The sequence below is a fragment of the Enterobacter cloacae complex sp. HYC074_NIDB genome, assembly GCF_056673345.1.
In genome coordinates, this window is the sequence record NZ_CP114214.1 from 57,672 (window position 1) to 519,044 (window position 461,373).

General features: G+C 55.2%; 422 protein-coding genes, 15 tRNA genes, 6 rRNA genes, 5 pseudogenes, 1 riboswitch and 1 other annotated feature (2 of these 450 running past the window's edge). Of the genes and pseudogenes, 255 read left to right on the plus strand and 193 right to left on the minus strand.

Annotation, left to right across the window (positions count from 1 at the left end; all coding sequences use genetic code 11):
• From dgoR to O1724_RS00315, 6 genes are all read left to right on the plus strand, one after another.
• On the plus strand, positions 1–496 hold the 3' portion of the coding sequence (gene dgoR, locus O1724_RS00290; RefSeq protein WP_003861109.1) for a D-galactonate utilization transcriptional regulator DgoR. The gene continues 194 nt to the left of window position 1, outside the view; the window shows 496 of its 690 coding nt (coding positions 195–690); its start codon lies off the left edge, out of view; the stop codon is at positions 494–496.
• Positions 493–1,371: a 2-dehydro-3-deoxygalactonokinase gene (locus tag O1724_RS00295; protein ID WP_003861107.1), complete on the plus strand. Its 879-nt coding sequence runs from the start codon at positions 493–495 to the stop codon at positions 1,369–1,371. The genes dgoR and O1724_RS00295 overlap by 4 nt, the downstream gene beginning before the upstream one ends.
• Positions 1,355–1,972 carry a 2-dehydro-3-deoxy-6-phosphogalactonate aldolase gene (locus O1724_RS00300; protein ID WP_126297380.1) on the plus strand — a complete coding sequence of 206 codons (618 nt, stop codon included), beginning with the start codon at positions 1,355–1,357 and terminating at the stop codon, positions 1,970–1,972. The genes O1724_RS00295 and O1724_RS00300 overlap by 17 nt, the downstream gene beginning before the upstream one ends.
• A complete protein-coding gene (gene dgoD, locus O1724_RS00305; protein WP_032608143.1) occupies positions 1,969–3,117 on the plus strand; it encodes a galactonate dehydratase in 1,149 nt (382 codons plus the stop codon). The genes O1724_RS00300 and dgoD overlap by 4 nt, the downstream gene beginning before the upstream one ends.
• Positions 3,118–3,297: 180 nt before the next feature.
• A complete protein-coding gene (locus O1724_RS00310; protein WP_164724104.1) occupies positions 3,298–4,635 on the plus strand; it encodes an MFS transporter in 1,338 nt (445 codons plus the stop codon).
• Positions 4,636–4,686: 51 nt separating this feature from the next.
• Positions 4,687–5,916, plus strand: coding sequence for a YidR family protein (locus tag O1724_RS00315; RefSeq protein WP_170970034.1), 1,230 nt, complete (start codon positions 4,687–4,689; stop codon positions 5,914–5,916).
• Here the strand turns inward: O1724_RS00315 and O1724_RS00320 are convergent.
• A complete protein-coding gene (locus tag O1724_RS00320) occupies positions 5,913–6,245 on the minus strand; it encodes a YceK/YidQ family lipoprotein (RefSeq protein ID WP_003861096.1) in 333 nt (110 codons plus the stop codon). The genes O1724_RS00315 and O1724_RS00320 overlap by 4 nt on opposite strands.
• Positions 6,246–6,492: 247 nt before the next feature.
• Positions 6,493–6,567 (plus strand) — a sequence feature (ROSE (Repression Of Heat Shock gene Expression) occurs in the 5'-region of heat shock genes and acts as an RNA thermometer to modulate expression.).
• Between O1724_RS00320 and ibpA the strand changes: the two genes are divergently transcribed.
• The 3 genes from ibpA to O1724_RS00335 all read left to right on the plus strand — a co-directional run bounded on the left by ibpA (position 6,561) and on the right by O1724_RS00335 (position 9,387).
• On the plus strand, positions 6,561–6,971 hold the full coding sequence (gene ibpA, locus O1724_RS00325; protein WP_003861094.1) for a small heat shock chaperone IbpA: 411 nt from the start codon (positions 6,561–6,563) through the stop codon (positions 6,969–6,971). It overlaps the preceding feature by 7 nt.
• A 136-nt stretch (positions 6,972–7,107) precedes the next feature.
• On the plus strand, positions 7,108–7,536 hold the full coding sequence (gene ibpB / locus O1724_RS00330) for a small heat shock chaperone IbpB (protein ID WP_003861091.1): 429 nt from the start codon (positions 7,108–7,110) through the stop codon (positions 7,534–7,536).
• A 189-nt stretch (positions 7,537–7,725) separates the two neighbouring features.
• Positions 7,726–9,387 (plus strand): putative transporter, encoded by a 1,662-nt coding sequence (locus O1724_RS00335; RefSeq protein WP_003861089.1) that lies wholly within the window; start codon positions 7,726–7,728, stop codon positions 9,385–9,387.
• Here O1724_RS00335 and O1724_RS00340 read toward each other — a convergent pair.
• Positions 9,367–10,101 (minus strand): GntR family transcriptional regulator, encoded by a 735-nt coding sequence (locus tag O1724_RS00340; protein ID WP_003861087.1) that lies wholly within the window; start codon positions 10,099–10,101, stop codon positions 9,367–9,369. The genes O1724_RS00335 and O1724_RS00340 overlap by 21 nt on opposite strands.
• Before the next feature lie 222 nt (positions 10,102–10,323).
• Between O1724_RS00340 and O1724_RS00345 the strand changes: the two genes are divergently transcribed.
• From O1724_RS00345 to O1724_RS00360, 4 genes are all read left to right on the plus strand, one after another.
• Positions 10,324–11,946, plus strand: coding sequence for an alpha-glucoside-specific PTS transporter subunit IIBC (locus tag O1724_RS00345; RefSeq protein WP_022650091.1), 1,623 nt, complete (start codon positions 10,324–10,326; stop codon positions 11,944–11,946).
• Positions 11,943–13,265 carry a 6-phospho-alpha-glucosidase gene (locus O1724_RS00350; RefSeq protein ID WP_126297377.1) on the plus strand — a complete coding sequence of 441 codons (1,323 nt, stop codon included), beginning with the start codon at positions 11,943–11,945 and terminating at the stop codon, positions 13,263–13,265. The genes O1724_RS00345 and O1724_RS00350 overlap by 4 nt, the downstream gene beginning before the upstream one ends.
• A gap of 92 nt (positions 13,266–13,357) precedes the next feature.
• Positions 13,358–13,705, plus strand: a complete 348-nt coding sequence (locus O1724_RS00355; RefSeq protein ID WP_414539111.1) for a YidH family protein — start codon at positions 13,358–13,360, stop codon at positions 13,703–13,705.
• Complete coding sequence (locus O1724_RS00360) at positions 13,695–14,042, plus strand: DUF202 domain-containing protein (protein WP_022650092.1); 348 nt, start codon at positions 13,695–13,697, stop codon at positions 14,040–14,042. Before O1724_RS00355 ends, O1724_RS00360 begins: the two co-directional genes overlap by 11 nt.
• A gap of 32 nt (positions 14,043–14,074) precedes the next feature.
• On the opposite strand, the gene dsdA is transcribed toward O1724_RS00360, so the two are convergent.
• Both dsdA and dsdX read right to left on the minus strand, forming a co-directional pair.
• A complete protein-coding gene (dsdA, locus tag O1724_RS00365; RefSeq protein WP_022650093.1) occupies positions 14,075–15,361 on the minus strand; it encodes a D-serine ammonia-lyase in 1,287 nt (428 codons plus the stop codon).
• A gap of 17 nt (positions 15,362–15,378) precedes the next feature.
• Complete coding sequence (gene dsdX / locus O1724_RS00370) at positions 15,379–16,716, minus strand: D-serine transporter DsdX (protein WP_003861075.1); 1,338 nt, start codon at positions 16,714–16,716, stop codon at positions 15,379–15,381.
• A 204-nt stretch (positions 16,717–16,920) separates the two neighbouring features.
• On the opposite strand from dsdX, the gene dsdC reads away from it, so the two are divergent.
• Complete coding sequence (gene dsdC, locus O1724_RS00375) at positions 16,921–17,847, plus strand: DNA-binding transcriptional regulator DsdC (RefSeq protein ID WP_048241919.1); 927 nt, start codon at positions 16,921–16,923, stop codon at positions 17,845–17,847.
• Positions 17,848–17,931: 84 nt separating this feature from the next.
• A pseudogene (locus O1724_RS00380) lies at positions 17,932–19,017 on the plus strand (cellulase family glycosylhydrolase); the annotation flags it as partial.
• On the opposite strand, the gene emrD reads toward O1724_RS00380, so the two are convergent.
• The 4 genes from emrD to tisB all read right to left on the minus strand — a co-directional run bounded on the left by emrD (position 18,923) and on the right by tisB (position 21,779).
• Positions 18,923–20,107, minus strand: coding sequence for a multidrug efflux MFS transporter EmrD (gene emrD, locus O1724_RS00385; protein WP_003861070.1), 1,185 nt, complete (start codon positions 20,105–20,107; stop codon positions 18,923–18,925). The pseudogene O1724_RS00380 and the gene emrD sit on opposite strands and share 95 nt — an antisense overlap.
• A 175-nt stretch (positions 20,108–20,282) precedes the next feature.
• A complete protein-coding gene (locus O1724_RS00390; protein ID WP_003861067.1) occupies positions 20,283–21,116 on the minus strand; it encodes a DMT family transporter in 834 nt (277 codons plus the stop codon).
• Between the two features lie 62 nt (positions 21,117–21,178).
• On the minus strand, positions 21,179–21,625 hold the full coding sequence (locus tag O1724_RS00395; RefSeq protein ID WP_003861064.1) for a GNAT family N-acetyltransferase: 447 nt from the start codon (positions 21,623–21,625) through the stop codon (positions 21,179–21,181).
• 64 nt (positions 21,626–21,689) lie between these two features.
• On the minus strand, positions 21,690–21,779 hold the full coding sequence (gene tisB / locus O1724_RS00400) for a type I toxin-antitoxin system toxin TisB (protein WP_017383683.1): 90 nt from the start codon (positions 21,777–21,779) through the stop codon (positions 21,690–21,692).
• A gap of 486 nt (positions 21,780–22,265) precedes the next feature.
• On the opposite strand from tisB, the gene O1724_RS00405 reads away from it, so the two are divergent.
• The 15 genes from O1724_RS00405 to O1724_RS00475 all read left to right on the plus strand — a co-directional run bounded on the left by O1724_RS00405 (position 22,266) and on the right by O1724_RS00475 (position 36,831).
• Entirely contained in the window at positions 22,266–22,580 is a 315-nt protein-coding gene (locus O1724_RS00405; RefSeq protein ID WP_023302825.1) for a type II toxin-antitoxin system HigB family toxin, read from the plus strand.
• Entirely contained in the window at positions 22,577–22,996 is a 420-nt protein-coding gene (locus O1724_RS00410) for a helix-turn-helix domain-containing protein (RefSeq protein WP_023323924.1), read from the plus strand. Before O1724_RS00405 ends, O1724_RS00410 begins: the two co-directional genes overlap by 4 nt.
• Before the next feature lie 146 nt (positions 22,997–23,142).
• Entirely contained in the window at positions 23,143–23,241 is a 99-nt protein-coding gene (gene ivbL, locus O1724_RS00415; protein WP_057979964.1) for an ilvB operon leader peptide IvbL, read from the plus strand.
• A 229-nt stretch (positions 23,242–23,470) separates the two neighbouring features.
• The gene (gene ilvB, locus O1724_RS00420) at positions 23,471–25,159 is read left to right on the plus strand and encodes an acetolactate synthase large subunit (protein ID WP_003861056.1); all 1,689 of its coding nucleotides are present in this window, start codon (positions 23,471–23,473) and stop codon (positions 25,157–25,159) included.
• 3 nt (positions 25,160–25,162) lie between these two features.
• A complete protein-coding gene (gene ilvN, locus O1724_RS00425; RefSeq protein ID WP_003861055.1) occupies positions 25,163–25,450 on the plus strand; it encodes an acetolactate synthase small subunit in 288 nt (95 codons plus the stop codon).
• Between the two features lie 82 nt (positions 25,451–25,532).
• A complete protein-coding gene (gene uhpA / locus O1724_RS00430) occupies positions 25,533–26,126 on the plus strand; it encodes a response regulator transcription factor UhpA (RefSeq protein WP_003861054.1) in 594 nt (197 codons plus the stop codon).
• The gene (gene uhpB / locus O1724_RS00435) at positions 26,123–27,628 is read left to right on the plus strand and encodes a signal transduction histidine-protein kinase/phosphatase UhpB (protein ID WP_003861052.1); all 1,506 of its coding nucleotides are present in this window, start codon (positions 26,123–26,125) and stop codon (positions 27,626–27,628) included. The genes uhpA and uhpB overlap by 4 nt, the downstream gene beginning before the upstream one ends.
• Positions 27,621–28,931 (plus strand): MFS transporter, encoded by a 1,311-nt coding sequence (gene uhpC, locus O1724_RS00440; RefSeq protein WP_003861050.1) that lies wholly within the window; start codon positions 27,621–27,623, stop codon positions 28,929–28,931. Before uhpB ends, uhpC begins: the two co-directional genes overlap by 8 nt.
• Before the next feature lie 132 nt (positions 28,932–29,063).
• Entirely contained in the window at positions 29,064–30,455 is a 1,392-nt protein-coding gene (gene uhpT / locus O1724_RS00445; protein ID WP_023315092.1) for a hexose-6-phosphate:phosphate antiporter, read from the plus strand.
• Between the two features lie 150 nt (positions 30,456–30,605).
• A complete protein-coding gene (locus O1724_RS00450; protein ID WP_214595543.1) occupies positions 30,606–32,903 on the plus strand; it encodes a type VI secretion system Vgr family protein in 2,298 nt (765 codons plus the stop codon).
• Between the two features lie 14 nt (positions 32,904–32,917).
• Positions 32,918–33,259: a M23 family metallopeptidase gene (locus O1724_RS00455; RefSeq protein ID WP_234833958.1), complete on the plus strand. Its 342-nt coding sequence runs from the start codon at positions 32,918–32,920 to the stop codon at positions 33,257–33,259.
• A gap of 32 nt (positions 33,260–33,291) precedes the next feature.
• A complete protein-coding gene (locus O1724_RS00460) occupies positions 33,292–34,911 on the plus strand; it encodes a DUF3289 family protein (protein WP_234833959.1) in 1,620 nt (539 codons plus the stop codon).
• Between the two features lie 3 nt (positions 34,912–34,914).
• On the plus strand, positions 34,915–35,388 hold the full coding sequence (locus tag O1724_RS00465; protein ID WP_045895476.1) for a hypothetical protein: 474 nt from the start codon (positions 34,915–34,917) through the stop codon (positions 35,386–35,388).
• Between the two features lie 23 nt (positions 35,389–35,411).
• Positions 35,412–35,657: a hypothetical protein gene (locus tag O1724_RS00470; protein ID WP_126296865.1), complete on the plus strand. Its 246-nt coding sequence runs from the start codon at positions 35,412–35,414 to the stop codon at positions 35,655–35,657.
• A gap of 169 nt (positions 35,658–35,826) precedes the next feature.
• Positions 35,827–36,831, plus strand: a complete 1,005-nt coding sequence (locus O1724_RS00475) for an alpha/beta fold hydrolase (RefSeq protein ID WP_126296866.1) — start codon at positions 35,827–35,829, stop codon at positions 36,829–36,831.
• Here the strand turns inward: O1724_RS00475 and O1724_RS00480 are convergent.
• Entirely contained in the window at positions 36,819–37,721 is a 903-nt protein-coding gene (locus O1724_RS00480; protein WP_126296867.1) for a LysR family transcriptional regulator, read from the minus strand. The two genes, O1724_RS00475 and O1724_RS00480, sit on opposite strands and share 13 nt — an antisense overlap.
• A gap of 99 nt (positions 37,722–37,820) precedes the next feature.
• Here O1724_RS00480 and O1724_RS00485 point away from each other — a divergent pair, with 99 nt between their 5' ends.
• From O1724_RS00485 to nepI, 3 genes are all read left to right on the plus strand, one after another.
• A complete protein-coding gene (locus tag O1724_RS00485; RefSeq protein ID WP_003861042.1) occupies positions 37,821–38,273 on the plus strand; it encodes a DUF1198 domain-containing protein in 453 nt (150 codons plus the stop codon).
• Positions 38,274–38,370: 97 nt separating this feature from the next.
• Positions 38,371–38,898, plus strand: a complete 528-nt coding sequence (locus tag O1724_RS00490; protein WP_003861040.1) for an SRPBCC domain-containing protein — start codon at positions 38,371–38,373, stop codon at positions 38,896–38,898.
• Between the two features lie 65 nt (positions 38,899–38,963).
• Positions 38,964–40,154 (plus strand): purine ribonucleoside efflux pump NepI, encoded by a 1,191-nt coding sequence (gene nepI / locus O1724_RS00495; RefSeq protein WP_126296868.1) that lies wholly within the window; start codon positions 38,964–38,966, stop codon positions 40,152–40,154.
• 48 nt (positions 40,155–40,202) lie between these two features.
• On the opposite strand, the gene O1724_RS00500 is transcribed toward nepI, so the two are convergent.
• The 6 genes from O1724_RS00500 to O1724_RS00525 all read right to left on the minus strand — a co-directional run bounded on the left by O1724_RS00500 (position 40,203) and on the right by O1724_RS00525 (position 46,127).
• A complete protein-coding gene (locus O1724_RS00500; RefSeq protein WP_023315096.1) occupies positions 40,203–41,108 on the minus strand; it encodes an EamA family transporter in 906 nt (301 codons plus the stop codon).
• Positions 41,109–41,252: 144 nt separating this feature from the next.
• Positions 41,253–42,632 carry a carbohydrate porin gene (locus O1724_RS00505; RefSeq protein ID WP_022650103.1) on the minus strand — a complete coding sequence of 460 codons (1,380 nt, stop codon included), beginning with the start codon at positions 42,630–42,632 and terminating at the stop codon, positions 41,253–41,255.
• Positions 42,633–42,770: 138 nt separating this feature from the next.
• On the minus strand, positions 42,771–43,073 hold the full coding sequence (locus O1724_RS00510) for a PTS lactose/cellobiose transporter subunit IIA (RefSeq protein WP_014168006.1): 303 nt from the start codon (positions 43,071–43,073) through the stop codon (positions 42,771–42,773).
• Between the two features lie 5 nt (positions 43,074–43,078).
• Positions 43,079–44,455: a glycoside hydrolase family 1 protein gene (locus tag O1724_RS00515; RefSeq protein ID WP_126296869.1), complete on the minus strand. Its 1,377-nt coding sequence runs from the start codon at positions 44,453–44,455 to the stop codon at positions 43,079–43,081.
• A gap of 17 nt (positions 44,456–44,472) precedes the next feature.
• Complete coding sequence (locus tag O1724_RS00520; RefSeq protein WP_003861036.1) at positions 44,473–45,801, minus strand: PTS cellobiose transporter subunit IIC; 1,329 nt, start codon at positions 45,799–45,801, stop codon at positions 44,473–44,475.
• Between the two features lie 11 nt (positions 45,802–45,812).
• A complete protein-coding gene (locus O1724_RS00525; protein ID WP_003861034.1) occupies positions 45,813–46,127 on the minus strand; it encodes a PTS sugar transporter subunit IIB in 315 nt (104 codons plus the stop codon).
• Positions 46,128–46,420: 293 nt separating this feature from the next.
• On the opposite strand from O1724_RS00525, the gene O1724_RS00530 reads away from it, so the two are divergent.
• Positions 46,421–47,371, plus strand: coding sequence for a LacI family DNA-binding transcriptional regulator (locus tag O1724_RS00530; protein ID WP_003861033.1), 951 nt, complete (start codon positions 46,421–46,423; stop codon positions 47,369–47,371).
• Positions 47,372–47,419: 48 nt separating this feature from the next.
• On the opposite strand, the gene O1724_RS00535 is transcribed toward O1724_RS00530, so the two are convergent.
• From O1724_RS00535 to O1724_RS00560, 6 genes are all read right to left on the minus strand, one after another.
• Entirely contained in the window at positions 47,420–47,716 is a 297-nt protein-coding gene (locus O1724_RS00535) for a YicS family protein (protein WP_003861030.1), read from the minus strand.
• Between the two features lie 82 nt (positions 47,717–47,798).
• Entirely contained in the window at positions 47,799–48,956 is a 1,158-nt protein-coding gene (locus tag O1724_RS00540; protein WP_022650105.1) for a multidrug effflux MFS transporter, read from the minus strand.
• Positions 48,957–49,005: 49 nt separating this feature from the next.
• Positions 49,006–50,370, minus strand: coding sequence for an efflux transporter outer membrane subunit (locus tag O1724_RS00545; protein ID WP_023323933.1), 1,365 nt, complete (start codon positions 50,368–50,370; stop codon positions 49,006–49,008).
• The gene (locus O1724_RS00550) at positions 50,370–53,480 is read right to left on the minus strand and encodes an efflux RND transporter permease subunit (RefSeq protein ID WP_126296870.1); all 3,111 of its coding nucleotides are present in this window, start codon (positions 53,478–53,480) and stop codon (positions 50,370–50,372) included. Before O1724_RS00550 ends, O1724_RS00545 begins: the two co-directional genes overlap by 1 nt.
• On the minus strand, positions 53,480–54,601 hold the full coding sequence (locus tag O1724_RS00555; protein WP_023315101.1) for an efflux RND transporter periplasmic adaptor subunit: 1,122 nt from the start codon (positions 54,599–54,601) through the stop codon (positions 53,480–53,482). Before O1724_RS00555 ends, O1724_RS00550 begins: the two co-directional genes overlap by 1 nt.
• 147 nt (positions 54,602–54,748) lie before the next feature.
• Positions 54,749–55,318 (minus strand): TetR/AcrR family transcriptional regulator, encoded by a 570-nt coding sequence (locus tag O1724_RS00560; RefSeq protein ID WP_126291593.1) that lies wholly within the window; start codon positions 55,316–55,318, stop codon positions 54,749–54,751.
• A 185-nt stretch (positions 55,319–55,503) separates the two neighbouring features.
• On the opposite strand from O1724_RS00560, the gene O1724_RS00565 reads away from it, so the two are divergent.
• Positions 55,504–55,923, plus strand: coding sequence for a GNAT family N-acetyltransferase (locus tag O1724_RS00565; RefSeq protein ID WP_022650109.1), 420 nt, complete (start codon positions 55,504–55,506; stop codon positions 55,921–55,923).
• Here O1724_RS00565 and O1724_RS00570 read toward each other — a convergent pair.
• Positions 55,920–56,567: a TetR/AcrR family transcriptional regulator gene (locus tag O1724_RS00570; protein WP_017383663.1), complete on the minus strand. Its 648-nt coding sequence runs from the start codon at positions 56,565–56,567 to the stop codon at positions 55,920–55,922. The two genes, O1724_RS00565 and O1724_RS00570, sit on opposite strands and share 4 nt — an antisense overlap.
• Before the next feature lie 78 nt (positions 56,568–56,645).
• Between O1724_RS00570 and O1724_RS00575 the strand changes: the two genes are divergently transcribed.
• Together O1724_RS00575 and nlpA are read left to right on the plus strand one after the other, a co-directional pair.
• A complete protein-coding gene (locus tag O1724_RS00575; RefSeq protein ID WP_126296871.1) occupies positions 56,646–58,145 on the plus strand; it encodes an MDR family MFS transporter in 1,500 nt (499 codons plus the stop codon).
• Between the two features lie 241 nt (positions 58,146–58,386).
• Entirely contained in the window at positions 58,387–59,175 is a 789-nt protein-coding gene (gene nlpA / locus O1724_RS00580; protein ID WP_126296895.1) for a lipoprotein NlpA, read from the plus strand.
• 33 nt (positions 59,176–59,208) lie between these two features.
• On the opposite strand, the gene O1724_RS00585 is transcribed toward nlpA, so the two are convergent.
• Together O1724_RS00585 and O1724_RS00590 are read right to left on the minus strand one after the other, a co-directional pair.
• Positions 59,209–59,889 (minus strand): EAL domain-containing protein, encoded by a 681-nt coding sequence (locus O1724_RS00585; protein ID WP_126296872.1) that lies wholly within the window; start codon positions 59,887–59,889, stop codon positions 59,209–59,211.
• 76 nt (positions 59,890–59,965) lie between these two features.
• A complete protein-coding gene (locus tag O1724_RS00590) occupies positions 59,966–60,586 on the minus strand; it encodes a LuxR C-terminal-related transcriptional regulator (protein ID WP_015570093.1) in 621 nt (206 codons plus the stop codon).
• 570 nt (positions 60,587–61,156) lie between these two features.
• Here O1724_RS00590 and O1724_RS00595 point away from each other — a divergent pair.
• Complete coding sequence (locus O1724_RS00595) at positions 61,157–61,792, plus strand: LuxR C-terminal-related transcriptional regulator (protein WP_015570092.1); 636 nt, start codon at positions 61,157–61,159, stop codon at positions 61,790–61,792.
• Between the two features lie 6 nt (positions 61,793–61,798).
• Here O1724_RS00595 and O1724_RS00600 read toward each other — a convergent pair whose 3' ends face one another.
• From O1724_RS00600 to O1724_RS00615, 4 genes and pseudogenes are all read right to left on the minus strand, one after another.
• Positions 61,799–62,863, minus strand: a complete 1,065-nt coding sequence (locus O1724_RS00600; protein WP_022650114.1) for a fimbrial protein — start codon at positions 62,861–62,863, stop codon at positions 61,799–61,801.
• A 15-nt stretch (positions 62,864–62,878) separates the two neighbouring features.
• Positions 62,879–65,372: pseudogene (locus O1724_RS00605) on the minus strand (fimbria/pilus outer membrane usher protein).
• Positions 65,373–65,387: 15 nt separating this feature from the next.
• Entirely contained in the window at positions 65,388–66,080 is a 693-nt protein-coding gene (locus O1724_RS00610) for a fimbrial biogenesis chaperone (RefSeq protein WP_001223973.1), read from the minus strand.
• A gap of 52 nt (positions 66,081–66,132) precedes the next feature.
• Positions 66,133–66,717 carry a fimbrial protein gene (locus tag O1724_RS00615; protein WP_022646579.1) on the minus strand — a complete coding sequence of 195 codons (585 nt, stop codon included), beginning with the start codon at positions 66,715–66,717 and terminating at the stop codon, positions 66,133–66,135.
• 374 nt (positions 66,718–67,091) lie between these two features.
• Here O1724_RS00615 and O1724_RS00620 point away from each other — a divergent pair, with 374 nt between their 5' ends.
• The 15 genes from O1724_RS00620 to O1724_RS00690 all read left to right on the plus strand — a co-directional run bounded on the left by O1724_RS00620 (position 67,092) and on the right by O1724_RS00690 (position 81,782).
• Positions 67,092–67,904 (plus strand): winged helix-turn-helix domain-containing protein, encoded by an 813-nt coding sequence (locus O1724_RS00620; protein WP_126296873.1) that lies wholly within the window; start codon positions 67,092–67,094, stop codon positions 67,902–67,904.
• 18 nt (positions 67,905–67,922) lie between these two features.
• Entirely contained in the window at positions 67,923–68,393 is a 471-nt protein-coding gene (locus O1724_RS00625; protein WP_003860998.1) for a hypothetical protein, read from the plus strand.
• 227 nt (positions 68,394–68,620) lie between these two features.
• On the plus strand, positions 68,621–69,244 hold the full coding sequence (locus O1724_RS00630) for a common pilus major fimbrillin subunit EcpA (protein WP_003860995.1): 624 nt from the start codon (positions 68,621–68,623) through the stop codon (positions 69,242–69,244).
• A gap of 45 nt (positions 69,245–69,289) precedes the next feature.
• Positions 69,290–69,967: an EcpB family pilus assembly chaperone gene (locus tag O1724_RS00635; RefSeq protein ID WP_022650117.1), complete on the plus strand. Its 678-nt coding sequence runs from the start codon at positions 69,290–69,292 to the stop codon at positions 69,965–69,967.
• Between the two features lie 6 nt (positions 69,968–69,973).
• Positions 69,974–72,568, plus strand: a complete 2,595-nt coding sequence (locus O1724_RS00640; RefSeq protein ID WP_032608167.1) for a CS1-pili formation C-terminal domain-containing protein — start codon at positions 69,974–69,976, stop codon at positions 72,566–72,568.
• On the plus strand, positions 72,546–74,144 hold the full coding sequence (locus O1724_RS00645) for a receptor (RefSeq protein ID WP_126296874.1): 1,599 nt from the start codon (positions 72,546–72,548) through the stop codon (positions 74,142–74,144). Before O1724_RS00640 ends, O1724_RS00645 begins: the two co-directional genes overlap by 23 nt.
• Positions 74,145–74,150: 6 nt before the next feature.
• Positions 74,151–74,804: a hypothetical protein gene (locus O1724_RS00650; protein WP_006812468.1), complete on the plus strand. Its 654-nt coding sequence runs from the start codon at positions 74,151–74,153 to the stop codon at positions 74,802–74,804.
• Positions 74,805–74,877: 73 nt separating this feature from the next.
• The gene (locus O1724_RS00655) at positions 74,878–75,072 is read left to right on the plus strand and encodes a hypothetical protein (RefSeq protein ID WP_022646586.1); all 195 of its coding nucleotides are present in this window, start codon (positions 74,878–74,880) and stop codon (positions 75,070–75,072) included.
• Between the two features lie 23 nt (positions 75,073–75,095).
• Positions 75,096–75,281 carry a hypothetical protein gene (locus tag O1724_RS00660; RefSeq protein ID WP_001196016.1) on the plus strand — a complete coding sequence of 62 codons (186 nt, stop codon included), beginning with the start codon at positions 75,096–75,098 and terminating at the stop codon, positions 75,279–75,281.
• A gap of 67 nt (positions 75,282–75,348) precedes the next feature.
• Positions 75,349–77,445, plus strand: coding sequence for a peptidase domain-containing ABC transporter (locus tag O1724_RS00665; RefSeq protein ID WP_126296875.1), 2,097 nt, complete (start codon positions 75,349–75,351; stop codon positions 77,443–77,445).
• Positions 77,442–78,191: a hypothetical protein gene (locus tag O1724_RS00670; RefSeq protein WP_045335996.1), complete on the plus strand. Its 750-nt coding sequence runs from the start codon at positions 77,442–77,444 to the stop codon at positions 78,189–78,191. The genes O1724_RS00665 and O1724_RS00670 overlap by 4 nt, the downstream gene beginning before the upstream one ends.
• A 6-nt stretch (positions 78,192–78,197) precedes the next feature.
• Positions 78,198–79,448, plus strand: coding sequence for an HlyD family secretion protein (locus tag O1724_RS00675; protein WP_126296876.1), 1,251 nt, complete (start codon positions 78,198–78,200; stop codon positions 79,446–79,448).
• Between the two features lie 89 nt (positions 79,449–79,537).
• Positions 79,538–80,317 carry an MBL fold metallo-hydrolase gene (locus O1724_RS00680; RefSeq protein WP_058648392.1) on the plus strand — a complete coding sequence of 260 codons (780 nt, stop codon included), beginning with the start codon at positions 79,538–79,540 and terminating at the stop codon, positions 80,315–80,317.
• 25 nt (positions 80,318–80,342) lie between these two features.
• Entirely contained in the window at positions 80,343–81,329 is a 987-nt protein-coding gene (locus tag O1724_RS00685; protein ID WP_022650122.1) for a GlxA family transcriptional regulator, read from the plus strand.
• 123 nt (positions 81,330–81,452) lie between these two features.
• A complete protein-coding gene (locus O1724_RS00690; protein WP_023315117.1) occupies positions 81,453–81,782 on the plus strand; it encodes a hypothetical protein in 330 nt (109 codons plus the stop codon).
• Here the strand turns inward: O1724_RS00690 and O1724_RS00695 are convergent.
• From O1724_RS00695 to O1724_RS00715, 5 genes and pseudogenes are all read right to left on the minus strand, one after another.
• Positions 81,760–82,563: pseudogene (locus O1724_RS00695) on the minus strand (DUF4225 domain-containing protein). The gene O1724_RS00690 and the pseudogene O1724_RS00695 overlap by 23 nt on opposite strands.
• A 175-nt stretch (positions 82,564–82,738) precedes the next feature.
• Entirely contained in the window at positions 82,739–83,827 is a 1,089-nt protein-coding gene (locus tag O1724_RS00700; protein WP_129318941.1) for an AAA family ATPase, read from the minus strand.
• Positions 83,828–83,973: 146 nt separating this feature from the next.
• Positions 83,974–84,933, minus strand: coding sequence for a YbgA family protein (locus tag O1724_RS00705; RefSeq protein WP_126296878.1), 960 nt, complete (start codon positions 84,931–84,933; stop codon positions 83,974–83,976).
• 102 nt (positions 84,934–85,035) lie between these two features.
• Positions 85,036–85,446 carry a hydroxyisourate hydrolase gene (gene uraH / locus O1724_RS00710; protein ID WP_022650126.1) on the minus strand — a complete coding sequence of 137 codons (411 nt, stop codon included), beginning with the start codon at positions 85,444–85,446 and terminating at the stop codon, positions 85,036–85,038.
• Between the two features lie 99 nt (positions 85,447–85,545).
• Positions 85,546–86,271, minus strand: a complete 726-nt coding sequence (locus O1724_RS00715) for a MerR family transcriptional regulator (RefSeq protein WP_023323942.1) — start codon at positions 86,269–86,271, stop codon at positions 85,546–85,548.
• Positions 86,272–86,388: 117 nt separating this feature from the next.
• On the opposite strand from O1724_RS00715, the gene O1724_RS00720 reads away from it, so the two are divergent.
• Positions 86,389–86,913 (plus strand): lipocalin family protein, encoded by a 525-nt coding sequence (locus O1724_RS00720; protein ID WP_003860954.1) that lies wholly within the window; start codon positions 86,389–86,391, stop codon positions 86,911–86,913.
• Between the two features lies 1 nt (position 86,914).
• Here the strand turns inward: O1724_RS00720 and O1724_RS00725 are convergent, their stop codons facing one another.
• From O1724_RS00725 to O1724_RS00750, 6 genes are read right to left on the minus strand one after another with little or no spacing between them, the layout of a single operon-like run.
• Entirely contained in the window at positions 86,915–87,922 is a 1,008-nt protein-coding gene (locus O1724_RS00725) for a fimbrial protein (protein WP_023315120.1), read from the minus strand.
• Positions 87,922–88,440: a fimbrial protein gene (locus O1724_RS00730; protein ID WP_126296879.1), complete on the minus strand. Its 519-nt coding sequence runs from the start codon at positions 88,438–88,440 to the stop codon at positions 87,922–87,924. The genes O1724_RS00725 and O1724_RS00730 overlap by 1 nt, the downstream gene beginning before the upstream one ends.
• Entirely contained in the window at positions 88,431–90,956 is a 2,526-nt protein-coding gene (locus O1724_RS00735) for a fimbria/pilus outer membrane usher protein (protein WP_126296880.1), read from the minus strand. Before O1724_RS00735 ends, O1724_RS00730 begins: the two co-directional genes overlap by 10 nt.
• Positions 90,957–90,979: 23 nt before the next feature.
• Positions 90,980–91,657 (minus strand): fimbria/pilus periplasmic chaperone, encoded by a 678-nt coding sequence (locus O1724_RS00740; protein WP_126296881.1) that lies wholly within the window; start codon positions 91,655–91,657, stop codon positions 90,980–90,982.
• A gap of 53 nt (positions 91,658–91,710) precedes the next feature.
• Positions 91,711–92,295: a fimbrial protein gene (locus tag O1724_RS00745; protein ID WP_003860947.1), complete on the minus strand. Its 585-nt coding sequence runs from the start codon at positions 92,293–92,295 to the stop codon at positions 91,711–91,713.
• A 52-nt stretch (positions 92,296–92,347) separates the two neighbouring features.
• Positions 92,348–92,950: a helix-turn-helix domain-containing protein gene (locus tag O1724_RS00750; protein ID WP_032608176.1), complete on the minus strand. Its 603-nt coding sequence runs from the start codon at positions 92,948–92,950 to the stop codon at positions 92,348–92,350.
• An 834-nt stretch (positions 92,951–93,784) separates the two neighbouring features.
• Here O1724_RS00750 and O1724_RS00755 point away from each other — a divergent pair.
• The 4 genes from O1724_RS00755 (at position 93,785) to O1724_RS00770 (ending at position 96,670) form a co-directional block, all read left to right on the plus strand.
• The gene (locus tag O1724_RS00755; protein WP_126296896.1) at positions 93,785–94,573 is read left to right on the plus strand and encodes a winged helix-turn-helix domain-containing protein; all 789 of its coding nucleotides are present in this window, start codon (positions 93,785–93,787) and stop codon (positions 94,571–94,573) included.
• Position 94,574: 1 nt separating this feature from the next.
• Positions 94,575–95,054, plus strand: coding sequence for a hypothetical protein (locus O1724_RS00760; RefSeq protein WP_017693981.1), 480 nt, complete (start codon positions 94,575–94,577; stop codon positions 95,052–95,054).
• Between the two features lie 353 nt (positions 95,055–95,407).
• Positions 95,408–96,178 carry a GlxA family transcriptional regulator gene (locus O1724_RS00765; protein WP_263740538.1) on the plus strand — a complete coding sequence of 257 codons (771 nt, stop codon included), beginning with the start codon at positions 95,408–95,410 and terminating at the stop codon, positions 96,176–96,178.
• 48 nt (positions 96,179–96,226) lie between these two features.
• Positions 96,227–96,670: a GNAT family N-acetyltransferase gene (locus tag O1724_RS00770; protein ID WP_045346041.1), complete on the plus strand. Its 444-nt coding sequence runs from the start codon at positions 96,227–96,229 to the stop codon at positions 96,668–96,670.
• A 32-nt stretch (positions 96,671–96,702) separates the two neighbouring features.
• Here the strand turns inward: O1724_RS00770 and O1724_RS00775 are convergent, their stop codons facing one another.
• From O1724_RS00775 to O1724_RS00795, 5 genes and pseudogenes are all read right to left on the minus strand, one after another.
• Entirely contained in the window at positions 96,703–97,290 is a 588-nt protein-coding gene (locus tag O1724_RS00775; RefSeq protein ID WP_023295690.1) for a hypothetical protein, read from the minus strand.
• A complete protein-coding gene (locus O1724_RS00780) occupies positions 97,287–97,652 on the minus strand; it encodes a tlde1 domain-containing protein (RefSeq protein ID WP_126296882.1) in 366 nt (121 codons plus the stop codon). Before O1724_RS00780 ends, O1724_RS00775 begins: the two co-directional genes overlap by 4 nt.
• 9 nt (positions 97,653–97,661) lie before the next feature.
• Positions 97,662–98,147, minus strand: a complete 486-nt coding sequence (tssD, locus tag O1724_RS00785; RefSeq protein ID WP_072139753.1) for a type VI secretion system tube protein TssD — start codon at positions 98,145–98,147, stop codon at positions 97,662–97,664.
• A gap of 300 nt (positions 98,148–98,447) precedes the next feature.
• Positions 98,448–98,750, minus strand: a pseudogene (locus tag O1724_RS00790) (virulence RhuM family protein); the annotation flags it as partial.
• A gap of 58 nt (positions 98,751–98,808) precedes the next feature.
• Entirely contained in the window at positions 98,809–99,150 is a 342-nt protein-coding gene (locus O1724_RS00795) for a SymE family type I addiction module toxin (RefSeq protein WP_023302861.1), read from the minus strand.
• 136 nt (positions 99,151–99,286) lie between these two features.
• Between O1724_RS00795 and O1724_RS00800 the strand changes: the two genes are divergently transcribed.
• Positions 99,287–99,466, plus strand: a complete 180-nt coding sequence (locus tag O1724_RS00800) for a toxin-antitoxin system HicB family antitoxin (protein ID WP_071785192.1) — start codon at positions 99,287–99,289, stop codon at positions 99,464–99,466.
• Here O1724_RS00800 and O1724_RS00805 read toward each other — a convergent pair whose 3' ends face one another.
• The 9 genes from O1724_RS00805 to O1724_RS00845 all read right to left on the minus strand — a co-directional run bounded on the left by O1724_RS00805 (position 99,467) and on the right by O1724_RS00845 (position 106,011).
• Positions 99,467–100,354 carry a DUF2971 domain-containing protein gene (locus tag O1724_RS00805; RefSeq protein ID WP_479983912.1) on the minus strand — a complete coding sequence of 296 codons (888 nt, stop codon included), beginning with the start codon at positions 100,352–100,354 and terminating at the stop codon, positions 99,467–99,469.
• A gap of 117 nt (positions 100,355–100,471) precedes the next feature.
• A complete protein-coding gene (locus O1724_RS00810) occupies positions 100,472–100,792 on the minus strand; it encodes a TA system toxin CbtA family protein (protein ID WP_060579732.1) in 321 nt (106 codons plus the stop codon).
• A gap of 20 nt (positions 100,793–100,812) precedes the next feature.
• Positions 100,813–101,139, minus strand: a complete 327-nt coding sequence (locus tag O1724_RS00815; RefSeq protein WP_060579733.1) for a type IV toxin-antitoxin system YeeU family antitoxin — start codon at positions 101,137–101,139, stop codon at positions 100,813–100,815.
• A 12-nt stretch (positions 101,140–101,151) separates the two neighbouring features.
• The gene (gene radC / locus O1724_RS00820) at positions 101,152–101,622 is read right to left on the minus strand and encodes a RadC family protein (protein ID WP_060579734.1); all 471 of its coding nucleotides are present in this window, start codon (positions 101,620–101,622) and stop codon (positions 101,152–101,154) included.
• Between the two features lie 69 nt (positions 101,623–101,691).
• The gene (locus O1724_RS00825; RefSeq protein WP_060579735.1) at positions 101,692–102,513 is read right to left on the minus strand and encodes a DUF932 domain-containing protein; all 822 of its coding nucleotides are present in this window, start codon (positions 102,511–102,513) and stop codon (positions 101,692–101,694) included.
• A 442-nt stretch (positions 102,514–102,955) separates the two neighbouring features.
• Positions 102,956–103,147 (minus strand): hypothetical protein, encoded by a 192-nt coding sequence (locus O1724_RS00830; protein ID WP_072199593.1) that lies wholly within the window; start codon positions 103,145–103,147, stop codon positions 102,956–102,958.
• Positions 103,148–103,205: 58 nt separating this feature from the next.
• Positions 103,206–104,045: a hypothetical protein gene (locus O1724_RS00835; protein WP_060579736.1), complete on the minus strand. Its 840-nt coding sequence runs from the start codon at positions 104,043–104,045 to the stop codon at positions 103,206–103,208.
• A gap of 59 nt (positions 104,046–104,104) precedes the next feature.
• Positions 104,105–104,539: a hypothetical protein gene (locus O1724_RS00840; protein ID WP_060579737.1), complete on the minus strand. Its 435-nt coding sequence runs from the start codon at positions 104,537–104,539 to the stop codon at positions 104,105–104,107.
• Positions 104,540–104,847: 308 nt separating this feature from the next.
• A complete protein-coding gene (locus O1724_RS00845; protein ID WP_165737863.1) occupies positions 104,848–106,011 on the minus strand; it encodes a hypothetical protein in 1,164 nt (387 codons plus the stop codon).
• A 345-nt stretch (positions 106,012–106,356) separates the two neighbouring features.
• Here O1724_RS00845 and O1724_RS00850 point away from each other — a divergent pair, with 345 nt between their 5' ends.
• From O1724_RS00850 to O1724_RS00870, 5 genes and pseudogenes are all read left to right on the plus strand, one after another.
• Positions 106,357–106,560 carry a helix-turn-helix transcriptional regulator gene (locus O1724_RS00850; RefSeq protein ID WP_023315141.1) on the plus strand — a complete coding sequence of 68 codons (204 nt, stop codon included), beginning with the start codon at positions 106,357–106,359 and terminating at the stop codon, positions 106,558–106,560.
• A 350-nt stretch (positions 106,561–106,910) separates the two neighbouring features.
• On the plus strand, positions 106,911–107,948 hold the full coding sequence (locus O1724_RS00855; protein WP_060579739.1) for a YagK/YfjJ domain-containing protein: 1,038 nt from the start codon (positions 106,911–106,913) through the stop codon (positions 107,946–107,948).
• 363 nt (positions 107,949–108,311) lie between these two features.
• The gene (locus tag O1724_RS00860; RefSeq protein ID WP_439196569.1) at positions 108,312–108,434 is read left to right on the plus strand and encodes a putative zinc ribbon protein; all 123 of its coding nucleotides are present in this window, start codon (positions 108,312–108,314) and stop codon (positions 108,432–108,434) included.
• A 178-nt stretch (positions 108,435–108,612) separates the two neighbouring features.
• Positions 108,613–108,911: pseudogene (locus O1724_RS00865) on the plus strand (transcriptional regulator); the annotation flags it as partial.
• Between the two features lies 1 nt (position 108,912).
• A complete protein-coding gene (locus tag O1724_RS00870) occupies positions 108,913–111,138 on the plus strand; it encodes a KAP family P-loop NTPase fold protein (RefSeq protein ID WP_165737864.1) in 2,226 nt (741 codons plus the stop codon).
• 46 nt (positions 111,139–111,184) lie between these two features.
• Here the strand turns inward: O1724_RS00870 and O1724_RS00875 are convergent, their stop codons facing one another.
• Positions 111,185–112,084 (minus strand): nucleotide-binding protein, encoded by a 900-nt coding sequence (locus tag O1724_RS00875; RefSeq protein ID WP_325802889.1) that lies wholly within the window; start codon positions 112,082–112,084, stop codon positions 111,185–111,187.
• Positions 112,074–112,364 (minus strand): hypothetical protein, encoded by a 291-nt coding sequence (locus O1724_RS00880; protein WP_060579742.1) that lies wholly within the window; start codon positions 112,362–112,364, stop codon positions 112,074–112,076. Before O1724_RS00880 ends, O1724_RS00875 begins: the two co-directional genes overlap by 11 nt.
• A gap of 370 nt (positions 112,365–112,734) precedes the next feature.
• On the opposite strand from O1724_RS00880, the gene O1724_RS00885 reads away from it, so the two are divergent.
• On the plus strand, positions 112,735–116,598 hold the full coding sequence (locus tag O1724_RS00885) for a YobI family P-loop NTPase (protein WP_243452009.1): 3,864 nt from the start codon (positions 112,735–112,737) through the stop codon (positions 116,596–116,598).
• A gap of 521 nt (positions 116,599–117,119) precedes the next feature.
• Complete coding sequence (locus tag O1724_RS00890; RefSeq protein WP_060579744.1) at positions 117,120–117,422, plus strand: hypothetical protein; 303 nt, start codon at positions 117,120–117,122, stop codon at positions 117,420–117,422.
• Positions 117,423–117,565: 143 nt separating this feature from the next.
• Here O1724_RS00890 and O1724_RS00895 read toward each other — a convergent pair whose 3' ends face one another.
• Positions 117,566–118,762, minus strand: a complete 1,197-nt coding sequence (locus O1724_RS00895; protein ID WP_060579745.1) for a tyrosine-type recombinase/integrase — start codon at positions 118,760–118,762, stop codon at positions 117,566–117,568.
• A gap of 162 nt (positions 118,763–118,924) precedes the next feature.
• Positions 118,925–119,019 (minus strand) — tRNA-Sec (locus tag O1724_RS00900).
• A 287-nt stretch (positions 119,020–119,306) separates the two neighbouring features.
• Between O1724_RS00900 and O1724_RS00905 the strand changes: the two genes are divergently transcribed.
• Both O1724_RS00905 and yicI read left to right on the plus strand, forming a co-directional pair.
• Positions 119,307–120,698: a glycoside-pentoside-hexuronide family transporter gene (locus tag O1724_RS00905; protein ID WP_015570055.1), complete on the plus strand. Its 1,392-nt coding sequence runs from the start codon at positions 119,307–119,309 to the stop codon at positions 120,696–120,698.
• Positions 120,699–120,710: 12 nt separating this feature from the next.
• Positions 120,711–123,029 (plus strand): alpha-xylosidase, encoded by a 2,319-nt coding sequence (gene yicI / locus O1724_RS00910; RefSeq protein ID WP_100397521.1) that lies wholly within the window; start codon positions 120,711–120,713, stop codon positions 123,027–123,029.
• 84 nt (positions 123,030–123,113) lie between these two features.
• Here the strand turns inward: yicI and O1724_RS00915 are convergent, their stop codons facing one another.
• Complete coding sequence (locus O1724_RS00915) at positions 123,114–124,808, minus strand: AsmA family protein (protein ID WP_032608188.1); 1,695 nt, start codon at positions 124,806–124,808, stop codon at positions 123,114–123,116.
• A gap of 118 nt (positions 124,809–124,926) precedes the next feature.
• Positions 124,927–126,318 (minus strand): xanthine/proton symporter XanP, encoded by a 1,392-nt coding sequence (xanP, locus tag O1724_RS00920; protein ID WP_072139750.1) that lies wholly within the window; start codon positions 126,316–126,318, stop codon positions 124,927–124,929.
• A gap of 225 nt (positions 126,319–126,543) precedes the next feature.
• Here xanP and gltS point away from each other — a divergent pair, with 225 nt between their 5' ends.
• Positions 126,544–127,746 (plus strand): sodium/glutamate symporter, encoded by a 1,203-nt coding sequence (gltS, locus tag O1724_RS00925; protein ID WP_023315156.1) that lies wholly within the window; start codon positions 126,544–126,546, stop codon positions 127,744–127,746.
• 3 nt (positions 127,747–127,749) lie between these two features.
• On the opposite strand, the gene recG is transcribed toward gltS, so the two are convergent.
• From recG to gmk, 5 genes are read right to left on the minus strand one after another with little or no spacing between them, the layout of a single operon-like run.
• Entirely contained in the window at positions 127,750–129,831 is a 2,082-nt protein-coding gene (gene recG, locus O1724_RS00930; RefSeq protein ID WP_058648399.1) for an ATP-dependent DNA helicase RecG, read from the minus strand.
• A gap of 3 nt (positions 129,832–129,834) precedes the next feature.
• The gene (trmH, locus tag O1724_RS00935) at positions 129,835–130,524 is read right to left on the minus strand and encodes a tRNA (guanosine(18)-2'-O)-methyltransferase TrmH (RefSeq protein WP_003860922.1); all 690 of its coding nucleotides are present in this window, start codon (positions 130,522–130,524) and stop codon (positions 129,835–129,837) included.
• A gap of 4 nt (positions 130,525–130,528) precedes the next feature.
• On the minus strand, positions 130,529–132,643 hold the full coding sequence (gene spoT / locus O1724_RS00940; protein ID WP_003860921.1) for a bifunctional GTP diphosphokinase/guanosine-3',5'-bis pyrophosphate 3'-pyrophosphohydrolase: 2,115 nt from the start codon (positions 132,641–132,643) through the stop codon (positions 130,529–130,531).
• A gap of 19 nt (positions 132,644–132,662) precedes the next feature.
• Entirely contained in the window at positions 132,663–132,938 is a 276-nt protein-coding gene (rpoZ, locus tag O1724_RS00945) for a DNA-directed RNA polymerase subunit omega (RefSeq protein WP_000135058.1), read from the minus strand.
• A 54-nt stretch (positions 132,939–132,992) separates the two neighbouring features.
• Positions 132,993–133,616 (minus strand): guanylate kinase, encoded by a 624-nt coding sequence (gene gmk / locus O1724_RS00950; RefSeq protein WP_006177710.1) that lies wholly within the window; start codon positions 133,614–133,616, stop codon positions 132,993–132,995.
• Between the two features lie 250 nt (positions 133,617–133,866).
• Between gmk and ligB the strand changes: the two genes are divergently transcribed.
• The 8 genes from ligB (at position 133,867) to etk (ending at position 143,937) form a co-directional block, all read left to right on the plus strand.
• Positions 133,867–135,537: an NAD-dependent DNA ligase LigB gene (gene ligB / locus O1724_RS00955; RefSeq protein WP_126296883.1), complete on the plus strand. Its 1,671-nt coding sequence runs from the start codon at positions 133,867–133,869 to the stop codon at positions 135,535–135,537.
• Positions 135,538–136,245: 708 nt separating this feature from the next.
• Complete coding sequence (locus O1724_RS00960) at positions 136,246–136,542, plus strand: hypothetical protein (protein WP_022650140.1); 297 nt, start codon at positions 136,246–136,248, stop codon at positions 136,540–136,542.
• 115 nt (positions 136,543–136,657) lie between these two features.
• Positions 136,658–137,302, plus strand: coding sequence for a YjbF family lipoprotein (locus tag O1724_RS00965; RefSeq protein WP_022650141.1), 645 nt, complete (start codon positions 136,658–136,660; stop codon positions 137,300–137,302).
• Entirely contained in the window at positions 137,299–138,036 is a 738-nt protein-coding gene (locus O1724_RS00970) for a capsule biosynthesis GfcC family protein (protein ID WP_023323967.1), read from the plus strand. The genes O1724_RS00965 and O1724_RS00970 overlap by 4 nt, the downstream gene beginning before the upstream one ends.
• Positions 138,036–140,129 (plus strand): YjbH domain-containing protein, encoded by a 2,094-nt coding sequence (locus O1724_RS00975; protein WP_126296884.1) that lies wholly within the window; start codon positions 138,036–138,038, stop codon positions 140,127–140,129. The genes O1724_RS00970 and O1724_RS00975 overlap by 1 nt, the downstream gene beginning before the upstream one ends.
• 43 nt (positions 140,130–140,172) lie before the next feature.
• Positions 140,173–141,306: a polysaccharide export protein gene (locus O1724_RS00980; protein WP_045342684.1), complete on the plus strand. Its 1,134-nt coding sequence runs from the start codon at positions 140,173–140,175 to the stop codon at positions 141,304–141,306.
• Positions 141,294–141,737 carry an arsenate reductase/protein-tyrosine-phosphatase family protein gene (locus tag O1724_RS00985; RefSeq protein ID WP_015570047.1) on the plus strand — a complete coding sequence of 148 codons (444 nt, stop codon included), beginning with the start codon at positions 141,294–141,296 and terminating at the stop codon, positions 141,735–141,737. The genes O1724_RS00980 and O1724_RS00985 overlap by 13 nt, the downstream gene beginning before the upstream one ends.
• Before the next feature lie 22 nt (positions 141,738–141,759).
• Positions 141,760–143,937 (plus strand): tyrosine-protein kinase, encoded by a 2,178-nt coding sequence (gene etk, locus O1724_RS00990; protein WP_045332964.1) that lies wholly within the window; start codon positions 141,760–141,762, stop codon positions 143,935–143,937.
• A gap of 26 nt (positions 143,938–143,963) precedes the next feature.
• Here the strand turns inward: etk and O1724_RS00995 are convergent, their stop codons facing one another.
• Both O1724_RS00995 and O1724_RS01000 read right to left on the minus strand, forming a co-directional pair.
• Entirely contained in the window at positions 143,964–144,581 is a 618-nt protein-coding gene (locus tag O1724_RS00995) for a trimeric intracellular cation channel family protein (protein ID WP_015570045.1), read from the minus strand.
• Positions 144,582–144,789: 208 nt separating this feature from the next.
• Positions 144,790–145,653, minus strand: a complete 864-nt coding sequence (locus O1724_RS01000) for a YicC/YloC family endoribonuclease (RefSeq protein ID WP_003860907.1) — start codon at positions 145,651–145,653, stop codon at positions 144,790–144,792.
• A 125-nt stretch (positions 145,654–145,778) separates the two neighbouring features.
• On the opposite strand from O1724_RS01000, the gene rph reads away from it, so the two are divergent.
• Positions 145,779–146,495: a ribonuclease PH gene (gene rph, locus O1724_RS01005; RefSeq protein ID WP_015570044.1), complete on the plus strand. Its 717-nt coding sequence runs from the start codon at positions 145,779–145,781 to the stop codon at positions 146,493–146,495.
• A gap of 66 nt (positions 146,496–146,561) precedes the next feature.
• A complete protein-coding gene (pyrE, locus tag O1724_RS01010; protein WP_003860903.1) occupies positions 146,562–147,203 on the plus strand; it encodes an orotate phosphoribosyltransferase in 642 nt (213 codons plus the stop codon).
• An 82-nt stretch (positions 147,204–147,285) separates the two neighbouring features.
• Here the strand turns inward: pyrE and slmA are convergent, their stop codons facing one another.
• The 3 genes from slmA to coaBC all read right to left on the minus strand — a co-directional run bounded on the left by slmA (position 147,286) and on the right by coaBC (position 149,651).
• Entirely contained in the window at positions 147,286–147,882 is a 597-nt protein-coding gene (gene slmA, locus O1724_RS01015) for a nucleoid occlusion factor SlmA (protein WP_003860901.1), read from the minus strand.
• A gap of 121 nt (positions 147,883–148,003) precedes the next feature.
• On the minus strand, positions 148,004–148,462 hold the full coding sequence (gene dut, locus O1724_RS01020; protein ID WP_015570042.1) for a dUTP diphosphatase: 459 nt from the start codon (positions 148,460–148,462) through the stop codon (positions 148,004–148,006).
• The gene (gene coaBC, locus O1724_RS01025; protein ID WP_168707755.1) at positions 148,440–149,651 is read right to left on the minus strand and encodes a bifunctional phosphopantothenoylcysteine decarboxylase/phosphopantothenate--cysteine ligase CoaBC; all 1,212 of its coding nucleotides are present in this window, start codon (positions 149,649–149,651) and stop codon (positions 148,440–148,442) included. The genes dut and coaBC overlap by 23 nt, the downstream gene beginning before the upstream one ends.
• A gap of 173 nt (positions 149,652–149,824) precedes the next feature.
• Between coaBC and radC (O1724_RS01030) the strand changes: the two genes are divergently transcribed.
• The 4 genes from radC (O1724_RS01030) to mutM all read left to right on the plus strand — a co-directional run bounded on the left by radC (O1724_RS01030) (position 149,825) and on the right by mutM (position 152,016).
• Complete coding sequence (gene radC, locus O1724_RS01030; RefSeq protein WP_006812419.1) at positions 149,825–150,490, plus strand: RadC family protein; 666 nt, start codon at positions 149,825–149,827, stop codon at positions 150,488–150,490.
• Positions 150,491–150,707: 217 nt separating this feature from the next.
• Entirely contained in the window at positions 150,708–150,944 is a 237-nt protein-coding gene (gene rpmB / locus O1724_RS01035) for a 50S ribosomal protein L28 (protein ID WP_002436699.1), read from the plus strand.
• A gap of 22 nt (positions 150,945–150,966) precedes the next feature.
• Positions 150,967–151,134 carry a 50S ribosomal protein L33 gene (gene rpmG, locus O1724_RS01040; RefSeq protein ID WP_003024094.1) on the plus strand — a complete coding sequence of 56 codons (168 nt, stop codon included), beginning with the start codon at positions 150,967–150,969 and terminating at the stop codon, positions 151,132–151,134.
• A gap of 72 nt (positions 151,135–151,206) precedes the next feature.
• On the plus strand, positions 151,207–152,016 hold the full coding sequence (gene mutM, locus O1724_RS01045) for a bifunctional DNA-formamidopyrimidine glycosylase/DNA-(apurinic or apyrimidinic site) lyase (RefSeq protein WP_003860879.1): 810 nt from the start codon (positions 151,207–151,209) through the stop codon (positions 152,014–152,016).
• Positions 152,017–152,018: 2 nt separating this feature from the next.
• Here mutM and coaD read toward each other — a convergent pair whose 3' ends face one another.
• The 7 genes from coaD to rfaQ form a co-directional block, all read right to left on the minus strand.
• Complete coding sequence (coaD, locus tag O1724_RS01050; RefSeq protein ID WP_023315165.1) at positions 152,019–152,498, minus strand: pantetheine-phosphate adenylyltransferase; 480 nt, start codon at positions 152,496–152,498, stop codon at positions 152,019–152,021.
• A 3-nt stretch (positions 152,499–152,501) separates the two neighbouring features.
• Positions 152,502–153,272 carry a glycosyltransferase family 2 protein gene (locus O1724_RS01055; protein WP_003860875.1) on the minus strand — a complete coding sequence of 257 codons (771 nt, stop codon included), beginning with the start codon at positions 153,270–153,272 and terminating at the stop codon, positions 152,502–152,504.
• A complete protein-coding gene (waaA, locus tag O1724_RS01060) occupies positions 153,272–154,546 on the minus strand; it encodes a lipid IV(A) 3-deoxy-D-manno-octulosonic acid transferase (protein WP_003860874.1) in 1,275 nt (424 codons plus the stop codon). The genes O1724_RS01055 and waaA overlap by 1 nt, the downstream gene beginning before the upstream one ends.
• Positions 154,547–154,612: 66 nt before the next feature.
• A complete protein-coding gene (locus O1724_RS01065) occupies positions 154,613–155,602 on the minus strand; it encodes a glycosyltransferase (protein WP_023323972.1) in 990 nt (329 codons plus the stop codon).
• Positions 155,603–155,613: 11 nt separating this feature from the next.
• Positions 155,614–156,714 (minus strand): glycosyltransferase, encoded by a 1,101-nt coding sequence (locus tag O1724_RS01070; protein ID WP_023323973.1) that lies wholly within the window; start codon positions 156,712–156,714, stop codon positions 155,614–155,616.
• Positions 156,715–156,716: 2 nt separating this feature from the next.
• A complete protein-coding gene (locus O1724_RS01075; protein ID WP_023315168.1) occupies positions 156,717–157,844 on the minus strand; it encodes a glycosyltransferase family 4 protein in 1,128 nt (375 codons plus the stop codon).
• Positions 157,841–158,911 carry a putative lipopolysaccharide heptosyltransferase III gene (rfaQ, locus tag O1724_RS01080; protein ID WP_003860870.1) on the minus strand — a complete coding sequence of 357 codons (1,071 nt, stop codon included), beginning with the start codon at positions 158,909–158,911 and terminating at the stop codon, positions 157,841–157,843. Before rfaQ ends, O1724_RS01075 begins: the two co-directional genes overlap by 4 nt.
• A 150-nt stretch (positions 158,912–159,061) precedes the next feature.
• Between rfaQ and O1724_RS01085 the strand changes: the two genes are divergently transcribed.
• Entirely contained in the window at positions 159,062–160,015 is a 954-nt protein-coding gene (locus O1724_RS01085) for a polysaccharide deacetylase family protein (protein ID WP_022650150.1), read from the plus strand.
• A 26-nt stretch (positions 160,016–160,041) separates the two neighbouring features.
• Here the strand turns inward: O1724_RS01085 and O1724_RS01090 are convergent, their stop codons facing one another.
• The 6 genes from O1724_RS01090 to rfaD are packed head-to-tail and all read right to left on the minus strand — an operon-like array spanning position 160,042 to position 166,227.
• Complete coding sequence (locus tag O1724_RS01090) at positions 160,042–161,253, minus strand: O-antigen ligase family protein (RefSeq protein WP_023315170.1); 1,212 nt, start codon at positions 161,251–161,253, stop codon at positions 160,042–160,044.
• On the minus strand, positions 161,241–162,140 hold the full coding sequence (locus O1724_RS01095) for a glycosyltransferase family 2 protein (RefSeq protein ID WP_022650152.1): 900 nt from the start codon (positions 162,138–162,140) through the stop codon (positions 161,241–161,243). Before O1724_RS01095 ends, O1724_RS01090 begins: the two co-directional genes overlap by 13 nt.
• A 5-nt stretch (positions 162,141–162,145) precedes the next feature.
• The gene (locus O1724_RS01100) at positions 162,146–163,255 is read right to left on the minus strand and encodes a glycosyltransferase family 9 protein (RefSeq protein WP_045894623.1); all 1,110 of its coding nucleotides are present in this window, start codon (positions 163,253–163,255) and stop codon (positions 162,146–162,148) included.
• A 3-nt stretch (positions 163,256–163,258) separates the two neighbouring features.
• On the minus strand, positions 163,259–164,242 hold the full coding sequence (gene rfaC / locus O1724_RS01105) for a lipopolysaccharide heptosyltransferase RfaC (protein WP_022646632.1): 984 nt from the start codon (positions 164,240–164,242) through the stop codon (positions 163,259–163,261).
• A 3-nt stretch (positions 164,243–164,245) separates the two neighbouring features.
• Positions 164,246–165,292: an ADP-heptose--LPS heptosyltransferase RfaF gene (gene rfaF / locus O1724_RS01110; protein ID WP_003860863.1), complete on the minus strand. Its 1,047-nt coding sequence runs from the start codon at positions 165,290–165,292 to the stop codon at positions 164,246–164,248.
• A gap of 2 nt (positions 165,293–165,294) precedes the next feature.
• Positions 165,295–166,227: an ADP-glyceromanno-heptose 6-epimerase gene (gene rfaD, locus O1724_RS01115; protein WP_003860858.1), complete on the minus strand. Its 933-nt coding sequence runs from the start codon at positions 166,225–166,227 to the stop codon at positions 165,295–165,297.
• 213 nt (positions 166,228–166,440) lie between these two features.
• On the opposite strand from rfaD, the gene kbl reads away from it, so the two are divergent.
• Positions 166,441–167,637 (plus strand): glycine C-acetyltransferase, encoded by a 1,197-nt coding sequence (gene kbl, locus O1724_RS01120; RefSeq protein WP_023315172.1) that lies wholly within the window; start codon positions 166,441–166,443, stop codon positions 167,635–167,637.
• Positions 167,638–167,646: 9 nt separating this feature from the next.
• Positions 167,647–168,675 (plus strand): L-threonine 3-dehydrogenase, encoded by a 1,029-nt coding sequence (gene tdh / locus O1724_RS01125; protein WP_017383610.1) that lies wholly within the window; start codon positions 167,647–167,649, stop codon positions 168,673–168,675.
• Positions 168,676–168,702: 27 nt separating this feature from the next.
• Here the strand turns inward: tdh and O1724_RS01130 are convergent, their stop codons facing one another.
• Positions 168,703–169,617, minus strand: coding sequence for a hypothetical protein (locus O1724_RS01130; protein WP_023323976.1), 915 nt, complete (start codon positions 169,615–169,617; stop codon positions 168,703–168,705).
• Between the two features lie 15 nt (positions 169,618–169,632).
• Positions 169,633–170,838: a glycosyltransferase gene (locus O1724_RS01135; RefSeq protein WP_023323977.1), complete on the minus strand. Its 1,206-nt coding sequence runs from the start codon at positions 170,836–170,838 to the stop codon at positions 169,633–169,635.
• Between the two features lie 205 nt (positions 170,839–171,043).
• On the opposite strand from O1724_RS01135, the gene O1724_RS01140 reads away from it, so the two are divergent.
• Complete coding sequence (locus O1724_RS01140; RefSeq protein ID WP_126296885.1) at positions 171,044–171,844, plus strand: glycosyltransferase family 2 protein; 801 nt, start codon at positions 171,044–171,046, stop codon at positions 171,842–171,844.
• A 3-nt stretch (positions 171,845–171,847) separates the two neighbouring features.
• On the opposite strand, the gene O1724_RS01145 is transcribed toward O1724_RS01140, so the two are convergent.
• The 3 genes from O1724_RS01145 to gpmM are packed head-to-tail and all read right to left on the minus strand — an operon-like array spanning position 171,848 to position 175,630.
• Positions 171,848–172,789 carry a divergent polysaccharide deacetylase family protein gene (locus O1724_RS01145; RefSeq protein ID WP_126296886.1) on the minus strand — a complete coding sequence of 314 codons (942 nt, stop codon included), beginning with the start codon at positions 172,787–172,789 and terminating at the stop codon, positions 171,848–171,850.
• Between the two features lie 3 nt (positions 172,790–172,792).
• A complete protein-coding gene (gene envC / locus O1724_RS01150) occupies positions 172,793–174,052 on the minus strand; it encodes a murein hydrolase activator EnvC (protein ID WP_026094345.1) in 1,260 nt (419 codons plus the stop codon).
• A 33-nt stretch (positions 174,053–174,085) separates the two neighbouring features.
• On the minus strand, positions 174,086–175,630 hold the full coding sequence (gene gpmM, locus O1724_RS01155) for a 2,3-bisphosphoglycerate-independent phosphoglycerate mutase (protein WP_126296887.1): 1,545 nt from the start codon (positions 175,628–175,630) through the stop codon (positions 174,086–174,088).
• A 248-nt stretch (positions 175,631–175,878) separates the two neighbouring features.
• On the opposite strand from gpmM, the gene O1724_RS01160 reads away from it, so the two are divergent.
• The 5 genes from O1724_RS01160 (at position 175,879) to cysE (ending at position 178,988) form a co-directional block, all read left to right on the plus strand.
• Positions 175,879–176,310: a rhodanese-like domain-containing protein gene (locus O1724_RS01160; protein WP_003860840.1), complete on the plus strand. Its 432-nt coding sequence runs from the start codon at positions 175,879–175,881 to the stop codon at positions 176,308–176,310.
• Between the two features lie 11 nt (positions 176,311–176,321).
• Positions 176,322–176,573 carry a glutaredoxin 3 gene (gene grxC, locus O1724_RS01165; RefSeq protein WP_003860837.1) on the plus strand — a complete coding sequence of 84 codons (252 nt, stop codon included), beginning with the start codon at positions 176,322–176,324 and terminating at the stop codon, positions 176,571–176,573.
• A gap of 31 nt (positions 176,574–176,604) precedes the next feature.
• Complete coding sequence (secB, locus tag O1724_RS01170; RefSeq protein ID WP_003860835.1) at positions 176,605–177,072, plus strand: protein-export chaperone SecB; 468 nt, start codon at positions 176,605–176,607, stop codon at positions 177,070–177,072.
• Positions 177,072–178,091 (plus strand): NAD(P)H-dependent glycerol-3-phosphate dehydrogenase, encoded by a 1,020-nt coding sequence (gene gpsA / locus O1724_RS01175; RefSeq protein ID WP_006812398.1) that lies wholly within the window; start codon positions 177,072–177,074, stop codon positions 178,089–178,091. The genes secB and gpsA overlap by 1 nt, the downstream gene beginning before the upstream one ends.
• A gap of 75 nt (positions 178,092–178,166) precedes the next feature.
• Positions 178,167–178,988, plus strand: a complete 822-nt coding sequence (gene cysE, locus O1724_RS01180) for a serine O-acetyltransferase (protein WP_022646641.1) — start codon at positions 178,167–178,169, stop codon at positions 178,986–178,988.
• 54 nt (positions 178,989–179,042) lie between these two features.
• On the opposite strand, the gene ppiC is transcribed toward cysE, so the two are convergent.
• Complete coding sequence (ppiC, locus tag O1724_RS01185) at positions 179,043–179,324, minus strand: peptidylprolyl isomerase PpiC (RefSeq protein ID WP_006812396.1); 282 nt, start codon at positions 179,322–179,324, stop codon at positions 179,043–179,045.
• Between the two features lie 85 nt (positions 179,325–179,409).
• Between ppiC and rep the strand changes: the two genes are divergently transcribed.
• On the plus strand, positions 179,410–181,434 hold the full coding sequence (rep, locus tag O1724_RS01190; RefSeq protein ID WP_126296888.1) for a DNA helicase Rep: 2,025 nt from the start codon (positions 179,410–179,412) through the stop codon (positions 181,432–181,434).
• 51 nt (positions 181,435–181,485) lie between these two features.
• Here the strand turns inward: rep and gppA are convergent, their stop codons facing one another.
• Together gppA and rhlB are read right to left on the minus strand one after the other, a co-directional pair.
• The gene (gene gppA / locus O1724_RS01195) at positions 181,486–182,970 is read right to left on the minus strand and encodes a guanosine-5'-triphosphate,3'-diphosphate diphosphatase (protein ID WP_032661064.1); all 1,485 of its coding nucleotides are present in this window, start codon (positions 182,968–182,970) and stop codon (positions 181,486–181,488) included.
• A 6-nt stretch (positions 182,971–182,976) separates the two neighbouring features.
• Positions 182,977–184,245, minus strand: a complete 1,269-nt coding sequence (rhlB, locus tag O1724_RS01200; protein WP_003860827.1) for an ATP-dependent RNA helicase RhlB — start codon at positions 184,243–184,245, stop codon at positions 182,977–182,979.
• 144 nt (positions 184,246–184,389) lie between these two features.
• Here rhlB and trxA point away from each other — a divergent pair, with 144 nt between their 5' ends.
• From trxA to O1724_RS01285, 17 genes are all read left to right on the plus strand, one after another.
• Entirely contained in the window at positions 184,390–184,719 is a 330-nt protein-coding gene (gene trxA, locus O1724_RS01205) for a thioredoxin TrxA (RefSeq protein ID WP_006812392.1), read from the plus strand.
• A 341-nt stretch (positions 184,720–185,060) separates the two neighbouring features.
• Positions 185,061–186,320, plus strand: coding sequence for a transcription termination factor Rho (gene rho / locus O1724_RS01210; protein ID WP_001054528.1), 1,260 nt, complete (start codon positions 185,061–185,063; stop codon positions 186,318–186,320).
• Between the two features lie 242 nt (positions 186,321–186,562).
• The gene (gene wecA, locus O1724_RS01215; protein ID WP_001050933.1) at positions 186,563–187,666 is read left to right on the plus strand and encodes a UDP-N-acetylglucosamine--undecaprenyl-phosphate N-acetylglucosaminephosphotransferase; all 1,104 of its coding nucleotides are present in this window, start codon (positions 186,563–186,565) and stop codon (positions 187,664–187,666) included.
• A 13-nt stretch (positions 187,667–187,679) separates the two neighbouring features.
• Positions 187,680–188,726, plus strand: coding sequence for an ECA polysaccharide chain length modulation protein (wzzE, locus tag O1724_RS01220; RefSeq protein ID WP_017383601.1), 1,047 nt, complete (start codon positions 187,680–187,682; stop codon positions 188,724–188,726).
• 56 nt (positions 188,727–188,782) lie between these two features.
• Positions 188,783–189,913 carry a non-hydrolyzing UDP-N-acetylglucosamine 2-epimerase gene (wecB, locus tag O1724_RS01225; RefSeq protein WP_032608211.1) on the plus strand — a complete coding sequence of 377 codons (1,131 nt, stop codon included), beginning with the start codon at positions 188,783–188,785 and terminating at the stop codon, positions 189,911–189,913.
• Positions 189,910–191,172, plus strand: coding sequence for a UDP-N-acetyl-D-mannosamine dehydrogenase (gene wecC / locus O1724_RS01230; protein ID WP_045342691.1), 1,263 nt, complete (start codon positions 189,910–189,912; stop codon positions 191,170–191,172). The genes wecB and wecC overlap by 4 nt, the downstream gene beginning before the upstream one ends.
• Positions 191,169–191,846, plus strand: coding sequence for a dTDP-4-amino-4,6-dideoxy-D-galactose acyltransferase (rffC, locus tag O1724_RS01235; RefSeq protein WP_022650165.1), 678 nt, complete (start codon positions 191,169–191,171; stop codon positions 191,844–191,846). The genes wecC and rffC overlap by 4 nt, the downstream gene beginning before the upstream one ends.
• 4 nt (positions 191,847–191,850) lie before the next feature.
• Positions 191,851–192,981, plus strand: a complete 1,131-nt coding sequence (gene rffA, locus O1724_RS01240) for a dTDP-4-amino-4,6-dideoxygalactose transaminase (RefSeq protein WP_032608214.1) — start codon at positions 191,851–191,853, stop codon at positions 192,979–192,981.
• Position 192,982: 1 nt separating this feature from the next.
• Positions 192,983–194,233: a lipid III flippase WzxE gene (gene wzxE / locus O1724_RS01245; protein ID WP_123060806.1), complete on the plus strand. Its 1,251-nt coding sequence runs from the start codon at positions 192,983–192,985 to the stop codon at positions 194,231–194,233.
• A complete protein-coding gene (locus O1724_RS01250) occupies positions 194,230–195,309 on the plus strand; it encodes a TDP-N-acetylfucosamine:lipid II N-acetylfucosaminyltransferase (protein ID WP_032608216.1) in 1,080 nt (359 codons plus the stop codon). The genes wzxE and O1724_RS01250 overlap by 4 nt, the downstream gene beginning before the upstream one ends.
• Positions 195,306–196,658, plus strand: coding sequence for an ECA oligosaccharide polymerase (wzyE, locus tag O1724_RS01255; protein WP_003860820.1), 1,353 nt, complete (start codon positions 195,306–195,308; stop codon positions 196,656–196,658). The genes O1724_RS01250 and wzyE overlap by 4 nt, the downstream gene beginning before the upstream one ends.
• Positions 196,659–196,670: 12 nt before the next feature.
• Positions 196,671–197,411 carry a lipopolysaccharide N-acetylmannosaminouronosyltransferase gene (gene wecG, locus O1724_RS01260; protein WP_045332951.1) on the plus strand — a complete coding sequence of 247 codons (741 nt, stop codon included), beginning with the start codon at positions 196,671–196,673 and terminating at the stop codon, positions 197,409–197,411.
• A gap of 198 nt (positions 197,412–197,609) precedes the next feature.
• Positions 197,610–198,995, plus strand: coding sequence for a bifunctional threonine/serine APC transporter ThrP (gene thrP, locus O1724_RS01265; RefSeq protein ID WP_023315180.1), 1,386 nt, complete (start codon positions 197,610–197,612; stop codon positions 198,993–198,995).
• Positions 198,996–199,097: 102 nt separating this feature from the next.
• A tRNA-Arg gene (locus O1724_RS01270) sits at positions 199,098–199,174 on the plus strand.
• A gap of 67 nt (positions 199,175–199,241) precedes the next feature.
• Positions 199,242–199,317, plus strand: a tRNA-His gene (locus O1724_RS01275).
• 21 nt (positions 199,318–199,338) lie between these two features.
• Positions 199,339–199,425, plus strand: a tRNA-Leu gene (locus O1724_RS01280).
• Between the two features lie 44 nt (positions 199,426–199,469).
• A tRNA-Pro gene (locus O1724_RS01285) sits at positions 199,470–199,546 on the plus strand.
• Positions 199,547–200,052: 506 nt separating this feature from the next.
• On the opposite strand, the gene O1724_RS01290 is transcribed toward O1724_RS01285, so the two are convergent.
• The 5 genes from O1724_RS01290 to hemC all read right to left on the minus strand — a co-directional run bounded on the left by O1724_RS01290 (position 200,053) and on the right by hemC (position 205,526).
• Complete coding sequence (locus tag O1724_RS01290) at positions 200,053–201,264, minus strand: MFS transporter (protein ID WP_022650168.1); 1,212 nt, start codon at positions 201,262–201,264, stop codon at positions 200,053–200,055.
• Positions 201,265–201,431: 167 nt separating this feature from the next.
• Complete coding sequence (gene hemY, locus O1724_RS01295; protein ID WP_026080629.1) at positions 201,432–202,631, minus strand: protoheme IX biogenesis protein HemY; 1,200 nt, start codon at positions 202,629–202,631, stop codon at positions 201,432–201,434.
• 2 nt (positions 202,632–202,633) lie between these two features.
• A complete protein-coding gene (hemX, locus tag O1724_RS01300) occupies positions 202,634–203,827 on the minus strand; it encodes a uroporphyrinogen-III C-methyltransferase (RefSeq protein ID WP_006812379.1) in 1,194 nt (397 codons plus the stop codon).
• Positions 203,828–203,847: 20 nt separating this feature from the next.
• Positions 203,848–204,588: a uroporphyrinogen-III synthase gene (gene hemD / locus O1724_RS01305; RefSeq protein ID WP_003860818.1), complete on the minus strand. Its 741-nt coding sequence runs from the start codon at positions 204,586–204,588 to the stop codon at positions 203,848–203,850.
• The gene (gene hemC, locus O1724_RS01310) at positions 204,585–205,526 is read right to left on the minus strand and encodes a hydroxymethylbilane synthase (protein ID WP_003860817.1); all 942 of its coding nucleotides are present in this window, start codon (positions 205,524–205,526) and stop codon (positions 204,585–204,587) included. Before hemC ends, hemD begins: the two co-directional genes overlap by 4 nt.
• A gap of 350 nt (positions 205,527–205,876) precedes the next feature.
• Here hemC and cyaA point away from each other — a divergent pair, with 350 nt between their 5' ends.
• Positions 205,877–208,420: a class I adenylate cyclase gene (cyaA, locus tag O1724_RS01315; protein ID WP_126296889.1), complete on the plus strand. Its 2,544-nt coding sequence runs from the start codon at positions 205,877–205,879 to the stop codon at positions 208,418–208,420.
• Positions 208,421–208,511: 91 nt separating this feature from the next.
• On the opposite strand, the gene cyaY is transcribed toward cyaA, so the two are convergent.
• The gene (gene cyaY, locus O1724_RS01320) at positions 208,512–208,832 is read right to left on the minus strand and encodes an iron donor protein CyaY (protein ID WP_003860816.1); all 321 of its coding nucleotides are present in this window, start codon (positions 208,830–208,832) and stop codon (positions 208,512–208,514) included.
• Between the two features lie 136 nt (positions 208,833–208,968).
• Here cyaY and lptM point away from each other — a divergent pair, with 136 nt between their 5' ends.
• The 8 genes from lptM to corA all read left to right on the plus strand — a co-directional run bounded on the left by lptM (position 208,969) and on the right by corA (position 215,900).
• Positions 208,969–209,172 (plus strand): LPS translocon maturation chaperone LptM, encoded by a 204-nt coding sequence (gene lptM, locus O1724_RS01325; RefSeq protein WP_003860815.1) that lies wholly within the window; start codon positions 208,969–208,971, stop codon positions 209,170–209,172.
• 35 nt (positions 209,173–209,207) lie between these two features.
• Positions 209,208–210,032: a diaminopimelate epimerase gene (dapF, locus tag O1724_RS01330; protein ID WP_022646661.1), complete on the plus strand. Its 825-nt coding sequence runs from the start codon at positions 209,208–209,210 to the stop codon at positions 210,030–210,032.
• Positions 210,029–210,736: a DUF484 domain-containing protein gene (locus O1724_RS01335; protein WP_003860814.1), complete on the plus strand. Its 708-nt coding sequence runs from the start codon at positions 210,029–210,031 to the stop codon at positions 210,734–210,736. The genes dapF and O1724_RS01335 overlap by 4 nt, the downstream gene beginning before the upstream one ends.
• Positions 210,733–211,635: a tyrosine recombinase XerC gene (xerC, locus tag O1724_RS01340; RefSeq protein ID WP_023315186.1), complete on the plus strand. Its 903-nt coding sequence runs from the start codon at positions 210,733–210,735 to the stop codon at positions 211,633–211,635. Before O1724_RS01335 ends, xerC begins: the two co-directional genes overlap by 4 nt.
• A complete protein-coding gene (yigB, locus tag O1724_RS01345; RefSeq protein WP_003860811.1) occupies positions 211,635–212,351 on the plus strand; it encodes a 5-amino-6-(5-phospho-D-ribitylamino)uracil phosphatase YigB in 717 nt (238 codons plus the stop codon). The genes xerC and yigB overlap by 1 nt, the downstream gene beginning before the upstream one ends.
• Before the next feature lie 79 nt (positions 212,352–212,430).
• Entirely contained in the window at positions 212,431–214,593 is a 2,163-nt protein-coding gene (gene uvrD / locus O1724_RS01350) for a DNA helicase II (protein ID WP_126296897.1), read from the plus strand.
• 149 nt (positions 214,594–214,742) lie between these two features.
• Positions 214,743–214,799 carry a YsgD/CorL family protein gene (gene ysgD / locus O1724_RS01355; protein WP_212743980.1) on the plus strand — a complete coding sequence of 19 codons (57 nt, stop codon included), beginning with the start codon at positions 214,743–214,745 and terminating at the stop codon, positions 214,797–214,799.
• Positions 214,800–214,949: 150 nt separating this feature from the next.
• Positions 214,950–215,900 (plus strand): magnesium/cobalt transporter CorA, encoded by a 951-nt coding sequence (corA, locus tag O1724_RS01360; protein WP_032608220.1) that lies wholly within the window; start codon positions 214,950–214,952, stop codon positions 215,898–215,900.
• An 83-nt stretch (positions 215,901–215,983) separates the two neighbouring features.
• Here corA and rarD read toward each other — a convergent pair whose 3' ends face one another.
• Positions 215,984–216,880 carry an EamA family transporter RarD gene (gene rarD / locus O1724_RS01365; protein WP_017694744.1) on the minus strand — a complete coding sequence of 299 codons (897 nt, stop codon included), beginning with the start codon at positions 216,878–216,880 and terminating at the stop codon, positions 215,984–215,986.
• Positions 216,881–216,931: 51 nt separating this feature from the next.
• Complete coding sequence (gene yigI, locus O1724_RS01370; RefSeq protein ID WP_006812366.1) at positions 216,932–217,399, minus strand: acyl-CoA thioesterase YigI; 468 nt, start codon at positions 217,397–217,399, stop codon at positions 216,932–216,934.
• Positions 217,400–217,559: 160 nt separating this feature from the next.
• Here yigI and pldA point away from each other — a divergent pair, with 160 nt between their 5' ends.
• From pldA to rhtC, 3 genes are all read left to right on the plus strand, one after another.
• Positions 217,560–218,429, plus strand: coding sequence for a phospholipase A (gene pldA, locus O1724_RS01375; RefSeq protein ID WP_003860803.1), 870 nt, complete (start codon positions 217,560–217,562; stop codon positions 218,427–218,429).
• Positions 218,430–218,519: 90 nt separating this feature from the next.
• The gene (gene recQ / locus O1724_RS01380; RefSeq protein WP_003860800.1) at positions 218,520–220,349 is read left to right on the plus strand and encodes an ATP-dependent DNA helicase RecQ; all 1,830 of its coding nucleotides are present in this window, start codon (positions 218,520–218,522) and stop codon (positions 220,347–220,349) included.
• A 61-nt stretch (positions 220,350–220,410) separates the two neighbouring features.
• A complete protein-coding gene (rhtC, locus tag O1724_RS01385) occupies positions 220,411–221,031 on the plus strand; it encodes a threonine export protein RhtC (RefSeq protein ID WP_022650176.1) in 621 nt (206 codons plus the stop codon).
• On the opposite strand, the gene rhtB is transcribed toward rhtC, so the two are convergent.
• Positions 221,028–221,648 carry a homoserine/homoserine lactone efflux protein gene (gene rhtB, locus O1724_RS01390; RefSeq protein ID WP_003860798.1) on the minus strand — a complete coding sequence of 207 codons (621 nt, stop codon included), beginning with the start codon at positions 221,646–221,648 and terminating at the stop codon, positions 221,028–221,030. The genes rhtC and rhtB overlap by 4 nt on opposite strands.
• Before the next feature lie 111 nt (positions 221,649–221,759).
• Between rhtB and pldB the strand changes: the two genes are divergently transcribed.
• From pldB to O1724_RS01405, 3 genes are all read left to right on the plus strand, one after another.
• On the plus strand, positions 221,760–222,752 hold the full coding sequence (pldB, locus tag O1724_RS01395) for a lysophospholipase L2 (RefSeq protein ID WP_015570002.1): 993 nt from the start codon (positions 221,760–221,762) through the stop codon (positions 222,750–222,752).
• Positions 222,753–222,783: 31 nt separating this feature from the next.
• A complete protein-coding gene (yigL, locus tag O1724_RS01400) occupies positions 222,784–223,584 on the plus strand; it encodes a sugar/pyridoxal phosphate phosphatase YigL (RefSeq protein WP_003860797.1) in 801 nt (266 codons plus the stop codon).
• An 82-nt stretch (positions 223,585–223,666) separates the two neighbouring features.
• Entirely contained in the window at positions 223,667–224,566 is a 900-nt protein-coding gene (locus O1724_RS01405; protein WP_003860795.1) for a carboxylate/amino acid/amine transporter, read from the plus strand.
• On the opposite strand, the gene metR is transcribed toward O1724_RS01405, so the two are convergent.
• A complete protein-coding gene (gene metR / locus O1724_RS01410; protein WP_015570000.1) occupies positions 224,454–225,407 on the minus strand; it encodes an HTH-type transcriptional regulator MetR in 954 nt (317 codons plus the stop codon). The genes O1724_RS01405 and metR overlap by 113 nt on opposite strands.
• Positions 225,408–225,523: 116 nt before the next feature.
• Here metR and metE point away from each other — a divergent pair, with 116 nt between their 5' ends.
• Entirely contained in the window at positions 225,524–227,785 is a 2,262-nt protein-coding gene (gene metE / locus O1724_RS01415; RefSeq protein WP_023315188.1) for a 5-methyltetrahydropteroyltriglutamate--homocysteine S-methyltransferase, read from the plus strand.
• 47 nt (positions 227,786–227,832) lie between these two features.
• On the opposite strand, the gene O1724_RS01420 is transcribed toward metE, so the two are convergent.
• Positions 227,833–228,639, minus strand: a complete 807-nt coding sequence (locus O1724_RS01420) for a dienelactone hydrolase family protein (protein WP_003860793.1) — start codon at positions 228,637–228,639, stop codon at positions 227,833–227,835.
• A gap of 259 nt (positions 228,640–228,898) precedes the next feature.
• Between O1724_RS01420 and udp the strand changes: the two genes are divergently transcribed.
• The 9 genes from udp (at position 228,899) to tatD (ending at position 236,809) form a co-directional block, all read left to right on the plus strand.
• The gene (udp, locus tag O1724_RS01425; protein ID WP_003860792.1) at positions 228,899–229,660 is read left to right on the plus strand and encodes a uridine phosphorylase; all 762 of its coding nucleotides are present in this window, start codon (positions 228,899–228,901) and stop codon (positions 229,658–229,660) included.
• A 139-nt stretch (positions 229,661–229,799) separates the two neighbouring features.
• On the plus strand, positions 229,800–231,257 hold the full coding sequence (gene rmuC / locus O1724_RS01430; protein ID WP_058659941.1) for a DNA recombination protein RmuC: 1,458 nt from the start codon (positions 229,800–229,802) through the stop codon (positions 231,255–231,257).
• Positions 231,258–231,323: 66 nt separating this feature from the next.
• On the plus strand, positions 231,324–232,079 hold the full coding sequence (gene ubiE / locus O1724_RS01435) for a bifunctional demethylmenaquinone methyltransferase/2-methoxy-6-polyprenyl-1,4-benzoquinol methylase UbiE (RefSeq protein WP_003860790.1): 756 nt from the start codon (positions 231,324–231,326) through the stop codon (positions 232,077–232,079).
• 13 nt (positions 232,080–232,092) lie between these two features.
• Positions 232,093–232,698 carry a ubiquinone biosynthesis protein UbiJ gene (gene ubiJ, locus O1724_RS01440; RefSeq protein ID WP_045342699.1) on the plus strand — a complete coding sequence of 202 codons (606 nt, stop codon included), beginning with the start codon at positions 232,093–232,095 and terminating at the stop codon, positions 232,696–232,698.
• Positions 232,695–234,335 carry a ubiquinone biosynthesis regulatory protein kinase UbiB gene (gene ubiB / locus O1724_RS01445; protein ID WP_022650180.1) on the plus strand — a complete coding sequence of 547 codons (1,641 nt, stop codon included), beginning with the start codon at positions 232,695–232,697 and terminating at the stop codon, positions 234,333–234,335. The genes ubiJ and ubiB overlap by 4 nt, the downstream gene beginning before the upstream one ends.
• 76 nt (positions 234,336–234,411) lie before the next feature.
• The gene (gene tatA, locus O1724_RS01450) at positions 234,412–234,666 is read left to right on the plus strand and encodes a Sec-independent protein translocase subunit TatA (protein WP_003860787.1); all 255 of its coding nucleotides are present in this window, start codon (positions 234,412–234,414) and stop codon (positions 234,664–234,666) included.
• Positions 234,667–234,669: 3 nt separating this feature from the next.
• Positions 234,670–235,212, plus strand: coding sequence for a Sec-independent protein translocase protein TatB (gene tatB, locus O1724_RS01455; RefSeq protein ID WP_003860783.1), 543 nt, complete (start codon positions 234,670–234,672; stop codon positions 235,210–235,212).
• A 2-nt stretch (positions 235,213–235,214) separates the two neighbouring features.
• Positions 235,215–235,985: a Sec-independent protein translocase subunit TatC gene (gene tatC, locus O1724_RS01460; RefSeq protein ID WP_023315191.1), complete on the plus strand. Its 771-nt coding sequence runs from the start codon at positions 235,215–235,217 to the stop codon at positions 235,983–235,985.
• A 41-nt stretch (positions 235,986–236,026) separates the two neighbouring features.
• Positions 236,027–236,809 carry a 3'-5' ssDNA/RNA exonuclease TatD gene (tatD, locus tag O1724_RS01465; protein ID WP_126296891.1) on the plus strand — a complete coding sequence of 261 codons (783 nt, stop codon included), beginning with the start codon at positions 236,027–236,029 and terminating at the stop codon, positions 236,807–236,809.
• Here tatD and rfaH read toward each other — a convergent pair.
• Positions 236,806–237,297, minus strand: coding sequence for a transcription/translation regulatory transformer protein RfaH (gene rfaH, locus O1724_RS01470; RefSeq protein WP_003860779.1), 492 nt, complete (start codon positions 237,295–237,297; stop codon positions 236,806–236,808). The genes tatD and rfaH overlap by 4 nt on opposite strands.
• A gap of 169 nt (positions 237,298–237,466) precedes the next feature.
• On the opposite strand from rfaH, the gene ubiD reads away from it, so the two are divergent.
• The 3 genes from ubiD (at position 237,467) to O1724_RS01485 (ending at position 241,540) form a co-directional block, all read left to right on the plus strand.
• Positions 237,467–238,963: a 4-hydroxy-3-polyprenylbenzoate decarboxylase gene (gene ubiD, locus O1724_RS01475; protein ID WP_022650184.1), complete on the plus strand. Its 1,497-nt coding sequence runs from the start codon at positions 237,467–237,469 to the stop codon at positions 238,961–238,963.
• A 39-nt stretch (positions 238,964–239,002) separates the two neighbouring features.
• Positions 239,003–239,704, plus strand: coding sequence for an NAD(P)H-flavin reductase (fre, locus tag O1724_RS01480; protein ID WP_003860778.1), 702 nt, complete (start codon positions 239,003–239,005; stop codon positions 239,702–239,704).
• 216 nt (positions 239,705–239,920) lie between these two features.
• Positions 239,921–241,540 carry an ABC-F family ATP-binding cassette domain-containing protein gene (locus O1724_RS01485; RefSeq protein WP_479983913.1) on the plus strand — a complete coding sequence of 540 codons (1,620 nt, stop codon included), beginning with the start codon at positions 239,921–239,923 and terminating at the stop codon, positions 241,538–241,540.
• Positions 241,541–241,578: 38 nt separating this feature from the next.
• Here O1724_RS01485 and O1724_RS01490 read toward each other — a convergent pair whose 3' ends face one another.
• On the minus strand, positions 241,579–241,866 hold the full coding sequence (locus O1724_RS01490) for an HTH-type transcriptional regulator (protein ID WP_003860776.1): 288 nt from the start codon (positions 241,864–241,866) through the stop codon (positions 241,579–241,581).
• A gap of 330 nt (positions 241,867–242,196) precedes the next feature.
• Between O1724_RS01490 and O1724_RS01495 the strand changes: the two genes are divergently transcribed.
• Both O1724_RS01495 and cspE read left to right on the plus strand, forming a co-directional pair.
• Positions 242,197–242,907 (plus strand): DUF3053 domain-containing protein, encoded by a 711-nt coding sequence (locus tag O1724_RS01495; RefSeq protein WP_017383576.1) that lies wholly within the window; start codon positions 242,197–242,199, stop codon positions 242,905–242,907.
• A 243-nt stretch (positions 242,908–243,150) separates the two neighbouring features.
• Positions 243,151–243,363: a transcription antiterminator/RNA stability regulator CspE gene (gene cspE / locus O1724_RS01500; RefSeq protein WP_003860775.1), complete on the plus strand. Its 213-nt coding sequence runs from the start codon at positions 243,151–243,153 to the stop codon at positions 243,361–243,363.
• A 58-nt stretch (positions 243,364–243,421) separates the two neighbouring features.
• On the opposite strand, the gene ghrB is transcribed toward cspE, so the two are convergent.
• The 6 genes from ghrB to O1724_RS01530 form a co-directional block, all read right to left on the minus strand.
• The gene (gene ghrB / locus O1724_RS01505; RefSeq protein WP_023315194.1) at positions 243,422–244,396 is read right to left on the minus strand and encodes a glyoxylate/hydroxypyruvate reductase GhrB; all 975 of its coding nucleotides are present in this window, start codon (positions 244,394–244,396) and stop codon (positions 243,422–243,424) included.
• A gap of 27 nt (positions 244,397–244,423) precedes the next feature.
• The gene (locus O1724_RS01510) at positions 244,424–245,704 is read right to left on the minus strand and encodes an MFS transporter (RefSeq protein WP_017694735.1); all 1,281 of its coding nucleotides are present in this window, start codon (positions 245,702–245,704) and stop codon (positions 244,424–244,426) included.
• 117 nt (positions 245,705–245,821) lie between these two features.
• Positions 245,822–246,760 (minus strand): sugar kinase, encoded by a 939-nt coding sequence (locus O1724_RS01515; RefSeq protein ID WP_023315195.1) that lies wholly within the window; start codon positions 246,758–246,760, stop codon positions 245,822–245,824.
• Positions 246,761–246,763: 3 nt separating this feature from the next.
• Positions 246,764–247,513 carry a sugar phosphate isomerase/epimerase family protein gene (locus O1724_RS01520; RefSeq protein WP_032608229.1) on the minus strand — a complete coding sequence of 250 codons (750 nt, stop codon included), beginning with the start codon at positions 247,511–247,513 and terminating at the stop codon, positions 246,764–246,766.
• Positions 247,514–247,615: 102 nt separating this feature from the next.
• On the minus strand, positions 247,616–248,632 hold the full coding sequence (locus O1724_RS01525) for a LacI family DNA-binding transcriptional regulator (RefSeq protein WP_015569988.1): 1,017 nt from the start codon (positions 248,630–248,632) through the stop codon (positions 247,616–247,618).
• A 157-nt stretch (positions 248,633–248,789) separates the two neighbouring features.
• Entirely contained in the window at positions 248,790–249,452 is a 663-nt protein-coding gene (locus tag O1724_RS01530) for an OmpA family lipoprotein (RefSeq protein ID WP_022650190.1), read from the minus strand.
• A gap of 122 nt (positions 249,453–249,574) precedes the next feature.
• Between O1724_RS01530 and O1724_RS01535 the strand changes: the two genes are divergently transcribed.
• Positions 249,575–251,944 (plus strand): molybdopterin guanine dinucleotide-containing S/N-oxide reductase, encoded by a 2,370-nt coding sequence (locus tag O1724_RS01535; RefSeq protein ID WP_479983914.1) that lies wholly within the window; start codon positions 249,575–249,577, stop codon positions 251,942–251,944.
• Here the strand turns inward: O1724_RS01535 and O1724_RS01540 are convergent.
• Together O1724_RS01540 and tag are read right to left on the minus strand one after the other, a co-directional pair.
• Entirely contained in the window at positions 251,913–252,353 is a 441-nt protein-coding gene (locus O1724_RS01540; protein WP_059371061.1) for an N-acetyltransferase, read from the minus strand. The two genes, O1724_RS01535 and O1724_RS01540, sit on opposite strands and share 32 nt — an antisense overlap.
• On the minus strand, positions 252,331–252,912 hold the full coding sequence (gene tag, locus O1724_RS01545; protein ID WP_022650193.1) for a DNA-3-methyladenine glycosylase I: 582 nt from the start codon (positions 252,910–252,912) through the stop codon (positions 252,331–252,333). Before tag ends, O1724_RS01540 begins: the two co-directional genes overlap by 23 nt.
• Before the next feature lie 160 nt (positions 252,913–253,072).
• Between tag and O1724_RS01550 the strand changes: the two genes are divergently transcribed.
• From O1724_RS01550 to dppF, 9 genes are all read left to right on the plus strand, one after another.
• Positions 253,073–253,615, plus strand: coding sequence for a lipase (locus tag O1724_RS01550; RefSeq protein WP_126296893.1), 543 nt, complete (start codon positions 253,073–253,075; stop codon positions 253,613–253,615).
• A 238-nt stretch (positions 253,616–253,853) separates the two neighbouring features.
• On the plus strand, positions 253,854–255,056 hold the full coding sequence (locus O1724_RS01555; protein ID WP_022650195.1) for an L-lactate MFS transporter: 1,203 nt from the start codon (positions 253,854–253,856) through the stop codon (positions 255,054–255,056).
• Between the two features lie 239 nt (positions 255,057–255,295).
• Positions 255,296–256,990 carry a kdo(2)-lipid A phosphoethanolamine 7''-transferase gene (eptB, locus tag O1724_RS01560; protein WP_023315201.1) on the plus strand — a complete coding sequence of 565 codons (1,695 nt, stop codon included), beginning with the start codon at positions 255,296–255,298 and terminating at the stop codon, positions 256,988–256,990.
• 91 nt (positions 256,991–257,081) lie between these two features.
• Positions 257,082–257,158, plus strand: a tRNA-Pro gene (locus O1724_RS01565).
• Positions 257,159–257,779: 621 nt separating this feature from the next.
• Positions 257,780–259,387, plus strand: coding sequence for a dipeptide ABC transporter periplasmic-binding protein DppA (gene dppA, locus O1724_RS01570; RefSeq protein WP_003860756.1), 1,608 nt, complete (start codon positions 257,780–257,782; stop codon positions 259,385–259,387).
• A gap of 161 nt (positions 259,388–259,548) precedes the next feature.
• On the plus strand, positions 259,549–260,568 hold the full coding sequence (gene dppB, locus O1724_RS01575; RefSeq protein ID WP_006810536.1) for a dipeptide ABC transporter permease DppB: 1,020 nt from the start codon (positions 259,549–259,551) through the stop codon (positions 260,566–260,568).
• Between the two features lie 9 nt (positions 260,569–260,577).
• A complete protein-coding gene (gene dppC / locus O1724_RS01580; protein WP_126296894.1) occupies positions 260,578–261,480 on the plus strand; it encodes a dipeptide ABC transporter permease DppC in 903 nt (300 codons plus the stop codon).
• Positions 261,481–261,490: 10 nt separating this feature from the next.
• On the plus strand, positions 261,491–262,474 hold the full coding sequence (gene dppD / locus O1724_RS01585; protein WP_022650197.1) for a dipeptide ABC transporter ATP-binding protein: 984 nt from the start codon (positions 261,491–261,493) through the stop codon (positions 262,472–262,474).
• Entirely contained in the window at positions 262,471–263,484 is a 1,014-nt protein-coding gene (gene dppF, locus O1724_RS01590; protein ID WP_023315202.1) for a dipeptide ABC transporter ATP-binding subunit DppF, read from the plus strand. The genes dppD and dppF overlap by 4 nt, the downstream gene beginning before the upstream one ends.
• A gap of 42 nt (positions 263,485–263,526) precedes the next feature.
• On the opposite strand, the gene coaA is transcribed toward dppF, so the two are convergent.
• Positions 263,527–264,477, minus strand: a complete 951-nt coding sequence (coaA, locus tag O1724_RS01595) for a type I pantothenate kinase (protein WP_015569977.1) — start codon at positions 264,475–264,477, stop codon at positions 263,527–263,529.
• 317 nt (positions 264,478–264,794) lie between these two features.
• Between coaA and O1724_RS01600 the strand changes: the two genes are divergently transcribed.
• The 13 genes from O1724_RS01600 (at position 264,795) to rpoC (ending at position 278,857) form a co-directional block, all read left to right on the plus strand.
• Positions 264,795–264,870, plus strand: a tRNA-Thr gene (locus tag O1724_RS01600).
• A gap of 8 nt (positions 264,871–264,878) precedes the next feature.
• Positions 264,879–264,963: transfer RNA gene (locus tag O1724_RS01605), tRNA-Tyr, on the plus strand.
• Positions 264,964–265,079: 116 nt separating this feature from the next.
• Positions 265,080–265,154, plus strand: a tRNA-Gly gene (locus tag O1724_RS01610).
• A 6-nt stretch (positions 265,155–265,160) separates the two neighbouring features.
• Positions 265,161–265,236: transfer RNA gene (locus O1724_RS01615), tRNA-Thr, on the plus strand.
• 118 nt (positions 265,237–265,354) lie between these two features.
• Positions 265,355–266,539, plus strand: coding sequence for an elongation factor Tu (gene tuf / locus O1724_RS01620; RefSeq protein WP_023323999.1), 1,185 nt, complete (start codon positions 265,355–265,357; stop codon positions 266,537–266,539).
• 227 nt (positions 266,540–266,766) lie between these two features.
• Complete coding sequence (secE, locus tag O1724_RS01625) at positions 266,767–267,150, plus strand: preprotein translocase subunit SecE (RefSeq protein WP_003862342.1); 384 nt, start codon at positions 266,767–266,769, stop codon at positions 267,148–267,150.
• Between the two features lies 1 nt (position 267,151).
• Entirely contained in the window at positions 267,152–267,697 is a 546-nt protein-coding gene (gene nusG / locus O1724_RS01630) for a transcription termination/antitermination protein NusG (protein ID WP_003862341.1), read from the plus strand.
• Between the two features lie 156 nt (positions 267,698–267,853).
• Positions 267,854–268,282, plus strand: a complete 429-nt coding sequence (rplK, locus tag O1724_RS01635; protein WP_003862340.1) for a 50S ribosomal protein L11 — start codon at positions 267,854–267,856, stop codon at positions 268,280–268,282.
• A gap of 3 nt (positions 268,283–268,285) precedes the next feature.
• On the plus strand, positions 268,286–268,990 hold the full coding sequence (rplA, locus tag O1724_RS01640) for a 50S ribosomal protein L1 (protein ID WP_006810530.1): 705 nt from the start codon (positions 268,286–268,288) through the stop codon (positions 268,988–268,990).
• Between the two features lie 289 nt (positions 268,991–269,279).
• A complete protein-coding gene (rplJ, locus tag O1724_RS01645; RefSeq protein WP_003862338.1) occupies positions 269,280–269,777 on the plus strand; it encodes a 50S ribosomal protein L10 in 498 nt (165 codons plus the stop codon).
• A gap of 66 nt (positions 269,778–269,843) precedes the next feature.
• On the plus strand, positions 269,844–270,209 hold the full coding sequence (rplL, locus tag O1724_RS01650) for a 50S ribosomal protein L7/L12 (protein ID WP_002445276.1): 366 nt from the start codon (positions 269,844–269,846) through the stop codon (positions 270,207–270,209).
• Between the two features lie 319 nt (positions 270,210–270,528).
• Positions 270,529–274,557 carry a DNA-directed RNA polymerase subunit beta gene (rpoB, locus tag O1724_RS01655; RefSeq protein ID WP_008503453.1) on the plus strand — a complete coding sequence of 1,343 codons (4,029 nt, stop codon included), beginning with the start codon at positions 270,529–270,531 and terminating at the stop codon, positions 274,555–274,557.
• 76 nt (positions 274,558–274,633) lie between these two features.
• The gene (gene rpoC, locus O1724_RS01660; RefSeq protein ID WP_022650200.1) at positions 274,634–278,857 is read left to right on the plus strand and encodes a DNA-directed RNA polymerase subunit beta'; all 4,224 of its coding nucleotides are present in this window, start codon (positions 274,634–274,636) and stop codon (positions 278,855–278,857) included.
• Positions 278,858–278,913: 56 nt separating this feature from the next.
• On the opposite strand, the gene O1724_RS01665 is transcribed toward rpoC, so the two are convergent.
• The 10 genes from O1724_RS01665 to O1724_RS01710 all read right to left on the minus strand — a co-directional run bounded on the left by O1724_RS01665 (position 278,914) and on the right by O1724_RS01710 (position 287,700).
• The gene (locus O1724_RS01665) at positions 278,914–279,231 is read right to left on the minus strand and encodes a PTS lactose/cellobiose transporter subunit IIA (protein ID WP_003862327.1); all 318 of its coding nucleotides are present in this window, start codon (positions 279,229–279,231) and stop codon (positions 278,914–278,916) included.
• Positions 279,231–279,539 (minus strand): PTS sugar transporter subunit IIB, encoded by a 309-nt coding sequence (locus tag O1724_RS01670; RefSeq protein ID WP_126297431.1) that lies wholly within the window; start codon positions 279,537–279,539, stop codon positions 279,231–279,233. The genes O1724_RS01665 and O1724_RS01670 overlap by 1 nt, the downstream gene beginning before the upstream one ends.
• Before the next feature lie 180 nt (positions 279,540–279,719).
• Complete coding sequence (locus O1724_RS01675; RefSeq protein ID WP_126297432.1) at positions 279,720–281,261, minus strand: sensor domain-containing diguanylate cyclase; 1,542 nt, start codon at positions 281,259–281,261, stop codon at positions 279,720–279,722.
• Between the two features lie 339 nt (positions 281,262–281,600).
• Positions 281,601–282,728 (minus strand): 2-iminoacetate synthase ThiH, encoded by a 1,128-nt coding sequence (gene thiH / locus O1724_RS01680; RefSeq protein ID WP_022650202.1) that lies wholly within the window; start codon positions 282,726–282,728, stop codon positions 281,601–281,603.
• Positions 282,728–283,495: a thiazole synthase gene (thiG, locus tag O1724_RS01685; protein ID WP_003862326.1), complete on the minus strand. Its 768-nt coding sequence runs from the start codon at positions 283,493–283,495 to the stop codon at positions 282,728–282,730. Before thiG ends, thiH begins: the two co-directional genes overlap by 1 nt.
• A 1-nt stretch (position 283,496) precedes the next feature.
• The gene (thiS, locus tag O1724_RS01690) at positions 283,497–283,697 is read right to left on the minus strand and encodes a sulfur carrier protein ThiS (protein WP_003862324.1); all 201 of its coding nucleotides are present in this window, start codon (positions 283,695–283,697) and stop codon (positions 283,497–283,499) included.
• On the minus strand, positions 283,681–284,436 hold the full coding sequence (gene thiF / locus O1724_RS01695) for a thiazole biosynthesis adenylyltransferase ThiF (protein WP_126297433.1): 756 nt from the start codon (positions 284,434–284,436) through the stop codon (positions 283,681–283,683). The genes thiS and thiF overlap by 17 nt, the downstream gene beginning before the upstream one ends.
• Positions 284,423–285,064, minus strand: coding sequence for a thiamine phosphate synthase (thiE, locus tag O1724_RS01700; RefSeq protein WP_063944996.1), 642 nt, complete (start codon positions 285,062–285,064; stop codon positions 284,423–284,425). Before thiE ends, thiF begins: the two co-directional genes overlap by 14 nt.
• Positions 285,064–286,959, minus strand: coding sequence for a phosphomethylpyrimidine synthase ThiC (gene thiC, locus O1724_RS01705; RefSeq protein ID WP_023315206.1), 1,896 nt, complete (start codon positions 286,957–286,959; stop codon positions 285,064–285,066). The genes thiE and thiC overlap by 1 nt, the downstream gene beginning before the upstream one ends.
• 79 nt (positions 286,960–287,038) lie before the next feature.
• Positions 287,039–287,148, minus strand: a riboswitch (TPP riboswitch).
• Positions 287,149–287,202: 54 nt separating this feature from the next.
• Positions 287,203–287,700, minus strand: a complete 498-nt coding sequence (locus tag O1724_RS01710) for an Rsd/AlgQ family anti-sigma factor (RefSeq protein ID WP_022650207.1) — start codon at positions 287,698–287,700, stop codon at positions 287,203–287,205.
• Between the two features lie 95 nt (positions 287,701–287,795).
• Here O1724_RS01710 and nudC point away from each other — a divergent pair, with 95 nt between their 5' ends.
• The 6 genes from nudC to O1724_RS01740 all read left to right on the plus strand — a co-directional run bounded on the left by nudC (position 287,796) and on the right by O1724_RS01740 (position 292,148).
• Positions 287,796–288,569 carry an NAD(+) diphosphatase gene (gene nudC / locus O1724_RS01715; protein ID WP_023315207.1) on the plus strand — a complete coding sequence of 258 codons (774 nt, stop codon included), beginning with the start codon at positions 287,796–287,798 and terminating at the stop codon, positions 288,567–288,569.
• Positions 288,570–288,607: 38 nt separating this feature from the next.
• Positions 288,608–289,672: a uroporphyrinogen decarboxylase gene (hemE, locus tag O1724_RS01720; protein WP_022650209.1), complete on the plus strand. Its 1,065-nt coding sequence runs from the start codon at positions 288,608–288,610 to the stop codon at positions 289,670–289,672.
• Between the two features lie 9 nt (positions 289,673–289,681).
• Positions 289,682–290,353, plus strand: coding sequence for a deoxyribonuclease V (gene nfi, locus O1724_RS01725; protein WP_045337489.1), 672 nt, complete (start codon positions 289,682–289,684; stop codon positions 290,351–290,353).
• Between the two features lie 41 nt (positions 290,354–290,394).
• Entirely contained in the window at positions 290,395–290,985 is a 591-nt protein-coding gene (locus O1724_RS01730; RefSeq protein ID WP_003862310.1) for a YjaG family protein, read from the plus strand.
• Between the two features lie 186 nt (positions 290,986–291,171).
• On the plus strand, positions 291,172–291,444 hold the full coding sequence (hupA, locus tag O1724_RS01735) for a nucleoid-associated protein HU-alpha (protein WP_002445246.1): 273 nt from the start codon (positions 291,172–291,174) through the stop codon (positions 291,442–291,444).
• An 11-nt stretch (positions 291,445–291,455) separates the two neighbouring features.
• Entirely contained in the window at positions 291,456–292,148 is a 693-nt protein-coding gene (locus O1724_RS01740) for a DUF1481 domain-containing protein (protein ID WP_022646713.1), read from the plus strand.
• A 47-nt stretch (positions 292,149–292,195) separates the two neighbouring features.
• Here the strand turns inward: O1724_RS01740 and purD are convergent, their stop codons facing one another.
• Together purD and purH are read right to left on the minus strand one after the other, a co-directional pair.
• Positions 292,196–293,488, minus strand: a complete 1,293-nt coding sequence (gene purD, locus O1724_RS01745) for a phosphoribosylamine--glycine ligase (protein WP_022650211.1) — start codon at positions 293,486–293,488, stop codon at positions 292,196–292,198.
• Positions 293,489–293,503: 15 nt separating this feature from the next.
• Positions 293,504–295,093, minus strand: a complete 1,590-nt coding sequence (purH, locus tag O1724_RS01750; protein WP_045347373.1) for a bifunctional phosphoribosylaminoimidazolecarboxamide formyltransferase/IMP cyclohydrolase — start codon at positions 295,091–295,093, stop codon at positions 293,504–293,506.
• A gap of 563 nt (positions 295,094–295,656) precedes the next feature.
• Between purH and O1724_RS01755 the strand changes: the two genes are divergently transcribed.
• The 7 genes from O1724_RS01755 (at position 295,657) to aceK (ending at position 306,637) form a co-directional block, all read left to right on the plus strand.
• A 16S ribosomal RNA gene (locus O1724_RS01755) occupies positions 295,657–297,198 on the plus strand.
• A 199-nt stretch (positions 297,199–297,397) separates the two neighbouring features.
• Positions 297,398–300,302, plus strand: a 23S ribosomal RNA gene (locus O1724_RS01760).
• A 70-nt stretch (positions 300,303–300,372) separates the two neighbouring features.
• Positions 300,373–300,488: ribosomal RNA gene (rrf, locus tag O1724_RS01765) — 5S ribosomal RNA — on the plus strand.
• The 16S, 23S and 5S rRNA genes sit together here, the layout of an rRNA operon.
• Positions 300,489–300,712: 224 nt before the next feature.
• Positions 300,713–301,642: a homoserine O-acetyltransferase MetA gene (gene metA, locus O1724_RS01770; protein WP_003860360.1), complete on the plus strand. Its 930-nt coding sequence runs from the start codon at positions 300,713–300,715 to the stop codon at positions 301,640–301,642.
• Between the two features lie 269 nt (positions 301,643–301,911).
• The gene (gene aceB, locus O1724_RS01775; RefSeq protein WP_061856773.1) at positions 301,912–303,513 is read left to right on the plus strand and encodes a malate synthase A; all 1,602 of its coding nucleotides are present in this window, start codon (positions 301,912–301,914) and stop codon (positions 303,511–303,513) included.
• A 31-nt stretch (positions 303,514–303,544) separates the two neighbouring features.
• A complete protein-coding gene (aceA, locus tag O1724_RS01780; protein WP_003860356.1) occupies positions 303,545–304,849 on the plus strand; it encodes an isocitrate lyase in 1,305 nt (434 codons plus the stop codon).
• 51 nt (positions 304,850–304,900) lie between these two features.
• Positions 304,901–306,637: a bifunctional isocitrate dehydrogenase kinase/phosphatase gene (gene aceK, locus O1724_RS01785; protein ID WP_061856772.1), complete on the plus strand. Its 1,737-nt coding sequence runs from the start codon at positions 304,901–304,903 to the stop codon at positions 306,635–306,637.
• Positions 306,638–306,674: 37 nt separating this feature from the next.
• Here aceK and iclR read toward each other — a convergent pair whose 3' ends face one another.
• Positions 306,675–307,505, minus strand: a complete 831-nt coding sequence (gene iclR / locus O1724_RS01790) for a glyoxylate bypass operon transcriptional repressor IclR (protein ID WP_073970488.1) — start codon at positions 307,503–307,505, stop codon at positions 306,675–306,677.
• 193 nt (positions 307,506–307,698) lie between these two features.
• On the opposite strand from iclR, the gene metH reads away from it, so the two are divergent.
• Together metH and O1724_RS01800 are read left to right on the plus strand one after the other, a co-directional pair.
• Entirely contained in the window at positions 307,699–311,382 is a 3,684-nt protein-coding gene (gene metH, locus O1724_RS01795; protein WP_061856770.1) for a methionine synthase, read from the plus strand.
• Positions 311,383–311,498: 116 nt separating this feature from the next.
• A complete protein-coding gene (locus tag O1724_RS01800; protein WP_003860350.1) occupies positions 311,499–313,130 on the plus strand; it encodes a Na/Pi cotransporter family protein in 1,632 nt (543 codons plus the stop codon).
• On the opposite strand, the gene O1724_RS01805 is transcribed toward O1724_RS01800, so the two are convergent.
• Together O1724_RS01805 and O1724_RS01810 are read right to left on the minus strand one after the other, a co-directional pair.
• Positions 313,127–313,414, minus strand: coding sequence for an addiction module antidote protein (locus O1724_RS01805; RefSeq protein WP_022650216.1), 288 nt, complete (start codon positions 313,412–313,414; stop codon positions 313,127–313,129). The genes O1724_RS01800 and O1724_RS01805 overlap by 4 nt on opposite strands.
• Before the next feature lie 6 nt (positions 313,415–313,420).
• Complete coding sequence (locus tag O1724_RS01810) at positions 313,421–313,723, minus strand: type II toxin-antitoxin system RelE/ParE family toxin (RefSeq protein ID WP_023315213.1); 303 nt, start codon at positions 313,721–313,723, stop codon at positions 313,421–313,423.
• Between the two features lie 197 nt (positions 313,724–313,920).
• Here O1724_RS01810 and rluF point away from each other — a divergent pair, with 197 nt between their 5' ends.
• Entirely contained in the window at positions 313,921–314,793 is an 873-nt protein-coding gene (rluF, locus tag O1724_RS01815; protein ID WP_022646725.1) for a 23S rRNA pseudouridine(2604) synthase RluF, read from the plus strand.
• Here rluF and O1724_RS01820 read toward each other — a convergent pair whose 3' ends face one another.
• The 3 genes from O1724_RS01820 to lysC all read right to left on the minus strand — a co-directional run bounded on the left by O1724_RS01820 (position 314,794) and on the right by lysC (position 317,504).
• The gene (locus O1724_RS01820) at positions 314,794–315,066 is read right to left on the minus strand and encodes a YjbD family protein (protein ID WP_003860346.1); all 273 of its coding nucleotides are present in this window, start codon (positions 315,064–315,066) and stop codon (positions 314,794–314,796) included. It lies immediately after the preceding gene.
• Positions 315,067–315,116: 50 nt separating this feature from the next.
• A complete protein-coding gene (panS, locus tag O1724_RS01825) occupies positions 315,117–316,061 on the minus strand; it encodes a ketopantoate/pantoate/pantothenate transporter PanS (RefSeq protein WP_022650218.1) in 945 nt (314 codons plus the stop codon).
• A 93-nt stretch (positions 316,062–316,154) separates the two neighbouring features.
• The gene (gene lysC, locus O1724_RS01830) at positions 316,155–317,504 is read right to left on the minus strand and encodes a lysine-sensitive aspartokinase 3 (protein ID WP_003860344.1); all 1,350 of its coding nucleotides are present in this window, start codon (positions 317,502–317,504) and stop codon (positions 316,155–316,157) included.
• Positions 317,505–317,878: 374 nt separating this feature from the next.
• Here lysC and pgi point away from each other — a divergent pair, with 374 nt between their 5' ends.
• From pgi to psiE, 6 genes are all read left to right on the plus strand, one after another.
• A complete protein-coding gene (pgi, locus tag O1724_RS01835; RefSeq protein ID WP_063855776.1) occupies positions 317,879–319,528 on the plus strand; it encodes a glucose-6-phosphate isomerase in 1,650 nt (549 codons plus the stop codon).
• A 366-nt stretch (positions 319,529–319,894) separates the two neighbouring features.
• Positions 319,895–320,137: an exopolysaccharide production protein YjbE gene (yjbE, locus tag O1724_RS01840; protein ID WP_003860341.1), complete on the plus strand. Its 243-nt coding sequence runs from the start codon at positions 319,895–319,897 to the stop codon at positions 320,135–320,137.
• Positions 320,138–320,200: 63 nt separating this feature from the next.
• Entirely contained in the window at positions 320,201–320,839 is a 639-nt protein-coding gene (locus O1724_RS01845; protein ID WP_003860339.1) for a YjbF family lipoprotein, read from the plus strand.
• Positions 320,836–321,573, plus strand: coding sequence for a capsule biosynthesis GfcC family protein (locus O1724_RS01850; protein WP_126297364.1), 738 nt, complete (start codon positions 320,836–320,838; stop codon positions 321,571–321,573). The genes O1724_RS01845 and O1724_RS01850 overlap by 4 nt, the downstream gene beginning before the upstream one ends.
• A complete protein-coding gene (locus O1724_RS01855) occupies positions 321,573–323,669 on the plus strand; it encodes a YjbH domain-containing protein (RefSeq protein ID WP_003860333.1) in 2,097 nt (698 codons plus the stop codon). Before O1724_RS01850 ends, O1724_RS01855 begins: the two co-directional genes overlap by 1 nt.
• A 162-nt stretch (positions 323,670–323,831) precedes the next feature.
• Entirely contained in the window at positions 323,832–324,242 is a 411-nt protein-coding gene (psiE, locus tag O1724_RS01860; protein ID WP_000202963.1) for a phosphate-starvation-inducible protein PsiE, read from the plus strand.
• A 96-nt stretch (positions 324,243–324,338) separates the two neighbouring features.
• On the opposite strand, the gene malG is transcribed toward psiE, so the two are convergent.
• From malG to malE, 3 genes are all read right to left on the minus strand, one after another.
• Positions 324,339–325,229, minus strand: a complete 891-nt coding sequence (malG, locus tag O1724_RS01865; protein WP_003860332.1) for a maltose ABC transporter permease MalG — start codon at positions 325,227–325,229, stop codon at positions 324,339–324,341.
• A 14-nt stretch (positions 325,230–325,243) separates the two neighbouring features.
• The gene (gene malF / locus O1724_RS01870) at positions 325,244–326,788 is read right to left on the minus strand and encodes a maltose ABC transporter permease MalF (protein ID WP_003860331.1); all 1,545 of its coding nucleotides are present in this window, start codon (positions 326,786–326,788) and stop codon (positions 325,244–325,246) included.
• 121 nt (positions 326,789–326,909) lie between these two features.
• Entirely contained in the window at positions 326,910–328,100 is a 1,191-nt protein-coding gene (gene malE / locus O1724_RS01875; protein WP_003860330.1) for a maltose/maltodextrin ABC transporter substrate-binding protein MalE, read from the minus strand.
• 371 nt (positions 328,101–328,471) lie between these two features.
• Here malE and malK point away from each other — a divergent pair, with 371 nt between their 5' ends.
• From malK to ubiA, 5 genes are all read left to right on the plus strand, one after another.
• Positions 328,472–329,581 (plus strand): maltose/maltodextrin ABC transporter ATP-binding protein MalK, encoded by a 1,110-nt coding sequence (gene malK / locus O1724_RS01880; protein ID WP_126297363.1) that lies wholly within the window; start codon positions 328,472–328,474, stop codon positions 329,579–329,581.
• A 42-nt stretch (positions 329,582–329,623) separates the two neighbouring features.
• On the plus strand, positions 329,624–330,934 hold the full coding sequence (locus O1724_RS01885) for a maltoporin (protein ID WP_026080558.1): 1,311 nt from the start codon (positions 329,624–329,626) through the stop codon (positions 330,932–330,934).
• A 114-nt stretch (positions 330,935–331,048) separates the two neighbouring features.
• Positions 331,049–331,987, plus strand: coding sequence for a maltose operon protein MalM (gene malM, locus O1724_RS01890; protein WP_003860327.1), 939 nt, complete (start codon positions 331,049–331,051; stop codon positions 331,985–331,987).
• A gap of 172 nt (positions 331,988–332,159) precedes the next feature.
• Positions 332,160–332,657, plus strand: coding sequence for a chorismate lyase (gene ubiC, locus O1724_RS01895; RefSeq protein WP_022646736.1), 498 nt, complete (start codon positions 332,160–332,162; stop codon positions 332,655–332,657).
• A 12-nt stretch (positions 332,658–332,669) separates the two neighbouring features.
• A complete protein-coding gene (ubiA, locus tag O1724_RS01900; RefSeq protein WP_126297361.1) occupies positions 332,670–333,539 on the plus strand; it encodes a 4-hydroxybenzoate octaprenyltransferase in 870 nt (289 codons plus the stop codon).
• 89 nt (positions 333,540–333,628) lie between these two features.
• Here ubiA and plsB read toward each other — a convergent pair whose 3' ends face one another.
• Complete coding sequence (gene plsB / locus O1724_RS01905) at positions 333,629–336,049, minus strand: glycerol-3-phosphate 1-O-acyltransferase PlsB (RefSeq protein WP_003860322.1); 2,421 nt, start codon at positions 336,047–336,049, stop codon at positions 333,629–333,631.
• A 154-nt stretch (positions 336,050–336,203) separates the two neighbouring features.
• Here plsB and O1724_RS01910 point away from each other — a divergent pair, with 154 nt between their 5' ends.
• From O1724_RS01910 to O1724_RS01925, 4 genes are all read left to right on the plus strand, one after another.
• Entirely contained in the window at positions 336,204–336,572 is a 369-nt protein-coding gene (locus O1724_RS01910; RefSeq protein WP_003860321.1) for a diacylglycerol kinase, read from the plus strand.
• 108 nt (positions 336,573–336,680) lie between these two features.
• Positions 336,681–337,289 (plus strand): transcriptional repressor LexA, encoded by a 609-nt coding sequence (gene lexA, locus O1724_RS01915; protein WP_003860318.1) that lies wholly within the window; start codon positions 336,681–336,683, stop codon positions 337,287–337,289.
• Positions 337,290–337,352: 63 nt separating this feature from the next.
• Positions 337,353–338,690 (plus strand): MATE family efflux transporter DinF, encoded by a 1,338-nt coding sequence (gene dinF / locus O1724_RS01920; RefSeq protein WP_126297360.1) that lies wholly within the window; start codon positions 337,353–337,355, stop codon positions 338,688–338,690.
• Positions 338,691–338,809: 119 nt separating this feature from the next.
• The gene (locus O1724_RS01925) at positions 338,810–339,019 is read left to right on the plus strand and encodes a CsbD family protein (protein ID WP_003860314.1); all 210 of its coding nucleotides are present in this window, start codon (positions 338,810–338,812) and stop codon (positions 339,017–339,019) included.
• 47 nt (positions 339,020–339,066) lie between these two features.
• Here O1724_RS01925 and zur read toward each other — a convergent pair whose 3' ends face one another.
• On the minus strand, positions 339,067–339,579 hold the full coding sequence (gene zur / locus O1724_RS01930) for a zinc uptake transcriptional repressor Zur (protein WP_003860309.1): 513 nt from the start codon (positions 339,577–339,579) through the stop codon (positions 339,067–339,069).
• Positions 339,580–339,696: 117 nt separating this feature from the next.
• Between zur and O1724_RS01935 the strand changes: the two genes are divergently transcribed.
• From O1724_RS01935 to pspG, 4 genes are all read left to right on the plus strand, one after another.
• Complete coding sequence (locus tag O1724_RS01935) at positions 339,697–340,185, plus strand: cupin domain-containing protein (RefSeq protein WP_003860307.1); 489 nt, start codon at positions 339,697–339,699, stop codon at positions 340,183–340,185.
• Positions 340,186–340,377: 192 nt separating this feature from the next.
• Positions 340,378–341,664, plus strand: coding sequence for a conjugal transfer protein TraF (locus O1724_RS01940; protein WP_276534359.1), 1,287 nt, complete (start codon positions 340,378–340,380; stop codon positions 341,662–341,664).
• 82 nt (positions 341,665–341,746) lie between these two features.
• A complete protein-coding gene (dusA, locus tag O1724_RS01945) occupies positions 341,747–342,742 on the plus strand; it encodes a tRNA dihydrouridine(20/20a) synthase DusA (protein WP_003860304.1) in 996 nt (331 codons plus the stop codon).
• A 136-nt stretch (positions 342,743–342,878) separates the two neighbouring features.
• Positions 342,879–343,121: an envelope stress response protein PspG gene (gene pspG / locus O1724_RS01950; RefSeq protein WP_048245137.1), complete on the plus strand. Its 243-nt coding sequence runs from the start codon at positions 342,879–342,881 to the stop codon at positions 343,119–343,121.
• Between the two features lie 184 nt (positions 343,122–343,305).
• Here pspG and O1724_RS01955 read toward each other — a convergent pair whose 3' ends face one another.
• Positions 343,306–344,289: a quinone oxidoreductase gene (locus tag O1724_RS01955; RefSeq protein WP_414540130.1), complete on the minus strand. Its 984-nt coding sequence runs from the start codon at positions 344,287–344,289 to the stop codon at positions 343,306–343,308.
• Between the two features lie 60 nt (positions 344,290–344,349).
• Here O1724_RS01955 and dnaB point away from each other — a divergent pair, with 60 nt between their 5' ends.
• From dnaB to O1724_RS01985, 6 genes are all read left to right on the plus strand, one after another.
• Complete coding sequence (gene dnaB / locus O1724_RS01960) at positions 344,350–345,762, plus strand: replicative DNA helicase (protein ID WP_003860298.1); 1,413 nt, start codon at positions 344,350–344,352, stop codon at positions 345,760–345,762.
• A gap of 16 nt (positions 345,763–345,778) precedes the next feature.
• Positions 345,779–346,858, plus strand: a complete 1,080-nt coding sequence (alr, locus tag O1724_RS01965; protein ID WP_126297357.1) for an alanine racemase — start codon at positions 345,779–345,781, stop codon at positions 346,856–346,858.
• A gap of 109 nt (positions 346,859–346,967) precedes the next feature.
• Positions 346,968–348,161, plus strand: coding sequence for an aromatic amino acid transaminase (tyrB, locus tag O1724_RS01970; RefSeq protein WP_126297356.1), 1,194 nt, complete (start codon positions 346,968–346,970; stop codon positions 348,159–348,161).
• A gap of 259 nt (positions 348,162–348,420) precedes the next feature.
• Complete coding sequence (gene aphA / locus O1724_RS01975) at positions 348,421–349,134, plus strand: acid phosphatase AphA (RefSeq protein ID WP_003860292.1); 714 nt, start codon at positions 348,421–348,423, stop codon at positions 349,132–349,134.
• 112 nt (positions 349,135–349,246) lie between these two features.
• Entirely contained in the window at positions 349,247–349,663 is a 417-nt protein-coding gene (locus tag O1724_RS01980) for a secondary thiamine-phosphate synthase enzyme YjbQ (protein ID WP_017382627.1), read from the plus strand.
• Between the two features lie 2 nt (positions 349,664–349,665).
• Entirely contained in the window at positions 349,666–350,019 is a 354-nt protein-coding gene (locus tag O1724_RS01985) for an MmcQ/YjbR family DNA-binding protein (RefSeq protein ID WP_017382628.1), read from the plus strand.
• A gap of 3 nt (positions 350,020–350,022) precedes the next feature.
• On the opposite strand, the gene uvrA is transcribed toward O1724_RS01985, so the two are convergent.
• Positions 350,023–352,845 carry an excinuclease ABC subunit UvrA gene (gene uvrA / locus O1724_RS01990; protein WP_003860287.1) on the minus strand — a complete coding sequence of 941 codons (2,823 nt, stop codon included), beginning with the start codon at positions 352,843–352,845 and terminating at the stop codon, positions 350,023–350,025.
• A gap of 251 nt (positions 352,846–353,096) precedes the next feature.
• On the opposite strand from uvrA, the gene ssb1 reads away from it, so the two are divergent.
• Positions 353,097–353,621: a single-stranded DNA-binding protein SSB1 gene (gene ssb1 / locus O1724_RS01995; RefSeq protein WP_003860284.1), complete on the plus strand. Its 525-nt coding sequence runs from the start codon at positions 353,097–353,099 to the stop codon at positions 353,619–353,621.
• Positions 353,622–353,682: 61 nt separating this feature from the next.
• Here the strand turns inward: ssb1 and O1724_RS02000 are convergent, their stop codons facing one another.
• On the minus strand, positions 353,683–353,964 hold the full coding sequence (locus O1724_RS02000) for a YjcB family protein (RefSeq protein WP_003860282.1): 282 nt from the start codon (positions 353,962–353,964) through the stop codon (positions 353,683–353,685).
• A 443-nt stretch (positions 353,965–354,407) separates the two neighbouring features.
• Between O1724_RS02000 and O1724_RS02005 the strand changes: the two genes are divergently transcribed.
• A complete protein-coding gene (locus tag O1724_RS02005; protein ID WP_003860281.1) occupies positions 354,408–355,808 on the plus strand; it encodes a sensor domain-containing diguanylate cyclase in 1,401 nt (466 codons plus the stop codon).
• A gap of 265 nt (positions 355,809–356,073) precedes the next feature.
• Positions 356,074–357,639 carry an EAL domain-containing protein gene (locus tag O1724_RS02010; RefSeq protein ID WP_045331358.1) on the plus strand — a complete coding sequence of 522 codons (1,566 nt, stop codon included), beginning with the start codon at positions 356,074–356,076 and terminating at the stop codon, positions 357,637–357,639.
• Positions 357,640–357,645: 6 nt separating this feature from the next.
• Here O1724_RS02010 and soxS read toward each other — a convergent pair whose 3' ends face one another.
• Positions 357,646–357,972, minus strand: a complete 327-nt coding sequence (gene soxS, locus O1724_RS02015) for a superoxide response transcriptional regulator SoxS (RefSeq protein WP_003860277.1) — start codon at positions 357,970–357,972, stop codon at positions 357,646–357,648.
• Positions 357,973–358,070: 98 nt separating this feature from the next.
• On the opposite strand from soxS, the gene soxR reads away from it, so the two are divergent.
• The 4 genes from soxR (at position 358,071) to O1724_RS02035 (ending at position 362,954) form a co-directional block, all read left to right on the plus strand.
• On the plus strand, positions 358,071–358,529 hold the full coding sequence (soxR, locus tag O1724_RS02020) for a redox-sensitive transcriptional activator SoxR (protein ID WP_003860275.1): 459 nt from the start codon (positions 358,071–358,073) through the stop codon (positions 358,527–358,529).
• Between the two features lie 310 nt (positions 358,530–358,839).
• Positions 358,840–359,511: a glutathione S-transferase family protein gene (locus tag O1724_RS02025; protein ID WP_126297355.1), complete on the plus strand. Its 672-nt coding sequence runs from the start codon at positions 358,840–358,842 to the stop codon at positions 359,509–359,511.
• A gap of 294 nt (positions 359,512–359,805) precedes the next feature.
• Positions 359,806–361,155, plus strand: coding sequence for a guanine/hypoxanthine transporter GhxP (gene ghxP / locus O1724_RS02030; RefSeq protein WP_023315228.1), 1,350 nt, complete (start codon positions 359,806–359,808; stop codon positions 361,153–361,155).
• 152 nt (positions 361,156–361,307) lie between these two features.
• A complete protein-coding gene (locus tag O1724_RS02035) occupies positions 361,308–362,954 on the plus strand; it encodes a Na+/H+ antiporter (protein WP_003860270.1) in 1,647 nt (548 codons plus the stop codon).
• Positions 362,955–363,013: 59 nt separating this feature from the next.
• On the opposite strand, the gene O1724_RS02040 is transcribed toward O1724_RS02035, so the two are convergent.
• Positions 363,014–363,895, minus strand: coding sequence for a LysR family transcriptional regulator (locus O1724_RS02040; RefSeq protein ID WP_003860268.1), 882 nt, complete (start codon positions 363,893–363,895; stop codon positions 363,014–363,016).
• A 102-nt stretch (positions 363,896–363,997) separates the two neighbouring features.
• Here O1724_RS02040 and O1724_RS02045 point away from each other — a divergent pair, with 102 nt between their 5' ends.
• A complete protein-coding gene (locus O1724_RS02045; protein ID WP_003860266.1) occupies positions 363,998–364,408 on the plus strand; it encodes a CidA/LrgA family protein in 411 nt (136 codons plus the stop codon).
• Positions 364,401–365,090 (plus strand): LrgB family protein, encoded by a 690-nt coding sequence (locus O1724_RS02050; RefSeq protein WP_032661181.1) that lies wholly within the window; start codon positions 364,401–364,403, stop codon positions 365,088–365,090. Before O1724_RS02045 ends, O1724_RS02050 begins: the two co-directional genes overlap by 8 nt.
• A gap of 33 nt (positions 365,091–365,123) precedes the next feature.
• Here O1724_RS02050 and actP read toward each other — a convergent pair whose 3' ends face one another.
• The 3 genes from actP to acs form a co-directional block, all read right to left on the minus strand.
• On the minus strand, positions 365,124–366,773 hold the full coding sequence (gene actP / locus O1724_RS02055; RefSeq protein WP_414540122.1) for a cation/acetate symporter ActP: 1,650 nt from the start codon (positions 366,771–366,773) through the stop codon (positions 365,124–365,126).
• The gene (locus O1724_RS02060; protein WP_479983915.1) at positions 366,770–367,084 is read right to left on the minus strand and encodes a DUF485 domain-containing protein; all 315 of its coding nucleotides are present in this window, start codon (positions 367,082–367,084) and stop codon (positions 366,770–366,772) included. Before O1724_RS02060 ends, actP begins: the two co-directional genes overlap by 4 nt.
• 88 nt (positions 367,085–367,172) lie before the next feature.
• Complete coding sequence (acs, locus tag O1724_RS02065) at positions 367,173–369,131, minus strand: acetate--CoA ligase (RefSeq protein WP_109948763.1); 1,959 nt, start codon at positions 369,129–369,131, stop codon at positions 367,173–367,175.
• A 423-nt stretch (positions 369,132–369,554) separates the two neighbouring features.
• On the opposite strand from acs, the gene gltP reads away from it, so the two are divergent.
• Positions 369,555–370,868 carry a glutamate/aspartate:proton symporter GltP gene (gltP, locus tag O1724_RS02070; protein ID WP_003860256.1) on the plus strand — a complete coding sequence of 438 codons (1,314 nt, stop codon included), beginning with the start codon at positions 369,555–369,557 and terminating at the stop codon, positions 370,866–370,868.
• Positions 370,869–370,951: 83 nt separating this feature from the next.
• On the opposite strand, the gene O1724_RS02075 is transcribed toward gltP, so the two are convergent.
• From O1724_RS02075 to fdhF, 3 genes are all read right to left on the minus strand, one after another.
• A complete protein-coding gene (locus tag O1724_RS02075; RefSeq protein ID WP_003860254.1) occupies positions 370,952–371,626 on the minus strand; it encodes a tetratricopeptide repeat protein in 675 nt (224 codons plus the stop codon).
• A 121-nt stretch (positions 371,627–371,747) separates the two neighbouring features.
• Complete coding sequence (locus O1724_RS02080; RefSeq protein ID WP_003860252.1) at positions 371,748–371,900, minus strand: Hok/Gef family protein; 153 nt, start codon at positions 371,898–371,900, stop codon at positions 371,748–371,750.
• A gap of 321 nt (positions 371,901–372,221) precedes the next feature.
• On the minus strand, positions 372,222–374,369 hold the full coding sequence (fdhF, locus tag O1724_RS02085) for a formate dehydrogenase subunit alpha (RefSeq protein ID WP_126297471.1): 2,148 nt from the start codon (positions 374,367–374,369) through the stop codon (positions 372,222–372,224).
• Positions 374,370–374,625: 256 nt separating this feature from the next.
• Here fdhF and O1724_RS02090 point away from each other — a divergent pair, with 256 nt between their 5' ends.
• Positions 374,626–375,357 (plus strand): response regulator, encoded by a 732-nt coding sequence (locus O1724_RS02090; RefSeq protein ID WP_003860246.1) that lies wholly within the window; start codon positions 374,626–374,628, stop codon positions 375,355–375,357.
• On the opposite strand, the gene O1724_RS02095 is transcribed toward O1724_RS02090, so the two are convergent.
• The 6 genes from O1724_RS02095 to O1724_RS02120 are packed head-to-tail and all read right to left on the minus strand — an operon-like array spanning position 375,339 to position 381,447.
• A complete protein-coding gene (locus tag O1724_RS02095) occupies positions 375,339–376,358 on the minus strand; it encodes a carbohydrate kinase family protein (RefSeq protein ID WP_003860244.1) in 1,020 nt (339 codons plus the stop codon). The genes O1724_RS02090 and O1724_RS02095 overlap by 19 nt on opposite strands.
• A complete protein-coding gene (locus O1724_RS02100; RefSeq protein WP_003860242.1) occupies positions 376,358–377,218 on the minus strand; it encodes a ketose 1,6-bisphosphate aldolase in 861 nt (286 codons plus the stop codon). Before O1724_RS02100 ends, O1724_RS02095 begins: the two co-directional genes overlap by 1 nt.
• 10 nt (positions 377,219–377,228) lie before the next feature.
• Entirely contained in the window at positions 377,229–377,915 is a 687-nt protein-coding gene (locus O1724_RS02105; RefSeq protein WP_023315234.1) for a D-lyxose/D-mannose isomerase, read from the minus strand.
• Positions 377,916–377,964: 49 nt separating this feature from the next.
• Complete coding sequence (locus O1724_RS02110; protein WP_003860240.1) at positions 377,965–378,906, minus strand: ABC transporter substrate-binding protein; 942 nt, start codon at positions 378,904–378,906, stop codon at positions 377,965–377,967.
• Positions 378,907–378,934: 28 nt separating this feature from the next.
• On the minus strand, positions 378,935–379,930 hold the full coding sequence (locus tag O1724_RS02115; RefSeq protein ID WP_003860239.1) for an ABC transporter permease subunit: 996 nt from the start codon (positions 379,928–379,930) through the stop codon (positions 378,935–378,937).
• A gap of 2 nt (positions 379,931–379,932) precedes the next feature.
• A complete protein-coding gene (locus O1724_RS02120; RefSeq protein ID WP_003860238.1) occupies positions 379,933–381,447 on the minus strand; it encodes a sugar ABC transporter ATP-binding protein in 1,515 nt (504 codons plus the stop codon).
• Positions 381,448–381,629: 182 nt separating this feature from the next.
• On the opposite strand from O1724_RS02120, the gene O1724_RS02125 reads away from it, so the two are divergent.
• The 6 genes from O1724_RS02125 (at position 381,630) to yjdP (ending at position 389,919) form a co-directional block, all read left to right on the plus strand.
• A complete protein-coding gene (locus O1724_RS02125) occupies positions 381,630–383,909 on the plus strand; it encodes a hybrid sensor histidine kinase/response regulator (RefSeq protein ID WP_058659671.1) in 2,280 nt (759 codons plus the stop codon).
• A gap of 104 nt (positions 383,910–384,013) precedes the next feature.
• Positions 384,014–386,353 (plus strand): type VI secretion system Vgr family protein, encoded by a 2,340-nt coding sequence (locus tag O1724_RS02130; RefSeq protein ID WP_479982836.1) that lies wholly within the window; start codon positions 384,014–384,016, stop codon positions 386,351–386,353.
• 3 nt (positions 386,354–386,356) lie between these two features.
• On the plus strand, positions 386,357–387,184 hold the full coding sequence (locus tag O1724_RS02135; protein ID WP_126297447.1) for a DUF4123 domain-containing protein: 828 nt from the start codon (positions 386,357–386,359) through the stop codon (positions 387,182–387,184).
• A gap of 9 nt (positions 387,185–387,193) precedes the next feature.
• Positions 387,194–387,712 (plus strand): DUF3304 domain-containing protein, encoded by a 519-nt coding sequence (locus O1724_RS02140; RefSeq protein WP_061856756.1) that lies wholly within the window; start codon positions 387,194–387,196, stop codon positions 387,710–387,712.
• Positions 387,713–387,715: 3 nt separating this feature from the next.
• Positions 387,716–389,500, plus strand: a complete 1,785-nt coding sequence (locus O1724_RS02145; RefSeq protein ID WP_061856755.1) for a DUF2235 domain-containing protein — start codon at positions 387,716–387,718, stop codon at positions 389,498–389,500.
• A 95-nt stretch (positions 389,501–389,595) separates the two neighbouring features.
• Positions 389,596–389,919, plus strand: a complete 324-nt coding sequence (gene yjdP, locus O1724_RS02150) for a DDRRRQL repeat protein YjdP (RefSeq protein ID WP_126297446.1) — start codon at positions 389,596–389,598, stop codon at positions 389,917–389,919.
• Between the two features lie 52 nt (positions 389,920–389,971).
• On the opposite strand, the gene phnP is transcribed toward yjdP, so the two are convergent.
• The 16 genes from phnP to O1724_RS02230 form a co-directional block, all read right to left on the minus strand.
• On the minus strand, positions 389,972–390,730 hold the full coding sequence (gene phnP, locus O1724_RS02155; protein WP_045350753.1) for a phosphonate metabolism protein PhnP: 759 nt from the start codon (positions 390,728–390,730) through the stop codon (positions 389,972–389,974).
• 9 nt (positions 390,731–390,739) lie between these two features.
• The gene (phnO, locus tag O1724_RS02160) at positions 390,740–391,174 is read right to left on the minus strand and encodes an aminoalkylphosphonate N-acetyltransferase (RefSeq protein ID WP_015570217.1); all 435 of its coding nucleotides are present in this window, start codon (positions 391,172–391,174) and stop codon (positions 390,740–390,742) included.
• Positions 391,167–391,718 carry a ribose 1,5-bisphosphokinase gene (phnN, locus tag O1724_RS02165; protein ID WP_086531977.1) on the minus strand — a complete coding sequence of 184 codons (552 nt, stop codon included), beginning with the start codon at positions 391,716–391,718 and terminating at the stop codon, positions 391,167–391,169. Before phnN ends, phnO begins: the two co-directional genes overlap by 8 nt.
• The gene (gene phnM, locus O1724_RS02170) at positions 391,715–392,851 is read right to left on the minus strand and encodes an alpha-D-ribose 1-methylphosphonate 5-triphosphate diphosphatase (RefSeq protein WP_003860229.1); all 1,137 of its coding nucleotides are present in this window, start codon (positions 392,849–392,851) and stop codon (positions 391,715–391,717) included. Before phnM ends, phnN begins: the two co-directional genes overlap by 4 nt.
• Positions 392,848–393,528, minus strand: a complete 681-nt coding sequence (gene phnL / locus O1724_RS02175) for a phosphonate C-P lyase system protein PhnL (protein ID WP_003860227.1) — start codon at positions 393,526–393,528, stop codon at positions 392,848–392,850. Before phnL ends, phnM begins: the two co-directional genes overlap by 4 nt.
• 9 nt (positions 393,529–393,537) lie before the next feature.
• Positions 393,538–394,293 carry a phosphonate C-P lyase system protein PhnK gene (gene phnK / locus O1724_RS02180; protein ID WP_003860225.1) on the minus strand — a complete coding sequence of 252 codons (756 nt, stop codon included), beginning with the start codon at positions 394,291–394,293 and terminating at the stop codon, positions 393,538–393,540.
• Positions 394,290–395,135 (minus strand): alpha-D-ribose 1-methylphosphonate 5-phosphate C-P-lyase PhnJ, encoded by an 846-nt coding sequence (phnJ, locus tag O1724_RS02185; protein ID WP_006810438.1) that lies wholly within the window; start codon positions 395,133–395,135, stop codon positions 394,290–394,292. The genes phnK and phnJ overlap by 4 nt, the downstream gene beginning before the upstream one ends.
• Positions 395,128–396,192, minus strand: a complete 1,065-nt coding sequence (locus O1724_RS02190; protein ID WP_032608262.1) for a carbon-phosphorus lyase complex subunit — start codon at positions 396,190–396,192, stop codon at positions 395,128–395,130. Before O1724_RS02190 ends, phnJ begins: the two co-directional genes overlap by 8 nt.
• Positions 396,192–396,776: a phosphonate C-P lyase system protein PhnH gene (gene phnH / locus O1724_RS02195; RefSeq protein ID WP_003860219.1), complete on the minus strand. Its 585-nt coding sequence runs from the start codon at positions 396,774–396,776 to the stop codon at positions 396,192–396,194. Before phnH ends, O1724_RS02190 begins: the two co-directional genes overlap by 1 nt.
• Positions 396,773–397,225: a phosphonate C-P lyase system protein PhnG gene (phnG, locus tag O1724_RS02200; protein WP_003860217.1), complete on the minus strand. Its 453-nt coding sequence runs from the start codon at positions 397,223–397,225 to the stop codon at positions 396,773–396,775. The genes phnH and phnG overlap by 4 nt, the downstream gene beginning before the upstream one ends.
• A complete protein-coding gene (phnF, locus tag O1724_RS02205) occupies positions 397,226–397,951 on the minus strand; it encodes a phosphonate metabolism transcriptional regulator PhnF (RefSeq protein WP_126297445.1) in 726 nt (241 codons plus the stop codon).
• A gap of 20 nt (positions 397,952–397,971) precedes the next feature.
• Positions 397,972–398,751 carry a phosphonate ABC transporter, permease protein PhnE gene (gene phnE / locus O1724_RS02210; protein ID WP_126297444.1) on the minus strand — a complete coding sequence of 260 codons (780 nt, stop codon included), beginning with the start codon at positions 398,749–398,751 and terminating at the stop codon, positions 397,972–397,974.
• 53 nt (positions 398,752–398,804) lie between these two features.
• Positions 398,805–399,821 (minus strand): phosphonate ABC transporter substrate-binding protein, encoded by a 1,017-nt coding sequence (gene phnD, locus O1724_RS02215; RefSeq protein ID WP_003860211.1) that lies wholly within the window; start codon positions 399,819–399,821, stop codon positions 398,805–398,807.
• Positions 399,822–399,843: 22 nt separating this feature from the next.
• Positions 399,844–400,632 carry a phosphonate ABC transporter ATP-binding protein gene (phnC, locus tag O1724_RS02220; RefSeq protein WP_126297443.1) on the minus strand — a complete coding sequence of 263 codons (789 nt, stop codon included), beginning with the start codon at positions 400,630–400,632 and terminating at the stop codon, positions 399,844–399,846.
• 173 nt (positions 400,633–400,805) lie between these two features.
• Complete coding sequence (yjdN, locus tag O1724_RS02225; protein WP_003860208.1) at positions 400,806–401,237, minus strand: VOC family metalloprotein YjdN; 432 nt, start codon at positions 401,235–401,237, stop codon at positions 400,806–400,808.
• 80 nt (positions 401,238–401,317) lie between these two features.
• Positions 401,318–401,653: a zinc ribbon domain-containing protein YjdM gene (locus O1724_RS02230; protein WP_003860206.1), complete on the minus strand. Its 336-nt coding sequence runs from the start codon at positions 401,651–401,653 to the stop codon at positions 401,318–401,320.
• 591 nt (positions 401,654–402,244) lie between these two features.
• Between O1724_RS02230 and crfC the strand changes: the two genes are divergently transcribed.
• On the plus strand, positions 402,245–404,599 hold the full coding sequence (gene crfC / locus O1724_RS02235; RefSeq protein ID WP_126297442.1) for a clamp-binding protein CrfC: 2,355 nt from the start codon (positions 402,245–402,247) through the stop codon (positions 404,597–404,599).
• Complete coding sequence (locus tag O1724_RS02240; RefSeq protein ID WP_126297441.1) at positions 404,596–405,474, plus strand: diguanylate cyclase regulator RdcB family protein; 879 nt, start codon at positions 404,596–404,598, stop codon at positions 405,472–405,474. The genes crfC and O1724_RS02240 overlap by 4 nt, the downstream gene beginning before the upstream one ends.
• 34 nt (positions 405,475–405,508) lie before the next feature.
• Here O1724_RS02240 and kdgT read toward each other — a convergent pair whose 3' ends face one another.
• A complete protein-coding gene (gene kdgT / locus O1724_RS02245) occupies positions 405,509–406,501 on the minus strand; it encodes a 2-keto-3-deoxygluconate transporter (RefSeq protein WP_126297448.1) in 993 nt (330 codons plus the stop codon).
• Positions 406,502–407,146: 645 nt separating this feature from the next.
• Here kdgT and proP point away from each other — a divergent pair.
• On the plus strand, positions 407,147–408,649 hold the full coding sequence (proP, locus tag O1724_RS02250; RefSeq protein WP_003860199.1) for a glycine betaine/L-proline transporter ProP: 1,503 nt from the start codon (positions 407,147–407,149) through the stop codon (positions 408,647–408,649).
• Between the two features lie 33 nt (positions 408,650–408,682).
• Here the strand turns inward: proP and O1724_RS02255 are convergent, their stop codons facing one another.
• Positions 408,683–409,636 (minus strand): nickel/cobalt transporter, encoded by a 954-nt coding sequence (locus O1724_RS02255; RefSeq protein ID WP_032608267.1) that lies wholly within the window; start codon positions 409,634–409,636, stop codon positions 408,683–408,685.
• A gap of 485 nt (positions 409,637–410,121) precedes the next feature.
• Here O1724_RS02255 and O1724_RS02260 point away from each other — a divergent pair.
• The 4 genes from O1724_RS02260 (at position 410,122) to rrf (O1724_RS02275) (ending at position 415,096) form a co-directional block, all read left to right on the plus strand.
• Positions 410,122–411,663: ribosomal RNA gene (locus O1724_RS02260) — 16S ribosomal RNA — on the plus strand.
• Positions 411,664–411,747: 84 nt separating this feature from the next.
• A tRNA-Glu gene (locus O1724_RS02265) sits at positions 411,748–411,823 on the plus strand.
• Positions 411,824–412,005: 182 nt separating this feature from the next.
• A 23S ribosomal RNA gene (locus O1724_RS02270) occupies positions 412,006–414,910 on the plus strand.
• 70 nt (positions 414,911–414,980) lie between these two features.
• Positions 414,981–415,096 (plus strand): 5S ribosomal RNA (gene rrf, locus O1724_RS02275).
• 97 nt (positions 415,097–415,193) lie between these two features.
• On the opposite strand, the gene O1724_RS02280 is transcribed toward rrf (O1724_RS02275), so the two are convergent.
• Together O1724_RS02280 and O1724_RS02285 are read right to left on the minus strand one after the other, a co-directional pair.
• The gene (locus O1724_RS02280; RefSeq protein ID WP_096947308.1) at positions 415,194–415,814 is read right to left on the minus strand and encodes a DUF2238 domain-containing protein; all 621 of its coding nucleotides are present in this window, start codon (positions 415,812–415,814) and stop codon (positions 415,194–415,196) included.
• A 113-nt stretch (positions 415,815–415,927) separates the two neighbouring features.
• Positions 415,928–416,003, minus strand: a tRNA-Phe gene (locus O1724_RS02285).
• A 169-nt stretch (positions 416,004–416,172) separates the two neighbouring features.
• Here O1724_RS02285 and O1724_RS02290 point away from each other — a divergent pair.
• Positions 416,173–417,018: an AraC family transcriptional regulator gene (locus O1724_RS02290; RefSeq protein WP_047654584.1), complete on the plus strand. Its 846-nt coding sequence runs from the start codon at positions 416,173–416,175 to the stop codon at positions 417,016–417,018.
• Positions 417,019–417,055: 37 nt separating this feature from the next.
• Positions 417,056–417,646 carry a LysE family translocator gene (locus O1724_RS02295; RefSeq protein ID WP_003855903.1) on the plus strand — a complete coding sequence of 197 codons (591 nt, stop codon included), beginning with the start codon at positions 417,056–417,058 and terminating at the stop codon, positions 417,644–417,646.
• On the opposite strand, the gene O1724_RS02300 is transcribed toward O1724_RS02295, so the two are convergent.
• From O1724_RS02300 to aspA, 5 genes are all read right to left on the minus strand, one after another.
• Entirely contained in the window at positions 417,643–418,218 is a 576-nt protein-coding gene (locus O1724_RS02300; protein ID WP_045895627.1) for a transcriptional regulator, read from the minus strand. The two genes, O1724_RS02295 and O1724_RS02300, sit on opposite strands and share 4 nt — an antisense overlap.
• Positions 418,219–418,267: 49 nt before the next feature.
• Positions 418,268–419,977, minus strand: coding sequence for a protein-disulfide reductase DsbD (locus tag O1724_RS02305; protein WP_126297138.1), 1,710 nt, complete (start codon positions 419,975–419,977; stop codon positions 418,268–418,270).
• Positions 419,953–420,276, minus strand: coding sequence for a divalent cation tolerance protein CutA (gene cutA, locus O1724_RS02310; protein ID WP_003855908.1), 324 nt, complete (start codon positions 420,274–420,276; stop codon positions 419,953–419,955). The genes O1724_RS02305 and cutA overlap by 25 nt, the downstream gene beginning before the upstream one ends.
• 113 nt (positions 420,277–420,389) lie before the next feature.
• A complete protein-coding gene (locus O1724_RS02315) occupies positions 420,390–421,691 on the minus strand; it encodes an anaerobic C4-dicarboxylate transporter (RefSeq protein ID WP_003855921.1) in 1,302 nt (433 codons plus the stop codon).
• Positions 421,692–421,807: 116 nt separating this feature from the next.
• The gene (gene aspA / locus O1724_RS02320; protein WP_003855923.1) at positions 421,808–423,244 is read right to left on the minus strand and encodes an aspartate ammonia-lyase; all 1,437 of its coding nucleotides are present in this window, start codon (positions 423,242–423,244) and stop codon (positions 421,808–421,810) included.
• Positions 423,245–423,578: 334 nt separating this feature from the next.
• Here aspA and O1724_RS02325 point away from each other — a divergent pair, with 334 nt between their 5' ends.
• Complete coding sequence (locus tag O1724_RS02325; RefSeq protein WP_176691013.1) at positions 423,579–424,043, plus strand: FxsA family protein; 465 nt, start codon at positions 423,579–423,581, stop codon at positions 424,041–424,043.
• Positions 424,044–424,066: 23 nt separating this feature from the next.
• On the opposite strand, the gene yjeH is transcribed toward O1724_RS02325, so the two are convergent.
• Positions 424,067–425,314: an L-methionine/branched-chain amino acid transporter gene (gene yjeH, locus O1724_RS02330; protein WP_063855854.1), complete on the minus strand. Its 1,248-nt coding sequence runs from the start codon at positions 425,312–425,314 to the stop codon at positions 424,067–424,069.
• Positions 425,315–425,492: 178 nt separating this feature from the next.
• Between yjeH and O1724_RS02335 the strand changes: the two genes are divergently transcribed.
• Both O1724_RS02335 and groL read left to right on the plus strand, forming a co-directional pair.
• Positions 425,493–425,786 (plus strand): co-chaperone GroES, encoded by a 294-nt coding sequence (locus O1724_RS02335; protein WP_003855929.1) that lies wholly within the window; start codon positions 425,493–425,495, stop codon positions 425,784–425,786.
• A 40-nt stretch (positions 425,787–425,826) separates the two neighbouring features.
• Positions 425,827–427,473, plus strand: a complete 1,647-nt coding sequence (groL, locus tag O1724_RS02340; RefSeq protein WP_003855930.1) for a chaperonin GroEL — start codon at positions 425,827–425,829, stop codon at positions 427,471–427,473.
• A 65-nt stretch (positions 427,474–427,538) separates the two neighbouring features.
• Here the strand turns inward: groL and iadA are convergent, their stop codons facing one another.
• From iadA to O1724_RS02355, 3 genes are read right to left on the minus strand one after another with little or no spacing between them, the layout of a single operon-like run.
• Positions 427,539–428,702: a beta-aspartyl-peptidase gene (gene iadA, locus O1724_RS02345; protein ID WP_023315247.1), complete on the minus strand. Its 1,164-nt coding sequence runs from the start codon at positions 428,700–428,702 to the stop codon at positions 427,539–427,541.
• A 10-nt stretch (positions 428,703–428,712) separates the two neighbouring features.
• Positions 428,713–429,174: a YjiG family protein gene (locus O1724_RS02350; protein WP_022650245.1), complete on the minus strand. Its 462-nt coding sequence runs from the start codon at positions 429,172–429,174 to the stop codon at positions 428,713–428,715.
• Positions 429,171–429,818 carry a nucleoside recognition domain-containing protein gene (locus O1724_RS02355; RefSeq protein ID WP_022650246.1) on the minus strand — a complete coding sequence of 216 codons (648 nt, stop codon included), beginning with the start codon at positions 429,816–429,818 and terminating at the stop codon, positions 429,171–429,173. Before O1724_RS02355 ends, O1724_RS02350 begins: the two co-directional genes overlap by 4 nt.
• Positions 429,819–430,051: 233 nt before the next feature.
• On the opposite strand from O1724_RS02355, the gene O1724_RS02360 reads away from it, so the two are divergent.
• Positions 430,052–430,405, plus strand: a complete 354-nt coding sequence (locus O1724_RS02360) for a DUF4156 domain-containing protein (RefSeq protein WP_003855938.1) — start codon at positions 430,052–430,054, stop codon at positions 430,403–430,405.
• 65 nt (positions 430,406–430,470) lie between these two features.
• Here the strand turns inward: O1724_RS02360 and epmB are convergent, their stop codons facing one another.
• A complete protein-coding gene (gene epmB / locus O1724_RS02365) occupies positions 430,471–431,499 on the minus strand; it encodes an EF-P beta-lysylation protein EpmB (protein ID WP_003855939.1) in 1,029 nt (342 codons plus the stop codon).
• Between the two features lie 40 nt (positions 431,500–431,539).
• Between epmB and efp the strand changes: the two genes are divergently transcribed.
• The 3 genes from efp to ecnB all read left to right on the plus strand — a co-directional run bounded on the left by efp (position 431,540) and on the right by ecnB (position 432,550).
• Positions 431,540–432,106, plus strand: coding sequence for an elongation factor P (gene efp / locus O1724_RS02370; RefSeq protein ID WP_003855940.1), 567 nt, complete (start codon positions 431,540–431,542; stop codon positions 432,104–432,106).
• A 57-nt stretch (positions 432,107–432,163) separates the two neighbouring features.
• A complete protein-coding gene (locus tag O1724_RS02375) occupies positions 432,164–432,295 on the plus strand; it encodes an entericidin A/B family lipoprotein (RefSeq protein WP_003855941.1) in 132 nt (43 codons plus the stop codon).
• A 108-nt stretch (positions 432,296–432,403) separates the two neighbouring features.
• On the plus strand, positions 432,404–432,550 hold the full coding sequence (ecnB, locus tag O1724_RS02380; RefSeq protein WP_003855942.1) for a lipoprotein toxin entericidin B: 147 nt from the start codon (positions 432,404–432,406) through the stop codon (positions 432,548–432,550).
• 37 nt (positions 432,551–432,587) lie between these two features.
• On the opposite strand, the gene O1724_RS02385 is transcribed toward ecnB, so the two are convergent.
• The gene (locus O1724_RS02385; protein WP_022650247.1) at positions 432,588–433,187 is read right to left on the minus strand and encodes a helix-turn-helix transcriptional regulator; all 600 of its coding nucleotides are present in this window, start codon (positions 433,185–433,187) and stop codon (positions 432,588–432,590) included.
• Between the two features lie 262 nt (positions 433,188–433,449).
• Between O1724_RS02385 and sugE the strand changes: the two genes are divergently transcribed.
• On the plus strand, positions 433,450–433,767 hold the full coding sequence (gene sugE / locus O1724_RS02390) for a quaternary ammonium compound efflux SMR transporter SugE (RefSeq protein WP_003855944.1): 318 nt from the start codon (positions 433,450–433,452) through the stop codon (positions 433,765–433,767).
• On the opposite strand, the gene O1724_RS02395 is transcribed toward sugE, so the two are convergent.
• Both O1724_RS02395 and O1724_RS02400 read right to left on the minus strand, forming a co-directional pair.
• Positions 433,764–434,294, minus strand: a complete 531-nt coding sequence (locus O1724_RS02395) for a lipocalin family protein (protein ID WP_003855945.1) — start codon at positions 434,292–434,294, stop codon at positions 433,764–433,766. The two genes, sugE and O1724_RS02395, sit on opposite strands and share 4 nt — an antisense overlap.
• Positions 434,295–434,452: 158 nt before the next feature.
• Positions 434,453–435,598: a cephalosporin-hydrolyzing class C beta-lactamase ACT-108 gene (locus tag O1724_RS02400; RefSeq protein WP_126297136.1), complete on the minus strand. Its 1,146-nt coding sequence runs from the start codon at positions 435,596–435,598 to the stop codon at positions 434,453–434,455.
• A gap of 132 nt (positions 435,599–435,730) precedes the next feature.
• Between O1724_RS02400 and ampR the strand changes: the two genes are divergently transcribed.
• The gene (gene ampR / locus O1724_RS02405; RefSeq protein ID WP_003855952.1) at positions 435,731–436,606 is read left to right on the plus strand and encodes a LysR family transcriptional regulator AmpR; all 876 of its coding nucleotides are present in this window, start codon (positions 435,731–435,733) and stop codon (positions 436,604–436,606) included.
• Between the two features lie 29 nt (positions 436,607–436,635).
• Here the strand turns inward: ampR and frdD are convergent, their stop codons facing one another.
• The 4 genes from frdD to frdA are packed head-to-tail and all read right to left on the minus strand — an operon-like array spanning position 436,636 to position 439,929.
• Complete coding sequence (gene frdD, locus O1724_RS02410; RefSeq protein WP_000609653.1) at positions 436,636–436,995, minus strand: fumarate reductase subunit FrdD; 360 nt, start codon at positions 436,993–436,995, stop codon at positions 436,636–436,638.
• A 10-nt stretch (positions 436,996–437,005) separates the two neighbouring features.
• Positions 437,006–437,401, minus strand: coding sequence for a fumarate reductase subunit FrdC (gene frdC / locus O1724_RS02415; protein ID WP_214595448.1), 396 nt, complete (start codon positions 437,399–437,401; stop codon positions 437,006–437,008).
• 10 nt (positions 437,402–437,411) lie between these two features.
• Complete coding sequence (locus O1724_RS02420; protein ID WP_003855955.1) at positions 437,412–438,146, minus strand: succinate dehydrogenase/fumarate reductase iron-sulfur subunit; 735 nt, start codon at positions 438,144–438,146, stop codon at positions 437,412–437,414.
• Entirely contained in the window at positions 438,139–439,929 is a 1,791-nt protein-coding gene (gene frdA / locus O1724_RS02425; RefSeq protein WP_003855957.1) for a fumarate reductase (quinol) flavoprotein subunit, read from the minus strand. The genes O1724_RS02420 and frdA overlap by 8 nt, the downstream gene beginning before the upstream one ends.
• Positions 439,930–440,239: 310 nt before the next feature.
• Between frdA and epmA the strand changes: the two genes are divergently transcribed.
• A complete protein-coding gene (epmA, locus tag O1724_RS02430; RefSeq protein WP_003855960.1) occupies positions 440,240–441,217 on the plus strand; it encodes an elongation factor P--(R)-beta-lysine ligase in 978 nt (325 codons plus the stop codon).
• A 178-nt stretch (positions 441,218–441,395) separates the two neighbouring features.
• Positions 441,396–442,895, plus strand: coding sequence for a glutamate/gamma-aminobutyrate family transporter YjeM (gene yjeM, locus O1724_RS02435; RefSeq protein WP_126297135.1), 1,500 nt, complete (start codon positions 441,396–441,398; stop codon positions 442,893–442,895).
• A gap of 36 nt (positions 442,896–442,931) precedes the next feature.
• Here yjeM and mscM read toward each other — a convergent pair whose 3' ends face one another.
• From mscM to rsgA, 3 genes are all read right to left on the minus strand, one after another.
• Positions 442,932–446,255: a miniconductance mechanosensitive channel MscM gene (gene mscM, locus O1724_RS02440; RefSeq protein ID WP_003855962.1), complete on the minus strand. Its 3,324-nt coding sequence runs from the start codon at positions 446,253–446,255 to the stop codon at positions 442,932–442,934.
• Between the two features lie 19 nt (positions 446,256–446,274).
• Positions 446,275–447,243, minus strand: coding sequence for an archaetidylserine decarboxylase (gene asd / locus O1724_RS02445; protein ID WP_032645928.1), 969 nt, complete (start codon positions 447,241–447,243; stop codon positions 446,275–446,277).
• Between the two features lie 97 nt (positions 447,244–447,340).
• Positions 447,341–448,393, minus strand: a complete 1,053-nt coding sequence (gene rsgA / locus O1724_RS02450) for a small ribosomal subunit biogenesis GTPase RsgA (RefSeq protein ID WP_003855964.1) — start codon at positions 448,391–448,393, stop codon at positions 447,341–447,343.
• 107 nt (positions 448,394–448,500) lie between these two features.
• Here rsgA and orn point away from each other — a divergent pair, with 107 nt between their 5' ends.
• From orn to O1724_RS02470, 4 genes are all read left to right on the plus strand, one after another.
• Entirely contained in the window at positions 448,501–449,046 is a 546-nt protein-coding gene (gene orn / locus O1724_RS02455) for an oligoribonuclease (protein ID WP_126297133.1), read from the plus strand.
• Between the two features lie 196 nt (positions 449,047–449,242).
• Positions 449,243–449,318 (plus strand) — tRNA-Gly (locus O1724_RS02460).
• 45 nt (positions 449,319–449,363) lie between these two features.
• Positions 449,364–449,439: transfer RNA gene (locus tag O1724_RS02465), tRNA-Gly, on the plus strand.
• Between the two features lie 45 nt (positions 449,440–449,484).
• Positions 449,485–449,560: transfer RNA gene (locus O1724_RS02470), tRNA-Gly, on the plus strand.
• Positions 449,561–449,829: 269 nt separating this feature from the next.
• Here O1724_RS02470 and queG read toward each other — a convergent pair.
• Positions 449,830–450,969 (minus strand): tRNA epoxyqueuosine(34) reductase QueG, encoded by a 1,140-nt coding sequence (gene queG, locus O1724_RS02475; protein ID WP_003855966.1) that lies wholly within the window; start codon positions 450,967–450,969, stop codon positions 449,830–449,832.
• Between queG and nnr the strand changes: the two genes are divergently transcribed.
• From nnr to O1724_RS02525, 10 genes are all read left to right on the plus strand, one after another.
• Positions 450,968–452,491 (plus strand): bifunctional ADP-dependent NAD(P)H-hydrate dehydratase/NAD(P)H-hydrate epimerase, encoded by a 1,524-nt coding sequence (gene nnr / locus O1724_RS02480; protein ID WP_126297132.1) that lies wholly within the window; start codon positions 450,968–450,970, stop codon positions 452,489–452,491. The genes queG and nnr overlap by 2 nt on opposite strands.
• Positions 452,484–452,945, plus strand: a complete 462-nt coding sequence (gene tsaE, locus O1724_RS02485; protein ID WP_003855970.1) for a tRNA (adenosine(37)-N6)-threonylcarbamoyltransferase complex ATPase subunit type 1 TsaE — start codon at positions 452,484–452,486, stop codon at positions 452,943–452,945. Before nnr ends, tsaE begins: the two co-directional genes overlap by 8 nt.
• A gap of 16 nt (positions 452,946–452,961) precedes the next feature.
• Positions 452,962–454,302 carry an N-acetylmuramoyl-L-alanine amidase AmiB gene (amiB, locus tag O1724_RS02490; RefSeq protein WP_126297131.1) on the plus strand — a complete coding sequence of 447 codons (1,341 nt, stop codon included), beginning with the start codon at positions 452,962–452,964 and terminating at the stop codon, positions 454,300–454,302.
• A gap of 9 nt (positions 454,303–454,311) precedes the next feature.
• The gene (mutL, locus tag O1724_RS02495; protein WP_048209722.1) at positions 454,312–456,156 is read left to right on the plus strand and encodes a DNA mismatch repair endonuclease MutL; all 1,845 of its coding nucleotides are present in this window, start codon (positions 454,312–454,314) and stop codon (positions 456,154–456,156) included.
• On the plus strand, positions 456,149–457,099 hold the full coding sequence (gene miaA / locus O1724_RS02500) for a tRNA (adenosine(37)-N6)-dimethylallyltransferase MiaA (RefSeq protein WP_003855989.1): 951 nt from the start codon (positions 456,149–456,151) through the stop codon (positions 457,097–457,099). Before mutL ends, miaA begins: the two co-directional genes overlap by 8 nt.
• Positions 457,100–457,184: 85 nt before the next feature.
• Complete coding sequence (hfq, locus tag O1724_RS02505; protein WP_003855990.1) at positions 457,185–457,496, plus strand: RNA chaperone Hfq; 312 nt, start codon at positions 457,185–457,187, stop codon at positions 457,494–457,496.
• A gap of 74 nt (positions 457,497–457,570) precedes the next feature.
• A complete protein-coding gene (gene hflX, locus O1724_RS02510) occupies positions 457,571–458,851 on the plus strand; it encodes a ribosome rescue GTPase HflX (RefSeq protein ID WP_003855991.1) in 1,281 nt (426 codons plus the stop codon).
• Between the two features lie 56 nt (positions 458,852–458,907).
• Complete coding sequence (gene hflK, locus O1724_RS02515) at positions 458,908–460,167, plus strand: FtsH protease activity modulator HflK (protein WP_003855992.1); 1,260 nt, start codon at positions 458,908–458,910, stop codon at positions 460,165–460,167.
• Between the two features lie 2 nt (positions 460,168–460,169).
• The gene (gene hflC / locus O1724_RS02520; RefSeq protein WP_003855994.1) at positions 460,170–461,174 is read left to right on the plus strand and encodes a protease modulator HflC; all 1,005 of its coding nucleotides are present in this window, start codon (positions 460,170–460,172) and stop codon (positions 461,172–461,174) included.
• 71 nt (positions 461,175–461,245) lie between these two features.
• A protein-coding gene (locus O1724_RS02525; protein ID WP_003855996.1) for a DUF2065 domain-containing protein crosses the window boundary here: on the plus strand, positions 461,246–461,373 show its 5' portion. It continues 70 nt past the right edge of the window; 128 of the gene's 198 nt are visible here — the first part of the coding sequence; it begins with the start codon at positions 461,246–461,248; its stop codon lies beyond the right edge, outside the window.

The following is a 461,373-nucleotide window of genomic DNA, read 5'->3' on the forward strand; positions in this document are numbered from 1 at the left end:
CGCGTTTGTGGCGCCGCGTAACCAGTGGAACTACCTCGATACCGATGTTCTGCAATGGGTACTGGAAAACGACTACGACCCACGGCTTATCGGCGCGATGAGCGAAGTCCGAAATCTGGTGGAACCGGCCATTGCCCGCTGGGCGGCAGAGCGCGCAACGTCAGGTGACCTGGCACAGATTGAGTCGGCTTTAAACGACATGATCGCCAATAACCAGAATCGGGAGGCGTTCAACGAGGCGGACATTCGCTACCACGAGGCGGTATTGCAGTCGGTGCATAACCCGGTGTTACAGCAGCTTAGCGTGGCGATCAGCTCGCTACAGCGAGCAGTATTTGAACGTACCTGGATGGGTGATGAGGCCAACATGCCGAAAACGCTTCAGGAACATAAAGCGCTGTTCGATGCGATACGGCATCAGGACGGCGATGCGGCAGAGCAGGCGGCGCTGACCATGATCGCCAGCTCGACACGAAGGTTGAAGGAAATCACATGACATCACGCTACATCGCAATTGACTGGGGATCGACCAATCTGCGCGCCTGGCTCTACCAGGGTGAGCAGTGCCTGGAAAGCAGGCAATCAGAAGCAGGTGTGACGCGCCTGAACGGTAAATCCCCAGCAGCGGTGTTAGCAGAGGTGACACAAAACTGGCGCGACGGTACTACGCCAGTGGTGATGGCCGGAATGGTCGGCAGTAACGTAGGCTGGAAGGTTGCGCCTTATCTGTCGGTTCCGGTGCATTTCACTGCCGTTGGCGAGCAGTTAACGTCCGTTGGCGACAATGTCTGGATTATCCCCGGTTTATGCGTCTCTCGCGACGATAACCATAACGTGATGCGCGGTGAAGAGACGCAACTGCTCGGGGCGCGCACGCTTTCTCCTTCTTCTGTCTACGTCATGCCCGGGACGCACTGCAAATGGGTCCAGGCGGATGCTGAGCAAATTCATGACTTTCGCACCGTAATGACCGGCGAATTGCACCACTTGCTGCTTAAGCACTCGCTGGTGGGGGCCGGTTTGCCGGAGCAGACCCCTTCGCCGGAAGCGTTTGCCGCCGGGCTGGAGCGCGGGATCGCATCCCCTGCCGTTTTGCCGCAACTTTTTGAGGTTCGCGCCTCGCACGTGCTGGGAAATCTTCCGCGCGAACAGGTCAGCGAATTTCTGTCCGGCCTGCTGATTGGCGCAGAGGTCGCCACCCTGAGCGACGCGTTCGCCGGGCAGCAGGCCATCACGCTCGTCGCGGGTTCATCGCTGACGTCTCGTTACCGCCAGGCGTTCCACGCTATCGGACGGGATGTTGCTGCGGTGGAAGGCGACACGGCATTTCAGGCAGGCATAAGGAGCATCGCTCATGCAGTGGCAAACTGAACTTCCCCTGATCGCGATTTTGCGCGATATCACGCCCGGTGAGGCCTTAGCGCACGTTAACGCGGTGATTGACGCCGGGTTCGACGCGGTGGAAATCCCGCTCAACTCCCCGGAGTGGGAAAAAAGCATTCCGGCAATTGTGAAGGCGTTTGGTGATAAGGCGCTGATTGGCGCTGGTACCGTATTACAGCCGGAGCAGGTGGATGAACTGGCGAAGATGGGCTGCAAGCTTATCGTCACACCGAATATCAACCCCGAGGTGATCCGCCGGGCGGTGGAGTACGGCATGACCGTTTGCCCGGGTTGCGCCACGGCTACAGAAGCCTTTGCCGCCCTCGATGCAGGCGCACAGTCTCTCAAAATTTTCCCGTCGTCGGCCTTTGGTCCGGATTACATCAAAGCGCTGAAAGCGGTCTTACCCGCCAGCGTGCCGGTCTTTGCCGTGGGCGGCGTCACGCCGGAAAACCTGGTGCAGTGGATAAAAGCGGGCTGTGTGGGCGCCGGGCTGGGCAGCGATCTCTATCGTGCCGGACAGCCCGTTGAGCGTACCGCACAGCAGGCGGCAGCATTTGTGAAAGCGTATCGAGAGGCAGTGCAATGAAAATAACCAAACTCACCACGTACCGTTTACCCCCGCGTTGGATGTTCCTGAAAATCGAAACCGACGAAGGCGTGGTTGGCTGGGGCGAGCCGGTGATTGAAGGCCGTGCGCGCACCGTTGAAGCCGCGGTTCACGAGCTGGGCGAATACCTGATTGGCCAGGATCCGGCGCGCATCAACGACCTGTGGCAGGTCATGTACCGGGCGGGATTTTACCGTGGCGGTCCGATCCTGATGAGCGCCATCGCCGGTATTGATCAGGCGCTGTGGGATATCAAAGGCAAAGTGCTGAATGCCCCGGTCTGGCAATTAATGGGCGGCCTGGTGCGCGACAAAATCAAAGCCTACAGCTGGGTGGGCGGTGACCGCCCTGCGGAAGTGATCGACGGTATCCGGCAACTGCGCAACATCGGTTTTGACACCTTCAAACTCAACGGCTGCGAAGAGATGGGCGTTATCGACAACTCGCGCGCGGTAGACCGGGCGGTGAATACCGTGGCGCAAATCCGTGAGGCTTTCGGCAACGAGATTGAGTTTGGCCTGGATTTCCACGGCCGCGTTAGCGCGCCAATGGCCAAAGTGCTGATTAAAGAGCTGGAGCCGTATCGCCCGCTGTTTATCGAAGAGCCGGTGCTGGCCGAGCAGGCGGAATACTATCCGAAACTGGCTGAACAGACGCACATTCCCATCGCGGCGGGTGAACGCATGTTCTCGCGCTTCGAGTTTAAACGCGTGCTGGAAGCGGGCGGCATTGCGATCCTGCAACCGGACCTCTCCCACGCGGGTGGCATCACCGAATGCTACAAAATTGCCGGAATGGCAGAAGCCTACGATGTGGCGCTGGCCCCGCACTGTCCGCTTGGGCCAATTGCGCTGGCGGCCTGCCTGCACGTCGACTTCGTCTCGCGCAATGCGGTGTTCCAGGAACAAAGCATGGGCATTCACTATAACAAGGGCGCGGAGCTGCTCGACTTTGTGAAAAACAAGGAAGACTTCAGCATGGAAGGCGGTTTCTTTAAACCGTTAACGAAGCCGGGCCTTGGCGTGGAGATCGACGAAGCCAAAGTCATTGAGCTGAGTAAATGTGCGCCGGACTGGCGTAACCCACTGTGGCGTCATGAAGACGGTTCCGTAGCCGAGTGGTAAATGCGCGTCATACTTCGCGCTGGTGATGCGTTGGCTGCGTTTTCTTACCCCGGTCACATACTTTTGTATGCTCCCGGGGATGCGAAAACTTGCCGCCTTCCCCCAGCACGAATTATTTAGCGCATTCCGTTTACGTTTTTAATTAAAAAAACCAAATACACCCTCTGTAAATTACAGGGCATGGTGAGCGGCTTCGCTATGCCCAAAATCTGGAGACAGATTGCGATGGATATTCCAGTTACTGCTGCAAAAACCGGGCGTCGTCGTTACCTGACGCTGATCATGATCTTTATTACCGTGGTCATCTGTTATGTCGACCGCGCCAACCTTGCCGTGGCATCGGCTCATATTCAGGAAGAGTTTGGCATCACCAAAGCGGAAATGGGCTACGTCTTCTCGGCGTTTGCCTGGCTGTATACGCTCTGCCAGATCCCGGGCGGCTGGTTCCTTGACCGCGTGGGGTCGCGTCTGACCTACTTTATCGCTATTTTTGGCTGGTCCGTGGCGACTCTGTTCCAGGGCTTCGCCACCGGGCTGATGTCACTGATTGGCCTGCGCGCCATCACCGGGGTGTTTGAAGCGCCCGCGTTTCCGACCAACAACCGCATGGTGACCAGCTGGTTCCCGGAACACGAACGCGCTTCCGCTGTTGGTTTTTACACCTCCGGGCAGTTTGTTGGCCTGGCATTTCTGACGCCGCTGTTAATCTGGATCCAGGAGCTACTGAGCTGGCACTGGGTGTTCATCGTCACCGGCGGGATCGGCATTATCTGGTCGTTAATCTGGTTTAAGGTTTATCAGCCGCCGCGCCTGACCAAAAGCATCACCAAAGCCGAACTGGACTACATCCGCGACGGCGGTGGCCTGGTGGACGGCGATGCGCCCGTGAAAAAAGAGGCGCGCCAGCCGCTGACCAGAGCGGACTGGAAGCTGGTCTTCCACCGTAAGCTGGTGGGCGTATATCTGGGCCAGTTCGCGGTGACTTCCACGCTGTGGTTCTTCCTCACCTGGTTCCCGAACTATCTGACCCAGGAAAAAGGGATTACCGCGCTAAAGGCGGGCTTTATGACCACCGTACCCTTCCTTGCGGCGTTTTTCGGCGTCCTGCTCTCGGGCTGGCTGGCGGACAAACTGGTGAAAAAAGGCTTCTCACTGGGCGTTGCGCGTAAAACGCCTATTATCTGCGGCCTGCTGATCTCTACCTGCATCATGGGAGCGAACTACACCAACGATCCGGTGTGGATCATGACCTTGATGGCGTTAGCGTTCTTCGGGAACGGTTTTGCCTCCATCACCTGGTCGCTGGTGTCGTCGCTGGCGCCGATGCGTCTGATTGGCCTGACCGGCGGCGTGTTTAACTTCGTTGGCGGCCTGGGCGGGATCACCGTGCCGCTGGTCATCGGTTACCTGGCGCAGGACTACGGCTTTGGTCCGGCGCTGGTGTATATCTCTGCCGTGGCGCTGATCGGGGCGCTCTCCTACATCCTGCTGGTCGGCGACGTGAAACGAGTAGGCTAATCCCTTCGGATGTTTTACCCTGATGCGATAACCGCGCATCAGGGTATTTTCATGAAACAAATCACCTTCGCTTCCCGCAACCACCAGCTCACCAACATCAACACCTGGACGCCAGACAGTCAGTGGCTTGTCTATGATGTCCGCCCGTCCGGCGCGTCGTTTACCGGTGAAACCATTGAGCGGGTCAATGTTAGTACGGGCGAGGTTGAGGCGATCTACCGTGCGACTGACGGCGCGCATGTTGGCGTGGTAACCGTTCATCCGGCGCAGGACAAATATGTTTTTATCCACGGCCCGAAAAACCCGGATGCAGACTGGCAGTATGATTTTCACCATCGTCAGGGGGTGATTGCGCACAATGGTCAGGTGAGCAATCTTGATGCGATGGATATCACCGCGCCTTACACGGCAGGTGCGCTGCGTGGCGGCACCCACGTTCACGTTTTTAGCCCGAACGGGCAGTTCGTCAGCTTTACCTATAACGACCATGTGCTGCACGCGCGCGATCCGCAGCTGGATTTGCGTAACGTCGGGGTGGCGGCGCCTTGTGGTCCGGTAAACCCACAGGGGAACCATCCGCGGGAATATGCCGGAACCTTCTGGAGCGTACTGGTAAGCCGGACAACGCCGAACCCGAAACCGGGCAGCGATGAGATCAACCGCGCCTATGAAGAGGGCTGGGTGGGCAACGACAGGCTGGCGTTTATCGGCGATACGGTGTCTGCGAAAGGCGAGAAAGTGCCCGAACTGTTTATTGTCGATCTTCCCAAAGACGAGCAGGGCTGGAAACGAGCGGGCGATGCGCCGTTGCAGGGAACGCCGGATACAATGCCCGCGCCGCCTGCGGGCGTCATGCAACGCCGCCTTACCTTCACCCATCAGAAGGCGTATCCGGGGCTGGTGAACGTGCCGCGCCACTGGGTGCGCAGCAATCCACAGGGGACGCAGGTTGCGTTTTTAATGCGGGACGATAACGGCGTTGTGCAGCTGTGGCTTATCTCCCCTGAGGGCGGCGAGCCGCGCCAGCTGACCCACAGTGAAAGTGATATCCAGTCGGCTTTTAACTGGCATCCTTCTGGCCGCACACTTGGGTTTGTGCTCGAAAGCCGCATTGCCTGCTGCGATGCGCAGACCGGTGAGGTGACGTTTTTGACCTCCGATCATGGCAATCCGCCGTCTGCTGACGCTGTGGTGTTTTCCCCGGACGGACGATTTATTGCATGGATGGAAGCGAAGGACGGTTTCCGCCAGCTGTGGCTAACGGAAACCGCACAGAATTAGCGTGGAGGCATCGCTGCGGGCGGGATGACGGAGTTGGTTGCCAGCGTCTCCTGCTCGCTTTTCTCAACGCGCGAACGCACTGAGCTGTCGGTGCGGAACATATCCCACGGCAGCAAAAGCGTATCGGCAACCGCCGTAAACGGCATATCAAGAATCGCCAGAGATTTGGTACCCCAGTTTGTCTCATCATCAGAGATCATTGCGGCACTGGCGCGCGTCCCCGGATATGTTCCTTCTTTACCGCCGGTGTGCGACATCACGCTCGAACACCCGCAAAGTAAAACAACCCCGCTGAACGTCGCCAGCTTAATCAGAACATTTCTCATCATCACTCAGTCATCATTAGTAGCACGGCATTGACCTGCAACTCAGGGTTATAGCGAGGCGCGTCCAAAATGGATAGCTCCAAACTCCCGCACTGTGGTCGCCATCGCAATTTAACCCTTTGTGCTGTGCCCCTGAGTCTATGCGACAACCAGCAAAGTGCAAAAAAATCTCACATCAACAGGCTTGAAAAGGCCGTATCCATACCCATTTTAAGAATGTAACCCGATAACGGACACGCCTGATGGGTGTTCGGGGAAGCAGAAGCCTGTCCATGGTGGAAGGCTACATTTTCTCGCTGATTTCAGGAGCATTTATCTATGCGTAATTTCGATCTCTCTCCGCTATACCGTTCTGCCATTGGTTTTGATCGTCTGTTCAACCACTTAGAAAACAACCAGAGCCAGAGCAACGGCTATCCTCCTTACAACGTTGAACTGGTTGACGAAAACCACTATCGCATTGCGATTGCTGTTGCCGGTTTCGCAGAGAGCGAACTGGAGATCACCGCGCAGGACAATCTGCTGGTGGTGAAAGGCTCCCATGCGGGCGAGCAGAAAGAACGAACCTACCTCTACCAGGGTATCGCAGAGCGTAACTTTGAACGCAAGTTCCAGCTGGCTGAGAACATCCACGTCAAGGGCGCGAACCTGGTGAATGGCCTGCTGTTTATCGAACTGGAACGTGTGATTCCGGAAGAGAAAAAACCGCGTCGTATCGAAATCAATTAATTAAGCGGGTCGCGGCTGCGGCCCACCTGAAATTGCTTGCCGTAAAGGGAGCATATGCGAATCCGCAAGGGTTTGCAGGTACAACTGTGCACAAAATTAAACTGTGCCGAACTCGCTTCTCAGAAGGAGATTTAGTATGCGTAACTATGATTTTTCCCCTCTGCTGCGTCAGTGGATCGGTTTTGACAAACTGGCTAACGCGCTGCAAAGCGCAACCGAACAGCAGACCTTTCCGCCGTACAACATCGAAAAAAGCGATGATAACCACTACCGCATCACGCTTGCGCTGGCCGGGTTCCGCCAGGAAGATCTCGACATCCAGCTTGAGGGTGCGCGCCTGACCGTGAAAGGGTCACCGGAAAAACCAGACACCGAGACCAAATGGCTGCATCAGGGGCTTGTCACTCAGCCGTTTAGCCTGAGCTTTACCCTGGCAGACCATATGGAAGTTTCTGGCGCGACGTTCACTAACGGGCTGCTGAACATTGACCTCACCCGTAACGTGCCGGAAGCCATTGCGCCTCAGCGCATCGCCATTAGCGAACGCCCGGCGTTGAATAGCTAATCGTGTGCGGGCTGGTGCCCTCACCCCGACCCTCTCCCTGTGGGAGAGGATGCAAACATTAAAAACGGTCACCTTCGGGTGACCGTTTTGCGTTTACCTTCGGCTTTTTTGTGCGCCATCGCCCATACAACCGCCGCCAGCTCTGAGAGAATCTTTATCATAACTAAGGTTATACACAGGATGTGGAACATGAGTGATATCGCGTTAACCGTCAGCGTGTTGGCCCTTGTCGCGGTAGTGGGGCTATGGCTGGGGAATATCAAAATCCGCGGCGTCGGGTTTGGGATTGGCGGGGTGCTGTTCGGCGGGATTTTTGTCGGCCATTTTGCCGACCAGCTTGGGTGGGTGCTCAGCGCCGATATGCTGCATTTCATCCAGGAGTTCGGCCTGATCCTCTTTGTGTATACCATCGGTATTCAGGTGGGGCCGGGCTTCTTCGCTTCCCTGCGCGTCTCCGGTTTACGCCTTAATCTCTTTGCCTTCGGCATTGTTGTGATGGGTGGGCTGGTCACCGCAATCCTGCATAAACTCTTCGCGATTCCGCTGCCCGTTGTGCTGGGCATCTTCTCCGGCGCCGTCACGAATACGCCCGCGCTCGGGGCGGGCCAGCAAATTCTGCGCGATCTGGGTATCCCTGCTGATGTCGTCGATCAGATGGGGATGAGCTACGCCATGGCCTATCCGTTTGGCATTTGCGGTATTTTGCTCTCGATGTGGCTGGTGCGCGTGCTGTTCCGCGTTAACGTCGAGCAGGAGGCAAAAGAGCATGAAAGCACGCTGACCAACGGCCATGCGCTCATTAAAACTATCAATATTCGCGTCGAAAACCCTAATCTGAACAATATGGCGATTCAGGATGTTCCCATTCTGAACAGCGCGACCATTATCTGTTCCCGCCTGAAACGTGATGAAACGCTGATGGTGCCTTCACCGGATACCCTTATTCAGCACGGCGATCTCCTGCATCTGGTAGGGCAACCGGCGGATTTAAACAATGCCCGGCTGGTGATCGGTCAGGAGGTGGATACCTCACTCTCAACCCGTGGAACGGACATGCGCGTGGAGCGCGTGGTAGTGACCAATGAGAAGGTTCTGGGCAAGAAAATACGCGATTTGCAGGTTAAAGAGCGTTATGACGTGGTGATCTCCCGGCTTAACCGCGCCGGTGTCGAGCTGGTGGCCAGCCAGGATGCCAGCCTGCAATTCGGTGATATTCTCAACCTCGTCGGGCGTCCTTCATCTATTGATGCCGTAGCGGACATGGTGGGCAACGCCCAGCAAAAACTCCAGCAGGTGCAGATGCTGCCGGTCTTTATCGGCGTCGGGCTTGGGGTCATGCTTGGCTCCATCCCCCTGTATGTGCCCGGCTTCCCGGTAGCACTGAAGCTGGGTCTGGCAGGCGGGCCGCTCATTATGGCGCTTATCCTCGGGCGTATCGGCTCCATCGGTAAGCTCTACTGGTTTATGCCGCCGAGCGCTAACCTGGCGCTGCGGGAGTTGGGCATCGTGCTGTTTCTGGCGGTGGTGGGGCTGAAATCCGGCGGCGATTTTGTCGATACTCTGGTGAACGGCGAAGGGATGAGCTGGGTAGGATACGGCATATTTATTACCGCTATCCCACTGATAACTGTCGGATTATTGGCGCGTATGTTCGCTAAAATGAACTATCTCACGCTGTGCGGCATGCTGGCCGGTTCCATGACCGATCCGCCCGCGCTGGCGTTCGCCAATAACCTGCACGCCACCAGCGGCGCGGCGGCGTTATCCTACGCCACGGTTTATCCGCTGGTGATGTTTCTGCGCATCATCACCCCGCAGCTACTGGCGGTGCTATTCTGGGGGATGGGCTAACAAGTCTTCCGGGTGGATGCGCCGCAGATGGTAGTCCACCTGGTAATCGCTGGTGTTCCGGAACATCACGGAATAATTGAGGAACTCGCCGCTGTCGCTGTAGGAAAGGGAAGTGATGCGCAGCAGCGGCGTCTGTTCCGGCACATTCATATAACCGGCCAGCTGTTTATCAGCCAGCACCGGCGTCAGGCTCTCGTAGTTGCCGCTGATGGTGATCCCACACTCCTTCTCGATGTAATCAAACTTAGACCCTTCGAGATGCGCCAGGGAAAGATTGCGGAACAGCTTCACCGGCATAAAGCTGTCCTCCAGCATCAGCGGTTTTCCGTCCACGTAACGCACCCGCCTTGAAAAATAGATCCGCTCATCAACCTGAATCCGCAGCTGGCTGGCGATGGCGGGCGGCGCGGGCATCACTTCAAACTGCAACACCTTGCTTTGCACTTCTTTCCCCTGCTGGCGCAATACCTCCACCAGCCCAGTCAGGTTAGTCGTTTCATGATGAACGTCTTTGCGCGCCACGAACGTCCCGCTGCCGTGTCGACGTTCAACCAGCCCCCAGCTTACCAGCAGATCCAGCGCTTTGCGGACGGTCATCCGGGCTACGCCAAACTCCTTTGCCAGCGCTTTTTCTCCGGGTAACGGACTGCCAATGTTGTAGTCCGAAGAATTCAGCCGCAGCCGTAGCCGATCGGCAATTGATTTGTAGATCACCAGTAGACCTCTCTGCGCACATCATGGCGTGGAATACGTCTTAACTTGTCCATGTTTGGTTTAAAAAGTAGACCTGATTGGTCAAATTAAAACCATGAATGCGATCACGAATCGCAGCGGCACGCCATGTTCCCGCATCAGTAACTTCTTATGCTCACCTCAGGCCAGTAAAAAACCATAAAGGCCTCTATCCCCTACAGGTTGTTTCATGAGGATTTAAAAATGCTCAGTCAAATACAACGTTTTGGCGGCGCCATGTTCACCCCGGTTTTGCTGTTTCCCTTTGCCGGGATCGTGGTTGGGATCGCCATCATGCTTCGCAATCCGCTGTTTGTCGGTGAGGCCTTAACCGCGCCTGATAATCTGTTCGCGCAAATTGTTCACATCATCGAAGAGGGCGGCTGGGCGGTGTTCCGTAATATGCCGCTGATTTTTGCTGTCGGCTTACCGATTGGCCTGGCAAAGCAGGCGCAGGGCCGCGCCTGTCTGGCGGTGCTGATTAGCTTCCTGACCTGGAACTATTTTATCAACGCGATGGGGATGACCTGGGGCCACTTCTTTGGCGTCGACTTCTCTGCTGAACCCACTGCCGGCAGCGGGCTGGCGATGATTGCCGGAATCAAAACGCTTGATACCAGCATCATCGGGGCGATTATCATTTCCGGGCTCGTCACCGCCATCCACAACCGATTTTTCGACAAGCCGTTGCCGGTCTTTCTGGGGATTTTCCAGGGCACCTCGTTTGTCGTTATCCTCGCGTTCTTCGTGATGATCCCCTGCGCCTGGCTGACGCTGCTGGGCTGGCCGAAAGTGCAGATGGGCATTGAGTCGTTGCAGGCCTTTCTACGTACCGCTGGCGCGCTGGGCGTATGGGTTTATACCTTCCTGGAACGCATTCTGATCCCAACCGGATTACACCACTTTGTCTACGGCCCGTTTATCTTCGGCCCGGCTGCGGTAGAAGGCGGCATTCAGGTCTACTGGGCACAGCACCTTCAGGAATTCAGCCAGAGCACTGTGCCGCTGAAAACGCTGTTCCCGGAGGGCGGATTCGCGCTGCACGGCAACTCTAAGGTGTTTGGCTCAGTCGGTATTGCGCTGGCTATCTGGTATACCGCGTCACCGGAGAACCGCGTCAAAGTGGCAGGTCTGCTGATCCCGGCCACGCTTACCGCCGTGTTGGTGGGCATTACCGAACCGCTGGAGTTCACCTTCCTGTTTATCTCGCCTTTGCTGTTTGCCATCCACGCCGTGCTGGCCGCAACGATGGCGACGGTGATGTATATCTTCGGGGTGGTGGGGAACATGGGCGGCGGTCTGCTGGACCAGTTCCTGCCGCAAAACTGGATCCCGATGTTCCATAACCACGCCTCGACGGTATTCACCCAGATTGGCATCGGCCTCTGCTTCACCGGGATCTACTTCGTGGTCTTCAGAACGCTTATCGAACGTCTGAATCTCAAAACGCCGGGCCGGGAAGAGAGCGAAATCAAGCTCTACAGCAAGGCCGACTATAAGGCCGCTCGTGGGCAAACCACCGCCCCGGCGGCAGCCAGCCAGCAGGTCGGACAGGCCGCTGGGTTCTTACAGGCGCTCGGCGGCGCAGCGAATATCGAAAGTATCAATAACTGCGCCACCCGCCTGCGTATCGCCCTGGTGGATATGACGAAAACCCAAAGCGATGACGTATTCAAAGCCCTGGGCGCACACGGTGTGGTGCGGCGCGGCAACGGCATACAGGTGATTGTCGGTCTGCACGTTCCTCAGGTGCGCGACCAGCTGGAATCGCTGATGAAAACCCCTTTAACAAACGAACAAACCACTCTGACAGAGGCTATATCATGAAAAAATTCTCAGTTGTTATTGCAGGCGGCGGCAGTACATTCACGCCTGGTATCGTCCTGATGCTGTTAGCCAACCGTGACCGTTTCCCGCTGCGTGCGCTGAAGTTCTATGACAATGACGGAGCACGTCAGGAGATCATCGCCGAGGCGTGTAAAATCATCCTTAAGGAGCAGGCGCCGGAGATTGAATTTAGTTACACCACCGATCCTGAAGCGGCCTTTACCGATGTGGATTTCGTGATGGCGCATATTCGCGTTGGCAAATATCCCATGCGTGAAAAGGATGAAAAAATCCCGCTGCGCCACGGCGTGCTGGGCCAGGAAACGTGCGGGCCGGGCGGCATCTCCTACGGCATGCGCTCCATCGGCGGCGTGCTGGAGCTGGTGGATTACATGGAGCAGTACTCCCCGAACGCGTGGATGTTGAACTACTCCAACCCGGCGGCGATTGTCGCGGAAGCCACGCGCCGCCTGCGTCCGAACGCGAAAATTCTCAACATCTGCGACATGCCGATCGGCATTGAAGGACGTATGGCGCAAATCGTCGGCCTGAAAGACCGCAAAGAGATGCGCGTGCGCTACTACGGCCTGAACCACTTCGGCTGGTGGACGTCGATTGAAGATCAGAACGGCAACGATCTGATGCCGAAGCTGCGCGAATACGTGGCGAAAAACGGTTATGTTCCGCCTTCGGAAGATGTGCATACTGAAGCGAGCTGGAACGATACCTTCGCCAAGGCCAAAGACGTACAGGCGCTGGATCCGGACACCATGCCGAACACCTACCTGAAGTATTACCTGTTCCCGGACTATGTGGTCGCCCATTCCAACCCGGAGCGTACCCGCGCCAATGAGGTCATGGACCACCGTGAAAAGCACGTGTTCAGCGCCTGCCGGGCGATTATCGAAGCCGGTCATTCTGCTGCCGGTGAACTGGAAATTGACGAACATGCGTCGTACATCGTCGATCTGGCGACCGCGATTGCCTTTAACACCCAGGAACGCATGCTGCTGATTGTGCCTAACAATGGGGCTATCCATAACTTTGACGCTGACGCGATGGTAGAAATCCCTTGTCTGGTCGGCCACAACGGACCGGAGCCGCTGACCGTGGGTGATATTCCGCACTTCCAGAAAGGGCTCATGAGCCAGCAGGTGGCGGTGGAAAAACTGGTGGTGGACGCCTGGGAGCAGCGCTCGTATCAGAAACTCTGGCAGGCGATTACCCTGTCGAAAACCGTACCGAGCGCATCGGTGGCGAAGGCGATTCTGGACGATCTGATTGAAGCGAATAAGGATTACTGGCCAGAGCTGCACTAATCTTTCTGACCGGCATCGCCTGATGCCGGTCTCCTTGTCGTGGCTGAATTACGCTATGCTGAAGCCTGCATGCAGCACGACAAGGAACTTTCATGAACATTTCCCGCCTCGGTGAAGCACCGGACTACCGCTTCTCACTGGCTAACGAACGCACGTTCTTAGCGTGGATCCGCACCGCCCTGGGCTTTCTGGCCGCAGGCGTCGGCCTTGATCAGCTCGCCCCCGATTTTGCCACCCCGTTGATTCGCGAAGTGCTGGCCCTGCTGCTGTGCCTGATTGCCGGCGTGCTGGCGATTTATGGCTATCTGTGCTGGCTGAGAAATGAAAAGGCGATGCGTCTGAAGCAGGATCTCCCCTACACGCGCGGCTTGCTCATTATTAGTACGATTTTGCTGATGGTTGCGGGCGTAGTGATGTTACTGGTGCTGTATGCCGGATAGCCGCAAAGCGCGGCGGGAAGCGGACCCCGGCCTTCAGCCAGAGCGAACCTCGCTGGCCTGGCTGCGCACGCTGCTGGGGTATGGCGCGCTGATCGCTCTTGCCATTAAGCACAACTGGCACCGCACGGGGGCGCCATTCTGGATCTCCATTGTTGTGCTGGCGCTGGTAGCCATCATTTTATGGCGCTACACCCGCAGCCGTAACCTGATGGACGTGTCGCAGAACGACTTTGCGCAGCCGAAAGCGGTGCGGGATAAGTTCCTCATCGCCCTGGCCGTGCTGTCGTTGTCACTGCTGTTTGCGGTAACCCACATTCAACAAATTTTGCACCTGTAGGCCGGGTAAGGCGCAGCCGCCACCCGGCATAATTACTTCCCTTTCGCTAAATATTTCGCCATCTCGTCTTCCGGCACCATGCCGCCGCCGGTCGCCCACACCAGGTGGGTAACGTTCTCATCGGCATCGACGCGCAGCGGCCCGGCCATCCCCGCCAGCGCCGACGGCTCCAGGCGAATCCTTTCCTCCTGCGCCAGCCAGCCGAGCATGTCGTACATGCTTTGATCGGAGAGGGTATAGAACCCGTCGAGCAGGCGCTCCATCGCGCGGCCCACGAAGCCGGAGGCACGTCCTACCGCCAGTCCGTCCGCCGCCGTCACGTTATCAATACCCAGGTCCTGCACGGCGATTTCATCGTGCAGCCCGGTATAAACGCCCAGCAGCATGCACGGTGAGTGCGTTGGCTCCGCAAAGAAGCAGTGGACGTTATCGCCAAAGGCCAGCTTCAGGCCAAAAGCCACGCCGCCGGGGCCGCCGCCGACGCCGCACGGCAGATAGACGTACAGAGGATGATCGGCATCCACCACGCGGCCCTGTTCGATAAACTGCGCCTTCAGGCGCTCGCCAGCAACCGCATAGCCCAGGAACAGCGTGCGTGAATTCTCATCGTCAATAAAGAAGCAGTTCGGATCGCTTTCCGCCGCTTTGCGTCCCTGCTCCACCGCCACGCCGTAATCCTGCTCATATTCAACGACGATCACGCCGTGGCTGCGCAGTTTGGCTTTCTTCCACTCGCGGGCGTCGGCGGACATATGCACGGTCACCTTAAAGCCAATGCGTGCGCTCATAATGCCGATGGACATCCCCAGGTTGCCGGTTGAGCCCACCGCGATGCTGTACTGGCTGAAGAAGTCCTTAAAGCGCGGCTCCAGCAGAACGCTGTAGTCGTCTTCAACGCTCAGCAACCCGGCTTCCAGCGCCAGTTTCTCCGCATGGGTCAGCACCTCATAGATGCCGCCGCGCGCTTTGATCGAGCCGGAAATCGGCAGATGGCTGTCTTTTTTCAGCAGCAGCGTGCCTGTAACAGGCTTCGCAGATTCTTTCTCCAGCCGCGCCTGCATCGCCGGGATCGCGACCAGGTCGGATTCGATAATCCCGCCCGTTGCCGCCGTTTCCGGGAACGCTTTCGCCAGATACGGCGCGAAGCGTTTCAGGCGCGCGTGCGCGTCGTCTACGTCGGCTTTCGTCAGCCCGACATACGGCAATCCTTCCGCCAGCGTCGTGGTGCGAGGGTTAAGCCAGGTGGTTTCTTTCAGGGCAATCAGATCCTCAACCAGAGGAAACTGTGCGGTTAAAGTAGTGATAGTTGCGTTTTCCATAATACGTCTCTTCGCGCTCAGATAATGAAAGAAAGCAGGAATGTGCCGCCAAGTGCAAGCACCGAGGCGATAAACGTCGCCGTCGTATAGTATTTGAAGGTCTCATTCAGGGTCGCGCCGCAGTACTGCTTCACCAGCCAGAAGAGAGAGTCGGTCACGATCGTGCAGCCAATAGCGCCGGACCCGATGGCAATGGTGATGATCTCCGGGCTTACGTTCGGGTAGAGCGGCAGCATCGGCGCCACTATCGCCGTGGCACCCATCATCGCTACCGTTGCCGAACCCACGGCGGCGTGCAGCACCAGTGCCACCAGCCAGGCGAGAAGGATAGGGTGCATATGCAGGTTCGAGAGAATATGCGCCAGCGTCTCCGCCAGACCACTGATTTTAAGGATGGCGTTGAACGCCCCGCCCGCACCGATAATCAGCAAAATGTTGGCGATAGAGCCAAAGCCGTGCTCCGTATGGATCAGCATTGCGCCCATGCCCATGTGCTGGCGGATCCCCAGCAGGTAGTAGGCGACAAACACGGCGATAAACATCGCGGTGATGGGGTTGCCGATAAACTCCAGCAGGGTATACAGCGAGCCTTCTTTTGCCATGTTCAGCTCGGCAATGGTTTTCACCAGCATCAGGGCAATCGGCAGCAGCACGGTGAACAGCGTGGCGCCCAGCGACGGCAGAGTGTGCTCTTCCCGCACCTTCAGGTCTGAAAATTCCGCCGGAACCGGCTTATAGGGCAGACGGTTGCCGAGCAGCTTCAGGAACAGCGGGCCACCAACCAGAGACGCCATCAGGCCCACCACCAGACCGTAGACAATCACCGTCCCGACGTCCGCCCCTAATTTGTTGGTGACAAATAGTGCGGCCGGATGCGGAGGCACCACGCAGTGCACTGCCATTAGTGCGGTACAGAGCGGAATGGCCAGCTTGAGCAGCGACGTGTTGGTCTTTTTGGCGATGGAAAACGCCAGCGGGATCAGCAGTACCACGCCCACTTCAACAAACAGCGTAATGCCGCAGATCAGGCCGACCAGGACCATAATCACGTCCGCCGACAGCCAGCGGCAGCGCTGCAACGTAATCCCGATGCGCTCTGCCGCGCCGGAGACTTCCATCATTTTGCCGAGAATAGTGCCAAGACCGATAACCGCCGCCAGGAAGCCCAGCGTACCGCCAATCCCGCTCTCAATGGCGTTAACCATATCCAGCGGGCTCATCCCCATCATCGCGCCAACGAAAAAGCTTGCCAGCAGCAGCGCGAGGAACGGGTGAAACTTCAGTTTTACGATGGTTAAAACAATCAACACGATGCTGACAAGCAGCGTTGCCACAACCCAGACCTGAGATCCCATATCTCACCTCACCCTTATGTCATCTGGGGATATTGGACGAAAAAACGGCTTGGGCTGACAAACGATATAAATTGGCGTTCAGATGAGCCAGATTGGATCAACTGAGTGACTGGACTCTAAAAAGCGCACTTATTTTGCCGTTGGTTCACATAAATTCATTCTTGAGCGGTATGCTGAACGCAGAAATTACGTGTGGGAATTGTGATGACCGATGCGAATGAAGGCAGAAACCGGCTGTTAAACGGCTGGCAGCTGTCGAAAATGTACACCTTTGAAGTGGCTGCCCGGCATGAGTCCTTCGCCCTGGCGGCGGCGGAGCTGTCGCTCAGCCCCAGCGCGGTGAGCCACCGCATTAACCTGCTGGAAGAGGAGCTGGGCATTCAGCTGTTTGTCCGCTCACACCGTAAAGTGGAGCTGACGCAGGAAGGCAAGCGCGTTTACTGGACGCTGAAATCGTCCCTCGACACCCTGAATCAGGAGATCCTGGACATTAAAAACCAGGCGCTGTCAGGTACGCTAACGGTGTACTCCCGGCCGTCGATCGCCCAGTGCTGGCTGGTGCCGATGCTGGGGGATTTTACCCGCCGCTACCCGTCGATTTCACTTACTATTCTGACTGGTAATGATTACGTCAACATGCAGCGAACCGGCATCGATCTGGCGCTCTATTTCGACGATACGCCGCCAAACCACCTTTCTCATCACTTTTTGATGGATGAAGAGATTTTGCCCGTCTGCTCGCCGGCGTATGCCCGGGAGCATGAACTGCTGAAAAACCCCCATAACCTCAGCCACTGCACGTTACTGCACGACCGTCAGGCCTGGAGCAATGATTCCGGTACGGATGAGTGGCTGAGCTGGGCGCAGCATTACGCGGTGAATATGCCGTTATCATCGGGTATTGGCTTCGATCGTTCTGATTTAGCCATTATCGCGGCCATGAGTAATGTCGGGGTGGCGATGGGGAGAAAGCGGCTGGTGCAAAAACGTCTCGAACGGGGGGAGTTGATCGCACCCTTTGATGGGGAAACCCTCAAGTGCCATCAGCATTATTACGTCTCAACGCTTCCCGGCCGTCAGTGGCCGAAAATTGACGCCTTTATCGGCTGGCTAAGAGAGCTGGCGGGTTGAAGAATTATTACGCTTTCGCTCTACACCAAATGTGAAAAAGCGTGCTAAATACAGGTAATGCTTTTGATTTTTCCAGGGTAAACCGTGTTAAAGCCTTTTATTGCCACTGCGATCTTACTCTCTTCCGGCTGGGCGACTGCCGCTGAGCCGCCGCTGACGGCTGCCCGTTATGCGCAGCAGCTGGGCGTCGGGATGGATGTGGACTGGGCACGCACCGAGCGCGGTATCCGCGAATTCGACCCGCTGGTGGTCCGTGATTTCCAAGCGAAAGGCATACATCATGTCCGTATTCGGGTGGCGGGCGAACCGACGGAAGCGCGGCTGATTCACCTGCGTAAGCTGGTGGAGGCCTGCGAGCAATACGGCGTCATCCCCATCATCGCTTATCAGGCCGATGAATATAAAAACGACCCGAAAGCGGATACCGAAAAAGAGGTGATTAACTGGTGGATTGCCGTGGCGCACTATTTTGGTCAGCGCTCGCCGTTGCTGGGCTTTGACCTGATCTACGAACCGGCGGACAAGCTCAACCACAACGTTGCTTCGCTCAACCGGGTGTATGAGAAAGCGATCAAAGACATTCACGCCATTGATGCCAGCCGCATGATTTTTATCGCCCCTCGTCTGCGCGCCGCGCCGGAGGATTTATCCACCCTGAAGCTGCCCGCGCACAGCCAGAATTACCTGCTGGCGGAGTGGCATATTTTCCCCTGGGGTCCGCTGAAAACGAACGGTAAATACCCGTGGACGTCCGGAACTGCGGCTGAGAAAGCGGCTATCCGTAACCGAATTAACGCCGCGCTGCACTGGCAACAAAAAACCGGGCATGTGAGCTGGGTTGGCGGCTGGGGGGTGGGCGAATCGAAAAGCCTGACGCCAACTGCCTCGCAGATGGCGTTTGCCACGTTTATGGCGTGCGAGCTGCAACAGGCCAACATCCCGTATGCGATAAACGCCGATGTTCAGTTTTATGACGGGGAAGAGGGGGCGTGGCGGCCTGCCCCAGAGCGGCTATTGCAGGCGATGATTGCGCCCGTCTGTGAAAAGCCCGGCGAGAAGCCGGGCCATCATGCGGTTAAACCGGCTGTTCGTGATGCGAGACACGCGACGCCAGCGGCAGCCAGCACAGCAAAATCAGCAGCCCCATCAGGGTCATCAGCAAGCCTAAACTCGCCTGCCCGGTCTGCGGCATCATAGCCGAAAGCCAGGCCAGCGCGCCGGAACCGATGTTCTGCAAACCGCCCACCAGCGCGCCTGCCGTGCCTGCGAGGAACGGGAACGGCTCCATCGCGCCGCTGGTGGCGAGGGGAAACAGCATGCCCGCGCCGAAGAAGAACAGCGCTGCCGGGATGAGCAACGTCCAGACCGACATCACGTCAAACAGCCCCGGGATCCACATCATCAGCCCGGCCAGCAGACAGCTGATCACCGACTGCCACATCAGGGTGGAGAAACGCTTGTTCGGACGTCCGGCGAACCATGCGCCGAAGAACGCCGCCGGGATCGGCAGAATAAACAGAATACTCACCACCATACTGCTCAGGCCAAGGCCCGCGCCCAGCAGCACGCCGGAACAGGCTTCAAACACCGCAATGCCCGCCAGGCCGCCGATTAGCATCAACAGATAACAGGTAAAGGACCCATTACCGAACAGCGTTTTGTAGCTGGCGATGAGCTTCGTGCGCGGCGCGTCTTTTGGGCGGGTTTCCGGCATCCAGCGCCCCATGCTGAAGGTGACAATAATGCACAGCACCAGCAGGAAGGCATAACAGGCGCGCCAGGACCAGACGGTGTCCAGCAGACCCCCAATCAGCGGGGCCAGCAGCGGGCTGACCAGAATACCCATATTTAACAGACTGTTGGCGTGGCGAAGCTGTGTGCCCTGGTACATATCACGCGGCAGGGTACGCGCCATAACCCCGCCGACGCCGGTGCCCACACCCTGAAGGGCGCTGGCGGCAATCAGGACGGTCAGGCTGTGAGTGGTAATGGCGATCATCGTCGCTACCATGAAAATGCTCATGCCCACCAGAATGACCGGACGACGCCCGACGCGATCGGACAGGGGACCATAAACCAGCTGTGAAACGCCATAGGTTAGCAGATAGGCTGCCATCACGCTCTGGACTGCACCTTCGCGGACGCTCAGATCTTTTGCCATATCGGCAATCGCCGGAATGTAGATGGTTTGCGCCATCTGCCCGACGGCCACCAGTAACACCAGCATCAACAATAAGTTCACGTTCCGTTGCTTTTTCATGTCGCTGAATACTTTTGCCAAAAGAGATAAATGAAGAATAAGTGACTATGCATTCCCATAAATGCGCGAGGAATCTACCACAGAGAGATGACAATTTAAGCATTACTGTGATGAATGACAGAAGACGTGAAGTCATGATTTGTAAACAAGATCGGCAACTAATGTTGCCAGCGAATTACGCCAGGCGCAGCAGGATCGCACCGGCAGCAATACCCAGTGCCGCCGCGATGCGCAGGCCGGCAACCTTCTCTTTTAAAAGCACAAATGCGATTAATGCGCCGAAGAGAATAGAGGTTTCACGCAGTGCGGCGACCACAGCCAGCGGTGCCTGGGTCATCGCCCAGAGTGCCAGACCGTAAGATCCCATCGTCCCGACGCCGCCGAGCAGCCCTTTTTTCCAGTGCAGGCGCAGGTAGCTGGACGCTTCGCGACGCCGCGCCACCATTGCCCAGCTCAGCAGACAGAAACCGTTCATGAAGAAGGTCCAGAGCGTGTAGCCCAGCGCAGTGTCCGAGAGTCGCACACCGGTGCCGTCCACCAGGGTATACCCGGCGATAAAACAGGCGTTCAGCAGCGCCAGCCAGATCCCCTTGCGTGACTGCATGCGGCCGTTCATCGCCATCGCCAGAATCGACAGACAAATGACCCCGATGCCGGACCACGCAAACCGGGAGAGATGATCCCCGAGCACCATTACGCTGATCAGCGCCACCAGCAGAGGGGCCGTCCCGCGCATAAGGGGGTAGGTCTGGCTCATGTCGGAGACCTGATAAGTTTTTGCCACCAGTACCGTATACACCACCTGTAACGCACAGGAGACGAACAAATATGGCCAGCTTGCGGCAGTTGGCTGAGGAGAGAAGGGCAGTAAAATCAGGGCAATAAGCGCGGCTGAACCGCTGACGCCGATCGCCGAGTAGAGTTTATCCGTTCCGGCTTTAACGATGGCGTTCCAGCTGGCATGCAGCAGTGCGGCGAACAGTAAAATGCAGAAAACGGTGATGGTCATGGCGTATCGGTTGGTGAAATGTCATCCAACTGTAACATTCACCCGTCGATGCTGCCAGCCGCTTACACTGCGCAAAAAAGGCGGTGCGTCACCCGGGGTTCGTCTGACACCAGCCTGAAGCCCGCCCGATGGTAAAATCCGTACGCGGTTTCCGGCGCATGGGTATTAAGAAAATCAAACCAGATGCTGGCATCCGCCATCACCACGGTCAAAAGTTGTTTGCCAATGCCCTGCCCACGGCACTTTTCGCTGACGTAGAGATGACGAATACGTCCGGCGCGCGGCTGCTGGCTGAACGGATCGCGGTTGAGGCCGCACACGCCCACCAGCCTGCCGTTAAGAAACGCCCCCAGCAGTTTTTCACCCGGCGCGTTAAAGCGGTTTTCACCCCGCTGCCAGTTCTCTTCCAGCCTGCGCAGCATATTGAAATTCAACGCGATACTCTCCGCCTTCAGGGCGATATACCCGGGTTCATCGGGCGTGACGGGCTCAATTAACAGACGCGACATAGCATTCCCTCGTTATTAAAGAGGGGCGGTTGCCCGCCCCTCTCAGGTGCGACTTGAACCTGAATCACCGAACGTATTTCAGGACAGCATCAAGTAGTTGCAATACAGCAACAATGAGTTTGAGGACAAGTATGACCATATCCACGACGCTCATACGCGTCTCCTTTTGGTTAAAAGGAGCACGATGCTGGCGTACCTTTCCGCCGCCTGTGGCCAGCACCTGGATTGACGTAACACAGTGTGCTCACTTCAGGGGTTAAGGCACTGACGGCACCACCCGTTTCAGCCAGGACTTCGTTGCGCCGGTAAACTGCGGCCCCCTCGCTCACTGCGAACACCCTCAGTATAGATAAATACTGTATGCATGAACAGTATTTTATGGACAAATTTTGGAAGGCGATCCATACTCAAAAACGTCAAAATCCGTGCCGGAATTGCGCGTTCGTCTTCGATCGCGTATACTTTTCGCGTTGACGTAACACAGTGTGTTCTGCGGCAACCAACCGCAAAACCCTGATAAAAACCTCGCTTAGGCGGGGTTTTTTGTTTTCTGACGAAGTGAAAATAGTACCCTTCGTTGACTTATTGGCAACAGGTGTTATCGTTGCCATAATGGCAATGGACGCGGCAGGCAAGCAGGATGCATTTAATCTCAATGAAGGCAATTTTGGATGCGGTAAGCCAGTTCCCGCAACACAGAGAAGAGCTTCTCTTTTTAGGACGAGTTATTGAAAAGAGCCACTGCCCGACGCCCGCTGCACTGAGAAAACTTTTCCCAACGCTGGATAACTTCAAGTATCTTGATAAGCATTATGTTATTGATATTGCAAATAACAATCTCAGAGTAGTGGCTCTCATCTTCTTTGAAAGCCAAAAGTTTTATGTGCGCCATGTTTTTACTCATAAGGAATATGACCGTTTTACGGAGAAACATCGCACTAAGGGGAAGAAATGATGATCGTCGCTGATGCAATGAAAGCTACGCACGCCCTTGTTGCGGCCGTTCCTTTACTGGGTGAACAGCCGAGCGAGAAAGATTATAAGGATGCGCTTGAGCTGGTTGAGTATCTCCTTATGAACGAGCCCAATAGCCCCTTGCTGGATATTGTGTGCGCCAGAATTAGCCGTTACGAAGCTAATCGGCCAGAGATAGTCGCATTACGCAAGGAGATGGAGTCCGTTCCCGTCGGAATTGCAGTTTTAAGAACCTTGATGGATCAATACAATCTGACGATATCGGATTTTAAGGATGAAATTGGTAGTAAATCGATGGTTTCACGGGTTCTGAATGGTCAGAGACAGCTTACCCTGAACCATATTAAAAAGCTGGCGGCCAGATTTGGGGTATCACCTGCGTTATTTATTGAGTGAGTAAAAACCCTTTATTGAGTGTCACCACCCAACAAACGAAACGTGATCCCTGACGCATTTTTGCGCAGATGAAAATATTTCCATTGTCACGCCCGAAAACCTGTGTTTGTATAAATTCAATCAATGATTCCAAACACAGGTCCCCAATGACTTCATCCATCTTCACTTCGACCCTACTAAAAACTGCGCAACCTGCCGCAGTGGTCGTCGTGCGTGTGGTGGTGGTCGTCGGCAATGCGCCGTAGGGACTGGATCAACACACGAATCCAAAACCCCGCCGGCGCAAACCGGGCGGGGTTTTTCGTTTAGGACCCCTCCCGGATACGCTAAGTAGTTCGGGTTGCAGGAAGGCGGCAAGTGAGCGAATCCCCAGGAGCGTACATAGGTACGTGACTGGGGTGAGGGAACGCAGCCAACGCATCTGCAACCTGAACTACGACGCGTAAAGCTGGCTCAGAAGAAAAGGACTGGAGCATGGCAAGTTCGGGCACAACATCCACCAAGACGCGTTTTACAGGCGCGCAGCTGATTGTTCATTTACTGGAACGACAGGGCATCACCACCGTTGCGGGCATCCCGGGTGGGACCGTGCTGCCGCTGTATGATGCGTTAAGCCAAAGCACACAGATCCGCCACGTGCTGGCGCGCCACGAGCAGGGCGCAGGCTTTATCGCCCAGGGCATGGCGCGTACCCAGGGTAAACCGGCGGTCTGTATGGCCTGTAGCGGGCCGGGCGCCACTAACCTGGTGACCGCCATCGCCGACGCGCGTCTCGACTCCATTCCGCTGATCTGCATTACCGGCCAGGTGCCGTCCTCGATGATCGGCACCGATGCGTTCCAGGAAGTCGATACCTACGGCATCTCTATCCCCATCACCAAACATAACTATTTAGTTCGCGATATCAGCGAGCTGCCTCAGGTTATCAGCGATGCGTTCCGCATTGCGCAGTCTGGCCGCCCGGGCCCGGTGTGGATAGACATTCCTAAGGATGTCCAGACCGCAGAGATCGAGATCGACATTCTGCCGGAGCCGGGCGAGCGTGCCCCCGCGCCGGAGTTCAGCGCTGAGAGCGTGCGCGATGCGGCGGCAATGATCAACGCCGCCAAACGCCCGGTGCTGTATCTGGGCGGCGGGGCGATCAACGCCGCGGATGAAATCCGCCAGTTTGCGGAAAAAGCCAACCTGCCGACCACCATGACCCTGATGGCGCTGGGTATGCTGCCCAAAGCGCATCCATTATCTTTAGGGATGCTGGGCATGCACGGCGCGCGCAGCACCAACTACATCCTGCAAGAGGCGGATTTGCTGATAGTTATGGGGGCGCGTTTTGATGACCGGGCGATTGGCAAAACCGAGCAGTTCTGCCCGAACGCCAAAATCATTCACGTGGATATCGACCGCGCCGAGCTGGGTAAAATCAAGCAGCCGCACGTGGCGATCCAGGGCGACGTGGCCGAGGTGCTGGCGCAGCTGATCCCGCAGACGGTGGCAACCGACCGCGCCGACTGGCGCCAGCTGGTGGCCGATCTGCAACGCGAGTTCCCGGGCGCTATCCCAACCGAGGGCGACCCGCTGAGCCACTATGGTCTTATCAACGCTGTTGCCGCCTGCGTGGATGACAGCGCGATTATCACCACCGACGTCGGCCAGCATCAGATGTGGACTGCCCAGGCGTATCCGCTGAACCGCCCGCGCCAGTGGCTGACCTCCGGCGGCCTTGGCACCATGGGCTTCGGCCTGCCCGCAGCGGTTGGCGCGGCGCTCGCCAACCCGGACCGTAAGGTGATCTGCTTCTCCGGTGACGGCAGCCTGATGATGAATATTCAGGAGATGGCGACGGCGGCCGAAAACCAGTTAGACGTCAAAATCATTCTGATGAACAACGAGGCGCTGGGTCTGGTACACCAGCAGCAGAGCCTGTTCTATAAGCAGGGCGTGTTTGCGGCGACCTATCCGGGGATGATCAACTTCATGCAGATTGCCGCTGGTTTTGGCCTGCACACCTGCGATCTGAACGCCGAAGAAGATGCCCACGCGGCGTTGCAGGATGCGATTTCTCGCCCTGGCCCGGCGTTGATCCACGTGCGTATCGACCCTGAACAAAAAGTGTATCCGATGGTGCCGCCGGGTGCGGCAAATACTGAGATGGTGGGAGAATAAGCCATGCAGAAACAACATGATAACGTCATTCTGGAACTCACCGTCCGCAACCACCCTGGCGTCATGACCCACGTCTGCGGGCTGTTTGCCCGCCGGGCATTTAACGTGGAAGGCATTCTCTGCCTGCCGATTCAGGGCAGCGAGCACAGCCGCATCTGGCTACTGGTCAACGACGACCAGCGTCTGGAGCAGATGATAGCGCAGATCGACAAGCTGGAAGACGTCACCAACGTGGCGCGCAACCAGTCCGATCCCACCATGTTTAACAAAATTGCGGTGTTCTTCGAATAGATCGCTTAAGGTAAGCGTCTTTCGCTCTTGTAGGCCGGATAAGCGCAGCGCCATCCGGCTTTTTCAGACCGCAGGAACACACATGACCACCATCGCCCTTATTGACGACCACCTTATCGTCCGCTCTGGCTTTGCCCAGCTTCTCAACCTCGAACCGGATTTCCAGGTCGTGGCCGAGTTTGGCTCCGGTCGCGAGGCGCTGGCGGGCCTGCCGGGGCGCGGGGTGCAGGTCTGTATCTGCGATATCTCAATGCCGGATCTCTCCGGGCTTGAGCTGTTAAGCCAGCTGCCGAAAGGAATGGCGACCATTATGCTCTCGGTCCACGACAGCCCGGCGCTGGTCGAGCAGGCGCTCAACGCGGGGGCGCGCGGGTTCCTCTCAAAACGCTGTAGCCCGGATGAGCTGATCGCCGCCGTGCGCACCGTCTCCACCGGCGGCTGCTACCTGACGCCGGATATCGCCATCAAGCTGGCGGCGGGACGGCAGGATCCACTCACCAGACGCGAGCGTCAGGTGGCAGAGAAACTTGCCCAGGGCATGTCGGTGAAAGAGATTGCCGTAGAGCTGGGATTGTCGCCAAAGACCGTTCACGTTCATCGCGCCAACCTGATGGAAAAACTCAACGTCAGTAACGATGTCGAGCTGGCGCGCCGTATGTTTGACAGCTGGCAATGAACTCCCTTTTTTCGCGGCTGATCGCCGTTGTCGCCAGCTTTTTTATCTTCTCCGCCGCGTGGTTCTGCCTGTGGAGTATCAGCCTGCATCTGGTGGAACGCCCGGAGCTGGCGGTGCTGCTGTTCCCCTTTGGCCTGCGTCTGGGGCTGATGCTGCAATGCCCGCGCGGCTACTGGCCGGTGCTGCTGGGCGCAGAGTGGCTGATGCTGATCTGGCTGGCGCAGGAAGTGGCGCTGGCGCATCTGCCGTTATTGATGACCGGAAGCCTGCTCACGCTTATCCCGGTCGCCCTGATTTCCCGCTACCGTCACCAGCGCGACTGGCGCACGCTGCTGCGTCAGGGGGCGGCGCTAATTGCCGCCGCGCTGTTGCAGTCCCTGCCGTGGGTGGGTGAAAAGGAGGTGCTTAACGCCCTGCTGCTGACCCTTACCGGCGGCCTGACGCTGGCCCCGACCTGCCTTGTGATCTGGCATTATCTTACAAGCACTGTCTGGCAGCCGCTCGGCCCGGCGCTGGTCTCCCAGCCGGTGAACTGGCGCGCCCGGCATCTCATCTGGTATCTGCTGCTGTTTGTGGTGAGCCTGTGGCTCCAGCTTGGTCTCCCCGCTGAATTATCACGCTTCACGCCGTTTTGTCTGGCGCTGCCGATCATCGCCCTTGCCTGGCACTACGGCTGGCAGGGCGCATTGATCGCCACGCTGATGAACGCCATCGCGCTGATTGCCAGCCAGACCTGGCACGATCATCCTGTAGATTTACTGCTTTCCCTGCTGGCCCAGAGCCTGACCGGGTTGCTGCTCGGCGCGGGCATACAGCGCCTGCGCGAGCTGAACCAGTCCCTGCAAAACGAGCTGGCGCGCAACCGCCGTCTGGCGGAGCGTCTGCTGGAGACGGAAGAGAGCGTGCGGCAAGAGGTTGCCCGCGAGCTGCACGACGACATCGGCCAGACCATCACCGCCATCCGTACCCAGGCGGGCATTGTTCAGCGCCTGGCGGCAGAAAACGCGGGCGTGAAGCAGGGCGGGGCGCATATCGAACAGCTTTCGCTGGGCGTCTATGATTCCGTTCGTCGCCTGTTAGGGCGGCTGCGCCCGCGCCAGCTTGACGATCTCTCCCTGGAGCAGGCGGTACGCTCCCTGATGCGCGAGATGGAGCTGGAAAGCCGCGGCATTGTCAGCCATCTCGACTGGCGAATTAACGAATCTGCGCTGAGCGAAGGCCAGCGCGTAACCCTGTTCCGCGTCTGTCAGGAGGGGCTGAACAATATCGTCAAACATGCCAGTGCCAGCGCGGTCACGATCCAGGGCTGGCAGCAGGACGAGCGCCTGATGCTGGTAATTGAAGACGACGGCTGCGGCCTGCCGCCGGGCTCCGGCCAGCAGGGCTTTGGCCTGGCGGGCATGCGCGAGCGCGTAAAGGCGCTTGGCGGCACGCTGAGCCTCTCCTGCACCCACGGGACGCGCGTCAGCGTCAGTTTGCCGTTAAGGACGCATCATGTTTAAAACCCCCGCCAGCGCCGCCCCGCTAAGCAACAAAGCGGAAATCGACTCCCGCTACCGCTACTGGCGTCGCCATATCCTGATTACCATCTGGCTCGGCTACGCGCTGTTCTACTTTACCCGCAAAAGCTTCAACGCCGCCGCGCCGGAGATCCTCGCGAGCGGCGTGATGACCCGCACCGATATCGGCCTGCTGGCGACGCTGTTTTACATCACCTACGGCCTGTCGAAGTTCTTCTCCGGCATCGTCAGCGATCGCTCCAACGCGCGTTATTTTATGGGCGTCGGGCTGATCGCCACCGGCGTGGTGAATATTCTGTTTGGCTTCTCCACCTCGCTCTGGGCCTTCGCCCTGCTGTGGGCGCTGAACGCCTTTTTCCAGGGCTGGGGCGCGCCGGTCTGCGCCCGCCTGCTGACCGCCTGGTACTCACGCAACGAGCGTGGCGGCTGGTGGGCGATATGGAACACCGCGCATAACGTCGGCGGGGCGCTGATCCCGATGGTGGTGGGTGCCGCGGCGCTGCACTACGGCTGGCGCGCGGGGATGATGATAGCCGGTGGCCTCGCGATTGTCGCCGGGCTGTTCCTCTGCTGGCGCCTGCGCGACAGGCCGCAGACCGTCGGCCTTCCACCGGTGGGCGACTGGCGGCACGACGAGATGGAGATCGCCCAGCAGCAGGAAGGGGCCGGGCTGTCCCGCCAGGAGATCCTCACCAAATACGTGCTGAAAAACCCCTACATCTGGCTGCTGTCGCTCTGCTACGTGCTGGTCTACGTGGTGCGCGCGGCCATCAACGACTGGGGCAATCTGTACATGTCTGAGACGCTCGGCGTGGATCTGGTGACCGCCAACTCGGCGGTGACCATGTTTGAACTGGGCGGATTTATCGGCGCGCTGGTGGCGGGCTGGGGCTCGGACAAGCTGTTCAACGGCAACCGCGGCCCGATGAACCTGATTTTTGCCGCCGGGATCTTGCTCTCCGTCGGCTCACTATGGTTGATGCCGTTCGCCAGCTACGTGATGCAGGCGGCGTGCTTCTTCACCATCGGATTTTTCGTCTTTGGCCCGCAGATGCTGATCGGCATGGCGGCGGCGGAGTGTTCCCACAAAGAGGCGGCCGGCGCGGCGACGGGCTTTGTCGGGCTGTTTGCCTATCTTGGCGCATCGCTCTCCGGCTGGCCGCTGGCGCGGGTGATCGACATCTGGCACTGGAGCGGGTTCTTCGCGGTGATCGCCATCGCGGCGGGCATCTCCGCCCTGCTTTTACTGCCGTTTTTGCACGCGCAGGCGCCGCGCGAAGCGTGACGCGCCTCACCTTTTGCTGCCGAGACGCGCAAAACTAAGAAATTTTCCCGGTTTCACCTGGACGCTGTCTCAGGCATCTCTCCTGGCTGGTTTTTACAATGCTGCAAAAATCAGCTCAGGAGTAAACCAACCATGCTGGCCTTCTTAAACCAGGTGCGCAAGCCGACCCTGGATCTGCCGCTCGACGTGCGGCGCAAGATGTGGTTCAAACCGTTCATGCAGTCTTATCTGGTGGTCTTCATCGGCTACCTGACCATGTATCTGATCCGCAAAAACTTTAACATCGCGCAGAACGACATGATCTCGACCTACGGGCTGAGCATGACGCAGCTGGGGATGATTGGCCTGGGCTTCTCCATTACGTACGGCGTGGGGAAAACCGTTGTCTCGTACTATGCAGACGGCAAAAACACCAAGCAGTTCCTGCCGTTTATGCTGATCCTCTCCGCCATCTGTATGCTCGGCTTCAGCGCCAGCATGGGCGCGGGTTCCGTTAGCCTGTTCCTGATGATCGCCTTCTACGCCCTGAGCGGTTTCTTCCAGAGTACCGGCGGGTCGTGCAGCTACTCCACCATTACCAAATGGACCCCGCGCCGCAAGCGTGGTTCCTACCTCGGCATGTGGAACATCTCCCACAACCTCGGCGGGGCGGGCGCGGCTGGCGTAGCGCTGTTCGGCGCAAACTACCTGTTCGACGGCCATGTGATCGGCATGTTTATCTTCCCGTCGATTATCGCCCTGATCGTCGGCTTTATCGGCCTTCGCTACGGCAGCGACTCCCCGGAATCGTACGGCCTCGGCAAAGCCGAAGAGCTGTTCGGCGAGGAGATCAGCGAAGAGGACAAAGAGACCGAAGAGAACGAGATGACCAAATGGCAGATCTTTGTTGAGTACGTGCTGAAAAACAAAGTGATTTGGCTGCTCTGCTTCTCAAACATCTTCCTCTACGTGGTGCGTATCGGCATTGACCAGTGGTCAACCGTGTATGCTTTCCAGGAGCTGAAGCTTTCTAAAGAGGTGGCGATTCAGGGCTTCACCCTGTTCGAAGTGGGCGCGCTGGTCGGCACGCTGCTGTGGGGCTGGCTCTCCGACCTCGCCAACGGCCGTCGCGCGCTGGTGGCCTGCATCGCGCTGGCGTTGATTATCGCCACCCTCGGCGTCTACCAGCACGCCAGCAACCAGTACGTTTACCTCGCATCCCTGTTCGCGCTCGGCTTCCTGGTGTTTGGCCCTCAGCTGCTGATTGGCGTGGCGGCCGTAGGGTTCGTGCCGAAAAAAGCGATCGGCGCCGCCGATGGGATTAAGGGCACCTTCGCTTACCTGATCGGCGACAGCTTCGCCAAGCTCGGTCTGGGCATGATCGCCGACGGCACGCCAATTTTCGGCCTCACCGGCTGGGCGGGCACCTTCGCGGCGCTGGATGCGGCAGCGATCGGCTGTATCGTCCTGATGGCGATGGTCGCGGTGCTGGAAGAGCGTAAGATCCGCCGTGAGAACCGTGCGCAGAAATTAAAAGTAGCCTGAGTGTGCAGGTAACTTCTTTGCCCGGTGTGTGATGCCGGGCTTTTTTCTTAAAAAAAGACCATCCTTATTCAAATCAAAGATTTGTATTTACCCCGTTATCTCAACATGCAAACATTCTGATTTAACCACATTTTAAATCAGGTCTTTGTTATGGATAACTGGCTGGCGCTCTTCGACGGACAGACCCGTTACACCCTGGACATTACGGACTCCCGCGTCACGCCCGACGTGCTGCGTTTTAAGGGCCGCGAGGCCCTCAGCGAGCCCTTCCGCTGGACCATCGACTTCACCAACCCGCAGAATAATCTCGCCCCCGAAGAGGTACTGATGAAGTACGCCACCCTGCGCATGCGCAGCGGGAAGGCAGTGCACGGCATCATCACCCGTCTGGAGTGGCTTTCCACCACCGCCGACCAGTCGCATTACCAGGTGGAGCTGAGTTCCCGTCTGGCGCTGCTCAGCCGCACCCGCCAGTGCCGCATTTTCCAGAACCAGTCCGTGCCGGAGGTGGTGGAACAGGTGCTGCGCAGACACGGGCTGGATGGGCCGGACTTTGAGTTTCGTCTGGAGCGCAGCTATCCGGCGCGTGAACTTATCACCCAGTGGCGGGAGACGGATTTACAGTTTATCCAGCGCATTCTGTCAGAGGTGGGGATTTACTGGCGTACGGAGATGGATGATGTGCGCGGTCTGGATACGTACATTTTTGCCGACAGCCAGCTGAACTATCACTTTGATGTGCGCCTGCCGTACCGCGAGCCGTCGGGTCTGTTCGACGGCGCAGCAGAATCCGTCTGGGATGTGCGCACCTGGCACAGGATTGTCACCGGCACCGTCGCCACACGGGATTACAACTACCGGACAGCCACCACGCCGATGGATGCGACGGTCAGCGTACGCAGTGATGCGGTGACGACGGGTGAGCACTACCGCTACGCCGCGCCGTACCGCACGGCAGGGGACGACAGCGACCCGGAGCCGGAAACCGAATCCGGCGCATTTTATGCCCGGCTTCATCACGAGCGGGAACTCAATAAATCAGCCCGCATTCACCTGTTCAGCAATGCCTCACTCCTCGCGCCCGGTCAGGTGCTGGAGCCGCAGGGCGATGTCATTGATGCCCTGAAAGAGGGGGCCATCCTCACGCTGGTGACTTTCCGGGGCGCCCGTGATTCCCGCCTGCACGTATCGGTGTGGGGCATGCCTTACACCGAACGGTACTGTTTCCGCCCGAGGGAAGTTTCGCGCCCGGAAATCCACGGTACCCTGCCCGCCCGCATTGAGAGCCGGGAAAAGAACGATATCTACGCCCACCTGGACGACCAGGGCCGCTACCGCGTCAGGCTGGACTTTGACCGGAACGATGCGGAACAGGGATTCGCATACCTGTGGCTGCGGATGGCGAAACCGTATGCCGGAGAAACGTACGGCTGGCATACGCCACTGACCGACGGGACCGAAGTGGCGATTGCGTACAGCAACGGCGACATCGACCTGCCGTACATCGCGTATGCGCTGCACGACTCGGAACACCCCGACCCCGTGACCCGCGACAACCACACCCGCAACGTGCTGCGCACTCCGGCGAACAACAAGCTGCGGATGGAGGATAAGCGCGGTGAGGAGCACGTCAGGCTCGCCACGGAGTACGGCAAGACGCAGCTCAACAGCGGGCATCTGGTGGACGCGCAGGAGCAGCACCGGGGCAAAGGATTTGAACTCCGGACCGATGAACACGGCGTCATTCGCGTGGCAAAGGGGCTGTTTGTCACTGCGGACGGGCAGCAGAAGGCCGCAGGCGGGGTGCTGGACATGAACACGGCACTCAGGGAAATCGACGTCTGCCTGCGACAGCTTCAGCAGCTGGAGGTGGCGGCAGAGCAGGCGCAGGCGCTGAAAGCTGACGTGGACAGCCAGATACAGATGTTTGAGCAGCGCCTGAAGCCGCTGAACGAAACCCTGCTGTTCTCTGCCCCGGAAGGGGTTGCCGTGACCAGCGGGGAGCACATGCAGATGACAGCGGCAAAAAACGTCGCCGTTAACGCCGGAGGGGATATCAGTGCCGGTGTCATGGGCAACATGACGGCGCTGTCGGGGGAAAAGCTCGGGCTGTTTGCCAGAACGGGCCAGCTGAGCCTGAAAGCCAGTGAAGGCCCGGTTGAGATGCAGGCGCAGAACGGGAGAATGCAGCTGTTCGCGGAAAAGAAGCTCACCCTGTCGTCCGCGAGCGACATCACGTTTGCGGGCAAGAAGCGCATCACGCTCATCGGGGGCGGGAGTTACCTGCGGCTGGAGGCGGGGAAGGTAGAGTATGGTACGACCGCGATGTATATACGGAAGGTTAAACGGACAATGGCAGCGGGGAAAAATACAATTGAAACTGATTTACCTTCTGTTGCTGGCGAAGTCACAGATTTACAGTCCATTAAAAAAATTCTGTTCTCATAATCAAGGATTGAACGATGCATATTTCCCCTCCTATTTTATTACCATATTCCCCGAATGGCATTTTCAGCGACTGGGTTTTTCAGTGCATGCCTGTCGATACTGCACGTAATTATCCCGTAAATCCTGTGGGTGCATGGCACGGGGGCATACATATTCCTCATACAGATATTTCCAGTGCACAGGCCAACCCCATCCGGGCAATTGCTGACGGTACTATTATTTATGCCAGGTCTCCATCCGAAAACAAAGATAAAAAGCCACTGGCTTATAATGGGAAAACGGACGATGGGTGTGTACTGATCCGACATAAGATATTGATTGGCGAAGATCCTGTCGAGTTTTTTTTTATTCGTTGACCATGCACCTGAAGCAGGTTCGATTTGAAATTTTGTCTAATATTGGACAGCGTATAAAACGTGAGCAAGTCTTAGGTACGTCGGGTGTCGTGGATGGAAAAAATGCATTCCACTTCCAGATTTGTTGCGAGCAAAAAATGCTCGATGTACTGTGTGGTCGAATTGATGGAGGGATAAATATTGCGTTCCCGGGAAGGGTAAAGCCTGTATACGGTAGTGAGTACTATTATTTCCCAGCGGGTACTCCTGTTTATGGGGATATTCCTAAAGGTTTTGTGCACGCTCCAGCGAACCTTACGACGGAAGATTTATATATTATCAACAGTGGGGGAGATACAAAAACGCTGCGAAAAAAAAATGATGGTTTCTATGACCACATCGGCAGTGTTGCTGTGGGCGTCAATTATATCAGCGAAGCATCAGGGGTTGATTCCCTGAAAAATGCCATGGGATACAGTCAGTGGGTTAAGATTGCGATCCCTGGTGGAAGTGGGTGGGTCGATGTCTGTACTAATAATATAATGACTTACAGCGAGGCCGAACTACCTGACTGGGCAGGATGGTCTCTGATTGATGACGACGCATCCAGCGATAGCCAGTGTAATTCAAAAATTATAAAAAAGTTATATGCAGAAAAAAAGAATGATGATGCAAAAGATCTGCTTAAACACTCAATTTGCAAGTTTCCATTCGAGTGGGATTTTTCAACATTCGATGCGCGTTTTTCATGGGTAAAAACAAAAACAGATCATCTACCCGAGCCATTGACCGATGATGATTACAATGAACTCAAGGAACACATAAAGTCGTTATGCTTCTTTGATAAATTGCCTGCTGAGGTACAGAAGGAACTCAGTGGTCAGATTTGGCATTTTGAACCCCGAGTATTTATCACGCAGATACAAAAAGCAGAGCGCCGTTTGATCTTTAAAACCATCAAAAAAATGAATGACTTCACTGCTGATGATATGCGGTACGGTGATATGGCGAAAGAGCAGATACTCGCTCAGGGAAAAATGAACAAAGTTGACATTTGGGGGCAGGAGTTTAAAGTTAACTTTTTCAATTTTGACAAGACTATTGATGAGCATTTTAAGAGCATGGATAGTATGGGGTACTGGACTGCTTGGGGAGAATATTCAAGTCTTATAAATATCATGCTCAAAAAGTTTAAAGCGAACGAAGGTGGGGTTTTAAAGCATAATCTTTTGAATAAGGCATTTTCTAAACATGTAACTACAGTGGAATGTGTTAATAAAATTAAGGGGTTTATTAAATCATTACTTGATGACAATGGTTATATGAGTCTTTCGGTTAATGACTTAAACGTGTTAAATGAAAAAATAAGGAATGGTGTTAAGCTTCCTAAATTCGATAACTATGATTGGTTTAATGGTTTAGGAATAACTATCCATGATACTTATTCCACGCAAATTTATCTTAATTATATAGATGTTAGTGACGGTAAATTTAAAGCCGAAATTTCATTTCAAATACAGGATCACTTTGGTTTAGATGTTGCTGATGTTAATGGGAAATGGTTTGAAGACTTTCCATGGTTTTGTTCATGGTTCATTCTTCAGCGTTATACGGAATTTGGATATATGCCATTCATTAACGAGGCTGAGTTTTCAATGGTTGTTGAAGGGTGATAAATGAAGTTTAAATATATTTTTTTAGTGATAATTATCGGCGTTATAATAAGCGTGATTTATTTGTTTTTAAAACCAGCAAAAGTATCTGGGATATATCAAGATATAACTTATGACAAGCGCTGGGGTAGTGAATGTAAATCAACTATTGTATTGGTAGATAATGCTCCGCTGACGAAATCAAACCTTGCTAAATTATGGAGTCGAGAGAAAACATTCATTTTGGATAAGTGGAAGCCTTTTGTTAATAAATGCGATTATATACTTTTTATAAAAAACAAGACTGAGCCTCCTCATGATAGTGAGGAAGTTAAGTACTGGGTAGGTGATTATCAGTTATGTCTTAAAGGTAAGATAGATAGTTGCATTTCGAAAGATGAAAGGTTGTTTTATATAGGCATTGATAAGCAAATATATGGCGATAGATTGATCGGAGAGTTTGGCAATAAAAAACTTTATCTAAGTTTTGTGGACTGAATATTTTATTCTACCGGTTTGATGTGCGTCTGCCGCACCGCGAGCTATCGGATCTGCTTGACGGGGCGGCAGAATCGGTCTGGGATGTGCGGACACTGGCACAGTGTTGCCACCGTACCGTCGCCACGCGGGATTATAACTACCGGACAGCCACCATGCTGCTGGATGCTACAGTGAGCGTACGCAGTAAGACAAGCACTACAGCTACGCAGCACCGTACCGGAAGACGGATGATGACAACGCCACCAGCAGGCACGGCTGAACGATAGCGCTCGGAAGTTCATGGTATCGTCCCTGGATGGTTTGCGAGCAGTGATAAGAACGATATTTCATACTACCTTTACCCCGCTTTACACACCCATTCCTCTCCTTGCTCTACAGTGTTTTTGCTGCCGCCTTTCGTGCAGCCTTAGCCCCTTTTGCTAACGGAGAGCTTGCATGTTAACCCGACGATTGTCCTGCCTGGCGCTGCTGATGGCGCTGGCCTCCCCCGCAATGGCCGCGAATGCATCTACCTACGGCGAGAAGCTGGAAGGTTTTGACTACGGCTGGCTGGTAAAACACTTTACCTTTACCTCGCAGAACCAGCCTCTGGATATGGCTTATCTGGACGTGAAGCCGGAAAAGCCCAACGGCCGCACCGTGGTGCTGATGCACGGCAAAAACTTCTGCGCCGGTACCTGGGACGGCACGATCCGCGCGCTTTCAGCCAGCGGGTATCGCGTGATCGCACCCGACCAGATCGGCTTCTGCAAATCCACCAAGCCGGAGCATTATCAGTACACCTTCCAGCAGCTGGCGGATAACACCCACGCGCTGCTGAAAACGCTGGGCGTCGATCGCGTCACGGTTATCGGCCATTCGACCGGCGGCATGCTGGCGACCCGCTACGCGCTGATGTGGCCGCAGCAGGTGCAGCAGCTGGTGATGGTGAACCCAATAGGGCTTGAAGACTGGAAAGTGCGCGGCGTGCCGCATATTACGGTTGACCAGTGGTACCAGCGCGAGCTGAAAGTCAGCGCCGACGGCATTCGTCAGTACGAGAAAAACACCTACTACGCCGGGGAGTGGAAGCCGGAGTACGAGCGCTGGGTCACCATGCTTGCCGGGTTAAACAACGGGCCAGGCAAAGCGCGCGTGGCGTGGAACTCTGCGCTGCTCTACGACATGATTTATACCCAGCCGGTCGTCTATGAATTTAACGAGCTGAAGATGCCGGTATTATTGATGATCGGCACGAAGGACAACACCGCCATCGGGAAAGATCTCGCCCCGCCTGAGATCCGCAAAACGCTCGGCAACTATGCGGTGCTGGGAAAGGAGACGGCGAAGCGCATCCCGCACGCTACGCTGGTGGAATTTAACGACATGGGCCACGCGCCGCAGATGCAGGATCCTGAGCGCTTCCACGAGGCGCTGCTTAAGGGGCTTCAGGCCCGCTGACTGGTTTGCAGCAACAGCCCGCGCAGCCACGCCTGCGCGGGATTGCGGTGCGTTCTGCCGTGCCAGGCCATGCTCTTGGTAAAGCCTGGCACTGGAGCTGGCGTCTCGCAGATGAACATCCCCGTCTGATTTTCCGCGATGCGTGACGGCACGACGGCAATCATATCGCTGAGGGCCAGCACGTCCGGCAGAACCAAAAAGTGGCTCACCGAGAGCCCCACGTGCCGCGTCCGGCCAATTTTCTCCAGCGCGCTATCGGTTACCCCGCGAAAGCCGTCTCCCTCGTAAGAGACCAGCACATGCTCAAGGGCGCAAAATCGGTCTAACGTCATTGGCTCTCCGGCGTTTGGATGATCGGCGCGCATCATGCATACGTACCGTTCATCATAAAGCGCACGGCTGTGAAGCTCATCGGGCGTGGTGTGGGGGGTGATAAGCGCTACGTCAATAGCGCCCTGCTCAAGCTGGCTGACAAGGCTACCGGGGGTAACGGGCACCACGCGCACGCGTATGCCAGGCGCCTGTGTTTTAAGGGCGGCGATAAACGGCACAACAACCGCCCGAAGTGCATAATCCGTAGCGGCAAGAGTGAAGGTGAGGCGAGCGGTATTTGGGTCAAAGGCAACGGGCTGAAGCAGCACGTCGATATCCGCGAGAATGCGCTTCACCGGAGCGGCCAGCGCTTCCGCGCGCGTGGTTGGCACCATGCCGTGCGGGGCGCGGATAAAGAGCGGATCGTCGAAGTAGTCCCGCAGGCGGTTGAGCATGCCGCTCACGGCGGGCTGGGTCAGAGCAAGACGCGCCGCCGCGCGGGTGACGCTGCGTTCATCCAGCAGAGCGTCAAGCGTTTTCAGCAGGTTTAGATCCAGCGTGCGCAGATCCGCTTTCATGATGTTTTGCTACCTCTTTTCCGTTCACTATTATGGCGCTGCCCGCTGTCGACGCGTTGCGTTTCCCGCTATGATGGGCGGCTAGTCTAAGGAGAACGCATGGTCTGGATAATGCTGGCAACGCTTGCCGTGGTGTTTGTAGTTGGGTTTCGTGTCCTGACCTCGGATTCCCGCCGCGCCATCAAACGCTTGAGCGAACGGCTGGGTATCACCCCGATGCCGGTAGAATCGATGATCGACCAGTTCGGTAAAACGCCGGGCAATGAGTTTATCCGCTACCTTGAGCGCCCAGACGAAGCGCACCTGCAAAACGCCGCCCAGGTCCTGCTTATCTGGCAGGTCTGCATCGTCGACGGGAGCGAAGAGAATCTGCATACCTGGCACCGCATGCTGCGTAAAGCCCGCCTGGCCGCACCGATCACCGATGCGCAAATCCGCCTCGCGCTCGGCTTCATGCGCGAGATAGAGCCCGATCCGCAGGAGCTTGACGCCTTCCAGCTGCGCTATAACCAGCTTTTCCTCCCGGAAGAGGGCGTGTTTTATCTGCACTGATATCACGAAACGTGATGAAGAGTATAAAGCATCGTCATTAGATTTATATCTGCCGCAGGCGCACCATCACTTCATCCACTCGCTGATGAGGTGAACCATGAAACAATCCGCCATTATCTGGCCAAACGACTACCTGCCAGGCACAACCGATAACTTTGCATCCAACGAAATCATCGTCGCCGGGCTGAGCGCAAAAGAGATTTGGGCGCAGCTTAACGACACTACCCTGTGGCCGAACTACTACAGCAACGCCGAAGATATTCGTTTTCACGACGGCAGCGGTCCGGAACTGAGCGCCAACGCCCGCTTCCGCTTTACGACCTTTGGCTTCCCGGTTGAGGCGCAGGTCACGGAGTATGTTCCGCCCGTTGACGGCGAAGCCGCACGGATCGCCTGGCACGGCTGGGTGGAGGGCGATGCCAGCTCGCGTCTGGATGTGATTCACGCCTGGCTGTTTGAAGACTTGCCGGGAAACCGCGTCCGTATTCTGACTCAGGAGTCGCAGAAAGGCGTTCCTGCACAGGAACTTGCTCGCACCGTGCCGAATCCGATGATCAACGGGCACCAGGAGTGGATCGTTGGGCTGGCGAATGCAGCGATGCAAGAAAAGTTGTCGAAACGTTAAATTCGTCACACTTTTGATGATAAACTGCGCGACTTTTCCGCACGTTTTTATCTTCAGGTGATGCCATGACAGAACATATCCAGCCCACAACCAGACCGCAGACCAAAGAGGTGTCGCGCCCCAACTGGTCGGCGGTTTTCTCCGTGGCGTTCTGCGTCGCCTGCCTGATCACCGTTGAGTTTCTACCGGTGAGCCTGCTGACGCCGATGGCGCAGGATCTGGGCATTTCCGAGGGCGTGGCGGGGCAGTCCGTTACCGTCACCGCGTTTGTGGCGATGTTCGCCAGCCTGTTTATCACTCAGGCGATCGGCACCATCGACCGTCGCAAGGTGGTTATTCTGTTCAGCGTGCTGCTGACGCTCTCCTGCCTGCTGGTCTCTTTCGCTGAAAGCTTCACCCTGCTGCTGCTCGGCCGTGCCTGCCTGGGGCTGGGATTAGGCGGCTTCTGGGCGATGTCCGCCTCGCTGACCATGCGCCTGGTGCCCGCGCGTACGGTGCCGAAGGCCCTGTCCGTCATCTTCGGCGCGGTCTCCATCGCGCTGGTGATTGCCGCGCCGCTGGGCAGCTTCCTCGGCGGGATTATCGGCTGGCGTAACGTGTTCAACGCGGCGGCGGTGATGGGCGTGTTGTGCATTATCTGGGTGTGGAAAGCGCTGCCGTCCCTGCCGGGGGAAGCGGCGCACCACAAACAGAACATGTTCGCGCTGCTGAAACGTCCGGGCGTGCTGGCGGGGATGACCGCCATCTTCACGGCCTTTGCCGGGCAGTTTGCTTTCTTCACCTATATCCGCCCGGTGTATATGACCATGGCGGGCTTTGACGTGGACGGCCTGACGCTGGTGCTCCTGAGCTTCGGTATCGCCAGTTTTGTCGGCACCTCACTGTCGTCTCAGTTCCTGAAGCGCTCCCTGAAGGTGGCGCTGGCGGGTGCCCCGCTGGTGCTGGCGATCAGCGCCGCGGTGCTGGTGTTGTGGGGTAGCGATAAGTGGGTGGCTTCGGCGATCGCGATTATCTGGGGCTTTGCCTTTGCGCTGGTGCCGGTGGGCTGGTCGACGTGGATCACCCGCTCGCTTGCCGATCAGGCGGAAAAAGCCGGGTCGATTCAGGTAGCGGTGATCCAGCTGGCGAACACCTGCGGCGCGGCGGTGGGCGGCGTAGCGCTCGACCATCTGGGGCTGACGTCACCGCTGGTGATTTCCGGCACGCTGATGCTGCTGACGGCGCTGCTGGTGGCGGGGAAGGTTAAGGCGAAGTAGTGCTTTTCTCCCTCTCCCGTGGGAGAGGGTTGGGGTGAGGGCATCAGGCTACGCCGATGCCTTAACCCTTCTGCGTGAATCCATCGAAATCAACACCACCGACGACACAATCAACAGCGTCCCCAGCCAGTCCGGCAGGGTGAATGCCACCCCCAGCAACACCACCGACAGCAGCGCGCTGCTCAGCGGTTCGGCGCAGCTCAGAATGCTCGCTTTCGGCCCGCCGATCATCTGTGCGCCTTTCAGATACAGGCTGAACGTCAGCGCGGTGCCAATCACCACCAGGTAGAAAAACGCCAGCAGCAGGCCGCCGTCGATCACGAAGGTGGTGCCGCGTCCGGCGTAGAACGGCGTCAGCATTAATCCCGCAATCAACATACTCCAGCCGACAATCGGCAGCGTGCCGTAGCGGGCTATAAGCGTTGATGGATAGGTGGTGTAAAACGCCGCGGCAAACGCTGAGGCGATACCGAAGAACAGCGCGGCAGGCGAGATGGAGAGCGACGTCGGGTCGCCGTGGGTGACCAGCAGGAAGGTACCCACAAGCGACGTGAAAATCGCGGATAAGACAAATATGCCGGGACGCGTTTTCCGCGCCAGCGCAAACCATGCCACGATAATGGTCGGCGACAGAAACTGGAGCACGGTGGCCGTCGCAGCGTTGGATTTTTCAATCGTCAGCAGGAAGGTGAGCTGCACGGTGAGCGCGCCAACCAGCGAGAAAAACAGCAGGCTGAGGGCGTCTTTGCGGTTTTTGATGACCGAGAAAATCTTGTCGCCGTGAACGAAGGAGAGCGTCAACAGGATCACGCCGGTAAACAGCAGACGAACCATGGTCAGGTAAGGCGAAGAAATGTGGCTTTTCTCCATGATGTACTGCGCGCAAACCCCGGAACTGCCCCATAAAACGGCGGCGATCAGGACGTTGAGCATCCCTTTGCGTGTGGAACCCATGTTCTCCCCTGTTATGTTGTCGTTAATTCGGTCAACAGCATAGCATGGTTGTGTGCGGCCTGATGCCCTCACCCCGGCCCTCTCCCACGGGGAGAGGGAGCGAACACTAAAAACGGCAACTTTCGTTGCCGTTTTGCTTTTACTTTAGAACCACGCCTCCCACATCGCGCCGACGTTGAAGTCGTCCAGCGTCTCATCTTTGGTGTTGTTCACGCGCGCGGTGCGTTCGTTATCCACCTTGCCGCCGGTCACGTAGAAGCGCAGCATCGGGCGGAACTCCGGCCCCATGGCGATAGACATGTTCTGCGACAGGGTCAGCTTCCAGCCCTTGTTGTCGCCGCCGTTGTCGTAATCCACGTGCTGCCAGCCCGCTTCCAGCCAGGTGGAGTGAACGTCGTTCCACCAGTGCATCGGGCGCACGATGGCATTGTAGTTCTTGCGGTTGTCGGTCTTATCGCGGCTATTGTCGTAATCGTGGAAGGCGAGGATGTACTCCACCTGCGTCGCCTGGGTGAATTTGTACAGCCCTTCGAAGCTGGCGTAGACCGTGGTCAGGTCTTCGGTTTTATTGAACACGCTGTTGTCCGAATTATCGGAGTAGCGGGCGATCACCTTGTTCACGCCGCTGTCGTTGGTGTGGCTCAGCACCACGCCGCCCTGCCAGGCGTTAAGACGCTCGTCGCTCTCTACCGCTTTTGAATCAAAGCCGTAGTTGGCGTACAGCTCCAGATCCAGCGGACCGAGCTTCATGCCGTGGATTTTAGAGGTGGCCGCGTAGTTACCTTTGTCGCCCGTGCCGGACCCGCCGGTACAGGTGATGCGTGACGGGTTCGCTTCGTCTTCCATCACTTCCGGGCTACAGGATTCCACTGCCGCCACGGCAGCGACGTCAAACTGCACGCCGCCGATATCGAAGTTCTTCACCCCGGCGCCCTGACCGTCGTGGTTCATCCAGAAGTAATCGTTGATGCCCTGCTGCGGACGCTGGTGGAAGTCGCGACCCGCCCAGAAGTAGGCGTTCGGGTTGGAGGCCATAATGTTGGTCACGCCGGCGTAGGCTTTCTTGAGGTTAACTTCGTCGCCCCAGTGGTCGATCATCACGTTGATGTCCCAGATGGCGCCGTTTTCGCCCTTGAAGGCTTTAGAGAGCTGGAACTCGCCACCGTTGCCTTCGTTACCCAGACGACCAATGGCGGACGCGCCGTTGTAGGAGCCGTCCACCGCCACGTATTTCTGATCGGCAGCCTGGAAGTGCGCGCCGTAGCGGGCGTAGCCGGTAAATTTAACCCCGAACGGGATCGCCATATCCGGAGATTGCGCCGCGCTCTGCGGCTCGGTCACCACGTCCGCTTTTTTCGCGACCGCCGCATCCATTTTAGCCTGACGCTCGGCCAGGGCTTTATCCACCGCTTTCGCCACAATGGCGTCGATTTGCTCCTGCGTGAATTCCTGAGCGAGGACGGAAATTGGGCAAAGCGCGGCGATAACCGCCATGGTTAATGGAAGTTTTTTAATCGTATTCATGGTTATCTCAATATAGTTTAATTTTATTCAGACAATAACCATCCCGCTCCGATCTGACAGAATATGTCGCTATCATCAGAACAAGTGGATTTCTAGTTTTAGGTACAGAGGTATTACATTAAATTATTTCGCCATAGACTATCTCTGATATAAATGAATAATCTCTTCAGATAATTCACGCGCTAATAGCGAATTCATTAAATGATCCTGCGCGTGCACCATAATTAATGTCATCGGCTGGCGGGCTTCGCCCGCGTCCTGCTCAATCAGTTTGGTCTGCATCTTGTGCGCCTGGCGCGCGTAGCCGTCGGCTTCGCGCAGCAGGCTTTTGGCCTCGTCAAGGTTGCCCTGGCGCGCCGCGTGCAGGGCTTCAAAGCACAGGCTGCGGGACTGACCGGCGTTGACGATAATTTCCATTACGGCTTCTTCTAGTGCGATCATTATCTTTACTCTTTATCAAAACTATTATTTAAGGCGGTAGCGGCAAACCACTCTCCGCTTTTTTTAATGGTGCGCTGCTGCGTCTTTAAATCGAGCTGGATAAATCCGTAGCGATTTTTATACGCGTTACACCACGACCAGTTATCAATAAACGTCCACATATGGTAGCCAAGACAATTGCACCCTTCGCTAATACCCTTATGCAGCCAGGCTAAATGTTCGGAAATAAACTCAATGCGGTATTGATCGTTAATCTGGCCATTTTCAATAAAGCGTTGCTCGTTTTCTACGCCCATGCCGTTTTCAGAAATAAAGCAGCGGGGGTTGCCGTAATGGTCGCGCAGGTTAATCAGAATATCGTAAATACCTGGCGCGTAGATTTCCCAGCCGCGGTAGGGGTTCATCTTGCGGCCCGGCATCTCGTAGCTATCAAAGAACCACTCCGGCATAAACGGCGCCTGCGGGTTCACCGCGCTGTCGCGACACTTCACGCGACGCGGCTGATAGTAGTTAATGCCGAGCAGGTCGATTTTCCCTTCCGCAATCAGGAAACCGTCTTCCGGCTTGCAGGCGGGCAGCTGGTCGTAAGATTTCAGCAGCGCCACCAGATCGGCCGGGTATTCGCCGCGCAGGACCGGGTCGAGGAAGCTGCGGTTAAACATCAGATCCGCAACGTGCGCCGCCTTCACGTCTGCCGGGTTCTGCGAACGCGGATACGACGGCGTCAGGTTCAGCACGATGCCGATCTCCCCCGCGTAGTGCCCGGCGCGGTAGGCCTGAACCGCCTTCGCATGGGCCAGCACGGTGTGATACGCCACGGTGGCCGCCCGGCGGAAATCCACTACGTTGGGGTAGTGGAAGTCGTACAGATAACCGCCTTCCACCGGCACGATCGGCTCGTTGAAGGTAAACCAGTGCAGCACGCGGTCGCCGAACAGCTCGAAGCAAATCTGCGCATAGCGGGCGTACGCGTCCACCACGTCACGGTTTTCCCAGCCGCCTATCTCCTGCATCGCCATCGGCATGTCGAAATGGAACAGGGTGATAAACGGCGTGAGGCCCTGTTCATTCAGCTCATCAATGACCTGATTGTAAAAATCGACCGCGTCCGGGTTCACTTCACCGATGCCGTCGGGGATCAGGCGCGCCCAGCTAATCGAGGTACGAAAGCTGTTGTGGTTCAGCTGTTTTAACAGCTGAATGTCCGTTTTCCAGTGCTGATAAAACGTGGAGGTGTGCTGCGGCCCCACGCCGTTGTGAAAACGGTTCGGCTCGCGGGCAAACCAGTAGTCCCACGTGGTTTCACCCTCTCGTGTCCCTTCCGTCTGGAGAGCGGAGCTTGCGCTGCCCCACCAGAAGTTATCGGGAAATGCGTATTTCATGACCCTTCCTCTTTGACTTAATTGCTTGTGGCTTCAGCGGCACCCACGGTTGCAGCCTGGGCTTTCTGCTCTTCGTTTTTAATCAGCGTACGCTCATAGGCGCGCAGGAACGGCAGGTACATCAGCGCCGACATCACCATGCAGACGAGGCACATCACCACCGGGCTCAGCGCCCAGTTCGCCGCCCACGAGGCGCCAATCGGCGCGGGCGTGGTCCACGGGGTTAACGAAACCACCTGAGCCAGCCAGCCGAGTTTAGTTGCGCCGTACGCCAGGCAGGCGTTGACCAGCGGAACGAACACGAACGGGATAAACAGCATCGGGTTCATGATGATCGGCGCGCCGAACAGAATCGGTTCGTTGATGTTAAAGAAGCTTGGCACAACGCCCATTTTGCCGATGGTGCGCAGATGGGTAACGCGGCTACGCAGCAGGAGGAACGCCAGCGGCAGGGTCGAGCCTACGCCGCCAATCAGCAGGTAGTGATCCCAGAAACCTTGCAGATAAACGTGCGGCAGCGCCGCGCCCGCCGCCAGTGCCGCCTGGTTTGCAGAGAGGTTCGCCATCCAGAACGGGTTCATGATGCCGGTGACAATCAGCGACCCGTGGATACCCGCGAACCAGAAGATCTGGCACAGCAGCACGGAGAGCAGAATCGCGGGCAGGGAGTCAGACGCCGAGACCAGCGGCTCCAGCAGGTGCATGATCGCCTGCGGGATAATCATGCCGGTCTGCGCTTCAATGAACAGGTTCAGCGGGTGCAGCGTCCCGATCACCACCATCACCGGGATCAGGATCTCAAACGAACGCGCCACGCCGGTCGGCACCTCTTTCGGCAGGCGGATGGTGACGTTGTTCTGCTTCAGCCACGCGTACACGCGGGTGGAGTAGATCGCGGTGATAAGCGCAGTGAAGATCCCCTGGCCGGAGAGATACTGGGTCGAAATTTTGCCATCGGCATAGGGTGCTGCGACCAGCAGGAAGGCCATAAAGGCCAGCAGGCCGGACATCACCGGATCGAGGTTAAACTGACGCCCCAGGCTCGCCCCAATCCCCACCGAGATGAAGAAGGTCATCACGCCCATGCTGAGGTTAAAGGGCAGCATCAGCTGTTCGCGGTAGGTCTCGGAGAAATCCAGCCAGCCGCGGGCGAAGCTGTTGGTGGTATCCGCCGAAAACGGCGGGAAGATAAACACCAGCATAAACGAGCCGATGATCATAAACGGCAGCGCGGCGGTAAAGCCGTCGCGGATGGCAATCACATACTTTTGCTGACCCAGCTTCGCGGCCAGCGGGGTAATTGATTGCTCAATGACCGCGACCATAGATTGATATAACGAACTCATGTGAACACCTTTTAGTGTGCCGCTTCGATAAGCGACAGAGCATAGTCCAGTACTTTATCGCCACGCTGCATGCCGTAATCCATCATGTCGATGGGCTGCACCGGAATGCCTTGCGTCGCTGCCTTGTCTGAGAGTGTCTTTAACATGTATTTCACTTGCGGTCCGAGAAGCACCACCTGATAGTGCGGAAACTGCGTATCAAATTCGGATACGCCATACGCATCTATCTTCACGGGTAAGCCCCGTTCTTTTGCAACATCGATCATTTTGCTGACCAGCAGGCTGGTGGACATCCCGGCAGAGCAGCACAGCATAATCTTGAACATCGACAACCATCCTCAAAATGTAAAAAGTTATTGCGAGGATGATTGGACATGATACGGAAACCGGTTTCCATTTATAAAAGACAGAACTGTGACAACCATCAAGATCCCTTACTTATGAGGCTAATTAACCGGATGTGGGTCACATAATTTGGCTGTTTTGGCATCAATTTGAGTGGAAACGGAAAATCGGTTTCCATGGAAAACGGAAACGGATATACTCCGTTCTGGCTATAATGTGAGCCGTAGCGGTGATGGAAATTACAGACGCCAGTTGCGTCTGACAGGGGAGAGAGATGTCTACAATCAACGATGTATCGCGTCTGGCCGGGGTGTCCAAAGCCACGGTATCACGGGTGTTGAGCGGGTCGCGTGGCGTTAAAGAAGCCAGCCGCCAGGCTGTTCTGAAAGCGGTGGACGAGCTGAACTATCGTCCCAACGTGATCGCCCAGTCGCTGCTCAGCCAGTCGACGGGCTGCATTGGGGTGATTTGCGCGCAGGAAAACATTAACCAGACCACCGGTTACCTGTACGCGCTGGAAAAACACCTCAGCCAGCATCAAAAACATCTGCTGCTGCGTTTCGCACACACGAAAACAGAAGTGATGAACGCCCTTGAAGAACTCTCCTGCGGCTTATGTGATGACATTCTGGTGATTGGCGCGCGTTTCCCGCTGGACGTGGACATGGACAACGTGATTCTGGTCGACTGTATGGAAGCCGATAACGCCAACAGCATTCAGTTCGATCACGCGTTCGCGGCTGAAACGGCCTGCAACTATCTCACCAGCCAGGGGCGTCGCCAGATAGCGCTCATCCACCCGCACGGCAGCGGCTTTGCCGATCAGGTGCTGTTGGGTTACAAACATGCGCTGGAGAAAAACTTCCTGCCCTTTAATCGCAACCTCGTGTTTATGGACGCAACTTCATCGTCCGTTGCGCTTCAGGAATTACTCAACAACGCGTCCACGCTGAACTTCAACGCGCTGCTGGTGGCGGATGAGCAGGAAGCCCAGCGGGTGATCCCGCAGTTACAGGCGTTTAATAAATCGGTACCGGAAGACATCATGGTCTTTAGCCTCGGCGGTTCGCTGCATCTGCCGGGTATCCCGGTGATCCCGGCCATTGAGTATTCCATGGACGCCATGGCGGCGCGTATCGTGAGCTGGCTGACAGAGAAAACGCAGATGCTGGGGTCCTACGTGCTGCGCGGGGATTTAATTATTCCAGATGTGCGGAAGCGTTAAACGTGTAATGTAGGCCGGGTAAGCGCAGCGCCACCCGGCGCTCAACCCTCAGTAATCTTCCATACAATCCACCTGACTGACTGCATCCCAGTAGGCGTCCAGGTTGTCACGCTTCACGGCGGTGATGGCGTTTTTGATCAGCAGCTGATTGGCCTCAGACGACAAAATCATCGCCTGCCAGGCCTTATCGCTCTGCTTTTTCTGCGGGGTACAGGTTTTCTTTACATCTTTCAGGACCTGCTGTTTTATCTGGGCCTCTTTCTCCGGAGCGCTCTTCTCCTGCGCGTGAACAAACGCAGCGAAAATCAGGCAAACGAGCAGGCAAACCAGGTGTGCAGATTTCATCGAAACCTCCTTTGAAAGTCACATGCTTCCCCTGAAATATATCGTTACATTCATCAACGCGATTCAAGCCAAAAGTATGAATTTACGCATTCTGCGTGCGGGATCCGATCGCCAGTGCAATGCCATAGCTTACTAACACCGCGAGACTCATTTTCAGCATCGTTTCTCCGCCGATACCCGCGAGAGGCGCTGCGATCCCGCCGAATAAAAACATCAGCATGCCCAGAATGGCTGACGCTGTGCCGGACTCCTTCGTGTCGACTGCGCTCATCGCTTCTGAACCCGCAATGGTGCTGATCCCGCTGTTAAATGCGACGGTGAAAAAGAGTGCAACCAGTGCCGGAACGGAAAGCTGCATCCACGCAAAGAGCAATGTCAGCCCCGCGCAGGACAACGCCAGAACGAGGCCTGTTCGCATCAATCTTTCCGCCAGATGGCGGCGTGCCAGACGGGAGAAAATCAGCGCTGAGACGATCAGGCCGATACCGTTCACACCGAACAGCAGGCTGAACTGCATGGCGCTCAGGCCATACTCGTTTTGCATCACAAAGGAGGATGCCCCGATATAGGCGAACAGCCCCGCCAGCATGAAGGCCTGGATCAGGCAGTAGCGCATAAAGCGACGATTTTTAAGTACCGTCCTGGCGGTTTGCGTCAGCGATCCCCTGCCCTGTTTCTCTGTGAGGGACTCGCGGATAAAAAGCTGGCTGGCGATCAGCAGCGCCAGACCCGCCCCTGCCATTACCCAGAACAGCATCCGCCAGTCGAAATGCGACGCGATATAGCCACCGAGTACCGGGGACACCACGGGCGCGATGCCGTTGACCGTCATCAGTAGGGCAAAAAACTGCGTTAGCATCGTGCCATGATAGTTATCGCGGGCGATGGAGCGGGCAAGTACGGAGCCGCCCGCCCCGGCAACGCCCTGCACAAATCGCCAGCCGATCAGGGCGTAAATATTCTGCGTGCTGGCGCAAAGCACTGAAGCCAGTACAAACAGCAAAAGTGAGAACAGCAGCGGCGTTTTACGTCCGATGCGATCGCTTAGCGGGCCGAAAAAGAGTTGTCCCAGCCCCAGGCCAATCAGCGCCGAGGTAAGAGAAAGCTGCGTCAGCGTTGTGGAGGTGTTGAGCTGGGTGGCGATCTCCGGCAGCGCCGGAAGATAAAAATCGGAACACAGCGGCCCGATCGCCGTCAGCAGGCCAAGGATGGCCGCGAAAGAAAAAGAGACTTTTGCCATAGGTATTTACTCTGATGGCCGGGCAACGTTGCGCCGCCCGGCAGTGATGTTACTGAATCCCGCCGCCCAGCGATTGCCACAGCGTGATGCGGTTTTCCAGGTCGGTTTGCTGCAAGGCAATCAGTGATTCCTGCGCCGACCACAGCGACCGCTGCGCGGTGAGCACCGTCAGATAATCGCCCGCGCCAGCCTTGTAACTGCGCGTCGCCACATCCAGCGTTTTTTGCTCCGCCGCCACGTATTCACGCTGGGCATCAAGCTGTTCACTCAACGTTTCGCGCCGGGCCAGCGCGTCGGCCACGTCCTTGAACGCGCTCTGGATGGTTTTCTCATAGGTCGCAATTAACCCTTTTTTCTCGGCTTCCGCATAGCGCAGCTGCGCCATATTGTTGCCGCCGCTGAACAGCGGCAGGGTGATGGAAGGTGCAAACGACCAGACCTTCATCCCGTGGCTGAACAGGGACGACAGCGAATCGCTGCCGACGCCCGCGCTGGCGGTGAGCGAGATGGTCGGGAAGAAGTTGGCGCGCGCCGCGCCGATGTTGGCGTTGGCGCTCAGCAGGTTGTGTTCCGCCTCCTGAATGTCCGGACGACGCAGCAGCGCGCTGGAGCTAACGCCCGCCGGGATCAGCGTGATGGCGTTGTCGCTCAGGCTCTCCAGCGTGCCGGGTAGCAGGTTCTCGGGCACCGTATCGCCCGCCAGCAGGTTGAGAGCGTTTTTGTCCTGCATCACCAGCGTCTGGTAGCTCGCCACGCTGGCGCGCGCCTGCTGGTAAACCGCCATCGCTTCACTGACGTCCGTTGCCGCTGCCACGCCTACTTCCTGCTGGCGCTTCACAATCTTGAGTGAGTTTGCGGCGCTCTCCAGGGTGGACTTCGCCAGCGCCAGATTGCTGTTATCCGCCGCCAGCGTCACCCAGGCCGTGGTCAGCTCGCTGACCATCGTCAGGCGCGTGTTCTGCGCGGTGAATTCGCTGGCAAGCCAGGTTTCACGCGCGGCACGCGACAGGCTCTGGTTGCGGCCAAACAGATCCAGTTCGAAGCTGGAGACCGCGCCGTTGGCTTCGTCACTTGTCGCGACACCGCTCGCCAGCGTGCGGCTGCGGGTGTGGCTCAGTTCCGCGTCCACCGTCGGGAACAGGGACGAGCGCGTTTCGCCATACTGGGCACGGGCGGCGTCGATATCCGCAATCGCTTTTTGCACGTCGCGGTTGCTGTTGAGCGCCATCGTCACCACGCTTTTCAACCGCGCATCATTCATCACCTGCTGCCACTGGCTCACCACGGCGTTGGCTTCGCCATGGGCGCCCGGCAACGTCGTCGGGACGGGGGCGTCCGGGCGCTGATACGTGGGATCTAATGACACACAGCCCGCGCTCAGCAGCGCTAACGTTAATACGGTTACACGAAACATTATGACCTCCGGTTTGCGTGCTTACCGGAGAACAGACGTTTCACCAGTACAAAGAATAAAGGAACAAAGAAGATGGCCAGCAGCGTCGCGGCCAGCGTCCCGCCGATAATACCGGTACCGATCGCCACGCGGCTGTTGGCCCCGGCGCCGGTGGCAATCGCCAGCGGCGTCACGCCTGCGATAAACGCCAGCGAGGTCATGATGATCGGACGCAGACGCGTCTGGGCGGCACGCAGGGCGGCGCGCGTCAGGGAGTAACCTTCTGCGACTTTGGCTTCGGCAAACTCGACAATCAGGATGGCGTTCTTCGACGACAGGCCGATGGTGGTGAGTAGCGCCACCTGGAAGTAGACGTCATTACTCAAGCCGCGCAGGGAGGCCGCAAGCGCCGCACCCAGCACCCCAAGCGGGATCACCAGGATGACCGAAATCGGCACCGACCAGCTCTCATACAGCGCTGCCAGGCACAGGAACACCACCAGGATCGAGAGGGCATAAAGGCTCATCGCCTGGCCGCTCGCCAGTTTTTCCTGCAACGACAAACCGCTCCACGCCCATGTGCTGCCGGACGGCAGGCTGTTTGCCAACTGCTCCATTTTGCTCATCGCCGTGCCGGAGCTGGCGCCACTGGCGTTTTCGCCCTGAATCTCATACGCCGCCGAGCCGTTGTAGCGCACCAGGCTTTCCGGGCCGTACTCCCAGCGGGTGGTGGCGAAGGCGGAGAACGGTGTCATGGTGCTGTCGCTGCCGCGCACATACCACTTGTTGAGATCCGACGGCACGGCGCGATAGTCGCTGTCGCCCTGGATGTAGACCTTTTTCACGCGGCCGCGATCGATAAAGTCGTTCACGTAGGTCCCGCCCCAGGCGCTGGAGAGGGTGTCGGTGACGTCGCTCAGGGACAGCCCCAGCGACACGGCTTTGTTGTTATCGATATCCACCTGAAGCTGCGGCATCTGCGGCAGATCGTTGGCGCGCACGGCGTGCAGCGAGTTGTCCTGGTTGGCTTCGCCAATCAGCTGGTTACGCAGTTTCAGCAGCGCGTCGCGGTCGGTGCCGCCGCTGGCCATCAGCTCAAAGGTAAAGCCGTTGCTCTGGCCTAAACCATCCACCGCCGGGGGCGTCATGGCGAAAATTGTGGCATCCCGAATGGTGCTCAGCTCCTGCGTGGCGCGCAGGGCAATGGCCTGGGCGGTATTCTCATCGCCTTTGCGCTCTGACCAGTTTTTCAGGGAGACGAACGCCATCCCGGCGTTCTGGCCGCTGCCGCTGAAGCTGAAGCCTTCAATGGTGAAGATCACGTCGGTATTGGCTCTCTCTTTGGTGAGGAACCACTCGCGTACCTGGCGGCTTACCTCGGCGGTACGCACCGCGGTTGCGCCGGCAGGCAGGGTGTACTGCACCATGATTTCACCCTGGTCTTCGGTTGGCAGGAAGCTGCCCGGCAGTTTTAGCATGGCGAACCCCATCGCGCCGCAGAGCAGGGCGTAGATCACCAGCATGCCACCGGAACGGCGCAGGGCGCGCAGCACCTTGTTCTGATAGCCGTGCTCGGTCTTACTGTAGAAGCGGTTAAACGCGCCGAAGAAGCCCTTTTTGTGCGGAGCGGTGTGATTCAGGATCGTGCCGCACAGCGCGGGCGTCAGGGTCAGCGCCACCACCACGGAGAGGAACATCGCCGAAATAATGGTGACCGAGAACTGGCGGTAAATGACCCCGGTAGAGCCGCCGAAGAAGGCCATCGGCAGGAATACCGCAGAGAGCACCAGCGCAATGGCGATCAGCGCGCCGGAAATTTCGCCCATCGATTTTTCGGTCGCTTCCCGGGCGGGCAGCCCTTCGTCGCGCATAATACGCTCGACGTTTTCCACCACCACGATGGCGTCATCCACCAAAAGCCCTATCGCCAGCACCATCGCAAATAGCGTCAGGGTGTTGATGGAGTAACCGAACAGCGCCAGCACGCCGAAGGTGCCCAGCAGCACCACCGGCACCGCCAGCGCCGGGATCAGCGTCGCACGGATGTTTTGCAGGAACAGGTACATCACCACCACCACGAGGATAATGGCTTCGAACAGGGTCTGAATCACGTCCTCAACGGAGATCTTGATGAACTCGGTGCTGTCTTTCGGGTAGGCCACGTCGTAGCCTTCCGGCATCGACTTTTTGAACTCGGCGATCTTATCTTTTACCGCCGTGGCGGTGTTAAGCGCGTTGGCGCCCGGTGAGAGCATCACCGCCATACCCGCCGCCGGGTGGCCGTTCAGCTTCGCGGTGGCGGTGTAATCTTCGCTGCCCATCTCCACGCGCGCGACGTCGCTGATGCGCACCACCGCACCGTTGGACTGGCTCTTGACGATGATCTTTTTGAACTCATCGACCGTTTGCAGACGCGACTGAGCGCGGACGGTGGCGGTCAGCTGTTGGGCGTTCGACGAGGGCAGCGCGCCGATTTTACCGGCGGAAACCTGCACGTTCTGCGCTTCAATCGCGCTCTGCACGTCGGAGGGCATCAGCGAGTACGACGCCAGCTTCGCCGGGTCGAGCCAGATGCGCATCGCGTATTCTGCACCGAACACCTGTAGGCTACCGACGCCATCCACGCGCGCCAGCGGATCCTGCATATTACTCACCAGCCAGTCGGCGATATCCGAGCTGCTGGCGGTGTCGGTTTTGTCATATACGCCCATGATCAGCAGGAAGTTGCTCTGGGATTTTTCGACGGTGATCCCGGACTGCTGCACCTCGGTCGGCAGGCGCGATTCTGCCTGCTGGACTTTATTCTGCACCTGTACCTGAGCGGTGTCCGGATCGGTTCCCTGTTCAAACGTGACGTTAATGCTCACCGACCCGTCCGAGCTGCTGGTGGAGGTGAAGTAGAGCAGGTTATCCAGCCCGGTGAGCTGCTGCTCGATCACCTGCGTCACGCTGTTCTCCAGCGTTTGTGCGGAGGCGCCGGTGTAGGTGGCGGATATTTTGATCGACGGCGGGGCAACGTCCGGGTACTGCGCAACGGGCAGCGTGCGGATCGCCAGTATCCCGGCGAGCATGATGAGAATGGCGATAACCCAGGCAAAGACCGGGCGACGCACGAAGAAACGGGAAAACATCAGGCGTTTCCTCCGTTGGTTTTCATCTCTTCAGCTTTCACTTCCTGCCCGGCGGTGACTTTGTCGGTGCCTTCCACAATCAGCTTATCGCCAGCCTTCAAACCGCTCAGCACCAGCCATTTGTCGCCGTAAGTGTCACCCGTCTCCAGCTGACGCTGTTCGACCTTGTTGCTGGCGTTCACCACCAGCGCGGTGGCGGTGCCTTTGGCGTCGCGAGTGATGCCCTGCTGCGGGGCGAGGATCGCGTCATTCATGATGCCTTCATCCACTCTGGCGCGGACGAACATGCCCGGCAGAAGCTGATGCTGCGGGTTCGGGAAGACGGCGCGCAGGGTGACTGAGCCGGTAGACTCATCCACCGCCACTTCGGTTAACGCCAGATGGCCTTTTTCGCTGTAGCTGCTGCCGTCTTCGAGGATCAACGACACGTTCAGCGTATCGCTGTTGCTGGCGAGGGTTTGCTTGCGTAAACGCAGCAGATCGGCGCTGGAACGGGTTAAATCGACGTACATACTGTCCAGCCCGCGAATGGTGGCCAGCGCGGTATCCTGCTGGGCGGTCACCAGCGCGCCAGGGGTCACAGAGGAGATGCCGATACGTCCGGCAATCGGCGCGGTGACGGTGGTCCAGTTGAGGTTAATGCGGGCGCTTTCCAGCGCGGCTTTCTTTGACTCGACGCTGGCCTTGTCCTGCGCACAGGTGGACTTCGCGTCTTCCGCATCCTGACGTGATACGCCGTCGTCCTTCACCAGCTGCGCATAGCGTCGGGCTTTCTGGCAGTCGGCCTGCACCAGCGCCTGCGCCTGTTTCAGTGCGGCGGCAGCTTCATTATAAGCGGCGCGGTAGCTGGAAGGATCGATCTGATACAGCGCCTGCCCGGCCTTGACCGTATCGCCTTCGGTGAAGAGCCGTTTCTGAATAATGCCGCCCACCTGAGGGCGCACTTCGGCGCTCATCGCGGCGGCGGTGCGGCCGGTCAGCTCGCTAACGACGGACACCGGCTGGCTCATGAGTGTGACAATCCCCACTTCCGGAAGAGGACGTTGAGGAGCAGATGTTTGCGCATTATCGCACCCTGTCAGGAGGAGTAATGCCGCGATGGAGGTTGTTATGGTTTTCATAATCTTTTTCCAGGGTGAACGAAGCCTGCCCTGTTAATCGCTTAACAGGGAGGAGGGCTAATTAAAAGCACAGCGATCCCGCATCTCTGGCAGAGCCAGAAATGAAAAAAGGGAAATTAATTATTTCCGCTAATTATTCACATGCGATTACTTCGCAGAGAAAAGCATATTTAAAATATTCTGGTATATGGGCTCTAATTGTTCTGACGGTACTTTTAAAGGCGTGAGTCGACGGTAAATCGTGCCTTCGATCATCACAGCGGTAATCTCCACGCAGCAGCGAATATGCTCATCGCTCAGGTGGGGGAACTGCTTTTTAAGGTGCTCACAGGCGTTGGCGAACATGCGGGCTTCGGCTTCGATCAGCATGTTTGCCACCAGCGGATTGCGCGTGGCCTCTGCGGACATTTCGAGCATTAGCGCGTCATCATCTTCGTTAAGCGTCTGGCGCCAGGCAAGCGCCTGCGGCATCCCTTCAACCAGGGTTTTGCCCTGCATCTCCTCAATACGTGAGTCGATAATGCGCCGGATCATCTCTTCAATGATCGCGTCTTTTTTACTGAAATAGCGATAGATTTGTCCGACGCTGAGCCTGGCTTCGCTGGCGATCTGCGACATGCTGGCAGCGTGAAATCCACTGGCGCGAAAGCAGCGGCGCGCGGCGGTGATGATTTCGTCCTGCCGTAGTTTTTGTCGTTCTTCCAGCTTTGTGCTCATCGTCGGCTACCGTAAAAAGTGAGAATGATCGTTCTCATTATACGTTTTCGGAGCCTATTGGAAAGGTTTTTTTTATTTACATATTGAATGAATATTTCCTTGTTTAAACAATGGAGGAAATAAGGAGTTTTTATGAAGGTTAAGCTGTGAGATATTCAGATTGCGCTGAAAATAAGGAGAGATTTATGCACCTGAGCATTACAGATAAAGTCACGGCTGAAGAAAAAGAAGAATTATTAACGGGGCTAAGAGCCTATAACGCGCAGTATTTAGATCTGGCGACGTTTAGTGGCGATATTGGCGTATATATGCGAGACGACAATGGCGTCATGCTGGGCGGGTTAATCGGCGTACGGAAAGGCGACTGGCTGAACATCGACTATCTGTGGGTCAGTGACAGCGTGCGGGGTACGGGTGTGGGAAGCCAGCTTATCAAAACGGCTGAAGAGGAGGCCCGTCGCAAAGGCTGTCGTCACGCGCTGGTGGATACGGTCAGCTTCCAGGCGCGTCCGTTCTATGAAAAACAGGGTTATCAGGTGCAGATGTCCTTGCAGGATTACCCTTATCAGGGAATGCAGAGACACTATCTGTCCAAAAATCTTTAACCGCCGATCCCGGTGCCTATCACGGCTAACACGTGGCGCACCACGATCTCCGGCGAGAGGGCGCTAAGCCTCTCGTCATTGCGCATGCGGGAGAACGGCACCAGCACCAGGCTCAGCAGCGTAGTGAACAGCAGTTCGGGGGCCAGCGCCGGATTCAGCTTTCCTTCCTGCTGCCAGCCTTTGATGGTTGCCAGCGTGGTGTGATATTTCTCATCGCCAAAGCGTGCCTGCAAATGGGTGCGCAGTACCGGCATCTCGCCAATCACCTCCTGCATCCACAGCGGGGCAAACCAGCGATACTTTTCCGCCAGTTCGGCCAGCACCCTGACCATTTCCGTCAGGGCATCCACCGGCGAATCCCGGTTGTCGGCGAAAATCGCCCCGATCCGCTCGCGTAACGGCAGGAAGCGCTCCTCAATCATCGCATCCAGTAACTGTTCTCTGGAGTTGAAGTAGTAGTGCAGCATGGCGGGCGTCACGCCTGCTTCGCGGGCGATGGCGTTCAACGACGTATTGGCGATCCCCTGGCGGGAAAAGAGGTTCAGGGCGATGTCCAGCAGCTGTTCACGGCTGGCGGTAACGCGCTTGCCGCCGCGTGGCCGACCGGGGCGGCGGGGTTCAGAATTGTCCTTTTGTGCTGGCATGGTCACCGTATCTCTTGATCTTATTCATCACTTCCACAAATATTAATTATACGATTAATTAATTTCAAGTGATGTCTTATGGAGTCCGACGTAATGACTCAACCTGCGAAAAAGGCGCCGTCGATTAAGCTGCTGTTCAGCGCACTCCTGCTGGTGATGCTGCTCTCGGCGCTGGATCAGACCATTGTCTCCACCGCGCTGCCGACCATCGTCGGTGAGCTGGGCGGGCTGGATAAGCTCTCGTGGGTGGTAACGGCCTATATTCTCAGTTCGACCATCGTGGTGCCGCTGTACGGCAAATTCGGCGATCTGTTTGGCCGAAAAATCGTTCTGCAAATCGCGATTGTGCTGTTTCTTGTAGGGTCCGCGCTGTGCGGTCTGGCGCAGAACATGACCCAGCTGGTGCTGATGCGCGCCCTGCAAGGGCTGGGGGGCGGCGGTCTGATGGTGATCAGCATGGCTGCCGTGGCGGACGTGATCCCGCCTGCCGATCGGGGTCGCTATCAGGGGCTGTTTGGCGGCGTGTTTGGCCTGGCGACGGTGATAGGGCCGCTGATCGGCGGGTTTATCGTTCAGCACGCATCCTGGCGCTGGATTTTCTACATCAACCTGCCGCTGGGGCTGTTTGCCCTGCTGGTGATTGGCGCGGTTTTCCACGGCAGCGCGCGGCGCAGCAAGCATGAGATTGACTACCTGGGGGCGATTTACCTCAGCATGGCGTTGCTGTGCATCATTCTGTTTACCACCGAGGGCGGGACGATCCGCCAATGGAGCGACCCGCAGCTGTGGTGTATTCTGGCCTTCGGCCTGACGGGGATCGCCGGGTTTATCTACGAAGAGCGGCTGGCGTGGGAGCCGATTATCCCGCTGTCGCTCTTCCGCAACCGCAGCTTCCTGCTCTGTAGCCTGATCGGTTTTATTATCGGCATGTCGCTGTTTGGCTCCGTCACTTTCCTGCCGCTCTATTTACAGGTGGTAAAAGACGCCACGCCGACGCAGGCCGGTTTGCAGCTGATCCCCCTGATGGGGGGGCTGTTGCTCACCTCCATCATAAGCGGGCGCATCATCAGCCGTACCGGGAAATATCGTCTGTTCCCGATCCTCGGCACGCTGCTCGGCGTGGTGGGGATGATGTTACTGACGCGCATTTCAATCACCTCTCCAACCTGGCAGCTTTACCTGTTTACCGGCGTGCTGGGCATGGGGCTGGGACTGGTGATGCAGGTGCTGGTGCTGGCGGTGCAAAACAGCGTGTCAGCCGATCAATACGGCGTCGCGACGTCTGGGGTGACGCTGTTCCGCTCCATTGGCGGGGCGATTGGCGTCGCGCTGTTTGGCGCGGTGTTCACCCATATTCTGCAATCAGGTCTGATCGACAGGCTGCCGGAAGGGGCGGAACTGCCGCGCGAACTTAATCCCGTTGCCATACACCATCTGCCTGATGCCCTGCGTCTGGACTATCTGGATGCGTTCGGCTCGGCGATCCATGCGGTGTTCATGCTGGCGGCGGGGATTATGGTGCTGGCGTTTGTGTTGTCGTGGTTTTTGCGCGAAGCGCCGCTGCGTCGGCAGGCGTGAGGTTAGCGGTTCTGCTTGCGCCTGGACTACCGTAGCCTGATGCCCATCGCCCGGTGGCGCTACGCTTACCGGGCCTACACTTCCCCCGTCACGTAGGCCGGGTAAGCGCAGCGCCACCCGGCAACAGGCCGCATATAACTTAACCGTCTTACTGATTCCTTTTCGTTTTTTAGCCTGCCGTCTCGTTGTCGATATAGTCTTCAAAACGTCTTTCAAAAGGAACTGTCTCGTGAAACTTCGAATGGGTGCGCTTCTCCTGACTGGCCTGCTGCTCGCGGGCTGTGATCAGGGCGGCAATGATGCCAGACACATTAAAGTCGGCGTGATCAATGGCGCTGAGCAGGACGTGGCGGAAGTCGCCAAAAAGGTGGCAAAGGAGAAATACGGTCTGGATGTTGAGCTGGTGGGCTTTAGCGGCTCGCTGCTGCCCAACGATGCCACCAACCAGGGCGAACTGGACGCCAACGTCTTCCAGCATCGCCCGTTCCTCGCAGAAGATAACAAGGCGCACAATTACAAGCTGGTCGCCGTGGCCAATACCTTCGTCTTCCCGATGGCGGGTTACTCCCAAAAGATTAAATCGGTCTCTGAGCTGAAGGACGGCGCAACCATTGCGATTCCAAACGATCCCACCAACCTTGGCCGCGCGCTGTTGCTGCTGCAAAAAGAGAAGCTGATTACCCTTAAACCGGATGTTGGCCTGCTGCCAACGGCGCTGGATATTACCGCGAACCCGAAAAACTTACAGATTATGGAGCTGGAAGGGGCGCAGCTGCCGCGCGTGCTGGACGATCCGAAAGTGGATGTGGCCATCATCAGTACCACCTATCTCCAGCAAACGGGGCTTTCCCCGGTACACGACAGCGTCTTTATCGAAGACAAAAACTCACCCTACGTGAATATTGTGGTCACGCGTGAAGAGAACAAAGACGCCGAAAACGTGAAGGAATTTATCCAGTCCTATCAGTCGCCGGAAGTGGCGAAAGCGGCGGAGACCATTTTTAACGGTGGCGCGGTGCCGGGCTGGTAAGCCCCGGTAAAAAGGCCAGCGCTCCGCTGGCCGTCAAAGCGTTACGCGGGCATCGGTTCGGCTTTCGGGCCACAGAAAACCCTGACCAGACTGTGCGCCGGACGCGCGGGCGCGCGCCAGATCCCGCGAGTTTTCGATGCCTTCTATAAGAATTGATTGCGCGATACCTGCCCTGACCTCCTGTACAAACGGGGCAAGCGGCGCGCGCTCGCGCAGCGCTGAGCGGTCAATTTTCACCCCATCCAGCGGCAGCGCAAGTCGCGCGAACGCCTCCGCCAACTCCCGGGTTAAATCGTCCAGCCAGATTTGCCATCCCGCCTCTTTTAACCGAACAAGCGTGGCATGAAGGCGACGTTGCTCATCCTCGCTCAGCCGTGTGATGGTGAGGGGATCCTGAATTTCAATCGTTAACCGCTGCTGATGGCGTAACGCCAGCAACAACCGGATAGCGCGTTCGTTGAGAAGGTGTTCTGCCGGAAGGTTTAGCCAGTAAGCGTCCCGGGCGGGTATCTGTAACAGGGTGTTGGCCTGCCAGAAGAAGATTTGCAGCGCGCTGCGCGAGGGCAGCGAGGCAAACAGCACCTCAAGATTGACGTTACGGATCTCCACAAGCACTTCATGCGCGAACACCTGGCCCGAATGAAGATCGACAAGCGGCTGGAAGCGCAGCCCTGAGATACGTTGCAACAGGGGAGAGGGAAGAACGGTATACATGGAACAGCCTTCAGGAAATGAAAAAAAGGTTCCCGCGGACACGGGAACAAAAGGCAAACGACACACGGTCAAATTCTTAATTCAGGATCCAGCGAATGCTCTGGTAAAACGAGGGGCCACGCACGGCTTTAAGCTTGTTCATGGCGTTGTTCTTATAAAAGTAAACCAGCCTGACGTTACACCCCAGCTGACGGGCGATTTGCTTGGTTTTGAGATTACAGGAATAGCCGCGCAATACGCTGGCCTCCTCGCTGGACAGCCTCGCCGGGGTGCGTAAGCGGGTCGTCATGCCTACGTTGTAACGGCCAGACTCTTGCGGTGTCTGGCTCATCAGTATTTGCCACAGCGCTTTGATATCCCCCAGGGAGACTCTTTTGCTGATGACCCCATCGACATGTTTGAATTTCAAATAGCCGGCGGATAACGAATAGATATAGATCTTCGCCGTCACTTGTTTCTGTTTAATGCAGAGAATGTCGTCATTTGTCGTCACCCGGAAATGACGCGTATTCAACGGATCATAAATGATGATATCAAAGAGTTGTTCACTCATAGCAAGTTCTTCGATATGGGTAAACCCATGGAAAATAACGTCGTGTTTTTCATCAGGCTCACGCTTTCCAAGCGATTGCAGGCCAATCATCGTGAATTCGCAGCTGTCAACAACGGCAACATGAATTGTTTTTTTATTTTGCATTGGCATTCTCCTTTCGCTGAGTAAACAGTCCATATAAGAGAAAATGGCGGTTCGCACTCTCTTATTAAAAGAATAGCGAGCACTTTTTTATATAACGCGATGCGATGGCATCAATGTAAGCCAATACAAACCGTCGAGTAAAGCTGATGCCAATTATTAGAGGAAGATAAAATTGAAAAAGGGTTTTAATGGTATATGCAATTGTTTTAATCTTCTAATAATATTCATGCCAGATTTTTATTCTGTAAATGAGCGGATAATAAGCATCAGAAGGTTGATTAATGGGGTTAATCCACCGCCTTTTCAGTGAGTTACTGCTGTTTCTGTAAGAAAAATTGTGATCGTGGCAGGGTTATCGACAGGGCTTTATCTGCGAGGGGAAACGGCGTGCAGAATAAAATAGAATTTTTTCTATGAATTTAATGTCCTTGTTCAGATTTTTAAGCCTGAGAAGGATAAAATCCTGGCGCGAAGAGGTTGTGAGTGGTGAGTACATAAACTATTATCATTTTCCTCCGGTCACGAGAATTTAGAAAAGACATGAATAATACTGAACGTATCGTAAGGGTAATGGTGTTTTACAAAATAAATATATTTAAAGAGATAATATTCCGGGCGCTCCAGGATCTTTTACCCGATTACGTACTGAACATTACTCAGGTCGATTCCACAGAACAGGCGCTGGCGGCGGTGGCGGATAATAACGTGGATGTTTTCTTCACTGAATTTAATTATCTGCTTAATCATAAAGAGTGGAGTGCGGAGGTCAGCAGCCGTTTTACATCTTTATGTAAAACCCATCACGTCAGGCGTGTTCTGTTGGTGCCCGAGCTGCCTTACGGGCTGTTAAAAAAAGTTCTGGAGATGAAATTTGAATTAACCATCAGTCAGCAGGATGAATTGACTGAACTGAAAAAGGAATTACCCGCGTTGCTCATGGCGGACGGGCAAAAACCGTCGATCTCTTCGTGGCTCAGGCGGGTAATGCGGTCCGGCTCCCGGGCGCGCTCCATCCTCTCGGCCAGAGAGTGGGAGGTGCTTCATCTTATTGTGGAAGGATTTTCAACGACGGAGATTGCCCGTCATCGAAACCGTTCGGTCAGTACTATTGCGACGCAGAAGCATAATGCGATGAAAAAGCTGAATCTTTCCAACCACAGCGAACTGATTAAGTATGTGCAGGCGGTTGGAAAGATGGAGGAATAGTCCACATCAGGGGTAGATAATATTCAGCGTAGCCGATGTATTGATCTTACCCTGGCTCACCTGGGCGGGTGCCCACACGTAATAGTACGCCGCCATCGGAAGGGTGAAATGTTCGTCCAGCGCCGCGCCAGCCGCCACGCTGAAGATCATTGTGGCGTTGCCACGGCTGGTGGTCGAGGTAGAGAAGGTCACCGGCGTTTGCGGGGCGTCACGTTTTATCAGGCGGAGCCCCACGCCCTGCGCCGCGCTACTGCTGCTGTCGATCAGCACCGAGCTGTCGGTCGAAAGCAGCTGCGTGCTGGACAGAAACATCTCAATTGCCCGATCGGAATTGCCATTAACCCCGACGTTCTGACAGCTCATGTTCAGTGAAAAAGGCGTCAGCCCCGGCTGTGAGGATGCACTGAGCTGGGGAATGCCGAGCGTCGGCAGCGCCACGGTCAGCCCCGCATTATCAAAGGAACAGGTAGTCAGTTTTGGCGCGTATTTGATGATCATCGGCTGACCAAACATATCGCGGTTGTCGTAAGGCCACTTGAACCCGCTGAATAACCACTGCGCTATCTTGATGACCTGATTGATTGGCCAGGTGATGATTTCCCAGATAGATAACCCGCTCATGTCGCTGACGAACAGAACGTCGCTCATGTTCGCCGTATCCCCCGTCAGGGTGGTGCCGCTCTGGTTAACGAGGGTGAAGCGAACCGTAAACGGTGTATTCAGCTCAGACGCCGTATGGCTACCGCTGGCAGACAGGGTTTTATTGGCCGGGGGATTGGTGATCTCCGCCCGCACCATATACTTGTTGTTGCTGAATCCGAGGATGGTCGCGTATTTGCTGTCGGTCGAGAGGATCGGCGTGTAAGAAAATTCGCTATTACCCGTCGTACAGTTGAACGAGCCGCTGTACTGGGTGGTGAAGCTGCCGGTCCATGTGGGCGTGGCCGGGCTCAGCTTATCCGATAAATCAATGGTAATCGGTGTGCCATAAACGATGCTGCTGCCGGAGCAGGTGGCATAGCTCATCCCGCTAACGCTGGTGAGGAGCAGGAACATGAATGATCGTAACATTTTGATAATCCGTAATTAATGGCAAACCGATGAGGGGCTGTTCAGCCCCCAGGCCGGGGAGGAGATTTCGCACTTTCCGCCGCGGAGATGCACGTTGAGCGCGCGTGGCGGCTGTTCAGCACGGATATACAGTACGCTGGCCTGTCCGACATACCCGACAGATTCACCATGTTCATCCAGCACTTCGGTGCCAAAGGGCAGCGGTTTGCCGTCGGCGCGCGTCGCATGAAGTACCCATGACTGGCGCTTGTCGGTTTCAAAGCGGATATAGCTCACCGCCCCGTCGTAAGGAGCCACGTTAGCCATATTGCCGATCACCTCCGCGCCAGCGCTGTTTTCCGTTTCAGTTAACGTAATGGCGTTTTTGCGATACGGGGTGGCGTAAGGCACCAGCGCCACGCCATCGCGGTTCGTCATAATGCTTTCATCGCCGTTCACCATCAGCCCCTCCGCCTTTGGCGCATCGACGATAGTCATGGTTGTGCCGGTTTCGTTTGAGGCGAGAACGTGCCACGGGTAGGCCACCAGGCTGCCGCGTCCGCTGAGCCCGGTCTGGCGGTAGTCGGAGGATTCGCTGTAAGAGCCACCGAGTGTCGCGAAGTTCGAACGGTACGCGGCGTTAACGCTTGCCGCATTTTTCCCCCCCCCGCGCATTACTGCCGGAGAGGGTGTAGCTCAGTCGGTTCGACGCCAGCGCGTTCCCGCTCATGCTGATATTGCTCTGCTCGTAATGCGAATCGCTGGCCGTCAGGCTGGAGGTGATCCACGCATTATTATCAAACAGCGAGAACGGCAGGCTGAGGGAGAGGTAAAGGCGCGTCTCTTCTTCACTGTCCCTTTTCCGTACCCGGCTGGCCGACAGGGTATAGCTGGCGCGGCCGATGGCGTTGGAATAGCCCATCTGGTATTCGCGCGTGGTTTGCTGTGAGTTCCAGTAATCGCGCTGTGTGCCGGAGACAAACACCGTGCCCCAGTTATTGAGCAGGCGCTGATTAAGGTTAAGCGTAAAGGTATTCTTGGGCTGCGCCGCGCGCATGGCGTCCCAGGTGCTTAGCGACATGTCGGGCGCAACGCCAAACCGATCTTCATAGTCGTCGTACTGCGCTCTCAGGCGCTGATACCCTTCGCGCGAATAGAGCGCGTCGCTGAAGCTGTAATAGCCTTTAGTGGAATAGCGATAGGCCGCCAGGGTGAAGTTGGTGGCGGTGGTATCGATAAATTTGCTGTACGACACGCGATAACTCTGACCGCTGCTGGTGCGATCCTGTAGGGTGGTTTTGGCGTGGGTGACATCAAACGAGACCGCGCCAAAGGGAAGGTTCCACCCGGTACCGACAAGCCCGGCCTGGTAGTTATCGCTAATAATCGTCCCGGTATACCCGGTGATGAGGTTATTAAACCCGTAGCGCAGCGTGGCCTGCATGAATGCGGGTTCGGCATCGAGCGTGTTCTGATGCACTTTACCCGCCACCACGCTGTACTGACTCACCCCTTCTTTTAGCATCCCGGGTACGGCGGAAAACGGCACCGTGAAGGACTGCTGTGAACCGTCCGCTTCACGCACCACCACCAGCAAATCGCCCGCGGAGCCGGTAGGCTGAATGCTGTCGAGGGTAAACTGGCCCGGCGGCACATTCTCCTGATAGATCACGTTGCCATTCTGGATAACTTTCACCAGGGCGTTCGTCCGTGCCACGCCGTGAACCACCGGTGAAAAACCCTGCTGTGAATTTGGGCGCATCTTCATGTCCGACGCCAGCGACACGCCGCGCACGCGCAGGGAATCAAACAGATCGCCAGGAATATAAAAGTCACCCAGCGTCAGGTTGGATTTCAGCGAGGCCAGGGGACGGCGCAGGTAGCGGGTATTATTCTGCCAGCTACTCTCTCCGCTGGCCGTTTTCCGCCAGGCGCTGCTGTCGCGAAACTGCCAGCCGAACAGGTTGGCGCCGGAATCCAGCCCGGCATAAAAATCATCATTTGTGTCTTTCGCAGCGCCTTTCGCGCGGGTGTTGTACCAGGTCGTGTTCCACGAGAGCATCAGCGCCGGTATCCCCTCGTCCCAGAACTGGGGGGCAATGTAACCTTCTTCAGTACGCAGCACGGCCGCCTGCGGAACGGTAAGCGCCAGACTCAGGGTGCTGGTATCGGTTTTGACTTCACCGCCCTGAACCAGATCGCGCAGCTGAACCTGCCCGTGCGCAATGGCGGGCGCAGGCACGGACGTGGTGTTGATGCCAAGCGACCGGGCATCTTTCCAGGCAATGCGGATGTCGTCACGCTGCTCGCCGTAGATGACGGTATAACGTCCCTTCCAGCTGCCGTTTACGTAGATATCCATCTCCTGACTGCCGGCAGGCATGGCGTTGTTTTCGGAAAAGCGAGACAGATCGGACTCACCGGATGCGCCAGCAAGCAGGGAGGGATCAAACGAGACGGCCCCTGATTTATGCGAAAGCAGAAGCGTGCAGACTGCCAGCAGACAGAGTCTGTTTTGTTTCATTTTCATGGTGAGTCTTTCCGATCACTGACTGGTGAAAGTCCGGGTTTTATACGCGCCAAGATCGTCCACATACATCAGCTGGAAGGTCTGTCCGCGCTTAACCGTATTTTTTGCGGCGACCGTCAGCTGCCCAAACGGGGAAACCATAGGGGACTCCTGGAGCAATTTCGTTTTACCCAGCGAAATATTGGCGACCGTAATATGGAACGGACTGTTATTTGTAATGCGAAAGCGATCGCCTTCGGCGGCGAGCGTCAGTTTCGCCACCGCGTCATCCAGCGTGCCTTTCAGCGCAGCGGGCCGGTAAAAAAGTTTGATACGGGATTTAATCGCCAGCTGAACGGTATTCTGATTTTGCAGATTTTCAGGTCTGGGCGGAATGTCGAGAACATTCAGGAAAAAGACGGATTCGCGATCCGCAGGCAAGCTGGACGGCAGCTTTTTAATACGAAGCTGTTGGCCATTATGTTCGTTAACCTTTATCACTGGCGGCGACAGCAAAAACGGCACATTGGCTGTTTCCGGCGTGGAATTAATATCACCGTCATCTATCCAGGATTGCACCAGAGCGGGCGCATCGCCCGTATTCATTAACTGGACGATCACCTCTTTGTTATTTTCAGGATAAAGGACACGGGTGCCATTAATGACAATATTGGCCCATGAGTGACCGGTGCTTAGCAGTAAGCCTGCCAGCAAAATTGCCTTGCGCATGATTGCAACCTTAAATACAGGCTCTGCGAAAACAGAGCCTGAATAATCATTATTACAGGTAGGAAATGGTATACGTTACGTTGGAGCTTAACTCGCCCACGGTGGCGGCAGCGGCGTTCGTTTTATAATAATAAACATCCAGCGTCAGCGTCTCGGAATCTGGCGCGGTCGCTGTACCCATAATATCTGTGGTGTAAGGCTGGTTCAGGGTAATTGGCGTAGACGAACCTGGCTCCACTAGCGCAAAACCGACATTACGTGCCACGCTGGCATCGCTTTCGTTCACGCTGTTATTGAGCAGGTATTTACCGTCAGTGGAAATATTATCCGCGCTGGAGAAATACACTTTCAGCGGGGTGCCGGTCGTTCCGGCTGCTGGTGAACAACCTGAGAAAGTCAGCGCAATAGATTTTTTATTCTTAGTGATCAGGCCAACCGTGGTGCCTGCATCTTTTACCGAAATAGGGGAAAGCGCAACGGTAAAGTCTGCGCTTTTACCGCCGTTAATGGTACAGGTTGTATCGGTAATAGCGCCGGTAAAGTTAATGATACCACCCGCTGAATTGTCTGCGGCCACTGCGCTGGTAGAGGCAATAGCAGCGGCCAGCAGTGATACGGTCATGATCGATTTGAACATGATAAACTCCATGAAGATTTGTGTTATTTAAAATGAATGTTAATCGGCTACACATGTCCCTGATGTACCGGCTAGACGCATGGCGACTCGGGAGAATGCTTTGACGATATTATGTTGCACTAAAAAAGTACATAACAAAACATTATTCCAACAATTTCTAAAGTTTAAGATTATAATCTTGTGTGTTAGTTTTTTTTAATGTTTTAACCTAAATGCGTTGGTTCAAATATTTTTATTAATGATTTAATAATTGTTAATTAATGAAGCTTTATGAATTCATCTCTCAATTAATATCACGCGACTTGACCACACAAACTTTAGACTTATTATTGCCTGGCAAATGCACATAATTTTAACAATGGCGTAATAATAATATGAAGTATCTCATTGATCTTACAATGCTTTATGAAGTCGACACCGGTATGATCATGATTAATGGAGAGGAAGAGTCATCCATTAAGTTATCTAACCAGGCGGGTCGTCTGCTTTATGAACTTATCATCAATAATGGTAAAACTCTCGACAGAGACGACCTGATAAAGAAGGTCTGGGAGGATCATGGTTTCTCTGGTTCTTCGGTGAGTCTGAATGTTGCCATAAGTGAAATCAGAAAAGCATTTCGTACATTAGGATGCGACCCTTTACTGATAAAAACGATACGTGGCAAGGGATTTAGCCTTGCCGCGCATATTGAACACCACACGGTCAGGCCGCCGGTTGTTTCAACGCTTAGTGAACAATCTGCCTCTGAATCATTCGATACGCTAGCGCATAAGAAAGATGCCGATCCGCCTAAACAATTAATATCGCTGCACAGACTCTTTATTTCTTTCTGCACCTTATTACTGATTACCGTTATCGGCACCGCTGTTTTACTGTTGCACCAAAGGGATTCCTATGCCGAGAGCCTGAAAGATTCTGATATGCATCTGCTCGGTAAAGTGGACCGGTGTACGGTATACCTGATCGATAAGAATATGTATCAGCCGCGACAGCACTACTTTAATCACGTAAAAGAGGTCATCGCCAGTCAACATATCGACTGTCAACATCAGGTTGCAGATGCTTACTATTCCAGGTTTAAAAAGTCGCAGATAGAAAATTATTTCCTGGCCATCTGTTATCAGCAGGACAGTATCGACGATTATAAGAACTGCATTTCTTACAGAAGCCTGACCGGGAGTTAAAATATGTCAAGGACTAAAATGAGTGTACTGTTCAGTATCGTACTGGCGCTGTCTGTCATCGCGTTGTTATGGATCTATTTTACCAGAACGCAGGATGAGGGGTTTGGCTGCCAGTCAGATACCATTTCCTGGAAAACATATTCCACGGGTGAGTCAACCGATATGTCGCTAACCACGCTTTTCCTGTTTAACAACAAAGATGTTGTGACGGTTATTCATAAAGGCGTGCTCAAGAAAGAGGGCAAAAGCTACCTGATTGACCGAAATTACACGCTCAGCGTGGAAAAAGTCGATGGAAGCAATATCTTTTATATTAAGGATAAAAAGCTGAATAAATCTGAAGATGATGCGGCGCCGGATGGCGTTGTAAACGAAATGTTACTTGATAATATCAACTTCTTCTATATTACCAGCGTAAAAAAACATGCGTGGTTAATTAAGGGGCTGGTGTTGCCTGTAATGATGTGTGTGGCTGTCCCGACGTCCTGATATTTCTCTTTATTAAAAAATCGATATTTATCTATTACTCGGGAAAGTGAGTAATTTACTCAATACGTAACAATAAGATACGAGAAATTTATTTATATTTTTATTGTTGCTCTCCGTCGAGTGAATTTTTCTGTATTGCCTCGTTATTTTGCGGCTGTCTATACTCCGCCTCGAAAAAGGGGCTCCCCTTTTTATACACGTGGATTCTTTTTTGAAGGACTAAATAAATGAACAAACTGAACGCTATCGTTCTGGGCTCCCTGCTGTCTGTTTCTGCCCTGAGCGCAGTTAATGCAGCAGAAACGACGGCTTCTGCCACATGGCAGGCAACCGCGACCAAAGACAGCGAATCCGATCTGGTTGTTACGCCAACGCGTGCTCTGAACTTTGTTTACAGCGCCAACACCAAATCTTTCAACACCGACACCGGTCTGTTTGATGTGGCTATCCGTGGCGATCACTCTACGGCGACCAGCTTCAAACTCGAAGCTATCCTCGACGATTCAAACAACACGCTGTTCAGCGTGGGTGGTGAAGCGACCAAGCTGAAAGTGGGTGCGCGTTGGGGCGGTAACGACCTGGGCTCTATCGGTGGCACCGTGGGGGCGAAATCAACCGCATGGACCACGCTGGTTGATTCCTCTTCTAACACCGGCGTCTCTTCTGGCCTGTGGAACCTGACCACCAGCGCAGGCGCGGCGGCAGATACCGAAATTACCGGCCAGGACAAATTCGTCTTCTACGTTGACTCCGCTCAGGACAATGCCGGTACGGCGAAAGAGTTCAAAGACCTGACCAACAGCCTGTGGGAAGGGACCGTGTCTGTTGCGTTCCGCGCAACCTGGGGCTAAGGCCTGATCGATCCAGGGGCGCAAGCCCCTGTTTAGGGAAATAGCATGTTTAACCTCAAATCCGCCTTCTTATTTTTATTATTTATCTCTTCCTCCGCGCTGGCCATTAATGTGGGAAAAGTCACCACCATTATTTCTGCGGATGCTGACTCCACCGCTAAGGAAATAAAAAACGAAGCAGACAGCGTGCGTATTGTTTCTGTTCGCGCACAGCGGATCAGCAGCCCAATGGATGAAGGGATCGTCATTAATCCGGAGAAAGTGGACGAACTGTTGCTGACGCCCACGCGCATGGTGATGCCCGCCGGTACCAGCAATATCGTCAAATTTTACTATCACGGAAACGCCGATAACAAAGAGCGTTACTACCGCATTACCTTCACGGATGAAGGGGTAAGCGAAGAGGTGGACAGCGGTTCGCCAAAAAACGGCACCGGGATGACGCGCGCGGTGGTGAGCACCATTCTGGTGGTTCAGCCCCGGGATAAGAAGATTGATTTCGTCTATGTGGCGGGAAAAATAACCAATAAAGGGAACACCTCGTTTCGCGTCAATGCGACCGGGACCTGCCTGAAGCCGAATCCGGAATCCCCCGGCACGCCGTGTAGCAAAAACTTCTACCTGATGCCAGAGACCTCGCGCGCTATTGAGGATATCAACGTTACGGATAACCATTTTCATCTCGGAATATGGGACCTGAAACAGTTCATTCCTGTTAAGTAAGGATGCATGGTGAAAAATAAATTAGTGTTGCCGGTGATGATGGCTTGCGCATCCGGCACGCTGCCCGCGCTTGCGCATGCAGCCTCAAGCTCCGTGGTTATCGCTAATTACCGTTTTCCCGACTCGCTTTATGCACTGCTGGAGCAGGGGATCAAAATTCCCGTCTATCTGGTGAATACGCGTCCACACTCAGCACAACAAGGGAACCACGAAGGCACGGCGAGCGAATATGTTCGTATCGGTGACGTGACGCTCTTTGCAAAAGATCTGAAGCTGGGGCTGAGGGACGTTCAGGTCCAGGAGTCTGATAACGGCATTCGTCTGTCAAAAGAGATGCGGGCGTTACTGCAAAGCATTAACGATAAGCAGTTTGATGACCAGATGCGTATTCCGGTTAGCGCGGGTTCGGCGTTCGAACTGGATCAGAAAAAAATGCGCCTGTTGCTGAATCTGTCGCAGAGCGACTACGGGGTGAATATTCGCCCGCGTGAGGTGGATATTGATGCGCCGGAGTCTGACGACCTGAGCGGCACGTTCTCCTACAACCTCGGGGCGTATCACACCGAGAGCGGCTACGGTGACAGCTGGTCGTCGGGCTATCTGAACGCGAGAAACTGGATCTCAATGGGCGTCGATCATGTGCTGATCGACGGCTCTGGCTACGTCAACGAGAGCAGCAGCGATACCCAGATGAACGCGGTTATGTGGGAGCGCGACTATCAGGGGATGCGCTACGCCGCAGGCATGCTGAACGGCTGGGCGATGCAGTCTCTGGCGAGCGTCAGCGGGATTTCCGGCGGTGAAGTCTACGGCGTTTCCATGGGCAACCAGGCCAACTCCCGCAAACGCGATAACACGCTCTCTCTGACGCCGGTGGTGGTCTATTTCCCCACGGCGGGCGAGGCCCGTATTCGTCGTGACGGGCAGCTTATCGGCATTCAGCGCTTTGACGTCGGCAACCATGAAATTGACACCAGCAGCCTGCCCTACGGGATCTACAGCATCGAAGTTGAGGTGGTGAGCGGAAGCCGCACCGTGTCGCGTAACATGTACACCGTAAATAAGCCGTTCTCCAGCAACGTGTCGGAAACGCTGCGCTGGCAGATGTGGGGCGGGATGTATAGCCGCGATAAATCCGTCGTCAATTATAAAAAATACGCGAAACGCAAAAACGAGCAGGACAACACCTACTACTACGATTACGACACCAAACATAAAGACACCATGTCGCTGGTGGGAGCCTCGTTCAGCAAGCGCAGCGGGATGGTCGACTGGAACGCCTCCACCTACATGATGCGGGAACACATCGTCAGCGAGCTGTGGGCCTCCCTGAACCTGACGGGCTATTTCTCGGTGAATACCCAGACCATGGCCGCCTCCGACGGAACCTATCGCGCCAACTATGGGGCGAATCTCAGCCTGCCGTGGCAGATCGGCTCGGTGTGGTACTCCCATGAACAGCTCTCCAGTGGCAAGTTCCTCGATATCTATGAGAGCAAGGGCAATACCTGGGGCGCCTCCTTTAGCCTGCCGTCGTTCGGTCTGCCCTCGGCGGGCAACCTGAGCCTGATGCGCCAGGAGGACGACCTCTATCGCTATAAACGCTATCAGCTGGACTACTCCCAGGGGTTATACGCCGGTCGCTACGGTACGGCGCGCCTGCGGGTGGGAATGTCGCGCAACAAATACGACGGGTATTACGAAGAGAAAGATCGTTACGTGATGCTCGATTTCGCTATACCGCTCGGCAATACCGTGTCGGTTGGCGTTTCCCACAATCGCGATACCGGCACGGCGCTGAACGTCAGCGCCAGCCGCCAGTTTGAAGGCGATTACCTGAAATCGGCTACCGCCAACGTCTCAAAAGCCTTTAACAGCCGCCAGGATCGCAGCGTAAGCGGCGGCGGCAGCGTGAACTTCGACACGCCGTGGAACAGCAACATCCTCAGCGTCCAGAGCGGCATGAGTAAAGGCTGGAACTCCACGCTGACCAGTGACGGCAGCGTGGGCTGGTCCAAAGAGGCCATCGCCGCCGGGAAAGGCACCGAAAGCGCAGGGGTGATTGTCAGTACCGGTCTCAAATCTGATGAAGCGCTGACCCTGAAGCTTAACGGCCGGGCAGAACGCATCAAAGGGGATAAGACCTGGCTGTCGCTGCCGGCATACCAGGCTTATGACCTGGAAGTGATGAACAGTGAAACCGGTACGGAAAGCTATGAGATTGGCGCGAATGCGCGTCGCCATATCACGGTTTATCCGGGCAATACCGTGGTGATGAAGCCGCAGGTGAAGAAAATCGTCACTCTGTTTGGTCGTCTTGTGGATGCAAACGGGGCCCCGATTGGCGCCATGCAGATCAAAAACCACGTCGGGCTGACCCGGACGGAAAACGACGGACGCTTCGTGATCGACGTTGATAAGAACAACCCTGTCCTGAGTATCGCCACGCCGGACGACAGCGTCTGCGAAGTGCGCCTGGACATCGAGTCTAACCGCGGTGCGCTGTGGCTTGGGGACATCTCCTGCGACAAAGGCGATTTCGTCTGGCAGGAAGCAAAAGGAACGCAGGAACGTGACGATGAAAAAGATATTCGCTCTTAATTTACTGCTGATGAGCGCGGCGGCCCAGGCGCAGGAGCTGCCCTATTTCGCCATTAATAACCCGGACAATAACGGTACGGGAAACAGCGCGGGGCTGTTTAGTCTGAACAGCACGTCGACCGCGTTTTTACACGGTTCGCGCGAGTGGCCGACCCTGAGTGCGAAAACGAATAACGGTATCGCCACTTACATCCCGGACAACAGCTTCAACGGCCCGGCAGGCAGCGCGTTAACTATCGACTTTTCGGTGACCGGTTCCAGCGCTTCTCCGTTCTTTAAAGGGACGGCGTGTTCCTCGTCCTGCGGCAACACGGGGTACACCCCGACGACCAGCTATACCGACACGTCGATGGTGGTTAAGCCGCCGGTGATGGAGCCCGGCACGTCATACGGGCGCTGGGTACTGGGCGATCCGTTCTTTAACTATTTGCTCAACGCCGCGCCAGGGGATGAAGTGACCATCACCTCCACGCCGCAAATCAGCTCAATCAACAAAGTGACCACCACCAATACGCTTCACAAGGTGGGCACGCTGACCATGACCAACTCCAGAGCGCTTAACCTGGGTATTGACCCGATCAGCGGCGAGGTGACGATTGTCGATGGATCAACGGGGGCCACCTGCACCAAGTACACCCGTAATACGGTCTCTGGCGTCCTGTGCGACCTGCTCGAATACACGTTTGTTGGGGAAGATATCTCCGGTTACAACGGAGGGCTGGCGCTCACCTCTTCCCGCGTCAACAGCGTGCTGCAATCGCACATGAGCGGCGGCACCGGGCTTGCCGCCGAGCTGACCTTCGATGAAAACACCTGGTACAGTATCTCCGGCGGTATCCTGAGCGATACGCGTGTCCTGGCGAACACCTTCCTTGCAGCGCCGCAGAAAAACGGCGGCAATGCGTACCTTAAAATCTTTTTGCCGAAAGCGTTAATTCTGAGCGTGGCGCAGGCGGGGGACGGCAGCAACATTGGCAATATCGTCAGCCTGTGTCTGACGCCCGGCAACAGCTCGCTGGCGGCGGATTTCTGCTTCCAGCCGGGGGGCGGCCTGGTGATTAACCCGATCGAACCCGGGCTGGAAATTGTGCCAGACAACCCGGATTACACCCTCGATCCTGACGGTCTGGGCGGCTCAGGGAAAGGCATTATCGGCGAAGCGCCCATTGAGATCCCCTACACCATCACCTACAGCGGGGCGCAAAAAGATGCGGCGATTGCGGTCACGGTAAAAGTCACCGGGCCTACCCAAAGCCTGAATGGGGTGGACTACTGCGCCTTTAGCGGCAACGGCTTTACGGTTCCCATTCCGGGCAACGTGCTGGTGGGGAAAAGCCAGACGCTGATGGCGCACAACTGTAAAGGCGAAGTACTGTCGATCCCGGCGCCGGCCACCCATGCGGAAGAGTGGGACAAAATGAGTTCCGGCGTGACCGATATGTGGCTCTGGAAAACACCGCTGATCCTCCAGTTCGTTATGGATAATCCGGTATCGAAAACCACCTATGACGGAAATAGCTGGTTTGGTGAAGTGACCGCGCAGGGAAGAATAGATGTTAGCGCATCCTGGAATTAATCAACCATGACTGGAAAATTCCTGGCTATTTTTGCAATAAATTGCTTCATTTCCACAGGGGCAAATGCTTTAATTATCGAAAGTCTGAATATTGATTTTCTTCCCGAAAGAGAAGTTGTTTTTCAGCCGATAAAAAACGATACCAGCGAGCGTCAGAATTATACCGTGTCGCTTATTCAGGTAGACGTTCCTAAAGAGAAGGGAAAAGAAACCGAAATAAAAGACGGCGAAGTCATGTATTCGCCTAAGCAATTAACGCTGGGGAGCGGTGAACGCGCGGGTTTTAAATTTTATTATACCGGCCCGCATGACAACAAAGAGCGATACTATCGCGTAAAATTCACCGAGACGCCGCTCCAGGCAAAGGTTATCACGCGCAAAGGCCAGCGCATCCAGTCGGATGTGGTGGTCTCGCTTGAGGCTATTTTGATTGTCCGACCATGGACACGACATTTTGATTATGCGTTTAGCAACGGGGTGGTGAGTAATACCGGGAATACCTATTTTAAATATGTTTCCTCGGTCGGGTGCAGTACGCAATACAACAATTCAAAATATATTCCACCGGGGCAACGGCTGGAAATAGATAATGCCGGGCAGGCTGCAAGGCGGATGATTATTTATGGCAATAAAATCATTCCGCTGACCACCTGCCCGTAGCAACCGCTTTCCTTCATAAAAGGAAATTAGCCTTTAGCATCATGCTAAAGATCCATCACTACAGGAGATAAAAATGAAAGCGATTTCATTCGTAGAAGCGAAAGACATTATTGGCGGCGCGTTAAACCCGTTCGCTGGTCTGGTTAAAGGTGCACAGCTGGGTTACGACACTGGCGCCAGCATCATGGGCATGGTTGGCGGTGTGGTTGGCGGAGTTCTGGGTGGCGCAATGGGCTTCCTGGGCGCGCTGGTTGGTAGCTACAACTAATTCACGTTAACAGGAAAAGTATCATGCAAGTTATCGATTTCAAAAAAGCACAGGCCATCATCGGTGGTTGGGATCCGTTTGCTGCCGCTATTCAGGGCGCAAGCGCGGGCTATAACGCGGGCAGCCAGATGTTAGGCGCGCTGGGCGGCACCATCGGCGGCGTATTCGGCCTGGTGGGCGGCTTCATCGGCGGTTTCTTCAGCGCCTAAGCGAGAAGCACGTTGTACGCATGGCCCGCATTGCCGGGCCATTTTTTTATTTCAGCCACGGATCATTATGTTTTCGCTCTTTCAGTATAAAAAACAGGGTAAGACCCCTGTTATTCGCCAGCATGAATTTACCGAATGTGGACTGGCCTGCCTGGCGATGGTGTTGGGGCACTACGACCACCATGTCTCCGTCAGCCAGCTGCGCCGGGAGATTTCCGTTTCCGCCGATGCGGGAACCTCAATGGCGGAATTGATGACCCTTGCCAGCGATAAAAATATGTCTGGCCGGGTGCTTAAAGGCGAAATCACTGAAATAGAAACGTCTGAGCTGCCGCTCATCGCCTTCTGGCGCGGCAACCATTTCGTGGTCATCGTGAAGATCGACAGCCGCAGCGTGACCGTTCACGACCCGGCCAGCGGCGTGCGTCGTTACCGTCTGAAAGAGGCGGAAAAACTCTTTTCCGGCTATGTGCTTGAGCTTAAGCCCACGCCGTGCTTCGAAAAGAAATCCCCGGATGAAACGCTCACGCTTGGCCGTTTAGCCAATAAATCTCCGAGCCTGTTCCAGCGCCAGCTGCTGCTGTTTGTGCTCTGTATTTTTACTCTCATCACCATGCTGGCAAGCCCCACCTACGTGCAGCTGATTATGGATGAGGCCATTTCCCGCAGCGACAGCGATCTGGTGATCCTGCTCACCGCGATCTTCGCTATCGTCTTTATCTTTGAAGTCATCGGTAAATTCCTCAAGCAGCTGCTTGAGATCCTGATGCGTAACATTGCCTATGACGATTTAAGCCAGTCCGTGCGCCACTACATGCTGCGCACCCAGACCAGCTGGTTCCGCTCGCGCCCGCCGGGCATCGTGCTGGCTATTGAGAAATCGCTCCACGCCTGCGCGGAGTTCATTAGCAATGGTTACGTGCAAATTCTCTTTTCCAGCCTGATCGCCGTCACCAGCCTGCTGTTTATGCTGCTGTATAACGTCAAAATTGCGCTGCTGACAATGCTGCTGATGGGCGTGTTTTTTCTGATCCGCTTTTCGCTGATCGGCCCCTATCAACGCGCGGTGGATGACTCCATCGAGCGCACCGCCCAGTATGAGTCTCTGCTGGTGGAGACGCAGAAAGGGATCATAACGCTCAAAGCGAACAACATGGAGCAGGCCCGGGATGCGGTGATGGACAAATCCCAGCGCGAGCACATCGCCGGGCTGATGCGTAAAGAGCGGCTACTGGCCCGCTTTGACGTGGCTTCGCTGCTGGTGATCAATGCCGAGCAACTGCTGGTGGTCTGCTTTGGCGCGTGGCTGATCCTGGAAGGGCAGATGAGCATCGGGATGCTTTACGCCTATATCAGCTATAAGCGCTATTTTTCCGATGCCATGGTGCAGGTGGCGCAGAAGCTGCTGGACAAAAATGCCCTCAAGGGGCCGCTGGATCGCGTGGGCGACCTGCTGTTTGCCCCCTCTGAAACCAGCCAGTTTGGGAAGCGGATTGTCACCTCGCCGGTCTGTCTGCAATTTGAGGATGTCTCATTTGCCTATCCTGGCCGGGAGGCCACGCTACAGCATATCAACATGACCCTGAAGCAGGGCGAAGAAGCGGCGATTGTGGGCCAGAGCGGGTCGGGAAAAACCACGCTGCTGCGTCTGATCTCCGGCATGCTGCTGGCATCGTCTGGCACGCTGCGGATCAATAAGATCCCCATTGAGGAGTGCGATCTTTCCTCGCTGCGTCAGCACATCCGCATCGTCCATGCGGACGATATTCTCTTCACCGGCTCGATTCTGGACAACATCGCCTGCTTTGACAGCGCACCGGATAAAGAGCAGGTCATTGCCGCGTGTCGGCTGGCGGAGGTGGACCACGTCGTCGCCCGGCTGCCGCACGGCTACGAAACGGAGATGCTGCCGGGGAACACCTTTTTCTCTGCCGGGGAGATGCAGCGTCTGGTTCTGGCGCGCGCCCTGTACAGCCAGCCTAAGCTTCTGCTCTGTGACGAAGTGACGGCGAACCTGGATAAAACGACCGCGCAGAAAGTGCTGGCGAACCTGCGTAGCCTGGGGATTGGCCTGGTGTTTGTCACCCACTCGCCGGACGTGGTGGGCTGTCAGGGGCGTCTCTATACCATGGAAAACGGCACCCTGCGGGAGAGTGAGCAATGATGCTTTTGCCGCGTCTCTATGCGCGACTCTGCGCGCGCCAGGCCGGGCGCACGCTGCTGGCAAACCGGATCACGCAAAACTACAGCCAGTTTATGCGCTGCCCGGAGGCCGATGTTCCGGCTGATTTTCTGCATCAGAATGCGCATGAGCTGAGCGGGTTTAACTTCGTGGAGCAGATCTTCCCGCCCGCGCTTTGGGCGCGCAACGTTCGTTTTGATCTGCACGGGTACGTGGCGCAGTGGACGCGGGAGCAGGCATTTTACAGTTCATCTCGCACCCTGCTACTGGGCATGCGCTGGGCGGGCTTTGGTCTGATCGTGGATGCGCTGCTCGCCAGCGCGCCAGCCGATGTGCGCTTTCAGTTTATTACCCGTCACCCTGCGCTGCATAAGCTGATGGCCGCGCACGAAGGCCGACGCGCCAGCTCGTTTTTCGCCCCTCACCGCCTGGTGACGGTGCTGCTGATGGACGAACGCCTGCCGGATGCGCCGCTGTTCTCCACCCAGGCAGGGGATCAAAAGGCGTGGTTAACGGACGTCTCAACGCGGTTTTTATCGCGCTATGGCTACAGCGTCCGAACGCTGCTGCCGATCTGTTCGCTGCACGCGGCGGAGTTTGGGCTGGAGAGTCAGGCGTATGCGCCGGAGGATTACCGTCAGGCCGCCGCCGACACGCTGAACGCGCTGCGCAAAACCCCCACGCTCTGGAGTGCATGGGATGATCTTTCAGTGATTTATCATGGATGACATATCGTGAAATTAAAAAACCGAAGCGGACAGCGGCGGGCGCTGATCCCGCATCACTTCTCAAAAAGCTATCACATCAACGCGCCACGGCTGAAAGCCGTGCTGACCTTGTTCATCGCCTTTTTTCTCTGCCTGCTGGTCTTTGCGATTGTCTTTAATTTTTCGGAAACCACGCTGGCACGCGGGGTGTTGATCCCGGCGCAGGGCGATGTGGAAGTCCGCGCCAGAGAGTCCGGTACCCTTGTCGATTTTGCCGTCCGGCCCGGTCAGTACGTGAAGGAAAACGATCCGCTGTTCACCGTGTCGCAGGACTATGGCGGCAAGCAGGGCTCGGTGGTGCAGTTTGACCGCCAGCAGATGGAAGCGGAGAAGAAGCGCAGCGAGCAGCGCATTCAGGCCATTGAGGACTCGATTGCGTCGTATCGCAAAAATCTGGCGCAGCAGCTGGCTCTCACCGACAAGCAGATCGCCGTTTCCCGCGATAAGGTGAAGAAGCTGCGCGCGCTGTTAAAAAACAGCACCGACACCTACGAGGCGTGGAAATCCGTCTCCGGGAAGGGCTATGTCTCCAGAGTGGATCTCGATAAAAGCCACAATGATGTGCTCAATGCGCAGCTCAACCTGACGCTGGAGGAGAGCACTATTCTTGAGCTTGAGGCACGCAAAACCAGCCTGACCGACAGCACCCAGTCGCAAATTGACTCTCTGAGCGAAGAGCAGCTGTATGTGAAAAACCGCATCAGCGAAATCGATCGCAACCTGTCCAGCCGGGGAAGTTCCACCATGGCGATGCTGGCCCCTTCCGATGGTTACGTGGTGGCGATTAACTTCCCGCCTGGCCGGGCCATTACGCAAAATAGCGAGGTGGTGGTGGTGATCCGTAAAAATACCGCGGCGACGATGGAGGGGTACCTGTATGTTCCGGCAACGGGGGTGGGGCGCGTGGCGAAAGGCGATAAGGTTAAGCTGCGCTTCGACTCCTGGCCCGTGGACAAATACGGTTCGGTGGAGACGACGCTGTCCGATTTCTATGAGGTAAACATTGATGCCCATTCGGCGCTGATCCCGCTCCAGGAAGGGCAGAACTACTACCTGGCTAAAGTGCGCGTCCCCTCCTGGTTTACCGACCCGGACAAGAAAAAGCGCATGCTGATGGGCGGGATGACGGTGAACGCCGATATCGTTATCGATCGTAAGCCGCTTATCAATCTGCTGATTGCCCCGCTGGAAAGGGTGCGCAAGCGGTTTATCGATTGACCCGATTTCATCGATCATCGCCCTTTGGCCCACATTCTTAACGGCACCCTGGGGCTATTCTCCTTCTCATACCAACCGGAGGATAGCCCATGAACATTACGCAAATTCGCAATGCCACCCAACTGATCACTTACGCGGGAAAACGCTTTTTAATCGACCCAATGCTGGCGCCAAAAAGCACTTATCCGGGTTTTCCCGGCACGGCGCGGGCTGATATTCGCAACCCGATGGTCGAGCTTCCCGTTGACGTTCAAACGCTTCTGGATGCTGACGCGGTGATCGTCACCCATACCCATGCCGATCACTGGGATCAGTACGCCGTTGAGCTGATCGCCAAAGGCAAGCCGATCTACGTGCAAAATGATAGCGATGCCGCGCTGCTGCGCAGCCAGGGATTTACCAACCTGACGATCATGACCGGGGAAACAACATACGGCGATATCCGGATAGTGAAAACCCACGGCGGCCAGCACGGTACTGACCGCGCTTACGCCGTGCCGGAGCTGGCAGAGTTTCTGGGGGAAGCCTGCGGCGTGGTGTTCCGTCATCCCGATGAGAAGACGCTTTATATCGCAGGGGATACCATCTGGCGCGATGCGGTGGCGGCCGATCTGCAAAAGCACCAGCCGGATATCGTCGTGCTCAACGCCGGTTACGCTCATGTCATTGGGTTTGGGCCGATTATCATGGGGGAAGAAGATCTGCTTAACGTGCATTTCCTGCTGCCGCAGGCGAAAATCGTGGCGACCCATATGGAAGCTATCAACCACTGCCTGCTGACCCGCCGCGCGCTGCGCGAGTATGTTGACGCCAACGAGATAAGTGACGCGGTGAGCATTCCTCAGGACGGCGAAACCGTTATATTCTGAGTGTTAAAGGGGAAAGGAGAGACAGATGCCGCTTGTTAACGTTGCTATTGTCGCGGTGGACGGGTTTAGCCCGTTCCACTACTCCGTCCCCTGCATTCTGTTTGGCGATACGGTATCCGGGGAAAAGCGCTTTAACGTTACGATCTGCGCTGAAAAACCGGGATTCCTGACCTCGAAAGACGGTTTTGCCCTGCATGCGACGCAGGATTTTTCTGCAATCGCATCGGCTGAAATTGTGGTTGTACCCTACTGGCAGCACGTGCTGGAGCGCCCGCCTCAGACGCTGCTCGACAGCCTGGTTCAGGCCAGAGACAACGGGGCGGAAATTGTTGGGCTGTGTCTGGGATCGTTTGTACTGGGCTATGCGGGCATACTCAGCGGCAAACGGGCCGCCACCCACTGGGAGTTTGAACACCAGTTTCAGACGCTGTTTCCGGACGTTCGACTGGACATCAACGCCCTCTACGTGGATGACGGCAATGTGATCACCTCGGCGGGTACCGCCGCCGCGCTCGACTGCTGTTTGTACATCATCCGCCAGCGCTTTGGCAGCGTCGTCGCCAATCAGATTGCCCGCCGGATGATCGTCCCGCCGCACCGCGAGGGCGGGCAGGCGCAGTTTATTGCGCAACCTGTGCCGAAAGATACCCGCGACGGGCGGATTAACTGTCTCATTGACTACCTTCAGCAGCACATTTCCGAGCCGCATAACCTGGATTCGCTGGCGGACGTGGTGTCGATGAGCCGACGCACGCTGACCCGCCATTTTATCAAGGCGACGGGCATGAGCGTTGCCGACTGGCTTACCGCCGAGCGCCTGCGGCGCAGCCAGATCCTGCTGGAGTCCGGCAGTCTGCCAATCGAAAGCGTCGCTGAGCAGGTGGGGTTTTTATCAGCGGTGACGTATCGGCAGCAGTTTAAGGCGCGCTTTGGTGTCAGTCCGGCGGAGTGGCGTAAGACGTTTCGCGTTAAGCCGTATGCAGCGAAAAATAATGCTGGCGCGATGGAATAAAAAGACGTGGGCGGCTTCTTTGCCTTTAAAGCTGGCGGCAATGGATATGCATCAGACGGGTTACAAGCACTTCTCTTCCGGTTAAGATAATCCACGTTACTTTCCAGAAGAAAAGGTAGTGGCATGAACAATATTGAAACGCAGTTACTTGAATCAGGTTTCACCGTAAAAGAATTAGCGTATCTGAACCGAAACATTAGCCGTTATGGTTCATCCCTGCTCGAGGTAGTGCTTGAGTTAGGTAAGCGATTTATCATGGTTCTGTGTATTACTGCGACTGTGGCCCTGATTTTCCTGGCGCTTCTTTTTTTCGCTGAACATTATAATATTGTTTCCGGTGGCATTTCTCTTTTCATCGTATTGATTATTGCCTGGTTTTTTCAACCCCCGATCATTACCTACAAAGCCTGGCGCTTCAGAAAGAAATACATTAGTTCTGTCCAGACGCATTAGAAATTAAATCAAACGAGACTTTTGCAGAGACACCCCAGCCGACAATTTTCATAGTGAGCGCTGCGCGATTCATTCCGTCGACTTTGCGGTAGAAATCCAGCGGGAGATAACGAAACAGACGCCATGATTCGGGTTTCCGGATGGCGCAAAATACCGTATAGACGCTTGCTGCCAGGCTTACGCTATTGAATACCACAAGTGCTGATTCACGTTTAAATCACATAAACTGAGCGATATCCATGACGCCATCTGCCAGCATACCTTCGGAGTTTGGTTGATGTTGAAGCGTTCTGTTAATTTCTTTTGAAATGGCATTTGCACCATCCATAACCAGAATCGCTCCTGCAAGCGCACCCACTGGATTCATTGTCATCATTGCACCAACACCTGCAACAATCTGTAACCCTGAAAGCACAACCTTAATCGATGAGATAACGTAACCGACGACTTTGTTATTTTCTTTAACCAGTTCAATCTGAGCAAAAAGCTGAGCTGTACGGGAGCGAAGCATTCTGCTTTGCTCAAGAAGACTTTCGTTCTCAGCCCGGATGTTTTTCAGGCATTCCATGCACTCCTCATCACTTCTGGCTGCCCGGGTAGCACTAAATTGTTGCATCACAAACTGCCGAATATCATCCATAAATTTAATCCGTGCGAGTCCGTCGCTGAGATGTTGCCCTCCGACAATATTCGCAGTATTGATGAGCTTGCGGGCTTCAAGATTTATCATTGTTTCAGCCCATGCGCGGGCGTTCTGACCAGGGAAAATTACAATATCCATTTTAATTTTCTCATCTGATAACCAACGTTTACAGATTATCCTGACATCAGAAACTGGCAACAATAAATTGGATAATCTGTCGCGAGCGCAGAATTCGCCGAAGGTATATACCGACGGAAATCATCTTCGTCGTTGATGGCGACCTTGAAAGTGGTGACAGCATAAAAGAAGTGCATTACCCCAGCCGCTCCATCCGTGTCTCCCCCTCCGCCATCGACAGCTGATACAGCGAAAACGATCGGTGCTTCTCAATCAAATGCGCCAGCTCCGGCGAATGGCTGGTGAGCCAGATCTGCGAATAGCGGCTGGCCTCGGCAATGAGGCTTGCCAGGGCGGGCAGCATCTGCGGATGCAGGCTGTTTTCCGGTTCGTTGAGGGCGATAAATGCGGGAGGGCGCGGGCTTAACAGCGCCACCGCCAGGCATAAAAAACGCAGCGTGCCGTCGGAGAACTCTGCCGGTTCCAGCGGTCTGCTCAGCCCCTCGCGCTGCATCATCATGCGGAAGCGCCCGCCGGTGTTGTCGCTGTAAAACACGCAGCCGGGGAAGGCCTGGTCGAGAATGCGCATCAGCAGCAGCTCGTCGCCAATTTCGACAATGGTCTGAAACGCGGCGGCCAGGTTCGCGCCGTCGCTGGCCAGCACCGGGGAGCGGAAACCCACCTGCGGCGCGCGGATCGCCGAGCCGGATGAAACGGAAAACTCATGATAAAAGCGCCAGTTACGCAGGGACTCACGCATCTGCGACACTTCGGGGTAGAGGTGCGGTTCACCGAGCTGACCGAACACTGACTCGTTCTCATACAGCGTACCGCTGTGGGTCACTTTTTCGTGATGTACGTTGTTCAGGAATACGGCCTGGTTCTTACGCTTCATCAGCTGTGACGACGGACGACGGTGCTGGCCGCTCAGCCAGATAGATTCCTCTTTGATCACCGGATCGAGCTGAAACTGTGAGGGGTAGGGCAGCTTTTCCACAAACCCGACCTGAAGCTCATATTCATAGGTTTCCGTTTCCACCGCCAGGTTCATGCGCCGCAGCTGGTCGCTGCGGGTTTTGCCCGCCCAGAACACTTTCAAAATGCCCCCCTCGTTTGCCAGCGCCTGGGAGAATTGCCCCTGCGCCGCGCTGTGCATCAGGTAAATCGCCTTATAAATATTGGATTTTCCGGTGCCGTTGGGGCCGAACACGATATTGAGCTGTTCCAGCTCAAGCGACATATCGCGAATTGAGCGGTAGTTTTGAATATACAGATTTTTGATCATCGGGTTACTCCGCTGTGCACGCTTAACCTGTACAGAATTACAGTATTTTACGCTGAGCGCAAAAAAAAGACGACAGTGAGGGTGTCGTCTAAACGGGGTACAGCTTTGGGCCTCTGTGGGTCAATGGGGCCTTCGCTTCTTTCTTATCAGGTAACGGCAAGACGCAGACCCAAATCATCAGGATAGGGATCAAAGTAGTTTTGCGTCATCAGATACCGGTCAGGGTATTCAGCCAGATAATGCTTAAGCAGCGTCAGCGGCGCGAGGATCGGCAGCAGTCCGTCCCGGTAATGCAGGATCACATCACGCAGTTCTCCGCGCTGGCGGCTGTTCAGCTGGTTACGGAAATAGCCCTGAATGTGCATCAGCACGTTAGTGTGATTCTTCCGCGAAGCAGGTTTTTTCAAGATGGTCATCAGTTTGTCGCGATAGGCCACGAAATACGCGTCCAGATCGTCCCACTCGTGCAGTGATGCCACGAACGGGCCAATTTCACGGTAGCCTGCCTGATGGTGCGCCAGAAGCTGAAGCTTATAGCGGCTGTGAAAGTCCAGCAGAGCACGGCGCGTCAGGCCATTTTTACGCATTACGTTCAGTTCGTGGAGGGCAAAAACGCGCTCAACAAAGTTTTCCCGCAGTACCGGATCGTGCAGGCGACCGTCTTCTTCGACGGGCAGCCAGGGGAAAGTTTCAAGGAGGGCGGCGGTGAACAGCCCGACACCCTCCTTGCGGCCCCGGTTGCCGTTTTCGTCGTACAGCCGCACGCGCTCCATGCCGCAGCTGGGGGATTTTGCACAGACGATAAACCCCGACAGATCGCCGATTTTCGGCAGATAATCTGCCGTAAATGCGGCCATCTTCTGCGTGACGTCATCGTGGGGCGCTTTGCTGAACCGCATTTCTGTCTCGCCGCCGGTGGTCATCACCAGGCGCAGCGCCGGACGAGGCGTGGGCAGGCCGATAGCCATTTCAGGGCATACCGGGCGGAAAGCGACCCACTGCGCCAGCTCATCCATCACAAAGCCCATACGCTTATGCCCGCCGTCAAAGCGAACGGCGGAACCGGTCAAACATCCGCTAATACCCAGCACAGGTTTTGTTGTCATGGTGTGCACCTCCCGATCTCATATCTAAAAGTTACACAACAATGCGAGTTTGTCCAAGTATTGGCGGGATTATTTTTTAATCGTCTTTAAAATCAAGAGCAATCAGCTGCCCTTGTAGGTTGAGTAACCGTACTGGCTGAGCAGAAGCGGGATGTGCAGTTTTTCATTGGTGCGGGTGACGGTGAACAGCACCGGCACTTCCGGGAAGAAGGAGTCCAGCTTTTTGCCGTGGAAGTAATCGGCGGTTTTGAAGGTCACTTTATACACGCCAGGTGCCATATCCTGATCCTGCGGATAAAGCGATTTAATGCGCCCGTCGTGGTCGGTTTTACCGCTGGCAATCGGGGTCCACTTGTCCTGCTCCTGCTTCTCCAGCGTAACGGTCACATCCGCTGGCGGCATACCGGTTTGCTGGTCCAGAACGTGGACGCTCAGGGTGCCTGCCGGGGCGCTGAATGCGGCAGGCGCGAAAGCCATTGCAGCCAGCATCATCAGAGGGAGTGTCTTTTTCATCGTGTTTTCCTGTTGAGTTGTCGGTGACAGGAAAACGTTAGCACTCGCTGCGCGAAAAAATATTCAACTTTTCGTGAAGATTGCCACAGCAGAAAATAATCAGAGGATAATTACCTCAAGGGAAACCTGCTGCTGCCACTGCGCAACCTGCTTTTTCCGCGCGGCGGTGAGTTTGCCGCTGGTGACCAGCAGCCATTTGCGATCCGGGAAAATTTCCGGGGCCAGCGCGGCAGGGGGAACCGGCAGGATGTCGATGCGGTGGCCCTGGCCGGTGCGCGTTAACGCTTCGAGCCAGATTTCACACGGGTCGTTGAGGTACCAGCCGCTGATGAGAACGTTATCGCCCGGCGCTTTTTTATCGCCCTCAAGGCAAAACGAGGTATAGGCGATGAGGATGCCGTCGAGGATCTCACGCAGCGTCATGGCGGCGGCGACGTTGGCCGATATCTGGCTGCGCAACGGACGCAGCACGTTAGTGACCAGCTCTGGCCTTGGGTATTCGCGTCCGGCGTCGTAAATCATCTGACGCAGGGATTCAATTTTCCCCTCCTGCAACTTTTGCATCATGGCCTGTTGCAGGGTTTGCCAGTTATTGGCGCGGCGCGGCACAGGGCGTTCCAGCAGTGATTTAACCTGACCGATAGGTACGCCTTTTTTTACCCAGTCGAGGATTTTCAGCGCCTGCTGAACGTCCTCATCGCTGTACAGGCGGTGACCGCCGTCCGTACGCTCGGGTTTGAGCAAGCCATAGCGTCGCTGCCACGCCCGCAGCGTGGTGGCGGTGATGCCGCTGAGTCTGGCGAATTCGCCGATGGAGTAAGCCATGTCTGCATCCGAAGAGAAGGAGTTGTCTCAATATACTACGAATATTCTCCGACGGGATGAAGCGCCGCACGGGTGCGCTACACTTAACTTCCAACCGCGTAAATGAAAGGAGTTCTCATGAGGCTATGGCCTGTAGTTACCGGTGTCGCCATTGCGCTGACTCTGGTTGCCTGTAAATCTCCCACGCCGCCGAAAGGCGTGCAGCCCATTACCGGCTTTGATGCCAGCCGCTATCTCGGCAAATGGTATGAAGTCGCCCGACTGGAAAACCGCTTTGAGCGCGGTCTGGAACAGGTCACCGCGACGTACGGCAAGCGCAGCGATGGCGGTATCAGCGTACTGAACCGCGGCTATGATCCGGTGAAGAACAAATGGAATGAGAGCGAAGGAAAGGCGTACTTTACCGGCGAACCGACTACGGCTGCGCTGAAGGTATCGTTCTTCGGCCCGTTCTACGGCGGATATAACGTGATCAAGCTGGACGATAAGTACCAGTACGCGCTGGTCAGCGGCCCGAACCGTGACTACCTGTGGATTTTATCGCGCACCCCGACCATTCCGGATGCGGTAAAACAGGACTACCTGAACACCGCACGCGGTCTGGGCTTCCGGGTCGATCAGCTGGTGTGGGTGAAGCACTAACCTACTGATACGAAAAGGTGATGCTTGCCAGGGCATTGGCCGAGCCGGGGACCAGGTCTCCGGTTCGGATGTACTGCGCCTGGAACGGCAGCGACAGCGTTTGTGCTGCGCTGGTGGTCTGGATGAAAAACTGTCCCGTCGTGCCTGCGGCCGAGCTGTCTGGCCCCATCATCAGCGGCCCGGTACCGTTATAGAAAAACTGCACGCCAATGCCGGAGGCCGTGGAGTCCCCGGTCAGCGTCACGACCGACGAGGTATTTGACGGTGTGGTCTGATCGGTCATCACTGCATTAACCGCCACGTTCTCATCGCAGGTCAGGCTGACGTTAAACTCCCCCGACGGCGAGGTGCTGCCTACGCTGGGCAGCGTGTGAACATCAATGGTGCCCAGGTCGACGTTGGCGCTTTTTGTGCCTACCGTGCAGCCGCTTGCCGTCACCGTGATGGTGGTGGGGTTGATGATCACCTGCGCGGTTTTCACTTCGTTGTTATAGGCCGTCAGGATCGCCGCGTTAATGGTCGGGGTCTGGTATACGCCGGATTTCAGCGGAACGCCGGTCTTGATAAACGTCACTTTTGCCGACCAGCCCAGTGCGGTGGCGTAACCGTTAGTCCCATCGGCCGGATAGCTCTGCGTAATGCCCGTCTGCATCGGCACATAGGTGGTGCCGTTATAATCTTTGAGCCCAAGAATGAAGCCGATGCCGGGCACGCCCGTTTCAAATACCATGTAATTTGCGCCATCAAGAATAACCGTGATGCCGGTGGCGGTTATACTGCTGCTCGGCTCCAGCGTCCCTTTGGAGCAGGTAAATACCAGGCCGCACCAGAACACTTCCGAGACGCTCGCAGAGGCGCTCCATTCAGAGCCGATCGTCTTTCCAGGCACGATGGAGTCTGCCGGGCCGGACCACGACATGGGCGTTGGCGAAAGGGTGATATCCGATGTCCAGGAGAGGGCAAGCGCCTGAGAGGACATGAAAAACAGGGCTAAAAACAGTAAACGCATTATTGATACTCCGTCGTCCAGGTCGCCACTGCCGAAACGTCTCCGGCATTGACCGGCGCACCCGTGGCGGCCAGTCGCGCATAGAAGGTCATTTTTACGCTGTCATCCCCCGCCGCGCCGTAAGCAGCGGTTTGGGTGTCCAGCGGGATAAGTACGCTGTCTTTATCCAGTATCTGCACTGCCACGCCGGTCGCGCCGCCGTCAGCGACTTTCAGAAGCTGCGGGTTTTCGTCATCCGGCGTACCGCTGAAGCGGATTTTCACGCCAGCAAAGGTGGGGCCGCACGCTTCAAGGGTGAGCGTGAAGGGCGTTTTGATATTGCTGACCGCCCCCGCCTCGCTAAATTGCTTCACGCCGAGGGTGCCCAGCGGCACGTTTTGCTCCTTCGAATCTTCCGAGACAATGCAGGTATTGCCGATCACGTTGCCGGTCACGGAAACCAGCACGTCATAGCCGCGCGCGGGGACGGTGGTGACCATCAGCAGGATCAGGGGGAGGAAACGGACGGTTACTGACATATGGCCTCCTGGGAATAAAGCCCGGTGCGGGCGTGATAATTCTGCGGGTTCAACGCATAGCGGATCGTGCAGCGCTGGGCGCTGTCGCGTCCCCATACGGCATGCAAGGTTCCCTGCGCTGACAGGCCGGTCAGATACACGCTGCCGCCGTCGCCGACGATACCGCTGGCTTTGTCATCCTCTGACGAGACCAGCGTGCCGAAGGGGAGCACGTCTTTAGCGTGACGTACGATAAACATCGCTTTTGCTCCCTGACGCGTGGTGAGGGTGGCGCGAACCAGTGCCCCGTCGGTGGGAATTTTATTGGCGATGGCGTTCTCAAGTTCCACGTCATTGCCCACGGTGGTGACATCCAGCGCAACCTGATTAACGCGATACGGCGTGGCGTACGGGATCACCGCATAGCCCCGGCTGTCGGTTTTGATGCCCTTGTGGTTGAGCACGGCGACATGGCTGGCGCCCGGGGCTTTCACCAGAATATTGGTGTTCCCGAGCGGCTGGCTCAGCGTCAGACCATCCTCATGCAGCACCGCTCCGCCGCTCATCCCGTAGCTGAGGTTGCGGGAGTCACCGGCGTAGCTGTAGCCCAGGTTATAGTCTCCCCACGCGCCCTCGTATTGCAGCGCGGCATCGCCGCCGTAGTGCTGCTGCGCGCTGTAGCGCTGGTTGACGCTATAGAAAAGATTCTCCTGCCCCGGCAGATAACCACTGACACCGGTACTGGCGGTGGTGCCAGCGGGATCCGCATGGGTAGCGGTAAAACGGAGACGGGTCGACAGCGCCGGATTACCCAGCGGCACCGACAGGGACAACGCGAGGATATTGTCTTTCTTGTTGTCGTACAGGCCAGAGCTACGCTGGGCGCTGATGCCAAGCGACAGGTTACGAAACGTCGCGTTCCACGCGAACTGCAAACTTTGCGTGGTTTTTGACGTATTCCAGTAGGTTTGTTGATCCCAGGACAGCGACAGCGCGCCGTATTCGCCCATCGGCTGCGACAACAGCAGCTGATTTTTTGCCTTACGCGACATATGCAGGTTGTAAACCGTGTCGTAGTGAGTGGTGACGGTGCCATCGTCTTCCACGGTCTGTTCTGGCGCTCCGCCCGCCATGCCTTTGTAAGTGGTATCGCTGAGAGTATAAAACCCTGCCGTTGAGTAACGCAGCGAGAAGAAATTGACTCGCGTACCGATATCGTTCAGCAGCTTGCTGTACCGCAGGCGCACCGAATCACCGGTGTAGTGCTGGTTATCAGCCAGCTGGCTGCGGGCATGGGTGAGGTCGAGAGAGTAGGCGCCAAAGCGGCCGAGATTCTGCCCGATCCCGAAGGCCAGGCCGGTGTAGCGATCGGAAAACTGCGCCCCGCCATAAAACGTGAGGCCGTATCGCCAGCCCAGGAACAGCTCGCCCTGCGCGAAGGAGGGCGAGATCTGATTGCCCGCAGGGCGGTATTTCCCCGCACCCAGAGCATATTTGACCTGACCGTTACGCACCAGATTCGGCACGCTGGCAAAGGGCAGGGTGTATTGCGTCTGGCTACCGTCGCTCTCCTGAATGGTGACCGCGAGGTCGCCGCCGGAAGAGGTCGGATAGAGATCTTTCAGCACAAACGCCCCTGGCGGAACGGAGGTTTGATAGATGACGTTACCGTTCTGGCGAACCGTCACCGTGGCATTGCTGCGCGCGATGCCGCGCACTTCAGGCGCGTAACCGCTCAGGCTGGCGGGCAACATATTGTCATCGGTCTTCAGGGCAATCCCACGCAGGCCAACGGCGTCAAACACCTGCGAGGAGGTGAACGTTTCACCGGCATAAACCTGGGCACGCAGGGCGCGGATATCCCGCTGTAGCCAGGTCTGGACGTGGGTGAGCTCGTTACTCTCTTTGGTCCACGTGGTGAAATCACGCAGCCGCCATGCGCCCAGGTTGGCGCCGCTGTTCAGGCTCACAAACAGCTGTTGTTCCCGCGTGCGCGTCTCGCCCCGGTAGTCATTATTCGCGCCATTGACCACATAGTTCAGCCACGCGGCAGGGATGCCGGACTCCCAGCTCTCCGGGCTGACGTATCCGCGCGGCAGAGCGCGCATCGCGCTTTGCGGTACGGTGAAGTTGAGGGTAAGCGTCCTCTGGTCAAAATCAAACCGGGTATCGGCGAATGACTGGGTTAAAAAAATGCAGCGCTGCGCAGGCGGCAGCTCACCCCCTTTAGCCTGACGGCTGTCGATGCCAAGTGCGGCGAATTGTGCAGGCGTAAGGCACGGCAGGGCTTCACCGGCGGTGCTTTCAGCGACGCGAAACGTGACGTTACCTGTGAACGCGAACTGGGTATTGATATACACGTTAAGATTGTACTCGCCCGGCGGCAACGCGCTCCCGGCGTTGACCCAGGCGAGATCGGCGCTGTTGGCGCGCTCGCCGTTGAGAAACGCAAGATTAAATTGCAGCTCGCTTTCGGCAGCCACGGCTTGCCGAATCACCAGGGCGATCGCCGTGGCGCACAGGATTTTAATTTTCATGTGGTCACGCCTTACTGTTTTTATTATTGGGACAATGACGTGCGGGTGACGGGCGTCCAGGCCCCATAATCGTTAATCGTCTGGTAGCTCATGCTGCTCGCATGGCTGAAGGTGTCTGCCAGCGTCACGCTGGCTTTCGGCGGTACCATGACGGGCGATACCGGCCTGCCATCAATTTTCACGTTAATGGTGGTGAGGTAATACGGCGTTGGGTTGGTCAGCGTGACCTTGCCCGCGCGGTAGGCGCCGGCAAGGTTTTTCCATGCCTCCCCTGCACCTTCCCTGAGCCGCTCCGGGCGATAAAAGACCTTGATGCGGTTGGCAGAGGCGAATTGCAGCGAATTGCCGGAACCGTTTTTAACCTGCTGTGGGATAGCTTTGACCGTCATCCAGTACAGCGTCCCGCGATCGGCTGGCAGGGCGTTGCCGCTGAACATGATTTTCACCGCGCTTTCGCTGGCGGGCTTCATGACGTACAGCGGCGGCGTGATGACGAAGTCGTTGGTACGGCTCCCTTTCTCGTCTTCCATCCATGACTGGATCAGGAACGTGGCATCAGGGTGGGTATTTCTTACCTGCATCATCGTCTGCGTAGCCGCGCCGATGTAGACCAGCCGCGTTGCGCCTAACCCCACGCCGCCTGCATACACGGCGGATGAACATAACGTGCCAGCCAGACAAATCCATGTGTTTACGCGCATTGTGCGTCTCCTGAAAGCTGAGTCAGACCCGGCCAGCAGACCGGGCCTGAAGATTACGAATAGGTCACGGTGTAGGTGGCGACCGCGCTGGCATCACCCGCCGTGGCGTTGCCCAGTGGGGAGTAATATTTCGCGCTGAAGTTCAGGGTGTTCGCCCCCGCACGCAGGGGGATCGCTGCTGCCGGCTCACCCAGCCTGACGACGTTGCCCTGTTCGTCATAAAGACGGATAGCGACATGCTGCGCCGAGCCCGCGCCGCCGTTTACTCCCGCGGCCAGGCTATTCACATCGGTACTGTCCGGCGTACCGGTGAAGGTGATAGCCACGGTCGTTGCGGCGATGGGGTTATTTTCCGTGGACGCGGAGGTATCGGCGATTTCGCAATCCTCCAGGGTGATGGAGAAGGCTTTTGCGGTACTGGCTTCACTGCCTGCGGCAGCCAGCGTGGCGGTACGCACTTCCCCCATGTCGACGTCGATATTGGCGCTACCGGCGCTGATGGCACAGGCGGAGGTCACCACTTTACCGCTGAAGTTAACCGTGCCGCCGCTGGTGGCGGCGGCCAGTGCTGAGCCCGCTGGCAGCAGGGCGGCAATGCTTAATGCCAGCAGAGAATGGCAAGTAAGGCGTGCTTTCATTTCATAGTTCCTTGGTTTTTTTATTACGAGATTTGCTCTGAAAGCGGCAGGTCTAACTGGTTAAAAAGACCAGCAAATCTGTCTTATTCCTGAGCCCGAGTTTCCTTATCGCTGAGCTTTTTAAGGCGCTCACGCGGCGATAAGAAAGTTTCTCCAGTTCTGCGATGTAACGTATATCCAGTCCGTTCCTGAGTTCCTTTAATACCCTCCTTTCTCCAGGCGTCAGCGATAACGCCGCTGGCTGCTTTTGGGGCCGATAATGGCTATCGACCATTTTTGCTAGCTTTATCCGCCACTGATAAACCGTGTTCTGTAGCGAGATATAGGCATCAATATCTTCCCGGACCCATAACAGGGAATGGGCAGAGGTTGAGTACAGGCAGATCATCACTTCAGGCTGCGTGGCTTTGATTTTTTTTAAATATTTCAGTGAGTCATACCCTGTATGGTATTTCTCTGCGCCAGATATAAATAAGATATCGATACGAATCGACGACAGCGCCTTATCCAGTTCCTGATAACCTCCTTCGATGATAATGATGTGAAGGTCGTCGCGGATGCTGCTTAATAACGTTTTAATGCCGTTTCTTGCATAATGATCGCCGCCCATCAATGCAACAGTAATATGCTGTGTTATTTGGCTATTGTTCGTCATGTTATTCCTCGATTTATAATAGTAATCAGGCGAATTATTTATAAGGTTATCGCCAGTATTCTCGAAGCAATGACGTATTGCATAGTGTAGGCCTACTATACGTCGGCCAATAAAGAGGTAATCTGAATTAATCTAAAATTGTATTAATTACTAAGATCGAGACCGGTTACGACGCTTCCCTCTGATTGGTCTTATTCCGCTTCGCTTTCTGTAAATTATGATAGCCGCTATTTTTAATGAAAATTTAGCTTTGATAAAGGTTTTGTAAGGAGTTTGTCGTCTGGTGTCAGTGCGGGTGTGAAGTTGCTGACGGGGAATAACAATTTACGAATGTTATCATCGATAAAAACTGATAGAAAGGTGGCTGAAAAGCATACAAAAACCATATAAGTTATTGATATTGGTCAGGTTGAGAAAACTTAAGGCTTAAGGGTGCTGAATATTTCAGACACGCATGTCCGTGGCGTACAATGTTTTTTTATGTAGATATTTGTCAATGTCAAGAGGCGAGGAGTGCGCCAAAAGGTGAGGCTCTGATAAATGAGATGCTGCCGGTAGTCAGATACTTCTGTGGAGCGGAAATTCACTTCACAAAACATCATAATGAGGATGATCGCGGATGAAGTGGCTCTGCAAGCCGCACCCTACAAGGGTTGAGTTCTTATGCAGGTTCAGTGAAGCTTAAGGGATGAAATATAAATTAAGATTTTTCGCCAATGGCGAAGATATACAGCATGCCGTTAATCAGTCACATTAATCCCGACGTGAATGTCATCCCATACATGCGGTGACCCAGGTTCAACATCTGTTAACCGGAGAATTCATACTGCCCCTATGCATAAGCATTACATTATAAATAATATCGTCGAATTTCATCCTGCGGCCAGCACGTTACGTGATATCAACAATCCTGACCGTGTGGTTGTGTTAAATTCGCCAGCAGGCCGATGCCTGTTGTTATTAATCGACAGAGCGGGGTCGATTGTCACTCAGCAAGAGTTCCTTGATATTGTCTGGCAAAGCCGCGGCATGCTTGTCTCCTCCAATACCTATTACCAGAACATCTCCATCCTGCGCAAAGGGCTCAAAAAGATTGGTTTTGAAACTGACCCTATCGTTACCATTCCGCGGATTGGGTTGACGCTGGCAAGCGACACGCAAATAACCGTCAGAGAGTCTTCACCTGTCGCGCCTCAACCCGCAGAGGAACAATGTGTGGAGGCGCCAGCGATCGAGGGGGTCTCTGCATCCTCCGCGCCAGCAACGCCCGTTGCCAGGAAGCCCACGCGCTGGCTGGCTGTTGTCATGGGGCTATTGATCGTCCTGGCCGGGGCAGGCGTGACGGGATATATGAACGCCACAGAAAACCGTTTTGTTGAGGATTACCGTTTTGCGGCATCCGTCGGAGCCTGTCGCGTTTATCTTGCGAACGACATTCAGACTCACGCTGAACGCGCTTCCGCGCTGACCTATGTGGAACAATTCAAGGCTGAATGCGCGCAATATCCCTGGGTTTACATCAGCTGGTACGCTCTGCTTCCTCGTGCATCGGTTATTCGCTGCGACCGGCCAATGAAAGAACCGAACCGCTGTATATCTGATTATTTCCTGAAGGATAGCTAGCATGACTCGTTTTCGGCAGATGCTGTATATCATCGTGACGGGCCTCGTCACCGCAGGCGTGCTGACGGGCTATTACCTGTGGCACCGAACTTACGTTCAGCCTTTTTCATGCCAGGCTAATCTGGTCCAGCACCATCCGGATGAGACGCTGACGGTCTGGCTGAATTACACCTTCGACGGGAAATTCGGCACCCTGAGCATGAATGGCCGGGCAAAGAGCGATCCGGGTAAAACCATCGACAGGAAAATTTCCTTTCGGGTGGAGAGGCAAGATCATCTCTATTTGCTGACGTCAGAAAAAAATATGACGTTCCCGGACGATAATGTTGACGACAGCTGGCTGGAAAAATATGAACCGCAATTTTTTGTCTATCCGGGCAAGAGTATTTATATGCGGATCAATGAACAACATAATGGTAACTATATCTTTACCTTAGGAACATTACCGACATATGTGTGTCGTGGTTCAAAAAAAGAATGATATAAACGAGAAAAACATTATATTTTCCTCCCTTCTCATTTATGCTTGATTTAAAATATCAGGATTATCTTAGAAATATAAAGTGCGACAGATCATGTTGCGATAATGTCATTAATTTTAAATTTGGCAAGTAAATGAAAAGTGTATTTGACTCCTCCGATAGGGGGAAATCAGTACCGGAAAAGTGTCTGCATATTGGGTTGATATTATGGCCCCGTTATTCACTCCTGGCCGTCTCCGGATTGCTGGAGGCGCTGCGTTATGCAGCGAAAGCTCAGGATAAATTAGCATTTAAAATCAGCCTGATAAGTGAATTTCCTGATATCCCGATTATCAGCAATGCGGGGATTATCATGAGACCGGATTCCACCCATGCGCCGCCGGACAGTTTTAACTACCTTGCTGTTATCGGCGGTGAATTGCAGTATCTGGACTTAGGGTATCAGGGGGATAAAGCGTATCTGGCACATGCCCACCATGCCGGGGTTCCGCTCATTGGCATTGGCACCGGCAGTTTTGTCCTCGCACAGGAAGGATTGCTGAATGAACGACGAGCGTCCATCCATCCTTTCCACCTTGATGCATTTCGGCAGGCTTTCCCGCTGGTTTATGCTGAGCAAGGGTATGATTTCATCGACGATGGCGATGTGCTGACCTGCCCGGGCGGTATTTCCACCCTGACGCTGGCAACTGAGCTTATCCGCGCCCATGCCGGGGATGATATCGCCAGCACCACCTGCCAGCGTTTGTCGCTCGTTCCGCATGAAATTGCCACCCCACGTCCGGCGAATCTTGCGCTTATCCCTGACTCGCGGTTGCGCCGCGCCGTCATGCTGATTGAACAGTTCCTGACCCGGCCGCTCACCACCGCCGGGCTTGCGCGAGAAGTGGCATTGAGTGAACGCCAGCTCAACCGTCTGTTCCACGCAGAATTCGGCAAAACGGCCCGCGAATTTATCCGCAGCGCCAGGCTGCGCTATGCTTGCTGGCTGCTGAAGAACTCGCAGCAAAGCGTGACGGATATTGCGCAGCGGATGGGATTCAGCGACTGCGCGCACTTTATTCGTCATTTCCAGACGGAGTATGGTTGTACGCCTGGCGTGTGGCGCACGTCGCAGAGCTGAATATCATTACATTGCTGCCCTGAAACTTTACTCAACCGGAATATCACCATGAAAATAGAAGCCGCACACCCCTCGCAATTTGAACGCCTCGTCGCAGTCTGGGAGTCGTCAGTTCGCGCCACGCACCGCTTTTTGCAGGAAAGCGATATCGCGGCGCTGCGTCCGTTATTGCTCAACGCATATTTGCCTAATCTCAGGGTTGTGATTGCCCGGGATGACGTGGGTATTATTCACGGCTTTTTGGGCGTGGATAAAAATCGCATTGAAATGCTGTTTGTGGATGATGCGAGCCGGGGGAGGGGTATTGGGAAAATGCTGCTGCAATATGCCATCGCAGAATTCGGCGTAAATGAAGTGGATGTGAACGAGCAGAATCCGCAGGGGGTGGCGTTTTATCGTCATATGGGGTTTGAGCAGGTCGGGCGCTCGGCACTGGACGGGCAGGGGAATCCGTTTCCGCTGTTGCATATGCGGTTGAGTGGACAGGCTTAACGCCCTCTTCTGTAAAAGAGGGAGCCTGCAAGCTAGTTACTGGTTATTTGCCCGATAATTACGCCGCGCAATTTTTCGCCATCAAAGTAATAAGAGACGGTATTGTTCTGAACAAATCCATCCTGTACAGGTGTCTCCTGATAAAGCAGGATCTTTTTTCTGTTGCCGATTGCTTTTTTGCCGAACAATTCAACTAAATCCCCGTGAGTGGCATTTAACAATGGAACGCCAGAGACTGAGACACTGACTCGTTCCGTTGTATTCACACACTCTTTATGGATGCCATCCCTGGATATGGCTAGCGCAGTTAACAGCCCTGCACCCATTTCGTTATCTGAAATGAACCAATAATTGGTGCCATCGTCGTCATGAAGGCAGATCCAGTGCGCGGAGCTGTCTTTCTCCACGTATGTACTGAAAATCTGAGACAGATGAGTAACTTCCATCTGAACCGTTTTCTTGCCGATCGTGATGGTCGGGGAAAGGGGCACTATGGTTGAAATTTCCGTCAGCGAGCCGTCTTCATCGTAATACTGTGTTGCGAAGCCGGTCATTTCAGATGCTGAGACGTGCGAACTGACTGCAACGAGTAATGGCAATGAACAAATTAAACGCTTCATTTGACAATCAACACCGTATCGTTGCTTTTCCAGATGCTTCTTCTCGCACTCAAAGGAGCAATAATGCAGCCCTCTGAAGAGTCATCAGGGTGCAAACTGCTTTTGCCATGAATTTTAAATGAGTCTCTGCCACACATATCATTTGTCGAGTAGGGCGTGAGGCTGAGGGTATATTTTCCTGTGTGGGCAGAATTATGAGGGGAACCAATTGTGTATTTCCCTCGAGGTAGAGGCCCACTGTTTTTTACACATTCTTGAGATGGATCGTTTTTGTAACCACTTGCTCCTGCATAATCTGCATCGAACTGATAAACACCATCAAGATAAAATTTGTGCTCTTCTACATTATATTCCCAGGACATACTTTCTCCTTAAGCGCGTTCCTTCCAGGTATCAGAATGAATGATGTTTCCATCTATGTAATGCCATGTTATTTTTTCATATGTTAGATCTACATATTCACAATGTGTATAGCGTTCGTTTTGCGGTAGTTTAATGTCAAACATGAGTGGTTCAATTTGAACTACTCTTGCATTTTCTAAAGTTGTCTTAAAGTAAGCCTCTTCGAGCCCGTTATAGTTGATCCTGTAAAATATAAATTCTGCTCTTGTTAGTGTTTGTCCAGTGCTCAAGGCCTTGTATAGATATGAGGATGAGGAATCAATCTCTTTCATGAATGCATAGGTGCTACAAATACGTTTTGAAGTGATTTTTCCGGAGTGCTTATCAATAGGTTGTTCGATTGAGTGCATAAATTCAATAACTTCTATTGAGCCTTCGCGCTCTTTTACATCGACAGAGCCTTTAATTCTCCGGCCTGCATCGTCCTCAAGCCATAAGTAAACAGGTATAGCCATCTCAATCTCCTTTTATAGACTGAGGGAAACTACGCTTCATTAAGATCTTAAATTGTGACTTACCATTCAAAATGGGAATGCTGAAGAACTTTGCCTGCTTAAAAAGAAAGTTATCGTTGCGAGATATATGTGGTATGAATTGATATCAAAAAAGTATAAAGTTGATTTATGGTTGTTCTTCCATTTTAAGAACAATAATGACATAAAAAATGTATCAAGTATCAAAATGGTGAATATCATTAAATAACGAACATGTACTGGAATTGTCGCTTAGCCTGCTTTTCCCATTTTAATAAGCCGACGATAGCCGATGGTGTGAATAACGGGCAGGCTAAAATATTGAACGTTGTATACTTTACCATCGCTGGCAGTTGTTCGGTAAAACCGAACAACTGAATTTTCGACCAGTTCACCCTCATCAAAAATATTCTTCATATGTCCACTGTTCGTTGCTTTGGCTTTGCCGTATAACTCACAGATCGTAGCCTGTGAGAGCCGCAACGTATCGCTTTCGAAGCGGCATTCAATGCGAACTTTTCCATCCTTGCTGGCAAACATGACAAACTCACCGGCTGGCGAATTTATTAATTCCTCATATGTCATGCTGCCTCCGCGTCATAAGGTTGATGCCTGTAAGCTCGTAGTATGACAGAAACAGCCGTTAAGCCAGATGGTTTGTATTTGATTTTGCGAGGCGCTTTCCAGCATGTGGAATTTGGATCGCTGCAAGCGCGTCCTCTATCTCAATAAGCTTTGCTTTCGTCCGTTTATAATCGTCCTGCAAACGCTGCTCCTGCTCGTTATACGCCACCAGAACGATGCATCCTTTCATGACCTTTACCGTGACCTGCTGCCCGGTATCAAACCCCGCCGCGCGCAGCCACTTGCCGGAAAGGATGATTTTCGGCGTAGATTTGTCGAAAACATTCGGGCGGTATCCCACAATTAACGAACGCTCGGTTCCGGATTGGTCGGTGTCTGGGGTAGAATGCGAATCAGCCATAATCAACTCCTTGATAGTTGGTGTGGTTAGCTCTCGTCCGGTGTTGCGAGCACTTGACGAGGGCGTTTCAATTTGAGGTTTTCGTATGATAAGGTACGTACCTCAGTGAAGATATCTTGCTCTTGTAGGTACGTACATGTCAACAGCTAAACGCGACCCTAATCAGTCAAAATCCGGAAAAGCACCAACTTTTCAGATTCGTATTACGCCGGAGTTGAAGGCGCAGTTTGAGGCTGCGGCGAAGGCTGAAGGGATGAGTTTGGGGAATTGGTTAAAAAATTTAGGTCGAAATGAATTAAATAGATTAAAAAAGTAGTTATAACGGGTCTAATACAATCTCAAATCTTGAATTTGATTTTTTAGCCTGTATAAAACTGATATGTTCATAGTCGGTTCGTGAACTTATTAACCTGAACATTTTAGTTTTAAAATGTTCTGAGGTATTGCAACCAAAAATTATTGTTTTGATAGCATCGGATGGTAGTTCATAGAGATCAAATTCTTTTTCACATACATTAATTGTTTTACCAGAATTGGCCTGTGGTAACAACATTCGCCATTCATGTTCATATTCCCAGTCTTTGCTTTTTATTAGGAAATGATTTATTTGATCGCCTGAGAATGGATCCAAGAATGGATATTCTTTCTGATATATGACTTTTCGTAAATAACCAAATTCACCTTTTTGGCCGCGACGTTGTGAGAAAAATGGATGATTGATATCAAACTCAATGATAAACCCACTGTGGGCCTGTGCGTAGTGTCCCCACATCAAAATATTCGTAGGGGTTTCTGTTAATGATAGAATTCTCGTTATTCCTATCAACTTTGAGTTAAAACTTTGCATTGTAGTATCTGCTGCTCTTATTATATTTTCTTTTTCTTTTTTATACATCGAGAGCATTGCTTTTTTTGCATCTTTAAGTATATTGCTGACAATTTCTTTAGGCAGTTTTTCAATCTGATTTAATAATTCAGCTGGAAATTCTTTAAGAAGGTCTACAGTGCTTAACGAATCGTATAAATTGGATTCAAAGCTACTAAAGTTAAAAGAAGTATTGAATTCAAATGGGTCGTTAAAATTTAAAGGGTTATTAAAACATATTAAGTTATTTTCAAGTATATCGATTCTTTCTGAGGGAAGATATTTATACATGTTATTAACTCTGAAAGTAGATTTAGCTGTATTTTTGGCGGAGATCACAGGAGTCGCATTTGATAATCAATCACCTTGAATTTATTGATTATTTTTCTATGCAATTTTTAAGCGTGCCCCCAATTATGCCCCCACATGTTTTTCCTTGTCAGTTAACTGGTTAAATTATAAACGTTCCACGTTGAGTTTAAGTTGTGCTCGGTGGACATCCATATAAGTTAACCAAGGTTCCTGATCTTGCACAGAGTAGCCTTTTTGGTCAATACGAACTAGTTCATAGCGTTCAACCAGAAAATTTACGGCATCGGCCAAGGTAATACCTGCCTCAATGTGTTTCTGAATAACAGTTTCATCACTAAACGGCGTGTCGTTTAGCGTGAGGCCATAGTGCTGGTCTAGCAGGCTTGCCAGTAACATTTGCCAGACAGCCAGGGGCGACAGACATGGCTTCGCCGCCTGCGGAGTTGTTGCAGGTTGAATATTCATGTTTGATCTCAGGAAATTAGTTAGCGTTGAGTTGAGTAAACCGCGATGTACACGTAGCCGCAACTGCCAAGGGTGTCGGCTTCGCAGGTAAAACCGTTATGGTAGAGAGTGACACAGCGATGGTGACAGGGGATCAGTTCACCAGTGGTCAGCATCGATTCCATCTGGCTGATAAAGTGTGGAAATGCGTCATTCAATTTGAAGCATTCCGTATCGCTAAAATTGCCCATCAAACTAGCCCTGTCAGCCAGAAAATGCAGCCGGTTGCCTTCCTGAACTAATCTGGCACCAAACCGTGGAACAATATCGCTTTTTAGCCCCCATTCATGGGCTGGTATTAATGACATGAAAATCTCCCTTTAAAGAAAACCAAGCTCAGCAAATGACACTACCTCGTTTCCCACCACAAGATGATCCAGCACACGTACTTCCACTAGTGCCAGCGCTTTCATAATCCTCTGAGTAATATGTTTGTCCTGCTGACTGATTTCTGTCGTACCTGACGGATGGTTATGCGCCAGAATTACCGCAGCGGCGTTATGTTTCAGGGCTGACTTCACCACCTCGCGAGGATGTACTTCGGTATGGCTAAGCGTGCCAGTAAACAGCGTTTCTCGCTCCAGTAGGCAATGCTGATTGTCGAGATACATCACGATAAAAACTTCCCGCTCCATGTGAGCCATTTGTAGCTGAAGCCAGGTCTTAGTGAAGCTGGTGGAGGTAAAAGACTCATTCGGCTGGCGCTGATACTTTTCCAATAGTCGTAACGCCCGACGGATAACGCGTTGCTCATTTGGCAGGAATACCGGGGATAAATTGAGTGCGGACATAATTGCTCCCTAAATCAAAAAGCCCCGCCGGTTTAGTGGCAGGGCGTAAAGATAGGTTGGTAAAAAGCCTCATGAGGCAAGTTGCAGCATATTCTCGGCCATTACCCAAAGGGCACGGTTAAGTTTCACATCTCCGTCGATGCCTTTAACGGCGCGTGTATGGGAGCGTTGACCCCTGGTCGTTCGACCGGACAGCCCACCTTTAATCAGGTTTTCCTGAATGCGCTGGTAAGTAGTCCACAAGTCATTACTTTCATCCTGCCAGCGGCGTGGAGAGAGTATTTGCGTTTCAGTCACCGGCTGATGCTCTTCACCAAAGCGATAGGTTAATGCCGCTTTCGCCATTGCCTGCTGTGCAGGTGGCGGTAATATCAGTGACTGCATGGCATCGCGTTTCTCTTCTACCTGGTCAAATATTCCCAGTACTTCGTAGGCCCCTTCGATGACTTTCTCTACTACGTTGCCTTTATGCGGCACGCGCACTTCGCCAAAACTCTCACCGCAAATCAGCCCATTTTGGCAAACTGCTCTGAATAACCCCGGTAGCATCTGATATGAGCTTGAGCCATCGTGGCTATTCAGCAGAATAATTTCGGGAACCTGTTTGCCTGTAATCTGGCCTTCACGACGTAGGCGCAGCATGTGCTTCGTATGCTCTCGTTTGCTCTGGTCGCGGACTCTGGTCTGGCACGCGAAGAATGGCTGGAAACCTTCGCGTTGCAGGTTATCGAGAAGGGTAATTGTCGGGATGTAGGTATAACGATCGCTACGGGATTCATGTTTTTCTTCGCTGAAGACACTGGGCACATAATGAGCCAGTTCGTCGCGAGTTAACGGGCGGTCACGACGAACAAGGTTGACTGTACCAAAGCGGCTGGCTAAACGGGTCATAGTTGATTCCTTTTCAAACGGACATAAAAACCACTCCAGTAGAGTGGCATTGGATGGAAGATAAGATGTTCAGGGAGAGGCTGGTGGCTGGCTCTGCTGTGGCGAGAGTTCTCTGTCAGGTAATGCCGATGGTATTTGCTTTTCGGCCTGGCGATGTTGTAATCGCCGCAGAATAAAGGGTTTACTGTACTTGAAGTATCGAAGACACCATTCGTACTGAACGACTCGCCTTATGTTCAGAGGTAAGCGTTCATACGCTTTGCTGCACACCGATAAAACAAAGGCATCATCATTGATTCTGTCCTCTGCTATTGCAGCCAACCCATTGATAAAGGAACGCTTCAGCTTTTGTCGAAAGTTAGCTTCCTGGTGAGCTTCGGATGGTGATAGTACGTCTGGTACAGGTGCTGGCACGCAAACCGTGTTTCCTGATTGGGACTTTTCAGGCAAGCGTGGCGAGTTTTTTTATGAGTCTTATCAGGCTATAGGTCATCAGGCTGGCTCCCATTGCCTGGCATACAGCCGACTTACTTCTCAGCAGAGTGAGCCCTGCGACGCTGAAAACAACGGGCCAGGTCAGCCCAAATGATTCTGCATCTGACTTTGTATCGTCCGGGGATTTTTTAGTTTTCATAGGTTGATCCAAAAGGTGTCCGGTACCGCAGGAAGCTTATACCGGACTGGAAAAGTAATTAGGGGAGATCGACTGAGGCTATTTCCTCAGAAGCGTTTGTGGGGCCACTGTAAACGCCGACATATTCATTTTGAGGGAAGATAATTACTGCATTTTTCTTCGGATCAAAAGAGCAACCACTTAATCCTGCAATTGCGGCGGTTTTCCCGGAGCTTGTGTTTTTGACAATCAGTTTGTTGTCTGTACAGTTGCTGGCTTTAATAAAACTCACCACATAACCGTCCTGCTCTGCGACGGTTTCAGCGGTCGTTGATTTTGGCTCAGAGTTACGTACTTTCTGCCCGCTTGCCCGATCGCTGCTGTAAGGAATATATTGCGCAGCATCATTCCGCATGGTCGGTGGATCATTGTTCAGACCAAGATATACAGGACAACCGGAGGCACCCACCTCGCAGCTCTTTTCGACGATAGCACGTGACGGCCAGCCTTTTGTGCCGATGTAGGCAGCACCGGTTTCATCCAGGCAGTAGGTTTCCTCCCATGAATAATTTTTATTCTGACCCGGCATAGTGTGTGTCGTTACGAGACAAGTCAGAGCCTTAACAGGTTTACTGTCGTAGCGGATAAAGTTCTGTTCAAGCGGTGATGCTGCGTACAATAAAGGAGAGATATTCGCTGCAGCCGCCTTGCTCTGTGCCTCCGCGCTGAAACCAGCTTTATTGTTGAGTTTTACGCTGACTGCCGCATCGTTCATTTCGCGAAGCATTTCACCTCCGCCATCTGTCAGAAAGAACGTGTACCGTTCTGGATGAATATTACCGGGAATGGTGATGGCAAAGCTGAAGGCCGGGAGCGAAAGCGTACAGATCAAAATCAGGCGTGAAAGGAATGTCGCCATATACAGATATCCTTGCTGATGATTAACAATGTGGGAGCATGAGCTACCGGATGGGGTGATTAATGGCTGATGCAGTCTTCCCAGTTAAGGTCCTCCAGAGCGTCCTTGAGTCCTGCGGTACTGAACGGGTGAGATAAGGGTTTATTGATTCGGGTGATTTCAATCTGCCCATGGCTGTCTGTGTTTTTGAGTGCGATGAAAGCCGCCTTGCCTGGCTGGTAATGTACAGCGTTGATATTAATCCCCATGCCTTCCTGACCTTCATCTGGTACACCCAAGGGTTTCTTATCAGACCCGCTGTAGTTCAATATCAGATGACTGTCCCGGCAGGTGAGCGTCATGCGTTCTCCGGCGCTATTGTCGGTATTCAGTTCAAACTCCATCGCATTAACAGTGCCAAACCAGTTGCCCCATTGTTGCTCCTGGCCCATGGCGTGCACCGCTGCGCTGAACAGTGCCGTACTGAAAAAGAATGCGGAGCTTATCTTCAACATAAAGAATCCTTGCTGTTGTTTTGCAAACGAAAAATGGCCCTTTGCTGAACAAAATGCCACCTGATCGTATGCATTTGAGAGGGAATGGGATAATCGTTAATACAGATCAGTTTCAACAAATTGATAGGTGAATGCTATCTTTTAATTGAGTATCGATCGGTATTGATGATCAATGAGATATTCGTCCAGACAAAGATATGCCGGTGTTCTCAGTGGGGTGATATAGGTTTGAAATAATCTGGAGTGAGTGATGTTGACAATTATTGGCCACTTTCATCGTGGCCTTTGTTATTTATAAATAGAAAACTCTAAAAAGGAATGCCATACCAGTTATTTACTGAGTCATCTTTGACTTCTTTGTTTTCTCCGGCATCAATTTCAGGAGTAGGTGTAATTTCATTTAGCTTTTCATTGGATGTTTGTAAGAGTAATTTATCATGAAGATTTTCAGCTTCTGAAGGTATTTTTGCTATGATTTTCTCTGCATCAGTTACATTACTGAATTCCCGCCCTACTGGTTCTGACGTTGATTTTTCGCGAACCGTGACTTTCTTCTTTGTCTTCCTGTAAACCGATGATTCCCACGATTTCTTAAATCTGGATAAAAATTTATTGTCGTAACAATACATGCAAATATAAATACAACGTAGTGCAAGATACTTCTCAGTTGTCGTTGATGGCCTGAAAAGGCTAACGAAATGAGGGTTGTGGAGGTATCCCTGTAAAGCTGCTTTGTACTCCTCATTAAAAATATGCTCGGAAGGTATATTGTCCTGATGGGGTTGAGTTTCTTTTGCTATCTTAGCTTGCGCTCTCTTTATTGAACCAATGATAACGTTAACCTTGTCCTTAGAAATATAGTCCCACGCCCATTGTATTTTTAATTTCTCAGATTTATTTAGGGGGAGGTTATTTACTAAAGGAGAGTGTCTGTCCCACTCGTATCTTATCTTCGACATTATCAATAGTTTTGATGAAAGATCCATCGATGACCTGTCAAAAAAATCTTTTATGCACTCAAGGCGTTCACTATGGCTTACAGGATACTGAATTTTAATCAGCCGGTGATAATACGTCCGGGTATAAACAGTGCACGGTTCATTTATATTAAAACTACCAAGTGCTTTATTTTTATTACTGAGAACCCTTATATACACCCAGGTAAAGTAACATGCATCATTGCAGCGTTTAAACCAGTTGAATTCTTTTAATGGCAATAGTGCATTTTTGGCTTTTTTAAAATTAGATGCATATGCACGAAGTATATCTGGGTCTTTATAAAACAGACGAAACGCGTCATTTATTGCCTCTGCTGCTAATCTATAATCTTCTCCATAAATCAGATCTGCGCTGTATTTCTTGCTGCTATCTTTCAAACGATAATTGTAAATAGCGACATCATCCCCGTTTAGCCACAGAAATAACCTGATATCACGCGAGCTTTTAATGTCGATCCACAACTCATCACTCACAAGGAATTACCTCTTTTTATTATGTGAACTGCAATGCATGTATAGTAATTCATAGGGTAATTCATAGCAATAATCATAGTGTAAATCGTAGGGTGAAAGTCTAATGCAACCCCTGTAATTAGGCACTTTTTTAGTGAAAAACTGCCTCTGAGAACACCATTAATTGACAGTGTGAAAGTGTAGCTGCGCCAGATTTTTGATGTGTGGTTGATAGTTATCCCCGTCTCGGCCGGCAATCCTTTTCTTATGAAATAACGTCAGGGAAAAGTAAATCTGTACATATGAGGCCTATGACATGAAAGGATGCCATCCGGTGTCCTCCTGATACATTTTTGGAGACATGTCATGAGCACGATTAATATTCACGAGGATAAATTTGTCAGCATGCAGTTTATTACTGAACTAACCGGTTTGTCCGATAAGTGGTTTTATAAAATGGCGCAGGACGGTAAGTTCCCAAAACCGGTGAAATTTGGCCGCAGTTCCCGCTGGATTGAACGTGAGATAAAAGAATGGTTAGAAGCCCGTGTTAATGAGTCAAGAGCATAAAAGACTCCAAAGATAGTGATGAAAAGGTCACTAACTTCACACCATGATTTTATGCTCTCGTGCCTTATGGCACATGGCCTTAATGTGATTTGCATAGTCGGTTTATTTATTATTGTATTTAATGCATTACCAATCATTAATTAACACATTCAATCACCAATCAATATCACTTCATATAAACACGCTATATCACACTCATTAATGGCGTCATACACTTAGACTTTGATATCACACAGACACTATTTCTGATATTACTATTCATGCTTCATATCAGATGAAGCCCCTCGTCCAATAACCACCTTTATACATTGCCAGCCAGTCATTACTGACTGGCTTCAGAGAAATACATTATGGACTTACCAGAATCATTCCTGTTATCTCATGCTGAATATCACATTGAGAATAACACTCCCTATCTCACCATATCCGATGACAATGAATTCAGATTCAGGTTAGAACAACTTGATAGTTGCCTTAAAAATATCAGCAGAGGACATAAGTTACCTTTCACTATTCTGTATAACCGATCAGGTTATAAAGAGAGTGCAGAGTCAGCCTTCATTCTTGATGCAATCCGTTATCTTAATGTACTGCCGAAAGAAGCGATGAAAGTACGAATAGCTAATCCACGTATTGCTACACTTCGGAATTTATTTAATAACACTGATTTACATGCCCGTATCCATAACGGGAAAATAGTAGGAGCAGATACTGTTACCACAGCAGAAATGCTGAACAAACTGGTACAGGATTACCGGTTCGCTGTGAGTCAGGCCGGGTTTAAACAGGCCTACAGAAAATACCAGCGAGCTTCGGTTAAAAACCTGAAGGGAGTGATGAATTACATCAGTCACCTGCAGGAGCGTCATTCTCGACTGCTGGTCTTGCGGATTGATTTATCATGGGCAAATGAGCATAAGGCTGACATCACTGCTGATGAAGCCCGTAAGCATCGTCAGCAGCTATTTCGCAACATGAAAAAAAATCCATTGTTTCGCCATGTTCTCGGGACAGTGTGGAAACTGGAATATGCGCCACAGCGTAAATTTCATTACCACATGCTATTCATCTTAAATGGCAATAAGGCACAACAGGATGGCGTGATTGCTCATGCTTTCGGGAGATACTGGAAACACACCATCACTAAAGGTAAAGGCATCTTCTACAACTGCAACGCTAACAAAGCGCGTTATGAGGACTGCGGCCTCGGCAAACTGGAACGCGGTGACAGTAGTAAGGATAAGGGATTGCTTAAGGCGCTAAGTTACATCACCAAAATAGATGCCTGCGCACGTCTGGTTCTCCCTGGAAATGCCAGGACCTTTGGGCGCGGAGAAGTAAGTTCATTGAAAAATAGGAAGAGAACAAAAAGCAGCCGGGAAATCTAACCCGTTGTACCAGATGCTAATACTTCCTTCCCCCATCTATCCACGAAGCCAGCTAACCATGCTGGCTTTTTTTTATTTGTTCCGGAGTTCATGATGAATTACTTCGTTTTAGCCACTCACGCCGTCACTGTAAATGGTGAATGGGTTACACCAGAATCGGTTCAACAGGTTGATTTTGATTCATTGCATTGTATTTACTGCAAACTGCAGATAGGTGTTCAGTTTGATCCTCTGGCATCTACAAGAACGTTTGTGCACCTGTTGGGGGGTATCAACAATGTTGCTCGGCTTAAAACATGTCGATTTAACAAGCTCCAAATAGCACCAGAACAGACATTGCCAAAAACCATCCCACCTCCTGAAATGCGCCTTCGACCTACTAACACAACGATACGGCAATGGCGATGCAACTGGTGCCACATTTGTTGGCAAGGAGAGAAGATATGTCCTCAATGTGCTGACTGGATTTATACAACTGATGCGTAAGAGGCTGTATCGACTGCTTTGTGCCTAGAGGGGACATTGTTTTGAAGTGCGAAGCCAGACACGGTGTTTCAATCTGTGTTGATTGTACTCTGAAATAAAATTAATGTCGGAGATTACCCCTCATGACTTTTGATGAAGATAGCCAACTTTTAGTTAAAATGTTCACTCTGCCGCAGCTATGTCTCTGCTCATCCCCGGCCATGATTTCGCGTTGGCGTACGGCTGGAATGCGTTCTCCGAACCGCTGGGCTACACTCGTCATCCGGAATCTCTGGCGCACGGCCAACAGGAAGAGCGCGTCATGCTCTCCCCGCTAGGGTATGCATCAAAAGAGAAATTCTTCGGGATCAACGGGCGGCGGATTTTTTGCAGGCAGAAGCTTTTGATAAGCTGATACGGGAGCTCAGCATGCGATGCGCTGAAGGCACGCTGGCGGAAAACCTGACCGGGCTGCGCGGCCTGTACGGAGATTTGTAATATGAAAATACTGGGGCAGCTGTGGAACCCGAAGGGGCTTGACGCGGCAGTTGACAATGTACCTGAGGATCGATACGGATTCAGTAATATCGCGGAAAATATTTCCCGCTCCATTCTTTCCCTTCCACAGGAAGCTTCAAATGTTGTCGGAATTGAAGGGGCATGGGGATCAGGTAAAACAAGCCTCCTGAATCTGATCCTGAAAAACCTTGCCGAGTACAAGGATGGACACACACATGTGCTGCATATTTCTCCCTGGCTGAGTGGCAACGACCCGGTTGAAGCGCTTTTTCTTCCGGTTGCCACTGTCATCCAGCAGGAAACGGATAAACGGTATCCCCCGACAGGTTTAAAAAAAATCTGGCGTAAATACCTTCTGTCAGCGGAAGCTCAGAAAGTGATTGAGTATGCACAGGATACTTCATCGCGCGTTCTTCCGCTGGTTCAGTATATCGGGCAGTTTTCCCGAATCGTTAACTGGATAGCTGGCGGAATAAAGGTATTTTCAGATAGCCGTCTGGCTGTTGATCAGAAAACCACGACAAAGCTTCGGGCTGATATTGCTGGGCAACTGGTTAGACTGGATCTGAAGTTCATTGTTGTCATGGATGATCTGGACCGACTGGAGCCGTCCCAAGTGGCGGAAGTGTTCAGGCTTGTCCGTGCGGTAGCCGATCTACCGCGCTTTACCCACATTCTTTGCTATGACAGGCAGATTATCACCCATGCCGTTGAGCATGCACTTAGTATCGGAGATGGCAGCCGTTATCTTCAGAAAATTATTCAGCTCAGTTTTAAAATACCTCGCCCTGAGGCCTTTGATCTACGCAATGAATTTCGCCAGCGGGCCGAGACGCTGTATCAGCAAATTAATAATCAACCGGCAGACTCAGAAATGGCAAAAGATCTCGCCGCTGTGACTGATACTTATGGTGCCGCACTTTCGACGCCACGCGAGATCCATCAGGCCATTAATTCCCTGATTTTTCTCTATCCGGGAATGAGGGATTTTGTGTATTTCCCTGATTTGTGCCTGCTTCAGCTTATACGAGTAACAAACCCGGCCCTGTATGACTGGACGGAGCATTACCTGACAGAACGGTCCGTGATTGAAAACGGCCAGGGCATGCTTTCTGACGGAGAAAAGGCAGACTTCCGTGAGGGGCTTATCAGGTGTATGAAGATGTTGAAGGCATCCAATGCAGACTCGTTTCTGACACTCGCAGACTGGATCCCCGGTATCAGCGGACATAATGATGAATATCTAAGTCTTTTTGAGCCCGTCAGTGAGGATTATCGCCACATCCATACAAGCAACAAGCGACTCAGCAGCCTGACGCACTGGCGGTATTACTTTGCCTTTTCCTCACCCCAGAATGTTCTTCCTCCGGAGTTTTTCAACCAGCTTTTTACGCTGGCCGCCGTACCGGAAAAGCAGCAGCAGCTCTCTGAAGATCTCCTCTCAAAAATCAGTAGTGTGGGTATTCTGTCCGGAACCTGGTTCGAACATATACTGAGCAGGTTGACTCCGGGCCTGATAAGAGAACACAATTTTGAAGAGTGCGCAGGGCTTGTTCAGTTTTTCTTCGATCATACGGATGAGGTCAGCACGCGTTTCCGAACCCGTAACACATGGTTTTCCCTGCGTGAAACGGGCATTAATCAGGTTGTAAGGCATCTGCTGAAGCATATGCAGAATATTGATGAGGCTAGAACAATCACGCTTTTGGAAATGTTCGTCACTAGGGGAACGTCACCTTTCTGGATAGCCGATTTTATGCGGGATCTTATCTGGGAGCACGGTCTTGCACAAAGTGCAGTGCCTCCTGTCCCTAAGGCTCTGTTTAGTCGTGATATTACGGAACGGTTGCGTGACAGGTTTGCTGAACGTATGAATCAGCCAGAACTTCAGCAACAACTTATCGTGCGCCAGTCAATTCTTGGATATCTCTATGCATGGAGAGACATGAGTTCAGGTGCAACCGTGAAGCAATGGGTCAGAGAGGTGGCTGCTACTGATGAAGGCCTTGTTAACCTGTTAATACGATTACAGACCAGCGTCTTCAGTTCTGACAGGGGGGCATATCGCCGGATTGCACGTGACCAGGTCAGTCCATTTTTTGATGACTGGCCTGCAGTTGAAGATAAGCTGAGGGTTATACTTTCCGGTAATGAACTGACGCCGGAGCAGGAAGAACTCAAAAGTGCACTGGATAATGACGACTGATCGAAAAAGGCCGCTTAGCGGCCTTTTTCTTACTACAACAAGTAAATCATGCGCTAAACGCTTTTTCCTTGTCAAAAGGAACACCGGCGTATGAAAGCTCACTGAGCAGCTTGCGTTTCCATCCACCATGCTCATCAAGCTCCGTATAAAGTACGCCGGCAAGATCTGAAGGGATTTCGATATCCCCCTTCCTGAGAACCAATACTTTCCCGCGTCCAAGCTTTCCCGCGAAATATCCGAGCTCATACAGAACATTCTGGCGAGCACGCAGTCGTGTGCTTTCAGATGCCAAGGCATTTCCGCTATCGTCGGGCGTCATCAGCACGATGGCAAAGCTGACATCTCCTGACTCCGCTTCAAATTTCTCGATTACCGTCCTTGAGCCATCAGGACGTTCAGAGAGAATGATTTCCTCCAGCCCTATCCGTGATATAAAGCGGGCAACAGACTGAAGGGCTTCATTATCATGGCCATGAACAATAAAAATTTTTCGGGAAACCGGACGAAACACTACAGGCTCGGGGTCGTGTTGGTTTTCCACGTATAGCTGGTAATCACGTATGAATGGGACAACTAATGATGAAGTAAATTTTCGAATGGATTCAAGAATATTTCGATCATAGAAAAATGTATGACAGAAATTAAAGGAAAAATTATTATCGGCTGCCATTTTCTCGATTAAAACAAGTTTCAGGCCCAAAACCTCATCTGTTTCTTCCGGCCATTGCAGCACAGCGGAACCAGCCATGCTGGATTCAGTTTCTTCACTCCTGGCCAGAAAATCATCGAGCTCAATATTACGGGTTAGGCGTGTATTAACTGCCTCTAGGCTCTCCGATTTTAATAGCCGTACCAGTTGTTTGAGGGGTTGCTGGTAGTTCTGAACGTCAGCGCGCTGAAGGTCGAAAACGCAATTTTTCAGTGACTGGAAAATATCAATTGCCATCCTGCATGTGCTCCTGTCTTTGTTGTTCTGCACTATCCAGGATCTGCTGACGCAGATTTTCTTTCATGCCTTCAATTAATGGGCTGACCATCGGATTAGTGGCATAATCAGAAACGCGTTCATGCACCATGGAATAAGCTTCCTGAATGGCGATCTCAATGCTGACAGGATCGTTAGCATCAAAGTGGACATCATAACTTCCGTTTAAGGCCTCTGTTGCTTTCTCAACCTCTTTTAGCTGCTTCTGCATTGTCTCTAAACCTGAAATTTTGACGCCCATAACAATCTCCGGATTTAGTAAGAAGTTCAGCCTATATAGATAGCATGTTGTAGATATGTAGTAAGGGATATCAGTCAAATTCTAAGCAATTTCACTAAGATCCGGTTTTGATATTTTTCGGATCTTGGCGGAGGAGAAGAGAGGTTAATGCAGTCAAAACAGTCTGCAAATGTGCTGTTTGATCCAGCGTTTCCGCCTTCAAAAACCGCATCGGGCTTCAGTGGCCAGACACTCTCATACATTGTAGAGGTTGACGTAAAAGAGCTCAGACTGCCTTCCGCCGCAACGGGTAGCAGGTCAAGCCTTCATAAACTATCTAGATTTCTAAATCAGAATGGACAGTTTGAAGGCAAGCTTTGGATGGAAATGGATGAAAACCAGTGAAATACTGGGCAAAACAAAAAAGGGGTCATGCAAAATGATAATGTTTACACCGTGGCTTACTCTTCAAGCCTCCCGAGCAAAGTCCGACGAAACGAATACCAACGGATATGAAGCATTGACTCCAACATTACTGGAGCCAGAGAAGGCCAGCAGTTATGTGGGAGCACTGAATTATGCCTTTTACCAGCCAGACATACGCAACATTGCTGTGACCGGTCCTTACGGTGCGGGGAAGAGCTCGGTGCTTAAAACATGGTGCAGGAATCAGGGAGAGTTGCGTGTTTTAACCGTCTCCCTTGCGGATTTCGATATGCAGAAACAGGCTTCCGATGATACGGATGATAAAGGGAAAAATGGGGAAGACGGGAAAAACGAAGTCACTTCTGAAAAATCAATTGAATATAGTATCCTGCAGCAGATCCTATATAAGAACAAAAAAAATGAATTGCCTTACTCACGAATTGAGAGAATCTCTGGTGTCACCATCGAGCAGATACTGAAGTCTGCCGCTTTGCTGACATTGACAATGATGCTGGCCGGCGTAGCCCTTTTTTTCCTTGCGCCAGACTACCTAACAGCCAAACTTTCCCTGCCGGTGGTATTAAGTCAGTTTATTCTTGAGTGTCCTTTTGCATCACGCCTGAGCGGGGCTGTATTATCGGTCCTGAGTTCACTAGCCCTGCTTCTGTATCAGTTACACCGGACGGGTATCTTCGACAGAAAAGTGAGTCTGGATAAGGTGGATATTCTCAAAGGGGCTGTGACGACGAAGGCATCCTCGCCTTCCCTGTTGAATGTCTATATCGATGAAATCGTCTACTTCTTTGATTCGACAAAATATGATGTTGTTATCTTTGAGGATCTGGACCGCCTGAACAATAATCGTATTTTTATTAAACTACGTGAAATTAATCAAATCATCAATAACTGTCTTTCTGACAGGAACCCTCTGAAGTTTATCTATGCGGTCCGGGATGATCTTTTCAGCTCAGCTGAATCACGAACAAAATTTTTCGACTTTGTCATACCTGTCATTCCGGTAATGGATAGTGATAATGCGTCAGACCATTTCAGTAATAAATTTACTGAAGAAGAGAAAAGTCAAAAAGGGCTTAATGAGTGTATCAGCCGGATAGCGACATTCATCCCTGATATGAGGGTAATGCACAATATCACCAATGAATTCAGGCTGTATCAGAATATCGTCAATAACCGTGAGAACACACCGAAGCTGCTGGCGATGATCGCCTACAAAAACTTATGCGCTGAGGACTACCATAGCATTGATAAAAAGGGCGGGATTGTGTTTAGTTTTATGGATGCCTATGTTGAACGGCGTATCCAGCAGCGATATCTTTCAGAGGTTGACGCTCAAATAACCTCAGAGCAAAATCTTTTAAAAAAGATAGATAACGAAAGACATACTCACCGTGAGGCACTGCGTAAAGAGTTACTCGCGCCGTACATTAATGAAATCTATAAGGATAAACTTTCGTTTTACGCTAATACTATTTTGAGTCTGAAACAGGTGGTTGAAGATGAAGAAATATTTATGATTCTTGCCGGTGGAGAAGGATTTAACATCATCGACAACGCTAGGCAATATACAATTCTGCAAGTTGGGCTAGCTGAAAATAAAGTAATTCGCTCTGCATATGAGGAAAGATGTGGATTGATTGACGCTAAAACTGATGACGGGATTGCGCGTATTAAAAATAGTATTTCTTCGCTTGAAATGGAAAAAAGAAATATTCGTTCCGAATCTGTTTCAGGGCTCATTCGCCGCATGCGGAAATCTGACTTCAGCGACTGGGTAAGAAAGACGGTTAATGGCGAACAGGATCTGAGTCCGCGCATGGCTGAACAGCTGGACTTTATCTATTTTCTGCTGTCCAGCGACTACCTGGCTACCGACTACATGTCCTTCCGCTCAGTGTTCATGCCGGGAGCACTGACGGAAAATGATAACGCTTTCATCAAATCGGTTATGGCAGGTGATGATGCAAATGAGTCCTTTACCATCCCGCTGGAGAACCTTCCCCATGTTGTGACCCGGCTAAAAAAACTGGGTGTTATCGAACGGGAGAATGCGCAACACCCGGACGTTATTCGCTGGTTGCTGGATAACGAGCCTGGCACGCTGGCGGAAAACACCTCAGCCCTGCTCAGTCAGGCCAGCTGTGAGCGAACAGTCAGTTTGCTTGACCTTATTCAGACAGAGTTTTCCACAGAGATTCTACTCCGGTACTGTGAGGTCTTCATGCAGAACGAAAAAATTCTGCATAAATTACTGGTGCATTTCTCTGAATCCGCGCAATCAGAGTTTGTTGATGAGATGACCGCACATCTATTATGTCTGAATAAATATGATGATAACTGGCGAAAGACTGAGATACACAGTCTTGCCAGCAAACTCATCTATGAGTCATCCCTGCTTTTCGATTTCATACCCGAAGGGTATGAAGAGGCGTTTTTCAACACACTAAATTTAAACAGATTTACGTTGTCACATATTCCACTTGCGACATCAGATAAAAATAAGGAACTCATCAGGAAGATGGCCAGTGAGGGACTTATCGCCTATTCTGTACAAAATCTTGAGAATGTTTATTTATCTCTTTCTCAGAATGGGGATGGTATGACGTTCTCCCGTAACCCACTTCATTGTCTGGAGTCACTTAACATATCTGCGATCACAAAGTTAGTAAACGATAATATTGATGATTTCGTCACATCGCTGTTCGTCGTGTCTACAGAAACCGATCGTGTTGCTGAATTGCTGAACTCTCCTTATCTCTCGTTCAGCAGCGCAGAAATGATCATCGTACGGATGGATTTCAGCATTGATAATATAAAGTCAATTCAAAATCATGGAGAATTGTGGCTAAGAGAACCAGTAGGGCCGGTGCGCAATATCTACAGTCTGTTACTTTCTCATGACCGTATATCGCCAGACTTTGAAAACTTTATTCATCTGTTGGATGATGAACTGATTGATACAGCTCATGAGCTGGTTCAGTGGGTTAACGAAAAGCACAACGTTATAGAACCATGCAGTATAACCCTTTCTTCAGCTGAAGTTTTTGAAAAATTCCTTTTGCAATTTATTTTCTCACCTGACCTGGCTGAGGATGCGCTGAAGTTCGTTATGGAATGTTTTGATGTTATTATTACGGAAATCCCCAAAAACATTCCGCTACGTAACGCCGAAGTATTATGTTCACTGAAAAAACTGGCCCCTACAGGTAACGTCTTCTCTGGTTTATATAATGCACTGGAACAGGATGTTAATAATAAACGCATAAACACACTGTTGAGTAACTTAGTGTCCCTGAGACCAGCTTTGATTCTAGAGGAACCTGAGGAAATCTTTTATATAGTACGAGTTTTTGATGTAGATCTGGCTCGTGAAATATTCAGTCATCAGGACATCAGCACAAATATCAGGGTGGGGGCCCTGCGATGGCTGCGTGAGAACGATCCGGACGTGATGGATGAGGTCCAGCTGCTGCCCTTAGATCTACTGGCTGAACTGAGCCCGTGGATGTATGACGATACCCTGCGCTTACCCCTTCTGAAAAGCTGCCTCACCGCCGGAGACGCGGACAAAGAAATGCTTCAGACGGTGCTGAACAGTTTCGCCGATGAGAGCTACCACAGCCTGCTTCCGCATGAAAGGTTCCGTAAGATCCCGCGCACCGACGAATTATGGGAGCTGGCTAATTTACTCAGCAAAGCTGGCCTGATTCAGCCCCCCAAAATGGGGTCAGGCCGTGATGAACAAAAAATGGTCATCACTCCTGTACGATCTGAGCATGAGGATGAGGCAGAAGGAGATCCCGAGGACTGAGTCATTTTATTTCTGCCATTTAAGCAATAGTTGTGATGTATTATTGCCATTAATGCATTATTCCATATTCTGAATTTTTTATTGATATTATTGCTTAAACAGCAAAAATAGTGAGTTCTTCATCATCAGATCCGGAAACCCCTGGTTCCGGATCTTTCTACCGCTCGCGGCGCGCAGCGGCGACAAAACACAATATGTGCCTCGCCGTCAGCTGATTTTTCTTCTATATATAGTGTTTAACCCCTGCCCCATGACCGGGTGTGCAGGAGCAGATATTGCCGCTTTGTTTATTCCCTCGCCGTGTTACACTTCCGGAAAGTTGTTATAAGACGGAAAGTCGGATCTGCCGGAAACGGCCATCCGGTAATTTAATGGCGTGGTTATAAGGCTGCTTATTATCATTCCGGTGATATTCACGACAGGAAAAAATAAGCAGAGCAATATTCAGGTGGGTGACTGATGCAGTCCTGTTCGCAGTCAGTTGTGCTGCACATCATAATTACTCTAAGTGACTATTGCATATGAATACACCATCACATGAAAGCGAGCGCGTTCCGGTTTCACTTGAAACCGTCTGGCGGGCGCTGACCGCCCTCGGTCATCAGCGGCTCTGGCTCCGCCCCCCTGAGGACCATGGCGTACACACCTGGCTGATTGTCACCTGGGACGGCCTGACGGTGGCTGAACGTATCCGGGCCTCCGGCTCCTGGTGGCTGACCGGGGATGCCTGCGCCATCTACACCAATCCGGAACGGATCGTCCCGGACGGGCTGGAAGAGCTCACCTGGCTGTCGGTGCAGCGGCGAATGAAGGACGTATTCTGAGGACGTCCTGAGATAAGTGGGGGCAAGATTTACTATCGGCAACAAAAAATAGATGAGAAGTTACGTTGTGGAGCACTTCCCTGGGGAAGCGCTCTAATGATATTTTTCCCTTTTCCTTATAAGAACAATTCTGTTAATAATTATTAAGAGGCAAGTATTAAATTCGACTTTCCGAATTGACTTATATAATCCGCATACCACTGCATCATTTCCCTCCTTCCCTCCAGATACTGCGCATGGTTATATGTCCCACGTATCGCATTCTTATCCACATGCGCAAGTTGCGTTTCTATCCATGCTGAGTTAAAGCCTTTTTCATGAAGGATAGTACTCATCGTGTGGCGGAAACCATGCCCCGTCAGTCTTCCTTTATATCCTAATAGCTCAATCACCTGATTAACGCTCTCCTTTGAGATCGGCTTCGTTCGATCATTGCGTCCGACGAAAACCAGTGGGTATAGCCCCGTAATAGGCTTTAGTGACTCAAAAAGTGAGACAACCTGATTCGACATCGGAACGATGTGTGGTCGTTTCATCTTCATCACTTCAGCAGGGATCTCCCATAGCTGCTTTTCAAAATTGATATCCTCCCAGCGGGCAAAACGTAATTCCTGAGTTCGTACCCCTGTAAGCATGATGATTTGAGTCGCAGTCTTAGTAATAACGCTACCGGTGTACCCGGCAAGATCCCTAAGAAAGTGAGGGAGTTCTTCTGCAGTCAGGAATGGAAAATGTGTTTTCTTAGGTGTTGCGAGGGCTGTGGCGAGATCGGGTGCTGGATTGTATTCAGCGCGTCCGGTCACGATTGCATGACGGAATACTTCACCGCAGCGCTGTCTGACTTTACGCATCTTTTCTAATGCGCCACGTTTTTCCATCCGGCGAAGAGTTTCCAGCAATTCCATGGGCTTAATTTCAGCTATGGGACGCTTACCGATGTAGGGAAAAATATCCTTTTCAAAGGTATCAATAATTTCATCACGATAACGTAGCGACCAACGATCCGCTCTCAGTTGATGCCATTCCCGGGCAATAGCTTCGAAGGTATTTTCATAGTTAAGCTTTTGAGCGATTTTCTCTGCTTTTTTTAGCTCTCCGGGATCGCTTCCAGCAGATAGTAACTTTTTCGCAGCTTCACGTTTTTCACGAGCTTGAGCGAGAGAAACCTCGGGATAAACGCCGAAAGCAAGGCGTTTTTCTTTACCTGCATAACGATACTTTAAACGCCAATAGCGTGAGCCGTTGGTGGTTACTTCAAGGTAGAGGCCTCCACCATCAGATAGCTTGTACGGCTTCTCTTTGGGCTTGGCTGTGTCGATTTGTCTGACTGTTAGCTTCATTGGGGGCATCTCAAAATGGGGCTATAAATCATGCCCCCCATTATGCCCCCAGAATGCACTTGATTCTGGTGGAGACAGTTGAACTCGGGAGAACATAATTAGCAGTAATTGGGGGTATTATAGGGGATTTACTTGAGACAGTGGAGTTCAGTAGAGGCAAACTGGCGGAAGATCACAGGAGTCGAACCTGCCCGGGAACGCTGGCGTCCCCAACTGGATTTGAAGTCCAGCCACCTCACCGGAGATGACGATCTTCCGCGCCTGCATTGCTACATGGAGGCGGGGCGCATTATAGCTACTTTCAGGCATTTACCACATACCCCACACCACTTTTTTCACCTCTCTTTTGACCTGAATCCCCCTGTTTCAGCTAATTCTTAAGAAAATCCTCAGGTTAGCATTTCGTGCTCATCAACTTTTATCCCGATCACAAAAAACAAGAAACGTAATCTCTTAACCAGAAAACGCAATACCCGCTCCTGAAACAATGGTTTAAAAAACGGTAACCGGTCTCAGCGCCCCCTACAGCGTGAAGGATAAAAATATGAGCGAAGTACTGTCAGTAAAAGAGAAGATTGGCTACGGCATGGGAGACGCCGCCAGCCATATCATTTTTGATAACGTCATGCTTTATATGATGTTTTTCTACACCGATATTTTTGGTATTCCCGCCGGGTTTGTCGGCACCATGTTCCTGCTGGCCCGCGCGCTGGATGCGATCTCCGACCCGTGCATGGGGCTGATTGCCGACCGCACCCGCAGCCGCTGGGGCAAGTTCCGTCCATGGATTTTGTTTGGCGCTATCCCGTTCGGCATCGTCTGCGTGCTGGCGTATACCACGCCGGACCTGAGCCTCAACGGCAAAATGGTTTACGCCGCCATCACCTACACGCTGCTGACCCTGCTCTATACCGTGGTCAACATCCCGTACTGCGCGCTGGGCGGCGTGATCACCAACGACCCGACGCAGCGTATCTCCCTTCAGTCGTGGCGCTTTGTGCTGGCGACGGCGGGCGGCATGCTCTCCACGGTGCTGATGATGCCGCTGGTGAACCTGATTGGCGGCGACGATAAAGCGTTCGGCTTCCAGGGCGGGATCGCCGTGCTGTCGGTGGTCGCGTTCCTGATGCTGGCGTTCTGCTTCTTCACCACCAAAGAGCGCATCCAGGTGCCACCGAGCACCACCTCCATGCGGGAAGATCTGCGCGACATCTGGCAAAACGACCAGTGGCGTATCGTCGGCGTGCTCACCATCCTCAACATCCTCGCCGTCTGCGTGCGCGGCGGCGCGATGATGTACTACTGCACCTGGATCATGGGCTCGCCGGAGGTGTTCGTCGCCTTCCTCACCACCTACTGCGTCGGTAACCTGATCGGCTCCGCGCTGGCGAAACCGCTCACCGACTGGAAGTGCAAGGTGAGCATCTTCTGGTGGACCAACGCCGCGCTGGCGGTGGTCAGCGTGGCGATGTTCTTCGTGCCGATGCATGCCACCGTACTGATGTTCGGCTTTATCTTCGTTATCGGCGTGCTGCACCAGCTGGTGACGCCGATTCAGTGGGTAATGATGTCCGATACCGTCGACTACGGCGAATGGACCAACGGCAAACGTCTGACCGGCATCAGCTTTGCGGGCACGCTGTTCGTGCTGAAGCTCGGCCTGGCGCTGGGCGGGGCGATGATCGGCTGGATGCTGGCAGGCGGCGGCTACGACGCGGCGGCCAAAACCCAGAACAGCGCGACCATCAGTATCATTATCGGCCTGTTTACGCTGGCACCAGCGATCTGCTACGTGCTGAGCGCCATCATCGCCAAACGCTACTACACGCTGAAAACCCCCTTCCTGACCAAAATCCTGCGCGAGCTGGCGCAGGGTGCGCGCCGCAATCAGCAGGAGTTTGAAAACCTGCCGGTCAGTAAAGAATTGCAGAACTAAGAGGACGAAAGCATGAAAATCAGTGATGGAAACTGGCTTATTCAACCGGGCCTGAACGTGACGTATCCGGTTCAGGTGTTCGACGTGGAGCAGCAGGGCAATGACCTGGTGGTGTACGTCGCGCCGCGTGACGTGCGCGAACGCACCTGGCAGCTCGACACGTTGATGTTCACGGTGCGCCTGTTTGCCCCGCAGGAAGGGATTGTCGGGGTGCGCATTGAGCACTTCCAGGGCGCGCTGAATAAAGGCCCGCACTATCCGCTGAACGTTCTGAAGGATGTAAAAGTTGAGATTGAAAACAACGCCGAGTTTGCCGAGCTGAAAAGCGGCAGCGTCAGCGTGCGCGTCACCAAAGGCGAGTTCTGGGCGCTGGATTTCCTGCGCAACGGCCAGCGCATTACCGGCAGCCAGCTGAAAAACAACGGCTACGTACAGGACAGCAATACCGATCGCAACTATGTGTTTGAACGTCTGGATCTGGGCGTGGGGGAAACGGTCTACGGCCTGGGCGAGCGCTTCACCGCCCTGGTGCGCAACGGTCAGACGGTCGAGACCTGGAACCGCGACGGGGGCACCAGCACCGAGCAGTCCTACAAAAACATCCCGTTCTACCTGACCAACCGCGGCTACGGCGTGCTGGTGAATCACCCGGAAAACGTCTCGTTTGAAGTCGGCTCCGAGAAAGTGTCCAAAGTGCAGTTCAGCGTGGAAGGGGAATATCTCGAGTACTTTGTGATCGACGGCCCGACGCCGAAAGAAGTGCTGAACCGCTATACCCGCTTCACTGGCCGTCCGGCGCTGCCGCCTGCGTGGTCGTTCGGCCTGTGGCTCACCACCTCGTTCACCACCAACTACGACGAAGCCACGGTGAACAGCTTTATCGACGGCATGGCCGAGCGCGACCTGCCGCTGCACGTCTTCCACTTCGACTGCTTCTGGATGAAGGCCTTCCAGTGGTGCGACTTCGAGTGGGACCCGGTGACCTTCCCGGATCCGGAAGGGATGATCCGCCGCCTGAAAGAGAAAGGGCTGAAGGTCTGCGTGTGGATCAACCCGTATATCGGCCAGAAATCCCCGATCTTCCGGGAGCTGAAAGAGAAGGGCTATCTGCTCAAGCGTCCGGACGGCTCCCTCTGGCAGTGGGACAAATGGCAGCCGGGGCTGGCGATCTACGACTTCACCAACCCGGACGCGTGCAGGTGGTATGCGGACAAACTGAAAGGCCTGGTGGAGATCGGCGTCGACTGCTTCAAGACCGATTTCGGCGAGCGTATCCCGACGGACGTCCAGTGGTTTGACGGATCCGATCCGCAGAAGATGCACAACCATTACGCCTACATCTATAACGAGCTGGTGTGGAACGTGCTGAAAGAGACGGTGGGAGAAGAAGAGGCGGTGCTGTTTGCCCGTTCCGCGTCCGTGGGTGCGCAACAGTTCCCGGTACACTGGGGCGGCGACTGCTACGCCAACTATGAATCGATGGCCGAAAGCCTGCGCGGCGGGCTGTCGATTGGGCTGTCCGGCTTCGGGTTCTGGAGCCACGATATCGGCGGGTTCGAAAACACCGCTCCGGCGCACGTCTACAAACGCTGGTGCGCGTTCGGGCTGTTCTCCAGCCACAGCCGCCTGCACGGCAGCAAATCCTACCGCGTGCCGTGGGCGTACGATGACGAGTCCTGCGACGTGGTGCGCCACTTCACGCAGCTGAAATGCCAGCTGATGCCGTACCTGTATCGTCAGGCGGCTCTGGCGCGTGAGTTCGGCACGCCGATGCTGCGGGCGATGATGCTGGAGTTCCCGGACGATCCGGCGTGTGACTATCTTGACCGTCAGTACATGCTGGGGGATTCAATGATGGTGGCGCCGGTGTTCTCCGAGGCGGGCGACGTGCAGTTCTGGCTGCCGGAAGGGCGCTGGACGCACCTGTGGCACAACGACGAAATTCAGGGCAGCCGCTGGCATAAGCAGCAGCACGATTTCCAGAGCCTGCCGGTCTATGTGCGCGACAACACGCTGCTGGCGCTCGGCAATAATAACCAGAAGCCGGACTATGCGTGGCATGAGGGGACAGCCTTCCAGCTCTTCAACCTGAGCGATGGCGCAACGGCGGTGAGTGAAGTGCCTGCGGCGGACGGTTCCGTGTTGTTTACGCTGAAGGCGTCACGTCAGGGCGACGTCGTGACCTTTACCGGCACGGGAGATGCGCAAAACTGGTCGGTGTGCTTGCGCAACGTGCAGAAGGTCGGCGGCGTAAAAGGCGGTTCACATGCGGGCAGCGAGTGGGGTGTGGTGGTGAAAGCGGAGGGGGATGAGGTGGTGGTGCACCTCTGAGCCGTAAAAATGCCCGGTGGCGCTTCGCTTACCGGGCCTACATGAGATCGTAGGCCGGGTAAGGCGAAGCCGCCACCCGGCTATTTACTGTGCCGGAGCCACCGCCGACACCATCCCGCGGGTCATGGTCTGTTGCACCTGCTGTTTATCCATATTCACCGCGCTCAGCTTCCCGTTCACCGTCGGCTTCAGCGGCGCATTCGCCTGCACGCTTCCGCTGGCGGTGAGCTGAATATTGCCGTCGCCCGCAATCGGCAGCGCTGGCCAGCCCCACTGCTGCAAGACGTTGAGTGGTACACCGCGCCCGTTCAGGCTCACGGTGGTCTGCCGCTGCGGCAGCTGTGAAACCGTGGCGGTCGCCTCCAGGATCCCTTTCTCGGTAAAGGCGCTCAGGTCGGTAATATTTACCGTTGCGGCGTTGGCATTCAGCGCCAGCGACGGGCGACGCACGTCGACGCGGTTAAAGGTCGCTGCCGCCCCGTTGAGGGTTGCGTTACCGCCCCACACGCCCCACTTGTGATCCTGCGCCAGCCGCAAATTAGCGCCATAACCGTCGAGGGAGGTGATCTGCCACGGGAACGCCGGATCGATGTCGATCACCAGGTTGCGGCTCAGGCCGAATTTTTTCAGCGTCACGCTGTTCAGCCATGCCGGGAGCGGGTCCATCCACAGCGTTTTCCAGTTTTCCGGAAGCGTATATTCCAGCCCGGCAATCGCAACGTCGTCCAGCACCAGCGCCTGACCCTCGCGCAGCCAGTTGCCGGAGGTGCGCACCATGCCCCCTTCCCAGCGGGAGGTGAACTGACGCAGCGCAATGCCCTGCGGGGAGAATTCCGCGTTCAGGATAGGGTCAAACAGATGCAGCGAGCCGTAGATAAATTCGCTGGCGTTCATGGATAACCGTCCCTCCTGGCTTTGCCAGTCACCTTTACTCAGGGTGAGGTTACGCAGGCTGAGATCGAGGTCGGTTACTGCCCAGTCTGGCCCCTGTAGACGGGCATCGGTCACTTCCAGCCGCCCAATCTGTAACGAAGGCAGGGTGGAGAGAGGGGCGAAGAAATCCAGCAGCGATTTGTCGCTTTGCAGGCGGATCTCATTCAGACGCAGGGTGTTGATAACCCAGCCACCGTCGGCATTACGCAGAGCCGAGCCCGTAAGCGAGCCGCGCGCCATATCGGCACCGATGGTATTCAGCGCCACCTCTTTGCCGTTGAGTTGTCCCTGAATCAGCACGTTGTTGGCCGGTATGCCGTTGAGGGTGAGCGACCCGGCGCTCATCTGGATTTGCGCATTTTTCCCCAGTACGTTCCCCGCCTCGGGCTGCCACGGGCTGACGCCGCCGGTCACCTTTTGCGCACTGAGATCCCACTCCGTATTCGGGCTGTTAAAGGCCATGTTATTCAGTTGCAGACGGTCGGCCTGGAACGGCAGCGGCGCCGTCTGCGGCGATAAATTCAGCGTGCCATCGAACAGGGTGATGGCATCCATATGCAGCGGGTCGGTGATCTGGCGGCTGCTTAAGCCAATATCCACTTTTTTAGCGACCAGCGTGGCCGGTTTGCCATCTCGTCCGAAGGTAACGTTTTCCAGAAGGATGTGAGAAGGGGATGAAAAGCGGTGATCCATCAGGTCAAAGTTGAGCTCGTAATCGGTATTCACCGTGATCCAGCTGCTGACCTGCGATGCGCCCCAGCGGGTCTGGAGCAGAAAATAAAAGGCTAGCACTACAATGAGCAGGGCTACCAGAAGATAGATAAGCAGCTTTCCAATAAATTTCATGGTCTTCCTTCCCGCGAAACGCACATAAGGGTGTTATGCACGAATTATGCGCAATGCTCAAGGCGGGAATGGTGTATAGAGATGTCACGGCAGGCATTGACAGCCTGCCGTGTGGGGATCAGTTCTTTTCAGGCGGGAAAATGAGATTCAGCACGATAGCGGTAATACCGCCCGCGGCGATGCCGGAAGAGAGCAGGTTTTTCACCCAGTCCGGGGCAAACTGCAAAATCATCGGCTGCTGGGAGACGCCAAGCCCTACGGCGAGAGACAGCGCAATAATCATGATTGCGCGGCGGTTCAGCGGCTCGCGGGAGACGATACGCACGCCGGAGGCCGCGATAGTACCGAACATGACCAGCGTCGCGCCGCCCAGCACCGGCTCGGGAATGTGCTGTACAAATCCGCTTACCGCCGGGAACAGGCCGAGGACCACCAGCATCAGCGCCACCACGAAGCCCACGTAGCGGCTGGCCACGCCGGTCAGCTGGATCACGCCGTTGTTCTGGCCGAAGCAGGAGTTCGGGAATGTGTTGAACACCGCCGAGACAAACGAGTTCAGTCCGTTCGCCAGCACGCCGCCTTTAAGACGTTTCATGTACAGCGGGCCGGAGACCGGCTGCTCGGACACGTCGGAGGTGGCGGTGATATCGCCAATGGTTTCCAGCGAGGTAATCATAAAGACCAGCATCAGCGGCAGGAGCAGACTCCAGTCAATGCCCAGGCCATAGTAGAGCGGCGTTGGCACGGTAATCAACGCGCTGTTGGTTGGGGTGGTGTTTTCCGGGAGCATACCCAGCGCCCACGCCAGCAGGTAACCGGCCGCCATGGCGATCACCAGCGATGCCACGCGCAGGTACGGGTTACGCTGACGGTTAAGCAGAATAATGATCGCCAGCACCACGCCTGCCAGCAGCAGGTTTTTCGGCGCGCCGAAGGTATGGTCGCTCATTGCCGCGTAGCCGCCCCCGATGGAGGTCAGACCCACCTGAATCAGCGACAGGCCGATAATCATCACCACCACGCCGGAGACCAGCGGGGTGATCACCCGGCGCGCCAGGTGCAGAACGCGGGAGATGATCATCTCTGTGCAGCTTGCCAGCATCAGGGTGCCGAAAAGCGCCGCCATCATCGTCGGGACATCTGCGCCGCCGGTTTTCAGTGCCGTACCGCCCATGATCAGCGGAGCCACAAAGTTAAAGCTGGTGCCCTGAATCGACAGCAAACCTGAACCCACCGGACCCCAGGCTTTAATTTGAATGATGGAGGCCACGCCGGAAGCGAACAGAGACATACTGATGATGTGTTGCGTATCCTGCGCCGGTAACCCTAGCGCCTGGCAAATCAGCAGAGCCGGCGTGATGACCGCAACGAACATCGCCAGCAGGTGCTGGCAGGCGGCAAACAGGGTTTGAGGCAGCGGGGGACGATCTTCAAGGCGGTAAATCAGTTCGCTGTTTTGCTTCTGCGCAATCGGTTGCGCATTAGCAGACTCCAGAGTGTTAACAGACATCGGCGGCAATCCCACGGTGGAAAAGCGGGCATTTTAGCTGACCACCTGGTAAAAGCAAACGATTGCCAGCAAAAAAAAGAGAGAAAATCTGCCGGTGTGAGCAGCTTTTCTACAACGAACAGCAAAAAAAAATTACACTTTTCGCGCCGGCGGCTCATGACGAGCATCACCCGGCCCAGGATAACGCCGCGTGTGTATGGAATACGCGCATAACAGGAGCCTTTTATGATTCATCTCGATACGTTGTCGACCCTTGTTGCCGCAACGCTGGTTCTTCTGCTTGGTCGCAAGCTGGTACACAGTGTTTCCTTTCTGAAAAAGTACACCATTCCTGAACCCGTCGCCGGTGGTTTGCTGGTGGCGCTGGCCCTGCTGATACTGAAAAAAAGCATGGGCTGGGAAATCGATTTTGATATGTCCCTGAAAGATCCGTTGATGCTGGCCTTCTTTGCCACTATCGGCCTGAACGCTAACCTCGCAAGCCTGCGTTCGGGTGGCAAGGTGCTGGGCGTGTTTCTGATTGTTGTGGTGGGCCTGCTTCTGATGCAAAACGCCATCGGCATCGGTATGGCGTCATTGCTGGGGCTGGATCCGCTGATGGGTCTGCTGGCGGGGTCGATTACCCTGTCAGGTGGCCACGGAACGGGCGCGGCGTGGAGCAAGCTGTTCATCGAACGCTATGGCTTTGAAAACGCAACGGAAGTGGCGATGGCCTGCGCGACCTTTGGTCTGGTGCTTGGCGGCCTGATTGGTGGCCCGGTGGCGCGCTATCTTGTGAAACACTCCACCACGCCGGAAGGCAGGCCAGACGATGAAATGGTGCCGACCGCATTTGAAAAACCGGACGTTGGCCGTAGTATCACCTCGCTGGTGATGATTGAAACCATCGCCATGATTGCTATCTGCCTCACCGTGGGCAAAATCGTTGCGCAATGGCTGGCGGGAACGGCTTTCGAACTGCCAACCTTTGTCTGCGTGCTGTTTATCGGGGTGATCCTGAGCAACGGTCTGGCGCAGATGGGCTTCTACCGCGTCTTTGAGCGCGCAGTGTCCGTGCTGGGGAACGTCAGCCTGTCGCTGTTCCTGGCGATGGCGCTGATGAGCCTCAAGCTGTGGGAACTGGCCTCGCTGGCGCTGCCGATGGTGGCGATCCTGGCGGTACAGGCCGTGTTTATGGCGCTGTATGCCATCTTTGTTACCTGGCGCATGATGGGCAAAAACTATGATGCGGCGGTACTGGCAGCGGGTCACTGTGGGTTTGGACTGGGGGCAACGCCAACGGCCATCGCAAACATGCAGGCGATCACTGAACGGTTCGGTCCGTCGCACATGGCGTTTCTGGTGGTGCCGATGGTGGGGGCATTCTTCATTGATATCGTCAACGCGCTGGTCATTAAGCTCTACCTGATGCTGCCGATGTTTGGCTGATCGTCAGGCGTTGGAATACCGCTCGGTTTCCGGCATCCAGCGTTCAATTAACGCTGCCGCCTGTTCGGGGTAGCGTTCATGAATATGACGCGCAAGGCGTTGTACTTCGGGGATCATGGCCTGATCGCGCAACAAATCCGCCACTTTAAATTCGGCGTTACCCGTCTGACGCGTGCCCAGCAGTTCACCCGGGCCGCGGATCTCCAGATCTTTTTGCGCAATGACGAAGCCGTCATTGCTGTCGCGTAATACCTGCAAACGCATCTGCGCGGTTTTCGACAGCGGGGCTTTGTAGAGCAGCACGCAGTGAGAGGCGATCGCGCCACGGCCCACACGGCCTCGTAGCTGGTGGAGCTGCGCCAGGCCCAGGCGCTCCGGGTTCTCAATAATCATCAGGCTGGAGTTCGGCACGTCCACGCCCACTTCGATAACCGTGGTCGCAACGAGTAAATGCAGTTCACCCTGTTTGAACGACTGCATCACCGCCTGCTTTTCGGCAGGCTTCATGCGCCCGTGAACCAGACCGACGTTCAGCTCCGGCAGGGCGAGCTTTAACTCTTCCCATGTGGCTTCGGCAGCCTGCGCTTCCAGCAGCTCAGACTCTTCAATCAGGGTACAGACCCAGTAAGCCTGACGTCCTTCGTGGGTGCAGGCGTTGCGCACGCGGTCAATGATGTCGCTGCGGCGCGTGTCCGGAATGGCGACCGTTGTCACCGGCGTACGACCCGGGGGGAGTTCGTCGATGGTGGAGGTATCCAGATCGGCATAGGCCGTCATCGCCAGGGTGCGCGGAATCGGCGTGGCGGTCATGATCAGCTGATGCGGGTGGAAGCCCTGTTGCAGACCTTTCTCCCACAGCGCCAGACGCTGATGAACACCAAAGCGGTGCTGTTCGTCGATAATCACCAGCGCCAGGCCGTTAAACTGCACCTGTTCCTGGAAAATGGCGTGCGTGCCGACAATCATCTGCACCTGCCCGCTGGCTATCGCCTCCTGCTGCGCAAGGCGCGCTTTGCCCTTCTGCTTCCCGGCCAGCCAGCCCACTTCAATTCCCAGCGGGGCAAACCAGTTACGGAAATTGTTGGCGTGCTGCTCGGCCAGCAGTTCCGTCGGTGCCATCAGCGCCACCTGCTTGCCGTGGGCGATAGCGCGCAAAGCGGCCAGCGCGGCGACCAGCGTTTTACCGGAACCCACATCGCCCTGCACCAGGCGCATCATCGGCACATCCAGCGCCATATCGCGTTCGATCTCGGCAGTAACGCGCTCCTGGGCGCCGGTGGGTTTAAATGGCAGTGAGGCCAGCAGCTTATCTTTGAGCTCATCACGCTGGCTTAATGGCTGCGCGTGGAAACGCTGCGCACCTGCGCGCAGGGCCAGCATGCTCAGGTTGTGAGCCAGTAATTCCTCAAGGATAAGACGCCGTTGGGCGGGGTGTTTACCGCTCTCTAAATCAACAAGCTGAAGCGTTGGCGGTGGACGGTGCAGGGTGCGTAACGCCTCCGGCAGGCTCATCATGCCCTGCGCCAGCTCCGGCGGCAGCAGCTCGTTAATGGCGCAGGTATCGAGCAGCTCCAGCGCCTGGTCGGTGAGCTTGCGCAGCGTGGCCTGCTTAATGCCTTCGGTGGTTGGATAGACCGGCGTGAGCGTCTCCTGTAGCTCAGGTGAGCTGAGATCGCCCTGCACGCGGTATTCCGGGTGGATCATCTCCGCGCCGTATTTGCCCCGTTTGGCTTCACCGTACGCAAGTACGCGTCGTCCAGTGGCAAGGCTGTTTTTCATCGCCGCGCTGAAGTTGAAAAAGCGCAGGGTAAGAATACCGGTGCCGTCGCTGATCTGGCAGGTCATCATCCTGCGTCCGCCAAAGGTGATGTTGCAGTTCAGCACTTCCCCTTCAACGGTGGCGTAAATAGCGGGCAGCAGATCGCCAATTTTATAAAGCTGAGTACGGTCTTCGTAACGCAGGGGGAGGTGGAGCAGGAGATCCTGCACGGTGTGCAGGCCAATCTTCGCCAGTTTACTGCTTTGTGCCGCGCCCACGCCCGTCAGGCTGTTGAGCGGTATAGCGTCCAGCAGGCGGCCTTTCATGATTTATCCCGCGTACTGCATGGTGGACCACCACTCGGCATCGGCTTCAATTTCGCCCTGCGCGTTGACGTGGGGGTAAGGCAATTTCTTCTGCTTCGCAACGCGAGCCAGCACCGGATAGCCACCTTCAAACAGCAGGCGCTGCTGCTCCTCTTCCGGCAGCATGCTGTTGCTGCGCTCGTACATTCCGGCATTCTGACGCTGGCGCTGCGCTTCATACAGGATCAGCGCTGAGGCGACCGACACGTTGAGTGACTGGACCATGCCAATCATCGGAATGATGATGTCCCGATCGGCCAAATCCAGTGCTTCCTGCGTGATCCCCGTTTTCTCCTGGCCCATTAAAATACAGGTCGGACGGGTGTAGTCGATCTCACGGAAATCCACGGCTTTAGCAGAGAGGTTGGTTGCCAGAACCTGCATGCCACGCCCTTTCAGGTGCGAGACCGCTTCACCAATAGTCTGGTGAGTTTTCACGGATACCCAGCTGTTGCTGCCTGCGGCGGTGGAGGCCATGGTACGCATACGTGCGCCTGGCCAGACGGCGTGGACTTCATGCACGCCGACGGCATCTGCGGTGCGGACGATAGCAGAGACGTTATGAGGTTTATGGACCTGCTCCATGCAGACCGTCAGATCAGGCTGACGCCTGGCGAGCATTTCGCAGATTCGCTCGTAACGTTTTGAATTCATAATGCTAGTTTCGGTTACGGGTGACTTTAATGACATCCGGCATCACGCGGATCTTGCGCATAATATTTGCCAGATGCACGCGGTCACGGGCGGTCAGGCGAATAAAGGCGCTGTAAACGCGGCCATCTTTTTCTTCCGTATTCAGGCTTTGAATGTTGGACGAGGCCGTGTTAATCGCTGCCGTCAGGTTCGCCAGTGCACCCTGGTGGTTGAACATATCCACCTTGATTTCAGTGATAAATTCCTGCGCCGTCTCTTTATCCCACTCGACCGCCATGAACTTCTCAGGCTCTTTCTGATAGCCACGGATGTTACGGCAGGATTCGTGGTGGATCACCAGCCCTTTACCCGGGCTGACGTGCGCAATAATCGGGTCGCCCGGGATAGGACGGCAGCATTTGGCGAAGGTGATGAGCACACCGTCAGCGCCTTTGATCGGCAGGTGACCATGATTTTGCGTGGTGGCAGGAACGGCTGTCGTTTCGCCTTGTTGCAGATTCTTCGCCACGACCACGCTCATGGCGTTGCCGAGACCAATCTCTGCCAGCAGGTCATCCAGCGAGGCGAGCTTCATACGCTCCAGCTCATGCTGAATGTTTTCTGGCGGGATCTCTGCCAGTTTGCGGCTGCCACCCAGCGCGTGATTGAGCAGACGACGCCCCAGGCTAACGGAGTCGTCGCGCTTAAGGTTTTTCAGCAGCTGGCGGATTTTTGCGCGCGCTTTTGAGCTCACGACAAAGTTCAGCCAGGCGGCGTTAGGACGTGCCCCCGGCGCGGTAATGATCTCCACCGTCTGTCCGCTGAAGAGCGGCTGCGACAGCGGATAAGGCTGCCTGTCGACGCGGGCACCTACGCAGGCATGGCCGATATCGGTATGCACGGCGTAAGCGAAGTCGACCGGTGTCGCGCCCGCAGGCAGTTCGACAATGCGCCCTTCCGGCGTGAAAACGTAAATCTCATCCGGGAAGAGATCGGATTTAACGCTCTCGATAAATTCAAACGAGCTACCTGCGCTCTGTTGCAGCTCCAGCAGGCTCTGCATCCAGCGCTGGGCGCGGATTTGCGCGGTGGTGCTGCTTTCGCCGCCGTGCTCTTTGTAAGCCCAGTGCGCCGCGACACCCATCTCCGCCATCTGATCCATATCTTCGGTACGAATCTGCACCTCAACAGGGACACCGTGCGGGCCAATCATGGAGGTGTGCAAAGACTGATATCCGTTCGCTTTTGGAATGGCGATGTAATCTTTGACGCGCCCCGGACGCGGCTTGTACAGGCTGTGCATCTGCCCCAGCACGCGATAACAGGTGTCTGAGTCGTGGACGATCACGCGGAACGCGTAGATATCCATGATCGAGTGAAAACGCTGCTCTTTGAGCACCATTTTGCAGTAGATAGAGTACAAATGCTTTTCGCGACCGCTCACGCGGCACGGAATGCCCGCTTCCTGCAAACGCCCTTCGATTTCAGAGAGGATCTTTTGAATCATCTCTTTACGGTTACCGCGAGCGGCTTTCACAACCTCTTTAATCACGCGATAGCGGTTCGGGTACAACGCCTCAAAACCCAGCTCTTCCAGCTCGGTTTTAATGTGATGAATACCTAAACGGTGCGCCAGCGGACTGTAGATTTCGAGGGTTTCACGGGCGATGCGGCGACGTTTATCCGGGCGAAGTGAGCCCAGCGTGCGCATATTGTGGGTGCGGTCAGCGAGTTTGATGAGAATGACGCGGATATCCTGCACCATCGCCATGATCATCTTGCGGAAGTTTTCGGCCTGCGCCTCTTTCTTATCGCGGAATTTCAGCTTATCAAGCTTAGAGACCCCTTCCACCAGCTCGGCAACGCTTTTGCCAAACAGCTGTTCCATGTCCTGGTAGGTGGCAGGGGTATCTTCAATCACGTCATGCAGCAGGGCGGCCATCAGCGTTTCGTAGTCGAGTTTCATCTCGGCCAGAATACAGGCCACCGCTACCGGGTGCGTGATATAGGGTTCACCGCTTGAACGTGTCTGGCCCTCGTGAGCGTCACGTGCAACGAGATACGCCTGCTGAAGACGCTTAATCTGGTCTTCAGGCAGGTAGGTTTGAATCAGTTGATTCAGGCTTTCAAACAGATACAAGGGCGACCCGCAGGTTTAATTAACGACGACCTTCAGCAATAGCGGTAACAGCTTGTAATTCAGCGGCTTCCTGCTCTTGCTGCTCCTGGCGCTCACGCACGTCGAGGATCTGGTTGTTGATCAGACCTTCTTCGATTTCGCGAAGTGCAATAACGGTGGTTTTATCGTTTTCTTCCGGTACCAGCGGATCTTTACCGCCTACCTGCATCTGACGAGCGCGACGCGCGGCGACCAGCACCAGGTCAAAACGGTTACCAATTTTCTCTACAGCGTCCTGAACAGTTACGCGTGCCATACTTAAAATGCTCCACAGGTGAAGAAATGACTGGGCATGATACTGAAAGTGGGTTCAGTCTGCCAACAGTTTGGTGATTAATGCGTCATGTCGCTGCTTCTGGCGGCTCATACGCAGGCGTTCTGCGCGAAGGATAGTTTTGAGATCGCTCAGCGCGGCATCAAAATCATCATTCACAATAAGGTAATCATATTCCGCGTAATGGCTCATTTCTGCAACAGCCTGCGCCATACGCTTCGCGATAACTTCTTCGCTGTCCTGGCCGCGACCACGCAGGCGGCGATCCAGTTCATCTTTCGATGGCGGTAAAATAAAGATACTGCGCGAATCAGGCATTTTCTTACGAATTTGCTGCGCGCCCTGCCAGTCGATATCCAGGAACACGTTCACGCCGGTCGCCAGAACCTGCTCAATGGTTTCACGCGAAGTACCGTAGTAGTTACCGAATACTTCTGCGTGTTCAAGAAACGCGTCTCTGCCAATCATCGCTCTGAATTCGTCGTGATTCACAAAGAAATAGTGTTCACCGTGCACTTCACCCGGACGCGGTGCTCGCGTGGTGTGAGAAACAGAAACCTGCGTATCGTACAACGGTTGGGTTTTTAACAGTGCCTGAATAAGGCTGGATTTACCCGCGCCACTAGGGGCAGAAACAATATAAAGCGTGCCTTGAGCCATGAGAGTCTTTTGTATGTGTTAACGAAGAAGTCCTACATACGGGCTTATTATACACGTCGCCGCTGTGTGACGTAGCCTTTGTCACACTTTTTCCCGTGGATGATTAAATTTTGCGTGCCGTTTTCAGCTTTTACCTTCTTTTTGCTGCAATAAAAACAATGCGCTGAAGCGCGCTCGTAAAATGCAATTTTGCAGCTGGTCTGCGGCTCCCGGGCAGGGTATACCCTTCGCAAAACAGGGAGGGGTAATAATGGTGAAATGGATAAGCATACTGATGATCTTCTTAAGCAGCGGGGCGATGGCTATCTGCCCGGTCTGGTCACCGGCTAAAGCCGGGCAGGAGATCGCGGCCCTGAAGGCGCAGCTGACCCGCTGGAATGATGATTACTGGAAGCAGGGCAGCAGCGAGGTGAGCGACGACGTTTACGACAGGCTTAACGCCCGCTTAAAACAGTGGCAGCGCTGTTTTCACGATGAACCGCTGCACGACGATCTTCCAGCCGCCAGTGGGACGGTGAAGCATCCCTTCGCCCATACCGGCGTGCATAAGGTAGAAAGCAAGCAGGCGCTTAGCCGCTGGATGGCGACGCAGCAGGATCTCTGGGTACAGCCAAAGGTGGATGGTGTTGCGGTCACCCTGGTCTACAAAAACGGCAAGCTGGCGCAGGCGATCAGCCGGGGCGACGGCTTACAGGGGGAAGAGTGGACGGCACAGGCGCGAATGATCCCCGCTATTCCGCAAACACTGGCCGGGCCGCTTGCCAACAGCGTGTTGCAGGGGGAACTTTTTCTGCTGCGCGAGGGGCATATCCAGCAGCGGATGGGGGGGATGAACGCGCGTGCGAAGGTAGCGGGGGCGATGATGCGCGAGACCGATCGCGCAGCGCTGAAGCAGACAGGCATTTTTATCTGGGCCTGGCCGAACGGCCCAAAAGTGATGAAAGCACGCCTTTCCGCGCTGGCGGAGGCTGGTTTTACCCTGACGGCGCGCTATACCCTGCCGGTTAAAAACGCGGCTGACGTGGAAGCGCAGCGGACGGCCTGGTTTAAGGCTTCGTTGCCCTTCGCCACGGATGGCATCGTGGTCCGCGCCTCGGCAGAGCCGCCGGGCGAGGAGTGGCTGCCGGGGGAAGGAAGTTGGGTCGTCGCATGGAAATACCTTCCTGTGGCCCAGGTAACGGAAGTCAAAGCGATTCACTTTACCGTTGGCCGTACCGGGCGGATCACCGCGATTGCGCAGCTTGAGCCGCTGATGCTCGACGATAAACGCGTACAGCGCGTCAGCTTAGGGTCAGTTAACCGCTGGCAGAGGCTGGATATTGCCCCCGGCGATCAGGTGCTGGTAAGCCTGGCGGGACAAGGTATTCCCCGGCTGGATAACGTGGTGTGGCGCAATGTGGATCGCCGTAAACCGCAGCCGCCCTCATCGCGCTATAACGGCTTAACCTGTTTCTATGCCTCCCCGGAGTGCATGGAGCAATTTTTTGCCCGGCTGACGTGGCTAAGTTCCAGGCAGGCGTTAGATATCGAAGGTATGGGCGAATCAGGATGGCGGACCCTCTATCAGGCGCATCGGTTTGAGCACCTCTTCTCCTGGCTACAGCTCACGCAGGCGCAGCTCACCGCGACGCCGGGGATATCGGCATCGCATGGCGCTGCGCTGTGGCATCAGTTTAACCTGGCGCGGGAGCGTCCTTTTATCCGCTGGATCACCGCGATGGGAATACCGCTGGCCCGGTCGACGATCAAGGCGGCAGGGGATCGCACCTGGCAGGCGCTGATTCAGCGAAGCGAAGCGGAGTGGCGGATGCTACCGGGTGTCGGGCAGGAGAAAGCCCGCCAGATCGTAAACTGGCTGCATCAGCCTCAGATTGATGCCCTGGCAAAGTGGCTGGCCGCAGAGCACATCGGTGGATTTTAATCTGCATGCGCTCCTGAACAGACTGGCGAGGGAGGAAAACATTTTCGCTGCCGTGAAATAGCGTATTTATGAGACGCGGTTTATATACGCAGTAATTATGAATATAAATGAATTATTCATGATAAATATATTTTGAGGAAATATTATTCCCGATCCTGATTTCAGGGTTTACTCTGCTTGTGTTTTTATTTTTCTCGAGAGGTTGGTTTAATTGATCTCAATCATTATTAATCGAGAACACTAGTCGGTAATGAAGGCGTTATAGGTGATGTAGTCTGTGTGCTTGACGTGGTTTTTCTTTTAATATCAGTTGGTTAAATTTTTAATTAATAATATTTTGAGTTTTTTCTGGTTAACAATTGGTCATATTTATTCTGCCGGAAATCATTGCGTCAAATTATTATAAGAATTATCTTATCCAAAATTTTTAAGGTAGTTACCGCTGGGGTGCATTTTGCATCACTTCTGCGTTTTCCTTTCTTTTTGCACCCCGTGAGGGAGTTAACTATCTGAACTCCAATTGAAGCAATTAAGGGTACCGAAATATATCCTGGCGGTTTATATGCGCTGGTGTTCAGAGCCCAGGGCTTTTACATGGATGATTTTCCGTCCCAGTCGGGCCGGAATTCAGCCCCGGGCTTTATGCCCGTTAACCGGGACCTGGTTTCCAGGTGCTCATATTTTCCTTCATTTGAATGAGGACCAAAAATGAAAAGGACGCTTTGTACAGTGCTGACGGCACTCACGCTGGCGACTGCCTTGCCTGCTATAGGCGCTACCACCGAAGCAGGTAGCACCAGCGCAGCAACAACCGGAACAACAACCGGAGCAACGGTGGGAACTACCGCTGGCACTACGGGGGGACTGGCGGCAGGGGCGATTGGGACAACCGCTGTTGTCACCACCGCTGCGATTGCCGGCGTAGCGACGTTAGCCGTTGTCGCGGCAAGCGACAGTGGCGATGACTCAAGCAATGGTACTTCCACGACGACAGTTACCCGCTAAGGCTGGTGCGCAAGGCGATATAACCTTGCGCTGAACAGCGCAACGACTTGACCCGGCGTCGATATCAAAGCCGGGTATTTAATTGATTTCAATGTTATTTAATCAAGGATTTCTGGTGAGACTGTTTATTCTGCTCATCATGACTCTGCTGATCCAGGGGTGTACGCCGAGCCAGCAGAGCATTATTGAGACCTTTAACGCCAGTCTGGACGGGCGCCAGGATGTGACGGTAACGGACGGGCAGATTCAGGCGCTCCCATACTCAACCATGTACCTGCGACTGGATAATGGCCCGAGGATCCTGGTGGTTCTCGGATACATCGAACAGGGAAACAGTAAATGGTTATCGCAGGATAATGCGATGATCGTCACGCATAACGGTCGCCTTATCCACACGCTCAAGCTTCCTTATAACCTGCTTGAGGTAACCAATCTTGAGCACGATCCGCTGCGCCACACGCCGCAGCTCCGCGACGGCAGCCAGTGGTCGCGTGATGTGCGCTGGCAGGAAGAGGGGCGGTATCGCTCCGCACACCTGACCTCGCGCTTCTCCCTGAGCGGGACGGAAAACCTGACCCTTGCCGGAAACACGCTACGTTGTCAGGTCTGGCAGGAGGCGGTGCAGGCCGACGGCCTCGATCGTCGCTGGCATAACACCTTCTGGATTGATTCCGCTACCGGCCAGGTACGCCAGAGCGAACAGATGCTCGGCGCGGGCGTATTCCCTGTCGCCATGACGATGTTGAAGCCCGCCCCATGAACAGACTCAGAAAATGGTTACCTGGCGTAGGGCTATCTCTCTTCAGCCTGTCCGCCTTATGCGCAAGCGTCGTTACCGTGCATCAGCCGGGCAAAACGTGGTCTGCTGAACCGGCTGATACGCTCTCCCGGCTGGTCACCCAGCCGCAGCTGAACAACGTCTGGTGGCAGGGGGCTGTCATCGCAACCCCTTCCGCCACGCTGCGCGCGCAACAGACGCAACAGCAGGTGCTGGCGTCGCTTTCAGCCTGGCAGAATCGCGCCGATGACGAGCGGATCGCGACCATTCGCGCTGTCGCTGCACAGATCCGCTCCCTGCGGATCGTCGGGCGGCAGTTTGTCAGCCTCGACCCAGATGCCGTGCGTACCGACGCCCGCGGCGATCGCTCCCTTGAGGGCCGTTACGATCTGTGGCTCTCTCCTGCGCCCCGTACCGTCACGCTGATGGGGGCGGTCGTCACGCCGGGGAAACGGGCCTGGCGACCGGGCGCAAGCATCCGGGACTACTTACAGGGGCAGTTGCGGCTGGCCGGCGCCGACAGGAATAACGTAACCGTTATCGATCCTGACGGCAGTACGGTTGTTGCGCCGGTGGCGTACTGGAACGCACGCCATATTGAAGCAGAGCCGGGCGCTGTTCTGTGGGTGGGGTTTGATCCCCGGGCGGTACCGGACGATTTTACCGGTCTGAATGAGCAAATCGTTGCGCTCCTGACGCGGCGGATACCTGACTGATGAACAAACTTTTTTTACTGAGCGGCCTTGCTCTGGCGATCTCTTCTGCCTGCCACGCGGAGCTGCGTACCTGGCCCGATCCGACCGGACCGTCACAGTCCGACTTTGGCGGCACCGGCCTGATGCAAATGCCCGACGCGCGCTTTGGCCGGGAAGGGGAATTCAGCGTCAACTACCGCGATAACAACCAGTACCGTTTTTACTCCTCTTCGGTCGTGCTCTTCCCGTGGCTGGAAGGGACAATTCGCTATACTGACGTCCGCACCCGCAAATACAGCAGCGACGAGGATTTCAGCGGCGATCAAAGCTACAAGGATAAGTCGTTCGACTTTAAAGTTCGTCTGTGGAAAGAGGACTATAGCCTGCCGCAGGTGGCGCTCGGCAAGCGTGATATTGCAGGCACCGGCCTGTTCGATGGTGAATATCTGGTTGCCAGTAAAATGGCCGGACCGGTCGATTTTACCTTTGGAATAGCCTGGGGATATCCCGGTAATAGCGACAACGTGGGTAACCCGCTTTGCCATGACAACAATAAGTATTGCACCCGCGGCGAGTCGCATGATGCCGGAGATATCAGCTTTAGCGATATGTTTCGTGGTCCGGCGTCTCTGTTTGGCGGCCTCCAGTATCAGACGCCCTGGCAGCCCCTGCGCCTGAAGCTTGAGTATGACGGCAACAATTATGCCGATGATTTTGCCGGCTCCATTAAGCAGTCGAGCCATATTAACGTGGGGGCGGTCTATCGCGTTGCCGACTGGGCCGATCTCAACCTCAGCTACGAGCGCGGCAATACGCTGATGTTTGGCTTCACCCTGCGGACCAACTTTAACGACCTGCGCCCCGCGCTGCGTGATAACCCGAAACCGGCCTGGCAACCGGCACCGGCAGGCGAGACGCTGGACTATACCTCTGCGGCGAACCAGCTCACCGCGCTTAAGTACAACGCAGGCTTCGATGCGCCGGAGATCCTTCAGCACGGCAATACCTTATACATGACCGGCGAACAGTATCGCTATCGCGATCCGCGCGAAGCGGTGGATCGTGCCAACCGTATTCTGATCAATAACCTGCCCGACGGGGTCGACACGATCGCTATCACCCAGCAGCGTGATCATCTGCCGCTGGTCACGACGCAAACCGATGTCGCCAGCCTGCGCAAACAGTTGGCGGGGCAGCCGCTCGGCCAGGAGGAGGCGCTCAGGCAGCAGCGCGTCGAGCCTGTTGATACCACAGCATTCGGGCGTGGCTACCGTATTCGCGCCGATCGCTTCAGCTACAGCGTTAAACCGACGCTGGCGCAGTCGCTGGGCGGTCCGGAAGATTTCTATATGTTCCAGGTGGGGGTGATGGCCAGCGCCAGATACTGGCTGACCGATCGTCTGCTGCTCGACGGCGGCGTGTTCGCCAACCTCTATAACAACTACGACAAGTTCAAATCCTCGCTACTTCCCGCTGACTCCAGCCTGCCGCGCGTCAGAACCCATATTCGCGATTATGTCAGCAATGACGCCTACATCAACAACTTACAGGCCAACTATGTCGATGCGCTGGGGTACGGCTTCTATGCCCAGATTTATGGCGGCTACCTCGAAACCATGTACGGCGGCGTGGGAGCAGAGGCGCTCTGGCGCCCGCTGGATAGCGACTGGGCGCTGGGCGTGGATGCGAATTACGTCAAGCAGCGCGACTGGGACGACATGATGCGCTTCACCGACTACAGCGTGCCAACCGGATTTATCACCGCCTACTGGAACCCGGCGAAGCTCAACAGTGTGCTAATGAAGCTGAGCGTCGGGCAGTACCTGGCGAAGGATAAAGGCGCCACCCTCGACGTCGCGAAGCGATTCGACAGCGGCGTGACGGTAGGCGTCTGGGCGGCGCTGACCAACGTCTCGAAAGAGGATTATGGCGAAGGTGGCTTTAGCAAAGGCTTCTACATCTCGATCCCGCTTGATCTGATGACGATCGGCCCAAATCGCAACCGGGCGGTGGTCTCGTGGACGCCTCTCACGCGTGATGGCGGCCAGATGTTAGGCCGTAAATATCAGCTCTATGACATGACGTCAGAACGCGAAACCCCGGTAGGGCAGTAGTACCGGATGAAACAGGCATTACTTAACCAGATGATTTTCCTGAATGAAAAACGTTAAATTTTCCGTGCTGGCGTTGGCTATGATGGCGTTAAGCGGTTGTACTATCGTACCGGGCCAGGGACTTAGCAACCAGGGCAAAGATATTATCGATCTGCCTGACAGCAATTACGATCTGAATAAGATGGTCAACGTCTATCCCCTCACGCCGGGGCTGGTGGAGCAGTTGCTGCCTGGCAAAGTCGACTCCCGCGCGAATCCTGAACTGGATCGCCAGCTTCAGAACTACCAATATTGCATCGGCGTCGGCGACGTGCTGATGGTTACCGTCTGGGACCACCCGGAGCTGACCACCCCCGCAGGTCAGTACCGCAGCGCCAGCGATACGGGCAACTGGGTGAATGCCGATGGCACGATCTTCTACCCCTATATCGGCAAAATCCGCGTCGTCGGCAAAACGCTGGCCCAGGTGCGCGATGAGATCGCCGCCCGGCTGGACTCGGTGATTGAGAGCCCGCAGGTGGATGTCAGCGTCGCGGCATTCCGCTCGCAAAAAGCCTACGTGACGGGCGAAGTGGCTAAGTCGGGCCAGCAGCCCATCACCAACATTCCGCTGACGATAATGGATGCGATCAATGCGGCTGGCGGCCTGACATCTGAGGCGGACTGGCGCCATGTGGTGCTGACCCACAACGGCCAGGACACGCACATTTCGCTCTACGCGCTGATGCAGCGCGGCGATCTCACCCAGAACAAACTCCTCTATCCGGGCGATATTCTCTTCATTCCCCGTAATGACGACCTGAAAGTGTTTGTCATGGGCGAGGTGGGTAAACAGAGCACCCTGAAGATGGACCGTAGCGGCATGACGCTGGCGGAAGCGCTGGGTAATGCACAGGGCGTGAATCAGGATATGGCCGACGCCACCGGAATCTTTGTGATTCGTCCGTTGCAGGGCAAGCAGAACGGCAAAATCGCCAACGTCTACCAGCTTAACGCCCGGGATGCCACCGCGATGGTGTTGAGCACCGAATTTCAGCTTGAGCCTTACGACATCGTCTATGTCACCACCGCGCCGCTGGTGCGCTGGAACCGCGTGATCTCTCAGCTTGTGCCGACCATTACCGGCGTACATGACCTGACTGAAACAGGGAGATATATCAGAACATGGCCAAACTAACGTTTAACGCCATCCTGGTGATCTGTACCGGCAATATCTGCCGCTCCCCCATTGGGGAACGGCTGCTGCGCCGGCTGCTTCCCGCTGCCCGGGTCGATTCAGCGGGAACGTGTGGCCTGGAAGGGCGCACCGCCGATTCACAGGCGACAGAGATCGCCGCCGAACGCGGCACCCTGCTTGAGGGCCACGTGGCGCGCAGGCTCACCCCCGCCATGGTGCGCGACTACGATCTGATTCTGGCGATGGAGCTGGAACATATCGAGCAGGTCACGGCTATCGCACCGGAGGCGCGCGGCAAAATGATGCTCTTTGGTCACTGGACGGGCAGAAAAGAGATCCCGGACCCCTACCGTAAAAACCGGGACGCATTTGAATATGTTTATGGGCTGCTGGAGCAGGCCAGTCTGGAATGGGCGAAACGGCTCAGTTAATCACACGGGATAGTTACGTTTTATGTCAACAAATAACCTTCACGCCCATGATGCGTCTGCCGCGAATAACGAGATCGATCTTGTGCGCCTGTTGGGTGAGCTGCTCGACCACCGAAAATTCATTCTCATCCTTACCGCGCTGTTCACGCTGGTGGCCCTGCTTTATGCGCTCTTTGCCACACCGGTTTATCAGGCCGATGCGCTGATACAGGTGGAACAGAAGCAGGGCAACGCGCTACTCAGTAACCTTAGCGAGTTCATCCCTGACTCCTCGCCGGAGTCGGCACCGGAGCTTCAGCTTCTCCAGTCGCGCATGATCCTCGGTAAAACGATTGATGACCTTAACCTGCGCACGCAGGTAAGTGAAAACTATTTTCCCCTTGTCGGACGCGGCTGGGCGCGGCTCACCGGCCAACAGCCTGGCATCGTCGATATCCGTATGCTCAATCTTCCCCCTGTCGCGGGCCGGGCGCAAAAGCTGACGCTGACCGTCGGCGAGAAGGGCCACTATCAGCTGGAAGGCGATAATGTGACGTTACAGGGCGTTGTGGGACAACCCCTGAGCGCGGCGAATATCGCCATTACCATTGCCGATATCCAGGCGAAGCCGGGTACGCAATTTACGATTACACAGCAGAGTGAGCTGGAGGCCATTGACGCGCTACAGCTGCGTTTTTCCGTGAGCGAGCGCAGCAAGGACAGCGGGATGCTTGGCCTGACCATCACGGGGGAAGACCCCGACGAGATGGCTCGCGTGCTTAACTGCATCGCCGACAACTATTTACAACAGAACGTGGCTCGCCAGGCGGCGCAGGATGCGAAAAGCCTGCAATTTTTGAAGCAGCAGCTTCCGCAGGTGCGCAGCGAGCTGGACCAGGCCGAGGAGAAGCTCAACCGCTATCGCCAGCAAAACGACTCCGTTGACCTGAACCTGGAGGCAAAAGCGGTGCTGGAGCAGATTGTGAATGCGGACAATCAGCTCAATGAACTGACCTTCCGGGAAGCGGAAATTTCGCAGCTCTACAAAAAAGATCACCCCACCTACCGGGCGCTGATTGAGAAACGCCAGACGCTGGAGCAGGAAAAAAACCGCCTGAATAAACGGGTATCGTCCATGCCGTCAACCCAGCAGGAGGTGTTGCGCCTGAGCCGTGATGTGGAGTCGGGACGCGTTATCTACCAGCAGCTGCTTAACCGCGAACAGGAGCTGAGCATCGCCCGGTCGAGCGCAATTGGTAACGTCCGCATTATCGATCCGGCCGTGACCCGGCCGCAGCCAGTCAAGCCGAAAAAAGCGCTGGTCGTCGTTCTGGGGGTTCTCCTGGGTCTGTTCGTCTCTGCGGGCTGGATCCTGGCGCGCAGTATGCTGCGTATGGGCATTGAAACGCCGGAGCAGCTGGAGGAGCACGGGATTAACGTCTATGCCACCGTACCGCTGTCAGAATGGCTGGCTAAAAAGATGCGTTTGCGTAAAAAAGACTTTATGTCCCCAGGGCTGCGCCATAAGACCAAACATATCCCCTTCCTGGCGGCGGATAATCCGGTCGATCTCTCCGTGGAGGCGATTCGCGGCCTGCGCACCAGCCTGCATTTCGCGATGATGGAGTCAGCGAACAATATACTGATGATCTCTGGCGCCACGCCTGACAGCGGTAAAACCTTTGTCAGCAGTACCCTGGCGGCCGTCGTGGCGCAGGCGGGCCAGAAAGTGCTCTATATTGATGCGGATATGCGTCGCGGGTATGCCCATGATCTGTTTAAGCTCGACAATACCTGCGGCTTGTCGGAGATGTTGTCCGGTAAGGCGGAGTATACCCAGGGCGTTCAGACCTTCGATAAAGGCGGGTTCGATACCATCGTGCGCGGGCAGATCCCTCCTAATCCGGCGGAGCTTCTGATGCATACGCGTTTCCAGCAGCTGCTGGACTGGGCGAATGAACGCTACGATCTGGTGATTATCGATACGCCACCGATCCTGGCGGTCACCGACGCGGCGGTTGTCGGCCGTCGCGCAGGCACCACGCTGCTGGTCGCCCGCTTCGGGATGAACAGCGTGAAGGAGATGCTGGTCTGTGTACAGCGTCTGGAGCAGAGTGGCGTCAATACCAAAGGGGTGATTCTCAACGGCGTCGTTAAGCGGGCAAGCAACGCTTACGGCTACGGCTATCATCACTACGGTTACAACTACTCGAGTAACTGATTATCCGGCGCCTGCCCGTTCTGACATTAATGCGCATTGTGTTTGTAATGAAAAACGGGCAGGCCCAGCTTCAGGCGCAATGCCAGCATACGCGCGGTGAAGCCAAACAGCAGGGTGGAGATAACCACCACATCGTGGCTGGTGACATAGTGCTGCAAGGCGACATAAAGAACTGCCGCGGCAAAGGAGATGCCGGCATACAGTTCCTTCTGGAAAACCAGCGGGATACGTTTGCAGAACATATCCCGCAGCACCCCGCCAAACACGCCCGTGATCACGGCAGCAATGGTGGCGATAACCGGGCCTTCACCCATATCGAGAGCGATTTGTGCGCCAATGATGGAAAAAACAATCAGCCCAAGCGCATCCAGCACCAGGAACACGCGGCGCAGATGAGGCATCACCGGGGCCACAATCGTGGTTAGCACGGCTGCCGTTGCCACGATAATGACGTACTCAGGGTTTTTTACCCAGCCGAGCGGATAATGGCCAAGCAGGATATCGCGTACGGACCCGCCGCCGAGCGCGGTGGCTGTGGCAATGATAATCACGCCGAAGGTGTCCATACGGCGACGTCCGGCAGCGAGCGCGCCGGTCATGGCTTCTGCGGTAATGCCAATAAGATAAAGAATGTGAAGCAGCATAAACCCTCCGGAATGAAGAGAAGGAGATTAGCGATTTGTGCGGAAGATCACGATTGAGATTTTCTAAGGTGAGGGAGTTTGCCCTACAGAAAATTATCAACGCATGCCAGGCAGGCTTGATATAAGGCGGGATAGAAAGGAAGTAGGGCTAAGAAAGGATTAGAAAAAGTAATGGGTGGTATGCGAGGCAATACCACCCTGAAAGGAATTACTCGATATTCTGGATCTGCTCGCGCATCTGCTCAATCAGGACCTTCAGTTCAATCGCTGAATTGGTTACCTCTGCATTGATAGACTTAGACGCCAGCGTGTTCGACTCGCGATTGAACTCCTGCATCATAAAGTCGAGACGGCGGCCTACCGCTTCTTTCTTCTTCAGAATGTTGTAGGTCTCTTTAACGTGCGCTTCCAGACGATCCAGCTCTTCAGCCACGTCCACACGCTGCGCCATCAGCACCAGCTCTTGTTCCAGACGGTTGTTTTCCAGCTGGACTTCCGCCTCTTCCAGTTTGGCGACAAGACGCTCACGCTGCCATTGCAGCACTTCTGGCATATGAGCGCGCACTTTAGCGACTTCGGCGCTCACGCCCTCAAGGCGTTGCTCAATCATCGCTTTCAGCGCCTGGCCTTCGGTTTCGCGGGCAACGATAAAGTCGTCCAGCGTGCCGTCGAGTGCAGCCAGGATCTCAGCGGTAATCGCGTCCAGATCCTGCTCTCCGGCGGCCATCACGCCAGGCCAGCGCAGAATATCAACCGGGTTGATCTCGCCTTCATCGCTTTGCATTTTGACCCAGTTCGCCGCATTAACCAGCTGTTTTGCCAACTTTTCGTTCAGGATCAGTTCGCCCTGTGCACTGGCATCAGGCTCAAAACGCAAATTACATTCCACTTTCCCGCGGGTCAGACGCGTACGGATACGCTCACGCACCACAGGCTCCAGGCTGCGGAACTGTTCCGGCATACGGAAATACGTTTCCAGATAGCGCTGGTTTACCGAGCGCATTTCCCAGGTAGCGCTACCCCAGCTACCCTTGATTTCACGCCGGGCGTAGGCGGTCATACTGCGAATCATAGACATTCCCGTTTTTAAAGGAGAGATGGGGGGATTATAGCTTTCAGGGGCTTCTCAGGATAGGAATAAGCGTCCTTTATCCGTATAATGCGCAGCCACATTCGTTTCAAGCCGGAGAATCCATCATGCGTCCAGCAGGTCGTAGCGCCAACCAGGTGCGTCCCGTCACCCTGACCCGTAACTATACAAAACACGCTGAAGGCTCCGTGCTGGTTGAGTTTGGTGACACCAAGGTGCTTTGCACCGCGTCCATTGAAGAGGGCGTGCCTCGCTTCCTGAAAGGTCAGGGCCAGGGGTGGATCACCGCCGAATACGGTATGTTGCCACGCGCAACCCATACCCGTAATGCCCGTGAAGCGGCAAAAGGTAAGCAGGGCGGCCGTACTATGGAGATTCAGCGCCTGATCGCGCGTGCGCTCCGCGCCGCGGTTGACCTGAAAACGTTGGGTGAGTTCACCATCACGCTGGACTGCGACGTGATCCAGGCCGATGGTGGCACGCGTACGGCCTCTATTACCGGTGCCTGTGTGGCGCTGGCAGACGCCCTGAACAAGCTGGTTGCCGCCGGTAAGCTGAAAACCAACCCAATGAAAGGGATGGTTGCTGCTGTCTCCGTTGGTATCGTTAACGGCGAAGCGCTTTGCGATCTGGAATACGTTGAAGATTCTGCCGCAGAAACCGACATGAACGTGGTGATGACCGAAGATGGTCGCATCATTGAAGTGCAGGGTACGGCAGAAGGCGAGCCATTCACCCACGAAGAACTGCTCACCTTGCTGGCGTTGGCCCGAGGGGGAATCGAATCTATTGTAGCGACGCAGAAAGCGGCGTTAGAAAATTGATTTTAAGGCGACCAATGAGTCGCCTTTTTTTTGCCTGTAAGACTGAAAAGACAAAGGAGCAAATCCATGAAATCGTATCAGCGCCAGTTTATTGAGTTTGCGCTTAACAAGCAGGTACTTAAGTTTGGCGAGTTCACGCTGAAATCCGGGCGTAAAAGCCCGTATTTCTTCAACGCCGGGCTGTTTAATACCGGGCGCGACCTGGCACTGTTAGGCCGCTTCTATGCCGAAGCGCTGGTGGATTCCGGGATTGATTTCGACCTGCTGTTTGGCCCCGCGTACAAAGGCATTCCAATCGCAACCACCACGGCGGTGGCGCTGGCGGAGCACCATGACCGCGACGTACCGTACTGCTTTAACCGTAAAGAGGCCAAAACCCACGGTGAAGGCGGCAATCTGGTAGGCAGCGCGTTGCAGGGCCGCGTGATGCTGGTGGATGACGTGATCACCGCAGGTACCGCGATCCGTGAATCGATGGAGATAATCCAGGCTAACGGTGCAACCCTTGCGGGCGTGCTGATTTCGCTCGATCGTCAGGAGCGTGGGCGCGGCGACATCTCTGCTATTCAGGAAGTGGAGCGCGACTACAACTGCAAAGTGACGTCGATTATCACCCTGAAAGATCTGATTGCGTATCTGGAAGAGAAGCCTGAGATGGCTGATCATCTGGCGGCGGTGCGTCAATACCGCGAAGAGTTTGGCGTATAATTCAATTGCCCGGTGGCGCTGCGCTTACCGGGCCTACCCGTTCGTAGGCCGGATAAGGCGAAGCCGCCATCCGGCGATGGCGTTACTGTAACTGAGCAGCCACTAACGGCCAGCGGGCGTCAAAATCGTCCGTTGGTCGATATTTAAACTCGCTGCGCACAAACCGGGAGAGCATCCCTTCGCAAAATGCCAGGATCTGGCTTGCCAGCAGGGTCTCATCCGTATTATATCCCTCGCCTTCCCGCATTTTCTTCTCGCGCAGAACCTGACGCAGCTGGGCTTCGATACGCTCAAAAAGCTGGTTTATACGGCCTTGCAGACGATCCTGTTCAAACATCAGCGCGTGGCCGGTCAGAATACGGGTCAGACCCGGGTTACGTTCACCAAAGCCCAGAATCAGCAGCACAATCAGACGCAGACGCGTGCTGGTGTCTTTTTCATCCTTCAGAATCAGGTTGATGCGCGTGATCAGGCTGTCTTCGATAAACTCGATCAGGCTGTCAAACATCCGGGTTTTGCTCGGGAAATGACGATACAGCGCCGCCTCTGACACGCCCACAGAGGCCGCCAGTTTTGCGGTGGTGATGCGTTGACTGCCGTCGCTGGATTCAAGCATCAGAGCCAGAGATTGAAGTATTTCTTCGCGACGATTCCTTTTCGCGGTTTGTTTTTCTGCCATGTTACAAAATACCCCTGAAAATAAGCACTTGTCAGGCTGGCAACCACACAGCGACCCGCAAACTGACGTTTGCGGTTTGTTATTGCATTATGGCGCTGTGAGATGCGTGTTTGTCGGGCGGTTATTTGCGCCCGGAATGGCCGAAGCCGCCTTCGCCACGGTCGGTAGCGTCGAAGTCTGCCACCAGGTTAAATTCTGCCTGCACCACCGGTACAAACACCATCTGCGCGATACGCTCGCCCGGCTCAATGGTGAAGCTGTCCTGGCCACGGTTCCATACGGATACCATCAGCTGACCCTGATAGTCAGAGTCGATCAGGCCGACCAGGTTACCCAGCACGACGCCATGCTTATGGCCCAGGCCAGAGCGCGGCAGGATCACCGCTGCCAGTGACGGGTCAGCAATGTGAATCGCCAGCCCGGTCGGGATCAGGGTCGTTGCACCCGGCGCCAGTTCTACGGCGTCATCGAGACAGGCGCGCAGGTCAAGACCGGCAGAGCCGGAGGTGGCATACGTTGGCAGCGGAAATTGCTCGCCAACGCGCGGGTCCAGAATCTTAACGTCGATTTTTTTCATCATAACGGGTAACGATCTCGTCCAGTAAGTGTTGGCCCAGGAGTTCTTTGCGCTCAAGCGGTAAGACTTTATCTCCATCCTGCCAGAAAAGGTGCAATGCGTTGCTGTCGCTGTTAAATCCTTGCGTGGACAGCGATACGTCGTTCGCGCAAATTAAATCGAGGTTTTTGCGGGTACGTTTTTGCCGGGCATATTCTTCCACATTATTCGTTTCTGCGGCAAACCCAACAACGTAAGGACGATGAGTTTTCAGTGCGGCGACACCGGCAACGATATCCGGGTTCTTCACCATTTTTATTGTTAATTCATCGCCTTGCTTTTTAATTTTGGCGTCAGCAATAGTTTCGGCGCGGTAATCAGCGACGGCCGCACAGCCGATAAAAATATGCTGCTGTTGAGCATGTGCCTGTACGGCGGCGTTCATTTCCAGCGCGGTCGTCACATCAATACGCTGCACAAACGCAGGGGTGGTAAGCGACACCGGGCCGCTCACCAGCGTGACGTTCGCGCCGCGTTTGGCTGCCGCGGCAGCAATCGCAAAGCCCATTTTGCCGGAGCTGTGGTTGGTGATGTAACGCACCGGATCCAGCGGCTCGCGCGTGGGGCCCGCGGTAATCATGATGTTGAGATGTTGCATATCGTTGACAGGCGAGAAATGGGCGGCGGCCATATCAACAATCGTTAATGGGTCGAGCATACGCCCTGGCCCCACGTCGCCGCAGGCCTGGCTGCCGCTGTCCGGTCCCCAAATCAGCAGGCCGCGCGAGGCCAGCGTGTCCAGATTGTGCTGGGTAGCGGCGTTGCGGTACATCTGCTGGTTCATTGCGGGCACAACCGCGACGGGCGCAGGCGTGGCGAGGCAAATGGTCGTTACCAGATCGTTCGCCATACCGGCTGCCAGGCGGGCAATTAAATCTGCCGTGGCGGGGGCAAGGATAACCAGATCGGCCCATTTCCCCAGCTCAATGTGGCCCATTGCGGCTTCGGCCGCCGGATCGAGAAGGCTGTCGGATACCGGGTATCCCGAGACGGCTTGCAGGCTCAGTGGGGTGATAAAGGCTTTGCCGCCTTCGGTGATCGCGACCCGTACGTCGGCCCCGCGCTCGCGCAAACGGCGCACCAGGTCTGGCGTTTTATAGGCAGCAATACCGCCGCTGACGCCAAGAACGATTTTTTTACCGGCCAGGCTCATCATGATTCTTTCCTGTTGGGTTTCACCAGAGAGCGGGCATTTTATCACAATCCCTAAAACGGGGTGATGATGTCCTTAATTCACTTTGCGAGGCGTTACGCAAGAACGAAATGCCAGCATCGAACCCCGAATTTGCCTGTGGCAGCATAATGGCAAACAGAAGGAGGCCAGGCATGGAAGAGACTGAACTGCTGCTACCGCGTGAAAAAATGCTGCGTCATGGCGTCACGTTGTTAAAGGACGACGAGCTGCTGGCGCTCTTTTTACGCACAGGCACGCCGGGGAAAACGGTATTTACGCTGGCGAAAGAACTGATAGACCATTTCGGTTCACTGTATGGATTGCTGACCGCTGAGCTGGAGGCGTTTACGCACGTTGAGGGCATTGGCGTGGCGAAATATGCCCAGTTGCGGGGCATTGCCGAGCTGGCCCGGCGATTTTACAACGTGCGTATGGAGGAAGAAGACCCGATCCTCACCCCCGACATGACCCGCGAATTTCTGCAAAGCCAGCTCTCCGATCTGGAGCGGGAGATCTTTATGGTGATCTTTCTCGACAACAAAAACCGGGTACTGAAACATACCCGCCTTTTTTCGGGAACATTGAGCCATGTTGAGGTGCATCCGCGTGAAATTGTGCGGGAAGCGATAAAAGTGAATGCAGCCGGCGTGATCCTCGCGCATAATCACCCCTCTGGCTGTGCAGAACCAAGCAGAGCTGACAAAGCAATTACCGAACGTATTATCAAATGCTGTCAATTCATGGACATTCGTGTGCTGGACCATCTGATAATTGGCCGCGGAGAGTACATTTCTTTTGCCGAACGTGGCTGGATTTAGGCCTTTTCTCGCGATCCATCGGGATCTTTGTCTGTTCGGGACTTGAGCACACCGCCGAGTCAGCGTATACTACGCCACCTTTGAGAATCTCGGGTTTGGCATTTGGGCCTGGCAATCGAGAGTTCAATAGAACTATGCGATGACCGGGCTGTAAAGCCTGACGAGGCGCCGATACCCCATACGAAGCTCGAGCTAATTTGATTTTTGGAGAATAGACATGTCCCGAGTCTGCCAAGTTACTGGCAAGCGTCCGGTGACCGGTAACAACCGTTCCCACGCACTGAACGCGACTAAACGCCGTTTCCTGCCGAACCTGCACTCTCACCGTTTCTGGGTTGAGAGCGAGAAGCGTTTTGTCACCCTGCGCGTATCTGCTAAAGGTATGCGTGTAATCGATAAGAAAGGCATCGATACAGTTCTGTCCGAACTGCGTGCCCGTGGCGAAAAGTACTAAGTACTTAAAGAGGAAATAAATCATGGCTAAAGGTATTCGCGAGAAAATCAAGCTGGTTTCTTCTGCTGGTACAGGTCACTTCTACACCACCACGAAGAACAAACGTACTAAGCCGGAAAAACTGGAACTGAAAAAATTCGATCCAGTTGTACGCCAGCACGTACTGTACAAAGAAGCTAAAATCAAATAATTTTAGTCTCCTTGTATTGAAAAACCCCGCAACTGCGGGGTTTTTTGCATTCTGCATCTCAACGGAGGAACCATGCCTGAATTACCTGAGGTAGAGACCAGCCGCCGCGGCATTGAGCCCCATCTGGTTGGCGCGACTATTCTTCATGCTGTCGTTCGCAACGGGCGTCTGCGCTGGCCGGTGTCCGATGAGATCCACGCGTTAAGTGACAAACCCGTCCTGAGCGTGCAGCGCCGCGCGAAATACCTGCTGCTGGAGCTGCCTGACGGCTGGATCATTATCCATCTGGGCATGTCGGGAAGCCTGCGTATTCTTACCGAAGAGTTGCCTGCGGAAAAGCACGACCACGTTGATCTGGTGATGAGTAACGGCAAAGTGCTGCGTTACACCGACCCGCGTCGCTTTGGCGCATGGCTGTGGACCAAAGAGCTGGAAGGACACAACGTGCTGGCGCATCTCGGACCTGAGCCGCTCTCAGAGGCGTTTAACGCAGATTATCTCAAAGAGAAGTGCGCGAAAAAGAAAACCCCGATTAAACCCTGGCTGATGGATAACAAGCTGGTGGTGGGCGTGGGGAATATCTACGCCAGCGAATCGTTGTTTGCCGCCGGGATCCATCCCGATCGGCTGGCCTCCTCGCTGTCGGCGCAGGAGTGCGAGCTGCTGGTCAGAGTTATTAAAGCGGTACTGCTGCGCTCAATTGAGCAGGGCGGGACGACGCTGAAGGATTTCCTGCAAAGCGACGGGAAGCCGGGTTATTTTGCGCAGGAGTTGCAGGTTTATGGCCGTAAGGGTGAGCCGTGCAGAGCCTGCGGGACGCCGATTATTGCCACGAAGCACGCTCAGCGCGCCACGTTTTACTGCCGTCAGTGTCAGAAGTAGGGTTACTTTAGCTTTTCCATCAACGCCTGGTGGACGTTAACCGGCAGGAAGTGGGTAACGTCCCCATGATGGCGCGCCACCTCTTTCACCAGCGAAGAAGAGATGAAGGACCACTCTTTGGAGGGCATCAGGAATACGCTCTCCAGCTCCGGCATCAGATGGCGGTTCATGTGTGCCAGCTGCATCTCATATTCGAAGTCTGCTACCGCGCGAAGACCGCGGATCAGGATATTGGCATGCCGGTCACGGGCAAAGTTTGCCATCAAGTCGCTGAATCCGACGACCTCAACATTCGACAGATGCGAAATCGCATCGGTGGCAAGCTGCACGCGTTCGTTCAGGTCGAACATCGGCTTTTTGCTCGGGCTGGCGGCAATGGCCAGAATCACCTTGTCGAACATACACGCCGCACGGGTGATGATATCAAGATGACCGTTAGTGATCGGATCGAAGGTACCCGGATAAATCGCTTTTGTGCTCATGGCTCACGTTTTCTCTGAGTAGCCGCGGTTCAGCGCCCACAGCTCGGTGTATTTGTTAAAAGTATACTGGGCATTCACTACGGCCAGTAACCAGCCCTGTTTGCCGTCCAGCACGCCGCCACGCAGCAGCAGCGTTTTCAGAAACGCGCCCAGCGTGTGGGTGAAGATGCCGGTCAGCGTGGCCTTCTTGCCGCGTGCATGCCGCTCCTGTGCCCAGGCGGTGGCATAGTTCAGCTGTTTACGCTGGAAGCTGGCGAAATCGCGGCAGGTCAGATGAAGCAGATCGCCCGTCAGGGGGATGACCTGAGCGTTATCGCAGGCCAGAGACTCATGGACCAGGTTATCGTTGTACTGATAACGCTCGCGGGCATAGAGGCGCATCACGCGGTCGGGGTACCAGCCGCTGTGGCGCATAAAGCGGCCCAGGAAATAGTTACGACGCGCGATACTGTAGACCGCGCCAGGCTGTGGCGCGGCAAGCACCGTTTGAATGGCCTGTCGGAGTTCTGGGGTGACGCGCTCATCGGTATCGATCATCAACACGTAATCGCCCGTGGCGTAACCCTGCGCACGCTGACGCTGAATACCGTAGCCCTGCCAGTCGGTGTCGGTAAAGACTTTTGCCCCGGCTGCACGGGCAACGTCCGCCGTATTGTCCGTACTTCCGGAGTCGAGAATGACGATTTCGTCAGCCCAGGCAACAGAGGCCAGGCAATCCGGAAGCAGGTCGGCGGCGTTTTTGGCGATCATCACGACCGACAGACGCGTTGACATTAGTGGCTCCGCTGCGGCAGATAAGGTTGCAGAAGTTGCAGCAGACGGGTCAGTGCGCCCTGGTTCTGATGCAGGACTTCAACGGCGTGACGACCGTACCACAGGCGGTAATCTTCGTCAGTCAGAAGGGTTGAGACCTCTTTGACCACCGAGTCCGCATCGGTCACGGTGATTAAGCCATCGGCTTGCTGCAATTTCGCGCAGATATCTTTGAAGTTAAACGTGTGTGGACCCATCAGCACGGGAATGGCGTGGGCTGCCGGCTCCAGCGGGTTATGACCACCTCGCTCCACCAGGCTACCTCCAACAAAGGCGAGGTCTGCAATGCCGTACAGCAGCATCAGTTCGCCCATCGTATCGCCAATCACCACCTGCGTGCTGCCAGAGGGGATTTCGCCGCTGCTGCGCAGGGTAAAGCTGAAACCGCCTTTTTGCACCATCTCGCGGGCATCTTTAAAACGCTCCGGATGGCGAGGAACCAGAATCAGCAGTAAATCAGGGAATTTTTCCAGCAGCTGGCGGTGAGCCTGAAGGATAATGGCTTCTTCGCCGTCATGGGTGCTGGTGGCAATCCAGACCTGGCGACGCGGCGCCCACTGACGACGCAGCGTTACCGCACGGGCGGCGAGTTCAGGGGTGACGGAAATATCGAACTTCAGGCTACCCGTGACCGCAAGCTGGTTGCGCTTCAGACCTAGGGCGATAAAGCGCGCGGCATCTTCTTCGTTCTGCGCGGCGATCAGCGTGATTTTGCTGAGCAGGCGACGCATAAATTTACCCAGCTTGCCGTACCCTTTAGCCGAGCGTTCCGACAGACGCGCGTTGGCGATAACCAAAGGAATTTTACGGGCATGCAGGGCGGAAATCATATTCGGCCACAGTTCGGTTTCCATGACGATCACCAGTTTAGGGCGCACGGTATTCAGGAAACGGTTCATGGCGCAGGGGAGATCGTACGGCAGGTAGACGTGATGCACGTCTTTACCGAAGGCAGACATCACGCGCTCTGAGCCGGTTGGCGTCATCGTGGTGACGGTGATGGGCAGTGACGGATAACGGTGGCGCAGGGCACGCACCAGTGGAATGGCGGCCAGCGTTTCCCCGACTGACACGGAATGCAGCAGAATACCGTCCGGCGCCACTTTATTGCGGCAGTAGCCATAGCGTTCGGCCCAGCGTTTACGGTACGCAGGCGCTTTACGGCTACGAAGCAACAGTCGCAGCCAAACCAGTGGCTGAATGATGTAGAGCAGGGCGGTATACAACAATTCCAAGCGATTATCCGTTTTTTTAGTTTCGGCCGGGAAATTCTAAGCATTTAAGCGTGCTAAAGCTATCTCTTATGCCAGATACCGTTTTAAACGGAAGTAGCGTCGGCCCAGGCGCCAGCGCAAACGCGGGCTTTTGGCACTTTTCCAGATGAGCTTCCAGATCCCGGTGTCGAAGAACTCTTTGATTATCATTGCTTTCTTCGCCTCATCCTTCATGTTGTCGAAGGTATGAATAATTCCCAGACCCTCTTTGGCGATTTGCCAGTGGCAGGCCGGGATATTTTTCACTTTATCCGGGTAGCGCTGGTTAATGGCATCAAGCATCTTCAGTATCTTCATGTAATGGCGCGCAGAGCGAATCAGCGTGTCGTCATTATCCGGGGTGTGCGATACCGAGGCGGAGTGAATGTAGTAGTCGTAAAAGCGTTCGCTGGTGTACTGAACGCGTTCCGCAGCAAGCAGCACCTCAGTCGTCCACGGAATATCCTGATGGCGCAGGCCAGGCTCGAAACGGAAGCCGTGCTGACGAATAAAATCGTGACGATAGATATTCAGCCAGGTCACATGCAGGAACTTACGTGAATCCAGCGCCTTTTTTAACCATACCGCACCATTCATGACGCCCGTCGAGGCGAGCTTATCTTCAGGGAAGATAGGGCGAGACGGTTTTTTGTTATTTTCCCAGACGTAGTTGCCATTGCAGGTGGCGACATCCAGGTTCTGCGTGACGGCCATATCCAGCAGACGCTGGTACATGCCGGGTTTGAAGACATCATCAATATCCGGGAAAGAGAGATACTGCCCGGTCGCAACCGCCAGGCCGGTATTACGCGCGATGGACACGCCCTGATTAGGTTGTTCAATAACCTGCATCTGTGGCAGCTTTTCGCGCCATTTTTCGACAATCTGCATCGAGCGGTCAGTGGAGCCGTCATTCACGATGATGACTTCCATACTGTCGATGTGTTGATTTACAAGGCAGGTAAAGAACTGATCGAGAAAAGCTTCACCGTTATAAACGGCAACCACCACGCTTAATAAAGGCGCTGAATTTTGCATATGAAACCTGATTATTTTTGGTTGTCGACCAAAGCAATGTATTGCTGGCAAATGGCGTTAATACCGAACGATGCGATCGTTTCGCGATCAACAACTGGCGGAGAGGCATACAATTCTGCCAGTGTTTTCGCCAGTGATTCGTCGGTTAACGCTGTCAGACCTCGCGCCAGGGGGCCAGTAAGGATCTCAGCAGGACCGCCAGGGCAGTTTGTACTCACCGGTGGGGTCTGACAGATAATGGACTCTACCAGTACATTACCAAAACCTTCGCAGTCGGAACTTAACACTAAAAGGCGTGCCCCTTTGATCCACGGGTAGGGGTTGGTTTCGAACGGGCGGAAGACGATCTTGTTTTCAATTCCCAGCTTAGCGGCAAGCTGTTTAAGCTGGTTTATTTTCGCGTCAGAACCTTTGCCCATCAACACCAGCGATGCGTCGATCTTGCTCAGCGCAAACGCCCGCAGCAGCCGGTCGTGACGTTTGTGTTCATGAAAACGGCCAACGTGGATAATGTAATCCTGCCCCTGCATCTCAAAGGGCGCTTCCGCCAGACGCTGAATTTCAGGGATATCAAAGGGGTTATGGATAACCGCTTTGCGCCGCAGGGGGATCGCGAGTACTTGAGAGAGGTCGTGCAGCACGGCGCCGGAAACCGCCACCACGTTGCGGTTTTCATAGGTATGCCGAATTTTATAATGCTTAAACCAGCGAGAAAGCCCGCTGCGATGGCGCAAATAGGAGAAGGAGAACATCCCGTGAACGCAGAACCAGACCTTATCCCGATCCAGCACGCGGCTGTGCGCCACGATACGGTCGGTTTTATGCAGATGCGAGAACACGACGTCAAATTTACCGCTGCGTTCTGCATTCTCGATGGCGCGATCCAGCAAACGGGCGCGACGCGGGATCTCGGTCAGCTTCCGCCAGGGTTTTTTACAGGTATCCTGCACAATCTGAAAATCGATGCCTTCCGGAATGGCGTAGTCGCACACCTTCCGTAAGGAGAAAAGGGTGACCTGATGCCCCAGTTCTGTCAGTCCGCTGGAGAGGGTGAGAACCGTTTTTTCGGCTCCTCCACCGGGTAAACCATCAATAATCATTAGGATGCGCATTATTAATCCAGTAATTTTTGATAAAGCGAAATAAGCTGACTTGATAGTTTTTCAGGGGTTGCTTCTCTGACGCGTTCACGCGCCGCAAGCCCCATATTATTATTTTTTTCCAGTGAAGGGATGGACATGACGGCCTCCTTCAATGTGTGGATATCAAGTGCATCACAGTAAAACCCGTTCTGGCCTTGCTCAATAAATTCTGAACCACCGCAACTCTCTGACGTAATGACGGGCAATCCACAGGCCATTGCTTCAAGTATGACGTTAGGGAAAGGATCATACAGCGTCGGCAGCAGTAAACCATCAGAAAGCTGATAAAATGGCAGCGTCTCTTTTTGCATCCCCAGAAAACGGATTTGCCCCTCACAGCCTAATGAACGGGCGAGGTCGCGATAACGGCTTTCCGCTTTATCCTGACCGACCACAACCAGCCACGCCGATGTTCCTGCTATAGCCCGAATAGCGCTTGCCAGCCCCTTGCGTTCAAACCCTGAACCCACGAAGCAGAAAATGACGGCATCAGCGGGTAAGCCAAATTGCTGACGCAGTACAGCGCGTTGTCTCTCTTCTGCCGGAACGAAGCGGCTGGAATCTATTGAATTATAAATCACATGTATCTTTTTTGCGTCAATATCAAAGTCTTCGACGATTTCGCGTTTGATCATCTCCGCATTACAGATAACGGCTTTCAACTCGGGAGCCTGGTACATTTCACGTTCTGCGTTCATCACGTAGCGGTGATAACGATCGTGCATAAGCAGCTTCGCACGCCAGGCGGGAAGAATACGCGTACGCTGTAGCAGCCAGCGTCGATGTACACCATCCCCGGCGCGGTAAATATCGCAGCCCGGAATACGTTCGTGGCTCTGGACAATATCAAACTGCTGTTGCTGCCACAGCGCGCGTGCGGCGTGTGCAAAGCCGCGCTCACGGCTGATGCGGCCCCACTTTCGTGGATCGCAAATATGAATATGCCAGTCGTCCTGCTTTTCGCCCTGCCACTCGCGGGTGATGACGTTGAGCTCAAGATTTTGATTGCTCAGCGCGGTAAGTGCCCTGGAGACAAAACGTTCTGCTCCTCCATCCGGACGATATTTTTGGCGCACAATGGCCAGACGATGAAGCTTCATTGCAGGTATCTCCTTGCGGCGGAGACGACAGCATCAACGGGGATGGCGTCGAGATAACGTTCCGTCGTTTTTGTATCAATGGCGTCAGGGTTGGGAAGCGGGCCGTAGTTACCTGCCCAGATGACCTCGCCGTTAACCTGCCATGGCGACCAGAACGTCAATTTTGACGGGCCAAACAGCGCCACGCAGGGCGTCTGAAGGGCGGCGGCCATGTGCATGGGTACGGAGTCAACGCCAATGAACAGGATCGCGTGATCGATTAGCGAGGCCAGCTGGCGCAGGGTTAACTGCCCTGCCAGCGATACAACACCCGTCTGCGGGGAGGCGGCAAGAATGCGGTCAATCATCGCCAGCTCTTTCTTATCCGGTCCCGCCGTAAGGACGATAGTGTGGCCGTCCTGCTGCAACGCGGCGATAGTTTGCGCCATTTTGCCTTCGTCCCAGCACTTAAAGAACCAGCGTGACGTGGGTTGAATAACGATGTAGCGGTCTCCCACGCCCTTTTGTGTCAGCTTTTGGTGAGCATGGCGCCAGTCATCCGCGCTGTAAGCCATGGTGACGGTAGGGTTGGCCATTACCGGCAGCGCTGACAGTATGGAGAGATTTTGTTCAACGGTGTGCAGCGACTGATGGCTGGCGACCGAGACCAGTTCACTGTGACAAAAACGCCAGAAGGCATTCTTGCGCTTGTTAAAAGCGAACCCGAGCCGAACCGGTGCGCCGGTGAAGCGGGTAACAATCGCGCTGCGCCACTGATCGGCAAGATTGATCACCAGATGATAATGCTGAGCGCGTAAAGCACGAAGCAACTGCCACTCTTTTTGCAGGTGCTTCAGCGTCCCCAGCTGCTTCCATTTACGATCGATACCATAGATCGTCCCGATTGCCGGATGCGCGGCGAGCATGTCTCGCGTCTCTTCATAGAGAAGCACGTCGATTTGGGCTTCAGGCCATTTCTGGCGTAATGAATTGATGACGGGGGTGGTGAGTAACATGTCGCCATGATGGCGAAGTTTGATCAGTAAAATGCGCAAATCAGGCGTGTCAGGTAAGTTATTCATCATCATCTTATCGGCGTTGTACTATTGGCAATTCTAATAGACCTGGTAACGACTTGCACTCTTTCTCCATAATGTCAGGAATTTCCCTGGAAGGGTTTACTCCTGCTTTCGGGCGTGCGTAACATAGCGCTAACTATTTTGTCTTGCGGACTTATTATGAAAAAACCAGCGTTTATCATCACGATCGATACCGAAGGGGATAATCTCTGGCAGAACCACCGGGTGATCAAAACGGAAAACGCGCGCTACCTGGCGCGGTTTCAGGCGCTTTGTGAACGCTTCGGCTTTAAGCCCGTCTGGCTGACCAACTACGAGATGGCCGTCGAACCGGTATTCATTGAGTTCGCGAAAGAGGTCATAGCCCGCGGCCAGGGTGAGGTGGGAATGCATCTCCATGCCTGGAATAGCCCTCCGGAGCACGATCTGACCGGTGATGACTGGCGCTGGCAGCCTTATCTGATTGAGTTTTCAGACGAGGTCATGCGTGAGAAAGTGCTGTTCATGACCCGCTTACTGGAAGAGACTTTCCAGACAAAAATGCTCAGCCATCGCGCCGGGCGCTGGGCATTCGACAGCCGTTACGCCCGGTTGCTGATTGAGCTGGGGTATCAGGTAGATTGTTCCGTTACGCCGCGCGTGAACTGGCGCAACGCGAAAGGTGCCCCGCAGGGTAATGGCGGAACGAATTACCAGCATTTTCCCGATCGCGCCTATTTTTTGGACGTAGACGACATTTCCCGGCCGGGAAACAGCCCTCTCCTCGAAGTGCCGATGAGTATCCAGTATAAACACCCGGCATGGCTGAATTCCCTGAAGCAGGGTTACGATCGTCTGCGCGGTAAATACCGTTCTCCGTCAGTTAACTGGTTACGCCCGTCCGGCGGTAACGCGCAGGAGATGATTAAGGTTGCGCAGCAGTGCCTGGCTCAGGGGAATGACTACGTAGAGTTCATGCTGCATTCGTCGGAATTTATGCCTGGCGGCAGCCCTACTTTTAAAGACCAGGCCGCGATTGAGGGACTGTATCAGGATCTGGAGCAGCTCTTTACCTGGTTATCAGATAAGACCGTGGGGATGACGCTTGCGGAGTTTTACCAGTACAAAAAATAGTTATGCCCGCCAGGCGGGCATATTTGTTATTGCTGCTTTGTTTGTGAGAAAGGTGTACTTAACGCAAACAAAATCATAAAGAAGATTAAGGCTTCTGAACTGAGCAGTATGACATCCGTCAGTCCATACAAAAGCAAAAGAAGCATTGACGTTAGCAGCAGCGCGTTTCTGTTTCGTAGGGCATACGCAATCATCGAAACGAAGAAAAAGAGCATTACCGCTACGCCGGGGATCCCCTGCAAAGAGTATTTCTCAATAAATTCATTATGCAGATGAACTTTGATGTATTCGAGTGCACTGCCAAGGTGCGGATGTCCGTCTTTAATATACTGCCGCGTCCACGCTTCACGCTGTTCCAGCGATTGCCCTAACGGATGCGCAAGACCATTCTCGATCCCGACAGTCCACATCGAAAAACGTGCGCCCAATGACGTGCGGTCAAAACCTTGTTGATAACGTTCAACCTCACGTTGGGTTTGTTTAATTTTCGGCGAAATCAATGGCTTGTAGCTAACGATTACAACGCCTGCAACAATGCATAGAAAGATGAGGGCGGATTTAAGATGAATCTTTCTGAAATGATAAAGCGTGAGCACAATTGCCAGAAGCAGATATAAACCCATCGCAGCACGGGTCCCCGTCAACAGTATGACGAAGTAAGAGATTAATATAGTGAAGCCCGCAACAACATACAGCTTCACGTTCTGTTGAAGGTAAAGACTGTATACGAAAGCCAGTGACAGGACAGAATAAACATAGGCTGAAACGGTGGCACGGTTAATTGCCATCTCAACGCGAGTCATACCTTGTGAGGCCTGCCACAAGCCATACCCTGTGGCGAGCACAAACCCTAAGGCCGTTGCGAAGAAGAAAAATTTCCTGAAGGTGTCCTTATCGATATAAAACTTAAAGCGGTCAATATAGAAAATCAGGACACTCGCTAAAATTAATTTTTTGCTGGCACCGAGATAGTCGCTGTAAAGGTTGAGTCCCTCGTTATGATACTCATAGAGTAAATACCAGCCGAGGTTAAGTAATCCAATCAGCAGAATGGGCAGCGCTATAGTAAAAGGTCGCAGAGTGATTTTTTTATATTCGAAAGCCAGGCCAATAATACTGACGTAAATAGCAATATAGAAAAACTCTCTTTGCTTCCCTGAACTGACTAAAGCCAGTATCAAAGAGATGAGGCTCAAAGCGATCGTCAGTTGATAGAGCCGTGGTTTTATTTTTTCCATAATGCCTCAATAACCCTTTTTTTATAGCTAAAACGAACATCGGTGGAGAGGAAAAAAGACAATGTATACATGGCCTTTACGCGTTGTTTCACGAGCTGCAATTGTTGGTCTGTAAGACAGGACCGATGGTTGCTGTAAATATCAAACCAGTGGCAATTGACGAGATGCTTGTAGCTTGACGGAAATGTTCTTTCCATCTGTAACGTGCATTCGACAAGCGTTGAAATTTTGCTGGCGTCCAGAGTGCTCGACAAACTGTCGCGACGCTTGATGTAATAATAATGCCCCTGGCGTTGATAGACTATTTTGTTCGATTGCATCAGCATTCCAGGGAAGACAGCGAAATCCTCATAACATAACATCGGAGGAATAGGGTTACTCTCGTACAGGCTACGATGAATAAACTGGCCAATGAGATGTGCCTGAAAGTCTTTATGGCGTAAGAAACGAGCGACTGCTTCATTTCGTGGCAATGGCACAGGATTAAATCCCTGCCAGTCTGAAGTCATTTTCCGGGGATCGCGAATCTCAAGCAAACGTGTCAGTAACATATCCGGACGTTGCGCTTTCAGGAAGGCTATTGCGTCCCCGAGGCTGCCCGGCTTTAAGCAATCGTCACTGTCGAGCATCGTAATATACTCTCCCGATGCCAGCGCGACAGCGCTGTTTCGTACCCGGCCTACGTTACGAAAGTTCACGGTGCGCGTGATGATCTGAGGAAATTTCGGCGACCACTCTTCAATTATTGCCTGCGTGGCATCCTCAGAACTGTCATTGAAAATAATGACTTCAGTGTCCTGACCGATTGCTGCCAGCAGGCTTGAAAGCGTGGCGTGCAGCGTAGCTTCAGCGTTATGCGCAGCAATAATGACGCTTAAAAAAGCCATAAAAATTAGTTTCCTTGAGCGTCGGTAGCGCTAGCCAGTGAGCGGGCTTTGGGTAATGTACGGACAAACTGCTGAAGATCGTGTAACGCGGAGTCAGTGACAGAGAATAGCGCTTCCCGTTCTTGCGGGAAGTAATAGCGCGTTTCAAACACATAAGAACAAATGTTGTCGTCATTCCCGATCAGCATCACATTGCCAAGCGGACGCTGTTCGTAATGACAACACGGTCCAAACAGCAGGACCACCGGCACGCCGACGGCGTCTGCGATATAGACATTCCCCGAGTCAGACGCGATATAGCAGTCCATCTTTGAAATGGCCCAGGGAAGCTCTTCTAGCGAAATTTTGCCAATAAGATTAATAAAATTAGGGATTTCACCGTAAAGGCGGGTGATATCATCCATCCACGACTGTTCGTTTGGCGCGCCGAAGACATAAAACTCGCAGGGTAAATCAGCGAGTTGATCAACAATCCGCTTCCAGATAACCGGAGGGACGGTTTTGGCTTTATTGCCTGCCGCAATACTGATGCCGATGCGGATAACGTCAGGTTTATCAAGAATAGCCGGCCAGGTCGTCGGCTTGAAGAGCGGCTTTGTGGCGTGCTTGGGAGAGTCTTGCCATGTGAGCGAGCGGTCGGCCAGTTTCAGGTAGTTCGTCACCGAAAGCGTTTTTTTGCCATGCTCAACGGTACCGTTGGCCGCGAGATAGAAAATCCCGTGATACCACCTGCGCGTGTAAATGCTTAAAAATTGTTTGTTTTTGGCATTGCAGACGGCGGCAAAAAAGAGGTTCACGCTGTTGGGCTGTAGCAGGTAGACGTTGTCGTAGCGGTTCATGATCCTGCACGCGAAGCACAGTTTACGCCACAGGTTGCGCTTATGCTGCTCAATAAAATAGATCTGCTCGATAGTCTCATCATGCTTCGCCAGCGCGCCAACGCTGCGACTGATCAACACATCGCTTTTTTGCAGCCAGGCCAGAAGAGGCGTCGCATTAATAAAGTCACCGATTTTGGCTGTTTGAATGACAAGGTTCTTGCCCGTGTCCTTTCGAAACAGCTTCCGGATGAGTTTCACCGGAAAGAGTAAAATCAGCAGAAATACATAACTCATGGGTTAAATATCCCTGTTGGAAAGCCGATGGCTGCCCTGTAAAAATGAAAAAATAGCATCTGCGCTAATATCCTTCGTTTGTTGCGTAGGGCTGACCATCTGATGCTGGTTTTTACCGTAACCCCCGATCAACCCCGGATCGGTCGGGCCGAAAATCGTGATATTAGGTCGATCCAGTGCGGCGGTTAAATGGCTTAACCCTGTATCCACAGAAACGACGGCGTTTGCGCCCGCCAGCTGTGCGGCAACTTGCGCCAGTGTGAGTTTGGGTAACACCTCGACATGGGAAAAACCGGCTGCCAGACGCTCCGCACGCTGACGCTCATGTTCAGCGCCCCACGGGAGTTTAATATGGATACCGCAAGGTTGCATTAGTTCAATCAGCCTTCGCCAGTGCGTTTCCGGCCAGTGCTTATCGTCGCGCGTTGTGGCATGCAGGAACACCAGATACGGCTCGGCATGCTCCTCCGTCTCGCGCAAAAAATGCTGTGCAATAGCGTAGTCACCCTGGGCTTCAGGTTTTGCATAGCCCAGGCTTTTCGCGAACAGCTCGCGGGTGCGCTCCACGGCGTGCTGTTGTTTCGCAATATGGTGTCGACGGTTATAGAACAGGCTCGCCAGCGGTTCGCGGGCGGTTTGCCAGTCCATGCCGTGCTTTACGCCGTGCGCCAGACGCGTGACCAGCGCGGCGCTTTTCACCAGCCCCTGGGCGTCGACGATCGCGTCGTAACGCCGGGCCTGCACCGCTTCGCGGAAGGCTTTGCGTTCGGCTTTAATCGGTGCGGAGAACCACGCTTTGCGCCAGCGGCGAATGGCCACCGGGATCACGCGATCAACCGCTTCATGCCAGGTGGGGATCTGCGCGAAGCCTTCTTCCACCACCCAGTCAAAACGGATGCCGGGAATGGCCCGCATGGCGTCCGTCAGCGACGGCAGCGTATGCAGAACATCACCCATTGAGGAGGTTTTAACGATCAATACCCGCATCCGTTATCCTTCTTCGCTCAACAGCAATGCGTTGAGTTCTTCAAGGACGCGCTGCGGCGTGATGTCGATCAGGCTCTGATGATAGCCTTCTGCGGCATCGCCTTTACGCACCTTGTGGTAGCCGGTGATTAAACGGATCACGCGCGCCTTGTGCGACAGCGGCGGCGTGAAGTCCGGGCTGCTTGGGCCATACAGCGCAACCAGGGGACGATCCAGCGCGGCGGCGACGTGCATTAAACCGGAGTCGTTCGTCACCACGGCTTTACAGGCGGCAATCAAAATAACCGCCTGCTCGAGCTGCGTTTCCCCGGCCAGGTTTCGGCACCAGGCCTGTTGCTCGGTACTGAGCGTGGCGAGAATTTCATTGCCCGCCTCATGATCTTTCGCCGAGCCAAACAGCACAATCTGATAGCCTTCATCGATAAGCTGTTTCGCCAGCTCTGCATAGTGATAGTGCGGCCAGCGTTTTGCCGGACCAAACTCCGCGCCAGGGCAGAACCCAATCATCGGGCGTTCGGACGAAATGCCAAATGCGTTGCAGGTGTGGGATTTCTCCCCATCGCTTACCTGGAGCTGCGGCCACAGCAGCGGCTGCGGCAGATCTTTCGCGCTGCGCATCACGCCTTTGTCGTAGGCCAGCGCCACGTAGCGCTCGACCATCAGCGGCCAGGCCTCTTTATCCAGCACACGGGCATCGTTCAGCAGGCCGTAGCGCATTTCACCGCGCCAGCCGGTACGATGCGGGATGCCCGCAAAGAAGGGCACAAGGGCAGATTTGAAGGAGTTAGGCAGCACGTAGGCGCGGTCATAGCGTTTCTCGCGCAGGCTGTGGCCGAGTTTGCGGCGTTCACCGATTTCCAGCGCCCCGTGGCCGAGCGGCATCGGGATCGCCTCGTTCACTTCCGGCATACGCGATAACAGCGGACGGCACCATGCGGGTGCCATCACGTCGATTATCGCCTGGGGATAACGCGCCTTGAGCGTGCGATAGAGACTTTGCGACATCATCATGTCGCCCACCCATGACGGGCCGATCACCAGAATTTTCATACTTATGCGTCGCGGTTCAGCCAGGCCATATATTCCGTTACGCCTTCGGCAACGGTCTTGAACGGCTTGTCATAGCCTGCGGCGCGCAGGTTAGTCAGGTCCGCCTGAGTGAATGCCTGGTAGCGGCCTTTCAGCTTATCCGGGAATGGAATGTACTCGATGCTGCCTTTCTTATGGTACGCCAGCGTCGCGTCTGCCACCGCCTGGAAGGATTCCGCGCGGCCGGTGCCCAGGTTGAAAATGCCGGACACGCCATTTTCCAGGAACCACAGGTTCACTGCCGCCACGTCGCCCACGTAGACGAAGTCACGCTTGAAGCCGTCGCTGCCTTCGAACAGTTTCGGGCTTTCGCCGTTATTTAACTGGGTGTTCAGGTGGAACGCCACGCTCGCCATGCTGCCTTTGTGGCCTTCGCGCGGCCCGTAGACGTTGAAGTAGCGGAAGCCGACAATTTGCGAGTTCGCTTCTGGCAGGATCTGACGCACGTACTCATCAAACAGGAATTTGGAGTAACCGTAGACGTTCAGCGGCTGCTCATATTCGCGGGATTCGATGAAATCTGAAGTGCGCCCACCGTAGGTTGCCGCGGAAGAGGCATACAGGAACGGAATTTCACGCTCCAGGCAGTAGTGCAGGAGCTCTTTGGAGTACTGATAGTTGTTATCCATCATGTACTTGCCGTCCCACTCGGTGGTGGAGGAGCACGCACCTTCGTGGAAGATGGCTTCGATCTCGCCGAACTCTTCACCCGCCATAATCTGGATAAGGAAGTCTTCTTTATCCATGTAGTCAGCGATGTTCAGATCCACCAGGTTCACGAACTTGGTGCCGTCTTTCAGGTTGTCCACCACCAGAATGTCGGTGATGCCTTTGTCATTGAGGGCCTTAACAATATTGCTGCCGATAAAGCCCGCGCCGCCAGTAACGATGATCATAACTGTAACCTTTGAAGTATGAGTCGGGGAATATCCCGAACGCTAATCTCTTTATCATATCATCACAATGCTCAGGCTTCAGCCATTCACCGATATGCAGCAGGGGTACGCGTGATTTATGCTGCAAAAACGAGAAGAGATACTGCGTCATCTCGTCATGAACTATTGGTTTGGGTAATATGTGCCAAAATTTGCCGAGTCTGGAGAATTGCAATGCGTGGTGATTTTTACAAACAGTTAAACAGCGACCTCGAGACCGCACGTGCGGAAGGGTTGTTCAAAGAAGAGCGTATTATCACGTCTGCCCAGCAGGCGGACATCACCGTTGCCGACGGCAGCCATGTGATCAACTTTTGCGCGAACAACTACTTAGGTCTTGCGAATCACCCTGAGCTGATTGCCGCGGCGAAAAACGGCATGGACACCCACGGTTTCGGTATGGCCTCCGTTCGCTTTATCTGCGGTACCCAGGACAGCCACAAGCAGCTTGAGCAAAAGCTGGCGAACTTCCTCGGAATGGAAGACGCGATTCTGTACTCATCCTGCTTCGACGCCAACGGCGGTCTGTTTGAAACCCTGCTCGGCGCAGAAGATGCGATTATCTCCGACGCCCTGAACCACGCCTCCATCATCGACGGTGTTCGCCTGTGTAAAGCGAAGCGTTTCCGCTACGCCAACAACGACATGGTTGAGCTGGAAGCCCGCCTGAAAGAGGCCCGTGAAGCCGGTGCCCGCCACGTGCTGATCGCCACCGACGGCGTGTTCTCCATGGATGGCGTGATCGCCAACCTGAAGGGCGTGTGCGATCTGGCGGATAAATACGACGCGCTGGTGATGGTGGATGACTCTCACGCGGTTGGCTTTGTCGGCGAAAACGGTCGCGGCTCCCACGAATACTGTGACGTAATGGGCCGCGTGGACATCATCACCGGTACGCTGGGCAAAGCGCTCGGCGGCGCGTCTGGCGGTTATACCGCTGCGCGTAAAGAGGTGGTTGAGTGGCTGCGTCAGCGCTCCCGCCCGTACCTGTTCTCCAACTCCCTGGCGCCGGCGATTGTGGCTGCCTCTATTAAAGTGCTGGAGATGGTGGAATCAGGAGCTGAACTGCGCGAGCGTCTGTGGGCTAACGCCCGCCTGTTCCGTGAAAAAATGAGCGCAGCAGGGTTCACCCTGGCCGGTGCTGACCACGCGATCATTCCGGTGATGCTGGGTGACGCGGTTGTCGCACAGCAATTTGCTCGTGAGCTTCAGAAAGAAGGGATTTACGTGACCGGGTTCTTCTTCCCGGTGGTACCAAAAGGTCAGGCGCGTATCCGCACCCAGATGTCTGCGGCGCACTCGCCTGAACAAATTGAACGTGCGGTGGAAGCCTTTACCCGCATCGGCAAACAGCTGGGCGTAATTGCCTGAGGACGTGTGATGAAAGCGTTATCCAAACTGAAAGCGGAAGAAGGGATTTGGATGACCGACGTACCGGAGCCGGAAGTCGGTCATAACGATCTGCTGATCAAAATTCGTAAAACCGCCATCTGCGGTACTGACGTTCACATCTACAACTGGGACCAGTGGTCGCAAAAAACTATTCCCGTGCCAATGGTAGTCGGCCACGAATATGTCGGCGAAGTAGTCGGCATCGGCCAGGAAGTGAAAGGCTTCAACATTGGCGACCGCGTCTCCGGTGAAGGCCACATTACCTGTGGTCACTGCCGCAACTGTCGCGGTGGGCGTACCCACCTGTGCCGCAACACCGTCGGCGTGGGCGTGAACCGTCCGGGCTGCTTCGCGGAATACCTGGTGATCCCGGCGTTTAACGCGTTCAAAATCCCGGACAATATCTCTGACGATCTGGCCTCCATCTTCGACCCGTTCGGCAACGCGGTACATACGGCGCTCTCCTTCGACCTGGTGGGGGAAGACGTGCTGGTCTCCGGCGCAGGCCCCATCGGTATTATGGCGGCAGCCGTGGCGAAGCATGTGGGTGCGCGCAACGTGGTGATCACCGACGTGAACGAATACCGCCTGTCGCTGGCGCGCAAAATGGGCGTCACCCGCGCGGTGGATGTCTCGAAAGAGAGCCTGACCGACGTGATGGAAGAGCTGGGCATGACCGAAGGCTTTGACGTGGGTCTGGAGATGTCCGGCGCGCCACCCGCGTTCCGCACCATGCTCGACACCATGAACCACGGTGGTCGTATCGCGATGCTGGGTATTCCGCCGTCAGATATGTCCATCGACTGGAACAAAGTCATCTTCAAGGGGCTATTCATTAAGGGCATCTATGGCCGCGAGATGTTTGAGACCTGGTACAAGATGGCCGCGCTGATCCAGTCTGGTCTGGATCTGTCCCCGATTATCACTCACCGTTTCTCCATCGATGAGTTCCAGCAGGGCTTTGACGCGATGCGTTCCGGCCAGTCAGGGAAAGTGATCCTGAGCTGGGATAAATAATGAAAAAGGGGCCAGCGGCCCCTTATTTTACTGATTCTTTTTCTCTTCGTCCGTCAGGTAACGCACCTTGCGGGTGTAGTCCTGACCTTTGAACAGCAGTTTGTTATCCGGCGATTCCAGATACTTCTGCCACTCGGAAAGCGGGAAACCACCGTGCGCGCCAATCACCTCTTTCGGCACAACGGCTTCCTGACCGCCGATCTTCTTGGAGACCGGCCAGTTCATCCAGTCGCCCAGGTTAACCGTTTTTACATCCAGCATGTCCAGCAGCGCAGCGAGCGGCAGCTGATCGGTCGGCGGCTGCGTATCGTCCATCAGCTCCCAGGTATCCTGGAACAGCGTCAGCCACAGCGGGCAGATACGGCGCCAGGTCTTTTTGGTGGCCGCAAGAAACGCGCCGTTAACGTGATCGACCAGATACGGGCGCACCGTTTCTTTGTAATAGGCCGGCACTTTTTCTGCGGGGGCGCCGTCCAGCTTGGCAATCATTTTGCCCTGACGGAAGCTGGAGTAGATGTGCATATCGGTCATGTTGATCTGGGGCATCTTCAGCAGGTTGAGATCGGAGTCGATCATCAGCACCCCTTCACCGCGCGCCTGAAGCGGAGCATTAAGCTTCACCAGACGACTGAGGTAGATCTGCTTATAGCGGTACCCCTCTTCACGTTTTGGCGGCGTGAGGGTCACAACGCGGGTTTTTGGCGGCAGTTCGCCAAAAGCGGATTCAGGCTGATCGCTGACGATAACAATCTCGCTGACGTCGGTGGCGTAACGCTCTGCAAAGGTCGCTGATAATAACGCCTCTTCGACGAAATCCGCGCCCGTACAAGGGATCACGATGGAATCAACCGCAACGAGATCGCGCGTGACCGGAAGGGAAGCGTAGGGAATGTTATGACGCCCGGTAATGTGGCGGTAGCGAGCATTCAGGAATTTAAACATGTTCTTCTCGTTTGGTTATTGCGCGCCAAGAACGGCCTCGACACCGTTAACATAGCTTTCAATGGCATACATGTTGCAGACATTCTGGTGTGCGGCAGCGGCGAGCCGGGCGCGCAGAGCAGGATCCTGCCAGATATTATCCAGATGTTGAGCAAGTTGCGACACGTCGCTCCACGGAAACAGCAGGCCGGTCGACTCATGATCGATCAATTCTGCCGTGCCGGTCACTTTTGAACCAATCACTGGGATGTTCAGCAGCATTGCCTCCAGCACGACGCGCGGCAGACCTTCGCTCTTCGAGGCCAGAATAAACGCGTCAAAGGTAGCAAGGTAGTCAAAAGGCGTGTTCTGGAAACCGGTAAAAATCACGTGTTCAGCAATCCCCAGCGCGTCAGCCTGTGCCGTCAGCGCGCCGCGCTCAGCCCCTTCACCGACCAGCACCATCTTCCATTTTGCCTGCGGGTGCCTCTGGTTGAACTGGGCCAGCGCCTCCAGCGTGTGATGGTTGGCCTTGCGAGGGATTAACGAGCCAACGCTGCCGAACACAAACGTGTCATCATCAATGTTCAGGCGCTGGCGCATCGCGCGTCGGTCGGGCAAAGGCTGGTGGATGTCGATGGCATTGTTGACCGTGGTACACAGCGCTGGCCGGACGCCATGCTGAAGTAGCACACGTTCAACGCCGTGCGAGACGGCGATGATTTTTGTGGCATGGGCATTCACCAGCTTCACCAGCGGCGGGGTCAGCACCGGTTCAATCCGGCAGTGCTGGATTATCCGCGCATGCAGGTTTGCACCCGCCAGATACCCTTCTTCGTTAGAGCCTGGCTGGTTGTTCATATACAGCGTATCGAAACCACCTTCCCTGAAAATGGTCTCGATCTTGCTGACGTTGGGGCGAATGCGCCACAGGGTATCGATATGTCGCGTAAATGCTTTGCGCGCCGAACGCGAGAAAAACAGCAGACCACGTCCCGCTTCTTTCAGGAGTTTTGCCCATGCCGGTTGCTTACGTTGAGGGATAACGAGTAGAGGTATCCCAATGCTATTGAGCACCTGGCCTATCGTTTCACCTTCAGCACGACTATAATCACTGTAAAAACAACAAGTAATGTCGAATTTTTCGCGGTTGATTCGCTTCAGAAGCTCAAGCATACTGTTGGTACCTCCCCCCCATTCTTTGCCCGTGTCCAGGAGGAGGATTTTACGTTTTTGCGGCATGTCTGAATCCGTATGCTACCCTTCATCTGACCGCATTATAAAGAATTTGTTGAAATAAAATAGATTTTTTGTATTTCTTTGTCTTTTTATAAGAAAACGTTTTAAACGCGCTTATTTTAAAAGTGTGATTTAAGACTTTAATCGCCTCTTCTCAATTAGATACTATTAGCGAAAGTATTTATGTTGTTATTGAGAGAGTGAGAAAATGTTTAAAATAACGGTCTGCTTATTAACGTTTAACTCCGAAAGAACGTTGCACGATGTTATTCCTCCTCTTTTAAAAATAGCGGATGAATTCGTTGTAGTTGATTCCGGAAGTACAGACGCAACGATATATATTTGCCAGAGTTATGGATTGTCGGCCATATTCAAAAAATATAGCTGGCACGGCGAGCAGATGAACCATGCCATATCCCATGCGCACAACGACTGGGTGCTGTGCATGGACAGCGACGAAATACTCGATCAAGAAACCGTTGATGCTATTTTAAAATTAAAAATGGGCGATGAACCCGAACCGGATATGGCGTGGCGGATATGTCGTCACTGGTTTGTTCTGGGAGAAAATGTCCGAACGATTTATCCCGTCTCATCACCGGATTATCCGGTGCGTCTTTTTAACCGTACGCAGTCGCGATTTAATAACCGGCCAGTAGACGATCAGGTCGAAGGTTTTCTCCATTCTGAACGTATTCCTGGCTATGTCAGACATGATACATTTTATTCACTGCATGAACTTTTCAATAAATTAAACGGATATACCACTCGCCTGGTTCAATATCAGACGATACGTCCCTCTCTTGGTCGCGGAGCGATCAGCGCTATCGGCGCATTTTTCAAATGGTATCTGTTTAGTGGTGCCTGGCGTCAGGGCAAAGTGGGTGTGGTGACAGGGTTTTATGCCACGGCGTACAGTTTTTTGAAGTATTTCAAGGCCTGGTATCAGAATCGGGAAAAGAAAGAGTCCGTTGCAAAAGAGCAGTCGGACTCTTATCTGGCAGAATAGGCGTTAGCCGATCAGGCTTTTTTTCCCCCAACCCTGCCACTGTTGCTGGACGTATTTAACCAGCGTACTGCTGCTGATGCTTTCGCCAATCACCGTGAAGAAGCGGGTTGCATAGACCGGTTCAGGCGGCTGTTTCAGCGTGCAGTTCTTCACGCCGCGGAATGGATTACGTGGCCGCGTTGCGGGTGGTTGCGCGCTACCCGGACGGGAAGTATCCACCTGAGGTTCATTGAGCAGATCGCTCGGACGCACCAGCGTGATATCGGCGGGTAAGCCCGGCAACATTTGCTGCAAAACGCGAACGGTAGATGGATGCGGATGCCCAATGGCAATCGCCGAACCGTTACGGCGCGCCAGCTGTACCGCGCGGTTGAACTGGACGCGGATATCCGCTTCGTTCTGGGAGTCATCCAGGAATACTTTGCGCTTGATGACTTTCACGCCCGTTCCCTGAGCGGCACGCATCGCCTGGCTGTTGCCGATGGTCATGCTGTCGAGGAAATAGAGGTTGTAACGCTCCAGCGCCTGCATCACTTTCAGCATACCGTACAGGCTGGAGGTCATCGCGCTGCCCATATGGTTATTCAGACCCACGGCATACGGCACTTTATTGTATGCATCGCGGATGATGCGATCGATCTCGTCGCTGCTCATGTCCGGGCGCAGGGTATCTTTTTCCAGCGGCTGCTTGCTGAGGGGGGCCATCGGCAGATGGATAAGGACCTGATGGCCGCCATTGTGAGCTTTGGTCGCCATTTCATGCGCGTGAGGCGCATTAGGCAGGACGGCGACAGAGATGGCTGACGGCATCGCCAGCACCTGATTTTCATAGTGTGGTCGATAACCGAAGTCATCAATCACAATCGCGAGTTTGCCTGCATAAACCGGTGCAGCCAGCGCCAGTGCGCTGACTACGGAAAAAACAATTCGACGAAATTGAAGCAAAACTTATCTTCCCAACCACGGCTGTGGATTGACCGCCTGACCCTGACGACGAATTTCGAAATAGAGTGACGGGCGGCCCTGACCGCCACTGCTGCCCACAAGGGCAATGGGTTGACCCGCGCGCACCTGAGTGCCAACGCTGACCAGCGCACTCTGGTTGTAGCCGTAAAGACTCATGTCGCCTTTACCGTGTTCAACCACCACCACGAGCCCATAACCCTGTAGCCAGTCGGCCAGGATCACGCGGCCATCGGCGATGGCTTTCACTTCGCTACCTTCAGACGCACCGATAACGATCCCCTTCCAACGTAGCTCACCCTGCAACTGTTCGCCATAGCGATGCAGGATCGTACCGCGAACGGGCCAGTAAGCCTGACCACGCGGGGAGCCGAGGCCGCCGGTACGGGACATCAGGGAACGTTCATTTTCAGTCGGTTTGTAGGTGGTGCCTTTCCGGGAGGCTTCCTGCTGCTTATTACGCACCGCCTGCGCTTCGCGCGCTTCTTTTTCGGCGCGCGCTTTGGCCGCGGCTTCTGCCCGGGCAATGCTGTTACGCAGTCTCGATTCGTTGGCGCGCATTTCGCTCAGCTGGCTTTGTCCTGCCTGGATAGAGGACTCCAGCCCGGCGAGCGTCTTCTTACGCTCATTGCGCGCCTGCTCAAGCTTCTCCTGCTGCGCCTGCTGATCGTAGAGCAGCGTTTGCTGCTGGCTCTGCTTCTCTTCCAGCTCGGCTTTTTGCGTGGTGACTTCTTCGCGCGTCTGTTTCAGCTGCGCAATGGTCTCCTGACGCGCCTGGTTAAGATAGCCGAAATAGGCCTGTAAACGCTGACCTCGCTGGCTCTCTTCACCGCTGAGGATCAGCTGAAGGCCTGTGTGTTCACCCTGACGGAAAGCAGCATCAAGTTGTGCAGCAAGGTTCCGCTCCTGGGCATCGCGCTGACGCTCCAGTTTCGCAATCGACGCGTTCATTTCATCGATTTGCTTATTGAGCTGGGCAAGGGTGTTTTGTGTTTCACGCAGCTTACGCGCGGCGGCGGAAATGGCCTCTTCCTGCTTTTTAAGCTGGGCGAGCAGGGTGGCGCGCTGCTGTTGCTGCTGACGTACTGCACGCTCTTTGGCGGCGATATCGGCCTGAATGGATTTAAGCTGATCGCGGTCATCCGCATGGGCGGATGCGGCGCACAGCAATACGCCAGCGCTGAGTGCGCTGGCGCAAAGCAGAGGTCTGACTGATAACCGAAGCGGCTTCACGACCCATGTGATTGAAAAAATCGCCTTTCCCCTCATGGGGAGCGATTATTCCACGATGAACAGCGGCTTGCCAGTCATCTCTTCAGGGATTTCCATACCCATCAGCGACAACATGGTTGGCGCGATGTCGGAAAGCTTGCCGCCTTCCACTGCTTTCACTGATTTATCACCCACATAAATCAGTGGAACAGGCAGGTTGGTATGGGCGGTATGTGCCTGACCGGTTGCCGGGTCACGCATCTGTTCTGCGTTACCGTGGTCAGCGGTAATCAGCAGTTGGCCGCCTACGGATTCAACCGCTTTCGCAACCTGCTCAACGCAGTGGTCCAGCGCTTCAACCGCTTTAACGGCTGCTTCCATCACGCCGGTGTGGCCCACCATATCGCCATTCGGATAGTTACAGATGATGGTGTCGTATTTACCGCTTTGGATCGCGGCCACCAGTTTTTCGGTCAGCTCCGCAGAGCTCATTTCTGGCTGGAGATCGTAAGTGGCGACTTTCGGTGAGTTAATCAGGATGCGGTCTTCGCCTTTAAACGGCTCTTCTACGCCGCCGTTAAAGAAGAATGTCACGTGCGCATACTTCTCAGTTTCGGAGATGCGCAGCTGCGTTTTGTCATTTTTCGCCATCCACTCGCCGAAGGTGTTTGCCAGCGAGGCGGGTGGATACGCGCATGGGGCTTTGATATCCGCTGCATATTCGGTCAACTGGATGAAATCAATCTTCGCCACTTTCTTACGGGCGAAACCGTCGAAATCGCTGTTGACGAAGGCGCGGGTGATTTCGCGCGCGCGATCGGCACGGAAGTTCATGAAGATCAGCGCATCGCCATCTTCCATGGCGGCATCGGCCTGGCCTTCAGCGCGGATCACGGTTGCCTTCACAAATTCGTCGTTTTCATCACGCGCGTAAGCCGCTTCCAGGCCTTCAACGGCGGTCGGGAACTGGAACTCGCCTTTTGCCAGGGTCAGCAGATCATAGGCTTGCTCAACGCGGTCCCAGCGGTTGTCGCGGTCCATGGCATAGTAACGACCAATGATGGACGCCACGCGGCCTTTGCCCAGTGCGGCAAATTTGTCTTCAAACGCTTCAAGAGAACCTTTTGCGCTGCGTGGTGGCGTATCGCGACCATCCAGGAAGGCGTGCAGATAGATTTTTTCCGCACCGCGCTCAGCGGCCAGTTCTACCATCGCCATGATGTGATCTTCGTGGCTGTGAACACCGCCCGCAGAGAGCAGACCCATAATGTGAACGGCCTTGCCTGCGGCAACGGCTTTATCAACCGCTCCGGTGAGCGTTGGGTTGGCAAAGAATGTACGTTCTTTGATGTCAACGTCCAGGCGCGTCAGGTCCTGATAAACGATACGGCCCGCACCCAGGTTAACGTGACCCACTTCTGAGTTGCCCATCTGACGATCCGGCAGACCCACTTCCAGGCCAGACGCATCAATCAGGGTGTGGGGACGTTTTGCCCATAGCGCATCCATAACCGGGGTTTTGGCGTTGAAAATGGCGTTATCCTGTTGATCTTCACGGTAGCCATAGCCATCCAGAATAACCAGTACCATAGGTTTTTTAGAAACCGACATTGCGACAACCTCATGCTCAAGAGACAAAAAATTTGCGTAATTTTACTACAGCTGAATCGATAAAATAGCCGCAGAAGATCAAAGAAAGCGCGGGGGCAAGGCTGTTCTCAGGCCATTTTGAGGCTTTTTTTACGTGGCATGCCGCAGAAAATAGATTAGCTTTATGTCGCTGGCTGTATTTGCCACAGCGCACAGGTATACTCCTGTCCTGGTTTTTTTAATCACTTAGTCGGGAGTTGTTACCCCCCATGCAAGAAATTATGCAATTCGTTAGCCGCCACCCGGTTCTGAGCATCGCGTGGATTGGCCTGCTGGTCGCTGTACTGTTCACCACATTTAAGGGACTGACGTCTAAAATTAAGGTGATCACCCGCGGTGAAGCGACACGTCTGATCAACAAAGAGGACGCCGTGGTTGTCGATCTGCGTCAGCGCGACGATTTCCGCAAGGGCCATATTGCAGGTGCTATCAACCTGCTGCCAGCGGAAATTAAAGCGAACAACATTGGTGAGCTGGAGAAGCATAAAGCCCAGCCGATTATTGTTGTTGACGGCACTGGCATGCAGGCGCAGGAATCTGCCAACGCACTGCATAAAGCAGGCTTTGAAAACGTAACGGTGCTGAAAGAAGGCATCTCCGGCTGGAGCGGGGAGAATCTTCCTTTAGTGCGCGGTAAATAAGGAGTTAAGTGATGGCCAATATTGAGATCTACACCAAAGCAACGTGCCCGTTCTGCCACAGAGCGAAAGCGCTGCTGTCCAGCAAAGGCGTAACGTTCAAGGAACTGCCGATCGATGGTGACGCGATTAAACGCGAAGAGATGATCCAACGCAGTGGTCGCACAACGGTTCCACAGATTTTTATTGATGCGCAGCACATTGGCGGCTGTGATGACTTGTATGCGCTCGACGCCCGTGGTGGACTCGATCCGCTGCTGAGCTAGAGACTTTAGGACAATTAAAAAGGGTTTTTCCATGTCAGAACAAAATAACACCGAGATGACTTTCCAGATCCAGCGCATCTACACCAAGGATGTCTCTTTCGAAGCGCCAAATGCGCCGCACGTTTTCCAGAAAGACTGGCAGCCAGAGGTTAAACTTGATCTGGATACCGCATCCACCCAGCTGGCGGATGATGTGTATGAAGTCGTACTGCGTGTCACCGTGACCGCCTCTCTGGGCGAAGAAACTGCGTTCCTGTGCGAAGTTCAGCAGGGCGGTATCTTCTCCATCGGCGGCATCGAAGGTAACCAGATGGCGCATTGCCTGGGTGCATACTGCCCGAACATCCTGTTCCCGTATGCGCGTGAATGCATCACCAGCCTGGTTTCTCGCGGTACTTTCCCGCAACTGAACCTCGCGCCAGTAAACTTTGATGCGCTGTTCATGAACTATCTACAGCAGCAGGCTGGCGAAGGTGCCGAACAACATCAGGATGCCTGATGAGCACTGTTAATGCGTCAATGACTGTGATCGGTGCCGGCTCTTACGGCACCGCTCTTGCCATCACGCTGGCAAGAAATGGTCACGACGTGGTCCTGTGGGGCCACGATCCAAAACATATCGCGACGTTGCAACACGACCGCTGCAACGTGGCGTTTCTCCCGGACGTTCCGTTCCCTGACTCTCTCTATCTGGAAAGCGACCTCGCGACCGCGCTGGCGGCCAGCCGCAATATTCTGATTGTGGTGCCAAGCCACGTGTTTGGCGAAGTCCTGCGTCAGATTAAGCCGCTGATGCGTGCGGATGCGCGTATTGTGTGGGCGACGAAGGGGCTGGAAGCGGAAACCGGACGTCTGTTGCAGGACGTTGCCCGCGAAGCGCTGGGAACAGCGATCCCGCTGGCGGTGATCTCGGGGCCGACCTTTGCCAAAGAGCTGGCTGCGGGCTTGCCGACGGCGATCTCGCTGGCGTCCACCGACCAGGCATTTTCAGACGATCTTCAGCAACTGCTGCACTGCGGCAAAAGCTTCCGCGTGTACAGCAACCCTGATTTTATCGGCGTACAGCTGGGCGGTGCGGTGAAGAACGTCATTGCCATCGGGGCCGGGATGTCTGACGGCATCGGTTTCGGCGCTAATGCGCGTACGGCGCTGATCACCCGTGGTCTGACCGAAATGTCCCGCCTGGGCGAAGCGCTGGGTGCCGATCCGGCCACTTTTATGGGAATGGCTGGGCTGGGCGACCTGGTGCTGACCTGCACCGATAACCAGTCGCGTAACCGCCGCTTTGGCATGATGCTCGGACAGGGCAGCGATGTAAAAAGCGCGCAGGAGAAGATTGGTCAGGTGGTTGAAGGCTATCGCAATACCAAAGAAGTTCGCGAATTGGCGCACCGTTTCGGTGTCGAAATGCCAATAACCGAGGAAATTTATCAGGTATTGTATTGCGGAAAAAATGCGCGCGAGGCAGCATTGACCTTATTAGGTCGTGCGCGCAAGGACGAGCGCAGCAGCAATTAGCCGGGAAGTATCGTCACCTGAATGACCCAGCCAGCGCAGAACTGGCTGGTCATTAACTATCGTCTGGAGCAAGCAATGCCGTGTGAAGAACTGGATATCGTCTGGAATAATATTAAAGCCGAAGCCCGAGCTTTGGCCGACTGTGAGCCCATGCTGGCCAGTTTCTATCACGCGACGCTACTTAAGCACGAAAATCTCGGCAGCGCCCTGAGCTATATGCTCGCCAATAAACTGGCTTCCCCTATCATGCCTGCTATTGCCATTCGCGAGGTGGTGGAAGAGGCCTACGCCGCAGATCCGGAGATGATTGCTTCTGCCGCCTGCGACATTCAGGCCGTGCGCACGCGTGACCCGGCGGTGGATAAATACTCCACGCCGCTACTGTATCTCAAAGGATTCCACGCCTTACAGGCGTACCGCATCGGCCACTGGTTATGGAATGAGGGACGCCGCGCGCTGGCCATCTTTCTTCAAAACCAGGTTTCCGTGACCTTCCAGGTCGATATTCATCCGGCGGCGAAAATTGGCCGTGGGATCATGCTCGACCACGCCACCGGCATTGTTGTCGGTGAAACGGCGGTGATCGAAGATGACGTGTCGATCCTGCAATCCGTTACGCTGGGCGGTACCGGTAAAACCAGCGGCGATCGCCATCCGAAAATTCGTGAAGGGGTGATGATTGGCGCGGGTGCTAAAATCCTCGGCAATATCGAAGTCGGACGCGGCGCGAAGATTGGCGCGGGGTCGGTTGTGCTCCAGCCTGTACCGCCGCACACCACCGCCGCTGGCGTCCCGGCGCGCATCGTCGGTAAGCCAGACAGCGATAAGCCGTCGATGGATATGGATCAGCACTTCAACGGTATTCACCACACCTTCGAATACGGCGACGGCATCTGAACGCCGGAACAGCCAAATAAAAAAGCCCGGTGAGTCAATGCACCGGGCTTTTGATTAGTTGCGGTATAACACTTTGATAATGTGATAGCCGAACTGCGTATGCAGTGGGCCGGTTGGCTCCAGCACCGGGCAGGAGAAGACCACTTTATCAAACGCCGGGACCATCTGGCCCTGGCGGAACTCGCCTAAGTCACCACCGCGTTTGCCTGACGGGCAAATCGAGTGTTTCTTCGCCAGTTTGCCGAAGTCGGCGCCGTTTTTAATCTGTTCGAGCAGATCCTGTGCCAGTTTTTCTTCTTTAACAAGGATATGCAGTGCTGCTGCTGTTTTTGCCATGATCGTGCCTTGAGTCAACGAGTTTACGATCGGTATACTACCACGCGTTTTTCCTCCTCTCCCGACTTTCATTGAGTGAGCATTTATGCGTTTAAACCCCGGACAACAACAAGCTGTCGAATTCGTCACCGGACCCTGCCTGGTGCTGGCGGGAGCGGGATCCGGTAAAACACGCGTGATCACCAACAAAATCGCCCACTTAATTCGGGGTTGTGGATACCAGGCGCGCCATATCGCGGCGGTCACCTTTACCAACAAAGCGGCGCGTGAGATGAAAGAGCGCGTCGGCCAGACGCTGGGCCGTAAAGAGGCGCGCGGGCTGATGATCTCCACCTTCCACACGCTGGGTCTGGATATTATCAAGCGCGAATACGCGGCGCTGGGCATGAAGTCCAACTTTTCTCTCTTTGATGACACCGACCAGGTGGCGCTGCTTAAAGAGCTAACGGAAGGGCTGATCGAAGATGACAAAGTGCTGTTGCAACAGCTGATCTCGACGATCTCGAACTGGAAAAACGATCTGATGACGCCGGCCCAGGCAGCGGCAAGCGCCAAAAGCGAGCGCGACCGCATCTTTGCCCACTGCTACGGTCTGTACGACGCGCATATGAAAGCCTGTAACGTCCTGGATTTCGACGATCTGATCCTGCTGCCGACGCTGCTGCTTCAGCGGAATGAAGAGGTGCGCGAGCGCTGGCAGAACAAAATTCGTTACCTGCTGGTGGATGAATACCAGGATACCAACACCAGCCAGTACGAGCTGGTAAAGCTGCTGGTAGGACAGCGCGCGCGTTTTACCGTTGTAGGCGATGACGATCAGTCGATTTACTCCTGGCGTGGCGCACGTCCGCAAAACCTGGTGCTGCTGAGCAAAGACTTCCCGGCGTTGCAGGTGATTAAACTGGAGCAGAACTACCGTTCCTCCGGGCGTATCCTGAAGGCGGCGAACATCCTGATTGCCAATAACCCGCACGTCTTTGAGAAGCGCCTGTTCTCCGAACTGGGTTACGGCACCGAGCTGAAAGTCCTTAGCGCCAATAACGAAGAGCACGAAGCGGAGCGCGTAACCGGCGAGCTGATTGCCCATCACTTCGTCAACAAAACTGAATACAAGGATTACGCGATCCTCTATCGCGGTAACCACCAGTCGCGCGTCTTTGAAAAGATGCTGATGCAGAACCGCATCCCCTACAAAATCTCCGGCGGTACGTCGTTCTTTTCGCGTCCGGAAATCAAGGATCTGCTGGCCTATCTGCGCGTGCTGACCAACCCGGATGACGACAGCGCTTTCCTGCGCATTGTAAATACGCCGAAGCGCGAGATTGGCTCTGCGACGCTGCAAAAGCTGGGTGAATGGGCGATGACCCGCAACAAAAGCCTGTTCACCGCCAGCTTCGATATGGGGCTGAGCCAGACCCTGACCGGGCGCGGCTATGAGGCCTTAACCCGCTTTACCCACTGGCTGGGTGAGGTGCAGCGTCTGGCTGAGCGCGAGCCTGTGGCGGCAGTACGCGATCTGATCCACGGCATTGATTACGAATCCTGGTTGTATGAAACCTCCGCCAGCCCGAAAGCGGCAGAGATGCGCATGAAAAACGTTAACCAGCTCTTCAGCTGGATGACCGAAATGCTTGAAGGATCTGAGATTGACGAGCCCATGACCCTGACGCAGGTGGTCACCCGCTTCACGCTGCGCGATATGATGGAGCGCGGGGAAAGCGAAGAAGAGGCCGATCAGGTTCAGCTGATGACGTTACATGCCTCGAAAGGGCTGGAGTTCCCTTATGTCTATCTGGTGGGGATGGAAGAGGGCCTATTGCCGCACCAGAGCAGCATTGATGAAGATAACGTCGACGAAGAGCGCCGTCTGGCCTACGTTGGGATCACCCGTGCGCAGAAAGAGCTGACGTTTACGCTGTGCAAAGAGCGCCGTCAGTATGGTGAGCTGGTGCGCCCGGAGCCGAGCCGTTTTCTGCTGGAGTTGCCTCAGGACGATCTTATCTGGGAGCAGGAGCGTAAAGTCATTACCGCTGAAGAGCGTATGCATAAAGGGCAGGCAAACGTGGCAAACATTCGCGCGATGCTGGCAAAAGCCAAAGAGAAGGGATAACTATTTGTAGGCCGGGTAAGGCGAAGCCGCCACCCGGCACGCTTCAAAGGGTCACTTCACATCAAGCGCCCAGTGCACATAGCTCTGCCACTGGTACTCCTGCTCAATCAGTTCCGCCCCAAGGGGATGATCCTCAAGCCAGTTTTCCGGTAGCGTCAGCGTCAGTTTCTCCTCGTCTGCCGCCAGCGTAATGGCTGGCAGCAAATCATCTCGACGCCGACTGGCAAACAGGATCGCCAGCCGAAGCAGACGACACAGATGCTCCGCCACGCGCGGCGGCACAGCGTTCTGCTGGTGAAGGGAAGAGAGATCGACGGCGTTAGTCTGATTCAGCAGCAGGGTGGCCAGTAGCTTCTTCTGGGCGGGCGTATAACCCGGCAAATCGAGATTACGCACCAGCCAGGCCGCGTGCAGCGGTGCCTGCTTGTACTCCACGCTGAGACCAATTTCATGTAGCGCACAGGCGCTTAGCAACAGATCGCGGCTTAACGGTTCAATATCCCAGCTTTTTTTCACCTGATCGGCAAACTGTGACGCCAGTTGACTCACTCTCTGCGCCTGGTCGGTATCCACAATAAAGCGGCGTTGAACGTTACGCAGCGTACGGCTACGGATGTCCTGATCGACCGACTGGTGCAGCATTCCGTAGACCAGACCTTCACGCAGCGCACCGCCTGCCAGGGTCATACACTGGATATTAAGCTCGGTGAAAATGGCAATCAGTATGGCGAGCCCACTGGGGAAAACCAGCGCGCGTTCAAGCGTCAGCCCTTCTATTTCAAGCTCTTCCAGACGACCACACTGGATGGCGCGCTGTTTAAGCTGCTGGAGTTTGGCAAGCGTGATCCGCTCGTCCATCCCCTGTGCCATCATGATTTCCTGCAACGCCTGCACGGTTCCGGACGCGCCGACACACACTTTCCAGCCGTGATAGCGCAGTTCGTCCATGACCGGGCGCAGGACCGCACGCGCCGCGTTTTCCGCCTCGTCAAAATTCTCTTTGGCAAGGTTTCGATCGGTAAAGTAGCGTTCCAGCCAGGTCACACAGCCCATTGACAGGCTGAAGAGCGACGTCGCCTGCGCGCCTGTGCCCGTGACCAGTTCGGTACTGGCGCCACCGATATCGACCACCAGACGACGATCGTCGCCGCCGGTCGTATGCGCCACACCCTGATAAATCAGACGCGCTTCTTCTTCACCGCTGATGACCTGCACCGGACAGCCCAGAATTTCCTGTGCTCTGGCAATGAAATCGCCAGCGTTAACCGCAAGACGTAGGGTCGCCGTGGCAACAACGCGAATTTGACTGAGCGGGATATCCTGTAAACGTTCTGCAAACAGACGCAGACACTGCCAGCCACGTTCCATGGCTTCCGGGGAGAGATGATTATCGCTGCTCAGGCCCGCCGCGAGGCGGACCTTGCGCTTAATGCGCGTCAGCGTTTGTATGCTTCCCGCCACCTCGCGCACAACCAGCATATGAAAACTATTCGAACCGAGATCAATTGCCGCATAAAGCGAGGTGGAGCTGAGCATATTTTCTTAACCTGAACGACGACGATTACGCGGTGCACCGCCGGAACGACGCGGGCCATTGCCGGAGCGTGGACGTGTAAGGCGCTTAGGTGGCGGCAACTCGCTTAACAGCGCTTCCGGATTGTATTTGCTCTGTGGAATAGAGTGACCGATGTAGGTCTCAATGGCCGGAAGGTTCAGCGCATACTCTTCACACGCAAGGCTGATGGAGTGACCGCTTGCGCCTGCACGACCAGTACGACCGATACGGTGTACATAGTCTTCACAGTCATCTGGCAGGTCATAGTTAAAGACGTGCGTCACGGCTGGAATGTGCAGGCCACGGGCCGCCACGTCGGTCGCGACCAGAATATCAAGGTCGCCACGAGTAAATTCGTCGAGAATGCGCAGGCGTTTTTTCTGCGCCACGTCGCCGGTCAGCAGACCCACACGGTGACCATCTGCCGCCAGGTGTCCCCAGATATCTTCACAGCGGTGTTTGGTGTTCGCGAAGATAATCGCGCGATCCGGCCACTCTTCTTCGATCAGGGTTTGCAACAGGCGCATTTTCTCTTCATTAGAAGGATAAAAAAGCTCTTCTTTAATGCGGTGCCCGGTTTTCTGCTCCGGTTCTACTTCCACATATTCCGCATTGTTCATCTGCTCGAATGCGAGTTCACGTACGCGGTATGACAGGGTTGCGGAGAACAGCATGTTCAGACGCTGGTTTGCCGCAGGCATACGGCGGAACAGCCAGCGGATGTCTTTAATGAAGCCCAGATCGTACATGCGGTCTGCTTCATCCAGCACCACGACCTGGATTGCGCCGAGGTTGATATGGTTCTGTTTGGCGTAGTCGATAAGACGGCCAGTGGTCCCAATCAGGATATCGACGCCGCTTTCCAGTACTTTCAGCTGTTTATCGTAGCCGTCGCCGCCGTAGGCCAGGCCAAGTTTCAGGCCGGTGGCTTGCGCCAGGGGCTCAGCGTCTGCGTGGATCTGTACCGCCAGTTCTCGCGTCGGGGCCATAATTAGCGCGCGCGGCTGGTTAACTTTGCGGTCTGCAATCGCTGGGTGAGAAAGTAAATAATGAAACGTTGACGTTAAAAACGCCATCGTTTTGCCAGTACCGGTTTGCGCCTGCCCTGCAACATCGCGACCGGCCAGCGTCAGCGGCAGGGCGAGAGCCTGAATGGGCGTGCAGTTATGAAACCCTTTAGTTTCAAGGGCTTCGATCACCTTTGGGTGCAGGGCGAAGTCGGAAAACTTCTGTTCTGTTAAATGTGTTTTGCTCATAGTGTGGTAGAATATCAGCTTACTATTGCTTTACGAAAGCGTATCCGGTGAAATAAAGTCAACCTTTAGTTGGTTAATGCGACATCAACACGTCGTTGGTGGAGACAAAACCAACGTACCAGGCTTATTCCTGTGGAGTTATATATGAGCGATAAAATTATTCACCTGACTGACGACAGTTTTGACACGGACGTACTTAAAGCTGACGGGCTGATCCTCGTTGATTTCTGGGCTGAATGGTGTGGTCCTTGCAAAATGATCGCTCCGATTCTGGATGAAATCGCTGACGAATATCAGGGCAAACTGACCGTTGCCAAGCTGAACATCGACCAGAACCCGGGCACCGCGCCAAAATACGGTATCCGTGGCATCCCGACCCTGCTGCTGTTCAAGAACGGTGACGTGGCAGCGACCAAAGTGGGCGCACTGTCCAAAGGTCAACTGAAAGAGTTCCTGGACGCTAACCTGGCGTAAGGTTTCTCAGCTGAGCGTCCAGAGCGCCTAATTAACGGCGAGATCTGGACGCCCGGCTTTAGTCGTGCTAAGTTAGCTATGACTACGTTTTAAACATATCTTGTTGTTTGAATCTTGTTTTACCCGATACTTCCCGTTGTTAACATAAACAGTGCGTGAAGTTGCTAGATTCCGGGCTTGTCACTCAATCCGTCTTGTCGTTTCAGTTCTGCGTTCTTTCCCTGTGACCAGACAGCGAACAGACATGAGGTGATGGCCGCTAAACAGGCATGGATGACCCTGCCATACCATTCACAACATTAAGTTCGAGAATCACCCCGAGTTTAAGAACCCACACCATTATGAATCTTACCGAATTAAAGAATACGCCGGTTTCTGAGCTGATCACTCTCGGCGAAAATATGGGACTGGAAAACCAGGCTCGTATGCGCAAGCAGGACATCATTTTCGCCATCCTGAAGCAGCACGCTAAGAGTGGCGAAGATATCTTTGGCGACGGTGTGCTGGAGATACTGCAAGACGGATTTGGTTTCCTCCGCTCCGCAGACAGCTCCTACCTCGCCGGCCCTGACGACATCTACGTATCCCCTAGCCAAATCCGCCGTTTCAACCTCCGCACTGGTGACACCATTTCAGGTAAGATTCGTCCTCCAAAAGAGGGTGAACGCTACTTTGCGCTGTTGAAGGTTAACGAAGTTAACTACGACAAACCGGAAAACTCCCGCAATAAGATCCTGTTCGAGAACTTAACGCCGCTGCACGCGAACTCTCGCCTGCGCATGGAGCGTGGTAACGGGTCTACTGAAGACTTAACCGCGCGTGTGCTGGATCTGGCATCGCCAATTGGTCGTGGCCAGCGTGGTCTGATTGTAGCGCCGCCAAAAGCCGGTAAAACCATGCTGCTGCAAAACATCGCGCAGAGCATTGCTTACAACCACCCAGACTGTGTGCTGATGGTGCTGCTGATTGACGAACGTCCGGAAGAAGTGACCGAGATGCAGCGTCTGGTGAAAGGGGAAGTGGTTGCGTCTACCTTCGACGAGCCTGCTTCCCGCCACGTTCAGGTTGCGGAAATGGTTATCGAGAAGGCGAAACGCCTGGTTGAGCACAAGAAAGATGTGATCATCCTGCTCGACTCCATCACCCGTCTGGCGCGTGCCTACAACACCGTGGTGCCGGCTTCCGGTAAAGTACTGACCGGTGGTGTGGATGCCAACGCCCTGCATCGTCCGAAGCGTTTCTTCGGTGCGGCGCGTAACGTGGAAGAGGGCGGTAGCCTGACCATTATCGCGACGGCGCTGATCGATACCGGCTCCAAAATGGACGAAGTTATCTACGAAGAGTTCAAAGGTACAGGCAACATGGAACTGCACCTTTCTCGTAAAATCGCAGAAAAACGCGTCTTCCCGGCGATCGACTACAACCGTTCCGGTACCCGTAAAGAAGAGCTGCTTACCACTCAGGAAGAGCTTCAGAAAATGTGGATCCTGCGCAAAATCATCCATCCAATGGGCGAAATCGACGCAATGGAATTCCTCATCAACAAACTGGCGATGACCAAAACGAACGACGATTTCTTCGACATGATGAAACGCTCGTAACGCAAATAATCCCAGTAAACGCCACGTTTTTACGTGGCGTTTTTTATTTATGGACTATACGCTATTACCACACACTCCCAATTTTGACCTGTCGGTGCGACAATAAGAATGTTTGCACAGTCAAAGAAATAATTGATTGAAAAACATACAAAGGGAGTTGTGAGAAGCCATCTTTAATCCTTCTGAGGCAGAGGCTTCATGGTTATACTTCCGGGACTAACATTTGTTGAGAGCAATCCATTGTGAATCTACTCACTGCAGTAACTGAGCTGATCAGTATTTTTTTATTCACAACCTGTTTTTTGTTCATTGCGCGCAAGGTAGCAAAAAGAATTGGGTTAGTGGACAAACCGAACTTCCGTAAACGTCATCAGGGGCTTATTCCGCTGGTGGGCGGCATTTCGGTATACGCAGGCATCTGTTTCACATTCGGGATCGCGGATTATTATATCCCCCATGCCGCACTCTATCTGGCATGTGCCGGTGTGCTGGTACTGGTCGGCGCCCTTGATGATCGTTTTGATATCAGCGTGAAGTTCCGCGCGACGGTACAGGCGGCCATTGGCATCATTATGATGGTGGTAGGCGGCCTCTATCTCAGAAGCCTGGGATACGTGTTTGGTCCCTGGGAGCTGGTGCTTGGGCCATTCGGCTTCTTCCTGACGCTGTTTGCCGTGTGGGCGGCTATCAACGCCTTTAACATGGTTGACGGTATCGACGGTCTGCTTGGTGGGCTGTCCTCTGTTTCGTTTGGCGCGATCGGCATCATCTTATGGTTTGACGGCCAGTACAGCCTGTCAATGTGGTGCTTTGCCATGATTGCCGCCATCCTGCCATACATCTGCCTGAACCTGGGTGTGTTAGGGCGTCGCTATAAAGTCTTTATGGGCGATGCGGGCAGTACCCTGATTGGCTTTACGGTTATCTGGGTCCTGCTGGAAACCACGCAGGGTAAAACGCACCCTATCAGCCCGGTAACGGCTCTCTGGATTATCGCCATCCCGCTGATGGACATGGTCGCTATTATGTACCGCCGTCTGCGTAAAGGGATGAGCCCGTTTTCTCCCGATCGGCAGCATATTCACCACCTGATTATGCGCGCCGGCTTCACGTCTCGTCAGGCATTTGTGTTGATTACGCTTGCGGCTGCTATTCTGGCTGCGATTGGCGTTGCCGCGGAATACGCACATTTCATTCCTGAATGGGTAATGTTGGTATTATTCTTGCTAGCATTTTTCATGTACGGTTACTGCATCAAGCGTGCATGGAAAGTCGCGCGTTTTATTAAACGTTTAAAACGCAGGATGCGTCGGAACAGTGGCAAAAACACAACATTAACTAAGTAAAACCGGGACTATGATGACTCAACCGTTGGCGGGAGCGAAATCAGTGGGCACTGAGAACGAGCTGGATATTCGTGGTTTGTTTCGCGTGTTATGGCAGGGCAAACTGTGGATTGTAGGGATTGCCCTGGGGTTCGCGCTGTTAGCGCTTGCTTACACCTTCTTTGCAAAACAAGAGTGGAGCGCCACGGCGATCACAGACCGACCAACGGTGAATATGCTTGGAGGCTACTACTCCCAGCAGCAATTCCTGCGTAATCTTGATATCAAGGCCAATCTGGCGACCCCGGATCAGGCCTCGGTGATGGATGAATCCTACAAAGAGTTTGTGATGCAGCTGGCGTCGTGGGATACACGTCGCGATTTCTGGTCCCAGACGGACTACTACAAGCAGCGCATGGTCGGTAACAGCAAAGCGGATGCCGCGCTGCTGGATGATCTGATTAATAACATTCAGTTTATGCCTGGCGATGTGCTTCGTAACGTTAGCGACAGCGTGAAGCTGATTGCGGAAACGGCGCCGGACGCCAATAACCTGTTGCGTCAGTACGTTGCTTTTGCCAGCCAGCGCGCGGCCAGTCATTTGAATGACGAGCTAAAAGGCGCCTGGGCTGCGCGCACTATCCAGATGAAAGCGCAGGTCAAACGTCAGGAAGAGGTCGCTAAGGCCATCTTCGCCCGTCGCGTGCATAATCTTGAGCAGGCGCTGAAGATTGCGGAACAGCACAATATTTCCCGTAGCGAAACGGATGTTCCGGCGGACGAACTCCCGGATTCAGAAATGTTCCTTCTTGGTCGCCCAATGCTTCAGGCTCGTCTGGAAAATATCCAGGCCGTTGGCCCTGACTTTGACCTTGATTACGACCAAAATCGCGCCATGCTCAATACGCTCAACGTCGGTCCAACGCTGGACCCGCGTTTTCAGACCTATCGTTATTTAAGAACGCCTGAAGAGCCTGTAAAACGCGATAGTCCGCGTCGCGCATTCCTGATGATCATGTGGGGGATTGTGGGCGCACTGACTGGCGCTGGCGTAGCGTTATTGCGTCGCCGCACAAACTAAGAACGCCGTCTACGATGAAGGCTGTGGCCTTCATCGTCTAATCGAAGAGAATCGATGTGAAAGTACTAACCGTATTTGGCACCAGGCCGGAGGCCATCAAGATGGCGCCTCTGGTTCATGCGCTGGCCAGAGATCCTGATATTGAAGCGAAAGTGTGCGTGACTGCCCAGCACCGTGAGATGCTCGATCAGGTCTTAACCCTCTTTTCTATCGTCCCGGATTACGATCTCAATATAATGAAACCGGGACAGGGACTGACGGAAATCACCTGCCGTATTCTGCAAGAATTAAAGCCTATTCTGGAGTCGTTCAGGCCGGATGTAGTGCTGGTGCACGGCGACACCACCACTACCGTGGCAACCAGCCTGGCCGCGTTCTATCAGCGTATCCCCGTTGGTCATATTGAAGCGGGTCTGCGTACCGGCAATCTCTATTCCCCGTGGCCGGAAGAGGCCAACCGTACGCTCACCGGTCACCTGGCGATGTACCATTTTGCGCCAACCGAGAACTCACGCCAAAACCTGCTGCGCGAAAATATCAGCGACAGCAAGATCTTCGTCACCGGCAATACGGTCATTGATGCGCTGATTTGGGTGCGTGACCGCGTGCTGGCTAACAGCGAGCTTCAGGCAGAACTTGCTGCGCGCTATCCGTTCCTGAACAACGGCAAGAAAACGATTCTGGTGACGGGCCACCGCCGCGAAAGCTTTGGCCGTGGCTTTGAGCAAATCTGCCACGCGCTGGCTGAAATCGCCGCGCAGAACGAGGATGTGCAGATTGTCTATCCGGTGCACCTCAACCCGAACGTCAGCGAACCGGTCAACCGTATCCTGGGTCACGTGGAAAACGTGCTCCTGATCGAGCCGCAGGACTATCTGCCATTTGTCTGGCTGATGAACCACGCCTGGCTGATCCTGACCGATTCTGGCGGCATTCAGGAAGAGGCGCCTTCACTCGGTAAGCCGGTACTGGTGATGCGTGAAACCACCGAACGCCCGGAAGCGGTCACTGCTGGTACCGTGCGTCTGGTGGGAACGGATCCGCGTCGTATTGTCGAAGAGGTCACGCGCTTACTGCATGACGATGAAGAGTATCAGGCGATGAGCCGGGCCCACAATCCGTACGGTGACGGGCAGGCTTGTGGTCGTATTTTGCACGCACTTAAACACAATCGGGTAACGCTATGAGTTTTACTACCATCTCTGTTGTTGGTCTTGGCTATATCGGGCTGCCTACTGCGGCGGCCTTTGCCTCTCGTCAAAAGCAGGTCGTTGGCGTAGATATCAACGCGCGCGCGGTGGAAACCATCAACCGTGGCGAAATTCATATCGTGGAGCCCGATCTCGATCGCGTGGTGAAAAAGGCGGTGGACGGTGGCTTCCTGCGCGCCAGCACCACGCCGGTAGAAGCCGATGCGTACCTGATTGCGGTTCCAACGCCCTTTAAAGGCGATCATGAGCCTGACATGGTTTACGTCGAGGCGGCGGCAAAATCCATTGCGCCTGTGCTGAAGAAAGGGGCGCTGGTTATCCTTGAGTCCACTTCACCTGTTGGGGCAACCGAGCAGATGGCACAGTGGCTGGCCGAGGCGCGTCCCGATCTTAGCTTCCCCCAGCAGGTGGGCGACCAGGCCGATATCAATATCGCCTACTGCCCTGAGCGCGTACTGCCAGGCCAGGTGATGGTGGAACTGATTAAAAATGACCGCGTGATTGGCGGCATGACGCCAGTCTGCTCCGCGCGCGCCAGCGAGCTGTATAAAATTTTCCTTGAAGGCGAATGTGTGGTGACCAACTCCCGCACCGCCGAGATGTGCAAACTGACCGAAAACAGTTTCCGCGACGTTAACATCGCGTTTGCGAATGAACTGTCGTTGATTTGCGCCGATCAGGGGATTAACGTCTGGGAACTTATTCGCCTTGCCAACCGTCACCCCCGCGTGAACATCCTTCAGCCGGGGCCGGGCGTGGGTGGGCACTGCATCGCGGTCGATCCGTGGTTTATCGTGGCGCAAAATCCGGAACAGGCACGCCTGATTCGCACCGCACGCGAAGTAAACGACCACAAACCGCACTGGGTTATCAACCAGGTCAAAGCCACGGTCGCGGATTGCCTGGCCGACAGCGGCAAACGCGCCAGTGAGCTGAAAATTGCCTGCTTTGGTCTGGCATTCAAACCGAATATTGACGATCTGCGCGAAAGCCCGGCGATGGAAATTGCCGAAATGATCGCTGCCTGGCACAGCGGTGAAACGCTGGTGGTTGAGCCGAATATTCATGCGTTGCCGGCAAAACTTGCCGGTCACTGCACCCTTACCGCCCTGGATGACGCGCTGGCGACGGCGGATGTGCTGGTGCTGCTGGTGGATCACAATGCGTTTAAAGCGGTCTCCGGTGATGCCGTACGTCAGCAGTATGTTGTTGATACCAAAGGCGTGTGGCGTTGAGTATCCTCAACGGCGTGCTGGAGTCCCTTGAGTGGGAAAGCGCATTTTTTGCGCGTCCCTCAGCGATAGTGCGTCTGCGCGACAATGCCCCTGCGTTGCAGGACGCAGACTTCAGCGCCTGGCAGCGCGTACAGGCTAAGATCCCGGCGGACCGCGCCGATCTGCTGGACGCCCTCCAGCAGCACGGATTCCGGCTGGTCGAGGGCGAGGTTGATCTCTCTGTTACCGTGGCTCGCTACGCCTCACCGGGCGCGGAAATTGCAACGGAGCAGGATATCCCCACGCTGCGCAAGATGGCGGCGCTGGCCTTCGCTCAGAGCCGTTTCCGGGCGCCCTGGTACGCGCCCGATGACAGCGGCCGCTTTTATGCTCAGTGGATAGAGAATGCGGTCAAAGGCACGTTTGACCACGTCTGTCTGGTGTTCCGTACTGACGGGGGACAGATTCAGGGTTTTGTTTCGCTTCGCAGGCTCACCGAGCACGAGGCGCGCATCGGATTGTTAGCCGGGCGCGGCATGGGCGAGAAACTCATGCAGGCGGCGCTGCACTGGGCGGAGCAACAACAGGTATCGACGCTGCGGGTCGCAACCCAGATGGGCAACACCGCTGCGCTTAAACGTTATATTGCGAGTGGTGCCAGCATCGACGCCACCGCCTACTGGTTATACAGGTGACAAGATGATTCCATTTAACGCGCCTCCCGTTGTGGGCACTGAACTTGATTACATGCAGTCGGCTATGGGCAGCGGCAAGCTCTGTGGCGACGGCGGTTTTACCCGCCGCTGCCAGCAGTGGATGGAGCAACGTTTTCACAGTGCCAAGGTGCTGCTGACGCCGTCCTGTACCGCATCGCTCGAGATGGCGGCGCTGCTGCTGGATATCCAGCCTGGCGATGAAGTGATCATGCCGAGCTACACCTTCGTCTCCACGGCGAACGCGTTTGTCCTGCGCGGGGCGAAAATCGTGTTTGTGGATATCCGTCCGGATACCATGAACATCGACGAAACGCTGATTGAAGCGGCGATCACTGACAAAACGCGGGCGATTGTGCCGGTGCATTACGCGGGCGTGGCCTGTGAGATGGACACCATCATGGCCATCGCCAAAAAGCACAACCTGTTTGTGGTGGAAGACGCCGCGCAGGGCGTGATGTCCACCTACAAAGGGCGCGCGCTGGGCACCATCGGTCATATCGGCTGCTTTAGCTTCCACGAAACCAAAAACTACACCGCAGGCGGCGAAGGCGGCGCGACGCTGATTAACGATCGTGCCCTGGTGGAGCGTGCGGAAGTGATCCGTGAAAAAGGGACCAACCGCAGCCAGTTCTTCCGCGGTCAGGTGGATAAGTACACCTGGCGCGATATCGGCTCAAGCTACCTGATGGCGGATTTGCAGGCCGCGTATCTCTGGGCGCAGCTGGAAGCGGCAGAGCGAATCAATCTGCAACGCCTCTCCCTGTGGCAAACCTACTACGACGCGCTGGAGCCGCTGGCAAAAGCCGGACGTATTGAACTGCCGACTATTCCGGCAGACTGTATCCACAACGCTCACATGTTCTACATCAAGCTGCGCGATAACGACGATCGCAGCAAGCTGATTGCCTGGCTGAAAGAGGCGGAAATTATGGCGGTATTCCACTATATTCCGCTGCACTCCAGCCCGGCTGGCGAAGCCTTCGGGATGTTTGCCGGTGAAGACCGCTACACCACCAAAGAGAGCGAACGTCTGCTCCGCCTGCCCCTGTTCTACAACCTCGCGCCGGTGAACCAGCGTACGGTGATCAATTCGCTTCTGAGTTATTTCGCCTGATATGTCTCTGGCAAAAGCGTCGGTGTGGACGGCAGCGTCCACGCTAGTAAAAATTGGCGCCGGGTTACTGGTCGTCAAGCTGCTGGCCGTCTCATTTGGTCCGTCAGGCGTTGGGCTGGCAGGGAACTTCCGCCAGCTGGTCACGGTGCTTGGCGTGCTGGCGGGAGCCGGGATATTCAATGGCGTCACCAAATACGTCGCGCAGCATCATGACGATGCCGAAAAGCTCCGCACGGTGGTGGGCACCTCCTCGGCTATGGTGCTGGGCTTCTCTACGTTGCTGGCCGTCGTCTTTTTGCTGGCGGCGGCACCCATCAGCCAGGGGCTGTTCGGACACACGCATTATCAGGGGCTGGTGCGCCTGGTGGCGCTCGTTCAGATGGGGATCGCCTGGGCAAACCTGCTGCTGGCGCTGATGAAAGGCTTCCGTGATGCCGCCGGGAATGCGCTGGCGCTGATCCTCGGCAGCATCATCGGCGTTATCGCCTACTACTTTTGCTATCGGCTGGGCGGCTATGAAGGCGCGCTGCTGGGGCTGGCGCTGGTGCCTGCGCTCGTTGTCATTCCGGCAGCGTTTATGCTGATGCGCAGAGGCAATGTCCCGCTGAATTACCTGAAACCGCAGTGGGACAAGATGCTGGCGGGGCAGCTCGGTAAGTTTACCCTGATGGCGCTCATCACTTCGGTAACGCTTCCCGTTGCCTACGTGATGATGCGAAACCTGCTGGCAGCGCATTACAGCTGGGATGAAGTGGGGATCTGGCAGGGCGTGAGCAGTATTTCAGATGCTTACCTCCAATTTATTACGGCTTCCTTTAGCGTCTATTTGCTGCCAACCTTATCGCGCCTGACTTCCAGGCAGGATATTACCCGCGAGATTTTTCGCTCCCTGCGTTTTGTGTTGCCGGCGGTTGCGATCGCCAGCTTTACCGTCTGGTTAATGCGTGATTTCGCCATCTGGCTGCTGTTTTCGGCGAAGTTTACCGCCATGCGCGATCTGTTTGCCTGGCAACTGGTCGGCGATGTGCTGAAAGTGGGGGCATACGTTTTCGGCTATCTGGTGATTGCGAAGGCTTCGCTGCGGTTGTATATCCTGGCAGAGATCGGCCAGTTTGCGCTGCTGACGGCATTTTCTCACTGGCTGATCCCCACCCACGGTGCGCTGGGGGCGGCTCAGGCCTATATGGCAACTTATATCGTTTATTTCGCTGCCTGTTGCGGCGTATTTTTACTTTGGCGTAAACGCGCATGACTGCACTGATACACATACTGGGATCGGATATCCCGCATCACAACCAGACCGTTCTACGTTTCTTCAATGATGAACTGGCATCCGGCACGCCCGATGCGCGCGAGTTTATGGTCGTTGGACGCGATAACGGTCTGAGCGCGGCGTGTCCGGCATTGCACATCACCTTCTGGCCAGACAAAGCGGCGCTGACCAAAGCCGTTGTCGCGAAAGCTAAAGCGGACCGAAGCCAGCGTTTCTTCTTCCACGGACAGTTCAATACTGGCCTGTGGCTGGCGCTGTTAAGCGGCGGGATAAAACCTTCCCAGTTCAGCTGGCATATCTGGGGAGCGGATCTCTACGAAGTCTCCCGTGGCTGGAAATTCCGTCTTTTCTATCCGCTGCGTCGTCTGGCCCAGGCGCGCGTGGGCTGCGTTTTTGCTACCCGTGGCGATCTCAACTATTTTGCTAAACAGCACCCGAAGGTTCGCGGGGAGCTGCTCTATTTTCCGACCCGTATGGATCCTGCGCTGAACACCCTGGCGAATGACGCGGTTCGTGAGGGCAAACTGACCATCCTGGTGGGAAATTCCGGCGATCGCAGTAACGAGCATGTCGCGGCGCTGCGGGCGGTGCATCAGCAGTTTGGCGATACGGTGAACGTAGTGGTGCCGATGGGCTATCCCGCCAATAACGACGCCTACATCAATGACGTTCGCCAGCAGGGGCTTGCGCTGTTTAGCGCGGAAAATCTGCACATTCTCAACGATAAGCTGGAATTTGATGACTATCTCGCGCTCCTGCGAAAATGCGATCTGGGCTATTTCATCTTTGCCCGTCAGCAGGGGATTGGTACGCTGTGTCTGCTGATTCAGGCGGGCGTACCGTGCGTGCTCAACCGCGAAAACCCGTTCTGGCAGGACATGGCCGAACAGCATATTCCTGTGCTGTTTACCTCTGACACGCTTAATGTCGAGGTAGTACGGGAAGCGCAGCGTCAGCTCACGCTGGTGGATAAAAATAGCATCGACTTTTTCAGCCCGAACTACCTCACGCCGTGGCACCACGCGCTGCGTATTGCTTCAGGAGACAACGCATGAGCCAGTTGCAATTTAGCGGCTTGCTGGTGGTCTGGCTGCTGAGCACGCTGTTTATCGCCACGCTCACCTGGTTTGAGTTCCGGCGCGTACGTTTTAACTTCAACGTTTTCTTCTCGCTGCTGTTTTTGCTGACCTTTTTCTTTGGCTTCCCGCTGACCAGCATCCTCGTGTTCCGCTTTGATGTTGGCGTCGCTCCGCCGGAAATCTTGTTGCAGGCACTGCTCTCTGCGACCTGCTTCTACGCGGTGTATTACGTCACCTATAAAACGCGCCTGCGCGCGGCGAAAGACACCGCACCCCGTCGTGCGCTGTTTACCATGAACCGGGTAGAAACCCATCTGACGTGGGTTATGCTGATGACCATCGCCCTCGTCAGCGTGGCGATTTTCTTCATGCATAACGGCTTTTTACTGTTTAAGTTACAGTCCTATAGCCAGATTTTCTCCGCCGAAGTCTCCGGCGTCGCGCTCAAGCGTTTCTTCTATTTCTTCATTCCGGCGATGCTGGTGGTCTTTTTCCTGCGTCAGGACAGCAAAGCCTGGCTGTTCTTCCTGGTCAGCACCGTCGCATTTGGCATTCTGACCTACATGATCGTCGGCGGCACCCGCGCCAACATCATTATCGCCTTCGCGATTTTCCTGTTTATCGGCATTATTCGCGGCTGGATCTCGCTGTGGATGCTGGCGGCGGCAGGCGTCTTTGGCATTGTGGGGATGTTCTGGCTGGCGCTGAAGCGCTACGGACTGAACGTGGCCGGCGACGAAGCGTTTTATACCTTCCTGTATCTGACGCGCGATACCTTCTCGCCGTGGGAAAACCTGGCTTTACTGCTGCAAAACTACGACAAGATCGAATTCCAGGGTCTGGCGCCGATTGTTCGCGATTTCTATGTCTTTATACCGACGTGGCTGTGGCCCGATCGTCCCGGCATTGTCCTGAACACGGCGAACTACTTCACCTGGGAAGTGCTGAACAACCATTCGGGTCTGGCGATTTCCCCAACCCTGATTGGCTCGCTGGTAGTGATGGGCGGAACGTGGTTTATCCTGCCTGGCGCGATCGCGGTCGGGTTGATAATAAAATGGTTCGACTGGCTATATACGCTGGGTAACGAAGAGACCAACCGCTACAAAGCCGCTGTTTTGCACAGTTTCTGTTTCGGTGCCATTTTCAATATGATCGTTCTGGCGCGCGAGGGGCTGGATTCATTCGTCTCACGCGTGGTGTTCTTTATGGTCGTTTTCGGACTCTGTCTGCTGCTGGCAAAACTGCTGTACTGGTTGTTTGACAGTGCAGGGCTTGTGCACAGACGTGAGCCACAGGGCAGCACAACGCTGTCGCAAGTCTGAGTAGGGATTATCATGACGGATACAACTTCAGCCCCGCGTTATGCGCTGCGCGGGCTACAGCTGATTGGCTGGCGAGACATGCAGCACGCGCTGGATTTCCTGTTCGCGGACGGGCAGATGAAATCGGGCACGCTGGTGGCCATCAACGCAGAAAAAATGCTGGCGGTTGAAGATAATGCGGAAGTGAAAAGCCTGATTGAAGCCGCGGAGTTTAAATACGCAGACGGTATTAGCGTGGTGCGTTCAATTCGTAAAAAGTTTCCAGACGCTAATGTGTCTCGCGTGGCGGGAGCTGACCTTTGGGAGCGACTTATGGAACGCGCAGGCGCTGAAGGCACGCCGGTATTTTTGATCGGCGGCAAGCCAGAGGTGCTGGCGCAGACCGAACAAAAGCTGCGTAACCAGTGGAATGTTAACATCGTGGGCAGTCAGGATGGCTATTTCAGGCCGGAAGATCGCCAGACGTTATATGAGCGCGTACGCGACAGTGGGGCGAAAATTGTCACTGTCGCCATGGGGTCGCCGCGGCAGGAAATTCTGATGCGCGATTGCCGTCTGGTCAGCCCGGATGCGCTCTATATGGGCGTCGGCGGCACCTACGACGTCTTTACCGGCCACGTTAAGCGTGCGCCCAAAGTCTGGCAAAACCTGGGGCTGGAGTGGCTCTACCGCCTGCTTTCTCAACCGACACGAATCAAACGACAGATTCGTCTTCTGCGCTACCTCGCCTGGCACTACACCGGGAAAATGTAATCAATATGCAGCGCGATCTGCTGTTCGCGCTGCAACGCCCCCTGCAAAGCTGCTGAATTTCTGTGCAATGCATTCATTTTTTTAATGCATTGTTTGCCATTTGCCAGAATTTAAGAAACCATTCGCTCCGTATTTCAGTACCCCTCAAAAACAATACCCGGCAATAAGTCGGGAAACAGCAAACACAACCGAGGAATTATGGCAGAGAAAAAACCGGAGCTTCAGCGTGGGCTGGAAGCTCGACATATTGAATTGATCGCGCTGGGCGGGACTATCGGCGTTGGCCTGTTTATGGGCTCGGCAAGCACGCTGAAATGGGCGGGGCCTTCCGTCCTGCTGGCGTATATTATTGCCGGACTGTTCGTCTTCTTCATCATGCGCTCAATGGGCGAAATGCTGTTCCTGGAGCCGGTAACGGGCTCTTTCGCCGTTTACGCCCACCGGTATATGAGCCCGTTCTTTGGTTATCTCACGGCCTGGTCGTACTGGTTTATGTGGATGGCCGTCGGGATTTCGGAGATCACCGCCATCGGGGTCTACGTGCAGTTCTGGTTCCCGGAGATGGCCCAGTGGATACCCGCGCTTATTGCCGTAGGGCTAGTGGCGCTGGCGAACCTTGCCGCCGTTCGTCTTTACGGTGAAATCGAATTCTGGTTTGCGATGATCAAAGTTACCACCATCATCGTGATGATTGTTGTGGGTCTGGGTGTCATCTTCTTTGGCTTCGGTAACGGCGGGCACGCTGTCGGTTTCGGTAACCTGACCGGGCACGGCGGCTTTTTTGCGGGTGGCTGGAAGGGCTTTCTGACGGCGCTCTGTATCGTTGTCGCCTCCTATCAGGGCGTTGAGCTGATCGGCATTACCGCCGGTGAGGCGAAAAACCCACAGGTGACACTGCGTAGCGCGGTAGGCAAGGTGCTGTGGCGTATCCTGATTTTCTATGTGGGCGCGATCTTCGTTATCGTGACCATTTTCCCATGGAACGAGATCGGCACCACCGGCAGCCCGTTTGTCTTAACTTTCGCTAAGATTGGCATCACGGCGGCAGCCGCCATTATCAACTTTGTGGTACTGACGGCGGCGCTTTCCGGCTGTAACAGCGGAATGTACAGCTGTGGGCGTATGCTTTACGCGCTCTCGCAAAACAAACAGCTGCCGGCTGTGATGGGCAAAGTCTCCCGCGTAGGTGTACCGGTGGCGGGCGTAGCCGTGTCGATTGTGATTTTGCTGATTGGCTCTTGCCTGAACTACATCATCCCAAATCCGCAGCGCGTGTTTGTTTACGTCTATAGCGCCAGCGTGCTGCCGGGGATGGTACCGTGGTTTGTCATTTTGATTAGCCAGTTGCGTTTCCGGCAGGCGCACAAAAAAGCGATCGCCAGCCATCCGTTCCGCTCCATTCTGTTCCCGTATGCGAACTATTTGACGATGGCGTTCCTGATTTGCGTATTAATTGGAATGTACTTTAATGAAGATACCCGCATGTCGCTGTTTGTCGGGATGATCTTCCTGGCTGCCGTCACAGCTGCATATAAACTTTTTGGCCTGGGTCGCCGTGGCTCCGCCCATAAAGTGGAGGAATAAGCGGCAAAATGTGCAAACCATAACCAAACGCGCATTTTTTTCAAAAAAGCACTAGACAGCGGGGACGGAGGTACGTAATATCCAGCCCCGCAACGGCGCTAAGCGCCCGTAGCTCAGCTGGATAGAGCGCTGCCCTCCGGAGGCAGAGGTCTCAGGTTCGAATCCTGTCGGGCGCGCCATTTTAGTCCCGGCGCTAGAGCTGCGGTGGTCTGAGAAGTAGTCAGAACCGCGTGAAAGAATACAGTGGTGGCTATAGCTCAGTTGGTAGAGCCCTGGATTGTGATTCCAGTTGTCGTGGGTTCGAATCCCATTAGCCACCCCATTATTGAAAGAGTTGTGAATTGCGAAGGTGGCGGAATTGGTAGACGCGCTAGCTTCAGGTGTTAGTGTTCTTACGGACGTGGGGGTTCAAGTCCCCCCCCTCGCACCACGACTTTTAATGAGTTGAACTAAAAATTCAAAAAAGCAGTACATCGGCGAGTAGCGCAGCTTGGTAGCGCAACTGGTTTGGGACCAGTGGGTCGGAGGTTCGAATCCTCTCTCGCCGACCAATTTTGAACCCCGCTTCGGCGGGGTTTTTTTGTTTTCTGCGTTTTTTTATCCTGTAGTCATTTCCCGACAACACCCCACATCCTTGTCGCGATTCAGCGACATATAAACCATTAATATTTAAGTATTTATTATTTTACCTCTTAACCTGTCTCCTTGTGGCGACAGATCACCGACTTTAGCGCGATGTTGTATGGCTTCAGGCGGTTCTTAACAGCATAATTTCCTTTTATCTTAAAATGTTGCGCGATGTAAAAGTTCTGCGTGTAAACCTGGCACATTACATGCAATAATATGCGTGTAGATGCTCATTCCATCTCTTATGTTCGCCTTAAGGCCTCATAAACTCAGGAATGACGCAGAGCCGTTTACGGTGCTTATCGTCCACTGACAGATGTCGCTTCGGCCTCATCAGACACCATGGACACAACGTTGAGTGAAGCACCAAATATGTTGTCTTACAGACCTGTTTTAACGCCTGCTTTTATAGCAGGCGTTTTTTTATGCCTTATTCACGATAATGGGCCAGGACCAGCGCCACCAACAGCAGTGCGATAGCAGAGACAGCATATAGCGTCTGAGCCGCTCCCAATATCGTCGCCGTCATTGCGGCGAGGCCCGTAAAAAGGGAAGCGCTCAACGTTTGCCAGCGCCAGGCCTTACCGCTGGCAGCGGATATCTGTATAGCCTGAAAATTACTCAGTACCCCAAACGTACCCGCCGCAAAAACGATATTCGACGCCAGATGCGCGATAAAGATCATCCCCAGCGCAAGCACGACCCATGCGGATAAAAACGGAAGCAACCCATAGGCTGCCAGAAAAAGAGCAAGACAGCTAAGTAGCAAAGGCGATCTTGCTGCAAAGCGCGTCAGACTCTCTTTTCTGAGCAGCAAGGGGCCACAAAGCTGTCCCAGACTTCTGGCAAAAAGCAAGGGCAGCGCAAGCCCAGCGGCATTCTCGGGGTTGATCTGCTGCGCCAGTGCTGGCAGCAACGCCATTGCAGGCGAGCCTACGGCAGCAAGGGCAGGCAAAATCAGCAAACTGCGTTTTTGTCGAAGGGTCAGAGTTTGCCAGCGCAATGCCACAGGTTGAGGGTCCCCGACAGGCAACGGTGCTGGACGCGCTACATACTGGCGTTCTGCGAGAAACAGCATGACCAGCGATCCCATAAAACTGGCGGCGTCGATGACCAGTAAGGCGAAGACCGGGATGCGCTGGAACAACACTACACCCAGCCCGGTTCCTAACAAAACCTGGGAGGCAAAAATCACATTTTCCAGACACGTTGCCGCAGGCAGTTCTGCCTCATGCAGTCCGCGTTTAAACAGAAGCGTTAACGCAGGCCAGCTCATCCCGCTCAGCAACGCTTCTGTGGATTGCACCGCAAGCAGCGCCGGTATGCTGTGGTAATGTGCGCCTGAAAGGGGAAAGAGCAGGGCGAGCAAGCCCAGCCATTCGGTCAGCATCAACAGGTAGAGAGGTGAAAACCGCTGGCACAGCTTTTCACCAATCAGGCTGCCGATATAACCGGGCACCGTAGCAAAAAGGAAGGCGAGGGTTAACAGCGCTGACGGGGCTGACCACTGTAACAATAATCCGAAAACAACAACCTGAGTTAAGCCATTACCCAGGGAGCTAAAGATAAAGGCGCAGGCCAGCAGGCGGAGCCAGCGATGGCACCGCAGCGCTTCGAAAAGCGCATATAAAAGCGAGTTCATGACGATATCCTTTCAGAAACGGTTTATTCCACGCGGGTAAGCGCGTGTGCAAAAAAAAGTTAAGGAAAAGACATCGTTACATTGGCGGGTTCGTTTGCAGGTAAGTGTTAAAAGAATGTAGCAGGAGAAATGAGATAAAAAAAGGAGGCCATCTGGCCTCCTGTTAATTACTGCTGCGTTCCGTTATTTTGCAACGTCAATAACAGCCCATCACGGCGCATAGCTGCGGCCTCTTCCGGCTTGTGTTGCTTGTCCAGCGAATCAGCAAGCCAGGCGTAATCAAATGCGTCCGGGCGTTGCTTCAGCGCGGCGCGGAAGGCGAGACTCGCCTCCTGCCACTCGCCGTGTTTCATCAGAGACTGGCCCAGCGTACTCCACAGCAGCGGACGATCGCCCACGGTTTTGATCTGCTGGCGCAGTGCTTTTTCAATTTGTTCCGGATTGTTGGTTTTCAGACGCGGGATGACCATCACCAGGCGGTCATCATACTGTCGCTTGAGACCGTCGAGGAGGATCTCCTGCGCGGTGTCATGGTCGTCACACTCAATCAGATGTTCTGCCATCGCAACCTGAAGAGGAACCTGCTGGCGCGTTTTGCGGCTCTGGTTTTTCCACCAGGTTTTCAGGCCGTCGCTGCCGAGATCGGCGCGCGCCTGATCCATCAGGCCAATCCAGGCCAGACGCTGAAGTTCATCACGATGTTCATCATCACCCACGTCGGCTTTCGCCATGGAAGGGATAATGTCCAGCAGCGAGCCCCATGCACCGGTCCGAATATATGCCTGCTCAGCAAGACGCAGCACTTCCGGATGACGAGGGGTAATTTCCAGCAGACGGTCAACGCCGTGACGTGCGGCATGGTTTTCATTGCGCGCCAGTTGCAGACGAACGCGGGTGATCTCAACCGGAATCGGATCCTTAGTAGAGAGCTCAGACGCGCGTTCAAGATGCTGATTGGCGCGGGCCTCATCGCCTCGCTGTTGCGCCGCCTCAGCGGCCAGCAGATAGTTAACAACCGGCTGTTCTGCATGGTCGGCATTTTTCGACATTAGCTTTTCAACCTGCTGATAGTCGCCTTCGGCCAGCTTCAGCAATGCCTGCTCGGTCTGCTTACGGGCGCGACGGCGCTTACGGCCAACGAACCAGCCGCGCGTATGTACGCCGGTACGGAAAATACGACGCAGGAGCCACTCCACTGCCAGCAGAACGACCACACCCAGGATCAGGATAATCACCAGCCCTGTTACGCTGGTTTCGATGTTGTAGTTATCGGTCTGGATCAATACGTAACCCTGGTGACCCGCAAGCATCGGCCCCAGTACAATCCCGGCGATCAGCAGGATGAAGAGTAAGAAGACTTTTAGCATCATTACTCTCCTTGCGGCGCGCTTTCAGGCGCTGGCGCGGCGGCAGGTGCTTCAGCCGGACGCTCTGCCGGAACGCCCGGCTGGGCCAGCAAGTTACGCACGCGCGTCTGCATGATCTTCTCCAGAATCGGCTGGCTTTCCAGCTTGTCCGGTACGTTCATGGTGATGTTTTGCTGGCTCAGCTTGTCGATATCCTCAAGGAACGCGGTCGTGGTTGCATCATTGGTATCGTAGTAAGCACGTACCCAGGTTGAAACGTTATCCAGCGCCTGTTTGTAGGTCTCTTCCTGGTGACGCGGCACGGCCTGCGCCGCGACCAGCAGGCGGGAACGAATGTTTTCGCGTAGATAGACGTCCTGGTTCGGTGCCAGCAGCGGCACGGCAGTTTCATCGCGGCGGCGAATGGTAATAAAGCTGTCCATAAAGTTCTGCCAGCTCTTTTGCAGGTTGATACGCCATTCGCTCAGGGAACTGGACAGCTCGGTACCGTCGGAATCCATCGGAGAGTCATCGTCGTTGTTATCGGCCAGCTGAAGGTTATCAATCTGGTTCGAGAGCTGATTCACCTTAAGGATGATACCGTCGTAGTCGACCTGAGAAACCGCGGACAGGCTGGCGATATCTTCCGTAATAGCGCGGCGTGCGTTGATGAGGCTCGGATCGTTCATATCAGCCAGGCTTGCGTCGGCGCTTTTCAGCAGCGCGGCGGCGGTGGTGACATCCTGATCGCTCCAGAGCTTGCGCCCGGCCAGTTTCACCAGAAAATCGGCCTGTGAAAGTAGCCAGGTTTTGGCATCGGTTCCCGAAATTGTGGCGACTTTTTCCTGCACTTCGCTCAGCTGTTTGGTCAACTCTTCACGTTTGCTGTTCGCGTCGGCGAGGGCGGCAGCCTGCTGTTTGATCACACCTTCCAGCTCAGCTTTTTGCGTCTCCTGCGCTTTCTGTAGGGCAGTGATTTGGTTAACCAGCGCGTCGCTGGTGGCCGTCTGGTTGGTGCCTTGTTTCTTCACCAGTCCGTAGAGACCCACGCCTGCGGCCAGCGCAATCGCGATGGCAATCACGCTCAGCGTGAGGCTGGTTTTATTGCTGCCGTTTTTCTTCTCAACGGTTGTGTCTGTCGTCTCTGGCTGTGACGTGGTGTCCACAGTCTCCCTGGTCTCTTCAACCACGGCGGAGGATTTTTCGTGTTCCGTCATTATGGCTTCCCATTTGAGAGTTATTGTAATGCGCGCAGCAGCGCATCGTTGTCGGCGTTTTCAGCGATCCGAATATCCTGCCAGCCCAGTTCCCGGGCGTGGTTCGCCAGACGCTCACTGACGACCAGAAGCCGACAGCGGAGTAACCAGTTTTCGCGATACCAAAGCGGAATCAGCGACCAAAGCTGTTGTAACATTTCACCGCTGGTGACCACCAGCGTATTAATACCGCGGGCGTGCCAGCGCATTGCTTCTTCCGCGCCATCATAGTGTTTTGCACAGCGCTGATAGCACTCCACAAACGTCACGTCTGCGCCGCGTTCGCGCAGCGTCTCGCCCAGCAGTTCGCGGCCACCGTTGCCGCGCAAAATAAGCGCGCGCTTTCCGGCAATGTTTTGTAATTCAGGTAATTGTAGCAAGACTTCGCTGATTTCCCGATCTAACGGGTAACGAACATCGATTCCGCTCGCGGTATGTAAGGCCAGCGCCGTAGTGCGCCCGATGGCGAAATAGCGGGGGGCGTGAGGCCAGCGAACGCCCTGTTGTTGCAGCTGCGCATGGGCAAACTCCACTGCATGCTGCGACAGCGCAAAGAGCAGATCGCCTTCCTGCAAGAGACGCATCTGGTCAGCGAGCTCAGGCAGCTCGCGACCGGGGGAGAATTCAATCAGCGGAAAACTCCAGGCCACCTGCCCCAGTGCGCGCAGACGGCTCACTAACTGCTCTCCTGCGGGAGAAGGGCGGGTGACAAGTATGCTCATGCAGGGGGCTCTCCGTTATAGACCTCGGCCAGAATTTCACGTGCGCCGTTATTTAGCAGCTCTTCCGCCAGCGATACGCCAAGCGCCTCGGCATCTTGCGGTTTGCCGCGACGTTCACCGCGAACCATATGCGAGCCGTCCGGCGCGCCAACCAGCGCACGCAGCCACAGTTCACCGTCAGTTAATTCAGCATAGCTGCCAATTGGCACCTGACAGCCTCCTTCGAGGCGTGTATTCATCGCGCGCTCGGCTTTTACGCGAACGGCGGTATCGTCATGATTCAGCGGCGCCAGCAGTGCCTGAGTGCGCACATCATCCAGACGACACTCAATGCCGACGGCGCCCTGGCCGACGGCGGGCAGCGACAGCTCCGGCGGCAACGCCACGCGAATGCGTTCTTCCAGCTCCAGGCGTTTCAGGCCCGCAACCGCAAGAATAATGGCATCGTAGTCGCCGTTATCCAGCTTGCCAAGGCGTGTGCCGACGTTCCCACGCAGCGAGCGAATCACCAGATCCGGGCGACGTTCAGCCAGCTGACACTGGCGGCGTAAACTTGACGTGCCGACCACGCTGCCTGCCGGCAACGCATCAAGCGAGTCATAGCGATTAGAGACAAACGCATCGCGCGGATCCTCGCGCTCGCAGATGGTCACCAGCCCCAGCCCTTCCGGGAACTCAACGGGCACATCCTTCATCGAATGCACGGCGATATCGGCGCGGTTCTCAAGCAATGCCAGCTCCAGCTCTTTGACAAACAGACCTTTTCCGCCCACTTTGGCCAGCGGCGTATCCAGAATGACATCGCCACGCGTAACCATTGGCACCAGCTCAACGCGTAATCCGGTGTGGCAGGCTTCCAGGCGCTGCTTAACATAATGTGCCTGCCAGAGTGCAAGAGGACTTTGGCGTGTGGCAATTCTCAAAACATTGTCTAACATGCTTGTTACCGTCATTATCAATCGCTAACCATCCTAACATTGTTGACACTCGGATGGCAGTTTTACGGTTGATGAAGAGTGAGAGGGACAGGGCGGCGTATTCGTCAGCCATCGCCGTATTCAGGAATTTACACGTACAGAACGGTGCTACACTTGTATGTAGCGCATCTTTCTTTACGGTCAACCGGCAAGGTGTTAAATTGATCACGTTTTAGACCATTTTTTCGTCTGTACCACCAGAAAAGCAAAAGGCGAAAAAAGGGTAACGGTTATTTTTTGAAATACTGCGGGTCCGCTGCTTTTTCTGTTCTGACTGGCATGCGACACCCGGAAACATCAGGCGATACGTCTTGTACCTCTATATTGAGACTCTGAAACAGAGACTGGATGCCATCAATCAATTGCGCGTGGATCGCGCGCTTGCTGCCATGGGCCCTGCTTTCCAGCAGGTATACAGTCTTCTGCCGACATTGTTGCACTATCACCATCCGCTAATGCCGGGTTACCTCGATGGTAACGTTCCCCAGGGCATTTGCCTCTTCACGCCTGATGAAACCCAACAGCATTACCTGACTGAACTTGAACTCTACCGTGGTATGCCGCCGCAGGATTCGCCGAAAGGCGAGCTACCGATTACTGGGGTTTACTCCATGGGCAGCACATCATCGGTTGGGCAAAGCTGCTCTTCTGACCTGGATATCTGGGTCTGCCATCAGTCCTGGCTCGACAATGAAGAGCGCCAGCTGTTGCAGCGTAAATGCAGCCTGCTGGAGAGCTGGGCGGCGTCGCTCGGCGTGGAAGTGAGCTTCTTCCTGATTGATGAAAACCGTTTCCGCCATAACGAAAGCGGCAGTCTGGGTGGTGAAGACTGCGGCTCGACTCAGCACATCCTGTTGCTGGATGAGTTTTACCGTACTGCCGTTCGCCTGGCCGGGAAACGTATTCTGTGGAATATGGTGCCGTGCGATGAAGAAGAGAATTATGACGACTACGTCATGTCGCTTTACTCGCAGGGCGTTCTGACGCCAAACGAGTGGCTGGATCTGGGCGGCCTGAGCTCCCTGTCCGCCGAAGAGTACTTTGGCGCAAGCCTCTGGCAGCTTTACAAGAGCATTGATTCACCGTACAAAGCGGTGCTGAAAACCCTGCTGCTGGAAGCTTACTCCTGGGAATACCCCACGCCGCGCCTGCTGGCGAAAGATATTAAACAGCGTCTGCACGACGGGGAGATCGTCTCCTACGGGCTTGATGCCTACTGCATGATGCTGGAACGCGTCACCGAATACCTGACAGCCATTGAGGACGCCACGCGTCTTGACCTGGTGCGTCGATGTTTCTATCTCAAAGTTTGTGAAAAACTGAGCCGCGAACGCGCCTGCGTGGGCTGGCGTCGTGAAGTCGTCAGCCAGTTAGTCAAAGAGTGGGGATGGGACGAAGCGCGTCTCGCCATGCTGGACAACCGCGCCAACTGGAAGATCGATCAGGTGCGCGAGGCGCACAACGAACTGCTTGATGCGATGATGCAGAGCTACCGCAACCTGATCCGCTTTGCCCGCCGTAACAACCTTAGCGTTTCTGCCAGCCCACAGGATATCGGGGTGCTGACCCGTAAACTGTACGCCGCGTTTGAAGCGTTGCCGGGCAAGGTTACGCTGGTTAACCCACAGATTTCGCCTGACCTGTCTGAGCCGAATCTGACCTTTATCTACGTGCCGCCGGGCCGCGCAAACCGCACCGGGTGGTATCTGTACAACCGTGCGCCAAGCATGGATTCGATCATCAGCCATCAGCCGCTGGAATATAACCGCTATCTGAACAAGCTGGTGGCCTGGGCCTGGTTTAACGGCCTTCTCACCTCACGCACCCGGTTGTTTATCAAGGGTAACGAGGTGGTCGATTTAGCCAAGTTGCAGGAGATGGTGGCGGATGTCTCGCACCACTTCCCGCTGCGTCTGCCTGCGCCGACGCCAAAAGCGCTCTACAGCCCGTGTGAGATTCGCCATCTGGCGATCATCGTCAACCTGGAATACGACCCGACGGCGGCCTTCCGCAATCAGGTGGTTCACTTTGACTTCCGCAAGCTGGACGTCTTTAGCTTCGGCGAGCAGCAAAACTGCCTGGTGGGTAGCGTGGATCTGCTGTACCGCAACTCGTGGACCGAAGTGCGTACCTTACACTTTAACGGCGAGCAGGCGATGATCGAGGCGCTGAAAACGATCCTCGGCAAGATGCACCAGGATGCCGCACCCCCGGACAGCGTGGAGGTGTTCTGCTACAGCCAGCACCTGCGCGGCCTGATTCGTACCCGCGTGCAGCAGCTGGTGTCTGAGTGCATCGAACTGCGTCTCTCCAGCACCCGTCAGGAAACCGGGCGCTTTAAAGCGCTGCGCGTCTCCGGCCAGACCTGGGGCCTGTTCTTTGAGCGCCTGAACGTGTCGGTGCAGAAGCTGGAGAACGCCATTGAATTCTACGGCGCGATTTCACACAACAAACTGCATGGCCTGTCGGTTCAGGTGGAAACCAACCACGTTAAGCTGCCGCAGGTGGTGGATGGCTTTGCGAGTGAAGGGATTATTCAGTTCTTCTTCGAAGAGTCGGGCGATAATGCCGGGTTTAACATCTACATTCTGGATGAAACCAACCGTGCCGAGGTGTATCACCACTGTGAAGGCAGCAAAGAGGAGCTGGTGCGCGACGTCAGCCGCTTCTATTCGTCTTCGCACGATCGCTTTACCTACGGCTCAAGTTTTATCAACTTCAACCTGCCGCAGTTCTACCAGATTGTGAATGTGGATGGGCGAGCGCAGGTGATCCCGTTCCGTACGCAGGCGATTACCCCTGCGGCGCCCGCTAACCAGGAAACTGCGCCGCTGTTGCAGCAGTATTTTTCCTGAGGCTTTTCGCCGGGTGGCGCTATCGCTTACCCGGCCTACGGTTCGAGCCGTTGTAGGCCCGGTAAGGCGTAGCCGCCACCGGGCAACAAAACTACCTGAAACTCACGTCCTCACCCGCCTGCGCGGTCGCTGCCTGCTCCAGCAGATCCCAGAACGTTTCGCCGCTGCGGTCGCAGACCCACTCGTCACCTTTCAGATCAAAGTGATAGCCGCCCTGTTTCGCCGCCAGCCACACCTGGTGAAGCGGCTCCTGACGGTTAATAATAATCTTGCTGCCGTTTTCGAAGCTTAAGGTCAGGATCCCGCCGTTGATTTCACAATCGATATCGCTGTCGCCGTCCCAGTCGTCGATACGCTCTTCGATGGTCATCCACAGGGTATCGGCAAGGCGATGAAATTCACTGTCGTTCATGGTTTTATTCCTGTTTTTTCGTGATGGCGGCAGTATAACGCTAAATAATTCCCGTTGCAGGAAAGCGGCAAACTCTTGCTTTTGTGTCTTCTCCTGCGATGATAGAAACAGATTTGAACTTACGGGCAACCTCTACATGAAAAACGTCTTCCGAACGCTTGTCGTTCTTGTCACTCTGTTTAGCCTGACCGGCTGTGGACTGAAGGGACCACTGTACTTCCCGCCAGAGGATAAAAACGCACCACCGCCGACAAAACCGGTGCAAAGTGGTATCGAGTCATCTACGCCGGATACCAACGATCGCGGCAATAACGGCGGCCCGACTCAGGTCAATCTCTGACAATTACGTTCTGTACCCGCGCAATGGAGCAAATGATGCAGTTCTCTAAAATGCATGGCCTTGGCAACGACTTTATGGTCGTCGACGCGGTAACGCAGAATGTCTTTTTCTCCCCGGAACTGATCCGTCGTCTGGCGGATCGACACGTGGGCGTGGGGTTTGACCAGCTGCTGGTGGTGGAGCCGCCTTACGATCCTGACCTGGACTTTCACTATCGCATTTTTAACGCCGACGGCAGCGAAGTTTCCCAGTGCGGCAACGGCGCGCGCTGTTTTGCCCGCTTTGTTCGGCTGAAAGGGCTGACCAACAAGCGCGATATCCGCGTCAGCACCGCCAATGGCCGGATGGTGCTCAGCGTCACCGACGACGAACTGGTGCGCGTGAACATGGGAGAGCCGAACTTCGAACCCTCTGCCGTGCCGTTTCGCGCCAACAAAGCGGAAAAGACCTATATCATGCGTGCCGCCGAGCAGACAGTATTGTGCGGCGTCGTCTCAATGGGTAACCCGCACTGCGTGATTCAGGTGGATGATGTGCAAACCGCGGCGGTTGAAACGCTCGGCCCGGTGCTGGAAAGCCACGAGCGCTTCCCGGAGCGGGCGAACATCGGTTTCATGCAAGTGGTGAAGCGTGAACATATTCGCCTGCGGGTTTACGAGCGCGGCGCGGGCGAAACCCAGGCCTGCGGAAGCGGTGCCTGTGCGGCGGTGGCCGTCGGTATCTCACAGGGGTTACTGGCAGAAGAGGTTCGCGTGGAATTACCAGGCGGTCGGCTTGATATCGCCTGGAAAGGAGCGGGTCATCCACTGTACATGACTGGCCCGGCGACACATGTTTATGACGGGTTTATCCATCTATGAAGCAACCAGGGGAAGAACTGCGGGAACCTGTAACAGAGCTGGACGACAGCACTGTTGTGGATTATCTGCTGCACAATCCTGAGTTTTTTATCCGCAATGCACGCGTCGTCGAACGGATGCGCGTGCCGCATCCGGTTCGCGAGACCGTGTCGCTGGTTGAATGGCACATGGCGCGCTCGCGCAACCACATCAATCAGCTCGAAGAGAACATGACGCTGCTGATGGAGCAGGCCAGCAATAACGAAAGCCTGTTCTACCGTCTTCTACACCTTCAGGCGCGTCTGGCTTCCGCACACAGTCTCGAAGAGTTCCTCAACCGCTTCCACCGCTGGGCGCGCGAGCTGGGGCTGGCAGGCGCGACGATCCGTCTCTTCCCTGACCGCTGGCGCATTGGCGCGCCGTCCGGGTTTACCCATCTGGCGCTGAGCCGTCAGGCGTTTGAGCCGCTGCGCATTCAGCGTCTGGGCCATGAGCACCATTATCTGGGGCCGCTCAACGGGCCAGAACTGCTGGTGGTGCTGCCGGAAGCCAAAGCTATCGGCTCGGTGGCGATGTCGCTGATGGGGCGCGATGGTGACCTGGGCGTGATGTTATTTACCAGCCGCGACGCGCATCACTATGAACAGGGGCAGGGTACGCAACTGTTGCAGGAGATCGCCCTGATGTTGCCTGAGTTGCTGGAGCGCTGGATTGAGCGCGTATGACGGACGGACTGCTCGCCACTGACGTCATCCGCTTTCTGCGCTATCTGGGCGTAGAACGCCAGCTCAGCCCTATTACGCTGCTCAACTATCAGCGTCAGCTTGATGCCATCATGCAGATTGCCGATGAAATCGGCCTGAAAAGCTGGCAACAATGTGACGCCGCCACGGTACGCGGGTTCGTCGTGCGTAGCCGTAAAAAAAACTTAAGCCCGGCGAGCCTGGCGCTCCGGCTCTCTGCCCTGCGCAGTTTCTTCGACTGGCTGGTCAGTCAGGGCGGTCTGAAAGCCAACCCGGCAAAAGGGATCGCCACGCCGAAAGCCCCGCGTCATCTGCCGAAAAATATCGACGTCGACGACGTAAACCGCCTGCTGGATATCGATCTTAACGATCCGCTGGCCGTGCGCGACCGCGCGATGCTGGAGGTGATGTACGGCGCGGGCCTGCGTCTCTCTGAGCTGGTGAACCTCGACTTGAAGCACCTCGATCTGGAATCCGGCGAGGTGTGGGTAATGGGCAAGGGCAGCAAAGAGCGCCGCCTGCCGATCGGCCGCAATGCGGTCTCCTGGATTGAGCACTGGCTGGATCTGCGCGGGCTGTTTGGCGCCGACGAAGATGCGCTGTTCCTGTCGAAACTCGGCAAGCGGATCTCGGCGCGTAACGTGCAGAAGCGCTTTGCGGAGTGGGGCATTAAGCAGGGGCTGAACAGCCACGTTCACCCCCACAAGCTGCGCCACTCCTTTGCGACGCACATGCTGGAATCAAGCGGCGACCTGCGTGGGGTACAGGAGCTGCTTGGTCACGCGAATCTGTCGACCACCCAAATCTATACCCACTTAGACTTCCAACACCTTGCCTCGGTGTATGACGCGGCGCATCCACGCGCCAAACGGGGGAAATAATGCGTTTTTACCGCCCACTCGGTCAGATCTCAGCCCTGACGTTTGATCTTGATGACACCCTTTACGACAATCGTCCGGTGATCCTGCGTACCGAGCAGGAGTCGCTGGCGTTTGTGCAGAACTACCATCCTGCGCTGAAAACAATGCAGAACAAAGATTTCCAGAAGCTGCGTCAGTCCCTGCGGGAAACCGAGCCGGAAATTTATCATGACGTGACCGAATGGCGCCGCCGTGCGGTTGAGCAGGCGATGCTCAATGCCGGCCTGAGCGCGCAGGACGCGGCCACGGGTGCCGAAGCGGCCATGGAAAACTTCGCCAAATGGCGCAGTCGGATCGACGTGCCGCAGGAGACCCACGACACGCTGGCGAAGCTCGCCGAAAAGTGGCCGCTGGTGGCCATCACCAACGGCAACGCTCAGCCTGAACTGTTTGGTCTGGGGAACTATTTTCAGTTCGTTCTGCGCGCGGGCCCGCACGGACGCTCGAAGCCGTTCAACGATATGTATCATCTGGCAGCGGAAAAACTGGATTTGCCGCTCGGTGAGATCCTGCACGTGGGCGACGACCTGACCACGGACGTCGCCGGGGCGATCCGCTGCGGCATGCAGGCCTGCTGGATCAAGCCGGAAAATGCCGATCTGATGACTACCCCGGATAGCCGTCTTCTGCCGCACGTGGAAATTTCACGGTTGGCATCCCTCACGACGCTGATATAATCATCAATTGTTCTGTATAAATTAACAGGGTTTTGGCGAGTGGAAACATTTGCCTGCCCGCCATGACGTGACGGTGCCAATGGACGTTTCTTACCTGCTCGACAGCCTTAATGATAAACAGCGTGACGCGGTTGCCGCCTCGCGTACAAACCTGCTGGTACTGGCTGGAGCGGGCAGTGGTAAGACGCGCGTGCTGGTTCACCGTATCGCCTGGCTACAGAGCGTGGAGAACTGCTCGCCGTACTCGATTATGGCCGTGACGTTCACCAACAAGGCGGCGGCGGAGATGCGCCACCGTATCGCACAGCTGATGGGCACCAGCCAGGGCGGCATGTGGGTTGGCACCTTCCACGGCCTGGCGCACCGTCTGCTGCGCGCGCACCATATGGACGCTAACCTGCCGCAGGATTTCCAGATCCTCGACAGCGAAGATCAGCTGCGCCTGCTGAAACGCCTGATCAAGGCGATGAATCTCGACGAGAAGCAGTGGCCGCCGCGTCAGGCGATGTGGTACATCAACGGTCAAAAAGACGAAGGGCTGCGTCCGCATCATATTCAGAGCTTCGGTAACCCGGTCGAGCAGACCTGGCAGAACGTCTACAAGGCCTATCAGGAAGCGTGCGATCGCGCCGGTCTGGTGGATTTCGCCGAGCTGCTGCTGCGCGCCCACGAGCTGTGGCTGAACAAACCGCATATCCTGCAACACTACCGTGAACGCTTTACCAACATCCTGGTGGACGAATTCCAGGATACCAACAACATCCAGTACGCCTGGATCCGCCTGCTGGCCGGGGATACCGGCAAGGTGATGATCGTAGGCGATGACGACCAGTCTATCTACGGCTGGCGCGGCGCGCAGGTGGAGAACATCCAGCGCTTCCTCAACGATTTCCCCGGCGCGCAAACCATCCGTCTGGAACAGAACTACCGTTCTACCAGCAACATTCTGAGCGCGGCCAACGCCCTGATTGAGAACAACAACGGGCGCCTGGGTAAAAAGCTGTGGACCGATGGCGTCGACGGCGAACCGATTTCGATTTACTGCGCCTTCAACGAGCTCGACGAAGCCCGTTTCGTTGTGAACCGCATTAAAACCTGGCAGGAGAACGGCGGCGCGCTGGAGCAGTGTGCCATTCTCTATCGCAGCAACGCCCAGTCGCGCGTGCTGGAAGAGGCGCTGTTGCAGGTGAGCATGCCGTACCGCATTTATGGAGGTATGCGCTTCTTCGAACGTCAGGAGATCAAAGATGCGCTCTCGTACTTGCGTCTGATTGCCAACCGTAACGACGATGCGGCATTTGAGCGCGTGGTGAACACACCGACGCGCGGCATCGGCGATCGTACGCTGGACGTGGTGCGTCAGGCCTCGCGCAATCGTCAGCTCACGTTGTGGCAGGCATGCCGCGAGCTGTTACAGGAAAAAGCCCTCGCCGGGCGCGCCGCCAGCGCATTGCAACGCTTTCTGGAGTTAATCGACGCACTGGCGCAGGAAACGGCCGACATGCCGCTGCACGTCCAGACCGACCGGGTGATTAAAGATTCCGGCTTGCGCACCATGTACGAGCAGGAAAAAGGCGAGAAGGGCCAGACCCGTATTGAGAACTTAGAGGAACTGGTGACGGCAACGCGCCAGTTCAGCTACAACGAAGAAGACGAAGACCTGATGCCGTTGCAGGCATTCCTCTCTCACGCCGCGCTGGAGGCGGGTGAAGGGCAGGCCGATACCTGGCAGGATGCGGTTCAGCTGATGACCCTGCACTCCGCGAAAGGTCTGGAGTTCCCGCAGGTGTTCATCGTCGGGATGGAAGAGGGGATGTTCCCGAGCCAGATGTCGCTGGATGAAGGCGGGCGTCTGGAAGAGGAGCGTCGTCTGGCCTACGTGGGCGTGACCCGTGCGATGCAGAAACTGACTCTGACCTACGCGGAAACCCGCCGCCTGTACGGGAAAGAGGTGTATCACCGTCCGTCGCGCTTTATCGGCGAACTGCCGGAAGAGTGTGTGGAAGAGGTGCGCCTGCGCGCCAGCATCAGCCGTCCGGTCAGCCATCAGCGTATGGGCTCGCCGATCTCTGAAACCGACACCGGTTACAAGCTGGGCCAGCGCGTGCGCCACTCGAAGTTTGGCGAAGGCACCATCGTCAACCTGGAAGGCAGCGGCGAGCACAGCCGTTTGCAGGTAGCGTTCCAGGGGCAGGGGATCAAATGGCTGGTGGCAGCCTATGCCAAGCTGGAAAGTGTGTAACTTTCAGAAAAATATCACTATTTTGTAATAATCTGCTAGCCTTATACGTTGAAGGTCAATTAATGCCCTTCAGCGTTCCGTTGCGTGTTGACGCCACAGTTATTGCTGGCGTAACATGCGCGCACGATTACGCTAAGAGGACATTCGCCTTGGACACACCCAGTAGATACTGGCTCAATTCCCTGTCATCCAGGAACAACTCCTAAGGCTATCTCCTCTTGCTGATGGCCTTAGTGGTTGTCAGCGACTGCATCATTCCCGTCGCGCTGAGTCAGGCTGTTTAATGGTCTGAAACCCAATTTGTTTCTGTGTGCCCACCGAACTGTCCGATATTTTTTGCATTGGGAGTCCCGGTCATGTTGAGCGCATTTCAACTCGAAAATAACCGACTGACTCGGCTTGAAGCCGAAGAGTCACAGCCCCTCATTGATGCCGTATGGGTGGATCTGGTCGAGCCGGACGACGATGAGCGCCTTCGCGTACAATCTGAGCTGGGGCAAAGCCTGGCAACGCGCCCGGAACTGGAAGACATCGAAGCATCCGCCCGTTTTTTTGAAGACGAAGACGGCCTGCACATTCACTCCTTCTTCTTCTTCGAAGATGCCGAAGACCACGCGGGGAACTCCACCGTGGCGTTTACCATTCGCGATGGCCGCCTGTTCACCCTGCGCGAGCGCGAACTGCCTGCGTTTCGTCTCTACCGTATGCGCGCCCGCAGCCAGGCGATGATGGACGGTAACGCCTATGAGCTGCTGCTGGATCTGTTCGAAACCAAAATCGAACAGCTGGCGGATGAAATCGAAAACATCTACAGCGACCTGGAAAAGCTGAGCCGCGTGATCATGGAAGGCCATCAGGGCGATGAGTACGACGAAGCGTTGTCCACGCTGGCTGAGCTGGAAGATATCGGCTGGAAGGTGCGTTTGTGTCTGATGGATACCCAGCGCGCGCTGAACTTCCTGGTGCGCAAGGCGCGTCTGCCGGGCGGTCAGCTGGAGCAGGCGCGTGAGATCTTACGCGATATCGAATCCCTGCTGCCGCACAACGAATCCCTGTTCCAGAAGGTCAACTTCCTGATGCAGGCGGCGATGGGCTTCATCAACATCGAGCAGAACCGCATCATCAAGATCTTCTCGGTGGTGTCCGTGGTGTTCCTGCCGCCGACGCTGGTAGCCTCCAGCTACGGGATGAACTTCGAGTTTATGCCGGAACTGAAGTGGAGCTTTGGCTACCCGGGGGCGATTATCTTTATGATCCTCGCCGGGCTGGCGCCGTATCTCTATTTTAAACGCCGGAACTGGCTGTAAAAATCTGGCGGGTGGCGCTGCGCTTACCCGCCCTACGATCGAATTCCCTCTCCCTGTGGGAGAGGGTTAGGGTGAGGGCAACATCACAGCCCTTTGCGCACCCTGCGCTGGGTATAAATCGCATCCGCAACAAAGATGGCCAGCGCCACCCAGATAAAGGCGAACGTCACCATCTTATCCGCACCCGGCACCTCGCCGTAAAACACCACCGCCAGCAGGAACATCAGCGTCGGGCCAATGTACTGGAAGAAGCCCAACGTGGAGAGGCGCAGACGCGTTGCCGCGCCGGTGAAGCACAGCAGGGGTATCGTCGTGACCACGCCCGCGGCCATCAGCATCAGGTTCAGCGACCATGGGTTGCTGCCCATATGGCTGGTGGCGCTGTCGGCAATACCGAACAGGTAGATCGCGGCGACAGGCAGCAGCCACAGGGTTTCAAACAGCATTCCCGTCTGCGCTTCCACGGCGATTTTTTTACGCACCAGGCCGTAGAAGGCAAAGCTGAACGCCAGCCCCAGGGCGATAACCGGCAGTGAGCCGAAGGTCCACAGCTGTACCAGCACGCCGCAGAAGGCCAGAATCACTGCCACCCACTGCATCCGGCGAAAGCGCTCGCCGAGGAAAATCATCCCCAGCAAAATATTGACCAGCGGGTTAATAAAGTAGCCCAGGCTGGCTTCGAGCATGTGATGGTTATTCACCGCCCAGATAAACAGCAGCCAGTTTCCGCCAATCAGCACCGCAGAGAGGGCGAGCAGGAAGACCTTCTTCGGGGTTTTCAGCAGCGTTTTGACGCCTGACCACTGACGGCTGATACTCATCAGCGCAATCATGAAGAAAAACGACCAGATGACGCGGTGAGTGAGGATCTCGTCCGCCGGGACATAGGCGATAAGTTTGAAGTACGCCGGTGCTATACCCCAAATAAAATAAGCGGCAAGGGCGAGTAAAACGCCCTGCCGCGTCTGTTTAGCATCCATCGGGAAAATCCGTTACAAAAAAGTGAAGTAATTTTACCCGAATTTGCCGTCTCAACCCACCATATAAGTGGCGGTTGCGCTGGCGATATAAACCTGCTCCTCGTTATGCAGCTCAACGCGGGCGACGGCAACTTTATTCCCGGCGCGCAGCAGGCTGCTGGTACAGGTGAAGCGGTTTCCGCGTCCTGGGCGCAGGTAGTCGACGCGTAAATCGATGGTGCCCATGCGCGACAGGCGCTGGCGTAACTCATCTTCGTTGATGGTGTCGTGGCGCGTCAGCGTGCTGCCCACGCACACCAGACCGGCCGCCACGTCCAGCGCGGAGGCAATTACCCCGCCGTGCAAAATGCTTTGCGCCCAGTTACCGACCATCATTGGCTGATTATTGAAACTCAGCTGAGCGAAGTCTTTTTCGTATCGCTCCAGCTCAAGACCCAGTGCACGGTTGAACGGCATGTGGTACACAAAAATCTCGCCCACGAGCTTTAAGGTTTCTTCGGCGGTGAGTGTGGCTGACATCTGACGTGGCATCCTTGTTGTTAACAAAATGTTGATTTTATGCTTCAGGATAAAGGAATGCCACTTTAAGAAACGAGGAAGCGGAAGTTATCGCAGAAGTCTGTAGAATGCCCGGACAAAACTATTCATTAAATGTCACCATTTCAGGAGAACACCACCGATGCGGACGTATCTGGGTTGGTTACTGGCGGCGGTTGCGCTGCCCCTCACAGCATATGCGCAGGAAGCGACGATCAAAGAGGTGCATGATAAACCTGCCGTTAAGGGCAGCATCATCGCCAATATGCTTCAGGAGCATGACAATCCGTTCACGCTGTACCCGTATGACACAAACTACGTGATCTACACCCAGACCAGCGATCTCAACAAAGAGGCGATAAGCTCCTATAACTGGTCTGATAATGCGCGTAAAGATGAGGTGAAGTTCCAGCTCAGCCTCGCCTTCCCGTTCTGGCGCGGCATCCTGGGGCCGAACTCGGTACTTGGCGCGTCCTACACGCAGAAGTCATGGTGGCAACTCTCCAACAGCGGGGAGTCATCACCGTTCCGCGAAACCAACTATGAACCGCAGCTGTTCCTCGGTTTCGCCACCGATTATGAGTTTGCAGGCTGGACGCTGCGAGACGTGGAGGTGGGCTATAACCACGATTCCAACGGTCGTTCCGACCCAACCTCACGCAGCTGGAACCGCATCTATACGCGTCTGATGGCGCAGAACGGCAATTTCATGGTGGAAGTGAAGCCGTGGTACGTAGTAGGCAGCACCGATGACAACCCGGATATCACCAAATACATGGGATACTATCAGCTTAAGGTGGGCTATCAGCTGGGTGACGCGGTGCTGAGCGCCAAAGGCCAGTACAACTGGAATACCGGCTACGGCGGTGCAGAGCTGGGCCTGAGCTACCCGGTAACGAAACACGTGCGTCTCTATACCCAGGTGTATAGCGGCTACGGCGAATCGCTGATCGACTACAACTTCAACCAGACCCGCGTCGGTGTGGGCGTCATGCTGAACGATATTTTCTAAGCTGCTCGAATGTTTTTGCGTTAAACGTTGAAGTTTCTCTCTCAGGCGCTGAAAATAGCGCCTGTTTCATTTCTGGCATATGGGGTTAACGTGGCGCAGGCGGAAGTATTGAATCAGGAATCGCTGGCTAAACAGGTTTTGCATGAAACCTTTGGCTACCAGCAGTTCCGTCCTGGCCAGGAAACCATCATTGAAACCGTGCTGGAAGGCCGCGATTGCCTGGTGGTCATGCCGACCGGCGGCGGTAAATCGCTCTGCTATCAGGTGCCCGCGCTGGTGCTTAATGGCCTGACGGTTGTGGTATCACCCCTTATTTCCCTGATGAAAGACCAGGTCGACCAGCTGCTCGCCAACGGCGTGGCGGCGGCCTGTCTTAACTCAACGCAAACTCGCGAGCAGCAGCAAGAGGTGATGGCCGGGTGCCGCACCGGACAGGTTCGCCTGCTGTATATCGCGCCAGAGCGCCTGATGCTGGACAACTTCCTCGACCACCTGGCGCACTGGAACCCGGTGCTGCTGGCGGTGGATGAAGCGCACTGTATCTCCCAGTGGGGGCACGATTTCCGCCCGGAATACGCCGCCCTCGGCCAGCTTCGTCAGCGCTTCCCCGAGCTGCCGTTTATGGCGCTTACCGCCACGGCGGACGACACCACGCGTCAGGACATCGTTCGCCTGCTGGGACTGAACGACCCGTATATTCAGGTCAGCAGCTTCGACCGCCCGAACATCCGCTATATGCTGATGGAAAAGTTCAAGCCGCTGGATCAGCTCCTGCGCTACGTGCAGGAGCAGCGCGGCAAGTCCGGCATCATCTACTGCAACAGCCGCGCAAAGGTGGAAGACACCGCTGCGCGTCTGCAAAATCGCGGCTTTAGCGCGGCGGCATACCATGCCGGGTTAGAGAACCACATCCGCGCCGATGTTCAGGAAAAATTCCAGCGCGACGACCTGCAAATCGTGGTCGCAACGGTGGCGTTCGGGATGGGGATCAACAAGCCCAACGTGCGCTTTGTGGTGCATTTCGACATTCCGCGCAATATCGAATCCTACTATCAGGAAACCGGCCGCGCCGGGCGTGATGGTCTGCCTGCGGAAGCGATGTTGTTTTACGACCCGGCGGATATGGCGTGGCTGCGCCGCTGTCTGGAAGAGAAACCGCAGGGGCAGTTGCAGGATATCGAACGCCACAAGCTTAACGCGATGGGGGCCTTCGCCGAAGCGCAAACCTGCCGCCGTCTGGTGTTACTCAACTACTTTGGTGAAGGGCGTCAGGCGCCGTGCGGCAACTGCGATATCTGCCTCGACCCGCCGAAGCAGTACGATGGCCTGATGGACGCGCGCAAAGCGCTCTCGACTATCGGACGCGTGAACCAGCGCTTTGGGATGGGCTACGTCGTTGAAGTGCTGCGCGGGGCTAACAACCAGCGTATCCGCGATATGGGTCACGACAAGCTGCCGGTTTACGGCATCGGGAAAGACCAGAGCCATGAGCACTGGGTGAGTATTATCCGCCAGTTGATCCACCTCGGCTTTGCCACGCAAAATATTGCCCAGCATTCTGCGCTTCAGCTGACCGAAGCGGCGCGACCTGTCCTGCGTGGCGAGGTTGAACTGAAGCTCGCCGTTCCGCGCGTCGTCGCCCTGAAGCCGCGCGTGATGCAAAAATCCTACGGCGGTAACTACGACCGCAAGCTGTTCGCCAAGCTGCGTAAGCTGCGTAAAGCTATTGCCGATGAAGAGAACATCCCGCCATACGTGGTGTTCAACGACGCGACGCTGATCGAGATGGCCGAGCAAATGCCGCTCAGCGCCAGCGAGATGCTCAGCGTCAACGGCGTCGGCACGCGCAAGCTGGAGCGCTTCGGTAAAGAGTTTATGGCGCTCATCCGTTCCCACGCTGATGGTGATGATGAGGAGTAGTCAGCCGGGCGAAAAAGTGCCAGGATGGTGACTCACTGTATTATTTCCCCGCGAGCTAATTATGTTAATGCTATTTCTCACCGTGGCGTTAGTGCACATCGTTGCGCTGATGAGCCCAGGCCCTGATTTTTTCTTCGTGTCGCAAACGGCCGTCAGCCGCTCCCGCAAAGAGGCGATGATGGGTGTGCTCGGTATTACCATGGGCGTCATGGTCTGGGCGGCGGTTGCGCTGCTCGGTCTGAACCTGATCCTGGCGAAAATGGCGTGGCTGCATAACATCATTATGGTTGGCGGCGGTCTGTACCTGTGCTGGATGGGCTACCAGATGCTGCGCGGAGCGCTGAAGAAAGAAGAGAGCAAGCCGGAAGAGCCAAAGGTTGAGCTGGCAACGGGCGGCCGTAGCTTTGTGAAAGGGCTGCTGACCAACCTGGCGAACCCGAAAGCAATTATTTACTTCGGCTCGGTATTCTCGCTGTTTGTGGGGGATAACGTCGGCGCGGGCGCGCGCTGGGGGATCTTCCTGCTGATCGTTGTGGAAACGTTCGCCTGGTTTACCGTTGTGGCAAGCCTGTTTGCCTTACCGGCGATGCGTCGCGGCTACCAGCGCATCGCGAAGTGGATCGACGGCTTCGCCGGCGCGTTGTTCGCCGGCTTCGGCATTCATCTCATCATTTCTCGCTAAGCATGACGCGCTGACGCAAGCAGCGCGCCAACCAGCATAAACAGCGAACCAAAAACTTTGTTCAGGGCCTTCATCTGCTTAGGCCCTTTGATCCACGCCGCAATTCGCTGCGCCAGCGTCGCGTAACCAATCATCACAATGATATCGACAATAATGGTGGTTGCGCCCAGCACCACGTACTGCATCACCTGTGGCTGATGCGGCACGATAAACTGCGGGAACAGGGCGGCGAGGAACACGATGCTTTTCGGGTTGGTCAGGTTAACGAACACCGCGCGTTTAAACAGGTGGCCGCGTGTTTGCGTCCGGGAGAGCGTATGCAGATCAATCGAGCCTGCGGCGCGCCACTGCTGAATACCCAGCCAGATAAGATACGCTGCGCCAGCCCATTTCAGCACCTCGAAGGCCAGCACCGAACGGGAGAACAGCGTGCCCAGACCAATCCCCACCAGCACAATATGAATGCCAAGCCCGGTCTGTAAACCGGCGATTGACGCCACCGCGCCGCGATAGCCGTGATTAATGGAGGTGGTCATGGTGTTGATTGCGCCCGAGCCAGGTGAAAGGCTGAGGATGATGGATGTCAGCAGGTAGGCGAACCACCACTCGAAGGTCATTTGAAACTCCCGGATCGTCTGTTTTTATGCCACAATACGCTATTGTTGAGTCATTTTGTGACCGGTGACGAAAAAAACGATATTCCCTGAATTACGGGGGGTGGAAACCCAATGTTTCAGCAGAAAAAGGACTGGGAAACACGAGAAAACGCATTTGCTGCTTTCTCCATGGGGCCGCTGACCGATTTCTGGCGCCAGCGTGAGGAAGATGAGTTTATGGGCGTCGGGGAAATCCCGGTACGCTTCGTTCGTTTCCGTGATGAAAAAAATGACCGGGTGATTGTGGTCTGCCCCGGGCGCATCGAAAGCTATATCAAATATGCCGAGCTGGCGTATGACCTGTTCCATCTGGGCTTTGATGTGTTAATTATCGACCATCGCGGGCAGGGGCTTTCCGGCCGGATGTTACCGGATACCCATCGCGGCCACGTGGATAACTTCAGCGATTACGTCGACGATCTGGCCGCGTTCTGGCAGCAGGAAGTGCAGCCCGGACCGTGGCGCAAGCGTTATATTCTTGCCCACTCCATGGGGGGCGCGATCTCGACGTTGTTTTTGCAGCGCCATAAGCACCAGTGCGACGCCATTGCGCTGACCGCGCCGATGTACGGCATTGTGATACGTTTTCCTGACTGGATGGTGCGCCATCTTCTCGACTGGGCTGAGGGCCATCAGCGCATTCGAGAAGGCTATGCCATCGGAACAGGACGCTGGCGGGCGTTACCGTTTGCCATCAACGTGTTAACCCACAGTCGGCAGCGTTATCGGCGCAACCTGCGTTTTTATGCCGATGAACCGCGTCTGCGGGTCGGCGGCCCCACCTGGCACTGGGTGCGGGAAGGTATTCATGCCGGTGAACAGGTGCTGGCAGGCGTAGGCGATGATGACACGCCGACGCTCCTGATCCAGGCGGAAGAAGAGCGTGTGGTGGATAACCGCATGCATGACCGCTATTGTGAACTTCGCGCCGCTGCGGGCCATCCCTGTGAAGGGGGTAAACCGCTGGTCATCAACGGTGCGTACCATGAGATCCTTTTTGAAAAGGACGCTATGCGCTCAGTCGCGCTCAACGCCATTGTTGAATTTTTCAACAGGCATAACTGATTATTGTTTTCCACCAGAGGTTGAAATCCCTATGTACCAGGTTGTTGCATCTGATTTAGATGGCACGCTGCTTTCCCCCGACCACACCCTGTCGCCTTATGCGAAAGAGACCCTAAAACTCCTGACTGCCCGTGGCGTGAACTTCGTGTTCGCCACTGGCCGCCACCACGTGGACGTGGGGCAGATCCGCGATAACCTGGAGATCAAGTCGTACATGATCACCTCTAACGGTGCGCGCGTACATGACACGGACGGCAACCTGATTTTTACCCATAATCTCGATCGTGACATCGCCACCGATTTGTTCGGCATTGTGCATAACAACCCGGATATCGTGACTAACGTTTACCGCGACGACGAGTGGTTTATGAACCGCCATCGCCCGGAAGAGATGCGCTTCTTCAAGGAAGCCGTATTCCAGTACTCACTGTACGAGCCGGGTCTGCTGGAGCCGGAAGGGATCAGTAAGGTGTTCTTCACCTGTGTAAATCATGAGGAGTTACTGCCGCTGGAGCAGGCGATCAACGCCCGCTGGGGCGACCGCGTGAACGTGAGCTTCTCCACGCTGACCTGTCTGGAAGTGATGGCGGGCGGGGTGTCCAAAGGTCACGCGCTGGAAGCGGTAGCGAAACGGCTGGGTTTTGATCTGAAAGACTGTATCGCCTTTGGCGATGGCATGAACGATGCCGAGATGCTCTCCATGGCGGGTAAAGGCTGCATCATGCAGAACGCGCACCAGCGCCTGAAAGATCTGCACCCGGAGCTGGAAGTGATTGGCACGAACGCAGACAACGCGGTACCTAAGTATCTGCGCAAACTGTTCCTTGAATAATCTTCATTTGATTGTTTATTGTTCAGATGTCAACTAAAGAGTTCGCTACAATGCCTCTCCTTCTTTTTGAGAGACAAGCATTGTGGCGCTACTCATTATCACCACTATCCTGTGGGCCTTCTCCTTTAGTCTGATTGGCGAATACCTTGCCGGATCGGTCGACAGCTACTTTTCGGTGCTGATGCGCGTGGGGCTGGCGGCACTGGTGTTCCTGCCGTTCCTGCGTACCCGCGGGCAATCGCTAAAAACTATTCTGCTGTACATGCTGGTAGGCGCGATGCAGCTTGGCATCATGTACCTGTTCAGCTTCCGGGCCTACGTTTACCTGTCCGTCTCGGAATTTCTGCTCTTCACCGTGCTCACGCCGCTCTACATCACGCTGATTTATGACTTGCTCAGCAGGCGCCGTTTGCGCTGGGGATACCTGCTGAGCGCTGCGCTGGCAGTCATTGGCGCGGCGATTATTCGCTATGACAAGGTAAGCGATCACTTCTGGACCGGGCTGATGTTCGTCCAGCTCGCTAATATCAGCTTTGCCATCGGGATGGTGGGTTACAAACGCCTGATGGAGACCCGCCCGATGCCGCAGCATAACGCGTTTGCGTGGTTCTATATGGGTGCGGCGATTGTCGCGATTGCGGCATGGTTTATGCTCGGCAACCCGCAAAAGCTGCCGACCACCCCCGTGCAGTGGAGCGTTCTGGTCTGGCTGGGCGTGGTGGCGTCGGGGCTGGGCTATTTTATGTGGAACTACGGCGCGACGCAGGTAGACGCCGGAACGCTGGGGATCATGAACAACGTGCACGTGCCGGCGGGGCTACTGGTGAACCTCGCCATCTGGCAGGAGCAGCCGCACTGGCCGAGTTTCCTTATTGGGGGAACGGTGATCCTGGCTTCGCTGTGGGTACATCGCCGCTGGGTCGCTCCGCGCTCCGCACAAACGGAAGATGGTCGCACGCGTGGTTCCGCGCTGAGCGAATAAACGCTTCCGTAATTGGCTGACGTTGCTCGCCATCGCGCACGGCGGCGTACAGCCGGCTCCACAGTCCTTCACCCAGGGTTTTGGTAACCACCAGACCCTGGCGTTCAACCGTCTCGACCACCCAGTGCGGCAGCGCCGCAATTCCCATTCTGGCCGCCACCATCTGAATTAACAGCAGCGTGTTATCCACGCTTTTCAGCTGTGGGCTGATGCCTGCGGGTTGCAGGAAATGGCGCCAGATATCCAGACGACTGCGCTGTACCGGGTAAATCAGCAGCGTCTCCGTTGCCAGATCTTCCGGCGTGATACGCGTTTTGGCGGCCAGCGGATGGTCCGGGGCCAGCACCAGACGCACCTCAAAATCAAACATTGGCGAATAGTGCAGACCGCTGCGTGGCAGAATATCTGAGGTCATCACCAGATCCAGCTCACCCTGCTGAAGCGACGGCTGCGGATCAAACGTGACGCCGGATTTGAAGTCCATCTCCACCTGCGGCCACTTCTGGCGGAAGTTCTCAAGCGCGGGGGTCAGCCACTGAATACAGCTGTGACACTCAATGGCGATGCGCAGGGTGGTCTGCTGCGGCTCGTTGCAGGACTGCAACGCGCTGGCAATCTGCGGCAGCACCTGGTTCGCCAGCTGAAGCAAAATTTCGCCCTGCGGCGTAAAGCGCAAAGGCTGGCTCTTACGCACAAAAAGACGAAAGCCGAGGCGTTGTTCCAGATCGCTGAACTGGTGAGAAAGGGCAGACTGAGTCTGGTGCAGCGTGGCCGCTGCCGCCGCAAGAGAACCGCAGTTCCGCAACGCTTGTAGCGTTTTCAGGTGTTTAATCTCGATCATGAAAGTCCTTCACTTCGGCATGAACATTTTGCGCTTGAGGAATATACAGTACCTGCCAATTATAGAAGTGTAAACATCTGGACGTCTAAATAACGAATTTCTACAAGGGGTATGCCATGACAATCCGCACTCACACTCTCGGTTTCCCTCGCGTTGGTCTGCGTCGCGAGCTGAAAAAAGCGCAAGAAAGCTACTGGGCGGGTAACGCCACCCGCGAAGAACTGCTGGCGGTGGGACGCGAGCTGCGCGCGCGTCACTGGGATCAGCAAAAACAGGCGGGCGTAGACCTGCTGCCGGTGGGCGATTTCGCCTGGTACGACCATGTTCTGACCACCAGCCTGCTGCTTGGCAACGTGCCGGCTCGTCATCAGAACAACGATGGATCGGTGGATATCGATACCCTGTTCCGCATCGGCCGTGGCCGCGCGCCAACGGGTGAGCCAGCGGCAGCGGCGGAAATGACCAAGTGGTTTAACACCAACTATCACTATATGGTGCCGGAGTTCGTTAAGGGCCAGCAGTTCAAACTGACCTGGACCCAGCTTCTGGATGAAGTGGACGAAGCGCTGGCGCTGGGTCACCAGGTGAAACCCGTGCTGCTGGGGCCGGTCACCTACCTGTGGCTGGGCAAAGTGAAAGGTGAGCAGTTCGACCGCCTCAGCCTGCTGAACGATATTCTGCCGGTTTATAAGCAGGTGCTGATTGAGCTGGGTAAGCGCGGTATTCAGTGGGTGCAAATCGATGAACCGGCGCTGGTGCTTGAGCTGCCGCAGGCGTGGCTGGATGCCTTCAAACCGGCGTATGACGCGCTCACGGGCCAGGTGAAGCTGCTGCTGACCACCTATTTCGAGGGCGTAACGCCTAACCTCGACACCATTACTGCGCTGCCGGTTCAGGGTCTGCACGTTGATCTCGTTCACGGCAAAGACGATGTGGCAGAGTTGCACAAGCGTCTGCCTGCGGAGTGGCTGCTCTCTGCCGGTCTGGTGAATGGTCGTAACGTCTGGCGTGCCGATCTCACCGAGAAATATGCACAAATTAAGGACATTGTCGGTAAACGTGAATTGTGGGTAGCCTCTTCCTGTTCCCTGCTGCACAGCCCGATCGACCTGAGCGTGGAGACCCGACTCGACCCTGAGGTGAAAAGCTGGTTTGCCTTTGCTCTGCAAAAGTGTGAGGAGCTGGCTCTGCTGCGCGACGCGCTAAACAGCGGCGACACGGCAGCGATTACCGACTGGAGCGCTCCGATCCAGGCGCGCCGTCACTCGACGCGCGTGCATAACCCTGTGGTGGAAAAACGTCTGGCGGCCATCACCGCCCGGGACAGCCAGCGCCAGAGCCCGTATGAAGTGCGCGCCGAAGCCCAGCGTGCGCGCTTTAACCTGCCCGCGTGGCCGACCACAACCATCGGCTCCTTCCCGCAGACTACCGAGATCCGCGGCCTGCGCCTGGACTTCAAAAAGGGCAATCTGGATGCGAATCACTACCGCACCGGCATTGCGGAACACATCAAACAGGCGATCGTCGAGCAGGAACGTCTGGGTCTGGACGTGCTGGTGCACGGCGAGGCCGAGCGTAACGATATGGTGGAATACTTCGGTGAACACCTGGACGGCTTCGTTTTTACCCAGAACGGCTGGGTGCAAAGCTACGGCTCCCGCTGCGTGAAGCCGCCGGTGGTGATCGGCGACGTCAGCCGCCCGGAAGCGATCACCGTGGAGTGGGCGAAGTATGCCCAGTCTCTGACCGACAAACCGGTAAAAGGCATGCTGACGGGGCCGGTGACCATTCTCTGCTGGTCGTTCCCGCGTGAAGATGTATCCCGGGAAACCATCGCCAAACAGATCGCCCTGGCGCTGCGTGATGAAGTGGCGGATCTGGAAGCGGCGGGGATTGGCATCATTCAGATCGACGAACCGGCGCTGCGTGAAGGGTTGCCGCTGCGTCGCAGCGACTGGGATGCTTACTTACAGTGGGGCGTGGAGGCTTTCCGCCTCAACGCGGCCGTCGCGAAGGACGACACGCAGATCCACACCCACATGTGTTACTGCGAATTTAACGACATCATGGACTCCATTGCCGCGCTCGACGCCGATGTGATCACCATCGAGACCTCGCGTTCAGACATGGAGCTGCTGGAGTCGTTCGAAGAGTTCGACTACCCGAACGAAATCGGGCCGGGCGTGTATGACATTCACTCCCCTAACGTGCCAAGCGTGGAGTGGATTGAATCGCTGCTGCAAAAAGCGGCCCAGCGCATCCCGGCGGAACGTCTGTGGGTAAACCCGGATTGCGGCCTGAAAACCCGTGGCTGGCCTGAAACCCGCGCGGCGCTGGCGAACATGGTGCAGGCGGCGCAGAATTTGCGTCAGGCGTAGTGGTGCTGGATTGCCCGGTTGGCGTAGCCGCCACCGGGCTTTTGGTATTACGCTTTCTTCCCGCCGTACTGGCTGAACCACGCCAGCATTCTCTGCCAGCCATCTTTCGCGGATTCCGCGTGATAGCTCGGACGATAATCGGCATTAAACGCGTGTCCCGCATCCGGGTACACCACGATTTCGGCCTTCGCGTTTGCCGCCCGCAGCGCGTGGCGCATGGTCTCGACGGTATCAAGCGGAATGCCGGTATCCTGACCGCCATACAGCCCTAGCACCGGGGCATTTAAATCGGTGGCGATATCAACCGGATGTTTCGGCGAGTTCAGCGTCTTTTCGCCCACCAGTTTGCCGTACCAGGCCACGGCCGCTTTCAACTGCGGATTGTGCGCGGCATACAGCCAGCTAATGCGTCCACCCCAGCAGAAGCCGGTCACCATCAGACGGTGCGGGTCGCCACCGTTGCGCGCCGCCCAACTGGCAACGTGGTCGAGATCGGCCAGTACCTGCGCGTCCGGCACTTTGCTGACCAGGTTGCTGAACAGCGTCGGGATGTCGCTGTAATCATTCGGATCGCCCTGACGGAAATAGAGTTCCGGCGCAACGGCCAGGTAACCTTCCAGCGCCAGACGGCGGCAGAGGTCGCGAATATGTTCATGAACGCCAAATATTTCCTGCACCACGATCACGATGGGCAGCGGGCCATCGGCAGATTTTGGCCGCGCGTGGTACGCTGGCATGTTCTCTCCCTGGGAGGGAATGGAGGTCTCGCCTGCGGTAATGGCTTCTTCAGGGGTTGAGACGATGGTTGAAGCGTGCGGGGCCGCAGCAGGTGCAAAACCGGTTTTTTCAGTCATGGCATTCTCCGTACCAATGAATGGATTAGCGCAAAGATAAATATAGACACCAGGTTAACAACCCACAGTGCCTTATAGCGTCTATCTTTTGTGCAGCACCCGGCGATATAACTTGTTAATGTGATGTGAATCACTATTTTATGGAAATTAACTGCAATCATTTTCATTCATGGTGAGGTGTGTCACGAAATAATGCACATTGCTTCTGTAAAGTACCGTTTTACTTCTTCTGACAAACCGACCCACAGAGGAGTCACCTATGTCTAAGTCTGATGTTTTTCATCTCGGCCTCACTAAAAACGATTTACAAGGGGCTACGCTTGCTATCGTCCCTGGCGATCCAGAGCGTGTGGAAAAGATCGCCGCGCTGATGGATAAGCCGGTTAAGCTGGCAGCGCATCGCGAATTCACCACCTGGCGCGCAGAGCTGGACGGTAAAGCGGTGATCGTGTGCTCTACCGGTATTGGTGGCCCGTCTACCTCTATCGCCGTTGAAGAGCTGGCGCAGCTGGGCATTCGTACTTTCCTGCGCATCGGCACCACAGGCGCCATTCAGCCGCACATCAACGTGGGCGACGTGCTGGTTACCACCGCATCCGTGCGGCTGGACGGGGCAAGCCTGCACTTTGCTCCGATGGAATTCCCGGCAGTGGCCGATTTCGAATGCACCACCGCGCTGGTTGAAGCCGCGAAATCCGTGGGCGCCACCACCCACGTGGGCGTAACTGCCTCTTCCGATACCTTCTACCCGGGCCAGGAGCGTTACGACACCTTCTCTGGTCGCGTGGTGAGCCGTTTCAAAGGCTCCATGGAAGAGTGGCAGTCGATGGGCGTCATGAACTACGAAATGGAATCTGCGACGCTGCTGACCATGTGCGCGAGCCAGGGTCTGCGTGCCGGTATGGTGGCGGGCGTTATCGTCAACCGTACCCAACAGGAGATCCCGAACGCTGAAACCATGAAGCAGACTGAAAGCCATGCGGTGAAAATCGTGGTTGAAGCGGCGCGCCGCCTGATCTAATTCTCTCTTCAGTGCTAAAAGGCCGACATGCTCGGCCTTTTCTTTTTGCGTAACGCCTCGCAGGAAAACCCTTTCAAACTGGACGTTCATACAGCACAATTCTATTTTGTGCGGGTTAGACGTGGATGCAGGGGGCATTGTGGATATTTCAATCCTGGTTTATGCGGTAGTTGCGCTGGTGAGCGTGGGGATTGGCTGGCTCATTTGCGGCTACCAACATGCTCAGCAGAAAGCCGATCAGCTGGCAGAGCGCGAAGAGATCGTCGCCGAACTCAGCGCGACGAAACAACAGCTTGCGCTGAGTGACCACTGGCGCGATGAGTGTGAACTGCTCAATAACGAACTGCGCAATCTGCGCGACATTAACACCTCGCTGGAGGCCGATCTCCGGGAAGTGACCACCCGCCTTGAGTCCACCCAACTGCACGCCGAAGACAAAATCCGTCAGATGATCAACAGCGAGCAGCGTCTTAGCGAGCAGTTTGAGAACCTCGCGAACCGCATTTTTGAGCACAGCAATCGCCGCGTGGATGAGCAGAACCGTCAGAGCCTGAACAGCCTGCTGACGCCCCTGCGTGAGCAGTTGGACGGCTTTCGACGTCAGGTACAGGACAGCTTTGGTCAGGAGGCCCGCGAGCGCCACACGCTGGCGCATGAAATTCGTAATCTCCAGCAGCTGAATGCGCAGATGGCGCAGGAGGCGGTTAACCTGACGCGCGCACTGAAAGGTGATAACAAAGCGCAGGGAAACTGGGGCGAAGTGGTCATGACGCGCGTGCTGGAGGCCTCTGGCCTGCGCGAAGGATACGAATACGAAACGCAGGTCAGCATTGAAAACGATGCGCGCTCGCGGATGCAGCCGGATGTCATTGTTCGTCTGCCACAGGGCAAAGATGTGGTTATCGACGCCAAAATGACGCTGGTGGCCTATGAGCGCTACTTCAACGCGGAAGATGACTACACCCGCGAAACAGCGTTGCAGGAGCACATCGCCTCCGTGCGTAACCATATCCGTCTGCTGGGCAGAAAAGATTATCAACAGTTGCCGGGGCTGCGATCGCTGGATTATGTGCTGATGTTCATTCCGGTTGAGCCAGCCTTCCTGCTGGCGCTCGACAGACAGCCCGAACTGATCACCGAAGCGCTGAAAAATAACATTATGCTGGTCAGCCCCACCACGCTGCTGGTGGCGTTACGTACCATTGCCAACCTGTGGCGCTATGAGCACCAAAGCCGTAACGCGCAGCAGATTGCCGATCGCGCCAGCAAGCTGTACGACAAAATGCGGCTGTTTGTGGACGATATGTCCTCGGTGGGGCAAAGCCTGGATCGCGCGCAGGATAACTACCGCCAGGCGATGAAAAAACTCTCCTCCGGGCGTGGCAATTTGCTGGCGCAGGCGGAGGCGTTTCGCAGCCTGGGGGTGGAAGTTAAACGCGAGATTAATCCGGAACTGGTGGAGCAGGCTACCGCTCAGGACGAAGAGTTTCGTCTGCGTGAAGGCGACGGTGAGCAAAATAGCCGCAATGAAGACAACGGTTTAGCGGCGAGTTTATCCCCCGAAGCGCAGCCGGCACGTTTCTTTCACGGTGGTTGAAACGTAGGGCAAATGCGCCCAATCTGTTACACTTCACGAACATTTGACTGATTAGCAGGCTCTGAGATGGTTGACGATTCACAAGACACAACGCACTTTGGCTTTCAGACTGTCGCCAAAGCGCAGAAAGCTGACATGGTGGCCCACGTATTTCATTCCGTGGCGGCGAAGTACGATGTGATGAATGATTTGATGTCATTCGGCATTCATCGCTTGTGGAAGCGCTTCACTATTGATTGCAGCGGCGTGCGCCGTGGACAAACGGTGCTGGATTTAGCCGGAGGCACAGGGGATCTGACCGCTAAATTCTCCCGTCTGGTTGGCGAAACCGGCCGCGTGGTGCTGGCGGATATCAACGACTCCATGCTGAAAATGGGACGCGAAAAGCTGCGTAACATCGGCGTGGTAGGCAACGTTGAATATGTTCAGGCCAACGCCGAAGCGCTGCCGTTCCCGGATAATACGTTCGACTGCATCACCATCTCTTTCGGTCTGCGTAACGTGACCGATAAAGATAAAGCGCTGCGCTCCATGTACCGCGTGCTGAAGCCGGGCGGCCGACTGCTGGTTCTCGAGTTTTCTAAACCGATTATCGACCCGCTGAGCAAAGCTTACGATGCCTATTCCTTCCACGTTTTGCCGCGCATCGGCGAGCTGGTGGCAAACGATGCAGAAAGTTACCGTTATCTGGCCGAATCCATCCGAATGCACCCGGATCAGGACACGCTGAAAGCGATGATGCAGGATGCCGAGTTTGAAAACGTGGAATACTTCAATATGACGGCGGGTGTCGTCGCGCTGCATCGTGGTTACAAGTTCTGAGTGGAGGTTTCCCGTGCCCATTAAACCCTTAGTCACCGCAGGCATCGAGAATGTACTGAATGCCTTTCTGTATCGCGCTCCGGCGCTGAAAACCGCACGTCAGCGGCTTAACGGAAAGGTGCTGCGCATCGTGTTAAAGGAGTTCTCGACGCCGCTTGTGCTGGTCTTCAGCGAACGCCGGCTTGACGTTCTGGGGGAGTGGGAAGGCGAAGCTGATTGCTCGGTAATTACGCACATGAGCGTCTTACCAAAACTGCGTGACCGTCAGCAGATGACGGCGCTTATTCGCAGCGGTGAGCTGGAGGTCGAAGGCGATATTCAGGTGGTACAGAACTTCGTTGCACTCAGCGATCAGGCTGAATTCGACCCGGCGGAACTGCTGGCGCCCTATATCGGCGACATCGCGGCTGAAGGGATAAGCAAAACGCTGCGCACGGGTTCCGCTTTCCTGCGTAAAGGTCTGCTCCGTCAACAGCGCTACGCTGCCGAGGTGCTGACCGAAGAGTGGCGTATGGCGCCGGGGCCTTTAGAAGTCGCCTGGTTTGCAGAAGAGACCGCGGCAGTTGAGCGCGCAGTTGATGCGTTAACCAAACGGCTGGAAAAACTGGAGGGCAAATGACGCCTGGTGAAATTCGGCGCCTCTATTTTATCGTTCGCACCTTTTTGAGCTACGGGCTCGACGAGCTTATCCCCAGAATGCGTATCACCCTGCCGCTTCGGCTTTGGCGTCGCACGCTGTTCTGGATGCCGAATCGCCATAAGGATCAGGAGCTGGGCGCACGCCTGCGTCTTGCGTTGCAGGAGCTGGGACCGGTCTGGATCAAGTTTGGGCAGATGCTCTCAACACGTCGCGACCTTTTTCCACCGCAGATTGCCGATCAGCTCGCACTATTGCAGGATCGCGTCGCTCCGTTTGACGGAGAGAGAGCGAAGAAACAAATCGAAGAAGCGATGGGCAATATCCCCATCGAGACCTGGTTTGATGATTTCGATATTCAGCCTCTGGCCTCTGCCTCTATTGCGCAGGTTCATACTGCGCGCCTGAAGGAAAATGGCAAAGAGGTGGTCATTAAAGTGATTCGTCCGGATATCCTGCCGGTTATCAAAGCAGACATGAAGCTGATTTATCGCCTGGCTCGCTGGGTGCCGCGTCTGTTGCCGGATGGCCGCCGTCTGCGTCCGCTGGAAGTGGTACGGGAATACGAAAAAACGCTGATTGATGAGCTTAACCTGCTGCGTGAATCGGCGAACGCCATTCAGCTGCGTCGAAACTTTGAAGACAGCCCGATGCTGTATGTTCCTGAAGTCTATTCTGACTATTGCAGTCAGAACATGATGGTGATGGAACGTATCTACGGTATTCCGGTCTCGGACGTGACGGCGCTGGAAAAACAGGGCACCAACATGAAGTTGCTGGCCGAACGTGGCGTGCAGGTCTTCTTTACTCAGGTTTTCCGCGACAGCTTCTTCCATGCTGACATGCATCCGGGCAACATTTTTGTCAGCTATGAGCACCCGGAAGATCCTAAATACATCGGCATCGACTGCGGTATTGTCGGCTCGCTGAATAAAGAGGATAAGCGTTATCTCGCCGAGAACTTTATCGCTTTCTTCAATCGCGACTACCGTAAGGTGGCCGAGCTGCACGTGGATTCAGGCTGGGTTCCGCCAGATACCAACGTGGAAGAGTTTGAATTTGCGATCCGCACCGTCTGTGAGCCGATTTTTGAAAAGCCGCTCTCGGAGATCTCTTTCGGACACGTCCTGCTCAACCTGTTCAACACCGCACGCCGTTTCAATATGGAAGTGCAGCCACAATTAGTTTTACTTCAGAAAACATTACTTTACGTTGAGGGCGTAGGCCGCCAGCTCTATCCTCAGTTAGACTTGTGGAAAACCGCGAAACCGTTCCTCGAATCCTGGATTAAGGATCAGGTCGGTATTCCAGCCCTGGTTCGCTCGCTTAAAGAGAAAGGCCCGTTCTGGATTGAAAAAATGCCTGAAATTCCTGAACTGGTTTACGACAGTTTGCGTCAGAGCAAGAACCTTCAGCACAGCATGGATAAAATCGCGCACGAGCTTCAATCCAGTCGCGTGCGTCAGGGGCAGTCCCGCTATCTCTTCGGAATTGGCGCGACGCTGCTGATAAGCGGCACGTTGCTGTTGATCAATCGTCCGGACTGGGAAATGATGCCAGCCTGGATTATGGCTGCCGGTGTGGTTGTCTGGCTTGCTGGCTGGCGAAAAACGCGCTGAATTAGCGTCGCTATCGAGAGATTGCATACGTATAATGCGATCTGACTAATTAATCATCTATCACTGGGGAACACGCATGGGTGGTATCAGTATCTGGCAGTTAGTGATCATTGCCGTCATCGTTGTGCTGCTGTTTGGCACGAAAAAACTCGGATCGATTGGTTCCGACCTGGGCGCGTCAATCAAAGGCTTCAAGAAAGCCATGAGCGATGATGAGAATAAGCAGGAAAAAACCAGTCAGGATGCTGATTTTACCGCTAAATCCATCGCCGATAAGCAGGACGAAGCCAAAAAGGAAGAGGCTAAACGTCACGATAAAGAGCAGGTGTAATTCGTGTTCGACATTGGTTTTGGTGAGTTACTGCTGGTCTTTGTGATTGGTCTGATTGTGTTGGGGCCGCAGCGTTTACCCGTTGCGGTGAAAACCGTCGTGGGCTGGGTGCGGGCACTTCGCTCGCTGGCAACTACCGTGCAGAACGAGCTGGCGCAGGAGCTGAAGCTTCAGGAATTTCAGGACAGCCTGAAAAAGGTTGAAAAGGCGAGCATGGATAACCTGACGCCGGAGCTGAAAGCATCAATGGATGAGTTACGCGAAGCGGCTGAATCCATGAAGCGCTCATACAGCATTAACGATCCTGAGAAGGCGAGCGATGAAGCAAACACCATCCACAATCCGGTGGTGAAGGGTAGCGAAGAGCAGCGCGAGGGTGTAACGCCTTCCAGCGCGGAGCATCAGGCTGCTTCGCCAGAGCAATCGCCGCAGGAGCCCGAAGTGAAAAAGCAGGTGCCGCCGGAAGAGCCCGTGGTCAAAACGGCTGAGGTAAAACCCGCCGCGCCCGTTTCCGAATCATCCCCCTCGTCGAGTGATAAAGCGTAAACATGGCAGTAGATGATACTCAACCGCTGATTGCGCACCTCATTGAGCTGCGTAAGCGCCTGTTAAACTGCATTATTGCGGTTTTCCTCATTTTTTTATGTCTGGTCTATTTCGCCAACGATATCTATCAGGTGGTTTCCGCGCCGCTGATTAAACAGATGCCGCTGGGCGCGACGATGATTGCAACGGACGTTGCTTCACCGTTCTTTACCCCCATCAAGCTGACCTTCTGGGTATCGTTGATTGCCTCTGCACCGGTCATTTTGTATCAGGTCTGGGCATTTGTGGCGCCCGCGCTGTACAGGCATGAACGCAAGCTGGTTATTCCGCTGCTGGTGTCCAGTTCGCTGCTGTTTTACATCGGCATGGCGTTCGCCTACTTCGTTGTCTTCCCGCTGGCCTTTGGCTTCCTGACGCATACCGCGCCGGAAGGGGTACAGGTTTCGACGGACATCGCCAGCTACCTCAGCTTCGTGATGGCGCTGTTTATGGCCTTTGGTGTCGCCTTCGAGGTGCCCGTAGCGATTGTCCTGCTCTGCTGGGTAGGGGTGACCACGCCTGACGATCTGCGTAAGAAGCGCCCGTACATCCTGGTGGGGGCATTTGTTGTAGGTATGCTGTTAACGCCACCGGACGTCTTCTCGCAAACCTTACTGGCGATACCGATGTACTGCCTGTTTGAAGTCGGCGTGTTCTTCGCTCGTTTCTACGTCGGAAAGGGGCGTACCCGGGACGAAGAAGACGAGCCGTCTGAAGAGACTACTAAAGAATAAAACCAACCGCCCGTCAGGGCGGTTGTCATATGGGGATACGTATGTTTGATATCGGGCTTAACCTCACCAGCGCCCAGTTTGCGAAAGACCACGATGAGGTGGTGGCGCGCGCCTTTGCCGCCGGCGTGAACGGGCTGTTACTGACGGGAACGAATCTGCATGAGAGTGAGCAGGCACGGCAGCTGGCGCAACGCTATCAACACTGCTGGTCCACCGCAGGCGTGCATCCTCATGACAGCAGCCAGTGGACGCATGAAAGCGCTGAGGCGCTTCATCGTCTGGCACAAACGCCAGAAGTGGTTGCCATTGGCGAATGCGGGCTTGATTTCAACCGTAACTTCTCGACGCCTGAAGAGCAGGAGAAGGCATTTACCGCCCAGCTTGCGCTGGCAGCAGAGCTGGAGATGCCGGTGTTTATGCACTGTCGCGATGCGCATGAACGTTTTATGGCGCTACTGGAACCCTGGCTGGAGAAACTGCCGGGCGCGGTGTTGCACTGCTTTACGGGCTCCCGTCAGGAAGCGCTGGATTGCCTGAACCGCGGGCTTTATTTGGGTATCACGGGCTGGGTCTGCGATGAGCGTCGTGGGCTGGAACTGCGTGAGCTGTTACCCGTTATCCCGGCCGATCGTTTGCTGCTGGAAACGGATGCGCCGTATCTGTTGCCCCGGGATATGCAGCCCAAACCGCCATCACGACGTAATGAACCGGCCTACCTGGGGCATATTGCTGAGCGAGTGGCGCACTGGCGGGGAGAAGATGCGCAGTGGCTGGCAGCACAAACCGATGATAACGTGCGTCGTCTGTTCGGCGTGCAGTTCTAAACTTTGCGGAAATCGGTGTTTTTCACGCTCTGCAACACCTCTTTGTTCAGCAGGTTGAGCAGCAGCATGGAGCGCGCTTCACCGTCCGGCTCAGCGAAGATGGCCTGTAAGCCTTCAAAGGCGCCTTCGGTGATCACCACGCTGTCGCCGGCATAAGGGGTTTCCGGATCGGTAATATCTTCAGGCTGCTGGTAGACAGAAAGCTGATGAATAACCGATGACGGTACTCTTGCCGGATGGGCGCCAAAACGCACAAAATGGCTGACGCCGCGCGTGGCACTGATCGTCGTGGTGTGGATCACTTCGGGGTCGAATTCGACGAACAGGTAATTCGGGAACAGAGGCTCACTGACGGTCGTGCGTCTTCCACGCTGCATTTTTTCAAGCGTGATCACGGGTGTCAGGCAGTTAACAGACTGACGTTCAAGATGTTCCTGCGCGCGCTGAAGTTGCCCGCGTTTGCAATACAGTAAATACCAGGCCTGCATAATCACTCTTCCCATTGTTCGGGGCGCAAGCATACCAAAACCCTGGCGGGATCGCTAAGGTGATTATAATGGCGAAAAAGAGAGTAAGTCGTGGAAGTTCACGCTAATTTAACAAAATTACAGCATCACGCGGTCTTACGCCGTATAATGAAGCGCTTACAGAGAGGCCATGATTAACTGCATGAAATACCACGATCTACGCGACTTCCTGGCGCTGCTGGAAAAGCAGGGCGAACTCAAACGCATTACGCTTCCTGTTGATCCGTATCTGGAAATGACAGAAATCGCTGACCGCACCCTGCGCGCGGGCGGCCCGGCGTTACTGTTTGAAAACCCAAAAGGCTACACCATGCCGGTGCTGTGCAACCTGTTTGGCACACCTCGCCGCGTGGCGCTGGGGATGGGGCAGGAAGATGTCACGGCGTTACGTGAAGTGGGCAAACTGCTGGCCTTTCTGAAAGAGCCGGAGCCGCCAAAAGGGTTCCGAGACCTGTTCGACAAACTGCCGCAGTTTAAGCAGGTGTTGAATATGCCCACCAAACGCCTGCGCGGTGCGCCGTGCCAGCAAAAAGTGCTGGAAGGCGATGCGGTGGATCTGACCAAAATTCCCATCATGCAGTGCTGGCCTGAAGATGCCGCACCGCTGATCACCTGGGGCCTCACCGTGACGCGTGGGCCGCATAAAGAGCGTCAAAACCTCGGCATTTACCGCCAGCAGCTGATTGGCAAAAACAAGCTCATCATGCGCTGGTTGTCCCATCGCGGCGGGGCGCTGGATTTCCAGGAGTGGTGCGCGGCCCATCCGGGCGAACGCTTCCCGGTTTCCGTCGCGCTGGGTGCCGATCCGGCAACCATCCTGGGCGCGGTGACGCCTGTTCCTGATACGCTGTCTGAATATGCCTTTGCAGGACTGCTGCGCGGCACCAAAACCGAAGTGGTGAAGTGCATCTCCAATGACCTGGAAGTACCGGCCAGCGCAGAGATTGTGCTGGAAGGTTACATTGAACAGGGCGAGCTGGCACCCGAAGGGCCGTACGGCGACCACACCGGCTATTACAACGAAGTGGATAACTTTCCGGTGTTCACCGTCACCCACATTACCCAGCGTGAAGATGCCATCTATCACTCCACCTATACCGGCCGTCCACCCGACGAACCGGCGGTACTGGGCGTGGCGCTGAACGAAGTGTTCGTGCCGATCCTGCAAAAGCAGTTCCCGGAAATCGTTGATTTTTATCTGCCGCCGGAAGGGTGTTCGTATCGCCTGGCGGTGGTGACGATGAAGAAGCAGTATGCCGGTCACGCTAAGCGCGTGATGATGGGCGTATGGTCTTTCCTGCGCCAGTTTATGTATACCAAGTTTGTGATTGTCTGCGATGATGACGTCAATGCCCGCGACTGGAATGACGTTATCTGGGCCATCACCACGCGTATGGATCCAGCGCGTGATACGGTGTTAGTGGAAAACACGCCGATTGATTACCTGGATTTTGCCTCGCCGGTTTCCGGACTTGGCTCAAAAATGGGACTGGATGCCACGAACAAATGGCCTGGCGAAACCGACCGTGAATGGGGTCGCCCGATCGAAAAAGATCCTGCCGTGACCGCGCGAATTGACGCGATCTGGGACGAGCTGGCCATAATGAATAACGGTAAGGCAGAATAAGACCGTTTAGTCCTATAGACTTCCCGACAGAGAGAGCGAATGACAACCTTAAGCTGTAAAGTGACGTCGGTAGATGCTATTACCGACACCGTATATCGCGTCCGTTTGGTTCCTGAAGCGGCATTCTCATTCCGTGCCGGTCAGTACCTGATGGTCGTGATGGACGAGCGTGATAAGCGTCCTTTCTCTATGGCCTCAACGCCAGCAGAGAAGGAATTTATTGAGCTGCATATTGGTGCGTCTGAGCTTAACCTGTACGCGATGGCCGTGATGGACCGCATCCTGAAAGAGCGTGAAATCGTGGTTGATATTCCTCATGGCGAGGCCTGGCTGCGTGAAGACGAAGACCGTCCGCTGATCCTGATTGCCGGTGGCACGGGCTTCTCCTATGTCCGCTCTATTCTGCTGACGGCGCTGGCGCGTAATCCAAATCGCGATATCACCATCTACTGGGGCGGCCGTGAAGAGAAGCACCTTTACGATCTGTCTGAGCTGGAGGCGCTGAGCGTAAATCATCCAAACCTGCGCATTGAGCCGGTTGTCGAGCAGCCGGAAGAGGGCTGGCGCGGGCGCAGCGGTACGGTGCTGACTGCGGTATTGCAGGATCACGGGACGCTGGCCGGGCACGATATCTACATTGCCGGTCGCTTTGAAATGGCAAAAATTGCCCGCGACCTGTTCTGCAACGAGCGTGACGCGCGGGAAGATCGTCTGTTTGGCGATGCGTTTGCGTTTATCTGATTGAGAGACCCGCTTCGGCGGGTTTTTTATGCTCGGGCAATAGCCTGGTGAAAATTTAACCTTGAAATGGGCGGCGCATTGCCGTTATTCTTGTTCCCGTTAAATTTCGCCCTCAGGAGCGCCCCCCAAAAATGAACAAACACGACTGATGAATTTCGATCCTTGCTCAACGCATCGCGTCGGCAGGGGATGTTTTGATTTCATTCAGGAGTGCTTATGGCTCATTTTGCGCAGTCCCCCTCTTTTATTTTGCATCAGGTCACCTGTCAGTTTGCGACGGGCGATATCCTTTTTGGTCCACTGAATCTTTCTCTGGATGCGTCAGTGTGCGCGCTGGTTGGCCGCAACGGCAGCGGTAAAACACGCCTTCTCCGGTTGCTGGCAGGAGTTGATGAACCCGCCAGCGGTCATATTGAACGCTTTGGTACACACGTCTACGTGGCGCAGCAGCAGGATATTTCTGCGGATACCACGCTTGCCGAACTGCTTGGTTACGACGCGATCTTTGCGGCGCGCACGCGCATCGACAGCGGTCATTATGAACCCGACGATCTCGACACGCTCGACGGTTATTGGGATCTGGCTGAACGGCTGAGCCAGGCTTTTATCGCTGCAAAACTTCCCCCTTTTGACCCGAGTAAACGCGCGGCAGAGTTGAGCGGTGGCGAGCGCATTCGTGCCTTGCTGTGCAGCGCATTCACCGCGGATGCTGACTACCTGCTGCTGGACGAACCGACCAACCACCTCGACAGGCAAGGCCGCAAGTGGTTCTACGAGCAGCTTTCCAGGTATCAGGGCGGGGTGCTGGTGGCCTCTCACGACCGTGAGTTGCTGGCCCAGGTACCGCGAATCCTTGAACTGAGCGCGTTGGGCTTGCGCAGCTACGGTGGGAATTATGCTGACTATCGAACCCAGCGTGATGCTGAACAGCTGGCTGCCCGCGCCGCGCTGGAGCATGCTGCCACCGAGCGCAAGCGTACCCGCGCCCGTATGCATAAAGAGCATGACGACAGCCTGCGGCGTTCAGCCAAAACGCTTCGCACGGTCGACAGCCTTAACATCGCCTCGTTTGAACGGGTCAAATACAAAGGGGCGGCGAAAGAGCGTATTGGTTCCTGGAAAAAACAGCATAGCGATCAAAACCATGCTTTGAACGCTGCGGTCAACCAGGCACGCGAGCGGGTTGAAGAGGATAATGTGGTGATGTTTACCCTGCCGGGCAGTGAAATCCCGGAAGGGAAACAGGTGCTGGTGCTGGAAGAACTGGTGCTTCCGCACGTGCCTGTCCCACCGATAAACTGGCGAATGGATGGCCCGATGCGCGTGGCGCTACGCGGGCCGAACGGCTGTGGAAAATCCACGCTGTTGAAAGTGATGTTGGGCGAAACCGCCCCTGTTACGGGAATCTGTAAGGTCTCTGTCAGGTGTGCTTATCTCGATCAGCATCTTTCCCGGCTGGATCTGTCGCAGTCGGTGATGACTCACCTTAGCCTGGGCAATACGCCGCTCGAAGAGGGGGCGCTGCGTACCCGTTTAGCGCAGCTTCAACTGGGCGCAGAGAAAGTGACACTACCACTGGCCGAACTGAGTGGCGGCGAGCGCCTGAAGGCCGCGCTGGCCTGCGTATTGTGGCGTGAAGCGGCAACGCAGCTGTTGCTTCTGGATGAGCCGACCAACCATCTTGATCTGGCCTCTGTTCAGGCCATTGAAGCGGCCCTGGCCGATTATCCCGGCGCGCTGCTGGTGGTGTCGCACGATGAAGCTTTTCTGGCAGGGCTGAAGCTGACGCATGAACTGGTGTGGGAAGAGACGGGATGGCGATGTGAAAGCCTGTAAACACAAGCCCCCGCAAGGGCGGGGGCAAACAAACTTTATCAGGCTAACTGCTTGCGAAGGTCAGGGTTTGCCTGGATCAGGCGCATCAGCTTTAGCTCGGCTGGGGTAGGTTTTTCACGTTTTGACTCCCACTCCAGCACCATTGCTACGCTGACACCCATCGCTCTTGCGAATTCATCTGTTTTCAGGCCCGATCCTTTGCGTAAACGCTCAAATTCACTAAAAGGATTGGACTTTTGATTCAGGGTAACCGTCGGCGGTACATCTTTAAAAATAATCTGTTCCAGGCTGCTCAGCAGCTCAAACTCAGGATCTTTTAATTCCATTGAGAACTCCTCATAAATCACACATCGGGATCATGAACATCAGAGAGCCTGTTAAGAATAGTCCCTAAACCAGACACAGGATCGTCACGGCTGTGATTAATTGTGCGATAACGATCGCTTTACACGTTTCAGCTATATGGATAGTTATGCTAATTACCTGATTAGTCATATGTAGGGATTCACAGGTATTTTTTTGTAAATAGTCAGTACAAAAACGGGAATACCCGTTTTGCATGAAAACTCTATCTTGCAAGGCTGACCTGGACTATCCTTGTCAGCGTTGGGCACGCGTGTGCCGGTGTGCGCTTTTTGGGTGAAAGGAGTAATAAAATGGCGACAGGAAAGTCCTGCTCTCGCTGGTTTGCGCCTATTGCGGCGTTATTGATGGTTGTTAGCCTGAGTGGGTGTTTCGATAAAGAAGGCGATCAGCGCAAAGCGTTTATCGATTTTCTACAGAATACAGTGATGCGTAGCGGCGAGCGTTTACCAACGCTGACTGCGGATCAGAAAAAACAGTTTGGTCCATTCGTGTCGGATTACGCCATTCTGTATGGCTATTCACAGCAGGTAAGCCAGGCGATGGATTCCGGTATTCGCCCGGTAGTGGATAGCGTGAATGCCATCCGTGTTCCACAGGATTATATGACCCAGCGCGAACCGCTACGCCAGTCAAATGGCGCGCTTGGGGTACTGAGCCAGCAGCTGCAAAATGCCAAAATGCAGGCTGATGCGTCGCGTTCCGCGTTGAAGCAGGGCGAGGATCTTAAACCGGTCTATGACCAGGTGTATGAGAAAGTCGTGACCAAGCCGTCAAACGCTTTGCAACCGCTGATCCCGGCGGCGCAGGTCTTTACTCAGCAGTTGGTCCAGGTGGGTGACTTTATTAGTGAACAAGGTACGCAGGTGAGCTTTGTCTCTAACGGTATCCAGTTCCCGACCTCCCAGCAGGCGAGCCAGTATAACGCGCTGATCGGTCCGCTCGCGTCCCAGCATCAGGCCTTTAGCCAGGCCTGGAGCGCAGCGGTCGCTGCTACGGAATAAGAAAAACCCCCGCTTCGGCGGGGTTTTTTTATGCTTGATGAAAATAACGCTTGTCATTCATCTACCACATCGGTATAACTATGTTCGTCGGTTTGTTACACAGACCTAAAGCAGTTTAGTAAAGCAGTCCAGATTGTTATCCATAGATACCCTTCGTAGTGACCCTTCCTTCATCGCTTAAAAATCTGTAACGCAATCCATCAAGCCGGAAGGCACAATATATTTGTTAATAAGGTAATTTCTATGTCTGCTAAAATGACTGGTCTGGTAAAATGGTTCAACGCTGATAAAGGTTTCGGCTTCATCACACCTGACGATGGCTCTAAAGACGTGTTCGTACACTTCTCTGCTATCCAGAACGATGGCTACAAATCTCTGGATGAAGGTCAGAAAGTTTCCTTCACCATCGAAAGCGGCGCTAAAGGCCCAGCAGCTGGTAACGTTGTAAGCCTGTAAGCTTCCAGCCCAGTAGCACTAAATTCAAAAACCCGCCTTCTGGCGGGTTTTTTCGTTTCTACTGTTGTATCTGCGGGTTAACGCAGTTCTTATCCACTTTACCGCCGAGCGCGGCAATCAGGTTATCCACGGCGGTCGCCGCCATGTTGTAGCGTGTTTCATGAGTTGCAGAGCCGATGTGAGGCAGGGCGACGACGTTCGGCATGGTCAGTAGCGGAGAATCCACCGGCAGCGGCTCTTGTTCAAACACGTCCAGACCAGCGGCGTGGATCTCACCGTTTTGCAGTGCCTCAATCAGCGCCTTCTCATCGACCACCGGACCACGACCCGCGTTGATGAAAATGGCCGATTTCTTCATCTTTTCAAACGCCGCTTTGCCGATGAGATGACGCGTTTCATCCGTCAGCGGCAGGATCAGGCAGACAAAGTCGGCTTCCCGCAACAGCGTATCAAGCTCGCAATAAAGGGCGTTGAAACGTTCTTCAGCTTCACTGTGGTGACGGCGCGCGTTATACAGAATGGGCATGTTGAAGCCAAAATGCGCGCGCTGTGCCAGCGCCAGACCGATACGGCCCATCCCAACAATCCCCAGCGTTTTGCCATGAACGTCCACGCCGAACCAGTCCGGGCCAATGCTTTTGGTCCATTCGCCCGCTTTCACGCGCTCGGCCACTTCCACTACACGACGGGCGGTGCTAAGCACCAGCGCCATCAGCGTGTCGGCGACGGTCTCCGTCAGGGCATGGGGCGTGTGCATCAGCAGGATGTTGCGCGCGTTTAGCGCATCCACGTCGAAATTGTCGTATCCCACCGAAACGGTTGAGGTAGCACGAAGCTTCGGCATTTTCTCCAGCAGCGCTGCATCCACCTTTTCGCTCGAACCCAGCAGGCCCTCGGCGCTGGCAAACGCGTCGGCGTGCTGTGCCACGGTTTCCGGGCTGAGGTTCTTTACCCGGGTAACGGTAAAGTGTTCCTCCAGGCGTTTTTGCAGATCTTCAGGCAGTGCTTTGTACAAAATGACGGACGGCTTCATGCTAATCTCCGTTGATTTTAAAAGGATTCAGGCGTGGCGTGCGCCGACGGGTAGCTGTTGATTATTAGCAGGCTTAACAATCAGAGTAAGCCATACCGAGGCAAAAAGCGCCACCCCCATAAAGATGTAAGAGGCCGACGGGCTGCCGGTGGCACCGTTAAGATAGCCCACAAACCACGAGCCAAAGAACGAACCCAGCGCACCCATACTGTTGATCAACGCCATCGCGCCCCCTGCGACGTTACGCGGCAGCATTTCCGGGATGATGGCAAAGAACGGACCATACGGGGCATACATGGCCGCACCCGCAATCACCAGCAGAGTGTACGAGACCCAGAAGTGGTTCGCGCCTACGGCCCAGGAGCCAATGAAGGCAAAAGCAGCGATCAGCAGCAGTGGCCAGACGAACAGCTTACGGTTTTGCAGCTTGTCCGATGCCCAAGAGACGATAATCATCGCGATGGTCGCAGCCAGGTAAGGCACCGATGACAGCCAGCCCACTTCCACCATGCCAAGGTTTTCACCGCCGCTGCGGATAATCGACGGCAGCCACAGCACAAAACCGTACACGCCAATACTCCAGGTAAAATACTGTGCACACAGCAGAATAACGTTCCGGGAGCGGAAGGCTTCGCCGTAGTTACGCACCGCTTTAAGCCCCTGCTGCTCTTTATCCAGCTGCGCCTGGAGTGCGGCTTTTTCGTCTTCAGAAAGCCATTTCGCCTGGGCTGGCTTATCTTTCACCAACACCCACCAGCAGAAGGCCCAGATAATCGCGGGAACCCCTTCGATGATGAACATCTCGCGCCAGCCGAAGGACTGGATCAGATAGCCGGAAACCACCGACATCCACAGCACGGTGACCGGGTTACCGAGTATCAGGAACGTATTAGCACGTGAACGCTCCGATTTTGTGAACCAGTTGCTGATGTAAATCAGCATTGCTGGCATGACGGCCGCCTCAACCACGCCGAGAATAAAGCGAATAGCCGCCAGAGCAGGAATGTTATTCACCACGCCAGTAAGCGACGCACAGGCACCCCATAAGATCAGGCAGATGAAAATGAGCTTTCGCACGCTGCGGCGTTCAGCGTAAATCGCGCCGGGGATCTGGAAGAAGAAATACCCCAGGAAGAAGAGGGCGCCCAGCAGGGACGAGACCCCTTTGGTGATCCCGAGGTCTTCGTTGATCCCGGCGGCGGATGCGAAACTGAAGTTGGCACGATCCAGGTACGCCAGGCTGTACGTGATAAACACGATTGGCATGATGTACCACCAGCGTTTTACTGCATTGGTCGAACTGTTCATAGGCTTGCCTCTGTTGTTGAGGTTGTTGCCGCCGTTGTCTGTAGGGTACACGGTGGCTTAATTATCTGGTGCGGATTGCTGCCCTCACCCTGGTCCTCTCTCACGGGGAGAGGGAATTTAGACGCCGAGCTCTGCTCGTGTTGGTAATCCTTCGCTGTCGCCCTGCACCTGAATCGCCAGCGAACCAATTTTGTTGCCTCGCGCCACGGCCTGCGACAGCGGTTTGCCCTCCAGCAGGGCGCTGATGACCCCGACGGCAAACCCATCGCCCGCGCCCACGGTATCGACCACGTTGTCGACTTTTACCGCAGCGACAGCGCCTTGCTCACCGTCGGCAGTTTTAAACCATGCGCCGTCGGCACCGGTTTTCAGCACCACGGCTTTTACCCCTCTGTTGAGGTAAAAATCAGCAATGCCTTCGGGCGTGCTTTCGCCAGTGAGGATCATTCCCTCTTTTATGCCCGGCAGAACCCAGTCCGCCTGAAACGCCAGTCGGTTGAGTTTCTCAGCCATCTCCGCTTCGCTTTTCCACAGCACCGGGCGCAGGTTCGGATCAAAGGAGATGGTTTTGCCCTGCGCTTTCATTGCCGAAGCCGCGTGATCGAGTAAATCGTACGAGCTGGCCGAGAGCGCCGCCGCCACGCCGCTCAGGTGCAGGTGGCGCGCGGAGGAGAAATACGCGGCGTGATAATCATCCACGGAGAGATGGCTTGCCGCTGAGCCTTTGCGGAAATACTCCACGATGGGATCGGTTCCATTTTCAACTTTAGATTTCAGCTGAAAGCCCGTCGGGAAGCGTCCATCGAGCGTGACGCCTGCGGCATCAATGCCCTCTTTTTTCAGCGAGTCGAGAACGAAATGGCCAAAGCTGTCATTGCCCACGCGGCTCACCCAGCCGACATTCAGCCCCAGCCGCGCAAGGCCGGTAGCGACATTCAATTCGGCGCCTGCCACGCGTTTGATAAAGTGCTCCACTGCGCTCAGCTCGCCCGTTTCGGTGGCGACAAACATCGCCATGGCCTCGCCGATAGTGATAACGTCCAGCGTCTTGTGCATGGTTTACTCCTCGCGCAGCAGGTTGACGTAATGGCGGGTGACGGCGGTGAGATCCGTCCCTTCGAGCGGAAATTCGATACCGCGCGGCGCGTCGGCAGGCAGTTGATTAAGCAGATCCCGCCAGCGAGAATCGGTCTGATCCGGCGCGACGGCGCGGAACTGCGCCTTATGCGGGACTGCGGCCTTCACATGAATATAGCTCACGGCGGGAGCCAGCTGACGTGCAGCCTCTTCCGGGGAGTCGCCAACCCACAGCCAGTTGCCCATATCGAACGTCAGTGTGACCGGCAGCGCCATTACCCGGCAGGCGGCTTTGAAGCGCTGCATCGGCGCGAGCTGCCCGCAGTCGGTCTGGTCGTTTTCCACCACCAGCGTCATGCCGCTTTCATCCAGCAGTGCGCGCAGGGCTTCAAGCGGTTGTTTGTCGCTGAAATGACCCAGCGAGACTTTAAGCCACAGCGCGTTCAGTGCGCTGGCTTCGCTAAGGTAGCGTGGAAGATCCGGGTTGAGGGTTCCATCGGGCATAAACAGGGGGGCCGGGGCGGAGTAGCACGCCAGTAAACCCAGCAGTTCAATGGACTCGCCCAACGCAGGCAGGGCCATTAACTCGTCGTGGCTGAAGAGCTCTCGGCGGATTTCAACGCCATCAGCCCCTGCGCCGGCAATAACGGGAAGCATTGCCCGTTGACCGCCTGCCTGTCGCACCTGATCCGCACCATACGCGGCGGTGACCACCATAATTTTCCTGCTCATTTCCTGACTCCAGAGCGTAATCGATAGTATTACGCTAGATGGAACCGGTTCCAAAGAAAAGATCGGGATGCTGAATTTATGATCGCTGTCACGAAGGGGAAATTAACGGGCAGTAGAGCCGCGAACGATCAGCTCGCCAGAAAAAACCTGCTCGCGTACGGCGTCGCGGGTGCCTTCAATGCGGCGAACCACTTGTTCAACCGCGGCATAGCCGATCTGCCAGGTGGGTTGTTTGAGGGTGGTAATGCCTACGCCAGCAAGTTCAGCCCACTCCAGTTCATCAAAGCCGAGCAAGCCGATGTCGCTGCCCCAGTGCAGGCCAATGCGTTTAAGCGAGCGGGCAACCTGAAGCGTCAGCGCCCCGTTAGCGGAGATCACCGCCTTACGCATTCCCCGATGGCGGGTATGGAACTGGCGCAGGGTATTATCCAGCTGTCCGGCTTCATGGAGGGGGATTTCAGCATTTTCGGCGATCACACCGGGATAACGCGCCAGCGTGGCGCGAAATGCAGCCAGGCGGTCGCGGCGGGTGTTAACCATACCCAGCGGTTCGCTCAGGAACAGAATGGCTTCGAAACCCTGTTCAATCAGGTGCTCGGTGGCAGTGGTGGCCGCCTGGGTGTTATCCAGCCCGACCACATCGCAGGCAAATTCCGGGATTTTGCGGTCAATAAGCACCATCGGGAGAGACGATTGTTGCAGACGATTTAGCCCCTCTTCGCGCATCCCGACGGCATTGACCACGATCCCTTCCACCTGATAGCTGCGCAGCAGATCGAGGTAATGCAACTCCTGATCAACTTCGTTATTGGTGTTACAGACCAGCGGGGTAAAGCCTTTTTCCCGGCACGCCGCTTCGATGCCGCTGAGTACGTTAACGGAGTAGGGGTTAGTGATATCGGCGATGATAAGCCCAATCAGGCGGGTGCGACCCCGCTTGAGGCCGCGCGCCATCAGGCTGGGACGGTAGTCGAGATCGGCAATGGCTTGTTCGATTCGCGCCAGCAGCGCATCGGACAGCAGGTGTTTCTCGCCGTTGAGGTAGCGTGAAATGCTGGTTTTACCGGTTTTGGCGGCTTTCGCCACGTCGCTGATGGTGGCCCGGGTTGGTTTGATCATCGCTGATTTCCCTGAATTTAGTGAGAATACCTTAGCGGGAAAATCTGGCGAATCAAGCAATTTGCCGGGTGGCGGTCTGATGCCCTCACCCCAACCCTCTCCTACAGGAGAGGGCGCAAATACTAAAACGGCAACGGGTTTGCCGTTTTGCTTTTACCTACTGCACAGGACTCAACGTAATTTCAACGCGGCGGTTCTGCGCTTTGCCTTCCGCCGTGCTGTTGCTGGCGATCGGGTTAGCCGGACCCATGCCGCTGGTGCGGATGCGGTTCGCTTCTACGCCCTGGGTGATCAGCGAGCTGGCCACGGAATCGGCGCGCTGCTGCGACAGACGCATGTTCAGATCCTGGCTGCCGGTGCTGTCGGTGTAACCAATCACGTTCACGGCAGTTTTATTGTACTCTTTCAGCACTGCGGCCACGCCGGTCAGGGTGTTCGCGCCTGCGGGTTTCAGCGTCGCGCTGCTGCTGTCAAAGGTCACGTTGTTTGGCATGTTCAGGATGATGTTGTCACCGCTGCGCGTCACGCTCACGCCCGTACCTTTCATTTTGTCACGCAGTTTTGCTTCCTGCACGTCCATGTAATAACCCACGCCGCCGCCCAGGGCTGCGCCTGCCGCTGCGCCAATCAGCGCACCTTTGCCGCGATCTTTCTTGGAGGAGGAGAGTACGCCAACGCCAGCGCCTACCAGGGAACCAATACCCGCGCCAATGCCGGATTTGCCCGCTTCGCGTTCACCGGTGTAAGGGTTGGTTGTGCAGCCTGAAACAGCCAGTGCGCCGCTCACCAGAGCGGCAATAACGAGTACGCGTTTTTTCATCTTATTTCCTTAATCCTTTTTATTCTTTGCCACGACGGACGTGGCAGTGGATTATGACGTCCGGATACGGAGAAAATTCAGTGTATAACTCTGAAATTTGTCACAAACGATAAATTGCCTCAATGAAAGGCCGAAACACCTGCACGCGACCAGGAGCGCACGCTTTGAGCACCTCAACAAAAACCATTCTGACCGCCGCCCATTGGGGGCCGATGCTGGTCGAAACCGATGGCGACACTGTGCTGTCGTCTCGCGGGGCTTTGCCTTCGCGCCATCTCAACTCTTTACAGACCGTCGTTCGCGATCAGGTACACAGCAAGACCCGCGTCCGCTGGCCGATGGTGCGTAAAGGCTTTCTGGCGTCACCGGATAAACCGCAGGGTATTCGCGGGCAGGATGAGTTCGTGCGCGTGAGCTGGGACGATGCGCTGGCGCTGATCCATACGCAGCATAAACGCATCCGCGACAGCTATGGCCCGTCGTCCATTTTTGCCGGCTCCTATGGCTGGCGCTCTAACGGCGTGCTGCATAAGGCTGCAACCCTGCTGCAACGCTATATGAGCCTGGCCGGAGGATATACCGGCCATCTGGGTGATTACTCGACCGGCGCGGCGCAGGCGATCATGCCGTATGTCGTGGGCGGGAATGAGGTTTATCAACAGCAGACCAGCTGGCCGCTGGTGCTGGAGCATACAGAGGTGGTGGTGCTGTGGAGCGCCAACCCGCTCAATACCCTGAAAATTGCCTGGAATGCGTCCGACGAGCAGGGCGTTTCCTACTTCGATGCGCTGCGCAAAAGCGGCAAGCGCATCATCTGTATCGATCCGATGCGCTCTGAAACCCTGGATTTCTTCGGCGACAGCGCCGAGTGGATCGCGCCGCATATGGGCACCGACGTGGCGATGATGCTGGGCATCGCCCACACCCTGGTGGAGAACGGCTGGCACGACACGGAATTTCTGGCGCGTTGTACCACGGGGTTCGATAAATTTGCCGACTATCTGACGGGACAAAGCGACGGTATTGCCAAAACCGCAGAGTGGGCCGCGGCGATTTGCGGCGTTAATGCCGTTAAAATCCGCGAACTGGCGGCGTTATTCCATAGCCATGTCACGATGCTCATGTCCGGCTGGGGGATGCAGCGCCAGCAGTTTGGCGAGCAAAAGCACTGGATGCTGGTGACGCTCGCCGCGATGCTTGGGCAGATTGGCACACCCGGCGGCGGTTTTGGCCTTTCCTATCACTTTGCCAACGGCGGCAACCCGACGCGTAAAGCCGCGGTGCTGGCGTCCATGCAGGGCTCGGTGCAGGGTGGCGTGGACGCTGTGGATAAAATTCCGGTGGCACGCATTGTTGAAGCCCTGGAGAACCCCGGCGGGTTTTATCAGCACAACGGTCAGGATCGCCATTTCCCGGATATTAAGTTTATCTGGTGGGCGGGTGGGGCCAACTTCACCCATCACCAGGATACCAACCGCCTAATCCGCGCCTGGCAGAAACCGGAGCTGGTGGTGATCTCGGAGTGCTTCTGGACTGCGTCAGCGAAACATGCCGATATCGTTTTGCCTGCCACGACCTCGTTCGAGCGTAACGATCTCACCATGACGGGGGATTACAGCAACCAGCATATGGTGCCGATGAAGCGCGTCGTGGCTCCCCGGGATGAAGCGCGGGATGATTTCGACGTCTTTGCCGACCTGAGTGAAATGTGGGAAGCGGGCGGGCGGGAGCGTTTCACCGAGGGCAAAACGGATCTGCAATGGCTGGAAACATTTTACCAGATTGCCAGCCAGCGCGGGGCTGCGCAGGGCGTGTCCCTGCCGCCATTTGCTGAGTTCTGGGAGGCGAATCAACTCTTCGAAATGCCAGAAAGCGAGCAGAACGCGCGGTTTGTGCGCTTTGCTGACTTTCGTCGCGATCCGGAGAATCACCCGTTAAAAACCGAAAGCGGGAAGATTATGATCTACAGCGAACGCATCGCCAGCTTTGGCTACGCGGACTGTCCGCCGCATCCGGCGTGGCTGGAGCCGGACGAATGGCATGGCAATGCGCAGCCGGGGCAGCTTCAGCTGCTGTCTGCCCATCCTGCCCATCGTCTGCACAGCCAGCTCAACTATTCGGCTCTGCGCGAGCAGTATGCGGTGGCGGGTCGTGAGCCGATCGCGCTGAATAGCGACGATGCAAAGGCGCGGGGGATTAACGACGGCGATCTCGTTCGGGTCTGGAACGCGCGCGGGCAGGTGCTGGCAGGCGCCGTGGTGAGTGACGGGATCCGCCCTGGCGTTTTCTGCATTCATCAGGGCGCATGGCCGGATCTGGCGCTGGACGAGGGCGGTATTTGTAAGAACGGCGCCGTAAACGTGCTGACCAAAGATCTCCCCAGCTCGAAGCTGGGGAATGGCTGCGCGGGGAATACGGCGCTGGCATGGGTGGAGAAATATGAGGGGCCGGCGCTTACCCTTACGGCGTTTGATCCGCCTGCCAGCTCATGATCCACGTCGGGTGTTGGGTATCATCCTGCCAGGCGCTGTCTTCGATGCGAAAACCCTGAGCATGATAGAAATTCACCGCCCGCACGTTTTTCTGGTACACCTCCAGGGTTAAATACGGGTAGTGCTGCTGAACGTGGTTCAGCAGCGCACGCCCAATCCCCTTTCCGATGAACGCCGGGGCGACAAACAGCGCCCCCACGAACTGGAACTGCATGACGCTGATAAAACCGCACAGGGTACCGTTTTCTTCCCAGACCCAGGTCTCGGCGGCGGGAAGGTATTCATCCCGCACTACCGCTTCATTCGCTTGCCAGTAACTTGCGTCGATAAACGGATGCGCCTCGATGGTGCTTTCCAGCCACAGACTCAAAAGCGGCGCGGTGTTCTCACTTTGCCATTTGCGGATCATGGTGGCCCTCCGGATGGCAGAAGCAGCCCGTAATGTGGTCATTGACCAGCCCGCAGGCCTGCATAAAGGAGTAACAGATGGTGGTGCCCACAAACTTAAAGCCGCGTTTTTTCAGCGCTTTCGACAGGGCATCTGAGGCGGGGGTCGACGTTGGGATCTCTGCAAGCGTGGCGGCCTGCGTCACCTTCGGCTCGTTATCCACAAACGACCAGACAAATGCTGAAAAGGGTTCGCCATTTTGCTCCATCGCCAGATAAGCACGCGCGTTACCAATAATGGCCTGAATTTTACCGCGATGGCGGATGATACCGGTATCCAGAACCAGCTTTTGTACGTCGTCGTCGGTCATGGCGGCAACCGCAGCCGGATCGAACTGGTGGAAGGCTTTGCGATAGTTCTCACGCTTTTTCAGAACGGTGATCCACGACAGCCCGGCCTGCTGGCCTTCAAGGCAAATCATTTCAAACAGTTTTTTACCGTCGGTTTCCGGTACGCCCCATTCCTTGTCGTGATAATCGATATAAAGCTGATCCTGGCTTACCCAGCCGCAACGTTGCATAGGTCATCTCCCTTCCTGATACGGTAAACGCAAAAATTTCAATCTGCCCGGCTTGACGTGTCTGCTAAAGAGACAATAGTTAATACAGGGCTATACGCCCTAATACCTCTTCGAACAATGACATATATCGCCGAACTCGGCTCTTTCTGGAGTCGCTTTGATGATGATAAAAAAAATCAGTGGTCGCCATGCTGCTTCTCGCCTGGTGGGTGTTTCAGCCTGCCTGCTTTTTTGTAACACCGCTTTTGCGTGGCAACAGGAATATATCGTTTCAGATGCACAAAGTAATACGACGGAACGCTATACATGGGACGCCGATCACCAACCTCGTTATGAAGATATTCTCGCGGAGCGTATTAATCATTCGCAGAATGCTGCGGGGTTTGCCCTGAACGACCCATCCGGTTCAGATGCGGAAACCGTTCTGAGCGTTGGCTGGAATTTTCCCGTGGCGGGACATTTCACCACCGGGCCCGTCATGGCGTGGCGCACTGATGGCGCTCCCCCCGTACCGGTGAATGCGTTTGAGGATACAACCACCACGCAGTCGCTTACCGATCCCCTCTGGCATGCCAGCGTGAACTCGTTGGGGTGGCGTGTCGATACGCAGTATGGTGATTTACATCCCTGGGCGAAGATCAGCTATAACCAGCAAGCTGAAGAAGAATATTTATATACGCTGGGATTGAGCGCCAAATTTTAAGGGTTGTTATTTTTTTAAACGATACGATAACATATTTAATACAATTATGACGGGGTCTGGAGCGATAGTGCCCACTAACAGAACAGCGCTTCATTCCCCGGCAAGGTCATTCATTCCAGATCCCAGGCATTTCATTCCTTCTCTCCTGCATTTCATTCCGTTTTTCCCCAACGCTATAAAGGTTTTGTTTATCGTTGTCCTCAGCGAATTTCCATAATTTATCTTGCAGGACACTGCCATGAACACATCAACTTATAACCGCACGCGTTGGCTGACGCTATTCGGCACCATCGTTACCCAGTTCGCACTGGGATCGGTCTATACCTGGAGCCTGTTTAACAGCGCCCTGTCCGATAAGCTCGGCGCGCCGATAAGCCAGGTGGCATTCTCCTTCGGCTTGCTGAGTCTTGGGTTAGCAATTTCCTCTTCCGTGGCGGGCAAACTTCAGGAACGTTTCGGCGTGAAGCGTGTAACCATGGCCTCCGGGATCTTGCTGGGCTTGGGATTCTTCCTGACGGCATATTCTAACAACCTGATGATGCTGTGGCTGAGCGCCGGGGTGCTGGTGGGGCTGGCGGACGGCGCAGGTTATCTGCTGACGCTGTCTAACTGCGTGAAGTGGTTCCCGGAGCGTAAAGGGCTTATCTCCGCATTTGCCATTGGTTCATATGGCCTGGGCAGCCTCGGCTTCAAATTCATCGATGCGCATCTGCTGGCCTCGGTTGGGCTTGAGAAAACCTTTATGATCTGGGGCGTGATTGTGCTGGTAATGATCCTCTTCGGCGCCACGCTGATGAAAGATGCGCCGCAGCAGGAAGTGAAAACCGTTAACGGCGTGGTGGAGAACGATTTCACCCTCGCTCAGTCCATGCGTAAGCCGCAGTACTGGATGCTGGCGGTGATGTTCCTGACGGCCTGCATGAGCGGTCTGTATGTCATCGGTGTGGCGAAAGATATCGCGCAGGGAATGGTAAAACTGGACGCGGCGACGGCGGCGAACGCCGTAACGGTCATCTCCATCGCTAACCTCTCGGGTCGTCTGGTACTGGGTATCTTGTCTGACAAAATCGCCCGGATCCGCGTGATTACGCTGGGGCAGGTGATCTCCCTGGTGGGTATGGCAGCACTGCTGTTCGCTCCGCTGAACGAGGCGACATTCTTTGCGGCGATAGCCTGCGTAGCCTTTAACTTTGGCGGCACTATTACCGTCTTCCCGTCGCTGGTGAGCGAGTTCTTCGGCCTGAACAACCTGGCGAAAAACTACGGCGTGATTTATCTCGGCTTCGGTATCGGCAGTATTTGCGGTTCACTGATTGCCTCGCTGTTTGGTGGCTTCTACGTGACATTCTGCGTGATATTTGCCTTGCTGATTATTTCGCTGGCGCTGTCCACCACGATTCGTCAGCCGCAGCGCGAGGTATATAAAGAAGCGCATGCATGATTCGATAAAAAGGGGCCGCAGGGCCTCTTTTATTTATTTCTAAATCGCTTCCGGACTTGCTATTTTGTAAAAATCTTCATCGATTCACATTCTCTGCTGCCACTTTTCTTTCCTGCTGTGGTCTACTTATCGCGCTTGTAGACGTTTCTGATAACGGTTTCTCTCGCATCTACTTACTCTGTCAGCTTTCTCACTGAGATTCGGCGGGTCTTTATACCCCTTCCCCCAGGGTTGTTTGCATGAAATATATTAGGTCTCTTACCCAGCAAAGATTGTGTCTGATGCTGGCTGTCTATATCGGTTTGTTTCTGAATGGCGCGGTGCTGTTCAGACGAGTGGAAGGTTATTTCGAACACCTCACTGTAAGAAATGGAATTTTTGCCGCGATTGAAGTGTTTGGCTCAATTCTGGCGACCTTCTTCCTGCTACGTCTGCTCTCGCTTTTTGGCAGACGTACATGGCAGGTTCTGGCCTCGCTGGTGGTGATTATCTCCGCCGCCGCAAGCTATTACATGACATTCATGAATGTGGTCATTGGCTACGGTATTGTGGCCTCGGTGATGACCACGGACATCGACCTCTCGAAAGAGGTGGTGGGTCAAGGGTTCATCCTGTGGACGATTCTGACCTGCCTGATCCCGCTCTTCTTTATCTGGAGTAACACCTGCCGCTACACCCTGTTACGCCAGCTGCGTACCCGGGGACAGCGCATCCGCAACGTCGCCGTCGTTCTTCTGGCGGGTCTGCTGGTGTGGGCGCCTATTCGCCTGATGGAAAAACAGCAAAAAAGGATCGAAAAAGCGACAGGCGTGGATATGCCAAGCTACGGCGGCGTGGTGGCTAACTCGTATCTGCCGTCTAATTGGCTGTCGGCGTTAGGTCTTTATGCCTGGGCTCAGGCGGACGAATCCAGCGATGTGAAATCGCTGATTAACCCAACCAAAAAGTTCACCTACCAGGCTCCGGCTGAAGGGCTGGATGATACTTACGTGGTCTTCGTTATCGGCGAAACGACGCGCTGGGATCATATGGGTATCCTCGGTTATGACCGCGATACCACCCCGAAACTGGCGCAGGAAAAGAATCTTGTAGCTTACCGCGGCTACTCCTGCGATACCGCCACGAAGCTCTCGTTGCGCTGTATGTTTGTTCGTGAGGGCGGTGCGAGTGATAATCCTCAGCGCACTCTCAAAGAGCAAAACGTGTTTGCTGTTCTGAAGCAGCTTGGATTTAGCTCCGATCTGTTCGCCATGCAAAGTGAGATGTGGTTCTACACCAACACCATGGCGGATAACATCGCCTACCGCGAGCAGATTGGCGCCGAGCCGCGTAACCGCGGAAAGAACGTTGATGACATGCTGCTGCTCTCTGAGATGGAACAGTCACTGAAAAACCATCCGCAGGGTAAGCATCTTATTGTTCTGCATACCAAAGGGTCACACTACAGCTACTATCAGCGTTACACGCGCGATTTCGCCAAATGGACGCCTGAGTGCGTCGGCATTAACAAGAACTGTAGCAAGCAGGAGCTGATCAATGCCTATGATAACTCGATTCTGTATGTGGATACCTTCCTCAGTCGGGTGATCGACCAGCTTCGCGATAAGAAAGCGATTGTGATCTACGCGGCCGACCACGGCGAGTCCATCAACGAGAAAGAGCATTTACACGGTACGCCGCGTAAGCTGGCCCCGCCTGAGCAGTTCCGCGTGCCGATGATCATGTGGATGTCGGATAAGTACCTGGAAAATCCGGACAAAGCCAAAATGTTTGCCCATCTGAAACAGCAGGCAGAGATCAAGGTACCGCGCCGTCACGTTGAGCTGTACGACACCATTATGGGCTGTCTCGGCTATACCTCACCGAACGGTGGGATTAACGAAAACAACAACTGGTGTAAACTCCCTGATAACACCACAAAAGCCGCGCAGTAGCTGGTCTGGCGAGAATATCGCCAGTTGAATGGCTTTTTGAAAATAAGGGATTGACGGGGGCGCACCTCAGCAGTAAGATGCGCTCCGCATTCGGCGAGTAGCGCAGCTTGGTAGCGCAACTGGTTTGGGACCAGTGGGTCGGAGGTTCGAATCCTCTCTCGCCGACCACATTCTAAAAAGGGCTAACCGCAAGGTTAGCCCTTTTTGCATTAACGCGTTACCCCGCACGAGTCCTCAAAATACCCCTTAGCCCTGCTTCCCCCTGCCTGCTTGCGGTTTTGTGACATAATCCATTGTATTTTTTTATATATAGTTTGATCTTTTTTCGCGTTGCTTATGGATAACCTCAGCATTTTTCGCTGTGCGTTTTAACGTTCGCGGTATTTAGTGCTCAGATAATCACCATCCTGTAAGAAAATTTACCCATTCTGAATAAAACTTAATCACTGAGTGTTGCGAAATATGAAGATAATTGTGCTGCATCATGGCGAGTAGCATGAATTTCTCTGCTGAAAACTCACGGTCAGGGTTTTTTTAATCTTTGTTTGCGGTTTCTCACACTCCACGTAAATCCCCGCCACCTGTATTGACGTTTTCACATTCTGTTGACAGATTGTAGGGCACGAGGGGCATTTCAGGGAGGATCTGCGCTGCAACTCAAACGCTCTTCTGAAAGGATTCTCTATCCCTTTTAACGCCTTCGGGCATCACCGACCGGACCGGGTAAAAAATAAATAAAGGTCAGGCGGCGTAACACAACAAAGCAAAACATCACATTGGAGCACAATAATGAGTATTTCCTTGAAGAAGTCAGGGATGCTGAAGCTTGGTCTGAGCCTGGTGGCCATGACCGTTGCAGCAAGCGTACAGGCAAAAACCCTGGTTTACTGTTCTGAAGGCTCTCCGGAAGGCTTTAACCCACAGCTCTTTACCTCTGGTACGACTTACGACGCAAGCTCTGTACCGATCTATAACCGTCTGGTTGAATTTAAAACCGGCACCACGGAAGTGATTCCTGGCCTGGCTGAAAAGTGGGATATCAGCGAAGACGGTAAAACCTATACCTTCCACCTGCGTCAGGGCGTGAAGTGGCAGGACAGCAAAGAATTTAAACCTACGCGCGACTTTAACGCCGACGACGTTGTGTTCTCCTTCGACCGTCAGAAAAATGCCCAGAACCCGTACCATAAAGTATCTGGCGGCAGCTATGAATACTTCGAAGGGATGGGTCTGCCAGACCTGATCGCTGAAGTGAAAAAAGTGGACGATAAAACCGTCCAGTTTGTGCTGACGCGTCCGGAAGCGCCATTCCTGGCTGACCTGGCGATGGACTTCGCCTCGATTCTCTCTAAAGAGTATGCGGACAACATGCTGAAAGCCGGCACTCCGGAAAAAGTGGACCTGAACCCAATCGGTACCGGCCCGTTCCAGCTGCTTCAGTACCAGAAAGATTCCCGTATTCTGTATAAAGCCTTCCCGGGTTACTGGGGTACCAAGCCGCAGATCGACCGTCTGGTCTTCTCCATCACGCCTGACGCATCCGTGCGTTACGCAAAATTGCAGAAAAACGAATGTCAGGTGATGCCGTATCCAAACCCGGCTGACATCGCGCGCATGAAGCAGGACAAAAATATCAACCTGCTGGAGCAGGCGGGCCTGAACGTGGGTTATCTCTCCTTCAACACCGAGAAGAAACCGTTCGATGACGTGAAAGTGCGTCAGGCGCTGACCTACGCGGTGAACAAAGAAGCGATCATCAAAGCCGTTTACCAGGGCGCAGGCGTTGCGGCCAAGAACCTGATCCCACCAACCATGTGGGGCTATAACGACGACATTAAGGACTACACCTACGATCCTGAGAAAGCGAAAGCGTTGCTGAAAGAAGCGGGCCAGGACAAAGGCTTTACCGTTGAGCTGTGGGCGATGCCGGTACAGCGTCCTTACAACCCGAACGCACGCCGTATGGCGGAAATGGTTCAGGCTGACTGGGCGAAGATTGGCGTACAGGCCAAGATTGTGACCTACGAGTGGGGCGAGTACCTGAAGCGCGCCAAAGCGGGTGAACACCAGGCGGTCATGATGGGCTGGACCGGCGACAACGGGGATCCGGACAACTTCTTCGCGACCCTGTTCAGCTGTGCGGCAGCGAAAGACGGTTCTAACTATTCTCGCTGGTGCTACAAGCCGTTTGAAGATCTGATCCAGCCGGCGCGTGCGACCGACGATCACAACAAACGTATCGAACTGTACAAGCAAGCGCAGGTTGTCATGCACGATCAGGCTCCGGCGCTGATTGTTGCTCACTCCACCGTGTACGAGCCAGTGCGTAAAGAAGTGAAGGGCTACGTGGTCGATCCACTGGGCAAACACCACTTCGAAAACGTGTCTGTTGAATAATAAGTAGGGTGTTCTCCCTCTCCCTCCTGGAGAGGGCAGGGGTGAGGGGCGTGCATGCACCCCCTCACCCTAACCCTCTCCCACAGGGAGAGGGAATTTACATTTGTGAGCAATACAGACGTCACGCCACTGAGTGTGCGTCATCAGAGAGAATCCGGGTTATGTTGCAGTTCATCCTCCGACGTCTGGGACTGGTTATCCCGACGTTTATCGGTATCACCCTTCTCACTTTTGCCTTCGTCCATATGATCCCGGGTGATCCGGTGATGATTATGGCGGGCGAGCGTGGTATCTCCCCTGAACGTCATGCGCAACTGCTGGCTGAACTCGGCCTTGATAAGCCGATGTGGCAGCAGTATCTCCACTATATCTGGGGCGTGTTGCACGGCGATTTAGGGATTTCACTGAAAAGCCGTCTTCCGGTGTGGGACGAGTTCGTACCTCGCTTTAAAGCGACGCTGGAACTCGGTATCTGCGCCATGATCTTCGCGACCGCGGTAGGGATCCCCGTTGGCGTACTGGCTGCCGTTAAACGTGGCTCTATTTTTGACCACACCGCTGTTGGCCTGGCACTGACCGGCTACTCCATGCCTATCTTCTGGTGGGGCATGATGCTGATCATGCTGGTCTCGGTGCAGTGGAACCTGACGCCGGTCTCCGGACGCGTCAGCGATATGGTTTTCCTTGACGACACCAATCCGTTAACCGGCTTTATGCTGATTGATACGGCGATCTGGGGCGAAGAGGGCAACTTCATTGATGCGGTTGCGCACATGATCCTGCCTGCAATGGTGCTGGGCACCATCCCTCTGGCGGTGATCGTGCGTATGACCCGTTCCTCCATGCTGGAAGTGCTGGGCGAGGATTATATTCGTACTGCCCGCGCTAAAGGCCTGACCCGTATGCGCGTCATCATCATTCATGCCCTGCGAAACGCTATGCTGCCGGTGGTAACCGTTATCGGTTTGCAGGTCGGTACGCTGCTGGCGGGGGCGATCCTGACCGAAACCATCTTCTCCTGGCCGGGTCTTGGACGCTGGCTGATTGATGCGCTGCAACGCCGTGACTATCCGGTTGTGCAGGGCGGTGTACTGCTGGTCGCGACGATGATTATTCTCGTCAACCTGCTGGTCGATTTGCTGTACGGCGTGGTGAACCCGCGTATTCGTCATAAGAAGTAAGGGGCCATCATGTCACAATTTACTCAAAATAAAGTGGTCACCGCACCGGTGCCAATGACGCCGATGCAGGAATTCTGGCACTACTTCAAGCGCAACAAAGGCGCGGTCGTCGGGCTGGTGTATGTTTCCATCATGATCCTGATTGCGGTGTTTGCGAACGTCCTTGCGCCGTATAACCCGGCTGATCAGTTCCGCGATGCGCTGCTGGCACCTCCTGCATGGCAGGACGGCGGAAGCCTGGCGCACCTGCTGGGCACCGACGACGTGGGTCGCGATGTGCTTTCGCGCCTGATGTACGGCGCACGCCTGTCGCTGCTGGTTGGCTGCCTCGTTGTCGTACTGTCGCTGATCATGGGGATCGTACTCGGCCTGGTGGCAGGCTACTTCGGCGGCATTGTTGATAACATCATCATGCGCGTCGTCGACATTATGCTGGCATTGCCAAGCCTGCTGCTGGCGCTGGTGCTGGTGGCGATCTTCGGTCCGTCGATTGGTAACGCCGCGCTTGCGCTGACGTTTGTTGCGCTACCGCACTATGTGCGTCTGACCCGTGCGGCGGTGCTGGTGGAAGTGAACCGCGACTACGTTACCGCCTCTCGCGTGGCGGGTGCCGGTGCGATGCGTCAGATGTTTATCAATATCTTCCCAAACTGCCTTGCGCCGCTGATTGTTCAGGCGTCGCTCGGTTTCTCTAACGCCATTCTTGATATGGCCGCTCTTGGCTTCCTTGGCATGGGTGCGCAGCCGCCAACACCGGAGTGGGGCACCATGCTCTCCGACGTGTTGCAGTTCGCGCAAAGCGCCTGGTGGGTCGTCACCTTCCCGGGTCTGGCGATTCTGCTGACGGTGCTGGCATTTAACCTGATGGGTGATGGTCTGCGTGATGCACTTGATCCCAAACTGAAGCAGTAAGAGGCACGAGATGGCGTTATTAAATGTAAATAAATTATCCGTGCACTTTGGCGACGAAGGCACACCGTTTCGCGCCGTGGACCGTATCAGCTACAGCGTTAATCAGGGCGAAGTGGTCGGGATTGTAGGAGAGTCGGGCTCCGGTAAGTCAGTGAGTTCGCTGGCGATTATGGGGCTGATTGACTACCCCGGCCGCGTGATGGCGGAAAATCTGGAGTTCAACGGTCAGGATCTGAAGCGTATTTCCGAAAAACAGCGCCGCCAGCTGGTGGGCGCGGAAGTGGCGATGATCTTCCAGGACCCCATGACCAGCCTGAACCCATGCTACACCGTGGGTTTCCAGATTATGGAAGCGATTAAGGTGCATCAGGGTGGGAATAAGAAAACCCGTCGCCAGCGTGCTATCGATCTGCTGAACCAGGTGGGGATACCTGACCCAGCATCGCGTCTGGACGTTTACCCGCACCAGCTTTCAGGCGGGATGAGCCAGCGCGTGATGATCGCCATGGCGATTGCCTGTCGGCCAAAGCTGCTGATTGCGGATGAACCGACGACGGCGCTTGACGTGACCATCCAGGCACAGATCATCGAGCTGCTGCTGGAGCTGCAGCAGAAAGAGAACATGGCGCTGGTGCTGATTACGCACGATCTGGCGCTGGTGGCGGAAGCGGCGCACAAAATCATCGTGATGTACGCGGGTCAGGTGGTGGAGACCGGAAGTTCGCACGATATCTTCCGCGCGCCGCGTCATCCGTATACGCAGGCGTTGCTGCGTGCGCTGCCGGAGTTTGCCCAGGACAAAGCGCGTCTGGCGTCACTGCCGGGTGTGGTTCCGGGTAAATATGACCGTCCGCAGGGCTGCCTGCTGAATCCGCGCTGCCCGTATGCGACGGATAAATGCCGCGCCGAGGAGCCAGAGCTGAATCTGCTGGCCGATGGTCGGCAGTCAAAATGCCACTACCCACTCGATGATGCCGGGAGGCCAACACTATGAGTACGCACGAGGCCACCACGCAACAGCCGCTGTTGCAGGCTATCGACCTGAAAAAACATTACCCGGTGAAGAAGGGGATCTTTGCCCCTGAGCGCCTGGTAAAAGCGCTGGACGGCGTCTCCTTCAGCCTTGAACGCGGTAAAACGCTGGCGGTCGTCGGGGAGTCGGGCTGTGGGAAATCCACGCTGGGCCGTCTGCTGACGATGATTGAAACGCCAACCGGCGGCGAGCTTTACTATCAGGGCCAGGATCTGCTCAAGCACGATCCGCAGGCGCAGAAGCTGCGTCGCCAGAAAATCCAGATTGTGTTCCAGAACCCGTACGGTTCTTTAAACCCGCGTAAAAAAGTGGGGCAGATTCTGGAAGAACCGCTACTGATTAACAGCAATCTGAGCAAAGAGCAGCGTCGTGAAAAAGCGCTGGCGATGATGGCGAAGGTGGGGCTTAAAACCGAGCATTACGATCGCTACCCGCATATGTTCTCTGGTGGTCAGCGTCAGCGTATTGCCATCGCTCGTGGGCTGATGCTTGACCCGGATGTGGTGATTGCCGATGAGCCGGTCTCAGCGCTTGACGTGTCCGTTCGCGCGCAGGTGCTTAACCTGATGATGGATTTACAGCAGGATCTGGGACTGTCGTACGTCTTCATCTCCCATGACCTGTCCGTGGTCGAGCACATTGCCGATGAGGTGATGGTGATGTATTTGGGACGCTGCGTGGAGAAGGGGACGAAAGATCAGATCTTTACTAACCCGCGTCATCCGTATACCCAGGCACTGCTGTCTGCGACGCCGCGGCTGAACCCGGATGACCGCCGGGAGCGCATTAAGCTGACCGGTGAGTTGCCAAGCCCGCTTAACCCGCCGCCGGGATGTGCGTTTAACGCCCGCTGCCGTCGCCGCTTCGGTCCGTGTACGCAGTTGCAGCCACAGCTAAAGGATTATGGTGGACAGCTGGTGGCCTGCTTCGCGGTCGATCAGGATGAAAACGGCGAAAAGCCGCATGCATAAATAAAAAAACCGGCGATAAGCCGGTTTTTTTACGTCTGAGGTCTACTTCCGTAAACGAATCTGGTCGACGGCGTGTTTCTCACTCTTGGTGAGGATCAGGCTTGCGCGTTCGCGCGTCGGCAGGATGTTCTCTTTGAGGTTGACGTAGTTGATCTCATTCCACAGCCCGGTCGCCACGCTGATAGCCTCTTCTTCAGAGAGCTGGGCGTAGTTGTGGAAGTAGGAATCCGGGTCGGTGAACGCCCCTTCGCGGAACTTCAGGAAGCGGTTGATATACCAGCGTTGCAGCAAATCTTCCGGCGCATCGACATAAATTGAGAAATCGACAAAGTCAGAGACAAACACATGATGCGGATCGTGAGGGTAATCCATCCCGCTTTGCAGGACGTTTAAGCCTTCCAGAATCAGGATGTCGGGCTGCACAACCGTTTTGTCGCCATCCGGGATGCGGTCGTAGATCAGATGCGAGTAAACCGGCGCGGTAACGTGAGGTACGCCCGATTTTAGATCTGAAACAAACTTTACCAGGCGGTGCATATCATAAGAGAGCGGGAAGCCCTTCTTTTTCATCAGGCCGCGTTCTTTCAACACCTCGTTGGGATGCAGGAAGCCGTCTGTGGTGATCAGCTCCACGCTGCGGTGTTCCGGCCAGCGGCTCAGCAGCGCCTGAAGCACACGCGCGGTGGTACTTTTACCCACTGCCACGCTGCCCGCAATACTGATGATATAAGGAATACGTTGACCGTTCGTGCCGAGGAACTGTTCCAGTACGGCCTGACGACGCAAATTGGAGCTGATATAGAAGTTAAGCAAGCGAGAGAGGGGGAGATAGATTTCTGCCACCTCTTCCAGGGAGAGATCTTCGTTTATCCCTTTTAGCCGTGCGATTTCACCTTCCGTCAGTGTCATAGGGACGGAGTCACGCAGGGCTGCCCACTGGCTACGGTTAAACTGAAGATAGGGCGTCATTAACGTTTGCTCTTTTTTGCTCATAAGCATGCTTCTGTGAACCATCACGAAACGGCGGGTGCGGGCTCATCACATAGTTAATTTTGGACAATGGGCAGGAGGTTAACACCAGATGAGAGGAATAATAAGAAAAAATATGGGAAAGCGATGCTTAACCGGGCAGGTATCACGTGGGGCTATAGCGTGCCGAAATCAGGCGTTCATGTTGAATTTTTAACCGTGAGCGGATGAATTTACAGCGGTTAGCCCTGGTTTCGAATAAAATGTGAGCGAAAGAACGTTTTATGCAATTTTTTAGTTGCATGACTGCGCAGGTCTCCATAGAATGCGCGCTACTTGATGCCGACTTAGCTCAGTAGGTAGAGCAACTGACTTGTAATCAGTAGGTCACCAGTTCGATTCCGGTAGTCGGCACCATCAAGTCCGGTGGGGTTCCCGAGCGGCCAAAGGGAGCAGACTGTAAATCTGCCGTCACAGACTTCGAAGGTTCGAATCCTTCCCCCACCACCACTTTCTGGCAGCGTCAACGCCGCCGGAGCTGGTTGGAAAAATTGACCAGCTCGAACAGAAAAGAGAGAAATCTCTTTTTTTGTTACAGAAAGAACTGGGTAGCCGAGTTTCAGGATGCGGGCATCGTATAATGGCTATTACCTCAGCCTTCCAAGCTGATGATGCGGGTTCGATTCCCGCTGCCCGCTCCAATACGTGCTGATATGGCTCAGTTGGTAGAGCGCACCCTTGGTAAGGGTGAGGTCCCCAGTTCGACTCTGGGTATCAGCACCACTTCACTTCTCCCTCCCTTTCTCTCTGTTTCAATGTAAATGTATTCAACAGTTCAGGCATTTTCGCCTGGTTGATGTGGTGATATCACCGATTTATCCGTGTCTTAGAGGGACAATCGATGTCTAAAGAAAAGTTTGAACGTACAAAACCGCACGTTAACGTCGGTACTATCGGCCACGTTGACCATGGTAAAACAACGCTGACCGCTGCAATCACTACCGTACTGGCTAAAACCTACGGCGGTGCTGCTCGTGCTTTCGACCAGATCGATAACGCACCAGAAGAAAAAGCTCGTGGTATCACCATCAACACTTCTCACGTTGAGTATGACACCCCGACTCGCCACTACGCACACGTAGACTGCCCAGGCCACGCCGACTATGTTAAAAACATGATCACCGGTGCTGCGCAGATGGACGGCGCGATCCTGGTTGTTGCTGCGACTGATGGCCCTATGCCTCAGACTCGTGAGCACATCCTGCTGGGTCGTCAGGTAGGCGTTCCTTACATCATCGTGTTCCTGAACAAGTGCGACATGGTTGATGACGAAGAGCTGCTGGAACTGGTAGAGATGGAAGTTCGTGAACTGCTGTCTCAGTACGATTTCCCAGGCGACGACACTCCAATCGTTCGTGGTTCCGCGCTGAAAGCGCTGGAAGGCGATGCAGAGTGGGAAGCGAAAATCATCGAACTGGCTGGCTTCCTGGATTCTTACATCCCAGAACCAGAGCGTGCGATTGACAAGCCATTCCTGCTGCCAATCGAAGACGTATTCTCCATCTCCGGTCGTGGTACCGTTGTTACCGGTCGTGTAGAGCGCGGTATCATCAAAGTTGGTGAAGAAGTTGAAATCGTTGGTATCAAAGAGACTGCGAAGTCTACCTGTACTGGCGTTGAAATGTTCCGCAAACTGCTGGACGAAGGCCGTGCTGGTGAGAACGTTGGTGTTCTGCTGCGTGGTATCAAACGTGAAGAAATCGAACGTGGTCAGGTTCTGGCGAAGCCAGGCTCAATCAAGCCACACACCAAGTTCGAATCTGAAGTGTACATTCTGTCCAAAGACGAAGGCGGCCGTCATACTCCGTTCTTCAAAGGCTACCGTCCACAGTTCTACTTCCGTACAACTGACGTGACCGGTACCATCGAACTGCCAGAAGGCGTAGAGATGGTAATGCCAGGCGACAACATCAAGATGGTTGTGACTCTGATCCACCCAATCGCGATGGACGACGGTCTGCGTTTCGCAATCCGTGAAGGCGGCCGTACCGTTGGCGCGGGCGTTGTTGCTAAAGTTCTCGGCTAATCGCTGATAACATTTGACGCAATGCGCAATAAAAGGGCATCATTTGATGCCCTTTTTGCACGCTTTCACATCAGAACCTGGCTCATCAGTGATTAATTTTGTCATAATCATTGCTGAGACAGGCTCTGCGGAGAGCGTATAATACGAAAAGCGAATAGCATTTCGATTGGTTTGCCTCGCACTCGCGGGGTGAAAATGTTTGTAGAATACTTCTGACAGGTTGGTTTATGAGTGCGAATACCGAAGCTCAAGGGAGCGGGCGCGGCCTGGAAGCGATGAAATGGGTAGTTGTAGCCGTGCTGCTGATTGTGGCGATTGTCGGCAACTATCTTTATCGTGACATGATGCTGCCGCTACGCGCGCTTGCAGTGGTAATTCTGATTGCTGCGGCGGGTGGTGTCGCGCTGTTGACGACGAAAGGCAAAGCGACCGTTGCGTTTGCCCGCGAAGCGCGTACCGAAGTCCGCAAGGTCATTTGGCCGACTCGCCAGGAAACATTGCACACCACGCTGATTGTAGCGGCGGTAACCGCTGTAATGTCACTGATCCTGTGGGGACTGGATGGTATTCTGGTTCGCCTGGTATCCTTTATCACTGGCCTGAGGTTCTGAGATGTCTGAAGCCCCTAAAAAGCGCTGGTACGTCGTTCAGGCGTTTTCCGGTTTTGAAGGCCGCGTAGCTACGTCGCTGCGTGAGCATATCAAATTACACAATATGGAAGAGTTATTTGGCGAAGTTATGGTTCCGACCGAAGAAGTGGTTGAGATCCGTGGCGGCCAACGTCGCAAAAGCGAACGTAAATTCTTCCCGGGTTACGTGCTGGTTCAGATGGTGATGAACGACGCGAGCTGGCACCTGGTGCGCAGCGTACCACGCGTGATGGGCTTTATCGGCGGCACATCTGACCGTCCGGCGCCAATCAGCGACAAAGAAGTTGATGCGATTATGAACCGCCTCCAGCAGGTGGGTGACAAACCGCGTCCGAAAACGCTGTTTGAACCGGGTGAGATGGTTCGTGTTAACGACGGTCCGTTTGCTGACTTTAATGGCGTCGTCGAAGAAGTGGACTACGAGAAGTCCCGCCTGAAAGTTTCCGTTTCTATCTTTGGTCGTGCGACCCCGGTAGAGCTGGACTTTGCTCAGGTAGAAAAAGCCTAAGCAGCGATCAAAAAAGCGACGATTTAATCGTTGCACAGGGCGCGAGATTGGAATACAATTTCGCGCCTTTTGTTTTTATGGGTTCCGACCCGTAAAACGAATTTTATTCACGGGGAGCCTCTCCGAGGCGTTATTACCCAATCAGAGGATTTTAGAATGGCTAAGAAAGTACAAGCCTACGTCAAGCTGCAGGTTGCAGCAGGTATGGCGAACCCAAGTCCACCAGTTGGTCCAGCTCTGGGTCAGCAGGGTGTGAACATCATGGAATTCTGTAAAGCGTTCAACGCCAAAACTGAATCCATGGAGAAAGGTCTGCCAATCCCAGTTGTAATCACTGTTTACGCTGACCGTTCTTTCACTTTCGTTACCAAAACCCCTCCAGCAGCAGTTCTGCTGAAGAAAGCAGCGGGCATCAAGTCTGGTTCCGGTAAGCCGAACAAAGACAAAGTGGGTAAAATTTCCCGCGCTCAGTTGCAGGAAATCGCGCAGACCAAAGCTGCCGACATGACTGGTTCCGACATTGAAGCGATGACTCGCTCCATCGAAGGTACTGCACGTTCCATGGGCCTGGTAGTGGAGGACTAAGAAATGGCTAAACTGACCAAGCGCATGTCCGTGATCCGTGACAAAGTTGATGCGACCAAACAGTACGACATCAACGAAGCTATCGCTCTGCTGAAAGAACTGGCTACCGCTAAGTTCGTTGAAAGCGTTGACGTTGCCGTTAACCTGGGCATCGACGCTCGTAAATCCGATCAGAACGTTCGTGGCGCAACTGTACTGCCACACGGTACTGGCCGTTCCGTACGCGTAGCTGTATTTGCTCAGGGTGCAAACGCTGAAGCTGCTAAAGCTGCCGGCGCTGAACTGGTAGGTATGGAAGATCTGGCTGATCAGATCAAGAAAGGCGAAATGAACTTTGACGTTGTTATTGCTTCTCCAGATGCAATGCGCGTTGTTGGCCAGCTGGGCCAGGTTCTGGGTCCACGCGGCCTGATGCCAAACCCGAAAGTGGGTACTGTAACCCCTAACGTTGCTGAAGCGGTTAAGAACGCTAAAGCAGGTCAGGTTCGTTATCGTAACGACAAAAACGGCATCATCCACACCACCATCGGTAAAGTGGACTTTGACGCTGACAAACTGAAAGAAAACCTGGAAGCTCTGCTGGTTGCGCTGAAAAAAGCAAAACCAACTCAGGCGAAAGGCGTGTACATCAAGAAAGTTAGCATCTCCACCACCATGGGTGCAGGTGTTGCAGTTGACCAGGCTGGCCTGAGCGCTGCTGCAAACTAATGCCTTTACGTGGGCGGTGATTTTGTCTACAATCTTACCCCCACGTTTGCTAACAAAAGTTAGCGGCAAAAAGAATTGTTCGTTGGAGCCTGGCCTATCCAGGCCTCCGTCGAAGACCGCAGGTGTTTCGCAAGAAACTTAATCCCCTGCGTAGACGGTGACAGAACGCTAAGATTATTTTAAATACTCTGGCTTGTTTCTGCTCACCGTATTAAGACGCTCTTCCCGTTGGGTCGAGTGAAGTGAGTTCCGGAACATGAGTTCCGGCAAACATCCAGGAGCAAAGCTAATGGCTTTAAATCTTCAAGACAAACAAGCGATTGTTGCTGAAGTCAGCGAAGTAGCCAAAGGCGCGCTGTCTGCAGTAGTTGCGGATTCCCGTGGCGTTACTGTAGACAAAATGACTGAACTGCGTAAAGCAGGTCGTGAAGCTGGCGTATACATGCGTGTTGTTCGTAACACCCTGCTGCGTCGCGTAGTTGAAGGTACTCAGTTCGAGTGCCTGAAAGACACGTTTGTTGGTCCGACCCTGATTGCATACTCTATGGAACACCCGGGCGCTGCTGCTCGTCTGTTCAAAGAGTTCGCGAAAGCGAATGCAAAATTTGAGGTCAAAGCTGCAGCCTTTGAAGGTGAGTTGATCCCGGCATCGCAAATCGATCGCCTGGCAACCCTGCCGACCTACGAAGAAGCAATTGCACGCCTGATGGCAACCATGAAAGAAGCTGCGGCTGGCAAACTGGTTCGCACTCTGGCTGCTGTACGCGATGCGAAAGAAGCTGCTTAATCGCAGTTATCTTTATAAAGCATTTGCTTACGTATAAACTTATTCTGATTTTCAGGAACAATTTAAATGTCTATCACTAAAGATCAAATCATTGAAGCAGTAGCAGCTATGTCCGTAATGGACGTTGTAGAGCTGGTTTCTGCAATGGAAGAAAAATTCGGTGTTTCTGCTGCTGCTGCTGTAGCTGTAGCTGCGGGCCCGGCTGAAGCTGCTGAAGAAAAAACTGAATTCGACGTAATTCTGAAAGCTGCTGGCGCGAACAAAGTTGCTGTAATCAAAGCAGTACGTGGCGCAACTGGCCTGGGTCTGAAAGAAGCTAAAGACCTGGTAGAATCTGCTCCAGCTGCGCTGAAAGAAGGCGTGAGCAAAGACGACGCAGAAGCACTGAAAAAATCTCTGGAAGAAGCTGGCGCTGAAGTTGAAGTTAAATAAGCCAACTTTTCTGGTTGCAGCCTAAGCAATTAGGCTGATGGCTGGTGACTTTTTAGTCACCAGCCTTTTTGCGCTGTAAGGCATCAGCAGCATTTCACACTGTTTGACTGCTGGTTGTCCTGACAATGCTTGTTTCTATCGACGACTTAATATACTGCGACAGGGTGCTCGCTCTGTGTAAATCGCAATGAAATGGTTTAAGCGTGATAGCAACAGGTATTGCGGAAAGTATTCAATTTTCCGGTCCACAAAATGGTGTTGCACAAACTGTCCCTTCGTCGGACAGATGGGTCGACTTGTCAGCGAGCTGAGGAACCCTATGGTTTACTCCTATACCGAGAAAAAACGTATTCGTAAGGATTTTGGTAAACGTCCACAAGTTCTGGACATTCCATATCTCCTTTCTATCCAGCTTGACTCGTTCCAGAAGTTTATCGAGCAAGATCCTGAAGGGCAGTACGGCCTGGAAGCAGCCTTCCGTTCCGTGTTCCCGATTCAGAGCTACAGCGGTAATTCCGAGCTGCAGTACGTCAGCTACCGCCTTGGCGAACCGGTGTTTGACGTTCAGGAATGTCAGATCCGTGGCGTGACCTATTCCGCACCGCTGCGCGTAAAACTGCGTCTGGTGATCTACGAGCGCGAAGCGCCGGAAGGCACCGTAAAAGATATTAAAGAACAAGAAGTCTACATGGGTGAAATTCCACTCATGACGGACAACGGTACTTTCGTTATCAACGGTACTGAGCGTGTTATCGTTTCCCAGCTGCACCGTAGCCCGGGCGTCTTCTTCGACAGCGATAAAGGTAAAACGCACTCTTCCGGTAAAGTACTGTATAACGCACGCATCATTCCTTACCGTGGTTCATGGCTGGACTTCGAATTCGATCCAAAAGACAACCTGTTTGTCCGTATCGACCGTCGTCGTAAGCTGCCTGCAACCATCATTCTGCGTGCACTGAACTATACCACTGAGCAGATCCTGGACCTGTTCTTTGAGAAAGTGATCTTTGAAATCCGCGACAACAAGTTGCAGATGGAGTTGGTGCCGGAACGTCTGCGTGGTGAGACCGCGTCGTTCGACATCGAAGCCGACGGCAAAGTGTATGTGGAAAAAGGTCGCCGTATCACCGCGCGCCACATCCGCCAGCTGGAAAAAGATGATATCAAACACATCGAAGTTCCGGTTGAATACATTGCAGGAAAAGTAGCCGCGAAAGATTACGTTGATGAATCAACTGGCGAGCTGATCTGTCCGGCGAACATGGAGCTGAGCCTGGATCTGCTGGCTAAGCTGAGCCAGGCTGGCCACAAACGTATCGAAACGCTGTTCACCAACGATCTGGACCACGGTCCGTACATCTCTGAGACTGTACGCGTCGACCCAACCAACGATCGTCTGAGCGCGCTGGTCGAAATCTACCGCATGATGCGTCCTGGTGAGCCACCAACTCGCGAAGCGGCTGAAAGCCTGTTCGAGAACCTGTTCTTCTCCGAAGACCGCTACGATCTGTCCGCGGTTGGTCGTATGAAGTTCAACCGTTCTCTGCTGCGCGACGAAATCGAAGGTTCCGGTATCCTGAGCAAAGACGACATCATTGAAGTGATGAAGAAGCTCATCGATATCCGTAACGGTAAAGGCGAAGTGGACGATATCGACCACCTCGGCAACCGTCGTATCCGTTCCGTAGGCGAAATGGCGGAAAACCAGTTCCGCGTTGGCCTGGTACGTGTAGAGCGTGCGGTGAAAGAGCGTCTGTCTCTGGGCGATCTGGATACCCTGATGCCTCAGGATATGATCAACGCCAAGCCGATTTCTGCGGCAGTGAAAGAGTTCTTCGGTTCCAGCCAGCTGTCTCAGTTCATGGACCAGAACAACCCGCTGTCTGAGATCACGCACAAACGTCGTATCTCCGCACTCGGCCCAGGCGGTCTGACCCGTGAACGCGCAGGCTTTGAAGTTCGAGACGTACACCCGACTCACTACGGTCGCGTATGTCCAATCGAAACGCCTGAAGGTCCAAACATCGGTCTGATCAACTCCCTGTCCGTGTACGCACAGACGAACGAATACGGTTTCCTCGAGACCCCGTATCGTAAAGTGACCGACGGTGTTGTTACTGACGAAATTCATTACCTGTCTGCTATCGAAGAAGGCAACTACGTTATCGCTCAGGCGAACTCCAACCTGGATGACGAAGGCCACTTTGTAGAAGATCTGGTTACCTGCCGTAGCAAAGGCGAATCCAGCTTGTTCAGCCGCGACCAGGTTGACTACATGGACGTATCCACTCAGCAGGTGGTATCCGTCGGTGCGTCCCTGATCCCGTTCCTGGAACACGATGACGCCAACCGTGCATTGATGGGTGCGAACATGCAACGTCAGGCCGTTCCAACTCTGCGTGCTGACAAGCCGCTGGTTGGTACCGGTATGGAACGTGCTGTTGCCGTTGACTCCGGTGTTACAGCAGTTGCTAAGCGTGGCGGTACCGTTCAGTACGTTGACGCATCCCGTATCGTTATCAAAGTTAACGAAGACGAGATGTATCCGGGCGAAGCGGGTATCGACATCTACAACCTGACCAAATACACCCGCTCTAACCAGAACACCTGTATCAACCAGATGCCATGTGTGTCTCTGGGTGAGCCAGTTGAGCGCGGCGACGTGCTGGCAGATGGTCCGTCCACCGACCTCGGTGAACTGGCGCTCGGTCAGAACATGCGCGTAGCGTTCATGCCGTGGAACGGTTACAACTTCGAAGACTCCATCCTCGTCTCAGAGCGTGTGGTTCAGGAAGATCGTTTCACCACCATCCACATTCAGGAACTGGCATGTGTGTCCCGTGACACCAAGCTGGGGCCAGAAGAGATCACTGCCGACATCCCTAACGTGGGTGAAGCTGCGCTCTCCAAACTGGATGAATCCGGTATTGTTTACATCGGTGCGGAAGTCACCGGCGGTGATATTCTGGTAGGTAAGGTGACGCCGAAAGGTGAAACCCAGCTGACGCCAGAAGAGAAACTGCTGCGTGCTATCTTCGGTGAGAAAGCGTCTGACGTTAAAGACTCTTCTCTGCGCGTACCAAACGGTGTTTCCGGTACGGTTATCGACGTTCAGGTCTTCACTCGTGATGGCGTTGAGAAAGATAAGCGTGCGCTGGAAATCGAAGAGATGCAGCTCAAACAGGCTAAGAAAGACCTGTCTGAAGAACTGCAAATCCTCGAAGCAGGTCTGTTCAGCCGTATCTATGCGGTGCTGGTTGCCGGTGGCGTTGAAGCTGAGAAGCTCGACAAACTGCCACGCGATCGCTGGCTGGAACTGGGCCTGACCGACGAAGAGAAACAGAATCAGCTGGAACAACTGGCTGAGCAGTATGACGAACTGAAACACGAGTTCGAGAAAAAACTCGAAGCGAAACGCCGTAAAATCACTCAGGGCGACGATCTGGCACCAGGCGTGCTGAAGATTGTTAAGGTGTATCTGGCTGTTAAACGTCAGATCCAGCCTGGTGATAAGATGGCAGGTCGTCACGGTAACAAGGGTGTTATCTCTAAGATCAACCCGATCGAAGATATGCCGCACGATGCTAACGGTACGCCGGTAGATATCGTACTGAACCCACTGGGCGTACCGTCTCGTATGAACATCGGTCAGATTCTGGAAACCCACCTGGGTATGGCTGCGAAAGGTATCGGCGATAAGATCAACGCCATGCTGAAACAGCAGCAGGAAGTCGCGAAACTGCGCGAGTTCATCCAGCGTGCCTATGATCTGGGTACCGACGTTCGTCAGAAAGTCGACCTGAACACCTTCAGCGATGAAGAAGTGCTGCGTCTGGCAGAGAACCTGCGCAAAGGTATGCCAATTGCAACGCCGGTATTCGACGGTGCAAAAGAAGCTGAAATCAAAGAGCTGCTGCAACTGGGTGGTCTGCCAACGTCTGGTCAGATTACGCTGTTTGACGGCCGTACCGGTGAACAGTTCGAGCGTCCGGTAACCGTAGGTTACATGTACATGCTGAAACTGAACCACCTGGTCGACGACAAGATGCACGCTCGTTCTACCGGTTCTTACAGCCTGGTTACTCAGCAGCCGCTGGGTGGTAAGGCTCAGTTCGGTGGTCAGCGCTTCGGGGAGATGGAAGTGTGGGCGCTGGAAGCATACGGCGCAGCATACACCTTGCAGGAAATGCTCACCGTTAAGTCTGATGACGTGAACGGTCGTACTAAGATGTATAAAAACATCGTAGACGGCAACCATCAGATGGAGCCGGGCATGCCAGAATCCTTCAACGTACTGTTGAAAGAGATTCGTTCGCTGGGTATCAACATCGAACTGGAAGACGAGTAATTCTCGCTCAAACAGGTCACTGCTGTCGGGTTAACGCCCGACAGCAGAGTGTGCTAACTCCGACGGGAGCAAATCCGTGAAAGACTTATTAAAGTTTCTGAAAGCGCAAACTAAAACCGAAGAGTTTGATGCGATCAAAATTGCTCTGGCTTCGCCAGACATGATCCGTTCATGGTCTTTCGGTGAAGTTAAAAAGCCGGAAACCATTAACTACCGTACGTTCAAACCTGAGCGTGACGGCCTTTTCTGTGCGCGTATTTTCGGGCCAGTAAAAGATTACGAGTGCCTGTGCGGTAAGTACAAGCGCCTGAAACACCGTGGTGTGATCTGTGAGAAGTGTGGCGTTGAAGTGACCCAGACCAAAGTACGCCGTGAGCGTATGGGCCACATCGAGCTGGCGTCTCCAACCGCTCACATCTGGTTCCTGAAATCTCTGCCGTCCCGTATCGGCCTGCTGCTGGATATGCCGCTGCGCGATATCGAACGTGTTCTGTACTTCGAATCTTATGTGGTTATCGAAGGCGGGATGACCAATCTGGAACGTAACCAGATCCTGACCGAAGAACAGTATCTGGACGCGCTGGAAGAGTTCGGTGACGAATTCGACGCGAAGATGGGTGCGGAAGCTATCCAGGCCCTGCTGAAGAGCATGGATCTGGAGCAAGAGTGTGAAACTCTGCGCGAAGAGCTGAACGAAACCAACTCCGAGACCAAGCGTAAAAAGCTGACCAAGCGTATCAAACTGCTGGAAGCGTTCGTTCAGTCTGGTAACAAACCAGAGTGGATGATTCTGACCGTTCTGCCGGTTCTGCCACCAGATCTGCGTCCGCTGGTTCCGCTGGATGGTGGTCGTTTCGCAACGTCAGATCTGAACGATCTTTATCGTCGCGTGATCAACCGTAACAACCGTCTGAAACGTCTGCTGGATCTGGCTGCGCCGGACATCATCGTACGCAACGAAAAACGTATGCTGCAGGAAGCGGTCGATGCCCTGTTGGATAACGGTCGTCGCGGTCGTGCGATCACCGGTTCTAACAAACGTCCTCTGAAATCTTTGGCCGACATGATCAAAGGTAAACAGGGTCGTTTCCGTCAGAACCTGCTCGGTAAGCGTGTTGACTACTCCGGTCGTTCTGTAATCACCGTAGGTCCATACCTGCGTCTGCATCAGTGCGGTCTGCCGAAGAAAATGGCACTGGAGCTGTTCAAACCGTTCATCTACGGCAAGCTGGAACTGCGTGGCCTGGCCACCACCATCAAAGCCGCGAAGAAAATGGTTGAGCGTGAAGAAGCTGTCGTTTGGGATATCCTGGACGAAGTTATCCGCGAACACCCGGTACTGCTGAACCGTGCACCAACTCTGCACCGTCTGGGTATCCAGGCATTTGAGCCGGTACTGATCGAAGGTAAAGCTATCCAGCTGCACCCGCTGGTTTGTGCGGCCTATAACGCCGACTTCGATGGTGACCAGATGGCTGTTCACGTACCGCTGACGCTGGAAGCCCAGCTCGAAGCGCGTGCGCTGATGATGTCTACCAACAACATCCTGTCTCCAGCGAACGGTGAACCTATCATCGTTCCTTCTCAGGACGTTGTACTGGGTCTGTACTACATGACCCGTGACTGTGTTAACGCCAAAGGCGAAGGCATGGTGCTGACTGGCCCTAAAGAAGCTGAGCGTATTTATCGCGCTGGCCTGGCCTCTCTGCATGCGCGCGTTAAAGTGCGTATCACCGAATACGAAAAAGATGAAAACGGCGAATTCGTTGCGCACACCAGCCTGAAAGACACGACCGTTGGCCGTGCCATTCTGTGGATGATCGTACCGAAAGGTCTGCCTTTCTCCATCGTCAACCAGGCGCTGGGCAAGAAAGCGATCTCCAAAATGCTGAACACCTGTTACCGCATTCTGGGTCTGAAGCCGACCGTTATCTTCGCTGACCAGACAATGTACACCGGCTTTGCTTATGCAGCGCGTTCAGGTGCATCTGTTGGTATCGATGACATGGTCATCCCAGAGAAGAAACACGAGATCATCTCTGAAGCGGAAGCTGAAGTTGCTGAGATCCAGGAGCAGTTCCAGTCTGGTCTGGTAACCGCAGGCGAACGCTATAACAAAGTTATCGATATCTGGGCAGCGGCGAACGATCGTGTATCCAAAGCGATGATGGACAACCTGCAAACCGAAACCGTGATTAACCGTGACGGCGTAGAAGAGCAGCAGGTCTCCTTCAACAGCATCTACATGATGGCCGACTCCGGTGCGCGTGGTTCTGCGGCACAGATTCGTCAGCTGGCAGGTATGCGTGGTCTGATGGCGAAGCCAGATGGCTCCATCATCGAAACGCCAATCACCGCGAACTTCCGTGAAGGTCTGAACGTACTCCAGTACTTCATCTCCACGCACGGTGCGCGTAAAGGTCTGGCGGATACCGCACTGAAAACGGCGAACTCCGGTTATCTGACGCGTCGTCTGGTTGACGTTGCGCAGGATCTGGTCGTCACCGAAGACGATTGTGGCACCCTCGAAGGTATCACCATGACCCCGGTTATCGAGGGTGGTGATGTTAAAGAGCCGCTGCGCGATCGCGTACTGGGTCGTGTGACTGCGGAAGACATTCTGAAGCCGGGCACCGCAGACATTCTGGTTCCACGCAACACCCTGCTGCACGAACAGTGGTGTGACCTGCTGGAAGCGAACTCTGTTGACTCCGTGAAAGTGCGTTCCGTTGTATCCTGTGACACCGACTTTGGTGTGTGTGCGCACTGCTACGGTCGTGACCTGGCGCGTGGCCACATCATCAACAAAGGTGAGGCTATCGGCGTTATCGCGGCACAGTCCATCGGTGAGCCGGGTACACAGCTGACGATGCGTACGTTCCACATCGGTGGTGCGGCATCTCGTGCGGCTGCTGAATCCAGCATCCAGGTGAAAAACAAAGGTAGCATCAAGCTCAGCAACGCGAAGTCGGTTGTGAACTCCAGCGGTAAACTGGTTATCACTTCCCGTAACACCGAGCTGAAGCTGATCGACGAATTCGGTCGTACCAAAGAGAGCTATAAAGTGCCTTACGGTGCGGTTATGGCGAAAGGTGATGGCGAGCAGGTTGCCGGCGGTGAAACCGTTGCAAACTGGGATCCACACACCATGCCGGTAATCACCGAAGTAAGTGGTTTCATCCGCTTTACTGACATGATCGACGGCCAGACCATTACTCGTCAGACCGACGAGCTGACCGGTCTGTCTTCTCTGGTGGTTCTGGATTCTGCTGAACGTACTACCGGTGGTAAAGATCTGCGTCCTGCACTGAAAATCGTTGATGCGCAGGGTAACGACGTTCTGATTCCTGGTACCGATATGCCTGCGCAGTACTTCCTGCCAGGTAAAGCGATTGTACAGCTGGAAGATGGCGTACAGATCAGCTCTGGTGATACCCTGGCGCGTATTCCTCAGGAATCCGGCGGTACCAAGGACATCACCGGTGGTCTGCCACGCGTTGCGGACCTGTTCGAAGCACGTCGTCCGAAAGAGCCTGCAATCCTGGCTGAAATCAGCGGTATCATCTCCTTCGGTAAAGAGACCAAAGGTAAGCGCCGTCTGGTTATCACGCCTGTAGATGGCAGCGAGCCGTACGAAGAGATGATTCCTAAGTGGCGTCAGCTCAACGTGTTCGAAGGTGAACGCGTAGAACGTGGTGACGTGGTTTCCGACGGTCCAGAAGCGCCGCACGACATCCTGCGTCTGCGTGGTGTGCATGCTGTTACCCGTTACATTGTTAACGAAGTACAGGACGTATACCGTCTGCAAGGCGTTAAGATTAACGATAAACACATTGAAGTTATCGTTCGTCAGATGCTGCGTAAAGCGACCATCGAAAACGCAGGCAGCTCCGACTTCCTGGAAGGCGAGCAGGTTGAATACTCACGCGTTAAGATCGCTAACCGCGATCTGGAAGCGAACGGCAAAATTGGCGCGACCTTCTCGCGCGATCTGCTGGGTATCACCAAAGCGTCTCTGGCAACCGAGTCCTTCATCTCTGCTGCATCGTTCCAGGAAACCACGCGTGTCCTGACCGAAGCGGCTGTTGCAGGTAAACGTGATGAACTGCGCGGTCTGAAAGAGAACGTTATCGTGGGTCGTCTGATCCCGGCCGGTACCGGTTATGCGTACCACCAGGATCGTATGCGTCGTCGCGCAGCGGGCGAACTGCCAGCTGCACCGCAGGTGACTGCCGAAGATGCATCCGCGAGCCTGGCAGAACTGCTGAACGCAGGTCTGGGCGGTTCCGACAACGAGTAATCGTTGATGCCGTAAATAAAAAACCCGCCTCGGCGGGTTTTTTTATATCTGCATTTTCAGTTTACCAGCGGGATGCGTCGATAAAGCTCAATCATGTCGCCCGCCAGATCCTGAATAACCATCGCGTTCATCAGGTGGTCCTGAGAGTGAACGGTGATCAGGTTAACCGGCAGTTTTCCTGTCCCTTCGTCAAGACCGATAAGCTGCGTCTGGATCGTATGCGCATGTTTCACATATTCACGCGACTCTTCCATCGCTTTCTCGGCTTCGTCAAAGTCGCCTTTTCGCGCCATCTGCAACGCCGTCAGAGCCGCGCTGCGCGCCGCGCCTGCGTTGACCAGCAGTTCCATGATCGTGGTTTCTAAGTCTTCCATTATGACTCCAGAAGTTTGAGCGCTTTTTCCAGTACGGCATCACCTTTCATCATGCCGTAATCCATCATGTCGATGACCGCGACCTTTTTTCCGAGCGGATCGGCCTGCGCCTGGAGTTTTGCCTGTTCGTATTTGACCTGTGGCCCCAGTAATACGATATCAGCCGTCGCGATGTTATCTTTGAACTCCGCGACCGCAACGGCTTTAATGGTTACTTCGACTCCTTTTTTCTGCGCGGCATCTTTCATACGTTGAACCAGCATGCTGGTTGACATTCCCGCTGCACAGCATAAAACGATGTTCTTCATAGTCAGCCTCGATCTACATGTGTTTATTGATAATTATCCCGTGCAGACTGCTTCAACAACCGCTTTACCACGATTGTGTGTCAGGCATCACAAAGAAATCGGCATTTTTCTGAAACCGGTTACAATTTTACCGCGGAGAGCATTCTGCCCGTCAGATCGGGCAGAATTTGAGGAAGGGTATTATCGGCTGGCCGTGCTTACGATGCGGTTTTTACCCTGTTGTTTAGCGGTATACAGCGCTTCATCTACGCTACCGATAAATTGTTCCAGCGGTTCGAAGTGCCACTCTCCCGTCCCGGCGCTGAAGGTCACTCGCAGGTTCTCTTCCCGCCAGGTCCGCTTTTCAACGGCGGTGCGCCAGGCTTCCAGTAGCGCGTGCGCGGAGTTCATCAGCTCGCCCGGGAAGATCACGCCGAACTCTTCTCCACCGTAGCGGTAAACGGAAACGTGGTGCGGCTGCATGATCTGAATACCTTCGCGTGCCACGTTGCGCAGCACAATATCCCCGCTCAGGTGGCCCCAGGTGTCGTTAATGGACTTGAAGTTATCGATGTCGATCAGCGCCAGAACGAAGGGTTGATGGGCGGTCAGCAGCTCATCCACATCATTGTCGAACGCACGGCGGTTTTTGCAGCCTGTCAGCGCATCATGGGTGGCCTGACGGACATAGGCCAGCTCGCGTTCTTTATTGGTCCGAATGGTATGGCTGAGCATCGCTTCAAGGCGTGGCGCCTGGTTGACGTCGCCGGTTTTGATGGCATTGATAATGTTCATCAGCACAGAACGCGAGGCATGACGAAGGTAAAGCCCGAACAGAATGATGGTGATTGCCGCCAGCGCAAATCCCCAGCCGACGACGGTGGTTTCATGCCGGGTGATGACGGTAAGCGTGGCATCGGAGACCCGATAAATCACAAACCAGTCCGGATTGGTGAAAGAGTAGTAGTAATACCAGGTTTTACTTTTGGGGTCGAAAAGATGGCCCTCGCCGCTGGTCATTTGGTCCATCAGCGCTTCGCTTACGTACTGCTTAAAGAGCGCCCCCGTGTCCGGATGCAGCACAACAGCGCCGTCACGCTCCACAACAAAAAACTCACCCTGAACCGGCGCCACCATCTGGCGCAGGGTATACCCCATGGACGTTAAATCAAGATGGAAAGCGAGCGTGCCCTTCAGGCGGCCTTCCGGTGAAATGACCGGCTTATAGAGAGTGACCGTAGGATGTTGGGTAAAATAGTCCAGATAGGGGCGGGTGTAGTGAGGAAAGTTGCTGGCTTCCGCTTGTCCGATAAACCATGGACGGGTCCGGGCGTCGAACGACTTACCCTTCTCCGTTGGCAGCACTTCCGGCGCGCGCAGATGGCGCCCTACTGTGTCCGCCAGAGAGATAGACGACACCGTCGGCATCAGGTTCTGCAAATGCATCAACATCTGCAAACCGTGTGTCGGGTCGATATTAATTGTCTGATTTACTCTGTCGTTACGGGCGAAGTACATCGCAGCACGACCAAGAATATAGTCATTTTCTCGCAGGATGGATTCGGTATAGTTTACCGCCAGATTATGGGTGAAGTTACCATTAATCTTATGATAATCCTCAAGAAAATCCTTCCTCTGTGAAAGGATAACCAGGATGGCGATCAGCGCAAAACTGAGCAGGATCCCCGCGAAGCTGACCATAATTGGCCGCGTAAAAGAGAGCTTTTTACTGTGGAGTGCCATGAGTTGTACATCAATCCAGATGGTAGACGCGTTGCGTCTGTCGATACCCTCAGCATAGTCGCTGTCCGGTTGCTGGTAGTAAATTATACAGAAGGCGATTACCGACGAGATGATTTATCTTAAGCGTAGATAAGAAACGACGTATTTATTGTATCGATTAAAATTTTGTTTAAGAGGCGGAGGGCAGGGCGAAACGAGGAAGAAGCATTTTCACCCTGGTCAGCGTCCGTTGCTGACGTGGTAAAGCATAAGAAAACCAGGCAGATCGCCTCAATCGCCCGGTTTTGATCTTACGAGCCGCCTCGTAACCTTTTCGCGTTTTTGCAGTCGGTTTCAGCGCTAATGCGAGGCTCTTCCCAGCCAGCTATCCCAGTCTTTCCACACGGGCTGTAGCCCCTGGGCAGTCAGGGCTTCCGCCACCGCTTCGGGCCGTCGTCCGTCGTGCGGTGCAAACTGTTCCAGTTCCGGGTGATCGTCCGCGTAACCGCCCGGCTGCGTTTTGGAAAAGGCGCTAACGTTATTGATCGCCAGCGGGATCGCGCGGTCGCGAAACGCGGGTGATTCACGCGTGGAGAGCGACAATTCCACTTCCGGCGCGAACAGGCGAAATGCACACAGGGTTTGCACCAGCTGGCGCTCATCCATCAGCGAAGCGGGTTCAACGCCTCCCGTACACGGACGCAGCCGCGGGAAAGAGATGGAATAGCGGCTTTGCCAGTAGCGCTGCTGTAGCCACAGCAGATGCTCCGCCACCATATAGCAGTCCACCCGCCAGCTGTCGGACAGACCGATAAGCGCGCCCAGCCCAATTTTATCGATACCGGCGCGCCCCAGCCTGTCCGGCGTTTCCAGCCGGAAGATGAAATCCTGCTTCTTCCCTTTCAGGTGATGCCGGGCATAGGTCGCCTCGTGGTAGGTTTCCTGATAGACCATGACGCCGTCCAGCCCGAGCGTTTTCAGCTCCGCATATTCCTCCTGCGACAAAGGCTGCACTTCCATTTGCAACGAGGCAAATTCGCGGCGGATGGCCGGAAGATGCTGGCGAAAATAGTCCATCCCCACTTTGCCCTGATGTTCACCCGTCACCAGCAGGAGATGTTCAAAACCCATCTCACGAATAGCCGCACACTCGCGGGCGATCTCATGCTCATCCAGCGTTTTACGCTTAATACGGTTGCTCATGGAGAAACCACAGTAGGTGCAGTCGTTGGCGCACAGGTTAGAAAGATAGAGCGGCACGTAAAAGCTCACCGTGTTGCCAAAACGCTGGCGGGTGAGGCGTTGCGCGCGCTGCGCCATCGGTTCAAGGTACGCGCCGGCTGCCGGAGAAAGCAGCGCCATCAAATCCTCGCGGGTCAAATGTTTGGCTGTTAATGCCCGCTCTACGTCCGCAGAGGTTTTACTGTTGATGCGTAAGGCAATATCGTCCCAGTTCAGCTGACGCCAGCGATCGGTAAAGGTAGCCATCAGAGCGCCTCCAGAAAATCGGTCAGCGGGCTGGTGGCCTGCGCCTGAACGCAGCGCGAGCCAGGGCCGGACTGGCGTGCCAGCAGACCGGACTCCACGGCAAGGCGGAACGCACGCGCCATCATCACCGGGTCGTCGGCCACCGCAATCGCGGTATTGACCAGCACCGCATCGGCCCCTATCTCCAGCGCCTGCGCGGCGTGACTGGGTACGCCGATGCCCGCATCCACCACCACGGGCACGGTCGCCTGCTCGATGATGATCTCCAGCATCGCGCGGGTCTCCAGTCCCTGGTTGGAGCCAATGGGTGCCCCTAACGGCATTACGGCCGCGCAGCCGACCTCTTCCAGACGCTTGCACAGCACGGGGTCGGCACCGCAGTAGGGCAGGACGGTAAATCCCTGCTGCACCAGCTTCTCTGCCGCTTTCAGGGTTTCGATCGGATCGGGCAACAGCCAGCGGGCGTCCGGATGAATTTCCAGCTTCAGCCAGCGGGTGCCGAGCGCTTCCCGCGCCAGTTGCGCAGCGAAAATTGCTTCCTCGGCCGTTTTCGCACCGGAGGTATTCGGTAAGAGCGTCACGCCTGCCTCCAGTAACGGCGCAAGTATGGCATCGTTGTGCTGACGCAAATCCACGCGCTTCATCGCCAGTGTCACCAGCTGGCTGCCGCTCTCACGAATGGCATCCACCATCAGCTGCGGGGAGGCGAATTTTCCGGTTCCGGTAAACAGATGTGAATCAAAGACTTTGTCGGCAATACGTAACATCTCAGCCCCCTGCGATAACCTGAAACAGCAGGATCTGGTCGCCTTCATTGACCTGCTGATGTTCCCACCGCTCGCGCGGCAGGATCTGTTGATTGAGCGCCAGCGCCGTTCCCGGCTTCAGCTGGCGCAGCGTGTCGAGCAGGGCGGCAACGGTAAGATCGTCGTCGCACGTCATCGGCTCATCGTTAAACAGAATGCGCATTGCGGCCTCCGCATACCGGGCAGTGGCTGGCGCGGTTTAACACCAGATGACGCCATCCGCTGGAGCCGGCGTCGAACAGCCGCAGCGTGTTGCGTTCTGTCTCTATGCCGCTGAGCAACTTGATGGCCTCCAGCGCCTGAAGAGTACCCATCACGCCCACCACCGGGCCCAGAATGCCTGCCGTGCGGCAGTTACGCTCCGGTTCAGCCTCGTCAGGCCACAGGCAGCGGTAGCAGCCCTGTGCCCACGGCGGCGTAAGCACCATTATCTGCCCGCCGAAACCGACCGCGCTGGCGGTGATCAGCGGCGTGTTCTGTGCAACACAGGCCGCGTTGATGGCCTGACGCGTCGCCATGTTGTCCGTGCAGTCCAGCACCGCGTCGGCAAGGGCAACTTCGCGTTGCAGCTCGTCTCCGCTAAGCCGCGTCTGGAGCGCAACCAGTTCGATATCGGGGTTAAGCTGGTTCAGCCGCTGGCGCGTAACCTGCGCCTTAGGCTGGTTAACATCTTCTGTCGTGAAGAGGATTTGCCGTTGCAGGTTGCTGAGGTGTACTTCATCGTCATCGGCCAGTACCAGCGTACCCACGCCCGCACCGGCCAGATACAGCGCGGCGGGGGCGCCTAATCCGCCCAGGCCGACAATCAGTACCCGGCTGGCGAGCAGCTTTTGCTGCCCGTCGATGGCGATATCCTCCAGCAGGATCTGGCGGCTGTAACGCATAAAATCACGATCTTTCATCACCTGCTCCTGCCAGTTGTAAAAGCTGCGCGGTGGCGGCCTGCCAGTCTGCCGCCTGGGTGATAGCGCTGACGACGGCGATACTGCCGACGCCGGTCTCCAGCACCGCGGGCGCACGTTCAAGACTGATCCCGCCGATGGCGACGGTGGGGTAATCGGCAAGGCGCTTAACGTGGGCCGCCAGCTGCGTCAAACCCTGTGGAGCGGACGGCATCTGTTTGGTTTGCGTTGGGAAAACGTGCCCGAGCGCGATGTAAGAGGGGCGGGCCGCCAGCGCCACGTCGATCTCCATATCATCATGGGTAGAAACGCCCAGCCGCAGACCGACGTCACGGATCGCGTTGAGATCGGTCGTTTCCAGATCTTCCTGTCCCAGATGCACGCCGTACGCCTGGTGTTTAACCGCCAGCCGCCAGTAGTCGTTGATAAACAGGCGGGCGTGGTAGCGACGTCCCAGCGCGATAGCGGCGATCACGTCGGCCTCCACCTCTTCATCGCGTTTATCCTTAATGCGTAGCTGGATCGTGCGAACGCCTGCCTCCAGCAGGCGAGCGATCCACGCCACGCTGTCCACCACCGGGTAAAGCCCTAAGCGGAAGGGGACAGGGGGGAAATCAGGCTGGTACATTATGCCTCCTCTTTTTTGAGGTAGATTTCGCCGCCTTTCGCGCGGAAGGTTTCCGACATGTCCGCCATGCCGACTTCAATGGTCTGCGCGGCGGCGTAATCGCGTACTTCCTGGCTGATTTTCATCGAGCAGAATTTTGGTCCGCACATGGAGCAGAAGTGCGCGACTTTGCCCGATTCCTGCGGCAGGGTTTCGTCGTGGTAGGCGCGGGCGGTGAACGGATCGAGGGCCAGGTTAAACTGGTCTTCCCAGCGGAATTCAAAGCGCGCTTTGGACATGGCGTTGTCGCGAATTTGCGCGCCCGGATGGCCTTTCGCCAGATCCGCCGCGTGGGCGGCAATCTTGTAGGTAATCAGTCCCTGCTTCACGTCCTCTTTGTTTGGCAGGCCGAGGTGCTCTTTCGGTGTCACGTAGCAGAGCATGGCGCAGCCGAACCAGCCGATCATCGCCGCCCCAATGCCTGACGTGAAGTGGTCATAGCCCGGCGCGATGTCAGTTGTCAGTGGCCCCAGCGTGTAGAACGGTGCTTCGTGGCAGTGCTCCAGCTCTTCGGTCATGTTGCGACGGATCATCTGCATCGGCACATGGCCCGGGCCTTCAATCATCACCTGCACGTCGTACTCCCAGGCGATTTTGGTCAGCTCGCCCAGCGTGTGCAGCTCGGCAAACTGCGCCTCGTCGTTAGCATCGCGGATGGAGCCAGGACGCAGGCCGTCGCCCAGCGACAGGGAGACGTCGTACGCGGCGCAAATTTCGCAGATTTCGCGGAAGTGTTCGTAGAGGAAGTTTTCCTGATGATGGGAAAGGCACCATTTCGCCATAATCGAACCGCCGCGTGAGACGATACCGGTCAGACGTTTCGCCGTCATCGGCACGTAGCGCAGCAGCACGCCCGCGTGGATGGTGAAGTAGTCCACGCCCTGTTCCGCCTGCTCCAGCAGCGTGTCGCGGAACGCTTCCCAGGTGAGGTTTTCGGCGATGCCGTTGACCTTCTCCAGCGCCTGATAAATCGGGACGGTGCCAATCGGCACCGGGCTGTTACGCAGGATCCATTCGCGGGTTTCGTGGATGTAGCGGCCAGTGGAAAGGTCCATCACCGTGTCCGCGCCCCAGCGCGTGGACCAGACCAGCTTTTCCACCTCCTCTTCGATGGACGAGGTGACGGCAGAGTTGCCGATGTTGGCGTTGACCTTCACCAGGAAGTTGCGGCCGATAATCATCGGCTCGGATTCCGGGTGGTTGATGTTGGCGGGGATAATGGCGCGCCCGGCGGCCACTTCATCACGCACAAATTCCGGCGTGATGTTCTCCGGCAGGCGAGCGCCAAACCCTTCACCCGGATGCTGGTGGCGCAGCACTTCGCTGCGGATGCGCTCGCGGCCCATGTTTTCGCGGATGGCGATGAACTCCATCTCCGGCGTGACGATACCCTGGCGCGCGTAGTGCAGCTGGGTTACGCATTTGCCCGCTTTAGCGCGTTTCGGCGTCAGCAGGCCGGTAAAGCGCAGCGCGTCCAGACCGTCGTCGGCCAGGCGTTCTTTGGTGTACGCAGAACTGCGTACGCTCAGTTCTTCGCAGTCGTTACGCGCCTCTATCCACGGCTGGCGCAGCTTTGCCAGACCCTGCTGGACGTTGATAGCCACATCAGGATCGCCGTACGGGCCCGAGGTGTCATACACCGGCACGGCTTCGTTGTCTTCAAACTGCGGGTTGTCTTTGCTGCCGCCGATAAGCGTCGGGCTGAGCTGGATTTCGCGCATCGGGACGCGGATATCAGCCTGTGAGCCGGAAATGTAGATGCGTTTCGAGTTCGGGAAAGCGGTGCCTTCCAGGGTGTCGATGAAGCGTTGTGCGTGTTCGCGCTGTTCGCGGCGGGTCAGTTTTGCAGTAGACATAGCTCATTCCAAAAGTGAAGGACATGGCTTGTCAGACGACGGATGAAGCAAGAGAAGATCGCCTCAGGGGCGATACAACAGCAGTGTGACTCTTGTTCCCTTCGCAGGTATTAACCTGATCAGGTTCCGCGGATCCCGAATTAACGGTCTCAGCCCGTGCTTTCACACTGGGCACTCCGACAAGAAAAATCCCCCTCCGCAGAGGGGCGAATGGTTGTAAATTACTCGTTAACGATTAAGAACTCAAGCAGGGCGCGCAACGTTATCGCTGGTGCTGATATTCAGGTTGTTGTCCAGCACGAGGGCGATGAGCTTGTCTTCCAGCGTGAATCGCTCTTCCAGCGCTTCGCCAAGGTCGGAAAGCGCCTGCTGAAACTCAAGATAGTTATCGTGATCGATAGCGTTCTCCAGCGCGGAATCGTAGTAGTCCATGATCCGCTGGGTGTTGGCTTCCAGCAGCGGACAGAGTTTACTGGCCGCTAAATACGGCGTTGTCCCTTCCATTTCGCGGATAATGCGTTCATAAAGGTTGAAATGGCCGTCGGAGAGGTAGTCGACAAGGCTCTGACAAAAATCATCCAGCGCTTTTTCGTTCAGCCGCATAAAGGATTCTTTGCCAGGCTTAAGACCGACCAGATTGTAATACGCCACAAGGAGATGCTTGCGCACATGTAGCCAGCGATCCACCAGGGTGTTACTTCCTCCAACGCGCTCAGTCAGGCTTTCCAGCTGGTTTAACATGGTCGACTCCATAAGGTTTAGAATGGGATCTGCTTATCCAAAATGTAACCACAATGCTAACAACATGTCAGTGAAGCGAAGGTAGTGCAATAGATATGGATCGTATTATTGAAAAATCAGATCTGGGTTGGTGGATCGTCAGTCACGAGCAAAAGTTGTGGCTGCCCGGTGGGGAGATACCCTACGGTGCGGCAGAAATCTTCGATCTCGTCGGCCAACCTGCGCTGCGGATCGGCGAGTGGCAGGGCGATCCGGTATGGTTGATCCTACAGGCTCGTCGTCAGGATATGGGATCCGTTCGTCAGGTGTTGGATCGGGATGTCGGCCTGTTCCAGCTGGCGGGGCGCGGCGTGCAGCTGGCGGAGTTTTACCGCTCGCACAAATACTGCGGCTACTGCGGCCACACCATGCACCCGAGCAAAACCGAGTGGGCAATGCTTTGCGGCCACTGCCGTGAACGCTACTACCCGCAAATCGCACCGTGCATCATTGTCGCCATCCGCCGTGATGATTCCATCCTGCTGGCGCAACATACCCGTCATCGCAACGGCATTCATACTGTCCTCGCCGGGTTCGTGGAAGTCGGCGAAACGCTGGAACAGGCGGTGGCGCGCGAGGTGATGGAGGAGAGCGGCATTAAGGTGAAAAACCTGCGCTATGTGACGTCGCAGCCGTGGCCGTTCCCGATGTCCCTGATGACCGCGTTTATGGCGGAATACGACAGCGGCGAGATTGTTATCGATCAGAAAGAGCTGCTGGAGGCGAACTGGTATCGCTACGACGATTTACCGCTGCTGCCCCCGCCGGGAACGGTGGCGCGTCGCCTGATAGAAGATACCGTGGCAATGTGTCGGGCCGAGTATGAGTAGTGTTACACTGACGGACTGACGCAATAAGGAACTGCAAAATGACCGAACTGAAGAACGATCGTTATCTGCGTGCGCTGCTGCGCCAGCCCGTTGATGTCACCCCGGTGTGGATGATGCGCCAGGCGGGACGCTATCTGCCAGAGTACAAAGCCACGCGCGCGCAGGCGGGCGATTTTATGTCGCTGTGCAAAAACGCCGAGCTGGCCTGTGAAGTGACGCTCCAGCCGCTGCGCCGCTTCCCGCTCGATGCCGCCATTCTTTTTTCGGACATTCTCACCATTCCGGATGCGATGGGCCTTGGGCTCTATTTCGAAACCGGCGAGGGCCCGCGTTTTACCTCACCGATCAAAAGCAAAGCCGACGTTGATAAGTTGCCGATCCCCGATCCGGAAGGCGAGCTGGGCTATGTGATGAACGCCGTGCGCACCATTCGCCGCGAGCTCAAAGGCGATGTGCCGCTGATTGGCTTCTCCGGTAGTCCGTGGACGCTGGCCACCTACATGGTGGAAGGCGGCAGCAGCAAAGCCTTTACCGTCATCAAAAAGATGATGTACGCCGAGCCGCTGGCCCTGCATGCGCTGCTCGACAAGCTCGCGAAGAGCGTCACGCTCTACCTCAACGCGCAGATTAAAGCAGGTGCGCAGTCGGTGATGATTTTCGACACCTGGGGCGGCGTGCTGACCGGACGTGATTATCAGCAGTTCTCCCTGTACTACATGCACAAAATTGTCGATGGCCTGCTGCGTGAAAACGAAGGCCGTCGCGTGCCGGTGACGCTGTTTACCAAAGGCGGCGGCCAGTGGCTGGAAGCGATGGCGGCCACCGGCTGCGACGCGCTGGGCCTCGACTGGACCACCGATATTGCCGATGCGCGCCGTCGCGTGGGGGACAAAGTGGCGCTTCAGGGCAACATGGACCCGTCCATGCTCTATGCACAGCCTGCCCGTATCGAAGAGGAAGTGTCGACTATACTGTCTGGTTTCGGCCAGGGTGAAGGCCACGTCTTTAACCTCGGCCACGGCATTCATCAGGATGTGCCGCCTGAACACGCAGGCGTATTTGTGGAGGCGGTGCATCGGCTTTCTGCCCAGTATCATAAGTAAGGAGTGGTTATGGATCTCGCGTCGCTACGCGCTCAGCAAATCGAACTGGCTTCATCGGTGATCCGTGAGGATCGTCTGGATACGGACCCTCCGCGGTACATTGGCGGGGCGGACGTCGGGTTTGAGCAGGGCGGTGAAGTGACGCGAGCGGCGATGGTGGTGCTGAAATACCCGTCGCTGGAGCTGGTGGAGTACAAGGTGGCGCGTATCGCCACCACCATGCCCTATATCCCCGGCTTTCTCTCCTTCCGCGAATATCCCGCGCTGCTGGCCGCTTGGGAACAACTCTCGCTAAAACCTGACCTGCTGTTTGTTGATGGGCATGGTATCTCCCATCCGCGTCGCTTAGGCGTTGCCAGCCACTTTGGTCTGCTGGTGGACGTGCCGACCATCGGCGTGGCGAAAAAACGCCTGTGCGGCGCGTTTGAGCCGCTCTCTGCCGAACCGGGCGCGCTGGCGCCGCTTATTCATAAAGGCGAGCAGCTGGCGTGGGTCTGGCGCAGTAAAGCGCGCTGCAACCCGCTGTTTATCGCAACCGGGCATCGGGTGAGCATGGACAGCGCCCTGGCGTGGGTGCAACGCTGTATGAAGGGCTACCGTTTACCGGAGCCAACCCGCTGGGCTGACGCCGTGGCCTCTTCACGTCCGGCATTCATTCGTTGGCAGGAAATTCAGCCGTGATTCAGGTAAACTGCGGCTAATTTTCGATTCGAGACATCATCATGTTACAAAACCCGATTCATCTGCGCCTTGAAAAGCTGGAAAGCTGGCAGCACGTGACGTTTATGGCTTGCCTGTGCGAGCGCATGTATCCCAACTATGCCGCGTTCTGCAAGCAGACAGCGTTTGGCGAAGGCCAGATTTATCGTCGTATCCTGGATTTAATCTGGGAGACGCTGACGGTCAAAGACGCGAAGGTGAATTTTGACTCTCAGCTCGAAAAGCTGGAAGAGGCTATTCCGGCTGCGGATGATTTCGACCTGTATGGCGTCTACCCGGCCATTGATGCCTGTGTGGCGTTGAGCGAGCTGATCCACTCCCGTCTGAGCGGTGAAACCCTGGAACACGCCATTGAAGTCAGTAAGGCATCCATTACCACCGTTGCGATGCTGGAAATGACCCAGGAAGGCCGTGAAATGACCGACGAAGAGCTGCGTGCTAACCCGGCGGTAGAACAGGAATGGGACATTCAGTGGGAGATTTTCCGCCTGCTGGCAGAGTGTGAAGAGCGTGATATTGAGCTGATCAAAGGGCTGCGCGCGGACCTGCGCGAGGCCGGCGAGAGCAATATTGGTATAATTTTTAACCAATGAGACAACAAAACGTGATTTAACGCCTGTTTTGTCGCTCCTCGACTCTTCCCTTTCGCCCCCCGTCTGGTCTACATTTGGGGGGCGAAAAAAAGTGGCTATCGGTGCGTGTATGCAGGAGAGTGCTTTTTTGGCATTTTCGTCGCACTCGATGCTTAGCAAGCGATAAACACATTGAAAGGATAACTTATGAACAAGACTCAACTGATTGATGTAATTGCGGACAAGGCTGATCTGTCTAAAGTGCAGGCTAAAGCTGCTCTGGAATCTACCCTGGCTGCTATTACTGAGTCTCTGAAAGAAGGCGATGCTGTACAACTGGTTGGTTTCGGTACCTTCAAAGTGAACCACCGCGCTGAGCGTACTGGCCGCAACCCGCAGACCGGTAAAGAAATCAAAATCGCCGCAGCTAACGTGCCGGCATTTGTTTCTGGTAAAGCACTGAAAGACGCAGTTAAGTAAGACGCGTGGCAGTGAACAGTTTTAACGAAGGGGCGGCAACGCCCCTTTTGTCATTCTGGCGTGGACCGCTCGCGCTGGCAGGCGTACTGTTGCTCTCTGCCTGTAGCCATGATTCCTCACTCCCCCCGTTTACCGCCAGCGGCTACGCTGACAACCAGGGTGCGGTCAGGATCTGGCGCAAAGATTCCAGCGATGAAGTCCATATGCTCACCGCGTTCAGCCCATGGCATAACGGCAATACCTCGACCGCAGAATACCGCTGGCAGGGCGATGCCCTGTCGCTCATTGAACTGAATATCTACAGTAAGACTCCCGAACACGTGAAGGTGCGTTTCGACGACCACGGCGAGCTGAGCTTTATGCAGCATGAGGTCAGTGGACTGAAACAGCAGCTTTCCAGCGATCAGGTCGCCCTCTACCGCTACCGTGCTGAACAACTTCGCCAGACCAGCGATGCGCTGCGTCAGGGCCGCGTGGTGCTGCGTCAGGGGCGCTGGCATGCCGACGGCACGGTGACCACCTGCGAAGGGCAGACGGTGAAGCCTGAGCTTGAATCCTGGGCAACCGAACACATTCAGCGTCGTCAGCGGCATTCATCTGTGGAGGTGAGTGTGGCATGGCTGGAAGCGCCGGAAGGCTCTCAGCTGTTGCTGGTGGCGAATGAAGATTTCTGCACCTGGCAGCCGACAGAAAAGAGTTTTTGATTTAAGTCCCCTCTCCCTTGAGGGAGAGGGTTAGGGTGAGGGGGAAATTACTCTCCCTGCTCCCGCGCAATAGCACGATAACCGATATCCTGACGGCTGAAGCTGCCGTTCCAGTGAATATCCGCCATCAGCGCATAGGCGCGTTTCTGCGCTTCTGCCACGGTCTGGCCCAGCGCGGTCGCACACAGCACGCGGCCGCCGTTGGTGAGCACGCGGTCATCGTCAGCCAGCTTCGTACCGGCGTGGAACACCTTCGCGCCGTCAATCTCTTCCAGCGGCAGGCCGTGGATCTCATCTCCAGTGTTGTAGCTACCCGGATACCCACCCGCAGCAATCACCACACCTAAAGAGGCACGCTCGTCCCACTCTGACGTTTTCTCATCCAGTTTGCCTTCGCAGGCCGCAAGGCACAGATCCACCAGGTCGGATTTCATGCGCAGCATGATCGGCTGGGTTTCCGGATCGCCAAAGCGGCAGTTGAATTCGATCACCTTCGGGTTACCCTGCTTGTCGATCATCAGGCCTGCATAAAGGAAACCGGTGTAGGTATTGCCTTCCGCCGCCATCCCTTTCACGGTTGGCCAGATGATGCGGTCCATGGTGCGCTGATGCACCTCATCGGTAACAACGGGAGCAGGAGAGTAAGCGCCCATTCCCCCAGTGTTGGGGCCGGTATCGCCATTGCCCACACGCTTGTGATCCTGGCTGGTGGCCATCGGCAGAACGTGCTCGCCATCGACCATCACGATAAAGCTCGCCTCTTCGCCGTCGAGGAACTCTTCAATCACGATGCGGTGGCCCGCATCGCCAAAGGCGTTACCTGCCAGCATATCCTGAACCGCGGCTTCGGCTTCTTCGAGGGTCATCGCGACGATCACGCCTTTACCCGCGGCCAGACCGTCGGCCTTGATAACAATCGGCGCGCCCTTCTCACGTAACCAGGCCAGAGCAGGCTCCACTTCAGTGAAATTCTGATATTCCGCCGTCGGGATGTTATGACGCGCGAGAAAATCTTTGGTGAAGGCTTTTGAGCCTTCCAGCTGTGCGGCACCCTCCGTTGGGCCAAAGATTTTCAGGCCAGCTGCGCGGAAGGCGTCTACGACGCCAATCACCAGCGGCGCTTCCGGGCCAACGATGGTCAGATCGATGTTCTCGGTCTGGGCAAAGCTCAGCAGTGCCGGGATATCGGTCACGCCGATGGCGACGTTTTGCAGCGCGGGTTCCAGCGCCGTACCGGCATTACCCGGTGCCACAAAGACGGTTTCAACCTGCGGAGACTGCGCTGCTTTCCACGCCAGGGCGTGCTCGCGCCCGCCGTTACCAATCACTAATACTTTCATTTTCTGCTCCGGGAATTAATGGCGGAAGTGGCGCATGTCGGTGAAGATCATTGCGATGCCGTGTTCGTCGGCAGCGGCAATCACTTCGTCATCACGGATTGAACCGCCAGGCTGGATCACACAGGTGATACCCACAGCAGCGGCCGCATCGATTCCGTCGCGGAACGGGAAGAAGGCATCAGAGGCCATGGCGGAGCCTTTCACTTCCAGACCTTCGTCGCCTGCTTTGATACCGGCAATTTTTGCAGAGTAAACGCGGCTCATCTGGCCTGCGCCTATCCCGATGGTCATGTTCTCTTTGGCGTAGACGATGGCGTTGGATTTCACGAACTTAGCCACTTTCCAGCAGAACAGCGCGTCACGCAGCTCCTGTTCGGTCGGCTGACGTTTGGTCACCACGCGCAGGTCGGCTTCTGTCACCATCCCCAGATCGCGGTCCTGAACCAGCAGACCGCCGTTCACGCGCTTGAAGTCCAGGCCCGGCACGCGTTCCGCCCACTGACCGCAAACCAGCACGCGCACATTCTGTTTTGCCGCAGTGATTTTCAGCGCTTCTTCTGATGCGGACGGCGCGATGATCACTTCGACAAACTGGCGGGAGATGATGGCCTGCGCGGTTTCCGCATCCAGCTCGCGGTTAAAGGCGATAATGCCGCCGAACGCGGAGGTCGGGTCGGTTTTGTAGGCGCGATCGTAGGCATCCAGAATAGAAGTGCTTACCGCAACGCCGCATGGGTTGGCGTGCTTGACGATAACGCAGGCCGGCTCGCTGAATTCTTTCACGCATTCCAGCGCGGCGTCGGTGTCGGCAATGTTGTTATAGGAAAGGGCTTTGCCCTGAACCTGCTGGGCGGTCGCAACGGAGGCTTCCTTTACCTCTTCTTCTATATAGAAGGCAGCCTGCTGGTGGCTGTTCTCACCGTAACGCATATCCTGCTTCTTAATGAAGTTCAGGTTCAGGGTGCGCGGGAAGCGGCCAGAGGGATCTTTGCTTTCACCATGGTAAGCCGGTACCAGGCTACCGAAGTAGTTGGCGATCATGCTGTCGTAGGCGGCGGTATGCTCGAAGGCTTTGATGGCGAGATCGAAACGCGTTTCAAGTGTCAGGGACCCTTCGTTGGCATCCATCTCATTAATAATGGCGTTGTAGTCGCTGCTCTTCACCACGATGGCCACATCTTTATGGTTCTTGGCTGCGGAGCGCACCATGGTCGGGCCGCCGATATCGATATTTTCAACCGCATCTTCCAGAGAGCAGCCTTCACGGGCGACGGTCTGGGCGAACGGGTAGAGGTTAACAACGACCATATCGATAGGCGCGATATCGTGCTGTTCCATAATGGCGTCGTCCTGACCGCGACGGCCAAGAATACCGCCGTGGACTTTCGGATGCAGTGTTTTGACGCGTCCATCCATCATTTCCGGGAAACCGGTGTAATCGGACACTTCGGTTACCGGCAGACCTTTCTCTGCTAACAGGCGCGCGGTGCCACCTGTAGAAAGCAGCTCCACACCGCGTGCGGAAAGTGCCTGGGCGAATTCGACGATACCGGCTTTATCAGAAACACTGAGCAGAGCGCGGCGGACTGGACGACGTTGTTGCATGGTAAATCCCCTGGATTTCACGATTACAGAGAGCGTTAGATGAATTTTCCTGTGAAAAACTCATCTAACACACCTGACGAGGCATCCTTGTAAAGCGCGAGCATTTTAACGAAAACGTTTGCGCAACGCTCGCACATTTTTACTTTTTCGTATCATTGTGGATAAGTCTGTGTGTAAAAAGGTATAAGGCGGGGTTTTGCTGTGGAATGCAGCAGTCAGTCATTTTTCTGTCATTTAGCGGTTGCGGCCTGCGGAGAACTCCCTATAATGCGCCTCCATCGACACGGCGGATGTGAATCACTTCACAAACAACCCGGTCGGTTGAAGAGAAAAAATCCTGAAAATCAGGGTTGACTCTGAAAGAGGAAAGCGTAATATACGCCACCTCGCAACGGTGAGCGAAAGCCGCGTTGCACTGCTCTTTAACAATTTATCAGACAATCTGTGTGGGCACTCAAAGTGACATGGATTCTTAACGTCCTCGGACGAAAAATGAATACCAAGTCTCAACGAGTGAACACGTAATTCATTACGAAGTTTAATTCATTGAGCATCAAACTTTTAAATTGAAGAGTTTGATCATGGCTCAGATTGAACGCTGGCGGCAGGCCTAACACATGCAAGTCGAACGGTAACAGGAAGCAGCTTGCTGCTTTGCTGACGAGTGGCGGACGGGTGAGTAATGTCTGGGAAACTGCCTGATGGAGGGGGATAACTACTGGAAACGGTAGCTAATACCGCATAACGTCGCAAGACCAAAGAGGGGGACCTTCGGGCCTCTTGCCATCGGATGTGCCCAGATGGGATTAGCTAGTAGGTGGGGTAACGGCTCACCTAGGCGACGATCCCTAGCTGGTCTGAGAGGATGACCAGCCACACTGGAACTGAGACACGGTCCAGACTCCTACGGGAGGCAGCAGTGGGGAATATTGCACAATGGGCGCAAGCCTGATGCAGCCATGCCGCGTGTATGAAGAAGGCCTTCGGGTTGTAAAGTACTTTCAGCGGGGAGGAAGGTGTTGAGGTTAATAACCTCAGCAATTGACGTTACCCGCAGAAGAAGCACCGGCTAACTCCGTGCCAGCAGCCGCGGTAATACGGAGGGTGCAAGCGTTAATCGGAATTACTGGGCGTAAAGCGCACGCAGGCGGTCTGTCAAGTCGGATGTGAAATCCCCGGGCTCAACCTGGGAACTGCATTCGAAACTGGCAGGCTAGAGTCTTGTAGAGGGGGGTAGAATTCCAGGTGTAGCGGTGAAATGCGTAGAGATCTGGAGGAATACCGGTGGCGAAGGCGGCCCCCTGGACAAAGACTGACGCTCAGGTGCGAAAGCGTGGGGAGCAAACAGGATTAGATACCCTGGTAGTCCACGCCGTAAACGATGTCGACTTGGAGGTTGTGCCCTTGAGGCGTGGCTTCCGGAGCTAACGCGTTAAGTCGACCGCCTGGGGAGTACGGCCGCAAGGTTAAAACTCAAATGAATTGACGGGGGCCCGCACAAGCGGTGGAGCATGTGGTTTAATTCGATGCAACGCGAAGAACCTTACCTACTCTTGACATCCAGAGAACTTTCCAGAGATGGATTGGTGCCTTCGGGAACTCTGAGACAGGTGCTGCATGGCTGTCGTCAGCTCGTGTTGTGAAATGTTGGGTTAAGTCCCGCAACGAGCGCAACCCTTATCCTTTGTTGCCAGCGGTCCGGCCGGGAACTCAAAGGAGACTGCCAGTGATAAACTGGAGGAAGGTGGGGATGACGTCAAGTCATCATGGCCCTTACGAGTAGGGCTACACACGTGCTACAATGGCGCATACAAAGAGAAGCGACCTCGCGAGAGCAAGCGGACCTCATAAAGTGCGTCGTAGTCCGGATTGGAGTCTGCAACTCGACTCCATGAAGTCGGAATCGCTAGTAATCGTGGATCAGAATGCCACGGTGAATACGTTCCCGGGCCTTGTACACACCGCCCGTCACACCATGGGAGTGGGTTGCAAAAGAAGTAGGTAGCTTAACCTTCGGGAGGGCGCTTACCACTTTGTGATTCATGACTGGGGTGAAGTCGTAACAAGGTAACCGTAGGGGAACCTGCGGTTGGATCACCTCCTTACCTTAAAGAACCTGCCTTTGTAGTGCTCACACAGATTGTCTGATGAATGATGAACTTCTGAATGTACTTTTTGAGTGCATTAAGAAGTTTTGCTCTTTAAAAATCTGGATCAAGCTGAAAATTGAAACGACACACAGCTCATGTGTGTTCGAGTCTCTCAAATTTTCGCAATCAGAAGTGAAACATCTTCGGGTTGTGAGGTTAAGCGACTAAGCGTACACGGTGGATGCCCTGGCAGTCAGAGGCGATGAAGGACGTGCTAATCTGCGAAAAGCGCCGGCGAGGTGATATGAACCTTTGACCCGGCGATGTCCGAATGGGGAAACCCAGTGTGTTCCGACACACTATCGTTAACTGAATACATAGGTTAACGAGGCGAACCGGGGGAACTGAAACATCTAAGTACCCCGAGGAAAAGAAATCAACCGAGATTCCCCCAGTAGCGGCGAGCGAACGGGGAGCAGCCCGGAGTCTGAATCAGCTTGTGTGTTAGTGGAACGGTCTGGAAAGTCCGACGGTACAGGGTGATAGTCCCGTACACGAAAACACACTTGCTGTGAACTCGAAGAGTAGGGCGGGACACGTGGTATCCTGTCTGAATATGGGGGGACCATCCTCCAAGGCTAAATACTCCTGACTGACCGATAGTGAACCAGTACCGTGAGGGAAAGGCGAAAAGAACCCCGGCGAGGGGAGTGAAAAAGAACCTGAAACCGTGTACGTACAAGCAGTGGGAGCCTCTTTATGGGGTGACTGCGTACCTTTTGTATAATGGGTCAGCGACTTATATTCTGTAGCAAGGTTAACCGTATAGGGGAGCCGAAGGGAAACCGAGTCTTAACTGGGCGTTAAGTTGCAGGGTATAGACCCGAAACCCGGTGATCTAGCCATGGGCAGGTTGAAGGTTGGGTAACACTAACTGGAGGACCGAACCGACTAATGTTGAAAAATTAGCGGATGACCTGTGGCTGGGGGTGAAAGGCCAATCAAACCGGGAGATAGCTGGTTCTCCCCGAAAGCTATTTAGGTAGCGCCTCGTGAACTCATCTTCGGGGGTAGAGCACTGTTTCGGCTAGGGGGCCATCCCGGCTTACCAACCCGATGCAAACTACGAATACCGAAGAATGTTATCACGGGAGACACACGGCGGGTGCTAACGTCCGTCGTGAAGAGGGAAACAACCCAGACCGCCAGCTAAGGTCCCAAAGTCATGGTTAAGTGGGAAACGATGTGGGAAGGCACAGACAGCCAGGATGTTGGCTTAGAAGCAGCCATCATTTAAAGAAAGCGTAATAGCTCACTGGTCGAGTCGGCCTGCGCGGAAGATGTAACGGGGCTAAACCATGCACCGAAGCTGCGGCAGCGACACTATGTGTTGTTGGGTAGGGGAGCGTTCTGTAAGCCGTTGAAGGTGTGCTGTGAGGCATGCTGGAGGTATCAGAAGTGCGAATGCTGACATAAGTAACGATAAAGCGGGTGAAAAGCCCGCTCGCCGGAAGACCAAGGGTTCCTGTCCAACGTTAATCGGGGCAGGGTGAGTCGACCCCTAAGGCGAGGCCGAAAGGCGTAGTCGATGGGAAACAGGTTAATATTCCTGTACTTGGTGTTACTGCGAAGGGGGGACGGAGAAGGCTATGTCAGCCGGGCGACGGTTGTCCCGGTTTAAGCATGTAGGCGGAGGTTCCAGGTAAATCCGGTACCTTATTAACGCTGAGGTGTGATGACGAGGCACTACGGTGCTGAAGTGATAAATGCCCTGCTTCCAGGAAAAGCCTCTAAGCATCAGGTAACACGAAATCGTACCCCAAACCGACACAGGTGGTCAGGTAGAGAATACCAAGGCGCTTGAGAGAACTCGGGTGAAGGAACTAGGCAAAATGGTGCCGTAACTTCGGGAGAAGGCACGCTGATAGGTAGGTGAAGCCCCTGCGGGCGGAGCTGAAATCAGTCGAAGATACCAGCTGGCTGCAACTGTTTATTAAAAACACAGCACTGTGCAAACACGAAAGTGGACGTATACGGTGTGACGCCTGCCCGGTGCCGGAAGGTTAATTGATGGGGTTAGCGGCAACGCGAAGCTCTTGATCGAAGCCCCGGTAAACGGCGGCCGTAACTATAACGGTCCTAAGGTAGCGAAATTCCTTGTCGGGTAAGTTCCGACCTGCACGAATGGCGTAATGATGGCCAGGCTGTCTCCACCCGAGACTCAGTGAAATTGAACTCGCTGTGAAGATGCAGTGTACCCGCGGCAAGACGGAAAGACCCCGTGAACCTTTACTATAGCTTGACACTGAACACTGGTCCTTGATGTGTAGGATAGGTGGGAGGCTTTGAAGCGTGGACGCCAGTCTGCGTGGAGCCATCCTTGAAATACCACCCTTTAATGGCTGGTGTTCTAACGTAGACCCGTGATCCGGGTTGCGGACAGTGTCTGGTGGGTAGTTTGACTGGGGCGGTCTCCTCCCAAAGAGTAACGGAGGAGCACGAAGGTTGGCTAATCCTGGTCGGACATCAGGAGGTTAGTGCAATGGCATAAGCCAGCTTGACTGCGAGCGTGACGGCGCGAGCAGGTGCGAAAGCAGGTCATAGTGATCCGGTGGTTCTGAATGGAAGGGCCATCGCTCAACGGATAAAAGGTACTCCGGGGATAACAGGCTGATACCGCCCAAGAGTTCATATCGACGGCGGTGTTTGGCACCTCGATGTCGGCTCATCACATCCTGGGGCTGAAGTAGGTCCCAAGGGTATGGCTGTTCGCCATTTAAAGTGGTACGCGAGCTGGGTTTAGAACGTCGTGAGACAGTTCGGTCCCTATCTGCCGTGGGCGCTGGAGAATTGAGGGGGGCTGCTCCTAGTACGAGAGGACCGGAGTGGACGCATCACTGGTGTTCGGGTTGTCATGCCAATGGCACTGCCCGGTAGCTAAATGCGGAAGAGATAAGTGCTGAAAGCATCTAAGCACGAAACTTGCCCCGAGATGAGTTCTCCCTGAGACTTTAAGTCTCCTGAAGGAACGTTGAAGACGACGACGTTGATAGGTCGGGTGTGTAAGCGCAGCGATGCGTTGAGCTAACCGATACTAATGAACCGTGAGGCTTAACCTTACAACGCCGAAGGTGTTTTGGCGAAGAGACAGACACGATTTTCAGCCTGATACAGATTAAACAGAATTTGCCTGGCGGCTTTAGCGCGGTGGTCCCACCTGACCCCATGCCGAACTCAGAAGTGAAACGCCGTAGCGCCGATGGTAGTGTGGGGTCTCCCCATGTGAGAGTAGGGAACTGCCAGGCATCAAACAAGAAGAACCCCGTACCGTAAGGTGCGGGGTTTTTTGCTTTTGTTTTTCTCCCTCTCCCTGTGGGAGAGGGCCGGGGTGAGGGCACCAAACCGCACCATCCCCTCCTTGAAACTTTCTCACCTTACGCTTGCAGGCTCGACATTAACCCCGTTTCTGGGTATCGTTAGCTGTCTGGATGTCTAAACGTTTATACGTATGCTGTGAGGATTTAAGGTTATGCCGATTCGGGTGCAGGACGAGCTACCAGCCGTCAATTTCTTGCGTGAAGAGAATGTCTTCGTAATGACAACTTCGCGTGCTTCTGGTCAGGAAATTCGCCCGCTGAAGGTGCTGATCCTTAATTTGATGCCAAAGAAGATCGAAACAGAGAACCAGTTCTTGCGTTTGCTCTCCAACTCTCCGCTTCAGGTTGATATCCAGTTGCTGCGCATTGACGCGCGTGAGTCACGCAACACGCCTGCTGAGCATCTGAATAACTTCTACTGTAATTTTGAAGATATTCGCGATGAGAACTTCGATGGATTGATCGTCACCGGCGCACCGCTGGGTCTGGTGGAATTTAATGACGTTGCCTACTGGCCACAGATCAGGCAGGTGCTGGAGTGGGCAAAAGATCACGTCACGTCCACCTTGTTTGTCTGTTGGGCGGTACAGGCCGCATTGAATATCCTGTATGGTATTCCCAAGCAAACCCGCAGCGACAAACTTTCTGGCGTATACGAACACCACATCCTTCACCCGCATGCGCTGCTGACGCGTGGTTTCGATGACACTTTCCTGGCCCCGCATTCTCGCTACGCCGATTTTCCGGCACAGCTGATCCGAGATTACACCGACCTGGAAATCCTGGCCGAAACGGAAGACGGCGATGCCTACCTGTTCGCCAGTAAAGACAAACGCATCGCGTTCGTTACCGGCCATCCTGAGTACGATCCGCATACCCTCGCGGCAGAGTATTTTCGTGACGTTGAAGCGGGTCTGAATCCGGATGTCCCGTACAACTATTTCCCGAAAAACGATCCACAAAACACGCCTCGGGCAACCTGGCGTAGTCATGGAAATTTGCTGTTTACCAACTGGCTCAACTATTACGTCTACCAGATTACGCCGTACGATCTTCGCCACATGAATCCGACGCTGGAGTAATCGTCTGCATTAAACGATCCTAAAGCGTTTCAGCTATTCAGATCAGGCACCTTCGGGTGCCTTTTTTATTTCCGAAATCCTGTTCAACATACCAGGAAACTTTAACTCTATAGTAATCATGAAGTTGCGTTGCAATTAAAATTAAAATGGAAATTGTTTATGATTTTGGAAAAATTATAGATAGACTTAATTCTGCTGAGCGAAAACTACACAACGATCTTTCGCTCGCGTCGGGGGCGTGATTTGGATCTTTGATGAGGAGCAGAACGATGACTCAACAGGCAACAACGGTCGATGAACTGACCTTTACCCAGCCGAATGGTGAGCAAGAACAGCAAGTTTTGACGGCAGAAGCGGTAGAGTTTCTGACTGAACTGGTGACTCGCTTTACGCCACAGCGTAATAAACTGCTGGCGGCGCGCATTCACCAACAGCAGGGGATCGATAACGGCAAGTTGCCAGGATTTATTTCGGAAACTGCTTCCATTCGTCATGGTGATTGGAAAATCCGCGGAATCCCTGAAGATTTACAGGATCGTCGTGTGGAGATCACCGGCCCGGTAGAGCGCAAAATGGTGATCAACGCCATGAATGCCAACGTCAAAGTCTTTATGGCCGATTTTGAAGACTCGCTGGCACCGGACTGGCAGAAAGTTATCGACGGGCAGATCAACCTGCGCGACGCCGTCAATGGCACCATCAGCTATACCAACGAAGCCGGTAAAATTTACCAGCTCAAACCGAATCCGGCGGTGCTGATCTGTCGCGTACGCGGTCTGCATTTGCCAGAAAAGCACGTCACCTGGCGCGGAGAAGCGATTCCGGGCAGCCTGTTCGACTTTGCGCTGTACTTCTTCCACAACCATAAAAACCTGCTGGCGAAAGGCAGCGGCCCCTATTTCTATCTGCCGAAAACCCAGTCCTGGCAGGAAGCGGCGTGGTGGAGTGAAGTTTTCAGCTACGCAGAAGACCGCTTCAGCCTGCCGCGCGGCACCATTAAGGCCACGCTGCTGATTGAAACCCTGCCTGCCGTATTCCAGATGCATGAGATCCTCCATGCGCTGCGTGACCATATTGTGGGCCTGAACTGCGGCCGCTGGGATTACATCTTCAGCTACATCAAAACGCTGAAAAACCATGCCGACCGGGTATTGCCGGATCGTCAGGTTGTGACTATGGATAAACCGTTCCTCAGCGCCTACTCGCGCCTGCTGATTAAGACCTGTCACAAACGCGGCGCCTTTGCGATGGGTGGCATGGCGGCCTTTATCCCGAGCAAAGATGCTGAGCGTAACAACAATGTGCTCAACAAGGTGAAAGCCGATAAAGAGCTGGAAGCCCGTAATGGCCACGACGGGACGTGGATTGCCCATCCCGGTCTGGCCGATACGGCGATGGAAGTCTTTAACCGCGTACTCGGCGACAACAAAAACCAGCTGTTTGTCACCCGTGAAGATGATGCGCCCATCGCAGAAGAACAGTTGCTCGCGCCGTGTGCGGGCGAGCGTACGGAAGAGGGCATGCGCGCCAATATTCGCGTCGCCGTGCAGTACATCGAGGCATGGATCTCCGGCAACGGCTGCGTGCCGATTTACGGCCTGATGGAAGATGCCGCCACGGCGGAAATTTCACGTACCTCCATCTGGCAGTGGATCCACCATCAAAAAACGCTCAGCAACGGCAAACCGGTAACCAAAGCCCTGTTCCGTCAGATGCTGGCCGAAGAGATGCGGGTCATCCAGGACGAACTGGGCGAGCACCGCTTCAGCAGTGGGCGTTTTGACGATGCTGCACGTCTGATGGAGCAAATCACCACCTCTGATGACTTAATCGACTTCCTGACCCTGCCGGGCTACCGCTTCCTGGCGTAATTCACCACATAACAATATGGAGCATCTGCACATGAAAACCCGTACCCAACAGATCGAAGAGTTACAAAAAGAGTGGACCCAACCGCGCTGGGAAGGCATTCGCCGCCCGTACAGCGCAGAGGAAGTGGTGAAGTTACGTGGCTCGGTTAACCCGGAATGTACGCTGGCGCAGAACGGCGCGGCAAAAATGTGGGATCTGCTGCACGGGGGAGCTAAAAAAGGCTATATCAACAGCCTCGGCGCACTGACTGGCGGTCAGGCATTGCAGCAGGCGAAGGCCGGCATTGAAGCTATCTATCTTTCCGGCTGGCAGGTCGCGGCGGATGCTAACCTTGCCTCCAGCATGTATCCGGATCAATCTCTTTATCCGGCGAACTCGGTGCCGTCAGTGGTGGATCGGATCAACAATACCTTCCGCCGTGCGGATCAGATCCAGTGGGCCGCGGGTATCGAACCCCACGATCCGCGTTTTATAGACTATTTCCTGCCGATCGTCGCCGATGCGGAAGCCGGTTTCGGCGGCGTGCTGAACGCCTTTGAGCTGATGAAATCCATGATTGAGGCCGGTGCAGCGGCCGTTCACTTTGAAGATCAACTGGCGTCGGTCAAGAAGTGCGGGCATATGGGCGGTAAAGTGCTGGTACCAACCCAGGAAGCGATCCAAAAGCTGGTTGCCGCGCGTCTGGCTGCTGACGTGCTCGGCGTGCCGACGCTGGTGATTGCCCGTACCGATGCTGATGCGGCGGACCTGATCACCTCTGACTGCGATCCGTACGACAGCGAATTTATTACCGGCGAGCGCACCAGCGAGGGGTTCTATCGCACGCATGCCGGTATCGAACAGGCCATCAGCCGCGGTCTGGCCTATGCCCCTTACGCTGACCTGGTCTGGTGTGAAACCTCCACGCCGGATCTGGCGCTGGCGAAGCGTTTTGCCGATGCGATTCATGCGAAGTATCCGGGCAAGCTGCTGGCCTATAACTGTTCGCCGTCCTTCAACTGGCAAAAGAATCTGGACGATACCACCATCGCCAGCTTCCAGCAGCAGCTGTCGGATATGGGCTACAAGTACCAGTTCATCACCCTGGCGGGTATCCACAGCATGTGGTTCAACATGTTCGACCTGGCGCACGCCTACGCGCAGGGCGAAGGCATGAAGCACTATGTTGAGAAGGTGCAGCAGCCAGAATTTGCGGCAGGCAAAGAGGGATATACCTTCGTTTCGCACCAGCAGGAAGTGGGAACCGGCTACTTCGATAATGTGACCACGATTATTCAGGGCGGGGCCTCCTCCGTCACGGCATTAACGGGCTCAACGGAAGAAGCACAGTTCTAATCTTTTCCCCCTCTCCCCCCTCGGGGAGAGGGTTGGGGTGAGGGGGAATATATGTCGCGTGGTCTGGAATTACTGATTGCCCAAACTATTTTGCAGGGCTTCGATGCCCAGTATGGCCGCTTTCTGGAAGTCACCTCCGGCGCGCAACAGCGTTTTGAGCACGCCGACTGGCATGCGGTTCAGCAGGCCATGAAGCAGCGTATCCATCTTTATGATCACCATGTAGGTCTGGTGGTGGAGCAACTGCGCTGTATCACCGACGGTAAAAGCCCGGATGCGGATTTTTTACTGCGCGTGAAAGAGCATTACACCCATCTGTTACCCGACTACCCGCGCTTCGAGATTGCGGAGAGCTTTTTCAACTCCGTCTATTGCCGGTTATTTGACCACCGCTCATTATCTCCTGAGCGGTTATTTATCTTCAGCTCCCAGCCGGAGCGCCGCTTCCGTACCATTCCGCGTCCGCTGGCGAAAGATTTCTTTCCCGATCGCGGCTGGGAAAAGCTCCTGCACCGCGTCTTAACGGATTTGCCGCTGCGCCTGCCGTGGGAGAATAAACTCCGGGATATCGGCTATATCCATGCGTATCTCAATGAAACCTTCGGCGAGGAGGTGCTCAGCCGCAGCCATTTGCAGGTTGCCAACGAGCTTTTCTACCGGAATAAGGCCGCCTGGCTGGTGGGCAAACTGGTTACGCCGACAGCCATCGTGCCGTTTCTGCTGCCCATTCACCGTACCGACGACGGCCAACTGTTTGTCGATACCTGCCTGACTACCAGCGCTGAGGCCAGTATCGTATTTGGCTTCGCCCGTTCCTATTTCATGGTCTATGCCCCACTGCCTGCCGCCCTGGTGGAGTGGCTGCGCGAGATCCTGCCGGGCAAAACCACCGCCGAGCTGTACATGGCGATTGGCTGTCAGAAGCATGCCAAAACGGAAAGTTATCGGGAATACCTGCGTTATGTCACCACGGCTGATGAGCAGTTTATCGAAGCGCCGGGGATCCGCGGCATGGTGATGCTGGTTTTCACACTGCCGGGCTTCGACCGCGTGTTTAAGGTGATTAAGGATAAATTCGCCCCGCAGAAGGAGATGAGCGCCGCGCACGTTCGCGCCTGCTATCAGCTGGTTAAAGAGCACGATCGTGTCGGGCGAATGGCCGATACCCAGGAGTTTGAAAACTTTGTGCTGGATAAGCAGCAGATCGATCCGTCGCTGATGTCGCTGCTAATGCAGGAAGCGCCGACGAAAATTACCGATCTTGGCGATAAGATTGCGATTAGCCATCTCTATATCGAACGCCGGATGGTGCCGCTAAATATCTGGCTGGAGCAGTCCGAAGGCCAGGCTTTACGAGACGCCATTGAAGAGTACGGCAATGCGATTCGCCAGCTTGCCGCCGCCAATATCTTCCCGGGCGATATGCTGTTTAAAAACTTCGGCGTCACCCGTCACGGGCGGGTGGTGTTCTACGATTACGACGAAATTTGCTACATGACCGAGGTGAACTTCCGCGATATCCCACCGCCCCGCTACCCGGAAGATGAGCTTTCCAGCGAGCCGTGGTACAGCGTTTCGCCGGGCGATGTGTTTCCCGAAGAGTTTCGACACTGGCTGTGCGCCGATCCGCGCATCGGGCCGCTATTCGAAGAGATGCATGCTGATCTGTTCCGCGCCAGCTACTGGCGGGGACTGCAAACGCGGATCAAAAACGGGCACGTGGAAGATGTGTACGCTTACCGCCGTAAGCAGCGGTTTTGCATCCGGTTTTCAGAGGGCATCATGTAGGCCGGGTAAGGCGAAGCCGCCACCCGGCAATGCATGCTTAACGAATCCCACCGTACGCCAGCGTCACCTCTTTCGCCGCCTTAATCACCATCGCGCCCAGCTCGGTGACCCGATCGTCGGTCATACGTGAAATCGGCCCGGAGATAGAGATGGCGGCAAACGGCTCGCGGTGCTCGTCAAAAATGCAGGCTGCGATACAGCGCAGGCCGAGGGCGTGCTCCTCGTCGTCAAACGAATAGCCGCGCTTGCGGGTCAGGGCCAAATCTTCTTTCAGATGCACCGGCGAAACCAGCGTGGCGTGGGTATAGGCATGCAGTCCTTTACGGTGCAGCAGCCCCGTCACCTGCTCCTCGGTCAGCTGCGAGAGGAACGCTTTACCCGCCCCTGAGGCATGCATCGGCAGCTTGCCGCCAATCGGCGCGGACATGCGCATCAGCTGCGTACACTGCACCTGGTCGATAATAATCGCCTGGTGATCGCTCTGATCCAGTACGGCCAGGTTTACCGTCTCGCCGGACTCCTCCATCAGCTTGCGCAGAATCGGGTGGACAATCGCCAGCAGGTTGCGGCTTTGCAGGAAGCTGCTGCCCACGATAAACGCATGCGCGCCCACCGCCCAGTGCCCCAGCTCGCCTACCTGGCGGACAAAGCCCAGCTGCTGCATGGTGGTCAGCAGGCGGTGCGTCGTGGAGTTCGGCAGGCCAGCCTGCTGGGCCAGCTCCGTCAGGGCCACGCTGCTGTGCGACTCGGCTATCCACTCCAGCAGCTTCAGACCGCGCGTGAGCGATTGAACCTGTCCACCCTGTTGTGCGGCAGCGGTGGTGGCAGCAGGTTTTCTGCCGCGTTTAGCGGGAACGGTCGCGACCATGACGATCTCCTTTTTCTGTATCGTGGAAATCATTTTCGTTTTATTTGGTGAATTTGCAACCGTTATCCTGACTGATCGGAGGAGTAATAGTGAACATGTCTCATGTTACCGCTGAGCGACTTTTCCACCCTGCGAGATTGTGCCAGTATGGAACGCAGCCTTTTGGCCTTGTTGAGCGTTGTCGGGAGCAAGTGTGAGCAGCAAAGTAGAGCAACTGCGTGCGCAGTTAAATGAACGAATTCTGGTGCTGGACGGCGGCATGGGCACCATGATCCAGGGTTATCGCCTGAGCGAAGACGATTTCCGCGGCGAGCGCTTTGCCGACTGGCCTTGTGACCTGAAAGGGAACAACGACCTGCTGGTGCTCAGCAAGCCGTCCGTGATCAAGGATATCCACAACGCCTACTTCGAAGCGGGTGCGGATATCGTTGAAACCAACACCTTTAACTCGACAACCATCGCCATGGCGGATTACCAGATGGAGTCCCTGTCGGCGGAGATCAACTTTGAAGCGGCGAAGCTGGCGCGCGCCTGCGCCGACGAATGGACGGCCCGTACGCCGGACAAGCCGCGCTACGTAGCCGGGGTGCTGGGCCCGACCAACCGCACCGCGTCGATTTCTCCGGACGTGAACGACCCGGCGTTTCGGAACATCACGTTTGACCAGCTGGTGGCCGCGTATCGGGAGTCCACTAAAGCGCTGGTGGAAGGCGGCTCCGACCTGATCCTGATTGAAACCGTATTCGACACCCTCAACGCCAAAGCGGCAATTTACGCGGTAAAAGAGGAGTTCGAGTCGCTGGGCGTCGACCTGCCGATCATGATTTCCGGTACCATCACCGATGCCTCGGGGCGCACGCTTTCCGGCCAGACAACCGAAGCGTTTTATAACTCTCTGCGCCATGCCGAAGCGCTCTCCTTCGGCCTGAACTGCGCGCTGGGGCCGGACGAGCTGCGCCAGTACGTGCAGGAGCTTTCCCGTATCGCGGAATGCTACGTCACCGCCCACCCGAACGCCGGTCTGCCGAACGCGTTTGGTGAGTACGATCTGGATGCCGACACCATGGCGGCGCAAATCCGCGAATGGGCTGAATCTGGTTTCCTCAACATCGTCGGCGGCTGCTGCGGCACCACGCCTGAGCATATCGCCGCCATGAGCAACGCCGTGGCCGGACTGCCGCCGCGCAAGCTGCCCGAACTGCCGGTTGCCTGTCGCCTGTCCGGCCTGGAGCCGTTGACCATCGGCGACGACAGCCTGTTTGTGAACGTGGGTGAACGTACTAACGTTACCGGTTCTGCGAAGTTCAAGCGCCTGATCAAAGAAGAGAAGTACAGCGAAGCGCTGGACGTTGCCCGCCAGCAGGTGGAAAGCGGCGCGCAAATTATCGATATCAACATGGACGAGGGGATGCTCGACGCCGAAGCGGCGATGGTGCGTTTCCTCAACCTGATTGCCGGTGAGCCGGATATCGCCCGCGTGCCGATCATGATTGACTCTTCTAAATGGGACGTCATCGAAAAAGGGCTGAAATGCATTCAGGGCAAAGGCATCGTTAACTCCATCTCGATGAAAGAGGGGGTCGATACCTTTATCCACCACGCGAAGCTGGTGCGTCGCTACGGGGCCGCCGTGGTGGTGATGGCCTTCGATGAAGTGGGCCAGGCCGATACCCGCGAGCGCAAGATTGAGATTTGCCGCCGCGCGTACAAAATTTTGACCGAAGAGGTGGGCTTCCCGCCGGAAGACATCATCTTCGACCCGAACATCTTCGCCGTCGCGACCGGCATCGAAGAGCACAACAACTACGCCCAGGACTTCATCGGCGCGTGTGAAGACATTAAACGCGAACTGCCGCATGCGCTGATCTCCGGCGGCGTGTCAAACGTCTCGTTCTCGTTCCGCGGCAACGACCCGGTGCGTGAGGCGATCCACGCCGTGTTCCTCTATTATGCCATCCGCAACGGGATGGACATGGGGATCGTCAACGCCGGCCAGCTGGCAATTTACGACGATCTGCCAGCCGAGCTGCGCGACGCCGTAGAAGACGTGATCCTCAATCGTCGTGACGACGCCACCGAACGCATGCTGGATCTGGCGGAAAAATACCGCGGCAGTAAATCTGACGAATCAGCCAACGTTCAACAGGCCGAATGGCGCTCCTGGGATGTGAATAAGCGTCTGGAATACTCGCTTGTAAAAGGCATTACCGAGTTTATCGAGGAGGATACTGAGGAAGCGCGTCAGCAGGCCGCCCGTCCGATTGAAGTGATCGAAGGGCCGCTGATGGACGGCATGAACGTGGTCGGCGATCTGTTCGGCGAGGGCAAAATGTTCCTGCCGCAGGTGGTGAAATCCGCCCGCGTCATGAAACAGGCGGTGGCGTATCTGGAACCCTTTATCGAAGCCAGCAAAGAGAAGGGCTCCAGTAACGGTAAAATGGTCATCGCCACCGTGAAGGGCGACGTACACGACATCGGCAAAAACATCGTTGGCGTGGTGTTGCAGTGTAATAACTACGAAATTATCGATCTTGGCGTGATGGTCCCGGCGGATAAAATCCTCAGGACCGCGCGTGAGGTGAATGCGGATCTGATTGGTCTTTCCGGGCTGATTACGCCGTCGCTGGACGAAATGGTCAACGTGGCAAAAGAGATGGAGCGCCAGGGCTTCACCATTCCACTGCTGATTGGCGGGGCAACCACCTCGAAAGCCCACACGGCGGTGAAAATCGAGCAGAACTACAGCGGGCCGACGGTGTATGTCCAAAACGCCTCGCGCACCGTGGGCGTGGTCTCCGCGCTGCTGTCCGACACCCAGCGCGATGACTTTGTCGCCCGCACCCGCAAAGAGTATGAAACCGTCCGCATTCAGCATGGACGTAAGAAACCGCGCACGCCGCCGGTTTCGCTTCAGGCGGCGCGCGAAAACGATCTGGCGTTCGACTGGTCCAGCTATACGCCGCCGGTCGCACACCGTCTGGGCGTGCAGGACGTGACGGCCAGCATCGAAACGCTGCGTAACTACATCGACTGGACGCCGTTCTTCATGACCTGGTCGCTGGCCGGCAAATACCCGCGTATTCTTGAAGATGAGGTGGTGGGCGAAGAGGCGAAGCGCCTGTTTAAAGATGCTAACGATATGCTCGACAGGCTGAGCGCAGAGAAAGCCCTCAACCCGCGCGGCGTGGTGGGGCTGTTCCCGGCGAACCGCGTGGGCGACGACGTGGAAATCTACCGCGATGAAACCCGCACCCATGTGCTGGCCGTGAGCCACCATCTGCGCCAGCAAACCGAGAAAGTGGGCTTTGCCAACTACTGCCTGGCGGATTTCGTCGCACCGAAACTCTCCGGTAAAGCCGACTATATCGGCGCCTTTGCCGTAACCGGCGGTCTGGAAGAAGACGCGCTGGCGGATGCGTACGACGCGCAGCACGATGATTACAACAAAATCATGGTGAAAGCGATTGCCGATCGCCTGGCGGAAGCCTTTGCCGAGTATCTGCACGAGCGCGTACGTAAGGTGCACTGGGGCTACGCGGCCAATGAGAATCTCAGCAACGAGGAGTTGATCCGCGAAAATTACCAGGGCATTCGACCGGCGCCGGGGTATCCGGCCTGCCCGGAACACACCGAGAAGGGCACTATCTGGAAACTGCTCGACGTGGAAGCGCATACGGGCATGAAACTTACCGAGTCGTTCGCCATGTGGCCGGGCGCGTCCGTTTCCGGCTGGTACTTCAGCCATCCGGACAGCAAGTACTTCGCCGTGGCACAGCTTCAGCGCGATCAGATTGAGGATTACGCTCTGCGTAAAGGCATGAGCGTGTCAGAGGTGGAACGCTGGCTGGCGCCGAATTTAGGCTACGACGCAGACTAACGTCACTTTTCCTTACAACAAACAGGGCACCGCTATGGTGCCTTGTCTCTTTCTTACGTTTAAACCCTTATACTGAACCTCAGGAAAACGAATAACGATAAGGAGGAATGCCTACCGTGTTGACGTTGTTACACCTGCTCTCCGCAGTCGCACTGCTGGTATGGGGCACCCATATCGTTCGTACCGGCGTGATGCGTGTGTTTGGCGCACGTTTACGTACCGTTCTCAGCGGCAGCGTTGAGAAGAAGCCGCTCGCCTTCTGCGCGGGTATTGGCGTCACGGCGCTGGTGCAAAGCAGCAACGCCACCACCATGCTCGTCACCTCGTTCGTGGCGCAGGATCTGGTGGCGCTCGCCCCGGCGCTGGTGATTGTCCTTGGCGCCGACGTCGGTACCGCGCTGATGGCGCGTATCCTGACGTTCGATCTCTCCTGGCTGTCACCGCTGCTGATTTTTATCGGCGTCATTTTCTTCCTCGGCCGTAAGCAAAGCCGTGCCGGGCAGCTTGGCCGCGTCGGTATTGGCCTCGGGCTGATCCTGCTGGCGCTGGAGCTGATTGTGCAGGCTGTCACGCCGATCACCCAGGCCAACGGTGTGCAGGTCATCTTCGCCTCCCTGACCGGTGACATCATGCTCGACGCGCTGATTGGCGCGGTGTTTGCCATCGTCAGCTACTCCAGCCTGGCAGCGGTCCTGCTGACGGCGACCTTAACCGCCGCAGGGGTCATTTCCTTCCCGGTGGCGCTGTGCCTGGTGATCGGAGCCAACCTCGGCTCTGGCCTGCTGGCGATGCTCAACAACAGCGCCGCCAACGCTGCCGCCCGCCGGGTGGCGCTGGGGAGTTTGCTCTTCAAGCTGGTGGGCAGCCTGATCATTCTGCCGTTTGTACACCCGCTGGCGAACCTGATGGACAATCTCTCTCTGCCGAAAGCGGAACTGGTGATCTACTTCCACGTCTTCTACAACCTGGTGCGCTGTCTGGCGATGGTGCCGTTTGCCGCGCCGATGGCCCGCTTCTGCGAGCGGCTAATTCGTGATGAACCGGAGCTGGACGCGCGCCTTAAACCGAAGCATCTGGACACCTCTGTGCTGGACACGCCCGCGCTGGCCATCGCCAATGCCGCCCGCGAAACGCTGCGCATGGGTGACGCGATGGAAACCATGCTGGAAGGGTTGCAAAAGGTGATGCACGGCGAGCCGCGCGAAGAAAAAGAGTTGCGCAGGCTGGCGGACGATATCAACGTGCTGTATACCGCCATCAAGCTCTATCTGGCGCGGATCCCCCAGGACGAGCTGGCGGAAGAGGAATCCCGCCGCTGGGCGGAAATCATTGAGATGTCGCTTAACCTGGAGCAGGCTTCGGATATTGTCGAGCGTATGGGCAGTGAAATCGCAGACAAATCCCTGGCCGCACGCCGGGCGTTTTCTGTTGAAGGGCTGAAAGAGCTGGAAGCGCTGCACGAACAGCTGGTCAGCAACCTGAAGCTGGCGATGTCGGTCTTCTTCTCCAGCGACGTGCCGAGCGCGCGCCGCCTGCGCCGCAACAAGCACCGTTTCCGCATCCTTAATCGCCGCTACTCGCACGCCCACGTTGAGCGTCTGCATCAGCAGAACGTGCAGAGTATCGAAACCAGCTCGCTCCATCTGGGGCTGCTGGGCGATATGAAACGTCTCAACTCGTTGTTCTGCGCGGTGGCGTACAGCGTGATGGAGCAACCGGATGAAGATGACGAGCGGGATGAGTATTAATCCCCAGAGGGTTTGATTGTTAACCCAAGGCCCAATGCTTTCATGACCGCCAGCGTGGTTTTGAGCGTTGGGTTCCCCTTATCACTGAATGATCGATACAGTTGTTCTCGTGACAGGCCCGTTTGCTGGGAAATTGTCGACATCCCTTTCGCTCGGGCGATGACGCCCAGCGCTTTAGCAATGTACGCTGAGTCACCCGTCTCTAATGCATCAGCCATAAACACAGCGATTTCCTCGTCATCCACCAGTGCGTTGGCTGGATCGTAGGGTGTTAATTTATGCATGCTCATTCACTCCTGCCATTGGGATACATTGCTCAGCATTTTTGCCATAAGTATGTCTCTGGCCTGGCTGCTTTTGTCACCACCACATAACAGCACGATGATGCAATTGCCCTGGTCCTTAAAATAGACTCTGTAGCCCGGGCCAAAGTGGATCCTCAGTTCACTGATACCTTCCCCCACGGGTCTAATGTCGCCCGCTAAGCCATTTGCCAGCCTAAAGAGGCGGGAAGCGATAATCGTCTTTGCCCGCCTGTCCTTTAAATTTTGCTCCCAGCGTCGGAAGGATTCTGTCTGAACGATCTCCTTCATATTACTCCCTGTGATTTATAAACTACAAGCAATTGTCTCTGGAGAGTAAAGCTAAAAGGAGTTAGCTCAAGGATAAATAGCCTGACGCTAAATCCTGAAAGCGTCTCGCAAACTAAAAAACCCGTCTCAGTAACCGTCGGCTAATCTTTTTTTCCAGCCCAAACCTAAGGTATATTTCGCCCTTCACAGGAGAAACTATGCTGCCAACTCAATCAACCCGATTAAACAAATACATTAGCGAGAGCGGGATCTGCTCACGTCGCGAGGCTGACCGTTACATTGAACAGGGTAACGTGTTTCTTAACGGCAAACGCGCCACCATTGGTGATCAGGTGGTACCTGGCGATGTGGTGAAAGTGAATGGTCAGGTCATCGAACCGCGTGATGCCGAAGACCTGGTGTTTATCGCGTTGAACAAACCGGTTGGGATTGTCAGCACCACGGAAGATGGCGAGCGGGACAACATTGTTGATTTCGTGAACCACAGCAGCCGCATTTTCCCGATTGGCCGTCTGGATAAAGACTCTCAGGGGCTGATTTTCCTCACCAACCACGGCGATCTGGTCAACAAAATTCTGCGTGCCGGTAACGACCACGAGAAAGAGTACATCGTGACGGTGAACAAGCCGGTGACGGACGAGTTCATTCGCGGGATGGGCGCAGGCGTGCCGATTCTGGGCACCGTGACGAAGAAGTGTAAAGTCAAAAAAGAAGCGCCGTTCGCGTTCCGCATCACGCTGGTTCAGGGCCTGAACCGCCAGATCCGCCGCATGTGCGAGTACTTCGGTTATGAAGTGACGAAGCTGGAACGCACGCGCATCATGAACGTCAGCCTGTCCGGGATCCCGCTGGGCGAGTGGCGTGACTTAACGGACGACGAGCTGATCGAGCTGTTCAAACTTATCGAGAACTCCTCGTCCGAAGCGAAGCCGAAAGCTAAAGCCAAACCGAAAACGCAGGCGATTAAGCGTCCGGTGGTGAAGGCACCGCAGGCGGAAGAGAAAGGGCGAGGCAAGCCGGGCAACGGAAAACGCTTTACCCAGCCGGGGCGCAAAAAGAAAGGGCGCTGATTAGCGCCTTCCACGGGTTGATGTATTGGCGGACCAGGAAAAGGTCGCCTCTGCATCCGGCTTATAAGCCTGCTCTTTTTTCAGCTTGCGGGCTTTTTTCGCCGCAGCCTCACGTTGCGCCATCAGTTTATCGATGTACTCTTTTTTAACCTGATTGGTTTCGGCGTTCGTCAGCGTGCGGCCATGCGCGATGCGGGCGCGGTCGAGAAGCGTTTTAAGTTCGCGCTGCTCGGCTTCGGTCATGTCTTTCTGGGTCAAACGTGGTGTAGCCATTGCTGAAGCCTCCTGATGGGGAGGCTTCAGTGTAAAGCAAGCCGGGACAATTAACCCTGTTTCACCGCATCTTTTTTCGGTTGGTCATCAATCGGCTTACCGGACCAGTACCCTGCTAACAGCGAACCGGACAGGTTATGCCAGACGGAGAACAGCGCCCCCGGTAGCGCTGCCAGCGGTGAGAAGTAAATTTTACCCAGCGCCGCCGCCAGGCCGGAGTTCTGCATCCCCACTTCGATCGCCAGCGTGCGGCAGGTGGATTCGTCAAAGCCAAACAGCTTCCCGCCCCAGTAACCGCCCAGCAGACCAATAGTGTTATGCAGCACAACCGCGACGATCACCACAAAGCCCACCGAAGCAATGTGCGATGCGGAACCGGCTACCACGGCGCTGATAATGGCCAGTATGCAGATCATCGAAAACGCGGGCAGATACGGCTCAACCGCTTTCACCACCCGCGGGAAGAGATGGTGGATCACCAGCCCCAGCGCAATCGGGATCACCACGATTTGCAGGATGCTGAGCAGCATGCCCATCACGTCCACCTGGATATGCGCGTCGACATACAGGCGGGTTAACAGAGGCGTGGCAATCACGCCCACCAGCGTGGAAACGGACGAGATGGTGACGGAAAGCGCCACGTCGCCTTTCGCCAGATAGATCATGACGTTAGATGCCGTGCCGCTGGCAACGCTCCCCACCAGCACCATCCCGGCGGAAAGGTCGGGCGGCATCTTAAAGGCCATCGCCAGCAGCCAGGCCGCGAGCGGCATCACCAGGTAGTGCAGGAAAATCCCTGCGGCAACCGGCGCCGGGCGAGACAGCACGCGTTTGAAATCGTCAATTTTCAGATGCACGCCCATGCCGAACATAATCAGCATCAGCAGCGTGGTGACCCACGGACCAATGCCCGTGAACGTGGCAGGAGTGTAATACGCGAGTACAGAGAGCAGCAGCGCCCATAACGGGAACAGCCGGGTGATAGCGGAGAGCATAGTGAATTCCTTGCAGTATTGTCGTGTTGTTTTGTTATAAAAAAGCCGGGTCTGTGCCCGGCTTATCGATATTGTTTAACGTGCTAACGAATTTTATTCAAACAAATTCTGATGAAGTTTCTGCACGACCTGCTCGGCCTGATCGGCAGGGACCAGGAAGCAGAGGTTGTAGCTGGATGCACCGTAGCAGATCATGCGGATATTGAACGGGTCGAGCACGCCGAACACCTCTTTACCCACGCCACAGGCGCGCGACAGCTTGTTGCCGATGATGGCCACCAGCGCCAGGTCTTCTTCTACTTCCACACGGCACAACTCGGAAAGCTCAATCAGCAGCGACTGCGTCAGCAGGGTATCACCCGTTGAGGTTGAACCGGTGGTGTCCAGCGTCAGCGCAATACTCACTTCAGAAGTGGTAATCAAATCTACAGAGATATTGTGGCGCGCCAGGATGCCAAACACTTCTGCCAGGAAGCCGCGGGAATGCAGCATATTATGGCTGTGCAGGGTAACCAGCGTCTGCTTACGACGCAGGGCCAGCGCGCGGAACAGCGGCGGGTTCTCGGTTTTCTTGCAGACCAGCGTCCCGCCCGCCTTTGGATCTTTACTTGAGCCAACGAAGACCGGAATGTCGCTGCGCACGGCGGGCAGCAGCGTGGCCGGGTGCAGCACTTTCGCGCCGAAAGTCGCCATTTCAGCCGCTTCTTCAAAGGCGATCACGTCAATACGTTTTGCCGCAGAGACCACGCGCGGGTCGGTGGTGTAGATTCCCGGCACGTCCGTCCAGATATCCACGCGGGTGGCGTGCAGGGCTTCACCCAGCAGGGCGGCGGTGTAGTCGCTACCGCCACGGCCCAGCGTGGTTGTGCGCCCTTTGGCTTCGCTGCCGATAAAGCCCTGGGTGATCACTATGCCTTCATCCAGGCGCGGGGCAAGCTGCTGGTTAGTCAGCTCAGCCAGGACTTCCACGTCCGGCTCGGCGCGGCCAAAGCGGTCGCTGGTGCGCATGACTTTACGCACGTCGAACCACTGCGCCTGAATATTGCGCTCGCGCATGATCTCAACGAACAGCAGGGTAGACATTAGTTCACCGTGGCTGACCAGCTCATCGGTCAGGGCGGTAGAGGTTGCCAGCGACGCGGCTTCGGCCAGAGTGGTGATATTTTCCAGCAGGCGTTCCACTTCCTCACGAATGACGTTCGGGTTTTGCAGACGCTCGAGAATGTCGAACTGAATTTTGCGCAGTGCATCCAGCTTCACGAAACGCTCGGTCGCTTCCAGTCCTTCAGACAGAGAAACCAGCAGGTTCGTCACGCCGGCTGAGGCGGAAAGTACCACCAGGCGGGTATTCGGATCGGCCAGCACCACATCGGCGCTGCGGTTCATGGCATCGTAGTCTGCCACACTGGTGCCGCCAAACTTGGCGACCACAAAACTCGTCATAACAACCTCGTGTCAGGGAATGAATAGAGCGACCTTGGCACAAGAATGAAGCGAGAACAGGTGCAGGCGCAAAATACGGCCCTATAAATAAAATGCGGGGGAGGTCCTGTCAATGCTGGGATTATGCGGATTTTTCATGGGGGGGTACCCCTCAGAAACAGGACTTATAACAGGCCCATATTTTATGCTCCTTTTTACCCCTTTTTGACCAACATTTCGCCACGCCGGAAGGGCGCGACAGCAGCTATACTTTTCGGGTCTTTTCACCTGCGTTTGATGCAGACCAGGGCAATGGCATAAAAACCATCACAATTTTTATTTGCAGGCGCTACAATCGACCGCAGTCACAATTCTCAAATCAGAAGAGTATTGCTATGAAAAACATCAACCCAACGCAGACCGCTGCATGGCAGGCACTACAGAAACATTTTGATGAAATGAAAGACGTCACCATCGCGGATCTGTTCGCGAAAGATGCCGATCGTTTCAGCAAGTTTTCCGCCACCTTCGATGACCTGATGCTGGTGGATTTCTCCAAGAACCGTATCACCGAAGAGACGCTGGCGAAGCTGCAAGATCTGGCGAAAGAGACTGAACTGGCAGATGCCATCAAATCCATGTTCTCCGGTGAGAAGATCAACCGCACCGAAGACCGTGCCGTGCTGCACGTGGCGCTGCGCAACCGTAGCAATACTCCAATTATCGTTGACGGCAAAGATGTGATGCCGGAAGTGAACGCGGTGCTGGAAAAGATGAAAAACTTCTCCGAAGCGATCATCTCAGGTAGCTGGAAAGGCTACACCGGCAAAGCGATCACCGACGTGGTTAACATCGGTATCGGCGGCTCTGACCTCGGCCCGTTCATGGTGACCGAGGCGCTGCGCCCGTACAAAAACCACCTCAACATGCACTTCGTGTCCAACGTCGATGGGACCCACATCGCTGAAGTGCTGAAAAAGGTGAACCCGGAAACCACGCTGTTCCTGGTGGCGTCTAAAACCTTCACCACTCAGGAAACCATGACCAACGCCCACAGCGCGCGCGACTGGTTCCTGAAAACCGCGGGCGACGAAAAGCACGTGGCGAAACACTTTGCGGCGCTGTCCACCAACGGTAAAGCGGTAGGCGAGTTCGGCATTGATACGGCGAACATGTTCGAGTTCTGGGACTGGGTTGGCGGCCGCTACTCTCTGTGGTCTGCAATCGGCCTGTCCATCATTCTGTCCGTCGGGTTCGACAACTTCGTTGAGCTGCTCTCCGGTGCGCACGCGATGGACAAACACTTCTCCACCACCGCGCCTGAGAAAAACCTGCCGGTGCTGCTGGCGCTGATCGGGATCTGGTACAACAACTTCTTCGGCGCTGAAACCGAAGCGATTCTGCCGTACGACCAGTACATGCACCGCTTTGCGGCCTACTTCCAGCAGGGCAACATGGAATCCAACGGCAAGTACGTTGACCGTAACGGCAACGCGGTGGATTACCAGACTGGCCCAATCATCTGGGGCGAGCCGGGCACCAACGGTCAGCACGCGTTCTACCAGCTGATCCACCAGGGCACCAAAATGGTACCGTGCGATTTCATCGCCCCGGCGATTACGCACAACCCACTGTCCGACCACCATCCGAAGCTGCTGTCTAACTTCTTCGCCCAGACCGAAGCGCTGGCGTTCGGTAAATCCCGCGAGGTGGTTGAGCAGGAGTACCGTGATCAGGGTAAAGATCCGGCAACGCTGGAGCACGTGGTGCCGTTTAAAGTGTTCGAAGGCAACCGTCCAACTAACTCCATCCTGCTGCGCGAAATCACGCCGTTCAGCCTGGGGGCGCTGATTGCCCTCTACGAGCACAAAATCTTCACTCAGGGCGCTATTCTGAACATCTTCACCTTTGACCAGTGGGGCGTTGAGCTGGGCAAACAGCTGGCAAACCGCATTCTGCCAGAGCTGGGTGACGATAAAGCGATCGACAGCCACGACAGCTCCACCAATGGTCTGATTAACCGTTATAAAGCCTGGCGTGCGTAATAAATATGTCATGAACAATGCCGGCGATATGCCGGCATTTTTTTATCGGATAATTCCTGATGTCTGTTAGTTGTCTCAAATTCTGAATCTGAGTTTAATCCGAAAAAGACAGTAACCCCGTTAATTGCTGAGGTTTATTTTAAGAAAATACGGAGTGATGCTTTAATGTTCTTATATTATAAATTATTGATTTATATTGATTATATATTTTCTTGATTCTTTTTTCCTTCCATTTTTAACCATTAGTCTGAAAACCTCATCCCTATTTACCCCCACGGTAAACCCACTGCTTTAGTTGTGTATACTCGAATCCGCCTGAATTTCTTTTCGGGCAAATCTCCATTCATTCATTGAAGGGAAATTGTTATGAAGAAAGTACTGTATGGCATTTTTGCCATATCTGCGCTTGCGGCGACGTCTGTCTATGCAGCTCCGGTCCAGGTCGGGGAAGCAGCAGGGTCGGCAGCGACGTCTGCGTCTGCGGGGAGTTCTACCGCAGCCAGCACCAGCGCCGTAAGTTCAGCCGTGGGTGTCGCGCTGGCGGCAACCGGTGGCGGTGATGGCTCCAATACCGGAACCACGACCACTACGACGACCAGCACCCAGTAATACCGGGTGTTTTAATCATAACCACACTTCGGTGTGGTTATTTCGCCCCTTCGGAGAAGAGTCGTGAAGCGACCTGCAATCATCCTGATTTGCCTGCTGTTGCAGGCGTGCTCAGCTACCACCAAAGGGCTGGGCCACTCACTGTGGGACAGCATGTTCGGCACGCCGGGCGTGCATCTGACCGATGACGAACTTCAGAACATGCCGTATGCCAGCCAGTACATGCAGCTAAACGATGGTCCGCAACTGTTTGTGGTGCTCGCTTTCGATGAAAACGGGCAGCAGAAATGGGTGACGCAGGATCAGGCCACCATCGTGACGCAGCATTCCCGCATCGTGAAAACGTTGCTCGGCGGCGACAACCTGCTTGAGGTGAACAACCTGGCTGAAGATCCGCTCATCAAGCCGAATCAGATTGTCGATGGCGCAAGCTGGACGCGCACGATGGGCTGGACCGAGCACAAACAGGTGCGCTACGCCACGGCCCGCTCCACCTTCCGCTGGGACGGTACGGATAGTGTCAAAGTGGGCAGCGACGAAACGCAGGTGCGCGTGCTGGATGAAGAGGTGACAACCGATCAGGCCACCTGGCATAACCGCTTCTGGGTGGACGAAGAGGGGCAAATCCGCCAGTCCTTACAGTATCTCGGTGCCGGTTTCTTCCCGGTGAAGACCACCCTGATCAAGGCGGCGAAATCATGAAAATGTTCATCCACATTGCGCTTCTCGCCAGCCTGGCCTCGCCGCTGGCGTGGTCTGCGGGAACGGTACAGGTCTACGCCCCGGACAGCGAAAAACCTAAAACCTTAACCAATGCCGGGCATCTGCTCGATCTGGTGGGGCAGCCGAGGCTGGCGAAAAGCTGGTGGACCGGGGCGGTTATCAGCGAGCGTCAGGCGACGATTGTAGCGGAACAAAAACATCAGGCGCTGCTCGCCCGACTGAGCGGGCTGGCACAACAGGAAGATGCCGACGATGCCGCGGCTATTACTAGCCTGCGTCAGCAGCTTCAGGCGGTTAAGGTGACGGGGCGCCAGAAGGTGAATCTCGATCCCGACGAAGTGCGTGTCGCGGAAAACGGCAATCCGTCGCTGGAAGGAGACTATACCCTGTGGCTTCCGGCTCAGCCTTCCACCGTCACCGTGATGGGGCTTCTCAGCAGCCCTGGCAAAAAGCCGTTTACGCCGGGCCGGGACGTGGCGAGCTATCTCGACGAGCAAAGTCTGCTCAGCGGAGCGGATAAAAGCTATGCCTGGGTGGTCTATCCGGACGGGCATACGCAGAAAGCGCCGGTGGCTTACTGGAATAAACGCCATATCGAACCTATGCCGGGCAGCATCATTTTTGTCGGTTTTGCCGACCATTTCTGGACGAAAGCGTATGACGGGCTTAATGCCGATATCCTTCGCTCCCTGATACAGCGGATACCGGAATAATGAAAAAAACCTATCTCTACAGCATGCTTGCACTGTGCGTGAGTGCCGCCTGTCATGCAGAAACGTATCCGGCACCCATCGGCCCGTCGCAGTCCGATTTTGGCGGCGTGGGCTTACTGCAAACCCCAACCGCGCGTATGGCCCGCGAGGGGGAAATCAGCCTTAACTATCGCGATAACGATCAGTACCGTTACTACTCTGCGTCCGTACAGCTGTTCCCCTGGCTGGAGACCACGCTGCGCTACACCGACGTGCGTACAAAACAGTACAGCAGCGTAGACGCTTTCTCCGGCGATCAGACCTACAAAGACAAAGCCTTCGACGTGAAGCTGCGTCTGTGGGAAGAGAGTTACTGGATGCCGCAGGTCTCCGTTGGTGCGAAAGACATTGGCGGGACCGGCCTGTTTGACGCGGAATACATCGTGGCCAGCAAAGCCTGGGGACCGTTTGATTTCTCACTCGGTCTGGGATGGGGCTATCTGGGTACCAGCGGCAACGTCAAAAATCCGTTCTGCTCCTACAGTGATAAATACTGCTACCGTGATAACAGCTACCAGAAAGCGGGCTCCATCAACGGCGACCAGATGTTCCACGGCCCGGCCTCGCTGTTTGGTGGTGTAGAGTATCAAACGCCATGGCAGCCGCTGCGCCTGAAGCTGGAGTACGAAGGTAATAACTACAGCGAAGATTTTGCCGGCAAAATTGAGCAGAAGAGCAAGTTTAACGTCGGCGCCATTTACCGCGTCACCGACTGGGCCGACGTTAACCTCAGCTATGAGCGCGGTAATACCCTGATGTTTGGCTTTACCCTGCGCACTAACTTTAACGACATGCGGCCGCACTATAATGACAACCCGCGGCCAAAATATCAGCCGGAGCCGCAGGATGCGATCATTCAGCACTCCGTGGTAGCGAACCAGCTGACGCTGCTGAAATATAACGCGGGCCTGGCGGATCCGAAGATCCAGACCAAAGGCGATACGCTGTATGTTACCGGCGAGCAGGTGAAATACCGCGACTCCCGCGAAGGGATCGAGCGCGCCAACCGGATCGTCATGAACGATCTGCCGGAGGGGATCCGCACGATCCGCGTGACGGAGAACCGCCTGAATCTGCCGCAGGTCACCACCGAAACCGATGTTGCCAGCCTTAAGCGTCATCTTGAAGGCGAACCGCTCGGGCATGAAACCGAGCTGGTGCAAAAACGCGTTGAGCCGGTGGTGCCGGAAACCACCGAGCAGGGCTGGTATATCGATAAATCGCGCTTCGATTTCCATATCGATCCGGTGCTGAACCAGTCCGTGGGTGGGCCGGAAAACTTCTATATGTATCAGCTGGGCGCGATGGCGACGGCGGATCTGTGGGTGACCGACCACCTGTTGACCACCGGTAGTCTGTTCGGCAACATTGCCAACAACTACGACAAATTTAACTACACCAACCCGCCGAACGATTCAAAACTGCCGCGCGTGCGTACCCGCGTTCGTGAATACGTGCAGAACGATATCTACGTGAATAACCTCCAGGCCAACTACTTCCAGTACTTCGGCAATGGCTTCTACGGCCAGGTTTACGGTGGCTATCTGGAAACCATGTTCGGCGGCGCCGGGGCAGAAGTGCTTTATCGTCCTGTCGACAGCAACTGGGCGTTTGGGGTTGATGCCAACTACGTGAAACAGCGTGACTGGCGCAGCGCGCAGGACATGATGAAGTTCACCGACTACAGCGTCAAAACCGGCCACCTGACCGCCTACTGGACGCCGTCATTCGCGCAGGACGTGCTGGTAAAAGCCAGCGTCGGCCAGTATCTGGCGGGCGATAAGGGCGGCACGCTGGATATCTCCAAACACTTTGACAGCGGCGTTGTGGTGGGCGGCTATGCCACCATCACCAACGTTTCGCCAGACGAGTACGGGGAAGGGGACTTCACCAAAGGGGTGTACGTGTCGATTCCGCTGGATCTGTTCTCATCAGGCCCAACCCGCAGCCGTGCGGCAGTGGGCTGGACGCCGCTGACGCGCGACGGTGGTCAGCAGCTTGGACGTAAATTCCAGCTGTATGATATGACCAGCGATAAGAACATTAACTTCCGCTGATGCTTCACGCCGGGCGGCACTGCGTTTGCCCGGCCTACGGTTTTTGTAGGCCCGGTAAGCGCAGCGCCACCGGGCGAATGCGCCAAACATAAACAAAAAATATAGATCCCCGTCACATTTTTGCGTTATACAGGAACCTCGCCCTGGAGAATGAGGTGCTGTATGACATCCCTGACTCGTCCGCGCGTTGAGTTTATCTCAACGATACTCCAGACCGTACTGAACCTCGGTCTGCTGAGCCTTGGCCTGATCCTGGTCGTTTTTCTGGGTAAAGAGACGGTGCATCTGGCGGATGTGCTCTTCGCTCCTGAGCAAACCAGCAAATACGCACTGGTGGAAGGCCTGGTGGTCTACTTTCTCTACTTTGAATTTATCGCCCTGATTGTGAAGTACTTTCAGTCCGGCTTTCACTTCCCGCTGCGCTATTTTGTCTACATTGGCATCACCGCCATTGTGCGGCTGATCATCGTCGATCATAAATCCCCGCTCGACGTGCTGATCTACTCGGCGGCGATCCTGCTGCTGGTGATCACCCTCTGGCTGTGCAACTCAAAGCGGCTAAAACGCGAATAAAAAAAGGGCGCTCCGAAGAGCGCCTAACAACAGTCACAAGTTGGTTCAATACAATACGTCTAAAGTTGAGGGTTGCAGTGGCATAACAAATGAAACTTAACCTTTCACACCGCCCGCCGTCAGGCCGTTGACCAGCCAGCGCTGGGCCAGCAGGAACACCACGGTAATCGGGATGGCAGAGAGGACGGCCGCCGCGGCAAAGTCGCCCCACAGGTAGTTTTGCGGGTTGAGATACTGCTGCATACCGACGGCCAGGGTGTAGCTGTTTACATCGCGCAGTAACAGAGAGGCGACCGGTACTTCGGTGATCGCCGCGATAAACGACAGAATAAACACCACCGCCAGAATCGGCACCGACAACGGCAGCAGCACCAGGCGGAACGCCTGCCACGGTGTCGCGCCATCCAGTGCCGCCGCTTCTTCCAGCGAGCCGTCGATGGTTTCGAAATAGCCTTTAATGGTCCACACGTGCAGGGCGATACCGCCGAGATAGGCGAAGATCACGCCGCCGTGAGTGTTCAGGCCGATGAACGGCACGTACTGGCCCAGACGGTCAAACAAGGCATATAACGCCACCAGCGACAGTACGGCCGGGAACATCTGGAAAATCAGCATCCCTTTCAGCAGGGTCGCTTTGCCCGGAAAACGCATACGGGCGAAGGCGTAAGCACAGGTGGTGGAGAGCGTCACGATGCCGATGGCTGTGATGGTTGCCACCTTCACCGAGTTCCACAGCCACAGCAGCACCGGGAACGGCGGCGGCGTGACGCGGCCATCCGCGTGTTCCACGCTGAAGCCCAGCGCGAGCTTCCAGTGCTCCCAGGAGATTTCGTCAGGGATCAGGCTCCCGGTGGCGAAGTTCCCCGAACGCAGGGAGATGGCGATAACCATCAGCAGCGGGAACATGATCGCCGCGATGAAAATCAGCAGGCCTAAGTGCGTCGCGAGGAGGCGCAGTTTCTGAGATTTGGGTTGTACCATTGCCATGTTCAGTGCCCTCCTTAGTCAAATTTCATACGTGTGGCTTTCAGGTTCACAATCGCCAGGGCGCCAACCAGCAGGAAGATCAGGGTGGCAATAGCCGCCGCCAGGCCGAAGTCCTGACCGCCGCCGCCCTCGAAGGCGATGCGGTAGGTGTAGCTCACGAGCAGGTCGGTATAGCCTGCTGGCGTAGTCGTACCGAGACGGTCCGGACCACCGTTGGTCAACAGCTGAATCAGCACGAAGTTGTTAAAGTTAAAGGCGAAGCTGGCAATCATCAGCGGCGTCAGCGGCTTAATGAGCAGCGGCAGGGTAATTTTGAAGAAGTTCTGGAACGGACCCGCGCCGTCCATCGCCGAGGCTTCGTACAGGTCGTCCGGGATGGCCTTCAGCAGCCCCATGCACAGGATCATCATGTACGGATAGCCCAGCCAGGTGTTCACGATGATAATCATCGAGCGAGCGGTGGTCGGGTCGCTGAACCAGGCCGGTTTAATGCCGAACAGCGCGCTCAGCATCATGTTGATTTCACCGAAGCTCTGGTTAAACAGCCCTTTGAAAATCAGAATCGAGATGAACGACGGCACGGCGTACGGCAGAATCAGCAGCACGCGGTAAATCGCTTTGCCCTTCAGGGACTCCCACTGCACGAGGCAGGCCAGCACCATGCCCACGGCCACGGTCAGGATCACGGTCAGCACCGAGAAGACCACCGTCCAGACGAAGATGGCGAAGAACGGTTTCTGGATGCCTTCGTCGGTAAACACGCGGGTAAAGTTGTCCCAGCCGATGGTGACGGTATAGCCCGGGCTGAGTTTGTCATCCCCCCAGCTGCCGTCGGCATTCACCGACTGATAGAAACCGATATCGTTGTTCGGGCGGTACTTCACGCCGCTCTGGTTGTTGGTCAGCGTGCCGTCATCCGCCAGGGTATAGAGCGGTTGGGTGCCGGAGAACTGGCGCAGCGAGCTCATGATCACTTTGCTTTCGTCTGGCAGTACGGCGGTGAGCTGGGTCAGTGCCTGGCGATTCTGGGTGATGATACGCAGGTTGGCACGTTCACCTTCCGGCAGGGCCGCAGCCTCTTTTAAGGTCAGCTTCTGCTCACCGCCAAATTTGAACGCGTCGGAAAGATAGGTTTTGCCGCTCTCACCGTCAGTGAGCGCTAACTTCCACTCATCACCCGCAGGATACAGGCCGAAGTTAAAGGTTTTACCCGCCTGATAAGAACGGTCCAGAAGCACCTGGGTGGCACGCTCCTGCGCGAGCTGGTTGGTGCTGCTGTAGTTGGTAAAGGCAATCGCGATGGTGCAGATCAGCGGAAAGAGGACAAACAGCCCCATCCCGGCAACGCCCGGGTAAACATAGCGCCAGGCATACGCTTTACGGTTGGCGAAAATATACAGGCCAACCGAGCTTAAAATCAGCGTCATGATGGCGAATAGGTATTCCCCTTGCACGTACATTAAAACAACAAGGTAACCCACCAGCAGACACAGCAGACCTATCACTGACCACTTCAGTGCGTCGCTTTGCCACCAGTGTTTCTTTTTAATGACATCCATGGGGTTCTTCCTCTACAACGGTGGAAACTTATCGTCAGGTGGCGCTGCGCTTACCTGACCTACGGATCGTGCCGTAGTCGTAGGGCGGGTAAGCGCATGCGCCACCCGCCGTTTTTCAGACTTACTTAGTAATACGACCCTGAGCATCTTTCAGCGCGGCATCGACAGTCTGGCGACCGCTTGCAGCGTTGATGACGGCGGTACGGGTGGCGTACCAGAATGCAGCCATCTGAGGGATGTTCGGCATGATTTCGCCTTTCTGGGCGTTATCCATGGTGGCCGCAATACGTGGATCTTTCGCCAGCTGATCCTGGAAGGATTTCAGCGCAACGGCGCCCAGCGGTTTGTCCTTGTTCACTTCATCCAGACCCTGATCGGTCAGCAGGTAGTTTTCGAGGAACTCTTTCGCCAGCTCTTTGTTCGGGCTGGCGGCGTTGATGCCTGCGCTCAGCACGCCCACGAACGGTTTAGACGGTTTGCCGTTGAAGGTTGGCAGCAGGGTCACGCCGTAGTTGATTTTGCTCTTGTCGATGTTGGTCCAGGCCCACGGACCGTTGATGGTCATCGCGGTTTCGCCTTTGTTGAAAGCCGCTTCCGCGATGGAGTAGTCCGTATCCGCGTTCATGTGTTTGTTCTTAATCAGGTCAACCAGGAAGGTCAGACCTTTTTTCGCGCCCGCACTGTCCACCCCCACGTCTTTCACGTCATATTTGCCGTTTTCAAACTTGAACGCGTAGCCGCCGTCGGCAGCAATCAGCGGCCAGGTGAAGTACGGTTCTTGCAGGTTGAACATCAGAGCGGATTTACCCTTCGCCTTCAGCTCTTTATCCAGAGCAGGGATCTCTTCCCAGGTTTTCGGTGGGTTTGGCACCAGGTCTTTGTTGTAAATCAGTGACAGGGCTTCAACCGCGATTGGGTAAGCGATCAGCTTGCCGTTATAGCGAACGGCGTCCCAGGTGAACGGGAACAGTTTGTCCTGGAAGGCTTTGTCTGGCGTAACTTCTGCCAGCAGGCCAGACTGCGCGTAGCCCCCGAAACGGTCATGCGCCCAGAAGATAATGTCCGGACCATCGCCCGTTGCCGCAACCTGCGGGAACTTCTCTTCCAGTTTGTCCGGGTGCTCTACGGTGACTTTGATACCGGTGTCTTTCTCAAATTTTTTGCCCACTTCGGCCAGACCGTTATAGCCCTTGTCGCCGTTAATCCAGATAACCAGCTTACCTTCTTCAATTTTGGCGAGAGCCGGTGCGGAAATCATCATTGCTGCGAGGGCGGACAATGCGAAAACGCGTGCGCCAGTCTTGATCTTCATATCTGCCATCCTTTATTGGTGATGTGCTCGTGGATACATAAGGTGGTTCAACGTGACTCAGTCTCCTTATTTGACATCCTCTTTCCATCCTCCCAGTCCCTACGCCCCACCCCCTGTTTGTGTGATCCCTGTAACATAAATTTAAGTTATGAGTGCTGGCGCACATAAAAACCCACTGAATTTTGCAGGCCGCTTCACGATTTTCGCCTCGGCCCCTCAGCTGCGGTCGCAGAGCCTGCTCTCTCATCCTCCCGCCTCCTCCCCCATAAAAAAGCCGGGGGGTGGAGGATTCACGAAAGTAATGGAACACGCATAGTGAACTTATCTTGAATGTTTCTGTCGGTGACAGGTTGTAACGAAGGGAGAAGGGCATGGCGAGCGTACAGCTGCGTAATGTAACGAAAGCCTGGGGCGACGTAGTGGTGTCAAAAGACATCAATCTGGACATCCACGAAGGTGAATTTGTGGTGTTCGTGGGTCCATCAGGCTGTGGTAAATCGACTCTGCTGCGTATGATTGCCGGTCTTGAAACCATCACCAGGGGCGATTTATTTATTGGTGATACCCGAATGAACGACATCCCGCCAGCTGAACGCGGCGTGGGCATGGTGTTCCAGTCTTATGCGCTTTATCCGCATCTTTCCGTTGCCGAGAACATGTCCTTTGGCCTGAAGCTGGCCGGCGCGAAAAAAGAGACCATTGACCAGCGCGTCACCCAGGTGGCGGAAGTGCTTCAGCTGGCACATCTGCTGGAGCGTAAACCGAAGGCGCTCTCCGGTGGTCAGCGTCAGCGTGTGGCGATCGGCCGTACGCTGGTGGCCGAGCCGCGCGTGTTCCTGCTCGATGAACCTCTCTCTAACCTGGATGCCGCCCTGCGCGTCCAGATGCGTATCGAAATCTCCCGTCTGCACAAACGCCTTGGACGCACGATGATTTACGTCACCCACGATCAGGTCGAAGCGATGACGCTGGCCGACAAAATCGTGGTGCTGGATGCCGGTCGCGTGGCGCAGGTGGGCAAACCGCTGGAGCTGTATCACTACCCGGCAGACCGCTTTGTTGCGGGCTTTATTGGCTCGCCAAAGATGAACTTCCTGCCCGTAAAAGTGACCGCGACGGCAATCGAACAGGTACAGGTGGAGCTGCCAAACCGTCAGCAAGTCTGGCTGCCGGTCGACAGCGCCAACGTACAGGTGGGGGCCAATATGTCCCTCGGTATCCGCCCTGAGCATTTACTGCCGAGCCACATCGCTGATGTGACGCTGGAAGGTGAAGTTCAGGTCGTCGAACAGCTTGGTCACGAAACACAGATTCATATCCAGATCCCCGCCATCCGTCAGAACCTGGTCTACCGCCAGAATGACGTGGTGTTGGTAGAAGAGGGTGCCACATTCGCTATCGGTTTGCCGCCAGAGCGTTGCCATCTGTTCCGTGAGGATGGCACTGCATGTCGTCGGTTGCACAAAGAGCCAGGCGTTTAAGCATTCCAATTACAAAGAAAAGCAATGATCTCAGGAGATAGAATAATGATTACTCTGCGCAAAGTCCCTCTGGCTGTCGCCATTGCGGCAGGCATCCTGTCTGCCCAGGCGGGCGCCGTAGACTTTAAAGGTTATGCTCGTTCCGGCATTGGCTGGACCGGAAGTGGCGGTGAACAACAATGTTTCCAGGCAACAGGCGCACAAAGTAAATACCGTCTCGGTAACGAATGTGAAACCTACGCCGAACTGAAACTGGGCCAGGAAGTGTGGAAAGAAGGCGACAAGAGCTTCTATTTCGACACCAACGTAGCGTACTCCGTTTCTCAACAGAATGACTGGGAATCCACCAGCCCGGCCTTCCGTGAAGCTAACGTGCAGGGTAAAAACCTGATTGAATGGCTGCCAGGCTCTACCATCTGGGCCGGTAAGCGCTTCTATCAGCGTCATGACGTACACATGATCGACTTCTACTACTGGGATATCTCTGGTCCTGGTGCCGGTATTGAAAACATCGATCTGGGCTTTGGTAAACTCTCTCTGGCAGCGACCCGTTCTTCTGAGTCCGGCGGTTCTGCAACCTTCGCCGATCGTGATGCGAACGGCGACCGTATTTATGACAACGTGGTACCAAACGATGTCTTCGACGTCCGTTTAGCCGGTCTGGAAACCAACCCGGGCGGTACGCTGGAGCTGGGCGTTGACTACGGTCATACCAACATTCCTGACGACTACTATCTGCAACCTGGCGCCTCTAAAGATGGCTGGCTGTTCACCGCTGAACACACCCAGAGCATGATGAAAGGATTCAACAAGTTCGTACTGCAATACGGTACGGATTCCATGACCTCTAACGGTAAAGGTATTCCACAGGGCGGCAGCATCGATAACGACGGCTCTATGTGGCGCGTGCTGGACCACGGTGCAATCACCCTGGCAGACCGTTGGGACCTGATGTACGTCGGTATGTACCAGAACATCGATCGTGACAACAACAACGGTACCGAGTGGTGGACCGTGGGTGTTCGTCCAATGTTCAAATGGACGCCGATCATGAGCACCTTGCTGGAAGTGGGCTACGACAACGTTAAGTCTCAGAAAACTGACGACAAAAACAGCCAGTACAAAATCACCCTGGCACAGCAATGGCAGGCAGGCGACAGCATCTGGTCCCGTCCGGCTATCCGTGTCTTCGCAACCTACGCGAAGTGGGATGAGAAATGGGGCTATGCAAACAACGACTCAGGTGCAGGTTACACCTCTGGCGTAGCGTATAGCGACACCTCCGCGAAAACCTTCAGCCGTGGCGACAACGATGAGTGGACCTTCGGCGCCCAGATGGAAATCTGGTGGTAATTCGTCGAGCCTGACGTAATGACCTGAAAAGAGGGGCGTAAGCCCCTCTCTCCTTAGGGTGCTGCGCGCTATTGCCTGGCCACCGCAGTGCTCACGCTATCAGAGGTAATAACAATGAAAATGAAGAAAAGTCTCGTCGCGCTGTGCCTCTCTGCGGGGCTGTTGGCCTGTGCGCCTGCGCTCACCTATGCAGATGTGAATTTTGTTCCTCAAAATACCAGTGCTGCGCCAGCTATTCCGGCTGCGGCTCTTCAGCAACTGGTGTGGACGCCAGTTGATCAGTCGAAAACTCAAACCACGCAGCTTGCCGCTGGCGGTCAGTCGCTGAACGTGCCGGGTATCAGCGGTCCGGTTGCGGCTTTCAGCGTGCCGGCGAATATCGGCGAGCTGACCCTGACGTTAACCAGTGAAGTCAATAAACAGACCAGCGTCTTCGCGCCTAACGTGCTGATCCTCGATCAGAGCATGACGCCATCCGCATTCTTCCCAAGCGACTATTTCAGCTATCAGGAGCCTGGCGTCATGAGTGCCGATCGGCTGGAAGGCGTTATGCGCCTGACGCCAGCCCTGGGTCAGCAGAAGATTTATGTCCTGGTGTTCACGACGGAAAAAGATCTGCAACAGACAACGAAGCTGGTTGATCCGGCGAAAGCCTACGCAAAAGGCACCGGTAACGCTGTCCCGGATATCCCGGATCCGCATGCTCGCCATACTACCGACGGCCTGATCAAGCTGAAAGTCTCCACCAACAGCGCCTCCAGCGTACTCGTAGGCCCGCTGTTTGGCTCATCTGGCCCGGGGCCGGTAACGGTGGGTAATACTGCCGCGCCTGTGTATGCCGCGCCAGCCGCAACACCGGCCGCGGCTCCGGCCCCGGCGAAAAAAGCCGAGCCGGTGCTTAACGATACTGAAACGTACTTTAACAACGCCATCAAGCAGGCAGTTAAAAACGGCGATGTCGATAAAGCGCTGAAACTGCTTGATGAAGCCGAGCGTTTAGGTTCAACCACTGCCCGTTCCACCTTTATCAGCAGTGTAAAAGGCAAGGGGTAACCGTCTCCCCACAGTGCTGATTTTGTTAGTCGTTTGGTGCGCCTTCGCGGGCGCACTTTTTTTGGCTAAGTTGCACCATTGTTGCGATAGTGATCGTTAAATTCTGTTTGTCCGTCCTCATTTTGCCAATCTGCGATACAATGCTTTTACGTTATGTATCGGAGAGTCTGGCATGTCACACCCCGCGCTCACGCAGCTGCGTGCGCTACGCTATTTCGACCACATCCCTGCGCTTGACCCGGAACAGCTGGACTGGCTGCTGCTGGAAGATTCCATGACAAAACGTTTTGAGCAACAGGGTAAAACGGTCACGGTGACGATGATTCAGGAAGGGTTTGTCTCGCCTGCGGAGATTGCCAGCGAGCTGCCGCTGCTGCCGCAGGAAGAACGCTACTGGCTGCGTGAAATTTTACTCTGTGCGGATGGCGAGCCGTGGCTTGCCGGGCGGACGGTGGTTCCTGAGTCTACACTTTCCGGGCCGGAGCTGGCATTGCAACGCCTCGGCAAAACGCCCCTGGGGCGCTATCTGTTCACCTCGTCTGAACTGACCCGTGATTTTATTGAAATTGGTTGCGATGCCGATTTGTGGGGGCGCCGTTCCCGCCTTCGTTTGAGTGGCAAGCCGTTAATACTGACGGAACTCTTTTTGCCTGCATCGCCGTTGTACTAAGAGGGAGAGAAAATGGAGTGGAGTCTGACGCAGAATAAGCTGCTGGCCTATCACCGCCTGATGCGTACTGATAAACCCATTGGCGCGCTGCTGCTACTGTGGCCGACCTTATGGGCGCTGTGGGTTGCCACGCCGGGCGTGCCGCCGCTGTGGATCCTGGCGGTGTTTGTGGCGGGTGTCTGGCTGATGCGCGCTGCGGGTTGTGTGGTCAACGACTATGCTGACCGGAAATTTGATGGACATGTTAAGCGCACCGCGAATCGTCCTCTGCCGAGCGGTCAGGTGACCGGGAAAGAGGCGCGCATTCTGTTTGTGGTGCTGATGCTTCTCTCTTTCATGCTGGTGTTAACCCTTAACACCATGACCATTCTACTGTCCGTTGCGGCTCTGGCGCTGGCCTGGGTTTACCCGTTCATGAAGCGATACACCCATCTGCCGCAGGTGGTATTGGGTGCGGCATTTGGCTGGTCGATTCCCATGGCGTTTGCCGCGGTCAGCGAGTCCGTTCCGCTCAGCTGCTGGCTGATGTTCCTGGCGAATATTCTCTGGGCCGTTGCGTACGATACCCAATACGCGATGGTCGATCGCGATGACGATCTCAAGATTGGCATCAAATCGACGGCGATCCTGTTTGGTCGTCACGACAAGCTGATCATCGGCATATTACAGGTGGCGGTGCTGGCGCTGATGGTGGCGATTGGTCGCCTGAACGGGCTGAACTGGGAGTTTTACTGGTCCGTACTGGTGGCGGGGCTGCTGTTTGCGTATCAGCAGAAGCTGATCGCGAAGCGCGAGCGTGAAGCCTGCTTTAAAGCGTTTCTGAATAATAACTACGTCGGGCTGGTGCTGTTTCTGGGCCTGGCGATGAGTTACTGGTCATAAAAAAGCCGGGTGGCGGCTTCGCCTTACCCGGCCTACGATTTAGCGGAACATGTAGGCCGGGTAAGCGTTAGCGTCACCCGGCTTTAGCATCATTCGCCCTGCGTCGAACTCTCAATCGTTAAACGCACATCCGCGGTAATCAGCTCTGCCAGCATCTGGTAAACCTTCATCGTCTCTTCCGGCTCGGCATCGCCCGTATCGCTAATGTACCCTTCGTCGCGCAGCGTCAGCACCAGGGAGCTGAATACCGCTTTGTCGAAGAATTCCGGGGCGTTAATGCCATGCAGAACGGAGAGGCGCTGGGCCAGCGTCCGGCTCTCTTTTTCCAGCGTACCGCGGTTGATGGACGGATTTGCACTCAGCAACCAGAAGGTAATGGCGTAGCGCTGCAACGTCTCACGCGCACCGGAAGCCAGGAGCTGCAAGGTACGTGAACGTGACGGATTGATATGCAGTTCATCATCACTGATGGTAATCAGCCCCTGACGATGCATCTCTGCCGTCATTTTATCGAGCTCTGCCGCCAGTTCATCCTTACTCCAGCGCAGGAACAGCTCCGCTTTCAGCATCGGGTAGATGGCCTGAATATGGCGCAGCAGCTCCTGACGTGAAATACGGCGGTGCTGGGTAATAATGGCCGCCATCAGCGACGGCAGCATCAGCATGTGCGTGATGTTATTACGGTAGTAGGTCATCAGCACGGCCTGCTCGCGCGGCAGAATGATGATGTCACCAATCGTATCTTTCTCGACTTCGAACTTGTTCATCTGCAACGCGTGATCGATCAGCTCGCTGGCGGTGGCAGACGGCACGGTCGAATCCACGGAATACGGCACGTTGCGCATGATATCCAGGTAGCAGTCAATCTGCTCGGTCAGCTGTTCGCGGGTCAGTGAACGCTGGCGAGAGGCCAGAAGCGCAGTACAACACAGGTTCATGGCGTTTGCCGCACCAGCATTGTTGATGCGTACCATCAGCTCGGATGCAATGCCGTTGACCGTTGGCGTCAGCCAGGCCGGACGTACCGCTTCGATAGGATCGATAGACTCGCGCCACTCCGGAACATGATGGTTCAGATATGTCATCAGCGGCAGGGGCTCGCCAAAGTTCACGTATCCCTGGCCGAGGTTGCGCAATTTACTCAGCCCACGCAGCATCTGCGGCAGACTCTCTTTCTCTTTAGTCGCACCGCGCAGCTCTTTCGCGTAGGTGCCCACTTCCATCACGTGTTCATAACCGATGTAAATCGGCACCAGCGTGATAGGACGGGTACCGCCACGCAGCATGGCCTGAATGGTCATCGACAGCGTGCCGGTCTTTGGATCGAGCAGACGACCGGTACGCGAGCGACCGCCTTCAACAAAGTACTCCACAGAATAACCGCGGCTGAACAGCTCGCCCAGATACTCCCTGAAGACGGTGGAGTAAAGCTTGTTACCTTTAAAGGTACGACGAATGAAGAACGCACCCAGACGGCGGAAAATCGGGCCTGCTGGCCAGAAGTTCAGGTTGATACCGGCAGCAATATGCGGTGGCACCAACCCCTGGTGATAGAGCACGTAAGAGAGCAACAAGTAGTCCATGTGGCTGCGGTGGCAGGGCACATAGACAATCTCGTGGCCGTCGTGCGCTAACTGACGCACGCGTTCGGCGTTGTGGACGTTAATCCCCTGATAGAGGCGGTTCCACGTGAAGCCGAGGATACGGTCAGAGAGGCGAATCATCTCGTAGGAGAAGTTCGCGGCGATCTCTTCCATCAGCGCGATTGCGTTTTGCTGCGCTTTCTCGTGCGAAATTTTCTTGCTGCGCGCTTCATCTTCTACGGCACGGGCAATCGCTTTGGAAGCCAGCAGCTTGTTGAACAGATCCTGACGTGCCGGGAGACGTGGTCCAACGGCCGCCAGACGCTGACGTGCAAAGTGCATACGCGCAACGCGCGCCAGCTTTTGCGCAATGATTTTGTCAGTGCCGTGTTCATCCGCCATGCGGCGCAGTGAAACGGAAGGTGAGAAGCGGACAAAACTGTCGCGTCCCAGCCAGGAGACGGCGAAAAACTTCTGAATGCCGTTGAGCATACGCAGCGGCGGGTTCTCTTCCCCTTTTTCGCGCCCCGGACGACGGCCAAACATCACCGACACCGGCACCATCTGCACGTCCAGATCGGGGTTGCTGCGGTGCAGATCGAGGTAATCATGGAACAGCTTAATGGACTCTTCTTTCGGCGTGTAATAGGTGAACACGCGCGGCCCGCCATGGATGAACACGTAGCGTGGCAGCAGCGTACCGTCGACTTCCAGCGGTTCAAGTGGGTCAGGTAAATCGTGCGCCAGACATTGAGCGCGAAGCGTCAGCAGGTCTGCCTTCGAGTTATAAGGCAAAACGTACATAATAGGGCGCGACGTATCGAGCCCTAATTCCAGCGCAGGTTCTGCTGGGATAGACTTACTTTTTACCAGGACGCTTAATGGTAAATTAAGTAATTTGTAGTAAATTCGTGGCCAGCCGGACATAAACGATGTAAAGCCTCTGGTTAATAATGCAATTGCGGCGCAAGGATAACAGAAAGCGCGCAAAATTTCTGTTGTTACCCGTCATACTTCAGGTTGCAGCAAAACGCGCTGCGGCTTTAGTTACAGACGCTATTTATCATAAAAGGTTCTTTTAATGGCCAATAATACCACTGGGTTAACTCGAATCATTAAAGCTGCCGGTTATTCATGGAAAGGTTTCCGCGCTGCATGGGTTAATGAAGCCGCTTTCCGCCAGGAGGCGGTTGCTGCAATCGTTGCCGTTGTCATCGCCTGCTTCCTTGATGTTGATGCTATCACCCGCGTACTGCTCATCGGATCTGTCTTTCTGGTGATGATAGTGGAAATTCTTAATAGCGCTATTGAGGCCGTTGTTGACCGAATCGGGTCGGAATTCCATGAATTGTCTGGCCGGGCGAAAGACATGGGTTCCGCTGCCGTACTGCTGGCGATTATCACTGCGGCGATCACCTGGGTCACGCTGCTTTGGTCGCATTTCCGATGAGCCTCGAGGAATAATTAAGTCCCTGGTTTTTTGTGCAGTTTTTGGTTCCAAAATCGCCTTTGACTGTATATACTCACAGCATAACTGTATATACACCCAGGGGGCGGTATGAAAGCGTTAACGACCAGGCAGCAAGAGGTGTTTGATCTCATTCGGGATCATATCGGCCAGACGGGTATGCCACCCACGCGTGCAGAAATTGCGCAGCGTCTGGGCTTCCGTTCTCCTAATGCTGCCGAAGAGCACCTTAAAGCGCTGGCGCGTAAGGGCGTGATTGAGATTGTTTCCGGCGCCTCACGCGGTATTCGTCTGCTGGTGGAAGAAGAGAGCGGTATTCCGCTGGTGGGTCGCGTAGCGGCAGGTGAACCTCTGCTGGCGCAGCAGCACATCGAAGGGCACTATCAGGTTGATCCAGGCATGTTCAAGCCGAGCGCCGATTTCCTGCTGCGCGTTAGCGGAATGTCCATGAAAGATATCGGTATTCTGGATGGCGATCTGCTGGCGGTACACAAAACGCAGGACGTGCGTAACGGGCAAGTCGTGGTGGCGCGCATTGATGATGAAGTGACGGTTAAGCGCCTGAAGAAACAAGGCAATACCGTGCAGCTTCTGCCTGAAAACAATGAATTCTCCCCGATTGTGGTGGATCTCCGCGAGCAGAGCTTCTCTATTGAAGGACTGGCGGTCGGCGTTATCCGCAACGGTGAATGGCTGTAATCTCTTCCTGACAGGCTGTAGTTCCTCTACAGCCTGGCCTGTTTTCTGATTCCGGTAATTTCCATGGCATTGCTAACTTCTGCCGATAAGGCGTTGTGGCGTCTTGCGCTACCGATGATTTTTTCCAATATTACCGTTCCTCTGCTTGGGCTGGTGGATACGGCGGTTATCGGGCATCTCGATTCGCCGATTTATCTCGGCGGCGTCGCGATCGGCGCAACGGCGACCAGCTTTCTCTTTATGCTGCTGCTTTTTCTGCGCATGAGTACGACGGGCCTGACGGCCCAGGCGTATGGTGCAAAAGATCCCCTGCGTCTGGCGCGTGCGCTGGTTCAGCCGCTCATTCTGGCATTCGGTGCCGGCGCGTTAATCGTTCTGTTGCGTACGCCGCTGATTGATCTTGCGCTCCATATTGTAGGCGGCAGCGATGCCGTACTGGAACAGGCCCGGCGGTTCCTCGAAATTCGCTGGCTCAGCGCGCCCGCTTCACTGGCAAACCTGGTCCTGCTGGGCTGGCTGCTGGGCGTGCAGTACGCCCGCGCGCCGGTGATCCTGCTGGTGGTGGGCAACCTGCTTAACATTATGCTCGATCTGTGGCTGGTGATGGGGCTGCACATGAACGTCCGGGGCGCGGCGCTGGCCACGGCGATTGCCGAGTACGGTACGCTGCTAATTGGTTTGGGAATGGTCTGGCGCGTACTGGCGATGCGCGGTATCACCCTGGATCTGCTGAAATCGGCCTGGCGCGGCAACATTCGTAAGCTGCTGGCGCTTAATCGCGACATCATGCTCCGTTCGCTCCTGCTGCAACTCTGCTTTGGCGCCTTAACCGTTTTTGGTGCGCGTCTTGGGCCTGAAATCGTCGCAGTCAACGCAGTGCTCATGACGTTACTGACCTTTACCGCTTACGCGCTGGATGGTTTTGCTTACGCCGTCGAGGCGCATTCAGGGCAGGCCTATGGCGCGCGTGAAAGCGGCCAGTTACGTGAGGTCTGGCGTGCTGCCTGTCGTCAGGCGGGCCTGGTGGCGCTGGTCTTTGCTCTGGTGTACGCCTGTTTTGGTGAGCATATTGTCGCGCTACTCACCTCGTTGCCCGCGCTACGTGAGCTGGCCGATCGCTACATCCTCTGGCAGGTAGTATTACCGGTGGTGGGCGTGTGGTGCTATTTGCTGGACGGCATGTTTATTGGTGCGACGCGAGGGGCGGAGATGCGCAACAGCATGGCCGTCGCGGCGGCGGGGTTCGGCCTGACGCTGCTGACCCTGCCGTATCTCGGCAATCATGGTCTGTGGCTGGCGTTGGCGGTCTTTCTCTCACTGCGTGGCCTTTCGTTGGCCGTTATCTGGCATCGTCACTGGCGAAACAATACCTGGTTTCCAGCCCCGCACGATATATCGTAACGGTTAAAGATTCCGAATATAAAAACAACTACCGAATCCTTAACTACAATAATAATCACGTCCAGCAGAAAAGAACGTAGCGGGCGATACTCATAGACGCTTAACACGAGGACACGATTATGAATAAAGACGAAATCGGCGGCAACTGGAAGCAATTCAAAGGTAAAGCGAAAGAACAGTGGGGTAAGCTGACAGATGACGATATGACCGTCATTGAAGGTAAGCGCGATCAGCTGGTAGGTAAAATCCAGGAGCGCTACGGTTACGAAAAAGATCAGGCGGAAAACGAAGTCAAAGACTGGGAAACCCGTAACGACTACCGCTGGTAACCGGTACTATCCCCAAGGGCGGCCCTGAGCCGCCTTTTTCTTTGGCTTTAACGCGGCTTTTTCTTCACCAGGATAGAGTGATCGTGCTGACAGTCATCCTGATGACGGCATGACTCCACCTCCACGCAGGCAGAACATAAGCCGTGGGCTTCAATCACGTTATGTCGCAGCGCAAAGCCCATTCTGGCTGCCAGCGTATGCATAATATCTTCCACACCTTCCGCACACTCTTCCTTCACCACACCACAGCGATCGCAGATAAACATGGCGGACGTGTGAGTTGGCTGGTCAAAAAGATGGCACAGCACATAGCTGTTTGTTGATTCCACTTTATGCACAAACCCTTGCTCCAGCAGAAAATCCAGCGCCCGATAAACGGTCGGCGGTTTTGCCTGCGGCTCGCTTTCACGCAGCAGATCGAGCAGATCGTAGGCGCTGATGGCGCCCTGTTGCAGGCTCATCAGACGCAGTACCTCAAGGCGCTGCGGGGTCAGGCGCACATTGCGTTGCGCGCACAGCTTTTCAGCTTGCGCTAACAGCTCTTTTGTGGACTTGTCCATCGGGCACCTCGGATGTGGTAAGGGGTGAAAACTCTCACTTTATCATGTTCTGCTAAAAACACCGAGATCCGCCAGGCTGTGCTATACCTGACGCATCGCAAATCAGGAGATCGCAAAATGAAAAGACCTGACTGTATTCGGCACTGGCGGGACGTGGAAGGCGCTGATGACGCAACGTATCCTGACAGCAACGAACGTTTTTCTATTGGCGCGCCGCTGGCCCGCAAACTGGGTCTCGGCCGCATTGGTATTCACCATGAACGGCTGCCGCCCGGACGCCGCACATCTTATCCGCATGCGGAAAGCGACGAAGAGGAGTTTGTTTACGTTCTGGAGGGTTACCCTGAGGCCTGGATCAATGGCTATTTATGGAAGCTCGAACCCGGAGACAGCGTGGGATTTCCAGCCGGGACGGGCGTGTGTCACACCTTTATCAACAATACCGATGAAGAGGTGCGCTTACTGGTGGTGGGTGAGGCCAATAAAAAACATAACCGTATCTACTATCCGCTCAATCCGGTGTATGCCGCGACGCGCGAAGACCGCTGGGTCGACCATCCGCCTCAGTTTTTTGGGCCGCACGATGGAAAACCTGGGCGAAAATAATTTCCTCTTCTATAAATATTGATGGTCGTCACATATTACAACAGGCCGGGATGGAATTTAACTTAAGGAAATAGCGGGTCTTTTTGCACTTATTCACAGCAATAGTTCGTTCCTGTTTGGGTGATAACAGACAGGGTTAACTAATAACAAACTATTTACGAGCACACTGTGAAAAAACATTTTAAATTTTCGATGGTTAGCATCGCTGTCTCCTTTTTTATGGCAAATCAGGCGGGAGCAGCCAATACCTGGACGGAAGCGCGTAGCGACGCAATGGGCGGAACGGGTGTCGCGGCAGGGAGCTATGGCAGCGGGGCGTTAATCAACCCCGCGTTGCTGGCAAAATCTAAGCCCGAGGATGATGTGACGGTTATTTTGCCGTCCGTTGGCGTGCAGGTGACCGATGAAGACAATCTTCAGGACGAGATTGATACCATTAACGACAAAATCAATCATTACAAGGATGTGGTTGATAGTCTGACCCCCATTGAAGTTATCACCAATCCATTAGGTTCGATCAATCAGTTCCAGGGCGCAGCGAAAGATCTCGCTGATGAACTGGACTACCTGAAAGGCAAGACCGCACACGCCACCGCAGGGGCGGGGATTGCCGTCAGTATCCCTAACGATGTTCTTTCCGTGGCCTTTATGGCAAAAGGCTATGCCCATGGCCGGGTCAGCCCTTCAATCGATCAGCAGGACATTGATTATCTGCGCGGTATACAACGAAGCGATGCGGTGGCTGCCGGTGTGGCGCTGGATGCCGCGCTAAACGGTACCGATCAGATCACCAAAAACCTTAACTCTACGGCGTCTGGTCGGGCGGCGATTGTGTCCGACTACGGTATTGCGGTGGCCCGTCAGTTCGATCTTGGCGGCGTTCCGGTTTCCGTTGGCGTCACGCCGAAGTTGCAAAAAACCTGGCTCTATAACTACACCACCTCAATCTACGATTACGACAGTAATAAGTGGAACGACAGCCGCTACCGTACCGACGACACTGGCTTCAACGTCGATGCCGGTATTGCGGCTGATTTCGGTGAAAACTGGACGGTCGGTGTGAGCGGACAAAACCTGATGTCGCGCGATATCGATACCAAAGATATCCGCATTCGCAACGGACGCACGGGAGAGGTAGTGAGTTATAAAGACACCTATCAGATCCGTCCGCTGGTCACTGCCGGGGCCGCCTGGCATAACGATCTGGTCACGCTTACCGCAGACGGCGATCTGACCGAAACCAAGGGCTTTAAAAGCGAAGACACCTCCCAGTACGTTGGCGTCGGTGCCGAAGTCACGCCGCTGAGCTGGCTGGCAGTACGCGCCGGTTATCGTGCGGATATGAAAGGGAACGACAGCAACGTCTTTACCGGCGGTGTCGGTTTCGCGCCGTTCAACGCCGTCCACGTTGACCTGATGGGGCTTTATGGCGAAGACGAGACCTGGGGCGCAGGGGCACAGTTGAGCATGACGTTCTAAAGTCCACCGGAGGCGCTGCGCCTCCGGCTTTTCTTTATGCTATAGTAGCGCCCCTTTTCCACCAGATGCTTAAAACTTCGCCATGTCGTCAGAATTCCAGACCGCTTTCCCTGCACACCGTTTCTCCATTGCGCCAATGCTCGACTGGACGGACAGACACTGCCGCTATTTCCTGCGCCAGCTCTCCCGCCATACGCTGCTGTACACCGAAATGGTCACTACCGGCGCAATTATTCATGGCAAGGGCGATTATCTGGCGTACAGCGAAGAGGAGCATCCGGTTGCGCTGCAACTGGGTGGCAGCGATCCGGCTGCGCTGGCGCAGTGCGCGAAGCTGGCTGAAGAACGCGGCTATGACGAGATTAACCTCAACGTCGGTTGCCCGTCCGACCGTGTGCAAAACGGTATGTTCGGCGCGTGTCTGATGGGAAATGCACACCTGGTGGCGGACTGCATCAAAGCGATGCGCGACGTCGTCTCTATCCCGGTCACGGTCAAAACCCGTATCGGCATAGACGACCAGGACAGCTATGAGTTTCTGTGTGATTTCATCAACACGGTATCAGGGAAGGGTGAATGCGAGATGTTTATCATCCACGCCCGTAAAGCCTGGCTCTCAGGCCTCAGCCCGAAAGAAAACCGCGAGATCCCGCCGCTGGACTACCCGCGCGTGTACCAGCTGAAACGCGACTTCCCACACCTGACCATGTCGATCAATGGCGGTATTAAGTCGCTGGACGAGGCCAAAGCGCACCTCGAACATATGGATGGCGTGATGGTCGGACGCGAGGCGTATCAGAATCCGGGCATTCTGGCGACGGTTGACCGGGAAATCTTTGGCGTTGAGGGTGCTGACACCGATCCCGTGGCCGTAGTGCGCGCCATGTATCCGTACATTGAGCGCGAGCTGAGTCATGGTACGTATCTGGGCCACATTACCCGCCATATGCTTGGCCTGTTCCAGGGCATTCCTGGTGCGCGCCAGTGGCGTCGTTATCTCAGCGAGAACGCGCATAAGGCCGGTGCGGATATTGAGGTCCTGGAACACGCGCTGCGTCTGGTTGCGGATAAACGTTAAATTTCGCTAAAAGATGGTCAAATACGCCACGCCCTGCAAGACATTACGGGGCGTTTTGCTTTCAGAACAACAACTTATTTTTGGCATGTTTCTTGTAACGATCGCAGCATCATTCGGGAACTCGTGGGAGAGCACCATGCTGGAACTACTTTTTGTGATTGGCTTCTTTATCATGCTGATGGTCACGGGCGTATCGCTGCTCGGCATCCTGGCCGCGCTCGTAGTGGCCACGGTGGTGATGTTTGTCGGCGGTTTATTTGCCCTGACGATCAAACTGCTGCCGTGGTTACTGCTGGCCGTGGCGGTGGTGTGGGTGATACGGGCGATTAAATCGCCAAAAGTGCCCAGTTATCAGCGCAATAACCGCTTCCGTTACTAAGGTATTGAGGGGTACGTCACATACCTGCAACTTTTCCGGCAGCAATCCTTAGAACAGAATAGGATTTACTTATCGAATCTGTCACTATGGCTGCCGCTAAAGAATTCATCGAGCTGTACCCTACATACAGCCGAACTAAAAAAAGAAAGGGCTTCCCACGGGAAGCCCAATTTCTTTTTATGGCTCAGGGAATTAACAGACTTGACCCCTGCGTTGCCCGGCTCTCCAGCACCTCATGCGCACGTTGCGCATCGGCCAGCGGATATTTCTGCGCCTCTGCCACATCCACTTTAATCACCCCGCTGGCGATCAGCGAGAATAGCTCGTTGCTGGCTTCCTCAAGTTCTTCCCGGTTGGTGATGTAACCTTGCAGGGAAGGGCGAGTGACGTACAGTGATCCTTTCTGATTCAGAATGCCCAGGTTCACCCCGGTGACAGCCCCGGAGGCGTTACCGAAGCTCACCATCAGCCCGCGACGTTGCAGGCAGTCCAGCGAAGATTCCCAGGTGTCTTTCCCCACCGAGTCATACACCACGCGGACCTTTTTGCCGCCAGTGATTTCTTTTAGCCGCTCAACGATGCTCTCTTCCCGGTAGTTGATCACCTGCCATGCGCCCGCGTCCAGCGCACGCTGCGCTTTTTGCGCGCTGCCTGTGGTGCCGATCAGCTTCGCGCCCAGGGCTTTCGCCCACTGGCAGGCAATCAGCCCCACGCCACCTGCGGCTGCGTGAAACAGGAATTGCTCGTCAGGCTTAATTTCGTAGGTTTTTCGCAGCAGATAATAGACCGTCAGCCCTTTCAGGAATGAGGCGGCAGCCTGCTCGAAGCCGATCGCATTTGGCAGAAGCGCCGCTTTCTCGGCCGGAACGTTATGGATGGAGCTGTAAGCGCCCAGCGCCGATTGCGCGTACACCACGCGATCGCCTTCCTTAATGTGCTTAACCGCGCTGTCCACTTTGCTGACGATGCCGGCCGCCTCGGTGCCCAGCCCGCTCGGCATCGACGGAGGCGGATAGAGGCCGCCGCGAATATAGGTATCGATGTAGTTAATGCCGATAGCTTTGTTTTCCACCTGGATTTCGTTCTCGCCAGGCGCAGCGGGGGTAAATTCCACCGCTTTGAGTACGTCAGGGCCACCATGCTTGTGAAATTCAATACGTGTTGCCATGCTTCCTCCAGAATGTGGTAATCTTTCGACCCACTCTTTATCTCGGTAACTCCATTCACTATGGCAGGAAACAAACCCTTCAACAAACAGACTGAACCTCGTGAGCGTGATTATCAGGTCGCCGGGTTAAAAGTCCCGCCGCACTCGATTGAAGCGGAACAGTCGGTGTTGGGCGGTTTAATGCTGGATAACGAACGCTGGGACGACGTCGCCGAGCGCGTTGTCGCGGAAGACTTCTATACCCGCCCGCACCGCCACATCTTTACGGAAATGGCGCGTTTGCAGGAGTCGGGCAGCCCGATCGACCTGATTACGCTCGCAGAATCGCTGGAGCGTCTGGGACAGCTCGACAGCGTCGGCGGATTTGCCTATCTGGCAGAACTGTCAAAAAACACGCCAAGTGCCGCGAACATCAGCGCTTACGCTGATATCGTTCGTGAACGTGCCGTTGTCCGCGAGATGATCTCGGTGGCGAATGAGATCGCCGAGGCCGGTTTCGATCCCCAGGGGCGCACCAGCGAAGATCTGCTCGACCTGGCGGAATCCCGCGTCTTTAAAATCGCCGAAAGCCGTGCGAATAAAGACGAAGGCCCGAAAAACATCGCCGATGTGCTCGACGCCACCGTTGCACGTATTGAGCAGCTTTTCCAGCAGCCGCACGATGGCGTGACGGGGGTGAACACCGGTTATGACGATCTCAACAAGAAAACGGCAGGTCTTCAGCCGTCGGATTTGATTATCGTGGCCGCACGTCCGTCGATGGGTAAAACGACATTTGCAATGAACCTCGTCGAAAACGCGGCGATGTTGCAGGATAAGCCGGTGCTTATCTTCAGTCTGGAGATGCCCTCTGAACAGATCATGATGCGTTCTCTGGCGTCCCTGTCGCGCGTGGATCAGACCCGCATCCGTACCGGTCAGCTGGACGATGAGGACTGGGCGCGGATCTCCGGCACCATGGGGATTTTGCTGGAAAAACGGAACATCTATATTGATGACTCCTCCGGCCTGACGCCGACGGAAGTGCGCTCCCGCGCACGCCGTATCGCCCGTGAACACGGTGGCATCGGTCTCATCATGATCGACTACCTTCAGCTGATGCGCGTTCCGTCGCTTTCCGACAACCGTACGCTGGAGATTGCCGAGATTTCGCGCTCGCTCAAGGCGTTAGCCAAAGAGCTGCACGTGCCGGTGGTGGCGCTGTCGCAGCTTAACCGCTCTCTGGAACAACGTGCAGACAAGCGCCCGGTCAACTCCGACCTGCGTGAATCCGGCTCCATCGAGCAGGATGCCGACTTAATCATGTTCATCTACCGTGATGAGGTTTATCACGAGAACAGCGACCTGAAAGGGATCGCCGAAATTATTATTGGTAAGCAACGTAACGGCCCCATCGGTACGGTACGTCTGACCTTTAACGGCCAGTGGTCGCGTTTCGACAACTATGCCGGTCCTCAATATGATGATGAGTAATTTCTAAGGAATTCAAATGCAAGCGGCAACTGTTGTTATTAACCGCCGCGCTCTGCGACACAACCTGCAACGTCTGCGAGAACTGGCGCCCGCCAGTAAGCTCGTTGCAGTCGTGAAAGCGAACGCTTACGGACACGGTCTTCTTGAGACCGCGCGAACGCTCCCCGATGCCGACGCTTTTGGCGTCGCCCGTCTCGAAGAAGCTCTCCGCCTGCGCGCAGGTGGAATTACGCAACCGATTCTGCTCCTCGAAGGCTTTTTTGAAGCCTCGGACCTGCCGACCATTGCCGATCAGCACCTGCACACGGTGGTGCATAACGAAGAACAGCTGGCCGCGCTGGAAACGGCCGAACTGAGCGAGCCGGTCACCGTCTGGATGAAGCTCGACACGGGCATGCACCGTCTGGGCGTGCGGCCGGAAAGCGCGGAGGCGTTTTATCAGCGTCTGTGTCAGTGCAAAAATGTGCGTCAGCCGGTGAACATCGTCAGCCACTTTGCCCGCGCCGATGAGCCTGAATGCGGCGCAACGGAACAGCAGCTTGATATCTTCAACACCTTCTGCGAAGGCAAACCGGGGATGCGCTCGATCGCGGCATCCGGCGGTATTCTGCTGTGGCCGCAGTCGCACTTCGACTGGGCGCGTCCGGGCATCATTCTTTACGGCGTATCGCCACTGGAGCACAAACCCTGGGGGCCGGACTTTGGCTTTAAGCCGGTGATGTCGCTGGTTTCAAAGCTGATTGCCGTGCGTGAGCACAAAGCGGGAGAGCCGGTAGGTTACGGCGGCACCTGGATCAGCGAGCGCGATACCCGTCTTGGCGTGGTGGCGATGGGCTACGGTGACGGCTATCCCCGCGCCGCACCAACGGGCACGCCGGTGCTGGTCAACGGTCGTGAAGTGAAGATTGTCGGCCGCGTGGCGATGGACATGATTTGTGTTGATCTGGGGCCCGACGCGCAGGATAAAGCGGGGGACGATGCGGTGATGTGGGGCGAAGGCCTGCCGGTAGAACGTATTGCTGAAATAACAAAAGTGAGTGCTTACGAACTTATCACGCGTCTTACCTCAAGGGTCGCGATGAAATACGTCGACTAAGCATGAGCGGGATGCGGTGCATCCCGCTTCTGTTAACATCCCCTCGATCTTCTTCCGCTTCCGGTTTATTGTTGAATTCCCTGCCTCATAATAATCCGGAGAACATCGCGTGTTTCAGAAAGTAGACGCCTACGCCGGCGACCCTATCCTCTCCTTGATGGAGCGTTTCAAAGAAGATCCTCGCAGCGACAAAGTGAACCTCAGCATTGGTCTTTACTACAACGAAGACGGCATCATTCCTCAGTTGAAAGCCGTTGCCGAAGCTGAAGCGCGTCTTAACGCAACCCCGCACGGTGCTTCGCTTTATCTGCCGATGGAAGGATTAAACACCTACCGCAACACTATCGCGCCGCTGCTGTTTGGTACCGACCACGCGGTGCTCGCGCAAAAGCGCGTGGCGACTATCCAGACGCTGGGTGGCTCGGGTGCGCTGAAGGTAGGCGCAGATTTCCTGAAAAAGTACTTCCCGGATTCCGGCGTGTGGGTCAGCGACCCGACGTGGGAAAACCACGTTGCGATCTTCGAGGGCGCGGGCTTTAAGGTTGAAACCTATCCGTGGTTCGACAGCGAAACGAACGGCGTGCGCGTTGATGCGCTGCTGGAAAAACTGAACACCCTGCCGGAGCGCAGTATCGTATTGCTGCATCCGTGCTGCCATAACCCGACGGGTGCGGACCTCACCAATGCCCAGTGGGATGCGGTGATCGAGATACTGAAGGCGCGTAACCTGATCCCGTTCCTCGACATCGCCTATCAGGGCTTTGGCGCGGGCATGGAGGAAGACGCCTACGCCATTCGCGCGATTGCCAGCGCGGGGCTTCCCGCTCTGGTCAGCAACTCCTTCTCAAAAATCTTCTCCCTGTACGGCGAGCGCGTTGGCGGTCTGTCCGTGGTGTGTGAAGACGCTGAAGCGGCGGGCCGCGTACTCGGCCAGCTGAAAGCGACGGTCCGCCGTATCTACTCCAGCCCGCCGAACTTTGGTGCGCAGGTGGTGGCGACAGTTCTCGGTGACGAAAGACTGAAAGCCACCTGGCTTGCGGAAGTGGAAGCGATGCGTAAGCGCATCCTGTCGATGCGTCAGGAGCTGGTTAACGTCCTGAAAGAGGCCGTGCCTGGGCATAACTTTGATTATCTTCTCAAGCAGCGTGGGATGTTCAGCTACACCGGACTGAGCGCAGCGCAGGTCGATCGCCTGCGTGAAGAGTTCGATGTCTACCTGATCGCCAGCGGCCGTATGTGCGTGGCGGGTCTGAATGCCAGCAACGTCCAGCGCGTGGCGCAGGCGTTTGCAGCTGTGATGTAAGTACTCACTACTTATTATCTCCCTCTCCCTGTGGGAGAGGGCTGGGGTGAGGGCATCAGGCCGCAGAAAATCTTGCCCGGTGGCGGCTGCGCCTTACCGGGCCTACATCACTCATCCACACTTTGTGATCGTCTTCTTTTTATTCCGCTTAATAAGTAAAAACTCCTTTCCTTCCCCTCCCGCTGGGGTTATGGTCGGATAGTTTTTTGACCATCCGCTCAAAATAAAAAGATAACAAACTGAATATTCAGGGGAAAATATGCGCAAGATCACACTGGCGCTCAGCGCCGCCTGCTTATTGTTCTCGCTTAATAGTACCGTTGTTGCGCGGGCTTCTGCACCCACGCCGCTTTACACCGGCACCACCGCCGCCATTCTTGCCGAACAGGCCCCCATTCACTGGGTTTCAGTGGCACAAATTGAAAACAGCCTGACGGGTCGCCCGCCGATGGCCGTGGGCTTCGATATTGACGATACCGTTCTCTTCTCCAGCCCCGGTTTCTGGCGCGGCAAAAAAACGTACTCCCCGGACAGCGAAGCCTATCTGAAAAACCCGGAATTCTGGGAAAAGATGAACAACGGCTGGGATGAGTTCAGTATCCCGAAAGAGGTTGCCCGCGCGCTGATCGCCATGCACGTAAAGCGCGGCGACAGCATTTACTTCGTGACCGGACGTAGCCAGACCAAAACCGAAACCGTCTCGAAAACGCTACAGGATGATTTTCTGATCCCGGCGGCCAGCATGAATCCGGTCATTTTTGCCGGGGACCAGGAAGGGCAAAACACCAAAACCCAGTGGCTGGAAAAGAAAAATATCAAAGTGTTCTACGGGGATTCAGATAACGACATCACCGCGGCGCACGACGTGGGAGCCAGAGGCATCAGGGTGTTACGCGCCTCGAACTCCACCTACCGACCGCTGCCGATGGCCGGAAAATTTGGTGAAGAGGTGATCGTTAACTCTGAATACTGATGTATTAACGGCGGGGTGAATGCTTTTTTAAGCAAATCTCGCTGCGCGGGTTTTACCTTTCGCTTTCTTGCTGCACACTTAGAAAGATTCACCTTTCATAATGGAGCAGCACATGTGGTATCAACAGACCCTGACCTTAAGCGCAAAACCACGCGGATTTCACCTTGTGACGGACGAAGTCATCGGGCAAATCCGCGACCTGTCGCGCGTCAAAACGGGTTTGCTGCATCTGCTGCTTCAGCACACGTCTGCTTCTCTCACGCTTAATGAAAATTGCGATCCCACCGTCCGGTCCGACATGGAGCACCATTTTCTGAAGAGCGTCCCGGACAACGCGCCTTATGAGCATGACTATGAGGGGGCGGACGATATGCCTTCGCATATTAAATCCTCCCTGCTGGGCGTCTCGCTGATGCTGCCGGTCCACAACGGACGGCTACAGCTGGGAACGTGGCAGGGGATCTGGCTGGGAGAACATCGCATTCACGGTGGTTCGCGTAAAATTATCGCAACGCTACAAGGGGAATAAAGATGACAATTTCGGAGATACTTCAGTACTGCATGAGCAAGCCGGGTGCGGAACAAAGCGTTCACAGCGACTGGAAAGCCACGCAGATCAAAGTGGGTGATGTGCTGTTCGCGATGGTGAAAGAGGTGGATGCGCGGCCTGCGGCATCACTGAAAACCAGTCCGGAACTGGCCGACTTACTGCGCCAGCAGCACGATGATGTCAGGCCAAGTAAGCATCTGAATAAAGCGCACTGGAGTACGGTGTTTCTCGACGGCTCGCTGCCAGATTCGCAAATTTACTACCTGGTGGATGCGTCGTATCTACAGGCGGTTGAACTGCTGCCGGAAACGATCCGACAGCAGCTCTCCGTGTGACGATTACAGCAACGGTTTGAGGAAGCGCGCGGTGTGCGAGGCTTCGCACTCTGCAACGGTCTCTGGCGTACCGGAGACGAGGATTTCACCGCCGCCGCTGCCGCCTTCCGGGCCGAGATCGACAATCCAGTCAGCGGTTTTAATCACGTCCAGGTTGTGCTCAATCACCACGATGGTGTTGCCCTGATCGCGCAGCTGGTGCAGCACGTCCAGCAACTGCTGGATATCCGCAAAGTGCAGGCCGGTGGTCGGCTCATCCAGAATATACAGCGTCTGACCGGTACCGCGTTTGGACAGCTCACGCGCCAGCTTCACGCGCTGCGCTTCACCGCCGGACAGCGTTGTCGCTGACTGCCCCAGACGAATATAGGTCAGACCCACATCCATGAGGGTTTGCAGCTTACGCGCCAGCGCAGGGACGGCGTCAAAGAACTCGCGCGCCTCTTCGATGGTCATATCCAGCACTTCGTGGATGGTCTTGCCTTTGTACTTAATCTCCAGCGTTTCGCGGTTATAACGCTTACCTTTACACTGGTCGCACGGCACGTAGATATCCGGCAGGAAGTGCATCTCAACCTTGATTACGCCGTCGCCCTGGCACGCTTCACAGCGGCCGCCGCGCACGTTAAAGCTGAAACGGCCTGGCGTATAGCCGCGTGAACGCGCTTCCGGCACGCCGGCAAAGAGTTCACGTACGGGCGTAAAGACGCCGGTATAGGTCGCCGGGTTGGAACGCGGCGTACGGCCAATCGGGCTCTGGTCGATGTCGATAACCTTGTCGAAATGCTCCAGCCCCTGAATGTCGCGGTACGGTGCAGGTTCAGCCAGCGTCGCGCCGTTCAGCGCCGTCTGCGCAATCGGGAACAGCGTATCGTTGATCAGCGTCGATTTACCGGAACCGGACACGCCGGTGATGCAGGTGAACAGCCCGACAGGCAGCGTCAGGGTCACGTCCTTCAGGTTGTTGCCGCGCGCCCCGGTTAGCTTCAGCACTTTTTCCGGGTTCGCCGCCACGCGCTGTTTTGGTACTTCAATTTTGCGCTTGCCGCTCATGTACTGGCCGGTCAGCGACTCGGGCACCGCCATAATGTCTTTCAGCGTCCCTTCTGCCACCACCTGTCCGCCGTGCACGCCAGCGCCCGGGCCGATGTCGATCACGTGGTCAGCGGCGCGAATGGCGTCTTCGTCGTGCTCAACCACAATCACAGTGTTGCCAAGGTTACGCAGGTGAACCAGCGTGCCGAGCAGGCGTTCGTTGTCGCGCTGGTGTAGGCCGATAGACGGCTCATCCAGCACGTACATCACGCCGACTAAGCCTGCGCCAATCTGGCTCGCCAGACGGATACGCTGGGCTTCACCGCCGGAGAGCGTTTCAGCCGAGCGGGAAAGCGTCAGGTAGTTCAGGCCAACGTTCACGAGGAACTTGAGGCGATCGCCGATCTCTTTCAGCACTTTTTCAGCGATTTTCGCGCGCTGGCCGGAGAGCTTCAGGTTGTTGAAGAAGTCCATCGCGTGGCCGATGCTCATGTCTGAGATGGTCGGCAGCGCCGTGTTTTCGACAAACACGTGACGCGCTTCGCGGCGCAGGCGCGTGCCCTCGCAGGTGGCGCAGGAGCGGTTGCTGATGAACTTCGCCAGCTCCTCACGCACCGCGCTGGATTCGGTCTCTTTGTAGCGGCGCTCCATGTTGTGCAGCACCCCTTCGAACGGGTGGCGACGCACGGAAGTGTCACCGCGATCGTTCATGTACTTGAACTCAATGTTCTCTTTGCCGGAACCGAACAGGATCACTTTATGTACGTTCGCGCTCAGGCTGGCCCACGGGGCTTCAACGTCGAACTTGTAGTGCTCCGCCAGCGACTTCAGCATCTGGAAGTAATAGAAGTTACGCTTGTCCCAGCCGCGAATGGCGCCACCCGCCAGCGACAGCTCCGGATTCTGGATCACGCGATCAGGGTCGAAATACTGCTGAACGCCCAAGCCGTCACAGGTCGGGCACGCGCCCGCCGGGTTGTTGAACGAGAACAGGCGCGGTTCCAGCTCGCGCATGCTGTAGCCGCAAATCGGGCAGGCAAAGTTGGCGGAGAAGAGCAGCTCTTCCGCTTTTGCATCGTCCATGTCTGACACCACCGCCGTGCCGCCCGACAGTTCCAGCGCCGTTTCAAAGGATTCCGCCAGACGCGTCGCCAGATCTTCACGGACCTTAAACCGGTCAATCACCACTTCGATGGTGTGTTTCTTTTGCAGCTCCAGCTTTGGCGGATCGGACAGGTCACACACTTCGCCGTCGATACGGGCGCGGATATAGCCCTGGCTTGCCAGATTTTCCAGCGTTTTAGTATGTTCGCCCTTACGCTCTTTAATGATTGGCGCCAGCAGCATCAGGCGTTTGCCTTCCGGCTGCGACAGCACGTTATCCACCATCTGGCTGACGGTCTGGGCCGCCAGCGGAACGTCGTGATCCGGGCAGCGCGGCTCGCCCACGCGCGCATACAGCAGACGCAGGTAGTCATGGATTTCGGTAATGGTACCGACCGTGGATCGCGGGTTATGCGACGTGGATTTCTGCTCAATGGAGATAGCAGGAGACAACCCTTCAATGTGGTCGACATCCGGTTTTTCCATCAGCGACAGGAACTGACGCGCGTACGCCGAGAGCGATTCAACGTAACGACGCTGTCCTTCGGCATACAAAGTGTCGAAAGCCAGTGAGGATTTGCCAGACCCCGAAAGCCCGGTCACGACGATGAGTTTGTCGCGAGGGATTATGAGGTTGATATTCTTGAGATTGTGGGTGCGGGCGCCCCGAACTTCGATCTTATCCATTCACCTTTCCCGGTTGGAACACGGATTGCCTGATTTGTTTGAAGGACAAACGGCTGTCAGAAACGGCTAATTATGACACAAAATGACCTGTTTGAATATACAGTATTGGAATGCATTTTCTGATTCACTGTGTAACAATGTCGAGTCCGCGAGAGAACTCTGGAACATGCTACGCAACTATCAAAGTGTCGCATGGAAATGGTACACTCGCGCGTTTACACTATTAAGAAACGTATTCAGGAGACACGAACATGGCCAGCAGAGGCGTAAACAAGGTGATTCTCGTCGGTAATCTGGGCCAGGACCCGGAAGTACGCTACATGCCGAGTGGTGGCGCAGTTGCCAACATTACGCTGGCTACTTCCGAATCCTGGCGTGATAAAGCGACCGGTGAAATGAAAGAGCAGACCGAATGGCACCGTGTTGTGCTGTTTGGCAAACTGGCTGAAGTGGCCGGTGAGTATCTGCGTAAAGGCTCTCAGGTTTACATTGAAGGCCAACTGCGTACCCGCAAATGGACCGATCAATCCGGTCAGGAAAAATACACCACGGAAGTGGTGGTGAATGTTGGCGGCACCATGCAGATGCTGGGTGGCCGTCAGGGCGGCGGCGCACCGGCAGGTGGCGGCCAGCAGCAGGGCGGTTGGGGCCAGCCTCAGCAGCCGCAGGGCGGCAATCAGTTTAGCGGCGGCGCGCAGTCCCGTCCGCAGCAGCAGTCTGCTCCGGCACCGTCTAACGAACCGCCAATGGATTTCGACGACGATATCCCGTTCTGATATCCAGACGCGTGAAACACAAAAAACCCAGATAATGTCTGGGTTTTTTTATAACAGGCTATCAGGTAATCACCATCGGCCAGTCTGGTGGGGTGTGGCTCATGGCTTCAACCATCACCACTTTAATGTTTTCCCAGACGGCGGCTATATCCACCAGCGTAATACCGAGCAAACCTGTTGCGAACCAGCATGCGGCGCCTAACCCTAACAGGGTGCTAATCACAGCAAGACCTGCGTAGTCGGACTTTCGGAACTGAATGTTTAACGTGCTGGCCAGGAACATCAAAACCGCGCTCAACAACGGCCAGCGCAGGAGCACCATGCTGGTGGTAATGGTTGCCATAAAACTCATCCTCGACAAAACAGACGAACTGGAATGAAACAATGTTTCTCGTTACATAAGATGTGTGAACTATATCACATTTGCTGTTTTATTAGCCAGTATCCGCGTGAGGTAAAAGTGGGTTTATTACCAGGGAAAATATATCGTCGTCGCTCGTATCCGCGTCTGGTCGGAATTTTTATTTTTAATTCATTCAGATAGCAAAACCTTTGCAAAACATCTTCGGCTGTATAGCGTTTACAGCAGTATGTCTATGGATTATGCTTGTGTGGAACAATAAATGTACCCGCAGAAATAATTCATCGCATTGAATTAATTACCTTTTTTGGATTTTATATTCTTTATTTTACACTCAGCATGCTCTTTGATTTCGTGGTCTTATTCTTTTATTCAGATATGAGTTATTGCGGTTGCTCTCTCGATTAATGACCTGCGAAAAGATAATGAAAGAACAAAGACGCGAGATTATTAACGACAGCATGCAGGCGCTGCACGCCCTGGCGAAGCTGATGCCGCAACTCAACGCGCAGTGTTCGCCGGTGGAAATGCTGGAAACCATCAACAGCGCTCTGGGGGCAAATCTCTCGTGGGTCAGTGTCGAATCCGCAGACGGCCCGCGCGTGGTTTGTGCCGGCGACGTGACGTGTCACGCCTTCAACGTGGCGGATTTTCTTGCCAGCACCCTGTTGCAGCGGCATCACCGCGCCTGGCGGGTTATCTACTGGAAAGCGCATATTGGCCGGGCGGTATTTTCCCCTCAGCACCCGGGCTATGCGCGGCTGCAAAGCGGCGTCCTGTGTAAACTCTCAGCGCATGGCAGACAGTGCAGTGGTTATTTCTTTTTGGCTTTTAATGGAAAACTTACCTCGTTGCCGATACTGAAAAATATCGTGGTGGTATTGGTTGAGAAGCTAAAAGATTATTTTGATGACATCATCGTGCGGGAAAAAACGGCGCAAGAAATGCAGCGCGTCGTCACGCAATATAAAACCTTATTTGAGCGTGCGCCGGTATTAATGAACGCCTTTGACAGGCATAACCGGTGTGTATTGTGGAATGCCGAATGCGAAAAAGTCTTTGGCTGGAGTATGACTGAAATCGACGAGCACCCCGATCCGCTGGCCCTGTTTTATCCGGATCCCGAGGAGCGACAGCGCGTGCAGGAGTCGGTTCGTTTCGCACCACTTAAGGATATGTACGAATGGCACCCGGTGCGTAAAGACGGGACGCAGTTAACGATTCTCTGGTCAAACATCCTTTTGCCGGATAACTCCATTCTCAATATTGGCCTGGATATCACCGAACGTAAAAAAGCAGAACAGCAGCTGACCGTCAAAGCCACCACGGACGATCTGACGGGCTGTCTGAATCGCTCGACAATCTTACAGCAGCTCAAAATGGCGCTGGCAGCCAGTTCGCCGCAGGATGTCAGTAGCCACTTCTGTCTCCTGATGTTCGATCTCGATTATTTCAAGCAGATTAACGATCGGTGGGGACATCAGGTTGGCGATGCGGCATTGATTCACTTTTGCGACCGTATTCGCGAGGTGAGCCCGGCCGGGTCAGCGCTGGGACGGGTGGGGGGCGAAGAGTTTGTTCTTCTGCTGGCGCGTACGGATGGTATGGCCGCTACGTTGCTCTCTTCTCGCCTGCGTGCCGCGCTGATCTCAAAACCGCTGCGTGTGGGCGATAAAACGCTGGTACTCTCCTTCAGCGCCGGGGTGGTTGAAGTCTGTCAGGGGCAACGAGATACTTCTGCCATACTGATGCGTGCCGATAAGGCATTATATGACGCCAAGCGTACGGGAAGAGGAAAAACGGTCCTGGCGTCTGATTATTTATAAATCAGCATAAGAACAAAGAGCAGGCTATTTCAGCCAGCGAATTTTCCACACCTGTCGCGGGTAATTATTTTCCTTATCAGAAACGAAATGAATACTTTTAGTTTGGCTTACGGGAAAATATTATCGGCATCACGAATTTTAGGATTTTTAATACCAAAAGTCAGTTGCTAACTTCCTATGATTCATGCAACGTAATCACCTGTTTATCAAAGCAGCCGGTCTTCATTGCTACAGGCGTACAACATGCAGGGATACAGAGCGGGAAATGAATCGTAGCGCGCGGCGCAAAATGCTCAAAGTGGTCGGGATTATCATGGTAGTTATGCTGCCGGTGATGCTTGCGCTATGGTTTGCCCAGCTTAGTGCAGTGTCGGAAATCAGCGCCCAGCTGCGCACGTTTGCTGAACTTGCTTTAAATAAAACTGAACGGGTTATTCAACAGGTTGACCTGGCCCGGAAAGACGCGGAAAAATATCAGGGCAAAGTGTGTACGCCGGAGCATCGTCAATATATGTTGAACGTTTCCCGCGGTCGCCTTTTTGTTGCCGATTTAATTTATGCTGATGGCCAGGACTTTCTCTGCTCGACCCTTTTTACGCCGAAACACCCTTACATCATACCCGCTGCCAATTACACACGTAAACCCGACGTTGCTATCTATTATTTTCGCGATACACCATTTTTTAATGGTTATAAAATGATATATATGCAGCGCGGAAATTATGTCGCAGTGGTCAACCCGCTTTCGTACAGTGAGGTGATGTCAGACGATCGTTCCCTGTCGTGGGGAGTGTATGATACCGTCAGCAATGCATTCTTTTCTGTGAGCCAGAAAGCCAATATTTCTTTATTGCATTCGATGCTTCGACATCAGGAAACGACTTTTCAGAAAGATGACCGTTTTTATACGATCGTAAAATCAGAGCAGCGGCCCATTGCGGCCATCGTTTCAACCTCCAGTGCCCGTTTTTATAAAACGCTTTATCATCAGGCTACCCTGACGCTACCGCTAGGGATAATTTGCAGCATTATTATTCTGCTGGTGTGGTCGCGTACACACCGTGAATTCAATTCGCCTGGCCGACTTCTGCACCGGGCGCTGAATAAACGCCAGCTGTGCGTCCATTATCAGCCCATTATTGATATTAAAAATAACCAGTGCGTGGGGGCAGAGGCGTTGTTGCGCTGGCCTGGATTCAACGGTCAGGTTATGAGCCCGGCGGAATTTATTCCCCTGGCAGAAAAAGAGGGGATGATTGAGCGCATTACGGATTACGTCGTTGAGGAGGTGTTCAGCGATCTGGGCCATTTTCTTGCCGCTCATCCCGATCTGTATGTCTCGATTAACCTGTCGGCGTCAGATTTCCACTCTTCGCGTCTTATCGCCCTGATCTCCGACAAAGCCCGCTTTTACTCGGTTCGCGCGCAGCAGATCAAAATTGAGGTGACGGAGCGGGGGTTTATTGACGTGCCGAAAACCACGCCGGTCATTCAGGCGTTTCGTCAGGCGGGGTATGAAGTGGCGATTGATGATTTCGGAACCGGCTACTCTAACCTGCATAACCTCTATTCGCTGAACGTCGATATCCTGAAAATCGACAAATCCTTTATCGATACCTTAACCACCAACAGCACCAGCCACCTGATTGCCGAGCACATCATTGAGATGGCGCAAAGCCTGCGGCTGAAAACCATTGCGGAAGGGGTCGAGACGGGGGAGCAGGTGAGCTGGCTGCTGAAGCGTGGCGTACAGTATTGCCAGGGATGGCACTTCGCGAAAGCGATGCCGCCCCAGGCATTTATGGCCTGGCAGCAGCAACCCTTGCGTTAACACGCATTAATTGAGCTGATGGCGGTAGTCGCTCGGCGTACGGTCAAACTCGCGGCGGAAGACGCGGGAAAAGGTCTGCTGCGACACATAGCCCAGATCCATTGCGATATCAAAAATGGGCCGCTGCGTTGAGCGTAACGCCTGCGCCGCCAGCAGGAGCCTGCGCTGGCGAATGTAATCACCCAGCGTTTGATGCATTACAGTGCGGAACATTCTCTGTAAATACCATTTCGAATAGCCCGACTTTTTAGCGACCACATCAATGTTCAACGGCTGGTCGATATGTTCATCAATCCATTCAATAAGTGTCTGAATAATTTGCTGATGCGACATAAGGTTACCCCTCTGTGGAGACATCTGTCCTGGTTGATTCGTCATTTTCTCTGCGGGGGAGTATAATTCCTCAAGTTAACTTGAGGTAAAGAGGTTTTATGGAAAAGAGATTACCGCGCATCAAAGCACTGTTAACCCCCGGTGAAGTGGCTAAGCGAAGCGGTGTGGCGGTGTCGGCGCTCCACTTCTATGAAAGCAAAGGGTTAATAAAAAGTATCCGTAACGCCGGAAACCAGCGGCGCTACACGCGCGATGTGCTCCGCTACGTGGCGATTATCAAAATTGCGCAACGTATCGGCATACCTCTGGCCACCATTGGTGACGCGTTCGGCGTATTGCCGGAAGGACACTCGCTGAGCGCGAAAGAGTGGAAGCAGCTGTCGTCCCAGTGGCGAGAAGAACTGGATCGTCGTATTCACACGCTGGTGGCCCTGCGCGATGAACTGGATGGCTGCATTGGTTGCGGGTGTTTATCACGTAGCGATTGCCCGCTGCGTAACCCGGGTGACAGGCTGGGCGAGCAGGGAACAGGGGCACGGTTGCTGGAGGAGGATTGAGAGGTGTTTGCCGGGTAAGACGCAGCCGCCACCCGGCAACAAACATAAAGAACTAAAGCGCCACTAAGGGCGCTTTAGTTTTTTCCGGTCTTTGTCTTTCTCTCTATCCCGCTGGCTCACGGGAGGGTTTCCCCCGACATCAGTACCCCTCGTGTCGAGCTTGTGAAGGAGGTTCCGGTTTGTACTGACACTTTAATTTTATGCCCGGCCGCCGTTTTTGCCACCGGAGACGGTGAGATTTTAGCCGAATTTTTTTCGTGAAGTTGTTCAGTTTTCTATAGTTAAAAAGTATGAATCATCGGAGAACATCATGCTAACGGTCCACCACCTTAATCAGTCTCGTTCACATCGTGTCCTCTGGGCGCTGGAAGAGCTGGGTCTGACGTACGACATCGTGCGCTACCAGCGTGAAAAAACCATGCTCGCGCCAGACTCGCTCAAAAAAGTGCATCCGCTGGGAAAATCCCCGGTACTCGAAGATAACGGACTGGTTCTGGCCGAATCAGGTGCGATTCTGGAATATCTTCAGGAAACGTACGATTCGGCGTCACGATTCAAACCGTTAGATCCCGCCCATAAAGTGCAGTATCGCTTCTGGCTGCATTACGCCGAAGGGTCTTTGATGCCGCTACTGTTAATGAAGCTGGTGTTTAACAGCCTCGGCAAACCACCCGTCCCGTTTGGCCTGCGCACGCTGGGTAAGGCGCTGGGGCAGGGGGTGCAAAAAGCGTATCTCAACCGCCAGCTGGAAACGCATGCGCGCTTTATTAACGATCATCTTGCCGAAAGCAGCTGGTTTGCCGGCGACACGCTGACCATGGCTGATATCCAGATGAGTTTTCCCCTCTTCGCCCTGCTGGCGAGAGGCGGCATCGACAATCTCGACCACATAGCGGCGTGGAAACAGAGAGTGGAGGCACGTCCGGGCTGGCAGACAACGCTTGCGAAAGGCGGCCCACTGACGATCCCCGGCGAGGGATGAAATTTAACGAAATTGCGCATGGACGATAACGTTTGCGCATCCTCTGCTTAATTCTTCATCGTCATGAGGCAATTTTAGCGAAAAACGAGAAAGTTCAGTTGAAAAGGGCGGGTATTAGGCTAGATAATCGTTTGCCTTAATTTGACCACCCGTTTGTAAGCGCGGAGCTAAACGTTTGCTTTTTCTGTGACGCCCTTTCGTCGCAAACGCAACACAAGGATTTGACGTTTAGCTGGCAGTGGCGTCTCCACCTCGCTTACGGACTTCCTAAAAAACTCTCAGGGGATGTTTTCTATGTCTACGCCATCTGCGCGTACCGGCGGTTCACTTGACGCCATGTTTAAAATTTCTGCTCGCGGCAGCACCGTGCGCCAGGAAGTTGTTGCCGGTCTGACCACGTTTCTGGCGATGGTGTACTCCGTCATCGTGGTGCCGGGCATGCTCGGCAAAGCGGGCTTCCCGCCAGCGGCGGTCTTCGTTGCCACCTGCCTGGTTGCGGGTGTGGGTTCGATTGTGATGGGCCTGTGGGCGAACCTGCCTCTGGCGATCGGGTGCGCCATCTCCCTGACCGCGTTTACCGCCTTCAGCCTGGTGCTGGGCCAGCAGATCAGCGTCCCGGTAGCGCTCGGCGCCGTGTTCCTGATGGGCGTGCTGTTCACCGTAATTTCAGCAACCGGCATTCGTAGCTGGATTTTGCGCAACCTGCCGCAGGGCGTGGCGCACGGCACCGGCATCGGTATTGGTCTGTTCCTGCTGCTGATCGCTGCCAACGGCGTCGGCCTGGTCATCAAGAACCCGCTGGACGGCCTGCCGGTTGCGCTGGGTAACTTCGCGAGCTTCCCGGTGATCATGTCGCTGGTGGGTCTGGCGGTGATCATTGGCCTGGAAAAACTGAAAGTGCCGGGCGGCATTCTGCTGACCATTATCGGCGTGTCTATCGTCGGCCTGATCTTCGACCCGACCGTTCATTTCTCCGGGATTTTCGCCATGCCGTCGCTGAGCGATGACAAAGGCAACTCCCTGATTGGCAGCCTGGATATTGTGGGCGCGCTGAACCCAGTGATCCTGCCAAGCGTGCTGGCGCTGGTAATGACCGCGGTGTTTGACGCCACCGGCACCATCCGCGCGGTGGCCGGTCAGGCGAACCTGCTGGATAAAGACGGACAGATTATTGACGGCGGCAAAGCGCTGACCACCGACTCCCTGAGCAGCGTTTTCTCTGGTCTGGTGGGTGCGGCGCCTGCGGCGGTGTACATCGAGTCCGCAGCGGGTACGGCGGCGGGCGGTAAAACCGGCCTGACGGCCATCACCGTTGGCGTACTGTTTCTGCTGATCCTGTTCCTCTCTCCGCTCTCTTATCTGGTGCCAGCTTACGCGACCGCACCTGCGCTGATGTACGTTGGCCTGCTGATGCTGAGCAACGTGGCGAAAATCGACTTCGCGGATTTTGTTGATGCCATGTCCGGCCTGATCACTGCGGTATTCATCGTGCTGACCTGTAACATCGTGACCGGCATTATGATCGGCTTCGCCTCGCTGGTGATTGGGCGTCTGGTCTCCGGTGAGTGGCGTAAGCTGAACATCGGTACCGTGGTCATCGCCGTTGCGCTGGTGGCGTTCTACGCGGGCGGCTGGGCCATCTGAATTGACTTTTTATGCGAAAACGGGTGGCTAAGGCCGCCCGTTTTTATTTTCAGGACTCATCCTGTTGCCTTTTACGTTACTCTGGAGAGGATAGAATAAGAGGCACGACGCCTCAGGTTTGGCTTATAAGAAACACAGCAAACAGGGAACGCATGGAAATTTTCTTCACAATACTCATCATGACCCTTGTGGTCTCATTATCCGGGGTGGTTACACGCGTACTGCCCTTCCAGGTCCCCCTGCCCTTAATGCAAATAGCTATCGGCGCGCTGCTGGCGTGGCCGACGTTCGGTCTGCACGTGGAGTTCGATCCGGAACTGTTTCTCGTGCTGTTTATCCCGCCGCTGCTGTTTGCCGATGGCTGGAAAACGCCGACGCGCGAATTTCTGGAGCACGGGCGAGAGATCTTCGGCCTGGCGCTGGCGCTGGTGGTCGTCACCGTGGTCGGGATTGGTTTCCTGATCTACTGGGCCGTACCGGGGATCCCGCTCATCCCCGCCTTTGCGCTGGCTGCCGTGCTGTCGCCTACCGACGCCGTGGCGCTGTCCGGCATTGTGGGTGAAGGGCGCATTCCAAAGAAAATCATGGGCATTTTGCAGGGCGAGGCGCTGATGAACGACGCCTCTGGCCTGGTCGCCCTGAAGTTTGCCGTGGCGGTTGCCATGGGCACCATGGTCTTTACCGTAGGCGGCGCGACCCTGGAATTCTTCAAGGTGGCGATTGGCGGTATCCTCGCGGGCTTCGTAGTGAGCTGGCTGTACGGACGCTCGCTGCGCTTCCTTAGCCGCTGGGGTGGTGATGAACCGGCGACGCAGATCGTCCTGCTGTTCCTGCTGCCGTTCGCCTCTTACCTGATTGCCGAACATATCGGCGTGTCGGGCATTCTGGCGGCGGTAGCTGCGGGGATGACCATCACCCGCTCCGGCGTGATGCGCCGCGCACCGCTGGCGATGCGCCTGCGTGCAAACAGTACCTGGGCGATGCTCGAGTTTGTCTTTAACGGCATGGTGTTCCTGCTGTTGGGCCTGCAACTGCCGGGCATTATGGAATCCTCGCTGATTGCGGCCGAAGCGGATCCAAACGTTGAAGTCTGGATGCTATTTACCGATATCGTACTCATCTACCTTGCGCTGATGCTGGTACGTTTCGGCTGGCTGTGGACGATGAAGAAATTCAGCGTTCGCTTCCTGACCAAAAAGCCGATGGAGTTTGGCTCGTGGACCACGCGCGAGCTGCTGATTGCCTCTTTCGCGGGCGTTCGCGGGGCGATCACCCTTGCTGGTGTACTCTCCATTCCCCTGCTTCTGCCGACGGGCGACGTCTTCCCGGCGCGCTACGAGCTGGTGTTCCTGGCGGCGGGCGTGATCCTCTTCTCGCTGTTTGTCGGCGTGATTATGCTGCCGATTCTGCTGCAACATATTGACGCGGGTGACTCCTCGCAGCAGCACAAAGAAGAGCGGATTGCCCGTGCGGCGACGGCGGAAGTGGCGATTGTCGCCATCGAGAAAATGGAGGAGCGTCTGGCCGCCGATGCCGAAGAGAACATTGATAACCAGCTGCTGAAGGAAGTCAGTTCACGCGTGATTGGTAATTTGCGTCGCCGTGCTGACGGACGTAACGACGTGGAAAGTTCGTTGCAGGAAGAGAACCTCGAACGCCGTTTCCGCCTGGCGGCGCTGCGCTCCGAGCGTGCCGAGCTGTATCACCTGCGCGCGACGCGGCAGATCAGTAACGAGACGCTGCAAAAGCTGCTGCACGATCTGGACCTGCTGGAAGCGTTGTTGATAGAGAATCAGTAGCGCGCTTTGCCCCCTCACCCTAGCCCTCGCCCTATGGGGAGAGGGGTTGGGGTGAGGGGTCAGGGCACCCAAAACCCCTCACAGCATTGCAACCACGCCTGCGCGCTGTGCGACAGATAGACCCCTTCACGCCAGATCATCCCCAGCTGCCAGTGCAGGTCGCTCTCCAGCGGGATCCAGCGCAGCGTGTTTTTATCCAGCCGCTCGCAGATCGGCTGCGGCAGAATGGCAATCCCCACGCCCGCCTGTACCATCGCCGCCAGAAAATCCCACTGGCCGCTGCGCACCGCAATGCGCGGCTTTACGTTGTGCTGGTTAAACAGCGCCATCAGCTGGCGGCTTAAGGCAAAATCTTCGTTGTAAATCAGCAGAGGGTGTTCGCCGAGCAGCTCGGGTTTTACTGAGTCTATCTTCAGCCAGTCGCCGGAGCGCGGCACCAGCACGCACAGCGGGTGGCTGAACAGCGGCAGCGTCGCCAGGCCGCTTTCCTCCTCTACGGGAAGGGCCGTCATGGCCACGTCCAGTTCACCGTTCATCACCGCCTGCTGCACGGTCAGGCCGCCAAATTCAGAAATTTTTAGCTCAACGCCGGGATAGCGCTGACGAAACAGGCTTATCGGCCCGGCCATCATCATGCCGACCATCGGCGGAATACCGAGCCGCAGCAGCCCTTTTGTCAGGTGGTTGATGTCCCCAAGCTCGGCCTCCAGCTGGCGGAACTCTGCCAGAATGGCCAGCCCGCGCTCGAACACTACGCGACCGGTATCGGTCAGCAGTAGCTTGCGCCCGTCGCGGATCAGCAGCGTACAGTTCAGCTCATCTTCGAGGTTTTTCAGCATCTTGCTGATGGTCGGCTGGGTTACGAATAACTTCTCCGCTGCGCGAGTAAAACTTTGCTGGCGAACCACCTCGACAAAATAGCGCAGCGTTCTTATGTCCATGATTATTCCTCGAAACTATACCTTCGATGATTTTAATTCATTTCAGTCGATACCGTACGCTCACTATACTGGCGCCTCGTCTCATTTCTGAGGAAAACCCCCATGGCCGTGGCGTTAAGCCGTGTTACGCCTGCCGTTGTGCAACGACTTCAGGTACCGGTTCAGGTACTGCTCTACGCGGGACTGTTTGTTTTCGCGGAATATCTTGTCGACTGGCTGCATCTGCCTTTACCCGCCAACCTGGTGGGGATGGTGCTGATGCTGACGCTGATCCTCTCTCGCGCGTTGCCCCTTAACTGGGTGCGCGCCGGGGCGCGCTGGCTGCTGGCGGAGATGCTATTGTTCTTTGTGCCGGCCGTGGTGGCGGTGGTGAATTATGCACAACTGCTGATGGTCGACGGCTGGCGCATCTTTGCGGTTATCGCCCTGAGCACGCTGATGGTGCTGGGCGCCACCGCCTGGGTGGTGGATAAGGTGTATCGCTTTGAAATCAGCAGGCAGAAGCATGACTAACTTTCAGATAAGCCTGCTGTGCCTGATTGCGACAGTCGTCATCTACTTTGCCAACAAGCGCCTGTATCGCCGCTTTCGCGCGCTGCCGCTGATGCCGTTGGTCTTTACGCCGATCCTGCTGGTGCTGATGCTGGTCTTCGGCCATATATCCTGGCAGAACTACATTGGCGAATCCCACTGGCTGCTGTGGCTGCTCGGCCCGGCGACCATCGCCTTCGCCGTACCCGTTTATGACAACCTCGCTATTATCAGACGCCACTGGATGTCGCTCAGCGCGGGCGTCGTCACCGCGACGGTGGTGGCGGTGAGCAGCTCGGTCTGGCTGGCGCGGCTGTTTACCCTGTCGGATGAAATCCAGCGCAGCCTGGCGGTGCGTTCGGTGACCACGCCGTTTGCGCTGGCAGCCGCCAAACCGCTCGGTGGCCAGCCGGATCTGGTGGCGCTGTTTGTGGTGGTGACGGGCGTCTTTGGGATGGCGGTGGGCGATATGCTGTTTCTGCGGCTTTCTATTCGGGAAGGAATGGCCAAAGGCGCGGGATTTGGCGCGGCGTCGCACGGCGCGGGCACGGCACGCTCCTATGAGCTGGGACAGCAGGAGGGCGTTGTCGCGAGCCTGGTGATGATGCTTTCGGGCGTCACGATGGTGCTGATCGCACCGTTGGTGGCGTGGGTGATGTTTTAAGCTCCCCGGCCAGAGCGACCGGGGAGAAAAGGCTTAGTGCGCGCGGCCCTGCTCAACGCCCAGGCCAGTTTGCGAGCGGATAAACTGGGCGCGGAATTTTTCACGCTCCAGGTTACCTTCCGGCGAATTGTCGGTAGCCGAGAAGACCCAGATACCGATAAACGCCACGGCAATGGAGAACAGCGCCGGGTATTCATACGGGAAGATAGCGCTTTCGTGACCGAGGATATGCACCCAAATCGTTGGGCCCAGAATCATCAGGATCACCGCAGTCAGCAGCCCCAGCCAGCCGCCAATCATCGCCCCACGGGTGGTCAGTTTTGACCAGTACATGGAGAGCAGAATGATCGGGAAGTTACAGCTTGCCGCAATCGAGAAGGCCAGCCCGACCATAAAGGCGATGTTCTGCTTCTCGAACAAAATCCCCAGCAGGATGGCGACAACGCCCAGCACCAGCACGGTGATTTTGGAGACCTTCAGCTCATCGCGCTCGCTTGCGCCTTTGCGGAAGACGTTGGCGTAGAGGTCATGCGAAACCGCCGACGCGCCGGCCAGCGTCAGCCCTGCAACCACCGCGAGGATGGTGGCAAAGGCCACGGCAGAGATAAAGCCGAGGAACAGGTTGCCGCCCACCGCGTCGGCCAGATGCACCGCCGCCATGTTGTTACCGCCGATAAGCGCGCCCGCCGCGTCTTTAAACGCCGGGTTCGCCCCCACAAGCATGATCGCGCCAAAGCCGATAATAAAGGTCAGGATATAGAAGTAACCCATAAACCCGGTGGCGTAGAACACGCTCTTACGCGCTTCACGCGCATCTGACACCGTGAAGAAGCGCATCAGGATATGCGGCAGACCTGCGGTACCGAACATCAGGCCGAGACCGAGCGAGAGCGCGGATATCGGATCTTTCACCAGCCCACCCGGGCTCATGATCGCTTCCCCTTTCGGATGCACTGACATGGCTTCGGTAAACAGATTATTGAAGCTGAACCCAACGTGCTTCATCACCATAAAGGCCATAAAGCTGGCGCCGAACAGCAGCAGTACCGCTTTGATGATCTGTACCCAGGTGGTGGCCAGCATGCCGCCGAACAGGACATACATCACCATCAGCACGCCCACCAGCACCACCGCGATGTGGTAGTTCAGGCCGAACAGCAGCTCGATCAGCTTACCCGCACCCACCATCTGCGCAATCAGGTACAGCGCCACCACCACCAGCGAACCGCAGGCGGAGAGGGTACGAATCGGCCCCTGCTTCAGGCGATAGGAGGCCACGTCGGCGAAGGTGTAGCGGCCCAGATTGCGCAGGCGCTCGGCAATCAGGAACAGAATGATCGGCCAGCCGACGAGGAAGCCGAGGGAGTAAATCAGGCCGTCATAGCCGGAGGTGTAGACCAGCGCGGAGATCCCGAGGAACGAGGCGGCGGACATAAAGTCACCCGCAATCGCCAGCCCGTTCTGGAAGCCGGTAATGTTGCCGCCTGCGGTGTAGTAATCGTTACGGGAGCGCACGCGTTTCGACGCCCAGTAAGTGATATACAGCGTCAGCACCACGAAAATCAGGAACATGACAATCGCCTGCCAGTTGGTTGGCTGGCGCTGTACCTCGCCGGTAATCGCATCTGCCGCGTGGGCGGCAAAGGGAAGCGTGGCGGCGAGCGCCGTCAGAATTCTCTTCATGATGCTTTTACCTCTTGCAGTACCGCTTTATTAAGGCGAACGAACTCACCGTTCGCGCGCCAGACGTAGACGCCGGTCAGCACAAATGAAATCACGATGACGCCAATGCCAATGGGAATACCGCGCGTCACGCTGGTGCCCTCGTGCAACGGGGTACCCAGCCAGTGCGGCGCAAAGGCGATCAGCAGAATAAAGCCGACATAGATAATCAGCATGATGATGGAAAGGGTGAAGGCAAACCGTTGCCGTTTTTCGACCAGCTCCCTGTAGTGCGCACTATTCTCTATCTGCTGACAAATATGGTCATTCATCACAGAGTCTCCAAAGGTAAGGTTGGTTTGTTTTTATCCCCTCTCCCCTATGGGGAGAGGGTTAGGGTGAGGGGAGAGGGAGAAAACACTAGGAAGGCATTGCGATGGCCTGCTTCTCTTCGAGCAGTTTTTCCACCACGCCAGGATCCGCGAGCGTTGAGGTATCACCGAGGTTGCTGGTGTCGCCTGCCGCGATTTTGCGCAAGATACGGCGCATGATTTTGCCGGAGCGGGTTTTCGGCAGCGAGTCGGTCCAGTGCAGCACGTCCGGCGTCGCCAGCGGGCCAATCTCTTTACGCACCCAGTTGCGCACCTCGGTATACAGCTCTGGCGACGGCTCTTCGCCGTGGTTCAGGGTGACGTAGGCGTAGATCGCCTGGCCCTTGATGTTGTGCGGAATGCCGACAACCGCCGCTTCGGCAATCTTCGGATGCGACACCAGCGCAGACTCAATCTCCGCCGTGCCCAGACGGTGGCCAGAGACGTTCAGCACGTCGTCCACGCGTCCGGTGATCCAGTAATAACCGTCTTCATCCCGGCGCGCGCCGTCGCCGCTGAAGTACATGTTTTTGAAGGTCGAGAAGTAGGTCTGCTCGAACCGCTCGTGGTCGCCGAACAGGGTACGCGCCTGGCCAGGCCAGGAATCGACGATCACCAGATTGCCCTCGGTGGCGCCTTCCTGCGGATTGCCTTCGTTATCCACTAGTGCAGGCTGTACCCCGAAGAACGGACGGGTGGCCGAACCGGCTTTCAGCTGCGTGGCGCCCGGCATCGGGGTGATCATAAAGCCGCCGGTTTCGGTCTGCCACCAGGTGTCCATCACCGGGCACTTCTCGTTGCCGATCTTCTTCCAGTACCACTCCCAGGCTTCCGGGTTGATCGGCTCGCCCACGGAGCCGAGGATGCGCAGGGAAGAGCGGTCCGTGCCTTCGATGGCTTTATCGCCTTCCGCCATTAATGCGCGGATCGCCGTTGGCGCGGTGTAGAGAATGTTGACCTGATGCTTATCAACCACCTGGCACATACGCGCCGGCGTTGGCCAGTTCGGTACGCCTTCAAACATCAGCGTCGTTGCGCCGCAGGCCAGCGGGCCGTACAGCAGGTAGCTGTGGCCGGTGACCCAGCCCACGTCGGCGGTACACCAGTAGATGTCGCCCGGATGGTAGTCGAAAACGTATTTAAAGGTGGTGGCCGCGTAAACCAGATAGCCGCCGGTGGTATGCAGCACGCCTTTCGGCTTACCGGTGGAGCCGGAGGTATAAAGAATAAACAGCGGATCTTCCGCGTTCATCTCTTCCGGCTGATGCTGGTCGCTCGCTTTTTCAATCAGATCGCTCCACCACAGGTCACGCCCCTCGTGCCAGTCGATTTTGCCGCCCGTGCGTTTGAAGACAATGACGTTACTGATGGATTTCACGTTCGGGTTTTTCAGCGCTTCATCAACGTTTTTCTTCAGCGGAATACCGCGCCCGGCGCGCACACCCTCGTCAGCGGTGATCACCAGCTTCGAATTCGAGTCGACAATACGCCCGGCAACCGCCTCCGGCGAGAAGCCGCCGAAGATAACGGAGTGGATCGCGCCGATGCGCGCGCAGGCCAGCATAGCCACCGCCGCTTCCGGCACCATTGGCATATAGATCGCCACTACATCGCCTTTTTTAATGCCCTGGGCCAGCAGCACGTTGGCAAAGCGGCACACGTCGCGATGCAGTTCTTTATACGAGATGTGTTTACTCTGAGAGGCATCGTCGCCTTCCCAGATGATGGCCGTTTCGTTGCCGCGTTCGGCAAGATGGCGGTCCAGGCAGTTCGCCGCCAGGTTCAGCGTGCCGTCTTCATACCATTTAATGGAGACGTTGCCCGGCGCGAAAGAGGTGTTCTTTACCTTCTGATAAGGTTTGATCCAGTCGAGGATGTGACCCTGCTCACCCCAGAACGCGTCAGGGCTGGAAACGGACTGCTGGTATTTCTCCTGGTACTGCTCCGGACTTATCAGGCAACGGTCCGCAATGTTTGCGGGAATGTCGTGTTTGTGTATTTGGCTCATGGCTTTTTTTCTCCTTGTAAGATGTTAATAATATGTCGCAAAAACGTTAATAGTAGGGGCTTTACAAGCTTTGTTTAGTATTTGGGCGACAGATCACGCAATGTCTGAAGAGTATGAAAATTGAGCGAATGAAACTTTGAAGGGAAATAATTCATCTGAAGAATTATTCACTTTTTTGAGGTGAAAATATTTTGTATAACAAACGGTTATTTATGCGAATTGCTATAAATTACCGACAATGACACTTTTTGCAGTGAAATGCCTTGTTCTTTAAGGCTTGCGCAGCATGCCGTGCAAATGATACTCATACGGCGCGTTAAAAAATCCCATAAACCAACGCAACACAATTCATACCCTTTCAGTATGTCTCCATATTCATGCAGTTTTGATGGTGCGGAGATTTCATTGAGGAAGTCAGTTTCTATGAAAAATTTGAAAGTCAGCCTGGCCTGGCAGATCCTGCTGGCCCTTGTGCTGGGCATCTTGCTGGGCAGTTACCTCCATTATCATAGCGACAGTCGCGAGTGGCTGATTGCGAACCTTCTCTCCCCTGCGGGCGATATCTTTATTCATCTGATCAAGATGATTGTTGTGCCGATTGTGATCTCGACGCTGGTAGTCGGTATCGCGGGTGTTGGTGATGCGAAACAGTTAGGCCGCATCGGCGTTAAAACCATTCTCTATTTCGAAGTGATCACCACGGTTGCCATCGTACTTGGCATCACCCTGGCGAACGTGTTCCAGCCTGGTGCCGGGATCGATATGTCGCAGCTGGCGACGGTGGATATTTCGAAATACCAAAGCACAACCGCCGATGTGCAGAGCCATTCGCATGGGTTGATGGGGACTATTCTCTCGCTGGTACCGACCAACATTATCGCGTCCATGGCGAAGGGCGAGATGCTGCCGATCATCTTCTTCTCGGTACTCTTTGGCCTGGGGCTTTCTTCCCTGCCCGCGACGCACCGTGAACCGCTGGTGACCGTGTTCCGCTCTATCTCCGAAACCATGTTCAAAGTCACCCACATGGTGATGCGTTATGCGCCGGTCGGGGTGTTCGCGCTGATTGCGGTGACCGTAGCGAACTTCGGCTTTGCCTCCCTGTGGCCGCTGGCGAAGCTGGTGATTCTGGTGCACTTCGCGATTCTGTTCTTCGCGCTGGTGGTGCTGGGCATTGTGGCGCGCCTGTGCGGGCTCAGCATCTGGATCCTGATCCGCATCCTGAAGGATGAGCTGATTCTGGCGTACTCCACGGCAAGCTCCGAGAGCGTACTGCCGCGTATCATTGAGAAGATGGAGGCCTACGGTGCGCCGGCGTCCATTACCAGCTTCGTTGTACCGACCGGTTACTCCTTCAATCTGGATGGTTCAACGCTGTATCAGAGTATTGCAGCGATCTTTATCGCGCAGCTGTACGGCATTGACCTGTCGCTGTGGCAGGAAATCGTGCTGGTTCTGACGCTGATGGTGACTTCAAAAGGGATCGCAGGCGTGCCGGGCGTCTCCTTCGTGGTGCTGCTGGCGACGCTGGGCAGCGTCGGTATTCCGCTGGAAGGCCTGGCGTTTATTGCCGGTGTGGACCGTATCCTCGACATGGCGCGTACCGCGCTGAACGTGGTGGGTAATGCGCTGGCGGTGCTGGTAATCGCTAAGTGGGAACACAAGTTCGACCGTAAAAAAGCGCTGGCGTATGAACGCGAGGTACTGGGTCGTTTTGATAAAACGGCTGACCAGTGATGTAAAAAGCCGGGTGGCGGCTTCGTCTTACCCGGCCTACATAAGCCGTAGGCCCGGTAAGCGCAGCGCCACCGGGCAACAATTTACTCCCCGCTCAATGCATCAAACTCTTCACACCCGGTATCAAACCCTTCGGTACAGCTCAGGTTTAACCAGTAAAGCGCTTTCTGCTTATTCGGTGTGATAAAGCCTTTCTCACCCTGCCTGAACAGCATTCCTGCCCAGTACTCCGCATAGCCCGTCCGGGACAGAGCCGAACTCCGCTTGAACCACGATGCGGCCTGCACGTCATCCTGAGGAACTTCAACGCCGTTGGCATAGATCAGCCCCAGCAGCTGTTGCGCGTCTACCGCCGAGTCGCTATCGATGTCTTCGGTCGCCGATTGCAGCAGTGCGATGGCCTGCGGGTAGTCGGTTTTGCCCGCCTGCGTGTTCACCAGCACACGCGCCAGCATGATCGCGCCGCGTTTGCTGCCCGCAATGTTTGCCTGTTGGGCCAGGGCTTTAGCCTGCGCATAGTCACCCTGCGAAAAGTGGATTTGCGACAGCAGCGCCATGGCGTCGACATCACCGCCTTTTGCCGCTTTTTCCGCCCACAGCGCCGCCTGCGCGCTGTCGCCGGAACTGAACCAGGTATCGGCGAGATAATACTGCGCGCGCGCATCGCCCGCTTCAGCCTGCTTTTTATACTGGCTGCCTATCTCATCGGCATGGGCAAACGCGGTTAAAAATAACAACATCAGAAAAAGGATTTTCATGGATTCTTATCATCTGGGTACACGCCGCGCAGTATAATCGCGGCGACAGAAGAAAAAAACGGGTGCGTTAAGACCTCAGCATCCCACAAGCCGGGCGGAACACGCGTTCCGCCCGAAGAGGTTAGCCTGCGTTACAGGCTAATTTCGCCGCCACCTCCTGATGCTCACTCTTTATTGAAAACTCGCAGAGCCTGCCGCGAGTAATAAAGGTAAAGATCACTATCGTCAGGCAAACAATAAAGACGATGCCTAACGCAGTTTTTAATGGCGTCATGCCTTTTACTCCTTGTCAAAAAAAGAATAAGAGGCTACTCTCAACTTGTTGGAGTTGAGGGAGTAGCCTCGGGTAAATGAAAATTTCCCGGGGCTTTCTACTTTCTGTCCCTCAACAATGCTCAAGACAGAAAGTCTTAAGCACCCGCCGCACATCTTATCCCTCTGAATTAAAATGCAAAGATGTAATTCTATTCTGCGTAAATTACATTATTTCTGCGAGCCGCTTTCCAGAATAATAATTTCTATTTCTTATGAATTAATCGGAAATAAAAAGGGAGTGAATATATCACTCCCTTTATTCAACGATAAATTAACGGCTTCAACCCATTGCGCTTTCGCGCAGTCGGGCTTTCAGCTTGTTATATTCGTCGATCACATACTGTTCCGCAGCGTGTTGATCCGCAATGGGCTCCACGTTTACGGCGCAGTATTTATACTCCGGCGTTTTGGTTATCGGGCTTAAGTTCTCGGTCACCAGCTCGTTGCAGGCGCCAATCCACCACTGGTAGGTCATATAGACCGCCCCTTTGTTCGGACGGTCGCTGACCTGCGCGCGGGTAATGATGCGGCCTTTACGCGAATTCACCCACACCAGCGCTTCATCTTCAATACCGAGCCGTTCGGCATCGGCGGTGTTGATCTGCGCGTAACCCGGTTCATCCGCCAGCGCCGCCAGCGCGGCGCAGTTGCCGGTCATGGAACGGCAGGAGTAGTGGCCCACTTCACGCACGGTGGAGAGCACCATCGGATACTCGTCGGTGAGCTTATCGATCGGCGCGACCCAGTCGCAGGTGAAGAACTGCGCCAGCCCGTTCGGGGTGTCGAACTTCTCTTTAAAGAGGTATGACGTCCCCTGATCGGATTCTGACTCATCCCGGCACGGCCACTGGATGTAGCCCAGCTCACCCATTTTTTCATAGGTTGCCCCATAAAAGTCCGGGCACAGATGCCGCAACTCGTCCCAGATCTCCTGGGTGTTGTTGTAGTGCATCGGGTAGCCCATGCGGGTGGCGATTTCGCTGATGATCTGCCAGTCCGTTTTCAGATCCCATTTCGGCTCGACGGCCTTGAAGAAGCGCTGGAAGCCGCGGTCTGCCGCCGTATAGACACCTTCATGCTCGCCCCAGGAGGTCGACGGCAAAATCACATCCGCCGCTGCCGCGGTTTTGGTCATAAAGATATCCTGAACAATCACCAGCTCCAGATCCTCAAAGCCTTTGCGCACTGCGGACAGTTCGGCGTCGGTCTGGAGCGGATCTTCACCCATGATGTAGGCCGCACGCACTTCACCGTGCGCCGCGCGGTGCGGCAGCTCGCTGATGCGATACCCGGTGTGTGCCGGCAGGCTCTCCACGCCCCAGGCCTTCGCAAACTTCTCGCGGTTTTCCGGGAATTTGACGTACTGGTAGCCCGGATAGGTGTCCGGCAGCGCGCCCATATCACACGCACCCTGCACGTTATTCTGACCACGCACCGGGTTCACGCCCACATGCGCTTTACCCAGATTGCCGGTCAGCATGGCGAGGCTGGTGAGCGAGCGCACGGTTTCCACGCCCTGGTAGAACTGGGTCACGCCCATGCCCCAGAGAATGGCGGCGGTTTTTGCCCCGGCATACATTCTGGCCGCCTGACGAATCTCCTGCGCGCTGACGCCGGTTATCGCTTCGACGGATTCAGGCGTATAGCCCTCGACTATTTTCTTATACTCTTCAAAGCCTTCTGTACGGGTCGCGACAAACGCCTGGTCGTACAGGTTCTCCTCAATAATGACGTGCCCCATTGCGTTCAACAGCGCGATGTTTGAACCGTTTTTCAATGCAATGTGCATATCCGCAATGCGCGCGGTTTCAATTTTGCGCGGATCGCAGACGATGATTTTCGCCCCATTCTGTTTAGCGCGAATAACGTGGTTCGCGACGATAGGGTGAGAATCCGCCGGGTTATAACCAAAGATGAAGACGAGATCGGTATTATCTATCTCGTTGATGGCATTACTCATTGCGCCGTTACCGACCGACTGGTGCAGACCTGCAACCGATGGGCCGTGTCAGACGCGAGCGCAGCAGTCGACGTTATTGGTACCAATAACGGCGCGCGCGAATTTTTGCATCACATAGTTGGTTTCATTCCCGGTTCCGCGTGAGGAGCCGGTGGTCTGAATCGCATCCGGGCCATACTTGGCCTTGATGGCGCTGAGGCGCGTGGCGACGTAATCCAGCGCTTCATTCCAGGTGACGGCTTCCAGCTTGCCGCCGCGCTCGCGGCGGATCATAGGGGTTTTCAGGCGCGGGGTGAGGATTTGGGTATCGTTAATAAAATCCCAGCCGTAATATCCTTTCAGGCACAGCGTGCCCTGATTGGTTTTACCCTGCGCCGCTTCCGCCCGGACGATTTTGCCGTTATTGACCACCAGGTGGATCTTGCAACCTGAGGCACAATAAGGGCAAACCGTGACGACTTTTTTCATCACTTTGCTCCAGTTAAACAGTTCTTACCTGCCCAATATGCAGCTTCTATGCCATGTTTTTATTATGGGTATTTCCTGACTTTACGACCCTTTGCGGGGCAAAACCCTGACGAAAAACAGCCAATCGTCAAAATTGACGTGTCGAAAGGGCAGGGGATGTGACATGGATTGAATTTCCGTCACGTAAAAAACAATTCGGCTGGAGCCGGCGGCAGAATGGTTCAGACTTAACATAATTCCCTGACGGAAGCATGCGATGAAACCGGCGATTCTGGTGGTTGACGATGATGTCGCAGTCTGCGAACTGCTACAGGATGTGCTCAGCGAGCACGTCTTTACCGTACTGACGTGTCACTCTGGGCAGGACGCGGTGAACCGTGTCCAGCAGGACTCCGGCATTGCGCTGGTTCTGCTGGACATGATGCTGCCGGATATCAACGGATTACAGGTTTTACTGCAACTGCAAAAGCAGCGACCATCGCTACCGGTGGTAATGCTGACGGGGCTGGGAAGTGAATCAGATGTGGTCGTCGGGCTGGAAATGGGCGCTGATGATTACATCGGAAAACCGTTCAATCCGCGCGTGGTGGTCGCCCGCGTTAAGGCGGTGCTGCGTCGTACCGGCGCGCTGGACGCGGAGCCTGCCGCGCCGCGCGTTGAAGGTATTGCCTTTAACGGCTGGACGCTGGACACCACCCGCTGCGAGCTGAGCGATCCGCAGCGTAATACCGTGCCGTTAACCCAGGGCGAATATGGCCTGCTGCTGGCATTAACGCAAAACGCCCGCCGGGTACTGAGTCGTGAACAGCTGCTGAAGCTGACCCACAGCGAAAGCGCCGAGGTCTTTGACCGCACTATCGACGTGTTGATCATGCGGCTACGGCGAAAAATTGAGGTCAATCCGCACCAGCCTCTGCTGATCAAAACCATTCGCGGTCTGGGCTATGTTTTTGCCACGGACGTTTCCCATCATGAGAAAGCCGCCTGACCGTTCTCCTGAATAAACGCCTGAAGCTCGGCCAGCGTTTTCGCGCCGTCAATCGCATTAGCCGCCAGCAGGCTGGCCCGCGCGCAGGCGTGCGCCAGATAAATACTCTCCGTCAGCGGCAGGGATTCATGGCAGCCGTATAAAAAGCCCGCGCAAAACGCGTCGCCCGCGCCGACGCTGCCGATAATCTCGTCCTGCGTCAGCTTCCACGACGGAACCCATTGCCCTTTTTCACCCGGCGCTTCACCCCATGCCCCTTCCGGACAGTGGATCACCACCCGCTGTCGCACGCCTGCCGCCAGCAGTTGTGTGGCAGCGTCGGCGATATGGGCCATGTTCAGCGCATCATGGCCGTCACGGATCTCAAGCCCGCTAAACTCACCGGCTTCCAGCTCGTTAATCACCAGATAATCAAGATGGCGCAGGGCAGGGAGCACCAGCGGCTGATAGCGCGGATCGCCCTTGCGGGACACCAGATCGAGCGAGGTTTCATACCCCTGATCGCGCATCTGTGCCAGTAACCGCGCGCTGCGGGTGCCAAATTCCTCGTCCGGCATGTCCAGGCTGTCGAGCAGCAGCAGGTAGCCGAGATGGAAGATCTTCAGCGATCCGTCTAAACGATCGAAGGCGGGAAGATCCAGCAGGCGGTTGGCGCCCGGCGAGTGGAAAAAAGTGCGCTGTCCGCTGGGGTCGGTCATCACCTGCGACATCGACGTTGGGGCGAACGTTGTACGCTGCACGCGCTGGCGATTGACGTGATACTGGTCGAGCATCGCCAGAATATAGTCTCCGTCGCTGTCTTCCCCAATCAGCCCCACCGCCTGTAACGGCAGGCCGACGTGCATTTTCGCCAGCGTCAGCAGAACGTTGAGCGGCGCACCGCCGGTTGAGCGCTCACTGTGGGTGATTTCCGCCAGCCAGCCGCGCTCCGGCCACTGTACGATCTGGTGGACGTGATCCACCAGCATGTTGCCTGCGGCGATAATCCCTTTGCGTTCCATTATGCCTGCCCCGCGCTGCCGAAGATGCGCATCTGTTCCGCAACCGTATCGGTAATGGCCTCTTCAATGCCCAGCAGCAGCTCTGCAAATTCATCGTACAGCGGCTGGCGGTTTGCCATGCGCTGCTCAACGGCGGCGAGCGCGGCCTGCGACATGCCGGTATAAAAGTTGATTTTATGAATGCCCAGCTCGATGGCGCGGCGGAAATCAGTATCGCTTATGCCAGAGCCGCCGTGTAAAACCAGCGGCAGGCCCGTCTGCTGTCGAATGGCGTCCAGACGCGGGAAATCAAGCTTCGGCTCGCCCTTGTATTTGCCGTGCGCGTTGCCAATGGCGACCGCCAGCGCGTCGATACCGGTTAAATCGACAAACTCGCGCGCCAGCTGCGGATCGGTGAAGAAGGCTTCATCCGCATGCCCGTAAAGCGCACCCCCTTCATCACCCCCGACCGCGCCCAGCTCCGCCTCTACCGAGACGCCCACCGCATGGCACATCTTCACCACTTCCCGCGTCTGGCGGATATTTTCCTCATAGCTCAGCGTCGAGCCGTCGAACATCACCGAGCTGAACCCTAAGCGCAGGGCGCGCACGACGGCCTCAAAATGCAGCCCGTGGTCGAGGTTAAGCACCACGGGAATATCGTGACGGGCGGCTTCGAACTTCACTGCTTCGACAAGCGACTCCAGAGACACGTACTTAAAATGCACTTCGGCGATGTTGATGATGAACGGCGAGCGTTCCTGTTTCGCGGCGGCAAACAGCGCGCGCAGGAAGTGGGAGTCGAGCACGTTGAACGCGCCCAGGGCGTAGCGGTGTTCCCTGGCGTGGGCCAGACCATCGGCAAGAGAAATCAATGGCATCATTCACTCCTTATATCCGAAACAGGTTGTACTCGTTGCACAGCACCAGCACCGCCGGTTCGTCTTCTTCAATGGTGTTGTAGCGGTCAATGGGCTGTAAAAAGTGGTTGTCGTGTTCATCGTCATTGACCGACGACACTTCGCCCACCAGCACGTCGCCAAAGCCGCGTTCACCCCAGAAACTGTGGTACAGGCCGGGCGTCAGGCAGATGCTCTCCCCTGGTGTGAGGCGCAGCTGGCTGCCGGGCGTGTGCGTCTGCCGACAGCCGTCGACGGTAACGGTCACGTCGGTGTTTTCGGTCTCTTCATGCGCGCCCGCATTCCATAACTCAATAATCAGATTCCCGCCGCCGCGGTTAATGATGTCCTCCCGCTTGCGCCAGTGAAAATGCATCGGCGTCACCTGGCCGTCGCGGACGTGCATGATTTTTTCGGCATAGCACTTTTCATAGGGCACGCCGTTGGGGGAGCCGTTGCGCAGGGTGAACAGCGTTAACCCCTGTGCAGCGAAGTTGTTGCCACCAAATGCCGTCACGTCCCAGCCGAGCCTGAGGTCAAACACCTCCTGCCATGCGGCCTGGTCAAGCTGCTGCCATTTTGTCGGCGGAAAGCTGGCAAAAGGCGGGAGATGCACGTCGTGCATGGAGAAGAACTGCCGCGTATGGCCGAGGATTTCATTGATGTCGGAGCGTTTCATGGGGACTCCTTGAAAACAGTTCCCTCTCCCGGTGGGAGAGGGAAAAGGATCATTTAACCGTCCACCCCTTATACGTGCCGACGTTCTTTTTATCGATCATCGTCACCGGGATCAGCACAGGCTCTTTCGGCGCAGGTTTGCCCTGAAGAATGTCATAGCCGATCTCCACCGCCTTCGCCGCCATCACCTGCGGATCCTGCGCTGGCGTCGCCACAAACAGGGAGTTTTCGCGCTTCAGGGCTTCTTCACCGTCCGGGCTGCCATCCACACCAACGATAAAGAACTCGTTGCGCTGCGCCTGCTTCGCGGCCAGATCGGCGCCGATCGCGGTAGGATCGTTAATCGCGAATACGCCGTCTATCTTCGGATTAGCCGCCAGCAGGGAGGTCATGACCTCCAGCCCGCCTTCACGGCTGCCTTTGGCGTTCTGGTTATCCGAGAGCACTTTGATATCCGGGTGGCGCCTGAACTCGGTCTGGCAGCCCTCCACGCGGTTTTGTACCGCAGAAACCGGCGGCCCGTTGATGATCACCACGTTGCCTTTACCTTTCAGGCGGTCGGTAATGTACTTACAGGCCATCTCACCCGCCTGGGTGTTATCGGAGGTGATGGTCGCATCGGCTCCTTCCGCCGCCACGTCAACCGCCACGACCACGATCCCCGCCTCTTTGGCGCGTTTTACCGCCGGGCCGATCCCTTTGGAATCCGCGGCGTTGAGGATGATCATGTCCACTTTCGCCGCAATGAAGTTATCAATCTGCGACACCTGCTGGCCCAGATCGTACCCGCTGGAGACCAGCGTCACCTTGACGTTGTCCCCCGCCAGCTTGCGCGCTTCCAGCTCGGCACCTTTGGTGATCTGCACGAAGAACGGGTTAGCCAGGTCGCCCACCGTCACGCCGATGGATTTCAGATCTTTTGCCTGCGCAAACGGGGTTGCGGCCAGCAGCGCGCCAGCACAGAGCGCGGTCACTAAGGGCTTCAATCTCATGCTGTATTCCTCACGTAGGGTATTGTTGTTATGCACTTTGATGGTGTCGGGTACGGTATTTGTCGATCAGCACCGCAATGATGATCACCGCCCCTTTGATCACCAGCTGCCAGAAGTAGGAGACGCCCATCAGCGTCATGCCGTTGTTGAGGGTGGCGATGATCAAGGCACCGACCAGCGTGCCGGTGATCGTGCCGATCCCGCCGACGAAGCTGGTGCCGCCGAGGATCACCGCCGCAATTGCATCCAGCTCATACCCCGTGCCGAGGTTGCCATTGGCGCTGTAGAGACGTGAAGCGCTCATGACGCCGCCGAGACCGGAGAGCAGGCCGCTCATGCCGTAGACAAACAGCAGCACCAGCCAGACCTTAATGCCCGTTAAGCGCGCCGCCTGCATATTGCCGCCGACCGCATAGATGTGAACGCCGAGGGTTGTGCGACGCAGAATAAACCAGCACACCACAATCACCGCCAGGGCGATCACAACCAGCCAGGGGATCGGGCCGAGGTAGTTATTGCCGATCCACTCGAAGTTGATGTTGGAGTTAATGACCGTCGTGCCGTCCGCCAGCAGGTAGGCCGCGCCGCGCAGCGCCGTGTAGGTGCCGAGCGTGACGATAAATGGCGGAAGTCCGGCGAAGGCCACCAGCGCGCCGTTGAACAGCCCCAGTACCATACCGAGCATTAGCGCCGCCGGAATGGAGAGCATCGCAAATTCAGGGATAAGCGAGACCACCATCGCCGCCACCGCCGTGGTGCCCAGAATCGAGCCCACGGAGAGGTCAATCCCGCCGGTCAGGATGATGAAGGTCATCCCGGCCGCCAGAACAATGTTGATCGACGCCTGCCGGGTAATATTGAGCAGGTTACTTTCTGTGAAAAAGTTCGGAGCGATAAAGCCAAATACAGCCACAATCAGGATTAAAATCGGCAAAATGCCGATCGTTTGCATCAGATCGCTCATCAGCATTTTTTTGGCAGAGGCGGATTTCGCCACCTGCTGCGGATGGGTTGGAGTTGTCATAATTACACCGCCTGATGATGTGTGTCGTTCACGCCGGTTGCCAGCGTCATGATGTTTTCCTGAGAGATGTCGCGCCCGTGCAGTTCACCCGCAATGCTGCCTTCCCGCATCACGTACACCCGGTCGCTCATTCCTACTACTTCCGGCAGCTCGCTGGAGATCATCAGGATCGCCACCCCTTTGCGCGCCATCTGGTTCATGATGCGGTAGATCTCGCTTTTTGCCCCGACGTCCACGCCGCGCGTGGGTTCGTCCAGAATCAGAATGCGCGGGCCTATCGCCACCCAGCGGGAGATCAGCAGTTTTTGCTGGTTGCCGCCGGAGAGCCCGCCTGCGCGCACCTGAGAATGCGGCACGCGGATATTGAGCAGGGCGATGGCGTCATCGGAAATAGACTGCGCTTTTTTGCGGTTCAGCCAGCCGAAGGTGGCGTCGCGCTCCAGCGTCGCCATGGTGATGTTCTCCTGCGCCGCCAGCTCCAGAAATAGCCCCTGCTCCTTGCGGTTCTCGGTGAGAAAACCGATGCCGTTCTCAATGGCCGCGCGCGGGGAGTGGATCACCACCGGTTCGCCGTCCACCTCAATCATGCCGCCGGTGGCTTTGCGCACGCCGAAGATCAGCTGCGCCAGCTCAGAACGCCCGGCGCCGACCAGCCCTGCCAGCCCGACGATTTCACCGGAGCGCACCTGCAAACTGCACGGCTGCACTTTTTTGCCATCCGTGAGGTGATGCACGTTCAGACGCGGGCTGCCGAGCGGAATATCGCGCTCTTTGTTAAACAGGTCGCTTAACGGACGACCCACCATCATGCGCACCAGCTCGGAGGCGTTGAGCTTGTCGCGCGTCAGGCTGCCGACGTATTGCCCGTCGCGTAGCACGCTGACGCGATCGGAAAGCTCATACACTTCCGCCATGCGGTGGCTGATGTAGATAATCGCCATCCCTTCATCGCGCAGGCGCAAAATCAGTTCGAACAGACGGTGGGTTTCGCGTGAGGAGAGGGCGGCGGTAGGTTCGTCCATCACCAGAATGCGGCTGTTGCGGTGCAGCGCGCGGGCGATCTCCACCTGCTGTTGCTCGGCGATGGTCAGTTTCATGACCAGGTCGGTGGCGCTGAACTGCGCGCCCAGACGGTCAATGACCGCCTGGGCCTGGGCAGCCATCTCTTTGCGCTGGACCAGCCCGCCGCGCGACAGCTCGCTACCGAGAAAAATGTTTTCCGCCACGGTCAGGTTAGGAGCAAGCTGCATCTCCTGATAAATCAGGGTAATTCCTGCGGCCAGCGCATCCTTCGGCCCTTTGATGTGAAACGGCTGACCGTCGATGAGGATGTCGCCGCTGCTGGCGGTATAGGCGCCTGCGAGGATCTTCATCAGCGTGCTCTTTCCGGCGCCGTTTTCCCCCATCAGCGCGTGGATCTCACCGGGGAAAACCGTCAAATCCACGCCCTTGAGCGCGTGGAAATTGCCAAAGGTTTTGGCAATGTGGCGCATCTCTAAAACCGGGGTTCTGCTCATGGCGGATCTCCTGTGAATGTCGATATCTGCACTTCATCACAGGCGCGTAAATGCAAAATGTCAGAAGCTGTTCATATTTGTCATAGTTATGAATAGCTAATCGCCATCACATTTTCCTTTTCCCTCTCCCTGTGGGAAGAGGGCCAGGGTGAGGGCACCAAACCGCAGAGGAGCCCAAACCCATGCCATCACGCCCCCCGTTCTTCACCAGCGCCCGCGGTCGCCTGCTGATATTTAACCTGCTGGTGGTGGCGGTAACGCTGATGGTCAGCGGCGTGGCGGTGCTCGGCTTTCGTCATGCCAGCCAGATCCAGGAGCAGGTGCAGCAGCAAACGCTGGATGACATGACCGGCAGCATGAACCTCGCGCGCGACACGGCCAATGTGGCAACGGCGGCGGTGCGGCTGTCGCAGGTGGTCGGTGCGCTGGAGTACAAAGGCGAAGCTGAGCGGCTTAAACAGACGCAAATGGCGCTGCGCCACTCGCTGGAGCAGCTTGCCGATGCGCCGCTGGCGCAGCAGGAGCCGGCGCTGGTGACGCGTATTATTCGCAGGAGCAATGAGTTACAGCAGAGCGTGACGGGAATGCTGGAGCGCGGGCAAAAACGGCATCTGGAGCGTAACGCGCTGCTCAGCGCGCTGTATCAAAGCCAAAGCTACCTGCGTCATTTGCAGGATATCAACCGTCGTTACGCGAGCAATGTGCCAGACGCCCGGCAGCTTGCAGAGATGGACAGGCTGATCGTTGCCGCCATTGATACCCCTTCACCGCGCGCCACGGTGCAGCAGCTGGATGCAGTAACCGCGATGTTACCCGCGAGCGCCCTGCAACCGGTGGTCAACCTGGTGCTCCCGGATTTTAATGATGAGCTGCGCAAGCTCGCGCCACTGTCGAAGCAGCTGGAAGAGAGCGATCTGTCCATCAGCTGGTACATGTTCCACATCAAGGCGCTGGTAGCGATATTAAACCGCGACATCAATCAGTACGTTGAACAGGTGGCGCAGGCCTCCCGGCTGCGTACCGCCCAAAGTCACCAGGAGCTGCGCTCCATCAGCGTGTTTATCAGCGTTTTCGCGGTGCTGGCGCTGATCATCACCGGCTGCGCCTGCTGGTATATTTATCGCAATCTGGGCTCCAACCTGACGGCTATCTCAAGGGCAATGTCGCGTCTCGCTCACGGAGAGCAGAATGTGTCGGTGCCCGCACTACAGCGGCGTGATGAGCTGGGGGAACTGGCGCGCGCGTTTAACGTTTTTGCACGCAATACCGCTTCGCTGGAGCACACCACGCGGCTGCTTAAGGAGAAGACCTCGCAGATGGAGGTCGACCGCATCGAACGTCAGGGGCTGGAGGAGGCGCTGCTGCACAGCCAGAAAATGAAGGCGGTCGGGCAACTGACGGGCGGTCTGGCGCATGATTTTAATAACCTGCTGGCGGTGATTATCGGCAGTCTGGAGCTGACCGATTCAGCGTCACCGGACGCGCCGCGCATCACTCGTGCGCTCAAAGCCGCGGAACGCGGGGCCATGCTCACCCAGCGTCTGCTGGCCTTCTCGCGCAAGCAATCCCTGCAACCCCATGCGGTAGAGATGAAGCCGCTGCTGGAGAACCTGAGCGAGCTGATGCGGCACTCCCTTCCCGCCACGCTGACGCTGGATATTGAAGCGCAAACCCCGGCCTGGCCCGCATGGATTGACGTCAGCCAGCTGGAAAACGCCATTATCAACCTGGTGATGAACGCCCGTGATGCAATGGAGGGGCAAAACGGTGTGATTAAAATCCGCACCTGGAACCAGCGTGTGACCCGCAGCGACGGGCGCAGGCAGGATATGGTCGCGCTGGAGGTGATTGACCACGGCTGTGGGATGTCGCAGGAGGTGAAATCGCAGGTCTTTGAACCGTTCTTCACCACCAAACAGACCGGCAGCGGCAGCGGATTAGGGCTGTCGATGGTGTACGGCTTTGTGCGTCAGTCCGGGGGGCGCGTTGAGATCGAAAGCGCGCCGGGGCAGGGAACCACCGTGCGGCTCCAGCTGCCGCGCTCGACGCTGCCCGCGTTCTCCAATGATGCCGCGCTGGCGACCACGGCCCCGACAGAAAGTGAGCTGCTTGTGCTGGTCCTGGAAGATGAGGCGGGCGTGCGGCAGACCCTGTGTGAGCAACTGCACCAGCTTGGCTACCTGACGCTCGAAGCCGAAAACGGCGAGCAGGCGCTGAACATGCTGGACGCATCACCGGATATCGGCATGTTTATCAGCGACCTGATGCTGCCGGGCGGCCTGAGCGGTGCGGAGGTGATCGGCCATGTACGCAGCCACTATCCGCAGTTGCCGGTGCTGCTGATCAGCGGGCAGGATTTGCGCCCGGCGCATAACCCACAGCTGCCGGACGTTCAGTTACTGCGAAAACCGTTCACCCGCGCACAGCTGGCGCAGGCGCTGCGCAAGGTGATGGTAATTTGATTTGTCCTTCATTTTCAGAATTTAACTCCTGTTTCAGTCATTTACAGTCCCGTCTCGGCATGTAACCATCCTGATTTAACCCTATTTATTATCAGGTTTTTGTTATGGATAACTGGCTGGCGCTTTTTGACGGACAGACCCGTTACTTTCTGGATATTTTTGACAGTCCAGTGAAGCCGGATGTTTTGCGTTTTCGTGGCAGGGAAGCCCTGAGCGAGCCGTTCCGGTGGGACATCGAGTTCACCACCCCACAGGCGAGCATTCCTCCGGAACAGGTGCTGATGAAATATGCCACCTTCCGGATGCGAAGCGGCAAAAATGTCCACGGCATCGTCACCCGCCTGGAATGGCTGTCCACATCAAAAGACCAGTCTCACTACCGGCTTACGCTCAGTTCCCGTCTGGCGCTCCTGGGATACACCCGGCAGTGCGCCGTGTTTCAGAACCAGTCCGTTCCGGAAGTGGTGGAGCAGGTGCTGCGCAAGCACGGACTGGAGGGACCTGATTTTGAATTCAGGCTGGCGCGCACCTACCCGCCGCGTGAAATTATCACCCAGTGGCGGGAAACGGACCTTGAGTTTATCCGGCGTATTCTGTCCGAGGTGGGCATTTACTGGCGTACGGAGATGGACGACGTGCGCGGTCTGGATACGTACATATTTGCCGACAGCCAGCTTAACTACCGGTTTGACGTGCGGCTGCCGTACCGCAAGCCCTCGGGTCTGTTTGACGGCGCGGCGGAATCGGTCTGGGATGTGCGGACCTGGCACAGGGGTGTCACCGGCACCGTCGCCACGCGGGATTACAACTACCGGACAGCCACCACGCCGATGGATGCGACGGTCAGCGTGCGTCATGATGGGGTCACCACCGGGGAGCATTACCGCTACGCCGCGCCTTACCGTGAGGCGGGTGATGACACCAGCCCTGAGCCGGAAACCGAATCCGGGGCCTTTTATGCCCGCATCCACCACGAGCGGGAACTCATCAAATCAGCCCGCATTCACCTGTTCAGCAATGCTGCCCACCTCACGCCCGGGCAGGTGCTGGAGCCGCAGGGCGATGTCATTGATGCCCTGAAAGAGGGTGTTGTCCTCACGCTTGTGACCTTCCGGGGGGCCCGTGATTCCCGCCTGCACGTGTCGGTGTGGGGCATGCCTTACACCGAACGGTACTGTTTCCGCCCTGCGGACATCCCGCGTCCGGAAATCCACGGCACGCTTCCGGCCCGGGTCGAGAGCCGGGAGAAAAATGATATTTACGCTCACCTTGACGAGCAGGGCCGCTATCGGGTGAAGCTCGACTTCGACCGGGAGGGGACGGAAGCCGGTTACAGCTACCTGTGGCTGCGGATGGCGAAACCGTATGCCGGTGACACGCTGGGCTGGCACACGCCGCTCACCGACGGGACCGAAGTGGCGATAGCATACAGCAACGGTGATATTGACCTGCCGTATATCGCATATGCCCTGCACGATTCTGAACATCCGGACCCTGTCTCCCGCGACAACCACACCCGCAACGTGCTGCGCACGCCCGCCAACAACAAGCTGCGGATGGAGGATAAGCGCGGGGAGGAGCACATCAAGCTCGCCACGGAGTACGGCAAAACGCAGCTGAACAGCGGGCATCAGGTGGAAGCGCAGGAGCAGCCCCGGGGCAAAGGCTTTGAACTCCGGACCGATGAGCACGGCGTTATTCGCGTCGCAAAGGGGCTGTTTGTCACCGCGGACGGGCAGCAGAAGGCCGCAGGCGGGGTGCTGGAGATGAGCACGGCACTCAGGGAGATCGACGTCTGCCTGAAACAGCTTCAGCAGCTGGAGATGGCGGCAGAGCAGGCGCAGGCGCTGAAGGCGGATATCGACAGCCAGATACAGATGTTTGAGCAGCGGCTGAAACCGCTCAATGAAGCCGTGCTGTTCTCGGCCCCGGCAGGGATGGCGCTGACCAGCGGTGAGCACCTGCAAATGGCAGCCACAAAAAACGTTGCCATTAACGCCGGAGGGGATATCAGCGCCGGAGCAATGGGCAATGCGACCCTGCTTACCGGGGAGAAACTGGGGCTCTTTGCCCGCACCGGTCAACTGAGCCTGAAATCCGGCGAAGGGCCAATCGATGTCCAGGCGCAAAATGCGAACATGCGGTTGTTTGCGGAGAGAAAGCTGACGCTGAGCTCAGCAAGTGACATCTCGTTTGCCGGGAAAAAGCGCATCACGCTGATTGGCGGCGGGAGCTACCTGCGGCTTGAGGCCGGGAAGATTGAGTACGGTACGACAGCGACGTACCTGCGGAGAACAAAGAGAACAATGGCGGCGGCCCCGGCCACCATGCCATTACCTATTCCATTGCTTCCCGGTCAGTATCTACCGCTTAACGGAACAATTTGCATCGAGTGCCTCCTCAATGCCATCAAAGCCAATGACGCTATTGTCCAGGGAGCGTAGAAAATGAATGCCACAAATATGATCCAGGCGTTACCGGAATCGAAAAACGCACATTTATTTCTGTTACTGGAAGGTGGGGCGCAAACAACAGAATCTTTTCAGGCTTTTTATAACGAAAACGCAGCAGTTATGTATTCGTTGTATCTTCATCCACAACTTACCGAAGCCAGAGATTATGGTCCCTGGTTGTTTGCAATAAGGGATAAAGAGGAGTTAACGGCCCGTATTACCTCAACGCCGGGGTTAACTGCTGTTATCGCCTCTTCACGATCCGCAGGGGCGTTAGCCGTTCAGCTTTCTGCGGCCTGCACAATGATTTCTCCGGAAGGAGCAGCGACTTTAGTGCGTTTTTATATGCATGATGTCATTCGTCTGCTGGCGGGCCTGAAAGAACGTGAGTGGCATAGCCTATTATTCAGGGAGATTTCTCAGTGGTGGGCACCTGGTGAAAACGAATGGCAGCAGATGCACATTCCCGCTTCAACAGTAATCAATGCCAGAGACAGTGCCATACGGCTAAATCATGAAGAATGGCAACACATCACGGATAAACCTGTTGTCACCGTAGTGTTAGCCGCGTGGCAGAAAATGCCATCCAGCCAGCATTTTCCCGCCTGTGCTCAACGTGACATGGTTATAAAAGCACTGAATAAGGCCAGAGAGGCGAAAATGAAAGCGGGTACAGAGCAAAAACTTTATGCTCTTTATCATCTTAATGGCGGAAAAAAGAACCTGGAGTCAGATGATATTCAGGCTGCACTCGAAAAAGTGGTTCAGGGAAAAGTATCGCTGGAATATGTGTTATTCAAACATGCGCAATCTCAGGGATGAAAATACAGAATGGGATTCTTCAGGACGTATAAGAAAATAGACGGTGCGGTTAACCGGGGTTATGCCCGCTGGGGAAAAGGGATCTGGGGGGCATTGTTACTGCCGGTGGTGATTTATCTTGGCTGGTCGGTATGGGCGGCTGTCTGGGGACCTCCATCGGGGCCGGTGACGCTGATTATTCACAGTGAGCTCGACAGACCTGTTCTGGGGTTTAGCGTAAACGGGGTGGCAGGTTCGAATGCATTTGCTCATGGCGGGGGCGGTGCCACCTGCTGCGGCAGCATCAGCGGGGATAAGGCCGAGGTGATCTGGACACTAGATATAACTCACGAGCAATACCTTAAAGGTATGAGATTAGAAACACGCCGCACGGTAATGCCTATGCCTGGTCGCCAGTGGGGTGAAAACTATCTTCATGTCTATTTTCTGCCTGAAGATAATGTTCGGTTATGGTGGAGTACCGGATTTAATCATCCTGATTCTCACGATATCAAAGACCAAACCGCAGAATTAAAAAAAGGAAAATAAGATATGGATATTGAAAGCCTTATTGCGGCAGCAAACCGGGCTCAGCAGGCGGAAGATGCTGGTTTAGGGAACTGTTCACGGGTATGGCATGTGGGGTTCTTTTTTGATGGAATTCATCGAAATATCGAACAGGATGCGCCGGAGCATCGTCTCAGCAACATTGCTCGTTTGTTTCGAGCATTTCCAGATGATGCACAAAAATCAAATAAAGAGTACTACTCTAAATTCTACATTTCAGGACTGGGCACTCCTTTTAATGAAACTGTCGTTGAAAAGCTTCACACCATCATGGACAGTGGCCTGGGCAGCATAAAGGATGAGTTAAAAGGACAGCCCGGTGAAATGGCCAAAGACGCGGGCATGGATTCCATAAAGGGCAACAACTGGTACGAGGTTTTAAAAAACCAGGGAAAGAAACTTCTTAACCCTACGGAATGGAAAAAACTGGCCTCCGATACGGCAAAAAAGGCTGCCAAAAAAAGTGTCATCGAAGCAACTTCCTGGCTCCGTGATAACCCTGTGATAGCCGATATGCTGGTAACGGGTGCTGATACCCGTATTGCATCGACAAAAATATCGTTTGAAGAAGGATACAAAGAAGCCGTTAAAAAAAGCCCGGTTCCCATCAAGCTTATCTCTGTTTCACTGTTCGGCTTCGATCTCGGTGCTACCTTGGCACGTAAATTTCTCGACAGTCTGCTAAAAGACATCTGTAAGAAAGAGGGGGATAAATACAACTATCAGGGCATACCCGTTGATATCGTCTTCACAGGCCTGTTTGACTGCTCGCGACGCACATCGGCCAGCAACAACAACGGTGTGGATTACTTTATCTCTGCGTTTGGCGGGCCGATAAAAGGCATCAGCGTATTGCTGGGGGATAAGTCCATCGACCAGGACACCCCACTGCCTAAGGCGGTAAAGAAAAGCCTGCATCTCGTTGCCGCCCATGAAACCCGCGTCTGGCGCTGCCTGTACCGTACCGGCAATAACCCGGCGCACAAGGAAGAACTCAGTCCCGGCTGCGCGGAGGATGTTGGCGGAGGTCTGAAACCGGACGAACAGAAACCCAGTGCGGAACTCTGCCGCGTGGCGCTGCACAGGATGTACCGCGAGGCGACCATGGCGGGTGTGCCTTTCCCTGATTTTCAAAGTTTGAAATCTTACTCCGAAACCGTAGCCAGCTATTTCATCGTCCAGGACAACGTTAAAAACCAGTCCGTCCTGCAATGGGCGAAGGCGTACCAGAGCGCGCTGCCCTTTACCTCATTAAATACCGCTTGCCAGAACCGGCATCTGGACAGCTATATCGACTGGCTGGGTCGTCAGTACTATCAGTACCGCACGGAATGCCTGAAATACGAAAAGCAGCGCGGTGATACGCTGGCCTCAGCTGGCGCATCGGCAGGGTTTGCAGGCATTACGCAGGAAGCGAAGGAGACCGCCGGGCAGTACGCGAATGAACTTGCTGTACTACAGCAAAACTGGGGATGGCTTGATTACGTAAAGAATGCGGCTATAAGAATGCGAAACAGTATGGAACAGAACCCTATGGACAGACGCCGGGATATCGTTCCGAACGTGTATGGATCCGCGCTGTGGCGTGCGAAGCGATTTCTGGACTATTTCCATGCGGCGAACCTCGGTAAACCCCAGCCGTTTCCCATAGATACGGCACCGTCAGAAATGTACGCATGGTTTGTACACGACCTGCAAACGGTAGACAAAGGCGCAGGTATTTCGCAGGACTTTTTTGTGATCCGCTCAATGGAGATGCCTGAGGCCTGATAAGTACTGTTAACAACAGAATTTGAGATTCCTCCGCTACACCGGCCAGTAGCCAGTCATTACCTTAAGGCCAGTTCACCTGCGAGTCTGGCCTTATGAAACGTTACTCTACCGCCCTGCTATGGGGTCTGCTGACTTTAACCAGCCAACTGGCGCATGCCGATGTGATTGATGATGCCATTGGCAATATTCAGCAGGCGATCAACGATGCCTACAACCCCAGCAGCAGCCGTAATGACGATGACGACGATCGTTACGACCGCAGCCGTCAAATCGACAGCCGACAGTACGACGATCGTCGTCGGCAGCTCGAAGACAGACGCCGCCGTTTAGACGAGCGTCAGCGTCAGTTGGACGACGACAGGCGTCGGTTAGAAGAGGACGAGCGCAGGTTGGAAGACGATTACGATCGCGGCTAAGTGCGGCCTGTTGCCCTCACCCCAACCCTCTCCCACGGGAGAGGGAGAAAACCTAATCCAGCACCATCACCATCCCGTCATACCCCGCTTCAATGCCGGACGGCAGCGGGTTATCCATCATCCACACGTCAAACTGATGGCTGATATGCGTCAGGATCACCTGCGGACAGCCAATCACCTCGTTCAGCGCAATCACCGTATTCAAATCACAATGGTTGCGCGGCGTCTCCGGGCGCGGTTCATGGCTACAGTCGATAATCATCGCCTGCGGCTGATTGTTTAGCAGAAACGTCACCGTTTTATCCGGCAGTCCGGCGGTATCAGAAAGCCACGCCACGCGGCTGTGGGCGGACTCCAGCAGATAGCCAAACGTGAGTTTTGAATGGTTGAGCGGCAGCGGCGTGACCCGCAAGCCCTGAAGTTCAAACGTCACAAATGGCTCCACCGTGTGGCTGAAATCCAGGATGCCCGGATGTTTGAACAGATCGTCACAGCCTGCCTCGTCTGGCGGACCGTAGACGGGAATGGTGGCGCCTACGCCCCAGCGCAGAGGGAAAAGCCCCTGAACGTGATCCATATGATAATGGGTAAGCAAAAACTGCTGGAAGCTGCCCGCAGGCCAGTCGTCCATCAGGTGTGGAATACCCGCGTCCAGCAAGGTGACCGCATCGTTGAATTTCACCGCCGCGCTACAGGGGCGACGGCGATAATTTTCCTGTAAACGCGCCCGTCGGCACGCCGCGCAGTCGCAGCCAAACACCGGCACCAGCTGCGCCCCTCCGGTTCCTGTCAGCGTGATCGTCAGACTCATAACGCACCTCTACAGCGGTTTGGTGAAGCGGAAATGGCTTTGCGTATACCCTTCACGAACATAAAAACGGTGCGCGTCCACGCGCTTCACGCTGGTGGAAAGCTCGGTCAGCTCGGCGCCTGCCTGCCGTGCGACGTCCTCTGCCCAGGCCAGCAGCTGGCTGCCCACTTTTAATCCGCGCGCCTGCGGCATCACCACCAGTTCCTGGATCTCGCCGATCCAGCGGGCGTGGTGCAGGTGAAACTGCATATGCAGGCCGATCATCCCGATGATCTGCCCGTCCAGCTCGGCCAGCTGGTAGCGCATATTGTGATCCTGCAAGTTGGCCAGATACCCGGCGTGAAACGCCTGATGATCGAACTCGGCCTGCTTAAGTTCGCAGATCAGCGCGTAAACGATCGGCGCATCGTCGGCGGTGGCGGGGCGAAGCTGGCAGTCAGGCATGCTGTTTCTCCTTCTGGCGAATAAGCGATAGAAAGGTCTCGACTGACTGTAGCAAACTTCCGTCGTTATTGAGGAGATGGCAACCCGACGGGGTGTAACGCGCCGCCCGTTCCAGCCGCTGGTCGATCTCGCGCGCGTTTTCGCGCCCCCGCTTTTGCAGCCGGCTACGCAGAACGTCCGGGGAAACCTGCAAACAGACCGGGAGCAGCGCCGCTTCGTACCGGGCGCGAGCCTGCGGGAGATGCGCCCGCGAGCCGTTGACCAGCACGTCAAAGCCCGCGTGCAGCCAGAGGTCGATCTCGATGCCGACGCCATAGTAGTAACCGTTGGCATGCCAGCTCAGCGCCAGCAGGTTTTGCCCGGCGCGGGTAAAAAACTCCTGCTCGCTCAGGGCGATATGGTTTTCACTCCCGGCGTTTGCCGCGCGGGTAATGTAGCGGTGCGCTACCAGCAGCTGTGAATGTTCCCGCTGCCGTAACGCCGACAGCAGGCTGTCCTTCCCGGAGCCGGACGGGCCCATTAACCAGATGAGTCTTCCCATCAGAACACCCTTTTTCCCTGACGCCAGACGTGGTCGATATGAACGTGCTCGCCCTTGCGGTGCGCCAGCACCAGGTCTGCCCGTTTGCCTTCGGCAATCTCACCGCGATCGTGAAGGTTGAGCGCGCTGGCCGGGTTTTTTGTCACCAGGCGAATCGCCTGTGGCAGCGTGAAGCTGTTGCCCTCATCGTCCGCCACCCGGAACGCCGCGTCCAGCAGGCTGGCGGGGTAATAGTCAGAGGAGAGGATATCCAGCAGGCCGAGCGAGGCGAGCTTGCTTGCCGCCACGTTGCCGGAGTGCGACCCGCCGCGTACGATGTTCGGCGCGCCCATCAGGACGTTCATGCCATGCTTACGTGATGCTTCTGCCGCCTCGAACGTTGTGGGAAATTCGGCGATCACGCTCCCAAGCTGGTGGGATTCGCGCACGTGATCGTGCGTGGCGTCATCATGGCTGGCCAGGGCAATATTACGGTCCCGGCACATAGCGGCAATGGAGAGGCGATTCGGCTGCGACCACTGGGCCGCCAGCGCCAGCTGCTCTTCTTCGTAACGGGCCATCTCCGCGTCGCTGAGAGAATATTTGCCCTGATAGTATTCGCGATACTTTTCAATGTTGGCGAACTGGCGCTGTCCCGGCGAGTGATCCATCAGGGAAACCAGCGAGACCGGCTCGCGGCCCACCAGCTTCTCAAACAGCGGCAGGGTGGTGTGGTGCGGCAGCTCGCAGCGCAGGTGCAGGCGGTGCTCGGCGCGGTTGAGGCCGCGCTTTTGCGTCTCCTCCACGGCGTTGATCATCTTCTCCAGGTTCTCCAGGCGATCGCCGCCGTCGCGCACGTCGCCGATCGCCACCGCGTCCAGCACCGTGGTGATGCCGCTGGCGACCATCAGCGCGTCGTGGCTGCTCATCGCTGAATGCGCAGGCCAGTCCACCTTCGGGCGCGGGGTGAAGAATTTATCGAGATTATCGGTATGCAGCTCAATCAGCCCCGGTAGCAGCCAGCCGCCTTCGCCGTCCATCGCGTCCGGTGAGCGGCTCTGGGTTTCGGCAAAGGCGCGGATGACACCGTCCCGCACCTCAACCGAGCCGTTCACGACCTCATTTTCCAGCACCAGCCTGACATTATTGATAATCATACGTTTGTCCCCATCGGGTGCAGTCTGTCCGCCACGCGATGGCGTACGGCGTCGTCGTGGAAGATCCCGACGATCGCCGCGCCGCGCGCTTTGGCCTGTTCGATCAGTTCTATCACCGCTGCGCTGTTTTTACTGTCGAGCGAGGCGGTGGGTTCATCCAGGAGTAAAATCGGGTAATCGACGATAAAGCCGCGGGCGATGTTGACGCGCTGCTGCTCGCCGCCGGAAAAGGTCGACGGGGCGAGGTGCCACAGACGCTCCGGTACGTTGAGACGCGTCAGCAGGCTGGCGGCTTTAGCGGCGCAGGTTTCGCGCGGCACGCCGAGATCCAGCAGAGGCTGCATGACCACGTCCAGGGCGGAGATCCGCGGGATCACCCGCAGGAACTGGCTGACCCAGCCGATCGTCGAGCGGCGTACTTCCAGCACTTTGCGCGCGGGAGCCTGGACCAGATCAACCCATTCATTGTTATGGCGGATATGGATATGGCCTTCGTCCGGCAGATAATTGGCGTACAGGGAGCGCAGCAGGGTGGATTTTCCGCTGCCGGAATGGCCATGCAGCACCACGCATTCGCCGTTGCTGACCTCTAATGAGGCATTTTGCAGTACCGGCAGGCGGACACCGTTTTGCTGGTGGAGCACAAAGGTTTTACTGACATTTTCAACGTGGATCATGTTGGCCTCTTAATTCTGTAATACCGAGGACACCAGCAGTTGGGTGTACGGATGATGGGGATCGTCGAGCACCCGATCGGTCAGCCCACTTTCCACCACCTGACCCTGCTTCATCACCAGCAGGCGGTCCGCCAGCAGGCGCGCAACGCCTAAATCGTGGGTGACAATCACTACCGCCAGGTTCAGCTCCACCACCAGGCCGCGCAGCAGATCCAGCAGGCGCGCCTGCACGGAGACGTCCAGCCCACCGGTCGGTTCATCCATAAACACCAGCTTCGGATGGGTGACGAGATTGCGGGCAATCTGTAAACGCTGCTGCATGCCGCCGGAGAAGGTTGTCGGCAGGTCGTCGATGCGCGAGGCGGGGATTTCAACCTCTTCCAGCCAGTGCTGCGCCGTGGCGCGGATGTTGCCGTAGTGGCGCGCGCCGGTGGCCATCAGCCGTTCGCCGATGTTGCCCCCCGCCGAGACCTGGCGGCGCAGGCCATCCATCGGGTGCTGGTGCACCACGCCCCACTCGGTGCGCAGCAGGCGGCGGCGCTCGGCTTCGCTCATGCCATACAGCGACACGCCCTCATACAAAATGTCGCCATTCTGCGGCGTCAGGCGCGCGGAGATGGACTTCAGCAGGGTGGTTTTACCGGAGCCGGACTCGCCGACAATGCCCAGCACTTCGCCCGGCCACAGCTCAAACGACACGTCGCTAAAGCCTTTGCCCGGCGCATAAAGGTGAGTCAGGTTATTAACCGAAAGCAGCGGTTTCATTGGCTGTTCGCCTCGCTCTGTTGGCGGCAGTAATCGGTGTCGGAGCAGACAAACATCCGTTTGCCCGTGTCGTCCAGCACCACTTCATCCAGATAGCTATGCTTCGAACCGCAGATGGCGCACGGCTCGTCCCACTCCTGCACCGTAAACGGGTGATCGTCAAAATCCAGGCTCTCCACACGGGTGTACGGCGGTACGGCGTAGATGCGTTTTTCCCGTCCGGCACCAAAAAGTTGCAGGGCGGGCATCATGTCCATCTTCGGGTTATCGAATTTCGGGATCGGCGACGGGTCCATCACGTAGCGGCCGTTCACCTTCACCGGATAGGCGTAGGTGGTGGCGATATGGCCGAAGCGGGCGATGTCCTCATACAGTTTGACCTGCATGATCCCGTACTCTTCCAGGGCGTGCATGGTGCGGGTTTCGGTTTCCCGCGGCTCGATAAAACGCAGTGGCTCCGGGATCGGCACCTGGAAAATCAAAATCTGATCTTCAGTCAGCGGGGTCTCCGGAATGCGGTGACGGGTCTGGATCAGCGTCGCGTCTTCGGTTTTTTCAGTGGTGTTGACGCCCGTTACGCGCTTAAAGAAGTTGCGGATCGACACGGCGTTGGTGGTGTCGTCTGCCCCCTGGTCGATGACCTTCAGCACGTCCGCTTCGCCGATCACGCTGGCGGTGATCTGAATACCGCCGGTGCCCCAGCCGTAGGGCATCGGCATTTCGCGGCCGCCGAACGGCACCTGGTAGCCGGGGATCGCCACAGCCTTAAGGATGGCGCGGCGGATCATGCGTTTAGTTTGCTCGTCCAGATAGGCAAAGTTGTAGCCGCTTAAGTTAGCCATTGGCGCGCTCCCGTTGCAGGCGTTTCAGCAGTTCCAGTTCGGCCTGGAAATCGACGTAGTGCGGCAGCTTGAGGTGCGAGACAAAGCCGGCGGCCTCAACGTTATCCGCGTGGGCCAGCACGAACTCTTCGTCCTGTGCCGGGCCTGCAATATGCTCGCCGTAGTCCGGCGCCTGGAGCGCACGGTCAACCAGCGCCATCGCCATCGCCTTGCGCTCGCTCAGGCCATACACCAGCCCGTAGCCGCGGGTAAAATGCGGATCTTCATTCTCTGGCGCGACAAAACCGTTGACCATTTCGCACTCGGTCATCAGCAGTTCGCCGATGTTCACCGCAAAACCCAGCTCTTCCGGCACAATTTCGACATCGAGATAACCGCTGCGGATCTCTGCCGCGAACGGGTGGTTGCGCCCGTAGCCGCGCTGCGTGGAGTAGGCCAGCGCCAGCAGATACCCTTCATCGCCGCGCATCAGCTGTTGCAGGCGGGACGAGCGCGAACAGGGATAGACCGGCGGCGTGCGGGTGATGTCATCCGGTGTGCTGCCGGTGTCTTCTTCCGCCTTCGCCAGCCCCTGGTTTGCCAGCAGACTAAAGACGTGCGGGGAGGCGTCTTGTTCAGCGTCAGAGACGCTGAGCTGCGGTGTTTCACCGTTCGCCAGTAGAGTGAAGTCCAGCAGGCGATGGGTGTAGTCGTAGGTCGGACCAAGCAGCTGGCCGCCAGGAATATCTTTGTACACCGCAGAAATACGGCGCTCTAAACGCATTTCCGCCGTTTTCACCGGCTCGCTTACCGCCAGCTTCGCAAGCGTAGTGCGGTAAGCGCGCAGCAGGAAAATGGCTTCCACGTTATCGCCGCTGGCCTGTTTCAGCGCCAGCGCCGCCAGCTCGCGGTCTGCGATGCCGCCTTCGGTCATCACGCGGTCGACGGCCAGGTTTAACTGCTGTTCAATCTGGGCGACGCTCAGCTCGGGTAAGGCGTCATCCCCCCGGCGTCTGTGCTCCTGCAAGGCATGGGCGGCGGCGATCGCCTTCTCGCCCCCTTTGACGGCAACGTACATCAGCACACCTCCACGTGAGTGGTTCTCGGGATCGCCAGCAGGCGCTCGCCGCAGGTCAGGATCAGGTCGATACCGAGCGGGAACGGATGCGGGCGCTCGGTCAGCTCATGAATGATGCACTCCGGCAGCTGGGGGGCGACCATCCGCTCGTCGGCGATCCCTGCCCCCGTCAGGCGTAGCATGCGGCCACCGCTCAGGCTGGAGACCTGCAAAATCAGCGTAGCGCTGGTTTCCGGTGCGACGGCGCTGCCTTCGCTCAGGGCATTAAGTTGTTCATGGCTGATTTGCTCGTCGGCCACGGCGAAGACCGCCTGCTGGGGCTGCTCGACCAGCGGCGCGTTGGTGTGAAAGCGCAGGTTCTGGCTGGCGATATCGTTCAGCAATGCCCCTGATAGCCATACCGGGGTGTCGTTGTCCGCCAGCGTCAGCAGCACGCTGGTAGAGGCGAGGTTCAGCGGCAGCCAGCCCTGGGAGAGCTGGTGCAGCGAGACAATGACGCCCGGCTCGCTCATGGCTTTCAGCAGTCGACGGAAACTCTGTTGGGCATCCTGGACGGCCAGGGTAAAAGCAGGTTGAAGCGTCATGCGTTGTCTCCGCGAACGAGCGTAAAGAAGTCGACCCGGCTGGTATTTACTTCGGCCTGACGCGCGGCAAGGCGTGCGGCGCGGTCAGCTTCCAGCGGGGCAATAAGGGTTTCCATTAACGTCTGAAAATGCGGCTGTTCCTGTAAAAGCGCGTCGATCGCTGCGCAGCGCTCGGCGTGCGTTTTGTCGCGGCCAAGTACGTAGCCGTAGCCCAGCGTGCCGCTTTTCAGGCGGATCACCGCGCGGGTGAGGGTGGCATCGCCGGCGAAGAAGCGCTCGCCGGTGCCGCCCATGCGTGCCTGGATCTGCACCAGGCCGATCTCCGGCGCGCGGATCGTGTCGTAATCCGGCGTCAGGCCGAGCGCGTTCATGCGGGCAGCCAGCGCAGCAGGCTGGCTGTGGGCCAGCACGCGCATCCAGCGCTGACGAGTGGAGGTGTCGAAGTGCATTCAGTGCTCCATGGTAAATTCAATCATGTCGGCGCGGGTCAGGCTGACGGAGTATTCCGTTGCGTTGACGTCGCCGTCACGGTGGTTGAGGGTGCGCACGCAGAGCAGCGGGGCCATGTTGGGGATCTCCAGCACCTTGCTCTCTTTCGCCTGCGCGCGGCGGGCGCTGATGCGCGTCTGGGTGCGTTTGAGCACGATACCCGTCGCGTCCTGAAGAAAATCATGCAGGGAACCGCTGGCGAAATGTTGCAGAACGGGCCAGAGGGTGAGGTCCGCGAAGTAGTGGTCGATCTGACAGACCGCCACGCCGTTCACCCGGCGCAACGTGCGCAGGTGAACGACGTTGTCGCCCTCCTGAATCCCCAGCGCGTCCGCCACGTGGCGGGAGGCCGGGCGCAGGACAGACAGCAGCTTTTCGCTGGTGGGGTGGCTGCCCTGATCGAGAAGGTTCTGGCTAAAACGCGCCTGGGCATTGAGCGGGTAGTCAAACGGACGCATCAGCACCAGCACGCCGACGCCCTGACGACGCTGGACCCAGCCGCGCTCCACCAGTTGATCGATGGCACGACGCAGGGTGTGACGATTCACTTCGTAGCGGTCGGCAAGCTGCTGCTCGGCAGGCAGGTAGTCTCCGCAGCGATAGTGCGTGCGCAGCTCCACTTCGAGCTTTGCCGCAATCTCTTGCCAGCGGGTGGGGTAACTGGTCTGATGTCTGGATAAGTGCATACCAATCAAAGCCTCGCTTCTCAGATGAAGTGCTTACGCAAACGTTGAGAGAGGAAATCCAGCAGGCTGACGGTGACGATGATGAGCACCATCAGGGCGCAGGTTTGCTGGAACTGGAAACCACGAATCGCTTCCCACAGGGTGACGCCAATGCCGCCTGCGCCCACCATGCCGACCACGGTGGCGGAGCGAACGTTGGACTCGAAGCGGTACAGGGAATAGGAGATGAGCAACGGCATCACCTGCGGCAGGACGCCGTACAGGATCTCTTCGATTTTGTTCGCTCCGGTTGCCCGGATGCCTTCCACCGGGCCGGGCTCGATGGCTTCAACCGCTTCGGAGAGCAGCTTGGAGAGCACGCCGGTGGTGTGGATGAACAGCGCCATCACGCCCGCGAACGGACCCAGGCCGACGGCGACTACGAACAGCATCGCAAAGACCATTTCGTTGATGGCGCGACAGGCGTCCATCAGGCGGCGCATCGGCTGGTAAACCCACCATGGCACGATGTTTTCGGCGCTCATCAGGCCAAACGGAATGGAGAGGATCACGGCGAGGGCGGTGCCCCAGACGGCAATTTGCAGGGTGATCGCCATTTCAACGAGGTAGTCCTGCCACTGGCTGAAGTCCGGTGGGAAGAAGTCGGCGGCGAAGGTCGCCATGTTGCCTGAGTCCCTGAAGAGCAGCAGCGGATCCATCTCCGCGCCCTTCCAGGAGATAACGAGCACCGCCAGCAGAACAGCCCAGCTTATGAGCGAGAACCAGCTGCGTTTTGGCGGCGGGAGGGTGATGGTTTGCATGTTGGCTCCTTTGGGTTTAGTCCCCTCTCCCTTGAGGGAGAGGGAGAAAGGCGTTACTGCACCGCTTTATTCACGCTGGTCATGGCGCCGAGCGCGGCGGTCAGGCGGTCAAGATCGTCCAGCTGCGCCTGAATTTCCGACACTTTGCTGGTCTTCTCTTCGTCCTTCAGGCCTTTGTTGTCCTTCACGCCCTGCATCTGCTTGAACAGCGCCAGCTGGCGAATCGGCACCAGCTGCAAATCGCTGGACGCGCGGAACGGTGCCCAGCCCAGACGTGCCAGAACCGCTTTCTCTTCCGGCGTTTTGCCGTAGTTCATAAAGAAGTCGTAGACCTTGTCCTTGGTGTTCTCGGAGAGGTTTTTGCGCCACACGATCGGGTCGCCCGGAATCAGCGGTGATTTCCAGATAACCTTGATTTCCTTCAGCTTGTCCGGCGCGGAGGTCTTCAGCTTGTCGAGGTTTTCAGTGTTGTTGGTAGCAACGTCAACCTGCTTATTCGCCACGGCCAGGGCATTGGTTTCGTGGCTGGCGTTAACCGTGCGCTTAAAGTCGCTGGCGGAGACGTTGTTTTTCGCGAAGACGTAGTAGCCAGGGACGAGGAAGCCGGAGGTAGAGTTCGGGTCGCCGTTACCAAAGGTCAGCTCTTTGCGTTTGGCGAGCATGTCGTTGAGGTTGTTGATCGGGCTGTCTTTGTTAACGATCAGCACGCTCCAGTAGCCCGGAGAGCCGTCTGCCGCAACGGTCTGGGCGAACACCTGGCCGTTCGCGCGATCTACCGCTTCCATAGCAGAGAGGTTGCCATACCAGGCGATGTCGACTTTGTTGAAGCGCATTCCCTGAATGATGCCCGCGTAATCCGGGGCGAAGAACGCGTTCACTTTGATCCCCAGTTTGGTTTCCATATCTTTCAGGAACGGTTCCCACTGGGGTTTCAGGTTCTGCTGTGATTCTGTCGAAATGATGCCAAAGTTCAGTGCTTTTTCCTGCTCCTCGGCGTGGGCCGGGCTTAACAGGGTGCTGATGCTGAACATGCTGGTGAAGGCCAGCGCGGCAACCGTTTTATAGCTCATTTCCATTCCTCGTTATGGGTCGTTATGCAGCCTGCGCGCGCTCTTCGACGCGGTTTACGCTGCGGTAGAGATGGTCAAAACGTTCGTTATCAAACTGGTGGCTTGCGCCATCAAAGAACACATGTCCCTGACGCAGGGCGACGATGCGCTCGCAGTAGCGCAGGGCGTAATCCACCTGATGCAGCGTCACCACTACGGTGATGCTGTCGTTCTGATTGATGTCGCGCAGGGTTTCCATCACGATGCGGGCCGATTCCGGATCCAGCGAGGCGATAGGTTCATCGGCCAGGATAATTTTGGCTTTCTGCATCAGGGCGCGGGCAATGGCGACGCGCTGCTGCTGTCCGCCGGAGAGCGTGGAGACGCGCTGGTGGGCGAAATGCGCCATGCCGACGCGGGTCAGCGCCTGTAAGGCTTCTTGCTTCTGGGATAGGGAGAACCAGCGCAGGCAGGTGCGCCAGAACGGGGTGCTGCCGAGCGCGCCAATCAGCACGTTCTCGAGCACGGTCAGGCGGTTCACCAGGTTGAACTGCTGAAAGATATAGCCCGTCTGAGCGCGGCTTTTGCGAATATCGCTCGCCAGACGCCCCGCATGTTGCACGGTGTTCCCCAGCAGTTCGACGCGGCTTTCCGGCGTTTTGTCACAGGTAATCAGGCCGCTCAAGTGACGAAGAAGGGTGGATTTACCTGAACCAGACGGCCCCAACAGCGCCACCATTTCGCCCTGCTGGACGGTCAGATCAACGGCATGCAGCGCCTTGTTGTGATGGAAGGTTTTGCTCAGTTTCTCGACGCGAATGACAGTTTGCATGTGCCCGGCCTCACGATAAATGTGGCCTCATGCTGGCGCATCAATATGACATTCAGGTTAAGTGTTGGTTGCGGGAGTTTGAAGAGTTGAGGGGAGTTTGATGACAATCACCCTAGGCCCGGCCAGCGCAGCGCGACCGGGCGCTGTTGCCGGATGCGCTGCGCTTATGCGGCCTACGATTTAACGACGTTAATCATCCACGGCACGCCGTATTTATCGGTGACTTTCCCGAATCCGTGCGCCCAGAAAGTCTCCTGCCAGGCCATTTCGACATTGCCGCCATCAGAGAGGTTGTCGAACCAGCGTTTGCCTTCATCCACGTCCTGCGTGTCGAGCACCAGCGTAAATCCGGCGTACTGCGTGCTGCTACCGGGTGGCAAACCATCGCTCATCATGATATCGCTGCCGGCAATGCGGACATTAGAGTGGGCGATGGCGGTATCCGGGAAGTTCATGCCTGACGGACAGCCTTCTTCGCTGTTTTCGTCTTTGGGCATTTCGCCGAAGGTGATTTTGTAGAGGAGTTCTGCGCCGACGGCCTGCTGATAGAAGGCCGTCGCCTCCGCACAGTTGCCGGCGAAAGAGATGTAGGGACTTAACGGCATAATCTTTACCTCACGTAAGAAAAGCCCGTTAAGTGTAGTTCCCGAACGCCCGGTAAGCGAAGCGTCACCGGGCGGGACAATCAGTTCTTTTTCACGAACTCAGATTTCAGTTTCATCGGACCGAAGCCGTCAATTTTGCAGTCGATATTATGATCGCCTTCAACCAGACGGATATTTTTAACTTTAGTGCCGATCTTCAGCATGGAGGAGCTGCCTTTTACCTTAAGATCTTTCACAACGGTAACGCTGTCGCCGTCTGCCAGCAGGTTGCCATTCGCGTCTTTCACGATCAGCGCATCGCTGTCCTGCGCAGGCTCCGCATCGTTCCATTCATGGGCGCATTCCGGGCAAACGAACATGCCATTGTCTTCATAGGTGTATTCAGAATTGCATTTCGGGCAGTGTGGAAGTTGCATGTGGGTATCCTCAAAAGTGTTAACACGCTGGAAAACGCCAGCTAAATGACGGCAGTGTGCCGAAAAAGGCAGCGAGTATAACGCAAATCCCCACTTTTGTCGGTGATATTGTTTTATAAAAATAGCGCATAAATGCGCAAGCGATGACACGAACTGTCAGTGAATTAAGGGAAGCGTATGCCCTGAACGGCAGAGATCGTAATCATGCTAAATGTATCGAATATTTTATTACAGCAAATTGCTACGCTGTGCCATTTCGGATAAGGTGAAGGAACAAGCCGTTATTTATCTACCCTCCTCTGACGACATACATCTTTTGGCGTCAGGGAATACCTCTCTTTTTTGGTGGGTAAATAACGATGATATATCCTGATGTTTCCTGAAAATGCGTTTTGTCTATTCACTTTTGGCTTTCTGGCCAGGGGATGTTTTACACGTATTACGAGGGTGGGTTTTAAATTCTCATTATCTTCAGTTAGTTGTATTAAATGAACATGTTTTCCATACGTGATCATATAAGCCTGAAAAGTATAATTAAAACATCGTGGCTTAATAAAAGTAATAAATTTGCGTTAAGGGAAGGCTTTTATCATGCACACACAGACCATATTTGAATTAAGCCAGGAAGCTGAACGTTTGTTACAGCTCGCTCTGAACAATCTTGATTCATTAAAATCTATGCCGATTGCAAAGCTGGATAGCACAACCGCTGCCATGAGCGGCGTTAATAACAACGTTTTGCCATTGCATTTTAGCGCACGAGGTGTCGACGCTCAGCAGGCGATGCTGAATAATGAATTACGCAAAATAACCCGCCTCGAAATGGTACTGGCGATTGTGGGTACCATGAAAGCGGGAAAATCGACCACCATTAATGCGATTGTGGGCACGGAAGTGCTGCCGAACCGCAATCGTCCGATGACGGCGCTTCCCACGCTGATCCGCCATACGCCGGGCCAGAAGGAGCCGGTGCTGCATTTTTTGCACGTTTCGCCCATCGATACCCTGATTACCCAGTTGCAGAAAAAACTGTGCGATAAAGATCGCGGCAAGCTGGCGCGGCGTCTGGAAATCGACAAGGACATGAATACGCTGCTGGAGCGCATAGAAAGAGGTGAGGCGTTTGAAAAACATCACCTGGGCGCGGAGCCCATCTTTCATTGTCTGAAAAGCCTGAACGATCTGGTGCGGCTTTCTCAGGCGCTGGGCGTGGAGTTTCCGTTCTCTGAGTATGCCGCGATTGAACATATTCCGGTGATTGAGGTGGAGTTTGTGCATCTCGCCGGTCTGGATGCGCACCTGGGGCAACTGACGCTGCTCGACACGCCGGGGCCGAACGAGGCCGGTCAGCCGCACCTGCAAAAAATGCTCAATGAGCAGTTGGCGCGCGCCTCCGCCGTTCTGGCGGTGATGGACTACACCCAGCTTAAATCCATTTCTGATGCTGAGGTTCGTCAGGCAATTTCGGCTGCCGGGAAATCCGTGCCGCTTTACGCCCTGGTCAACAAATTCGATCAGAAAGATCGTAATAGCGACGATGAAGAGCAGGTGCGGGCGATGTTTTCCGGCACGCTGATGAAAGGGAATATTTCTCCGGGGCAAATTTATCCGGTCTCTTCCATGTGGGCCTATCTGGCAAACCGCGCCCGCTATGAGATGAACGCCCATGGGCGCCTTCCCGATCATCAGGATCAGCGTTGGGTACAGGATTTTGCCGAGGCCGCGCTGGGCCGCCGCTGGCGAACGGCCGACCTGGACGATATTGACCATATTCGCCATGCGGCGGATCTGCTGTGGGAGGATTCGCTGTTCGAACAGCCCATCCGCAAACTGATTTACGCGGCTTACGCCAACGCCTCACTGTTCGCTTTACGGTCGGCATCGCATAAGCTGCTGAACTATGCGCAAAATGCCAGAGAATACCTGGACTTTCGCCATCAGGGACTGACGGTCGCTTTTGATGAGCTGGAGCTGAATATTGCGCGCCTGGAAGAGGATATGACGATGCTGCGTCAGCGGCAGAGCGTGGTGAGCGATGAGGTCCAGCATGAAGTTGAAGAGGCGCTCAACGCAACGGATGCTTTTCTGCTTCGCCAGAAAGATGAACTTCACCAGGCGCTGGGCGACATTTTTAGCCGCCCGTCTATTCTTGACTTAGCAGGCCGCGAGCCATCCAGTTTGCGTGAAGACGACGCGGATGCGATCCAGCAGCTGGTGCTTGACGATGAAGGGCATGCGCAGATTGTCCTGAGCAAGATCCGATCGTCATGCGAGCAGATTATGCTGAATGCGCAGAGCAGAATTGGCCGGGAGCTGGCGTTACGCTTCGATCAGCTGGAGTCTACGCTCGCCCGATCGTTGAATGAGGCGATGCGACCCATCGAGACGCGAATTAAGGAACAGCTCAGTCATGCCGGATTTCGGGCGCGGATTAGCTTCCCGGCGTTTCAGGCAAACCAGCTTAATTTCAATACGCGCGGGTTATTTAATGATGCCATTGTGCAGGACACCCCTCCCGCCAGTCAGCCAGCAGGGGCAGGCAGCGTACGTAATACCGTCTCGCGCTGGCTCAATAATCCCGGCTGGGGCTGGGAGGAGTATGTCGTGACGCGCACACGCTATGTCATCGACATCGCTCAGCTTCATGGCAAATTTACGCAACATACCGATCAGTTTTGCGATCAAATTCGTAAAGCTTTGGCCGCGCAGGTCGATGTCTCTGTTACGGCAGGTATGGCAACGTTCTTTGCAGAGTTTTCGTTGTGCCTGACCGGGTTACAGGAAAGCTTGCGTGATAGCCTTGCCGTTCGGCAGCAGAATGAGCATTCAACCCGGGCGCTTAGCCAGTTGTTGAAGCAAAGTATGACCACTGCGGCGTGGATTCAGGAAGATACCCGACTGTTACGCGATGATATTCAAACCTTATTCGCGGCAGAGCAACCATGACAACACAGCTACTGGACGGTCCCGGGCGGACGCTGGAGTGTATTCATCCAAAATTTATGGTCGATTTGGTCCAGGGGGCGAATGCTGCACGTCACGCCCTCCTGGGGCCACAGCAACTACAATTTCGTGAGCGTTTGACGCAGGAGATCATTACGCAGACCCGGCTGCGGCCGTGGGCAATGGCGGGAATGCTCAACGAAAATGCAGCACTGCGGCTGGGTCTGGCGGAGAAACTTGCCGGTATGCTCGACCCCGGACACCTTGCGCTGACCCGTATGTCCGACAGGCTGGTAGCCCTGCGCCAGCAGGTGAATCCACGCCTCCCTCAACCTCCCGGATTGTTGCAACAGTACGAGGAGCTCTCCGCACATTTCAACCAGCGTGCCGCCTATAAAGAGAAAGCGCTCGCGCAGCGCGGTCTTACGGTTCAGGCGGGTGAGCACAGCGAGCAAATTTTTACCCGCTGGCGAGCCGGGCAGTATGACGGCTGGTCGCTGGCTGGCCGCTGCTTTATCGTGCTGGAAGAGTTGCGCTGGGGGGCGTTTGGCGATGCCTGTCGTCTGGCGAATAGTGATGTGGCGGCCATGCTGAAAGATAACCTGCGCAGCATGGCCGCAAATTATCTGGCACAGGAGATTAATGCTTCTCCCACCACCCGGCATTTTTACCATCAGTGGCTGACGACGCCCGCTTCTCCCGGTCTGATTGATTATAAAGATATGCTGGGCTGGCTGGGGGACTGGTGTCAGGCGGAAAAACATCCGGTGAGCTGGTCAGTGACGCAGAGCTGGCAAACGGTCGCGCTGGGAATGCCAAGACTCTGTTCGGCAAAACGGCTGGTGGATGGCATGGTGGAAGAGATATTTGGTACGTGATTGCCCCCTCTTTTTAAAGAGGGGGGCGAAAGGGTTAGTGGTGCATTTCTACCGCTTCATGTTCTGTCCGGGTCTCAGGCACATGCCCAAAGCGTCTGGCGTACAGTGCCGTGATGATAGGGACCAGAATTGCCGTAACAATCACGCTGGCGGCAACCAGAGCCGTGGCGGAAGCGGCTACGGGTTCAAAGGCCGGGTTAATCTGGGCGATAATCACCGGGTTGGCTACCGCAGCGCCTGCGGCCGAAGAGGCGGCCACACCCGCGGTTCCGTTGCCGCCCCCGATGACGCGGTCTGCAATAATCAGCGGAATACCCGTGATGACGATGACGGCAACACCCAGCACAATACCCAGCAGGCCGGTTTCGAGAATTACGTTCAGGTTGATGGTATTGCCCAACGCGAAGCCGAAGAACGGGATCAGTACCGGGGTGGCTTTGCTGAAGAAATCGCGCAGATCGTGATCGAGGTTACCCAGCGCAAAACCAATCAGGAACGGCAGGATCGCCCCGACAAAATGGTGTAGTTCAAAGGAGGCAAGGCCAGCAGAACCCAGAATCAACATCGTCATCAGTGGACCCGACTCCAGGGACATCAGCACGAACGCGCCCGATTCTTCTTTGGTGCCATATTGATTCATCAGGCTGGCATAGAGACCGCCGTTGGTCATATCCATTGCTGAGACAATGGCCAGAACGGATAATCCGGCGAAGAAGCCAGTCTGAATTCCATTCTCCGGAATGAACATCGCACAGATCATGGCAACAACCCAGGCGACCGCAATTTTAGTAATGACCAACGTCCCTGATTTACGTAATACCGTACCTGTTGCACGCAAGTTAATAGATGCGCCGATGCAAAAGAACCAGACTGCCAGAATCGGTACCGTTCCGGTGATCATACCTTTTGTAAAACCGCCAAAATAAGCACCGGTATTCGAGGCCAGCGTATTTAATATCGCGCCAAGTACCAGCGGGACCAGCATCATCCCGCCCGGGATGCGTTCTATAGTTGCTTTAATCTTCATCATTAACCCTCACATCTCGCCCGCGTGGCTGGCGGAAATCTCAAAAATAGATCAACAAATTCAAATGATTGCCTTTTTGGAGGCCAATCGATTCGTTACTTATGCTGTAAAGTGAAATTAAGGCGTTCAGTATTCCTTCATTTGAAAGCCGCTGAGATATCGTGTTCGGATTTATCATGCGATCTTTGGAATTGCGATTCAATCAAAACGAAACACTGTTTTAGTTATCTCCGTCACATATTGAATGGAAACAGGATTGCCCACGATTAATAATTAAATTTTGTGTAAATTCGCTGTGAAGAAATGTGATTGTATTTTGTTTGGGAATGAATAATAACGGGCGTTAAGATCTGTTTGATAAGGGGGTTGAGAATGACCTTACTTATCGTGAATTGACAAAAGCTGAAGGCATCTTACGAACAGGAAAAATATATGTGAAGTTGATCACATATATAAACGCTGGTAGGGTAAAAAGGTCTTTAACTGCCCAGACAGGCGTCAACAGGTTCGGTTGTATTGAGGTAAAACGTCAATGTAAGTAAACCTGCTACGCTTGAATAAGGAGATTCGCATGGAGCGGATCTCTGGTTCACAGCTTGCAAAATGCGCTGTGAAACGGACGGGGCTGAGTCTACGAGGAAAGCTATGCTTAGAAGGAAAAAAGTAAAACCCATCACGCTGCGCGATGTCACCATTATTGATGACGCGAAACTGCGCAAAGCGATTACAGCGGCCTCGCTCGGTAATGCGATGGAGTGGTTCGATTTTGGTGTTTACGGCTTTGTGGCCTATGCACTTGGTAAAGTGTTCTTCCCCGGTGCCGATCCCAGCTTGCAGATGATTGCCGCGCTGGGTACGTTCTCCGTTCCCTTCCTGATTCGCCCTCTTGGTGGTCTTTTCTTCGGCATGCTGGGTGATAAATATGGTCGCCAGAAAATCCTGGCTATTACCATTGTCATCATGTCGATAAGTACATTCTGTATCGGCCTTATTCCGTCGTATGCGACTATTGGTATATGGGCGCCGATTCTGCTGTTGATCTGTAAGATGGCGCAGGGCTTCTCCGTTGGCGGCGAATATACCGGTGCATCGATTTTTGTCGCCGAATATTCTCCGGACCGTAAACGCGGCTTTATGGGCAGCTGGCTGGACTTTGGTTCGATTGCCGGATTCGTCATGGGCGCGGGGGTTGTCGTTCTGATCTCAACCGTAGTGGGTGAAGAGAACTTCCTTGACTGGGGCTGGCGTATTCCGTTCTTCCTGGCGCTGCCGCTGGGCATCATTGGGCTTTACCTGCGTCACGCCCTGGAAGAGACGCCTGCGTTTCAGCAGCACGTTGAAAAGCTGGAGCAGGGTGACCGTGAAGGGTTACAGGATGGCCCGAAAGTGTCGTTCAAGGAGATTGCGACCAAACACTGGCGCAGCCTGCTGACCTGTATTGGTCTGGTGATTTCCACCAACGTCACCTATTACATGCTGCTGACCTACATGCCGAGCTACCTGTCGCATAACCTGCACTACTCGGAAGACCACGGTGTGCTGATTATTATCGCCATCATGGTAGGTATGCTGTTTGTGCAGCCGATTATGGGTCTGTTGAGCGACCGCTTTGGCCGTAAGCCATTCATTATTCTCGGCAGCGTCGCCTTGTTCGCACTGGCAATTCCGGCCTTTATTCTGATTAACAGCAATGTGCTGGGGCTGATTTTCGCCGGTCTGCTGATGCTGGCGGTGATCCTCAACTGCTTCATCGGGGTGATGGCTTCTACGCTGCCGGCAATGTTCCCGACGCATATTCGCTACAGTGCGCTGGCGGCAGCCTTTAATATCTCCGTTCTGATTGCGGGCCTGACGCCGACACTTGCTGCTTCACTGGTGGAGAGCACGCAAAACCTGATGATGCCTGCTTACTATCTGATGGTCATTGCGGTGGTCGGCCTGATTACCGGTATTACCATGAAGGAGACGGCGAATCGTCCCCTGAAAGGGGCAACGCCTGCGGCGTCTGATATTCAGGAAGCGAAAGAGATCCTGCGTGAGCACTACGATAATGTAGAGCAGAAGATTGAAGATATTGACGCAGAGATCGAGGCGCTCCAGAAAAAACGTTCTCGCCTGGTTGACCAGCATCCGAGAATTAACGAGTGATAAAAAAACCCGCCGCTGGCGGGTTTTCTTTTATTAGCATCCTGCGGCGATGTAGTCGCCGCCAGCGCTGACGGGGATCACCGTCAGGAACAGGACCGTCGCGAACAGTATCAGAACAACCCCTCCGGCAATTTTGACCATCGGCATTATCCAGTTCAGGGACGTGCCGCCACCAAACCAGGCTACTGTGCGTTCACGTGCGTAACGTACTGCCAGCGACAGCCCCATAATCGACAGCGCCGTGCCCAGCGACATTGTCATCACAGCAGCAATCCCCCAGCTAATAATGCCGAGCGCATTCGAGAACATCAGGATCATAATTGCCCCGCTGCACGGGCGTGCGCCTATGGCCAGCACTACGCCCAGACGGGTTTTCCAGTCGCTTTTAGCCAGATCCACCCCTACGCCGTGATGGCCGCAGCCACAATGTTCATTATGCTGGTGAAGCGGCTTGATGGCGCTAATCGCCATTTTGCGCGGACGCAGGCTGCTGAGCGCCTGATAAATGATAAATGCACCGAAGGCGGCAATCAGTAGGGCGCTGATTTTCTCGACGTACCAACGGCTGGTGCTGATATCCCCTGACGCGAGGTTCAATCCAACCGCCAGGATAAAGACAAAGGCGATTGCGCTGACGCCCTGCATCAGGCTACCGATAAACGGTACGACGCGCGCCGCGAGCTGGCTCTCTTTATTGGTGGTGAGATACGTGGTGACGATGAATTTGCCGTGTCCCGGTCCAACGGCATGGAGTACACCATAAAGAAACGCACCGGTTAACAACCACAGCCCACCGCTGTACTGATGATTATTAAGTTGCAGCAAATACATCACCAGATAACGGTGCAGGGTGATCTGGGTGGCGAGGCACCACTGAATAAAAGCATTCCAGTGCTCATGCAGTGCAAAACCTGCCATAAGTAACACCAGCACGGCGAGCCCGGCGGTTGGGAGACGCCAGTCACGTTGAAGTCGTTGTGTCGTCATGAGGTTGACCCGCGAGAGAAATATTTGCCGCTAGTATAGTGTTCAAATCGCTGGATCACACCGGGATCGTCAATGGATTGTGGATAAGTCTGTGCGTAAAAAGGTATAAGGCGGGGTTTTGCTGGGGAATACAGCAGTCAGTCATTTTTTTGCAACTTTTCTGTTGCGGTCGCTCGGGAACTCCCTATAATGCGCCTCCATCGACACGGCGGATGTGAATCACTTCACAAACAACCCGGTCGGCTGAAGAGAAAAAATCCTGAAAATCAGGGTTGACTCTGAAAGAGGAAAGCGTAATATACGCCACCTCGCAACGGTGAGCGAAAGCCGCGTTGCACTGCTCTTTAACAATTTATCAGACAATCTGTGTGGGCACTCAAAGTGACATGGATTCTTAACGTCCTCGGACGATAAATGAATACCAAGTCTCAACGAGTGAACACGTAATTCATTACGAAGTTTAATTCATTGAGCATCAAACTTTTAAATTGAAGAGTTTGATCATGGCTCAGATTGAACGCTGGCGGCAGGCCTAACACATGCAAGTCGAACGGTAACAGGAAGCAGCTTGCTGCTTTGCTGACGAGTGGCGGACGGGTGAGTAATGTCTGGGAAACTGCCTGATGGAGGGGGATAACTACTGGAAACGGTAGCTAATACCGCATAACGTCGCAAGACCAAAGAGGGGGACCTTCGGGCCTCTTGCCATCGGATGTGCCCAGATGGGATTAGCTAGTAGGTGGGGTAACGGCTCACCTAGGCGACGATCCCTAGCTGGTCTGAGAGGATGACCAGCCACACTGGAACTGAGACACGGTCCAGACTCCTACGGGAGGCAGCAGTGGGGAATATTGCACAATGGGCGCAAGCCTGATGCAGCCATGCCGCGTGTATGAAGAAGGCCTTCGGGTTGTAAAGTACTTTCAGCGGGGAGGAAGGCGTTGTGGTTAATAACCACAGCGATTGACGTTACCCGCAGAAGAAGCACCGGCTAACTCCGTGCCAGCAGCCGCGGTAATACGGAGGGTGCAAGCGTTAATCGGAATTACTGGGCGTAAAGCGCACGCAGGCGGTCTGTCAAGTCGGATGTGAAATCCCCGGGCTCAACCTGGGAACTGCATTCGAAACTGGCAGGCTAGAGTCTTGTAGAGGGGGGTAGAATTCCAGGTGTAGCGGTGAAATGCGTAGAGATCTGGAGGAATACCGGTGGCGAAGGCGGCCCCCTGGACAAAGACTGACGCTCAGGTGCGAAAGCGTGGGGAGCAAACAGGATTAGATACCCTGGTAGTCCACGCCGTAAACGATGTCGACTTGGAGGTTGTGCCCTTGAGGCGTGGCTTCCGGAGCTAACGCGTTAAGTCGACCGCCTGGGGAGTACGGCCGCAAGGTTAAAACTCAAATGAATTGACGGGGGCCCGCACAAGCGGTGGAGCATGTGGTTTAATTCGATGCAACGCGAAGAACCTTACCTACTCTTGACATCCAGAGAACTTTCCAGAGATGGATTGGTGCCTTCGGGAACTCTGAGACAGGTGCTGCATGGCTGTCGTCAGCTCGTGTTGTGAAATGTTGGGTTAAGTCCCGCAACGAGCGCAACCCTTATCCTTTGTTGCCAGCGGTCCGGCCGGGAACTCAAAGGAGACTGCCAGTGATAAACTGGAGGAAGGTGGGGATGACGTCAAGTCATCATGGCCCTTACGAGTAGGGCTACACACGTGCTACAATGGCGCATACAAAGAGAAGCGACCTCGCGAGAGCAAGCGGACCTCATAAAGTGCGTCGTAGTCCGGATTGGAGTCTGCAACTCGACTCCATGAAGTCGGAATCGCTAGTAATCGTGGATCAGAATGCCACGGTGAATACGTTCCCGGGCCTTGTACACACCGCCCGTCACACCATGGGAGTGGGTTGCAAAAGAAGTAGGTAGCTTAACCTTCGGGAGGGCGCTTACCACTTTGTGATTCATGACTGGGGTGAAGTCGTAACAAGGTAACCGTAGGGGAACCTGCGGTTGGATCACCTCCTTACCTTAAAGAACCTGCCTTTGCAGTGCTCACACAGATTGTCTGATGAAAAGTAAATAGCAAGGCGTCTTGCGATTGAGACTGTACGTCCCCTTCGTCTAGAGGCCCAGGACACCGCCCTTTCACGGCGGTAACAGGGGTTCGAATCCCCTAGGGGACGCCACTTGCTGGTTCGTGAGTGAAAGTCACCTGCCGTCATATCTCAAAACTGACTTGCGAGTCACGTTTGAGATATTTGCTCTTTAAAAATCTGGATCAAGCTGAAAATTGAAACGACACACAGCTCATGTGTGTTCGAGTCTCTCAAATTTTCGCAATCAGAAGTGAAACATCTTCGGGTTGTGAGGTTAAGCGACTAAGCGTACACGGTGGATGCCCTGGCAGTCAGAGGCGATGAAGGACGTGCTAATCTGCGAAAAGCGCCGGCGAGGTGATATGAACCCTTGACCCGGCGATGTCCGAATGGGGAAACCCAGTGTGTTCCGACACACTATCGTTAACTGAATACATAGGTTAACGAGGCGAACCGGGGGAACTGAAACATCTAAGTACCCCGAGGAAAAGAAATCAACCGAGATTCCCCCAGTAGCGGCGAGCGAACGGGGAGCAGCCCGGAGTCTGAATCAGCTTGTGTGTTAGTGGAACGGTCTGGAAAGTCCGACGGTACAGGGTGATAGTCCCGTACACGAAAATGCACTTGCTGTGAACTCGAAGAGTAGGGCGGGACACGTGGTATCCTGTCTGAATATGGGGGGACCATCCTCCAAGGCTAAATACTCCTGACTGACCGATAGTGAACCAGTACCGTGAGGGAAAGGCGAAAAGAACCCCGGCGAGGGGAGTGAAAAAGAACCTGAAACCGTGTACGTACAAGCAGTGGGAGCCTCTTTATGGGGTGACTGCGTACCTTTTGTATAATGGGTCAGCGACTTATATTCTGTAGCAAGGTTAACCGTATAGGGGAGCCGAAGGGAAACCGAGTCTTAACTGGGCGTTAAGTTGCAGGGTATAGACCCGAAACCCGGTGATCTAGCCATGGGCAGGTTGAAGGTTGGGTAACACTAACTGGAGGACCGAACCGACTAATGTTGAAAAATTAGCGGATGACCTGTGGCTGGGGGTGAAAGGCCAATCAAACCGGGAGATAGCTGGTTCTCCCCGAAAGCTATTTAGGTAGCGCCTCGTGAACTCATCTTCGGGGGTAGAGCACTGTTTCGGCTAGGGGGCCATCCCGGCTTACCAACCCGATGCAAACTACGAATACCGAAGAATGTTATCACGGGAGACACACGGCGGGTGCTAACGTCCGTCGTGAAGAGGGAAACAACCCAGACCGCCAGCTAAGGTCCCAAAGTCATGGTTAAGTGGGAAACGATGTGGGAAGGCACAGACAGCCAGGATGTTGGCTTAGAAGCAGCCATCATTTAAAGAAAGCGTAATAGCTCACTGGTCGAGTCGGCCTGCGCGGAAGATGTAACGGGGCTAAACCATGCACCGAAGCTGCGGCAGCGACGCTTATGCGTTGTTGGGTAGGGGAGCGTTCTGTAAGCCGTTGAAGGTGTGCTGTGAGGCATGCTGGAGGTATCAGAAGTGCGAATGCTGACATAAGTAACGATAAAGCGGGTGAAAAGCCCGCTCGCCGGAAGACCAAGGGTTCCTGTCCAACGTTAATCGGGGCAGGGTGAGTCGACCCCTAAGGCGAGGCCGAAAGGCGTAGTCGATGGGAAACAGGTTAATATTCCTGTACTTGGTGTTACTGCGAAGGGGGGACGGAGAAGGCTATGTCAGCCGGGCGACGGTTGTCCCGGTTTAAGCATGTAGGCGGAGGTTCCAGGTAAATCCGGTACCTTTTAACGCTGAGGTGTGATGACGAGGCACTACGGTGCTGAAGTGATAAATGCCCTGCTTCCAGGAAAAGCCTCTAAGCATCAGGTAACACGAAATCGTACCCCAAACCGACACAGGTGGTCAGGTAGAGAATACCAAGGCGCTTGAGAGAACTCGGGTGAAGGAACTAGGCAAAATGGTGCCGTAACTTCGGGAGAAGGCACGCTGATAGGTAGGTGAAGTCCCTGCGGACGGAGCTGAAATCAGTCGAAGATACCAGCTGGCTGCAACTGTTTATTAAAAACACAGCACTGTGCAAACACGAAAGTGGACGTATACGGTGTGACGCCTGCCCGGTGCCGGAAGGTTAATTGATGGGGTTAGCGGCAACGCGAAGCTCTTGATCGAAGCCCCGGTAAACGGCGGCCGTAACTATAACGGTCCTAAGGTAGCGAAATTCCTTGTCGGGTAAGTTCCGACCTGCACGAATGGCGTAATGATGGCCAGGCTGTCTCCACCCGAGACTCAGTGAAATTGAACTCGCTGTGAAGATGCAGTGTACCCGCGGCAAGACGGAAAGACCCCGTGAACCTTTACTATAGCTTGACACTGAACACTGGTCCTTGATGTGTAGGATAGGTGGGAGGCTTTGAAGCGTGGACGCCAGTCTGCGTGGAGCCATCCTTGAAATACCACCCTTTAATGGCTGGTGTTCTAACGTAGACCCGTGATCCGGGTTGCGGACAGTGTCTGGTGGGTAGTTTGACTGGGGCGGTCTCCTCCCAAAGAGTAACGGAGGAGCACGAAGGTTGGCTAATCCTGGTCGGACATCAGGAGGTTAGTGCAATGGCATAAGCCAGCTTGACTGCGAGCGTGACGGCGCGAGCAGGTGCGAAAGCAGGTCATAGTGATCCGGTGGTTCTGAATGGAAGGGCCATCGCTCAACGGATAAAAGGTACTCCGGGGATAACAGGCTGATACCGCCCAAGAGTTCATATCGACGGCGGTGTTTGGCACCTCGATGTCGGCTCATCACATCCTGGGGCTGAAGTAGGTCCCAAGGGTATGGCTGTTCGCCATTTAAAGTGGTACGCGAGCTGGGTTTAGAACGTCGTGAGACAGTTCGGTCCCTATCTGCCGTGGGCGCTGGAGAATTGAGGGGGGCTGCTCCTAGTACGAGAGGACCGGAGTGGACGCATCACTGGTGTTCGGGTTGTCATGCCAATGGCACTGCCCGGTAGCTAAATGCGGAAGAGATAAGTGCTGAAAGCATCTAAGCACGAAACTTGCCCCGAGATGAGTTCTCCCTGAGACTTTAAGTCTCCTGAAGGAACGTTGAAGACGACGACGTTGATAGGTCGGGTGTGTAAGCGCAGCGATGCGTTGAGCTAACCGATACTAATGAACCGTGAGGCTTAACCTTACAACGCCGAAGGTGTTTTGGCGAAGAGACAGACACGATTTTCAGCCTGATACAGATTAAACAGAATTTGCCTGGCGGCTTTAGCGCGGTGGTCCCACCTGACCCCATGCCGAACTCAGAAGTGAAACGCCGTAGCGCCGATGGTAGTGTGGGGTCTCCCCATGTGAGAGTAGGGAACTGCCAGGCATCAAACAAGTGAAGAGGCCATCCGCAAGGATGGCCTTTTTGCGTTTATTTGTTGAAAAACGGCAGGCCGGGTAAGGCGAAGCCGTCACCCGGCAACTCAGAGCGCACTATCCACATTCAAACGACGCAATTGCCGCTGATGGAAACGCCCAAGGATCAGTACCGTCGTTAACGCACCAAGCAGCGCGCAAAACATATCAGACTGGGTATCCCATGGATCGCCCTGCGTCCCCAGAAAATCATCCGCACCCTGTCCCATCGCCAAAGCAGCCCACCACTCAATGAGTTCATAGGTGGCGCTAATGGCCAGAGCAACACAGCACACCAGAAATCCCGTCATCTTATGTCCACGAACATACCCACCGCGCAGCAGAATTTCTCGCGCTGCCAGTGCGGGAACCAGCCCCTGGAAGAAGTGACCGAGCTTGTCATACGGATTTCGGCTAAGCCCGAGCATCTCCTGAACCTCAAAACCAACCGGAACCTTTGCATAGGTGTACATACCACCAACCATCAGAATGATGGCGTGGAAGAAAACCAGGGTATAGAGAAGGGGAGTCAGGGGGTATCGCCTGTGCGTGGCAAGCAGAAGTGGGATGATGATAATGACGGGCGTCACCTCCATCAGCCAGGTGATGCGATCGCTCGTGAACAGGCCGGTATAAAACAGGATCAACAGCAGGAGCAGTGACCCGACTTTTAAAGCAGATAAGGTCATATCATTTTCATTGTCAGGAAAAAAAATCACTATTACCTGACAGAAGGGAAAATTCAATGCGTAGCGGGGACAGAAAAGCAAAAACCCAGCCATAGGCTGGGTTCTTTAAATAGTGGTGCCCGGACTCGGAATCGAACCAAGGACACGGGGATTTTCAATCCCCTGCTCTACCGACTGAGCTATCCGGGCAACGGAGCGCATTAAACCGCAATCGCGCGCGATCGTCAACATTATTTCGGGAAAAGCTGTTCAACTGCTTAAGTTTGCGGCAATCTGTCCGTTTGTGTCCTGGAATTGCACAAATCTTCCAGACAGTTCAGGCAAGATGTGACAATGCTGGCGGTAAGAGGAGGGCAGTATGGCAAACGACTGGCTTGAGCTGCGTCAGCATGCAGAAACAGGTATTGAGACAATTAAGGCGCATTTCGAAGGACATGCTTTTGATCCCCACTGGCATGATAGCTATCTGGTCGGAATAACCCTTTCCGGCACGCAGCAGTTTCACTGTCGCCGTGAACGCCACCGTAGCCAGCCGGGCGATGCTTTTTTACTTGAGCCCGGGGAGATCCATGACGGTGATGCACCGGTAGAGGGGGGCTTTACTTATCTGACCTTTTATCTGGATGAACACTGGCTCACCCGTACGCTTCAAGGGCTGTACGACTCTACTCCCGGGAGCTACACCCTCCACTTTGCCCAAACGCTGACGCGAGAGCCTCAGTTGGTGCGTGCTATCGGTGATACATTTGCCTCGTTGCATAACGATGAGATGAAGATCGTCCAACAGAGCACAATGGATAACCTGCTCTCTCAGATAACTACCCACTGCCACTGGCGTAAGAAACTCCCGTCGCAATTACAAAGCTCCGCTGTGGCGCATCGTGCCCGCGACTATCTCTATGCGCATATCGGCGAGAACGTGGGGCTATCAGACCTTGCCCGCGAGACGGGTACGGATCGCTTTACCCTCACCCGCTGTTTTAAACGCGAATTTCACCTGGCACCTCACGCCTGGCTTATCCAGCTGCGACTGGCAAAGGCCCGACAGATGCTGGCGTGTGGGGAACTGCCTGTTGATGTTGCGACGGCAGTGGGTTTTGCCGATCAAAGCCATCTTGGTCGCTGGTTCCAGCGTGCATACCGTATTTCTCCGGCACACTACCGCCGGTTATGCACAAACCTTCCAGACGTTTCCAGAAAATAACGGCACATTCGTGGCTCTAATAAAAAAGGAGTCACCTGTGAATTTATTACCCTTCCTGCTGTTTGCATTTGTCGCCTCGATTACACCGGGGCCAACCAACATTCTGGTACTGGCTAACAGTCAGCACTTTGGCGTAAAAAATACGGTTCCTGCGATCCTGGGCGGGTGTATTGCCGCCAGCGCTATTGTTCTGGTTTCAGGCGCTGGGGCAGGAGAAGTGTTACGCCAGTATCCACTGATACGTCAGGTAATGAGCTGGGCGGGTGTGCTGTGGCTTTCCTGGATGAGCTGGCAGCTGTTTAGCGCCCCGGCCGCGAATCTCTCCTCCAGAAGTCACGTCCGATTTACCGCGCGGGCGGCGGCGTTACTACAGGTTGTAAATCCAAAAACATGGATGATGGCGCTGGCAGTTGTCAGCCTGTTTGCTCCGGCAAGCGACCATGCATTACGGGATATTACGCTGATGGCGCTATGGTTTCTGGCGATCTCCGTGGTCTGTTTGTTGTGCTGGGCGTGGCTGGGGAAGGCGGTGAACCGGATTTTCCGCACCACCGTGGCGATGGTGCGATTTCAGCGCGCGATGGCGCTGTGTTTGTTTATTTCCGCCTGGATGGGAATGCTGGCTTAGGTCAGTGCACCACCCATACGACACTGCGCGAACCGCAAAATATCTTCCGCCAGACGGTGCGCCGTATCCACATCCGCCTGGCTACGGTTCACCAGCATGCGGCTCAGGCAACCTTCCAGCACCAGCTCCATCTGCTTCGCGACCATTGCCGGATCATCCACTTCAAGTGTGGTCAGCAGCTCATGTGTGAACTCGTGCGCGGCTCGTTTTTGCTGATCTGCCAGTTGATGGATGGGGTGCCCAGGATCCGGATAGTAGGTGCAGGCGGCGATAAACAGACAACCTGGGTAACGGTTGTTGGTAACACACTCCGTCAGTGCGGTATAGCGCGCCAGCAGCTTTTGCTCGGTGGTCAGTTCTTCATTCAGCATCAGCTGCCTGCGCCAGATATCCACCTGCTGGCTGAGATAGCGCAGGGCATCGTACAGCAGCGCCTCTTTATCCGGCCAGAAGCGCTTAAGTTCATCCAGAGGGTAATTGATACGGTCGGCGACCATCTCAAGCGTGGTGCTGGCGATCCCTTGAATCTCAAGCAATTGCAGGGCTTGTCCCAGTACGTCTTCGCGTTGCACGGTTATCTCCTCCGCTATTCCCAACGGTTTGTCCCGTCTAAAGTGTTGTTTACGGTTGGCGATTGCGCAAATGCGCGTTGAATGCCGTCGCGTCCATAAACCCGGTTACACGCTGCGTCGGCTGTTCTTCCCCCTGTTCATTGAAGAACAGGATGGTAGGCAACCCGAGCACGTTAAGTTGCTTCAGCAGAGCCTTATCCTGCGTGCTGTTGGCGGTAACGTTCGCCTGGAGCAGAACGGTATCGCTCAGCGCATGTTGTACCTGCGGATCGCTGAAGGTGTATTTTTCAAACTCTTTGCAGGCCACGCACCAGTCGGCATAGAGATCGAGCATGACCGGTTTGCCTTTCGCCTGCGCCAGGGCGTGGTTAAGGTCATCTACGTTTTTAATCTGTATAAAATTCAGATGAGCCTGCGTTTGACCTGCCGGGGTGCCAAACGCCCAGTCCTGTAGCGGACGGACGCTCACCAGCGCGGCCGCCAGCAGAAGGATCTGTAGCAGGCGCATCCACGGTTTCTTCGCCCCCAGACTCACGATAAACGCCCAGCTGAAGAAGGCCACGCCGAGCATCGCCCAAAGACGTGTACCACACACATCACCGATGATGCGCTCCAGCAGAAATACCGGCAGCGCCAGAATGACAAAACCAAACGCGGTTTTCACCGTCTCCATCCACGGGCCGCTTTTCGGCAGCAGACGATTGCCAAACACCGTCACCAGGATCAGCGGCAGGCCCATGCCGAGCGCGTAGAGGTACAGCGTGCCGCCGCCGAGCCACAGGTTGCCGCTCTGAGCAATGTATAACAGGATGGCGCTCAACGGCGCAGTGGTGCAGGGGGAGCAAATCAGCCCGGCGATGGCACCCATGGCGAACACGCCGCCCGCAGAGCCACCCTGCTGACGGTTGCTCATCAGCGTCAGACGGGTTTGCAGGGAAGAGGGCAGTTGCAGGGTGAACAGGCCAAACATCGACAGCGCCAGCAGAATAAACACCGCTGACAGTCCGATAAGCACATAAGGATGCTGAAGGGCGGCCTGGAACTGCAACCCGGCAGCGGCGACCACGAGGCCGAGCGCCGTATAGGTTAACGCCATGCCCTGTACATAGATAAAGGCCAGCAACAGCGCACGGGCGGTGGAAAGGCGTTGTTTACCGCCCAGCACGATGCCAGAGATAAGCGGGTACATAGGCAGTACGCAGGGCGTAAAGGCGATGCCGATACCAATCAATAACGCCCAAAGTGCTGAGAACGGAAGGTCTGAAGTGGCTTCGCCTGCGCCTTCACCCTTCATCCTGGCCCTCTCCCCTGAGGGGAGAGGGGGGGCAGCGCCTTTCACTTCGCTAAGCGGAACGACCTTTGTTTCAGGTGGGTAACAGAATCCGGCGTCTGCGCAGCCCTGATAGGTGACCGTTAATGTGGCACCTTTATCGGCATGGTTCACCGTGACGGGCACGCTTAAGCGCTGGCGATAAATTTCACTCTTACCGTAGAACTCGTCCTCGTGCCACACGCCAGCGGGCATCTGCAATGCGCCGACGTTCGCCTTTGTCGGCGTGATGCTGACCTGCTCGCGATAGAGGTAGTAACCCTCTTTCACCTGCCAGGTGAGACTGAGATCGTGCTGGTTTTGCTGAAAGTCGAAAACGAATGCCTGGTCGGCAGGAATAAAGTTCGAACGGCCGGGTGCGTCAAACAACCCGGCAAAAACTGACGTGCTGCACAGCAGCAGGATCAGCGTAATGAAGCGTTGAGCCATGAGAGATAATCGTTATCGCCGTGGACCACTGGCAGCACCAGCAGCTCCGGGGTTTGGTATGGATGATGAGACTTGAGGCAGTCGAGGAGCGCCTGCTGGTTTGTCAGGTTGGTTTTGAGCAACATCTGGACTTCGTACTCTTGCTCCAGCTTGCCTTCCCAGTAATAAAGGGAGGTGGCACCGGGAAGAAGCGTGACACAGGCAGCCAGTTTTTCGGCCAGCACTTTGGCGGCCAGATCCTGGGCAGAAGCTTCATCAGGGGCGGTGCACAGTACAACAACAGCATCAGGCGTGTTCACAAGTCGACCTCCTCATCACGAAAGTCTTCACTATATCACGCAAGGCGGTTGGTCATTAATGAAACGGGCCGCAGAGCGGCCCGTTTTTAACTATTTTTACAACGGCTAATCGTTTACAGCACAATGCCGCCGATGATAAAGCCGAGGATCACGCAGAGCGTAATCGCCACCACGCCCGGGATGAGGAACGCGTGGTTAAACACGTACTTACCAATACGGGTTGAGCCGGTGTCATCCATCTCAACTGCGGCCAGCAGGGTTGGGTAGGTGGGCAGCACGAACAGGGCGGAAACCGCTGCAAAAGAGGCAATCGCCGTCAGCGGCGTAACGCCCAGCATCAGTGCCGCAGGCATCAGCGCTTTGGTGGTCGCAGCCTGGGAGTACAGCAGCGTCGCGGCAAAGAACAGCACTACTGCCAGCAGCCACGGATAGTTGTGCAGCAGGTCGCCTGCAACGGTCTGGATATCGCTGATGTGCGCTTTCACAAAGGTATCACCGAGCCACGCCACGCCCAGCACGCACACGCAGGCGCTCATTCCGGATTTGAAGGTGCTGGCGTTCAGCACTTCGCTGGTGTCGATTTTACAGGTGATGCTGATCAGCGTCGCGATGGTCAGCATAAACACCACAATGGCTTCGTTACGCGGCAGAACCGGGTTCTGGATCAGACCTACCGTGTCGCTGATGGCGGTCGCGTAGAACATCACGGCGACGATACCAATCAGAAACAGCAGCACGGAGCGTTTTGCATGCGGCTTCAGCTCGAAGACCTGGCTACCGCGCAGGCTCACTTCACCTTTTGCCAGACGCTCCTGGTAAACCGGATCGTCTTTCAGCTCGGCACCGAGGAAGTTACACAGCACGGCAGTGATCATTACCGCAATCAGCGTGACCGGAATACAGATTGCCAGCAGCGTCAGGTAACTTACGCCCATTGGCTCAAGGATGCCCGCGAAGAAGACCACCGCCGCGGAAATAGGCGAGGCGGTAATCGCAATCTGGGAGGCGACCACGGCAATAGAAAGAGGGCGAGACGGGCGAATACCCTGCTCTTTCGCCACTTCGGTGATGACCGGCAGCGTGGAGAAGGCAGTATGGCCAGTACCGGCGAGAATGGTCATAAACCAGGTCACCAGCGGGGCAAGGAAGGTGATGTATTTCGGATGGCGACGCAGCATACGCTCCGCCAGGCTCACCAGGTAGTCCATACCGCCAGCGACCTGCATGGCCGCGATAGCAGCAATAACCGCCATGATGATTTCGATAACGTCAAAAGGGATTGCGCCGGGTTTAATCTGAAAGATCAGGGTAAGTACAAGCACTCCGAGACCGCCAGCAAAACCGATGCCGATTCCCCCGAGTCGTGCGCCCAAATAAATCGCCAACAGGACGATGACGAGTTCTGCTCCAAACATAAAGACCTGCCTTGCTCATTAACAAGTTGATATTGAATTGTTGTGTTTTGGTAACGCCCATAAAGAAAAAAGGCACGTCACAAGTGACGTGCCTTTCGGAAGCTTAGCCTGAACGGTTACTGTTCGCTTTCATCGGTATATCGTTTCGCTTTATATGCCGGGTGCATCAGGTTCTGGGCGGAGAAGATATCGTCCAGTTCGGCTTCGGTCAACAATCCTCGCTCGAGAACCACTTCACGTACGCTCTTACCGGTTTCGGCACAAATCTTCCCGACGATATCGCCGTTGTGGTGGCCGATGAACGGATTGAGGTAGGTGACGATGCCGATGGAGTTATAGACGTAGCCTTCACACACTTCTTTATTCGCGGTGATGCCGTTAATGCATTTTTCCAGCAGGTTGTAGCAGGCGTTAGTCAGAATATGGATAGATTCAAACATCGCCTGGCCAATCACCGGCTCCATCACGTTCAGCTGGAGCTGACCGGCTTCGGAGGCCATGGTGACGGTCGTATCGTTACCAATAACCTTGAAGCAAACCTGGTTCACCACTTCTGGCACCACCGGGTTCACTTTAGCTGGCATGATGGATGAACCCGCCTGCAACTCTGGCAGGTTGATTTCATTCAGGCCAGCGCGCGGACCGGAGGAGAGCAGGCGCAGGTCGTTACAGATTTTGGACAGTTTCACCGCCAGACGTTTCAGGGCGCTGTGCACCATCACGTAGGCGCCGCAGTCTGAGGTAGCTTCAATCAGGTCTTCCGCAGGCACAACCGGCAGGTTGGACACTTCAGCCAGCTTCTGTACCGCCAGTTGCTGATAGCCATCTGGCGTGTTCAGGCGTGTACCGATGGCGGTTGCGCCCAGGTTCACTTCCAGCAGCAGTTCGGACGTACGCAGCAGGTTTTTCGTCTCTTCGTTCAGCAGCACGTTAAACGCGTGGAATTCCTGTCCGAGGGTCATTGGCACCGCGTCCTGCAACTGGGTACGGCCCATTTTCAGGATGTCCTGGAACTCAACGGCTTTACGCTGGAAGCCATCGCCCAACTGATTAATCGCGTCGACCAGTTTAACGACAGAGGCATACACCGCGATGCGGAAGCCGGTTGGGTAGGCGTCGTTGGTGGACTGACATTTGTTAACGTGGTCGTTCGGGTTCAGGTACTGGTATTCACCTTTCTGATGACCCATCAGCTCCAGGCCGATGTTTGCCAGCACTTCGTTGGTGTTCATGTTGACAGAGGTGCCCGCGCCGCCCTGATAGACGTCGACCGGGAACTGATCCATGCATTTGCCGTTGTTCAGCACCTCATCGCACGCGGCGATAATCGCATTTGCAGCGCTTTTAGGAATGGTTTGCAACTCTTTGTTTGCCAGAGCCGCGGCTTTTTTTACCATCACCATGCCACGCACAAATTCAGGGATGTCGCTGATTTTGCTGTTGCTGATGTAGAAGTTTTCAATCGCTCTCAGAGTGTGAACACCATAGTAGGCATCCGCTGGAACTTCCCTGGTACCCAACAAATCTTCTTCGATACGAATGTTGTTTAACATGTGAACCTTCTTTTCAAGCTGCCGATGGATTGTACTAAACACACAGTATATATGTGGTTTTGAATATTTTATGACCGACGATTATTCCCTCAATCGGCCAGATGTTCGAGATCATATGCTGATGATAGCGAATTGCCGTAAGCTGGATCACTTATTATCGACCCGATTTCATGATAATTATTAATCTGTGAAATATGTCACCGCTTTAATATTTCCAAAAAAATATCCGTGCAAACCGATTGAAATTTGGCTAACCGTCGCCATCTCTTATCTACGCGCTTCGCGAACACATTCAGTCAGGGGCCAGAAGGCACCTGCCATACAGGAGATGCCAGTGCGCTGGATACCATTTATTGCTTTCTTTCTTTATGTTTACATTGAAATTTCGATTTTCATCCAGGTTGCCCATGTGCTGGGCGTCCTGCTGACGCTGATTCTGGTGATCTTCACCTCCGCCATCGGCATGTCGCTGGTGCGCAATCAGGGTTTCAAAAATTTCCTGTTAATGCAGCAGAAGATGGCCGCAGGCGAAAGCCCGGCCGCCGAGATGATCAAAAGCGTGTCGCTGATTATTGCTGGTTTGCTGCTGATCCTGCCGGGCTTCTTTACAGACTTCCTCGGCCTGCTGTTGCTGTTGCCGCCGGTGCAGAAGCACCTGACCATGAAGCTGCTGCCGCATCTGCGTTTCAGCCGTATGCCAGGCGGTGGTTTCAGCACCGGCCCGGGGGATACCTTTGAAGGGGAATACCAGCGTAAGGATGAGCAGCGCGACCGGTTAGATCATAAAGACGATCGGTGAGTTTCTGGCCCGGTGGCGCTCGCTCACCGGGCCTGCGGAGCTTGCCGCTTCGGTAAAAACACCCACAGCCCCGCCAGCATGACGATGGCGTACACACTCTTCCATCCCACCATCGCCAGCAGCATCAGGCACAGGACACACCCGACAGCCGCCAGCGCCTTAAAACGTCCTTTCAGTAGCCGACAGCCCGCCAGCATGCACAGCAGGTAGATCATAATGAAAATACCGTTGGCGTAGACAATCAGCGCGTCAAGGTTGATGTCGAGGAGATAAATGGCCAGGGAACTCACCACGCAGCAGCCCAGTACGGTATTCAGCGCATTCACCGGAAGCTGACGCTTTGACAGGCGTGAGAGGGGGCTATCCGGTTTATAAAGTGCCTGAGACCACACCAGCCGGGCGAAGCTCTGAATATAAATGTTGAGGCTGGCAAAGCAGGCGAGATAGCCAATCACGCAGGCTACCCACAGGGCTTTAACACCAAACAGCTGCACCACGATGCCCGGCAGCGACGCGGCGGCGGCTTTCTCTTCACTGAACGCGTTGAAGTGCAGCACCAGTACGGTACAGGCCCAATACACTGTGCCCGCCAGCATCAGGCCAAACATCAGAGCGCGGGGAAAGTCACGCTCGGGCTGTTTAAACTCGGATGCCAGATGAGCGAACGCCTCCAGACCGACGAAACACCAGAACATGACGGATAGTGCAGCGAAAAGCTGTGCGTGGTCGATGTCGTTAATCGCGGGGAAAGGAATATCCGCCACCGTAATGTCACCCGCAAACCAGATGGCGACGATCAGCGCGACAATTAACACGGCGACCAGCGTTTGCAGATTGGCGCTGGAACTGGCCCCTCGCGAGCCAACCCACCAGACAATCGCCAGCGTACCGATTTCAGCCAGCAGCAGTTGTTCATCGTGCCAGCCAAACAGCGCCTGTCCGAAGCCGGTTGCGATATGCAGGGCTGCCGGAAGGCCAACGGGTATCACCGACAAAAATAGCCAGCCGGTGACACGCTTCATCCGCGGCCCAAACGCCATGCCGACAAAATGCGCTACGCCGCCTGCGCTCGGGAAGTGCCGCCCGAGTATGGCAAAGACAATCGCCACCGGAAACACCAGCACGATCAGCACCGGCCATGCCCAAAGACTGTTATTGCCGGCAACCAACGCCGCCAGCGCGGGAACCGCAAATACCCCCGTGCCTAATAAAGACGTTGAGAGTAAGCCAATGCCCTGCGCCAGCCCCAACTCCTGCCTGAGTCCACTCATTTACCTCGTCCCGCCACCATCAAAAGAGAGTGGATGGTAACACTTTCGCAAATTTTTTTTCGATTACCCCTTGAAGGGGTAAAAAGCTATCCCCATCTCTCAGGGCACTAGCCGGAAAACCGCATGCGGACCGGCGTCATCCATAACTGATAATGACTTTCTCAAAGGAGAGCTATCAATGAGTATTCGTCCGTTACATGATCGTGTGATCGTCAAACGTAAAGAAGTTGAAACCAAGTCTGCTGGCGGCATCGTTCTGACCGGTTCAGCAGCAGCAAAATCAACGCGTGGCGAAATCATCGCTGTCGGTAAGGGCCGCATCCTGGAAAACGGAACTGTGCAGCCACTGGACGTTAAAGTTGGTGACATCGTCATTTTCAACGATGGCTACGGCGTGAAATCCGAGAAGATCGACAATGAAGAAGTGTTGATCATGTCCGAGAGCGACATTCTGGCAATTGTTGAAGCGTAATTAACGCACGAAAACTGTACGAATTTGAGGAAATAAGAACATGGCAGCTAAAGACGTAAAATTCGGTAACGACGCTCGTGTAAAAATGCTCCGCGGCGTAAACGTACTGGCAGACGCAGTGAAAGTCACTCTGGGCCCGAAAGGCCGTAACGTAGTGCTGGACAAATCCTTCGGCGCGCCAACCATCACCAAAGATGGTGTTTCTGTTGCACGTGAAATCGAGCTGGAAGACAAGTTCGAAAACATGGGCGCACAGATGGTGAAAGAAGTTGCCTCTAAAGCGAACGACGCTGCCGGTGACGGTACCACCACCGCGACCGTACTGGCGCAGGCGATCATCACCGAAGGCCTGAAAGCCGTTGCTGCGGGCATGAACCCAATGGATCTGAAACGTGGTATCGACAAAGCCGTCGCTTCCGCTGTTGAAGAACTGAAAGCGCTGTCCGTACCGTGCTCTGACTCTAAAGCCATTGCTCAGGTTGGTACTATCTCCGCTAACTCCGACGAAACCGTAGGTAAACTGATCGCTGAAGCGATGGATAAAGTCGGTAAAGAAGGCGTGATCACCGTTGAAGACGGTACTGGTCTGGAAGACGAACTGGACGTGGTTGAAGGTATGCAGTTCGACCGCGGTTACCTGTCCCCATACTTCATCAACAAGCCAGAAACTGGCGCTGTTGAGCTGGAAAGCCCGTTCATCCTGCTGGCTGACAAGAAAATCTCCAACATCCGCGAAATGCTGCCAGTGCTGGAAGCCGTTGCGAAAGCAGGCAAGCCGCTGGTAATCATTGCTGAAGACGTTGAAGGCGAAGCGCTGGCGACCCTGGTGGTTAACACCATGCGTGGCATCGTGAAAGTGGCAGCGGTTAAAGCACCTGGCTTCGGCGATCGTCGTAAGGCGATGCTCCAGGATATCGCTACCCTGACCGGCGGTACCGTGATCTCCGAAGAGATCGGTATGGAGCTGGAAAAAGCGACTCTGGAAGACCTGGGCCAGGCGAAACGCGTTGTGATCAACAAAGACACCACCACCATCATCGACGGTGTGGGTGAAGAAGCCGCTATTCAGGGCCGTGTTGGTCAGATCCGTAAGCAGATCGAAGAAGCAACTTCCGATTACGACCGTGAAAAACTCCAGGAGCGCGTAGCGAAACTGGCAGGTGGCGTAGCGGTAATCAAAGTCGGTGCGGCTACCGAAGTTGAAATGAAAGAGAAGAAAGCACGCGTTGACGACGCCCTGCACGCGACCCGTGCTGCGGTAGAAGAAGGCGTGGTTGCTGGTGGTGGTGTCGCGCTGGTGCGTGTAGCCGCTAAACTGGCTGGCCTGACTGCTCAGAACGAAGACCAGAACGTGGGTATCAAAGTTGCGCTGCGTGCAATGGAAGCTCCGCTGCGTCAGATCGTGTCCAACGCCGGTGAAGAGCCGTCTGTGGTTGCGAACAAGGTGAAAGCGGGTGAAGGTAACTACGGTTACAACGCGGCAACTGAAGAATACGGCAACATGATCGACTTCGGTATCCTGGATCCAACTAAAGTGACCCGTTCTGCTCTGCAATACGCGGCATCTGTAGCTGGCCTGATGATCACGACCGAGTGCATGGTGACCGACCTGCCTAAAGGCGACGCGCCTGACTTAGGTGCTGCTGGTGGTATGGGCGGCATGGGTGGCATGGGCGGCATGATGTAATCATGCTGTTCTGAACCTCTCAGAACGAGCCCCGGGCAGCAATGCCCGGGGTTTTTTATTATCTTCTACTCAAACGTGCCTTTCACGCACACCACGCCTTCACGCACCATCTGGCGGCCTTTCGCCCAGACCTCACGGATCTTCAGGTCATCCGTCAGCACCAGGAAATCGGCATCGCATCCGGGCGCGATCCGCCCTTTATGCTCCAGACCGAGAAACTCCGCCACGTTACGCGTAAATGGCAGAAGTGCCTCCTCCAGAGGCAGGTGATACCGGCCGACCAGCTGCTGTAGCGTATCAAGCAGGGACTCAAAACCCGCCACGCCAATGCCAACAAGATTACCGTTTGCGTCAAAATTCGGCTGGCTGCCGTTGCCATCCGAGCTGAGCGTGAGCCGGTTAAACGGCACCTGCGCGTCACGGGCCGTCGCGATGGCGGTAGCGGCATCAATGGGCTCACTGATGCTGGTGGTGATGTCGATGTACCCCCCTTCGCGGGCATAGTCCAGTGCGGCGTGGAACAGTGCCTGGGCGCGGTTGACGTGGGTTGGCAGCAGCTTCGTGCGAGGCACGTCGGCGTTATTCAGGATGTTAAGCAGTGGCTCCAGCAGTTTAGGGCTGTTGCCGAGGTGAAATACGGATATCCCCGCTTTGGCGCCCAGCAGCCCGCCGACGCGCGACTGGGCGGCCATATTCGCGAGCTGGTCATCTGCCGGTGCGGAAGAGCGATGGTCAGAAATCGCGCATTTCACGCCAATGATTTTATCAATTAGCGCCACATCCTTTTCGATACTGCCAGTGATCGTCGGAGAAGGCAGGCCATACGCGCCTGTCAGCATCCATGCGCTGATCCCTTCATGCTCAAGTGCCCGCGTTTTCGCCAGCAGCGACTCGGGATGGCGGGTCACGCCGTCGGTGCCCAGCAGGCCTACAACGGAGGTGATGCCAGCCGCCACCAGCGCAGACAATCGTACCTCTGGCGTCCGGGTGTGGGGACCGGCTTCACCGCCGCCGCCAATCAGGTGTACATGCTGATCGATAAACCCCGGGCAAACCACCGCTCCGGCGAGATCGCTTTCAGGACAGTCTGGCCTCATTGTGGCGTGGCCCGCTTTTTCGACTGCGACGATTTTTCCTCCGGCAATCAGCAGATCGCAATGCCCAAGAGCCTCGGGAGCGTAAAGCTGCGCATTGCGGAAAAGGTGCGGTTCCAGCACTGAAAAATCCATTTTTATCTCCTCAGAAGAGTAGTTGCATCACCCACATTGAGAGCAGGGCGTTAATGACGCAGACAGCGATGATGTGCGGATAATACTTCGGGTTGACGCCTGCGGTGCCAAGGCAACGGCCCGTGTTTTGCACCGGATTACCCATCAGATAGATGGCGGGCAGCAGGATGGTTGCATCGTGACCGTTGAGCGTGCCGGCAGCGACCAGACTGGCGCAGACCCCCACACCGCCCCCCATGCTCATCACCGAGGCCAGAAGAACCGTTGCCGCCGCACCCGGAAGTCCCCAAAGAGCCATGATGGGCTCGCATACCCTGCCGACAATTTCCAGCAGGCCGGTTACCTTGAGCGCCTGAATGATAACAAATGCCATGACCACGTTCGGCAGCAGGCTGGTGGTGGCGATGGTAAAGCCGCGGCGGGCGCCATCGATAAACAAGTCCATGATATTTTTACGCGGTTGGGCGATCATTTTTCCTCCTGAGCGCAGCGAACTTCCATGTGGGCGATCCACAGTCGCAGAAAGTTGGCGCCAACAAATTTGAACACCAGAATGACGGCAAGCGGCGTGATTACCGGGACGGTAATAAAGGTAAAGAGTGCGGCGCCGGAAGAAAAATAGTTGGTAATAATGGCGCTACCGCTGGTCTGGAAGGTGGCGAAAATGGCGCGCTCATGGTCAGTAATCGCCCCTTCGTTGGTCAACTCTTTGGTCATCCCTGCGGCAGCATCAGTATTTTGCAGGTTGGCGATAAGCGCCAGAGAGCAAATGCCCGGCACGCCGAGCAGCGGGCGCAGAATGGGCGTCATAAGCTGTTGTGCGGCGCGCAGCCCGCCCAGCCCCTCGGTAACGGCAATGATCCCGAGCGATAAAATGACCGAGGGCGCCAGTTCAAGGGCAAACAAAAACCCATCTTTCGCTCCCGTGCCGCCCTCGCCGCGAAACGTCAGCGCACCGTTCACCGGTCCAAAGCTGCCGTTCAGGACGGTAAAATCCAGCACGCGCCACCATTCGGTACTTTTGGCGAAAAAACCTGAGAAAAATACGATGGTGAGCACGAACGCCAGATAGCCCACCCAGGTTACTTTTTCCTCTCCTGAGGATGATGCACTCATGAAACCCCCTTTTTTGAGTCGCGTACAAAAGTTGTACGTCGCATCACTAAAAACGATCGGGGGCTAAAACACGATATCCCAAAGGTTATTATCAGAATTCATTTAAGATGTCGGAGGAGTGCCAGCGGAATCTGGCTCGCAGAAATGCTCAGCATTTTTCTTTTGGTCATCTTTTTAGTATAAGGTTTACACGCGGACAACTACTGTCCAGCTTATTGAAAACGAGGAATAACATGCGCATAAAAGTCTGTGCAGGGATTGTAGGTGCAGCATTGCTGCTGGCGGGTTGTAGCACCAGCAATGAGCTGACGGCAGCGGGCCAGAGCGTTCGCTTTGTGGAAGATAAGCCGGGCAGCGAATGCCAGCTGTTAGGCACCGCCACTGGCGAGCAAAGCAACTGGATGTCGGGGCAGCACGGCGAAGAGGGCGGCTCTATGCGCGGTGCGGCCAATGCCCTGCGTAATCAGGCTGCGGCAATGGGCGGCAACGTGATTTACGGGGTGAGCAGCCCGACGCAGGGGATGCTGTCCAGCTTTGTGCCAACCGCCAGCCAGATGAACGGCCAGGTCTATAAGTGCCCGAACTGATATAACCGTTTGATGGTGCTGCCGCTTTATCTCCAGGGCAGGTAAGCGTAGCGCCACCTGCCTTTTTACTGCTGACGCAGCTGCAAATCCAGCGGCGTCTTACTCGGCTCTCCGCCAATCTCACGTGCCAGCTTCGGCACCATATAACCTGAAACCAGCGTTAACAGCTCGCGCATAATCTTCCGGGCCTCTTCATCTGTCACCATGAAGTGCGCCGCGCCCTGGACGCGATCCAGAACATGCAGGTAATAGGGCATAACGCCCGCATCAAATAAGGCATTGCTGAGATCGGCCAGCACGCGGGCGCTGTCGTTCACGCCGCGCAGTAATACGCTCTGGTTGAGCAGCGTCACGCCTGCCTTTCGCATACGCGCCATCGCCGCACGAAAGTCCGCGTCAATTTCATTCGCGTGGTTGATATGATTCACCAGCAGCACCTGCAAACGGGACTGCTCCAGGCGCGTGACCAGGGCGTCGGTGATACGCGCCGGGATGACGATCGGTAAACGGCTGTGAATGCGCAGACGCTTAATGTGCGGGATGGTCTCAAGCTGAGTCAGCAGCCAGTCCAGCTCATGATCTTTTGCCATCAGCGGATCGCCGCCGGAAAAAATGATTTCATCCAGTTCCGGGTGTGCCGTGATGTAGTCCAGCGCCACCTGCCAGTTGCGCTTATTGCCCTGGTTTTCGGCGTACGGGAAGTGGCGACGGAAGCAATAGCGGCAATTTACCGCGCAACCGCCCTTAACCAGCAGCAGGGCACGATTGCGGTATTTATGCAGCAAACCCGGTACGACACTGTTCTGCTCTTGCAGCGGATCGGTGCTGTAGCCGGGGGCGGTAATAAACTCATCCTGAGAGGTAAGCGTTTGTTTTAATAACGGATCATCAGGATTGCCCTTTTCCATTCGGGCAACAAACGCGCGGGGAACGCGCAGGGCGAAAAGGCGTTTCGCCTCACGACCTGCACGCAACGCTTCGTGCTGTTCGAGGTCTAAAAGACGCAGCAATTCATCAGGACTGGTGATTACATCGGCAAGTTGCGATAACCAATCTTCTCTGGACGGGGTGTTTAGGGTTACAATATGCGCCATTTTGTGGCTTAGCTACCAGTTAACAAATTTAGAGGGCCTTATGGCAACGTACTATAGCAACGATTTTCGTGCTGGTCTTAAAATCATGATGGACGGCGAACCGTACGCGGTTGAAGCCAGCGAATTCGTTAAACCAGGTAAAGGCCAGGCATTCGCACGCGTAAAGCTGCGTCGCCTGCTGACCGGTACCCGTGTTGAGAAAACCTTCAAATCTACTGACTCCGCTGAAGGCGCTGATGTTGTCGATATGAACCTGACTTACCTGTACAACGACGGTGAGTTCTGGCACTTCATGAACAACGAAACCTTCGAGCAGCTGTCTGCGGACGCAAAAGCGATTGGTGACAACGCCAAGTGGCTGCTGGATCAGGCTGAGTGCATCGTGACCCTGTGGAACGGTCAGCCTATCGCGGTTACGCCTCCGAACTTCGTTGAGCTGGAAATCGTTGAAACCGATCCAGGTCTGAAAGGTGATACCGCAGGTACTGGCGGCAAGCCTGCCACCCTGTCTACCGGCGCTGTGGTGAAAGTGCCACTGTTCGTACAGATCGGTGAAGTGATCAAAGTGGATACCCGCTCCGGCGAATACGTATCCCGCGTGAAGTAATTTACGTCGTGATGTAAGGCGCAGCGCCCGCTGCGCCTGATTTTGCAGGCAGGGAAGATGAAACGTACCGTTAAAATTCTGCTTCTGTTAGCGCTCTCCAGCGCAATTCTCTCCGGTTGCAACACCGCGCGTGGCATGGGTGAAGATATCCAGGATCTCGGCCATATCATTTCCCATGCGGCCAGCTAATTCCGTCTAATTTTCCTAAAAATTCTTCCTTTTCCGTCAAACGACAAGATCTTGTCTATTCTTAAGTTGCTATACACAAAATAACTTTGGCTATAAAAGGAAGATATTATGGTTAAGAAAACAATTGCAGCGATCTTTTCTGTTCTGGTGCTTTCTTCGGTACTGACTGCATGTAACACCACCCGTGGCGTAGGGGAAGATATCTCCGACGGTGGTAACGCGATTTCTGGCGCAGCAACTAAAGCTCAGAACTAATGAAAGCGACGGTACGGCAGGTCATTTCACCGTACCGTCAATTCTCCACTTCCTGTAGCGATAAAAACGGGGAGTAGCGCGTATCCATATGTAGCTTCATGCGGATATTGCGTTTGTACGTGTACACCGTTTTTCCGTTAATGCGCAGATTGCTGGCAATTTTCTGGTTGCTCGCGCCATCCATCCACAGGCTAAGAACTCTCTCTTCCTGACGCGTCAGTAACGGTGCTGCCATCTCCGGAAGCTCCGCGCTTGCGCATGACGTTAGCGCGTCATTTATCACCGCCGCTAGTTTTTCCAGATCGGTATTTTTGGAAAGAGAAGACCATATCGGGAACTGCGCCAGATAATCTGTCATCTCTTGCTCCTGGCCTGATTGCAGCATAATAAAAGGCAATGTTTCGCTGGCAATCAGCAGGGAGGATAGCTGCTGAAAATGGTGTAAATCCTGCCGGAAGCCAGATAAATCAGCGATGACCAGCGCAGGTTTCCATTGCAGGATATGCTCTCTGGCGAGGAAAAGATTATTTACCCCGGTTACGACGAAATGACCCGAAAACAGGTCTGAATGATTGACCCAGGCTTCAAATCCCGTGCGGGTGAAGTGACAACGGTCAATCAAAAGAATTTTAAACATAAAATTTTCGCAGTCGGCTAGTGGTTTGGCTTCCTGCCATCAGAAAGCCTATCATCATAGAGAAGTCGGATGAGTCATAAATGCCTGAACTCCGTGTCTTACTGAGGCTATTTCTTGCCTTAACATGTTCAGCAGAAAAAGTTTGAAAAAAAATTCCATGCTAACCAAAATATAAGGCGCAACCTCAGCCTTGCGGGACGACCCGTAAGCGCTTCATTCATCGGGGACGGCCCCAACTTGTCGTTAAGTTAAGGAGCCTGATATGTCCTGGATCGTTCTTGTTATTGCCGGTTTGCTCGAAGTGGTATGGGCAATTGGCCTGAAATATACCCATGGTTTTACCCGCCTGACGCCCAGCGTCATCACTATCGCCGCAATGATTGTCAGTATCGTCATGTTGTCATGGGCGATGCGAAGCTTGCCAGTCGGAACGGCTTACGCTGTCTGGACGGGAATTGGCGCGGTAGGGGCTGCCATTACCGGTATTCTGCTGCTGGGGGAGTCTGCGAGCCTGGCGCGCATCGCCAGCCTCGCGTTAATCGTCGCGGGTATCATCGGCTTAAAACTCAGTACCCACTAATGCGGCTGTTTTACCCAGAGTAATTTCGTCACGTCAAACCCTTGCCGGGTCGCTATGTCCAGCATCTGCTGTTTCATTTCCGCCGGGATCGTTGGCGTGCGGGAGAGGATCCACAGATAGTTGCGATCCGGCCCACACACCAGCGCATGGCGGTACTCTCTGTCCAGCGCAATGACGTTATACCCGCCGTAGAATGGGCCGATGAAAGAGACTTTCATGGCCGCGCGGTTAGACGCGCCGGTGAAATAGGCCTGACCAACTGACTGCTGCCACATCTGGCGATCCGGGTTATAGCCGCGGTTAATGACCCGGATCCCGCCGTCATCCATCGCGCTGTAGTTGACCGTGACTTTTTCTAAGCCCCGTTCGAACTGATGGTCCATTCGGGCGATTTCATACCAGGTGCCGAGGAAGCGCTGTGCGTCGAAATTACTGACTACCGTGACGCCAGGCGGAGGAGTAGGGGAACTGCAAGCAACCACTAAAAACGCGGCTGTTACTGCGGCAATAACAGGCAGAATGCGCATAGGAGTTTCCTTACTGTTTTTTGTTAAGTGTAGATGACAGCAGGGAAAATGCGGGAGATTGTGTAGGGGGTTTTGCCGGGTGGCGGCTTCGCCTTACCCGGCCTACAAAGTTCACGCGTTGTGTAGGCCGGGTAAGCGCAGCGCCACCCGGCAATGTTTTACTGTAGCGCCTCGAGGATATGGTATGCCGCCTCAACGCGTGCCGGGTTCGGATAGCTTTTATTCGCGAGCATTACAATACCGACCTGCTTTTCAGGAATAAAGGCCACGTAGCTGCCAAACCCGCCAGTAGAACCCGTTTTATGGACCCAGGACGCTTTGACCGGGGGAGCCGGTGGATTCACTTCTGCCACGGGTAACGGCGCCAGCGCTACCTTACTGTCGCTGCCTTCGACCACCGTGTTGACCTCCACGGGCCAGTTGAGCATCTCCCAGCCCAGACCCTGATACATTGACCCGATACGCCAGTAGCGCGACTGCGCCAGCGCGATGCCCTGCTTAAGTGAGGCATCGGCAACCTTCTCCGGCGCCATGTTTGCCATGACCCAGTTCGCCATATCCTGCACGTTGGTTTTCACGCCATAGGCTTGTGCATCCAGCATTCCCGGCGAAACGCGCACCGCTTTACCGTCACGATAGCCCCAGGCGTAATGCGCCTCTTCCGCTTTCGGCACGTTAATCCAGGTGTGATGCAGCGCCAGCGGTTTGAATACTCGCTCGGTCATCGCCTGCTCGTAGCGCATGCCGGAAGGCTTAACCGCCAGCGCACCAAACAGGCCGATGCTGGCGTTGGCATAAAGGCGCGTTGTGCCTGGCTTCCACTGTGGCTGCCAGTGTTGATAGAAGCGCAGCAGGGAGGCGTCATCCGTCACCTCATCGGGCACCTGTAGCGGCAGACCGCCTGCGGTGTAGGTGGCGAGATCCAGCATTCGAATCCCTTGCCACTGCTTGCCCGTCAGCTCAGGCCAGTATCTGGTCACCGGATCGTCCAGCGAAATTTCACCGCGAGCAATGGCATCCCCACCTAAAACGCCGGTGAAGGTTTTACTTATAGAACCCAGCTCGAACAGGGTCTGAGGCGTAACGGGTTTATTCGCCGCGATATCGGCCTTGCCAAACGTGTAATAGTGCGGTTTTCCCTGATAAATAACGGCCACCGCCATGCCTGGAACAGACTGGGCTTTCATCAGCGGGGTAACCGTATTCGCGACCACCTCCGCCAGCTGTTTTTCTGATACTGGCGCGGCGAGAGCAGAGCAAGAGAGGCCCAGCAGCAGGGCGCAGCAAAGGGATTTTTTCATCATCAGTAATCTTCCGTAATAGCGAGTCAAGGGGATGTCCGGGCCCGTCAGACAGGCGTAGTCTGTTGGATTTGACTGTGCCTGACAAACGGTTAAATTTAGCATTAGCTGTTAATTTTTCTAACGGAAGAGACCATGACGCGAAGCTATCTCCCCCTCAATTCGCTTCGGGCTTTTGAAGCCGCCGCGAGACATCTCAGCTTTACGCATGCGGCCATTGAGCTGAACGTGACCCATTCAGCCATTAGCCAGCATGTGAAAACGCTGGAGCAGCACCTGAACTGTCAGCTGTTCGTTCGCGTGTCGCGCGGGCTGATGTTGACTACCGAGGGTGAAAATTTACTGCCGGTGCTGAATGATTCTTTCGATCGTATAGCCGGAATGCTGGATCGCTTCGCTAACCATCGTGCGCAGGAGAAGCTGAAAATCGGCGTGGTGGGTACATTTGCCACCGGGGTTTTATTCTCGCAGCTGGAGGATTTTCGCCGTGGCTATCCGCACATCGATCTTCAGCTTTCCACCCATAACAACCGCGTTGATCCGGCTGCCGAAGGGCTTGACTATACGATCCGATACGGTGGCGGGGCGTGGCACGGCACCGAGGCTGAATTCCTTTGTCATGCGCCGCTCGCGCCGCTGTGTACGCCCGATATCGCCGCCAGTCTGCACAGTCCGGCCGACATCCTCAGGTTTACGCTGCTGCGCTCTTACCGACGCGATGAATGGACCGCGTGGATGCAGGCGGCCGGCGAGCATCCCCCTTCGCCAACGCACCGCGTGATGGTATTTGATTCGTCCGTGACCATGCTGGAGGCCGCTCAGGCAGGGGTGGGCATTGCCATTGCGCCTGTCGATATGTTTACCCATCTGTTAGCCAGCGAGCGCATTGTGCAGCCCTTTGCGACGCAGATTGAGCTCGGCAGCTACTGGCTGACCCGATTGCAGTCCCGGGCAGAAACGCCAGCCATGCGCGAATTTTCCCGGTGGCTGGTGGAGAAGATGAAAAAGTAAAAAGCCCGCCGGATGGCGGGCCTGTTCAGTCAGATGGTGACCACGGCAATCAACGTGACGACCGTCAGAATGGTCGCCAGACCGTAGAAGACCCATTTACCGCTTGGCACATGGATTTTCAGATCGTGCATCGCATGGTGGATACGGTGCAGACCACACCACAGCGGCAGGACGATCATCAGGAAGATGAACACGCGGCCAATAAAGCTGCTCGCAAAGGCCAGTACGCGCTCATAGCTCAGCGCATCGCCCGGGAACAACCCCAGCGGCAGCATGATCCCGACCAGCAGGATAATGACCGGGGCAATAATGGCGCTCCACATGCCGCCTGCGCCAAACAGCCCCCAGAAAACCGGCTCGTCTGAACGTTTTGGATTTGGATTGATCACAGTAGTCTCCTTACCAGAACAGTGCGACAAACAGAATGACCACAGAGACAACTGCTGTCACTGCCCAGAGCCCTTTAATGACCGGCTCTGGCCCCATTTTTTCGCCTTTTACAATGATGTTCGCTGCTTTTGGCGCCAGTTCAAACCAGGTTTTGGTATGAAGCAGCGCGGCGGCGAGCACAATCAGGTTCAGTACTACGATGATTGGGTTTTGCAGGAAGCCCACAAAACTGGCCCAGGCTTCCGGGCCGTGCTTGAGGGCATACACCCCGTACATCAGCTCAAGGCTGAACCAGACCGCCGGTACCGCTGTGCCTTCACGCAGCATGTAGAAGCGATAAAACGGCAGGTTTTTCCACCAGGTGGACGGCACAGGCCGCACATAGGCTTTGCGTTTAGTCGTCATCATGCACTCCTTAGCGTGGTTTCAGGGTAGCGATAAGAAAGTCTTTCGAGCTTTCCACTTTACCCTGCTGAATGGCGGCGGCCGGGTCGACGTGCTTCGGACAGACTTCGGAGCAGTAACCCACAAAGGTACAGGTCCAGACGCCGTTCTGGCTGTTAAGCTGCGCCATACGTTCTTTTTTACCGTGGTCGCGGCTGTCTTCGTTATAGCGGTGCGCCAGGGTAATGGCGGCCGGGCCGATGAACTCGGGGTTCAGGCCAAACTGCGGACAGGCGGCGTAGCAAAGACCGCAGTTAATGCAGCCGGAGAACTGATGGTATTTCGCCATCTGAGCCGGGGTCTGGGTGTTTGGCCCCTGATCCGGCGTGCGCGGGTTGCCAATAATGTAAGGCTTAATGGCTTCCAGGCTTTCGATAAAGTGGGTCATATCGACCACCAGATCGCGCTCGATAGGGAAGTTGCCCAGGGCTTCGACCTTGATGCCTTTGGTGTAGTCACGCAGGAAGGTCTTACAGGCCAGCTTCGGCACCTTGTTGACCATCATGCCGCAGGAGCCGCAGATCGCCATGCGGCAGGACCAGCGGTAGCTCAGGTCTGGCGCCAGGTTGTCTTTGATATAGCCGAGCGCATCCAGCAGGGAGGTTTGCTCGTCGTAAGGGACTTCATAGAAAGCGCTATGCGGCGCGGCGTCCACTTCCGGATTGTAGCGCACCACTTCAACTTTCAGTTTTTGCATCTCAGCCATTCGCCTTCTCCTTCTTATCGGCGGCTTCTGCTTCTGCACCGTACACGCGTTTCGCCGGTGGCAGCGTGGTGATTTTCACGTCGCTGTAATCCAGACGGGTGGTGCCATCCGCATCGCGCCAGGCGAGAGTGTGTTTAAGGAAATTGACGTCGTCACGTTCAGTGCAGCCCTCATCCAGACGCTGGTGCGCGCCGCGGGACTCTTTACGCGCCAGGGCGGAATGGGCCATACATTCTGCGACGTTCAGGCCGTGGCCCAGTTCAATGGTATAAAGCAGATCGGTATTGAAGACGCTGGAAGTGTCGGTGATACGCACGCGCTTGAAGCGCTCCTGCAACTCCGCCAGCTTATCGACGGTTTTCTGCATCAGCTCTGGCGTACGGTAGATCCCGCAGCCTTCTTCCATCGACAGCCCCATTTCGTCGCGGATCTTCGACCAGTTTTCGTTACCTTCCTGGTTCACCAGGTCTTTCAGGCGTTTTTCGACGTCTGCAACCTGCGCATCCAGCGCCGCGCTGTTAGCTTCACCTGCCGTTGCGGCACGCTCCACCGCACGTTCGCCCGCCATGCGACCAAAGACCACCAGCTCAGCCAGCGAGTTCGAGCCCAGACGGTTTGCGCCGTGCAGACCGACGGAGGAACACTCGCCCACCGCAAACAGCCCTTTGATGCGGGTTTCGCACTGCTGATCGGTTTCGATGCCGCCCATGGTGTAGTGCGCGGTTGGACGCACCGGGATCGGTTCTTTCACCGGATCGACGCCCACATACGCTTTCGCCAGCTCGCAGATAAACGGCAGACGCTCCAGCAGTTTCTTCTCGCCGAGATGACGCAGGTCGAGATGCACCACGTCGCCGCGCGGCGTTGAGATGGTGTTGCCTTTGCGCCACTCGTGCCAGAAAGCCTGAGAGACTTTGTCGCGAGGGCCGAGTTCCATGTATTTGTTTTTCGGCTCGCCAAGTGGGGTTTCCGGACCCATGCCGTAATCCTGCAAATAGCGATAGCCGTTTTTGTTGACCAGAATTCCGCCTTCGCCGCGGCAGCCTTCCGTCATCAGTATGCCGGAGCCCGGTAGGCCGGTTGGGTGATACTGGACGAACTCCATATCACGCAGCGGGACGCCGTGGCTGAGCGCCATGCCCATACCGTCACCGGTGACGATGCCGCCGTTGGTGTTGTAGCGGTATACGCGGCCCGCGCCGCCCGTTGCCATCACCACCGCATTAGCGCGGATCTGGACAAGCGTGCCTTCCATCATGTTCATCGCCACCAGTCCGCGCGCATGACCGTCGTCGACCAGAATGTCGAGAACGAAATGTTCGTCAAAGCGCTGGATTTGTGGGAACTGGAGGGAGGTCTGGAACAGGGTGTGCAGCATGTGGAAGCCGGTCTTATCGGCGGCAAACCAGGTGCGTTCGATCTTCATGCCACCGAAGCGGCGGACGTTGACGCTCCCGTCCGGACGGCGGCTCCACGGGCATCCCCACTGTTCCAGCTGGGTCATCTCCGTTGGGCAATGGTGCACGAAGTAATCAACGACATCCTGTTCGCAAAGCCAGTCGCCCCCTGCAACCGTGTCGTGGAAATGGTATTCGAAGCTGTCATGATCCTGCGCGACGGCAGCGGATCCTCCTTCTGCGGCTACCGTGTGGCTGCGCATCGGATAGACTTTTGAAATCAATGCGATTTTAGCGTTCGGATTGGCTTGTGCCGCAGCAATTGCAGCGCGTAATCCAGCCCCGCCAGCGCCTATTACGGCAAGATCGGCTTGAAAAGTTTGCACGACATTCCTCCAGATTTTTGTTTTCCCGCAACGCGATGAGCTAAAGGACGTTCACCTGCCCGAACGGGCGATTGCGGAAGCGATTCCACTGCTCCTTTATGGGTAAAACAGTATAACCGCGTAGAAGTGAGGGAAATTTGACGTGTTCGATTTTTTTGCTGTTCTGTGCGGTGATTTATCATCGTGATTAATGAATGGCGTCACAGTATTTCTCTGTGCAATGAAAAGGGACTTTTACTGTGCAAAATTTGTCTCTGCCCCGGCTTGCGAGTAGACTTCGTGCCCTTGTCTGAAAACGGAGAAATAACTCATGAGCGAAACGGCCACCTGGCAGCCGAGCGCATCCATTCCAAACCTGCTAAAGCGCGCAGCAATTATGGCGGAGATCCGCCGTTTCTTTGCCGACCGCGGCGTCCTGGAGGTGGAAACGCCGTGCATGAGTCAGGCGACGGTCACGGATATTCATCTGGTCCCGTTTGAAACCCGTTTTGTTGGCCCAGGCCACTCTCAGGGCATGAATCTGTATCTGATGACCAGCCCGGAATACCATATGAAGCGTCTGCTGGCGGCCGGGTGTGGTCCGGTCTATCAGCTGTGCCGTAGCTTCCGTAATGAAGAGATGGGCCGACACCATAATCCGGAATTCACCATGCTGGAGTGGTACCGCCCGCACTACGACATGTATCGTCTGATGAACGAAGTCGACGATCTGCTGCAACAGGTGCTGGATTGCGCGGAAGCTGAAACGCTCTCCTATCAGCAGGCCTTCCAGCGTCATCTGGAAATTGATCCGCTGTCGGCTGATAAAACACAGCTGCGTGAAGTGGCGGCAAAACTGGATCTGAGCAACGTGGCGGATAACGAAGAGGATCGCGACACGCTGCTGCAACTGCTGTTCACCTTTGGCGTTGAACCGCAAATTGGTAAAGATCGTCCGACGTTTGTCTATCACTTCCCGGCCAGCCAGGCCTCGCTGGCGCAGATCAGCACCGAAGATCACCGCGTGGCGGAACGGTTTGAGGTGTACTTCAAAGGCATTGAGCTGGCGAACGGTTTCCACGAGCTGACCGACGCGCGCGAACAGCAGCAGCGTTTCGAGCAGGATAACCGCAAGCGCAACGCGCGCGGTCTGCCGCAGCAGCCGATTGACACCAACCTGCTGGAAGCGCTTAAGGCCGGTTTGCCGGACTGCTCCGGCGTGGCGCTGGGTGTGGATCGTCTGGTCATGCTGGCGCTGGGTGCCGAGCAGCTGGGCGATGTGATTGCCTTTACGGTCGATCGCGCCTGAAAAAATGCCGGGTGGCGCTGTCGCTTACCCGGCCTACTCGGTCATTTAACACTGCCACATTAAAAACTGCTCTTTTCGCTATACACGGGTCTTTTTCTTAAATTGCCTCGGATAGCCACAATATTTGTCTGGTCATCTGCTACCATCCGCGCAGTTTAATTCCGTTTCGGATGGTTATATGTCTCACTCACTCAAAAAAATGACCCTTACCGGGCTCATTCTGATGATTTTTACGTCAGTCTTTGGCTTTGCCAATAGCCCGTCCGCGTTTTATCTGATGGGCTACAGCGCGACGCCGTTTTATATCGTTTCCGCTCTGTTCTTCTTTATCCCGTTTGCGCTGATGATGGCGGAGATGGGCTCGGCGTACCGGAAAGAAGAGGGTGGCATCTATTCGTGGATGAACAACAGCGTCGGTCCGCGTTATGCGTTTATCGGTACGTTCATGTGGTTTTCATCCTACGTCGTCTGGATGGTCAGCACGGCGGCCAAGGTCTGGGTGCCGTTCTCAACGTTTCTCTTCGGTGCGGATAAAACGCAGGTCTGGTCTCTGGCGGGGCTGAGCTCCACGCAGGTGGTCGGTATTCTGGCGGTGTGCTGGATGGTGGTGGTCACGCTGGTGGCCTCGAAAGGCATCAACAAAATTGCCCGTATCACTGCCGTTGGCGGTATTTCCGTGATGTGCCTGAACCTGGTGCTGCTGCTGGTCAGCATCGCCATTCTGTGCCTGAACGGCGGGCATTTCGCACAGGAAGTCAACTTCGTTTCATCGCCTAATCCGGGTTACCAGTCCGGACTGGCCATGCTCTCCTTCGTGGTGTTTGCCATCTTTGCTTACGGTGGAATTGAAGCCGTGGGCGGCCTGGTCGACAAAACCGAAAATCCGGAAAAGAACTTCGCCAAAGGCATTATCTTTGCCGCCATCGTCATATCCATTGGCTACTCACTGGCGATTTTCCTCTGGGGCGTCAGCACCAACTGGCAGCAGGTGCTGAGCAATAACACCACCAACCTCGGCAACATTACCTACGTGTTGATGAAAAGCCTGGGGGTGACGCTGGGCAACGCCATGGATCTCGCGCCGGAAACGTCGGCCACCCTGGGGATCTGGTTTGCGCGGATTACCGGTTTGTCGATGTTCCTCGCCTATACTGGCGCGTTCTTCACGTTGATCTACTCGCCGCTGAAAGCGATTATTCAGGGGACGCCAAAGGCGCTGTGGCCTGCACATATGACTCAGCTGAACGCTGCCGGTATGCCTGCCAACGCGATGTGGATGCAGTGCATGCTGGTGTGCGTGTTCATTCTGCTGGTGTCCTTCGGCGGTGATACCGCGTCGGCGTTCTATAACAAGCTGACCCTGATGGCAAACGTATCGATGACGCTTCCGTATCTGTTCCTGACCCTGGCGTTCCCGTTCTTTAAGGCGAAGCAGGATCTGGAACGACCGTTTGTGATCTTCAAAACCCGTGCGGCGACGCTGCTGGCGACCACTGTTGTGGTGCTGGTCGTCGCGTTCGCCAACATTTTTACCGTCATTCAGCCCGTTGTTGAGGCAAATGACTGGAACAGCACGCTGTGGATGGTTGGCGGACCGATCTTCTTCTCGCTGCAGGCAATGGGGATTTATGAGCATTACCGTCGTCGCTCGACGGCCTGTGTAGCAGAAGTGGCATAAAGGATTGACCCCCTCCCGCTGGGGAGGGGGAAAGGATTACAAACTTCCCGCCGGGCGCGTACGCGCCGCTGACGTCAACGTTCTTCCCGTCTTACGTCCGTCCAGCGTTTCCAGACGCATCTGGAACGGTGGGAACGGCATATCAATTCCGTGCTCGCGGAAGCCAGCCAGAATCAGCTGGTGGATCTCGTGGCGCAGCGGCATACGGTGTCCCATCTCGGCGGCGTAGATACGCAGCTCGAAAATCTGGATCCCCTGCTGCAAATCAACCAGGAAGACTTCCGGCGGTGGGTTGTCGATTACCAGCGAACAGCGTTCAGCAGCCGTATACAGGATCTGCGTCACCTCTTCGCTGTTGGCATCCGACGGAGCGGGTACGGTCAGCACCACACGCGTGACGGAGTCGGACAGCGACCAGTTGATAAACTGCTCGGTGATAAATGCCTTGTTCGGGACGATGATCTCTTTACGGTCCCAGTCGCTGATGGTGGTGGCACGGGTGTTGATCCTGGTGACGCTGCCGGTGAGATCGCGGATGGTCACCGTATCACCAATTCGAATCGGCTTTTCAAACAGAATGATCAGACCAGAAACGAAGTTGGCAAAAATCTCCTGTAAACCAAAGCCCAGGCCTACGGTCAGGGCGGCAACCAGCCATTGCAGTTTTGACCATTCGATACCAATCATCGAGAAGCCGACCAGCCCACCAAACAGCATGATTAAATACTTGGTGATGGTGGTGATGGCATAGCCTGTGCCTGGGGTTAAATCCAGATGCTGCAACAGCGCCAGCTCCAGCAAGGCAGGGAAGTTACGTATCAGCTGGGTGGTGATGATCAGCACCAGAATCGCAATCAGCACGGCCCCTAAGGTGATGGGCTCCAGGCTTTCGACTCCCTGCACCGTGGATGTCACATCCCATAAAGAGATGTTCTCCAGGAAGCCAAACGCGGAGTGGATTTCTGACCACAGGTAGATCACCGACAGCAGGGCAACCAGCATCAGAATTGAGCGTACCAGCCGCAGGGACTGAGTACTTATCGCATCCAGATCCAGTTCGACGTCATCAGCGTCTGTAGTCCCTTCGGTGCTGTTGACGTGGTTTGGCTCTTCCTCACCCCGCGCGCGCTGGGCCAGAATTTCTGCGCGACGATGTTTAGCACGGTCAAACGCCAGACGACGACGCTGGATCAGCATGCCGCGGCGGATAACATGGTAGACCACCAGCAGCAGGAACCAGATGGCCACCGACGTTTCCAGTCGGGCGAGCAGCGCCTGCGACGTGGCGAGATAACCGACCGCTGCCGCCAGCATCGCCGCCAGCGGCGCGCTGAGCAGCAGGTTCCACAGCAGACGGTTTAACATGTTATCGCCGCTGCCGGTCTTGTCGAGATAGAGCGGGATCCCGGCGCGTTTCAGGCTGAGCGTCACTACCGCTAACGCCCCGCAGATCAGCATAAAGCACAGCCGTCCCAACGAGCCGGAGAACTCCCGGTCATTGAGATTATCGAACATGATCAACGCCATAATCAGCGGCACAATCAGCCCGATACTCATCAGGTAGTAACGCATCGCCCGCGCAACGCGATTACGCGGCCAGCCAAAGTGAGCGATGAACAGACCATTTGGCCGCGCAAACGTGGCGCAAATCATCACCACCCACAGCAGCGGAACGGTGGCGGTCACGCCATCGCCAATCGCGACGGCAAGCGGGTAGGGCCAGGCTTCACGCAGTCCGTATCCGAGCGTCATCCACAGCACCGGCAGCGGAGACGCGACCAGAATTGACCAGAACACCGTACGCAACGTCAGCCAGAAGTGATCCTGGGTTACTTTTCCCACTCGGGCGCTGGAGCGCTCAAGGAAACGGGTAAAGTGACGACGGGAATAAATACTGAAGCCCACCAGAATCAGCGCCCCCAGCAACGGGAAGATAGTCTCCTTACTGGTTATCATCATTACGCTGGCGAGGCCCAGCTGGCTAAAGGTGTCCAGCGAAATGAGGCGGCGCAGATCCTGCACGATCTCAATCGGCCAGGCGAAGGTCATCGGCCGCACGTCGGACGTCCAGAAAAGGTAACGGTGCGTGGCTTCGTTGACCTCTTTCAGCGCATCCTCCAGCTGGCTATTCGAGACTTTCAGCTTGGTCAGCTCAAGGATCAGCGTATCGCCCCCCTGCAACAGGGAATTGAGCAGTTCGCGTTGGGTGCGCAGCTGCGCTTCCAGAATACGACTTTGCTCGCCGGTGAGCGGCTGTCCGTCAGCCTGACGGATCTGGCGGATTTGCGGCTGCTTGTTGAGGAGATCTTCATAATGAAGACGCTGAACACGCAGCTGCGCCATCTCCGTATCAAGCTGCTGTGGTTTTGGCATCTCTGGCAGACGGGCCACCTGCGCGCGTAACGCTTCGCCCAACAGGTTAGACGAGCCAAGCCACTGGGACTGTTCACGCAGCGTGTTGAGTGCCTGACGAACCTGAAGGGTTTGATTGGTAGCCTGACGCTGCTGCGAGGCCACCAAATCCATGCGCTGCGCCTGCTGATTCAGCGCAGCAGAAAGCTCGCGGTTAACCTTAAACTGGGCGACGATGCTGTCGGGCAGGTTAGCGCTGTTTTCGGCCAGTAATTCTGTGCTTTCCAGAGCACGTTCAGCTTCACGCTGACGCTGGCTGTTGAGTTGATTTCTCAGCGCCTGGAGATACGCATCCAGCTGCTGGCTCTGCTTCTGCGCCAGCTCGGAACGCATCCGCGACAGCTCCTGGCGGTTGTTAGCGGAAAGCTGCGCCAGCTCCAGTTCATCAACCAGGGCTTTTAGTCTGGCGGATTCCGCCTGCAACCCAAGATTTTGCGCCTGATTCTGCGGTGTGCTGCCTGTCTGCGTCCCGATGCGGCGTTCCACCTCATTTAACTGACGGCGGGCATCGGTTTGCTGCTGTGGAAGCTGACTGAGGGAATCGGCAATTTCACGCGCCCGTTCCTGCTCCTGCTGCGCCAGACGGCTTTTTTCCAGCAGCTGGCTGCTGACTTGCAGGATCTCCTGATTCAGCGCCTCGGACGTCATCCCCGCGGGGACCTGGCGTGGTTCATCGCGCAGGTTGTTTAGCTGCGAGCGCAGGGTCTGAGAGAGTTTGGGGAAATTGTCGATAACCTGTTGATACTGCTGCGCGCGCTCAAGGGAACCCTTTCGTTCCTCAAGCGCGTTCAGTGCAGACTGGAGCGACTCAACGGTCTCCGGCTGAGCGGGTTTTGCCGCTTTTGCCTGCTCCAGCTCCTGGGTTATCTGTTTGGCGTCGGGGGCCGTCGCTGCGTACGCCCCCATGCTGAGGCACCAGGCCATCAGTAATACGATAATCGGGCGCACGTCAGCGATCCTTCTGTTGTTAGCCTTCGTCTTTTTTGTCGTCAACCAGCGGGCTGGCGTCGTGCTCGGCTTTGATCTCATCTTCCGGCAACGGGGCTGGCGCAACGTCTGGTGTTGCGAAGACCTCCGTCGATACTGCCAGAGGCTGGCCGAGTTTGGTCACGGACAGGCTTTCCAGCTCGTCGACCAGGTTAACTTTGCCCGGAGCGAACAGGTTGATGACCGTTGAGCCCAGCTTGAAGCGGCCCATTTCCTGACCTTTCAGCAGGGCCACAGAACCTTCTTCTTCGCCGGCAGGCCAGGTCCAGCGCTTGATCACGCCTTCGCGTGGCGGAGTAATGGTGCCCGCCCAGACGGTTTCGATGCTGCCTACAATGGTAGCACCCACCAGAATCTGCGCCATTGGGCCAAATTCAGTATCAAACAGGCAGATGACGCGCTCGTTACGGGCAAACAGGTTAGGAACGTTTTGCGCCGTCAGGTGATTGACGGAGAACAGATCCCCCGGCACGTAGATCATCTCGCGCAGAATACCGTTACACGGCATATGCACGCGGTGGTAATCGCGCGGGGAGAGATAGGTGGTCGCGAAAGTCCCGTTACGGAACAGATCGGCCATTATGTAGTTACCGGCCAGCAGCGCTTCCAGGCTGTAGTTATGGCCTTTCGCCTGCAAAATTTTGTCGTCTTCAATTTTACCCAGCTGGCTGATCACGCCGTCCGCTGGCATCACCAGCACGTTCGGGTCGGTATTCAGCGGGCGCACTTCATCGCGCAGCGGACGCACAAAAAATTCGTTGAAGGTACGATAGCTTGCCGTATCCGGCTTCTGCGCTTCTTTCATGTCGACCTTGTAGTATTTCACGAACAGGTCGATGACCAGTTTGGTCAGCCAGCCCGCTCGTTTGCTCGCGCCCCAGCCCGCCAGGCGAGTGAGCCACAGTTTCGGCAGAATGTATTGAAGCGAAAGTTTAAATGAGTTTAACAAGGTAGCCTCCAGGCCATTGTTTTGTCGTTCCTGATCCGGCATTACGCTGCCGGAACCTGAAAAAAGGGGACGATTTTAGCGACGCTTAGCTTAGTTGTCAGTTATCAGAATCAGAAAAGTTTTTACGCGTTTTTACCTGGTCCATGCTTTCGAGAATACGGTGGTAATTTTCGAAACGGGTTTCCGCAATTTCTCCGTTCTCTACCGCTTCGCGGATGGCGCAGCCCGGATCGTTGTCATGTTTACAGTCGCGGTATTTGCAAGCGCCTAAATAGTCATGGAATTCGACAAATCCGTTAAAGATTTGTTCCGGCTCGAGATGCCAGAGACCAAATTCACGCACGCCCGGGGAGTCAATCACATCGCCGCCGTGCGGGAAGTGATAGAGACGTGAGGCGGTGGTGGTGTGCTGGCCCAGCCCGGAGACGTCCGACACATCGTTGGTCAGGATCTCCTGCTGAAGGCCGAGCAAATTGTTAAGCAGACTGGATTTACCCACGCCGGACTGCCCTGCAAAGATGCTGATGCGGTCGGTTAGCGCATCTTCCAGCGGCTTCAGGCCGTCTTTGGTGCGGCTGGACACCATCAACACGCGATAGCCAATGTTGCGGTAAATATCCATCTGCTCATTGACAAAGGCCATGGCCTCGTCATCCAGCAGATCGATTTTATTCAGCACGATAAGCGGCTCAACCTGTAGCGTTTCGCAGGCCACCAGATAACGGTCAATAATGTTGAGTGAAAGCTCAGGCAAAATCGCCGAAACGATCACGATCTGGTTAATGTTGGCGGCAATGGGCTTCACGCCGTCGTAGAAATCCGGACGGGTCAGAACCGACGTGCGTTCATGCACGGCTTCAACGATGCCTTTAACCGTTACCCCTTCCGCCGCCTCCTTGCCCGGACGCCAGACCACGCGGTCACCGGTCACCAGGGAACGGATGGTGCGACGGATATTGCAACGGTGGATATCCCCGTCGGCAGATTCGACATCGGCGTGCATGCCGAAGCGGCTAATCACAACGCCTTCTGTCGCTTCGCCAAACAGGTTGTCGTCGTAATCGGGCTTCTCCGTAGTGGTTTTAAGACGGCGCTGGTGATTTGCATTCACGCGGCGCTGCTGCCCTTTGGAGAGTTTATTTTTACTCAATCGCGCTGGCTCCTGGTCGCCCGTAGCGGGCAAAACCTCTATGATACACTCTAATTAATACTAGTTAACCTGCTACTGCCGGTTATGCGAGAAGGGTGGAAAATAACATGAGCGCGGACGAAAACAACCTGATTTGGATCGATCTGGAGATGACCGGCCTTGATCCCGAGCGCGATCGCATTATTGAGATCGCCACACTGGTCACCGATGCCAACCTCAATATTCTGGCGGAAGGCCCAACGATTGCCGTGCACCAGTCCGATGACCAGCTTACGCTGATGGATGAGTGGAACGTGCGTACCCATACCGGCAGCGGGCTGGTGGAACGCGTGAAGGCCAGCACCCTGGGCGACCGCGAAGCGGAGCTGGCGACGCTTGAATTTCTGAAGCAGTGGGTGCCGGCAGGAAAATCGCCTATCTGTGGCAACAGCATTGGTCAGGATCGTCGTTTCCTGTTTAAGTACATGCCGGAGCTGGAGTCCTACTTCCACTACCGCTATCTGGATGTGAGCACCCTGAAAGAGCTGGCCCGCCGCTGGAAACCGGAAATTCTCGACGGCTTCACAAAGCAGGGGACGCACCAGGCGATGGATGACATCCGTGAGTCTGTTGCGGAGCTGGCGTACTATCGCGAAAACTTTATTAAGCTCTGATTTTGCGATCCGGCGCCTTGCGTGGCCGGGTTTTTGTCGCTAAATTGTTCAGCTTGCCGATTAAATAAGCACTTGAACTGAATTTCAAAAAAATCGCTTTGAGGGGGGTTGCAGCTAAACGGATTTCTCGTATAATGCGCCTCCCGTAACGACAGAGAATTACACGTTACGACAGCAACAAAAGCAGTACAGATTTGCGGGAATAGCTCAGTTGGTAGAGCACGACCTTGCCAAGGTCGGGGTCGCGAGTTCGAGTCTCGTTTCCCGCTCCAAAATTTGAAAAGTATCGCAAGATACGCCAGCACCAGAACACCCAAGCGGGAATAGCTCAGTTGGTAGAGCACGACCTTGCCAAGGTCGGGGTCGCGAGTTCGAGTCTCGTTTCCCGCTCCAAAATTTGAAAGTATCGCAAGATACGCATAGCACCAGAACACCCAAGCGGGAATAGCTCAGTTGGTAGAGCACGACCTTGCCAAGGTCGGGGTCGCGAGTTCGAGTCTCGTTTCCCGCTCCAAATTCTTCTTCATCTCCAGATTATCCACAGCGAAGTGCTTCGTTGGGGACGTTTTCTATTATGTCTGAAATACTCTTGTGAACAGAGTTATCCACAGAAACGTGATAAAACCAGTCTCTACGAAATGTTAGCAGGGTGAATAATATCTTCGTAATTACCTGTAATTTATGAAGAAAATTTGATTTCAAAATGTTATTGAGATCACTTGACCTGTTTGCCAGAGCTGATGGCGCCTGAATTCTTATTTTTATTCACAGCCTGTGAATATATCACACATCCCGCGGCAGTCCTTTTTCAATCACCCTGACCAGGCGCTGTTTCTTCGGTAACTGCACTTCAACCACGCCGGCATTTCGCTTCTCAATTTGCTGCGCAATCGCCCATTCTATGTGCTCATCAAGAAGTGGGTGCTCACCTCTACGGCTTTCGAGCGCCTGAAGATTTGCCTCATCCCACGGGGCATTCCCCAGCGCAACGGCCACATTACGCAGCCAGCGCAGGTGGCCGATACGACGTATGGCGGAACCCTCCGTCACCTTCAGGAACCAGGCTTCGCTCCAGGCGAACAGTTCGATCAACTGCGGGGCATGTAACGCCTTGCGCGGACTGAAGTCTTCTTCGTCCGTCAACTGTGAATAACGGTTCCACGGACAAATCAGCTGACAGTCATCACAGCCGTAGATGCGGTTGCCAATAAGCGGACGAAACTCCTCTGGAATAGCGCCTTCCAGCTCGATAGTGAGATAAGAGATACAGCGGCGCGCATCAACGGTATACGGTTCGACAATCGCGCCCGTCGGGCAGATGGTCATACAGGCCACACAGCGACCACAACCTTCTTCCACCGGACTGTCTACCGGCAGAGGTAAATCAATCAGTAGTTCACCCAGGAAAAAGAATGAGCCCGCGTCGCGGCTTAAGATAAGTGAGTGCTTACCTGTCCAGCCGAGCCCGGCTTTTTCGGCGATCGGGCGCTCAAGAATAGGCGCAGAATCGACAAAGGGTCTAAAATTCAGCGAAACACAGTGCTGTTGAATGGTTTCCCCGAGCTTTTTTAGACGGTTGCGTAGAAGTTTATGGTAATCACGCCCCAGCGCGTATCGGCTGACGTAACCCAGCGAAGGATTTTTTAGCGTGCGCGCAAAGGCCGCGTTAGCAGGCAGATAGTTCATGCGTACGCTAATAACGCGCAGCGTACCCGGCAACAGCTCGTGGGGGCGGGCACGCATCATACCGTGACGCGCCATCCACTCCATCTCGCCGTGGTATTGTTTATCCAGCCATGCCTGGAGCTTAGGCTCACTGGCAGAGAGGTCGGTGTCAGTAATACCGACCTTCTGGAAGCCCAGTTCAGCACCCCACTGTTTTATTTTTTGCGCTAATTCATTGAGATCGAGGGGCTGTGACATGACGGACCATACTGTGAAGAAAAACCTCGCAAGTATACCACATTCCATCTGGCATGCGGATGACCTCCGTCGGGCCGAGAAAGAGGCCGCAGATAGCCTCGGCATTACCCTTTACGAACTGATGCAGCGCGCGGGCGAGGCGGCGTTTAACGTGGCGCGCACGGCTTATCCGGATGCCTCGCACTATCTGATCCTGTGCGGGCACGGCAATAACGGTGGCGATGGCTATGTGGTGGCTCGTCTTGCGGTGGCGGCGGGGCTGCGCGTCACCCTGATGGCGCTGGAGAGCGACAAGCCGCTACCGGAAGAGGCTGGCATGGCGAGAGAGGCCTGGCTGAATGCGGGGGGCATTATTCATGCGCCTGATATTATCTGGCCCGAGGATGTCGACGTGATTGTTGATGGTCTGCTGGGGACGGGACTGATGCGCGCGCCTCGCGATGACGTCGCCGCGCTGATTACGCGCGCTAATGCGCACCCCGCCCCGGTGGTAGCGCTGGATATTCCCTCCGGCCTGATGGCGCAAACCGGCGCGACGCCGGGCGTGTCGATTGAGGCGGCGCACACCGTGACCTTTATCGCCCTGAAGCCGGGGCTGCTTACCGGGAAAGCGCGGGATGTCGTGGGCACGTTACACCACAACGCCCTGGGGCTGGAAAACTGGCTGATCGGACAGGATACCCACATCACCCGCTTTGATGCCTCCCAGCTTGCACAGTGGCTACCGCCGCGTCGTCCCACCTCCCATAAGGGTGACCATGGCCGACTGCTGATTATTGGTGGCGATCATGGCACGGCAGGTGCGATTCGAATGACCGGAGAGGCCGCGTTGCGCAGCGGCGGCGGATTAATACGCGTGCTGACCCGCAGCGAAAACATTCCGCCCATTATTACCGCGCGGCCGGAGCTGATGGTCCACGAGCTTACCCCGCAGGCGATTGAAAAGGGTCTTGAGTGGGCGGACGTGGTGGTCATTGGTCCGGGCCTGGGTCAGCAGGAGTGGGGTAAACAGGCCCTGCAAAAGGCCGAGAATTTTCGTAAACCGATGCTCTGGGATGCCGACGCGCTTAACCTTCTGGCAATAAACCCGGATAAGCGTCACAATCGCATTCTGACGCCGCACCCCGGCGAAGCCGCACGGCTGCTTAACTGTAGCGTGGCAGAAATTGAAAGCGATCGCTTACTTTCAGCCCAACGTCTGGTAAAACGTTACGGAGGTGTTGCCGTTTTGAAAGGGGCGGGAACCGTTATCGCCAGCGATGATGCGATGGGCATCGTTGATGCCGGTAATGCAGGCATGGCGAGCGGCGGCATGGGCGATGTGCTCTCTGGCATCATTGGCGCATTGCTCGGACAGAAACTTCCCCTTTATGATGCAGCCTGTGCGGGCTGCGTGGCTCACGGTGCGGCGGCTGACAGGCTGGCTGCTCGTTACGGAACGCGCGGTATGCTGGCCACCGATCTTTTTTGCACGCTGCGGCGTGTTGTTAACCCGGATGTGATTGACGTAGAAAATGACTAATCGAGCGATTCCTTTACCTGATGAACAAGCCACTTTAGATCTCGGCAAGCGCGTGGCGCAGGCCTGTCAGGGGGCGACCGTCATTTATCTGTATGGTGATTTAGGCGCGGGTAAAACAACCTTCAGCCGTGGCTTTTTGCAGGCGTTAGGCCATAACGGGAACGTAAAAAGCCCGACCTACACGCTGGTGGAACCGTACACGCTTGAAAATATCATGGTGTACCACTTTGATTTATATCGTCTTGCGGACCCGGAGGAGCTGGAGTTTATGGGGATCCGCGATTACTTTGCCAACGACGCCATCTGCCTGGTGGAGTGGCCGCAACAAGGTGCGGGTGTGCTGCCTGACCCGGATGTCGAAATTCACTTAGATTACCAGGCACAAGGGCGTGAGGCACGCATCAGTGCGGTTTCCTCATCAGGCTGTTCCTTACTGGCGCGTTTAGCCGGTTGAGCGTAGGGATAACGGGATGATTAATCGCGTTAAAGGTTGGGTGCTGGCTGCCACGGTCCTGCTGTGCGCGCAGGTCGGGGCGGCCAGCCTCTCGGATATTCAGGTGTCGAATGGCGATAGCCAGGCCCGCATTACGTTCAGCTTTATGGGCGATCCTGAATATGCTTTCTCACAAATCGACAGCCGCAGCGTGGCGCTCGATATTAAACAGACCGGGGTGATCCATGGGCTGCCGCTCCAGTTCAGCGGCAACAATCTGGTGAAAAGCATCCGTTCGGGAACGCCGAAGGATACGCAGTCTCTGCGTCTGGTGGTCGATCTCACCGAAAAGGGCAAAACGAAGGCGGTTAAGCAGCAAAACGGCGCCAATTATACGGTGGTCTTTACCATTAATGCTGATGTTCCGCCGCCGCCACCGCCTGCACCTGTTGTAGCAAAACGCGTGGAAGCGCCGGTTTATACCCCAAGGCCGTCTGAGCCAGCCCGTAATCCGTTTAAATCACAAAATGACCGACTTACCGCCGTGACCAGCAGCAACACGGTGACGCGTCCGGCGGTCAGCGCGCGGCGAACACCGGTCAGTGGCGACAAAGTGATTATCGCCATCGACGCCGGACACGGCGGGCAAGATCCTGGCGCGATTGGCCCGGGCGGCACGCGGGAGAAAAACGTCACTATCGCCATTGCCCGTAAGCTGCGTGCGCTTCTGAATGACGATCCGATGTTTAAAGGGGTCATGACCCGCGACGGAGATTACTTTATTTCAGTGATGGGACGCTCGGATGTGGCGCGTAAGCAAAACGCCAACTTCCTGGTGTCGATTCACGCGGATGCTGCGCCGAACCGTAACGCCACCGGCGCGTCGGTATGGGTGCTGTCAAACCGTCGCGCCAACAGTGAAATGGCGAACTGGCTTGAAGAGCACGAGAAGCAATCTGAACTGTTAGGCGGGGCAGGCGATGTGCTGGCAAACAGCCAGGCCGATCCGTATCTCAGCCAGGCGGTGCTGGATTTACAGTTCGGTCATTCTCAGCGCGTCGGGTATGATGTCGCCACTAACGTACTGAGCCAGCTGCAAAGCATTGGATCGCTGCATAAGCGTCGCCCGGAGCATGCAAGCCTTGGTGTCCTGCGTTCGCCGGATATCCCGTCGATTCTGGTAGAGACGGGCTTTATCAGTAACCATGGTGAAGAGCGTTTACTGGGAAGCGACAGCTATCAGCAGCAAATTGCCGAAGCGATTTATAACGGTCTGCGTAAATACTTTGACGCGCATCCGCTTCAGTCTGCGCCGCAGGGCGGGGCAGCCCAGACGGCAAGCGCCGCGCTGCCGGGTGAAATGACCGCGACTAATTAAGGAGAGTTCATGCCGATTCAGGTTCTACCGCCGCAGCTCGCGAACCAAATCGCCGCCGGTGAGGTGGTGGAACGCCCTGCGTCGGTGGTGAAGGAACTGGTGGAAAACAGCCTCGATGCAGGGGCGACCCGCATTGATATCGATATCGAACGCGGGGGCGCAAAGCTTATTCGCATTCGTGATAACGGCTGTGGCATCAAAAAGGACGAACTGGCGCTGGCGCTGGCGCGTCATGCCACCAGTAAAATTGCCTCACTTGACGATCTGGAAGCGATAATCAGCCTGGGTTTTCGCGGCGAAGCGCTGGCCAGTATCAGCTCCGTTTCCCGCTTAACGTTGACCTCCCGCACGGCCGACCAGCAGGAAGCCTGGCAGGCCTACGCCGAAGGGCGCGATATGGACGTCACGGTTAAACCTGCGGCGCACCCGGTAGGCACCACGCTTGAAGTGCTGGATCTCTTCTATAACACGCCCGCCCGGCGCAAGTTTATGCGAACCGAGAAGACCGAATTCGGACATATCGACGAGATCATCCGCCGCATCGCGCTGGCGCGCTTTGATGTCACCCTCAACCTCAGCCATAACGGTAAGGTGATGCGCCAGTATCGCGCGGTGGCGGAGGGTGGACAAAAGGAGCGTCGGTTGGGCGCCATCTGCGGCACACCGTTTCTGGAAAAGGCGCTGGCCATTGAGTGGCAGCATGGCGATCTGGCCCTGCGTGGCTGGGTTGCCGATCCGAACGCCAGCAGCGCCGCGTTCGCAGAAATTCAGTATTGCTACGTCAACGGCCGCATGATGCGCGACCGCCTGATTAACCACGCTATTCGACAGGCCTGCGAAGATAAGCTCGGCGCCGATCAACAGCCCGCCTTTGTGCTTTATCTGGAGATCGACCCGCACCAGGTTGACGTTAACGTGCACCCCGCCAAGCACGAGGTGCGTTTCCACCAGTCGCGCCTGGTGCATGATTTCATCTACCAGGGCGTTGCCGCTGTATTGCAGCAGCAGGCAGAGCCAGAGTTGCCGCTGGCAAAAGAAGCGCCCGCGCCGCGCCCACTGCCGGAAAACCGCGTGGCGGCCGGGCGTAACCATTTTGCCGAACCGGCGGTCGCGCGCGAGCCGGCTGCTCCACGTTTATCCCCGGCGGGCAACGCGCCGCGACCAACCGGTGCCAACTATCCCAACGCTCAGCCGGGCTACCACAAACAGCAGGGGGCGCTGTACCGCAAACTGCTGGATACGCCGGCGGTGGAGCATAAAGAGCACATCACGGTTTCAACCCCCTCTCTGGATGGGCATAGCCAGAGTTTTGGTCGGGTATTGACCATTATTGCTCCCGACATGGCGTTGCTTGAACGCGAAGGTAAACTGCTGTTGCTGGCGCTTTCCGTGGCGGAGCGCTGGCTCAAACAGGCGCAGTTAACCCCGGGGGTGAATGCCGCCTGCGCGCAGCCGCTGTTGATCCCCGTTCGCCTGAAAATATCCCCTGAAGAAACAGGGGTTTTGCGGCGCGTGCAGACGCAACTGGCCGAAATGGGGATTGAAATCGTACTGGACGCGCAGCATGTGACAATTCGCGCAGTGCCTTTACCCTTACGCCAACAAAATTTACAAAACTTGATTCCTGAACTGATAGGCTACCTGGCGCAGCAAACGACGTTTGATGCCGCCGATACCGCGCAGTGGATCGCCCGCCATCTGGCCAGCGAGCATGCACCGTGGAGTATGGCGCAGGCGATTACCGTTCTGGCGGAGGTGGAGCGCCTCTGTCCACAGCTGGTGAAAGCGCCTCCAGGTGGTTTGTTACAACCTGTTGATTTACAAACGGCGATGACCGCCCTGAAACATGACTGATGTAAGTAAGGCGAGCCTGCCAAAGGCGATTTTTCTAATGGGGCCAACGGCCTCCGGCAAAACGGCGTTAGCCATTGAGTTACGTAAAGTTTTGCCAGTAGAGTTGATTAGCGTTGATTCAGCCCTCATCTACCGAGGGATGGACATCGGCACGGCGAAGCCCAACGCAGACGAACTGCGTGCGGCACCGCACCGTTTACTGGATATTCTCGACCCGGCACAGGCTTACTCCGCGGCAGATTTTCGCCGCGACGCCTTAGCCGAGATGGCCGAGATTACCGCCGCGGGACGCATACCGCTGTTAGTTGGCGGCACGATGCTCTACTTTAAGGCGCTGCTGGAGGGGTTATCGCCTCTGCCATCGGCCGATCCGGAAGTGAGAGCGAAGATTGAGCGGCAGGCGGCAGAGCAGGGGTGGGACGTTTTGCACAGGCAACTGGAAGAGATTGACCCGGTTGCCGCAGCGCGGATCCACCCAAACGATCCGCAAAGGCTTTCCCGGGCACTGGAAGTTTTTTTCATTTCGGGTAAAACTTTAACGGAACTGACGCAAACGTCAGGAGACGCTCTGCCGTATCAGGTGCATCAGTTCGCCATCGCCCCGGCGAGCCGTGAACTGCTCCATCAACGAATTGAGCAGCGTTTTCATCAGATGTTGGCTTCAGATTTTGAAGCAGAAGTGCGGGCGCTTTTTGCCCGTGGAGATTTGCATACGGACATGCCTTCCATTCGTTGTGTGGGGTACCGCCAGATGTGGTCGTATCTTGAAGGCGAGATTTCATACGATGAAATGGTTTATCGAGGTGTTTGCGCCACGAGACAGTTAGCGAAGCGCCAGATCACCTGGTTACGCGGTTGGAAGGGGGTTCACTGGTTAGACAGTGAAAAACCACAACAGGCGTTAAACGAAGTGATTGAGGTTATTGGTGATATCGCTGACTGAATGTGTACAATTAAGCCGTATCGTGCGCAATTTTTCAGAATCGCAAGGTTCTAAGTACAAAACAAGCATATAAGGAAAAGATAGAATGGCTAAGGGGCAATCTTTACAAGATCCGTTCCTGAACGCATTGCGTCGGGAGCGTGTTCCAGTTTCTATTTATTTGGTGAATGGTATTAAGCTGCAAGGTCAGATTGAGTCTTTCGATCAGTTCGTGATCCTGTTGAAAAACACGGTCAGCCAGATGGTCTATAAGCACGCGATTTCTACTGTTGTTCCGTCCCGTCCGGTATCTCATCACAGCAATAACGCTGGCGGCGGCACTGGCAGTAACTACCATCACGGCAGCAACGCGCAGGGTTCTTCAACACCAGCGCAGGACAGCGAAGAAACCGAATAAGGTTTTGGGCTGTTATCCACACGGGGAGCCAGGGATCCTGCGTTCCCCGCTGATCTTTTTAGAGAGGTTTACGCTTGTTTGACCGTTATGACGCCGGTGAGCAGGCGGTGCTGGTACACATCTATTTTTCGCAAGACAAAGATATGGAAGACCTCCAGGAGTTTGAATCTCTGGTCTCTTCCGCCGGTGTCGAAGCAATGCAGGTGATTACTGGTAGCCGTAAAGCGCCGCACCCGAAGTATTTTGTAGGTGAAGGTAAAGCAGTAGAAATTGCGGATGCCGTAAAAGCAACCGGCGCATCTGTTGTGCTGTTTGATCATGCGCTGTCTCCGGCTCAGGAACGTAACCTGGAAGCTCTCTGCGAATGCCGTGTTATCGATCGCACGGGGTTGATCTTAGATATTTTTGCTCAGCGTGCGCGTACCCACGAGGGTAAGTTGCAGGTTGAGCTGGCGCAGTTGCGCCATCTGGCGACGCGTCTGGTGCGTGGCTGGACACACCTTGAAAGACAAAAAGGCGGGATTGGTTTGCGCGGCCCGGGTGAAACCCAGCTCGAAACCGACCGCCGTTTACTGCGTGGGCGTATTACCCAGATCCTTTCACGTCTGGAACGTGTAGAGAAACAGCGCGAGCAGGGGCGTCGGGCGCGAACGAAAGCTGACATCCCAACGGTGTCGCTGGTGGGCTATACCAACGCCGGTAAATCCACTCTGTTTAACCAGATAACCGAGGCCCAGGTGTATGCCGCAGACCAGCTGTTTGCGACCCTGGACCCAACCCTGCGCCGTATTGACGTCGCAGACGTGGGTGAAACGGTGCTGGCGGATACCGTAGGGTTTATTCGCCATCTGCCGCACGATCTGGTCGCGGCGTTTAAAGCGACGTTGCAGGAGACGCGTCAGGCGACCCTGCTACTGCATGTGATTGATGCGGCTGACGTACGCGTGCAGGAGAACATCGACGCGGTGAACGTGGTGCTCGAAGAGATCGACGCCCACGAAATTCCTACCCTGTTGGTGATGAACAAGATCGATATGCTGGACGATTTTGAACCGCGTATTGACCGAGACGAAGAGAACAAACCGATTCGGGTCTGGCTGTCTGCTCAGGCCGGGATTGGTGTGCCACTGCTTTTCCAGGCTTTGACAGAACGTCTTTCCGGTGAGGTAGCTCAGCACACGCTGCGACTGCCGCCACAGGAAGGCAGGCTGCGCAGCCGGTTTTATCAGCTTCAGGCGATAGAAAAAGAGTGGATGGAGGATGACGGCAGCGTGGGGATGCAGGTGCGTATGCCGATCGTTGACTGGCGTCGCCTCTGTAAACAAGAACCTGCGCTGGCGGACTATATCGTCTGATCAGAAAGGGGAAGCCTGAAAAATTCGCCCTTGCATAACAAATATGGAGCATATACATGGCGTGGAATCAGCCCGGTAATAACGGACAAGACCGCGACCCGTGGGGAAGCAGCAATAATCAAGGCGGCAACTCTGGGGGAAATGGCAACAAAGGTGGTCGCGAGCAGGGGCCGCCGGATCTGGATGATATCTTCCGCAAACTGAGCAAAAAGCTTGGTGGCCTTGGCGGAGGAAAAGGTTCTGGCTCGGGTGGCAATTCCACTCAGAGTCCGCGCCCGCCAATGGGTGGCCGCGTGGTGGGCATTGTCGCCGCTGCGGTAGTAATCATCTGGGCAGCCAGCGGGTTCTACACCATTAAAGAAGCAGAACGCGGTGTGGTCACCCGTTTCGGTAAGTTCAGCCATCTGGTTGAACCGGGCCTGAACTGGAAGCCGACCTTCATTGATGACGTGACCGCGGTTAACGTGGAGTCCGTCCGTGAACTGGCCGCCTCTGGCGTGATGTTGACCTCTGACGAGAACGTGGTGCGCGTTGAGATGAACGTACAGTACCGCGTGACCGATCCGGAACGTTATCTGTTTAGCGTGACCAGCGCCGATGACAGCCTGCGTCAGGCGACCGACAGCGCCCTGCGTGGCGTGATCGGTAAATACACCATGGACCGTATCCTGACCGAAGGTCGTACCGTTATTCGTAGCGATACCCAGCGTGAGCTGGAAGAGACCATCCGTCCGTACAACATGGGTATCACCCTGCTGGACGTCAACTTCCAGGCTGCACGTCCGCCGGAAGAGGTGAAAGCCGCCTTTGACGATGCGATTGCCGCGCGTGAAAACGAACAGCAGTACATCCGTGAAGCGGAAGCGTACACCAACGAAGTTCAGCCGCGTGCAAACGGTCAGGCGCAGCGTATTCTGGAAGAAGCGCGTGCGTATAAGACCCAGACCATCCTGGAAGCACAGGGTGAAGTGGCTCGCTTCGCGAAGATCCTGCCGGAATATAAAGCCGCGCCGGAAATTACCCGTGAGCGTCTCTATATCGAGACCATGGAAAAAGTGCTGAGCCATACGCGTAAAGTGCTGGTTAACGACAACAAAGGCGGAAACCTGATGGTCCTGCCGCTGGATCAGATGCTGAAAGGCGGTTCTGCACCGGCAGCAAAAGACAACAGCGGTGCGAACAACCTGCTGCGTCTGCCACCGGCCTCGTCTGGCAGCGCCAGCGCGAACACAACGCCTTCTTCGAACGATGGTGACATTATGGACCAACGCCGTGCCAACGCGCAGCGTAACGACTACCAGCGTCAGGGGGAATAAGGATGCGTAAGTCAGTTATTGCGATCATCATCATTGTACTGGTCGTGCTCTACACCTCCATCTTTGTGGTGAAAGAGGGCGAGCGTGGGATCAAGTTCCAGTTCAGCAGCGTCGTGCGTGACGGCGACAAGCGTCCGGTGATTTATGAGCCGGGTCTGCACTTTAAGATCCCGTTCATTCAGTCAGTGAAAACGCTCGATGCGCGTATCCAGACCATGGATAACCAGGCCGATCGTTTCGTGACCAAAGAGAAGAAAGACCTGATCGTTGATTCCTATATCAAATGGCGCATCAGCGATTTCAGCCGCTACTTCCTGGCAACCGGGGGTGGCGACGTTTCTCAGGCAGAAGTGCTGCTGAAACGTAAGTTCTCTGACCGTCTGCGTTCTGAAATTGGTCGTCTGGATGTGAAAGACATTGTGACCGACTCCCGTGGTCGTCTGACGCTGGAAGTGCGTGATGCGCTGAACTCCGGCTCTGCGGGCACCGAGGATGAAGTTGAAACCCCGGCGGCAGACGATGCGATTGCCAAAGCGGCTGAACGTGTTCAGGCTGAAACCAACGGTAAAGTGCCGGTGATCAACCCGAACAGTATGGCGGCGCTGGGCATCGAAGTGGTTGATGTGCGCATCAAGCAGATCAACCTGCCAGCGGAAGTGTCCGAGGCGATCTACAACCGTATGCGCGCCGAGCGTGAAGCGGTAGCCCGTCGTCACCGTTCACAGGGTCAGGAAGAAGCGGAAAAACTGCGCGCGGCAGCGGACTATGAAGTCACCAAGACGCTGGCGGAATCTGAGCGCCAGGGTCGTATCCTGCGCGGTGAAGGTGATGCGGAAGCCGCGAAACTGTTTGCTGATGCATTCAGCCAGGATCCGGACTTCTATGCCTTCATTCGTAGCCTGCGCGCTTACGAGAATAGCTTCAAGAGCAACCAGGATGTGATGGTGCTCAGCCCGGACAGCGATTTCTTCCGTTATATGAAGACGCCGACCAACGCAACGCGATAAACTCAGGCTCGTTTGAGTATTCAAACCACCGCTCTTCACGGAGCGGTGGTTTTCTTTTATAAGGAACAAAAATGAATTCAACGATCTGGCTCGCGCTGGCCCTGGTTTTGGTGCTGGAAGGCCTCGGCCCGATGCTTTATCCGCGCGCATGGCGCCGGATGATCGCCACCATGAGCCAACTGCCGGATAATATTTTGCG

Bases quoted from the DNA above. Each gene is read 5' to 3' on its own strand.
- O1724_RS00295 (WP_003861107.1), top strand. From the start codon at position 493: ATGACATCACGCTACATCGCAATTGACTGGGGATCGACCAATCTGCGC.
- O1724_RS00300 (WP_126297380.1), top strand. From the start codon at position 1,355: ATGCAGTGGCAAACTGAACTTCCCCTGATCGCGATTTTGCGCGATATC.
- dgoD (WP_032608143.1), top strand. From the start codon at position 1,969: ATGAAAATAACCAAACTCACCACGTACCGTTTACCCCCGCGTTGGATG.
- O1724_RS00310 (WP_164724104.1), top strand. From the start codon at position 3,298: ATGGTGAGCGGCTTCGCTATGCCCAAAATCTGGAGACAGATTGCGATG.
- O1724_RS00315 (WP_170970034.1), top strand. From the start codon at position 4,687: ATGAAACAAATCACCTTCGCTTCCCGCAACCACCAGCTCACCAACATC.
- O1724_RS00320 (WP_003861096.1), bottom strand. From the start codon at position 6,245: ATGATGAGAAATGTTCTGATTAAGCTGGCGACGTTCAGCGGGGTTGTT.
- ibpA (WP_003861094.1), top strand. From the start codon at position 6,561: ATGCGTAATTTCGATCTCTCTCCGCTATACCGTTCTGCCATTGGTTTT.
- ibpB (WP_003861091.1), top strand. From the start codon at position 7,108: ATGCGTAACTATGATTTTTCCCCTCTGCTGCGTCAGTGGATCGGTTTT.
- O1724_RS00335 (WP_003861089.1), top strand. From the start codon at position 7,726: ATGAGTGATATCGCGTTAACCGTCAGCGTGTTGGCCCTTGTCGCGGTA.
- O1724_RS00345 (WP_022650091.1), top strand. From the start codon at position 10,324: ATGCTCAGTCAAATACAACGTTTTGGCGGCGCCATGTTCACCCCGGTT.
- O1724_RS00350 (WP_126297377.1), top strand. From the start codon at position 11,943: ATGAAAAAATTCTCAGTTGTTATTGCAGGCGGCGGCAGTACATTCACG.
- O1724_RS00355 (WP_414539111.1), top strand. From the start codon at position 13,358: ATGAACATTTCCCGCCTCGGTGAAGCACCGGACTACCGCTTCTCACTG.
- O1724_RS00360 (WP_022650092.1), top strand. From the start codon at position 13,695: ATGCCGGATAGCCGCAAAGCGCGGCGGGAAGCGGACCCCGGCCTTCAG.
- dsdA (WP_022650093.1), bottom strand. From the start codon at position 15,361: ATGGAAAACGCAACTATCACTACTTTAACCGCACAGTTTCCTCTGGTT.
- dsdX (WP_003861075.1), bottom strand. From the start codon at position 16,716: ATGGGATCTCAGGTCTGGGTTGTGGCAACGCTGCTTGTCAGCATCGTG.
- dsdC (WP_048241919.1), top strand. From the start codon at position 16,921: ATGACCGATGCGAATGAAGGCAGAAACCGGCTGTTAAACGGCTGGCAG.
- emrD (WP_003861070.1), bottom strand. From the start codon at position 20,107: ATGAAAAAGCAACGGAACGTGAACTTATTGTTGATGCTGGTGTTACTG.
- O1724_RS00390 (WP_003861067.1), bottom strand. From the start codon at position 21,116: ATGACCATCACCGTTTTCTGCATTTTACTGTTCGCCGCACTGCTGCAT.
- O1724_RS00395 (WP_003861064.1), bottom strand. From the start codon at position 21,625: ATGTCGCGTCTGTTAATTGAGCCCGTCACGCCCGATGAACCCGGGTAT.
- tisB (WP_017383683.1), bottom strand. From the start codon at position 21,779: ATGAGCGTCGTGGATATGGTCATACTTGTCCTCAAACTCATTGTTGCT.
- O1724_RS00405 (WP_023302825.1), top strand. From the start codon at position 22,266: ATGCATTTAATCTCAATGAAGGCAATTTTGGATGCGGTAAGCCAGTTC.
- O1724_RS00410 (WP_023323924.1), top strand. From the start codon at position 22,577: ATGATGATCGTCGCTGATGCAATGAAAGCTACGCACGCCCTTGTTGCG.
- ivbL (WP_057979964.1), top strand. From the start codon at position 23,143: ATGACTTCATCCATCTTCACTTCGACCCTACTAAAAACTGCGCAACCT.
- ilvB (WP_003861056.1), top strand. From the start codon at position 23,471: ATGGCAAGTTCGGGCACAACATCCACCAAGACGCGTTTTACAGGCGCG.
- ilvN (WP_003861055.1), top strand. From the start codon at position 25,163: ATGCAGAAACAACATGATAACGTCATTCTGGAACTCACCGTCCGCAAC.
- uhpA (WP_003861054.1), top strand. From the start codon at position 25,533: ATGACCACCATCGCCCTTATTGACGACCACCTTATCGTCCGCTCTGGC.
- uhpB (WP_003861052.1), top strand. From the start codon at position 26,123: ATGAACTCCCTTTTTTCGCGGCTGATCGCCGTTGTCGCCAGCTTTTTT.
- uhpC (WP_003861050.1), top strand. From the start codon at position 27,621: ATGTTTAAAACCCCCGCCAGCGCCGCCCCGCTAAGCAACAAAGCGGAA.
- uhpT (WP_023315092.1), top strand. From the start codon at position 29,064: ATGCTGGCCTTCTTAAACCAGGTGCGCAAGCCGACCCTGGATCTGCCG.
- O1724_RS00450 (WP_214595543.1), top strand. From the start codon at position 30,606: ATGGATAACTGGCTGGCGCTCTTCGACGGACAGACCCGTTACACCCTG.
- O1724_RS00455 (WP_234833958.1), top strand. From the start codon at position 32,918: ATGCATATTTCCCCTCCTATTTTATTACCATATTCCCCGAATGGCATT.
- O1724_RS00465 (WP_045895476.1), top strand. From the start codon at position 34,915: ATGAAGTTTAAATATATTTTTTTAGTGATAATTATCGGCGTTATAATA.
- O1724_RS00475 (WP_126296866.1), top strand. From the start codon at position 35,827: ATGTTAACCCGACGATTGTCCTGCCTGGCGCTGCTGATGGCGCTGGCC.
- O1724_RS00480 (WP_126296867.1), bottom strand. From the start codon at position 37,721: ATGAAAGCGGATCTGCGCACGCTGGATCTAAACCTGCTGAAAACGCTT.
- O1724_RS00485 (WP_003861042.1), top strand. From the start codon at position 37,821: ATGGTCTGGATAATGCTGGCAACGCTTGCCGTGGTGTTTGTAGTTGGG.
- O1724_RS00490 (WP_003861040.1), top strand. From the start codon at position 38,371: ATGAAACAATCCGCCATTATCTGGCCAAACGACTACCTGCCAGGCACA.
- nepI (WP_126296868.1), top strand. From the start codon at position 38,964: ATGACAGAACATATCCAGCCCACAACCAGACCGCAGACCAAAGAGGTG.
- O1724_RS00500 (WP_023315096.1), bottom strand. From the start codon at position 41,108: ATGGGTTCCACACGCAAAGGGATGCTCAACGTCCTGATCGCCGCCGTT.
- O1724_RS00505 (WP_022650103.1), bottom strand. From the start codon at position 42,632: ATGAATACGATTAAAAAACTTCCATTAACCATGGCGGTTATCGCCGCG.
- O1724_RS00510 (WP_014168006.1), bottom strand. From the start codon at position 43,073: ATGATCGCACTAGAAGAAGCCGTAATGGAAATTATCGTCAACGCCGGT.
- O1724_RS00515 (WP_126296869.1), bottom strand. From the start codon at position 44,455: ATGAAATACGCATTTCCCGATAACTTCTGGTGGGGCAGCGCAAGCTCC.
- O1724_RS00520 (WP_003861036.1), bottom strand. From the start codon at position 45,801: ATGAGTTCGTTATATCAATCTATGGTCGCGGTCATTGAGCAATCAATT.
- O1724_RS00525 (WP_003861034.1), bottom strand. From the start codon at position 46,127: ATGTTCAAGATTATGCTGTGCTGCTCTGCCGGGATGTCCACCAGCCTG.
- O1724_RS00530 (WP_003861033.1), top strand. From the start codon at position 46,421: ATGTCTACAATCAACGATGTATCGCGTCTGGCCGGGGTGTCCAAAGCC.
- O1724_RS00535 (WP_003861030.1), bottom strand. From the start codon at position 47,716: ATGAAATCTGCACACCTGGTTTGCCTGCTCGTTTGCCTGATTTTCGCT.
- O1724_RS00540 (WP_022650105.1), bottom strand. From the start codon at position 48,956: ATGGCAAAAGTCTCTTTTTCTTTCGCGGCCATCCTTGGCCTGCTGACG.
- O1724_RS00545 (WP_023323933.1), bottom strand. From the start codon at position 50,370: ATGTTTCGTGTAACCGTATTAACGTTAGCGCTGCTGAGCGCGGGCTGT.
- O1724_RS00550 (WP_126296870.1), bottom strand. From the start codon at position 53,480: ATGTTTTCCCGTTTCTTCGTGCGTCGCCCGGTCTTTGCCTGGGTTATC.
- O1724_RS00555 (WP_023315101.1), bottom strand. From the start codon at position 54,601: ATGAAAACCATAACAACCTCCATCGCGGCATTACTCCTCCTGACAGGG.
- O1724_RS00560 (WP_126291593.1), bottom strand. From the start codon at position 55,318: ATGAGCACAAAGCTGGAAGAACGACAAAAACTACGGCAGGACGAAATC.
- O1724_RS00565 (WP_022650109.1), top strand. From the start codon at position 55,504: ATGCACCTGAGCATTACAGATAAAGTCACGGCTGAAGAAAAAGAAGAA.
- O1724_RS00570 (WP_017383663.1), bottom strand. From the start codon at position 56,567: ATGCCAGCACAAAAGGACAATTCTGAACCCCGCCGCCCCGGTCGGCCA.
- O1724_RS00575 (WP_126296871.1), top strand. From the start codon at position 56,646: ATGGAGTCCGACGTAATGACTCAACCTGCGAAAAAGGCGCCGTCGATT.
- nlpA (WP_126296895.1), top strand. From the start codon at position 58,387: ATGGGTGCGCTTCTCCTGACTGGCCTGCTGCTCGCGGGCTGTGATCAG.
- O1724_RS00585 (WP_126296872.1), bottom strand. From the start codon at position 59,889: ATGTATACCGTTCTTCCCTCTCCCCTGTTGCAACGTATCTCAGGGCTG.
- O1724_RS00590 (WP_015570093.1), bottom strand. From the start codon at position 60,586: ATGCAAAATAAAAAAACAATTCATGTTGCCGTTGTTGACAGCTGCGAA.
- O1724_RS00595 (WP_015570092.1), top strand. From the start codon at position 61,157: ATGGTGTTTTACAAAATAAATATATTTAAAGAGATAATATTCCGGGCG.
- O1724_RS00600 (WP_022650114.1), bottom strand. From the start codon at position 62,863: ATGTTACGATCATTCATGTTCCTGCTCCTCACCAGCGTTAGCGGGATG.
- O1724_RS00610 (WP_001223973.1), bottom strand. From the start codon at position 66,080: ATGCGCAAGGCAATTTTGCTGGCAGGCTTACTGCTAAGCACCGGTCAC.
- O1724_RS00615 (WP_022646579.1), bottom strand. From the start codon at position 66,717: ATGTTCAAATCGATCATGACCGTATCACTGCTGGCCGCTGCTATTGCC.
- O1724_RS00620 (WP_126296873.1), top strand. From the start codon at position 67,092: ATGAAGTATCTCATTGATCTTACAATGCTTTATGAAGTCGACACCGGT.
- O1724_RS00625 (WP_003860998.1), top strand. From the start codon at position 67,923: ATGAGTGTACTGTTCAGTATCGTACTGGCGCTGTCTGTCATCGCGTTG.
- O1724_RS00630 (WP_003860995.1), top strand. From the start codon at position 68,621: ATGAACAAACTGAACGCTATCGTTCTGGGCTCCCTGCTGTCTGTTTCT.
- O1724_RS00635 (WP_022650117.1), top strand. From the start codon at position 69,290: ATGTTTAACCTCAAATCCGCCTTCTTATTTTTATTATTTATCTCTTCC.
- O1724_RS00640 (WP_032608167.1), top strand. From the start codon at position 69,974: ATGGTGAAAAATAAATTAGTGTTGCCGGTGATGATGGCTTGCGCATCC.
- O1724_RS00645 (WP_126296874.1), top strand. From the start codon at position 72,546: ATGAAAAAGATATTCGCTCTTAATTTACTGCTGATGAGCGCGGCGGCC.
- O1724_RS00650 (WP_006812468.1), top strand. From the start codon at position 74,151: ATGACTGGAAAATTCCTGGCTATTTTTGCAATAAATTGCTTCATTTCC.
- O1724_RS00655 (WP_022646586.1), top strand. From the start codon at position 74,878: ATGAAAGCGATTTCATTCGTAGAAGCGAAAGACATTATTGGCGGCGCG.
- O1724_RS00660 (WP_001196016.1), top strand. From the start codon at position 75,096: ATGCAAGTTATCGATTTCAAAAAAGCACAGGCCATCATCGGTGGTTGG.
- O1724_RS00665 (WP_126296875.1), top strand. From the start codon at position 75,349: ATGTTTTCGCTCTTTCAGTATAAAAAACAGGGTAAGACCCCTGTTATT.
- O1724_RS00670 (WP_045335996.1), top strand. From the start codon at position 77,442: ATGATGCTTTTGCCGCGTCTCTATGCGCGACTCTGCGCGCGCCAGGCC.
- O1724_RS00680 (WP_058648392.1), top strand. From the start codon at position 79,538: ATGAACATTACGCAAATTCGCAATGCCACCCAACTGATCACTTACGCG.
- O1724_RS00685 (WP_022650122.1), top strand. From the start codon at position 80,343: ATGCCGCTTGTTAACGTTGCTATTGTCGCGGTGGACGGGTTTAGCCCG.
- O1724_RS00690 (WP_023315117.1), top strand. From the start codon at position 81,453: ATGAACAATATTGAAACGCAGTTACTTGAATCAGGTTTCACCGTAAAA.
- O1724_RS00700 (WP_129318941.1), bottom strand. From the start codon at position 83,827: ATGATCAAAAATCTGTATATTCAAAACTACCGCTCAATTCGCGATATG.
- O1724_RS00705 (WP_126296878.1), bottom strand. From the start codon at position 84,933: ATGACAACAAAACCTGTGCTGGGTATTAGCGGATGTTTGACCGGTTCC.
- uraH (WP_022650126.1), bottom strand. From the start codon at position 85,446: ATGAAAAAGACACTCCCTCTGATGATGCTGGCTGCAATGGCTTTCGCG.
- O1724_RS00715 (WP_023323942.1), bottom strand. From the start codon at position 86,271: ATGGCTTACTCCATCGGCGAATTCGCCAGACTCAGCGGCATCACCGCC.
- O1724_RS00720 (WP_003860954.1), top strand. From the start codon at position 86,389: ATGAGGCTATGGCCTGTAGTTACCGGTGTCGCCATTGCGCTGACTCTG.
- O1724_RS00725 (WP_023315120.1), bottom strand. From the start codon at position 87,922: ATGCGTTTACTGTTTTTAGCCCTGTTTTTCATGTCCTCTCAGGCGCTT.
- O1724_RS00730 (WP_126296879.1), bottom strand. From the start codon at position 88,440: ATGTCAGTAACCGTCCGTTTCCTCCCCCTGATCCTGCTGATGGTCACC.
- O1724_RS00735 (WP_126296880.1), bottom strand. From the start codon at position 90,956: ATGAAAATTAAAATCCTGTGCGCCACGGCGATCGCCCTGGTGATTCGG.
- O1724_RS00740 (WP_126296881.1), bottom strand. From the start codon at position 91,657: ATGCGCGTAAACACATGGATTTGTCTGGCTGGCACGTTATGTTCATCC.
- O1724_RS00745 (WP_003860947.1), bottom strand. From the start codon at position 92,295: ATGAAAGCACGCCTTACTTGCCATTCTCTGCTGGCATTAAGCATTGCC.
- O1724_RS00750 (WP_032608176.1), bottom strand. From the start codon at position 92,950: ATGACGAACAATAGCCAAATAACACAGCATATTACTGTTGCATTGATG.
- O1724_RS00755 (WP_126296896.1), top strand. From the start codon at position 93,785: ATGCATAAGCATTACATTATAAATAATATCGTCGAATTTCATCCTGCG.
- O1724_RS00760 (WP_017693981.1), top strand. From the start codon at position 94,575: ATGACTCGTTTTCGGCAGATGCTGTATATCATCGTGACGGGCCTCGTC.
- O1724_RS00765 (WP_263740538.1), top strand. From the start codon at position 95,408: ATGAGACCGGATTCCACCCATGCGCCGCCGGACAGTTTTAACTACCTT.
- O1724_RS00770 (WP_045346041.1), top strand. From the start codon at position 96,227: ATGAAAATAGAAGCCGCACACCCCTCGCAATTTGAACGCCTCGTCGCA.
- O1724_RS00775 (WP_023295690.1), bottom strand. From the start codon at position 97,290: ATGAAGCGTTTAATTTGTTCATTGCCATTACTCGTTGCAGTCAGTTCG.
- O1724_RS00780 (WP_126296882.1), bottom strand. From the start codon at position 97,652: ATGTCCTGGGAATATAATGTAGAAGAGCACAAATTTTATCTTGATGGT.
- tssD (WP_072139753.1), bottom strand. From the start codon at position 98,147: ATGGCTATACCTGTTTACTTATGGCTTGAGGACGATGCAGGCCGGAGA.
- O1724_RS00795 (WP_023302861.1), bottom strand. From the start codon at position 99,150: ATGGCTGATTCGCATTCTACCCCAGACACCGACCAATCCGGAACCGAG.
- O1724_RS00800 (WP_071785192.1), top strand. From the start codon at position 99,287: ATGTCAACAGCTAAACGCGACCCTAATCAGTCAAAATCCGGAAAAGCA.
- O1724_RS00810 (WP_060579732.1), bottom strand. From the start codon at position 100,792: ATGAATATTCAACCTGCAACAACTCCGCAGGCGGCGAAGCCATGTCTG.
- O1724_RS00815 (WP_060579733.1), bottom strand. From the start codon at position 101,139: ATGTCATTAATACCAGCCCATGAATGGGGGCTAAAAAGCGATATTGTT.
- radC (WP_060579734.1), bottom strand. From the start codon at position 101,622: ATGTCCGCACTCAATTTATCCCCGGTATTCCTGCCAAATGAGCAACGC.
- O1724_RS00825 (WP_060579735.1), bottom strand. From the start codon at position 102,513: ATGACCCGTTTAGCCAGCCGCTTTGGTACAGTCAACCTTGTTCGTCGT.
- O1724_RS00830 (WP_072199593.1), bottom strand. From the start codon at position 103,147: ATGAAAACTAAAAAATCCCCGGACGATACAAAGTCAGATGCAGAATCA.
- O1724_RS00835 (WP_060579736.1), bottom strand. From the start codon at position 104,045: ATGGCGACATTCCTTTCACGCCTGATTTTGATCTGTACGCTTTCGCTC.
- O1724_RS00840 (WP_060579737.1), bottom strand. From the start codon at position 104,539: ATGTTGAAGATAAGCTCCGCATTCTTTTTCAGTACGGCACTGTTCAGC.
- O1724_RS00850 (WP_023315141.1), top strand. From the start codon at position 106,357: ATGAGCACGATTAATATTCACGAGGATAAATTTGTCAGCATGCAGTTT.
- O1724_RS00855 (WP_060579739.1), top strand. From the start codon at position 106,911: ATGGACTTACCAGAATCATTCCTGTTATCTCATGCTGAATATCACATT.
- O1724_RS00860 (WP_439196569.1), top strand. From the start codon at position 108,312: ATGCGCCTTCGACCTACTAACACAACGATACGGCAATGGCGATGCAAC.
- O1724_RS00870 (WP_165737864.1), top strand. From the start codon at position 108,913: ATGAAAATACTGGGGCAGCTGTGGAACCCGAAGGGGCTTGACGCGGCA.
- O1724_RS00875 (WP_325802889.1), bottom strand. From the start codon at position 112,084: ATGGCAATTGATATTTTCCAGTCACTGAAAAATTGCGTTTTCGACCTT.
- O1724_RS00880 (WP_060579742.1), bottom strand. From the start codon at position 112,364: ATGGGCGTCAAAATTTCAGGTTTAGAGACAATGCAGAAGCAGCTAAAA.
- O1724_RS00885 (WP_243452009.1), top strand. From the start codon at position 112,735: ATGAAAACCAGTGAAATACTGGGCAAAACAAAAAAGGGGTCATGCAAA.
- O1724_RS00890 (WP_060579744.1), top strand. From the start codon at position 117,120: ATGAATACACCATCACATGAAAGCGAGCGCGTTCCGGTTTCACTTGAA.
- O1724_RS00895 (WP_060579745.1), bottom strand. From the start codon at position 118,762: ATGAAGCTAACAGTCAGACAAATCGACACAGCCAAGCCCAAAGAGAAG.
- O1724_RS00905 (WP_015570055.1), top strand. From the start codon at position 119,307: ATGAGCGAAGTACTGTCAGTAAAAGAGAAGATTGGCTACGGCATGGGA.
- yicI (WP_100397521.1), top strand. From the start codon at position 120,711: ATGAAAATCAGTGATGGAAACTGGCTTATTCAACCGGGCCTGAACGTG.
- O1724_RS00915 (WP_032608188.1), bottom strand. From the start codon at position 124,808: ATGAAATTTATTGGAAAGCTGCTTATCTATCTTCTGGTAGCCCTGCTC.
- xanP (WP_072139750.1), bottom strand. From the start codon at position 126,318: ATGTCTGTTAACACTCTGGAGTCTGCTAATGCGCAACCGATTGCGCAG.
- gltS (WP_023315156.1), top strand. From the start codon at position 126,544: ATGATTCATCTCGATACGTTGTCGACCCTTGTTGCCGCAACGCTGGTT.
- recG (WP_058648399.1), bottom strand. From the start codon at position 129,831: ATGAAAGGCCGCCTGCTGGACGCTATACCGCTCAACAGCCTGACGGGC.
- trmH (WP_003860922.1), bottom strand. From the start codon at position 130,524: ATGAATTCAAAACGTTACGAGCGAATCTGCGAAATGCTCGCCAGGCGT.
- rpoZ (WP_000135058.1), bottom strand. From the start codon at position 132,938: ATGGCACGCGTAACTGTTCAGGACGCTGTAGAGAAAATTGGTAACCGT.
- gmk (WP_006177710.1), bottom strand. From the start codon at position 133,616: ATGGCTCAAGGCACGCTTTATATTGTTTCTGCCCCTAGTGGCGCGGGT.
- ligB (WP_126296883.1), top strand. From the start codon at position 133,867: ATGGTGAAATGGATAAGCATACTGATGATCTTCTTAAGCAGCGGGGCG.
- O1724_RS00960 (WP_022650140.1), top strand. From the start codon at position 136,246: ATGAAAAGGACGCTTTGTACAGTGCTGACGGCACTCACGCTGGCGACT.
- O1724_RS00970 (WP_023323967.1), top strand. From the start codon at position 137,299: ATGAACAGACTCAGAAAATGGTTACCTGGCGTAGGGCTATCTCTCTTC.
- O1724_RS00975 (WP_126296884.1), top strand. From the start codon at position 138,036: ATGAACAAACTTTTTTTACTGAGCGGCCTTGCTCTGGCGATCTCTTCT.
- O1724_RS00980 (WP_045342684.1), top strand. From the start codon at position 140,173: ATGAAAAACGTTAAATTTTCCGTGCTGGCGTTGGCTATGATGGCGTTA.
- O1724_RS00985 (WP_015570047.1), top strand. From the start codon at position 141,294: ATGGCCAAACTAACGTTTAACGCCATCCTGGTGATCTGTACCGGCAAT.
- etk (WP_045332964.1), top strand. From the start codon at position 141,760: ATGTCAACAAATAACCTTCACGCCCATGATGCGTCTGCCGCGAATAAC.
- O1724_RS00995 (WP_015570045.1), bottom strand. From the start codon at position 144,581: ATGCTGCTTCACATTCTTTATCTTATTGGCATTACCGCAGAAGCCATG.
- O1724_RS01000 (WP_003860907.1), bottom strand. From the start codon at position 145,653: ATGATTCGCAGTATGACCGCCTACGCCCGGCGTGAAATCAAGGGTAGC.
- rph (WP_015570044.1), top strand. From the start codon at position 145,779: ATGCGTCCAGCAGGTCGTAGCGCCAACCAGGTGCGTCCCGTCACCCTG.
- pyrE (WP_003860903.1), top strand. From the start codon at position 146,562: ATGAAATCGTATCAGCGCCAGTTTATTGAGTTTGCGCTTAACAAGCAG.
- slmA (WP_003860901.1), bottom strand. From the start codon at position 147,882: ATGGCAGAAAAACAAACCGCGAAAAGGAATCGTCGCGAAGAAATACTT.
- dut (WP_015570042.1), bottom strand. From the start codon at position 148,462: ATGATGAAAAAAATCGACGTTAAGATTCTGGACCCGCGCGTTGGCGAG.
- coaBC (WP_168707755.1), bottom strand. From the start codon at position 149,651: ATGAGCCTGGCCGGTAAAAAAATCGTTCTTGGCGTCAGCGGCGGTATT.
- radC (WP_006812419.1), top strand. From the start codon at position 149,825: ATGGAAGAGACTGAACTGCTGCTACCGCGTGAAAAAATGCTGCGTCAT.
- rpmB (WP_002436699.1), top strand. From the start codon at position 150,708: ATGTCCCGAGTCTGCCAAGTTACTGGCAAGCGTCCGGTGACCGGTAAC.
- rpmG (WP_003024094.1), top strand. From the start codon at position 150,967: ATGGCTAAAGGTATTCGCGAGAAAATCAAGCTGGTTTCTTCTGCTGGT.
- mutM (WP_003860879.1), top strand. From the start codon at position 151,207: ATGCCTGAATTACCTGAGGTAGAGACCAGCCGCCGCGGCATTGAGCCC.
- coaD (WP_023315165.1), bottom strand. From the start codon at position 152,498: ATGAGCACAAAAGCGATTTATCCGGGTACCTTCGATCCGATCACTAAC.
- O1724_RS01055 (WP_003860875.1), bottom strand. From the start codon at position 153,272: ATGTCAACGCGTCTGTCGGTCGTGATGATCGCCAAAAACGCCGCCGAC.
- O1724_RS01065 (WP_023323972.1), bottom strand. From the start codon at position 155,602: ATGCAAAATTCAGCGCCTTTATTAAGCGTGGTGGTTGCCGTTTATAAC.
- O1724_RS01070 (WP_023323973.1), bottom strand. From the start codon at position 156,714: ATGCGCATCCTAATGATTATTGATGGTTTACCCGGTGGAGGAGCCGAA.
- O1724_RS01075 (WP_023315168.1), bottom strand. From the start codon at position 157,844: ATGAAGCTTCATCGTCTGGCCATTGTGCGCCAAAAATATCGTCCGGAT.
- rfaQ (WP_003860870.1), bottom strand. From the start codon at position 158,911: ATGATGATGAATAACTTACCTGACACGCCTGATTTGCGCATTTTACTG.
- O1724_RS01085 (WP_022650150.1), top strand. From the start codon at position 159,062: ATGAAAAAACCAGCGTTTATCATCACGATCGATACCGAAGGGGATAAT.
- O1724_RS01090 (WP_023315170.1), bottom strand. From the start codon at position 161,253: ATGGAAAAAATAAAACCACGGCTCTATCAACTGACGATCGCTTTGAGC.
- O1724_RS01095 (WP_022650152.1), bottom strand. From the start codon at position 162,140: ATGGCTTTTTTAAGCGTCATTATTGCTGCGCATAACGCTGAAGCTACG.
- O1724_RS01100 (WP_045894623.1), bottom strand. From the start codon at position 163,255: ATGAGTTATGTATTTCTGCTGATTTTACTCTTTCCGGTGAAACTCATC.
- rfaC (WP_022646632.1), bottom strand. From the start codon at position 164,242: ATGCGGGTATTGATCGTTAAAACCTCCTCAATGGGTGATGTTCTGCAT.
- rfaF (WP_003860863.1), bottom strand. From the start codon at position 165,292: ATGAAAATTCTGGTGATCGGCCCGTCATGGGTGGGCGACATGATGATG.
- rfaD (WP_003860858.1), bottom strand. From the start codon at position 166,227: ATGATCATCGTTACTGGCGGCGCGGGCTTTATCGGCAGCAATATTGTT.
- kbl (WP_023315172.1), top strand. From the start codon at position 166,441: ATGCGTGGTGATTTTTACAAACAGTTAAACAGCGACCTCGAGACCGCA.
- tdh (WP_017383610.1), top strand. From the start codon at position 167,647: ATGAAAGCGTTATCCAAACTGAAAGCGGAAGAAGGGATTTGGATGACC.
- O1724_RS01130 (WP_023323976.1), bottom strand. From the start codon at position 169,617: ATGTTTAAATTCCTGAATGCTCGCTACCGCCACATTACCGGGCGTCAT.
- O1724_RS01135 (WP_023323977.1), bottom strand. From the start codon at position 170,838: ATGCCGCAAAAACGTAAAATCCTCCTCCTGGACACGGGCAAAGAATGG.
- O1724_RS01140 (WP_126296885.1), top strand. From the start codon at position 171,044: ATGTTTAAAATAACGGTCTGCTTATTAACGTTTAACTCCGAAAGAACG.
- gpmM (WP_126296887.1), bottom strand. From the start codon at position 175,630: ATGTCGGTTTCTAAAAAACCTATGGTACTGGTTATTCTGGATGGCTAT.
- O1724_RS01160 (WP_003860840.1), top strand. From the start codon at position 175,879: ATGCAAGAAATTATGCAATTCGTTAGCCGCCACCCGGTTCTGAGCATC.
- grxC (WP_003860837.1), top strand. From the start codon at position 176,322: ATGGCCAATATTGAGATCTACACCAAAGCAACGTGCCCGTTCTGCCAC.
- secB (WP_003860835.1), top strand. From the start codon at position 176,605: ATGTCAGAACAAAATAACACCGAGATGACTTTCCAGATCCAGCGCATC.
- gpsA (WP_006812398.1), top strand. From the start codon at position 177,072: ATGAGCACTGTTAATGCGTCAATGACTGTGATCGGTGCCGGCTCTTAC.
- cysE (WP_022646641.1), top strand. From the start codon at position 178,167: ATGCCGTGTGAAGAACTGGATATCGTCTGGAATAATATTAAAGCCGAA.
- ppiC (WP_006812396.1), bottom strand. From the start codon at position 179,324: ATGGCAAAAACAGCAGCAGCACTGCATATCCTTGTTAAAGAAGAAAAA.
- rep (WP_126296888.1), top strand. From the start codon at position 179,410: ATGCGTTTAAACCCCGGACAACAACAAGCTGTCGAATTCGTCACCGGA.
- gppA (WP_032661064.1), bottom strand. From the start codon at position 182,970: ATGCTCAGCTCCACCTCGCTTTATGCGGCAATTGATCTCGGTTCGAAT.
- rhlB (WP_003860827.1), bottom strand. From the start codon at position 184,245: ATGAGCAAAACACATTTAACAGAACAGAAGTTTTCCGACTTCGCCCTG.
- trxA (WP_006812392.1), top strand. From the start codon at position 184,390: ATGAGCGATAAAATTATTCACCTGACTGACGACAGTTTTGACACGGAC.
- rho (WP_001054528.1), top strand. From the start codon at position 185,061: ATGAATCTTACCGAATTAAAGAATACGCCGGTTTCTGAGCTGATCACT.
- wzzE (WP_017383601.1), top strand. From the start codon at position 187,680: ATGACTCAACCGTTGGCGGGAGCGAAATCAGTGGGCACTGAGAACGAG.
- wecC (WP_045342691.1), top strand. From the start codon at position 189,910: ATGAGTTTTACTACCATCTCTGTTGTTGGTCTTGGCTATATCGGGCTG.
- rffA (WP_032608214.1), top strand. From the start codon at position 191,851: ATGATTCCATTTAACGCGCCTCCCGTTGTGGGCACTGAACTTGATTAC.
- wzxE (WP_123060806.1), top strand. From the start codon at position 192,983: ATGTCTCTGGCAAAAGCGTCGGTGTGGACGGCAGCGTCCACGCTAGTA.
- O1724_RS01250 (WP_032608216.1), top strand. From the start codon at position 194,230: ATGACTGCACTGATACACATACTGGGATCGGATATCCCGCATCACAAC.
- wzyE (WP_003860820.1), top strand. From the start codon at position 195,306: ATGAGCCAGTTGCAATTTAGCGGCTTGCTGGTGGTCTGGCTGCTGAGC.
- wecG (WP_045332951.1), top strand. From the start codon at position 196,671: ATGACGGATACAACTTCAGCCCCGCGTTATGCGCTGCGCGGGCTACAG.
- thrP (WP_023315180.1), top strand. From the start codon at position 197,610: ATGGCAGAGAAAAAACCGGAGCTTCAGCGTGGGCTGGAAGCTCGACAT.
- O1724_RS01290 (WP_022650168.1), bottom strand. From the start codon at position 201,264: ATGAACTCGCTTTTATATGCGCTTTTCGAAGCGCTGCGGTGCCATCGC.
- hemY (WP_026080629.1), bottom strand. From the start codon at position 202,631: ATGCTAAAAGTCTTCTTACTCTTCATCCTGCTGATCGCCGGGATTGTA.
- hemX (WP_006812379.1), bottom strand. From the start codon at position 203,827: ATGACGGAACACGAAAAATCCTCCGCCGTGGTTGAAGAGACCAGGGAG.
- hemD (WP_003860818.1), bottom strand. From the start codon at position 204,588: ATGAGCATACTTGTCACCCGCCCTTCTCCCGCAGGAGAGCAGTTAGTG.
- hemC (WP_003860817.1), bottom strand. From the start codon at position 205,526: ATGTTAGACAATGTTTTGAGAATTGCCACACGCCAAAGTCCTCTTGCA.
- cyaY (WP_003860816.1), bottom strand. From the start codon at position 208,832: ATGAACGACAGTGAATTTCATCGCCTTGCCGATACCCTGTGGATGACC.
- lptM (WP_003860815.1), top strand. From the start codon at position 208,969: ATGAAAAACGTCTTCCGAACGCTTGTCGTTCTTGTCACTCTGTTTAGC.
- dapF (WP_022646661.1), top strand. From the start codon at position 209,208: ATGCAGTTCTCTAAAATGCATGGCCTTGGCAACGACTTTATGGTCGTC.
- O1724_RS01335 (WP_003860814.1), top strand. From the start codon at position 210,029: ATGAAGCAACCAGGGGAAGAACTGCGGGAACCTGTAACAGAGCTGGAC.
- xerC (WP_023315186.1), top strand. From the start codon at position 210,733: ATGACGGACGGACTGCTCGCCACTGACGTCATCCGCTTTCTGCGCTAT.
- yigB (WP_003860811.1), top strand. From the start codon at position 211,635: ATGCGTTTTTACCGCCCACTCGGTCAGATCTCAGCCCTGACGTTTGAT.
- uvrD (WP_126296897.1), top strand. From the start codon at position 212,431: ATGGACGTTTCTTACCTGCTCGACAGCCTTAATGATAAACAGCGTGAC.
- corA (WP_032608220.1), top strand. From the start codon at position 214,950: ATGTTGAGCGCATTTCAACTCGAAAATAACCGACTGACTCGGCTTGAA.
- rarD (WP_017694744.1), bottom strand. From the start codon at position 216,880: ATGGATGCTAAACAGACGCGGCAGGGCGTTTTACTCGCCCTTGCCGCT.
- yigI (WP_006812366.1), bottom strand. From the start codon at position 217,399: ATGTCAGCCACACTCACCGCCGAAGAAACCTTAAAGCTCGTGGGCGAG.
- pldA (WP_003860803.1), top strand. From the start codon at position 217,560: ATGCGGACGTATCTGGGTTGGTTACTGGCGGCGGTTGCGCTGCCCCTC.
- rhtC (WP_022650176.1), top strand. From the start codon at position 220,411: ATGTTAATGCTATTTCTCACCGTGGCGTTAGTGCACATCGTTGCGCTG.
- rhtB (WP_003860798.1), bottom strand. From the start codon at position 221,648: ATGACCTTCGAGTGGTGGTTCGCCTACCTGCTGACATCCATCATCCTC.
- pldB (WP_015570002.1), top strand. From the start codon at position 221,760: ATGTTTCAGCAGAAAAAGGACTGGGAAACACGAGAAAACGCATTTGCT.
- yigL (WP_003860797.1), top strand. From the start codon at position 222,784: ATGTACCAGGTTGTTGCATCTGATTTAGATGGCACGCTGCTTTCCCCC.
- metR (WP_015570000.1), bottom strand. From the start codon at position 225,407: ATGATCGAGATTAAACACCTGAAAACGCTACAAGCGTTGCGGAACTGC.
- metE (WP_023315188.1), top strand. From the start codon at position 225,524: ATGACAATCCGCACTCACACTCTCGGTTTCCCTCGCGTTGGTCTGCGT.
- O1724_RS01420 (WP_003860793.1), bottom strand. From the start codon at position 228,639: ATGACTGAAAAAACCGGTTTTGCACCTGCTGCGGCCCCGCACGCTTCA.
- udp (WP_003860792.1), top strand. From the start codon at position 228,899: ATGTCTAAGTCTGATGTTTTTCATCTCGGCCTCACTAAAAACGATTTA.
- ubiE (WP_003860790.1), top strand. From the start codon at position 231,324: ATGGTTGACGATTCACAAGACACAACGCACTTTGGCTTTCAGACTGTC.
- ubiB (WP_022650180.1), top strand. From the start codon at position 232,695: ATGACGCCTGGTGAAATTCGGCGCCTCTATTTTATCGTTCGCACCTTT.
- tatA (WP_003860787.1), top strand. From the start codon at position 234,412: ATGGGTGGTATCAGTATCTGGCAGTTAGTGATCATTGCCGTCATCGTT.
- tatC (WP_023315191.1), top strand. From the start codon at position 235,215: ATGGCAGTAGATGATACTCAACCGCTGATTGCGCACCTCATTGAGCTG.
- tatD (WP_126296891.1), top strand. From the start codon at position 236,027: ATGTTTGATATCGGGCTTAACCTCACCAGCGCCCAGTTTGCGAAAGAC.
- rfaH (WP_003860779.1), bottom strand. From the start codon at position 237,297: ATGCAGGCCTGGTATTTACTGTATTGCAAACGCGGGCAACTTCAGCGC.
- ubiD (WP_022650184.1), top strand. From the start codon at position 237,467: ATGATTAACTGCATGAAATACCACGATCTACGCGACTTCCTGGCGCTG.
- fre (WP_003860778.1), top strand. From the start codon at position 239,003: ATGACAACCTTAAGCTGTAAAGTGACGTCGGTAGATGCTATTACCGAC.
- O1724_RS01485 (WP_479983913.1), top strand. From the start codon at position 239,921: ATGGCTCATTTTGCGCAGTCCCCCTCTTTTATTTTGCATCAGGTCACC.
- O1724_RS01490 (WP_003860776.1), bottom strand. From the start codon at position 241,866: ATGGAATTAAAAGATCCTGAGTTTGAGCTGCTGAGCAGCCTGGAACAG.
- O1724_RS01495 (WP_017383576.1), top strand. From the start codon at position 242,197: ATGGCGACAGGAAAGTCCTGCTCTCGCTGGTTTGCGCCTATTGCGGCG.
- cspE (WP_003860775.1), top strand. From the start codon at position 243,151: ATGTCTGCTAAAATGACTGGTCTGGTAAAATGGTTCAACGCTGATAAA.
- ghrB (WP_023315194.1), bottom strand. From the start codon at position 244,396: ATGAAGCCGTCCGTCATTTTGTACAAAGCACTGCCTGAAGATCTGCAA.
- O1724_RS01510 (WP_017694735.1), bottom strand. From the start codon at position 245,704: ATGAACAGTTCGACCAATGCAGTAAAACGCTGGTGGTACATCATGCCA.
- O1724_RS01515 (WP_023315195.1), bottom strand. From the start codon at position 246,760: ATGCACAAGACGCTGGACGTTATCACTATCGGCGAGGCCATGGCGATG.
- O1724_RS01520 (WP_032608229.1), bottom strand. From the start codon at position 247,513: ATGAGCAGGAAAATTATGGTGGTCACCGCCGCGTATGGTGCGGATCAG.
- O1724_RS01525 (WP_015569988.1), bottom strand. From the start codon at position 248,632: ATGATCAAACCAACCCGGGCCACCATCAGCGACGTGGCGAAAGCCGCC.
- O1724_RS01530 (WP_022650190.1), bottom strand. From the start codon at position 249,452: ATGAAAAAACGCGTACTCGTTATTGCCGCTCTGGTGAGCGGCGCACTG.
- O1724_RS01535 (WP_479983914.1), top strand. From the start codon at position 249,575: ATGAAAGGCCGAAACACCTGCACGCGACCAGGAGCGCACGCTTTGAGC.
- O1724_RS01540 (WP_059371061.1), bottom strand. From the start codon at position 252,353: ATGATCCGCAAATGGCAAAGTGAGAACACCGCGCCGCTTTTGAGTCTG.
- tag (WP_022650193.1), bottom strand. From the start codon at position 252,912: ATGCAACGTTGCGGCTGGGTAAGCCAGGATCAGCTTTATATCGATTAT.
- O1724_RS01550 (WP_126296893.1), top strand. From the start codon at position 253,073: ATGATGATAAAAAAAATCAGTGGTCGCCATGCTGCTTCTCGCCTGGTG.
- O1724_RS01555 (WP_022650195.1), top strand. From the start codon at position 253,854: ATGAACACATCAACTTATAACCGCACGCGTTGGCTGACGCTATTCGGC.
- eptB (WP_023315201.1), top strand. From the start codon at position 255,296: ATGAAATATATTAGGTCTCTTACCCAGCAAAGATTGTGTCTGATGCTG.
- dppA (WP_003860756.1), top strand. From the start codon at position 257,780: ATGAGTATTTCCTTGAAGAAGTCAGGGATGCTGAAGCTTGGTCTGAGC.
- dppB (WP_006810536.1), top strand. From the start codon at position 259,549: ATGTTGCAGTTCATCCTCCGACGTCTGGGACTGGTTATCCCGACGTTT.
- dppC (WP_126296894.1), top strand. From the start codon at position 260,578: ATGTCACAATTTACTCAAAATAAAGTGGTCACCGCACCGGTGCCAATG.
- dppD (WP_022650197.1), top strand. From the start codon at position 261,491: ATGGCGTTATTAAATGTAAATAAATTATCCGTGCACTTTGGCGACGAA.
- dppF (WP_023315202.1), top strand. From the start codon at position 262,471: ATGAGTACGCACGAGGCCACCACGCAACAGCCGCTGTTGCAGGCTATC.
- coaA (WP_015569977.1), bottom strand. From the start codon at position 264,477: ATGAGCAAAAAAGAGCAAACGTTAATGACGCCCTATCTTCAGTTTAAC.
- tuf (WP_023323999.1), top strand. From the start codon at position 265,355: ATGTCTAAAGAAAAGTTTGAACGTACAAAACCGCACGTTAACGTCGGT.
- secE (WP_003862342.1), top strand. From the start codon at position 266,767: ATGAGTGCGAATACCGAAGCTCAAGGGAGCGGGCGCGGCCTGGAAGCG.
- nusG (WP_003862341.1), top strand. From the start codon at position 267,152: ATGTCTGAAGCCCCTAAAAAGCGCTGGTACGTCGTTCAGGCGTTTTCC.
- rplK (WP_003862340.1), top strand. From the start codon at position 267,854: ATGGCTAAGAAAGTACAAGCCTACGTCAAGCTGCAGGTTGCAGCAGGT.
- rplA (WP_006810530.1), top strand. From the start codon at position 268,286: ATGGCTAAACTGACCAAGCGCATGTCCGTGATCCGTGACAAAGTTGAT.
- rplJ (WP_003862338.1), top strand. From the start codon at position 269,280: ATGGCTTTAAATCTTCAAGACAAACAAGCGATTGTTGCTGAAGTCAGC.
- rplL (WP_002445276.1), top strand. From the start codon at position 269,844: ATGTCTATCACTAAAGATCAAATCATTGAAGCAGTAGCAGCTATGTCC.
- rpoB (WP_008503453.1), top strand. From the start codon at position 270,529: ATGGTTTACTCCTATACCGAGAAAAAACGTATTCGTAAGGATTTTGGT.
- O1724_RS01665 (WP_003862327.1), bottom strand. From the start codon at position 279,231: ATGGAAGACTTAGAAACCACGATCATGGAACTGCTGGTCAACGCAGGC.
- O1724_RS01670 (WP_126297431.1), bottom strand. From the start codon at position 279,539: ATGAAGAACATCGTTTTATGCTGTGCAGCGGGAATGTCAACCAGCATG.
- O1724_RS01675 (WP_126297432.1), bottom strand. From the start codon at position 281,261: ATGGCACTCCACAGTAAAAAGCTCTCTTTTACGCGGCCAATTATGGTC.
- thiH (WP_022650202.1), bottom strand. From the start codon at position 282,728: ATGGCTACCTTTACCGATCGCTGGCGTCAGCTGAACTGGGACGATATT.
- thiG (WP_003862326.1), bottom strand. From the start codon at position 283,495: ATGTTACGTATTGCCGACAAAGTCTTTGATTCACATCTGTTTACCGGA.
- thiS (WP_003862324.1), bottom strand. From the start codon at position 283,697: ATGCGCATTCTGTTTAACGATGAGCCGATGACGTGCGACGACGATCTT.
- thiF (WP_126297433.1), bottom strand. From the start codon at position 284,436: ATGAAAGATCGTGATTTTATGCGTTACAGCCGCCAGATCCTGCTGGAG.
- thiE (WP_063944996.1), bottom strand. From the start codon at position 285,064: ATGTACCAGCCTGATTTCCCCCCTGTCCCCTTCCGCTTAGGGCTTTAC.
- thiC (WP_023315206.1), bottom strand. From the start codon at position 286,959: ATGTCTACTGCAAAACTGACCCGCCGCGAACAGCGCGAACACGCACAA.
- O1724_RS01710 (WP_022650207.1), bottom strand. From the start codon at position 287,700: ATGTTAAACCAGCTGGAAAGCCTGACTGAGCGCGTTGGAGGAAGTAAC.
- nudC (WP_023315207.1), top strand. From the start codon at position 287,796: ATGGATCGTATTATTGAAAAATCAGATCTGGGTTGGTGGATCGTCAGT.
- hemE (WP_022650209.1), top strand. From the start codon at position 288,608: ATGACCGAACTGAAGAACGATCGTTATCTGCGTGCGCTGCTGCGCCAG.
- nfi (WP_045337489.1), top strand. From the start codon at position 289,682: ATGGATCTCGCGTCGCTACGCGCTCAGCAAATCGAACTGGCTTCATCG.
- O1724_RS01730 (WP_003862310.1), top strand. From the start codon at position 290,395: ATGTTACAAAACCCGATTCATCTGCGCCTTGAAAAGCTGGAAAGCTGG.
- hupA (WP_002445246.1), top strand. From the start codon at position 291,172: ATGAACAAGACTCAACTGATTGATGTAATTGCGGACAAGGCTGATCTG.
- purD (WP_022650211.1), bottom strand. From the start codon at position 293,488: ATGAAAGTATTAGTGATTGGTAACGGCGGGCGCGAGCACGCCCTGGCG.
- purH (WP_045347373.1), bottom strand. From the start codon at position 295,093: ATGCAACAACGTCGTCCAGTCCGCCGCGCTCTGCTCAGTGTTTCTGAT.
- metA (WP_003860360.1), top strand. From the start codon at position 300,713: ATGCCGATTCGGGTGCAGGACGAGCTACCAGCCGTCAATTTCTTGCGT.
- aceB (WP_061856773.1), top strand. From the start codon at position 301,912: ATGACTCAACAGGCAACAACGGTCGATGAACTGACCTTTACCCAGCCG.
- aceA (WP_003860356.1), top strand. From the start codon at position 303,545: ATGAAAACCCGTACCCAACAGATCGAAGAGTTACAAAAAGAGTGGACC.
- aceK (WP_061856772.1), top strand. From the start codon at position 304,901: ATGTCGCGTGGTCTGGAATTACTGATTGCCCAAACTATTTTGCAGGGC.
- iclR (WP_073970488.1), bottom strand. From the start codon at position 307,505: ATGGTCGCGACCGTTCCCGCTAAACGCGGCAGAAAACCTGCTGCCACC.
- O1724_RS01805 (WP_022650216.1), bottom strand. From the start codon at position 313,414: ATGCATAAATTAACACCCTACGATCCAGCCAACGCACTGGTGGATGAC.
- O1724_RS01810 (WP_023315213.1), bottom strand. From the start codon at position 313,723: ATGAAGGAGATCGTTCAGACAGAATCCTTCCGACGCTGGGAGCAAAAT.
- rluF (WP_022646725.1), top strand. From the start codon at position 313,921: ATGCTGCCAACTCAATCAACCCGATTAAACAAATACATTAGCGAGAGC.
- O1724_RS01820 (WP_003860346.1), bottom strand. From the start codon at position 315,066: ATGGCTACACCACGTTTGACCCAGAAAGACATGACCGAAGCCGAGCAG.
- panS (WP_022650218.1), bottom strand. From the start codon at position 316,061: ATGCTCTCCGCTATCACCCGGCTGTTCCCGTTATGGGCGCTGCTGCTC.
- lysC (WP_003860344.1), bottom strand. From the start codon at position 317,504: ATGACGAGTTTTGTGGTCGCCAAGTTTGGCGGCACCAGTGTGGCAGAC.
- pgi (WP_063855776.1), top strand. From the start codon at position 317,879: ATGAAAAACATCAACCCAACGCAGACCGCTGCATGGCAGGCACTACAG.
- yjbE (WP_003860341.1), top strand. From the start codon at position 319,895: ATGAAGAAAGTACTGTATGGCATTTTTGCCATATCTGCGCTTGCGGCG.
- O1724_RS01850 (WP_126297364.1), top strand. From the start codon at position 320,836: ATGAAAATGTTCATCCACATTGCGCTTCTCGCCAGCCTGGCCTCGCCG.
- O1724_RS01855 (WP_003860333.1), top strand. From the start codon at position 321,573: ATGAAAAAAACCTATCTCTACAGCATGCTTGCACTGTGCGTGAGTGCC.
- psiE (WP_000202963.1), top strand. From the start codon at position 323,832: ATGACATCCCTGACTCGTCCGCGCGTTGAGTTTATCTCAACGATACTC.
- malG (WP_003860332.1), bottom strand. From the start codon at position 325,229: ATGGCAATGGTACAACCCAAATCTCAGAAACTGCGCCTCCTCGCGACG.
- malF (WP_003860331.1), bottom strand. From the start codon at position 326,788: ATGGATGTCATTAAAAAGAAACACTGGTGGCAAAGCGACGCACTGAAG.
- malE (WP_003860330.1), bottom strand. From the start codon at position 328,100: ATGAAGATCAAGACTGGCGCACGCGTTTTCGCATTGTCCGCCCTCGCA.
- malK (WP_126297363.1), top strand. From the start codon at position 328,472: ATGGCGAGCGTACAGCTGCGTAATGTAACGAAAGCCTGGGGCGACGTA.
- malM (WP_003860327.1), top strand. From the start codon at position 331,049: ATGAAAATGAAGAAAAGTCTCGTCGCGCTGTGCCTCTCTGCGGGGCTG.
- ubiC (WP_022646736.1), top strand. From the start codon at position 332,160: ATGTCACACCCCGCGCTCACGCAGCTGCGTGCGCTACGCTATTTCGAC.
- ubiA (WP_126297361.1), top strand. From the start codon at position 332,670: ATGGAGTGGAGTCTGACGCAGAATAAGCTGCTGGCCTATCACCGCCTG.
- plsB (WP_003860322.1), bottom strand. From the start codon at position 336,049: ATGTCCGGCTGGCCACGAATTTACTACAAATTACTTAATTTACCATTA.
- O1724_RS01910 (WP_003860321.1), top strand. From the start codon at position 336,204: ATGGCCAATAATACCACTGGGTTAACTCGAATCATTAAAGCTGCCGGT.
- lexA (WP_003860318.1), top strand. From the start codon at position 336,681: ATGAAAGCGTTAACGACCAGGCAGCAAGAGGTGTTTGATCTCATTCGG.
- dinF (WP_126297360.1), top strand. From the start codon at position 337,353: ATGGCATTGCTAACTTCTGCCGATAAGGCGTTGTGGCGTCTTGCGCTA.
- O1724_RS01925 (WP_003860314.1), top strand. From the start codon at position 338,810: ATGAATAAAGACGAAATCGGCGGCAACTGGAAGCAATTCAAAGGTAAA.
- zur (WP_003860309.1), bottom strand. From the start codon at position 339,579: ATGGACAAGTCCACAAAAGAGCTGTTAGCGCAAGCTGAAAAGCTGTGC.
- O1724_RS01935 (WP_003860307.1), top strand. From the start codon at position 339,697: ATGAAAAGACCTGACTGTATTCGGCACTGGCGGGACGTGGAAGGCGCT.
- O1724_RS01940 (WP_276534359.1), top strand. From the start codon at position 340,378: ATGGTTAGCATCGCTGTCTCCTTTTTTATGGCAAATCAGGCGGGAGCA.
- dusA (WP_003860304.1), top strand. From the start codon at position 341,747: ATGTCGTCAGAATTCCAGACCGCTTTCCCTGCACACCGTTTCTCCATT.
- pspG (WP_048245137.1), top strand. From the start codon at position 342,879: ATGCTGGAACTACTTTTTGTGATTGGCTTCTTTATCATGCTGATGGTC.
- O1724_RS01955 (WP_414540130.1), bottom strand. From the start codon at position 344,289: ATGGCAACACGTATTGAATTTCACAAGCATGGTGGCCCTGACGTACTC.
- dnaB (WP_003860298.1), top strand. From the start codon at position 344,350: ATGGCAGGAAACAAACCCTTCAACAAACAGACTGAACCTCGTGAGCGT.
- alr (WP_126297357.1), top strand. From the start codon at position 345,779: ATGCAAGCGGCAACTGTTGTTATTAACCGCCGCGCTCTGCGACACAAC.
- aphA (WP_003860292.1), top strand. From the start codon at position 348,421: ATGCGCAAGATCACACTGGCGCTCAGCGCCGCCTGCTTATTGTTCTCG.
- O1724_RS01980 (WP_017382627.1), top strand. From the start codon at position 349,247: ATGTGGTATCAACAGACCCTGACCTTAAGCGCAAAACCACGCGGATTT.
- O1724_RS01985 (WP_017382628.1), top strand. From the start codon at position 349,666: ATGACAATTTCGGAGATACTTCAGTACTGCATGAGCAAGCCGGGTGCG.
- uvrA (WP_003860287.1), bottom strand. From the start codon at position 352,845: ATGGATAAGATCGAAGTTCGGGGCGCCCGCACCCACAATCTCAAGAAT.
- ssb1 (WP_003860284.1), top strand. From the start codon at position 353,097: ATGGCCAGCAGAGGCGTAAACAAGGTGATTCTCGTCGGTAATCTGGGC.
- O1724_RS02000 (WP_003860282.1), bottom strand. From the start codon at position 353,964: ATGGCAACCATTACCACCAGCATGGTGCTCCTGCGCTGGCCGTTGTTG.
- O1724_RS02005 (WP_003860281.1), top strand. From the start codon at position 354,408: ATGAAAGAACAAAGACGCGAGATTATTAACGACAGCATGCAGGCGCTG.
- O1724_RS02010 (WP_045331358.1), top strand. From the start codon at position 356,074: ATGAATCGTAGCGCGCGGCGCAAAATGCTCAAAGTGGTCGGGATTATC.
- soxS (WP_003860277.1), bottom strand. From the start codon at position 357,972: ATGTCGCATCAGCAAATTATTCAGACACTTATTGAATGGATTGATGAA.
- soxR (WP_003860275.1), top strand. From the start codon at position 358,071: ATGGAAAAGAGATTACCGCGCATCAAAGCACTGTTAACCCCCGGTGAA.
- O1724_RS02025 (WP_126297355.1), top strand. From the start codon at position 358,840: ATGCTAACGGTCCACCACCTTAATCAGTCTCGTTCACATCGTGTCCTC.
- ghxP (WP_023315228.1), top strand. From the start codon at position 359,806: ATGTCTACGCCATCTGCGCGTACCGGCGGTTCACTTGACGCCATGTTT.
- O1724_RS02035 (WP_003860270.1), top strand. From the start codon at position 361,308: ATGGAAATTTTCTTCACAATACTCATCATGACCCTTGTGGTCTCATTA.
- O1724_RS02040 (WP_003860268.1), bottom strand. From the start codon at position 363,895: ATGGACATAAGAACGCTGCGCTATTTTGTCGAGGTGGTTCGCCAGCAA.
- O1724_RS02045 (WP_003860266.1), top strand. From the start codon at position 363,998: ATGGCCGTGGCGTTAAGCCGTGTTACGCCTGCCGTTGTGCAACGACTT.
- O1724_RS02050 (WP_032661181.1), top strand. From the start codon at position 364,401: ATGACTAACTTTCAGATAAGCCTGCTGTGCCTGATTGCGACAGTCGTC.
- actP (WP_414540122.1), bottom strand. From the start codon at position 366,773: ATGAAGAGAATTCTGACGGCGCTCGCCGCCACGCTTCCCTTTGCCGCC.
- O1724_RS02060 (WP_479983915.1), bottom strand. From the start codon at position 367,084: ATGAATGACCATATTTGTCAGCAGATAGAGAATAGTGCGCACTACAGG.
- acs (WP_109948763.1), bottom strand. From the start codon at position 369,131: ATGAGCCAAATACACAAACACGACATTCCCGCAAACATTGCGGACCGT.
- gltP (WP_003860256.1), top strand. From the start codon at position 369,555: ATGAAAAATTTGAAAGTCAGCCTGGCCTGGCAGATCCTGCTGGCCCTT.
- O1724_RS02075 (WP_003860254.1), bottom strand. From the start codon at position 371,626: ATGAAAATCCTTTTTCTGATGTTGTTATTTTTAACCGCGTTTGCCCAT.
- O1724_RS02080 (WP_003860252.1), bottom strand. From the start codon at position 371,900: ATGACGCCATTAAAAACTGCGTTAGGCATCGTCTTTATTGTTTGCCTG.
- O1724_RS02090 (WP_003860246.1), top strand. From the start codon at position 374,626: ATGAAACCGGCGATTCTGGTGGTTGACGATGATGTCGCAGTCTGCGAA.
- O1724_RS02095 (WP_003860244.1), bottom strand. From the start codon at position 376,358: ATGGAACGCAAAGGGATTATCGCCGCAGGCAACATGCTGGTGGATCAC.
- O1724_RS02100 (WP_003860242.1), bottom strand. From the start codon at position 377,218: ATGCCATTGATTTCTCTTGCCGATGGTCTGGCCCACGCCAGGGAACAC.
- O1724_RS02105 (WP_023315234.1), bottom strand. From the start codon at position 377,915: ATGAAACGCTCCGACATCAATGAAATCCTCGGCCATACGCGGCAGTTC.
- O1724_RS02110 (WP_003860240.1), bottom strand. From the start codon at position 378,906: ATGAGATTGAAGCCCTTAGTGACCGCGCTCTGTGCTGGCGCGCTGCTG.
- O1724_RS02115 (WP_003860239.1), bottom strand. From the start codon at position 379,930: ATGACAACTCCAACCCATCCGCAGCAGGTGGCGAAATCCGCCTCTGCC.
- O1724_RS02120 (WP_003860238.1), bottom strand. From the start codon at position 381,447: ATGAGCAGAACCCCGGTTTTAGAGATGCGCCACATTGCCAAAACCTTT.
- O1724_RS02125 (WP_058659671.1), top strand. From the start codon at position 381,630: ATGCCATCACGCCCCCCGTTCTTCACCAGCGCCCGCGGTCGCCTGCTG.
- O1724_RS02130 (WP_479982836.1), top strand. From the start codon at position 384,014: ATGGATAACTGGCTGGCGCTTTTTGACGGACAGACCCGTTACTTTCTG.
- O1724_RS02135 (WP_126297447.1), top strand. From the start codon at position 386,357: ATGAATGCCACAAATATGATCCAGGCGTTACCGGAATCGAAAAACGCA.
- O1724_RS02140 (WP_061856756.1), top strand. From the start codon at position 387,194: ATGGGATTCTTCAGGACGTATAAGAAAATAGACGGTGCGGTTAACCGG.
- O1724_RS02145 (WP_061856755.1), top strand. From the start codon at position 387,716: ATGGATATTGAAAGCCTTATTGCGGCAGCAAACCGGGCTCAGCAGGCG.
- yjdP (WP_126297446.1), top strand. From the start codon at position 389,596: ATGAAACGTTACTCTACCGCCCTGCTATGGGGTCTGCTGACTTTAACC.
- phnP (WP_045350753.1), bottom strand. From the start codon at position 390,730: ATGAGTCTGACGATCACGCTGACAGGAACCGGAGGGGCGCAGCTGGTG.
- phnO (WP_015570217.1), bottom strand. From the start codon at position 391,174: ATGCCTGACTGCCAGCTTCGCCCCGCCACCGCCGACGATGCGCCGATC.
- phnM (WP_003860229.1), bottom strand. From the start codon at position 392,851: ATGATTATCAATAATGTCAGGCTGGTGCTGGAAAATGAGGTCGTGAAC.
- phnL (WP_003860227.1), bottom strand. From the start codon at position 393,528: ATGATCCACGTTGAAAATGTCAGTAAAACCTTTGTGCTCCACCAGCAA.
- phnK (WP_003860225.1), bottom strand. From the start codon at position 394,293: ATGAAACCGCTGCTTTCGGTTAATAACCTGACTCACCTTTATGCGCCG.
- phnJ (WP_006810438.1), bottom strand. From the start codon at position 395,135: ATGGCTAACTTAAGCGGCTACAACTTTGCCTATCTGGACGAGCAAACT.
- O1724_RS02190 (WP_032608262.1), bottom strand. From the start codon at position 396,192: ATGTACGTTGCCGTCAAAGGGGGCGAGAAGGCGATCGCCGCCGCCCAT.
- phnH (WP_003860219.1), bottom strand. From the start codon at position 396,776: ATGACGCTTCAACCTGCTTTTACCCTGGCCGTCCAGGATGCCCAACAG.
- phnG (WP_003860217.1), bottom strand. From the start codon at position 397,225: ATGCACTTCGACACCTCCACTCGTCAGCGCTGGATGCGCGTGCTGGCC.
- phnF (WP_126297445.1), bottom strand. From the start codon at position 397,951: ATGCACTTATCCAGACATCAGACCAGTTACCCCACCCGCTGGCAAGAG.
- phnE (WP_126297444.1), bottom strand. From the start codon at position 398,751: ATGCAAACCATCACCCTCCCGCCGCCAAAACGCAGCTGGTTCTCGCTC.
- phnD (WP_003860211.1), bottom strand. From the start codon at position 399,821: ATGAGCTATAAAACGGTTGCCGCGCTGGCCTTCACCAGCATGTTCAGC.
- phnC (WP_126297443.1), bottom strand. From the start codon at position 400,632: ATGCAAACTGTCATTCGCGTCGAGAAACTGAGCAAAACCTTCCATCAC.
- yjdN (WP_003860208.1), bottom strand. From the start codon at position 401,237: ATGCCGTTAAGTCCCTACATCTCTTTCGCCGGCAACTGTGCGGAGGCG.
- O1724_RS02230 (WP_003860206.1), bottom strand. From the start codon at position 401,653: ATGCAACTTCCACACTGCCCGAAATGCAATTCTGAATACACCTATGAA.
- crfC (WP_126297442.1), top strand. From the start codon at position 402,245: ATGCACACACAGACCATATTTGAATTAAGCCAGGAAGCTGAACGTTTG.
- O1724_RS02240 (WP_126297441.1), top strand. From the start codon at position 404,596: ATGACAACACAGCTACTGGACGGTCCCGGGCGGACGCTGGAGTGTATT.
- kdgT (WP_126297448.1), bottom strand. From the start codon at position 406,501: ATGAAGATTAAAGCAACTATAGAACGCATCCCGGGCGGGATGATGCTG.
- proP (WP_003860199.1), top strand. From the start codon at position 407,147: ATGCTTAGAAGGAAAAAAGTAAAACCCATCACGCTGCGCGATGTCACC.
- O1724_RS02255 (WP_032608267.1), bottom strand. From the start codon at position 409,636: ATGACGACACAACGACTTCAACGTGACTGGCGTCTCCCAACCGCCGGG.
- O1724_RS02280 (WP_096947308.1), bottom strand. From the start codon at position 415,814: ATGACCTTATCTGCTTTAAAAGTCGGGTCACTGCTCCTGCTGTTGATC.
- O1724_RS02290 (WP_047654584.1), top strand. From the start codon at position 416,173: ATGGCAAACGACTGGCTTGAGCTGCGTCAGCATGCAGAAACAGGTATT.
- O1724_RS02305 (WP_126297138.1), bottom strand. From the start codon at position 419,977: ATGGCTCAACGCTTCATTACGCTGATCCTGCTGCTGTGCAGCACGTCA.
- O1724_RS02315 (WP_003855921.1), bottom strand. From the start codon at position 421,691: ATGTTTGGAGCAGAACTCGTCATCGTCCTGTTGGCGATTTATTTGGGC.
- aspA (WP_003855923.1), bottom strand. From the start codon at position 423,244: ATGTTAAACAACATTCGTATCGAAGAAGATTTGTTGGGTACCAGGGAA.
- yjeH (WP_063855854.1), bottom strand. From the start codon at position 425,314: ATGAGTGGACTCAGGCAGGAGTTGGGGCTGGCGCAGGGCATTGGCTTA.
- O1724_RS02335 (WP_003855929.1), top strand. From the start codon at position 425,493: ATGAGTATTCGTCCGTTACATGATCGTGTGATCGTCAAACGTAAAGAA.
- groL (WP_003855930.1), top strand. From the start codon at position 425,827: ATGGCAGCTAAAGACGTAAAATTCGGTAACGACGCTCGTGTAAAAATG.
- iadA (WP_023315247.1), bottom strand. From the start codon at position 428,702: ATGGATTTTTCAGTGCTGGAACCGCACCTTTTCCGCAATGCGCAGCTT.
- O1724_RS02350 (WP_022650245.1), bottom strand. From the start codon at position 429,174: ATGATCGCCCAACCGCGTAAAAATATCATGGACTTGTTTATCGATGGC.
- O1724_RS02355 (WP_022650246.1), bottom strand. From the start codon at position 429,818: ATGAGTGCATCATCCTCAGGAGAGGAAAAAGTAACCTGGGTGGGCTAT.
- O1724_RS02360 (WP_003855938.1), top strand. From the start codon at position 430,052: ATGCGCATAAAAGTCTGTGCAGGGATTGTAGGTGCAGCATTGCTGCTG.
- epmB (WP_003855939.1), bottom strand. From the start codon at position 431,499: ATGGCGCATATTGTAACCCTAAACACCCCGTCCAGAGAAGATTGGTTA.
- efp (WP_003855940.1), top strand. From the start codon at position 431,540: ATGGCAACGTACTATAGCAACGATTTTCGTGCTGGTCTTAAAATCATG.
- O1724_RS02375 (WP_003855941.1), top strand. From the start codon at position 432,164: ATGAAACGTACCGTTAAAATTCTGCTTCTGTTAGCGCTCTCCAGCGCA.
- ecnB (WP_003855942.1), top strand. From the start codon at position 432,404: ATGGTTAAGAAAACAATTGCAGCGATCTTTTCTGTTCTGGTGCTTTCT.
- O1724_RS02385 (WP_022650247.1), bottom strand. From the start codon at position 433,187: ATGTTTAAAATTCTTTTGATTGACCGTTGTCACTTCACCCGCACGGGA.
- sugE (WP_003855944.1), top strand. From the start codon at position 433,450: ATGTCCTGGATCGTTCTTGTTATTGCCGGTTTGCTCGAAGTGGTATGG.
- O1724_RS02395 (WP_003855945.1), bottom strand. From the start codon at position 434,294: ATGCGCATTCTGCCTGTTATTGCCGCAGTAACAGCCGCGTTTTTAGTG.
- O1724_RS02400 (WP_126297136.1), bottom strand. From the start codon at position 435,598: ATGATGAAAAAATCCCTTTGCTGCGCCCTGCTGCTGGGCCTCTCTTGC.
- ampR (WP_003855952.1), top strand. From the start codon at position 435,731: ATGACGCGAAGCTATCTCCCCCTCAATTCGCTTCGGGCTTTTGAAGCC.
- frdC (WP_214595448.1), bottom strand. From the start codon at position 437,401: ATGACGACTAAACGCAAAGCCTATGTGCGGCCTGTGCCGTCCACCTGG.
- O1724_RS02420 (WP_003855955.1), bottom strand. From the start codon at position 438,146: ATGGCTGAGATGCAAAAACTGAAAGTTGAAGTGGTGCGCTACAATCCG.
- epmA (WP_003855960.1), top strand. From the start codon at position 440,240: ATGAGCGAAACGGCCACCTGGCAGCCGAGCGCATCCATTCCAAACCTG.
- yjeM (WP_126297135.1), top strand. From the start codon at position 441,396: ATGTCTCACTCACTCAAAAAAATGACCCTTACCGGGCTCATTCTGATG.
- orn (WP_126297133.1), top strand. From the start codon at position 448,501: ATGAGCGCGGACGAAAACAACCTGATTTGGATCGATCTGGAGATGACC.
- nnr (WP_126297132.1), top strand. From the start codon at position 450,968: ATGACGGACCATACTGTGAAGAAAAACCTCGCAAGTATACCACATTCC.
- queG (WP_003855966.1), bottom strand. From the start codon at position 450,969: ATGTCACAGCCCCTCGATCTCAATGAATTAGCGCAAAAAATAAAACAG.
- tsaE (WP_003855970.1), top strand. From the start codon at position 452,484: ATGACTAATCGAGCGATTCCTTTACCTGATGAACAAGCCACTTTAGAT.
- amiB (WP_126297131.1), top strand. From the start codon at position 452,962: ATGATTAATCGCGTTAAAGGTTGGGTGCTGGCTGCCACGGTCCTGCTG.
- mutL (WP_048209722.1), top strand. From the start codon at position 454,312: ATGCCGATTCAGGTTCTACCGCCGCAGCTCGCGAACCAAATCGCCGCC.
- miaA (WP_003855989.1), top strand. From the start codon at position 456,149: ATGACTGATGTAAGTAAGGCGAGCCTGCCAAAGGCGATTTTTCTAATG.
- hfq (WP_003855990.1), top strand. From the start codon at position 457,185: ATGGCTAAGGGGCAATCTTTACAAGATCCGTTCCTGAACGCATTGCGT.
- hflK (WP_003855992.1), top strand. From the start codon at position 458,908: ATGGCGTGGAATCAGCCCGGTAATAACGGACAAGACCGCGACCCGTGG.
- hflC (WP_003855994.1), top strand. From the start codon at position 460,170: ATGCGTAAGTCAGTTATTGCGATCATCATCATTGTACTGGTCGTGCTC.